This is a genomic window from Rania fehmarnensis, assembly GCF_056494185.1.
In genome coordinates this window covers 2,440,001-2,901,373 of record NZ_CM151398.1, presented here as the reverse complement: position 1 = coordinate 2,901,373, position 461,373 = coordinate 2,440,001, and the positions used below count along the sequence as shown (strand labels likewise).

General features: G+C 55.1%; 340 protein-coding genes, 5 tRNA genes and 1 pseudogene (1 of these 346 running past the window's edge). 165 read left to right on the top strand and 181 right to left on the bottom strand.

Annotation, left to right across the window (positions count from 1 at the left end; genetic code table 11):
• The 4 genes from SH573x_RS09785 to SH573x_RS09770 form a co-directional block, all read right to left on the bottom strand.
• Positions 1-697, bottom strand: partial view of an SMP-30/gluconolactonase/LRE family protein gene (locus SH573x_RS09785; protein ID WP_479354574.1) — the 5' portion only. It extends 215 nt beyond the left edge of the window; 697 of the gene's 912 nt are visible here — the first part of the coding sequence; it begins with the start codon at positions 695-697; its stop codon lies beyond the left edge, outside the window.
• A gap of 86 nt (positions 698-783) precedes the next feature.
• The gene (locus SH573x_RS09780) at positions 784-2,193 is read right to left on the bottom strand and encodes a DUF1501 domain-containing protein (RefSeq protein ID WP_479354573.1); all 1,410 of its coding nucleotides are present in this window, start codon (positions 2,191-2,193) and stop codon (positions 784-786) included.
• 2 nt (positions 2,194-2,195) lie between these two features.
• Complete coding sequence (locus tag SH573x_RS09775; protein WP_479354571.1) at positions 2,196-4,892, bottom strand: PSD1 and planctomycete cytochrome C domain-containing protein; 2,697 nt, start codon at positions 4,890-4,892, stop codon at positions 2,196-2,198.
• A 387-nt stretch (positions 4,893-5,279) separates the two neighbouring features.
• Entirely contained in the window at positions 5,280-5,813 is a 534-nt protein-coding gene (locus tag SH573x_RS09770) for a carbohydrate binding domain-containing protein (protein WP_479354569.1), read from the bottom strand.
• Between the two features lie 199 nt (positions 5,814-6,012).
• Here SH573x_RS09770 and SH573x_RS09765 point away from each other — a divergent pair, with 199 nt between their 5' ends.
• The 11 genes from SH573x_RS09765 (at position 6,013) to SH573x_RS09715 (ending at position 28,169) form a co-directional block, all read left to right on the top strand.
• The gene (locus SH573x_RS09765; RefSeq protein WP_479354568.1) at positions 6,013-7,080 is read left to right on the top strand and encodes an Ldh family oxidoreductase; all 1,068 of its coding nucleotides are present in this window, start codon (positions 6,013-6,015) and stop codon (positions 7,078-7,080) included.
• A 233-nt stretch (positions 7,081-7,313) separates the two neighbouring features.
• Positions 7,314-8,663, top strand: a complete 1,350-nt coding sequence (locus SH573x_RS09760; protein ID WP_479354566.1) for a sedoheptulokinase — start codon at positions 7,314-7,316, stop codon at positions 8,661-8,663.
• A gap of 145 nt (positions 8,664-8,808) precedes the next feature.
• A complete protein-coding gene (locus SH573x_RS09755; RefSeq protein ID WP_479354564.1) occupies positions 8,809-12,111 on the top strand; it encodes an error-prone DNA polymerase in 3,303 nt (1,100 codons plus the stop codon).
• Between the two features lie 243 nt (positions 12,112-12,354).
• Positions 12,355-14,178: a DEAD/DEAH box helicase gene (locus SH573x_RS09750; protein ID WP_479354562.1), complete on the top strand. Its 1,824-nt coding sequence runs from the start codon at positions 12,355-12,357 to the stop codon at positions 14,176-14,178.
• A gap of 938 nt (positions 14,179-15,116) precedes the next feature.
• Positions 15,117-17,522, top strand: coding sequence for a C2 family cysteine protease (locus SH573x_RS09745; protein WP_479354560.1), 2,406 nt, complete (start codon positions 15,117-15,119; stop codon positions 17,520-17,522).
• A gap of 633 nt (positions 17,523-18,155) precedes the next feature.
• Positions 18,156-19,616 carry a hypothetical protein gene (locus SH573x_RS09740; protein WP_479354558.1) on the top strand — a complete coding sequence of 487 codons (1,461 nt, stop codon included), beginning with the start codon at positions 18,156-18,158 and terminating at the stop codon, positions 19,614-19,616.
• Between the two features lie 9 nt (positions 19,617-19,625).
• The gene (locus SH573x_RS09735) at positions 19,626-22,097 is read left to right on the top strand and encodes a prolyl oligopeptidase family serine peptidase (protein ID WP_479354557.1); all 2,472 of its coding nucleotides are present in this window, start codon (positions 19,626-19,628) and stop codon (positions 22,095-22,097) included.
• A 16-nt stretch (positions 22,098-22,113) separates the two neighbouring features.
• Complete coding sequence (locus SH573x_RS09730; protein WP_479354555.1) at positions 22,114-22,692, top strand: nucleoside deaminase; 579 nt, start codon at positions 22,114-22,116, stop codon at positions 22,690-22,692.
• A 230-nt stretch (positions 22,693-22,922) separates the two neighbouring features.
• Positions 22,923-23,639, top strand: a complete 717-nt coding sequence (locus tag SH573x_RS09725) for a TetR/AcrR family transcriptional regulator (protein WP_479354553.1) — start codon at positions 22,923-22,925, stop codon at positions 23,637-23,639.
• A gap of 169 nt (positions 23,640-23,808) precedes the next feature.
• Positions 23,809-24,933, top strand: coding sequence for an efflux RND transporter periplasmic adaptor subunit (locus SH573x_RS09720; protein WP_479354551.1), 1,125 nt, complete (start codon positions 23,809-23,811; stop codon positions 24,931-24,933).
• Complete coding sequence (locus SH573x_RS09715) at positions 24,930-28,169, top strand: efflux RND transporter permease subunit (protein ID WP_479354549.1); 3,240 nt, start codon at positions 24,930-24,932, stop codon at positions 28,167-28,169. The genes SH573x_RS09720 and SH573x_RS09715 overlap by 4 nt, the downstream gene beginning before the upstream one ends.
• A 196-nt stretch (positions 28,170-28,365) precedes the next feature.
• Here the strand turns inward: SH573x_RS09715 and SH573x_RS09710 are convergent, their stop codons facing one another.
• Positions 28,366-29,007, bottom strand: coding sequence for a response regulator (locus tag SH573x_RS09710; RefSeq protein ID WP_479354548.1), 642 nt, complete (start codon positions 29,005-29,007; stop codon positions 28,366-28,368).
• A 587-nt stretch (positions 29,008-29,594) separates the two neighbouring features.
• On the opposite strand from SH573x_RS09710, the gene SH573x_RS09705 reads away from it, so the two are divergent.
• Entirely contained in the window at positions 29,595-30,998 is a 1,404-nt protein-coding gene (locus tag SH573x_RS09705) for a sigma-54-dependent transcriptional regulator (RefSeq protein ID WP_479354546.1), read from the top strand.
• Positions 30,999-31,266: 268 nt separating this feature from the next.
• Here SH573x_RS09705 and SH573x_RS09700 read toward each other — a convergent pair whose 3' ends face one another.
• Both SH573x_RS09700 and SH573x_RS09695 read right to left on the bottom strand, forming a co-directional pair.
• The gene (locus SH573x_RS09700; protein ID WP_479354544.1) at positions 31,267-31,740 is read right to left on the bottom strand and encodes a hypothetical protein; all 474 of its coding nucleotides are present in this window, start codon (positions 31,738-31,740) and stop codon (positions 31,267-31,269) included.
• Positions 31,741-31,880: 140 nt separating this feature from the next.
• Positions 31,881-32,390 carry a DUF1801 domain-containing protein gene (locus tag SH573x_RS09695; protein WP_479354542.1) on the bottom strand — a complete coding sequence of 170 codons (510 nt, stop codon included), beginning with the start codon at positions 32,388-32,390 and terminating at the stop codon, positions 31,881-31,883.
• A 588-nt stretch (positions 32,391-32,978) separates the two neighbouring features.
• On the opposite strand from SH573x_RS09695, the gene SH573x_RS09690 reads away from it, so the two are divergent.
• Positions 32,979-33,440, top strand: a complete 462-nt coding sequence (locus SH573x_RS09690; protein WP_479354540.1) for a RidA family protein — start codon at positions 32,979-32,981, stop codon at positions 33,438-33,440.
• Positions 33,441-33,448: 8 nt separating this feature from the next.
• On the opposite strand, the gene SH573x_RS09685 is transcribed toward SH573x_RS09690, so the two are convergent.
• From SH573x_RS09685 to SH573x_RS09675, 3 genes are all read right to left on the bottom strand, one after another.
• Complete coding sequence (locus tag SH573x_RS09685; RefSeq protein WP_479354538.1) at positions 33,449-34,012, bottom strand: elongation factor P; 564 nt, start codon at positions 34,010-34,012, stop codon at positions 33,449-33,451.
• 92 nt (positions 34,013-34,104) lie between these two features.
• A complete protein-coding gene (trmB, locus tag SH573x_RS09680) occupies positions 34,105-34,860 on the bottom strand; it encodes a tRNA (guanine(46)-N(7))-methyltransferase TrmB (protein ID WP_479354536.1) in 756 nt (251 codons plus the stop codon).
• 6 nt (positions 34,861-34,866) lie between these two features.
• A complete protein-coding gene (locus SH573x_RS09675) occupies positions 34,867-35,517 on the bottom strand; it encodes a gamma carbonic anhydrase family protein (RefSeq protein WP_479354534.1) in 651 nt (216 codons plus the stop codon).
• 118 nt (positions 35,518-35,635) lie between these two features.
• On the opposite strand from SH573x_RS09675, the gene SH573x_RS09670 reads away from it, so the two are divergent.
• From SH573x_RS09670 to SH573x_RS09660, 3 genes are all read left to right on the top strand, one after another.
• A complete protein-coding gene (locus SH573x_RS09670) occupies positions 35,636-36,280 on the top strand; it encodes an NAD(P)H-dependent oxidoreductase (protein WP_479354533.1) in 645 nt (214 codons plus the stop codon).
• A gap of 41 nt (positions 36,281-36,321) precedes the next feature.
• Positions 36,322-37,050 carry a class I SAM-dependent DNA methyltransferase gene (locus tag SH573x_RS09665; protein WP_479354531.1) on the top strand — a complete coding sequence of 243 codons (729 nt, stop codon included), beginning with the start codon at positions 36,322-36,324 and terminating at the stop codon, positions 37,048-37,050.
• A 1,953-nt stretch (positions 37,051-39,003) separates the two neighbouring features.
• Entirely contained in the window at positions 39,004-40,569 is a 1,566-nt protein-coding gene (locus SH573x_RS09660; RefSeq protein ID WP_479354530.1) for an IS110 family transposase, read from the top strand.
• A 335-nt stretch (positions 40,570-40,904) separates the two neighbouring features.
• On the opposite strand, the gene SH573x_RS09655 is transcribed toward SH573x_RS09660, so the two are convergent.
• From SH573x_RS09655 to SH573x_RS09615, 9 genes are all read right to left on the bottom strand, one after another.
• A complete protein-coding gene (locus SH573x_RS09655) occupies positions 40,905-41,075 on the bottom strand; it encodes a hypothetical protein (RefSeq protein ID WP_479354528.1) in 171 nt (56 codons plus the stop codon).
• Between the two features lie 102 nt (positions 41,076-41,177).
• On the bottom strand, positions 41,178-42,707 hold the full coding sequence (locus tag SH573x_RS09650) for a permease (RefSeq protein WP_479354526.1): 1,530 nt from the start codon (positions 42,705-42,707) through the stop codon (positions 41,178-41,180).
• A 7-nt stretch (positions 42,708-42,714) separates the two neighbouring features.
• On the bottom strand, positions 42,715-43,242 hold the full coding sequence (locus tag SH573x_RS09645; RefSeq protein ID WP_479354524.1) for a hypothetical protein: 528 nt from the start codon (positions 43,240-43,242) through the stop codon (positions 42,715-42,717).
• Positions 43,243-43,253: 11 nt separating this feature from the next.
• A complete protein-coding gene (locus SH573x_RS09640; protein ID WP_479354523.1) occupies positions 43,254-44,201 on the bottom strand; it encodes an AAA family ATPase in 948 nt (315 codons plus the stop codon).
• An 18-nt stretch (positions 44,202-44,219) separates the two neighbouring features.
• Entirely contained in the window at positions 44,220-46,682 is a 2,463-nt protein-coding gene (locus SH573x_RS09635) for a transglutaminase-like domain-containing protein (protein WP_479354521.1), read from the bottom strand.
• Positions 46,663-47,952 carry a DUF58 domain-containing protein gene (locus tag SH573x_RS09630; protein ID WP_479354520.1) on the bottom strand — a complete coding sequence of 430 codons (1,290 nt, stop codon included), beginning with the start codon at positions 47,950-47,952 and terminating at the stop codon, positions 46,663-46,665. Before SH573x_RS09630 ends, SH573x_RS09635 begins: the two co-directional genes overlap by 20 nt.
• A gap of 946 nt (positions 47,953-48,898) precedes the next feature.
• Positions 48,899-49,381, bottom strand: coding sequence for a hypothetical protein (locus SH573x_RS09625; protein ID WP_479354518.1), 483 nt, complete (start codon positions 49,379-49,381; stop codon positions 48,899-48,901).
• 55 nt (positions 49,382-49,436) lie between these two features.
• Positions 49,437-50,459 (bottom strand): DUF1559 family PulG-like putative transporter, encoded by a 1,023-nt coding sequence (locus SH573x_RS09620; protein WP_479354516.1) that lies wholly within the window; start codon positions 50,457-50,459, stop codon positions 49,437-49,439.
• Positions 50,460-50,613: 154 nt separating this feature from the next.
• Positions 50,614-53,853, bottom strand: a complete 3,240-nt coding sequence (locus SH573x_RS09615; protein ID WP_479354514.1) for a protein kinase domain-containing protein — start codon at positions 53,851-53,853, stop codon at positions 50,614-50,616.
• Positions 53,854-54,043: 190 nt separating this feature from the next.
• On the opposite strand from SH573x_RS09615, the gene SH573x_RS09610 reads away from it, so the two are divergent.
• Positions 54,044-54,679, top strand: coding sequence for a 3-keto-disaccharide hydrolase (locus tag SH573x_RS09610; protein ID WP_479354513.1), 636 nt, complete (start codon positions 54,044-54,046; stop codon positions 54,677-54,679).
• Between the two features lie 363 nt (positions 54,680-55,042).
• Here the strand turns inward: SH573x_RS09610 and SH573x_RS09605 are convergent, their stop codons facing one another.
• The 4 genes from SH573x_RS09605 to SH573x_RS09590 form a co-directional block, all read right to left on the bottom strand.
• Positions 55,043-56,608, bottom strand: coding sequence for an IS110 family transposase (locus tag SH573x_RS09605; protein ID WP_479351570.1), 1,566 nt, complete (start codon positions 56,606-56,608; stop codon positions 55,043-55,045).
• 335 nt (positions 56,609-56,943) lie between these two features.
• Positions 56,944-57,552 carry a thymidine kinase gene (locus tag SH573x_RS09600; protein WP_479354511.1) on the bottom strand — a complete coding sequence of 203 codons (609 nt, stop codon included), beginning with the start codon at positions 57,550-57,552 and terminating at the stop codon, positions 56,944-56,946.
• Positions 57,553-57,591: 39 nt separating this feature from the next.
• The gene (locus SH573x_RS09595) at positions 57,592-58,833 is read right to left on the bottom strand and encodes an RNA polymerase sigma factor (protein ID WP_479354509.1); all 1,242 of its coding nucleotides are present in this window, start codon (positions 58,831-58,833) and stop codon (positions 57,592-57,594) included.
• Positions 58,834-58,860: 27 nt separating this feature from the next.
• A complete protein-coding gene (locus SH573x_RS09590; protein WP_479354508.1) occupies positions 58,861-59,202 on the bottom strand; it encodes a YciI family protein in 342 nt (113 codons plus the stop codon).
• A 147-nt stretch (positions 59,203-59,349) separates the two neighbouring features.
• Between SH573x_RS09590 and SH573x_RS09585 the strand changes: the two genes are divergently transcribed.
• Together SH573x_RS09585 and SH573x_RS09580 are read left to right on the top strand one after the other, a co-directional pair.
• Complete coding sequence (locus SH573x_RS09585; RefSeq protein WP_479354506.1) at positions 59,350-59,868, top strand: cupin domain-containing protein; 519 nt, start codon at positions 59,350-59,352, stop codon at positions 59,866-59,868.
• Between the two features lie 110 nt (positions 59,869-59,978).
• Positions 59,979-60,659 carry a hypothetical protein gene (locus tag SH573x_RS09580; RefSeq protein WP_479354504.1) on the top strand — a complete coding sequence of 227 codons (681 nt, stop codon included), beginning with the start codon at positions 59,979-59,981 and terminating at the stop codon, positions 60,657-60,659.
• An 87-nt stretch (positions 60,660-60,746) separates the two neighbouring features.
• On the opposite strand, the gene SH573x_RS09575 is transcribed toward SH573x_RS09580, so the two are convergent.
• On the bottom strand, positions 60,747-61,601 hold the full coding sequence (locus tag SH573x_RS09575) for a hypothetical protein (protein WP_479354502.1): 855 nt from the start codon (positions 61,599-61,601) through the stop codon (positions 60,747-60,749).
• A 267-nt stretch (positions 61,602-61,868) separates the two neighbouring features.
• On the opposite strand from SH573x_RS09575, the gene SH573x_RS09570 reads away from it, so the two are divergent.
• Positions 61,869-62,456: an anthranilate synthase component II gene (locus SH573x_RS09570; RefSeq protein WP_479354500.1), complete on the top strand. Its 588-nt coding sequence runs from the start codon at positions 61,869-61,871 to the stop codon at positions 62,454-62,456.
• 76 nt (positions 62,457-62,532) lie between these two features.
• Positions 62,533-64,020 (top strand): shikimate dehydrogenase, encoded by a 1,488-nt coding sequence (aroE, locus tag SH573x_RS09565; protein WP_479354498.1) that lies wholly within the window; start codon positions 62,533-62,535, stop codon positions 64,018-64,020.
• Positions 64,021-64,094: 74 nt separating this feature from the next.
• Here the strand turns inward: aroE and SH573x_RS09560 are convergent, their stop codons facing one another.
• The 10 genes from SH573x_RS09560 to SH573x_RS09515 all read right to left on the bottom strand — a co-directional run bounded on the left by SH573x_RS09560 (position 64,095) and on the right by SH573x_RS09515 (position 81,545).
• Positions 64,095-64,646 carry a rhodanese-like domain-containing protein gene (locus SH573x_RS09560; protein WP_479354496.1) on the bottom strand — a complete coding sequence of 184 codons (552 nt, stop codon included), beginning with the start codon at positions 64,644-64,646 and terminating at the stop codon, positions 64,095-64,097.
• Positions 64,647-64,743: 97 nt separating this feature from the next.
• Entirely contained in the window at positions 64,744-65,787 is a 1,044-nt protein-coding gene (locus SH573x_RS09555) for a serine hydrolase domain-containing protein (protein WP_479354495.1), read from the bottom strand.
• A gap of 139 nt (positions 65,788-65,926) precedes the next feature.
• A complete protein-coding gene (locus SH573x_RS09550; protein ID WP_479354493.1) occupies positions 65,927-67,468 on the bottom strand; it encodes a sulfatase family protein in 1,542 nt (513 codons plus the stop codon).
• Between the two features lie 207 nt (positions 67,469-67,675).
• A complete protein-coding gene (locus SH573x_RS09545) occupies positions 67,676-71,296 on the bottom strand; it encodes a hypothetical protein (protein WP_479354492.1) in 3,621 nt (1,206 codons plus the stop codon).
• A gap of 111 nt (positions 71,297-71,407) precedes the next feature.
• Positions 71,408-75,151, bottom strand: a complete 3,744-nt coding sequence (locus tag SH573x_RS09540; protein WP_479354490.1) for a hypothetical protein — start codon at positions 75,149-75,151, stop codon at positions 71,408-71,410.
• A gap of 291 nt (positions 75,152-75,442) precedes the next feature.
• Entirely contained in the window at positions 75,443-75,853 is a 411-nt protein-coding gene (locus SH573x_RS09535; RefSeq protein WP_479354489.1) for a hypothetical protein, read from the bottom strand.
• A gap of 182 nt (positions 75,854-76,035) precedes the next feature.
• On the bottom strand, positions 76,036-78,162 hold the full coding sequence (locus SH573x_RS09530; protein WP_479354487.1) for a carbon starvation CstA family protein: 2,127 nt from the start codon (positions 78,160-78,162) through the stop codon (positions 76,036-76,038).
• A gap of 8 nt (positions 78,163-78,170) precedes the next feature.
• On the bottom strand, positions 78,171-79,760 hold the full coding sequence (locus SH573x_RS09525; protein WP_479354485.1) for a serine/threonine-protein kinase: 1,590 nt from the start codon (positions 79,758-79,760) through the stop codon (positions 78,171-78,173).
• A gap of 230 nt (positions 79,761-79,990) precedes the next feature.
• On the bottom strand, positions 79,991-80,899 hold the full coding sequence (gene rsmA / locus SH573x_RS09520; protein WP_479354483.1) for a 16S rRNA (adenine(1518)-N(6)/adenine(1519)-N(6))-dimethyltransferase RsmA: 909 nt from the start codon (positions 80,897-80,899) through the stop codon (positions 79,991-79,993).
• A 1-nt stretch (position 80,900) separates the two neighbouring features.
• The gene (locus tag SH573x_RS09515) at positions 80,901-81,545 is read right to left on the bottom strand and encodes a riboflavin synthase (RefSeq protein ID WP_479354481.1); all 645 of its coding nucleotides are present in this window, start codon (positions 81,543-81,545) and stop codon (positions 80,901-80,903) included.
• Positions 81,546-81,729: 184 nt separating this feature from the next.
• Here SH573x_RS09515 and eno point away from each other — a divergent pair, with 184 nt between their 5' ends.
• Positions 81,730-83,007 (top strand): phosphopyruvate hydratase, encoded by a 1,278-nt coding sequence (eno, locus tag SH573x_RS09510; protein WP_479354479.1) that lies wholly within the window; start codon positions 81,730-81,732, stop codon positions 83,005-83,007.
• A 58-nt stretch (positions 83,008-83,065) separates the two neighbouring features.
• Here eno and SH573x_RS09505 read toward each other — a convergent pair whose 3' ends face one another.
• Positions 83,066-84,367 (bottom strand): M20 metallopeptidase family protein, encoded by a 1,302-nt coding sequence (locus tag SH573x_RS09505; protein WP_479354477.1) that lies wholly within the window; start codon positions 84,365-84,367, stop codon positions 83,066-83,068.
• Between the two features lie 335 nt (positions 84,368-84,702).
• Here SH573x_RS09505 and SH573x_RS09500 point away from each other — a divergent pair, with 335 nt between their 5' ends.
• The 5 genes from SH573x_RS09500 (at position 84,703) to SH573x_RS09480 (ending at position 91,346) form a co-directional block, all read left to right on the top strand.
• Positions 84,703-85,503, top strand: a complete 801-nt coding sequence (locus SH573x_RS09500) for a DUF1570 domain-containing protein (protein ID WP_479354475.1) — start codon at positions 84,703-84,705, stop codon at positions 85,501-85,503.
• Between the two features lie 299 nt (positions 85,504-85,802).
• The gene (mutS, locus tag SH573x_RS09495; protein ID WP_479356685.1) at positions 85,803-88,415 is read left to right on the top strand and encodes a DNA mismatch repair protein MutS; all 2,613 of its coding nucleotides are present in this window, start codon (positions 85,803-85,805) and stop codon (positions 88,413-88,415) included.
• A gap of 94 nt (positions 88,416-88,509) precedes the next feature.
• Positions 88,510-88,582, top strand: a tRNA-Glu gene (locus SH573x_RS09490).
• Positions 88,583-88,765: 183 nt separating this feature from the next.
• The gene (locus SH573x_RS09485; protein WP_479354474.1) at positions 88,766-89,842 is read left to right on the top strand and encodes a DUF3592 domain-containing protein; all 1,077 of its coding nucleotides are present in this window, start codon (positions 88,766-88,768) and stop codon (positions 89,840-89,842) included.
• A gap of 307 nt (positions 89,843-90,149) precedes the next feature.
• Entirely contained in the window at positions 90,150-91,346 is a 1,197-nt protein-coding gene (locus SH573x_RS09480) for a PDDEXK nuclease domain-containing protein (RefSeq protein WP_479354472.1), read from the top strand.
• On the opposite strand, the gene SH573x_RS09475 is transcribed toward SH573x_RS09480, so the two are convergent.
• Together SH573x_RS09475 and SH573x_RS09470 are read right to left on the bottom strand one after the other, a co-directional pair.
• Positions 91,341-92,027, bottom strand: coding sequence for a hypothetical protein (locus tag SH573x_RS09475; protein ID WP_479354470.1), 687 nt, complete (start codon positions 92,025-92,027; stop codon positions 91,341-91,343). The two genes, SH573x_RS09480 and SH573x_RS09475, sit on opposite strands and share 6 nt — an antisense overlap.
• A 343-nt stretch (positions 92,028-92,370) precedes the next feature.
• Positions 92,371-93,756 (bottom strand): hypothetical protein, encoded by a 1,386-nt coding sequence (locus SH573x_RS09470; protein WP_479354469.1) that lies wholly within the window; start codon positions 93,754-93,756, stop codon positions 92,371-92,373.
• A 338-nt stretch (positions 93,757-94,094) separates the two neighbouring features.
• On the opposite strand from SH573x_RS09470, the gene SH573x_RS09465 reads away from it, so the two are divergent.
• Positions 94,095-95,609 (top strand): sigma 54-interacting transcriptional regulator, encoded by a 1,515-nt coding sequence (locus tag SH573x_RS09465; RefSeq protein WP_479354467.1) that lies wholly within the window; start codon positions 94,095-94,097, stop codon positions 95,607-95,609.
• 123 nt (positions 95,610-95,732) lie between these two features.
• On the opposite strand, the gene SH573x_RS09460 is transcribed toward SH573x_RS09465, so the two are convergent.
• From SH573x_RS09460 to sucC, 5 genes are all read right to left on the bottom strand, one after another.
• On the bottom strand, positions 95,733-96,170 hold the full coding sequence (locus SH573x_RS09460) for a hypothetical protein (RefSeq protein WP_479354465.1): 438 nt from the start codon (positions 96,168-96,170) through the stop codon (positions 95,733-95,735).
• A 19-nt stretch (positions 96,171-96,189) separates the two neighbouring features.
• Entirely contained in the window at positions 96,190-97,266 is a 1,077-nt protein-coding gene (locus SH573x_RS09455; RefSeq protein WP_479354463.1) for a DUF1559 family PulG-like putative transporter, read from the bottom strand.
• Between the two features lie 263 nt (positions 97,267-97,529).
• Entirely contained in the window at positions 97,530-100,445 is a 2,916-nt protein-coding gene (locus SH573x_RS09450) for a hybrid sensor histidine kinase/response regulator (protein WP_479354461.1), read from the bottom strand.
• A 99-nt stretch (positions 100,446-100,544) separates the two neighbouring features.
• Complete coding sequence (sucD, locus tag SH573x_RS09445) at positions 100,545-101,423, bottom strand: succinate--CoA ligase subunit alpha (RefSeq protein ID WP_479354459.1); 879 nt, start codon at positions 101,421-101,423, stop codon at positions 100,545-100,547.
• A 113-nt stretch (positions 101,424-101,536) separates the two neighbouring features.
• Complete coding sequence (gene sucC, locus SH573x_RS09440; RefSeq protein ID WP_479354457.1) at positions 101,537-102,721, bottom strand: ADP-forming succinate--CoA ligase subunit beta; 1,185 nt, start codon at positions 102,719-102,721, stop codon at positions 101,537-101,539.
• 383 nt (positions 102,722-103,104) lie between these two features.
• Between sucC and SH573x_RS09435 the strand changes: the two genes are divergently transcribed.
• The 3 genes from SH573x_RS09435 to SH573x_RS09425 all read left to right on the top strand — a co-directional run bounded on the left by SH573x_RS09435 (position 103,105) and on the right by SH573x_RS09425 (position 107,774).
• The gene (locus SH573x_RS09435; RefSeq protein ID WP_479354455.1) at positions 103,105-104,301 is read left to right on the top strand and encodes a TolB-like translocation protein; all 1,197 of its coding nucleotides are present in this window, start codon (positions 103,105-103,107) and stop codon (positions 104,299-104,301) included.
• Positions 104,302-104,587: 286 nt separating this feature from the next.
• Positions 104,588-106,069, top strand: coding sequence for an IMP dehydrogenase (gene guaB / locus SH573x_RS09430; RefSeq protein ID WP_479354453.1), 1,482 nt, complete (start codon positions 104,588-104,590; stop codon positions 106,067-106,069).
• A complete protein-coding gene (locus SH573x_RS09425; protein WP_479354451.1) occupies positions 105,999-107,774 on the top strand; it encodes a hypothetical protein in 1,776 nt (591 codons plus the stop codon). The genes guaB and SH573x_RS09425 overlap by 71 nt, the downstream gene beginning before the upstream one ends.
• 154 nt (positions 107,775-107,928) lie before the next feature.
• On the opposite strand, the gene SH573x_RS09420 is transcribed toward SH573x_RS09425, so the two are convergent.
• Both SH573x_RS09420 and SH573x_RS09415 read right to left on the bottom strand, forming a co-directional pair.
• Entirely contained in the window at positions 107,929-110,979 is a 3,051-nt protein-coding gene (locus tag SH573x_RS09420) for a hybrid sensor histidine kinase/response regulator (RefSeq protein WP_479354449.1), read from the bottom strand.
• A gap of 119 nt (positions 110,980-111,098) precedes the next feature.
• Positions 111,099-111,731 carry a hypothetical protein gene (locus SH573x_RS09415; RefSeq protein WP_479354447.1) on the bottom strand — a complete coding sequence of 211 codons (633 nt, stop codon included), beginning with the start codon at positions 111,729-111,731 and terminating at the stop codon, positions 111,099-111,101.
• A 288-nt stretch (positions 111,732-112,019) separates the two neighbouring features.
• Between SH573x_RS09415 and SH573x_RS09410 the strand changes: the two genes are divergently transcribed.
• Complete coding sequence (locus SH573x_RS09410; protein ID WP_479354445.1) at positions 112,020-113,807, top strand: ABC transporter permease; 1,788 nt, start codon at positions 112,020-112,022, stop codon at positions 113,805-113,807.
• 24 nt (positions 113,808-113,831) lie between these two features.
• On the opposite strand, the gene SH573x_RS09405 is transcribed toward SH573x_RS09410, so the two are convergent.
• Both SH573x_RS09405 and SH573x_RS09400 read right to left on the bottom strand, forming a co-directional pair.
• A complete protein-coding gene (locus tag SH573x_RS09405; protein WP_479356684.1) occupies positions 113,832-115,646 on the bottom strand; it encodes a dockerin type I domain-containing protein in 1,815 nt (604 codons plus the stop codon).
• Between the two features lie 307 nt (positions 115,647-115,953).
• Positions 115,954-117,654: a hypothetical protein gene (locus SH573x_RS09400; RefSeq protein ID WP_479354444.1), complete on the bottom strand. Its 1,701-nt coding sequence runs from the start codon at positions 117,652-117,654 to the stop codon at positions 115,954-115,956.
• A 921-nt stretch (positions 117,655-118,575) separates the two neighbouring features.
• Between SH573x_RS09400 and SH573x_RS09395 the strand changes: the two genes are divergently transcribed.
• The 8 genes from SH573x_RS09395 to SH573x_RS09360 all read left to right on the top strand — a co-directional run bounded on the left by SH573x_RS09395 (position 118,576) and on the right by SH573x_RS09360 (position 127,048).
• Positions 118,576-120,225 (top strand): response regulator, encoded by a 1,650-nt coding sequence (locus SH573x_RS09395; RefSeq protein ID WP_479356683.1) that lies wholly within the window; start codon positions 118,576-118,578, stop codon positions 120,223-120,225.
• 54 nt (positions 120,226-120,279) lie between these two features.
• On the top strand, positions 120,280-121,518 hold the full coding sequence (locus SH573x_RS09390) for a metallophosphoesterase (RefSeq protein ID WP_479354442.1): 1,239 nt from the start codon (positions 120,280-120,282) through the stop codon (positions 121,516-121,518).
• Between the two features lie 82 nt (positions 121,519-121,600).
• Positions 121,601-121,671 (top strand) — tRNA-Gln (locus SH573x_RS09385).
• 282 nt (positions 121,672-121,953) lie between these two features.
• Entirely contained in the window at positions 121,954-123,012 is a 1,059-nt protein-coding gene (locus SH573x_RS09380) for a hypothetical protein (RefSeq protein WP_479354440.1), read from the top strand.
• A 135-nt stretch (positions 123,013-123,147) separates the two neighbouring features.
• The gene (locus SH573x_RS09375) at positions 123,148-124,248 is read left to right on the top strand and encodes a hypothetical protein (protein WP_479354439.1); all 1,101 of its coding nucleotides are present in this window, start codon (positions 123,148-123,150) and stop codon (positions 124,246-124,248) included.
• Between the two features lie 24 nt (positions 124,249-124,272).
• Entirely contained in the window at positions 124,273-124,716 is a 444-nt protein-coding gene (locus SH573x_RS09370) for a hypothetical protein (RefSeq protein ID WP_479354437.1), read from the top strand.
• 347 nt (positions 124,717-125,063) lie between these two features.
• Positions 125,064-125,954 (top strand): dienelactone hydrolase family protein, encoded by an 891-nt coding sequence (locus tag SH573x_RS09365; RefSeq protein ID WP_479354435.1) that lies wholly within the window; start codon positions 125,064-125,066, stop codon positions 125,952-125,954.
• Positions 125,955-126,667: 713 nt separating this feature from the next.
• A complete protein-coding gene (locus tag SH573x_RS09360) occupies positions 126,668-127,048 on the top strand; it encodes a transposase (RefSeq protein ID WP_479354433.1) in 381 nt (126 codons plus the stop codon).
• A gap of 721 nt (positions 127,049-127,769) precedes the next feature.
• On the opposite strand, the gene rph is transcribed toward SH573x_RS09360, so the two are convergent.
• The 6 genes from rph to SH573x_RS09330 form a co-directional block, all read right to left on the bottom strand.
• Positions 127,770-128,480, bottom strand: a complete 711-nt coding sequence (rph, locus tag SH573x_RS09355; RefSeq protein ID WP_479354432.1) for a ribonuclease PH — start codon at positions 128,478-128,480, stop codon at positions 127,770-127,772.
• A gap of 20 nt (positions 128,481-128,500) precedes the next feature.
• Positions 128,501-129,775, bottom strand: coding sequence for a 6-phosphofructokinase (locus tag SH573x_RS09350; RefSeq protein ID WP_479354430.1), 1,275 nt, complete (start codon positions 129,773-129,775; stop codon positions 128,501-128,503).
• Positions 129,776-129,864: 89 nt separating this feature from the next.
• Complete coding sequence (gene accC, locus SH573x_RS09345) at positions 129,865-131,217, bottom strand: acetyl-CoA carboxylase biotin carboxylase subunit (protein WP_479354428.1); 1,353 nt, start codon at positions 131,215-131,217, stop codon at positions 129,865-129,867.
• 11 nt (positions 131,218-131,228) lie between these two features.
• Positions 131,229-131,720, bottom strand: coding sequence for an acetyl-CoA carboxylase biotin carboxyl carrier protein (accB, locus tag SH573x_RS09340; RefSeq protein WP_479354426.1), 492 nt, complete (start codon positions 131,718-131,720; stop codon positions 131,229-131,231).
• Between the two features lie 107 nt (positions 131,721-131,827).
• On the bottom strand, positions 131,828-132,961 hold the full coding sequence (locus tag SH573x_RS09335; protein ID WP_479354424.1) for a M24 family metallopeptidase: 1,134 nt from the start codon (positions 132,959-132,961) through the stop codon (positions 131,828-131,830).
• A 16-nt stretch (positions 132,962-132,977) separates the two neighbouring features.
• Positions 132,978-134,333 carry a sulfatase-like hydrolase/transferase gene (locus SH573x_RS09330; protein ID WP_479354423.1) on the bottom strand — a complete coding sequence of 452 codons (1,356 nt, stop codon included), beginning with the start codon at positions 134,331-134,333 and terminating at the stop codon, positions 132,978-132,980.
• Between the two features lie 14 nt (positions 134,334-134,347).
• Here SH573x_RS09330 and SH573x_RS09325 point away from each other — a divergent pair, with 14 nt between their 5' ends.
• Positions 134,348-135,121: an enoyl-CoA hydratase/isomerase family protein gene (locus tag SH573x_RS09325; RefSeq protein ID WP_479354421.1), complete on the top strand. Its 774-nt coding sequence runs from the start codon at positions 134,348-134,350 to the stop codon at positions 135,119-135,121.
• A gap of 119 nt (positions 135,122-135,240) precedes the next feature.
• On the opposite strand, the gene SH573x_RS09320 is transcribed toward SH573x_RS09325, so the two are convergent.
• Positions 135,241-136,086, bottom strand: a complete 846-nt coding sequence (locus SH573x_RS09320; RefSeq protein WP_479354419.1) for a sulfurtransferase — start codon at positions 136,084-136,086, stop codon at positions 135,241-135,243.
• Complete coding sequence (locus tag SH573x_RS09315) at positions 136,083-138,272, bottom strand: serine/threonine-protein kinase (protein ID WP_479354417.1); 2,190 nt, start codon at positions 138,270-138,272, stop codon at positions 136,083-136,085. Before SH573x_RS09315 ends, SH573x_RS09320 begins: the two co-directional genes overlap by 4 nt.
• Positions 138,273-138,373: 101 nt before the next feature.
• Between SH573x_RS09315 and SH573x_RS09310 the strand changes: the two genes are divergently transcribed.
• Both SH573x_RS09310 and SH573x_RS09305 read left to right on the top strand, forming a co-directional pair.
• Positions 138,374-140,269 (top strand): DUF1592 domain-containing protein, encoded by a 1,896-nt coding sequence (locus SH573x_RS09310; RefSeq protein WP_479354415.1) that lies wholly within the window; start codon positions 138,374-138,376, stop codon positions 140,267-140,269.
• Positions 140,270-140,392: 123 nt separating this feature from the next.
• Positions 140,393-141,724: a DUF1552 domain-containing protein gene (locus SH573x_RS09305; RefSeq protein ID WP_479354413.1), complete on the top strand. Its 1,332-nt coding sequence runs from the start codon at positions 140,393-140,395 to the stop codon at positions 141,722-141,724.
• 382 nt (positions 141,725-142,106) lie between these two features.
• Here the strand turns inward: SH573x_RS09305 and SH573x_RS09300 are convergent, their stop codons facing one another.
• Positions 142,107-143,696, bottom strand: coding sequence for a hypothetical protein (locus tag SH573x_RS09300; RefSeq protein WP_479354412.1), 1,590 nt, complete (start codon positions 143,694-143,696; stop codon positions 142,107-142,109).
• 437 nt (positions 143,697-144,133) lie between these two features.
• On the opposite strand from SH573x_RS09300, the gene SH573x_RS09295 reads away from it, so the two are divergent.
• Positions 144,134-145,441: a hypothetical protein gene (locus tag SH573x_RS09295; protein WP_479354410.1), complete on the top strand. Its 1,308-nt coding sequence runs from the start codon at positions 144,134-144,136 to the stop codon at positions 145,439-145,441.
• A gap of 127 nt (positions 145,442-145,568) precedes the next feature.
• Here the strand turns inward: SH573x_RS09295 and SH573x_RS09290 are convergent, their stop codons facing one another.
• Entirely contained in the window at positions 145,569-147,071 is a 1,503-nt protein-coding gene (locus SH573x_RS09290; protein ID WP_479354408.1) for a rhamnulokinase, read from the bottom strand.
• Positions 147,072-147,321: 250 nt separating this feature from the next.
• Here SH573x_RS09290 and SH573x_RS09285 point away from each other — a divergent pair, with 250 nt between their 5' ends.
• Positions 147,322-148,293, top strand: coding sequence for a 3'-5' exoribonuclease YhaM family protein (locus SH573x_RS09285; protein WP_479354407.1), 972 nt, complete (start codon positions 147,322-147,324; stop codon positions 148,291-148,293).
• A gap of 39 nt (positions 148,294-148,332) precedes the next feature.
• On the opposite strand, the gene SH573x_RS09280 is transcribed toward SH573x_RS09285, so the two are convergent.
• Both SH573x_RS09280 and SH573x_RS09275 read right to left on the bottom strand, forming a co-directional pair.
• Positions 148,333-149,055, bottom strand: a complete 723-nt coding sequence (locus SH573x_RS09280) for a copper homeostasis protein CutC (RefSeq protein WP_479354405.1) — start codon at positions 149,053-149,055, stop codon at positions 148,333-148,335.
• Positions 149,055-150,125, bottom strand: a complete 1,071-nt coding sequence (locus tag SH573x_RS09275; protein WP_479354403.1) for an NAD-dependent epimerase/dehydratase family protein — start codon at positions 150,123-150,125, stop codon at positions 149,055-149,057. Before SH573x_RS09275 ends, SH573x_RS09280 begins: the two co-directional genes overlap by 1 nt.
• 255 nt (positions 150,126-150,380) lie before the next feature.
• Between SH573x_RS09275 and SH573x_RS09270 the strand changes: the two genes are divergently transcribed.
• Positions 150,381-150,809 carry a DUF2203 domain-containing protein gene (locus SH573x_RS09270; protein WP_479354401.1) on the top strand — a complete coding sequence of 143 codons (429 nt, stop codon included), beginning with the start codon at positions 150,381-150,383 and terminating at the stop codon, positions 150,807-150,809.
• An 8-nt stretch (positions 150,810-150,817) separates the two neighbouring features.
• Here SH573x_RS09270 and yidD read toward each other — a convergent pair whose 3' ends face one another.
• Genes yidD through SH573x_RS09255 form a run of 3 tightly spaced genes read right to left on the bottom strand, consistent with a single transcriptional unit; the run spans position 150,818 to position 152,398 of the window.
• Complete coding sequence (gene yidD / locus SH573x_RS09265) at positions 150,818-151,045, bottom strand: membrane protein insertion efficiency factor YidD (protein ID WP_479354400.1); 228 nt, start codon at positions 151,043-151,045, stop codon at positions 150,818-150,820.
• Positions 151,042-151,413: a ribonuclease P protein component gene (rnpA, locus tag SH573x_RS09260; protein WP_479354398.1), complete on the bottom strand. Its 372-nt coding sequence runs from the start codon at positions 151,411-151,413 to the stop codon at positions 151,042-151,044. The genes yidD and rnpA overlap by 4 nt, the downstream gene beginning before the upstream one ends.
• Positions 151,414-151,426: 13 nt before the next feature.
• Positions 151,427-152,398, bottom strand: a complete 972-nt coding sequence (locus SH573x_RS09255; protein ID WP_479354396.1) for a DnaJ C-terminal domain-containing protein — start codon at positions 152,396-152,398, stop codon at positions 151,427-151,429.
• A gap of 319 nt (positions 152,399-152,717) precedes the next feature.
• Between SH573x_RS09255 and SH573x_RS09250 the strand changes: the two genes are divergently transcribed.
• Positions 152,718-153,134: a Dabb family protein gene (locus SH573x_RS09250; protein ID WP_479354395.1), complete on the top strand. Its 417-nt coding sequence runs from the start codon at positions 152,718-152,720 to the stop codon at positions 153,132-153,134.
• Here SH573x_RS09250 and SH573x_RS09245 read toward each other — a convergent pair.
• The 4 genes from SH573x_RS09245 to guaA form a co-directional block, all read right to left on the bottom strand.
• Entirely contained in the window at positions 153,116-154,342 is a 1,227-nt protein-coding gene (locus tag SH573x_RS09245; RefSeq protein WP_479354393.1) for a glycosyltransferase family 4 protein, read from the bottom strand. The genes SH573x_RS09250 and SH573x_RS09245 overlap by 19 nt on opposite strands.
• Before the next feature lie 127 nt (positions 154,343-154,469).
• On the bottom strand, positions 154,470-155,447 hold the full coding sequence (trpS, locus tag SH573x_RS09240) for a tryptophan--tRNA ligase (protein WP_479354391.1): 978 nt from the start codon (positions 155,445-155,447) through the stop codon (positions 154,470-154,472).
• Between the two features lie 15 nt (positions 155,448-155,462).
• On the bottom strand, positions 155,463-156,452 hold the full coding sequence (locus SH573x_RS09235; protein ID WP_479354390.1) for a dihydroorotate dehydrogenase: 990 nt from the start codon (positions 156,450-156,452) through the stop codon (positions 155,463-155,465).
• 7 nt (positions 156,453-156,459) lie between these two features.
• On the bottom strand, positions 156,460-158,025 hold the full coding sequence (gene guaA, locus SH573x_RS09230) for a glutamine-hydrolyzing GMP synthase (RefSeq protein WP_479354388.1): 1,566 nt from the start codon (positions 158,023-158,025) through the stop codon (positions 156,460-156,462).
• A gap of 147 nt (positions 158,026-158,172) precedes the next feature.
• Here guaA and SH573x_RS09225 point away from each other — a divergent pair, with 147 nt between their 5' ends.
• Both SH573x_RS09225 and SH573x_RS09220 read left to right on the top strand, forming a co-directional pair.
• Positions 158,173-159,126: an SPFH domain-containing protein gene (locus SH573x_RS09225; RefSeq protein ID WP_479354386.1), complete on the top strand. Its 954-nt coding sequence runs from the start codon at positions 158,173-158,175 to the stop codon at positions 159,124-159,126.
• A 10-nt stretch (positions 159,127-159,136) separates the two neighbouring features.
• The gene (locus tag SH573x_RS09220; protein WP_479354385.1) at positions 159,137-159,400 is read left to right on the top strand and encodes a type II toxin-antitoxin system antitoxin; all 264 of its coding nucleotides are present in this window, start codon (positions 159,137-159,139) and stop codon (positions 159,398-159,400) included.
• 27 nt (positions 159,401-159,427) lie between these two features.
• Here the strand turns inward: SH573x_RS09220 and SH573x_RS09215 are convergent, their stop codons facing one another.
• Complete coding sequence (locus SH573x_RS09215) at positions 159,428-159,613, bottom strand: hypothetical protein (protein WP_479354383.1); 186 nt, start codon at positions 159,611-159,613, stop codon at positions 159,428-159,430.
• Positions 159,614-159,657: 44 nt separating this feature from the next.
• Here SH573x_RS09215 and SH573x_RS09210 point away from each other — a divergent pair, with 44 nt between their 5' ends.
• Together SH573x_RS09210 and SH573x_RS09205 are read left to right on the top strand one after the other, a co-directional pair.
• Complete coding sequence (locus SH573x_RS09210; RefSeq protein WP_479354381.1) at positions 159,658-159,981, top strand: tetratricopeptide repeat protein; 324 nt, start codon at positions 159,658-159,660, stop codon at positions 159,979-159,981.
• A gap of 37 nt (positions 159,982-160,018) precedes the next feature.
• Complete coding sequence (locus SH573x_RS09205; protein ID WP_479354379.1) at positions 160,019-163,105, top strand: anaerobic glycerol-3-phosphate dehydrogenase subunit C; 3,087 nt, start codon at positions 160,019-160,021, stop codon at positions 163,103-163,105.
• A gap of 123 nt (positions 163,106-163,228) precedes the next feature.
• On the opposite strand, the gene SH573x_RS09200 is transcribed toward SH573x_RS09205, so the two are convergent.
• Together SH573x_RS09200 and SH573x_RS09195 are read right to left on the bottom strand one after the other, a co-directional pair.
• Positions 163,229-164,662, bottom strand: a complete 1,434-nt coding sequence (locus SH573x_RS09200) for a DUF1598 domain-containing protein (RefSeq protein ID WP_479354377.1) — start codon at positions 164,660-164,662, stop codon at positions 163,229-163,231.
• A 317-nt stretch (positions 164,663-164,979) separates the two neighbouring features.
• Positions 164,980-165,876: a PPK2 family polyphosphate kinase gene (locus SH573x_RS09195; protein ID WP_479354375.1), complete on the bottom strand. Its 897-nt coding sequence runs from the start codon at positions 165,874-165,876 to the stop codon at positions 164,980-164,982.
• Between the two features lie 325 nt (positions 165,877-166,201).
• Between SH573x_RS09195 and SH573x_RS09190 the strand changes: the two genes are divergently transcribed.
• Both SH573x_RS09190 and SH573x_RS09185 read left to right on the top strand, forming a co-directional pair.
• Positions 166,202-168,382 (top strand): dockerin type I domain-containing protein, encoded by a 2,181-nt coding sequence (locus SH573x_RS09190; RefSeq protein ID WP_479354373.1) that lies wholly within the window; start codon positions 166,202-166,204, stop codon positions 168,380-168,382.
• 15 nt (positions 168,383-168,397) lie between these two features.
• Positions 168,398-168,844: an MgtC/SapB family protein gene (locus SH573x_RS09185; RefSeq protein WP_479354372.1), complete on the top strand. Its 447-nt coding sequence runs from the start codon at positions 168,398-168,400 to the stop codon at positions 168,842-168,844.
• Between the two features lie 33 nt (positions 168,845-168,877).
• Here the strand turns inward: SH573x_RS09185 and SH573x_RS09180 are convergent, their stop codons facing one another.
• Together SH573x_RS09180 and SH573x_RS09175 are read right to left on the bottom strand one after the other, a co-directional pair.
• Positions 168,878-169,183: a hypothetical protein gene (locus SH573x_RS09180; protein ID WP_479354370.1), complete on the bottom strand. Its 306-nt coding sequence runs from the start codon at positions 169,181-169,183 to the stop codon at positions 168,878-168,880.
• Between the two features lie 215 nt (positions 169,184-169,398).
• Positions 169,399-169,935, bottom strand: coding sequence for a DUF456 domain-containing protein (locus tag SH573x_RS09175; protein WP_479354368.1), 537 nt, complete (start codon positions 169,933-169,935; stop codon positions 169,399-169,401).
• A gap of 206 nt (positions 169,936-170,141) precedes the next feature.
• Between SH573x_RS09175 and SH573x_RS09170 the strand changes: the two genes are divergently transcribed.
• Positions 170,142-170,756 (top strand): HNH endonuclease, encoded by a 615-nt coding sequence (locus SH573x_RS09170; RefSeq protein WP_479354366.1) that lies wholly within the window; start codon positions 170,142-170,144, stop codon positions 170,754-170,756.
• Between the two features lie 95 nt (positions 170,757-170,851).
• On the opposite strand, the gene SH573x_RS09165 is transcribed toward SH573x_RS09170, so the two are convergent.
• Together SH573x_RS09165 and SH573x_RS09160 are read right to left on the bottom strand one after the other, a co-directional pair.
• On the bottom strand, positions 170,852-171,079 hold the full coding sequence (locus tag SH573x_RS09165; protein ID WP_479354364.1) for a hypothetical protein: 228 nt from the start codon (positions 171,077-171,079) through the stop codon (positions 170,852-170,854).
• A gap of 72 nt (positions 171,080-171,151) precedes the next feature.
• Complete coding sequence (locus SH573x_RS09160) at positions 171,152-172,576, bottom strand: class II fumarate hydratase (protein WP_479354363.1); 1,425 nt, start codon at positions 172,574-172,576, stop codon at positions 171,152-171,154.
• Between the two features lie 136 nt (positions 172,577-172,712).
• Here SH573x_RS09160 and SH573x_RS09155 point away from each other — a divergent pair, with 136 nt between their 5' ends.
• Positions 172,713-173,036, top strand: a complete 324-nt coding sequence (locus SH573x_RS09155; RefSeq protein WP_479354361.1) for a hypothetical protein — start codon at positions 172,713-172,715, stop codon at positions 173,034-173,036.
• A gap of 35 nt (positions 173,037-173,071) precedes the next feature.
• On the opposite strand, the gene SH573x_RS09150 is transcribed toward SH573x_RS09155, so the two are convergent.
• The 5 genes from SH573x_RS09150 to SH573x_RS09130 form a co-directional block, all read right to left on the bottom strand.
• Complete coding sequence (locus SH573x_RS09150; RefSeq protein WP_479354359.1) at positions 173,072-174,055, bottom strand: TraB/GumN family protein; 984 nt, start codon at positions 174,053-174,055, stop codon at positions 173,072-173,074.
• Positions 174,056-174,201: 146 nt separating this feature from the next.
• On the bottom strand, positions 174,202-175,614 hold the full coding sequence (locus SH573x_RS09145) for a DUF1501 domain-containing protein (RefSeq protein WP_479354357.1): 1,413 nt from the start codon (positions 175,612-175,614) through the stop codon (positions 174,202-174,204).
• An 83-nt stretch (positions 175,615-175,697) separates the two neighbouring features.
• Positions 175,698-177,305, bottom strand: a complete 1,608-nt coding sequence (locus tag SH573x_RS09140) for a glycerol-3-phosphate dehydrogenase/oxidase (protein ID WP_479354355.1) — start codon at positions 177,303-177,305, stop codon at positions 175,698-175,700.
• Positions 177,306-178,802, bottom strand: a complete 1,497-nt coding sequence (gene glpK, locus SH573x_RS09135; RefSeq protein ID WP_479354353.1) for a glycerol kinase GlpK — start codon at positions 178,800-178,802, stop codon at positions 177,306-177,308.
• A 491-nt stretch (positions 178,803-179,293) separates the two neighbouring features.
• On the bottom strand, positions 179,294-182,452 hold the full coding sequence (locus SH573x_RS09130) for a [protein-PII] uridylyltransferase family protein (protein WP_479354352.1): 3,159 nt from the start codon (positions 182,450-182,452) through the stop codon (positions 179,294-179,296).
• Between the two features lie 466 nt (positions 182,453-182,918).
• Here SH573x_RS09130 and SH573x_RS09125 point away from each other — a divergent pair, with 466 nt between their 5' ends.
• Positions 182,919-184,559, top strand: a complete 1,641-nt coding sequence (locus SH573x_RS09125; RefSeq protein WP_479354350.1) for a sigma-70 family RNA polymerase sigma factor — start codon at positions 182,919-182,921, stop codon at positions 184,557-184,559.
• A gap of 162 nt (positions 184,560-184,721) precedes the next feature.
• Here SH573x_RS09125 and radC read toward each other — a convergent pair whose 3' ends face one another.
• From radC to SH573x_RS09100, 5 genes are all read right to left on the bottom strand, one after another.
• The gene (radC, locus tag SH573x_RS09120; RefSeq protein WP_479354348.1) at positions 184,722-185,687 is read right to left on the bottom strand and encodes a RadC family protein; all 966 of its coding nucleotides are present in this window, start codon (positions 185,685-185,687) and stop codon (positions 184,722-184,724) included.
• Between the two features lie 203 nt (positions 185,688-185,890).
• Positions 185,891-186,412, bottom strand: coding sequence for a hypothetical protein (locus tag SH573x_RS09115; RefSeq protein ID WP_479354347.1), 522 nt, complete (start codon positions 186,410-186,412; stop codon positions 185,891-185,893).
• A gap of 326 nt (positions 186,413-186,738) precedes the next feature.
• Entirely contained in the window at positions 186,739-188,985 is a 2,247-nt protein-coding gene (locus SH573x_RS09110) for a hypothetical protein (RefSeq protein WP_479354345.1), read from the bottom strand.
• 300 nt (positions 188,986-189,285) lie between these two features.
• Positions 189,286-191,088 (bottom strand): glycerophosphodiester phosphodiesterase, encoded by a 1,803-nt coding sequence (locus tag SH573x_RS09105; protein WP_479354344.1) that lies wholly within the window; start codon positions 191,086-191,088, stop codon positions 189,286-189,288.
• 85 nt (positions 191,089-191,173) lie between these two features.
• Positions 191,174-191,983 (bottom strand): fumarylacetoacetate hydrolase family protein, encoded by an 810-nt coding sequence (locus SH573x_RS09100; RefSeq protein WP_479354342.1) that lies wholly within the window; start codon positions 191,981-191,983, stop codon positions 191,174-191,176.
• 568 nt (positions 191,984-192,551) lie between these two features.
• Here SH573x_RS09100 and SH573x_RS09095 point away from each other — a divergent pair.
• The 3 genes from SH573x_RS09095 to SH573x_RS09085 all read left to right on the top strand — a co-directional run bounded on the left by SH573x_RS09095 (position 192,552) and on the right by SH573x_RS09085 (position 198,773).
• Positions 192,552-193,988 carry a hypothetical protein gene (locus SH573x_RS09095; RefSeq protein WP_479354340.1) on the top strand — a complete coding sequence of 479 codons (1,437 nt, stop codon included), beginning with the start codon at positions 192,552-192,554 and terminating at the stop codon, positions 193,986-193,988.
• 119 nt (positions 193,989-194,107) lie between these two features.
• The gene (locus SH573x_RS09090; protein ID WP_479354338.1) at positions 194,108-195,835 is read left to right on the top strand and encodes an alpha/beta hydrolase-fold protein; all 1,728 of its coding nucleotides are present in this window, start codon (positions 194,108-194,110) and stop codon (positions 195,833-195,835) included.
• 652 nt (positions 195,836-196,487) lie between these two features.
• Entirely contained in the window at positions 196,488-198,773 is a 2,286-nt protein-coding gene (locus SH573x_RS09085) for an FG-GAP-like repeat-containing protein (RefSeq protein WP_479354337.1), read from the top strand.
• Positions 198,774-199,580: 807 nt separating this feature from the next.
• Here the strand turns inward: SH573x_RS09085 and SH573x_RS09080 are convergent.
• Together SH573x_RS09080 and SH573x_RS09075 are read right to left on the bottom strand one after the other, a co-directional pair.
• Positions 199,581-201,851 (bottom strand): AAA family ATPase, encoded by a 2,271-nt coding sequence (locus tag SH573x_RS09080; protein ID WP_479354335.1) that lies wholly within the window; start codon positions 201,849-201,851, stop codon positions 199,581-199,583.
• A 58-nt stretch (positions 201,852-201,909) separates the two neighbouring features.
• Positions 201,910-202,923 carry a site-2 protease family protein gene (locus SH573x_RS09075; protein WP_479354334.1) on the bottom strand — a complete coding sequence of 338 codons (1,014 nt, stop codon included), beginning with the start codon at positions 202,921-202,923 and terminating at the stop codon, positions 201,910-201,912.
• 135 nt (positions 202,924-203,058) lie between these two features.
• On the opposite strand from SH573x_RS09075, the gene SH573x_RS09070 reads away from it, so the two are divergent.
• The 3 genes from SH573x_RS09070 to SH573x_RS09060 are packed head-to-tail and all read left to right on the top strand — an operon-like array spanning position 203,059 to position 205,618.
• Positions 203,059-204,912: an ArnT family glycosyltransferase gene (locus SH573x_RS09070; protein ID WP_479354333.1), complete on the top strand. Its 1,854-nt coding sequence runs from the start codon at positions 203,059-203,061 to the stop codon at positions 204,910-204,912.
• A 10-nt stretch (positions 204,913-204,922) separates the two neighbouring features.
• A complete protein-coding gene (locus SH573x_RS09065; RefSeq protein ID WP_479354331.1) occupies positions 204,923-205,222 on the top strand; it encodes a hypothetical protein in 300 nt (99 codons plus the stop codon).
• On the top strand, positions 205,223-205,618 hold the full coding sequence (locus SH573x_RS09060) for a hypothetical protein (protein WP_479356681.1): 396 nt from the start codon (positions 205,223-205,225) through the stop codon (positions 205,616-205,618).
• Here SH573x_RS09060 and SH573x_RS09055 read toward each other — a convergent pair.
• Positions 205,542-207,905 (bottom strand): ATP-dependent helicase, encoded by a 2,364-nt coding sequence (locus SH573x_RS09055; RefSeq protein ID WP_479354329.1) that lies wholly within the window; start codon positions 207,903-207,905, stop codon positions 205,542-205,544. The genes SH573x_RS09060 and SH573x_RS09055 overlap by 77 nt on opposite strands.
• Before the next feature lie 197 nt (positions 207,906-208,102).
• On the opposite strand from SH573x_RS09055, the gene SH573x_RS09050 reads away from it, so the two are divergent.
• Complete coding sequence (locus tag SH573x_RS09050) at positions 208,103-208,378, top strand: DNA-directed RNA polymerase subunit alpha C-terminal domain-containing protein (RefSeq protein WP_479354327.1); 276 nt, start codon at positions 208,103-208,105, stop codon at positions 208,376-208,378.
• 162 nt (positions 208,379-208,540) lie between these two features.
• Here the strand turns inward: SH573x_RS09050 and SH573x_RS09045 are convergent, their stop codons facing one another.
• From SH573x_RS09045 to topA, 6 genes are all read right to left on the bottom strand, one after another.
• A complete protein-coding gene (locus SH573x_RS09045; protein WP_479354325.1) occupies positions 208,541-208,696 on the bottom strand; it encodes a hypothetical protein in 156 nt (51 codons plus the stop codon).
• Positions 208,697-208,773: 77 nt separating this feature from the next.
• Entirely contained in the window at positions 208,774-210,270 is a 1,497-nt protein-coding gene (locus SH573x_RS09040) for a protein kinase domain-containing protein (protein ID WP_479354324.1), read from the bottom strand.
• A 101-nt stretch (positions 210,271-210,371) separates the two neighbouring features.
• The gene (locus SH573x_RS09035) at positions 210,372-217,301 is read right to left on the bottom strand and encodes a hypothetical protein (protein WP_479354322.1); all 6,930 of its coding nucleotides are present in this window, start codon (positions 217,299-217,301) and stop codon (positions 210,372-210,374) included.
• Positions 217,302-217,306: 5 nt separating this feature from the next.
• Positions 217,307-221,014 carry a hypothetical protein gene (locus SH573x_RS09030; protein ID WP_479354321.1) on the bottom strand — a complete coding sequence of 1,236 codons (3,708 nt, stop codon included), beginning with the start codon at positions 221,012-221,014 and terminating at the stop codon, positions 217,307-217,309.
• Between the two features lie 519 nt (positions 221,015-221,533).
• Complete coding sequence (locus SH573x_RS09025; protein WP_479354319.1) at positions 221,534-225,733, bottom strand: glycoside hydrolase family protein; 4,200 nt, start codon at positions 225,731-225,733, stop codon at positions 221,534-221,536.
• 153 nt (positions 225,734-225,886) lie between these two features.
• A complete protein-coding gene (gene topA / locus SH573x_RS09020; RefSeq protein WP_479354318.1) occupies positions 225,887-228,577 on the bottom strand; it encodes a type I DNA topoisomerase in 2,691 nt (896 codons plus the stop codon).
• 226 nt (positions 228,578-228,803) lie between these two features.
• On the opposite strand from topA, the gene SH573x_RS09015 reads away from it, so the two are divergent.
• Positions 228,804-231,287 carry a SurA N-terminal domain-containing protein gene (locus tag SH573x_RS09015; protein ID WP_479354316.1) on the top strand — a complete coding sequence of 828 codons (2,484 nt, stop codon included), beginning with the start codon at positions 228,804-228,806 and terminating at the stop codon, positions 231,285-231,287.
• A gap of 179 nt (positions 231,288-231,466) precedes the next feature.
• Here the strand turns inward: SH573x_RS09015 and SH573x_RS09010 are convergent, their stop codons facing one another.
• Positions 231,467-232,687 (bottom strand): 6-phosphofructokinase, encoded by a 1,221-nt coding sequence (locus tag SH573x_RS09010; RefSeq protein WP_479354314.1) that lies wholly within the window; start codon positions 232,685-232,687, stop codon positions 231,467-231,469.
• 263 nt (positions 232,688-232,950) lie between these two features.
• Between SH573x_RS09010 and SH573x_RS09005 the strand changes: the two genes are divergently transcribed.
• Positions 232,951-233,799 carry a ParA family protein gene (locus tag SH573x_RS09005; RefSeq protein ID WP_479354313.1) on the top strand — a complete coding sequence of 283 codons (849 nt, stop codon included), beginning with the start codon at positions 232,951-232,953 and terminating at the stop codon, positions 233,797-233,799.
• A 65-nt stretch (positions 233,800-233,864) separates the two neighbouring features.
• On the top strand, positions 233,865-234,143 hold the full coding sequence (locus SH573x_RS09000; protein ID WP_479354311.1) for a hypothetical protein: 279 nt from the start codon (positions 233,865-233,867) through the stop codon (positions 234,141-234,143).
• Between the two features lie 259 nt (positions 234,144-234,402).
• Here SH573x_RS09000 and SH573x_RS08995 read toward each other — a convergent pair whose 3' ends face one another.
• The 3 genes from SH573x_RS08995 to SH573x_RS08985 all read right to left on the bottom strand — a co-directional run bounded on the left by SH573x_RS08995 (position 234,403) and on the right by SH573x_RS08985 (position 236,456).
• Positions 234,403-234,801, bottom strand: coding sequence for a hypothetical protein (locus tag SH573x_RS08995; RefSeq protein ID WP_479354310.1), 399 nt, complete (start codon positions 234,799-234,801; stop codon positions 234,403-234,405).
• Positions 234,802-234,803: 2 nt separating this feature from the next.
• Positions 234,804-235,799 (bottom strand): DUF1559 family PulG-like putative transporter, encoded by a 996-nt coding sequence (locus SH573x_RS08990; RefSeq protein ID WP_479354308.1) that lies wholly within the window; start codon positions 235,797-235,799, stop codon positions 234,804-234,806.
• A 186-nt stretch (positions 235,800-235,985) separates the two neighbouring features.
• Complete coding sequence (locus tag SH573x_RS08985) at positions 235,986-236,456, bottom strand: hypothetical protein (RefSeq protein ID WP_479354307.1); 471 nt, start codon at positions 236,454-236,456, stop codon at positions 235,986-235,988.
• Positions 236,457-236,705: 249 nt separating this feature from the next.
• Between SH573x_RS08985 and SH573x_RS08980 the strand changes: the two genes are divergently transcribed.
• The 6 genes from SH573x_RS08980 (at position 236,706) to SH573x_RS08955 (ending at position 246,123) form a co-directional block, all read left to right on the top strand.
• Complete coding sequence (locus SH573x_RS08980; RefSeq protein WP_479354305.1) at positions 236,706-239,828, top strand: M28 family peptidase; 3,123 nt, start codon at positions 236,706-236,708, stop codon at positions 239,826-239,828.
• 31 nt (positions 239,829-239,859) lie between these two features.
• Positions 239,860-240,975, top strand: coding sequence for a T6SS phospholipase effector Tle1-like catalytic domain-containing protein (locus SH573x_RS08975; protein WP_479354303.1), 1,116 nt, complete (start codon positions 239,860-239,862; stop codon positions 240,973-240,975).
• A 475-nt stretch (positions 240,976-241,450) separates the two neighbouring features.
• Positions 241,451-242,449 (top strand): IS110 family RNA-guided transposase, encoded by a 999-nt coding sequence (locus tag SH573x_RS08970; RefSeq protein ID WP_479354302.1) that lies wholly within the window; start codon positions 241,451-241,453, stop codon positions 242,447-242,449.
• Positions 242,450-242,806: 357 nt separating this feature from the next.
• Positions 242,807-243,406 (top strand): sigma-70 family RNA polymerase sigma factor, encoded by a 600-nt coding sequence (locus SH573x_RS08965; RefSeq protein ID WP_479354300.1) that lies wholly within the window; start codon positions 242,807-242,809, stop codon positions 243,404-243,406.
• On the top strand, positions 243,399-245,024 hold the full coding sequence (locus SH573x_RS08960; RefSeq protein WP_479354298.1) for a serine/threonine-protein kinase: 1,626 nt from the start codon (positions 243,399-243,401) through the stop codon (positions 245,022-245,024). The genes SH573x_RS08965 and SH573x_RS08960 overlap by 8 nt, the downstream gene beginning before the upstream one ends.
• A 49-nt stretch (positions 245,025-245,073) precedes the next feature.
• Positions 245,074-246,123, top strand: coding sequence for a hypothetical protein (locus tag SH573x_RS08955; RefSeq protein WP_479354297.1), 1,050 nt, complete (start codon positions 245,074-245,076; stop codon positions 246,121-246,123).
• Between the two features lie 28 nt (positions 246,124-246,151).
• On the opposite strand, the gene SH573x_RS08950 is transcribed toward SH573x_RS08955, so the two are convergent.
• Positions 246,152-246,748, bottom strand: a complete 597-nt coding sequence (locus SH573x_RS08950; RefSeq protein ID WP_479354295.1) for a hypothetical protein — start codon at positions 246,746-246,748, stop codon at positions 246,152-246,154.
• Positions 246,749-246,889: 141 nt separating this feature from the next.
• On the opposite strand from SH573x_RS08950, the gene SH573x_RS08945 reads away from it, so the two are divergent.
• The gene (locus SH573x_RS08945) at positions 246,890-247,465 is read left to right on the top strand and encodes a hypothetical protein (protein ID WP_479354293.1); all 576 of its coding nucleotides are present in this window, start codon (positions 246,890-246,892) and stop codon (positions 247,463-247,465) included.
• 325 nt (positions 247,466-247,790) lie between these two features.
• On the opposite strand, the gene SH573x_RS08940 is transcribed toward SH573x_RS08945, so the two are convergent.
• The 14 genes from SH573x_RS08940 to SH573x_RS08875 all read right to left on the bottom strand — a co-directional run bounded on the left by SH573x_RS08940 (position 247,791) and on the right by SH573x_RS08875 (position 257,770).
• On the bottom strand, positions 247,791-250,490 hold the full coding sequence (locus SH573x_RS08940; protein ID WP_479354291.1) for a DUF1559 family PulG-like putative transporter: 2,700 nt from the start codon (positions 250,488-250,490) through the stop codon (positions 247,791-247,793).
• Complete coding sequence (locus SH573x_RS08935; RefSeq protein WP_479354290.1) at positions 250,487-250,870, bottom strand: BlaI/MecI/CopY family transcriptional regulator; 384 nt, start codon at positions 250,868-250,870, stop codon at positions 250,487-250,489. The genes SH573x_RS08940 and SH573x_RS08935 overlap by 4 nt, the downstream gene beginning before the upstream one ends.
• Before the next feature lie 208 nt (positions 250,871-251,078).
• Positions 251,079-252,011, bottom strand: coding sequence for a PLP-dependent cysteine synthase family protein (locus tag SH573x_RS08930; protein ID WP_479354288.1), 933 nt, complete (start codon positions 252,009-252,011; stop codon positions 251,079-251,081).
• A gap of 21 nt (positions 252,012-252,032) precedes the next feature.
• Entirely contained in the window at positions 252,033-252,392 is a 360-nt protein-coding gene (locus SH573x_RS08925) for a VOC family protein (RefSeq protein WP_479354286.1), read from the bottom strand.
• A 1-nt stretch (position 252,393) separates the two neighbouring features.
• Complete coding sequence (locus tag SH573x_RS08920; protein WP_479354285.1) at positions 252,394-252,759, bottom strand: iron chaperone; 366 nt, start codon at positions 252,757-252,759, stop codon at positions 252,394-252,396.
• A gap of 78 nt (positions 252,760-252,837) precedes the next feature.
• Positions 252,838-253,224, bottom strand: coding sequence for a hypothetical protein (locus SH573x_RS08915; protein ID WP_479354283.1), 387 nt, complete (start codon positions 253,222-253,224; stop codon positions 252,838-252,840).
• Between the two features lie 32 nt (positions 253,225-253,256).
• The gene (locus SH573x_RS08910) at positions 253,257-253,535 is read right to left on the bottom strand and encodes a hypothetical protein (RefSeq protein WP_479354281.1); all 279 of its coding nucleotides are present in this window, start codon (positions 253,533-253,535) and stop codon (positions 253,257-253,259) included.
• Between the two features lie 125 nt (positions 253,536-253,660).
• Positions 253,661-254,137, bottom strand: a complete 477-nt coding sequence (locus SH573x_RS08905; protein WP_479354279.1) for a hypothetical protein — start codon at positions 254,135-254,137, stop codon at positions 253,661-253,663.
• Between the two features lie 493 nt (positions 254,138-254,630).
• Positions 254,631-254,712: transfer RNA gene (locus SH573x_RS08900), tRNA-Leu, on the bottom strand.
• A 201-nt stretch (positions 254,713-254,913) separates the two neighbouring features.
• Positions 254,914-255,432, bottom strand: coding sequence for a 50S ribosomal protein L9 (rplI, locus tag SH573x_RS08895; RefSeq protein WP_479354277.1), 519 nt, complete (start codon positions 255,430-255,432; stop codon positions 254,914-254,916).
• A gap of 58 nt (positions 255,433-255,490) precedes the next feature.
• The gene (locus SH573x_RS08890; RefSeq protein WP_479354275.1) at positions 255,491-255,973 is read right to left on the bottom strand and encodes a single-stranded DNA-binding protein; all 483 of its coding nucleotides are present in this window, start codon (positions 255,971-255,973) and stop codon (positions 255,491-255,493) included.
• 32 nt (positions 255,974-256,005) lie between these two features.
• On the bottom strand, positions 256,006-256,434 hold the full coding sequence (rpsF, locus tag SH573x_RS08885; protein ID WP_479354274.1) for a 30S ribosomal protein S6: 429 nt from the start codon (positions 256,432-256,434) through the stop codon (positions 256,006-256,008).
• A 118-nt stretch (positions 256,435-256,552) separates the two neighbouring features.
• Entirely contained in the window at positions 256,553-257,134 is a 582-nt protein-coding gene (pth, locus tag SH573x_RS08880; protein WP_479354272.1) for an aminoacyl-tRNA hydrolase, read from the bottom strand.
• Positions 257,135-257,149: 15 nt separating this feature from the next.
• Positions 257,150-257,770, bottom strand: coding sequence for a 50S ribosomal protein L25 (locus SH573x_RS08875; protein ID WP_479354270.1), 621 nt, complete (start codon positions 257,768-257,770; stop codon positions 257,150-257,152).
• Positions 257,771-258,077: 307 nt separating this feature from the next.
• On the opposite strand from SH573x_RS08875, the gene SH573x_RS08870 reads away from it, so the two are divergent.
• Entirely contained in the window at positions 258,078-258,404 is a 327-nt protein-coding gene (locus SH573x_RS08870; RefSeq protein WP_479354269.1) for a co-chaperone GroES, read from the top strand.
• 63 nt (positions 258,405-258,467) lie between these two features.
• Here SH573x_RS08870 and SH573x_RS08865 read toward each other — a convergent pair whose 3' ends face one another.
• From SH573x_RS08865 to SH573x_RS08855, 3 genes are all read right to left on the bottom strand, one after another.
• Entirely contained in the window at positions 258,468-259,325 is an 858-nt protein-coding gene (locus SH573x_RS08865) for a hypothetical protein (protein ID WP_479354267.1), read from the bottom strand.
• Positions 259,318-259,977 (bottom strand): RNA polymerase sigma factor, encoded by a 660-nt coding sequence (locus SH573x_RS08860; protein WP_479354265.1) that lies wholly within the window; start codon positions 259,975-259,977, stop codon positions 259,318-259,320. The genes SH573x_RS08865 and SH573x_RS08860 overlap by 8 nt, the downstream gene beginning before the upstream one ends.
• A gap of 253 nt (positions 259,978-260,230) precedes the next feature.
• Positions 260,231-260,632: a GNAT family N-acetyltransferase gene (locus tag SH573x_RS08855; RefSeq protein ID WP_479354263.1), complete on the bottom strand. Its 402-nt coding sequence runs from the start codon at positions 260,630-260,632 to the stop codon at positions 260,231-260,233.
• Positions 260,633-260,771: 139 nt separating this feature from the next.
• Here SH573x_RS08855 and SH573x_RS08850 point away from each other — a divergent pair, with 139 nt between their 5' ends.
• The 4 genes from SH573x_RS08850 (at position 260,772) to SH573x_RS08835 (ending at position 269,671) form a co-directional block, all read left to right on the top strand.
• Complete coding sequence (locus tag SH573x_RS08850; protein WP_479354261.1) at positions 260,772-263,798, top strand: DUF1549 domain-containing protein; 3,027 nt, start codon at positions 260,772-260,774, stop codon at positions 263,796-263,798.
• Positions 263,799-264,011: 213 nt separating this feature from the next.
• Entirely contained in the window at positions 264,012-265,391 is a 1,380-nt protein-coding gene (locus tag SH573x_RS08845; RefSeq protein WP_479356679.1) for a DUF1501 domain-containing protein, read from the top strand.
• Positions 265,392-265,572: 181 nt separating this feature from the next.
• Positions 265,573-266,271 (top strand): zinc ribbon domain-containing protein, encoded by a 699-nt coding sequence (locus tag SH573x_RS08840; protein WP_479354259.1) that lies wholly within the window; start codon positions 265,573-265,575, stop codon positions 266,269-266,271.
• Positions 266,272-266,281: 10 nt separating this feature from the next.
• Positions 266,282-269,671: a protein kinase domain-containing protein gene (locus SH573x_RS08835; RefSeq protein WP_479354258.1), complete on the top strand. Its 3,390-nt coding sequence runs from the start codon at positions 266,282-266,284 to the stop codon at positions 269,669-269,671.
• Between the two features lie 125 nt (positions 269,672-269,796).
• Here SH573x_RS08835 and SH573x_RS08830 read toward each other — a convergent pair whose 3' ends face one another.
• Both SH573x_RS08830 and SH573x_RS08825 read right to left on the bottom strand, forming a co-directional pair.
• A complete protein-coding gene (locus SH573x_RS08830; protein ID WP_479354256.1) occupies positions 269,797-270,354 on the bottom strand; it encodes a DinB family protein in 558 nt (185 codons plus the stop codon).
• Positions 270,355-270,372: 18 nt separating this feature from the next.
• Positions 270,373-271,278: a cyanophycinase gene (locus SH573x_RS08825; RefSeq protein ID WP_479354254.1), complete on the bottom strand. Its 906-nt coding sequence runs from the start codon at positions 271,276-271,278 to the stop codon at positions 270,373-270,375.
• A gap of 261 nt (positions 271,279-271,539) precedes the next feature.
• Between SH573x_RS08825 and SH573x_RS08820 the strand changes: the two genes are divergently transcribed.
• The 4 genes from SH573x_RS08820 (at position 271,540) to SH573x_RS08805 (ending at position 275,751) form a co-directional block, all read left to right on the top strand.
• Complete coding sequence (locus SH573x_RS08820) at positions 271,540-272,469, top strand: UbiA-like polyprenyltransferase (protein WP_479354253.1); 930 nt, start codon at positions 271,540-271,542, stop codon at positions 272,467-272,469.
• 257 nt (positions 272,470-272,726) lie between these two features.
• The gene (locus tag SH573x_RS08815) at positions 272,727-273,089 is read left to right on the top strand and encodes a hypothetical protein (protein WP_479354251.1); all 363 of its coding nucleotides are present in this window, start codon (positions 272,727-272,729) and stop codon (positions 273,087-273,089) included.
• Positions 273,090-273,367: 278 nt separating this feature from the next.
• Complete coding sequence (locus tag SH573x_RS08810; RefSeq protein ID WP_479354249.1) at positions 273,368-274,738, top strand: helix-turn-helix domain-containing protein; 1,371 nt, start codon at positions 273,368-273,370, stop codon at positions 274,736-274,738.
• A 275-nt stretch (positions 274,739-275,013) separates the two neighbouring features.
• Positions 275,014-275,751, top strand: coding sequence for an RraA family protein (locus SH573x_RS08805; RefSeq protein WP_479354248.1), 738 nt, complete (start codon positions 275,014-275,016; stop codon positions 275,749-275,751).
• Positions 275,752-275,850: 99 nt separating this feature from the next.
• Here the strand turns inward: SH573x_RS08805 and SH573x_RS08800 are convergent, their stop codons facing one another.
• The 3 genes from SH573x_RS08800 to SH573x_RS08790 form a co-directional block, all read right to left on the bottom strand.
• Positions 275,851-276,396: a hypothetical protein gene (locus SH573x_RS08800; RefSeq protein WP_479354246.1), complete on the bottom strand. Its 546-nt coding sequence runs from the start codon at positions 276,394-276,396 to the stop codon at positions 275,851-275,853.
• 78 nt (positions 276,397-276,474) lie between these two features.
• Positions 276,475-276,867 carry an acyl-CoA thioesterase gene (locus tag SH573x_RS08795; RefSeq protein WP_479354244.1) on the bottom strand — a complete coding sequence of 131 codons (393 nt, stop codon included), beginning with the start codon at positions 276,865-276,867 and terminating at the stop codon, positions 276,475-276,477.
• A gap of 56 nt (positions 276,868-276,923) precedes the next feature.
• The gene (locus tag SH573x_RS08790; protein ID WP_479354242.1) at positions 276,924-277,421 is read right to left on the bottom strand and encodes an ACT domain-containing protein; all 498 of its coding nucleotides are present in this window, start codon (positions 277,419-277,421) and stop codon (positions 276,924-276,926) included.
• A 360-nt stretch (positions 277,422-277,781) separates the two neighbouring features.
• Here SH573x_RS08790 and SH573x_RS08785 point away from each other — a divergent pair, with 360 nt between their 5' ends.
• Both SH573x_RS08785 and SH573x_RS08780 read left to right on the top strand, forming a co-directional pair.
• Positions 277,782-278,234 (top strand): YaiI/YqxD family protein, encoded by a 453-nt coding sequence (locus SH573x_RS08785; RefSeq protein ID WP_479354241.1) that lies wholly within the window; start codon positions 277,782-277,784, stop codon positions 278,232-278,234.
• Between the two features lie 112 nt (positions 278,235-278,346).
• Positions 278,347-280,167 carry a Y-family DNA polymerase gene (locus SH573x_RS08780; RefSeq protein ID WP_479354239.1) on the top strand — a complete coding sequence of 607 codons (1,821 nt, stop codon included), beginning with the start codon at positions 278,347-278,349 and terminating at the stop codon, positions 280,165-280,167.
• 317 nt (positions 280,168-280,484) lie between these two features.
• On the opposite strand, the gene SH573x_RS08775 is transcribed toward SH573x_RS08780, so the two are convergent.
• The gene (locus SH573x_RS08775; protein WP_479354237.1) at positions 280,485-280,721 is read right to left on the bottom strand and encodes a hypothetical protein; all 237 of its coding nucleotides are present in this window, start codon (positions 280,719-280,721) and stop codon (positions 280,485-280,487) included.
• Positions 280,722-280,905: 184 nt separating this feature from the next.
• Between SH573x_RS08775 and SH573x_RS08770 the strand changes: the two genes are divergently transcribed.
• The 3 genes from SH573x_RS08770 to polX all read left to right on the top strand — a co-directional run bounded on the left by SH573x_RS08770 (position 280,906) and on the right by polX (position 285,983).
• Positions 280,906-283,047, top strand: a complete 2,142-nt coding sequence (locus SH573x_RS08770; protein ID WP_479354236.1) for a M3 family metallopeptidase — start codon at positions 280,906-280,908, stop codon at positions 283,045-283,047.
• Between the two features lie 382 nt (positions 283,048-283,429).
• Positions 283,430-284,212: a class I SAM-dependent methyltransferase gene (locus SH573x_RS08765; protein WP_479354235.1), complete on the top strand. Its 783-nt coding sequence runs from the start codon at positions 283,430-283,432 to the stop codon at positions 284,210-284,212.
• Between the two features lie 37 nt (positions 284,213-284,249).
• Entirely contained in the window at positions 284,250-285,983 is a 1,734-nt protein-coding gene (gene polX / locus SH573x_RS08760) for a DNA polymerase/3'-5' exonuclease PolX (protein ID WP_479354233.1), read from the top strand.
• Between the two features lie 26 nt (positions 285,984-286,009).
• Here polX and SH573x_RS08755 read toward each other — a convergent pair whose 3' ends face one another.
• Entirely contained in the window at positions 286,010-286,147 is a 138-nt protein-coding gene (locus SH573x_RS08755; protein WP_479354231.1) for a hypothetical protein, read from the bottom strand.
• 263 nt (positions 286,148-286,410) lie between these two features.
• Here SH573x_RS08755 and SH573x_RS08750 point away from each other — a divergent pair.
• The 3 genes from SH573x_RS08750 to SH573x_RS08740 all read left to right on the top strand — a co-directional run bounded on the left by SH573x_RS08750 (position 286,411) and on the right by SH573x_RS08740 (position 288,475).
• A tRNA-Asp gene (locus SH573x_RS08750) sits at positions 286,411-286,484 on the top strand.
• Between the two features lie 444 nt (positions 286,485-286,928).
• A complete protein-coding gene (locus tag SH573x_RS08745) occupies positions 286,929-287,366 on the top strand; it encodes a thioredoxin domain-containing protein (RefSeq protein WP_479354229.1) in 438 nt (145 codons plus the stop codon).
• Positions 287,367-287,557: 191 nt separating this feature from the next.
• Positions 287,558-288,475: a DUF6265 family protein gene (locus tag SH573x_RS08740; protein WP_479354228.1), complete on the top strand. Its 918-nt coding sequence runs from the start codon at positions 287,558-287,560 to the stop codon at positions 288,473-288,475.
• Here SH573x_RS08740 and SH573x_RS08735 read toward each other — a convergent pair.
• The gene (locus SH573x_RS08735; RefSeq protein WP_479354226.1) at positions 288,472-290,091 is read right to left on the bottom strand and encodes a hypothetical protein; all 1,620 of its coding nucleotides are present in this window, start codon (positions 290,089-290,091) and stop codon (positions 288,472-288,474) included. The genes SH573x_RS08740 and SH573x_RS08735 overlap by 4 nt on opposite strands.
• A 266-nt stretch (positions 290,092-290,357) precedes the next feature.
• Between SH573x_RS08735 and rplU the strand changes: the two genes are divergently transcribed.
• The 3 genes from rplU (at position 290,358) to SH573x_RS08720 (ending at position 292,664) form a co-directional block, all read left to right on the top strand.
• The gene (gene rplU / locus SH573x_RS08730; RefSeq protein ID WP_479354224.1) at positions 290,358-290,672 is read left to right on the top strand and encodes a 50S ribosomal protein L21; all 315 of its coding nucleotides are present in this window, start codon (positions 290,358-290,360) and stop codon (positions 290,670-290,672) included.
• A gap of 216 nt (positions 290,673-290,888) precedes the next feature.
• Complete coding sequence (locus tag SH573x_RS08725) at positions 290,889-291,395, top strand: SelL-related redox protein (protein WP_479354222.1); 507 nt, start codon at positions 290,889-290,891, stop codon at positions 291,393-291,395.
• Positions 291,396-291,404: 9 nt separating this feature from the next.
• Positions 291,405-292,664: a CCA tRNA nucleotidyltransferase gene (locus tag SH573x_RS08720; protein WP_479354221.1), complete on the top strand. Its 1,260-nt coding sequence runs from the start codon at positions 291,405-291,407 to the stop codon at positions 292,662-292,664.
• 29 nt (positions 292,665-292,693) lie between these two features.
• Here the strand turns inward: SH573x_RS08720 and SH573x_RS08715 are convergent, their stop codons facing one another.
• From SH573x_RS08715 to SH573x_RS08705, 3 genes are all read right to left on the bottom strand, one after another.
• Positions 292,694-293,284 (bottom strand): hypothetical protein, encoded by a 591-nt coding sequence (locus SH573x_RS08715; protein ID WP_479354219.1) that lies wholly within the window; start codon positions 293,282-293,284, stop codon positions 292,694-292,696.
• A gap of 199 nt (positions 293,285-293,483) precedes the next feature.
• Positions 293,484-294,857 carry an MFS transporter gene (locus tag SH573x_RS08710; protein WP_479354217.1) on the bottom strand — a complete coding sequence of 458 codons (1,374 nt, stop codon included), beginning with the start codon at positions 294,855-294,857 and terminating at the stop codon, positions 293,484-293,486.
• A gap of 70 nt (positions 294,858-294,927) precedes the next feature.
• A complete protein-coding gene (locus tag SH573x_RS08705) occupies positions 294,928-298,170 on the bottom strand; it encodes a YCF48-related protein (protein ID WP_479354215.1) in 3,243 nt (1,080 codons plus the stop codon).
• 260 nt (positions 298,171-298,430) lie between these two features.
• Here SH573x_RS08705 and SH573x_RS08700 point away from each other — a divergent pair, with 260 nt between their 5' ends.
• From SH573x_RS08700 to SH573x_RS08680, 5 genes are all read left to right on the top strand, one after another.
• Complete coding sequence (locus SH573x_RS08700; protein ID WP_479354214.1) at positions 298,431-300,854, top strand: efflux RND transporter permease subunit; 2,424 nt, start codon at positions 298,431-298,433, stop codon at positions 300,852-300,854.
• Between the two features lie 133 nt (positions 300,855-300,987).
• Positions 300,988-302,415, top strand: coding sequence for a glycerate kinase type-2 family protein (locus tag SH573x_RS08695; RefSeq protein WP_479354212.1), 1,428 nt, complete (start codon positions 300,988-300,990; stop codon positions 302,413-302,415).
• A gap of 273 nt (positions 302,416-302,688) precedes the next feature.
• A complete protein-coding gene (locus tag SH573x_RS08690; RefSeq protein ID WP_479354210.1) occupies positions 302,689-303,819 on the top strand; it encodes a pyridoxal phosphate-dependent aminotransferase in 1,131 nt (376 codons plus the stop codon).
• A 9-nt stretch (positions 303,820-303,828) separates the two neighbouring features.
• Complete coding sequence (locus SH573x_RS08685; RefSeq protein ID WP_479354208.1) at positions 303,829-304,893, top strand: ATP-grasp domain-containing protein; 1,065 nt, start codon at positions 303,829-303,831, stop codon at positions 304,891-304,893.
• Positions 304,894-305,181: 288 nt separating this feature from the next.
• Entirely contained in the window at positions 305,182-306,234 is a 1,053-nt protein-coding gene (locus tag SH573x_RS08680; RefSeq protein ID WP_479354207.1) for a transaldolase family protein, read from the top strand.
• Between the two features lie 126 nt (positions 306,235-306,360).
• On the opposite strand, the gene SH573x_RS08675 is transcribed toward SH573x_RS08680, so the two are convergent.
• Both SH573x_RS08675 and SH573x_RS08670 read right to left on the bottom strand, forming a co-directional pair.
• Complete coding sequence (locus tag SH573x_RS08675; protein ID WP_479354205.1) at positions 306,361-307,635, bottom strand: NupC/NupG family nucleoside CNT transporter; 1,275 nt, start codon at positions 307,633-307,635, stop codon at positions 306,361-306,363.
• Positions 307,636-307,832: 197 nt separating this feature from the next.
• Positions 307,833-308,855, bottom strand: coding sequence for a type II secretion system F family protein (locus tag SH573x_RS08670; RefSeq protein WP_479356677.1), 1,023 nt, complete (start codon positions 308,853-308,855; stop codon positions 307,833-307,835).
• A 332-nt stretch (positions 308,856-309,187) separates the two neighbouring features.
• Here SH573x_RS08670 and map point away from each other — a divergent pair, with 332 nt between their 5' ends.
• Both map and SH573x_RS08660 read left to right on the top strand, forming a co-directional pair.
• A complete protein-coding gene (gene map, locus SH573x_RS08665) occupies positions 309,188-309,991 on the top strand; it encodes a type I methionyl aminopeptidase (protein ID WP_479354204.1) in 804 nt (267 codons plus the stop codon).
• Entirely contained in the window at positions 309,963-310,904 is a 942-nt protein-coding gene (locus SH573x_RS08660; protein WP_479354203.1) for a DMT family transporter, read from the top strand. Before map ends, SH573x_RS08660 begins: the two co-directional genes overlap by 29 nt.
• Positions 310,905-311,141: 237 nt before the next feature.
• On the opposite strand, the gene SH573x_RS08655 is transcribed toward SH573x_RS08660, so the two are convergent.
• From SH573x_RS08655 to SH573x_RS08645, 3 genes are read right to left on the bottom strand one after another with little or no spacing between them, the layout of a single operon-like run.
• Entirely contained in the window at positions 311,142-312,110 is a 969-nt protein-coding gene (locus SH573x_RS08655; RefSeq protein ID WP_479354201.1) for a hypothetical protein, read from the bottom strand.
• A 19-nt stretch (positions 312,111-312,129) separates the two neighbouring features.
• Positions 312,130-314,241, bottom strand: coding sequence for a zinc ribbon domain-containing protein (locus SH573x_RS08650; RefSeq protein WP_479354199.1), 2,112 nt, complete (start codon positions 314,239-314,241; stop codon positions 312,130-312,132).
• On the bottom strand, positions 314,238-315,620 hold the full coding sequence (locus SH573x_RS08645; RefSeq protein WP_479354197.1) for a MotA/TolQ/ExbB proton channel family protein: 1,383 nt from the start codon (positions 315,618-315,620) through the stop codon (positions 314,238-314,240). The genes SH573x_RS08650 and SH573x_RS08645 overlap by 4 nt, the downstream gene beginning before the upstream one ends.
• Before the next feature lie 855 nt (positions 315,621-316,475).
• On the opposite strand from SH573x_RS08645, the gene SH573x_RS08640 reads away from it, so the two are divergent.
• From SH573x_RS08640 to SH573x_RS08630, 3 genes are all read left to right on the top strand, one after another.
• A complete protein-coding gene (locus SH573x_RS08640; protein WP_479354195.1) occupies positions 316,476-318,026 on the top strand; it encodes a Mur ligase family protein in 1,551 nt (516 codons plus the stop codon).
• Between the two features lie 528 nt (positions 318,027-318,554).
• A complete protein-coding gene (fliD, locus tag SH573x_RS08635) occupies positions 318,555-321,269 on the top strand; it encodes a flagellar filament capping protein FliD (RefSeq protein WP_479354194.1) in 2,715 nt (904 codons plus the stop codon).
• Between the two features lie 362 nt (positions 321,270-321,631).
• On the top strand, positions 321,632-322,690 hold the full coding sequence (locus SH573x_RS08630; RefSeq protein ID WP_479356676.1) for a dipeptidase: 1,059 nt from the start codon (positions 321,632-321,634) through the stop codon (positions 322,688-322,690).
• 126 nt (positions 322,691-322,816) lie between these two features.
• On the opposite strand, the gene SH573x_RS08625 is transcribed toward SH573x_RS08630, so the two are convergent.
• Entirely contained in the window at positions 322,817-323,908 is a 1,092-nt protein-coding gene (locus tag SH573x_RS08625) for an ADP-ribosylation factor-directed GTPase activating protein isoform b (protein WP_479354192.1), read from the bottom strand.
• Between the two features lie 283 nt (positions 323,909-324,191).
• On the opposite strand from SH573x_RS08625, the gene SH573x_RS08620 reads away from it, so the two are divergent.
• The 9 genes and pseudogenes from SH573x_RS08620 (at position 324,192) to SH573x_RS08580 (ending at position 330,659) form a co-directional block, all read left to right on the top strand.
• A complete protein-coding gene (locus SH573x_RS08620; protein ID WP_479354190.1) occupies positions 324,192-324,896 on the top strand; it encodes a zinc metallopeptidase in 705 nt (234 codons plus the stop codon).
• A 103-nt stretch (positions 324,897-324,999) separates the two neighbouring features.
• The gene (gene aroF / locus SH573x_RS08615; RefSeq protein ID WP_479354188.1) at positions 325,000-326,028 is read left to right on the top strand and encodes a 3-deoxy-7-phosphoheptulonate synthase; all 1,029 of its coding nucleotides are present in this window, start codon (positions 325,000-325,002) and stop codon (positions 326,026-326,028) included.
• 6 nt (positions 326,029-326,034) lie between these two features.
• On the top strand, positions 326,035-326,790 hold the full coding sequence (gene tpiA / locus SH573x_RS08610) for a triose-phosphate isomerase (protein WP_479354187.1): 756 nt from the start codon (positions 326,035-326,037) through the stop codon (positions 326,788-326,790).
• A gap of 20 nt (positions 326,791-326,810) precedes the next feature.
• Entirely contained in the window at positions 326,811-327,470 is a 660-nt protein-coding gene (secG, locus tag SH573x_RS08605; RefSeq protein WP_479354185.1) for a preprotein translocase subunit SecG, read from the top strand.
• Positions 327,471-327,532: 62 nt separating this feature from the next.
• Complete coding sequence (locus tag SH573x_RS08600; RefSeq protein WP_479354184.1) at positions 327,533-328,420, top strand: YicC/YloC family endoribonuclease; 888 nt, start codon at positions 327,533-327,535, stop codon at positions 328,418-328,420.
• Positions 328,421-328,426: 6 nt separating this feature from the next.
• Positions 328,427-329,020, top strand: coding sequence for a guanylate kinase (gene gmk, locus SH573x_RS08595; RefSeq protein ID WP_479354182.1), 594 nt, complete (start codon positions 328,427-328,429; stop codon positions 329,018-329,020).
• Positions 329,013-329,273 (top strand): DNA-directed RNA polymerase subunit omega, encoded by a 261-nt coding sequence (locus SH573x_RS08590; protein ID WP_479354180.1) that lies wholly within the window; start codon positions 329,013-329,015, stop codon positions 329,271-329,273. Before gmk ends, SH573x_RS08590 begins: the two co-directional genes overlap by 8 nt.
• A 196-nt stretch (positions 329,274-329,469) precedes the next feature.
• Positions 329,470-330,015: pseudogene (locus SH573x_RS08585) on the top strand (flavoprotein); the annotation flags it as partial.
• A gap of 5 nt (positions 330,016-330,020) precedes the next feature.
• A complete protein-coding gene (locus SH573x_RS08580) occupies positions 330,021-330,659 on the top strand; it encodes a phosphopantothenoylcysteine decarboxylase domain-containing protein (protein WP_479354176.1) in 639 nt (212 codons plus the stop codon).
• Positions 330,660-331,956: 1,297 nt separating this feature from the next.
• Here SH573x_RS08580 and SH573x_RS08575 read toward each other — a convergent pair.
• The 5 genes from SH573x_RS08575 to SH573x_RS08555 form a co-directional block, all read right to left on the bottom strand.
• Complete coding sequence (locus tag SH573x_RS08575) at positions 331,957-332,325, bottom strand: cold-shock protein (protein WP_479354174.1); 369 nt, start codon at positions 332,323-332,325, stop codon at positions 331,957-331,959.
• Between the two features lie 15 nt (positions 332,326-332,340).
• Positions 332,341-334,437, bottom strand: coding sequence for an elongation factor G (fusA, locus tag SH573x_RS08570; protein ID WP_479354172.1), 2,097 nt, complete (start codon positions 334,435-334,437; stop codon positions 332,341-332,343).
• Positions 334,438-334,539: 102 nt separating this feature from the next.
• On the bottom strand, positions 334,540-335,010 hold the full coding sequence (rpsG, locus tag SH573x_RS08565) for a 30S ribosomal protein S7 (protein WP_479354171.1): 471 nt from the start codon (positions 335,008-335,010) through the stop codon (positions 334,540-334,542).
• Between the two features lie 110 nt (positions 335,011-335,120).
• Positions 335,121-335,489 carry a 30S ribosomal protein S12 gene (rpsL, locus tag SH573x_RS08560; protein ID WP_479354169.1) on the bottom strand — a complete coding sequence of 123 codons (369 nt, stop codon included), beginning with the start codon at positions 335,487-335,489 and terminating at the stop codon, positions 335,121-335,123.
• Positions 335,490-335,573: 84 nt separating this feature from the next.
• A tRNA-Leu gene (locus SH573x_RS08555) sits at positions 335,574-335,657 on the bottom strand.
• A 579-nt stretch (positions 335,658-336,236) separates the two neighbouring features.
• Between SH573x_RS08555 and SH573x_RS08550 the strand changes: the two genes are divergently transcribed.
• The 4 genes from SH573x_RS08550 (at position 336,237) to SH573x_RS08535 (ending at position 345,061) form a co-directional block, all read left to right on the top strand.
• Positions 336,237-337,541: a DUF1501 domain-containing protein gene (locus SH573x_RS08550; protein ID WP_479354167.1), complete on the top strand. Its 1,305-nt coding sequence runs from the start codon at positions 336,237-336,239 to the stop codon at positions 337,539-337,541.
• A 262-nt stretch (positions 337,542-337,803) separates the two neighbouring features.
• On the top strand, positions 337,804-340,254 hold the full coding sequence (locus tag SH573x_RS08545; protein ID WP_479354166.1) for a PPC domain-containing protein: 2,451 nt from the start codon (positions 337,804-337,806) through the stop codon (positions 340,252-340,254).
• Positions 340,255-340,351: 97 nt separating this feature from the next.
• Positions 340,352-342,742: a DUF1549 and DUF1553 domain-containing protein gene (locus tag SH573x_RS08540; protein ID WP_479356674.1), complete on the top strand. Its 2,391-nt coding sequence runs from the start codon at positions 340,352-340,354 to the stop codon at positions 342,740-342,742.
• Between the two features lie 99 nt (positions 342,743-342,841).
• Complete coding sequence (locus SH573x_RS08535) at positions 342,842-345,061, top strand: c-type cytochrome domain-containing protein (protein WP_479354164.1); 2,220 nt, start codon at positions 342,842-342,844, stop codon at positions 345,059-345,061.
• A 907-nt stretch (positions 345,062-345,968) separates the two neighbouring features.
• On the opposite strand, the gene SH573x_RS08530 is transcribed toward SH573x_RS08535, so the two are convergent.
• Together SH573x_RS08530 and SH573x_RS08525 are read right to left on the bottom strand one after the other, a co-directional pair.
• Complete coding sequence (locus SH573x_RS08530) at positions 345,969-348,713, bottom strand: C45 family autoproteolytic acyltransferase/hydrolase (RefSeq protein ID WP_479354163.1); 2,745 nt, start codon at positions 348,711-348,713, stop codon at positions 345,969-345,971.
• A 92-nt stretch (positions 348,714-348,805) separates the two neighbouring features.
• The gene (locus SH573x_RS08525) at positions 348,806-349,210 is read right to left on the bottom strand and encodes a CoA-binding protein (protein ID WP_479354161.1); all 405 of its coding nucleotides are present in this window, start codon (positions 349,208-349,210) and stop codon (positions 348,806-348,808) included.
• 188 nt (positions 349,211-349,398) lie between these two features.
• Here SH573x_RS08525 and SH573x_RS08520 point away from each other — a divergent pair, with 188 nt between their 5' ends.
• Positions 349,399-349,905 carry a hypothetical protein gene (locus SH573x_RS08520; RefSeq protein WP_479354159.1) on the top strand — a complete coding sequence of 169 codons (507 nt, stop codon included), beginning with the start codon at positions 349,399-349,401 and terminating at the stop codon, positions 349,903-349,905.
• Positions 349,906-350,103: 198 nt separating this feature from the next.
• Here SH573x_RS08520 and SH573x_RS08515 read toward each other — a convergent pair whose 3' ends face one another.
• Positions 350,104-351,939, bottom strand: a complete 1,836-nt coding sequence (locus SH573x_RS08515; protein ID WP_479354157.1) for a SufS family cysteine desulfurase — start codon at positions 351,937-351,939, stop codon at positions 350,104-350,106.
• Positions 351,940-352,121: 182 nt separating this feature from the next.
• Here SH573x_RS08515 and SH573x_RS08510 point away from each other — a divergent pair, with 182 nt between their 5' ends.
• From SH573x_RS08510 to SH573x_RS08500, 3 genes are all read left to right on the top strand, one after another.
• Complete coding sequence (locus SH573x_RS08510) at positions 352,122-352,391, top strand: WXG100 family type VII secretion target (protein ID WP_479354155.1); 270 nt, start codon at positions 352,122-352,124, stop codon at positions 352,389-352,391.
• Between the two features lie 128 nt (positions 352,392-352,519).
• On the top strand, positions 352,520-353,002 hold the full coding sequence (locus SH573x_RS08505) for a DinB family protein (RefSeq protein ID WP_479354154.1): 483 nt from the start codon (positions 352,520-352,522) through the stop codon (positions 353,000-353,002).
• Position 353,003: 1 nt separating this feature from the next.
• Complete coding sequence (locus tag SH573x_RS08500; RefSeq protein ID WP_479354152.1) at positions 353,004-354,128, top strand: aminotransferase class V-fold PLP-dependent enzyme; 1,125 nt, start codon at positions 353,004-353,006, stop codon at positions 354,126-354,128.
• A 282-nt stretch (positions 354,129-354,410) separates the two neighbouring features.
• On the opposite strand, the gene SH573x_RS08495 is transcribed toward SH573x_RS08500, so the two are convergent.
• Both SH573x_RS08495 and rimI read right to left on the bottom strand, forming a co-directional pair.
• A complete protein-coding gene (locus SH573x_RS08495) occupies positions 354,411-355,331 on the bottom strand; it encodes an amidohydrolase family protein (RefSeq protein WP_479354151.1) in 921 nt (306 codons plus the stop codon).
• A 204-nt stretch (positions 355,332-355,535) separates the two neighbouring features.
• Positions 355,536-356,051: a ribosomal protein S18-alanine N-acetyltransferase gene (gene rimI, locus SH573x_RS08490; protein WP_479354149.1), complete on the bottom strand. Its 516-nt coding sequence runs from the start codon at positions 356,049-356,051 to the stop codon at positions 355,536-355,538.
• A 1,358-nt stretch (positions 356,052-357,409) separates the two neighbouring features.
• Between rimI and SH573x_RS08485 the strand changes: the two genes are divergently transcribed.
• The 4 genes from SH573x_RS08485 to SH573x_RS08470 all read left to right on the top strand — a co-directional run bounded on the left by SH573x_RS08485 (position 357,410) and on the right by SH573x_RS08470 (position 360,750).
• Positions 357,410-357,670 carry a hypothetical protein gene (locus tag SH573x_RS08485; protein ID WP_479354127.1) on the top strand — a complete coding sequence of 87 codons (261 nt, stop codon included), beginning with the start codon at positions 357,410-357,412 and terminating at the stop codon, positions 357,668-357,670.
• Between the two features lie 1,226 nt (positions 357,671-358,896).
• Positions 358,897-359,715 carry a hypothetical protein gene (locus SH573x_RS08480; protein WP_479354129.1) on the top strand — a complete coding sequence of 273 codons (819 nt, stop codon included), beginning with the start codon at positions 358,897-358,899 and terminating at the stop codon, positions 359,713-359,715.
• 95 nt (positions 359,716-359,810) lie between these two features.
• Positions 359,811-360,257 (top strand): hypothetical protein, encoded by a 447-nt coding sequence (locus SH573x_RS08475; RefSeq protein ID WP_479354147.1) that lies wholly within the window; start codon positions 359,811-359,813, stop codon positions 360,255-360,257.
• 211 nt (positions 360,258-360,468) lie between these two features.
• Positions 360,469-360,750, top strand: coding sequence for a hypothetical protein (locus SH573x_RS08470; RefSeq protein ID WP_479354145.1), 282 nt, complete (start codon positions 360,469-360,471; stop codon positions 360,748-360,750).
• Positions 360,751-361,586: 836 nt separating this feature from the next.
• Here SH573x_RS08470 and SH573x_RS08465 read toward each other — a convergent pair.
• Positions 361,587-361,808, bottom strand: coding sequence for a hypothetical protein (locus SH573x_RS08465; protein ID WP_479354144.1), 222 nt, complete (start codon positions 361,806-361,808; stop codon positions 361,587-361,589).
• 568 nt (positions 361,809-362,376) lie between these two features.
• Between SH573x_RS08465 and SH573x_RS08460 the strand changes: the two genes are divergently transcribed.
• The 5 genes from SH573x_RS08460 to SH573x_RS08440 all read left to right on the top strand — a co-directional run bounded on the left by SH573x_RS08460 (position 362,377) and on the right by SH573x_RS08440 (position 366,148).
• Positions 362,377-363,240 carry a tetratricopeptide repeat protein gene (locus tag SH573x_RS08460; RefSeq protein ID WP_479354142.1) on the top strand — a complete coding sequence of 288 codons (864 nt, stop codon included), beginning with the start codon at positions 362,377-362,379 and terminating at the stop codon, positions 363,238-363,240.
• Positions 363,241-363,363: 123 nt separating this feature from the next.
• Complete coding sequence (locus tag SH573x_RS08455) at positions 363,364-363,705, top strand: hypothetical protein (RefSeq protein WP_479354140.1); 342 nt, start codon at positions 363,364-363,366, stop codon at positions 363,703-363,705.
• A 166-nt stretch (positions 363,706-363,871) separates the two neighbouring features.
• Positions 363,872-364,237, top strand: a complete 366-nt coding sequence (locus SH573x_RS08450) for a hypothetical protein (protein ID WP_479354138.1) — start codon at positions 363,872-363,874, stop codon at positions 364,235-364,237.
• A gap of 559 nt (positions 364,238-364,796) precedes the next feature.
• Positions 364,797-364,997, top strand: a complete 201-nt coding sequence (locus tag SH573x_RS08445) for a hypothetical protein (RefSeq protein ID WP_479354137.1) — start codon at positions 364,797-364,799, stop codon at positions 364,995-364,997.
• Between the two features lie 704 nt (positions 364,998-365,701).
• Positions 365,702-366,148, top strand: a complete 447-nt coding sequence (locus SH573x_RS08440) for a hypothetical protein (protein ID WP_479354136.1) — start codon at positions 365,702-365,704, stop codon at positions 366,146-366,148.
• A 306-nt stretch (positions 366,149-366,454) separates the two neighbouring features.
• On the opposite strand, the gene SH573x_RS08435 is transcribed toward SH573x_RS08440, so the two are convergent.
• Positions 366,455-366,622: a hypothetical protein gene (locus SH573x_RS08435; RefSeq protein ID WP_479354134.1), complete on the bottom strand. Its 168-nt coding sequence runs from the start codon at positions 366,620-366,622 to the stop codon at positions 366,455-366,457.
• Between the two features lie 276 nt (positions 366,623-366,898).
• Here SH573x_RS08435 and SH573x_RS08430 point away from each other — a divergent pair, with 276 nt between their 5' ends.
• The 6 genes from SH573x_RS08430 (at position 366,899) to SH573x_RS08405 (ending at position 374,194) form a co-directional block, all read left to right on the top strand.
• Positions 366,899-367,504: a hypothetical protein gene (locus SH573x_RS08430; protein ID WP_479354132.1), complete on the top strand. Its 606-nt coding sequence runs from the start codon at positions 366,899-366,901 to the stop codon at positions 367,502-367,504.
• Positions 367,505-367,602: 98 nt separating this feature from the next.
• The gene (locus SH573x_RS08425) at positions 367,603-368,061 is read left to right on the top strand and encodes a hypothetical protein (protein ID WP_479354131.1); all 459 of its coding nucleotides are present in this window, start codon (positions 367,603-367,605) and stop codon (positions 368,059-368,061) included.
• 4,191 nt (positions 368,062-372,252) lie between these two features.
• Positions 372,253-373,071 (top strand): hypothetical protein, encoded by an 819-nt coding sequence (locus SH573x_RS08420; RefSeq protein WP_479354129.1) that lies wholly within the window; start codon positions 372,253-372,255, stop codon positions 373,069-373,071.
• Between the two features lie 206 nt (positions 373,072-373,277).
• A complete protein-coding gene (locus tag SH573x_RS08415) occupies positions 373,278-373,538 on the top strand; it encodes a hypothetical protein (RefSeq protein ID WP_479354127.1) in 261 nt (86 codons plus the stop codon).
• A gap of 148 nt (positions 373,539-373,686) precedes the next feature.
• Entirely contained in the window at positions 373,687-373,893 is a 207-nt protein-coding gene (locus tag SH573x_RS08410; RefSeq protein WP_479354126.1) for a hypothetical protein, read from the top strand.
• Positions 373,865-374,194 carry a type II toxin-antitoxin system PemK/MazF family toxin gene (locus SH573x_RS08405; protein ID WP_479354124.1) on the top strand — a complete coding sequence of 110 codons (330 nt, stop codon included), beginning with the start codon at positions 373,865-373,867 and terminating at the stop codon, positions 374,192-374,194. Before SH573x_RS08410 ends, SH573x_RS08405 begins: the two co-directional genes overlap by 29 nt.
• Before the next feature lie 112 nt (positions 374,195-374,306).
• Here SH573x_RS08405 and SH573x_RS08400 read toward each other — a convergent pair whose 3' ends face one another.
• Entirely contained in the window at positions 374,307-374,441 is a 135-nt protein-coding gene (locus SH573x_RS08400) for a hypothetical protein (RefSeq protein WP_479354122.1), read from the bottom strand.
• A 298-nt stretch (positions 374,442-374,739) separates the two neighbouring features.
• Between SH573x_RS08400 and SH573x_RS08395 the strand changes: the two genes are divergently transcribed.
• The 5 genes from SH573x_RS08395 (at position 374,740) to SH573x_RS08375 (ending at position 378,197) form a co-directional block, all read left to right on the top strand.
• Positions 374,740-375,561 carry a hypothetical protein gene (locus tag SH573x_RS08395; RefSeq protein WP_479354121.1) on the top strand — a complete coding sequence of 274 codons (822 nt, stop codon included), beginning with the start codon at positions 374,740-374,742 and terminating at the stop codon, positions 375,559-375,561.
• A 95-nt stretch (positions 375,562-375,656) separates the two neighbouring features.
• Positions 375,657-376,133: a hypothetical protein gene (locus tag SH573x_RS08390; RefSeq protein ID WP_479354120.1), complete on the top strand. Its 477-nt coding sequence runs from the start codon at positions 375,657-375,659 to the stop codon at positions 376,131-376,133.
• Between the two features lie 111 nt (positions 376,134-376,244).
• Positions 376,245-376,619, top strand: a complete 375-nt coding sequence (locus SH573x_RS08385; RefSeq protein ID WP_479354119.1) for a hypothetical protein — start codon at positions 376,245-376,247, stop codon at positions 376,617-376,619.
• A gap of 116 nt (positions 376,620-376,735) precedes the next feature.
• Positions 376,736-377,218 (top strand): GspE/PulE/PilB domain-containing protein, encoded by a 483-nt coding sequence (locus tag SH573x_RS08380; protein WP_479354117.1) that lies wholly within the window; start codon positions 376,736-376,738, stop codon positions 377,216-377,218.
• Positions 377,219-377,948: 730 nt separating this feature from the next.
• On the top strand, positions 377,949-378,197 hold the full coding sequence (locus tag SH573x_RS08375; protein WP_479354115.1) for a hypothetical protein: 249 nt from the start codon (positions 377,949-377,951) through the stop codon (positions 378,195-378,197).
• A gap of 490 nt (positions 378,198-378,687) precedes the next feature.
• On the opposite strand, the gene SH573x_RS08370 is transcribed toward SH573x_RS08375, so the two are convergent.
• Together SH573x_RS08370 and SH573x_RS08365 are read right to left on the bottom strand one after the other, a co-directional pair.
• Positions 378,688-379,866, bottom strand: coding sequence for an IS91 family transposase (locus tag SH573x_RS08370; protein WP_479354114.1), 1,179 nt, complete (start codon positions 379,864-379,866; stop codon positions 378,688-378,690).
• Positions 379,867-379,897: 31 nt separating this feature from the next.
• Entirely contained in the window at positions 379,898-380,791 is an 894-nt protein-coding gene (locus SH573x_RS08365; protein WP_479354112.1) for a tyrosine-type recombinase/integrase, read from the bottom strand.
• Positions 380,792-381,058: 267 nt separating this feature from the next.
• Between SH573x_RS08365 and SH573x_RS08360 the strand changes: the two genes are divergently transcribed.
• Complete coding sequence (locus tag SH573x_RS08360) at positions 381,059-381,628, top strand: transglutaminase-like domain-containing protein (RefSeq protein ID WP_479354111.1); 570 nt, start codon at positions 381,059-381,061, stop codon at positions 381,626-381,628.
• 491 nt (positions 381,629-382,119) lie between these two features.
• Here SH573x_RS08360 and SH573x_RS08355 read toward each other — a convergent pair whose 3' ends face one another.
• The 3 genes from SH573x_RS08355 to SH573x_RS08345 all read right to left on the bottom strand — a co-directional run bounded on the left by SH573x_RS08355 (position 382,120) and on the right by SH573x_RS08345 (position 384,251).
• A complete protein-coding gene (locus SH573x_RS08355; protein WP_479354109.1) occupies positions 382,120-382,311 on the bottom strand; it encodes a hypothetical protein in 192 nt (63 codons plus the stop codon).
• 585 nt (positions 382,312-382,896) lie between these two features.
• Entirely contained in the window at positions 382,897-383,523 is a 627-nt protein-coding gene (locus tag SH573x_RS08350) for a hypothetical protein (protein WP_479354108.1), read from the bottom strand.
• Positions 383,524-383,786: 263 nt separating this feature from the next.
• A complete protein-coding gene (locus SH573x_RS08345) occupies positions 383,787-384,251 on the bottom strand; it encodes a hypothetical protein (RefSeq protein WP_479354106.1) in 465 nt (154 codons plus the stop codon).
• 280 nt (positions 384,252-384,531) lie between these two features.
• On the opposite strand from SH573x_RS08345, the gene SH573x_RS08340 reads away from it, so the two are divergent.
• Positions 384,532-385,074: a hypothetical protein gene (locus SH573x_RS08340; protein ID WP_479354105.1), complete on the top strand. Its 543-nt coding sequence runs from the start codon at positions 384,532-384,534 to the stop codon at positions 385,072-385,074.
• Positions 385,075-385,178: 104 nt separating this feature from the next.
• Complete coding sequence (locus SH573x_RS08335) at positions 385,179-386,882, top strand: DEAD/DEAH box helicase (protein WP_479356672.1); 1,704 nt, start codon at positions 385,179-385,181, stop codon at positions 386,880-386,882.
• A gap of 78 nt (positions 386,883-386,960) precedes the next feature.
• Here the strand turns inward: SH573x_RS08335 and SH573x_RS08330 are convergent, their stop codons facing one another.
• The 5 genes from SH573x_RS08330 to SH573x_RS08310 all read right to left on the bottom strand — a co-directional run bounded on the left by SH573x_RS08330 (position 386,961) and on the right by SH573x_RS08310 (position 393,696).
• On the bottom strand, positions 386,961-388,613 hold the full coding sequence (locus tag SH573x_RS08330) for a permease (RefSeq protein WP_479354103.1): 1,653 nt from the start codon (positions 388,611-388,613) through the stop codon (positions 386,961-386,963).
• A 10-nt stretch (positions 388,614-388,623) separates the two neighbouring features.
• Positions 388,624-389,556, bottom strand: coding sequence for a ThuA domain-containing protein (locus SH573x_RS08325; RefSeq protein WP_479354101.1), 933 nt, complete (start codon positions 389,554-389,556; stop codon positions 388,624-388,626).
• Positions 389,557-389,734: 178 nt separating this feature from the next.
• Positions 389,735-390,781 (bottom strand): Gfo/Idh/MocA family protein, encoded by a 1,047-nt coding sequence (locus SH573x_RS08320; RefSeq protein ID WP_479354099.1) that lies wholly within the window; start codon positions 390,779-390,781, stop codon positions 389,735-389,737.
• 37 nt (positions 390,782-390,818) lie between these two features.
• Positions 390,819-391,547 (bottom strand): response regulator transcription factor, encoded by a 729-nt coding sequence (locus SH573x_RS08315; RefSeq protein WP_479354097.1) that lies wholly within the window; start codon positions 391,545-391,547, stop codon positions 390,819-390,821.
• 1 nt (position 391,548) lies between these two features.
• Complete coding sequence (locus SH573x_RS08310; protein ID WP_479354096.1) at positions 391,549-393,696, bottom strand: GAF domain-containing sensor histidine kinase; 2,148 nt, start codon at positions 393,694-393,696, stop codon at positions 391,549-391,551.
• A gap of 340 nt (positions 393,697-394,036) precedes the next feature.
• On the opposite strand from SH573x_RS08310, the gene SH573x_RS08305 reads away from it, so the two are divergent.
• The gene (locus SH573x_RS08305; protein WP_479354094.1) at positions 394,037-394,975 is read left to right on the top strand and encodes a dihydrodipicolinate synthase family protein; all 939 of its coding nucleotides are present in this window, start codon (positions 394,037-394,039) and stop codon (positions 394,973-394,975) included.
• Here SH573x_RS08305 and SH573x_RS08300 read toward each other — a convergent pair.
• On the bottom strand, positions 394,966-396,966 hold the full coding sequence (locus tag SH573x_RS08300; protein ID WP_479354092.1) for a SulP family inorganic anion transporter: 2,001 nt from the start codon (positions 396,964-396,966) through the stop codon (positions 394,966-394,968). The two genes, SH573x_RS08305 and SH573x_RS08300, sit on opposite strands and share 10 nt — an antisense overlap.
• 204 nt (positions 396,967-397,170) lie before the next feature.
• Positions 397,171-397,491 carry a hypothetical protein gene (locus tag SH573x_RS08295; protein WP_479354090.1) on the bottom strand — a complete coding sequence of 107 codons (321 nt, stop codon included), beginning with the start codon at positions 397,489-397,491 and terminating at the stop codon, positions 397,171-397,173.
• Positions 397,492-397,880: 389 nt separating this feature from the next.
• On the opposite strand from SH573x_RS08295, the gene SH573x_RS08290 reads away from it, so the two are divergent.
• The 3 genes from SH573x_RS08290 (at position 397,881) to SH573x_RS08280 (ending at position 401,577) form a co-directional block, all read left to right on the top strand.
• Positions 397,881-398,990, top strand: a complete 1,110-nt coding sequence (locus SH573x_RS08290) for an NHL repeat-containing protein (RefSeq protein ID WP_479354089.1) — start codon at positions 397,881-397,883, stop codon at positions 398,988-398,990.
• A gap of 57 nt (positions 398,991-399,047) precedes the next feature.
• Complete coding sequence (locus tag SH573x_RS08285) at positions 399,048-400,115, top strand: isoaspartyl peptidase/L-asparaginase family protein (RefSeq protein WP_479354087.1); 1,068 nt, start codon at positions 399,048-399,050, stop codon at positions 400,113-400,115.
• 121 nt (positions 400,116-400,236) lie between these two features.
• On the top strand, positions 400,237-401,577 hold the full coding sequence (locus tag SH573x_RS08280) for a class II 3-deoxy-7-phosphoheptulonate synthase (RefSeq protein WP_479354085.1): 1,341 nt from the start codon (positions 400,237-400,239) through the stop codon (positions 401,575-401,577).
• A gap of 29 nt (positions 401,578-401,606) precedes the next feature.
• On the opposite strand, the gene SH573x_RS08275 is transcribed toward SH573x_RS08280, so the two are convergent.
• The 5 genes from SH573x_RS08275 to SH573x_RS08255 all read right to left on the bottom strand — a co-directional run bounded on the left by SH573x_RS08275 (position 401,607) and on the right by SH573x_RS08255 (position 410,226).
• Positions 401,607-401,789, bottom strand: coding sequence for a hypothetical protein (locus SH573x_RS08275; protein ID WP_479354084.1), 183 nt, complete (start codon positions 401,787-401,789; stop codon positions 401,607-401,609).
• Between the two features lie 156 nt (positions 401,790-401,945).
• Positions 401,946-403,589, bottom strand: coding sequence for a 30S ribosomal protein S1 (locus SH573x_RS08270; protein ID WP_479354082.1), 1,644 nt, complete (start codon positions 403,587-403,589; stop codon positions 401,946-401,948).
• A gap of 316 nt (positions 403,590-403,905) precedes the next feature.
• The gene (locus SH573x_RS08265; RefSeq protein WP_479354080.1) at positions 403,906-406,536 is read right to left on the bottom strand and encodes a PAS domain-containing sensor histidine kinase; all 2,631 of its coding nucleotides are present in this window, start codon (positions 406,534-406,536) and stop codon (positions 403,906-403,908) included.
• A gap of 197 nt (positions 406,537-406,733) precedes the next feature.
• Positions 406,734-407,213 (bottom strand): hypothetical protein, encoded by a 480-nt coding sequence (locus SH573x_RS08260; RefSeq protein ID WP_479354078.1) that lies wholly within the window; start codon positions 407,211-407,213, stop codon positions 406,734-406,736.
• Positions 407,200-410,226: a dockerin type I domain-containing protein gene (locus tag SH573x_RS08255; RefSeq protein WP_479354076.1), complete on the bottom strand. Its 3,027-nt coding sequence runs from the start codon at positions 410,224-410,226 to the stop codon at positions 407,200-407,202. The genes SH573x_RS08260 and SH573x_RS08255 overlap by 14 nt, the downstream gene beginning before the upstream one ends.
• A gap of 221 nt (positions 410,227-410,447) precedes the next feature.
• On the opposite strand from SH573x_RS08255, the gene SH573x_RS08250 reads away from it, so the two are divergent.
• Positions 410,448-410,981: an NUDIX hydrolase gene (locus SH573x_RS08250; RefSeq protein ID WP_479354074.1), complete on the top strand. Its 534-nt coding sequence runs from the start codon at positions 410,448-410,450 to the stop codon at positions 410,979-410,981.
• A 72-nt stretch (positions 410,982-411,053) separates the two neighbouring features.
• Positions 411,054-412,316, top strand: coding sequence for a glycosyltransferase family 87 protein (locus SH573x_RS08245; RefSeq protein ID WP_479354072.1), 1,263 nt, complete (start codon positions 411,054-411,056; stop codon positions 412,314-412,316).
• A gap of 160 nt (positions 412,317-412,476) precedes the next feature.
• Here SH573x_RS08245 and SH573x_RS08240 read toward each other — a convergent pair whose 3' ends face one another.
• From SH573x_RS08240 to cobA, 3 genes are all read right to left on the bottom strand, one after another.
• The gene (locus SH573x_RS08240) at positions 412,477-414,990 is read right to left on the bottom strand and encodes a YfbK domain-containing protein (RefSeq protein ID WP_479354070.1); all 2,514 of its coding nucleotides are present in this window, start codon (positions 414,988-414,990) and stop codon (positions 412,477-412,479) included.
• Between the two features lie 154 nt (positions 414,991-415,144).
• Positions 415,145-415,681, bottom strand: a complete 537-nt coding sequence (locus SH573x_RS08235; RefSeq protein WP_479354069.1) for an RNA polymerase sigma factor — start codon at positions 415,679-415,681, stop codon at positions 415,145-415,147.
• Positions 415,682-415,739: 58 nt separating this feature from the next.
• A complete protein-coding gene (gene cobA, locus SH573x_RS08230; RefSeq protein ID WP_479354067.1) occupies positions 415,740-417,320 on the bottom strand; it encodes a uroporphyrinogen-III C-methyltransferase in 1,581 nt (526 codons plus the stop codon).
• A 72-nt stretch (positions 417,321-417,392) separates the two neighbouring features.
• Here cobA and rpsT point away from each other — a divergent pair, with 72 nt between their 5' ends.
• Both rpsT and SH573x_RS08220 read left to right on the top strand, forming a co-directional pair.
• A complete protein-coding gene (gene rpsT, locus SH573x_RS08225; protein WP_479354065.1) occupies positions 417,393-417,665 on the top strand; it encodes a 30S ribosomal protein S20 in 273 nt (90 codons plus the stop codon).
• A gap of 293 nt (positions 417,666-417,958) precedes the next feature.
• Positions 417,959-418,537: a hypothetical protein gene (locus tag SH573x_RS08220; RefSeq protein ID WP_479354063.1), complete on the top strand. Its 579-nt coding sequence runs from the start codon at positions 417,959-417,961 to the stop codon at positions 418,535-418,537.
• Between the two features lie 59 nt (positions 418,538-418,596).
• Here SH573x_RS08220 and SH573x_RS08215 read toward each other — a convergent pair whose 3' ends face one another.
• Both SH573x_RS08215 and SH573x_RS08210 read right to left on the bottom strand, forming a co-directional pair.
• On the bottom strand, positions 418,597-420,663 hold the full coding sequence (locus SH573x_RS08215; RefSeq protein WP_479354061.1) for a DUF4129 domain-containing protein: 2,067 nt from the start codon (positions 420,661-420,663) through the stop codon (positions 418,597-418,599).
• A 179-nt stretch (positions 420,664-420,842) separates the two neighbouring features.
• Positions 420,843-421,745 (bottom strand): M48 family metallopeptidase, encoded by a 903-nt coding sequence (locus tag SH573x_RS08210; protein ID WP_479354059.1) that lies wholly within the window; start codon positions 421,743-421,745, stop codon positions 420,843-420,845.
• A gap of 535 nt (positions 421,746-422,280) precedes the next feature.
• Here SH573x_RS08210 and SH573x_RS08205 point away from each other — a divergent pair.
• Positions 422,281-423,075, top strand: coding sequence for a hypothetical protein (locus tag SH573x_RS08205; protein WP_479354057.1), 795 nt, complete (start codon positions 422,281-422,283; stop codon positions 423,073-423,075).
• Positions 423,076-423,165: 90 nt separating this feature from the next.
• Entirely contained in the window at positions 423,166-426,207 is a 3,042-nt protein-coding gene (locus tag SH573x_RS08200) for a VWA domain-containing protein (RefSeq protein WP_479354055.1), read from the top strand.
• Between the two features lie 68 nt (positions 426,208-426,275).
• Here SH573x_RS08200 and SH573x_RS08195 read toward each other — a convergent pair whose 3' ends face one another.
• Positions 426,276-426,983 carry an LON peptidase substrate-binding domain-containing protein gene (locus SH573x_RS08195; RefSeq protein WP_479354054.1) on the bottom strand — a complete coding sequence of 236 codons (708 nt, stop codon included), beginning with the start codon at positions 426,981-426,983 and terminating at the stop codon, positions 426,276-426,278.
• A 119-nt stretch (positions 426,984-427,102) separates the two neighbouring features.
• On the bottom strand, positions 427,103-428,212 hold the full coding sequence (locus SH573x_RS08190; protein ID WP_479354052.1) for an acyl-CoA dehydrogenase family protein: 1,110 nt from the start codon (positions 428,210-428,212) through the stop codon (positions 427,103-427,105).
• 213 nt (positions 428,213-428,425) lie between these two features.
• Between SH573x_RS08190 and glgP the strand changes: the two genes are divergently transcribed.
• The 3 genes from glgP to SH573x_RS08175 all read left to right on the top strand — a co-directional run bounded on the left by glgP (position 428,426) and on the right by SH573x_RS08175 (position 433,412).
• Positions 428,426-430,630 (top strand): alpha-glucan family phosphorylase, encoded by a 2,205-nt coding sequence (gene glgP, locus SH573x_RS08185; RefSeq protein ID WP_479354050.1) that lies wholly within the window; start codon positions 428,426-428,428, stop codon positions 430,628-430,630.
• 97 nt (positions 430,631-430,727) lie between these two features.
• Complete coding sequence (locus SH573x_RS08180) at positions 430,728-431,075, top strand: P-II family nitrogen regulator (protein ID WP_479354049.1); 348 nt, start codon at positions 430,728-430,730, stop codon at positions 431,073-431,075.
• An 822-nt stretch (positions 431,076-431,897) separates the two neighbouring features.
• Positions 431,898-433,412: a transposase gene (locus tag SH573x_RS08175; RefSeq protein WP_479354047.1), complete on the top strand. Its 1,515-nt coding sequence runs from the start codon at positions 431,898-431,900 to the stop codon at positions 433,410-433,412.
• 379 nt (positions 433,413-433,791) lie between these two features.
• Here SH573x_RS08175 and SH573x_RS08170 read toward each other — a convergent pair whose 3' ends face one another.
• The gene (locus tag SH573x_RS08170; RefSeq protein WP_479354046.1) at positions 433,792-434,952 is read right to left on the bottom strand and encodes an ATP-binding cassette domain-containing protein; all 1,161 of its coding nucleotides are present in this window, start codon (positions 434,950-434,952) and stop codon (positions 433,792-433,794) included.
• Between the two features lie 240 nt (positions 434,953-435,192).
• Here SH573x_RS08170 and SH573x_RS08165 point away from each other — a divergent pair, with 240 nt between their 5' ends.
• The 3 genes from SH573x_RS08165 (at position 435,193) to SH573x_RS08155 (ending at position 438,829) form a co-directional block, all read left to right on the top strand.
• Positions 435,193-436,380, top strand: coding sequence for a hypothetical protein (locus SH573x_RS08165; RefSeq protein ID WP_479354044.1), 1,188 nt, complete (start codon positions 435,193-435,195; stop codon positions 436,378-436,380).
• Between the two features lie 6 nt (positions 436,381-436,386).
• Complete coding sequence (locus tag SH573x_RS08160; protein WP_479354042.1) at positions 436,387-437,598, top strand: FtsX-like permease family protein; 1,212 nt, start codon at positions 436,387-436,389, stop codon at positions 437,596-437,598.
• A 64-nt stretch (positions 437,599-437,662) separates the two neighbouring features.
• Entirely contained in the window at positions 437,663-438,829 is a 1,167-nt protein-coding gene (locus SH573x_RS08155; RefSeq protein WP_479354040.1) for an FtsX-like permease family protein, read from the top strand.
• Between the two features lie 224 nt (positions 438,830-439,053).
• Here the strand turns inward: SH573x_RS08155 and SH573x_RS08150 are convergent, their stop codons facing one another.
• Both SH573x_RS08150 and SH573x_RS08145 read right to left on the bottom strand, forming a co-directional pair.
• On the bottom strand, positions 439,054-439,701 hold the full coding sequence (locus tag SH573x_RS08150; protein WP_479354038.1) for a phosphoribosylanthranilate isomerase: 648 nt from the start codon (positions 439,699-439,701) through the stop codon (positions 439,054-439,056).
• A 48-nt stretch (positions 439,702-439,749) separates the two neighbouring features.
• Positions 439,750-441,027, bottom strand: coding sequence for a peptidylprolyl isomerase (locus SH573x_RS08145; protein ID WP_479354036.1), 1,278 nt, complete (start codon positions 441,025-441,027; stop codon positions 439,750-439,752).
• 150 nt (positions 441,028-441,177) lie between these two features.
• On the opposite strand from SH573x_RS08145, the gene SH573x_RS08140 reads away from it, so the two are divergent.
• Positions 441,178-441,822, top strand: a complete 645-nt coding sequence (locus SH573x_RS08140; RefSeq protein WP_479354034.1) for an RsmD family RNA methyltransferase — start codon at positions 441,178-441,180, stop codon at positions 441,820-441,822.
• A gap of 52 nt (positions 441,823-441,874) precedes the next feature.
• Here SH573x_RS08140 and SH573x_RS08135 read toward each other — a convergent pair whose 3' ends face one another.
• From SH573x_RS08135 to SH573x_RS08090, 10 genes are all read right to left on the bottom strand, one after another.
• Positions 441,875-443,002: a M20 family metallopeptidase gene (locus tag SH573x_RS08135; protein WP_479354033.1), complete on the bottom strand. Its 1,128-nt coding sequence runs from the start codon at positions 443,000-443,002 to the stop codon at positions 441,875-441,877.
• Positions 443,003-443,241: 239 nt separating this feature from the next.
• Positions 443,242-443,865 (bottom strand): imidazole glycerol phosphate synthase subunit HisH, encoded by a 624-nt coding sequence (gene hisH / locus SH573x_RS08130; protein WP_479354031.1) that lies wholly within the window; start codon positions 443,863-443,865, stop codon positions 443,242-443,244.
• Positions 443,862-444,764, bottom strand: coding sequence for a thiazole synthase (locus SH573x_RS08125; RefSeq protein ID WP_479356670.1), 903 nt, complete (start codon positions 444,762-444,764; stop codon positions 443,862-443,864). Before SH573x_RS08125 ends, hisH begins: the two co-directional genes overlap by 4 nt.
• Positions 444,765-444,776: 12 nt before the next feature.
• Positions 444,777-444,980, bottom strand: coding sequence for a sulfur carrier protein ThiS (gene thiS, locus SH573x_RS08120; RefSeq protein ID WP_479354030.1), 204 nt, complete (start codon positions 444,978-444,980; stop codon positions 444,777-444,779).
• Positions 444,981-445,015: 35 nt separating this feature from the next.
• Positions 445,016-446,011 carry a sugar phosphate isomerase/epimerase family protein gene (locus SH573x_RS08115; RefSeq protein WP_479354028.1) on the bottom strand — a complete coding sequence of 332 codons (996 nt, stop codon included), beginning with the start codon at positions 446,009-446,011 and terminating at the stop codon, positions 445,016-445,018.
• Between the two features lie 58 nt (positions 446,012-446,069).
• Positions 446,070-446,537: a four helix bundle protein gene (locus SH573x_RS08110; protein WP_479356668.1), complete on the bottom strand. Its 468-nt coding sequence runs from the start codon at positions 446,535-446,537 to the stop codon at positions 446,070-446,072.
• A gap of 105 nt (positions 446,538-446,642) precedes the next feature.
• Positions 446,643-449,477, bottom strand: coding sequence for a DNA gyrase subunit A (gene gyrA / locus SH573x_RS08105; protein WP_479354026.1), 2,835 nt, complete (start codon positions 449,475-449,477; stop codon positions 446,643-446,645).
• Between the two features lie 419 nt (positions 449,478-449,896).
• Positions 449,897-450,382 carry a DUF1569 domain-containing protein gene (locus SH573x_RS08100; protein ID WP_479354024.1) on the bottom strand — a complete coding sequence of 162 codons (486 nt, stop codon included), beginning with the start codon at positions 450,380-450,382 and terminating at the stop codon, positions 449,897-449,899.
• 33 nt (positions 450,383-450,415) lie between these two features.
• Positions 450,416-450,772, bottom strand: a complete 357-nt coding sequence (locus tag SH573x_RS08095; protein ID WP_479354022.1) for a RidA family protein — start codon at positions 450,770-450,772, stop codon at positions 450,416-450,418.
• Between the two features lie 384 nt (positions 450,773-451,156).
• A complete protein-coding gene (locus tag SH573x_RS08090) occupies positions 451,157-451,741 on the bottom strand; it encodes an RNA polymerase sigma factor (RefSeq protein ID WP_479354021.1) in 585 nt (194 codons plus the stop codon).
• Between the two features lie 285 nt (positions 451,742-452,026).
• On the opposite strand from SH573x_RS08090, the gene SH573x_RS08085 reads away from it, so the two are divergent.
• The 4 genes from SH573x_RS08085 to SH573x_RS08070 all read left to right on the top strand — a co-directional run bounded on the left by SH573x_RS08085 (position 452,027) and on the right by SH573x_RS08070 (position 459,370).
• Positions 452,027-457,048, top strand: coding sequence for a protein kinase domain-containing protein (locus SH573x_RS08085; protein WP_479354019.1), 5,022 nt, complete (start codon positions 452,027-452,029; stop codon positions 457,046-457,048).
• A 540-nt stretch (positions 457,049-457,588) separates the two neighbouring features.
• Positions 457,589-458,131, top strand: coding sequence for a Uma2 family endonuclease (locus SH573x_RS08080; RefSeq protein WP_479354018.1), 543 nt, complete (start codon positions 457,589-457,591; stop codon positions 458,129-458,131).
• Positions 458,132-458,144: 13 nt separating this feature from the next.
• Positions 458,145-458,834 (top strand): hypothetical protein, encoded by a 690-nt coding sequence (locus tag SH573x_RS08075; protein WP_479354017.1) that lies wholly within the window; start codon positions 458,145-458,147, stop codon positions 458,832-458,834.
• Positions 458,831-459,370 (top strand): hypothetical protein, encoded by a 540-nt coding sequence (locus SH573x_RS08070; RefSeq protein ID WP_479354015.1) that lies wholly within the window; start codon positions 458,831-458,833, stop codon positions 459,368-459,370. Before SH573x_RS08075 ends, SH573x_RS08070 begins: the two co-directional genes overlap by 4 nt.
• Positions 459,371-459,398: 28 nt before the next feature.
• On the opposite strand, the gene SH573x_RS08065 is transcribed toward SH573x_RS08070, so the two are convergent.
• Positions 459,399-460,085 (bottom strand): DUF2306 domain-containing protein, encoded by a 687-nt coding sequence (locus SH573x_RS08065; protein ID WP_479354013.1) that lies wholly within the window; start codon positions 460,083-460,085, stop codon positions 459,399-459,401.
• Between the two features lie 204 nt (positions 460,086-460,289).
• Between SH573x_RS08065 and SH573x_RS08060 the strand changes: the two genes are divergently transcribed.
• Positions 460,290-461,039, top strand: coding sequence for a DUF1559 domain-containing protein (locus SH573x_RS08060; RefSeq protein ID WP_479354011.1), 750 nt, complete (start codon positions 460,290-460,292; stop codon positions 461,037-461,039).
• The last annotated feature ends 334 nt before the right edge of the window (positions 461,040-461,373 follow it).

Genomic DNA, 461,373 nt, shown 5'->3' with positions numbered 1-461,373 from the left:
GGGGACCTTGAGCAACCACACGATAACGACCATCTTCGTACGTTACGATATTGCCGGTGAAGAAGTCCGCCACAAACAACCGTTCCTTTTCCTTGTTTCCACCAACTGCCAAACCGTTTGGAAACCTCAGCTTATCATCACCCGGCGGTACCGCCTGGCTGATCTTGCCATCGAGCGAGACTTTGTAAACGCAACCTTTCTTGGGTAATTCAGTGGCGTGACTGAGCTCATGCAATTTGCGCTCGGCATCAGCCACAAACATCGGTTGCGGTGAACTCATCTCGGCCACATACACATGCTGGCCATCTTTACTGGCCGCAACATCATTCAAGAACTCGATGGGGGTTGGAAAATCTTTGGCTTCCGCCAGCTTGGTGACCGTGCCCGTTTTGTCAACTTTCCACAGTGTGGTTTCATCAGCTGTGATCAAGTAACCACCGACAAACACCATACCCTTGGGCGAATTGAAACCTTTGGCAAAGACGCTTACTTTATCATCATCGTCCAGCACCACGATGGTTCCATCGCCGGGGACTTCATCATTGATCATCGTGACATAGAACTTGCCATCAAAACCACGACAGATACTCTCCGGATTCTTGCCAAGTTGGACCGTCTTGTACTTGGTAGCTTCCTGGGCCATGCCGGTGGTCGTGAGCAGAAGGAAAAGCGAGGTTAGTGAGGTGAACCGAATCATGGTTGAAGAACCTGTAGGGTGGGAGGATTGAATAGGTTGGCTGGCTGGTTGGTGCGTGATGGCCTTTCGCGGAGCGAAAGGAGACGTTAGGCCACAATTTCTTTGACTAGTTCGCCGTGCACGTCGGTCAGGCGAAAATCTCGGCCGGCGTGATGATAGGTCAGTCGCGTGTGATCAAAGCCCATCAGATGCAGCATGGTCGCATGCAGATCGTGGACGTGCACCCGATTCTCAACCGCGCGGTAACCAAACTCGTCGGTGTTTCCATAAGCCATACCGCCCTTGATGCCACCACCGGCCAACCATACGCTAAAGCCGTGATGGTTGTGATCGCGGCCGGTGGGGTTGCCGCCACCGATCGGGATCTCCACTGCCGGTGTACGACCAAACTCGCCACCGCAGATAATGAGCGTCTCATCCAGCAATCCACGTTGATGCAAGTCTGTGAGCAGTGCAGCGATAGGACCATCGGCTTCGCGGCCGAGTCTGCGATGTTCGCCGTCGATATTGCCGTGCGAGTCCCAGGGCTGCACGTCGCCGTGATAACACTGCACCACACGGACGCCGCGTTCAATCAAGCGCCGCGCGATCAACATCTGTCGACCATGAACTGTCTCACTCCCATACAACTGATGGATGTGCGCCGGTTCGGTGGTGATGTCTAGCGCATCGGTAGCTTCCATCTGCATGCGAAAAGCTAACTCAAACGATTGGATGCGAGCTTCTAAGTTGGCGTCTTCGGTTCGCTCGCTGCGATGCTTTTCATTCATTGCGGACAGCAAATCGAGTTGCCTCCGCTGCTGCTGGCTGGTCAGGCTGGGATTCTGAATATTGGCGATCAGTTCCTTGGCCACTTGTTTGCGAGTGTCCAAGTAGGTGCCCTGATAAATGCCCGGCAAAAAAGAACTGCGCCAATTTGATGAATCGGCCACAGGCAAACCTGGACAGAGCGTTACGAAGCCCGGCAAATTTTGATTCTCGCAACCCAAGCCATATGTCAACCACGAACCGTAGCTGGGACGTGACAAACGTTCATCGCCCGTGTTCATCAGCCGCATACTCTGCTCGTGATTGGGCGTATTGGCAGCCATCGAACGAATAACACAGATGCGATCGGCATGCCGACTGAAGGTTTGCTGGAAAATCTCGCTGCACCACAAACCACTTTGACCATACTGGGCAAACTTAAAAGGTGAGGCGAGTGCGGTGCCGGTTTCACGTTCGGTAGTGAGATTGCCCAGCGGCAGTTTCTTACCATGCCACCGCGTCAGCTCGGGCTTAGGATCCCACGTGTCTACCTGCGACGGACCGCCGTTGAGATAGACATGAATAATGTGTTTGGCACGCGGCGCAAAATGCGGTGGTCGCACCGCCAATGGGTTGGCCGCATCAGCTCGGGCCGAGCGAACGTCCAGGAGTGCAGGCAGAGCCAGCGCCCCCAAACCCGTCCCCATACGGCCCAGCAATTGTCGTCTCGATAAATTTTGATTGAACATGCTCAGTCCACAAACATGAGTTCGTTGCTCATCAGCACCACTTGCGCCAGGTTGGTCAAGGTTGACTCGACCAGAAACTTGGCGGCCAGTTGTCTATCGTTGGTATCGGGGGCGCGACCAAGGACAATTTGGTAAATGCCGCCCACTAAGTCGTTTTCAAACTCGCGCGTGGCTCGATCGGCCACTGCATGCGCACGTGCCATCACGAACTGCGAATTCATTGCAAACAGAGCTTGCTGAGGCACGGTCGTCGTGTTGCGCCGCGCGGTAGAAGTATCGGCATTGGCAAAGTCGAATGTCTGGACTTCGGCGGGGATATTTTGTCTTTCCACAAACGCATACACGGTGCGCCGACGATTGCTGACATCGGTAACGACTTTTGGCCGATCACCCATCGTCATATCAAGCTCTTGGGCCACAAACAACATTGTGTCGCGCATCTGTTCCCAGTCGAGTCGACGACGATTGGCGCGCCACAAGTATTGGTTGTCCGGGTCACGTTGTGATTGCTTCGTCACCCAATCATCGGGTGGTAGCAGGGACGAGCGTTGATAGGTTTGTGAATTGAGGATCAGTTCGTGGACCGCCTTGGTTCGCCACTGATGATCCATCAGATACTGTGCCAGGTAGTCGAGCAGTTCCAGTTGCACGGGTCGACGCGTTTGCAAACCAAAGTCGCTGGGACTATCGACCAGCGGCTGACCAAAGTGATGCATCCAGATGCGATTGACCCACACGCGCGAGACCAGTGGGTTGCTGGGTGACACGATCGCATTAGCCAGGTTCAAGCGCCCACTGCCGTCAGCAAAGGGTCGTCGATCAGGACCAGCCAGCAATTGCAGAAACTGCCGCGGAACCGGTGCGCCGCGAGCGGCTGGATCTCCGCGCAGAAAGATAACTGGGTCGTATAACACGTGGTTGTCAACAAGCACCATCGCCCGCGCTGGCGCGTCGGCCTGTCGCACTGCGATGGCATCCAACTGGCTGACCAGTTCACGAAACTTGTCGCCGGGTTGTCTGGATAGGTAATTGGCCACATCATCGATCGGGAACCAAATCGGCCCATCGCGTGCCACCAGTAAGCGGGCCAACGGATCGCGATCCAGTTCAACGCTCGTCGGCCCAGCCTGCCAGGCTGCCACCATAACCTGCCCGTACGCTTTACCCAACTCGGCCATCGAAGTCGGCTGGGCTGCGACCAATGCGTCGACGATTCGCGCATCCACGCCGCGCGAGCGCCATTGATCCGCCTGCAAGATCGGCTCACGCGAAAAATCGTACCACGGGCCAAAGATGGGGTCTTCAGGAAAGGCATGTTTGCCAACATATTGCCGCCAACGTCGAGTGACCTGAGGACGAAGCTGATCGGGAATTAACGACAGAAAGAAGATGGATGTCTCGGCCACGTCTGGTTCGGTACTGGCAATATGCGCCAAGTAATCAGGCGTCCGCTCGCGCGCAATCTTCAACTGCTCGTCATAATGTTGCTGCTGCGAGTCGGTGACTTCTTTCAACTTAGCAGCGAACTCTTTCTCAAACGCCTCACCAGCCGCATCCACGGGCTCGATGCGAGGTCGATTCAGCGGCTCACTACAGCTGGCTAACACTCCATACAGCGAGTAATAGTCAGCGGTCGGTACTGGATCAAACTTGTGATCGTGACAGCGTGCACAGGCTATTGTCAGACCCAAGAGTCCGCGGCCGATGACATCGATGCGATCATCCACTACGTCCGGAAAATTGCCATCGAACATACGCCCCAGTGTCAGCCAACCCATCGCGGTCAGTTCCGGCGCATCGGGAGGCAAGTCCATTTGGTCGGCAGCTAACTGATGGCGAATAAATTCGTCGTAAGGCAGATCTTGATTGAACGACCGAATCACATAATCGCGATAGGTGTATGCAAAAGGTCGCACGCGGGCATCACCGTACATCAGGACACCATCTTTAGCATCCGAGTACCGGGCCACATCCAACCAATGCCGGCCCCAGCGCTCGCCATATCGTGGCGAAGCCAACAACTGGCGAACGAGTTTTGGATACTCGTCGCGCGGCGTTGCCAATTGCTCGGCCGTCGGCGGCAGTCCATGCAAGTCATACGTCAAGCGTCGCACAAGTGTCGGCATATCAGCCGGGCCGACTGGTTGCATTTTCTCAGCCTGCAATTGACGATTGACGAGAGCGTCGATCGGATGCGACTGTTGTTCGTCGCCGGTTAGCGTGGGCTGTGCGAGAGGTCGAAAAGCCCAATGCTCTCGGGCACGCTGTTCGATGTCGGTCGGTGCCACCTGGCCTTCGCGTGGATCGACTGCTCCTTGACGTATCCACGTGTGGAAGTCATCGATGACCCCAGCAGGCAGTGGATCACCTGCATCAGGCGGAGGCATGCGCAGTTTGGCATCGCGATTGGAAATAGCGACCATCAGCAAACTCGCAGCCGGATCATGGGGTACGATCGCCGGTCCGCGCTCGCCGCCTCGCTGCCAGCCTTGGCGTGTATCCAATCGCAGTTTGCCACTAGCTTCATCCGGTCCATGGCATTGATAACAATGCTCCACCAGGATCGGCCGGATCTTCGCTTCAAAGAACTGATTTGAATCCGCGTTCGGTTCCGCTGCCCGGGCAACCCCTTGCAAGCCAAACCATAGCGGGCCAAACCAATAAGCGCAGGAAACCAGCAGTAGAGCGAAGTGTTTCATGATTGGCAGGCGAGAATAGTAGGCGGGGGAGCAACTGTGGGCTCAAACTACATTGTACCCGCTACTACGCCGCCTTCCAGCCTGTGGCATAGGCTTCCAGCCTGTGTCCTGTGGCATAGGCTTCCAGCCTGTGGCATAGGCTTCCAGCCTGTGGCGCAATTGTGAAATCCCGCGCCCCGATCAGTAGCGCTGGCGGTATTAACAGTCCGCCGATTAAACCTCGGGCCGCCCAATGCAGTTTTGCTTGGGCGACCCATAGCCCAACCCATCCCACTACATCCATGCAAGCCCATAAGGTAACGCAGCCAAAAATGAAACTGGGTCATGAAAAAGTGCCCCAGGGCGTATGTGTGGCACAGGCATCTAGTCGGTGGTACGTAAGTGGGTCTACTTGACTTCGACTAGCTTGACGTTTTTCAAGTAGACGGTGCCTTTGTCCAAGCCCAACGCAAAGGTGATGCGATTCTTTTTGTTCTTGGCTACGCCGGTGGCTCGGAAAGTAAATTCTTCTTTGCGAGGCTCTTTGCCCAAGTACAGCTCTTCATGCAAGCCGATCTCGTGCCAATCTTCTTCGTCGATCATCGCGTTGACACTGGCAGTGCGTCGCACATCGGCTTTGACCTCAAATGTCAACTTGTATTCGGTGCCTTCTTTCAAATCCAAATCAGCTTGAATGGCTTGCACATGCCAATCGGTGCCGGTGATCTCGGTAACCTTAAAGGCCACCCATTCATCTTCGATCGACAGCTTTCCTTTGCCACTTTCCGCTTGTTCCCAGCGCCACGAGTCTTCCTTGTTGGTCGGTTTGAGCAAGTTGGGGGCTTCGTCTTTTTTGGGTTCGTCTTTCTCCTTTTTGGCGTCCTGCGCCAAGACGAGGCCCGACATCGAAAACACCAGTAGGGCAGCAGCCATGTAACGCATGAAAAGTCTCCAGTTGCAGAAAAGAGTTGTTGCGAACAGGATGACCATTCTACATCAAAGGGAATCGATTGTTGACTCCTGGGGGTACCGCCGGTCGCCGACTTGCTGTCCAATCCGATCTCACGTCGCGAGCAAAATCTGCTATCTTTACGCTCCCAATGGGACCTTTAATCTCTATAGAGCATTCGGAATTCTGTTCATGACTCGTTTACCGCGGATTATGCCCGGTCAACTAAAGACGTTTGTGGTAGCCGCCTTGGAATCGACCGGCATGTCGCCTGAGGACGCCACTCTTTCCGCCGATACGCTGGTGACCACTGATGCGATGGGGGTGTTCACTCATGGTACGAAACTGCTGGCTCAATATTTGAATAAGTTGCAGGCTGGCGGGTATGTTCCCACAGCGCGCCCGACGATCGATCGTCAAGGTCCGGCGTGGGCCGTAGTGGATGGCCAGTCTGCGCTGGGTATGGTCGGGTGTCACTTTGCTCTTGAACTGGCCCTGAGCAAAGCCAAGAACTGCGGCGTAGGATTTGTTGGACTAAAAAACACGGCGCACATCGGAGCCATCGGTTACTACGCCGCTGAAGCTGCTCGGCGCGGATTCATTGCCATGATTACCGGCAATGATATTCCCTCGGTCGCAGCCCCCGGTTCGCGCGCCGCTATCCTCGGCAGTAACCCAATCGCTTATGCAATCCCGGTGGCCGGTGGCGATCCAATCATGTTGGATATGGCCACCGCGGCTGTCGCCGGTGGTAAAGTCTATGCCGCTTATCAACGTGGCGAACAAATACCATCAACCTGGTTAATAGGTCCCGATGGATTACCGACCAGCGATGGTTCGTTGTATCCAGACAAAGCCTGGCTAGCGCCGATGGCGGGCCACAAAGGTTATGGCATCGGATTGTGGTGCGAAATCATGTCTGCAGTTCTGCCCGGAGGCAACATGACTTGGGAAGTGGGTAGCTGGATTTGGGATCCAGCCAACAAACCTTCGCAACACACTGCCAGCTTCACACTCATCGACGTCTATGCCCTCACCGAAGCAGGCGTATTCGATTCCAAGTTGCGAAAGCTGATCAATGAAATCCACGCTGCTCCTACCGCAGCAGGCATCGCACAAGTGATGTTGCCCGGACAGCGCGAATGGCAAACATTGCGCCTCAGCCACCAACACGGAATCGACCTCCCAGCCGATGTCCATGAGAAACTGTCCAAAGCCAGTGAGTTGACGGGTATTCAGTTACCCTGGGCTGGGCCGTAGAGCGGCGTGAACTTAAGCCTCCACTGACCTTGCGTCAGTGGAAGCACGACTTGCTGGCTAGATTGAACCTTGTCGATGACGACTCCTAGCCAATCAGTCGAGCTGCCAACGAGATGAGCTCGGTGGAGGCCGATCGCTGCGCAATTGGTTTGGGGCCTTGGTCGGAAGAAACTTTGCTTGGCCGGTGCTGAGCGGCTGGGGACAGCCGCTCTACAATTTCAGGAGTCGTTTGTGTGATTACGCCTAATACTTATTCTCATATTGCCCTAGATATCGGGAGCAGCTCGATCAAGGCTGCCTTGATCGATGTGCAAGCGCAAGAGATCGTAGCGGCGAGGTCGGTTCCATTTCCTGCGCCGATAACCAAGCTACCTGAAGGGCACGTCGAGATCGATCCGCGTGAAATCATCGATGCCACGCAGAGTTTAATCGGCGAATTGCTCGAGCGCGCCACTAGCACCTGCCACTTGTGGATCAGCGGGCAAATGGGCGGTACGATTTTAGTCGACGATGTCGGCCGCGCACGCTCAAATTATCTGTCGTGGCGTGATCAACGCGCTACCGTCGCTTCTACTGGCACCAAGAACTATCTCGCGCGCATCGCAGCCGCTTGGAACGATGCGATGCTCGCCAGCCTGGGCCGAGAGTTGCAAGCCGGTTCGACCTCGACCTTACTCTACTGGCTAAGCGAGAACGGCCAATTGTCCGACGGAGTCTTGCCGCTGTCGGTAGCGGACTTCGTGATCAGCCACTTAGCGCGACAACCTGGACGCATGCACACGACGCACGCCATTGGCATGTTGGACTTGCGCTCGCTTGATTGGCATTATCGCGCCCTGGAGCGTATTGGCATTGGAGATCTATGGCTACCTGAATTGTCGAATGATTTGCACGAAGTGGCCCGTTGGAACGACGGCGACCATACGCTCATCGCTCACGGAGCGTTCGGCGATCAACAGTGCGCCCTCTTTGGTGCCCAGTTGGCTATCGATGAACTATCGATCAACGTCTCGACTGGATCGCAAGTCAGTATGCGGACCGCTGCGTTTCAAACCGGTGACTATCAGACACGCGCCTATTTTGAGAACAGTTGGTTGAACACAGTTACGCACTTGCCTGCAGGTCGTTCACTAAACGTGATCGTAGATTTACTCTTGGAGTTGGCCAAAGCTGAAGGCCTCAACTTGACCAACGCTTGGACAACCATTGCCGACTGCCTGCACCGCGCCACACCCAGCCAACTAACAGCGCAACTTAGCTTCTTTGCAGGGCCGATGGGCCAGACCGGCTCGATCTCTGATATTACCACCGACAACCTGAACGTCGGTCAATTGTTCTTGGCCGCCTGTGAAAACATGGCTGCCAATTACGCCAACGCGGCCCAGCGCTTGTCACCTAAATCGACGTGGGAGACCGTCGTTCTCTCGGGCAGCTTGCCGCAAACCTTGCCTCGATTGGCAACCTTGATTGCCGAACAGTTAAATAACTTGCGACCCGGACAAGCGCCCGTATCTATCCGACAATTCAGCGGCGAAGAGACACTGGTTGGTTTGATGAAGTTGGCAAGGGCCTCTTCGTGTTGAACTTAACGCGCCACTGGTTGAAGAAGCACCTGATACAATAACGCCTTGTGGGCACATGACCTTGAGTCCATTCCCTGTGGCGATTGCTTGGTGAAGCCTCTAACTCTTTTTAGATCCGCGGCTCTTGTCTGCGGCTCATCGGTCGATGCGATACGTTGAATTGCACTGCAAATCGAATTTCTCCTTTCTCGAAGGTGCATCGCATGCTGACGAATTGGTTGAGGCCGCTGCTGGGCTGGGGTATGAGGGGTTAGCACTCACCGACCGTAATTCGCTAGGCGGTGTCGTACGCGCCTTTACAGCCACCAAAGATTTTCCGCTGCATTTGATCATCGGAGCCGAGTTGCATCTGATCGATGGCCCGCCGATTGTAGCGTGGGCCGCTGATCGCCCGGGCTATGCACAGCTCTGCCGCTTAATTACGACCGGGCGAAGACGGCGCGAGAAGGGAGCCTGCGAGCTCACATGGTCCGATTTGGCAGCCGACAGCCATCTACTGCTGGCAGGTTTGTTATTGCGTCAACCAGCCGCCGACCAAGTCAACGTAACTCGCGCGGTGCAGATCGCAGCCAATGCAAACGACACGCTTCGATCTCAGGCCAAAAATCATCCGCAGGTGTCGCTTAGCTTCCCGACGCTAAATTTCGATTCACACGATGACGACGGTTGGCTGGCCTGGTTGGGTTGCTTTCGCGAACTGTTCGCTGATCGCGGTTATCTGCTGTGTGAATTGCATCGCGGAGTTGATGACGCGGCCAAGTTGTTGAGACTTCAAAGTCTGTCGGAGCGTTCGCGTGTGCCGCTGGTCGCGGCGGGAGATGTGCATTATCACCAGGCAGCCCGCTCGCTGTTGCATGATTGCGTGGTGGCCATTCGACATGGTCGCACGATCGAACAGATTCGTCATGAGCGTCTGGAGAATTCGACCTATCACCTGCGCGATCTTGGAGAACTTGCGCGAGTGTATCGTGCGGCACCTGACGCAATCGCGCGCACGCTGGAGATTGCCAGTCGTTGTGAATTCAAGCTGGATCAACTGCGGTACGAATACCCTATCGAATTAGCCCCCGATGGCACGCGGCCGATCGATCACTTGAAACGCCTGACATGGGAAGGAGCCAAGCAACGCTACCATAACAATGTACCACCCAAGGTGATCGATCTTTTGCGGCACGAAATGCAGTTGATCGAAGACCTGCGTTATGAAGCTTACTTCTTAACTGTTTGGGACCTCGTGCGTTACGCGCGCCAGCGCGGCATCTTATGCCAGGGCAGAGGTTCGGCGGCCAATAGCATCGTGTGCTATTGCCTGGGCGTTACCAGCGTTGATCCTAACGAACTTGATCTGCTGTTTGAACGCTTTGTCAGTCGCGAACGCAACGAAGCCCCTGATATCGATATCGACTTTGAACATGAACGCCGCGAGGAAGTTCTTCAATATATATACGACAAGTACGGACGGAATCGCGCCGGCATGACCGGCGCGGTCATCACCTACCGTTCACGCTCAGCTATTCGCGATGTCGGCAAAGCCCTCGGTCTATCGCTCGATCAAATCGATGGCCTGGCCAAGAGCGTTGATTCGCGTAGCAGCCAAGGATCGCTTGAGCAGCGGGCCGATGATGTAGGACTGGACCTTCAGTCACCGCTGGGTAAACGCTTTAAATATCTAGTCGAATCCATACTCGGGTTTCCGCGCCACTTGTCACAACATGTGGGCGGCATGGTCATTACCCAAGGACCACTATGCGAGTTATGCCCAATCGAAAATGCGGCCATGGACAATCGCACGGTGATCGAATGGGACAAAGACGACTTGGATGAACTGGGAATATTGAAAGTCGATTGTTTGTCGCTGGGCATGCTCACGGCCATTCATCGCAGTTTCGATTTTATCGAACAACATTACCAACGACCTTTGACGCTGGCCACGGTACCGCGTGAAGACACACAAGTCTACGACATGATCTGCCGAGCCGACACGATCGGAGTCTTTCAAATTGAAAGCCGCGCGCAGATGAGCATGTTGCCGCGTTTGCGGCCGCGCACCTATTACGACCTGGTCATCGAAGTCGCGATCGTGCGGCCCGGTCCAATTCAAGGTCAAATGGTGCATCCCTACTTGAAAGCCCGACGCACTGGCCAACAGCCCGACTATCCCAACGATGCCATTCGCGATGTGTTATCTAAAACGATGGGCGTGCCCATCTTTCAAGAGCAAGCCATGCGTCTGGCTGTGGTGGCCGCCGGCTTTACTCCAGGCGAAGCCGATCAATTGCGCCGGGCGATGGCTGCCTGGCGTCGAGCGGGTGTGATCGATCGCTTCCGTCAAAAGTTGATCGATGGCATGCGCGAAAATGGACTGACAGAAGAATTTGCTGAACGAGTCTTTACACAAATCCGCGGCTTTGGCGAATACGGCTTTCCGGAATCACATGCGGCCAGTTTTGCACTCCTGGTCTACACATCTTGCTGGCTAAAGCACTACTACCCAGAGGTCTTCTGCGCAGCTCTGCTCAACAGCCAACCCATGGGCTTCTACGCCCCAGCTCAGCTGGTTCAAGACGCGCGTCAGCACGGCGTCAATGTCTTACCCGCGGATGTCAATCACAGCAGTTGGTTAACGACTTTGGAAAAGGATCCGCAGCCTGGCGGCACTTCGTCGCTGGTGCCCCACATAGAGGAGCACGTAGCAGGCGCTCTGAGCTCGCCGATGCAACGGCATGCTATCCGTCTGGGGCTCCACATGATTCGCGGTTTGCAAGAGTCCATTGGCCAGGCCATTGTGGCCGAACGAATTTCAGGAGGACCGTATAGTGACGTAGCCGACTTCACTCGGCGGACGCGCTTGGGTCAAGCAACTGTTACCAGCCTGGCCGACGCCGCGGCCCTGGCTTCGCTCTCAGGCGATCGTCGCGCAGCGTATTGGCAAGCCTTAGCGCAAGATCAACAGGGCAGGGCCATGCCGCTGCTGGAATCTGCGGGAGTGGATATCGATGACAAATTGCCCAGCTCACTTGTACCCATGCAACCGATCGAGGAAGTTTACGCCGATTATCAAACCATCGGCTTATCGTTACGGGCACATCCAGTGTCATTCGTGCGAGAGCAGTTAGACCGCATGCGAGTGACGACCGCAGAAAAGCTGAAAGCCCTGCCAGACCAAAAGTTCGTGCGTGTGGCTGGTTTAGTGCTATTGCGACAAAGGCCAGGCACAGCCAAAGGCATCACCTTTGTAACGTTAGAAGACGAAACCGGTTCGATGAACCTCGTCCTGCGACCCGATGTCTGGGACAGAAACTACAACGTAGCCCGCACATCCAACGCTTGGCTAGTAACTGGCGTGCTTGAAAACCGCGAAGGCATCATCCACGTCCTGGTCGGCTCGTTGGTCGATTTGACCAAAGAAGTGCAGGGTTTAAGCGTAAAGTCGAGAGATTTTCACTAACGTACTCCCGTAGCTGAAGTCGCCAGACTTTGGCCCACCCCCGTAGCTGAAGTCGCCAGACTTTGGCCCACCCCCGTAGCTGAAGTCGCCAGACTTTGGCTGGAATTACGACAAATCTATCCAATCTCTGGCGAGATCGGCTACACCCGCAGGTTCAGATAATTTTGCCACTAGTTCTTTTCGGGAAATGGGTTAAAAATAGAGTGTGCACGGTTTGACCAGTTTTCAGATGCAGAGGTTCCTTTGACAGCTACGCTCTCGGCGCCACCCGAAGGGGACGCCATTTCTACGCCGGTTTCGTCTCCGAACGACAACTCCGTAACTTTCAAGGACCTGGGACTCAACGATCGCATCGTCAAATCGCTTGAGGATTCGGGATACGTTGCGCCCACACCGATTCAAGCTGAGTCGATTCCGCATCTGTTGGCTGGTCGCGATATCATCGGCCAGGCACAAACTGGTACAGGCAAAACGGCTGCGTTTGCTTTGCCATTACTACAGAACATGGACCTGACTAAATCGCAAACGCAGGTGTTGGTGCTGACACCAACCCGCGAACTGGCGATTCAAGTGGCCGAAGCTTTCGAGCGTTATGCCTGTGGTTCGAAGATTCGCGTTGCCGCGATCTACGGCGGCCAGGACTACATGGTCCAATTCCGACAACTCGATCGCGGCGCGCACGTAGTCGTCGGCACGCCTGGTCGCGTGATGGATCATATGCGTCGCGGTTCGTTGAACTTGGAGCAGTTGAAGACGCTGGTCCTGGACGAAGCCGACGAGATGCTGCGCATGGGCTTTGCCGAAGACGTCGAATGGGTACTGCAATCGGTACCCGAAAAGCGACAGATCGCCCTCTTCTCGGCTACCTTGCCCGAACAAATTCGCCAATTGGCTCAGCGCTACTTGCGTGAGCCCGCCGAAGTTACCATCCGTCAAAAAACGGCTACTGCCGATACGATTCGCCAGCGATACATCATCGCCGCTCCCGGTCAAAAAGAAGCCGCCCTGTCGCGACTGCTGGAGGCCGAGCCGATCGACGGCGTGATCGTCTTTGTGAAGACCAAGAGCAGCACGGAACCGCTGGCTGAATATCTGAATCATCACGGTCACCGCGCTGTGGCCCTGCACGGCGATATCGCTCAGAAGCAACGTGAACGCATTATTGATCAACTGAAGAACAGCAAGATCAATATTGTGGTGGCGACTGATGTGGCGGCCCGTGGTCTGGATGTGCAGCGCATCAGCCATGTGATCAACTACGATTTACCGTTCGATCACGAAGCATATGTGCACCGCATCGGCCGCACCGGTCGAGCTGGCCGTAGTGGCGAAGCGATTCTGTTTGTCGGTCCACGTGATCGCGGCAAGTTGCGAAGACTGGAAGTGGCCACGCGTCAGACGATCGAGAAGATGCCGTTGCCGACCAATCGCGCTATCAACAAACAGCGCGTGGCTCGTTTTCATGAACGCATCACCGTAGCGCTCGGACACCCGGATCTAGAAACGTTCTTGTCGATTCTCAGTCAGTACAAGGCTGAGAACGATGTGCCGCTGGAACAGATCGCAGCAGCTTTGGCTACCATGGCGCAGGGCAAAAAATCGTTCTTGTTGAAGGACGAGTTCAAGCAACTCGACTTTGACGCTGGCCGCAGCGAATCGCGTTATGGCGATCGCGATCGTGGCCCCAGTCGCGGACCAAGCCGCGGTCCAGGTCGTGAACGCGATTTCGATCGCGGACCACGTCGAGGTGACCGCGACGCCGGACCACGCGATCGTCAGCCTCGCGCTGGCAGTCGTACCAGTCGTGGAAACTCGCAAGGCTTCAGCCGCGACCAACGCCTCGAAACATATCGCGTGGAAGTCGGACACGCGCATCAAGTCAAACCGGGCAACATCGTCGGTGCCATCGCCAACGAAGCCGGGATCGATAGCGCCTTTATTGGTCGCATCGAAATCTTCGAGCGTTACTCAACCGTCGACCTACCAGCCAACCTACCCGAAGACCTGGTACGTTCGCTTTCGCAAGCCAAAATCGGCGGGCGGCAGTTGAAGATCTCTCGTCAATAACGCAGTCTCATGTGTAGAGCGGCTGTCCCCAGCCGCTCCGCACCCTCTAACCCATGCACCCACCGACCCATGGTGCCTGTAACGCCTTGGCTAATGCCACCTCCCTCGGCGAACAGGTCGTCCGATTTCGAATTAGTTCGCCGGGCAAATGCTAGCAAAAAATGACCTTGGTGAACTGGTAAGGCATCGAACTTATTTCTCGTTGTCTTGAGCGCGTTCCACATCACTGCTGAGCGAGGGGACACACCACGGGTCTTTTTGCTAGCGTCACCCACGCGCGCGGGGACAGACCCGGTGTTGGTCAGGTGTCTGTTGGTCAGGTGTCTGTCCCCCAGGCCGATCCGCGTCGCTAACTCAAGTCTCTCACACCCGACGTCTGTCCCCGATCTTGAACGCGTAGTCTTGAGCGCGTTCCACGTCATTGCTGAGCGCGGGGACACACCACGGGTCTTTTTGCTAGCGTCACCCACGCGCGCGGGGACAGACCCGGTGTTGGTCAGGTGTCTGTCCCCCAGGCCGATCCGCGTCGCTAACTCAAGTCTCTCACACCCGACGTCTGTCCCCGATCTTGAACGCGTAAGCGCGGGGACACACCACCGGTTTTTTTGCTAGCGTCACCCACGCGCGGGGACAGACCCGGTGTTGGTCAGGTGTCTGTCCCCCAGCCGATCCCGCGCCGCCAACTCAAGTCACTCGCGCCCGAAGTCTGTCCAGTCTGTCCCCCGATCTTGAACAGGTTGCTATTTTTGTTGGCCTCAAACATAAATATGCGCTCGCCCAATTTGCTTCCCAGAGGTTGGCGCACTAAGGTTGCAATGCGTCGAACATCGCCCGCCGAGGAAGTTACGACGCCAGTGGCCTGATTCTGCCCCAGACGGCCCACTGCGAGAGCTTTCGCATCACAAGAGCTACATCAATTCTGAGGGGACCCCCGGGCCATGGCTGCTTCCAACCGTCATTTGGGTGGCAACAAGAAGAACTATCGCCCCACGCCACTCAACCTCGAACAGCTCGAAGCCCGCGTTCTCATGACGGTCAACACACTCGAGCAAGCTCTGGAATCGCTGGAGCTAGTGGGTGCCGCCAAACCTGCCGCCGTCAAAAACGTCGCGCCATCGATTTCCAAAGCTATTGCCGTCTCCGGTGGCACAACCATCAATGGCACCACTGCCAACGTGTCGGTGTTGGGCAAAGACGATAAAGCCGAAAGTTTATTGACTTATACCTGGTCCGTATCCAGTTCGCCTTCAGGAGGTAAAGTCAACTACTCGGTTAGTGGCAACAACGCTGCCAAGAATACCAAAGCCACGTTTACCAAGCCCGGTAACTACGAATTGCGCGTTACGATCACCGACAAGAATGGCGCAACGATCAAAGCCACACAAAAGGTGACCGTCAAAGAAGTCAAGCCTGCACTCACGTTGGTCATCGGCAGTTCGTCGGTCAGCCCGAACAGCACGCTCTCCACCACTGGTGCGAGCACGACGGTCAGCAGCTCTCTCGCGGCTAGTTGGACACAAGTCTCATCCTCAACAGGCGGCAAGGCTACGATTGTCATCTCAGGCAAGAATGCCACCATCAAGTTTGACAAAGCCGGACTGTACACTTTCAAAGCCATCAGCGGTTCCAACACACTCAGTTTCAATATCGATGTCAGGCAAACGCTCAGCAGTATCACGCTTGCTCCCGGTACCAAATCGCTTAGCAGCGGAGCCACTCAACAGTTCACGGCGGTCGGCAAAGATCAGTTCAATGTAGCGATGAACATCAAGCCGACTTGGACAAGCACCTCAGGTAAAATCAATGCCAACGGTCTACTGATCGCACCCAACAACGCTAGCACGCTAACAGTCAAAGCGACTGTGGGTACAGTCAGCGGTACGGCTACGGTCATCGTTTCATCTCCCACACCACCTGCGCCTCCTTCGCCGATCAAAGATGCGAATCTCTCAACACTGGTAAAATCGTTGTTTGCTGACGGCTCGATCAATCGTACGGACATGATGCAGATCTTGCGCAGCACGGCTAGCGATGGCCTGGTCAACGCAACTGAACTAAGCGACCTGCGATACATCGTCAGCAACGCAGTTACCTATGCGATCCCGAGTTACGTTCAGATCCTGGCAGGCAACGTAGTCAACAGCAATGTAGCCAACGCCACGTATCAAGGCGTCGCGGCTGGTAACCTGACCGCAGGCAGCTCAGGAACACTAGTAACCAAACTGGTTGACAAGTGGTTCATGGGAACCGATTTGCCAACCATCACTGGCAGTGGCATTAGCTACAAAGCCGCCAGCGGTCCCTTGTTTGTCGGCGGTTCGGCAGCGTTCAATGATCAACAGCAAGGGCAACTGGGCGATTGCTACTTTATCGCGTCCGTGGCCGCTATCGCTGGTCGCAATCCGACCGCCATCGCCAACATGTTTTTGGATAACGGCGACGGCACCTTTACCGTGCGATTCTTCAGCGGCTCGTACAGCATGTTTTATAAGGCTGATGGTTCGATCAGCGATGGCTTTAGCGGTGAAGTAGGCACGGCGGACTACATCACCGTCAATCGCCAGTTGCCAGCTTATGCAAACAATACCTTTGCTTACTCCAACTACGGCAAGTCGATCACCAGCGGCACGGTACCGCTGTGGATTGCCTTAGCCGAAAAAGCCTACGCACAGTGGAATCAGACTGGCAAGTCAGGCCGCAATGGCATCAATACGTATTCGAGTATCGAAGGCGGCTGGATGGGTACCGTCAACGCACAGGTGCTGGGCGTTAACGCCAGCTCGTACATACTGGCCAACACCAATTCACAAAGTTTGATTGATGCTTTGAATGCGGGCAAAGCCGTAACCATTGGCACCAAGTCAGGTGCAGGTAACGGACTGGTCGGCTCGCACGCTTACACGATTAAAAGCTACGATGCTGCCACTCAGACATTCGCGTTGCATAATCCTTGGGGCATGATGCATCCGGCCGGTTTAACCTGGGCGCAGTTGCAGGCCAACTGCACGTGGTTTACGGTGGCCAATGCGACCAGTACACCCATCGCCACCAAACGTACCGTCTCTGCTACCCCGGCACTACGTAGCGAAGTGCTAGCCGAATATTTTGCACCAGTCACTATCGGGACTGACAACTCTTATGACAGCCACGAAGAAGAACCAGCGGCTGCGTTGCGCGCATCCGCGCCTTCAACCAATACACCAGAATTCGGCCAGCGCGCTCTAGCGACCGACTACCTACTGGCCGGTGAGCCCGAAGCGGCCCCCACGATCCATCTCACTCCTGAAGCTGTTGATCAGTTGTTTGATCAACTCGATTCGCTCTTGGACGAAGCACTCGTTTAACCCGTAGCCGCCAGGCGAGGTGAACCCTCTAACCAATCTTTGCGTTGACCTAACTACTGGCTTAAGTGTGGTTACTTGCCCTGCTACGCGTATGCCTTCGTTCCCCTTGCCTTCGGCTACGGGTTAAACGAGGTCGCCGCCAGGCGAGGTGAACCCTCTAACCAATCTTTGCGTTGACCTAACTACTGGCTCAAGTGTAGTTACCTGTCCTGTCACACCTATGCCTTCGTTTGCCTCGCCTTCGGCTACGGGTTAAACGATGTAGCCATCAGGCGAGGTGAACCAGCTAACCAATCTACGCGTTTACCTGACTACTGGCTCAAGTGTAGTTACCTGTCCTGTCACACCTATGCCTTCGTTTGCCTCGCCTTCGGCTACGGGTTAAACGATGTAGCCATCAGGCGAGGTGAACCAGCTAACCAATCTACGCGTTTACCTGACTACTGGCTCAAGTGTAGTTACCTGTCCTGTCACACCTATGCCTTCGTTTGCCTCGCCTTCGGCTACGGGTTAAACGATGTAGCCAGGCGACGGCTTTCTATCTGGCAAGTCACATCAAACTAGACTACTATCTAGCTCGAATCAAAACCGCTTTTTCGTTCCCCCTTTCAATTACTAGAATCAAAGTCTCCCATGAAAGACTCTGTAGCCGATGCGAAGTCTGTGTGGCAACATTTAGGCTTGATACTCGCGGGGGCACTCGCGGGCGGATTGGGTTGGGGTATTCGCGGCCAGTATGGTCATGAGACCGGTGCCATGATGGCTGGACTGTTGGTCTCATCGGTCATCGCGGTCGGTTACCTCAGCGGTATGCCTGCGCTATTTGTTGCGCGAGCTATGGCGCTAGCCACGATCGGCATGGGCATTGGTGGATCGGAGACCTATGGACAAACCCTTGGGCTAACACAAGATCCACGTTTGATTGGAAACTGGGATGCACTTCGTTGGGGATTAATCGGCACATCGATCAAAGGTGCCGCCTGGATCGGCTTTAGTGGTTTGTTACTGGGAGCCGCGCTAGGAGGTCGACTACTGACACCTGTCCGCATGGTGATGCTGGTAGTGGCCATGTTAGGTCTGCATCAACTGGGCGTCTTTCTATTCAATCAACCTTATGAACCAGCCAAGAAGCTCTTGCCCGAAATTTACTTCTCTGCCAATTGGCATTGGTTTCCAGGCGAAGAGGTTTCCAAGCTGAAGCCGCGACGCGAAGTCTGGGGTGGGTTGCTACTGGCACTAGTGATGGCCGCCTTTTGGTTGCGAGTGCGAGTTGGCGATCGTCTCGCGCTGCGCATCGCCGCTTTGGGCATCGTGGGTGGAGCCCTTGGCTTTCCGGCTGGCCAGGCGTTTCAAGCGTACCATGCTTGGAATCGCGAGCTCTTTCACACAGGCATCTGGGAATGGCTCGATCCCAAGATGAATTGGTGGAATGTGATGGAAACCACCTTCGGTTTCGTCATGGGTGGCGTGCTAACGCTCGGCATTGCGCTCAATCGCCACCTGATTCAGCCGCCTGATAAGAGTGATGCCAATGATCACACCAACCATCAACAAACGTTCGGTTCGCTACCCAATGATTGGCTGGAAGTGGTGCTCTTGATCGCGCACTGCGCTCTGCTGGTCTCAGCCGAATTTGGCAGAGGCGGTTGGTACGGTGATGGCTTGATTCTGGCCGCGATTCCACTGGTCGCAGTTACCTTGGGGCGATACTGGCCGTATTGGTTGATTCTGCCGGTCACTGTATTGCCAATTGCCGGTAAGACTTATCGCAACATCATTGTCGAAAATGAAACGCTGACACCAGTCGTCGGAGTTATCGTGTTCCTGGTTGTTCCCATCATGACCATGTGGTTACTCTCGACAGTTTTTGCCAGGCACGCACGTCAATCGCGTCCGGCGATCCACTTCGCGCCTTGGGTTCTGCTAGTCTGTACCTGGATGTACTTCGGTTTAAACTTTGCCTTTTTCGAGTATCCATTTCCATGGCGAGAGTGGACCACGCGCACACCCAACGCCATTTACTACTTCTTGGCTTCTGTCTATTTAACGGTATTGTCGCTGATCGCCTTGTCAGCTCGTCGAAAGTTTGCGTAGAGTTAATTCATGCATTTAGATCGAAGATTCCTAGGGCTGCTGCTGGGCATTGCAGCCACCGTGACCATCGTGGATGTCGCCAGTGCTCAGTCGCGTCGGGGTCGTGGTCGCTCTGACCTGGTTGTTGGCGATCGTGTGCAACCCAATTGGTCGGCCAGTAGCGATCGATTCTGGTATCGCAAGGAACTGGCCGAAGGCAAACATCAGTTCATCATCGTCGATGCAACCAATGGCGAGCGACAAGCCGCCTTTGACCACGCAGCTGTGGCACTCGCCCTGGGTGCAGATGCCTCAGCCGATCAGTTGCCTATCGAAAGCCTTCAGTGGGCGAAAGATCCAAACCTGTTGGTGCTGGTCGGTTCCGATGCGCGCTGGTCTTGGAATGCCAGTCAAGCCACACTGGGTCCGGCGGACAACGTCGAAGTGGAACCCACCCTCGAGAACGCGAGCGACGCGCGGCCGGCTCGCACTGGTGCAGATACGGAATTGGTCTTCGATAATCGGATGTCGCGCAGCGCCGAGATTTTCTGGGTTAGCGAAGACGGCCGCCGATCGTACGGTAAAGTTGCATCTAAGTCGAAACATCGTCAGCATACCTTCGGCGGGCATCGCTGGGCGGTCGTGGCCGAAGATGGCGAAGAACTCGGAGTCATTGCGGCCAACGATACACCCACCACCATCGTGCTCGACGGAAAAAAGCTGCGCGATAGTGCACCGCGCCGCCGTCGTGGTCGCACGGGTGGCAATACAAATAACGCTGGCAAGTCGCCCGATGGAAAATGGCAAGCCCTGATCGAAAACCACAATGTCATCCTGCAAGCGGTCGATGGAGAACAGCGAGTGGCTCTCAGTAGCGATGGCCACGAGACTCAAGTGTATGGTCAGCTGGCTTGGTCTCCCGATTCCAAAACACTGGTCGCCTTTCGAACGGAACCCGGCCAGAAGATAGAAGTCCACCTGGTACGGTCTTCGCCCAACGGTGGCGGTCGAGCGGAACTGGAGTCGCGGCCTTATGCTTTGCCAGGCGACCAATTTGCCCGCCACGAACTGAATATCTTCCACATCGATGATCAGCGTCAGATCAAACCTCAAGTAGATCGCTTTGAACATGAATGGGAAACGCCCAAATGCCGCTGGAGCAACGATGGATTGCACCTGCGATACGAACAAACCGATCGCGGTCATCAACGCTTTCGCGTAATCGATGTGAGTGTGACCGACGGTTGTGTTTCGAAGTTAGTGGACGAATCGAGTTCAACTTTTATCTGGACTGCTCACAACGAAAGCGGCCTGCCGCCGGTTACCTGGTTGGAGAAGAGTGACGAGCTGGTTTACGTCAGTGAAAAAAGCGGGTGGCGACACCTGTACTTAATCGATACGACGACAGGTGCTGAAAAGAACGCGATCACCAGTGGGCAGTGGGTCGTGCGTGGACTGGAACGAGTTGACGAAGACCAGCGTCAAATTTGGTTTCGAGCCAGCGGCTGTTATGCAGATCAGGATCCTTACCTGATTCATTATGGTCGCGTGAACTTCGATGGCTCTGGACTGGTGTGGCTGACGGCCAGCCATGGCAATCACACCATTTCCTATTCGCCGGATAACCGTTATTTGATCGACACTTATTCGCGCGTCGATCTGCCACCAGTTACCGAGCTGCGCAAAGTGGAAGATGGTTCGCTCGTTTGCGAACTTGAGCAAGGGGACGCAACGGCGCTAATCGACAGCGGCTGGTCAGCTCCAGAGGTTTTCTCAGCCAAAGGTCGCGATGGCCAGACCGATATTTGGGGCATCATCTGTCGGCCAAAGAACTTCGATCCGGCCAAGCGTTACCCGGTTATCGAAGATATCTACGCCGGACCACACGGCGCGTTCGTCCCCAAGTCCTTTAGTCCTGCGCAGCGTCATGAGGCTCTGACCTCGCTCGGTTTTATCGTCGTGCAAATCGACGGTATGGGCACCGCGTATCGCTCAAAAACTTTTCATGATGTCTGCTGGCACAATCTGAAAGATGCGGGCTTTGAAGATCGCATTGCTTGGATGAAAGCGGCCGCGGCCCGTCATCCTGAAATGGACATCACGCGCGTCGGCATCTTCGGTACATCCGCGGGTGGTCAGAACGCAGCCGCAGCTGTGCTCTTTCATCCCGAGTTCTACAAAGTAGCGGTCGCTGCCTGCGGTTGTCACGACAATCGTATGGACAAAGCCTCCTGGAACGAGCAGTGGATGGGCTATCCAGTGGGTCCTCATTACAGCCAGTGCAGTAACATCGATAACGCCCATCGCTTGCAGGGCAAACTGTTCTTGATTGTGGGCGAGATGGATACCAACGTGCCGCCGGAATCGACCATGCGCTTCGTCGATGCGCTCATTCGCGCCGATAAAGATTTTGATTTGCTGGTCGTGCCCAACCTGGGCCACAGCAACGGTGGCCCCTACGGCGTTCGCAAAACACACGAGTTCTTCTTGAAACACTTGTAAGCGGCAGGATGAGCGGATGGTTGCTTACTTTGACGACCAGTTGATACTCGATGAGCGTGTGCTGCAAGTGATCGCTCATTTGCCCACTAGCAGCCTGGGACCGTTGGTAGCTCCCACGTTTTGGAATCGCTTGAGCGATGCTGACTTGATGCGCATCGCTGTCTGGCTGGCGCAGAAAAGCTACGCTGAAGGTGGCTGTCCAATCGGCGGCGTGATCATCGATAACCTGTCGCGACGAATCGTCGGCAAAGGTCATAATCGCCTGGTCCAGGACAACGACCCCTACAATCATGGTGAAACTGCGGCCATGCGAGACGCGGGTTCTATCGATTTTGGTTTGACTACGATGTTTACTACGCTAACTCCGTGCAACGTGTGCACCGCGCTGATTCTCGAACGCGGATTCCGGCGCGTAGTCATTGGCAACAGTCCCAATGCTGAGAACAACGAAGCTCAACTGCGTTCACGCGGACTGGAGGTCGTTCTATTGCCCGATGCGATGGGCATTGACCTCTACGCACGCTTTCAGACTGAGCAGCCTCAGCTCGATCTGATCGACTGGCAAGGCGTCGCAGCCCTAAACCGCGGGCGTTAGCCCCGGGTTTACCTAAGCATTTCGTTTAACCCGTAGCCGCCAGGCGAGGCGCACCCTCTAATCCAAGCCTGCGTTTATTTGAGCATTCTGCCCGCTCAGTACAGCGACTCACCCTGCACATGCACTCCTGCGCTGGCCTCGCCTGGCGGCTACGGGTTAAACGATCAAGGCAAGGCCGACTTGACTTGACAAATTGTGACGCGGCGTCAATAATTGACGATATGGTTACAATGACGCGCAAACAACGAGAAATGAGAGAGCGGGAGGCCCAGATTCTCAGGCTGGCCCGGCCGATTTTGCTCCGCGATGGCTACCAGGGCCTGAGCATGGACCGTTTGGCCAATGAGATGGAGTACGCCAAGGGCACGCTCTACAACCACTTTCCCAACAAAGAAGACATCGTAGTGGCCTTGGCAGTCGAATCGATCGAACTGCGGATGCGCATTATGGAATCTTCGGCTTTGACCAGCGGTACTCCGCGGAGTCGATTGGTGCGCATCGGTGCAGCCAGCGAGATTTACGCCAGTGCCACCGAACACTTTGCGATCGAAGCTTGGATTCGCAATAGCACCATCTGGGATAAAGCCACCTCGACTCGCCAAGAGTTGATTCGGCAATGCGAAGGAAAGTGCATGGGAATCGTGGCTGGATTAGCCCGGGATGCCGTCTCCTCAGGCGATTTGCAGCTTCCCAGCGGCATGTCTGCCGAAGAGATCATTTTTGGTTTCTGGTCGATCACTTATGGCAGTCAGCTGCTGGCCGCTTCCAGCCCTTCGCTGCCTGCTTTGGGGATCAATCAACCCTTTGATTCGATTCGCCTGCACTGCTTTACACTGATGAACGGCTTCAATTGGCAACCCATGATGGATTACGAAGCCCACAACCGGCTGATGGCCGACGAACTAGAACGACTAAAAAAGAACTTTGGTAGTGAACTGTTTGGCTGATTTACAGTCTGACTGTTAACCCCGAGCCTCGACGTTAGCTGACCGACTGGGTCTCGATAAACGTTCCAACAAAATATCCGTTGATGGTTCAACGGATTTTTTTCAGCCTCAAAAGTGACGCAGCGTCAACATTTGACGACGTATTCAAGTGATACAGAGGGAGCCGATCGTGAGAAAATTGGGCTGGTTGCCGCTAACGGGATTGGTGGCGCTCATTCTGGCAGCCCTCGGTGGGGGTGCCGCTGCAGTCTGGCAAGCAGCCAAAGATTCAGGCCCGTCGACCGAGACCACTAAGTCACCTACCAAACAGGTGCCGGTGCGCATCTTCCAAGTGCATCAATCAGCTACACCACCGGCAACCGAACTGACCGGCAGCGTACGTCCACGTTATCAAACCGACGTCGCCTTTCGCGTCAGCGGTAAAGTGCTCAGCCGACACGTCGAAGTTGGTGAGCGAGTCACCAAGGGGCAACTGCTCTTTGCGCTCGATGCAGAAGACTACGTGCTGCAACAACGCAATGCCCAAGCCAATCTGTTAGTGGCCAAGGCAACGTTGCTGCAAGCCACGGCCGAAGAGAAACGTTTGCTCGAACTCAGGCGCAGCAATGCGGTCAGCGCCTCTGAATACGATAGCGGCTTGTCCGATCGCGACATCGCTCAAGGCAGACTCGATGGTGCGCAAAGACAATTGGAGCTAGCCAATAATCAACTCGACTATTGTCAATTGAAAGCTGATGGCGATGGTATCGTCACCAGCATCAGCGCTGAAGCTGGCCAAGTGGTGAACCTCGGTACCACCGTATGCAGTATCGCACAATTGAGCGAACTAGAAGCCGTCATCGACATTCCTGAAAATCGCTGGCCACGTGAGGCTGAGCTGGTCACGCACGCCACCTTTTGGTCGTTGCCGGGGGTTAGCTGCGAGGCTCGTTTGCGTGAAATATCGCCGACAGCCGATCCGTCTACGAGAACTTATCGCGCTCGATTCTCGTTGATCGATCCTCCGCAAGCGATCAAGTTAGGTATGACCGTGACGGTTGCTCTCACGACCGCCAACCAAGCCGAAGGTTTTGAAATTCCAGCGACAGCCATCGCCAGCCAAGGTGAACAGGCGATCGTGTGGCGGGTGGAGACCGACGGAGCTTTAACGGCCGTTCCGGTGACGATCGCTCAGTACAGCCAATCAGGCGTGCGCGTTATAGTTGGACTCAAGGGCGGCGAGCAAATTGTATCGGCGGGCGTTCAAAAATTGGACCCGGCCATCAAGGTCCGCCCTTGGGAGATTCAGCAATGAGCGACTTCAGAGGAATCAATCTCTCGCGCTGGGCTGTTGAACATCCGGCCTTTATCCTGTTCTTGATTATGGCTTCGGGCCTGGCGGGCGTGAAAGCCTATTTGAGCATGGGACGCGCCGAAGACCCTTCGTTTACGATCAAGACGGCCGTGGTTTCTGCTAGTTGGCCCGGTGCATCGGCCGATCAAATGCAACGGCAAGTTGCCGAACGTGTCGAAGACAAACTCCGCCAGACTCCCTCGCTCGATTTCCTGCGCACCTACTGCTTGCCCGAACGCATGCTGGTGCTAGTGCAACTGAAGGACAACACCAATCGCAAACAAGTCGCCGATATCTGGTATCAAGTGCGCAAGAAACTCAGCGACATTCGCAGCACGTTACCCACCGGCGTTTTGGGCCCCGAAGTCAACGACGAATACGGTGATGTTTATTCATCGCTCTTTGCACTGACAGGCGCAGACTTTACTCCCGCGGAAATGAAACGTGTGGCTGAACGCATTCGCAAGCGCTTGCTGCGCGTGGCGGATGTCGAAAAAGTCGATTTCGTCGGCGATTTACCACAAAAAGTCTTCGTAGAGTTTTCGCACACCAAGCTGGCAAGTCTCGGCATCAGCCCGCAGCAGATCTTCGAAAGCGTGGCCCGCCAAAATTCAATTAATCCAGCCGGCAAGATCGAAACCGATAGCGACCGCATTTACGTGCGCGTCGAAGGCGAATTCGATGTTGCCCAGTCGATTGCTGATGTGCCCATCCAGGCAGGTGGACGAACCCTCAAGCTCGGGGACATTGCCGACATCAAACGCGGCTATCGAGATCCGCCCGAATATACAGTCCGCTACAACGGCCAACCGGCTTTGGGCTTAGGCGTGGTGATGCGCAAAGGTGGTAATGTCTTGGCGATGGGTCAGGCACTCAACGCGGAGATGGCCAGCATTCAAGATGAAATTCCTCTGGGCATCAACATAGGCACCATCTCGTATCAACCTGCCGTGGTCGAAGAATCGGTTGGCGAGTTCACGCGCTCGTTTATCGAAGCCTTGATCATCGTCTTGGTGGTCAGCTTTCTCAGCTTGGGTGTCCGCACAGGTATCGTCGTGGCCTTGAGCGTGCCGTCGGTTCTGGCGCTGACGTTGGTAGTGATGAATGCGATTGGTATGGACTTGGATCGTATCAGCTTGGGCGCTTTGATATTGGCTTTGGGGTTGCTGGTCGATGATGCGATCATCGCTGTCGAGATGATGGCTGTGAAACTGGAGCAAGGTTGGAGTCGCACCGATGCGGCGACCTTTGCCTGGACATCGACAGCTTTTCCTATGCTCTCGGGCACTCTCATCACAGCAGCAGGTTTCTTGCCCGTTGGCTTTGCCGATTCGGCCGCAGGTGAATATGCCGGGGGTATCTTTTGGGTCGTCGGCATCTCGTTGATTTGTTCCTGGTTTGTGGCGGTCATGTTTACGCCGTATCTGGGCGTAAAGCTACTGCCTGAACTCAAGAGCCAACATGATCAACATGGACATGAAGCTTACAACACGCGTTTTTACAAGTTCTTGCGAGCCATTATTACCTTGTGCGTGCGCCATCCGTATAAAGTCGTGGGCACGACGGTGGTCGCGTTTATGGCTGCGATCTTTGGTTTTACGCGTTTGCAACAACAGTTCTTTCCGCAGTCTTCGCGACCAGAATTAATGGTCGACGTCAAGCTGCCCGACGGATCATCTTTTGTGGCCACATCAGACATGGTCGCCCGCATTGAAAAGCTGGTCACCTCGGATATGCAGGTCGATCATGAGCGGGCTGAAAACGCGCATCACGGTTGGCAACTACCTCAATGGTTAACTCATTCGCACGGTACCGATGACCAACCCGATGTGCTGTACTACACGTCGTATACCGGCGCCGGCGCAGCCCGCTTCTTTCTAGCCCTCAATCCGGACTTGCCCAATCCCAGCTTTGCCAAGCTGATCATTCAAACTTCCGGCGTAGCAGCCCGCGAGAGGATGCGACAGAAACTCCTGGATGCCTTTGCCGCGGACCCACAGTTTGCTGGCCCACGCTTGCGAGTGCTACGGCTGGACTTCGGACCGCCCGTTGGCTTTCCAGTGCAGTTCCGCGTCATGGGACCGGACAGAACCAAGGTGCGTCAAATCGCCGATCAAGTGCGCGACGTCATGCGTCAAGAACCCGCGGCTGTCGATGTTAACCTCGAATGGAACGAACCATCGAAGGCGGTACGTCTGTCGGTCAATCAAGATCGTGCCCGCGCCATGGGCTTGAACACGCAAGAGATCTCTCAAGCCTTGCAGACTCTACTCTCCGGTGTACCGATCGCACAATTTCGCGAAGGAACCGAGACCGTCGAAGTAGTAGCCCGCGCCGTGCCCGAAGAACGCTTGAGCTTGGATCGTTTACCCGACCTTTCGCTATTCACCAGTAGTGGCCGAGCCGTACCCCTGAGCCAGGTTGCCCAACTGAGCCCGGAACTAGAAGAGCCCATCTTGTGGCGACGCAATCAAGAATCGATGCTGACAGTACAAGCCGATGTCATCGATGGTGTTCAAGCCCCCGACATCAGTGCCAAGATCTTTGCGAAACTAAGCGACCTCAACCAATCACTGCCAGCCGGTTATCGCGTCGAGCGCGGTGGCGCGATCGAAGAGAGTGAAAAAGCCAACGTGGCCCTGTTCCAAATGTTCCCCGTTATGATTCTCGTGATGCTGACGCTGTTGATGTTACAGGTGCAAAATTTCAAGAAGGCGGCTTTGGTCTTTGGTATCGCGCCGCTTGGATTGATCGGAGCGGTCACCGCGCTGCATATCTTTAGTGCACCATTTGGCTTTGTGGCCATGCTAGGAGTAATTGCTCTAGCCGGTATGGATATGCGAAACTCAGTGATTCTGATCGACCAAATCGAGCAAGATATGGCCAGCGGTCTGAACGAGTGGGAAGCGGTCATCGAATCGGCTGTGCGACGCGCACGACCGGTGGTATTAACAGCCGCCACCGCCATCATGGCCATGATCCCCTTAACGCGTAGCGTGTTCTGGGGGCCGATGGCTGTGGCCATCATGGGTGGACTTTCGATGGCCACCTTCTTGACGCTGCTGAACTTGCCGGCCTTGTACGTTATCCTCTTCCGAGTCAAACGCCCCACCGCCAAGCCACCTGCAGTATCCGTCGGCAACTCCAAAGCCGAGAACGAAACCGTCAAAGATCTCGAGCTATGCGAGGTAGTGTGACTTGAGTCTCCTTTCGCTCCGCGAAAGGCAATCTAATTCGGCCTGCGATCTGCGAGAGGTGTCGCTGCCTTTTGCGGAGCAAAAGGAGACAAAACGAAAAAACCATTCGTGACGAGGGCAGGCCACGAATGGTTTTGTAGGAAGTCGGCACCAACTTTGGGGAAAGCTGAGCCTGCCAGTTCTCTGCGGCTGTCAATTATTGATTGATCAAGCCTGTCTTGACGGCCCAAACTGCGGCTGCTGTGCGGTCAGCCGTATCCAGTTTGCGCAAGATGTTCTGCACGTGTTCTTTGACCGTTTCAACGCTGATGTCCAAAGAGTTACCGATCTCTTTATTGCTCAGCCCCAAAGCGATGTGCCGCAACACTTGCAGTTCGCGATTGGTCAAAGGCACATCCTTTGAATCGCTGCGATCCTTGCGCTTGGACATGGTCGCTTGAACGCGTTTGAGAATGCTCTGCTCGGGTGGTCGCTCACGACCAGCGGCGCGACGAATCGCGTCGAGCATCTGCATACGACTGGAATCCTTGAGGATGTAGTCGTTGGCACCCAGAGCAATCGCTCTGGCTACGTAGGTTGGATTGTCATAAGTCGAGATCATGACCACTGGTAGATCCGGGATATCTGCCCGAATCTGCTCCAGCGCTGTTAGCCCATCCTCGTCACCCATGCGCACATCCAGCAAGACGCAGTCTGGCTTGTGTTGCTTGGCCAACGAGACGGTCTCAGTCACATTGGCCGCCAGGCCAACAATCTCGACGTCGCTGTTCCCCAACAGCGAACCGATACCGCTGCGTACGACCTCGTGGTCGTCCGCTACCAAAAGACGAATCGACATTTCTGCCCTCACAAAAAAACCGGTGATCCCCCAACGGTGTTAGTTGCAAAACACGCCACGCGAGCTTCGCAACTGACATCACTATACGTTGATTCCTACGCCAGGAGGGGTACTTGTCCTGCATACCCCCCGAAATACTTCGAAAACCCCTAGCAGAATTACTAAACACCCCATCAACGGACCAACCACCCTATTGGCCACGCAGCGGCAGCTATCGCCACAACCTGTGTAGTTTCAAGACGTTATATCGTAACAGCGAGTTTGTCCACCGGTTGAATCCGCAAAAATGCTAGCAATTCGAAAAAAGTCCGTTGGGCGACAAATAACCGCCCAATGGACGACTTAGCTGGCCGTTAGGTGGGTATACAGTCACTCTACGTTCTTCGTAGGCACAGCCGCCAGGCTGTGAACTCTGTTGCAAATCTGCATCGTGAAAAGTTGCCTATCCGCTACGCATAACCTAGGTATGAGTGTGGCAAGAGGCGTAGGCTGCACAGCCTGCATCTCCTCCTTATATAAGACGCAGAGCAGGCACTCGTCGGAAGACGGTGCCCTATCAACTTTCCTAATAATTGGCCAAACAGGCGATGACCAAGTCACGATTGCAACGACTGTTGATAGTAGATGATGATCGCTGGCTCCTGGATTCGATGATCGAATGGCTGGGCGCTCAAGGGTTCTCGGTCACTGGTGCCACCACGATCAGCCAAGCCAAAGGGCTGTTGCGGACCAGCCAATATGATGTCGCCCTGATGGATGTAAACCTGGACGGCGAGGATGGGTTTGACCTGCTAGCCTGGTCACGCAAGAGTTGTCCCGAGCTACCTGTGGTGATGATCAGCGGCTATGCCGGACCCGATGCGGGCGTCGATGCCATCGCTGCCGGCGCCATCGACTTGCTCAGCAAGCCGGTAGTCGATCAAGAGCTGTTGTTCGCTCTCAAACGAGCCATCAACCAATCACAGATCGCTGACGAAAACAAACGGCTCAAAGCCGAATTGGATCGGCGGACAGGCCTCGAGAATGTACTGAGCCATGATCCGCGCATGCTGCGCATCTTCGACGTGATTGACAGTGTGGCCGATACCCGCGCCAGCGTTTTGATCACCGGCGAAAACGGAACGGGCAAGTCGATGATCGCCCGCGCCATCCATCGTCGGAGTCGACGCCGTACCAATCCTTTCGTCGAGGTCGCTTGCGGAGCGCTGCCCGATAACTTGCTGGAAAGCGAATTGTTCGGTCACGTGGCCGGCTCATTCACGGGTGCCAACCATGCCAAGGTCGGCAAGTTCAAACATGCCGACACCGGTACCATCTTCTTGGACGAAATCGGTACCGCCACCACGGCTTTGCAAATCAAGTTGCTACGCGTGCTGCAAGAGTTGCAGTTCGAACCGCTCGGTGGCCTGGAGACGATCTCGGTCGACACCCGTGTGATCCTGGCAACCAATGAAAATCTAGAATTGGCGGTAGCTGAACGACGCTTCCGTCAAGACTTGTACTACCGCATTAATGTTATCCATCTCGAACTGCCAGCTTTGCGCGAGCGCGCTAGCGATATCCCGTTGCTGATCGAGCACTTCTTACAGAAGTCGATTCAAGAGACAGGCAAAGAGATCGATGGCTTTACACCCGAAGCGATGCAGGCCTTATGCACTTACGGCTGGCCGGGCAACATTCGTGAACTAGAGAACGTAGTGCAGCGAGCTGTACTTCTCTCCAAACGCTCCGAATTAGATTTGAGCTTGCTGCCACCTGTTATCTTGGGTACCACAGCTGGCCTCAGCGGCGTCTCTTCGCAATCCTTGATACTCCGCGGCCAAACGCTGCGCGATGCGCTCGAGGGCCCCGAACGCCAAATCATACTCGAAGTCCTCAAGCTCAATAACTTCAGTCGCAACCTGACCGCCGAACAACTGGGCATCAATCGTACGACTCTCTACAAGAAAATGAAGAAGCTCGGTTTAGACGCCGTCCAGTGTCAAGATTAAGCGGCGCATCGTAGCGGAAGCCGTCAGGGCTTTCGAATTCTTGCTAACCTCCCTGATGCTGCAGCACGTGATCAGAGGGTTCCTTCTTTAAAACGCTGAGACGCAGAGGATCGCAGAGAAGACAAGTCGCACTCAGCGTTTATCCGCGGACTCTGCGTTTAGAAAAAGGGATCTAGAGCCAACCACAGAGTCACAGAGACACAGAGAAACCAGCTGCTCAACTCAATTGGCGCCTATCGTTTTTGTACCCTGCTTAGAGGCGGCAATTTCAATTGATTGAAGAGAATACCATTGTGTGCAATTGGCAATGACCCAGGGGTGTCCAAAGCCAGCATGTGGTTCCCTCGTATCCTCCATGGTTTCCAATCGCACTCACCGCAATTTCATTAACCGTCACGATCAGAGGACAAGGGGATTGAATATTTCTAAATGACGATACTCCCATGTTCGCCATTGCCCCGGCCAGCGGATATTCAGCGTTCACAAAACCTTGGTCAATGTAAGTCTGAAAGATAGTCGCCGAGCCTGCGGTTGAAGATCCAATCCAGCAAGCAATGTACAGCCAACAGACTGCGATAACGCGTTTTTCAAATCCAGATTTGAGCTGTCGGTACACCAGGCTCGTGACTCCCGCATTCATTACCAGTGCAAGCCAGGCATATTCGTTATTGCTAGTCCAAAACGCAAACAGTAACGCCGTTATGAATGTCGTCAACATCATTGTTGACACGCCAAATTTCATTGTATTATCCTCCGATGCCCAAAGCTCAACGAACAGCTCTGGTATAGATCTACGCATCGCCCCCATCGAGCATACATCAATCGACAATACCGTGTTCAGGACTGCATGGTTGCTGCTACTATCGATTCGTAAAGTGCAGCCTACTTTCTTTTACCTCCGACGCCGGGCAGAACGGCAACTTGTTTCATCCAGGCGGCAATTTGGCGGTGGTCGAGGTCGTCCACTGATACGAGTTCGACGCCCCGCGTAGACTTGCCCATCGCCGCCGGAGTCACAGGTGGCACCGGAGTGAGCGCCGTACCGTTGATGAACATCAGCTTGACGTGGCCGGCGAAGCCGCCACAACAGAAGCACCAACCGTCACCCACGCCATAATACGCCATACCCCACTTCACCGATCGTTGCAGTCCGTCAAGCGTCTCGGCGGCCAGCGCATCGATGAATTCCGCGATGCCTCGCTGTGGCTGCGGCAGGCTAGCGATGTAGGCGAAGACCGGCTGGTCGCCTTCCGCAGCCTTCGCCGAACTCGCCTTGCCAGTCACCATTGACTCCGGTAGCGTCGTCGTCGGCGACTTGCCTTTTGCCGCCACGCTTTTGGACGGCTTTCTAATTGCAGGCTTGGAATCCTTGTTCGACTTCTTGACTGGCATGGTGTAGTCTCCCGTACCTCAGACGTGTATCGGCCGTCGCGCGATTCAGAGTGGAGCATACCATGAAAATTCCATCATGTGTCTTCGTAGTTCACGTTTAAAACGCAGAGACGCAGAGGATCGCAGAGAAGACAATTCGTACCCAGCGTTTTCTCCGCGGACTCTGCGGACTCTGCGTTTGAGAAATTGGGATCATGACCAAATTTCATCAGGAACATTCAGGCACCCATTTAGTTTATGCATGAAGTATCTCCGAGGTATCGTTAAGAGGCCTCATGCCAAGGCGCAAAGATGGAAGTGCAAACCTTTGCGCCTTCGCGCCTTTGCGTGAGCCTTTCGCAATGATACCGCACGCAACCAGACAGCTTTCTTGTTAAAACACGGAGACGCAGAGGATCGCAGAGTAGACAGGTCGTACTCTGCGTTTTCTCCGCGGACTCTGCGGACTCTGCGTTTGAAAAAAGGGGGATCGACAAGGCGGCGTAGGGTTTCGGCTCGCTGGATTTCAGTGTATACAATTCCGCGGCCAAGGGCTCAATAAACAGTCCGCCATCAATGCCTCGATCCAGTATCCGGAGAACATACACTATGTCCGCTGAATCTCGTTTGTCGCAGTTAGGTATCGAGTTGCCACCGGCGCCCAAGCCTGTGGGGCTCTACAAGCCCGTGGTCATCGTTGGCAACCTGGCGTATGTTTCGGGTCACGGACCACTGAAAAGCGATGGGTCGCTGATCAAAGGTCGGCTGGGCGCCGATATGACGCTGGAAGAAGGTCAAGCGGCGGCCAGGCAAACGGGCCTGGCCATCTTGGCGACTTTGCGCAGCAATCTCGGCTCGCTCGATCGCGTCATTCGTGTTGTCAAGTTACTGGGACTGGTCCGGTGTACGGATGAATTCGAGCAGCAGCCGGCAGTCATCAATGGCTGCAGCCAACTCTTTAGCGATATTTGGGGCGCGGAGATGGGCATTGGAACTCGCAGCGCCCTGGGCACCAACTCCTTGCCCACCGGTATTGCTACCGAGATCGAAGGCGTGTTCGAGATTCAGTAGTCTCGCTACTAAGCTCGCGACAAAAATTCACCGGTGCGCGTATCGACCTTGATACGCTCACCTTCTTTGATGAACTCGGGCACTTGCACCACCAAGCCCGTTTCGAGCGTGGCCGGTTTGGTTCGGGCGGTTGCCGAATTGCCGCGAGACGTCGGATCGCATTGGGTAATGGTCATTTCCACTGAGGTCGGCAGCTGCAAGCCCACACATTCGCCTTCGTAAATCAACGCAAACATGCCTTCGAGCTGTTCGGTCAAGTACTGCAGCTGCTCGCCGGCGTCTTCCAGGCTGAGCGAAAACTGGTTGAAGTCTTCTTGATCGAGCAAGTGGACCGCTTCGGCGTCTTTGTACATCATCTTGACAACACGCTTGTGAAAATCAGCTTCGGGTAGGTTGTCGGTCCCTTTGAATGTAAAGTCAACCTTTTGTTTGGTAATCAAATCACGGCCACGAAACTTGTACAGCGTCGCAGCGCCGCGAGCACTGGGTGATTGGACCGCGATGCCTTCGATGATCACGGGTGCATCATTGTTGACGATGACCATGCCGGTCTTGATTTCTTTGGCTAACATACTCTCTGGATACCTCGTTGGGTTAGTTCTGGATGTGTGAGATGAACGAAGACTAGACTTTAGACTCGAGTCGTAAACTTTCGGACGAACAATTACCGTCGACGCCAATGCTTGGGGTTGCGATTGTGCTCGGCATTAAAATCGGGTTGAGGCAACTGGCCGCTGGCTGCCTCGAACTGTGCGCGGGTCAAGTTATCGTGGCGGGTGCCCCAGCCGCGATAGATCTTCAGGCCTTTATGGAGTGCGATAATCTCGCGACGCGAGCGCCCTTGCGGATCCTCTGGCCATGGTCCCGCTTGCACATGCCACTGAGTAATGACGGGCAAAACGGCTTGCAGATATTTCCAGTAGGCCGCATTGTCGGTCTGCACAACTAACAACCCACCGGGAGCAAGCGCTTGATGAACCGACCACAGGAACTCGTGTTGAAATAAGCGTAGATGTTGCTCGCGTCGACTGGGAAAGGGCTGTGGATGATAGACGTGAATTTCATTTAAACTGCCTGGCGGACAGTAGTCACGCAAGAATCGCTGACCATCACACACCACTAAACGGCAGTTAGTCAGCCCGCGCATATTGGCCCGGCGCGTGGCATAGCGGATGACGACCGGCAGCGGATCGATCCCAATATGATCAACCTGTGGGCGGCGCACCGCCGATGCGAGCATGAAGCGACCGTTGCCACAACCGATATCCAGTACGCGCGGCGCTTCGCGTCCGAAGAGCTCAGTCCAGTCGAGTTGACCACCTTCCGGCAAACGCTTCAGCGCGGTCTTGGCCCACTGCTCAGGCGGCAGGATGGTACCAGCGAAGGGGACGCCAAATTCATTTTCAACTTCTTCGGTCACGACGAGCTACGCCTGTTGAGCATTTTTGTTTTTGTAGGCCGCAGCCGCGTCAACGTAGTGTTGACTACCACGTCGAATGCGTTCGATATCGGCGGCGTTCAGTTGACGCACAACTTTGCCAGGTACACCCAACACCAGCGAGTTAGGTGGAATGACCGCGCCTTCTGTAACCAGTGCGGAGGCACCGATTAGCGAGCCCGTACCAATGCGGGCTCCGTTGAGCACAGTGGCCCGAATACCAATCAGGCAGTTATCTTCGACGACGGCTCCGTGCACGATCGCGGCGTGACCAATCGTGACATTATTACCTACGATGCAAGGCAAGCCAGGGTCGGCGTGCAAGCAGGCCAGGTCCTGCACATTGGTGCGATCGCCCACCACCACCGCTTCGCAGTCTCCGCGAATCACCGCCCCAAACCACACGCTCGCCTGCTGGCCCAATTTGACATTGCCAACCACCGTGGCGGTCGGCGCAATCCAAGCCGATTCGGCCCGCAAATCGGGGCGATCGCGAACGTCCAGGCAATCGTGAGCATGGTCCTCCGGATGCGCCGTTTCAGTGGGCGAGTCAGTGGGCGAGTCAGTGGGCGAGTCAGTGGGCGAGTCAGTGGGCGAGTCAGTGGGCGAGTCGGTGGGCTGGGGTCTGGGGTCGGTCATGGGTATAATTTGGGCGGAGTGGTACCGGATAAACGCGCTGGCTTTCGCAGAGCGAGAGCAGACGAACACGAACTGGTGCCATGGTAAGCCAATGTCTCAACTATAGAAAGCCTGGCAAGTGCCTGACTTAACTCCGTCCGAAGTTCTAGAGCGGCTGTCCTGGCGTTACGCCGTCAAACAATTCGATGCCGGCCGAACAATTCCGCCGGATCATTGGCAAGCGATCGAAAACGTGATGGTCTTGGCGCCGAGCAGTTTCGGCCTGCAGCCATGGAAATTTGTTGTTATCAGCGATCCAGAGCTGAAAAAGCAGTTGCCGCCGATTTCATGGAATCAAACGCAACCGTTGGATTGTTCACACATGGTCATCTTGGCGGCGCGGCGCTCGCTGGATGAAGGTTACGTCGATCGCTTTATCGATTCAGTGGCCGATACGCGCGGCGCGCCGCGAGAAGCACTCAACGGGTACCACAGCGTCATCATGAATTCGGTCAAGCAGAGCCAGGCCTTTCACTTGGATTGGAATGCGCGGCAAGTCTATATTGCACTGGGCCAACTGATGGCCGCAGCTGCCATGATGGGCGTCGATTCTTGCCCCATGGAGGGCCTGGATATGGCTGCCTACGATCGGCTGCTGGATTTGAACGACTCTGACTACACTGCCGTCGTCGGTTGTGCACTGGGCTATCGCAGCCCAGCTGACAAATACGCGACAGCTCCTAAAGTCCGCTTTCCCGCTACCGATATCGTTGTCCACAAATAGGCAGTCGCAACCAGCTCCAGGCGGGCTGAAAGGAGTCGGCCATGTCGGACAGTTCATCCGGCCCACAGGTAAGCAGCTCAGCTGCGAAAGCTGAGTTTGATACCTATTCAGGCAACTACGAACAGGCCTTGGCCCAGGGCATCTCTGTTTCCGGCGAGGATTCGAGTTACTTTGCCGTCGGGCGATTGCAGTGGTTGGCCAAACGTTTGCAACAACTGCAGTCCTCCCCGCGGTCGGTGCTGGACTTTGGTTGTGGTGTCGGGAACTCACTGCCGCTGCTGCGCGACGAATTGAACATCCCTCGCGTGGCCGGTATCGATATTTCGGCCGAATCGATCGCAGTAGCCCAGCGTCGTTTTGCAACAGACCAGTTTCAGCTGGGTACATTGGATCAGTTGTCCACACGCGCCGATTTTGACCTCGCCTTCTGCAACGGAGTCTTCCACCATATTCCGTTGGACCAGCGCGAGGCCAGTGCTGCACTGGTGGCACAGCATGTGAGACCCGGTGGACTGTTCGCGCTGTTTGAGAATAACCCGCTCAATCCAGGTACGCGTTATGTGATGAGTCGCATACCTTTTGATCGCGACGCCATTACCCTGATGCCTTGGGAAACGCGACGCCTGATGCGTCAAGCAGGCTTTGAGATTCTGCGCACCGATTACCTGTTTTACTTCCCTCGCATGTTAGCCGCCCTGCGCCCGCTCGAGCCGCACCTGTGCCAGGTGCCACTGGGCGCCCAGTACATGGTGCTGGGAAGAAAGATTTGAGGCTGTGGAGTGCGGTGCCTTTGGAGTGCGGAGCCCGTGGCACCGCTTTGATGTAAGCGTTGACTATCCCGCAGCCTATACGACATGACAACGTTCGGCATCGATTCAAATCGACAACAAAAAACAAGGCAAAACGCAACTTCTGAAATCACGTTGCACCAACCGTTGCACCTCGATGCGATGACGGCCAAAGTCGTTTTTAATCGCCCTGCACGCTTTCGCTTCATTTGTTCGTCCTGATTTTAGACATGCACACACCATGGGCAGGATCCAACAGGAACAACGTTTTCGGAGCTCAATACCGTTCAGGATTCGACAGTCAGTCTGTCGATACTTTTCATCCTCGCTACTTTCTGCCGGTAGATATTTATTGGGCTTCAACGCGCTTGTTACCAGACACGCTGCAACACTCGATACTGAGCCTCTGGCTAAGAGCTACTCAGACGGGAGTCGCACCCGTTTGTCTTCAAACCATTTCCAGTACGCACGTGCATTGGATTGTTACATGGCGTAACACACTGCCACGCCGCTAGATCGAATGTCGTGAAAGGCCGAACAGGTCCTCGACCAGTTTTCCAACGATTTTTTTTGATGCACCCGGCAATACCGCTTGGAGTATAGCTGGTAGGCAATTGAAGCCGCAACCAAGTTTTTGTGGCCTCCCCGAAAGCTAAAAGCTGTACTTACAGTGTAAAGAGATTACGCGTTCAGCATCCTCGTATGGGCATTCGAATTTAATGCTTGAGTTAGGTCTGACACGAAAGAACTCGATGGTGACATTGCTGGCGCTGGGTTCGACAGAAATTCGACTCGCATGAAATACTTTTGAGTAGTCAGAGCAGGGACTGATTATCAAAGTGGTCATCGAAGTGAATGCCCACAACCCGGATAGGTCTTGCGACGCATGGAGAGATGAGGCTAGCCTCAACATTGAGTCTAGGTACGAGCTAGACCAGTTTTTGTACAGAGCAATTGCGCGCTGCCATGAGTCATTCCAGGTTTCAGGTGGCTCTGTGTGCCCCACCATTTCTCCAAAACTCCGTGCTTCTGTTTGGACAGCGGGAACGGTACCAATCACCGCGGACGCCGCGATTGATTTGTTTAGTAAGCTGGAGACCACCGGCGGCTCCGGTGTATTGCCTGGTTCCCGATGTTTTCGGCTTTATGCAGACATGTACGCTTGTTGCCGATGGCCGAAACGATGCCCCGACTTTCAAGGATAAAAGACAGCCTCACGCAAAGGCGCTAAGGCGCAAAGAAGTTAACGCAAGCATCTTTGCGCCTTCGCGCCTTTGCGTGAGAGATGCGATCTAGTCCGCCCATCACCAGGTCTGTTCTCAACTACAGGTGTTGATGAGCATAGTTGTATTGTTCAGTTGGACAGCACCGTCGGCATGTCGGCGTGCCAATCGCAGCTTGTCGGGTCTGACAGCGGGAACTAGTAATTCTCAGGCGCTCGCGCCGGTAAACACTCTAAATTGTACCCAGTCTAGCGGGTTAATGGTTCTGCCGCCTCCAATCTACTTCCAAACAAATCCTCTGAATCAATCGCAAGCTGATAGCATCCCGACCAGCCTCAACCGGAGGCAAGAAAAGCGAAGCTTCGTGGATTTCCGGACTTAACAAATTCAGATTCTCCAGATCTTGCACCAGCTTGGCCGCGCGGTTCGAGATTGAGGTCCTCAACGAGGTCAACGTTCATGTCTAGTGGTGCGCCTGTGGAGTGCGGTGCCCGAGGCACCGCTTTGATGTAAGCGTTGACTATCCCGCAGTCTGCACGATATGGTACCGTTCAAGACTAATGGTTCGTGCAGGCTGCGGTAGAGTTGGGTTATTACATCAAAGCTGTGGCTGCGCCACAGCACTGGTATGTTGGTCAGAAATCCCAATAACATACGGGAACTGCTATCTGGACAATTGAGTAGAGGTTTTCCCTACTTAAGGAGTAGTCAGATGTCGGTTAAGAATTCTGTAGCCTCGAAGCGTCGTTCCAAGAATCGTCAATCTCTTCACAAGCCCAGCGGGGTCATCGCCCCACGCGTCAAGGCTGTCGGCGCAGAGCACTTTGCGATCGTCTGTATTGATCCGGCCAAGCTGCGGTCGGAGTTGATGATGGCCGACTATATGGGCAACATCCTGATCGATTCCACGACGGTAGAGCATCAACCCAATTCGATCGGAAATGCAATTCAACTGGTCAAGGATCAAGCGGAAAAGCATCGTATCAAGGATCTGATCGTAACAGTCGAGCGGACCGGGAACTACCATCTCATTCTGAAGCATGCCTTTGATCGTGCGGGTTTTGAAGTACGGATAATTCATCCGCTGGCAACCAAGCAATACAGAGTACCAGCCGATCCAGAGAACAAGACGGATCAGACCGATCTCGCAGCACATCATCGAGCAGCCATAGCTGGTTTCGGTTTATGCGAACTTAAGCTCCCCGATGTCTACGAGCAGTTGAGACTGCGTGTCCGTCATCGACGCGACTTGGTGGAAAAGTCGACAGCCATAGCTTGCCAGATTCGCGAGCACTTACACTTAAGCATGCCTGGTTACGCAGGTGTCTTTAGTGACTTCTTTAGTCATCCGCCAGCGATAGAAATTGCAAGGAAAGCCGATTCGGCCCAAGCGGTTTTAGCACTCGGTCTCAAAGGCCTGGGCGAGCACTTGGCCAAACAGAAAATTCGTTTTCAGCAATCAACGATCGATAAGGTCATTGGCTGGGCACAGCAAGCAGTCAAGCTGGAAGTTGAATCACCAACTCTGCATCATTCTATGTGGACAGAACTACATGACTTGTATCAGATGCTTGAAAAGCAGATTGCGCGTTTGGAAGTGGAAATTGCAGGGAATCTTGTGAAAACTCCTTACGTGCGACTGTTGGCAATTCCTGCAATCAACGTCGTTTCGGCCGCTGATTTTGCAGGAGAGATGGGCCCCATCTCTCATTACGCTAATGCCAATGCAATTACGGGCCGTAGCGGAATCTTTCCCTCACGTTACCAGAGTGACCAAACCGACAACTCTGGTTCAATCGTCAAAAACGCCAATCGTCGTCTGCGAGCGTCCCTAATGCGCATCGCTGATAATCTTGCCAAGCTCAATGGCCACTTCAGAGTGGTTGCTGCAAGCGATGCGATACAGAATATCGACAAGTGCGCAACTCGAGTCAAAATCGCTAAGCGTTTCAGCAGAATTGCATTCGCTTGCGTGGCTGGCGACGCTCCGCTAAAGCACGAGTGTTGCCGTGATCCCAATTCGATTCTTGTTAAACTCCGGATATTCCATGACGATCATGCAACTCCTCTCGATCAAACCTTGATCGACATGGAAAACGCTGTAGCGCAACTTCCACTAAAGACGCGTGGGTGTGAAGCGGAACTCGTTGCTCAATCGCTCGAGCAGGGAAGTACCCGACGCGGTCCTAAGCGAATAGGAGAATTACTGACAACGATTCTCGCACGACTAAAAGCTGAGAGTACACTTACAAACGAGGAACAGACGGCTTCAAGCTGATTCTCATTCAGGTGAGTCAAATCCACACCGCCTTCGAGCACTATGGCACTCGCTGCCTTCTTGGAGCTTGGCGCTCTGTCGGATCACCACCGCCTGATAAGGCAGTTTGAGGCCGTCCCTCTTATGATTACCAGTATGGCGATACCTGATCAAAGAACGACCGAGAACGATTTGGCTCACCAATTTTGAGAAGCAAACCGTCTCTACTCAAAAATTTTTTTCCTGCCAGCGGCGGGACCGCTAGAATTACGTACTCGCCTAAAATCCCCTCTGCGCAATCGCTCCTACATAGCAGCTCCAAGGTGGCCTTGCCACAGCACTCCAAAGACGAAATCTTAGTCGCGCTTTTGTTCGGCGCCTGGGACCTTGCCAGTTTCTTTTCCTCCGCGGGCAATTTGTTTACCGGTTTCGATGCGTTCTCCGCGTTCGACTGCCGGATCACTTTCCGTTTTCTCTACAGTCTTGGGCGACGGAGTCTTGGGGTTGGGTCGTTTATCATCCGGCATGGTTGGCTCTTCTTTAAAAATGGGGTCAGGTCTGGGTCAGGTCTCATTTTCCGGCTAGAAAATAGACCTGACCCCATTTTTGAGCACGTTCCATGCCAGCAGTTAGGTGCGGAAGGCTAGGGACAAGCGGCTGCTGGTCTCGGTCAGCTGTTGGATCAGCCGGGAGATCTCTTCTTTCTCGAGCTCGTCGTGCTCCAGTTCGTGCTCGAGCAGCTCGAGTTTTTTACGCAACAAATACGCTTGCATCTGTTGATAAGGCCGCAGATGCAGCTTGCGAATCGCGGTGCCGACTTCCAAGCGACGGGACCAATTCTCCCACACCTCCAGCCAGCGCAGGGCTTCCTCAACATTGCCACTTGAGGCCGCCGTGAGCGTTTCGGTTCGGGCCAAGCGCATCTCTTCGAGCGTTTCACCGGGCGAAGGATAATACGCGTAACAGGCTACAACGCTGAGCGCAATCAAACCAACCATGCACACGCTGCCCACAACTGCCGGAGATACATGCCGGTCCCAACCCGTAGGCTTACTGGCAAGCTCGACAGTGCTGGACGAGGTGGCCGGCGAAGTTGTCAAACTTGGCGCGGCCAAGACGGCCCCTCCCAGCGTCATCAAGACAGCGACGATCAACGATATTCGTTCAGGCAAACCCACGGCATCGTTCAGAAATTCACCGACCGCCGACATGGTCACTCTCTGCGCGAAAGGATTGCTGTAAACGTCGAAGGCATGCGTATGACCAGCCGGTTCAACTCCCGGTGGAATCAGCGGCTTGTCGATGGCATAAGCACAACCGACAACCACCACAAACAAGGCAGCAAACCAAGTCGCCGATGCCCGCCAGCCATAATTCTGTTTCAGCCACCATAGCGTCCCGACATTCATGCCAGTGCCCAGCAGCAATAGACCAAACGCGGCGCCCGGTGAATTGCCATGCGCAAACATCATGCCCAGTTGGCTAATCGTTTGCATGGGAGTGGCATAGATCGGCACGGCGATGATCGCCATCCGTAGCGGCGACCACGGGTCATCTTGCTCGGCCGATGTTTGCAGTCCACCATGCGGCAGAATACCTCCCAGCAGGCCAACTCCCATCACCGCAATCAACGTCAACAGCCCGGTCGGACCAAGCAGTTCGTGACATGCATATCGAAAACATGCACTCAATCGCTCCAGACCAATACATTCCGGTGCATCCGGTAACTCCGTTGAGTCTCCGCGCAGTTCAATGCGATCCCAAATCAACCCAATGATGGTCACAACCAACAGTGAACCCAGGGCAAAGCCCACAATCACATAGGGCCTCGAAAGTGTCAGGCCATAGAGCAGCGATAGCGGATTGAACAGCGGAGCCGAAAGTGCAAAGGCCGTAATCGCGCCCGGCCGCATGCGGATACGCAGCATTTCGCGAATAATGGGAAACGCGCCGATGGAACAAACTGGCAGCAACATGCCCAGCAACCACGACTGGGGCAGCGAGCGCAATGAGTCTCCACCAAACAAACGTTTGGTGTTGGCTGGGCCAAAGTAGTAACGCATCAAGGCCGCGATGAATAGCCCGATCAAGAGTGTCGGAGCGGCCGCTGCCAGGCTGCGAAGCGTGTTGACCAAGAATCCGAAGAACGCAATATCCATGATGAACTCATTGCTCCGTAGGTGGATCTGCCAAGACGTCGTCAGCTCGTTCAATGGGTTTTGGCAAACTGGCATGCAGTTGGCGCAGTTGTTGGCTCAACTGACGGACAGCCGTCGTGTAGGCCGCGCGGTCGGTCGACTTCTGATTGCCCATAGCTGACAGTTTTTCACAGCTGATATGTAGCTCATTCCATGATTGTTCCGGCAAAGGGCCATCCGCCGCCACCTCGGGTATCCACGATATGATCTCCGCTAGTTCTTGCGCGGCGGCGGCATCATCGATAGTTGCGATGCGCTGTTCTAACTTGTCAGCTGCATCGAGCATATTGGCCGGCCAATGAGCTGGAGTGGTGTGCTCCAATTCATGCGTCGACTGCCGACCTTCGATGCATCCGACCAGCGCAGCGATCGTGACGATGGCCAGGCAGTGCAGTCTGGTCCAGCGGTGCACATGTGCTGCCAGCTGGCCTTGTCGGCTGCGGTACCGCATGTATCGCCAATGACTCATTGCCTGGACCTTGAGGCTACGATTCATAGTGGTTGCCATTATCGATAGGTAGGTATTTCAACCGATGACAAAATGGATTCAATGGTTTGCGCAGCACTCTTGCTGCGGCACACCAAGCGGACACTCAGCACCGGGCCAGCGACCGCTTGGATATCTTCGGGCAAGACATAATCGCGCCCGCTCAGCAGAGCCCAACTCTGCGCGACGCTCTGCCACAGCAGCATGCCACGTGGACTCACACCGAGTGCGATCATCGGGTCATGCCGCGTCTTTTCACACAGTGCCACCAGGTACTCTTGCACCCGCACGTCGACATGAACCGCAGCGGCTTCGATTTGCAGCTCCATCAACTGTTCGAGGCTCATAATGGGCTCATGGGCTGTAGCTTCGCGATGCGTATGTCGGGCGGCTGCCAGAATTGCCAACTGCGCGGCGGGATCCGGATAGCCGATCTCTAGTCGCATGGCAAAGCGATCCAATTGAGCTTCGGGTAGTGGGTAAGCGCCATGACTGTCGATAGGATTCTGGGTAGCGATAACGAAGAAGGTACTAGAGAGTGTCCGCGAGAGACCATCGAGCGTGACTTGCCGCTCGGCCATCGCTTCAAAGAGAGCGCTCTGCGTGCGCGGCGTGGTGCGATTGAGTTCGTCCGCTAAGAGAATATCTGAAAAGATTGGACCAGGCCGAAATTCAAACTCACGCGTTTTCTGATTGAACAAGTTGAATCCGCTAATGTCGGTCGGCAACAAGTCGGGCGTACATTGAATGCGGGCGAACTTGGCGCCGAATGATTGCGCGACCGCCTTGGCGAGCGTGGTCTTGCCCGTGCCCGGTAAATCGTCCAATAGCAAATGGCCTTGAGCCAACAGACATGCCAGCACCAATTCGATCTTGTCACGTTTACCGATGAGCACTTCGTTCAGGCGCTCTCGCAACTGCTGGAGTTGTTGACGACTGGACGTTAGCACAGGAGTTTCGAGCGTCATATTCTTCTTCTACAAAACCTAGAGTCCAGATCGTTGTAAACGTTGGCAGGTCGTTTGATACCACAGAACCGCGCAAGCCTGACGGCCGGCAGTGGTCAGCCCTGGCGCATTGCCAAACCACATGCGATCCGCTTCGCTGAGCATTTGTTGTAAAGCAGAGGTGAGGCGATCGGGGCTGGATGTCAGCAGCCGACCGTACCACAAACGTGGTGACACGTGCGCTGGACGCGGTTTGCCAATCAAACGCGAACGCGCGTCCAGCAGCCGCAACACCCAGCGACACCGTTGCCGATCGCTCAGCACCAGCATGCACCAACCGCATAACATGCAACCGGCATCAAATGCCCGTGCCCGTTGCCACCAGAGCAGCCAACCACTGGCCAAGAACGTGGCGAAACCAAAAGCAATTGACCAGGCGTGATACTTGATCCAATAGCGCCACGTAATGCGATAGGATGGCTGTGGATACCCTGGTGTCGGTTCTAGCGGCAGCCAGCAACCGGGATATATACAAACCTCCAACCACGCATGCATGTCGCTAGGATAAACAGCGATCTCATGGCTGAAGCCCAATCGATGTTCCCGGCGAGCGACAAAGCCCGTGACCAGTCGCGTATCCATACCCAGTTGTTTCAACATGCTCGACGCGGTAGTCGCGAACATTAAATCGCTACCCGCTTTACCAGTTAGAAACTGCTCCACGGGATCATCGCAGTTCGAGAAATCTTGCCCGCGATCAAGTTGAAAATCCTGACGCAGATGCTCGACGACCGCTGTGATCTGTTGCCAGCGCGAAAGCCGAACGGGATGGCGACCCAGCCAATCCTCCAGCAGTTCGCGTGCGCGCGCTTGACCCGGCGAAGTTGTCTCTGTGTTGCTGGGTGCAGAGAGGCCTTGAGCCACTGAGCCGCGGCCCAAGGCTTCGATTTGCTCGATATCGAGCCCGCGATTTACGAATTTCACGATCGTGAATTCGGGTACTCGCTCGCGACCGGGCATGCTCAGATTGTCATCGATGTCCAACGCAAACATGGTTGGATCATCGATCTTGTCGATGTGCCAACTGGCCATTCCCGCTGGCGATGGGATGCCACTAGAACGCAAGCGTGCGTATTTGATGGCTTCTGCTTCCGCACCGACAAACGGTTGGCTGTGGCCACGGCGCATCTGTTCCACGGCGTTGGGTGAACTGAACCACACGCGACCCCTGATCGACTGTGACACAGGTTGGCAAATTGAATGGTCACTGTGTAGTGCAGGGGACTGAGCAGAGTTGCCGTCGCGCTTGTCCGTACGTGTTAACCACTCTCGACCATCAAACTGCGTATAGCGCTGTAAAGGTAAATGCATATCGTGCCGACCGATCCAGAAGAGCAGGGCATCGGAGAGCTTGGGCTTCAGCGGTTTGTGGTTGATTGTGCTTCGGCGTTGTGTCGTCAGCTTGGATGACGCTTCGTCGCTCTGCGACATCTTTTCAGGTTGACTGAGTTCGGTTTGCTCTGGTGCCAGCGCGATAGTGCGTTCAACTTTGTTCTTGCGAACCGGTTCACCGAAAGTATCGCTGTACAGGTCGAACAAGCTGGGCTGCTCCGAATCGAGAAACACGTCGGAGTCGACCGCACCAAACGACGCGGCATGTTCACGCGCTGCGATCACCGCATCGCCATCACCCACACCACCATTGGCATGCGCGTCATGACCAGTCGTGCCACCGCTGGTGGGTGCAACTTCGTAGCTGAGTTTGCGCGAGTCAGGAAAGCGACCGGCCACGCTCCAGGCCGACACAAAGAACACTAAGCACCCGCCCAATACGACCAGCGGTCGCGACAGTCGGTTCTCTGTTACTGTATTGGCCTGGCAACTGGCCAGGCGTTGCCAATGGCTGGAGGCCAACCACCATAAGCATACGGCACCCCAGATGTATGCAAAGATCAATGCGACCGATTGATCCGAAGAGCAGGTGGCCAGTAACGTCAGAAAGCCACTGCAGATAACGGTCGTGCTCAACGCTCGCCGATGGTTTAGCAACAAAGCTGCCCCTAAGGTGGTCCAGCCAAAGCTGCTGAGCATGATCAATTCCAGACCGGTCCCCAGCCCCGCGATCCGCAGTACCATTTCCACTAGCCAAGGCATCGCGGCAGTCGCGACCAAGGCGATCACCACATATGCTTCTAACGTATAGCGAGAGGCATGCGGGCTCCTCTGCTCGGGATGTGTCAACACTTGGCCACTTTTCCAATGAGCGGACCGGCTGAATTGGAACAGGCTCCGACCGCTCCAACCAGGTTGATATCCATTGTGAAACAACCACACAGCCAACAACAATCCAGCTTGGATCGTGGCTTCGATCGCCATACCCAATGGCTGCTCGCAGGCCAGGCGCAATCGCACCAACGCGAACATGCCGACCAAGGCCAGGCAGATCGGTCCCGAACGGGCTGCAGTCCGCGGCACAGCCACGTTACGCGGCATGGCTACCATGTTCGGTCCTTTGTAGCCAGTTGGTCAATTGCGCCGCGATATCCTCTCTGAGATCGATGATCGTCACCACCTCAAGTGTGGCAGCTCGGAAATCCTCGGATGTCTGCAATAAGGTCAGCTGAACCTTGTCATCGTCAGCACAATTCTGGTCTGCACTGGTTACCACCGGTGCAATCATGATGCGACACGAAGCCGAAGGCGCAAGTGGAAGAGTGTGGCCTGGAGGTGGCAAGCAACCATCCAAGGGCACGTCGGTCAAGCGATCCAGTGCGGACTCCAGCGCATTGCGTGAGGACAGTGGCGAACAAGATTCCGCCCATAGTTGCTCGTGCATGATGTTCAGTTCGTAGGGAATCGATTGCTGTTGCAGCAACGCACACAGACTGGCGGCGATACGCACGCGGCACGCCAGGTTCTCGCGATTGAATATCGAAACTGAAGTGCAGGTCGGGTCGAGCGTGATATTCCAAACGGCCTGCTGGGCAGCGCCACGCTGGCAGACGACTAGTGAATCGGTTTTAGCCGTATGCGCCCAGTGGATGCTGCGAATCGAATCACCATGTCGATAACCTCGCAGCCCGATAAAGTCACCGTGCCCACCAGCGCGCGAACCTACGCCACAATGATGTTGAATGGGACCGCCGTGATCTGGCAGACCGCACAGGCGCTCGCGCCGAGGACGCACGACGATCGGATCCACCTTGTCGATCACTTGGCGCGATGTCCATATCGCCAGCGGAAAAGCACAGCTAATCTTGGGGCGAGTGCGTGGATAACGGCCACGATACTCGGGTGCAATGGGCACGCGAAACGTAGCCTGGCTGAGCCAAGGAATTGTAGCTAGGGCTACATCTCCCGCAGGCTGACTGGCATCACCATCAATCGGTTCTGGATCCACCAAGAATCCTTCGACGATCAATCCACAAACTGGCCACGGACATCGATTGCGCACCGTTATGGTCAAGTACTGCGCATCACCTTCTTCCAAGTCGCTGGCCGGGCACGACATATCGCAGTGCGTACCGTGGACGGACAACCAGGGATACGAAATACCCACCAACAAAAGTGCGATCAAACCGGCCGCCAGGCTCCAAGCCAACGGCGATAAGAACGCGCCCACCAGGCCGCTGGCGATCGCGCCGATCAGAAACCAACCCAGCGGCTGCCGAAGCCACTGAATGTACGGCTCCATACCGGGGCAGTAGTCACGCGCCAGCAACTCGCTCAGACGATGCGATTTGCTGCGCAGCGGTGGTACAATAGCAGACATGGTTCTCGTTCCAAACGAACGGTATTGTTTGATTAAAGTCGCCCCAGGCACGGCGCTAAAGGCCAGCACGGTTGGTCGGACCTGATTAGGCTTCACACGCACGTGCCGGGGCGATATTGATTACTGCGATATGGACCAGCCACTCACTGGGTGCAGGCTGCTAAAAACAGCCCCGCCCAACTTAGGATCAGTTACGAACGTGCACCAAGCCCCCTCCCGAATCTCGCTTGGGCTCGATTCGACCTCCCCAAGGCGAAGCCCCGGAGAGGCGATTGGGTGTTACGATGCAAACCAACGTTCACGTGGAAGCAGCTGGGGTTGCAGGCTAGCAAACTTGCGGGAACCTGCGCTGAAGAGTTGACCTACGCTGCACCTGGCCAATGGCCTAGGCGCAATTGCTTTTCGCAGGTGGACCACGCGCATGCCAGGCAGAAGGCACGGCACTTGAGATCGAGATAGTTTGCCAATCGCACACGCAGACTTGCTGACAAGCGATTGCAAACTCGTATACAACAGGCTTAACTTGAGCCGTGGCGTAAAAAGCACAGATGGCACAAGGACCATGCTGATCCATGGCACTAACTGATGGGCCAGTTGCGGGGGCTTTCGTCGTTTGACCTTGAACAGCCGAATCGCCTTGGTGCAAGCAATTGCAGCGTGAATGGCTTACGGCGGAACTGGCAGAAGTTGCGGTCGAGGCGTGATCAGATTCACGATGGCAAGCACGATCAGCACAACTGTGGTCTGCACAGTCATGGCGATGCCAATACGGGCCGATGGCCGCGGGGATTCCGTAGAATCCCAAAAGCAATATGGCAACGAGCTTGCGAAAAAACACTAGAAACTCCGCACGAGAGATGCGGTCCGACCACTTCTGAATCTATTTGAGTGCGGCTGGACAGTCAAGTCTACGCCAGCCGAATTAACTGCGTTCACGTTAAGTTGATCACTTGGCCGGTATTTTGTGATCTTTCTCAGAACCACCACTGGCCAACTTGCCCACCCCTTCGACGGTCAGCGTAATAACGTTGTCCGCTTTGGGCTCAACGGTACAGCTCAGCTTGGCAGTATGGTACGCCGCGTACCGCGGATGGACCACGCCGTAAGTACCATGATTGCGAGCCAGATCTTCGCCGAGAATTAATTGCACGACGACGCAATCATGCGTGCCTGCCACCGCGCCATCGCCAGTCTGATAGGTGGTGAGCGTGAATCCACCGTCGGCATCGATCGTGCCCCGAGCCTGGACTTTGTGCTCGCGTGATTTCAGTTCGACGCTCCCGGTTTTGACCGGTGAACCGTTGACAAAGACGACTCGACCTTTGGTGGGATAGGCCGGCGGCCGACTCGGACCACATCCCGCGACCGTTATCCAGCCAGCCACGATAACGCTAGCGACTACGAGCCAATTGTTTGCACGTCGGTTCAAATGCTTACGCCGTGAAAAGTCCACGAAGTCTGAATGTGAAAACAGTCAGAGCAGTTTAGTCTTCTAAAGCCACAGGCTGGGCATCGCTGCGATGACACAACCGGCCAAGGGTGTCAGTGTCCATGCTTGCCGATACACTGCGGACGCTGCCGTCAGCTACGGCAAAGTTGCAGATGCCTGTGTGCCAGCTACCAAAGCCGATGAGCGCATTGCCTTCGGCGCGGGGATCGATACTGATCGGCACCGTGGGGCCACCGATCCGCGCCGAACCAAAGAGGTAGTCACCATTGAAGATGAATGCATCTTCAGGTGATTTGCCCAGTTTGCCTTGTGGAATGTGCATTTCACCAGCCAGCATCGTATTGCTGAGCCCGTCGACCACATCCTTCATGCCGATGCGATCGATCCAGGCCGTGGGCTGGCTGCCATTGCAGCGGGCGCGGCTAGAAATAATAACTCCGGTACCGTTGCCACCGTAATAGAAATCGGTTGGCAATCCAGACGAGCCAGGCGACAAGTCACCATGATTCCCACCGTAATCACCCAACGCGCCAGAAATGGTAAGCGAGCCCGCGGAAGTCACGGGAATGCGACAGCCACAAGGCAAAACAATCCAAGTAGTTGTGGTCGAAGATACGACGCCTTCTCCAACAGCCTGCGATAGCGAACGTCGCGATGGACAAACATAGCTGGGTAGCGATTGACTACGAACATCATCGGGATGGTCCGCATAAGGCTTGGAGTAGTCCCAGCTTTGTTCCAGCGCGGTCTGTTCCAAGTAGGGCATGATCCGCACAAGCCAGGTCGTCTCACTACCGCCACACGCTTGTTCGGCAGGTGCGCCGGGGCGCGATTGATAACGAGCCGGCGGAAACGCTTTGTGCACATCGTGAAAAGTATGCGTAGCCAGCGCAATTTGGTGTAGGTTGTTTTGGCACTGCATACGCCGAGCGGCTTCACGAGCCGATTGCACGGCAGGCATGAGCAAACCGACCAGCAACCCGATGATCGCAATGACCACCAGTAATTCGACAAGCGTAAAGGCACGACGGCCGACTATGGAGTGTTGGCGGATCATATAAATGGCCTCCTTGAAGGAGTTCGGACGTCACAGAAAAAACCGCACAATTACCGCACTGCAGCATAGTCTAGGTACCCGGCGCGGATGTTGCAACGAAAAGCGGCAGCCCGCCAAGGCGGATTTTCGCTTTTCGCTGTAAAAAGAACGGAATCTACCGAGGAACTGCGGCACTATAACTCAGGCGATCGTGCGGGGCGACCTGCGGCCAAACTAATGCAGAAATTAGATAGAGTACCGGTATCAAGGCAAAAGCGTTCTTCAGTTGAGCACTCCAACCCAGCCATTCCACTCCGCGCGACTCGACATAGACAGCCAAGAAAGCCACGCTCGCCATGGGCGCGAACAACAAGAGACTCCGCCATAGCATCCGCAAGCGACTCATACGGCAACCGTCACGGCGCACCGCTGTAACGCCAGTAAACATCTGCAACAGCCCACCATTGGTGAGTGTGGTCCATACCCATAAGACTCCAAAAATACTCGCAATGCTCGTTACAACCCAAGTCGTATTCTCGTTGGTTACTTGGTTGTTCTGCCAAGCCGAGAAGACAGGATAGAACTCGGCAACTACCTGCTTCTCCGATATGACCTGCTCCCGAAAGCCCTCGTCATTGTCGAGTTCTACTTTGACTGGACGATCGACCGTGTCCGAGCTTATTACGACGCTTGGCGGAGTGTTGAGAGAATGGCTAGGTGTCTCTGCTGGAGGCGTGCGAACTTTGGCCGGTCTGATCTTATAGGTTGGGGGAGTCGATTTGATCTTGGCTCGATCCATCTTGGCTTGCGATAAGATCGCCTGTTCAAACAAATTCAAGTGCTCATAGGCCACTTGGCATTGTTTATGTGCTTCACCAGCTGCATTGCGCAGTTGCTCGATTGTTATTGGCTGCGATAAATGTTGTCTCTGCTCTGGGCTAGCAGCAGCCAGTGCGCTGGGATATTGGTCCGGAGATTGGACCACACTGGACAGTGTCGCCAGGCCTCGCGCTTCTTTGCGCAATTGATTTACAAACTGCACAGAGTTCATCGATAGTATGAGCCACACCGCAGCCATCACTGGCAGCGTTACAATCCCCGCCGTCAAGGCATGGGCCAGGCGCAAAGCAGGTGTTACTTGCTCTGTTGTCTGATCGATGCGAGTCAACTCTTGCTTCAGTTGTTCTGGACGATATCTACCTTGAACAAAGCGTTCCAAGAACAAGAGCCCGCGATACGGGGGCAAATCGGACACACGGATAGTCTGACTGATCGCGTGCCGGGAAGCAGGCTGATCTGGGGTTCGAGCCGCACGTTTTTTGCGCAAGCGATGGCCGGCCGGTAGCGCGGCCCAAGCAACGTCGCCCAGTAGGTTTTGAAGGCCAGAGAGACGTGGAGGACCAGTAATGTCTAATTCTGGTTCGCAAAAAGTAGCTCGCCCAGAAGCGTCCAACCAAATGCGGTAACCATTCCAATCCTCTTCGCGTATGGACTGACTATCGGTGCACGTATGTTCATCGATCAACTGATGAAAGAGCTGTCGAGCTAGTGGCCAGGGCAAAACAGTACCGCCATGAATACAGGTTGCCAGTGGAACACCCTCGGGTGCCAGATAGGCATCCCAACTTTGCAATCCCTCGATGCCCGACTCGATCACGCGCATGCGTGCCCGCCGCGTGCATTTCTTGCGCTGCTCGGAAAGCGGCGGCGAGTCTGGAGGAAGCAAGTTGATCCAGACTTGTCGATCCAGACCTTCATCGTGAGCGACCAACCATTGCGATTGATCGCGAGTTTTAAGTTGTCCTGAGATATGAAATCGCCCAATCATCGCCGGCGTGGCAGTAGGCTGCTGCGGGATCAGCCACTGCGGCAGCGTCAGTTCTACTTGGGCCGCCGAACGCTGTGGCACTGACAATTTAGTGTAGGTACTGGTTAACCACTCATGACCGAATTGTCGTTTGCCGCTCCACCACCAGAAACATAGCATGATCAGCCAACCACACAGTTCGCTGCCCCAGGCGACAATAGGCGCGACCTGGAGACTTCCGCGCACAAGTGTATCGAAAAGCAGTTCAATGCCGTTGTTATTGAGAATGAACAATCCTGAGCGTACAGCCGTTTGCCGCATAGTCGGTTTACCGCCAGTCTCGGCATCGACCACCCGCATGCGCATCAACCGCTTACCCAATGAACATCCGAGCAACCACTCTTGCAACCAGTAATAAAAGAAGATGACCAATGAGGTCCCAGCAGCGGCCGATAGCGGCAACCAACTATTGACCGACTGGAAATCGAAAAGCGCAAACTGCAGTACCGAGATTGTAATGGCAGCCACAATCATGGTCGCGACGGTAGCATCGATGAAGCCGGCTAAGATGCGCCGCGGCAATGAAGCAATGTCGCTCTCGGCGGCCACGATCGGCTCAAGGGCCGCCCGCATCTGCTGGAATGACTCGAAGCGTTTATTGCGGTCACGCGCCAGGCCACGCATGACGATGCCTTCAAGCACCGACGGAACCTTGGTTTGCACCTTCGCAAACGCTGGTGGGTCCGACGAAGCAATCTTGGCAATCACTTGGGCGGCATTAGGAGATTCAAACGGAGCTCGTCCGGCCAACAGGTAATACATCGTGGCTGACAACGAGTAGATGTCGCTGCGTTCATCTAGCGTCTCGCCTAACAGTTGCTCCGGTGAAGCAAACAGCGGTGTTCCCAAAAACGCACCGGTGCGAGTCAATTCAGAATCATCCACCAGTGATCGGGCCAGGCCGAAGTCCCCGATCTTCACCGTGCCATGCTCGTCCAAGTAACAATTGGCTGGTTTGATGTCACGATGTATCATGCCTTGTCGATGAGCTTCGATCAGTCCATCGACGCACTGCAGGACGAGTTGCACAGCTTGTTTAAACGGCAATGGACCGCGCTCGACCACCAGGTCTTTCAGCGTCTTGCCGGTCATCAACTCCATCGCGATAAACGGCGTGCCACGATCTTCATCGACGCGATGCACAAACACACAATGTGGATGATTGATCTGGCTGGCGATGTAGCCTTCATGCTTGAACCGCTGTAAGGCTTCGCTCGAGCAACTCCAGCGGGCCGAGAGCAGTTTGATGGCCACTGCTCGCCCTTGGCCATCCAAGGCTTTGTACACGCGCCCCATACCACCTTCACCCAATAACTGCTCCAAGCGATAGCCGCCGATGGTTGAAGTTTGAAGCTGTTTGGATGATGCCGTGCCCATGCCCGAGCTAGCAGATGCCGATGGCTGGCTGTCGGTTTGGCTGAAATCGGTGGTGACATCCGACTTCAGGCCTGATTCGACCAAGGGCGAGGTTGAAGGTGCGCCTTCAAAAGCCGCTGTATGATTGGGATCGTCTGGGACGGTGTTTTTTTTCAGCGGCGAATCGGCCATGATGATGGTTCTGTGGTTGGCTAGCCTGTGTTGACAGTATACAGAACTTCCGCCTGTAAGTGAGCCTTGAAATCGCTTACTGTTTCGCGGGAGGTGTTGGCCGGTTCCTCGTGTGCCAGCTGTGCTTGGTATAAACTACGAAATAACTCGCCCCTTGGATCACTGGCAACCCCGAAATCCCGAGACCACTATGATTCGATCGTTAATGCTGGCAAGTTTGGTCACTGTCGTTGCATTTTTTCCGTCGCCCGCCCCGGCAGATGATTTTGTGTCGGTTTTTGATGGCAAAACAACTGACGGCTGGAAAGCCAATGAGAAGCCCGAGTGCTTTACCGTCGTCGATGGAGCTTTGAAGTTGCAGGGCGGTATGGCTCATCTGTTCTGCGTTAAAGAGGGCTTTGCAGATTTAAAGAATTTTGAATTCAAGGCGCAAGTGAAGACCCTCAAAGGCGCCAACTCGGGCGTCTTCTTTCACACTGAGAACCGAGGACCCGGTGGCTTGAAGAAAGGTTACGAAGCGCAAATCAATACTTCGTTCGATAAAGATCCACGAAAGACTGGCAGCCTGGTAGACGTGAAAGACCTGTCCCAGTCCCCCGTTCCCGACGACCAGTGGTTCGATTTCCACTTGATCGTTCAAGGCAAACAGATCAAGGTCAATATCAACGACCAGACGGTTGTCAATTACACCGAAGAAGCCAAACCAGTCCGCAAGAAAGGTCGCGAAGAACGCATACTCTCCCACGGCGCGCTGGCCCTGCAAGCCCACGATCCCAACAGCGTCACCTTCTTTAGAAACCTGCAAATTAAGAAGTTGCCAGACTAACGCCTCAACTAAGCCGCAGGCGTTAGCCTCGGTTTCTTTGGAGTGCTGTGGCGCCAGCCACTTTGGAGCTGCTATGTAGGAGCGATTGCGCAGAGGGGATTTTAGGCGAGTACGTAATTCTAGCGGTCCCGCCGCTGGCAGGAAAAAAATTTTTGAGTAGAGACGGTTTGCTTCTCAAAATTGGTGAGCCAAATCGTTCTCGGTCGTTCTTTGATCAGGTATCGCCATACTGGTAATCATAAGAGGGACGGCCTCAAACTGCCTTATCAGGCGGTGGTGATCCGACAGAGCGCCAAGCTCCAAGAAGGCAGCGAGTGCCATAGTGCTCGAAGGCGGTGTGGATTTGACTCACCTGAATGAGAATCAGCTTGAAGCCGTCTGTTCCTCGTTTGTAAGTGTACTCTCAGCTTTTAGTCGTGCGAGAATCGTTGTCAGTAATTCTCCTATTCGCTTAGGACCGCGTCGGGTACTTCCCTGCTCGAGCGATTGAGCAACGAGTTCCGCTTCACACCCACGCGTCTTTAGTGGAAGTTGCGCTACAGCGTTTTCCATGTCGATCAAGGTTTGATCGAGAGGAGTTGCATGATCGTCATGGAATATCCGGAGTTTAACAAGAATCGAATTGGGATCACGGCAACACTCGTGCTTTAGCGGAGCGTCGCCAGCCACGCAAGCGAATGCAATTCTGCTGAAACGCTTAGCGATTTTGACTCGAGTTGCGCGCTTGTCGATATTCTGTATCGCATCGCTTGCAGCAACCACTCTGAAGTGGCCATTGAGCTTGGCAAGATTATCAGCGATGCGCATTAGGGACGCTCGCAGACGACGATTGGCGTTTTTGACGATTGAACCAGAGTTGTCGGTTTGGTCACTCTGGTAACGTGAGGGAAAGATTCCGCTACGGCCCGTAATTGCATTGGCATTAGCGTAATGAGAGATGGGGCCCATCTCTCCTGCAAAATCAGCGGCCGAAACGACGTTGATTGCAGGAATTGCCAACAGTCGCACGTAAGGAGTTTTCACAAGATTCCCTGCAATTTCCACTTCCAAACGCGCAATCTGCTTTTCAAGCATCTGATACAAGTCATGTAGTTCTGTCCACATAGAATGATGCAGAGTTGGTGATTCAACTTCCAGCTTGACTGCTTGCTGTGCCCAGCCAATGACCTTATCGATCGTTGATTGCTGAAAACGAATTTTCTGTTTGGCCAAGTGCTCGCCCAGGCCTTTGAGACCGAGTGCTAAAACCGCTTGGGCCGAATCGGCTTTCCTTGCAATTTCTATCGCTGGCGGATGACTAAAGAAGTCACTAAAGACACCTGCGTAACCAGGCATGCTTAAGTGTAAGTGCTCGCGAATCTGGCAAGCTATGGCTGTCGACTTTTCCACCAAGTCGCGTCGATGACGGACACGCAGTCTCAACTGCTCGTAGACATCGGGGAGCTTAAGTTCGCATAAACCGAAACCAGCTATGGCTGCTCGATGATGTGCTGCGAGATCGGTCTGATCCGTCTTGTTCTCTGGATCGGCTGGTACTCTGTATTGCTTGGTTGCCAGCGGATGAATTATCCGTACTTCAAAACCCGCACGATCAAAGGCATGCTTCAGAATGAGATGGTAGTTCCCGGTCCGCTCGACTGTTACGATCAGATCCTTGATACGATGCTTTTCCGCTTGATCCTTGACCAGTTGAATTGCATTTCCGATCGAATTGGGTTGATGCTCTACCGTCGTGGAATCGATCAGGATGTTGCCCATATAGTCGGCCATCATCAACTCCGACCGCAGCTTGGCCGGATCAATACAGACGATCGCAAAGTGCTCTGCGCCGACAGCCTTGACGCGTGGGGCGATGACCCCGCTGGGCTTGTGAAGAGATTGACGATTCTTGGAACGACGCTTCGAGGCTACAGAATTCTTAACCGACATCTGACTACTCCTTAAGTAGGGAAAACCTCTACTCAATTGTCCAGATAGCAGTTCCCGTATGTTATTGGGATTTCTGACCAACATACCAGTGCTGTGGCGCTAGCCACAGCTTTGATGTAATAACCCAACTGTACCGCAGCCTGCACGAACCTTTACTCATCAACGTTACCAGGTGCGTGCAGGCTGCGGATCAGTCAACACTTACATCAAAGCGGTGCCTCGGGCACCGCACTCCAAGGCGAACCAATTGCCATGAACGTACCCTAGTGCATGCAGGCTGCGGAACAGTTCACGCTTACATCAAAGCTATGGCTGCGCCGCAGCACTCCCAAGGCTTAGTCTTCGAATGGCAGATCTTGGGTGGTGCGTTCGGCCAGTCCGGATTTGAAGTGGGCGCGGCATACTGATACGTAACGTTCGTTGCCGCCGATTTGCACTTGCGAGCCCATCTTCACAGGACGACCTTGCTCGTCGATACGCAACTGAAAAGTTGCTTTTCGACCGCAATGGCAAATCGTCTTGAGCTCCACCAGCGAATCTGCCCAAGCCAAAAGTTCCATCGAACCTTCAAACAAGTTACCTAGAAAATCGGTGCGGATACCATAGGCCAATACAGGCACATCCAGCTTGTCGCATACATCACTCAATTGACGGACTTGCCGACGCGTTAGGAATTGAGCTTCATCTAACAACAGACAATGAAACGGCTCAGTAGCATGCTCGCGTTCCGCCAGGTGGAAGAGGTCATCGGCTTGAGTGAACGAGTGCGCATCGGCTTGCAGACCAATGCGTGAAGCGATGCGACCTTGACCAAATCGACTGTCCAGTTCTGGCGTCAGCACCAGCGTGCGCATTCCGCGCTCTTGATAGTTGTAATTGGACTGCAACAACATGGTCGACTTGCCGGCATTCATCGCTGAGTAATAAAAGTACAACTTGGCCATCGCGTAACAACTATGACTTAGAAGAAATGATTGGGAGGCTCAGTCTAACATACTTGCAATCTTGCGCTCGATCAGGTCGCGATTAGCCGTGCATCCGGCCAGGGCCAAGGCGTCGCGCCAATGCGACAGGGCGGCTTGACGCTCACCCGATTTATCCAATAGCTCAGCCATGGCACAGTCCCACCATGGTCGAAGTTGTTTCCGATCCGCTAACGACAGCGCTAGTAGACTCGTCAAGGCAGGCTGTACGCCTTCAGCATAAGCCTGTGCCAAGATATGATTCAGGCGCACCATGGGGCTGGGCGCGAGTTGCTGCAAGAGCGTGTACAAGTGGAGCACGCGGTCCCAAGCGGTCGTTTCCAGACTGCTCGCCCGGCAATGTTCCCAAGCGATGGCGACTTCGATGTGATACCGGCTGAGCGTTTCACCCCGCGCGGCCCGCAACATCCACTGCATGGCTTCGCGAATCTGGTGCCAGTTCCACTGCGTGCGATCTTGATCGGCCAGCAAAACAATACACTCATCGGCGTCCAACCGCGTGCTCAAACGCGCAGCATGCATCAGCAGCAGCGCGAGCAAGGCATCGATGGCCGGCTGATCGCGACTAGTCACATGGGCCCCCAACATCCGCGTCAAACGAATCGCTTCATCACAGAGATCGCGTTTGATTGGACTAACACCACTGGTCGCCGAGAAACCTTCATTGAACATCAGGTACAGCACCTGCATCACTGCGTCGCGACGCTCCAGCATCTGCTCGGCGGATAGATCAGCCAGTTCCTCGCCGGCTTCACGCAATTTTGATTTAGCGCGAGACAGTCGCTTCTCGATGTTGTCGGTAGTGACCAACAGACCACGAGCGATCTCGCTGACACTGAAACCGCCAGTGATTTTGAGCGCCAGCGCGATTTGAGATTCCGCTGGAATCGATGGGTGGCAGCACAAGAAGAGCAGACGCAGCGGTTCGTCTTCAATTTCCGATTCCAGCTGTTGGTCAACTGCGTCCCACGATTGCGAGAGTGCGGGGGCAATGCGCTGAAAAGTTGCTTCGCGACGCAGAGCGTCCGTCGCCAGGTTGCGAGCAGTTCGGTACAGCCACGCTGCCGGATCATGTGGAATGCCCTGTCGCGACCAACTCTGCAGCGCGCGCCAGAGCGCCATCTGCACCACGTCTTCTACCAATTCAAGACGAGCAGCACCCAGCGCGCCGGTCAGGAGACCAACCAATCGGCCATACTCATGCCGAAAGAAATGCTCGACCAGCGCGCGAGGTTCGTTCACGTTACGATTGACTAGAGGAGCGATTGATTAGACGGTAAATCCAGCCAACTCGCGAATCTCAATGGCGCCACCGATCAAAGCGATGGGACACTCGCGGGCTATAGCCACAGCTCCTTCATAGCTGTGGGCTTGAATTACCGAGTAACCGCCAATCATCTCTTTGGCTTCGACATACGGACCGTCGCTCACCACGCCGCCTGTTTGCAAGACGCGTCCGGTGGGCAGCAAGCCATCGCCGCCATCGACAATGCTGGGGCCAAATTTTTGAAACCACGCACCCCACATTTGCAGAAAACCTTGCATCTCTTCGGGCGAGGGTTGCGGACGTGGTTCAGCCGAGTCGCGATAAATCAATAGATACTTGACCATGGTCACTCACTTTCATTGAACAGAGCTATTGTCGGGCTCGACGCTACTAGGATAATTGCGAGCCATCAATTCAGCGACGAACAACCAACCCAAATCCGGACACTGGGCCGAGAATATTTTTAAATCCTCCGAAGGTGAAACTCATTAATGTCCACCTCAAAGTACTGGATCGACCACTTGCAACTAGAACCCCATCCCGAAGGTGGTTACTTTCGCGAACTATATCGCGCTGCGGAGTCGATCCCGCTCAATGCGTTGCCTCCACGATTTAGAGGCGAGCGCAGTTTTGCCACCAGCATTGTGTATCTACTCGAACATGGAGACCGCTCGGCGTTTCATCGCATTCATTCCGATGAGACTTGGCACTTTTATGCGGGTGATCCACTGGAATTGTTTCAACTGGATGAAGCTAACCCCCACGAAATACAACGCGTCATTATCGGCCGCGACCTACATGTGGGGCAGCATATCCAATGGACGGTACCTGCCAGCGTCTGGTTCGGCTCGCGTGTGTGTCCGGGAGGCGCGTTCAGTTTGCTGGGCTGTTCGGTCAGTCCGGGCTTTGATTTTGCAGACTTCGAATTGGCGGATTGCGACAAACTGACCACCCAATTCCCACATTATGGTGGGTTAATTGGGGAACTTACCCTTAAACGGGGTAAATAATCTGGCAAATTGCTCTAGGCAAAATAAGTAGTTCTTGAAAAGATGTCCAGTCTTACGTAATCTTAAAACCCGCAAAGCGAAGTCCCCTCAGCTTTCTAGGTTTGAGCCCCATGAAGTATGTATTGTTTGCCTTGATGGTTATGGCCGGTTCGGCCGCTTCGTGCTTGAACACCGCGCCCGCTCGGGCCGGATTCGACTTGACCGTAGACGAAAACACTCTGCGTCAAATCAATGGAATATGGGAGATCGACGTCAAGATCGCTACGACAGGCTCCCCGACCACGGTTTACAGTCTGCTGCTGAACATGCGTTTACTCCCCGGCACTGGCCAGCCGATCAGTACGCTCAATGGCATTTCGTTTGTGGGTCTCACTAACCCAACTACCGATCCATTGTTTGCCGATGCAGAGGTGAACTTTAATGCTACGGACAGCCCACACTTTATGCCGGGTTCGCTGATCAGCCCAATAGAAGTTGGCGCGCCTGCCAGTGAGCTGAACGCCTTCACTGTGCGGTTCGTGAGTTACCGACCAGAGCCAACCAATGTGCGGGTTGGCTTTCTGCCTGTCGGTAACTTCTATCAGATTGCCAGAAGCGAAGGGCCTGCGCTCCACACGTTTAATACGCTGCTCCAATCACCCGACATTTCCGTCACCGGTGTACCAGAGCCAAGTTCATGGCTGATGGGCGGCAGCATACTGGCGGCCACCTGGTGGCGACGTCGCCGAGCGCGCCGCTCTCCCGCAACCCCGAGCGGAAGCCGTCAAGGCTTTCGAAAGGTGATTACGTAGCGGAAGCCGTCAAGGCTTTCGAAAGTCGGTTGGCGATCCATCACGAAACTCTTGACCAGTTCCGCTTCTGGAACACGGGATAAGCGATTAGTGCTTCTTGGCCGCGGGTTTCTTAGCGGCGCCGTGGCCTGAGCCATGAGCGGCGGGTTTAGCACCATGAGAACTCTTGGCTGCTCCGTGAGCTGCAGCCGGTTTGGCGTGACCCGAAGCTTTAGCATGCGCGGCCGGCTTGGCGGCGTGACCACTGGAACTGGCACCATGACCAGCCTTTGCGCCATGACTTTCGTCGTCGCCGTGTCCTTCGTCACCGTGTCCTTCGTCACCGTGTCCTTCGTCACCGTGACCCTCTTCGCCATGCCCCTCTTCGCCATGCCCATCATCGTGTTCACCTTCGCCATGTTCAGCATTTTGCTCGGACAGCGCAGGTCGAATTGGGCGGACTGAGGTCAACGTTGAACTGCGAGCGGCTTGCGATTCTTCACCGGGCATGATCAGTTCTTGCGATGGCCGCCAGTGGAATTCGCGAATATCCAGATCGACTCGATCGTTGATCACCACTTTCTCCACGATTTCTTCGTGTAGAACTTCATCGATCGCCAGTTTGATTTCTTCTTTGACTGCGACCAAGGCTGGATCCAGCAGCAATTGTTCATCCAGTCGGCGGAGAGCTTCTTCGACGGCTTCGTGTACGACCCAGCGATTGTGTTCGATGGTGGCTCGCGCTGCCAGGCGACTCTCCGGTGGCACTTGCAAGTGAATGCGCAGTTGTGTCAACCATTGGCGATCGGCGGATTGTTTATAGAACAAGCCCACCGGTATTTCGCTGGCCGCCACAGTTTTCAGGCGCGTAGCCTCACTGCGGACGTAGCCAATGACTACGGCATGCGTGGCCACCAGCAAGATGACCAAGCCGACAATCCAGTATTTGCGTACGAATGACATGGAATTGTAGTGCCGAGAGAAATGAGTGAACCTCTGCGAACTATGCGCAGACTTTACGAATGTTGAACGCTAGGTCACCATTAGCCTACATGTCCGCCCGAATACCGAGGAAGCAGCCGCTAGCGGAACATTCGGGCCGTTTCAGCCGTTACAACGGTTACTAAGCGCGGGTTACTGGTTACAATTGTGGCTCATGATGCTACCCGTCACCCTCTGTGCGGGGGGCAGCGGTTGGCAACGAGCGAATTGGGGCGATTCTGGTATAGCATGATTTTGGTTATCGATAACTACGACTCGTTTACCTACAACCTCGTGCAACGCATAGGGGAAATCGACCCCAGCGTTGACGTGCAAGTGGTTCGCAATGACAAACTCTCGATCGCCGATATTCGCGAACTCAAACCCGACCGCATCTTGATCTCGCCCGGCCCATGCACGCCCAATGAAGCGGGTATCAGTGTGCCGATCATCGAACAACTGGCGGGCGAAGTTCCTATTCTGGGAGTTTGTTTGGGGCATCAATCGATCGGCCAGGCCTTTGGTGGTCAGATTGTGCGGGCTCCACAGTTGATGCATGGCAAGACCGATCAGATTTCGCATGACAATCGTGGTATGTTTGCCGGTTTACCTAATCCATTTATTGCGACGCGTTACCATTCGTTAGTGATTGCCCCAGAATCGATGCCGATTGATCTGGAAGTCAGCGCTTGGGTCGACGGGGCTGATGGGACCAGGCAGATCATGGGAGTCAGGCACAAGCACTTTCCGATCGAAGGCTGGCAATTTCATCCTGAGAGCTTTTTAACACAACCTGGACCAGAACTCTTACGCCGCTTTCTATACTGGGAAGTCTGACGTTACGTTCTGCTTCCAACATTAACTCAGCTTCCTACTATCTCACCCTTCTTCTCGCATAACCACTCATCCAACTATGCTTTGCGTTACCATTGGCCGAACCAAACACAGTAACACCATTGCCGATTATCAGCGGGTGGCCGAGCAGGGCGCGCAGCTAGCCGAGATGCGTTTGGACTACATCGGCCGGTCGGTCGATCTGCGTCGCTTGCTGCTGAAACGTCCTTGCCCATTAGTGATCACTTGTCGCCGCCGCGAAGACGGGGGACGCTGGGAACGGACCGAAGAAGAACGACAAATGCTGCTGCGCAGCGCCATCGCCACGGGCGTAGATTTTGTCGATTTAGAAGAAGATATCGCTGAACGCATTCCGCGCTACGGCAAGACCAAACGTATTGTCAGCTTGCATAATTTCGAAGAGACGCCTGCCGATCTGGATGCAGTTCATGCGCGCTTGGCCAAGTTGGATGCAGATGTTGTCAAGATTGCGACGATGGCCAATTCGTTTGCCGATGTCATTCGGATGCTGCGACTGATGGCCAATGCTCAAGTGCCCACGATCGGCATTTGCATGGGTGAGATCGGCATGCCAACCCGCATTTTGTCACTGCGTTATGGCGCGCCTTTTACATATGTTACCAGCGATACCGAACGCAAGATTGCTCCAGGGATGATCGCCTGGCACGCGATGCGCGATCTCTATCGCCCTAATTCAATTACGGCTGCCACTAAGTTATTTGGTGTCGTAGCAGATCCGGTTGCCCATTCGCTCAGCCCACTGTTGCACAATACCGCCTTCGCCGAAGACAAACTCGATTGTCGCTATTTGCCCTTTCGCATTCCGCCGGAGGACCTGGCGCTGTTTATGGCTTGGTGTGTGGAAAGCAAGATTGGCGGTTTGAGTGTTACGATTCCGCATAAGGAGTCCATGCTGAACTACATTCAGCAAGCCGAACAAGCGGTCAATGGTATCGGCGCTTTGAACACGGTCGTCTTTCGCGAAGGCGAAGCCCTGGGATACAACACCGACTATCGGGCTGCCATGGACTCCATCATGGAATGCGTGGGTGCTGAAACGATCGACTCGGATATCTTGAAAGGCCGCGGAGTATTGGTGCTGGGCGCCGGCGGTGTGTCACGCGCGATCGCCTATGGACTGCGTCAACGCGGGGCTCTAGTGGCCATTTCCAGTCGCACTCAAGATCGCGCAGAGAAACTGGCGCGTGATATCGGTGGTCGAGCTTTGCCTTGGAAGAATCGCTACGACATTCGCCCCGGTATCCTAATTAACGGTACGCCGATAGGCATGCATCCCGAAGTTGATGACACGCCCTACGCGAAAGAGAAACTGCAAGAGAACATGTTGGTGTTCGACACAGTTTATAACCCCGAACAAACCTTGCTGATCAAAGACGCGCGCCAAGCCGGTTGCCAGGTCATTACTGGCGTCGATATGTTTGTCCGCCAGGCGGCCTATCAGTACAAACTGTTCACCGGCGCCAGCGCCAAACCCGAGACGCTGCGCAAGACACTCAAAGCGGCTACATCACCGGTTAACTTCTAAGTCTCCTTTCGCTCCGCGAAAGGGAGCGACTCGAGATACACTGCCTTTCGCGGAGCGAAAGGAGACATTGGGCCTCATCTGTTCCAAGGCATGCGGGCCAGCAACATACCCATGCCGCACCAATCGGTCACGCCAGCAAACAACAGGCCGCCTCCGACAAAGGCGGATAGGCCGATGAAATATGGATGGAGAAAGCTGAGCGCAAGACCCAGCAACACGAGCGAGCCAGCGGCGATGCGCACTTGCCGCTCGAGGGCAATGGCTTTCTTGCCATGCACCAGCGGTAAACCGGTCCCACTACAGGCATGCGTGCCACCGGCAACATTGACCACATTCGTAAAGCCAGCCGCGTGAAAACGTTCACATGCTTGCTGACCACGCCCACCCATTTTGCAGATCACATACAGCGGTTCACCAGGTGGATGACCGACCATTTCGACTTTCGGATCCAAACGATCCAAGGGTACATTGCGGGCAAACTCTACATGCACTTCGCGATATTCGGCTGGCGTGCGCACGTCGATCAGCTTTGGTCGCTTACCGGTATGCACTAACGCCTTCAGTTGCTCAGGTGAAATCACTGCGTCAGATTGCTCGGAATGCGTTCGTTCTGCCACCATGGCCATCGCTAAAAGTACCTTCTGCAAATTTCGAATGCGGGAAGTCGACAGGGGTTCGTACGTCTATCGTAACCGCTTTGGTTGGATCTGGATAACCTGCGACTCAGTGTTTACTGAAACAGTTACTGACCAAGTCGCGTGGGTGCGGTTTGACCGCCTCGGCAGGTAGAGAGGTTAACACGACCAAGGCGGTGTCGCGAGCGGCATCTAGCCAAGCCAGGGTGCCGGTCGAACCACTGTGTCCGAAAGCGGTCGGTGAGACGCCGGCTCCAATCGTGATCGGTCCCAAGGCGAATCCTAGCCCGCGCGGAATGCGTATCTCTTTATTATGATCCATCGTCATCAGCTGCGTCGTCTCGGGCGCGAGAAATCGTGGGGCAGGTGTGTGAAAAGCCTCCAAAAAGCGCATCACGTCGCCCGCTGAGGCATGTACGCCGCCCCAGGGCGCGCCCAGCCCTCGCCAGTAAACGCTGTTCCAATCCCACTCCTTGGCCGTCGGGTCGCCGCCACCGGCCTCTGGGGCCGCATGCTCGATCTGCATGGGCACACGCTGTTGTTCGGATAGTGCACCAACTCCCAGCGCAGTGTTGGTCAGCCCTAAGGGTTCGGTAACATTGATTCGTACCAGATCCAAGATGCTCGTGCCGCTCAGCCTGCGCGCGATCTCGGTGGCCAGCAAGATTGCCATGCTGGAGTATTCGTATTTGGTACCCGGTACAAAGTGCAAGGGCGTCTTCATGGCTGCTTGAGCAAACGCCTCTAAACTGGCGTGCGCACGCCGCAGTTGCATGTTCTCGGGCAATTGATCCGGCAAGCCCGAGACGTGCGTCATTAGGTGCCGTATCGTTACTCGTTCACGCCCTTGGCCAGTAAATTCCGGCAGATACTTCGTCGCCAGGTCATCCAGCGCGAACGCCTGCTGCTGGTACAGTCGCATTACAGCCGCAATCGCGATCGGTTTGGATATGGAGCCCAATAAAAACGAACTGTCTGGCTCGGCAGCGCCGAAGGCTTTCTCAATTCTTTCTGATCCGATGCGCGCACACAGCGCGGCCGCTCGCACCTGGCCCGTCTCGACTGCGCTCTCGAGAATCGTTGTCGCTTTGTCAAACGCTCCTTGAGGATCGGCAGCTTGTGCGTTGGCCATGAGTACTCCGGCGGCGAGGGAGGTGAAAATAAATTGTCGTCGATCGGATCTCACTTCGATGGCGATCTCTGCGCTTTGTTGTGGACTTGGAGGTAAAGTTGCACGTTGACGCTTCGGGCTCGACGAGGCTGCAGTGCCTTTATCGAGTTGGCACTGCACCGTAGGCACTTGCCGGCGCCGGTTCAGTATCCTTCAGTTCGACTCTCAGACGTTCAAGTTCCACTTTCAGTTCGCCAGCTGTATCGGCATAAGCGGGATCGTTGTAGAAACTCTTGGTCTCATGGGGATCCTGCTGCAGATCGAGCAACTCCCAATCATCGACATCGGTATTGTAGTAATGTATCAGCTTGTAACGGTCGGTAACTACACCGTAGTGTGGCCGTACATGGTGCGGTTGCGGATACTCGTAGTAGTGATAATAGAAGCTCTTGCGCCAATCGGCTGGCGGTTGGCCCTGCAGGATCGGCACAAGACTGCGGCCTTGCATTTCGGACGGTACATCTACGCCGGCCACATCCAAAAACGTTTCGGCGAAATCAACTAGCGATACTAGTTCGGTCGAACTGCTGCCGGGTTTGACCTGGCCAGGCCACCGCACTAGCAGTGGCGTGCGCAGTGATTCCTCGAAGATCCAACGCTTGTCGAACCAACCGTGCTCGCCCAGGTAGAATCCTTGATCCGACGCCAGGACCACAATCGTGTTATCGGCTAGCCCTTCGGCCTGCAAGTAGTCCAGCATTTTGCCCACACTTTCATCGACCGCTTTCACGCATCCCAAGTAATCGTGCATGTAACGGTTGTAGCGCCAGCGAACTAACTCTTGACCGCTCAAGTTAGCCTGGCGGAACTGGGCATTGCGCGGCTCGTAATAAGCATCCCACTCTTTGATCTCTGCAGGGGATAATCCCGGTGGATGTTTCAGCTTGGCATCCAACTCGGTAAACGTTCTATCTAGTCCCATATCGTGATCACTAACCGCTTTACTGCGACCAGCAAAGTCATCGAACAGAGTTGCGGGTTCGGCAAAGGGGCGATCTCTATTCCAGCCCAGATGCCGCAGGGCAGGGGACCACTCGCGATGCGGAGCCTTGTGCTGCGCCATTAGCAAAAACGGTTTAGTCTTATCACGATTCTTGAGCCACTCGATCGACAGGTCGGTAATCACATCGGTCGTATAACCAGTTTGTTTGCCGCGCTGGCCGTTATGGATCATCGGCGGATTGTAGTAGATGCCTTGTCCCGGCAAGATATGCCATTCATCAAAGCCCACCGGATCAGTCACCAAGTGCCACTTGCCAATCATGGCCGTCGAATATCCCGCCGACTGCAGCAATTTGGGAAAGGTCGTCTGCGAACTATCAAACTTGCAGTTGGAATTATTGTAGAAGCCATTGAGATGAGAGTACTTGCCCGTCAGAATCGTGGCTCGACTAGGCCCGCAGATCGAATTGCCCACCAGGCAGCGGTCAAACCGCATACCTTCGCGCGCAATGCGATCCATGTTCGGTGTCTCCAACAGCTTGCGCGAATCGCCGTACGCACTAATGGCTTGATAAGCCAAGTCGTCCGAGAAGATGAACAAGATGTTGGGAGTGGTCTTCTCCACCGCCTGCAGTGCGCAGGGTTTCCCACTCAACAAACAGACGACTAGTAACACTGCCACGATCAATCGAGTAGTCATGTTTTCCTCCCAAGTGGCCTGGACAGCCCCCGGCCCGTGTGTGTTGTGGAAGAGGCTCCCAGCATGGCTATGTTTTAATCCAAAATCGTCTGCCGCTGTACAGGCTGTGGTAGCTAATTCTGAAAACGCTTCAGGAGTACACAGGCTGGAAGCCTATGCCACACTTACACGCTTCAGGAGTACACAGGCTGGAAGCCTATGCCACACTTACACGACATCATTCAGTTGCTCGTCCGGCAGCGCGTCGCGTAATCCGCCTGAGGTATGGCCTTGCTCATTGGGATCAACGAAGAACCAGTCTTGCCCCAATTCGCCATAGAAGGTGTCAACAAAGTTGTCGCCGACGATCTCCCTGCTTTGCGTAGTTACTCTCATCCGATATGTGCGGCCGACACCCGTGAGATTCAGCAAGCTGACGCGCTCGGCATAGCTGCGGGACGAGCCCCAGATCTCCATGATGGCTGAACGGTTGGCGGGATTGAAGGGACTGGCCATTCCATAAAAATAACCGCCGACCAGTATGTCATCGTCGTCTCCACCCATCAGCAGATCCGCACCGTAATTGCCGATCAACACATCGCGTCCACTCTCTCCAAACAGGCGATCTGCAGCAAAATCGCCCACCAAGATGTCATTTCCAGCTCCACCGCGCAGCGTGCCTGACGCATGAATCACATCGTCACCATCTTCGCCCAAAATCACGGCGATGCCACCGGAAGAAATCGTATCGTTGCCCGCACCTGCCCGCACATAGACATTGTCGAAATTCGACAGACTGATATGGTTGTTGCTGGCGCCGCCAGTGATGTTGGCCGATTCGATCGACCTCAGGGCATATTCTTGTGGATTGACTGTACCGACGATCAAGTACTCATCGAAGAACGGAAAACGCGACTCGACGCGCATGTCTTGATCGGCGATCAAATTCAGCGAATCGATACCACCACCACCATGGATCGACAGCAGTCGATTGCTGCCCTGATACAGCAACCTGAACGTGTCCGCCTGGTTGCCACCATACAGCTTTTCTACATCCGTAAAGTTGATGGGGACTCGGCCGACGGGACGCGCAGAACCCGAGTTGGAGGTCGAGAGCACCCAAGAGACGGCAGTGTTGTACACACTCAAGTCGATGATATCTGTGCCTAGGTCACCGCGAACTACCATGCCGAACGTAGGTGCATCGAAGGTATCGCTAAAGATCATGCGATCATCTCCGGCGCCGCCACTGACGATCAGTGTCTTACGTGTGCTGTTCAGCAACGAGAGTGGTATGCGTATCTGTTTGGTTCCGTTACCGGTAACTTGTGGCAAGCCAACAACCGTAAACGCAAATCGACGATCCATCGATAGATCGGTAACGATGATCTCCGTATCCGTACGCGCAAAACGCCAGTGATCATCATGCGCCCAGCGATCGGCAATAACAATCTGGCCGCTGGCACTGAGACTGACAGTGGTCGTAGTCGTCGGTGGAGTGCCTAAAACGAATTGAACCAGGAAGAAATCGCCATCCAAGCGATCGATACCGTAGTCGGTTCGCGTACCTGTGACCAGCAAGCGATCGTCGCTCAGTTGATGAACCTGCCTGAACTGAACGCGACGTGTGCCATAGGCCATCCATTGTCCGTTACCCATAAAACTCTCATCGGGCGTTCCGTCCGGACGGAGCACACGAATCACGCATTGATCGCCAACGTCCCCAACCAGCACCAGCCTGCCATCGGCCAGGGCCGTCAACGACTTGGCGATAAACCCACTGCCCTGAGGATCAAAGTCTGTCGTTTGAGCAAACGTTTGTTCCGGCAATTGAAAGGTGTCGTCGCGCGTACCGTCTGGAAAATAGCGTTCCAGGCCAGATTGATACCCCATTACATAAAATCGTCCGTCGGGTAAGGGCTCGACCACGTCGACCTGGGTCACAGGACTTGTGGGATAGGTGCGTTTGGCATTGGGACCAAAAGTAGCGTCCAGCGAACCGTTGGTATTGAAACGGGTCATGATCATGGTGCGCCGGCCCCAATCCAGGTACCCCACGGCCAGGATACGTCCGTCGGGTTGCAAGATCAGACGAGTCATGGCTGCACCTGCGGTAGCCATGGTCGAGATTCCATCCGCGCTGAAACTAGTATCTAGTGTACCGTCAGGGTTGAAACGAATGAGACTGGTTTGCCCCTCACTGTAGCCTGAAAAACCACTAACCACGATCTTGCCATCGGGCTGTACTACCATATCGCCAAACAAATCGTTCGAAGTGCTCAGCGACGTGACGACTACGCCATCATCCGAGAATGTTGTATCGAGAGAACCGTCTGAGTTAAAACGTGCGACCAACAGTTTGTCGAGCACGGTGTAACCTGTATAGATGTTGGCAATTCCAGCGGCTACAATCTTGCCATCAGGCTGTATGAAGACTTTCGACAACGATGAATAGTTCGTCTCGGGAACCGCGAGCACCTGGTGTCCATCATCGGAGAAGGTTGGGTCCAACAGGCCATCGGGAGTGTAGCGGGCCAGTGCCATCATGCGCTGGCTTTCGCCGACGACAATAATGCGGCCATCTGGGCCGACGGCAGATCCTCCGACTAGATCATCGCTCGAGCCGGTGGCCTCAGCCACGACTCCATTGTTGCCAAAGCTGGTGTCTTCCAGTCCGGTACTGGTCAAACGGCGCACACCAAACTGATAACTAAAGTAACCAGCTGTGACCACCTTGCCGTCGCTCTGCAATGCCAACGCACTCTGCCTGCTCGATGAAAGCCAAGCGCTGGTAAAGCTAGGATCGACATCGCCGTTGCTTGTCAAACGCAACACGCGTTTTCCAGTCTGGGCTACGATGCGTCCATCGGGCTGGACGGCCACGTTGACCCACTCACCTTCATGGACAGCTGCCGTTACTTTGCCATCTTGACTGAAGCTGGTATCGAGCGCCCCATCGCCAGTCAATCGCGCCACTGCCAACGTGGTATAATTCGAGAAGGCTGCCAGTACGATCCGTCCATCGCTGTGAACTGCCATACCAGTACCAAACTCTTGGACCGCGGGATTGGTGCCAAACTCAACGCGATTGATACCTCGATCTCCAAAGTGGGCATCGACACTGCCATTAACATTGAAACGGGCTACAAACATGTCTTCGTAGTCGGCGCCGTAGATCTGGTCGACGCTGGTAACCCCGGCAACGAGTATTTGACCGTTGGCTAGCAGGTGCAGTTTGGTCGCCATATCGACGTCGCCCCACTGCGCGATGACTCGTCCATTGTCACCGAAGTCAGTATCGAGAAGTCCATCTCTAGTCAAGCGTGCCATGCCCATCTGATCGCCGCTGGCGCCTGCGATCACGATCCGCCCGGCCCAATCGACCTGAACGTCGTAGGCTCTCTCGCGGACTTCACCCAAATCAAGAACGACTAGACCGTTTTGTCCGAAAGTGTTGTCGATCTGACCATCGGCCAGGTATCGCGCCACATAGAAATCGGTACCGGAGTACCGCGCGCCTCCGGCTACTACGAACTTGCCATCGGGCTGTACGGCGACAGCTTCGATCGAAAATGGATTACCTATGCGCTGGCCACCAGCGAAGGCTGGATCTCGCGTGCCATCGCTCAAATAGAGATCAATCGCTTGTTCGCCAGCGACTAAGATTCTGCCATCCGGCAGAATCTCTACATCCCTGGCGGTTTGACCTCCAGAGTCCGAATCGATAAAGCCATCGACGACCTGGCCGTCGACACCAAAACTGGGATCAAGCGAACTGACTGCACAGGCCAGGCGGGGCTCGTATTGCTCGAGGCGGAGTGAACGATAGCGACCGAGGCGATTTCGCATGGTGGAACCCGCATTTATTAGTGCTTTGAAGGATTTCAAAGGCCAAACTCAGGCGAATTCAGCTACGAAGAGGCCAAACTCTGGCGAGTTCAGCTACGAAGGAAAATTACTTTATATATCAAGTATCTGTTCGCTGACGATGCGATCACGCACGCCACCGCTTTCCAGCCCGACTTCGGTCTGGACATCGGCTACGAACCAGTCACTGCCGGTATTGCCGAAGTAAGTATCGACACTGAAGTCGTAGAACAAAGATGAGTTCGGAATCAAGCGGACGTTGTTGTCGGGGCCAACTCCGGTTACCGTTAGACGTTCGATCTTAGTTGCATAGTCATCGGATGAGCGCCACGTTGCCAAGATCGCATCACGCGCGGCCACCGTGGTGGCGTCAGTACTGAATACCAGCAGCGGACTGTAATCGCCCAGCAGCAGATCATCGCCAGCTCCGCCGTAGAGCCCATCGACACCGTAGCCACCCACCAACACATCTTGACCATCTTCGCCATAAAGCTGATCGTTTCCGGAATCGGCCTGCAGCAGGTCGTCGCCCAGACCGCCTCGCAGAACGTTATCACCACCGCCCCCGTACAACGCATCGTTTCCAGCGCCACCAAACAAATCCGACCGATACTGATTCGATCCAAGCAGTTCGTCGTCGCCATCACCGCCGTAGATCACAGCCGAGCCCAAAAAATTGCGGGCATCGATGCGATTGTTTCCGGCGCCACCACGCAAGGTCACCTGGTTAATGTTCAATAACGCATACGACTGCTGTTGGCTGCCGTCATCCACGTCCATGCGCTGGCCATAACCGATGAGTACTTGCGAAGTGAACGAGAAGTCGGCATCGGCCCGCAGATCAAGTGAGTTGAGCATGCCGATGCCCCCATTGATCTTTAATACATCGCTACTGCCTTGGAACAGCAATCGAAAACTGTCGGTACCAAAACCACCGTCCAGATTCTCCACTCCCGTGAAGTTGATTGGAACTTTGCCCACTGGCCGGGCCGAACCTGAGGTGGCCGCGGACAAGACCCAGGAGATGGGGGTAATGTAGTTAGCCATGGAGATCTTATCATCGCCCGTTCCAGCCCGGAACAACATACCCGTGGTTGGCCCATCGAAATCATCGTAGTCCGACACCAACAGATCATCGCCGGCCATACTATTGATCACTAGTGGTTTACCAGTAGCTGTGATCGTACTGATCGGAATGGAAATCTCTCGCGTTCCATGCCCAGTGATCGTCGGCAGATTGACAACTTGAAAGCTACTGTGTGTATCGTACGAATTCTCGCGAACTACAATCGAATCACCTACTCGCCTCAATTCGAATCGATCATCGCGTCCCCAGAGATCGGCTATTTCGATATTGCCCTGCGAGTTTACAAAGACACGCGTTGAATTCTCTGGCACCGAAGGATTCTGCAATCGCAGCACGACGAAGTCGCTCTCCGGACCGTTAGTCGATGGACCGCGTGCAGACCCGGTGACAATTATTTGACCATCACTTTGTTGAACCACGTTCGTGGCTCGCCACTGCTCACCAGGTAAACCGATCTGCAGAGTGCCATCACCAGAAAAACTGGAATCGATCGTGCCGTCTGCATGACTGCGTCGCACCACCATCGTCTGGTAGGTGTAGCCCACAATTAGCAGTTTGCCATCAGGTTGCTGAAAGATAGCCTCCGCCCAAGAATCCATGGGAATTCGGGAAAAGGCGCTTAGGCCATTTGGCTGGGTTTCGACATAGACCTGCGGAGTCAGTGCGCCCGACACAATGCCAAAGTTGTTGTATTGTCCAACCGCGATGTTGCTAATCTCGACGCCCTGATGATATCGAGAAGTATCACCGACAACGATGAAAGTACCATCGTCCAGCAGCACAATATCATCGACGGTACGAATGTACATGTTCGAGTCTGTCAAGCGACCATTGACACCAAAGGTTGGGTCCAAGGCACCGTTAGCCTTGAATCTCGCGACCATTAACATGGAACCGTAATTGGTGATCGCAAGTGAGTTGGGACGCATGATACCACCGGCCAAGATGCGACCGTCGGGCTGCAAAACCAGCGAATGAATCGTGGTGCCGAAAGATTGCATCGAAACCATGCCGTCACTACTGAAGCTGGCGTCCAGCGTGCCATCAGGAGTGTAACGAACCAGCGTAGCATAGTCATCGTAAGCACCACCGACGACAATTTTGCCATCAGGTTGAAGCAGGACCGCGTTGGCCTCGGACCAACCACCCAAGTCCGTTAGTTGCCAACCGTCGTCCGAAAAACTCGTGTCCAGCGAGCCATCCACATTCAAACGCACCACAACCATGCGGGAGGTACTCAAGCTATTGTTGATTTCTCGCCCCCGGCCAACGAGCACTAGCTTGCCGTCGTTCTGCTGCACCACTGCAGTGGCCGATGCATCCACGAATTGCCCGCCAAAATCGATCAACTGCAGGCCATCACTGGAGAAGCTGGTATCTAATTGTCCATCGCTTAAATAGCGAGCCGCGGCAAAGCCTAACTGACTTGCTCCGACCACCACGATGCGACCATCCGACTGAACCAGCGAATCGGTGGCTGTATCATGGCTGCTGCCCATGGGCGCGATGGCGACTCCATCGGCTGAAAAACTACTGTCTATACCGCCATCGGCCAAGAGCCTTAGAATGCCAAAGGTGTTTAAGAAGGTTCCACCCACCACAATCGCGCCGTCAGCTTGTTGAGCGGCCGAGTTAACTAGTCCGTTGGTCCTCATGATCCCATCGCCGTCAAACGTAACGTCCAGCGCACCGCTGGATGTCAAACGCATCACACTTTGATAGTTGGTTACCACCAACCGCTGATCGCTCAAGACAAAAACCGTGCCGGTTAGAACTTCGTTGTTAACGGAAAACGTTACGCGTCCCTCAACTCCAAAGGTTGAATCCAGCGTTCCATCGCTATTGAAGCGGGCCACGCCTGTGAACTGGCGAAAGTTGCCATAGACTGAGCCGGTGATAACGATTCGACCATCCGCTTGCACGGCTACTCCCCGACCAACATCGCGAGAATAGGCGCTCGACGTGAAGTTCGCATGCGCGATTCCATCACCGTCGAAGGTCGCATCGACCGAACCGTTTGTATTAATGCGCAACACAAACATGTCGTAGTTAATGTTGTTGAACGCCAGGTTAACCCAACTACTGCCAACCACCAGGATGCGCCCATTGGCTTGTCGAGCCAGACCATAGGCTGTGTCACTGCGCGTAAACTGTCGCGACTGTTTACCATCGGTATCAAACGACGTATCGAGTTGACCGGTTGTCAACAAGCGAGCGATAGCCACACTACCTTCCGCGCCGCCCGCGACCACCACGCGGCCGCTTGGTTCCACCAGCAGAGAAGTCGCCCATTCATTGACACCGCCAAAGTCAATGGAAGCGATGCCGTCCCCATCCCATGAAGTATCCAACTGGCCGTTAGCCAGGTATCGCGCTACCAGCATATCGGTGCTGTTGTATTGCGCTGTACCACCCGCGATCAGCAACTTACCATCGGTCTGGACCGCGACAGCCCGCACATAAAACGGTGTGGCTACGCGCCCATCGATACCAAACGAAGTATCGATCGAGCCATCGGTATTAAAGCGAGCCATGCCGCCTTCACCTGCGGCCACGATGCGGCCATCACTCTGGATGGCCGTACCTTGCGCCGCCGTACCGTAGGTGGCGGATTCACTAAACTCGGTGCGCACGATGCCCGTGCCACCAAAAGTTGGATCTAGTTGGCCAGCCGAAAATACCGCCCGCTCTTCCAGTCGTTCGATCCTGGACAGCCGAGTCAGCAACGCACGACTCAGTGAACGACGCATTGAACGACGCATTGAACGACGAATAGCCAGCAGCATGGTGGGGTTCCGACTTGAGGGAAAGCTGAGTTGTGGGTCCTCTATCATAACCGAAACCGCTGTGGCATAGGCTTCCAGCCTGTGTTTGTGGCATAGGCATCCTACTCATACTCCTACTCCTACTCGTGCTCGTGCTCGTGCTCGTACTCGGGTCGATTTCGAGTAGGAGTACGAGTAGGAGTACGACTGCGTAAGGCCGACTTGATTGGCTAGTCCACAGGCTGGAAGCCTATGCCACATACACCGGCTGGAAGCCTATGCCACAGTTGGGTCGTTAATTTGTTCGTCCACTCGACGGTCGCGGAGGCCACCGGACGCGCGATTCTGCTCGGTGGCTGTGCCGATAAAGAACCAGTCCTGTCCTAACTCGCCATAAAACGTATCGATATCACTATCGTGACTGACGCCGTTACTGTCGTTGCGTACGACTAGTCGATACACGCGCGAACGGCCGACGCCAATCGTGCTCAGGAACTGAACGCGCTCGGTATAGCTGACATCCGCGCTCCAGAGGTCGCGAAGATCGGAACGCAATGAAGCGCTGTGTGGAAAATTCAGTAGCTGACAATTGGCGCCGATCAGCAGTCGATCACGACCACTGTCGCCGAATAAGCGATCGACTCCATACATGCCGACCAGGATATCATCACCGGCGCCCCCGTACACAACATGCTTTGAAACTTCGGTTTCATTAGCCCTGTCAACTGCAGCCCGAATATCAACCGCTTCGTTTTAAGCACTGGCTATGCTGCGCATTGCCAGTGCCACCCCAACCCCCAAAACACAATGCAGTTGCTCCACTAACAAGCTGTACGATCTCCGCGCGGGAGAGGTGACATCCTGCCACGTTAATTGGTCGGTTCAGAGTTGACATGTGTAGCCGGAGGAAGGTGACGGCCGGAGAGCCATTGCGTCACTGCGTAAACCAAGATGACGATAAAGCTAACCACCAAGAAGATGGTGGCTGCGATGTTCAGTCCACCTTGGATCATCATGTACCAGCTATTGTCCTTGATTCCCTTGGACAGAATCATCCAGAACTTGCCCGTCACCAGACTGTTTGCCGCAGTCATCGTGGTGGCTGTCACAAATGCCAATGGTATAAGAGTCACCCAAATGTAACGCGCGCGATCAATGTGAATGAGATAAGTTGTCACCACGATCAGGGCAATCGCCGCTAACAATTGATTGGCAATACCAAACATGGGCCAGATCGTATCGATCGAACCCGTCCAGATCAGTCCGCCCCAGCCCAGCGTCACCAGGCCAGTCGACAGGATCACACCCGGCGTCCAGTCGACGCGCTCAAACGGTTTATAAAACTTGCTCAAGATTTCCTGCAGCAAGAATCTCGCGATCCGCGTGCCGGTATCGATGGTCGTCAAGATGAAGAGGGCCTCGAACATAATGGCGAAGTGATACCAATACTTGATCAGCGCTTCGATGGAAACGCCCGGCGCGATGCGGGCAGTGGCTTGGGTCATGATTTGCGCCATGCCCACCGCCAGAGTCACAGCTCCGCCTGTTCGACCGCGCAAACTTTCGCCGCCAACTTGCTCTTCGATAACGCTCAAGTGATCCACATCGGCGCCTAATTGCACCAGGCGATCGGCATACTGCGCGATGTTCTCGATCTTGATATTGATGGCCCAGTAGTCGGCTTGGGGCAGGGCAGCGGCAGCCAGCAGCGCCACTACGCCGACTAGTCCTTCCAACAACATACTGCCATAGCCGATCATTCGAACATCGGTTTCCTTGTCGACCATTTTAGGAGTCGTGCCCGATGATACGAGCGCATGAAACCCGGAGATCGCACCACACATGATGCAAATAAACACAAACGGAAAGATGGCTCCGTCAAAGTATGGCCCACCGCCACTGGCGAACACAGGATTGATCGGCGGGGCGCTCATCACGGGGTTGGCGATCATGATGCCGCCCACTAACAAGACAATCGTGCCGATCTTCAAGAAGCTCGACAGATAGTCGCGTGGGCAGAGCAACAACCACACGGGCAACACCGAAGCCACAAAACCGTAGACACATATCGCAATGATCGTGCCCGAACGCGAAAGCGAGAAATAGGGTTCGAGCCACGAGCCTGGAATCCAGTTGCCGACGACCGTCGCGGCCAACACCGCGGCCGCTCCAATCAAGGAAGCTTCGCCGATGCGCCCCGGTCGCAGCTTGTACATGTACCAGCCCACAAACAGTGCGATCGGTATGGTGCAGAAAATTGTGAAGCTGCCCCAACTACTACCAGGAACGTTTTCGTAAGTCCCCGCTGGCACTTCGAACTGGGTGAGATTGTTCTCAACCTTGGCATCTTTGGGGAAATACAGTTCGTAACCTTCGCTGCGTGTAGCCGAGACACCATTGGGATAAACAGTGGTCGAAGCCGAGGGCACATTCAAATAAGGACCACGTTCGCCTTCCACGACCTGCATGACTTCAGTGGTAGAAATCTTGGTACCTTTGGCCAGGTTGATCTGTTCGCCGCCGAGGGCTTTGACAACTACCATGCCTAGCCCCGACAGGGCGATGATCACGATGAACAGAATGGCTATGGCGGCCAGGTTGCCAGGCACACCACCCAGCAGTCTGCGGGCGAGTTCCGCCAGCGACTTGCCATCGTTGCGCACCGAAGCGGCCAAGACCATCATGTCTTGCACGGCACCTGCCAAACATACACCGATCACCAACCACAACAGACCAGGCATGTAACCAAATTGAATCGCTAGCACCGGGCCAATCAGTGGACCGGCGCCGGAGATGGCTGCAAAGTGATGGCCGAACAGCACACCGCGATTGGTCGCATGATAGTTTTGGCCATCGTGATGCACGTGAGCCGGCGTGGGATTCGCATCGCTGAGGCCCATCACTCTGAAGGCGAGAAAGCGACTGTAGTAGCGATACGAAATAGCCATGGCCGCCAATACGGCGACGATTAGGGGAAGCGCGTGGAGGGATTGCATGCGGGGGGTTAGCCTCGACCGGTGGGACTGCTGAACTGCTCCCTGAATCGTTCGGGAACACTGCTGAGAAAGATCATATCGTCTTCGCTACCCGGGCGCGGGCGAAGTCCTTCAGCTTTACTAAGTGCTTCGTCAACTTTCGATTCATCACCGCGTTCTCTGGCGACGACCGCCAGTTCGAGCCAGGCCAGCGACTTCACCAGATCATCCATATCTTCGTTGTCGATGATCTTCTTGCGCAGAATCTCTTCGGCTTCAGACTTCTCCTTGTCGCTCTGTTGACGCAGCTGTCGAGCAAGTTGCAACCAGGCTTTGCCGGCATACAACCGATTGGTCTTGTTGACTTGAGGCGGAAAGAAATAGGGAATGGCTTCCCACAAGTAGCGATTACGTGGCTTGGCATTGAATAAGGCGTTCAAGTATTGAGCTTCAACGTTCTCTTGTCGGGGAACGCCAAAGTGCATGTTCTGGCTATTGCCAAACATGGTCGGTCTGGGTCGCATTTGAGCCACCAGACTGCCGGCAGCCAAAGCCATCGCCAGGACGATCAACATGGATGCCACCCGCACCCACTTGCGGTTCCGGCGATTGCGCAAACGATTCAGTTGATCTTGCAAGTGAATCGTCGCTGGTAACGGGGCCGCACTATTGAGCGGCGTAGCTGCACCGGGCAGCGGAATGGTTTGTTCGGGCCAATGTTCCGCCAGTCCATCGCCACGATCAGCTTTGAGCGCAGTGATTACGTCGTCAGGACTACCAAAGCGATCTTGCGGTTTCTTGGCCAACAGTCGATCGATCAGTTTCACCAGAGCCTTGGGCGCATCGTCGCGGAGTTCGCTCAACTTGGGCGGTTGAGCTTGAACATGCTGCATCGCCAAGGCTAATGGCGTTTCACCAGAGAATGGCGGTTTGCCCGCCAGCATATGAAACAGCGTGACGCCCAGCGAATACAAATCGCTACGCACATCAACTTCGCCATCCTGCAACTGCTCGGGACTCATGTACATGGGCGTACCCAGCGTCGTACCTGCTCGCGTCAGCTTCGGATCGTCGTATAACAATCGAGCCAAGCCAAAGTCGGTGACTTTCACATCGCCTTCGCTAGTCAGCAGAATATTTTCTGGCTTGATGTCGCGATGCACGATACCGGCGGAAGACGATTTCTTCAGTGCAGCCAGCGTCTGCAATAAAATGCTGAGCGCTTCGCGAATGCTGAGTTTGCCCTTCTGCTCCAAGTACTGCCTGAGGTTTGTACCGGCGATGTACTCTTGGGCAATGTAGCGCAGCGATTCGCACTCTGGGTTGCTGGAATCGGTCTGCTCTTGTTGGCCCACATCGTAGACTTGCACGATATTGGGATGCACCAGCGAAGCGGCCGCGCGGGCCTCTTGCAAAAAGCGTTGCAGGTTGGCTTCATCGGCCGCCAGCGAAGGCCGCAGCACTTTGACCGCCGCCGGGCGATGCAACTCGTCATGCATGCCGAAGTAAACATCGGCCATCCCACCACTGCCGATCTTGTGCATGATCGTGTACGGACCCAAACGAAAACCTTCCGGTAGTTCGTTCAACCGTGTATCGCTAGGATGGGAAGCACTCATATTTTTAGACTCTAGCGTAAAATCGTTTAACCCGCCGCCGCAGGCCAGGCAGTTGGACTCTAGCGTAAATCGTTTAACCCGTGGCCGCAGGCCAGGCAGCTGGACTCTAGCGTAAATCGTTTAACCCGTGGCCGCAGGCCAGGCAGCACCCAGTGTAGCGACGTTAATTCACGGCTCGTGCTCTGGCACTCAGCCTCAGGTATCAAGTACCAACTACACAGGCTGGAAGCCTATGCCACAGTATCTTGCCAGTAGGGCTGAGCGGTTTTGGCCAGGTCGATCATTTCTTCTACCGACAACTGTTCGGCTCGTATATCGGGACGAATCTCCAGCTTGGCTAGTATGGCGTCCACAGATTCTTTATCCAAATTTCCCTTCATGCCACCTACCAGCGCGCTGCGCAGAAACTTGCGTCGGTGCAAAAAAGTTTTGCGCACAAAATTATGGAAAAACTCTACATCGCCGATGCGATCGCGAAAGACCTTTTGGGTGCGAATGTCAACGATGGCCGAATCGACTTTGGGTCGCGGCCAAAAGACGCTGGGTGGCATAATGCGCACGATTTCGGCTTTGGCCTGCGCTTGAATCCAGATGCTCAGCGCACCGTAATCTTTGGTACGCGGCTGAGCCACGATCCGCTCAGCCATTTCTTTTTGAATCGTCACGACGATCCGCGTGGGCCAAGGTTCAACGCTCAGCAGATTCGAGATGATCGGTGTGGCCACGTTATAAGGCAAGTTAGCTACTAACTTCAGTTTACCGCCGGGCACCGCCGCGAGTTTCTCTCGCAGAGTTTCCAACACCACTGGATCAAACTGGCTCTTGCTCTTGAGGGCATCACGTTCCAGCAGCGTTACATTGCTAAAAGGCGCCAACTCTTGTTGTGCCAGCGGAACGATATGCGAATCAATCTCAACGGTCACCACGTGGGCAGCGGTAGCAGCCAGCAGTTTTGTTAATGAGCCCATACCGGTGCCCACTTCCAACACGACATCTTTGGGAGTCAGCTGCGCACTACGAGCAATCAACTCGACCAGGTTCAGATCGATCAGAAAGTTTTGACCAAAGCGCGTTTTGGGCTCGATGCCGACGCTCTCTAATCGCTGCGCCAAGTAGGTAAGTGTTTGTCGCTGCGACATATTAAGAGCGAGCCCCCGAGAGAAGTTGGTTGGCGCGTTGCGTCATTTCACTGGTGGAGTCGAAGGTTAGCTGCCGCTGAACATACTTGGCCAACATGTCGGTCTCCAGATTCACGGGATCGCCGACCTGCAACTTGCCCAGCGTGGTCACCTGCAGCGTGTGCGGAATAAGCGCCACTGAAAACTGGCTGTCGGTAACGTCCACCAGCGTCAGGCTCACACCATCGACGCAGATCGAACCTTTGGAAACCATCTGCCGCATCAAGTTTGGCGGAGCGCTGAAATAGATCGTCGACCACTCCGCATCGTCGCGACGCCGCGCGACTTGGCCCAGCCCGTCGATATGCCCGGACACTAAGTGCCCGCCGATGCGATCGCTCAACTTCATGGCGCGTTCCAAGTTGACCAGGCTGCCAGTCTTGAGATTGCCCAGTGAGGTGCGGGAGAGCGTTTCCTCGCCAGCTTGGAAAACCAGTTGTTGAGAATCGAGCTCGATGATCGTCAAACAGCAGCCACCAACGGCGATGCTATCGCCCAGTTGGCAATCGTCGAACATCGCGGGACGGGCCAGAATCAGCCTCTTCCCAGCTTCTTCGGGCAAGATATTGAGCACTGTGCTTTGAGTTTCGACCAGACCGGTAAACATGTAGGATGAAATTCGTGGAGAGCTGAGCGGAAGGCCACTAGTCGCTTTTGAGCACTTGGCACAAAATAACGGCCCGATACAACCATTCTACAGCCCGCGGCGCAAGCCAGGGATCCGTATTTTCAACCCCAATCAACTTTTGAGCCCAGTCATTCCGCCAGCGGGCATCCAGGGAAACACGCACATGAGCATCATTCAATCGGTAATTGGCCGCCAAATCCTTGATAGCCGCGGAAATCCAACGGTGGAAGTGGAAATCGAGTTGATGGACGGTTCGGTTGGTCGCGCAGCTGTACCCAGCGGCGCGAGCACCGGGGCTCACGAAGCTTGGGAACTGCGCGATGGCGATAAGAACTATTTCATGGGTAAAGGCGTGACCAAAGCGGTCGAAAACGTCAACAACGAAATCTGCGACGCCCTGATCGGCTTGGATGCAGTCGATCAACGCATGATCGATCGCGTGATGTGCGATCTGGATGGCACCCCGAACAAGAAACGTATGGGCGCTAACGCCATTCTCGGCGCATCATTGGCCACCGCTCGCGCAGCCGCGCAGTTTACCCAACTGCCCCTGTATCGTTACCTGGGCGGCGCGGGAGCGCACATTCTGCCTGCCCCGATGATGAACATCGTTAATGGTGGCCAGCATGCGGATAACTCGGTCGACGTTCAAGAGTTCATGGTCATGCCGCTGGGCTTTGATCACTTCAGCGACGCTCTCCGTGCGGGCACCGAGATCTTCCATCATCTCAAGAAAGTGCTCAGCACCCGCAAGCTGAACACGGCCGTAGGCGACGAAGGCGGCTTCGCACCCGATCTGGGCAGCAATCAAGAAGCCCTCGACTTGATCATGGAAGCGATCGACAAGGCTGGCTACAAGGCTGGCGAACAAATTTGGATCGCGCTGGATGTGGCTGCCACCGAGTTCTACGACTCGGCCAGCAAGAACTACACGATCGATGGCAAGAAACTATCCGGAGCCGAAATGGTCGACTTCTTGGCCGCCTGGGTCGCCAAGTATCCGATCTGTTCGATCGAAGACGGTTGCTCGGAAGACGACTGGGATAGCTGGAAACTGTTGACTCAGAAGGTCGGCAACAAAGTTCAATTGGTCGGTGACGACCTGTTCGTGACCAACGTCGAGCGTCTGCAACGCGGCATCGATCAAGGCATCGCCAACAGTATTCTGATCAAGGTGAACCAAATCGGTACCCTGACCGAAACGATCGAAGCGATTCAACTGGCCATGCGCAATGGCTATACCTCGATCTCCAGCCATCGCAGCGGAGAAACCGAAGATTCCACCATCGCCGACTTGGCAGTGGGTCTCTCAACCGGCCAAATCAAAACCGGTTCGGCCTCGCGCTCCGATCGCATGGCCAAGTACAACCAACTGCTGCGCATCGAAGAACAACTCGGCGACGATGCAGTCTACGCCGGCAAAATGTTCAAGGTCCGATAAGCCGCAGGCATTAGCCTCGGTTCCCACTCTATCGGTCGTGAACGTTCAATAACCGCGGCTAACGCCGTCGGCTTAGTAGCTCTAGCGCGGTGGCGACGTGGGTTTTGATACCGGTCGCCAGCGCTTCTTCGGCATCGGGATAGAACGATGGCGAATGCAATGATGGCGGCACTTGGCCCAGCTCTTTGTAGCGATCCAATCGCTGCTTCGATACGGCGCCTAAGCGCACCATGACGATCGGTACGCCTGCCAGGCCGAACTGACTGAAATCTTCGCCGCCCATGACTGGTTCCATATCCAGCACATTCTCTTCGCCAAGCGTTTGACTAAAGACCTTGGTCAAGCGTTCGGTCAGTTGTTTGTCGTTCTCTAGAGCCGGTGTGCCTTCGGATACCGTCATGATTGGTTCGGGGGCGTTGTAGGCCGAAGCGATGGCCAAGGCGCGGCGTTTGATGGACTTTAAAATCTTTTCGCGCACCTCGGCGGTATAACTGCGGACGGTAATCTGCAAGTGACAGTTATCGCCAATGATGTTGTGTTTGGTGCCACCATGAATGGCCCCGACGGTCACGACGGCCGGTTCGATCGGTTTCATTTCGCGCGAGACAATGGTTTGCAACGACAGCACTAGCTCGGCTGCTTGAACAATGGGATCGACGGTTGTATCCGGTGCTGCGCCGTGGCCGCCACGACCGCGAACTTCGATATCGACCGAATCGACATTGGCCAAGGAGTAGCCGGCGCGCAGGGCGATCTTGCCGGTGGGAGTACTGCTTTCCACATGCAAGGCGACCGCATAGTCGGGCTTGCCGAAGCGTTCGAACAGTTTGTCGTTGAGCATCGCTTTGGCACCACTGCCGCGTTCCTCGGCGGGCTGGCCAATCAGCATCAGAGTGCCGTGCCATTGATCTTTGTGTGCGGCCAGGTATCGCCCCGCACCGATGACGCACGACATGTGCATATCATGGCCACAGGCATGCATTACTCCTGAGCTAGTGCCGGCATCGGTCAGGACCGTTTGCTTGGATGCGAAGGGCAATTCGGTCTGCTCGGTTACAGGTAGAGCATCCAAGTCGGTGCGCAGCATCAACATCGGACCGTCACCATTTTTGAGGATGGCTACCACGCCATATCCGCCAACTTTTTCAGTGACGGCAAAGCCCGCATCGCGGAACTGCTGGGCCACAAAGGTAGCGGTCTGTTCTTCTTGAAAGGAAACCTCTGGATGCGTGTGCAACCAACGATAGTCTTCCAGGAGCTTGGTAAGGTTCCCGTCGAGCCATTTACTGAGGGCGGCCTCGGCCACAGGCTCGGCCGCCACTAGAGAATTAGAAACCGACCACATGGCCAAGAGCAACATTATGCAAGCAATCCAGCGCATCGGAGCAGCACCTTTGGTGATTTAGGTAATTTGCACTTCCCACTAAACCGTGGGCGTTAGCCTCGGTTGCCCCTTAGCCATAGGCGTTAGCGGCGTTAGCCTCGGTTGCTTCATCCAACGGGCGTGACCGCCCAATAACCGCGGCTCATGCCGTCGGCTTAGTCAACCAACTGGGAACATCATTATTGTAGCCAGCGGGATCACCCGCTACACTTCGCCCGCCCGAGAGTTGATTTTCAACGCACTGACGGCCGAGAATCCCAACCCGACGCGTAAGCCAGGGGCGCACGCGGCTCCGCTCCCGGAATTTCAGAATGCCACCACATCGCCACTGGCCGATAACACGACGAAGCTGCTTCGCCTGGGCGGGGGCCGCGTTTTTGGTCTCGACACACTGCCAAGCGACCGAATCGTCGCTGAAATGGCCCTACGAAGTCCAGGCCGGCATCTTTCGCATACATGCCGACTTTGAAATTTCCCGTCAGAGCCCATTCATAGACCAGCTCCAACATTTGGTTGTCGATGTGGGCGAGATGCTTAGCATGCCTGCACCGACCGAGACCATGCACATGGTGTTGTTCGACCGAGGCGAAGAGTATCGTCGCTACATGGATCATTACTTTCCCAAGCTGCCACCACGTCGCGCACTGTTCATTCAACAACGTGGCACTGGCATGCTCTTTGCGCATCGCCATGCCGACATGGATACGGATTTGCGACACGAATCGGTCCATGCCATGCTCAATCAGCGCGATCGCGTTCTGCCTTTGTGGCTAGATGAGGGACTGGCCGAGTATTTCGAAGTCCCCGCGCATGATCGCTGGAGCGGTCATCCTCACCTGCGCTTGTTGAAGTCTTCATCGACCGAGCAGGTGCCGGATCTGGAACAACTGGAACGCCTGCGCGATGTGGCTGAAATGAAAAGCGAACACTACCGCGACGCCTGGGCCTGGGTGCACTTTCTGCTTCACCGGCGCCAATCAACGCGTAGTCTGCTCGTCAATCAATTGGCCGCTTGTCGCACCGCCAGTGTCATTGCACCACTGTCGCGCGACTTGGCTCATCAGTTGCCTGACTATCGCAGCGAGTTCATTTCGCATTTCAATGCGATCTGAGCACTGGTTACCAGGCTCTGCCTGGTAACCCACTGCACCGCAGGCTCCGCCTGCGCATCTACTGCGGGGAGCCTACTCCTACTCCTACTCCTACTCCTACTCCTACTCCTACTCCTACTCCTACTCCTACTCCTACTCCTACTCCTACACGACTACCGATTTCGAACTTTGTCCCCGACGGTTACAATTCGAGGTTGAAGCAAAGCCCGATGGCTGCTGGCCGCGATGGTTGCGGCGTAAATCAGGGTGCGTTTTTGCATTGATTGCTGTTCGTTATGACACAGGCCGCTGCTGCTCCCATTTCGCCCATGATGCGTCAATACATGGAGGCCAAAGCCGCTTGCGGTGATGCGTTGCTCTTGTTTCGCATGGGCGATTTCTACGAACTGTTCCACGAAGATGCCAAGATCGTGGCCCGCGTATTGGGTCTGACTCTGACCAGTCGCGACAAAGGCGAAAACCCGATCCCCATGGCCGGCTTTCCGTACCATCAACTGGAAGGTTACCTGGCCAAACTGATTCGCAGTGGCTATCGCGTGGCCGTGTGCGAACAAGTCGAAGACCCGCGCGAAGCCAAAGGCATCGTCAAACGCGAAGTTACGCGGATTGTTACCGCTGGCACGTTAACCGATGATGCCTTGCTGGACCCACGCGTCACTAACCTGCTGGTATGCGTGTACACGCCTCGGCCCGGACGGGGCACTGAGAATCAAGACAAAAAGGTTGGCATCGCTTGGGCCGAACTGTCGACCGGCAAGTTTCAAGCCGGCGTATTCTCTGCCTCCAGCGTCCGCGATGAACTGGCGCGATTGGAGCCCTCGGAAGTTTTGGTGCGCGATGATGATGGCTCGATCTCGACCGATGCCCTCGATACGTGGGCGCTGACCCTGCGGCCCGTGTGGCAATTTGGATTGGAAGAAGCTGAACGACAACTCTGTCATCACTTCGGCGTGCATAATTTGGCAGGCATGGGTTGGGAGAATGCTGACGACCATCCGGCTCTCTGCGCCGCCGGCGCGATCCTGGCTTACTTGACCGAAACACAACGCACATCTATCCAACATGTGCAGCAGCTGCTGCCGTATCGCGTGGGCACTTGCTTGGAGATCGATGCTGCTACGCGCCGCAGCCTCGAGCTGACCCACACCATGCGCACTGGTCAACGCGATGGATCGCTCCTGGGTGTGCTCGATCAAACGGTTACCCCGATGGGCGCGCGGATGTTATCCAGTTGGCTGGCTGCGCCGCTGGTCGATGTGCCTATCATCGAGATGCGTCAGAGCGCAGTCGAAGAACTGATGCGCGACGAGCGGCTACGCACTGCACTACGTGATGCGCTCAGCGAGATCTACGACCTGGAACGCTTGCTGTCGCGCATCTGTACACAGCGGGCAAGTCCCCGCGACTTAAAACAAGTACAACAAACGCTCGCGCAGATTCCACACATCAAGAATACTTTATCGAGTCGCCGTAGCGAGTTGCTGGTACAGCTCGAGCGCGCCTTGCCACTCTGCGAGCAATTGCAACGACGTTTGCAGGCAGCCTTGGCCGATGATTGTCCTGCCTTGGCTCGCGATGGCGGCTTCATTCGCACGGGTTACGATGTGCGCTTGGATGAACTACGCGAGTTGGCCAGCGGCGGCAAACAATGGTTGGCGCGTTATCAAGGCGAACAAATCCAACGCACCGGTATCACCAGTCTCAAAATTGGTTTCACCTCCGTGTTTGGCTATTACCTGGAAGTGACCAACGTCCACAAAGACAAGATTCCGCTCGACTACGTGCGCAAGCAAACCTTGAAAAATGCCGAACGTTACATTACTGACGAACTGAAGCAATACGAATCCAAAATCCTGTCCGCCGAAGAAGAATCCAAGTCGCTCGAGCTGACGCTGTTCGGTGAATTGCGCGAAGTAGTTGTCGAACACTTATCAGACCTGCAACAGGCTGCGTGGCTGTTGGCCGAGCTGGACGTCTTGTGTGGACTGGCAGCGCTAGCCCGCAAGCAAGGCTATGTTCGTCCCCGGATGACTGAACGCTCCGAACTAGATATTCAAGGTGGTCGGCATCCGATTCTGGATGTCTGTTTGCCCACCGGAACCTTTGTGGCCAACGATGCCTGCGTCAGTTCCGAAGCCGGCTTGATCATGCTGATCACCGGTCCCAACATGGCTGGCAAGAGCACTTACATTCGGCAAGTAGCGCTGCTGACAATTATGGCTCAAATCGGTAGCTTTGTGCCCGCCCAAAGCGCCACGATCGGCATCGCTGATCGCGTCTTTGCACGCGTCGGCGCTAGCGATGAACTGGCGCGCGGCCAAAGTACCTTTATGGTGGAGATGGTCGAGACGGCCAGGATCTTGAACACCGCCACTGCCCACAGCGTCATCATCCTGGATGAAATCGGTCGCGGCACTAGCACCTACGATGGACTGAGCCTGGCGTGGGCCATTGTGGAACACTTGCACGATCACATCGGGGCGCGGACATTTTTTGCCACGCACTACCATGAGCTAACGCAGTTGGAAAAGTCTCTGCCGCGAGTCCGCAATTTAAATGTGGCGGTCAAGGAATGGGACGATAACATCGTCTTTCTGCATCGCATTGTTCCCGGTGGGGCTGACAAGAGCTATGGAATCCACGTCGCTCGGCTGGCCGGCGTGCCCCAAGCGATCAATGAACGCGCCAAGGACATTTTGGCTCAGCTGGAAACCGACCACATCAACAAATACGGCGACTCGAAGATCACCCCACCCCGCCGGGCCGCCAAGACCCCCATCCAGTTAACCTTGTTTGACTTTGGCGAACATCCGGTGGTCGACAAACTGCGAGATTTGGAGCTCGCGAACCTCGACCCGGCTGCAGCTCTCGAAATCCTCAAGCAACTGAAGACTGAGACCGAAAAGAAGTAAAGCCGACTTCGCGGAAGTCGGGCTACGAAATCCTCAGGGCGGCTTGACCATTCCCAAGTCCCCTGATAGAAATTGACGCACGCAATCAATGACCGGCCCCTTCGTCTAGCGGCCTAGGACATCGCCCTTTCACGGCGGCAACATGGGTTCGATTCCCATAGGGGTCATTCGATTGATAATTGAGTCCCCGGCGAGCCAATGAGCTTTGTCGGGGATTTTTTTTGCTTTGCAGGCATTCGACCGGCGGTAATGTGGAATGAAGTTCCAGCCGCCCAGTTGTGGAACACTCGTTGAGTTTAAGCTTAGCTCATTTGGTGTGCCAGCTATCCGTAATGTCAGCAGTAAACCCCATGAGCGTATTTCGTGATAGAGCCAGCGCCGTATTGAAGCTGGACGAATACCAATTTCCCCATCGCTGTCTGGTGACCGGGGAAGAAGTTCCCGGCCCGACGCCGATTAAGGTTGCCGCTTGGGACTGGTCTGCCCTTTCCGGCGCGCCGAACAAGGATGCGAAGGCGACATCCGTGTCCTTCGGGCCACTAGCATTTCGAATCTTTACTCTGCAACTTCCGATCTCGCCGCTGCATCAAAAGAAGATGCATTACCACGGCATGATCCTCGCAACTGTTGGCTGGGTGCTGGCCAGTGTGGCCTGGATTATGTGGATGGGAGCGGGGCTCATCTTTCCATGGAATAGCTGGGTGTTCATTGGATGCATTATTCTTGGCTTGATGCTATTGGTCTGGGGTGTGCGCACCCAACTTCGCGTGCAAGCGCCACTGCGAATCGTTGGCTATCGGCCCGACTTCGTATGGTTGGCTGGTGTTCAAGCTGATCTATTGAGCACATTGCCGGAGTGGCATGAATCGGTCCAGCACAAAAGCGTTTCGAACGCGGACTTCCTTCGCAGCTTGCTAGTCAGTGTCGCAAGCTTCATTGTCGGTGTGGTGCTGGCGTACTTCTTTCTACCACTCAGTCTGGAATCGCTATCGAGTTTGAACTGGCGGGACACGGCCGGGTCAATCATTAGTTCTACCGTTGTCAGCCAGACGGTCAGAGAAGGCGGTGGTGGTCGCGTCGGAATGCCGGGGATTAAACGCACGTACTTTGAAATCAAATGCCAATATGAATACACAATTGATGGACGAAAGTACTTCGGAGAGCGTCAGAGGTTTGGCAGTAACGAGCGGTATTTGGGAAAGCAATCGGCTGAGGCCACGATGAAACATCAATTCGCCGTAGGCGCCCCGCTGGTTGTCTATTACGACTCCAGACATCCCGAGCGATCGAGTTTAACACGCGCTACGCTAATCCAATCCGCCAAGACCGCGGGCCCAATGCTACTGGCCTTTAGCATTGCCATCGTCGCCGGAGTGATGACGTACAAAACTTGGCGTAGGCGTACTGGAAGCGCTAACGCCCTGTGATCTGCGCAGATTCGCGTTGAGGCAGAGTTACTGACAGAATGTATCCTCAAGCGTGGACGACTTTTCTCACCTATCGCAGAGCTGCCCACAAGTTGCTGAACATCCATCGCTGTCTTACGATCTGCTGCGAATGGCTCTATGCTTGTTCATGGATATGCATGCCGGAAAAGGGTATGCTAACTAGTCCACTGAGCTATTCCATGTACGTCAGAACTAAGCCCGCCACTGCAAGCCAGGCTGGAGACGACATCGACCAGTCTGGCCGAACGGAAGCCGACGAAAACTTTCCGAAGATGGGAGTTCTTCAATGACAGCATCTATCGATTTCGAGCAACTGGTTTGTTTGTTCCAGGAAGCGCATGAAGAGACTCAGCGGCAAGCTCTGCGTACCGTTGATCTTTCACTTGTTGTGCGGAACTGGCTGTTCGGCTGTTATCTCGTCGAATTCGAGCAAAATGGGGCCGATCGCGCGCAATACGGTTCGGGACTTGTGAATGCGCTGGCGGCGAGGCTGAAACCTCTAGGAATCCAAGGTGCTTCAGCAACCCGTCTGCGGCTTTATCGCACCTTCTATCGGGAATTTCAGCTTTTGGACGATGCATCGAAGCCGATCACCCTTGAATCGCCAATTCAACCGACAGTGTCGGTTGAATTGGCCGACACAATTTCCCAGCCAATGCAACCGACGGTGTCGGCTAAATCTAAAAGCGAACAAAACTCAAAAGTGTCGCTGGCTCACATCCTGCCCTCATTGAGTGCGAGGTTTACCCTGGGCTGGTCTCACTATGTCGAGCTGTTGACCATTGCCGATCGGGATGAACGGGGTTTTTACGAGGTCGAAACGGCTGCCAATCAGTGGAGCGTCCGCGAGCTACAGCGACAAATCAGTAGCAGTCTCTATCAGCGGCTGGCCCTCAGCCGAGACAAAGATGAGATTCGCCGCCTGGCCAATGAGGGGCAGGTCGTCGAAAAGGCTGCTGACCTGATCAAGAACCCGCTGATTCTGGAGTTCTTAGGTTTGGACCAGAGGCCCGAATACTCCGAAGACGAATTGGAATCCGCTATTATCGACCATCTCCAGTCCTTCTTGCTGGAACTGGGGAAGGGCTTTCTCTTCGAAGCTCGACAGAAGCGTTTTACGTTTGACAACGAACACTACTTCGTGGACTTGGTGTTCTACAATCGCCTGCTCCGCTGTTATGTCCTGATCGATCTCAAACGCGACAAGCTCACGCATCAAGACCTCGGCCAGATGCAAATGTATGTCAACTACTTCGACCGTCATGTCAAGCTACCCGACGAACTACCGACGATTGGCATCGTGTTATGCAGTCGCAAGAATGATGCCATCGTCGAGCTTACGCTGCCAGAAGAAGCCAACATTTTCGCTACGCGGTATCAGCTATATCTGCCATCTAAGGCGGAGTTAAAGGCGGAGCTTGAGGCGATTATTGGTAGTTTGAATGATGTTCGGCACATGCATTACAAAAAACAACACTTATGAGTCGAACGCAGGCTGCATGGCACTGAGCTTGGCGACTTCTTTGGGCGTGAGTTTGCGCAGCAAGCGATTGGCAACCAGCCAATCAAAGCGACGCCTCGAGCGATCGATATGCACGGCCAATATAGCGTCTAGCTGGATAGGTCCAACCGAGCGTGGAGCGATGCGCTGCTGGTGGTTGGCTAGGATTTTGCGCAGCGGGATTTGGATCGATTCATATTGTGCATCGACGAAGGGTAGTTGGAACATGTCGCTCAACACCAGATGTTGCGGGTCGGTGAGAGCAGTCAGCACTTCGGGGTCCTCGACTGGGTAGGTGTTCAATTCAAGGACCACATAGGTTTCCCATCCACTAGCACCCACCATCTTGGCCCATTCCAACAGCGCGAGAACCGTCCCGCTTTCATGGTACAGCAGGCAGTTGTACTGCTGACGAGCCCCAATCAGTTGTGGTTGGCGATATTGCAAGACTCGAAAGTTGAGGTCATGCAATTGTTCCATGAGGGGAGCCCACTTCGATGCCGGCTCGGCCGGCAACGATCGCTCTGAGATCAGCTTGGTATGTAAAGTATCGGCCATGCCATAAGTGGCGGGAAAATGCCAACCGAAGGTTCCCCGCCAGCTCCAACAGCCGGCCAAGACTTTGGCGAACAGACCTGGCATCTGCCGACTAAGAACGCGCACCAAAGTTTTGTAAGGGACCCCCGTAATTTCGTGACAGTAGTAGTCGACCACTGGATCACCTCGGATTATCGATAGTCGTCAGTGTGTGGCATAGGCTAAACATCGCCCAAAAGTCCGCGATTGTTCCTACTCGTACTCGTACTCGTACTCGAATTGATGTGTCGGTGCAGCCAGCGAGTACGAGTACGAGTACGAGTACGAGTACGAGTACGAGTACGAGTAGGAGTACGAGTAGGAGTAGGAGTAGGAGTAGGAGTAGGAGTAATTCTTCGTAAGGCGCTGTCAATACGGAAGATACTGGCGCAAAAGCTGGCTGGTACACAGGCTGGAAGCCTATGCCACTCTAGGGGAGACCGAGTTCGTCTTTCGGTGGAAACAACGGTTCGATCCGGCTAAGCGCGGGGAACCCGGCGGTAGCGAGTAATTTATCCAGTGCCTGGCGCCGAGCACTGGGGTCCAGTGGCCCGGCCGTGGGCGGAGCCGTGCTGTCTTCGCCCGAGACGCCAGCCATCTTGTTTTTGAACGAACGTTTGATTTTGCTTTCAATGACTTTAAAGGCAATGATCGCTAGCAGGACGACGACCGCGACGGTGATCAAGACGGCTGTCCAGTTACCAGATACAGCACCGAAGATGAGCAATGGGCTACAAACGACAACTAGCAAACAGCCAGTACCTTTGATAGCGTTCTGCTTGAGCGAACCACCTATGGCTTTGACGAAAGTGGACATGTTGAAGCGTTCGGTGGAGAGAATAGCCGGCAATAACTTAGCCAAAGCTTTTTCAACGCTCAGCGGTTGGCCGGAGGGGCCGGTGGCAGCGCAGTGTTGACCGTAGCCGCGGGGTGCCCATTGAACATCCCAGCCAGCCCAACCACTTTCGAGCACGGGTAAGGCCAGTTGAGTCGTGGGTCCGCCCCAGAGTCCAATTGTGCGTTCCGCTTCTTCGATCCACATACCTTCGATCACCACTTCTTCGCGCGGAACTTCGCATGGCGCTAAAGCTGTTAGTCGAGTGAGTGATTCAGGGTTACCCTGCAGTAAGTCCTGGGAGAGACGGTGTAACTGTCGATGACGAATAGCACCGCTGGCATCGGTAATTGTCACCCAGGCTCGTGGCTGGGCTTCGTCGTACTCATGCGGCTCGTGCGAGGCTGTGGCATCATCATCTGCATCATCTGCATCATCTGCATCATCTGCATCATCATCTGTCGCGGTATCTGCTTGGAGGGGACCGGTAAGTTTGGGAACATCGTGATGGCCATCTTCATCGTCCTGGTATTCGTCTTCGTCGATCTCGTCACCGGCAGCTTGCAGCACTGTGGCTGGACGAGCTTCCAAATGATCTTGTTCGTAGTTCTCATCTTCCAGCTCGGATGGTTCTCGGGTGATACCAAGTGCCTCATTGAGTTGTCTGCAGTGGGACGCCCATTCGACGACATAGCCCGGCCACGCAGCTGTCAGTAGTCGATTGTAAGTAGCGGCGATCTTGGGAATTGCCAGATGCTCGTTATCGTGCATCCAAATGAGCTTGCGTTTATCGAAGTCGATGACTGCCGCCGAACCGCCATCGCTATACCACTCGTCCATCTCGCTGAGCCCGGTAACCCAAGTCTCAAGCGCTTCAGGTCCCCAAACTAGTTCGCGTATGAAATAGACACTGGCCCAACGATCGCCGAAGTATCGGGGCTGGCCATCGCGAATGATGGCAAAGGATGCTGGCTCGCTCATTGTTAATTCCAAGATGAATAGCAGGCGTGGCAAGACTCAGATGCCCATAAGCTAGCAGATTTTAATCTAAAAGGTGTCAAGCGGCTGCGATGTGGCCTAGGCTTTCAGCCTGTGATGTGGCATAGGCTTTCAGCCTGTGATGTGGCATAGGCTTCCAGCCTGTGATGTGGCATAGGCTTCCAGCCTGTGGAAGCGTATGCCACACCACACTGCCCGGATGACCTGCGGGCAACACAGGCTAGAAGCCTATGCCACAAGTCTACAGCTGGTACATTATTTAGCTGACCAGCGGAGAATTGCACCCAGCTAGAGATTTTATTCACTGTACGTGGGCCAAGATGAATTTGACCAAGACGGTATTGACGATAGATGACGATCGAGCCACTCGGTTGCTGGTTTCCCGCGGTCTGGCCGATATGGGCTTGCGCGTAGTCGAGGCAGGAGACGGTGCCCAGGGTCTGCAGGCCCTGGAGCAGGACCAACCGGATGTAGTGCTGGTGGATGTTATGATGCCCCAGATGAATGGCCTGGAACTGTTTCGCAAGATTCGGGCCAGCGACCGCAAGGTGCCGATCATTTTTGTCACCAGCGATGCATCAAGTGAAACGACAATTGCGGCGATGAAGCTGGGGGCCTTCGACTACATCGTCAAACCGATATCCGTTGATAATCTCAAGCGTTTGGTGGCAAGTGCCTGCCATGCACGCCAATTGATGGATGCGCCGGTGGCCCTGACCGTCGGCAACCAGTTCGACGATCGCGAACAGTTCATCGGCACCAGTCCGCAGATGTTGGATGTCTTCAAGGCGATTGGGCGGGTGGCGGGACAGAATGTACCGGTCTTGATTCGTGGCGAGAGCGGCTGCGGGAAAGAGCTTGTCGCCAAGGCGATATATCAGCATAGCGATCGCAGTGACCAGCCCTATTCGGCCATCAACTGTGCAGCCTTGCCGGAACAGCTTCTGGAGAGCACGCTCTTCGGTCACGAGAAAGGGGCTTTCACTGGTGCCGATCAAAAACGCATTGGCCTGTTCGAAGCCTGTGACGGAGGCACGATCTTTCTGGATGAAGTTGGCGACATGTCGCCCTTGATCCAGGGCAAAGTTCTACGACTACTGCAAGATCAGAGCTTTCAGCGGCTGGGCAGCAACAACACCTTGCGCACCAACGTGCGCATCGTGGCTGCGACCAATCAGCCCCTGGAAAAGATGATCGCCGAGGGTGACTTTCGTGAAGATTTGTACTACCGCTTGAATGGAGTGACGATCAATCTGCCGCCCCTGCGCGAGCGGCGCACCGACTTGCCAAAATTGATCGAGTACTTCCTGGTGCGCGCCAAACGCGACATGCGGAAAGACAATATTGATGGCGTCTCTAGCGAAGCCTTGCAGTCGATGTGCGATTACGATTGGCCCGGCAATGTGCGCGAGTTGCAATCGATCATTCGCCAGGCCGTACTCAACACAACCGGTACCGTCATCACCAGCGCAAGCTTGCCTCCAGTGGTAACTGAAAATAGCGAGACGGGGCTAAGCCGTGAGCCCGCCGAGACGACGCCTGTCGTTCCCTTGGAACAGTTGGCCGTAGATGTTAGCCACCCGACGGCCTCGCGGCAGCTTGCACCGTCGGAGGCCGATGCGCTGGAACAATTAATCGAATCGCGACTCTCCAGTACCAACGACCTGTATCAAGAAGTGCTGGAATACGTCGAACGCAAACTGTTCGTGCGTGTCCTTCAACACACCCAAGGCAATCAATCGCTGGCAGCGGAGATCCTCGGCATCACCCGAGGTAAAGTCCGCGATCGAATCGCGCAGTACAAATTGCGCGATAACGCGTTGACCGAGCCGTAAACAACTTCGTGATCCAGTGGTTCGTAGAGGCTGCGGTAAAGTTGGGTTATCACATCAAAGCTGCGGCTAGCGCCGCAGCACTCCAAAGAACCGAGGCTAACGCCTACGGCTTAGTTGTGAGAACTAGCGTTTAGGATCGACGTCGAAATCGAAACTGTTGGCTTTGCCTGCCTCGACATCCACTGACAGTGGACTAGTGGGAGGATCGTAGTACTTGGAGTGAATGCGGCTTTTCTGTCCTTTCGACATATCCACCCATTCACCTCCTTCGTTTATGTAATCATCCCGTGAGGGCCAAGTATCACGTAGGGCAACCTTATGTTTGCCGGGAACCGCGCCGGGTCGAGTTCGGTCGTCGATCTCCAGGGTAAACTTGCCTTCAGCATTGGTCTTGCCAATCGACCTGGGACCATTGGACGGCCAGAATTCGACTTGCACCAACTCGAGCGGCTTGCCATCAACACTTACAGTTCCCGAAACTTCGACAAGCTTTAATTGCTCACCGCAGCCACACAGGCACAGGACGCCGATCACCAGCCAGCTTCTCAATTCGATTGCCATACCGTCTTCTCCTTGGAACTTACTCTGGCATGTTGACAATTTCGGAGCCGGCACGCGATCCTAGTCCGTTAAACGAAAGTGGGTCGATTGTCTCGGACAAGAAACGTACAGAGGCATCTGTTAAAGCGAACTGGGCGCCACCTGTGTGCAAGCTACCAAAGGCATTGATGCGATCGTCATAGCGCAGCGGGTCGGTAAACTCCGCACACGAACGGATGCGAAAGTTGATGGGCACACCTGTACCCAGAAACGCATTGCCTTCAGCCCCAAACCAGACCCAACCCCAATTGCCGATCATCGTCGTCGTGGTGCCAGTCTCTGGACCACAGCGGTCAAAAATTGGATCCGAGAACGAGCGTTCTCCCATCAGGATTGTGTTACTAGTACCATCTAAGCAATCGCGGAAACCAAACTGGATATTGCGAGAGAACATGCCGTTGGCGCGGCCTTGAGCAGCAGTGCCTCGGCCTCCCGGTGGTCGTGGATAATCACTGCCCGGGCCAAACGGGTTCCACAGGCTTGGACGCGACGCATTGAAACCAGGATAGCCACGCTGCCCTGCGCAGGCGTAATAGTCGGCTCGCGCATACACTCCATTACCCGTGGGGCTGTGACTTTGGTTGTATAGACTGCCTGGGTTGGAGGGACATCGCAACACGTTCGAAAGCAACTGACCTATGGCTGCTGTGCCGTTAGTCGGGAAAGTCGTCGTACCATCGCCTCCGAAAAGCGGATTGGAAATTGTGTTGTTATTGTAGATCAGTTGGTCCCAAGCATTATAGAAAGCGGATTGTTCTATGTAGGGAGTTAATTGCAACATCAGAGCATAACGCCGCGATTGACCAGGCAGGCCCCATTCGGGATGCCCCCACCCATTTCCATCGGCCCGCAACATACCATAGGGCAGCTTGCGAAAGGTATCATGAAAATTGTGGTTAGCCAGGGCAAGTTGCTTGAGATTGTTACTGCACTGCATCCGGCGGGCGGCTTCGCGAGCCGCTTGCACTGCAGGCAACAACAGGCCTACTAGAATCCCAATAATTGCAATGACCACTAACAGTTCGACCAATGTAAAACCTGCCTGTCGACGTCGCATAAAGTATCCCCGATTGCGAATGAGAAGAAGCCTACCAAGCAGAGGAATGAACGTTGCCTAAGAATAGATGCATGCGTTCACTTTTGACAATATGCAGAATCATTGATTATTCAATGAAAAATGTTTAATTGAATTAAACTATTGGTAAGCAGTGTCGACACGTCCAATTCGGGATTAGGGCACTCGTGTCAGGGCGAGTTAAGCCCGAGACGACGATGTCGCCTCCCTGGCCGCCTCCAGCGATTGATCGCACATCGAACTGGTCAGTGGTTCAAGAGTTCCAAGCTCTGTGACTTCACAGAGTTGTCCAGGAAGCTTGTCAGATCATTGATGGAGTAGGGCTTTTGCAACACGCACGGCGGATCGCAGGCAGGATCTGTCGACCAAGCGTGTCGGTCGATTAAGTAGCCCGTGCAGATGGCAACTGCCAATCGCGGATAGCGTTGGCGGATTTGGGTGAAGACTTCCTTGCCAGACATATCAGGCATGGTCAGATCGAGCAGCACGGCATCATATTGCTTCGTCTGCAACATCGACAAACCCTCGGGACCGCCTGCAGCCAGATCGACCTCGTGGCCCAAAACATTCAAAAGAGCCTTGCCCGAATGTCGAATCAACTCCTCGTCATCGATCAGTAGAATTCGCATGCGTTTGACTGAGCAGGTGGCTGCCAGCACCGACTCGTTCTTCGCGGAATTAGCCAGCTCGGAGAGCGGCAATTCAATACGAAAACAGGTTCCGCGCTGGGGTGTCGAGCGGCACTGAATCTTGCCCCCCAACTTTTCAATCACTCCATGAGCCATTGACAGGCCCAAGCCTGTGCCCTCGCCTGGCTTCTTGGTTGTAAAGAAGGGCTCGAAGATATGCTGTTGGATTTCTAGAGATATTCCACAACCGTTATCTTGAACTTCTATGGCCGCCCACTGTCCTGAATCGGAATCAAGATTGACTTCGAGCACTCGCAATAAGATCTTGCCTCCTATCCCTTGCACTGCGTCACGTGCATTGATGCACATGTTGATCAATACTTGTTCGAGCCTATTGATATCCACTCTCACATTCAGCGGTCGATTGGCCACTTCGATATTCAGCTCGATACTTGGATCAAACGATCTGCGCACAAATTGTCCCACGTGGGTGACCAATTCATTCAGATCGATGACTTGGTATTCGAAACGACTGCGACGCGAAAAGTCGAGCAGTTGCTGAGTCAATTCAGCAGCGCGACTGACCGCAATCTCAGCTGCGTGGAAGCACTCGACTTGCATGTCTTCTTGTTGACCATGCTTCAACAAACTGAGGTTCGAGCTCAGGATAGTTAGTAGATTATTGAAGTCATGGGCAATGCCTCCGGAGAGTCGTCCGATGGCGTCCATTTTCTGCGACTGAACCAGTTCGCCCTCCAAGCGTTGCTTTTCGGTAACGTCATCGAATGTCCACAGATGCCCGTGATAGGTTCCATCGCTGTCGAAGATCGGCGCCACAAACAGGTGCACTGACTGAGCTGGGTGGCCCAGCTGCAACGTTTCCGTCATCGGCCCTTCCGAGGTGTAGTCTTGAGCCGTCGCAAGTCGATCCAAGAGCGAGCCATCGGATAAACGTTGGCGAAGTCTATCCAAGGCTACCGTTACGTTCTGGCCCAGTTCCGGCGACTTACCAAACATGCTGGCAAACTGCCGATTACAACCAGTAACCGTTCGCGATGAATCGGTAATCAGTACCGCTTCGTTAATGGCATCGAATGACATACGCAAATGGGAAGAAATCTTGTTCAAGTTCTTAGTGCGCAAATTGACTTGCTTGCGCAACATCCAGTTCCAGCCAAATACCAGTCCAACCGCCAGCCCGCACAGCGATACAGCCCATGTTAGATGGGTTAGCGAGAGCACAAATGGCGATGATAAGAACACCAGATCGTCGGCCGATGCGACGTAAATGGTCATACTGTTGGCACCCAGAGGATTGCCCGGAACTGTCACCAGCGGTGTACCAGTCAATCGAACGCGATCGCCACGTCGGATAGTGGAAGGGGAGGGCGAGTCCGATTCGTTAACGACCGCCATAAATTTTCGACTTCCAGCCTGCATCTGATAAGTGATCAACCCATCGACCACATTGTCCCCCACGACAGACGCCTCAACCGTAACACGCTCTGGTAACGACGTTGAGCTTTGCATGTCGTCCAGCCGTAGTTGCTCGGCTGGTGGAAGCACACCTTCTCGGATCGTCCGAATGTGACTAGCGATGAAACTCTCAGAAGGATCGTTCTCTGCCACGTAACCGCTGACCCTTACCAAGGTCCCCACGGGCAACATCTTGGCAAACTTGGTTTCGATCCTTCTTACCTCGGTCCCCACTCCCAGCAGCGCTTCGCTCTTGTTATTACAAAAAAGCACTTGACCATCGAGTTGGACGCTTGGACGACGATCAATAGCCAGAGTCACAGACGGCTCGCTGGCAAGCTGAACCTGCGAATTGGACATGATGCGCAGAGAATAATTCCCATCGAAATTCTTCAGCTTGTGGGGATTAATCGTGCCGGTAACGAGCACACTTCGTGGCTGGCCCACAACTGCATATTGTTCCTCGGATAAATGGCTCTCCGAATGGATCTCAACCGGTGTGCTACCCAGCATCGCATAAACGGTACTCTGATGCCCGTGATCAATAACTTCCACTAATTCACACTGGGCTTCCACGAAGGTATCGCCGGGATAGGGCAAGCCTCCTTGCAAAGACTTGAGCGGGATGGCTTCTAACAATGGAGATTCCGTGGATAGTTCTACCGAGATTAGATTGAGATCCGGCTGCCCCCAATAAACCAAGCCATGCAGCCTGAGCTTGCGACCCACTGGTTGCGTGGCCAGGATGGCAGATACCGCATCCGAGCAGTGAACCATGGCCGGAGTGCCGCTGCTTTGAATGAAGAACACCGTCCAGTACTTGGCGGCAAACGTTAGCTGAGTCTCGATGTCGACTTCGAAGGCCAGATAACCGCGCTGACGCTGCAACTGTCGCAGATCATCAAGCGAGTGAACTAGATCCGCTTGAGCATCGCTCCACAGACATTTGTCGTGGTGCTGCATCGATGGCCAATCGTTCAGTGCCCACAATCTGCCTGGCAGCGAAGTCAGTGCCATCACGGCCAGTAGCAGCCAAGGTAACTGCATCATCCCCATCGAGTAACCCCTTATTCATCCGCGAATAGGGGGTATCATATCAGATCAGTATTTCAACGTTGAAATCGCAGAATTGAAAACCGGAAAACTGTCAGAAAATTATTTCTTGCGTTTAATGGCTTCAATAACAGCTGCGCCCATCTCAGCCGGCGAAGGTGCTACGACAATTCCAGCCGCTTCCAACGCAGCCGTCTTTTCTGCAGCCGTGCCTTTGCCACCTGTAATGATCGCGCCAGCATGTCCCATGCGTTTGCCTGGAGGTGCGGTGCGCCCTGCAATAAATGCCGCCACGGGTTTGGTAACGTGAGCTTTGACGTATGCCGCCGCTTCTTCCTCAGCATTTCCGCCGATCTCGCCGATCATCAAAATGGCTTCGGTTTGATCGTCCTCTTGGAAGCGTTTGAGCAGATCGATAAACGAGGTGCCGACAATTGGATCGCCGCCCAGTCCAACACACGTCGATTGTCCTAAGCCGGCTTGAGTCGTTTGCCAAACGGCTTCGTAAGTGAGTGTACCGCTGCGGCTCATGATGCCGACCTTGCCTGGTTTGTGAATGTAACCTGGCATGATGCCGATCTTGCATTCACCCGGGGTGATCAAGCCTGGGCAGTTCGGGCCGATCAAAACCGACTTGCTCGCGCGAGCGCGTTTGTAGACTTCGACCATATCCAGCACCGGAATGCCCTCGGTGATGGCAGCGATGACTTCGATGCCAGCATCGAGTGCTTCTTTGATGGCGTCAGCCGCAAACGGCGGTGGCACGAAGATCATGGTGGCATTGGCGCCGGTTTCCTTGACGGCTTCTTCGACCGTATCAAAGACAGGCACACCGTCGATCTTCTCACCCAGCTTACCGGGCGTCACTCCACCGACCATATTGGTGCCGTATTCTTTACAGCCGCGCGTGTGGAACTCGCCCGCCTTGCCCGTGATGCCTTGGCAAATGACTCGTGTGTTGCGATTAACCAGAATGCTCATAGTTGATGGTGTTTCAAGATCTTGAGTTGGTACGTGGCCTAGGCTTCTAGCCTGTGTTCCCGCGAGCCATGTTTCCACTTTCGGCCCCGGGTCAATCGACTGTAACTTTGCGGTTATTTGACAGCGGCCACAACTTTTTTGGCTGCGTCGGTCAAGTCGTCAGCGGTGATTAGAGCCAAGCCGCTTTGGGCCAGCATCTTTTTACCCTCTTCGACTTCGGTGCCTTCCAAACGAACGACTACAGGAATGCTGATCCCAACTTCCTTGGAGGCTTCGATCAAGGCTGTAGCAATCGTGGTGCAGCGCGCGATGCCGCCGAAGATATTGACCAGCACTGCCTTGACGTTGTGATCAGACAAGATGATACGAAAGGCTTCGACTACTTGATCTTTGGTTGCTCCGCCACCGACATCCAGGAAGTTGGCCGGCGCGCCGCCATGGTACTTGATGATGTCCATCGTCGACATCGCCAGTCCAGCACCGTTGACCAGGCAGCCAATCTTGCCTTCGAGCTTGACGTAGGACAAGCCTGCGTTGCCTGCGCGCACTTCCGCTGGTTCTTCTTCGTTCAAGTCACGCAAACTCTTGAGGTCTTCGTGACGGAACATGGCGTTGTCATCGAAAGTGACTTTGCCATCGAGCGCGATCATTTTGTTGTCTTTGGTGATGACCAGTGGGTTGATCTCAACCAGCGAACAATCGTAAGTTGTGTTGAACTTGCACAGTGCCCGCATGAAAGTATCAGCTGCTCGAGCCGCGGGGCCCGTGATGTTCAGTTTCTTGCACAACTTGCGAACCTGGTAACCATCCAATCCCAGCTGTGGATGGAAATGTTCGCGGAAGATCTTTTCCGGTGTTTCCGCAGCCACCTTTTCGATCTCCACCCCACCTTCGCTGCTGACCATCAGCACCGGCATGGCCGCACCTCGGTCGAGCACAATACCCAGGTATAGTTCGCGAGCGATGTCGCAACCTTGTTCCACTAAGACCTGGTTGACCTGATTGCCTTCGGGACCGGTTTGGATGGTAACCAGACGATTGCCGAGCAAATTCTTGGTAACCGTCGCAGCCTCTTCTGCGGATTTGACCAACTGCACGCCACGTTGGGCGGTGTTGCCGATGATCGTCCCCTTGCCGCGACCGCCGGCATGAATTTGGGCTTTGACAACCGCTATCGGGCTGCCCAACTTTGTGAAGGCTGCCGCAGCCTCTTCCGGCGTGCGCGCCACGTGGCTTTCCAGCACCGGCACGCCTGCCTTACGAAATAGTTCTTTCGCCTGATACTCGTGAATCTTCATCAGATGTAGCCGTTCGCTCGCGGGAAGTACTTATCCGCTGGTGCACAGAACAAAAAGAGCCCCATAGAGACGGGATTATAAGGCGGTGTGCCCAAAGTGGAAGTAGGCCGGAGTGCCGCCTGCGCAACTCTGGGTACACACCCAGCGAAAACGCCAGCCACGTCCACAAGTTCAAGTCCGCTTTGGCGTGACGCGATGCTGACTTCCGCCTTCAAGGCTTGTTACAATAATCGCCGCGCTTCCGCTCCGTTAGGTTGTTTCGCCGTCGGGCCGGTTGCGTCTCGAAAGCCTTGACGGCTTCCGCTACACATGCTGCGTTTGGCCCGCCAATCATATAACCGAGGCTAACGTTTATGTCCTGTCTTTTATCGCCCAACTGATCTATGACTACCGAGACCACCGAAGAACCATCATTGCCCGACGTGGCCTTCATCGCTAAAGGTGAGCTCTTTGTGCTCAGCCACGGTGGAGATGCCAAGCCAATTACCAGCACGTTTATGCAAGAGGCCGAAAAGCGCGAAGCCAAGCAACAAGCGATCGATGGCTGGAAGGAAAGCAGTTCCATGTGGAGCGGCGGATTGATGAATCCGCAACTGGCCCAGATGCAAAACGCCGGCGCACAACAAAAGAAGATGGTGTTCAGCAATGTAGCGGCTGCCGGAGGGCGCTTGGCCTACACTCTGCAAATGCCGGGTGGCGGCGGGCTGTTTCGCTACGATTGCCAGCTCAACAGGGAGTCTCGCCTACTCCATCGCAATAGCTTCTTTCCAACTTCGCTGAGCGTTCGGGCTAGCGATGGGTTGCTGGTATTCAGCGTCATGCAGCCTGATGGCTCGTCGTCTATTGTATTGGGCGAACGCGATGGACTGCATCATCGCCGACTAACGGCCGGCGACTCACGCGATGAATGCCCGTGCTGGTGGCACGATGGCACCAGCGATTGGCTCTATTTTCACTCCAGCGGTTTGGGACGAACCCACAACGGAGTCGTGGCCGCTCTGGGGCCAACTGCTATCTGCCGAGTTCGACAAACTGAAGGGGATGTTGAAATCATCGCCGAAGATGAGAAGTTCGATTTTCTGCAACCGCGGGTTACCAGTGATGGCTCGATCTTCTGCATACGCAGACCCTACCAGCCCAATCGACGTCCCGACAGCGACTTTATGACGATCGTCAAAGACATCATCTATTTTCCGTATCGCCTGGCCCGCACGGCTTTTTACTTGACCAATTTCATCTCCGTGATGTTCGCCGGCAAACCCTTGGCATCCAACCTCACGCCGCCTAGCCAGGCCGAACAGCTCGAACGTCTGGTCATCTGGGGACGTGTGGTTAATACTCAAAAATCAATACGTCAAACTGGCGGCAAGCAAAGCTTGGCTCCCACCGATTGGCAATTGGTCCGCATCGCTCGCGGCGGCGACCCGCCAGAAGTCTTGGCCAGCAGTGTTTTATGCTTTGACGCAGCCGCCGATGGCACGATCTACTACAGCGACGGCGGCGCTCTTTATTCGTGGTCCAGCAGCTCTACCACCCAGTTGGCCAAGCAGTCAGGCATTATCCAGGTCGCCGCGCTCTAAGCCGTAGGCGTTAGCCTCGGTTTCCGAACGTTCACGGTAAATGGGTGCGACAACCGGGTTAGCCTCGGTTGCGTTACGTTTGACTGGAATTGCCAATTCACCGCGTCGCTCTGAGCACCGGCATGATGTGCCTGATCTGTCGCTCCCAGAGCCACCCTGTGGCGGTCCGCACCTCCTGCGCTCAAAGCTGCTGGCGGGGGCTTCCCGCGAGCCGAATCTTGCTCGATAATGCGGGGTTTCATTGACTGGGAAAACCATACGCAGCCTCAGCGGCAGCAGGGAAACAATGGACGAGAAATTTTCAGCTCAGGGCATCACCTTCGATGACGTCTTGTTGGAACCGCGTTACAGCGAAATCATGCCCGCCGACGTCGATGTCTCAACGCAGCTAACTCGCAATATTCGTCTGAAGGTCCCGCTGTTATCCAGCCCCATGGATACGGTTACCGAAAGCGAGATGGCCATCGCGCTGGCTAAAGTGGGTGGTCTGGGCGTTATTCATAAAAACATGTCCATCGAAGCCCAGGTCGAAGAGGTCACTAAGGTCAAGCGCAGCGCCAATGGCATCATTGTCGATCCTGTGACCCTGCAACCGAGCGATCCTGCTAGCAAAGCTCAGGACGTCATGGACCAGCAAAACGTCTCGGGCATTCCAATTGTGGATGCTAGCAAGAAGCTCGTGGGCATTATTACTCGGCGAGATTTGAAATTTTTGGAGAGCGGGACCAAGCCGATTGCGGAGGTAATGACTGGTGAGAATCTGGTAACGGCGACGGGGACCGTAACGCTTGAGCAAGCTGAGAAGATTTTAACGGCTAAAAAGGTGGAGAAACTTTTACTGGTTGACGATCAATACAAACTGACAGGCCTCATCACCATCCGCGACATCGACATGATGAAGCGGTACCCCAATGCTTGCAAAGATGCTCTCGGGCGATTGCGAGTCGGGGCGGCGGTAGGTGTGTTCGATACCGATCGGGCCAGTGAGCTGATTGAGCGTGGCGTCGACTTGTTAGTCGTCGATAGCGCTCACGGACACTCGGCCAACGTGATCGCCACGGTTAGAGAGATCAAGCGACGCTGGCAAATCGATGTGGTTGCCGGCAACGTCGCCACCTTTGAAGGTGCGCGTGACTTGATTGATGCCGGGGCCGATGCGGTCAAGATTGGTATCGGTCCTGGATCGATTTGCACCACGCGAGTTATTTCCGGTGTAGGTGTTCCACAGATTACGGCCATCATCAACGCCAGCAAGGCAGCCTTGCCTGCCGGCGTGCCGTTGATTGCCGACGGTGGAATTCGCTACAGCGGCGACATCACCAAAGCCATAGCCGCCGGGGCCAGCGCGGTAATGATTGGTGGACTGTTCGCCGGCCTGGCCGAAAGCCCGGGACGCACGATCCTGTATCAAGGTCGGACGTTCAAGGTGTATCGCGGAATGGGTTCGCTGGGTGCGATGGTGAAGGGGTCAAGCGAAAGGTATCGGCAAACCGGGCAAGCTAACTTGCTCAAGCTGGTGCCTGAAGGCGTTGAGGGTCGCGTACCTTTCAAAGGTGCGTTATCTGATTTTGTTTACCAGTTGGTCGGCGGGTTGCGTGCAGGCATGGGTTACTGCGGCACTCGAACGATCGATGAACTAAGGCAAGAGGCCCGGTTCATTAAGATCTCGGCCGCAAGTGTCAGAGAGAATCACCCCCATGACATTGCTATTACGCAAGAAGCACCAAACTACAGTCAAGAGCATGCTCTCTCGGGTGAAAACACCTGAGCGTCGCAGTAAGGCTGCGCGTCGCAGTTGGCTCCTGAGCGTATTGTTGCTCAGTTCACTCTCGTCTTCGAATCTGCTGGCTCAATCGCCCTCGCAACCCAATTGGCAACCTCAGCGGTTGCCAGCAGCCGGCTCCATGCAGCCCTTGCCACCGGCTGGCTCGACCTTGCAACAGCCACAGGCTACCAATCAAGCGCCCGGCAGCGCCGCCCAAAACGATAGCGGCGTCGTACTGCGATGGCGCAGTAGCACGCGTTTGACTAATGCACCGGTCAATGATCGACCAACTTCTAGCGGCGCAGTAGTTGTCGCATCGCAGCCCAGCAGCGCAGCGGCCGCCGCTTTGGAAGCTACGACAGCCAACTTTCGCCATGTGCCCAATAACCAGGTAGCCGACAGTCAATATGTGCAACCGGCCAGCGGCAGTCGATCCATTGCTTCATCGAGCCCAAGTTCTGTAGATTCACCCAGTGGCAATCCACTGCGCGGCTCTGCACCAGTTGCTGCACCTGCGGGCCGAGCGGCAACCTTTACGCCTCGCGGTCAGACCACCATGGCTCAAGTGAGATCGACCCATAGGACTGACTCGGCCGTGCGTCCAGCAGCCTATCAACAAGGCTTGTTACAACCGCCAGCCAATGGCAACAGTATTCTTGATCAGAGCGAAGCTGCGACCGGTCAAGTGCCGCCGCTAAATCCAAGTCTGCCACCAACGTTGCCTCCGACGCTATCGCCAGGTGGTGATGAGTTGTCGCAACCGGAGCTACCGCCTGCACCTGACGCTCAGCGCACGACGCCTGATGCCAGTCAGTTTGGACAGCCGGGCGATGCACCTGCACCTCAACTGCCCGAAACATCGAAGGCTCAACCATTGCCACTACCTGGGGCTGACGATTTGAAGATGGATGATGCTGCACCACCGGATGATGCCAGCAGCGATCCCTTCGAGCGGCGACGGGCGCGCGACCTGGACTCACCCAGCGATCGCTCCTCCGACTTGAAAGATCCCCAGCGACCCGATTCGCTAGCCAATTGCGAATCGTTCCGCGAACGACTCCGCAATTCGAGCTTGCAGAAGATCAGCTTGAACTCCGCGCCTCGCTATGGCCAAGGCCTGAACGATAACCCAGAAGATGCCGAGAAGCGTCGCTTGGATTTCGCCGCCTCAGCCAAAGTTCGCGATTGGTGTGATCGTCATGGACAGACGATTGTTCAAGGTCGCATGATTGAATTGATCAACGAGCAAGTTGTGTTGGATGTCAACGGAACGCGTCGCGAGATTCCGCTGCGCGATCTATGCGACATCGATATGGCCTACGTGGGCAAGGCTTGGAACTTGCCAATCACCTGTGGCTCGGGTACCGATGTCGCTGCTGGACGCTCGTTTGTGCCCAGCGCTATGCAATGGCAAGCGTCGGGACTTTGTCACAAGCCGCTCTACTTTGAGGAAGTTCAGCTGGAACGTTACGGCCACGAAATTGGTCCCGTCCTGCAACCCTTGGTCAGCACCGCACACTTCTTTGGTAACGTAGCTGTGTTGCCATACAAGATGGGCATCCATCCACCGGGCGAATGCCAATATGCACTGGGCTACTATCGTCCTGGCAACTGCGCTCCGTACATGTTACCACCGATTCCGATCAGTCTCCGCGGCGCCGCCGTACAGGCCGGTGCCGTAGTCGGTGCAGCAGCCCTAGTACCTTAAGAGATAATTTCAATACCCAACGCTGCGTTTACCTGCACGTCTGTGTGCTTAAGAAAAACAACGCGGCCTCGCCGAGTGAACTACTTCGATTGCCTAGCCTTCGGCTACGGGTTAAACGAGGTCAAACGCATGAGCGCCACCCTCTAACCAATCGCTAACGCCCTCGGTTTAGAGGTAGCAATTCTCTGAGCTTCCGGCCCAAGCCGTGCGGGTGGAAGGGTTTTTGGATGAAGGCATCGGCTTGGCTGCTGATGCCGTGTTGAATGACGGCGTCGTCGGTATGGCCGCTCATGAACAGTACGGGTATATCGCTGCGAATAGCGCGTACTAATTCGGCTAGCTGGCGGCCGCTCATGCCGGGCATCACCACATCGGTCAGTAGCAGATCGAAGCTCTGCGGCGATTTGCGAAACAACTCGAGGGCTTGTTCGCCGTGACTGGCATCGATCACGCGATAACCTTGCTGAACTAAAGTGGCCAAGGTGACGGCCCGCACAGCTTTATCATCCTCTACCAACAGAATCGTCTCATCACCTGACGGAGTGATCTGTTCGCGCCGATCGGCGGCCAGAGCATTGACGGCGATCGCCGCCGGAAAACACAGATGAAACGTTGTACCTTTGCCGACGTGGCTTTCCACTTGGATGAAGCCGCCTGCTCCCGTAACGACGCCGTGTACCACCGAAAGTCCCAGTCCGGTTCCGCGGCCAACTTCTTTGGTCGTGAAGAATGGATCGAAAATCTTGCCCATGACCTCTTCGCTGATGCCGCAACCACTATCGCTCAACGACAATTCCACGTAGTCTTTCAGTGAAGTCGAAGAGTTTTCGATACTAACGCGATCGCGGGTTGCAATGATGATCGCGCCACCTTGGGGCATGGCATCACGAGCATTGATGGCCAGGTTCATCAGCACCTGTTCTATATGTACGCGATCGGCTTTGATGGGACGCACCAGCGGATCCATATCTAACGTCAGTTTAATGTCTTCGCCGATGGTTGGTCGCAGCAGTGCCTCGGTACTACGGACCAGTTCATTCAGGTCGAGTACCTTAGGGGCGACGATTGCTTTGCGACTGAAGGTCAACAATTGGCGAGTCAGGCCGCTGGCCCGCTTGCCGGCATCGTTGATCGCATTGACAGCCGTCCGACAGGGATCGTTGGGTGGCGTTGTCAACAGTAGCAGTTCAGCGTAGCCCATCATCACGGTGAGGATATTGTTGAAATCGTGAGCCACGCCTCCGGCCAATCGACCGATGGCTTCCATCTTTTGCGATTGGCGCAGCTGATCCTCGAGCAGTTTGCGTTGACTAATGTCGCGCATGACACCTTGCATACTAATGACGCGGCCGTCTTCGACACTTGTATGCACCGCATCTTCCACCCAGACTACTTTTCCATCGGCAGCCAGCATGCGGTACTCCAATCGCTGATCGACTCCGACGTTTCCTAAATGTTGACGGATTCCAATTGCATCATCGGCATCATCAGGATGAAGATGTTTCGTCCAGAAATCGGGTTCCAGCCAGGCCTTGCGTGCGTATCCGAGCATGCGTTCGCAATAATCGCTGACATAGGTAAAACGCATCGACTTTGGATCCGCTTCCCAGACGACCATGTTGGCGCTATCGACTAACAACCGCAGTCGTTGTTCGCTTTCCTCTAGCGCTTGTTCGGCTAGTTTGCGATCATGGATATCGATGCCAGCTCCTAGCCATTTTTCCACTTTACCAGTGGTATCGCGCAGGGGCACCGAACGGGCCAATACCCAGCGATATTGACCATCAAAGCGCCGGGCTCGTACTTCACCTTCGACTTCCTTGCATTCCGATACCGCCTCTTTCAATAGACACTCAGCTCGCTCGATATCATCTGGATGAATGACCTGTGACCATTGTGAACGAGCCATCTCCAGGGTGATGCCCACATAGTCCAAGGCTGAAGGGCTAACGTACTCGAGGCTCAGATCAGCCAACATTACCCAAATCAATTGAGGCAGCGATTCGGTGAGGATACGATACTTTTGATTGCTCTCGGCCAATTCGCGTGAAGTTTGCAGTTGCTCGGTAACATCCAGGACGACGCCATCCCAACGCGTAGTGTTTTCGCCTATAGCGGTAGGCACGCAACGGGCGTGCAACCAGCGTGTGGAACCGTCGGTGCCCGGTAAAAGAAAACGCTGATCCAGCGCCTGATGGAGCAGGGCACTGGTGCGCAAAGCCCGACGCAGTTTGACCAGTTGTCGTTTCGGCAGACGCGCGATGATCGGCTTCAGATCCTGTGTCTGGCTGTCGGAACTGCGAAGCATGGGCCAGAAGCCCGCGCTGGTATGTTCCAATATCAGCTCCATAGTCGAAGTCGTTACGAAAGAGACTAACGCCCCATTAGGCAAGGTGTCGCCAATGCGCTGCAGTCTTTGTTCGTTGGCAATCCGCGCCGCGTCGGCTTGTTTACGTTCGGTAATGTCCAGTGCCAAGGCGACAGCGCGCTCTTGACCGTTCTCGGTGAAGGCCCGGAGGCGTACTTCGACCGGAAACACGCGGCCCGAACGATCAGTGTGATTAGCTTCGAATGTCATCTGCTCATTCTGATGCAGCAGCTTGACCACTTGCTGCAGTTTCTCTTCGGTCATCTCATGGTTGTAGAGCAATGGAGTCTGACCAATCATCTCTTCGCGCGAGTAACCCAGCAAACTGCAAGCTCGCGTGTTGACATCGATGATCACGCCTTGCTCATTGTGGAGAACCAGGCTGTCGGAGGCATTCTCGACCAAGGCGCGATAGCGATCCTGGCTGGCCTGCAACTCTTCGAGCGCCTTGGCTTGGTCGGTGATATCCATACATGCGCCAATCAAGCGCATGGGCAGTCCTTGCTTGTCGACGATCACGCGTCCACGCGAAGAGACTACACATCGGCGGTGATCGGGGCGAATGATTGTTTCCACCGACTCAAACTGTCCGCACGATTCAACAGCTGCGTAGATTCGCTGCATCACTTGCGTCCGCTGCTCCGGCAAAACGAAGCTGACATACGCTTCGAAAGACGGTGTGAACGCCTGCGCGTCGACACCGAAGATCTCGAAGAGTTGATCTGACCAGGTTACCTGGCCACTTTGAATATTCCATTCAAAGCTGCCCACGCGCGCCAGCGCTTGAGTTTCCTTGAGCAATTGCTTCATTCGAAGTAACGCTTCGTAGTCCTGCATAGATTCGTCCACACCGATGAAGTTCGACTCGATGATGAATCAGCCAACAGACGCACCGGTTCAGACGCAGCCGCCTAACCAGAGCAGTTTTCGCAGAGATGAGATTATTTGTCGACTGGCTAGCTAGCCGTTGTAACAAATGGTTCCGTCGCCATAGAATCGACCGGCAGCGGAGGCGCTAGTGGCTCGGTAACTTTCGCAGGTGCCGGGGCTGAAAGCAGAGTATCGTCGGCCGCGATCGATACATACCCGTCGTTGGCCGATGCAGGGACCGGCGCAGCTGCCGGATTTAAATTTACACCCGCCTCGGCCAATGATTTGCGCACAAACGAAAGAGCAGCCAGTTGCTCCTCCTGCGACAAAATCTTTTGCTGAAGTGCATTAATCGGATCGGCCAGTTGCTGCCAATAGTCGTCGTCACGGAAGTTCAAAGCCGGAGAACGAGTATTCTCGTTGAGGGTGGCCAAGTGGTTGCGAAGACGATAAATGGGACCCGCAAAGCGATTGCTCAGACGCACGATGTCAAAGATGACCAGAGGCAAGAGCAATACGAGAGTTGGCAAGCAAGGGCCCATGCACTCGACCAAAGCCGCCAGGTGATCCGACAGCGCCCATTCTGGATATTGCCACCAGTTGGTGCATAGGGTGGAAAGCGCAAAATAGAGAACGATTCCCGACCAGTAAATCAAGACACGCCCAACCAATACTCCCTGAACATGACGATCGATCCAGACCTGTTGACGCATGACCATGGGAGGGGCCTACTATAGTTGCTTGGGTGGAGCAGTGAACAAAGTGCTGATGAGGACCGTATATTGCTAGAGCATCCACGGTAAACCCACCAACCCGATAGCTGTACACTAGCTTTTCCCGTAGACTTTGTCGGCTGTGAGGCCGGGCAATGACTATACGGTCGATGTTTTTTGGGAATTCTGCTAGTACAATCGCTAAACGCGGCCTATGATCGCCACCCCAGACGCTGGCGGCAGCGGCTCCGCTGTTACCTCTACCTCTGATCACCACCACTAATCAAACCACCTATGATTGGCCCGATTTTAGGCCGCGAGTACCTGATCGCACCGCGCCGCGGCAAGTTCTACTTGCAGCGAGTGGTGTTTGTGGCCGCGCTGTTCAGTTTGGTGGGCACGGTTTGGCTGTTGCTGGCAGGCATGCAGCAAGTGCGCAACGTCGGCGACCTGGCCCGCTTTGGTGCCCTGGCATTTCAGCTGGTGGTTCCGCTCGAATTGCTGGTTGTTATGTTCCTGTCAGCCGTCAGTACTGCGGCGGCGGTTGCCCAAGAGAAAGATCGACGCACCTTGGTCCTGCTGCTCCTGACCAGGCTCCGCAGCAGCGAGATTGTGCTGGGCAAATTACTAGCTAGCCTGCTGGCTGTGGCCAACATGGTGCTTTCGTCGCTGCCCTTGCTATTGGTATTCCCGCTATTGGGCGGCGTCAGCACGACACAAGCTCTGCTGGCCATGCTGGTTATCTTGATCACCGCCGCCTGGTGCGGATCGTTGGGCGCGCTGGTCGGTTTTTGGCGCGAGAAGACGTTTCAGGCGCTGGCCATCACGTTGTTAGCCATCGTTGCCTGGTGCGTCCTGGGTGAAGCTGTCGCGGCCGGTCAGATTCCACTTGTGGCCGCCGAGTGGGCCAAGCTGATCAGTCCACTCCGAGCCATTTGGAGCGTTTGTCAACCCATGCCCGATCCGGCCTTCGCCTGGATACCGGGCGGCGCAGCCGTTGGATACTCGCTGCTGGGTCTGCTGGCGACCACTTTACTTTGCGCAACGTCCATCGCCCGGCTGCGAGTTTGGAATCCTTCGCAACAGGTACGACAGCAGACACCCGAGATCGAAGATTCGGTCGATCTAGCCCAGGCGGGCGGCTCACTGGCGGCCGCAGCCTCCTGGAAAGTTCGCGCTCCGCGCCACGTGTGGACCAACCCGATTCTCTGGCGCGAAATGTGTACCTGGGCCTACGGCCGCAAACTGATGGTCATTCGCCTGGTCTATATCGTCCTGTTTGCCGCGGCCATGTTCGGATTGTATTGGAGCGTCGAATCCGGCGCAGCTTTGCAACGCAGTCGGCTGAACGAAGAACTGATTCCCACTGCCACCAAGATCCTCGCCCCGTTCTTGGTAATCAGTTTGATCATGATCAACGCCTTGGCGGTTAACTCGATAACCAACGAGCGTGATGGCCAAGCCCTGGATCTGCTGCTGGTGACGCAAATCACGCCGACGCAGTTCTTGATTGGTAAGTTGGCCGGCGTGCTGTACGTGACCAAAGAGATGGTCATCTTGCCACTGGCTCTATGCACCTATTTGTGGTGGCAGGGCGGTTTAACGACCGAAAATTTATGTTACGTGCTAATTGGGCTGCTGACGATGATTGTGTTTGTAACCATGCTGGGCATTCATTGCGGCATGATCCACGCACAGTCGCGCGGCGCGATTGCCACCAGCCTTGGGACAGTCTTCTTTCTGTTCTTGGGCGTCGTCATGTGCATGCTCGTTATGCTCAGCTTCCGCGGCTCCTTTGCCAGCCAATTACCTCCGTTCTTGGTGATCATCTTGGGTGGAGGATTAGGACTCTTCTCAGCCCTGGGGATTCGCAACCCGAGCCCAGCCATCGCCTTGGCCTCATTCGGCTTGCCCTTCCTGACCTTCTTTGCCATCACCAGTTTCATCTTGCGCAATCAAGAATTGTCCGTCTTCTCGGTGATCGTCGTGGCCTACGGATTTGCCACCGCCGCCATGATCATTCCCGCGCTGAGCGAATTTGATTTCGCTATGGGACGCACGCGTGCTGCCGAAGACGAATAGGCCCGCGCCCAGCGATGTCCTACATCATGTGCTGCGTAAATTGAGCAAGTTGGCCAAGACTAACTGGCCGACCTGTTGTCCACTGGAAAGGCCGGCCGTGTTGTCAAAGCTGAAGTGAATCCCGCCGTAGATCCGACTCATACCCGCTTCGTTGGCTGCCGCATCAAAGCTATCGAACGAACGCACCATCAAGGCAGAAACATCGTCCGAGGGTGGCCAGAGACCGGTGCTGCCTCGATCGGCTTGAGTCGAAAATGATAATGTGCCGAGTAGTCCAGTTAGCACCGCTGCGGCTGCTCCGCTGAACGTGCTATGGCCAGAAGTATAAGACGGGAACGAAGGACTAATCAGCAGCGGAGTCCAATTGCCATTGGCCGCAGTACCTGCGTTGCCATCGGTATCCGCCAAGCGGATCGCATCGATCGGTCGCCAAACATCGTAGGCATACTTGGCATCCCACGAGGCAATGCCCGCATCGGCCATGGCATAGTTCAACAGGGCCATCATCCGCGCGTTTTGTACCAAGGACTGATTCTGCTCCAAGCCCACGTCGATGGCGATTTGATTCCAATGCCCCGGTGGCGTGCTAGTGCCACCACCGTCGGCCCAGAATTTGGCAATTAAGGTTTGATCTTCCGTTCGGACCGAACTGCCATCTTCACCCAATTGCTTGACTTGATTAACCGCAGCCGCATACTCTGCGCTATCCAGCGCTGGAGGCGCCGATGGTCGGAACTGGTCTCCACTGCTCATGGCAAAGGGAGTTACATCGGGCCACTGAGGCAGTGTTGCTGCTGAGAAGTCGGGCGCCGTTGGGCGCCACTGTCCAGGTTGTGTACCGGGCGTATAGTTCGACGTGGCCGCCGAGCCATCGTTAGCTCGATTGGCCAACATAGCCGTAGCTGCTGATTCACCAATAGTGATTCCTAGTGACTTGGCCGAACCATCGGCAACCGTGGCCATGATCTCGGCCAAAGTCTCATCCCAGAGAATTAGTTGATCTTCCGAGTCATAGATCTGCGAAGCCACGCGATGCGCGGCCGTGGCCGCGGCAGCAACCGGTGACGCACCAACCTGCGCGGCTCCGTTTAACAGGTAACCTTCGTACTGCTGATCGATGGCGTTGATGGCTTCGAACATGGCCCCATGCACCATCGCCAGATACTTGGCCACCATCGGTGGTGGCGGTTTAATGAGCAAACCAGGAATATCCGCGGAAGGTGAGGTCGTATGCCGGACCGTTTCCAACATCACCGCGCTAAAACTGGTCACCGCATCGCCAAGTCGCACAATGCGCTCCGTGGCCAGCGAGCGACCACGCGGATCTGACACCGTAAATCGCAAATGCGTAATCGGCTGAGCCAATTGCAATGGTACGTTGAAGGCCCCGGTGGCGGTGGCAGTACCAGCAAACAACGTGGTGGCCTGTTCGCCCTCAAGCTGCTCGACCTTGATGTTCACATTGGGTGTCGAGGTTCCAGCATAAGCCACATCGGCCGCCAACACGACTTGATCGCGATTGCGGTCGCTCGCTTGAGTCAGTCCAACCTCCAGCGACGGCTCTACCGGGAACAAGTTGATCGCATTGATCACTTGCAGAGCATCCAAACCCGACATCTGACCGTCGCCGTTGGTGTCGCACAGCGCACCGGAGTAGTCAGAGGGTTTCGTCGCCGGCAGAACACGAATGCCGTTCTGATTGACATCGTTGATCACCAACAGCGCATCGAGCGGGACAACCGACCCGGAGCCATCAACGTCCATCGGTAGGATAGGATTCTGCCAATCGCTAGCAAACAGCTGTCGATCTTCCAAGCGTTCGATCGGTCGAATTGGCATCTTCAATGGAAACCTTTATGCGTATTCGTACACGCTCACTTCGTAGCGGAAGCCGTCAAGGCTTTCGAAAGCTTACGTTGATCTCCGCCGGTTGCATTACGCTCGAAATGCTTGACGCATTCCGCTACCTACGCATGCTCGAGATGCTTGACGCATTACGCTACTAGTTTAATCGGCACATTATACGGTCGTATTTGGGACAAAAATGTCACGCCAAAACGAAAAAAGCCGACTTCCCAGAAACTGGAAAGCCGGCTTCGATTTTTGATCAGCTCACCGCCGAAAAGCGATGAAGACTTGATATCAATTAGCCGCCGCAGCTGCTGCAACCACTGGCTGGAGCGCTGCATCCGCAGCCGGCGCTAACCGAAGCACCGCAGCTTCCACCGACGCTCACGCTGCCACCGCAACCGGTGGTGCATGGAACGCTGATGGTTTGTGGAACCATGATGCACTTCTGAACTTGAACTTCCTTCTGAACTTGGACTGGTACACATACGGTGTAGTCTTGGACCTTGTCTTCTTGGACAGTGTCATAGACGGTCACGGTGTAGGTGCGAGTCTTTTGTTCAGGAACGCAGACCGTTACGGTACGCTGACGGGTTTCCGTGTTGTAGGTGGTCTGAGGAACTTGACGAGTGCGTGCTTCGTCGACATAGTTGCAGAACTGAACCGTACGAGTACGGGTCTGAGCTTGCATGCTGCACTGTTGTTGTTGACGAGTGCGGGTTTCTTGACGGTACTTGGTCACGTTAACTGTACGGGTACGGGTTTCCATGCGGCACTTGGTAACCGTAATTGGACGGGTACGAGTTTCCATGCGGCACTTGGTGACGGTACGTGTACGAGTTTCAGGACGCGACTTGCAAACTGCAACTTGACGCATACGAGTTTCAGTGCGGCACTTGGTGACGGTCACTGGACGAGTACGGGTTTCGCTACGGCACAGAGACACGGTGTAGGTGTACTCTTGGGTGCTCATTTGGTTCTGATAGGTCGTAACCGGGATTTGCTCGGTGACGATGTTGGGAACCCAAACGCGACGGCAAACGGTCGTGGTCGCAGGAGCGCAGCCACCGCATGCAGGTGCTTCACCGCAACCGCCACATCCACCACCACAGCTGCCACAACCGCTGCTGCTTCCGCAACCGCCGCCACAGCCACTGCTGCTGCCACAACCGCTGCTGCTTCCACCGCAGCTGGTCGTCACAGGCATTTCGACTTGTTCAGTCTGATAGCTGCCCATGTCTTTGGTGCAGGTCTTGTAGGTCGTTACAGGAACGCGTGTGCAAACTTGACGAGTGCCAGTGCGTTGTTCGGTGTAAGGAACTTGTACCGTGTAAGTTTGTTCCATGGTTTCGGTGTAGGGCACATTGACCGTGTATGGCTGTTCAACCGTTTCGGTGTATGGGACGTTGACCGTGTAAGGAACTTCTTCGGTGTATGGAACCTGAGCGGTGTAGCTCTGTTCCACCGTTTCTTGATAAGGAACTTGAACCGTGTAAGGCTGTTCCACAGGCTCGGTGTAAGGAACCGTGACAGTGTAAGGAACGTCGACAGTTGTGTAGACAGGGACGTTAACTGTGTATGATTCTTCGCGGGATTCCATCTTGGGGACGCGAACCGTATAGGTCTGCTCGACCATGGTGGTCATAGGCACTTGGACCGTGTAATCTTCGGTCTTCTGCTGCTGAACCATCTCGGTGTAGTTTTGAGTCTTTTCTTCCGTGCGCGGGACTTGTCGGCTAACCTTGTAGGTGCGCTGACGGGTTTCTTGCTGATACTGAGTCACTGTAACCATTTGGGTTTCAGTTACATACTGAGGGACCATGATGGTCTTTTCGGTGTACTGGGTGCAGCCACCACAGCTGCTCTCACCACCACCGCAGGAGCTACAGCCACTGCTAACTTCAGAGCCGCCACAGCTACTACACTGGGCGTTGATGGTACCGGCCGAGCACAGAGTGGCGGCGAGGCCCATCGCAAACAGGAACGGGCGAAACTTCATGAGGAACTCCTCTCGAGGAACGAATGGCCACGCGGCCAGCCCAAAGCACAACGTCGCCATGACTACTTGTCCTGACGACACCTAAAAGTACGGTAATGCTAGAATCTATGTTGCGGTTCTAGGGTGTCAATACACAGATACTGAGCAAGTTGGCAAAAAGAGGCAAACTTTAACGCCCAGGCAAAATTTTCCGGCCCGGTAGACTCGAGAGTTGCTTCGGTCGCACGCACTTGCTCGGGGTGTTCTGCGTTTGATCCAAGTTGGGTAGAGTGTAGCCTCGCATTGCGCGAATGGGAGTAGGGCGATCCTAAAATTCTGCTAATTTCCGCCGACTACCTAACCGTTAAAGTCTATCGGGCTGTTTTGCCGCATTGTGGCCTTGCGAAATGGTGGCTTGGGGAGTCGTAGCCGATCTCGCCAGAGATTGGATGACTCCAACGTGATGCATCCAAAGTCTGGCGACTTCGGCTACGGAGTTGTGGCCGATCTCGCCAGAGATTGGATGATTACAAAGTGACGCATCCAAAGTCTGGCGACTTCGGCTACGGAGTTGTGGCCGATCTCGCGAGAGATTGGATGATTACAAAGTGATGCATCCAAAGTCTGGCGACTTCGGCTGCGGAGTTGTGGCCGATCTCGCCAGAGATTGGATGATTACAAAGTGACGCATCCAAAGTCTGGCGACTTCGGCTACGGGGGCCTAGCGGCTACGGGCTATACGAGCAAAGGCCGCTCCTTGACATTGCTGTAATTGCAACAGGCTCCTATACTTAAGGCAGAGAAGTTCTGAAAGATTCATTGATCGGCCCGAGGATTGCCCCGGTGCTTCGATCGTTGCAAGCAGGGAGCGGTCACTTGTCGCCTAAGAATAAGGTGCTCTGGGTCGGACCAGCATCGGAACAGGCGTTTCCGGCAGGCCAGCTGGCTGAGCACTTCGATATAGAGCAAGTTGAATCGCCGCTAGAAGCTGTCACCCAGCTAGCACAAGGTGACTATAGCGGCGTTTTCCTACATGGCAGCACGCTGGCTGCTGAAACCAACGTGGTGCGGATGCTGCAAAGCGAACGCATCCTGGACGGTATGCCCGACGGTGTGGCCTTGGTCACCTCCGAAATGAACATCACCTGGGCCAATCGCTGTATGCGATCGTGGTGTACTCAAGTGGAAGTCGTGGGCCAAAACTTCTACGCCTCACTGGGTAACCCTGAAATCATGGGGCCGGATTTCTGTCCGTTTCACACGGCCCTGGCCACCGGTAATCCTAGCAGCAGTACGCTGCAAACGTCAGACTTCAAGTACTACCAAGTCCACGTCGCGCCACTCCCGGGTGCCGCATCGGATCAAGCTGCACTGGTGGCCACCGTCAGCGACATTACCGCTGAGATCGTTCAGCAGCAAAAGCTGGCGGCCATTCACCAAGCCGGACAGAAACTGACGGATCTCAAGCCCGATGAAATTTTTGCGATGGATACCAACGCGCGTATCGATCTGCTCAAAGACAATATACGGCATTACACACGCGACTTACTAAATGTCGAAGTGATCGAAATCCGTTTGCTAGAACAAACGACCTCCAACCTTTTGCCGCTGCTGAGCGTTGGTATCGATCAGCAAGCGGCCGACCGCAAACTCTTTGCTCGCCCTCAGGGCAATGGCGTTACCGGTTATGTGGCTGCCACGGGGCACAGCTACCTGTGCGAAGATGCCAGCCAAGATCCTTTGTACCTGGAAGCATTTAAAGGGGCTCGCAGTTCGCTGACGGTGCCCATCCTGCTGCACGAACAGGTCATTGGCACGATCAACGTCGAGAGCCCGCGCACCTGTGCGTTCAACGCCAGCGATATGCAGTTCCTGGAGATCTTCGCCCGCGACGTCGCGGTAGCCCTTAATACACTTGAACTCCTGGTTGCCCAGAAGAACAACACGGCCCAACAAAGTTGTGAAGCGATTCACAGCGCCGTAGCGCTGCCGGTCGACCATATCCTGTTGGATGCTGTCAACGTGATCGAGCGCTACATCGGCCACGATCCCGAAGTTGTACAGCGTCTGCAGCGGATCGTGCAGAATGCTCGCGATATTAAGCGCGTCATCCAGCAGATCGGCCAACGCATGGCTCCCGTGGAAGCGGTGCCCGCCGGCGTAACTCAGCAACAGCATGCCAAGCTGCGCGGCAAGCGCATCTTGGTGGTCGACGCCGATGCCGCCGTCCGCAATGATGCTCACAACCTGCTCGAACGTTATGGCTGTGTCATCGAAACGGCCAGTTCGGGTGATGAAGCCGTACTGCTCTTCCGCAACAGTGGCCTCGATACCTTCTATGATGTAGTCATCTCAGATATCAAGTTACCGGACTATAGCGGTTATCAATTGATGCTGCGACTGCAGGCCATGCAGGAGCAAGTGCCTATGATCCTCATGACCGGTTATGGTTATGACCCCGGTCATTCGATTGTGAAAGCTCGTCAAGCTGGGCTGCATCCCAAGGCGCTTCTTTACAAACCCTTCCGCATCACCCAACTGATCAATGTCGTCGAGACAATCCTCGACTGCTATCAACCCCAAGTAGCTTAGAGCCATCGACCGATCGCCCTGTGCTGCTTACCGCCCCGTGATGCCATCGCACCCATGATCAAGTTCGCCGTGCTTGCCGTGCTCGTGTTGCTTGGTCATGTGGGATGGTGGGTCTTCTGTTACAACCGCATCAACTCGACAGCCCTGCCGCGTCGCTTCATCAAGCGTTGCGAGATCGCGATCATCTTACTGATCATCACGATACCAATCGTGATGGCTGCCACGCATACCAGCATGCTCTTATCCATGATGCGTGGAGAAGCCACCGGTGTGTACGCTCCGGTGCTGACCTTGTGGAGCATCTGGTCGATCGGCTGTGTGATTGTGCTGGGACCCATCTGGCTTGAGTCGCGATTGTGGTTGATACCTCCAAGTAACTTGAGTCACCAGCATTTCGAAAGTGTTGAAGTGGGTGCCGAGACCGGCAAGCCGATGACAGGCAAGTGGATCTCGCATGCGGCCAGGCGACTGCCCCTGAACGAAATCACTCGCTTGTCGGTAACTCGCAAAACGCTGGAGCTGGAACGCGAGTTTCCTACTGCCTGGCGTCAGTTGACCATTGGCCATATGTCCGACTTGCACTTCACCGGTCAGCTCACACCCGCCTATTACCATTACATGATCGATCGCATGGTCGCGCTCAAGCCCGATCTATTGGTGATCACTGGCGACATTATCGACAAGGATCATTGTCTGGATTGGATCGCCCCGATCTTGGGTCGCCTGACGGCGCCACTTGGTCGCTACTTCGTGTTCGGCAATCACGAGTGCCGCATTAAGAGTATCGCGGCAGCCTCCGAGCGCATGCAGCAGATTGGCTGGGTCGACTTGGGACAAGCCGATGCCGTGATCAATCCAGCGTCACTGGACATCGAGGCGGAGTTGATCGCAGGCCGACCTTGCATCACGCTGGTAGGCAATGAACTGCCTTGGTATCAGCGACATGCTGGCGACTATTGGCAATCGGGTCCGCTCAGCGACAGTGCCGCTCAGCATACTTTGAAGCTTGGCCTGGCTCACAGCCCCGATCAACATTCTTGGGCGCGGTCGCTGGGATTAGATTTATTATTGGCTGGTCACACGCACGGCGGCCAGGTGCGCATCCCAGGTATTGGTCCGCTCATCTCGCCCAGTCGCTATGGCAGCCGGTTTGCGTCGGGTGTGTTTCGCTTGCCGCCGACGCTGATGCACGTCTCGCGCGGCCTGGCCGGGACCCAGCCCTTGCGCTGGCGCTGCCCGCCGGAGATCAGCCTGTTGACAGTTCGTCCCCGAACATCACAACGCGACGCATAAGACGCGAGCCACCGAACCTTGGCCTTGCACTGACCGTCTTGACTATCGACCGGGCAAATCGTAACTTCGTGGGTGGACACCCTGGGGTGTGGTGTAATGGTAGCACAGCAGATTCTGGATCTGCTTGTTGGGGTTCGAGTCCCTGCACCCCAGCTAATCTAAGCACGTGGACACATCCAATTCGGGATTAGGGCACTCTTCGTGTCAGGGCAAACTAAGCCCCGAACCAACTAAAGATGCTAATAAAGAGAATCTGGGAGGCTCTGCGGACTACTCCAGCCAAATCCTACGATCTTGACAACAATACCGACTAGCAGCCCCACCAACGGTGGTTTGTGCCAACCACTTTCCTCGATTCCTGTTTGTGCCCTAATCCCGAATTGGATGTGTCCACGTGCTTACTAGAGTCGTAACTTCTATGCCCGAGACTCGCTCATGCCCGCACCTGCTTTCGCTCGATCCCTTGTGGCTATTCTGTCGTTTGGTTGTGCGTGCCTGGTTGACCCATGCCCGGCCTGGTCCCAGAGCTTTACGCCACTTTCGCTAAACGGGACCTATAGTCAAGGACTGACGTCATGGACTGGCGTAAGGGCTGTGACCACTGCCGCTTTTCCGCAAGCTTATCATGGTTATGATGTGCGCGGAGAGGTGATCTATGGTGGCAGCATGCTGCGTTTGCCCGGCACTGCTTACGCTTATCAGATTGTGCCGCTCAGTGGCGACTCGCAGTATCATTTGCTCAACTGCGCTGCATATAAGCAACGCCTCTCGGGCGCTGGCCCATTGGGCTGGGCGGGTATGGGCATTATTTATTATGACGCCCAGTGGGGCGTGATTGATGAATATGAACAGCAGTTCTTCACGGCTTATCCCTCCGATCGAGAGTCGCCGTTTCGTCCTTGCTCGCTGGGGATACGAGTGCCTGTCGATGCAGCCTATGCGATTATGTGGGTTGCCAACGATGGCCCCAACACTCAAGCATTCGTTGACGATTTTAAGCTGTACGATTATCAAAAATCGCCGCTGAGTACAAACCTGTTGGCATTTGATGGTTCGACGATCCCCATCACTTTTGACGACGATCAGGGCGAGTTAGTCTCGATGAGTGGCTTGCAGTTCTGGTCGCTCGATGGTTTTGTGGACACCGCCTCTGGATACATCGGCAACGTTGGCCAGGCGAGTTGGATCGCGCAGGAAGTAGTCCTCGCGGCCAACGATACTTGCAACGTTTCGCTATACAACGTCAACGAAAACAACTCGAGCGTCTTGCCCAACTTCGGCGTTGATTATTTTGACGCCAATTGGAACCGCATCTCCGGTGTGTACCGCACGGCCAGCCCCAGCGGCGAAATTGATTTCTCCAGCACCGCTCCGCCTCGTACTGCTCACACGATTGTCTGGGTCTGGGTCAGGCCGTTAGCGGCTGGCGAAGCACCTGTTGGCCCCGTTATCGTGCAAGCCACCCTCACGGGCTCCAACCTCCCGCGAACCTAAGAAAAGCATACGGCATTTAACTGCTGAATTGCGAAGGGTTTTCTCCTACTCCTACTCCTACTCGCCGAGTTTTCGAGTAGGAGTAGGAGTAGGTGCAATCATGCACGACGCTTTCTAAGTTCAAGGGGTGATACGATGCACAGGTCGCTTGCGGTTCTACTGGCATGTTGGTGTGCCCTTTCCTGTGAACCTGAGTCACTGAGCGGGCAGGATCACCTGGGCAATGCCGTCGGCTGGGGCGCCACTGAAGAAATCTACTCCAGCCAGCCGTGGCGCGATCGGCTTGAGGTCTCACCTGAACAGTATCTGAATTTAAAACAAGTTATCGAGAACCCAGAGTTTGAAAGAAAACGACGCGCCTTAGCGCGGGACACATCTTTTGATGGGTTCGTCGCGGTGCCCAACAATCCCGCGATGGACAAGTTCGTCATCGAATCTGTGAAGGACATCTTGTTGCCCGAACAGCTTTCGTTAAGACGGCGTCTGTACCTTCGTGAGCAGTTTCCTTCGCCTTTGTCTGTGCTGAGCGGAGAGCCTCTGCAATGCTTGTTTGAAGACCAATCGAAACGGGTGCTTGAACTATTGCCTGAGGCACTGAAGGCAGTTGATACCAGTAACCGCGCCGACATTCAAAAGCACTTGCAAGACCTATTCGAAAGATTTCCGCATCTGAAAGTTAAATGGATCAAAGCTTTCGGTCCCATCTCAGCAGACTCCATGGAAGGATTTAAGGTCGAGTCGCTGGGTATTCTGGACTGTACAGCTGGACGGTTCGTTTTAATCATAGCAAAGGTGTGCTCCGGGACGCGGTCCATCCCGTTTGCCGACAAAATCTCAGACAAGCAACAGCAAGACATCGAGGCTCTTCATCGGAATATTCTCAAACACTCCTCCGACCCCAACTTTCCGCTGGACAAGGTAGCGATTGACGGTGTTCGCCAAATACTCAATGAGAAACAATTTGCCAGCATCATACTTGCGCTTCATTTGGGAGAGCTTCATCAGAGCTTTCCCTTAGATGGCCGCCGTGTTATTCAGTATTTGGAAGTCCGTCCTGAGGACATGGATGCTTACCTGGAGGCGTGCTCGAAATACAAAGCCGCTTATCTCCAGGCCAAGCTCAAAAGAGATGTAGAGGCGTTCAGTAAGTTGGTGGGCAAGTTGAATGATCGAGAAAAAGCCAGCCAAATCAAGGCTCTGTTCGATGGCGTATGGGAAGCTGAATTACAGCGTTAATTGTCGATTCAAGGGACCGATACCGTGAAGCCAACACGTTTGAACTTGCTGGCGACTCTCATCGCTTTGGTAGCAATCGGGATTCTGGCTCGCTTTTATGTAGATACCGATGGGGTCGAGTTAGACAGCGAGCCACCGACTTCCAGTGTTATAGCTCAACCAACTGCACAGATCTCTAGCTACTTCATCTTTGACAATGGCGATCCGCATGATGGTATGCGCGGTAGTCAGTTTTATGGTGGTCAACATAAGCTGGGTATCAGAAAAATTGTGCTCACGAATTTGCCCGATCGCACGTCCGATTTTCTTGCCATCGCTAATCAGTGGGAAGAACGCCAAAGGTATCTTGAATCCCAGGGTAAGTCCTTAGATCTGCAGACCGATTGCTGGCAAGTTCGAATCATTGACCATGGACAAGTCAATGGCCAGCAGCGTGCATCGGTGGTGGCGATGTTGGGCCGCCCCTAAGCGCAGGCGTCGGTTGCCCTTCCTCGTTTAACCCGTGGCCGCCAGGCTAGGTGAACCCGCTAACCAGTCTCTGCCTAATTCATAGAAGTAGCGATGGTTAGAGGGTGCACCTCGCCTGGCGGCTACGGGTTAAACGATGTTGCAGGCGAGGTGAACCCACTAACCAATCTCTGCCTAATTCATAGAAGTAGCGATGGTTAGAGGGTGCACCTCGCCTGGCGGCTACGGGTTAAACGATGGTGGCTGGCCGATGCGGTCATGGATGGCATTTGAACGACGCCGACGATTTTCGAGTGTACAATGCTCAGCGGCCGTAGTCATTCCTCCAACTCTTCGGGAGTCAATCCATGACACGTGAAAAAGCCTCTGACTTCGATCAACGTTTGCTCGATCTATACGATGATTATGCGCACGGTCGAGTTGATCGACGCGACTTCTTGCAGCGCGCGGCGATGTTCGCAGCCGCTGGCGTTTCGGCGGAAGCCATCCTGGCACGCTTGACTCCGAACTACGCCTACGCTCAACAGGTTCCAGCTGATGATCCACGCATCAAAGTCGAACGGGCCACCTATGAATCGCCCAAAGGTGGCGGCAAGATCACCGGACTGCTGGCGCGTCCCGCCAAGGCCGACGGCAAGCTACCAACCGTGCTGGTCATTCACGAAAATCGCGGGCTGAATCCCTACATCGAAGATGTGGCGCGACGCTTGGGCGCTGCCGGCTTTTTGGCGTTGGCGCCGGATGCGTTGTCGCCTTTGGGTGGTTACCCAGGCAGTGACGACGAAGGCCGTACAATGCAGGCCAAACGCAAACCCGATGAAATGCTGGAAGACTTCATCGCTGGCGCGCAATACCTGGCCAAACACGCCGATGGCAATGGAAAAGTTGGCGCAGTTGGTTTCTGCTATGGAGGCGGTGTGACCAACCAACTAGCCGTGCGCATACCCGATGTCATCAGCGCAGCCGTGCCGTTCTATGGTCGTCAACCGGCCAAAGATGATGTAGCCAAGATCAAAGCGCCGCTGCTGATCCACTACGCGGAACTGGACACGCGCATCAACGACGGCTGGCCTGATTACGAAGCCGCTCTGAAAGCTGCTGGTGCCAAGTACACCGTGCACATGTACCCCAAAGTCAACCACGGCTTCCACAACGACACCACCCCACGCTACGACGAAGCCGCCGCCAAACTCGCCTGGGATCGAACACTCGATTTCTTCAAGGCTAACCTGAGCTAACGTGAGGTGGACCCGCTAACCACTCTCTGCCTTGTCGTTTAACCCGTGGCCGCTAGGCTAGGTGAACCTGCTAACCAATCTCTGCCTAATCCATAGTAGCAATGTTGGTTAGAGGGTGCGCCTCGCCTGACGGCTACGGGTTAAACGAGGTGAACCTGCTAACCAATCTCTGCCCAATAGAAGCAATGTTGGTTAGAGGGTGCGCCTCGCCTGACGGCTACGGGTTAAACGAGGTGAACCCGCTAACCAAATGCATGCATATCCATAGAAGCAATGTTGGTTAGAGGGTACGCCCCGCCTGGCGGTTACGGGTTAAACGAAATTTTCAGCAGACGTACTTGCCGATGAATCTTTAATTGCAATGATGATTAGGGGCATAATCCATAGAAGCAATGATGGGTTAGACGGTGCGCCTCGCCTGCGCGGCTACGGGTTAAACGATAATATCGCTTGAACGTCGAGAGGGGGCTGGGATGGTACACGGTTACCATATGGTCTTGAGCGCGTATGGGTTTTGGTTACCCAACGACCTCCGCGGCTCTATGTCTCGCAAGGTGTATTCGAATCAACTGGCTAAGTTAGGTGAAGCTCATAGAACTGTCGAGCGAACGGACGTTGAACCTGATCAGTATCAGGCTTGGCGGCGGACAGCTGTTGAAAATCTACAATATCCCTCGGTCCGTTTTTCGGGGTCGCAAGCATTTGAAATAGCGATGGCCATTGGCACGTTCGCACACAACTCTCGCCTCGCCATTTGGGCTTTCTCCATCCTGGAAGAACATTTGCATATGGTCTTAGGACGGTTTCGCTACAAGATGGAGTTGGTCGCCAATCAACTCAAGGGTGAGGCTTCGCGCAGTTTAATTGAGAAAGAGATTCATCCGCTAAGTGACTTTCCGAATGAAGATGGTTCGCTGCCTGGCATGTGGAGCGAGGGACAGTGGATCGTCTATCTCGACTCCGAAGAAGCGATTGAAAACGCTATTCGATACGTTGAAGACAACCCATTGCGCGAAGGAAAAAAACGCCAACGTTGGTCCTTCGTGCAACCCTTTGAAGGCATCCCCAAAGGCGGCTGGCTAACCTACCACTAGTCCTCGTTTAACCCGTGGCCGTTGGGCTAGGTGAACCTGCTAACCAATCTTTGCCTTGTCGTTTAACCCGTGGCCGTTAGGCTAGGTGAACCCGCTAACCAATCTTTGCCCAATAGAAGCAATGTTGGTTAGAGGGTGCGCCTCGCCTGGCGGCTACGGGTTAAACAAGGCGAACCTGCTAATCAATCCCCAGCCCAATCCATAGAAGCAATGTTGGTTAGAGGGTGCGCCTCGCCTGGCGGCTACGGGTTAAACGAGGTGAACCTGCTAACCAATCTCTGCCCAATCCATAGAAGCAATGTTGGTTAGAGGGTGCGCCTCGCCTGGCGGCTACGGGTTAAACGAGGTGAACCTGCTAACCAATCTCTGCCCAATCCATAGAAGCAATGTTGGTTAGAGGGTGCGCCTCGCCTGGCGGCTACGGGTTAAACGAGGTGAACCTGCAAACAATCTCTGCCTAATCCATAGAAGCAATGTTGGTTAGAGGGTGCGCCTCGCCTGGCGGCTACGGGTTAAACAAGGTGAACCTGCTAATCAATCCCCAGCACAATCCATAGAAGCAATGTTGGTTAGAGGGTGCTCCTCGCCTGGCGGCTACGGGTTAAACGAGGTGAACCTGCTAACCAATCTCTGCCTAATCCATAGAAGCAATGTTGGTTAGAGGGTGCTCCTCGCCTGGCGGCTACGGGTTAAACGATGCAGATGCTACATCCGATGGCTACTAAGCGAGTGGCCAGTGTTTGCCGAGGGCGGCTTTTTGATGAGCGACCAGTTCTTTGATGCCGGACTTGGCTAACTTGATCATGGCGGCCAGTTGGTCATCGTCGAAGGTGGATTCTTCACCAGTGCCCTGCAATTCCACAAAGCGGCCGCTGCCGGTCATGACTATGTTCATGTCGACTTCAGCATCCACATCTTGCTCGTAATTCAAATCGAGCACCGGTTTGCCTTTGACAATCCCTACGCTCACGGCGGCGATACTATCAGTAATGGGATGCGGACCAAGTTTGCCTGAGCCGAATTCAGCCTGCAGCGCATCGACCAGCGCAATAAAACCGCCAGTGATGCTGGCCGTGCGTGTGCCGCCATCAGCTTGCAGCACGTCACAGTCGACCGTGACCATGCGTTCGCCGAGTTTATCCAAATCGACAATGGCGCGCAGGCTGCGGCCGATCAAGCGTTGAATCTCGGTCGTGCGACCATCGACCTTGCCCGCTCGCTCGCGAGCCTTGCGTTGGTTGGTGCTATGCGGCAGCATGTTGTACTCGGCCGTCACCCAGCCGCGACCTTTGCCGACCATCCAGGGTGGTACCTTGCCCTCGACACTCGCCGTACACAAGACGATCGTTTCACCGCACTGATACAGCACGCTACCGGGACTGCTCTTGGTGAATTTGCGGCGAATTTTTACAGGTCGGACAGCTTGTGCCACACTGGATGCTTTCTAAGTGATTAATCTTCGACGCAAGTTTCCACGAAACGAGCCAATTTATGGAAGTCGCTGCCAGGTTCGATGAAGCGAACTTTCGTGACCAACGTCTTGGGATCGATCAGTTCATCAAAGTTCACGAAGTGAATGTTTAACTGACCGCCTACTGAAACCATGTAGCCGTTGAGCTGCTTTTCGACCAGTGCTCGAAAGGCGCCGACACCGATCTGCGATCCGAGCATAACATCGAAAGCGTGCGGTATGGCACAGCGAGACTCGTAACCCAGTTGCAGCCCAGTTACTTTACGAGACTTGCCGGTCTTGGCCTTGTACGCGTCGGAGACCAACTTCGATAACATCTTGCCCAAGTTGACCGAGGCTACCGAGATGTGACCGTGGTCATCGCGAGGAATACCCTCCAGATACTTGTAGGGTAAATACTCGGCCATGCCTTCGGCGACCACAATCACACCATAGGGTCGCTTTTGTTTTTCGCGCGTGATCATCATCCTTACCATGCGCTCGACCATCTTGTCGACCAGCATGATAGGACGAGTGCGTTTCGATCCGTCGGGCTCGGTTACCGTTTCTTCGCTGCGATATTCGCCGGCGACGTCTTCAACACTCAGCACCATGCAGGCTTCGCCCGCGATGGCTGCACCATACGCCAGCCAACCCGCGCTGCGGCCCATGGCTTCGCACAGAAAATAGGCTTGGCTGGCCGCAGCATCATAGTTCAAGTTGCGCATTTCACTGGCCAACGTTTCGACGGCTGTGAAATAACCGAAGGTAAAGTCGATGCCCATGTAATCGTTATCGATCGTCTTGGGCAAATGCACTACCGGCATCCGCTTCTCGCCAGGGGCCAGGCTGTCTTGATATAGCTTCATCTTGTTGGCGGTCTTGAGCGTATCATCACCGCCGATAGAAATCAGTGCGTCGACCTCGAGTGAGCGCAGAGCTGCGTAGACGCGCTTCAGAGGCGCAACGCGCTCCGGATCTTTTAAGTGCTCGGGAGCCGAAACGCTCTTGCCGGGATTAGTACGCGCTGTACCGATCATAATGCCTTGCGAAGTGCGGGCATGGTGCAATTGGTCGAGCGTAATGCGCAAGTAATCATCGCCCTCCTTGAGCTCGCGGCTGGGATCAAAATCGATTAGCTTTGAATAACCGTGCTTGATGCCCAGCACTTCGATACCCGCGTTCAGAAACGCATAGGCTGCAGTCGAGATAACTGCATTGGCGCCCGGTGCCGGTCCACCGGCAAACAACATCGCCACACGTTTGATTTGCGACATAGTGGTTAACTAAAGACCAGTTCTAGGTTAGAGAGGTGCACGTATCTTGAGCGCTCATCGCCTGAGCGCATCGCCAGGGTCCGCAGACTTTACTTGGCAGATGCCAGTAGTTCGCGTTCGACCCATTTCGTATCCACTTCGCCAGCGGCGAAAGTAGGATGACGCAGAACTTGTTGTTGGAAACTGGCCGTCGTACTGATGCCGACGATTTGCAGTTCGTCCAAAGCCCGCAGCATACAAGCGATCGCTTCTTCGCGCGTGGGTTTGTGGACGATCAGTTTTCCGATCATCGAATCGTAATAGGGTGGCACGGTGTAGCCCGACATGGCATGCGAATCAAATCGCACACCCAAACCGCCCGGAGCAAACATACTTTGAATCTTGCCTGGGCAAGGTTGAAAGTTCTTGCTGGGATCTTCAGCGTTAATGCGGCATTCGATCGAAGCGCCACGCAACTGCACATCGGATTGCTTGAACGGTAGTGGCTCGCCGGCGGCCACGCGAATTTGCGTTTGAATCAAGTCGATACCGGTTACCATTTCCGTGACTGGATGTTCGACTTGAATGCGAGCGTTGACTTCTATGAAGTAAAAGTTGTCTTGCTGGTCGACGATGAATTCAACGGTACCCGCGTTGTAGTAATTGGCAGCTTTGATCAGACGCACCGCAGCTTCGCAAATGCCTTTGCGCGTGGCGGCAGGCAAGCGTGGCGAGGGACTTTCTTCGATCAACTTCTGATGGCGGCGTTGCACCGAGCAATCGCGCTCGAACAAATGGCAGACGTTGCCATGTTTGTCGGCGATGATTTGCACTTCGACGTGTCGAGGTCGATCGATAAAACGCTCGAGGTAGACGCCCGCGTTACCAAAGGCGGCTTGGGCTTCGGCTTGGGCTTGTTGCAACGCGGTGCGCAGCGATTGCTCATTGGGAGCGACGCGCATGCCTTTGCCACCGCCGCCGGCAGTGGCTTTGATCAAGACCGGGTAACCGATCTCGCGCGCGGCCATGACCGCTTCTTCTTCATCGGCCACCAGGCCATCGCTGCCAGGCACCACTGGTACCTTGGCCTGCTTGGCCATCTCGCGAGCGCTTTGCTTGTCACCCAAGCGTTCCATGGCCTCGGGTGAAGGACCAATGAAGTCAATTTCGTTGCTGCGAACGACTTCATTGAAGTGGGAATTCTCGGCTAAGAAGCCGTATCCCGGGTGGATGGCATCAGCGCCGCTGATTTCTGCAGCGCTGATGATATTGTTGATATTCAAGTAGCTTTCAGCAGACTTGGCTCGGCCAATGCAGACGGCCTGATCGGCCAGACGAACATGGGCAGAGTCGCGATCGGCTTCGCTGTAGACAGCGACCGATGCGATTCCGAGTTCTTTGCAAGCTCTAACCACGCGCAGAGCAATCTCTCCGCGGTTGGCGATTAATATGCGGCTATACATAGTTCCAAAAGTTAACCGCGGGTATCCACCTTGAACAGGGGACGACCGAAGTCCACTGGCTGCTCATTTTCAACCAGTACCGCCACGATGGTACCCCTTACTTCTGCTGGGATTTCGTTGAAGACCTTCATCGCTTCGATGATGCAGATGGTGGTATCGGCTGCCACGGCCGAGCCCACCTTTACAAAAGCTTCGCTCTTAGGATTGGGCCGATTGTAAAAAGTCCCTACCATTGGCGACTTGATGATCGCAATATGCGGTCCATCGGCGTCCGCGGCAGCCGCACTGGCAGGGGCGGCAGGAGCGACTGCGGCCGGCACGGCCATGGGGGCGGCAACTGCCGGGGCCATCAGGGGAGCCACTCCGCCTCGCACCAACCGAATCTGCTGCTCCGACTGTTTCAGATCGACTTCGCTGAGGTCATATTCCTTCATCAAGTCGATGAGCCGTCGAATCCTATCCACGTTGAAGACATCTTCATTTCCAGCCGAAGAATCTGCCATTTATGTGCCTTTGGATCAAGTTTGCGGAGTTTGGCCGAAGCAGCGCATTTGCGCTCCCTCGCCTGCGGCTACGGGTTAAACAAATTCATGAGCCCTGCGGCTGCCATTTAGACGAGCAATTCTACACGGTTTTCGTCGAGTGTGCGGGGGAGGTGGCTGAGTACTTCGTGGCCTTCGCGAGTAATCAGAATATCGTCCTCAATGCGCACACCGCCGAAACCCGGAAAGTAAATTCCAGGCTCGACCGTCACGATCATGCCTGGCTCTAACGGCCGGTCTTGATTTTTACCCAGTCGGGGAGCTTCGTGGATGTCCAACCCGATGCCATGCCCCAACCCATGGTTGAAGCGTTTGCCCATCCCTTGACGGTCGATGACCTCACGAGCAATTCCGTCGATCTGACTGACCAAAACACCGGGCCGCATCGCCGCTATCGCCGCCTGCTGGGCGGCCAGGACAGTCTCGTAAATCTTCTGAAATTTCGGCGGGATTTTAGCCGTGACCACTACACGCGTCAAGTCGCTGCGATAGCCCCGAACGGTCGCTCCCCAGTCGATCAACACAAAGGGCGCCGAATCAATCGTCCGCGTACCTGGTACCGCATGCGGCAGCGCACTGCGCGGCCCCACGGCGACGATCGGCTTGAAACTGGTTCCGCTGGCCCCCAGCAAGCGGCTTAGCCGATCGATCTCGCTGGCAATCTCCCATTCGGTCTGCCCGCCTCGCAGCGTCGCGCGCACACTAGTAAAGACACGCTGGGCCACGTCGATCGCGATGCGCGTCAGCGCGATCTCGTCTTTGTCCTTGATCACGCGCAGCGCTTCGACCAGGCCACGTGCTCCACCAATCGCCACCGCCGATAGAGCTTCCTTTAGTTTTTCATACGTCGCCAAAGTAATACTATCGGCCTCAACTAACAGTTGCGACCATTGGCCAGCACTCAGTTGACCAATGGTTGCATCTAGAATGGTCACCTGCGGAGCGCGAATGAAGGTCGTCAACCCTGGGCACTCTTCGGCAATCTGCTCTTCGTACCGCGGATCGCTGATCAGCAGATCGCCATCAGCATGCACCACCAGGTAACTGTCTTCGCCGGTAAAACCCGTCAAGTAACTCACGTTGACATAGTTGGTCACCAGTAGTGCACTAGCCCCTCGCTCCTTAACCGACTTCCGCAGTCGATCGCGGCGTTTCTGATAGTCCATAAAACCTAGGATGCTTTCGATTAAAAATGGGAACAAATTTGTCGACTTGAGATCACGGGTTCAGCAAGCTCTGCAATTCCGCCACACGTTGACGGCCCTGGGGAGTACCGGCCAGGTCTTTATCTTCGTTCGGATCACTTCTTAAATCATACAGTTGCGGCGACTCGCCCGGCATGCGAGCGGTGGGCACGATCAGTTTGTCATTCCCTGAGATTACCCACCGATATTGCAGGCTGGCCTGGGCGTCATGCATATCGACTATATCGTGTTCGAAGATTTCGCCGAAGACCGCAGCGCGACCATGCATTTGGTCTGTGTTCAGACAATCGATGCCTGGCAGCTCTGTCACTGCAGGTTGGCCCAACAGTGCCAAAGTTGTCGGCACCAAATCGATGCTGGATACCAGGTGATCGTCATCGCGAGCAGGGGCGAGCCTGGTGGGCCAGTGGAACATAACCGGCGTGCGCACTCCGCCTTCGTTGGGACTGCGCTTGCTGCGCGGTGCAAAGGCGCTTTGGTCCGGTAAATTGATCCAGCCGTTGTCTGTGACATACACGATCAGCGTGTTCTCTGGCCGACCATGTTCGGCGATAATCTGTCGCAATTGACCAATCGTTTCATCAAACAGCTCGCACATTGCCCAGTACTTGGCGATCGGCTCGGTGGGAGCGAGCGATTTATACTTATCCAACAAGCGGGCTGGTGGATCGTGCGGGGTGTGCGGCAACATGGGTGCGTACCACAGAAAGTATGGCTTATCTGCCTGGCGAGCTTGCTTCACGTACTGGACGATAGGTTGCATACCGCGACGACCGATCTCCAAACCCACATCGCCATGTCGGCCGCCGCGCGAGTGATCTCCGTGAGTCATGCCGTGATCGAAACCACCGCGACTGGGATGACCTTCCCACCATTTACCCGTCTGGAAGCTGACGTACCCTAGTTTCGACAAGCGGTCGGGCAGCGTTTCGAGGGTATCGATGTGCGCCTTGAGAAACGCTTCGAGCTGCTGTTGATACGCCGGTTCCGTATATTTGCGTGGCCGCCGGCCGGCCTGGCCACCTGCCGGCGGTGGATCGTTACCGACGATGCCATGTTGATGCGGGTAGAGCCCCGTAATAATTGTGGCCAGCGATGGTCGGCACAAACTGTCAGGCACATAGCCGCGCGTGAACAGCCGACTCTCGCGGGCCAACTGGTCAATATTGGGAGTCTGGATATGCTGGTGCCCCATGAAAGAATAGTCATGGTAAGCTTGATCATCGGATAGAATGTAAACGATGTCCGGCAAGTCCGGCTGGGCAGCCCCGGCATTTGCACTGTTGGTCGCGATAGCTGCGGCTCCAGCCAGCCCCGCCAAACCGACGAATAGCAATAGTTTATACATCAAGTAACTTACTTTATACATCAAGTACTTCTCTCATGCTAACGGTAAAAGTACACGCACCTTGTGGCACTATCATTCTGGATCGAGCCAATAAATGCAATGCTCTGGACCGCCAAATGGTCGCGGACTTGACTCAAGCGTTTGATGACTTGCGGCAAGAACGGCGAGTACGCGTCATTATTTTGACCGGGGCGGGCCCGCACTTCTGTGCCGGCGTCGACTTGGCGCAGTGGTGCGAAGATACCGAGTCCCATCAGGCGCTGCAGCAATATCACGAAGACGCCGAAGGCATGCGCGAATTGATCGAGTGCATGCTGCGGTTGCCCAAGCCGATTATTGCGGCTGTCGACGGAGCCGCGATTGGCATGGGATTCGGCTTGGTCATGGCCAGCGATTTGGTCGTCGCCAGTTCGCGAGCCGTCTTTTCATTGCCCGCGCCCAAACGCGGACTGGTCTCGGGTCTGGTGGCCCCACTGATCGTCTTCAGGCACGGTGCATCGTTGGCCGCGCGAATGCTGTTCAGCGGCGAAGAAGTCGATGCCGACGAAGCCTATCGCTTGGGTATCGTTCATCGCCTGGTCCCCAGCGATCAGATTTGGGTCCGAGCCAGCAGTTGGGGCGAAAAGATTTCCGAGTCCGCCGCCGAGTCACTGCAACTGAGCAAGAAACTGCTGAACGAAATGATCGGCGAACCACTGGCTACTAATCTTATCAGCGGCGCGGCGGCCACTGCCACCAGCCTAACAACCGAAGCCGCCAGCGAAGGCCTGCATGCCTTTGCCGAAAAACGCCCACCCAAGTTTCCGTAATTCGTAGCCACCGCTGCCAAGCGGTGGATAGTCAAACGTAATGCGTCCACCGTCTGGCGACGGTGGCTACGATGTAATGCGTCCACCGTCTGGCGACGGTGGCTACGATGCGAAGGTGGCTACGATGCGTTGGTGGCTACGGGGCGATTGGGGTCGCGGATCCACTCGCTCCAGGAGCCTGCGTATAACTTGGGCAGCGGCAAACCGGCTACTGCGGTGGCGAGCACATTGTGACACGCCGTCACTCCAGATCCACACATGTGGACCAAGTCACCTGCACGAGTATGTATCGTCCGGAGCTCCTCAACCGATTTAAACGTACCGTCGCTTGCTAGATTCTGTGCAAACGGCACGTTGATGGCCCCGGGCACGTGACCGGCGACTGGGTCGATTGGTTCCACATCACCGCGATAGCGCTCTGGGGCTCGCGCATCGCACAAGACGATAGAGCCCAGTTCCAAACCGCGCTGCACCTCATCCGCACTTAGAATCATCTCGTCATTGGGAGCGGCCACAAAGGAGCCCGCTGCGGGCAACACAGGAGCGTCCTGCGATGCACTATTTCTGCTGCGCTCCCAGGCCGGCCAACCACCATCGAGCACCGCTACGTTGGCATGACCGAGCCACTTTAGCAACCACCAGCAGCGACTGGCAAACATGCCGCCCGCGTCATCATAGACGATGACTTGAGTTCCAGCCGAAACCCCATGCCTGCGCATCGTCTGGGTAAACGCCTCGATATCCGGCAATGGATGTCGACCACTGGCCGCCGTAATCGGGCTCGATAGATCGCGATCCAGATGCAAATACCATGCACCGGGTATGTGCCCTTGATCATAAGCGCGCTGACCATAGCCCGTATCATCCAACTTGAAGCGCGCATCAAACACTACCGTAGCCGGTGGCACTGAATGCGCAAGCAGATTTGCCAACTCTTGGACGGTAATAATATTCGTAAAGCTCATGTGTTAAAAACTCGCTTGATCAAATCAATAGTTTGCTGCAATCGTTGATGCGCCACAAAGGCAAACGGCAAGGCCACTGCGGTCAGTACGACAACTATCAACAAGAAGATGTTGGACAAGTCCTGCATATCTTCGTTGGCGCGTCTAAGTGTCAGCAGCGCCAAGGCGCACAGGGGTATGGCTGCGGCCGTTAATAGATAGTTTGTCGTCCTGCGTTTCAAGCTCGCGGCGCGTGCGGCATAGCCTGCGTCGGTCATGGTCGAAGCAATCAGCGCCGGGTAATAGGCTTCGGTGGCGACGATCGATACGCCAAAAAAAGGATAAATCCAAGCGAAACCACCACAAATTGCCAGGCTCAAAAAGAACTCGGCCGCATCATACCAGGTAAAGCTGCGATCCCAGGACATGAGTATCGCCGGAAAGGCTACTCCGGCGATCATCCATAACAGACCACCAACCATGGCGGCGCGATGCCCCAAGTTCCAAGCGCCATCAATTTCCATCGGCGGCACAGCCTGACCGCGTTCCGCCCGCTGCATCGCTCGTCCAACTTGACCGGCCAGCCATATCAACAAAAGCACGCCCACGGGGAAGAAGATGAAATTCACGGCAATGGAAAGTTTTACAAAGCTACTCTCCAGGTGTGGATAACGACTATGAATGTTGCTGTAGTTGTATTGATAGTTCAGCAGACCAGCCAAACCATTGGGCAAAAAGATAATGAGCGCCGTCACCAACAGCACGGGCCAGCGTCGCAATTGCCCCAACCAACTCTCCGGTGCAGGTTCAAACAGCGCGGCAGCTTGATCGATCAGGGCCAAACGCAACTTGCCGGCTAACTGAATAGCCGTCGGCCTGGACTGGGGCGCATGATGAAGTGCAGAGCGAAGCGTACGTTCCAAGACCCGTTCAGCGGAACCTGCAAAGGTGCGACGCGTGATCGGCGTGCCGCGGCGCATTGCCTTCTGCTGATCGATTGCCGACAGCCAATTGCTGATCATCTCGGTAGCGGGCACTGGGCGCGCTCCTTGCCACAATTCCCACAGGACCATAGCCACGGAGTAAACATCCGAAGCATAGTCCAACTGGTCCGCTGCACGGGAGTTGACTGGATCGGCGATCTCCAATTGCTCGGGTGACATGTAAGCCAGCGAACCGCCAAAGTGAACGGCCGCTCCCGCACAACCATCCAAGCCGGAGAAACTGACGTTGAAGTCCGCCAACTTGGGAATGCCATCGGCGGCCAGTAGCACGTTGGCTGGTTTAACGTCGCGATGCAGGATGCCCGCGCGATGTGCAGCAGCCAGACCTTCGGCCAGATGTACACCGAGCCAGGCGACCAATTGCGGCCAGTTCATCGCGGCTAGTTGCTCGCGAGCATCACTGCGTTCGGGAGGTTGCTGGCCAGCAGAATAAAGCGATTGATCGATTGCATCTAACAAAGCGCGACCTGTGAGCGCCGTTGACGACCCAAAAGCGGTTGCGCGAATGACTTCAGCCAACGTACCGCCCGGCACAAATTGCATGTACAAGAGAATCACAGGCGGATCGCTCAGCCGGCGCTGATCGTACACGCGAACGATACTCGGGTGATCCAGTTGACTGAGGGCAATCGGTTCGTCGCTGCCGCGCAGCGATACTTTTAGCGCCACCAGGCGATGCATCGAGTTTTGACGCGCTAAATATACGCTAGCGAATGCCCCGCGGCCCAAGGTTCGCAGGATGGTGAAATCATCGACCTGCTGTCCTTCATCAAAGCTAGGAGCAGTGGTCAGCAGGCTGGGTGCAGTCGTCAACGTGCGATGCGTCAGCACATCATCCAGAACTGCAGACAAGTGCGGATAAGCTTGCTGATAATGATCGACGCGAATCTCTTCACCCGCCCGGCGCAGGATTTGAATCTCCTGCAACACGACATCCAAGGGCAAGTGTCCAGCTGGAAACTGAGGTTTCAGAGCTGGCGCGTAAAAATTTAAACGACGCGATAACCCATGCTCGGCGGCCCGCGCCATATCCAACTTGATTAGCTCCGCCAACATCAGACAGCGTGCTTCATCCGAACATTCGGGAATCAGCTGCAATAGCTGACCTGCATGCTGGACCGGCGAGATCTCTAGCCCGCGAGCCAGCACAGCATCCAGGTGCTGAAACGTCAGTGCGATCGTCTGATCGAGGCTTTGTTCCATTGGTCCTGCACGCTACTGGCGTTGGGTTGACGCGGTGGTCGACTATAATCGTAGTGACATAATAACGCTCTTGAACTTGATTCGATAGGACGATTGCACCAGTGAACTGGCATCTAACTAGATTGACTGCTTGCATATCGCTACTGTTTATTGGCTCGCACTGCGTCTTTGCCCAAGAAGATGTGGCCCGCGATCATGGGCGGGCCATCGCTTTGATTCAGCAGCACTGCTTGGATTGCCATAGTTCGCACGAGCCCGAGGGCGAATTGGACTTGAGCGGTTTTGTCGATCCCCAGCAGTCTATCTCGCATATGACAACCCAGCGCACGATCTGGGACAAGATCCGGCAACGTGTGCAGCAGGGTGACATGCCGCCCAAGAATAGCTCGCCGTTGCCCATCGATGATCGTCAGTGGTTCCCCAAATGGGTCGCAGAGACATTTCGGCGTGAAGCCCGCAGTCAAGGCTTGCAATGTGGACCATCGCCTCTGCGACGACTCAATCGCAATCAATTTGGTAATACCGTGCGTGACCTGCTGGGCATTCACTTTGATGCTGGTCACGAACTACCTGCCGATGGAGCAGGGGGTGAAGGCTTTGACAACTCGGCCGAAACTCTATTCCTATCGCCCATGCATGGCGAAAAGTATCTGGCGGCTGCCAAAGAAGCACTCGAGTATGCGGCCCGCGATGAGTCGGCTCGCAAACGCATCTTTGTCAAACGTCCCGAAGGCGATATCACTGCAGAACAAGCGGCGCGAGAAATCATCGGGCGTTTTGCTTCGCGGGCCTACCGTCGTCCGGTCGAACCACAGCAATTAGACAAACTGGTCGCTGTCTTCAACGCGAGCCAAAGTGATGGGGCTACCTTCGATGTGGCTGTGTTGACAACGTTGCAAGCTGTGCTGATATCGCCCAACTTCCTCTTCATGCTTGAACCAGCAAACATTGGCGAGGAACCCAAGCCGGTCGATGGCTATACGCTCGCCAGTCGTATGTCTTACTTTTTGTGGGATACGATGCCCGACCGTGAATTGCGCAAGGCAGCCGAAGAAGGCCGACTGGGAAGTGACGCTGAGATTGAACAACAAGTCGAACGTATGCTCAAGAGCGAAAAGCTGCACGAGATGACCGAGAGCTTTGTGGGTCAATGGTTGGGCACACGTCAACTAGGTCGGACCGTCAAGCCAGACCCGGTGCTGTATCCGAAGATGATCGACGAAGTGGCCGATGCCTATCGCGAAGAACCCGTGCGGCACTTGGAGTATCTGCTTCAAGAGAACCGCAGCTTGTTAGAATTGATTGACTGCGACTACGCATTTATGAACGAAGATCTGATTCGGTTGTATCGCGTCAAGCGTGATACGATCAAAGAGGATGTCAATCAGAATCTCAAACGCTTGCCACTGCCGGCCGATAGCGTTCGGGGCGGGCTGGTTACGATGGCGGGCGTGTTGACGGTCAGTTCCTACCCGAACCGAACTAGTCCCGTACTGCGTGGCAAATGGCTGTTGGAAACGTTGCTGGGCGATCCACCTCCAGCGCCACCGCCCGGCGTACCGCCACTGAGCGATAAAGACGAAGACAAATCCGGCAAGACCCTGCGGCAACGCTTGGAGATCCATCGCCAAGACGCCACCTGTGCCGCGTGTCACGACCGCCTGGATCCGCTGGGCTTTGCGCTGGAGAACTTTGATCCGATTGGCAAATGGCGTGATAAAGACAACGGCGAAGCCATTGATGCCCAGGGCGCATTGCCCAGCGGTGAATCGATCGCGGGTGCCGAAGGACTCAAGAAGTTGTTGCTAGAACGCAAAGATCAATTCGTTCGTCAACTGACTACCAAAATGTTAGGCTATGCGCTGGGCCGCGGACTGGTCGATAGCGACTACTGCGTTATCGACGATATCTGCGACGACCTGGCCAGCCACGATTACCAAGCCAACCGCTTGATCCTAGGCATCGTGAAGAGCGTGCCGTTTAGGTATAAGCAGTAAATTGTGGCATAGGCTTCCAGCCTGTGGATTAGGCTTCCAGCCTGTGGCATAGGCTTCCAGCCTGTGGCATCGTAGCCAGAATTTTGATTCGACAGCGTCTCTGCCAACTATAAGGTCATCATCATGAAATCCATATCGCGTCGGACCGTATTGCGTGGAGTGGGCGCTTCGCTGGCACTGCCTTGGCTGGAGTGCATGTTGCCGGCGGGCCGAGCGGCCGAGGTATCGGCAGCACCTCAGCGGTTGGCAGTCCTGTTTATGCCCAACGGGGTCAAGCAAGACTGTTGGACGCCTGGCGGTACGGGCACTAACTTCGAACTTTCGCAGACGTTGACACCACTGTGCGATTTTCACGACGACATTACGGTGCTAACCAACTTGTGGAACAAGCACAGCGCGCCGGGGGATGGGCATTACGTTAAGACGGCTGGGATTCTGACCGGCACCACGATCAACAAGACCGTCGGAGTCAATTTGAATTGCAATGGCATTTCGATGGACCAAGTCGCGGCGCGACATTTCGGCCAGCATACGCCATTGCCTTCGCTGGAACTGGGGATCGAACCGGTAGCCGTCGGGGTCGATGGCGTAGTTGGTTACACTCGCGTCTACGGTGCACACATCTCATGGCGTGGTCCGACCAGTCCGCTGGCCAAGGAGATTCATCCGCGATTGGTGTATCAACGCCTGTTGCGAGCCAGCGATCGCAATGCGACCACTGCAACCAGCGATCGACGGTTGCTCGACCTGGTGCTGGATGATGCCCGGCGTCTGCAACAGTCGCTTGGATCGGCTGATCAGCAGCGCTTGAGCGAATACCTGGAGTCGATTCATTCGGTCGAACAACGCCTCGATAGTTTAGAGCGAACCGATCGCCAGCCCTGGCAACCGCGCAGTTCGCTCGATGCACTGCCCGAACCGGAAGATCGCATTCCTGAAAAACATGCACAACACGTGCGCTTGATGCTGGACTTGATGGTCTTGGCGTTTCAAGCGGACATCACGCGCGTGTCGACGTTTATGTTTGGTAACTCGGTCAGCAACATCAACTTTGCGTTTCTGCCGGGAGTCAGCGAAGCTCACCATTCAGTCTCACATCATCAGAACGAAGCAGACAAACTGCGGCAGTATGAGTTGATCGCTCGCTGGCACGTTGAACAGATGGCGTATATGCTGGGCAAGATGCAGAGCATACAAGAGGGCGAGCGAACCTTGCTAGACAATTCGATGGTGATGTTCGGCTCCGACCTGCGCGATGGCAATAGCCACAATCCTCACAATCTGCCAATCATTCTGGCAGGTAAGGCCGGTGGCCGAATTCGAACCGGCCAGCACGTGGTCTATCAAGAAGACACACCACTGTGCAATCTCTATCTATCGATGCTCAAGGCCATGGATATCCCGGTCGATCAGTTCTCAGATTCCACTGGCGTGCTGAGTGAAGTGCTGGTTTGAGGATTTTTCTAAGCACGTGGACACATCCAATTCGGGATTAGGGCACAAACAGGAATCGAGGAGAGTGGTTGGCATAAACCATGTCCGAGTGAATAACAGTTAGTTAGCTTAACGATTCCAATCAAAGCCTCGGAGTCACGCTTTGGATGGAGTTCGCAGATGCTACCGTTGGTGGGTCCGCTAGTCGGTATTGTTGTCACGAGCGTAGGGCTTTGGCTGGAGAAAATGGTCCCCGATTACAGGTTGGGTTTGATTTGAGGATCGCTGGCGGCCTGGCGGTAGTCCCGCACCAACGCAAATCTGTCCGCAGAGCTGCCCAGATTTTCTTTCTTAGAATCTTTAGTTCGTTCGGGGCTTAGTTTGCCCTGACACGAAGAGTGCCCTAATCCCGAATTGGATGTGTCCACGTGCTTAAGACAACATAAGCTTCGTCTTCATAGACGAAGCGCCATGGCGAACCGGGTTGCCGGAATGTTTCCAACAGTGGTCTGACTTTGGCAGTCTGATTGACCAGAATTGCATCATGGGGATACTGATCGAGCAACTCCTGCCAATTGGCTTCCGCTTCGAAGAATGACCAGTGTTGTTCGAAGACTGACGGTGCGTAAGCCACTTCATAGCGACCATCCAAGCTGACTTTGACTTGCGGATAGAGCTCCCACGAGACAAAGGCACCAGCATGAAATGGCGTCAATAGGTTCCCGCTGAACTGATGTTCGCGCAAGTATCGCGTAGCCCCCAGCGGATAACATACGCTCTGGTGTTTCGTGTCACCACTGACGGTGGTGATCCAGAACTGATGCACAATCGCCCAGCACAAACTGCACGCGATCAGGCATTGGGCGGAACGTGTCACCAAGCGCGGCTGGGCTTTCATCGATCGCACCATGGTCCGCCCCAGCGACGAATGCGTCAGCCAGGCTGGTCCGTAGGCAATCCAAACTACCGCATAGATGGATCCATGCCGCAAGTGTTTGATGGCCAGGTAAGCGCAGATCGTTAGACCTAGCAGCCCCAACAGGTTATGAGTGCGCAAGCGATTCCATGCACTGCCACGAAGCGAGTTAGGATGAAATACTTGCTGACGCAGACTAACGACCACCAGTGCCAGCGAGAGTCCAAACATAGCCAACGTGATGACTGGGTCATGCGTGTACCACAGCGGCCACCACTCGGCGATCAGCGGTCTCGGCATGCTGATGGCTTTGATCAGGTACGGCAAGTATTCCTGGCCATAGGGATTGAAAGTAAGAGCCACCAGCGCCAGCGGTCCAGTCAAGCTCAGATGCCAGGTGGCTCGCCAGGCAGCCATGGCCGATCGCTGTTGGTACCATGTATGTAGAAAACGTTCCCCCGCGTGAATACCTAGCAGTCCACAACCCACCAGGAAGCCCGCATGAATGTTCAACCACACGACCAGCATGCCCCACCAGGCGATGATCCACAGTCGATGTCCGCGTCGATCCCATTCGTGCATCCACAGCTGGATGCTCAAGAAGACTAAGGTAAACAGTGTGGCGCGAATCGTTGCGAATCCGACCCACAACATAGGAAAGGCGACGACGGCGAAGATGGCAAACACATAGGGATGCACCCCGCGCAGGCGCGCGACGCGATAGAGCACAGACCACAACGTGGCCATCAGACACAGTTTCAGAATGGTCAGGCCATACAGTCCCAAGCCAGTTGTGGTCGTCACAAAGTAGAGTACCGCGCCGGTAGCCCATTCATGATGCACGGCAGGTGACACGGTGGGTGTATACGCAAAGACATCACTGCGTGGAAAGATGCCATCGACCACCCATTGCCGCACCAACGCCATTTCATGAAACGCATCGTGCGTGACCTCTGTCAATCGCGCCACATACGCCAGGAAACAACTCGCCAGGCACAATAGCAGCCAGAACGACAAGCCAGCTACTGGTGTGATCGATGTGCTCGGGGATAGTGGCAGCTGAGTCATACGGGGCATGGGCGGATATTGGGTTTGAAGTTTTGTAGCGGAATGCGTCAAGCATTTCGGGTCGAAAGCCTTGAGGGCTTCCGCTACCAGGGCGTGCGTAGCGGAATGCGTCAAGCATTTCGGGCCGAAAGCCTTGACGGCTTCCGCTACGACTAAAGCAACGGTACGTCAGGCTTGGCCATACGCTTTGCTAGCAATACTTTTCTTGAATGGGAGGCACTAATGCTAGTAACGAAAATAACGATTAATCTGATGTTAGTTGGCAAGTTTTGCTCTAGTGATGAAGGGTCGAGCTTTCTAGACTCGCCATTGCCGTCTGAGTGGGAGAGCCTCCGCAGCTTGGCTCACTCAAGCCACTGAACAGTGATTAGCGGCACTACCCAGAATCATCTTAGGCTGGCTTTCGACTGGATTTGAAGTCAGCCGCACACTAGGAGCTTTCGAGCATGGATGCTCGCACACTTGGCCCAGGGATGGGATCGCTCATCGTCTGCTCATTTGTTTACCTGAGCAGTTTAACTGTCGCTCACGCGCAATATCCTCAGGCCGTCTATGCACCCAGCGTGGGCCAACCGGTCATGATGGCACCGCCTGGCATGATGCCTGGTGGCGTGATGCAAGGTGGCATGCTGATGCCGGGCGCCCGAGCGGGCGGTGGACCGCGCGCCATGCGGGCCGGGGCGGTCAACATGTCCAGCGCCGATCCAGCTTCGCGCGTGCCTACACTACCCTTTCAAGATGCCGCTGTAGTAAGCGCTGAAGGTCGCCCAGTCGCTGCCGCTGCACAGGACAGTGGCAATGGCCAAAGCGAGAACTTTGTCGTGCTGTGTCATGACCCCAAACTGACGGCAGCCGTTTCACAGGCAGCCGAAAAGTATCGACGCGAGTTGGCCATTCACTGGTTTGGCGAAGAGCTACCCCCTTGGTCGCGCCGCTGTCCCATTCAAGTGACCGCTGGTCCCAAGTTGGGCGCGGGCGGCGAGACGCGTTTTGCTCTCTACAACGGCAACGTGGGCGATTGGCAGATGTCGGTGCAAGGCACACCCGAACGCATTCTCGACAGTGTGCTGCCGCATGAGATTACGCACACGCTATTGGCCAGTCACTTTGCACCGCTGAACGCACATGTCCCACGCTGGGCAGATGAAGGAGCGTGCACCACAGTTGAACATGATGCCGAACAGAGCAAGCACAAACACATGTTGGTCAACTTCATGCAGTCGGGTCGCGCATTGCCGTTCAATCGCATGTTCACTTTGAAGGATTACCCATCCGATATCCTGCCACTCTATGCTCAAGGGCACTCAGTGGTTGAGTTCTTAATCGAGCAAGGCGGACCGCGCAAGTTTGTGGCCTTCTTGGAACAAGGTATGCGCACGCGCAGCTGGGAAGCCGCGGTTCGCGATCAGTACGGATACGAGACGCTGGGTAAGCTGCAAACGCAATGGAATCGCTGGATCGCTGCTGGTCGCGGCGAAGTTGACAAGTTTGCCGGTCGACCATTGCCCAAGGGTGACACCTTGGCTGCTAACGATCCACCAAGCTTATCGGCAGCTGGTCGAGAGCTCACCGAAGGAGCGCGCGTAGAATTGGCTGGCTTCAAGAACATCTCAGCCCCGGCCGAACAGCCTGCGGAAGTGAATCTCATTTCTAGCGAAGTCGATATGACGGCTGCCAAGGCCAAGACCAGCAGCAGTGACGATGGCTTCTATCGCAAACGACTGGAAAGCAATCTCCGAACGATTCAACGATAAGTTGGCAAAGTTCGCAAAGTTCGTAGAGCATCGCAGGGCATCGCAGAGAAAGCTTGGTCTTCTCTGCGATTCTCTGCGTCTCAGCGTCTCAGCGTCTCAGCGTTTCAAGAATCGAACCCTCAAACAGTTACAGCACCAGTTGCTTGAGGCGTTGAAAACCTTCTTCCCAGCGGCCGGCACGGCGCGGAGTGTATTCGCGGACGCCTGCGGTGGCGCGGACCAGCCCACGGGCTTGTTCGATGGATCCGATTTCGCCTGAACCGATGGCTTGCATCATCACGTTGCCAAGCGCGGTCGCTTCGACCGGACCGGCGATGACCAGGCGCTGACAGGCATCGGCGGCCAGTTGGCAGAGCATACGATTTTGCACGCCGCCGCCCACCATGTGAATGGTCTTAAACGGTTGCCCAACCAATTGCTCGAGGTAGTCGAGCACCAATCGGTAGCGCAGAGCCAAACTCTCCAGCGCACAGCGAATCACTTCGCCTTCGGATTGCGGCACACTCTGACCGGTGCGTTTGCAGTACTCGCGAATTGCATCGGGCATATTGGCAGGCGCGGCCAAGGAGGGATCATCGGTATCGATCAGCGATTCCATGGGCGAGGCTGCTTCGGCCAGTTGGATCAAGTGATCCCAGCTCCAATCGTGTCCTTCACGGCGCCACTGAGCGCGGCACTGCTGGACGATCCACAGGCCTGAGATGTTCTTCAGCAAGCGGATGCTGCCGTTGACTCCACCTTCGTTAGTGAAGTTGAACATCTGGCACATGGGATTTACGCGTGGCCGCGGTAACTCGGCTCCGAACAGTGACCAGGTTCCGCAACTGATGTAACACCAATCAGGATGCTCGCTGGCAAACGAAGACGCTGGTACTGCCAATACGGCGGACCCCGTATCGTGCGTGGCAGGCACAACGACTTGGACATCCGATCTCAAACCAGTTCGCGCAACGACGTCAGTGGTGATATTTCCCAGTGCCGTTCCGGGTTGAACAGGTTGGGAAAACAAGTGATGAGGAATTTCGAGGGCGTTGAGAACTTTCCGACTCCAATTGCCTGACTCGACATTCAATAGTTGGGTTGTCGAGGCGTTGGTGTATTCATTGGTCTGTTGACCGCTGAGTTGCCAATGAAAGTAGTCGGGCACCATCATGAATCGCTCGGCGATATCTAGCAGCGGCGAGGGCTGCATGCGCATAGCGAAAAGCTGATAGATGGTATTAATCTCCATGAACTGCAAACCCGTTTCGGCAAATATGTCGGCTCGGGAAATGCGATCGAAGGCGGCATCCATCATGCCATGAGTGCGGGCGTCGCGATAGTGAAAGCATGGCCCGATAATATCTTGATTGCAATCTTGCAACACATAGTCCACTCCCCAAGTGTCAACACCAACACTCTTGATGGCAGAGCCATATTTGGCCGCACCTTTGGCTAGGCCTTCACAGACTTGTTCCCAGAGTCCGAGAAGATCCCAGACCAGGCGGGCACCTTGTCGAAGTCCACCGTTGGTGAAACGATGTAGTTCATCTAGCTCGACACCGCGACTACTTACTTTACCGGCCAGTACGCGACCGCCTGACGCACCAAGGTCAACCGCCAGGTAAACAGGCTCGTTGTTGCTACTCATCCGAATGGAAACTCCTGGGGGTGGCAAAAGGGTGATAATGCCCCTGAGCCAGTTGAGGTTGGATTTACTGGGGGTGGATTCTACGCGATTTTTTTTAGGCGGATAAGGTTCTCTACCAATTGTTGACGACTTGTTACTCACGCAACGCGCGCGCATGGCTATGCGCCGACTTGTTGCCGGGTAAGATTGCTGCACCCCTCAGCGGCGAACCGTCAGCTATGATGCTCTTTCACAGATCGGTTAGTCTTCCATGGAACGCCAGTTCGTTAATCAACTACAGCCGCGGGACTCAATTGACGAGATTTTTCGCGTTGCAGACAAGCAGCTTCGCGCCAATCGACAAGGTAATGACTACATCCTGCTCCAGTTGACCGATCGAACCGGTCAGATCAGTGGTTTGCGCTGGAACGCAAGCCAATCGATGTACGAAACGTTTCAACGCGGCGATTACTTGCGAATCATCGGTACGGCCCAGCTGCACAATGGGAACATGCAGATCATTGTGCAAGATTTCGAGACCATTCCTCTTGAAGCAGTTAATGCCGAAGATTTTGCGGCCAACGACCCGGCGGTCATCGAAAGCAATTGGGCCGAACTGTGCACAACCTTGCGATCGCTAAAGAACCCCCATTTGCTGCGGATCGTCGAACAGTACTTGAGCGATGAAGTACTGGTTGACAAGCTGCGTCGCGCTCCGGCTGGCATTAAGACGCACCATGCTTATGAAGGTGGCTTGCTGCAACACCTGGTCGATCTAATGCGTCTGGCCTCAGGCATTGCTCCGACCTATCCGCAAATTAGTATCGACATGTTGCTGATGGGGGTCTTCCTACATGACTTGGGTAAGGTGGAAGAACTTTGTTTTGACGGCGAACTGACCTATTCGGATCCTGGTCAGTTGATCGGTCACTTGGTTCAAGGAGTCGTTGATCTGGAACGACGTGTCGACAAACTTCGCACCGATCCGGCCGGGCCGATTCCGGACGAAGTGCTATGGCGTCTTTCCCATATGATCGTCAGCCATCACGGTTACTTGGAACACGGCAGTCCCAAAGTTCCGATGACGTTAGAGGCCATCGTGCTACATTACTTGGATGATATGGATGCCAAGATTAATGCCGCCACTGAAGTGATTCGCGCCGATCGCAACTCCGATAGCCCTTGGACCAGTTTTCAAGCGGTCTTGGGAAGAAAGTTGTACAAACCGAGTTGCGCGGAATGACCTTTGTGACAAACGGATCTCAGATTCAAATCTGAGCATTCAAGATTGCTGGTCGAGCCATCCACGAACGCGGGCAATTCCTTCGACGTCGATGGCTCGATGCGTTCCAAACATTTCGTCGCCCTGCGGCGAGGGCAACGCGATTCGAAATGAGCCGTGCAATTGGCGACATGCCGTGCGCTCGATGATCGCCAGCGCATTGTCGGCGCTAATGCCTCCGCCGGGCATGATCGTAATGCGCTGGCCGAATTGCTCGATGCAGCTCTGCAGAAGTTCAACGTTCTCGAAGGCATTCCCGCTGCTACCACCACTGGTCAGCACCCTCGCAAACCGCAGGGCGATCAATTGCTCGAGTGCCGCTGGCACGTCGCTGACAAAGTCAAAGGCGCGATGCATGACCAACTCGATGTGTTCGGGCACTACTTCGCGCACAGCCCGCAACAGCGAGATGTCCAACTGCCCCTCTGCGTCTAAGCCTCCAACCACGATGCCTTGAATGGGCAACGTCACGAGCTCTTCGACCGTGGCTAGGGTTTGCTGGTAGTCGAGCGCATCATAGATAAAGTTGCCCGTGCGCGGACGCACCAAGATCATTAGCGGACAAACCACTCGTCGCCGCACAGCATCGATCAGACTCTTAGCCGGTGTGACACCACCCACATCCAGCGCCGCGCACAGTTCCAGCCGCTGTGCCCCAGCCCTTTCAGCCGCCATCGCCCCTTGCACGTTATCTACGCAAACCTCAAGCATCGTCGTTCTCATCAGTCTACTTTCGCTTCGCGACCGTTTGTCTCCTTTCGCTCCGCGAAAGGCGATTCCTTTTGCGGAGCAAAAGGAGACGATCGCAGCCATGATCGACAGGCGTCCAACTTTGCATCCATATCCTGCACGGGTGCGTAGCCCAACAATCGCTTGGCTTTGTCTATCGAAAAATAGTGATCCAGCGCTAGCTGCGCGGCTACAAAGCGGGTCATACGCGGCTCCGAGCGAATGTGGGCTAGCCGATAAAGGCCTTCCAGCAGCGCACCGAGTCGATATGCCAGTGCGTAACTGATAGCGCCGCCAGATACCGGTGTGCCGGCCGTTTCCAAGATCCGCATAATCCAATCCCAACAAGCAATAGGAACTCCGTCGGTGATAAAGAATGCCTGGCCATTGACCGACCGATCGCGGGCGAGCAATTTTTCGAGCGCCAGACGGTGCGCGGTGGCGGCGTTATCCACATGGACGATGTCGATTAAGTTTCGCCCACTGCCGACGCGCCTCAGTTGACGGCTCTGGGCGCGCTGCACCACGCGCGGCATTAGATGGGGATCACCGTGGCCCCAGATCAAGTGAGGGCGCAGAGCGGCAGTCCAGAGTTGACCGCTCTGGCCGCTCTTAAGCACCGCCATCTCTGCCATCGCTTTGGTTTGCGGATATGCGCACAGCCACTGCGTGGGATAAGGCGCTGTTTCATCGATGCCCGATTGGTTTTGGGCTGCGAAAGTGACGCTGGGGCTGCTGGTAAATACAAAGGTGCTGCACCCCGCTTTTTGGGCAGCTTGCAGCAGCAATTCTGTGGCTAAAGTATTGGTGTTGTAATATTCTGCGTAGTTCCCCCACACTCCCGCCTTGGCTGCCGTATGAATGACAGCATCCGCACCGGTGATGGCCGCCTCTACTGCAGTGGGATCGGTGACCGATCCTTCGAAAGCCGTAACTCCCAAGGCGGTCAGTTCTGGGTAGCGCCCGCGAGCTAAACCGCGAACTCTATAGCCATTGCTCAACAGTTGTCGGGCGATCGCCGCACCCAAAAAACCGCCATAGCCGGTGATCAATACAGTGGGCATCGATATTGAAGCTCAAATGCCTGGTAACGGACGAAAAAAAACTGACGAAAAACTAGGGTAAAAAAGAAACCCCAGGCATCGAAAGTGCGTCTAAAGAATAGCAGATTTGACGATGAATTTTGAACAAAAGCTAGTGAAGGCCGACAGAGCCGCGTTATTTTTCTACCTTTCCGCGGTTGCTGAATTATCCTACATAAGCACAATAGCGAACGTACCGACCAGATGCTGCGTACCATCTAAGGGAGCAGGTGCGAGATGAAAGACAACCAGCGAACGACGACCATCAAACGCTACACCGTGGCAGAGGCTAACGCCATGCTGCCGCTGTTACGTTCGATCGTGTCGGATATTTGCGAAGTCTTTCGAAGTGTAACCGGTCGACGCGTGGATTTGCACCGTCTGTTGCGCAACCGCGATCGTGGCTCGGGACAGCAGTACGACGATGAAGTCGCCGAGACTCGGGCTGATCTGCAAGAAGAATACGACAAGATCTGGAAGTATCGCGAAGAACTGGAAGCTCTGGGTGTCATTCTAAGACAACCTGAACAAGGGGCGATCGAATTTCCAGCATGGTTAGATGGTCATGAGGCCTATCTTTCCTGGCGGTTGGGCGAAGACCAGGTCTTGTACTGGCGCGACGAGGTCGATCCCTGGACTGACCGCAAACCGCTCTCGAGCAACTGAGGTTTGCTTCAAGGTGGATCGTATCCGCCAGGATTCCAAGGATGGCAGCGCCCGATGCGCCACAGTCCTTTGCCAATCCCTTTCAGCAGGCCATGTTTCTCAATCGCCGCAATCATGTAGTGACTGCAGGTTGGCTGGAATCGACAACGTGGTCCGATTAGCGGCGAGATCCCGCGTTGATAGAATCGCACACACGCAATAGCCAGGTAACGGCCCCAGCGTGCCGGCCCGCTCATCGCTTCACCTGAAGTTGCTTGTCCAAACGCTGCGCCAAGGCACCAAGTGAGCGCTCGATAGCATGGTATTGGGCCGAGGCCCCGCGCCTAGGACGCACGACAATATCCAATCTGGCCAATGCCGGGCACCGACCAACCTGGCGACGATAGGCTTCGCGTATGAGTCGTTTCCAGCGATTTCGAACCGGCGCACTGCCCACGCGTTTAGAAATACTGATTCCGATCCGGCCTAGTTGGGACGTCGTACATGCATGCATGACCAGTACGGCATCTGCCAAGACTTTACCGTTTTGGAAAAGTTGATCGAACTCCAGCGACGAGTGAATGCGCGCCGACTTGGGAAACCGCTCGCCGGCGGGCTGAATCATAGGCAGAGTCGACTTACCAGTTGAGTCCATCACGTAAAGAACCAGAGTATTGTTTTTCAATCGTTTCCACGGCCTGCTTGGCTTCAGGGCTGAGCGATTCAGGCAGACGGATTTGCAGTTCGACATACAAGTCGCCGGCACCCTCGGCCGTGCGCACACCTTGGCCTTTGACTCGCAAACGGCGTCCGCTGCTACTGCATGGCGGAATCTTTAGAGCCACCACACCACCTGGAGTTGGCACATCCACGGTAGCTCCCAGCGCAGCTTCACTCAAGCTGACAGGCAACCGCAATTCAAGGTTCTGTCCTTGGCGTTTGAAATGTGGATGCGGGGCGACGTTGATCGTCACGATCAAATCGCCATTTTGACCACCGGGGCCAGGTTGCCCTTTGCCGCGCAAACGAATCTTCTTGCCACTATCGACGCCCGCTGGAACTTTCACTTGCAGAGTTTCGGAGCCCGCTCCGTGAACCAAAATTTCGCCACCCATCACGGCGGTATTGAACGAGATCGTGGCTTCCGCGGCTAGGTCTTCACCTCGGGCCGGTGCAGACTTGCGCGAGCGAGTGCGACCGCCACCACCGGTGAACTGTTGAAAGATATCGCCCAAGTCGCCATCGAACTGAAACCCACCGCCACCGCCAGGACCACCGCCAGGACCACCGCGAGTACGGCCGCCGCCGCCAAAGATCTGCTCGATGTCAAACGGAAAAGGCCCACCACCGGGTCCCGCGCCTCCGCCTCCAGCCCCCATCTGCTCATAGGCCGAACCAAATTGGTCGTACATCTTGCGTTTGTCAGGATCATTGAGCGTATCGTACGCCTTCTGAACTTCCTGAAACTTCTTTTTGGCAGCCGCATCATCGGGATTCATGTCCGGATGATATTTGCGCGCAAGTTTGCGATACGCCTTCTGGATTTCCTCGGGCGAGGCTGTGCGGCTGACACCAAGTGCTTTGTAGTAGTCTTCGGCCATCGTTTTCATAACTGGGCAACGAGATACGCTGTCAAAGATGCAGTATAGCCAAGAAGCCGGAGGAAGGTCAGGCCAAGTTGGCAGTCTCAACACGGCTGATGCGAAATTGCAAACGGCAGGCCTAAACGAATTCTGTAGCGGAAGCCGTCAAGGCTTTCGACACGCAGCCACATTCTGTAACGGAAGCCGTCAAGGCTTTCGACCGCTTTCGATCCACTGCTTCCCCGGCGCGCGGGTGCACGAAATGCTTGACGCATTCCGCGACGGGACTAGCGGCTTGTATAATTGGGGCTATCCATACTATCCCACTCCGACAAGGAATCAAAAAATGTTTGTTCGCGCTAATCGTTGGCTGGTTGGTACGCTGCTGGTTTTGGCCGCAGGGGCTTGTATGGTTTTAGTTGAGAGGAATCTATCGGTGGCACAAGAGTCCAAGTCTGCTCCGCTACGGCACGTGGTCCTGTTCAAGTTCAAGGACTCGGCCAGTAAAGAGCAAGTCGAAAAGTTAGTTGAAGAGTTTCGCCAACTACCCAAGAAGATTCCTGGGATCATCGAATTTGAATTCGGCACCAACAATTCACCAGAGGGGCTCAACGATGGCTTGACCCACTGCTTCCTGGTTACGTTCAAGAGCGAGAAAGATCGCGAAGTCTACTTGCCTCATCCGGCTCACAAAGCCTTTGTAGATCAACTGATGCCACACTTGGATAAAGCACTCGTCGTCGATTACTTTGTAGGCAAATAGACCGAGAGCAGTCGTGAGAACATTTGGCAGGCAGCGGCCGCGACGGCTTGGCTGGTAATGTGAGCTACTGTATCGCGGGCGTTCTCGCGCAAGGTTAACATCTCACGGGCTGAGACTTTCCACACGCGCGACAAGCAATCAGCCAGCTCCGTGGGATGATCCGGCCTATAGAGCCAACCGTTGCGACCTTCATCAATCAGCGTTGTCGAGGCTTGCGCATATCGACTGCCGATGACAGGCATGCCGGCGCGCATGGCTTCGTTGACCACCAGGCCCCATTCGTCGGCCAGGGTTGGAAACAGCAAAACGCCGTAGTCGTTCAGCCGTGGTGCCAACTCCAAGGGATCGATGCTGCCCAGCACGTGAACTTTTAAGTTAGCCGCGGGTCGGAAGCTGCGCAGTTCCGATTCAAGCGGACCGTTGCCCACGAAGGTCAGGTCCCAGTCTTGATCCGGGTGCTCAGTCGCATAACGCGATACGGATTCCAGTGCCTGCAGGACACCTTTGCGCTGGTTCAGTTGGCCCACGACCAGCAAGCGCCGATTGGGTTCGCACTCGCGCTCGCGCAGCGGCGGTTCGGTGCGATCGTCGGCTGCATATGGAAAGTGAAATAGTTTGGAATCGGGCACACCGAGCGTCTTCAGATAGGCTTTGCAGCTGGGGCCGTTATAGGTGATGGCATCCGCCACGCGTATCAATGTCTTGCGCAAGAACCAGCGTCCACCACCGCGTCCCTGTTCGGTGTGCTCACTGACACAGACGCAGTAAGCCAAGCGCGAACGTGGATGCAGTTTGCGATACAGGGCGCTGGCTAGCGAGCGAAAACCAAGTTCATATGAAAATATCAAATCGGGCTTGATCGTGCGCAAACGTGCATATGTATCGTACGGCATATGCACGTACAATTCGTCTTCGAAACCTGCCCGATGTTTCCAGCGTCGTCGCAGCATCAAACTGCGCTGTACCGCTACGTCCAAGTTGCCCCAATCAATGGCGTAATTTCGATTGGGCTCTAGTGGAATGGAGAGTAGAACTTTAGTTTGCGGAATGTGGCGGGCGACATGTTGCAGAACGCGCCCCATGTAGGGCGGCAGATAGTGCGTCAGCACGGCTAAACGACGCGACTCTAGCAATCCTGGCTCTATGTCAGCCAGGACTGGTGTGGCGAGCGTCGTATTGTCGATGGCGTTATTCCGCAAGATGGTCATTGCAATCGGAACTGGCGAATGATTCAGTGATCGCGGAGTGGGCAAGCAACCCGATCCAACTTCGGGCCGCAACGGATCCTCGCTCTCCAATCTGTTCCAAACTTGCGAGATTGCAACTGCTCCAGGGCTACCCTTGGCCAATCGACTCCAGTCCGCACGCTGCTTTGACCCGATTGAGCACGGTTGTAGCGGTTGCACGAGCCTTGGCGGCGCCCTCGCGTAAGATCTGCGACACCCTGTCTGGATCTTGCTCGAGCTCCGCGCGGCGTTGCCGGGCCTCAGCGAAATAGCGGTCCGCTGCGTCAGCCAGGGCTTTCTTGACTTCACCATAACCAAAGCCACCTCGCCGATACAGCGCGTCCATCGTGGCTAGTTCATCGGCGGTGGCCACCAATTTATAGAGCTGAAAAATCGTATCCTTGTCAGGATCGGCCGGAGCCTCCATCGGGCGACTGTCAGTCACGATCCGCATGATCTTTTTGCGCACAGCTTTGGGATCTTCAAAGATGCCGAGTGTGTTGTTGTAGCTCTTGGACATCTTCTCGCCGTCCAACCCCGGTACCTTGGCCGTGTCAGCCATCAAGCGAGGTTCGGGCAGAACAAACGCTTTGCCAAACTGGTGATTAAAGCTGCCCGCCAAATCGCGGCAGACTTCGATGTGCTGCACCTGATCCTGACCCACCGGCACCCAGTTGGCATCGTAGGCAAGGATATCAGCAGCCATCAACACAGGGTAAGTGAACAACCCCGCATCGGCCGTGATGCCGCGAGCTTGTTTGTCCTTGAAAGCATGGCAACGCTCCAGCAATCCCATCGGTGTGCCAGTCATCAATATCCAACACAGCTCACTAACCTCGGGTACATCCGACTGCACAAACAGGGTAGCTTTGTTGGGATCCAGACCCAGTGACAGCAGATCGATGGCCGCATCGCGTGTCAGCGCGTGCAATTGCGCGCGATCGCGCACAGTCGTCAGCGCATGCAAGTTGGCAATGAAGTAATAACTTTCATGTCCATGCTGCAGATCGATGTATTGCCGGATCGCGCCAAAGTAGTTGCCCCAATGAAAACGACCGGTGGGTTGAATGCCAGAGAGAACGCGCATAGTTATTCGAAATGTTTACTTGGTGACAAGAGGTTCAATGGTTGAAGTGGTCGGTCCACCGGCGCGACTGGTTAACATCGAACCTGTGACTTGCGCGACCGAAGTGCATTTCAGTTCAGCCACGGCCGCTGGCAGTTGTTCCACCAAACGTTGGCTGACACCTGGATCGTAATAGTTGGCAGTTCCGATCTGCACGGCACTGGCACCGGCGACCAAAAACTCCATGCAGTCATCGATCGTGGCAATACCACCGATGCCCACGATTGGGATGTCGACGGAGCTAGCAACCTGGTAGACGCAGCGCAGAGCAACTGGTTTGATCGCCGGCCCACTGAGGCCACCCACTACGTTGCCGAGAATGGGTTTGCGCCCTCGCCAATCGACAGCCATACCCAACAAAGTATTGATGCATGAAACCGCATCCGCACCAGCGTCGGCCGCGGCTTTGGCTATGTCGACGATACGAGTCACATTGGGAGTCAGCTTGGCCAGGATGGGCAGCGAACATGCGCTGCGAACACCATTGACTACCGCATAACACGCTTGTGGATCGGTACCGAAATCAACGCCACCGGTAACGTTGGGACACGAGATGTTCAATTCCAGTGCAGCCACCCCCGGACCGGCCGCTTCGATCCGTTTGGCTAGTTCAATGAACTCTTCAAACGATTTGCCAGCTACACTTACGATCACCGCTGTGTCGAGCGTGCGCAAATAGGGCAAGTGGTTGACGACAAACGCGTCTACTCCATCGTTATCCAGCCCAATAGAATTCAGCAGACCAGCGGCGGTTTCAACTGTTCGCCAGGGAGTATTGCCCGGTCTGGGAGCGAGCGTAATCGTCTTGGGCAAGACGCCGCCCAGACTGGCAATGTCGACCAGTCCCTGCATCTCGCGAGCGTAACCAAACGTGCCGCTGGCCGTCAGAATAGGGTTGCGCAAGGTCAGCCGCCCCAGACGCACGCTCAAGTCGATGGTTGTTGGACTCTGACCAGTTCCGCTCACGAACAAGTTACTCCCATTCAATCGTGGCTGGCGGTTTGCTCGAAATATCGTAAACCACGCGATTAACGCCGCGAACCTCGTTAATGATACGACTGCTAATGCGCGCTAGAAGTTCGTACGGCAACCGACTCCAATCAGCCGTCATGAAGTCTTCGGAGTTGACCGCGCGAATGGCCACAGCATTTTCGTAGGTACGACAGTCACCCATGACTCCCACGCTTTGCACCGGCAAGAGCACGGCAAATACCTGAGAGGTTTGTCGATATAAACCAGCCGCTTGAATCTCGCTGACCACGATGGCATCCGCATCGCGCAGGACCCTTAACTTCTCTTCTGTGACCTCACCCAAACAGCGCACAGCCAGGCCTGGGCCTGGGAATGGATGCCGCCATACCAACTGTTCGGGTAAACCTAATTCCAGTCCCAACTGACGTACTTCATCCTTGAACAGATCGCGGAGTGGTTCGACCAGTTCAAAGCCCAGTTGTTCTGGCAAGCCACCAACGTTGTGATGCAGCTTGATGGTGGCAGCCGGTCCGTCAGGCGCCGCGCCGCTTTCGATCACATCGGGATAGAGCGTACCTTGGGCCAGGTACTTGGCACCTTGAATGGCTGTGGCTTCTTCTTTGAAACACTCGATGAACATGTAACCGATGCGTTTGCGTTTCTCTTGCGGTTCGGTGATGCCCTTCAGATCATCGATGAAACGATCGCGGGCATCGACGACATGCAGGTCAGCTTTAAAGTGATTGGTGAATTCCGCTAACACAGCCGCTTGTTCGTCTTTTCGCAGCAGACCGTTGTCTACCAGAATGCAACTGAGTTGCGAACCAATGGCCTTATACAAAAGAGCTGCCGTCACGGCGCTATCGACACCACCGGAGAGACCGCAGATGACGCGTTCTTTGCCGATGCGCGCTCGCAGGCGTTCGATTTCTTGGGCGGCAAAATCGGTCAAGTGCCACAGACCTTCACAGCCGCAGATGCCATAGAGAAAATTATGCAGGATGGTTCCACCCAGCGGCGTGTGCGTTACTTCTGGATGGAATTGAAGGCCATACAGTTTCAGCTCGGTGTGCCTGACTGCGGCCACCGGGCAAGTGCTGGTCGATGCTAAGGATTCAAAGTGAGTCGCGATCTGCGAGACCTGATCTCCGTGGCTCATCCACACATCGGTCTCGTTAGGCAAACCTGCCAACAAGGGATCCTGACGATTCCCAACGCGCAGCACAGCGCGTCCGAATTCGCGGGTGCGGCAATTGACGACTTCACCACCCAAGGCCTGGCAGGCCAACTGCATGCCATAACAAATCCCCAGGACAGGTATCCCCAGATGAAAGATGCCGGGGTCACACTGCGGAGCGCCTTTGGCATAAACGCTGGCCGGACCGCCTGAGAGGATGATGCCCATCGGTTTTTTGGCAGCCACAGCGGCGGCGGGCAAATCGTTGCGCACGATTTCACAGTACACGTTTTGCTCGCGGACGCGACGTGCGATCAGCTGGGCATACTGCGATCCAAAGTCAAAAACCAAAACCTTCTCAGCCGAGGGGTTTTTCGCGTCAGAGGTCATCAGCTGTTCCTAAATCGTATCGCCTGAGCCCGAGTTGGCAGTATTCTGCTGTGGTTCAGCGGCCCAAGCGCCCAGGCCCCCAGTTTTTGCGGCCTATGAAAGCATCGCAGTATATCGACCAGGCACCATTTGTACGACGGGACAGGTATGACCCACGAGAAAACGATTCGCCCCCGCTCCGGTTACCAGCCGCTTTTCCGCGCCTTATTCACCCTCTTGATTGTGGCCCCGGCGATCGTCATCGCCACCGCCAATGCTGGACTTTCGCCGCCCGTGGCGGCCCCCCTGGTCGTGTTGGCGGCCATTTTAGCTCTGTCGGCCTTCATTTACCTGTTTGGCCTGGTTGCGGTCGCCCCCAATGATGCGCGCGTGTTCTTGCTCTTCGGCGAGTACATAGGTACCACCAAAGACAGTGGATTCTACTGGGTCAATCCCTTCTATTCCAAACGAGTCATATCGCTCAAGGTCCGCAACTTCGAAACTGGCTCCAAGAATGTACCAGCCACCCACGATGCGGCCGGTAAAGTGCTCGACCGCGCTTCGCGTACAGTTGGTCGCCCATCCAAGGTCAACGATCGCGATGGCAACCCAATCGATATCTCGGCCGTGGTTGTTTGGAAAGTTGTCAACACGGCCGAAGCCATGTTCGAAGTGGACGACTACGAAGACTTCGTCGCAGTCCAAAGCGAAGCGGCTCTGCGCAGCCTGGCGTCGCGCTATCCCTACGATAGCGAAGACCACGAGACGAGCTTGCGCGGAAGTACTGACGTGATTTGCGACCAACTCCGCCAGGACATCCAGGACAGACTTCACAAAGCTGGGGTCGAAGTCATCGAAGCTCGCATTAGCCACTTGGCCTATTCGGCTGAAATTGCCGCGGCCATGCTACAGCGACAACAGGCTCATGCGATCGTGGCCGCGCGCACCAAAATCGTCGAGGGTGCGGTCGGAATGGTCGAAATGGCGCTGCAAAGGCTCTCGGAAGGAAAAATGGTCGAGCTTGACCCAGGCCAACGCACCGAAATGGTCTCAAACTTGCTGGTGGTGCTTTGCAGCGACCGGCACGTTCAGCCGGTGATTAACACGAGTACCCATAACTAGGCGGAATGGTTTGGCCAAACACGATACGTTCCTACTGCGAATAGACCCTGTAATCCTCAAAGCTGTGAAGCAATGGGCAGCCGACGAACTGCGCAGCGCCAACGGCCAGATTGAGTTTCTTTTACGCGAAGCATTAAGTCGATCTCAGCGCCTGCCTCAGTCTCGCGTCGGCGAAGGCAATGGCAACGAGCATGGTGAGGGCGTTAACGGCTCTAGCTATGCCGAAAGCGATGCAATGAGCTCGGAAAATAGTGCATCTGGTGAAGAGAGCTAACACCACAGTGTGTTGATCCAGTAGTTCTTAGTCCACTTGTTCAGCAAGAATCGCTCGATCAGCGGCCAGTTGCTGGTCGCTGATGCGTCGATTCGTTTTGCCAGCGTTCAACCCCTCAGCTGGCGATTCTTCGTAGCTCTGGTGGGTTCGCTCGCCTTCGCCTCTTGCCTGTCCCAACGCCAACCCGGACAATAGCGACGAGGGCCGGATCACGAGTATCTGTCCAGTTCGGCTAAGGCTCATTTCTCGGGCGTCTAATGAATTCACGTCGATCGCAAATTGAATCCATGTTGGAGGGCGAACCAAACGATCGTTTTTTGCGATATTGTTTGGCCGTTGAGATGCATGCCGACGGCGAGACCGAGGCGGCGGTTGGGAAATTTGACGAGTTGTGCCGCGAATCTCCGCCCCATGTCGCCGCATTTTTCCGACAAGCTCAGCTGTTGGTTGAACTGGAACGTATCGACCAGGCCCGTAGCGTCTTGCGAGAGGGTATTGAGACCGCTCGTCAGCAAGGTGATTTGCATGCGGCAGGCGAGATGAGTGAACTGCTGTCGGATTTGGGACAGCTGGGCGAATAACCATGACCCACCCACGAGCCTAAGGCAAGGACTGCCCATGGCAGCAGAACAAACTCGAATTCAAGCGGACCTGCGAGGGTTGGTGGCCGGTGACGTCGCCTGCGATCCGTTAGCAGTTCGCATGTATGCCAGCGATGCCAGCATTTATGAAATCGAACCGCTGGGGGTTGTTCGCCCGCGCTCGACCGAAGATGTCGTGCGGACCGTCAAGTACGCTGCAGAACACAACCTATCGCTGTTTCCACGTGGCGGTGGCAGCGGGCTGGCCGGGCAGTCGCTTGGACGGGGACTGATCCTGGATTTTTCACGGTACATGCGCCGTACGCAGTCACCTCAATCGAATCTAGTTCGCGTACAGTGTGGTATTGTCCAAGCCGATTTGAATCGCACGCTCAATGCGCACGGATTATTGTTTGGACCCGATCCCGCCACACGCAGCGTATCATCGATCGGCAGCATGCTGTCGATCGACGCAGCCGGGAGTCACTTTCCGCGATATGGTTCCGCCGGTGATTGCGTGGAATCGCTGCAAGTGGTCTTGGCTAGTGGCGAAGTAGTCGAGATGAGCCAACATGCGTGGGCCGCCGATCGCGAGCCGGCGACGCTGGTGGAAAGCCTGGCCAGTCGGGTAGGTCAGCTACTGCAGCGTCACTCTGCACTGCTACTGCGTCCGCCTTGGAATGAGGTGGCACGGGGTTGCGGTTATCGAGTTGAAAAGACGCTGGATGGCGACCAGGTCGATTTGGCGCGCCTCATGTGTGGGGCGGAAGGTACGCTGGGCATCATTACCGAAGCCACCTTGCGTTTGGAACGCATCCCCGAAGTGCGTGGCGTCATCTTGCTGTTCTTTGATCGCCTGGACACTGCTGCCAAAGCGGCGTTGGATGTTGCCAGTGACGAGATAGCAGCCTGCGACTTGATGGACCGACGGCTGCTGGAGATCGTACGCGATGCCGAAGGCGAATACGCAGCCCTGCTGCCGCGCGGCGCTGAAGCCATGTTGCTCATCGAAATGCAGGGCAGCGATCCGGTTGCCGTGCGCCAGCGACTAAACGGTTTGGTCCAACGCGTTCAGCGCAAGGGCCGCACTGCCATATCGTATCGTTTGACTGTCGATCGCGAAGAACGCGATTGGTTGTGGCGTTTGGCGAGGCGCGTCATTCCACGCCTGTATCGACTGAAAGGCTCGACTCGCGCGCTGCCCTTCGTCGAGGACATCGCCATTCCACCCAAACGTTTACCTGAGTTCCTGGTGGAAGTTCAGAACATACTCAAGAGTCATCGCGTCACGGCGACGGTCTTTGCCCACGCCGCGCACGGTCATTTGGACCTGCGCCCCTTTATCGATCTATCCAGTCGCGAAGACACCGATCGCATGGAGCGTTTGAGCGACGCCATCTATACCAAAGTGCTCGAGTTCGGAGGCTGTATATCCGGTGAACATGCTTTGGGACTTAGTCGCGCCGCCTTTGCGGAAAAGCAACTCGGACCGCGGCTGGAGTTATGTCGGGAACTGAAATCGATCTTTGATCCGACGGGTATCTTGAATCCCGGCAAGTTTTTGAGCGCCACTCCTCAGCGCGTTAACGATTTTCTGCGCAGTGTGCCCGATCACACGAAAGTCATGTACGTCGACGAGCGCTTGAATGACTCTAACAGCTCCGATACGACCACCAGTAAGGTTGACGAAGACAGCAACAGATCCTCGCTGAACGATGAAGCCGCTCGCCTCTCAGACTCTTCCAGTGGCTCAGGCACCAATAGCACTTTAGCGATGAAGCAAGTTGTATTGCCGCTGCTGTTGGATTGGACCGGCAGTGAATCGATTTCGCAAGTTGCTCGCAGCTGTAACGGTTGCGGTCGCTGTCGCACCAGCGCTTCGGCCGAACGCATGTGCCCTGTATTTCGCATCCACAAAGGAGAAGAGGCTTCGCCCCGCGCCAAAGCCAATTTGATGCGCAGCTTGCTCACGGGCCACTTGGAACCGCAACTCTTTGAAAGCGATGAGCTCAAAGCGGTTGCCAACCTGTGCTTTAACTGCCATCAGTGCCGTGCAGAGTGTCCAGCCGGTGTCGACATTCCCAAGATGGTTATAGAGATGAAAGCCCAGCACGTCGCCAGTCACGGCTTGTCGCTGAGCGATCGGCTGATGAATCGGCTGGATTGGCTAGCCAGCCTCGGCAGTCGTTTTCCCAACGTAAGCAACTGGGCGATCGACAACCCCCGCATGCGTTGGCTGCTGGAAAAGTTAACGGGCATCGCACAAGCTCGCAAACTGCCCCGCGTTTCGCGCCGCAACTTTTTACATTGGGCCGCACGACGCAAGATTCATCGTCCGACCAAGACCGGCGGTCGTAAGGTGATGTTCTTTGTCGACCAGTATGTCAACTGGCACAATCCTGTTCTAGGCCGTGCGCTGGTCGAAGTCCTGCAGCATCAACAGGTCGAAGTCTACTGTCCCACTGCGCAGAATCCAAGTTATATGGCCATGATTACTTCAGGCGACGTCAGTCGCGCTCGCAAGTTAATCAAGTCGAATATCGAACTGCTGGCCGATGCGGTGCGGCAAGGCTATCACATCGTCACCACTGAACCGTCGGCTGCGATGTGTTTGACCCAAGAGTATCGACAGTTGCTGGACAACGAAGATACGCGGTTGATCGCTGAGAATACTTCGGAGTGCTGCTCGTATTTGTGGCAAATGCACCTGCAGAACGAACTCGAATTAGACTTCCGTCCGATGAATATGAGCATCTTGTATCACGAACCCTGCCACTCGCGCATTCTCGATTCGCGACGGCCTGCGCTCGAGTTGATTCGCTTGATACCTGGCATTCAAGTATTCGACGCGGCAGCCGGCTGTAGTGGGATGGCCGGCACCTGGGGATTGAAGCAAGAAAACTTTCGCTCCAGCTTGCGCATCGGTCGCGGATTGATGTCAGCAGTCAAAGAAACACCAGCCCAGTTGGGCATTACCGAATGCACGGCCTGCAAACTTCAAATGGAACAAGCCACCACCAAACCCGCAGTCCACCCTGTGGCTCTATTGGCTTACGCTTACGGCACCATGCCTCAGCTAGGTGCCTGGTTCTCATCACGCCATGAAGGCTTGGTAGTCGGGTAGGCTAAACCGACGGCATTAGCCGCGGTTTGAGAACGTTCAGGATCAACTAATCCGACGGCGTTAGCCGCGGTTCGTGAATGTGTAGGATCAATGGATGCAGCAACCGGGGCTAACGACCACGGCTTAGTCCCACCACCATTGGCTTTCGGGGATGTTCTTCAGCGTGACTTGTTCGCGTTGCGTGGCTGCGGTGCCATCGTCCTTGCGAATGTTGTTTTCGTTCAAAGCCTTGCGGGCTTCGATCGCTACGCCTCCACCGATAGGAGTGACCAACTGATTGCCTTTGATGAAGGCGTTGACTGCGGTTTCAACCTGCTTGGGTGCGGGCAGTGTTTCGATCGCAAAGCGTGATTCATCGCCCAGGACACCGAGGTCCCAATTGGCTTGATCATAGAAGTGACGATCTTGCATGTAGGCCGCGACGATCGACATATCGATCAAGTTGCGGAGCTGTGCGTAGATTGGGTTGCGGGCAGCGATGGCTTCATATTTCTTGGTGAATTCCGAGCAATAAACTTTGCTGGCTGCGTTGCTCTTAGCCGAAGCCACGCGTGAACCATCGGCACGAACCAGTTCGTCTTCGCCGATCAGTTTCACTCCTTGACCGACCAGTTTCATTGCCAGTCCATCTTCGCTAACAGCCAACGCTTCGTAGTTGGGAACAAAGTACCAACGCACCATTGCGCTGTTGCTGCCACCAAAACCCATCTTCTGCACGTAGGTGATCATAGGAACGACTGGCGCTTCCAAGCCGATACCGATCAACTTCATACGATAGTCGGCTTCAGTCATCACGTGAGCAAAGTGAGTATTGGGAGAGACACCGCGAATGGAAACGGTTTGCAAACCCAAGCTGTTTCGCAGGGCATTGGCAATCATCGGCGCTTGTTCGGGGCCTTGGAACTGACCAGCCAACTGACGCAGCGCATCTTGATAACGCTTCAGACCTTCTTGAGTCGGATCGATCGATACGCTGATGACGTTCGAACTATCGCCCGTTGGTGGGAAGGCACGCAGAGCAACGGCCAAGTCATCCAATAGCAGAGTCGGCTTGCCCGTTTCGATACCGATCACACGGCCGGTTGAGTCTTCGGTAAAGCCTTCAGCTGGACCGGCAATAACAATCTCGTTGCTCTCCGGATAGAAGAGCACGTATTCAATCTTGGTCAGACCGGCTAGGGCCATCATCTCTTTGGCTGGCTGCTTGCCGTCGGCCAATTGAGCTGCCAAGGCTTTTTCAAGCCGCATCAGCGAGACTTTTCGCATCTTGCTGGGCTGAGCCAAATCAGTCGGCAAAGCGCGGCGGGCCGCCATGGCTCGTTGCAGGGTGACTCGCGGATCGTTGTAACGCAGCTGCAAGACTCCGCTAGCATCGATCTCCACACCGGCTGGCACAACCGGGCCGTTATTATTGTTGTTGTTATTGTTGTTGTCGCCGTTGTTATTGTTGTTATTGTCCTGAGCCGAAGCGTGCGATGCGCAGACTACCATCATCGCCATAGCGACGGCTGAGTAGGACAACAACTTCCCAATGCGCTGGATGCAAAAGCTCCGCATCGTAAATTCCTGCTTCGAATGAGGTGAGCCGACAAGTGAGGCGCTGACAACCAAGAGCAAGCGCCTTCCACTCACAGTAATCCAGCCTCAGGCTACCTGCAACTAATTGAAGCCAAAAGATAGCCTCAGAAGAGCAACCACCCCCCAAATCGGTAGTGCGCACCCGATTCTCGTAGCGGAATGCGTCAAGCATTTCGTGGTTCTCGTAGCGGAATGCGTCAAGCATTTCGGCCGACGCACTTCGATAACGAAAGCCTTGACGGCTTCCGCTACGGGAACTCCGAAAGCCTTGACGGCTTCCGCTACGAGCCGAGCCGTTACGATTCCGCGAGCTCGCGACCTAGTCGAGCGTAAAGTTCTCGCTGCTCAGGGGTCACCTCAGGATACTGCAGGTTTAAGACTTCCAGGCGGGCAGCAATAATGTCGGCAATCGCAGCCCGAGCGTACCACTTGTTATCGCCAGGAATCACGTACCAGGGCGCCCATTCCGTGCTGGTTTCGCTTAACACGGCTTGGAATGCCTCTTGATACTCGGGCCACAGTTTGCGTTCATCCAGATCCTTGGGATTGAACTTCCAATTCTTCTCCGGTTGGCTAATGCGCTCTAGCAATCGCCCCTTTTGTTCTTCAGGCGACACGTGCAAGAAGAACTTGAGCACTTGCGTACCATTGGAGACCAAGGATCGCTCGAAGGCGTTGATTTCTCTGTAGCGCTGTTTCCACAGTTTTTCCAGCGATTTTGGCTTGTCCGGTTTGAGCCCCGGCAAGCGCTGCGGCTCGAGGAATTGCGGATGCACGCGTACGACCAGGACCTCTTCGTAATAGGAACGATTAAACAGGCTGATCATTCCACGCTCGGGCAAACAACCCATGGCGCGCCATAAAAAATGGTGCTTCAGCTCTTGTTCGTTCGGCGCTTTGAACGCATATGCCCGACAGCCCAAAGGGTTGACGCCGCTCATCACGTGGCCAATGGCCCCGTCTTTGCCCGAGGCATCGATGCCTTGGAATATCACCAGCAGAGCATATTGGTTGCTGGCATACAGCCTCTCTTGAGCCTCTTGCAACGCCTGCACATCCGCCGCCAGTGCATCGGCGGCCAGGTCCTTGGCCAGCGATTCTTTACCCGCTTTCGTGGACCATTTGGACAGTTTCACCGAGCTTTCAGGCTTCACCTCGAAATCGCGCAGGTCAAAGCGGTGTTTCTTGCCCATTGTTCAGCTCCCAGGTGTTCGCTTTAAAGTTAATTCATGGTGCCGATCGCAAAGGCTGAGGCTCGGCGCCGTCCAAGTGTACGGCATTGTAGGTGCCTTTACCACCAAACCCACACCCGCCACCTCTCCAGGGCTTCGGAGATCGTCCAGCATTGAGTTGTGCAATTGCCTGGCGTTGAGGGTTCTGGGTGGCACTGGTGATGCGAAGCACTGCCAGTGCCACCCACAGGCCTTTGAACCAAACGGTTGCCAGAACGACGGACAACAATCAAAATGTACACAACTCTGATCGGGACAATCCCTTATTTTTGCAAAGTCATCGGCCATGAATGCCCGCTCACGTCGCCGCCGCAATCGCAACTTGCAAGTCGAATCCCTGGAGACACGACGCCTGTTCGTCGTCGAAATCACCGTCGCTGGTCCCGTGGTTTCTGCTTTCTCAACCTTTGGCCAGGTCACCGGGCTGAAGATGGAAGTTTCTCAGCAACCAGCCAATGTGCGGACGATTGATGGCGCGGGAGTGCGTCAGGCGATTCGCGAGATTGACGGAGTGCTGTATTCGGTCAGTGGCAATACGATCTTTGAAACCAGCGTCTCAACCGGTGCCACCCAGACGTTTACCTTGACTCCGCTGGCCGGCAGCAACAAGGTCGAAGTCCATGACATTGCTCAAATCCAAGGCGTGGTGACGATTGTAGGCGCATCGTTGGATGACAAAGGATTGCCCGATACCAGTCCCCGACCGACAATTTGGAATACCGATGGCGTACCCACCGTCATCGGTCCCGCTGGTGTTAACGGCAAAGCAACCTTCGCCAATTCAGCCTCTAGTATCATCGGAGGCTTTTATAGAAAGTCGTCCGGCGAATACACTCCGTGGCTTCACTCAGACTTAGGTGATTTTGATTTGCCGGGTTCTGAAAACGCTGCGGCTGAGCAAATGGTGACAGGTGCTTCGGCCTCAGGATATTACCTGGCGGGCTATGAATCCAATACGCCCATGTTCTGGGTCGCCGATGCAGACCCTACAGCAGGGCTCTACACGCTCTTCCTTTCGCCCGAGTTGCCACTGCTGTACCCAGAGGGAGCCGTGTTGGGCAGCGCGGGTAAGAAATTCCAAATCGTAGAAGATGCCGAAAACTACATTTCCATCTTGGGCCAGTTCGATCAACCGGTTTTCAATCAGGGGCAACTGGTCGGTTATCAGAACCATGCCGCTATCTGGACACAGAGTGGCGATTTGGAACACGACTTTGGTGCCAATACTGAAATGTTGGGAGTGGAAGTCTTCGGGACAAGACTGGTCGTACTGCATCGCAATTCGATCAGCCTGATTGAACGCGATGGCTTGATCAGTGTGACCACTATTCCCTTCAACAATCTCCTGCCTGAATTGCCTCCCGCAGGTACGACGACACGCATCCTCGATCGAGCCGCGCTGATCATTGGCGATCCTGGGCAAGGTTTGCTGGGGATCAATTATTCTGAAACCACTGCTGGACAGACTCAAAACAAAGTCTTGATCGTGCAACTGAAGGTTCCCAACAAACTCGATATCGACAAGGAAGATGACGGGACCTTCGACGCCGATTTCACAGGCAGCGAGATGGTGCAGCCTAATTTTGAACCCCTGGGTTATGGATCGAAAACCCTGCGAGCCCGAGTCTCCTACACCGATGGCTCAACCGCAGACGCCGTCACCACCTATGAGTCTTTGCGATTTGACGCCAGCCAGCTTGAAGGTAGCAATGTCTTGAGGATTGGTGGTACCGGCGGAGCTGACACAGCCAACCTCACGCAGTTGGAGGCGGGCAGCTATCGAGTATCCATCGCTGGACAATCTCGCGATTTTTCAAATGTCGATTCGGTAATCGTCAACTTGAGTGAGGGCGACGATACTCTAGTCCTGACCGGCGGTATCGCCATCGATCTGACCGCGCTTAATGCCGTCGAAACGATTGACATGACCGACAGCGGGGTTCAGTCGCTGCAACAGATCGACGAAAACGCCGTGGGTTTCCAAGTCGGGGTCGATACACCGCTGCTCATTAAAGCCAATACAGATGATTTGGTGGAAATTGTCGGCGACTGGGTCGTAGAGTTACCGCTGCTGACCGACAATCGCGCGACTGCCAAACTAACATCGCAAGACTATACGCTGCTCATCCAGAACGGGCTGTATACCAATCCCATCGACAACCTGGACGTGACCTTCGACAAATTTATCACGGCTCGCGATGCCTTGTTGATCATCAACCACATCAATCAGTCCGGTGGTGGTCTCAACCCAGCCATTGATGGCTATTTAGATGTCAACGGTAACGGCTCGATTACGGCACTGGATGTGCTATTGGTGATCAACCACATCAACACCAGCGGAGCAGGGGAGGGTGAATCAACCATCGATGATCTTACGGCGGTTAGTCGCGCCGGCATCGAACCTGACCAACTTCAGGCAACAGATCTGGAGCAGGTAGCCCGAACTGGCAAGCGCCGCTATGTCTAGAAATATCTTAAAAGCATGCCCCTGGATGAGCTAACCTTTCGTTTACTGGCTGCGGTCGCCGCTGGAGCGGCCATTGGCATGGAACGGGAATTGCGAGACAAGGCCGCCGGATTGCGAACGCACATTCTGGTTGCGCTCGGAGCGGGCATGTATCTGATCATGGCCGCGCATGTTTCCGAGCAAACCCAACAACCAGGAATCCAGCCCCTCGATCCGCTGCGCGTGTTAAGCGGACTGATTGGCGGAATCGGTTTTCTCGCAGCCGGAGTAATCATCGAGCAGCGCGGCAACGTGCGAGGTTTGACCACCGCAGCCAGCCTGTGGATGTCCGCTGCCCTGGGCGCCGCCGCAGGCCTGGGACTATTCGTCTTGGTCGGACTGGCTGTAGCTGTAACGCTACTAGTGCTCTGGCCTGTGCAGTACTTCGAGCACCGCGTCATCAAGGACAAGAAGCCCAGCTGACCGGTGTTCAAGCTGATTCTGGTTAGACCTGCTTCAGTTAGAACTGAAGCCAAACGGGACTAACTTTTCTCGCGCCAGTGGATTCTTGACGAACTGGCGATAACACTCCGGACAAAGATCGAAGCGTTTGCGTTCGAAGATGGGTCCAACATCGCCGTCGAGCGTTTCATCTTCCACTTGATCCAACAACGCGTCCATCTCCAAGAGTGCATCTTCATCGTGATCGTGCTGGCAATCTTCACAGTCAATGGTTGCTTCGATTTCCATTTTAACGACATAGCGCACAGCATCGCGTCCTTCAATTGGACGTTTGCAACGATCGCAACTGTAATGGATCATGGCCGCTGAATCTCTCCGAAGGAAGAAAACATCTGGAGGCCACAAACGCGGTTTAGCTGACAAGTGGTCGAGAACAAGTGCGAAAAGTGAATCAATGAAAGTGAAATCAGTAGCTCGTCCATGTCAGCCCAAGTGCGTTGGGCCAGGTAATCTGCGTCGATCGCCTGAGCTTCATCCTAAACTGATTACCGCCTGGGCTGCAAGACTTGATCTGCTTATAACCAGATCGCTGCCAGAAAAATGATCAACATTATCGTGCCGCACATCAACTTGCTGAGCGTGCCGAGGATGCGACCAATAAACGCAGCACTACCGACTTGCAAAGATTGCTCCCAATGCTTTCCATCGGTCCGCTCACCGTAGACGGCTCCCACCAGTGCGCCCAGTGCACTACCGACTACAGACGCTATCACATTGCCGATGATCGGAATGCCCGATCCCAAAAACAGTCCTATCACCGCTCCGGCAATCGACCCAGCCAGTGCATACCATGTGCTGCGAGCGCTGCCACCGAGCTTCTGTACGCCCAAAGCCCCGGCCAGAAACTCGATCAGCTCTCCTAAGCCCGCGAAGATCAACAAAGCAATCAACGCCTCCAGGCTAACGGCCACCACCGACTCAGGATTGGCCACCGCCCAGGACACCGTGGCCAGGCACACAATCATCCAATTGCCTGGCAATCCCAAGACCCCCACCGCCCAGGCGACCACCCCCAGCACCGAAACCAATATTGCCAATGAAATCTCCCACATCCGCTGATCCTCTCTCCTGAGTAATTCGCCGCCGCCAGTGAATTATTTGCCCGACCACTTCACCCGAATGACCGCAGCCCTGGGCCACCAGCTAGTTTCTAACCAGTCTGGTCGGTAGAATGCAGTGTCGAAATTGACGCACATCAATTGCTTTTCGGGTCCGTACGGTTCATCGAAGTTTCACCCTTGTGAAGTCGGAGGTGGTTATGTCGGAAGGCTCTGCGCTGGAATGCAGCGTCCTGGTTCTCAATCGATTCTACATGGCTGTACGCGTGGTCAACGTCCGGAGAGCGATGACATTGCTATATCGCGGTTGTGCCGAAGTGATCACGATCGAAGAAGACCAGTACTACAACTACGACTTCGATGCCTGGTGTGAAATCAGTCAGTTTCATGCAATGGAAAAGCAGCCCGGCGAGGACTACCTGAAAGCTCCTCAGTTCGATTTGCAAGTGCCCCGAATCGTACGTCTAACGCGCTACGATCGCTTGCCCAAAAGCTCCGTGCGCTTCAATCGCCGGAACCTCTTCGCCCGCGATAATCATGCCTGTCAGTATTGCGGCACCCAACGACCGATGAGCCAATTGAGCCTCGATCACGTCATCCCACGCTCGCTAGGCGGTAAGACAACCTGGGAGAACATCGTCTGCTGCTGCTTGCCATGCAATTCGCGCAAAGGCGGTCGCACTCCAGTGCAAGCTGGTATGAAACTGCTGAGCAAACCGATCAAGCCCAACAGCAACCCGGCGATGGTTATTCCACTGACCGATCCCCGTTACGCCAGTTGGAAATGCTTTCTTCCCAACGCGTCGCCTGTGTGAGCGATCTGATTGTCTCCTTTCGCTCCGCGAAAGGCTTGATTGTCTGCTTTCGCTCCGTGATAAACCCGAAACCTTTCGCGGAGCGAAAGGAGACACTAGCGTTTGCGATAGTTTGCCCCAACGGGCCGTACGGGCCGAACAGGCATCGGCGGCAAATGCGGCAATTTAAGTGGTTCAATATGCAATCGCAAAGGGCCATAACAGTTATTGAAGTCATCAATAAACTCTTGTGGCTCCTCTTCGGGCAAACAGATGGTGCCGACGACACGATTGTCTTGCCGGATCACTCCTGTCATCGGTTCGCGCTGATAACTACTTGACATAGGCGGGGCTTTCCTGAGCCTGACTGTGAACTATTTGACACAGGCTTACCGATGCCGATGCCAAATCGTCCACTACGGTTGCGGTTCCGTCATTCGAAATGGATCTAGTGCCTCCCGCAACGTATCCTGCGGCAAGATCCCATCATCTTCACACAATTGTCGAATAGTTTTGCCGGTGGCGAAAGCTTCTTTGGCTAATTTTGCGGCTTTTTCGTAACCGATCAGCGGATTGAGACTGGTGACCATCGACAAGCTCTGCTCGACCGATGCTTCACAGCCTTGTGGATTAGCTTCCAGCCCATCCATGCAGAACTCGATAAAGGCGTTGACGCCATTGGCCATCAAATGAATGCTCTCGAGCACCGTGTGGCCCATAACTGGCATCATGATATTCAGCTGGAAATTGCCGCCGGTGGCACCGCTGATCGTAACTGTCTGGTCATTGCCAATGACGCGCGCGGCCACTTGCATCAAACTTTCGCACATCACCGGGTTTACCTTGCCCGGCATGATCGAACTGCCCGGTTGTCGATCGGGCAATATCACTTCAAAAAATCCACAGCGCGGTCCAGACCCCAGCCAGCGAATATTGTTAGCCACATTCAGTAGCGTAGTGGCAATCGTCTTCAGGCTGCTATGGCAATCGACCAGGCCATCCCGCTGGGCATTGGCTTCGAAGTGATTGGCCGCTTCGACAAACGCAATGCCAGTCCGCTCGGCCACCGCCTGGGCCACGCGGGCACCAAACTCTGGATGCGTATTGATGCCACTACCGACGGCTGTACCACCGACCGGCAATTCCAGAACGGCATTCAAGGCGATCTTGACTCGCTCGACCGACAGTTGCAGTTGCCGAGCAAAGCCGCCGAACTCTTGTCCCAAACGCAAGGGCGTCGCATCCATCAAGTGCGTGCGTCCGATTTTGATAATGCGATCCCAGGCGGCTGCTTTCTCTGCTAGCGACGCGTGAAACTTTTCCAGAGCCGGCAACAGCGATTGCTTAATCTCGCAGGCTACGGCCACATGGATGGCTGTGGGAAACGTGTCGTTAGTGCTCTGGCCCATGTTGACATGATCGTTGGGATGGATCGGCTTCTCTTTGGCCAATCGGTCACCGCCCATCATCTCGATGGCTCGGTTGCTGATCACTTCGTTGACGTTCATATTGCTCGAGGTGCCCGATCCGGTCTGGAAGACATCGACCGGGAATTGATCGGCCAGTCCGCCATCAGCCACCTCCAGCGCCGCCGCTAACATCGCCTCGACTTGCTCGCTGGTCAGCGGATTCTTGCCGCTGCCGACAAGTTTGTTGAGATCGCGATTGGCGACACCGCACGCGTATTTGACTAGCCCCATAGCTCGAACCAGCGCCGGGGGCAGACGCCAACCCGAAACCGGAAAATTTTCGACCGCTCGCTGGGTCTGGGCACTGTAGTAGGCCAGGGCAGGGACACTTACCTCGCCCATCGAATCGTGTTCAATTCTAAATTCAGACATTTTTCCAAGAGATGCTAAGTTGCCAATGAATTAACCTAAAGCAGAAACAGCATCCTACCGTACTTGCCCGCTGCAGACGACGGGTGGAAGATGAGCATAATAAGTACGTCGACACGTCCTAACCAGATTACACACGATGCCCAAACCTGGTCGCTATCAACATTACCAATCGGCGTACGAGCAGGCTGCCCCCGAGCCTAGCGGCCTGGCGACGACGGCCAGCGGCTGCGGTTATCTGCTGTATGTGCTGGCCGTGACCACCGTTATGTTGATCATCAATGCGATCGTGTGCCTGTCGATCCATTCGGCCGTGATGAGCTTTGGGCCGAGCTACATGCGCGACAAGACAGGCTTCGGCCCACACCTCGCGCAGCTTTTCTTCTTTGTGGTCCCAGTCGTCCTGACCATCATTCAGTGGAACTTGCTCGATCGACTCAACCGCATGTTTCGCGGCCGCTGAGTGGTGAGGGCTGAGCGTTGCGTGGTGAACTCCCCTTACTCCAAGCCCTCAAAGAGTTGCTGTAGCAATTGCATCGGCTCGTCCAGCGGTGACTGGCCGCCTTTGGTCAGGTCCCAGGCTACCAGCCACCGAGTCGAAACAGAATGCATGCCAAAGTCTTTGACCAAGCGCTCGTGAAAATCATTCAAATGAGCCGCACCGTAGAAGATCGCGATGCGTTTCTGGCCGCCGGCCAATTGTTGCTGCAATACCTTTACGGCCGCCTGGTTGCGGTCGGTCACCAACATCTGGTTCAGCGTACTACCCAACGCTTGATCTAACGAACCGCTGGTTGCCAACTGTTTGGCCAAAACTTGTTTCAGCTTGAGTGGGTCGGTCAGCAACTGGCCGATATCTAGATTCTCATCCAAGAGGGGCTGCGCCGTGCCTTGACTGGCCGCCAAATTTTGTTGCCTGAGCACATCGGCAATTGTACTGAGAGCCACGGTAAAGGGTGTATCGCCGCGCTCCGCCATCTTTTGCGACATCTGCGCCGGCGTCATGTCGGCTCGCACAAAGTGCTTCTTGGTGTAATCCACTTGAGCCAACTGCGACTCCAAGGCTAACATCGACCGCGCCGACTCCTGCAGCATGGCCACCGGATGCTGAGTTCCTTCTGGTCGACCACCTTTGGGAATAACGGTGCCTTCAGGTGCAACCAGTTCGTACAGGACGACATCGTACTTATCGAACAGTTCGTTGAGCGCGTCGTAATACTGTTGCTCGCCGATATGAACTGCGCCGATCAGATCGATTTCGGCTCCCGCGACGCTTTCGGATTCGTAGTGCACGACCGCCACTTCTAACGCGGTGGGTCGTCCTGACTTCTCGACATAACGCAGAAACTTGGGCGCTTCGCTTGTTTGAACTTTCGTTTTCGCCGCGGCTTCCTGAACGGATTCCTGAGCTCGCAGCCAGGTTGTATTCAGACTGGAAACACACGCCAGGATCAGGCACGACCAATAATTCCACCGGGACATACGCTGGTCCTTAAATCGCTAGTCGCTCAACAGAATGGGCACACACCCAAGTGTGTTCGCCGGCGCATCGCAGATCTTGAGATCTTGCCTACCAAAATCTGAAATTTCGAAACCCAAGCTCGAATTCCAAAATTGGCAGGTTGCGATCACCCCACCACATCCTTTACCACGCGGCCGTGCACATCGGTCAAGCGAAACTTGCGACCTGCGTACTCGTAAGTCAATTGCTCGTGATCGATACCCATCAAATACAGCAACGTAGCGTGCAAATCATGCATGTGCACTTTGTTCTCCACGGCCGTGTGACCGAATTCATCCGTTTGGCCGATGCTCTTACCTGCAGCGACACCGCCACCGGCCAGCCACACAGTAAAGCCGCTGGGGTTATGGTCGCGCCCGGTACCGTTCTTTTCCGAATACGGTGTTCGCCCAAACTCGCCTCCCCACCAGACCAAGGTGTCTTCCAGCAATCCGCGCTGCTTCAGATCACCCAATAGCGCACCAATGGGTTGATCAACCGCGCGAGCATGATCAGCATGTTTGGGCAAGTTGGAGTGTTGATCCCAAGCCGGGTTGGCTGAGTTATCGCCGTAGTTGACTTGGACAAATCGCACGCCCGATTCCGACAGTCGCCGAGCTAACAAACATTTTTCACCAAAGCCGCGCGTGATCGGGTTATCCAGTCCATAAGCGGCCAGCGTCTGAGCGCTCTCGCGCTGCACATCAAATACTCCCGGCGCGGCCGTCTGCATGCGCCAACCTAGTTCGTAGGACTGCAAGGCGGCCTGGAGCTCACTGGGACTATGCTCGCCGCGGCGGGCAAGCTGCTCGCGATTGAGCGCCTGGATGAAATCCAGTTGTCGTCGCTGTGCGGTGCGCGATCCATTCCAGGGGCCACCACTGGTGACCAGGTTCTCGATCTGCAAATTACTCGACTCAGTACTGGCCGAGCCGATGGCCGTGCCTTGATGAGTAGCAGGCAAAAACGCCGCTCCATAGTTGCGCGGCCCCCCATTACCGATCGACGGCGCAATCGAGACGAAAGCCGGCAAGTCTTCGTTCTCGCTGCCCATGCCATACGAGACCCACGATCCGAACGAGGGCCGCACAAAGTTGGTGGAACCGCAATGCAAAAACAAAGTCGATGGACCATGCGCCACCCCTTCGGTGTGCATCGAGTGCACCAGGCACATATCGTCGACATGCTGAGCCGAATGTGGAAATAGGTCCGAGACCCAGCGCCCCGTTTGACCGTACTGTTTAAAAGCCCAAGGAGATTTCATGACGCGGTGCGTTTGCCCCTTTAGACCGGTCTTGGCTAACACGCGATCATCATCAAACGGCAACATCTGACCATCATGCCTGGCCAACGCCGGTTTGTAGTCGAACGAATCAACGTGACTGACGCCACCCTGCATGAACAGGAAGATGATACGTTTGGCCTTGGGCGCAAAGTGCAGCTGGGTACCGGCCATGGCAGCTTGAGTTAGCAAGGCACCACTGGCCAAGCCACCAAACCCGCAAGCCGTCTGCATTAGCCATCGCCGCCTGTCCAGCATCGCTTGAATCCTTCACCTCGAGATCAAATTTCTTCAACTAGCTATTCTAGTGGAAAACCGGCTGCGGTTACAAATCTCAGACTTCAAATCACTTGAAAAGTCGCAGCTGTTTTTTGAAAGCTGACCAATTGTTGGGCTTGCCACTGGTGATCGCGCCCCAGTTCGCCGGCCATCAGCTCAGCCACTTGCGGCGCAATCGCCAAGGCGGCGACTGCATGCATGAATAGGGCTCGCGTACGGCGAGCCAAGACGTCTTCAACGCTACAAGCCATCTCGTGGCGCACCGCCCACAAAACTTTGGCCGGCGTCACCGGCACGCGCGCATCACAGCGCTCGTTGCCCAAGGGTATGGATCGGCCCAGCAGTTCAACACTAGCCGCCTCGCTACCGTAGATAGCCATATCCGCAGGCATGGTCATATCGCGCTGGCCATCAGCCTCCGTGAGAGATTCGGAGCCAGCCCCGGTAATTAACACGCTCCGTGTAACACACGGCTGCCTGGCCAGGCCAGCCCAGTTAGCGGCTTGATCGACACAGTCCTCGGCCATGCGGCGATAGGTGGTCCACTTGCCACCGGTAATCGTCACCAGTCCATTATCGCTGATCTGAAGCGTGTGGTCGCGCGAGAGTTGCGAAGTGCGTTTACCGGGCTCGCCCAACACCAGCGGTCGAATGCCAGTAAACACGCTTTGAATATCACTGCGGCGGGGTGCCTTAGGCAAATAGGCCGATACAGTCTCTAGCAAGAAATCAATCTCTGCCGCTTGCGGCTGGGGTTCTAGCGCTACAGAGTCAATAGCCGTATCCGTTGTCCCTAACACGACCACGTCATGCCAAGGAATCAAAAACACGACGCGACCATCCGCAGTCTTGGGGACCATCATGGCGCTGGTGCCCGGTAGAAAATGTTTGGGCAACACTACATGGACGCCCTGACTAGCCGCCACCAAGGGCCGAACTTGCGGTTGATTCATTCGACGCACGGCATCGCAGAATGGCCCAGTGGCGTTAATGACCACACGCGCGAAAGCCGTATGCTCGCGTGCGTGTTCAGTGTCCTGCCAGCGGACACCGCTAATGCGACCAGATGCATCCTTCGCTAGATCGACCACCGGCGCATAGTTCAGCAAACACGCTCCATGTCGCACGGCCGTTTGCGCCAGGTTAATCAACAAGCGCGCATCATCGAACTGACCATCGTGATACAAGATGCCCGCGGCGCACTGGGCGCCGTCGAGTGTAGGTATGTGTCCCAACACCGCCGCGCGGCCCAAGCGTTTCGATTTGCCCAAGTTACTTTGGCCAGCCAGCCAATCATACAGTTTCAACCCGGTACCATAGAAGAAGGCTTGCCACCAAGTAGCGCACGGAATAATGAATGGCAATTCATGCACGACATGCGGTGCGTTCTTGAGCAAGATGGACCGCTCCTGGAGCGCCTCGCGCACCAGGCTGATATTGCCTTGCTTCAGATAACGCACGCCACCGTGTACCAGCTTGGTGGATCGACTGGATGTCCCTTTCCCAAAATCGCTTTGCTCCAACAGCAGCACCGAGTAACCGCGCGTAGCTGCATCGAGCGCAATGCCCACCCCGGTCGCGCCACCACCAATCACGATCATGTCCCATATCGTATCGCCTTGGGCATCGACGGCGCGGGTGAGTTGATCGTCTCTGCGAAATTGATTCACTCAGCTCTGCTCCCAGTGCTTGGATCGCTCGACCGCTTCGCGCCATCGCTGACGACGCACGGCAACTTCGTCGCTGGACATCTGTGGCTGAAACGTCTTTTCAGCTTGCCAGACTTTTTCGATCTCAGCTGTGTCCTGCCAAAAACCTACAGCCAAACCAGCCAGATACGCGGCCCCCAAGGCTGTCGTTTCGATGATCTTGGGACGCACTACCGGCGCCTGGAGCAGATCGGCCTGGAACTGCATCAACAAATCATTGGCAGCCGCACCGCCATCGACGCGTAGCTGCGCAATTGGAATACCACAATCATCGCGCATGGCGTCCAAGACATCCGCCACTTGCAGGGCAATACCCTCCAGCGCCGCGCGGGCTATATGCGCCGCCGTGCTGCCGCGAGTTAAGCCTATAATCAATCCGCGTGCATGTGGATCCCAATGCGGCGCGCCTAGCCCCGCAAAGGCTGGCACCAAGACCACGCCGCCCGTATCCGGGACGCTCAACGCCAGCGGTTCGATATCCTTCGATGACTTGATCACCCCTAAACCATCGCGCAGCCACTGCACGGCTGCGCCGGCAATGAAGATACTGCCTTCAAATGCAAAATTGCATTGCCCCTGGGCACCTAGCTTCCACGCCGTAGTCGTCAGCAAACGATGACGCGATTGTTTGGGCTCCTGGCCAATTTGCATCAGCATGAAACAACCCGTGCCATACGTGTTCTTGACCATCCCATGCGATACACAATTCTGTCCAAACAAAGCCGCTTGTTGATCACCGGCTATACCGGCCAGGGGAATGGCATGACCCAGCAGTTCTGTGCTCGTTTGACCATAAACGTCGCTGCTAGCGCGTATTTCGGGTAGCAGGCTGCGCGGAACATCCAACAGCTCCAATAATTCATCGTCCCAATCAGCAGTGGCCAAGTTGAAGAGCATGGTGCGCGAAGCATTACTGACATCCGTGATGTGCAACTGGCCTTTGGTTAACTGCCATATCAACCAACTGTCGATCGTCCCGAAAGCCAACTGGCCAACTTCCGCGCGTTGACGCGCGCCAGGAATGTTATCTAGCAGCCAGCGTACCTTACTGCCCGAAAAGTACGCATCGATAACCAAGCCTGTTTTGGCTTGAATGAAGTCTGTATGACCTGCGGTAATCAATTGTTGACACAGCGGTGCCGTTCGTCGATCTTGCCATACAATGGCCGGTGCAATCGGCTGTCCAGTAGCCCGATCCCAGAGAACAGTTGTTTCGCGCTGGTTGGTAATACCGATGGCAGCAATCTCACTAGCCGAGAGGCCTGATTTGGCCAGAGCTTGTTGAGCTGTAGCCAACTGCGTTTGCCAGATTTCCAGTGGATCATGTTCAACCCAGCCAGGCTGAGGATAACGCTGAGTGAATTCTTGCTGAGCCACAGCCAAGATGTTGGCCTCGCGATCAAACACCAGTGCCCGCGAGCTGGTCGTCCCTTGATCCAGAGCCAATACCGCCTTCATGATCATCCTTTTGCTTGGGGAGTAAGGGGCTCCGCTTTCTTCGCCCCACCGAGCGCGAGCCGACGGCCCCACCTAGCTTGTCTCGGTGGACCGATGACTGATTGGCTAGGTCATTAACCCTAGCTTACCAGTCGTGCTCCCAACGAACGCGAGTCGACGGCCCCACCGAGCTTGTCTCGGTGGACCGATGACTGATTGGCTAGGTCATTAACCCTAGCTTACCAGTCGTGCTCCCAACGAACGCGAGTCGACGGCCCCACCGAGCTTGTCTCGGTGGACCGATGACTGATTGGCTAGGCCGCTAACTCTAGCTTACCAGTCGTGCTTCCACCGAGCGCGAGCCGACGGCCCCACCGAGCTTGTCTCGGTGGACCGATGACTGACTGGCTAGCTCGCCAAGCCCTAGCCCACCAGTCGTGCTTCCACCGACGCGAGGTCGGTGGAGAGCAGTTGGCGAATAGTGGGTCGCCCAGAACTCAATTATTTACTCCTTACTCCTTACCAAATACTTGCTCGAAGATGTGCCTGTTCTGCTCGCGAACTGCGGTGCACATGCTGACCAGTGGATGCGCGTCGAGGCTGGATTCCTCGTGCGCAGGCCAGTCGCTGCGATCGGTGGTTTGCAACAAGAACTGCAATTGATCGAGTTGATCAATTGCGCTTGGTAGTTCATGGCGTGCGGCCAGATTCATCAAACGCAATCCGGATTCGACACGTCGCAACCAGCGGTAGTTGGCAGCTAGCTGCTGACTGCGGGCCGGCTGCAAGAACCCAAACCGCTCCAGCTTGACCAGTGCATCGATCGTGCCGGGTACCAGTACACCAGGTTCCTCTTGAGCGTGTTTCAACTGCAGCATCTGCACCAAGAATTCGATATCCAGCGTCCCACCTTTGCCGCGCTTGATATTGGAAGGGGCTGCCCCTTGTTCCAAGCGTAGGCGATGGCGACAGATATCGCTGGCCAATTCATCACGCCAGGGCAAGGCCACCAACATCTTACGCACGCTTTCAACCACGCGCGGCAGGATGGTGGGACTGGCCCAGACAGGCCGAGCTTTACACAGCGCTTGACGTTCCCACAGCTGCGCTGGACCACTGGAGAAATAGTTTTCCAGATCATCCAGTGTCGCCGCGGCACCGACGCCACCTCCTAGTGGTCGCAATCGTGCGTCGAGTTCATACAGATGCCCGGAAGCGCCAACGCGAGTGATCGATTTGACGATGCGCTGACCGAGTTGATTGAAGAATATGCGGTTGGCGATCGAATCGTGACGACGATGCGGCAACAGTCCGCGCGTCATACCATCGCCTTCGTACAAAAACAACACATCCAAGTCACTGTGATAGTTGGGTTCGCGACCGCCCAGCTTGCCCACCGCCAGCACGATAAACTCGGCCGCCTCGCCTGCCCGCGCGCCGTCGGCCACAATCGGCACACCCAGCTTTTGTACCAGGCGATGATATTCGTGCTCGATCGTTTGCTTGAGACAACCTTCGGCTACATCGGACAATGCTCGGTGCGTATCGACAATATTGTCCTTGCCCAACACATCGCGCACGCCAATGTGCAAGTGCAATGAGTTTTTAAAGCTGTGCAGCACCGGCCCTGGATCATCGACTCCCCGGCATAGCTCGCTGAGCATGCTTTCGATTTGCGATGTACCTGGCAGTCGATCGAGCATTAGCGAATCGATCAATTCATCGATCATGCCTGGATTGGAGGTCAGGATGCCAATCAAGTACGGAGAGCTAGCGCATAAGCGGACACACAAGTCCAGGGCCGCTTGATTGGTCTGGAACAACTCCCACAGAACGGCTTTGCCACCCAGGCAATCGCTGACGCGCCGCAGCGTGGCCAAGGCTGCATCGGGCGATGGAGTATGCGAGAGCGCTGGCAACAATCGCGGCGCAATGGCCGAAAGAAAATGCCGACAACGACGACTGGACAGGAAACTGATCTGCTCTTGCCCCAAAGAAATCAAGTCGCGGTAAGCCGACTGCACATCATGGAACTTGTATGGTCCGAGCTGCCGGGCGATTTCCGCTGGCGCCGGTTGTTGCTGCAAGATCAAGTCGGTTTCGGGTGCCACTTCACCCGAGTCGGCGGTCATACTTTCGCTCAGCAAGTGATTCAAAATACGCGAGTTCAATTTGGTGCGATCGTCCAGCTGCTGACGCAAGCTCTGCGGGTCGGGTTGACCCGTCGCGGTAACAAAGCCAGTAGCGATCAAGAACTGGCGGCGATCGGGATCGGTCGCTGGCAACTGGTCAACACTGTTGCCCATCACGATTTGCAAGCGATGCTCGACGCGCCGCAAGAAACGATAGTTATCGTCCAGCACACTTCGCTCTTGAACCGTCAAACAACCGGCTCGTTCTAGCGCACCCATCGCTTCGAGCGTGTTTCCCAAGCGCACCTCGGGCAGTTCGCCGCCATTGAGCAATTGCAGGTACTGAATCAGAAACTCGATATCTTGCACACCACCTGGACGCAGGTGAACGTGCCCCAGATCGACGTCTGAACCGATGACGCGCTTGCGCAATTGACGTTTGATCGCAGCTATCTCCGTCAAATCGCTGCGGCTGAGATAGCGACGATAGATCCATGGTTCCAATTGCGCTAAGAAGAGATTGGACAGTGAACTATCGCCAGCCACATGTCGAGCTTTAATAAACGCCAAGCGTTGCCAGGTCTGGCCTTGGTTTTCATAGTAGCGCACCGCGGCATCGATGGGCCAAGCGCGCTGCTCGAGTGCCCCTTCGGGATGCAATTGATTATCGACTACATACAGCGATTGATGCGACCAACCGTCGGTGATTAGCTGCACGACGCGTTTGGCGACGCGGTCGAAGTAATCCGGAGCCGGAGTACCGCGACCGCCTTGGAGTGCAGAGACGGCGTCGTGGATAAACATCAAGTCGAGTTGCGGTGCGTAACTAAGTTCGCTGCCACCCAGGGCTCGATACCCCAGCACAGCCATGCGCGCCGGTCCACCATGACTAGCCAGTGGTACGCCAAAACGTGATACCGCCTCGCGCCGCGCAGCGGCCAACGCCGTTTCGATAACAGCTTCTGCCAGGATCGATAATTGTTGCGAAACGGTTTCGATCGGCAGGGCGCCGATGAAGTCGCCAAACGCAATGCGCATCGTTTCGCGCCCGCAAAACGTATGCAGGTTGCGAGCCACCAATTGCAACTCAACCTGGTTCGCATTTTCTGTGTTTAGTTCATCGACCAAAATGCCGCGCGAGACAGGCATGCCTTCGGTCATGCGCAGCAGGTCAAAACTCTCGGGATCGCTTATCAATAGTTCAGACCAGCTTTGGCTGGTCGCCAGAATGCGCATCAAGGTCGGCATGGCAGCCGGGTCGCGTTCGATGAGAGCTAGCAAGGCCTGTGGGCTGCGACTGGCTCGAATGTATCGAGTGAGATTGCTCAGTCCGCGATCGGGATTGGGACTCTCGGGTAAGAGAGATACCAGTTGCCGCAACCAGTTGTGCACCAGTTCGCCTGAAATTCCCAAGGAAAATATGCTAGCCAAATTGTCGCTGGCCACGTCTGCGTTTTGGCAACCAAGTGTCTGGCAGAAACGTTGACGGGCTGCGTGGGAATCGGGTTCCGCCAGCAAATCATCCAAAGCGTCGGTCATGGCGAGCTAAACCTTCGTCTTTTCTGCGTAAATCCAGCTGTCTAAACGACTTAGATTGCCCGCCAGGGCGGCCTTCGTGTCGATTTTACCTCGAAAAACCTGAGAAAGCCGCGAATTCCAGCCCCAAACGGCTTGGACTTCAGCGTCTCATCTCTTGGCAAGAGGCGTGGAGCATCCAAGCATAACCATTGGCTGCCCAGGTTTCGACGGGGCTTGGAAATGTTGTTTTTTTGAAACACGAAAACATAGAAAATACAAAATTGCTGTATATTGGAAACGCGACGGCCCCGCCCAACGGACGACAAAATTCTCCACAACCCCTTGCCGCGCAACGACTTACACTGAAGCCACCCCATCGTTTTTTCTCTTTGGTATTGACATTGCTTTTCTTCCAGTCATTCCCCGACGGACGCAGTTGTCACTGCAACGACCGTCAAGCTGCTCAAGTGCCACAGAGAGGTTTGCTATGAAGAAAAGCTACCGCGGTCGCATGAATGTGGAAGACGGTTTTGACGCTGAAGTCGATGTCATGGCTGACGGCTTTCACGACGCAGCTGAAGAGCACTTTGTCGAAGCCAAGGGGCTGACCAGCGAACTGGACGACGAGATCGTGGCTAACATCAGCGACGAACTGGATGCCGAACTGATCGAAGAAGGTGACCTGGAAGACTTGGAAGAAGAAGTCACCGGTACCAACGATCCAGTGCGTATGTACCTGATGCAGATGGGACAGATTCCACTGCTGACTCGTCAAGAAGAAATCTCTTCGGCTCGCCAAATCGAACGCACTCGCAGCAATTATCGCCACTGGATGCTGGCCACCGACTTCATGTTGCAAGGCGCCACCAAGTTGCTCGAGCAGGTCCGCGACGGCAAGTTGCGATTGGATCGTACGATCGAAGTCAGCGTGACCAACGCGAGCGAAAAGAAGAGCTTGATGCGCCGCATCGGCCCTAACGTCGCGACGCTGCGTAGCCTGTTGCTCCGCAATCATCACGACTACTACACGGCCATCAATCGCCGCCTGGACAAGCAAACTCGTCGCGAAGCTTGGATTCGCCTGGTTCGTCGCCGCAACCGCGCTGTGCGCCTGGTCGAAGAGATGAATCTGCGAACCAATCGCCTCGAACCGCTTTTCACCAAGCTACAAGACATCTCGGCTCGCATGCGAACGCTGCGGACGCAAGTCAAGGTCGCACGCGCTTCGGGTTATGCCGAAGGTCAATCGCTCGCTCAATTGCTCGACGAACTGCGTTACCTGATGCGAATCACCTACGAAAGTCCAGCCACTCTGGATCGCCGCGTTACTCGCGCTGCCATGCATCGTCATGAATACGATGCAGCCAAGCGTGACTTGAGCGCTGGCAACCTGCGTCTGGTCGTCTCGATTGCCAAGAAGTATCGCAATCGCGGGTTGAGCTTCCTGGACTTGATCCAAGAAGGCAACACCGGCCTGATGCGAGCTGTTGACAAGTTCGAATACGAACGCGGTTTCAAGTTCTCGACTTATGCCACCTGGTGGATTCGTCAAGCGATCACTCGGGCTATCGCCGATCAGAGCCGCACGATCCGCGTTCCAGTTCACATGATCGATACGATGAGCAAAGTTCGCCTGGTAACTCGTCAACTGGTTCAAGAGCTAGGTCGCGAACCCACGGTCGAAGAAACCGCTCAACGTGCTGGCCTGTCGATCGACGATGCTCGCGTCATCATCAAGATGGCTCGTCAACCTCTGTCGCTAGATCAACCAGTAGGTGATCATGACGACAGCTACTTCGGCGAATTCTTGGAAGATCATCGTGACGACGATCCGTTGTACGAAGCTAACCAAGAATCGCTCAAGCATCACATTAACGAAGCCATGCAAACGCTGAACTATCGCGAACGCGAAATTCTGCGACTGCGATACGGCCTGGCCGATGGTTATGCTTACACGCTAGAAGAAGTCGGACGGATCTTCTCGGTAACTCGCGAACGCGTGCGTCAGATCGAAAGCAAGGCTGTTCGCAAGCTGCAACAACCTTACCGCAACAAGGCTCTGATGAGCTTCGTGGACGGCGTTGAACCGCTGCCAGAAAACTCCAACCCTGAGCCTGCTGGCAACTAAAGCGGTAACTCTTCCGTAGAGCGGCTGTACCCAGCCGCTCAGCACCGGCTAGCTCTGCAACTTCAAACCACGGGTGTACTCTCGGTCACTCGCTCGGAAGAGTCTCTGGTTAGAGGGTTCTGAGCAGCTGAGGACAGCTGCTCTACGATTGATAAGGTTCCCTCACCGACTGCGCAGCTGTCCGATGCTTACGGCCTTGGTGCCGCCGACGACGATGTGGTCGATGACGTTGATGCCGATAATCTTGCCGGCAGTTTCTAGAGTTTGCGTGACTTCAAAATCTTCGCGACTGGGCGTGGGATCCCCGGACGGATGATTGTGTACGAGCAACACAGCTGAAGCGGCATCGCGAATCGCCGCGCGAAAGACCTCGCGCGGATGGACCAGGCTGGCGTCGAGCGTACCTACGGTGATCTGGTGAGTTCGAATCGGGAACAGTTTCGTATCGAGCGTGACGATATGAAACTCTTCTTGTCGTCGATCAGCTGCCAAACGTGCGAAGGTACGACAACAAAACTCGATCGCTGCGCTACTGGAGTTGATCTTCATCGGCGGTCCGCGGTCGGCCCGCATCGCTTCAGCCACGCGTCGTCCCAATTCGATACCTGCCATGATTTGACAATACGCCGTCTCACTAACAACGCGACTGACTTCTTTCATCTCCGCCGGTGAATACGATCTCAGTACATCCAGGTGATCGCCCGCGCGATTGGCAATGCGCTCACCAGCTTCCAGAGCCGATTCGCCTTTCTGCCCGGTGCGAATGAGAATCGCCAATAGCTCGGCGGTGCGCAGGTTCTCTGCTCCGCAGCGGAGCAAGCGCTCGCGTGGTCGTTCGGCCAGCGGTGTTTGCGTTATCTGCGTACCGCAGATCTGCCGATCGATCCAGCCATCAATCGACGCCTGTTCAGGTGGTCGTTTCCAGCGATAGTGACTGGACTGACCCGTGAAGATCTCTTGCAAGAAACCTTCGCTCACAAGTTGACTAAGCACGCGAGAAACGAACACCGGTTTCGTTTCGAAGGCTTCGCGGGCCAAATCATCAACCGTGATTTCTTCCCAACCCATTGCAATTCCCAACACTCGTTCATAACGAGCGCGGCGTTCCTGGACCGTTGCCTGAGCCATGACAAGCGACCTTGCATTCCTACTGCTGATGGTTGTGAGTCACCCACCCACAACCGCCACATCATAGCGATATCAACTGGGCAATAAACAGGGGGCAGGTCTCTTTTTTTCAGGGCCCTTAAGCACGTGGACACGTCCAATTTGGGAGTAGGGCACTCTTCGTGTCAGGGCGAATTCAGCCATGAACGAACTACAAAATCACCTCAAAACTTCTCGGGTAGTGTGGGAGGCAATGGCTCCAGCGATGCAACGGGAGGCCTGAAAAAGACCTGGGAATTGACCGACTCTGTAGGGGTCTTGGAGCGTATCATCAGGATTGTCGCGCAGACAACCGCGGCAATACTGCTGGCAGCAGCGGCCAGCCACACGATGATCAGCACCGAGGTAGGAACTCCGTCAACTCCCGATGACCGGCTGGCTGCCGTGAATGAGGCACCACAGCCGAAGCTCACGATCCAAAAGGAAATGTAGAACGCGTTGTGCATGAATTTAGCATGATGATTCGCGGAACTCGGCTCCTGCCAGAGAATCCCCGACTCGAAAGCCTTGATGCGTTCCAAATGCAACAGTTCCCGATTCTTGCGAACCTGGAGAACACCGAGATAGGTAAACCAAAGGCCGGCCACCAATAGAGCTGTGAGCAAGCCTACAGCTACCGCGATCGCAACCCAGTAGAAGGTTAGAAGCGTATCGGTGGGTAGCGGTTTTTGCGCCAACAGAAACATCGTTGCACTTTCGAGTCTAACAAGCGAATCTCACTTCGAGCAGAATTCGATCATTTCCGGCGACTATCTTAGTTTGGCCCTAAGGCCTCCGCAATCGTCGGATAGAGGACAAGCCGCCTCATAGCGCAGTGGCTGCGAACTTAATACCTATATGGTCGTGCGGTCCTTTTAAAACGCAGAGAAGGGGAGACGTAGACCAAAAGCGCAATCACAACGGCAAACGACTGCAACACGCATCAGCCAGAAGAGCATAGGAGGCGGAGCCTCCGAGGCAGTGCGTGCCCAGGCAGAGCCTGGTCACGAGGGCAGGGGGTACGCGCAGCCGATTATTGTTCTTCAATAAAGCCGTGGTAACGTCCCATGTAGTACGGCAGCAGAAACACTGTTCCGCTGGCCAACTCGCGGCCGTTGCCGGGATGGTCGATGCGCCAAGCGTCGGTGTTCCAATGATTAAAGTGCCGATTCTCGATCGGCAGTACTTTGCCATCCACACAGTACCCACGCACCACGGTTTCGCTGGTCCGTGGGCGACCACCGCGTACACGCGGCAAAGCGATCAAGTCCAATCGATGGCTGTTCTTCTGAGGCCAGTCCAATCGATCGAGTGGAAAGCCGGTCAAAGTAGCCATTGAATCTTCTAACCAGCCATCCCATGGATCCAGAGGTATGCTCGAAAACATGGTGCGATATTCATTGCCCAAGCCATGATGAGCGTAAGCAAAGTGAAAGAAAGGATTTCGCGCGGTGCTCAGCAAACTCCAATAGGCGAACATCGAAAAACGCATCGTGGTACGCAGCTGTTCGTCTTTGGCATATTTCAGTAACGAGTAAAAGTTCATTATCGCCATCTCGTCATCCGACTGGTTGCCGCTACCGGCACCGAATTGAACTTTAGCCACCATGGCGTTAGCTTCGTAACTATGCTTTTTACGTAAGTACTCCAGAGCCTCGGTATACTTCTGGTCACCCGTGACATGTTCAGCAACGACGAGATAAGCCAGGATGCTTAGACTGTTTAGCCCACGACCTTCCCACCACTGCGGTTGTTGATTCAAATTCTCAGGATTAAAAACTCCCCAACGTGTTGTCTGGCCATCGATGTCCACTAGTTGATAATTGTGACTGATTAAGTGATCCGTCAGATCGCGCACCACTTGTCGCACACGCTCTTTTTCACTTTCGGTGTCCGCGACCAGATCGTAATACAACGGCAAGAAGAAATAGTGCCCATCCAGTTCGTCCGAACTGGTGTCAGACTTCCAGTACCACTTGCCATCGGCACTGGTTGGCCAGCGAGGTTCATAAATCTTCCAGCCGCGGTCGCGCAATTTCATCTCGCGGTCGCGTTCCACTCGACCGTCATTGGGATTGGGGCCGTCGGTGGGTAGAATCGTCCGCGCGATATAGCCCCGCGGTGGCGAGTGACTGCCTCCTTGCGTGACCGTTTGTAAAAAGCGGATCGCTTCAAACGCCTGTTTGGCTGCGGCTCGATGTTTTTCGGAGCCAGTGACCGCGGCGGCAAAACATTGCGAGGCCCCATACATGGCCGTCCACAAGCCATCGTTATCGCTATCGTGATAAATGATCTGCGAGTAGTCGCCAGGCGCTCTCAAACTGACTTCGCTCGTGTAACCGTAAGGCGTGCGTTTGATATATGCATCGATTTGCTGCTCATAGTGCGCTGCCTTCTCCGCCAGTGTCATGCTGCGACTCTTCAGAGCCGATACCCCGCCATCGGTCGCCAACCATGGCGTTCCGTCCTTGGCCACGGCCAGGCTGCGCAATTCATTGCCTGGCATAAAGCGAGGTCCTTCGCGATAGAAGAACTGGCCATGGCTGTAGCCAACCAGGCCAATGCGTGTACCGAACCAGACTCGCCCGTCTTCGCCCGCGGCCGCACACGTAAAGTCGTTGTAGGGCAACCCATCGCGCCCCTCATAAAACTTCCAGCCTTCAGCGGTACGGCAAGCTAGTCCTGCCAGCTGTGCAATCCACAACTGCGACGATGCATCGTACACCACTGCTCGTACGTCTTTAGTGGACCATTGGCGACCCAGACTGTCATCCACGACCAACTGGCTCCATTTGCCATCGGCGTATTCGAACGCACCATCGCTGGCGGCGGCGGCAATACGTCCATCTTTGGCCGCGCTAATGCCCACGACTTTGTGCCCGGCCAGTCCCAGCGATGATGGCTGACCACCCTCGATGACTTGCACTCCATTATCACTTGCTAATAGTGTACGATTGCCGACGATGAGTACTTGATTGGCAGTCGGAAACTCGACAGTCGTTTCAACGTGCCAGTCACTCTCTTGCGTCTGCAAGGGTAAAGTCAAGTGAGATCCACCAGCTTGAACGTGCAGTCGGTCACTTGCGTCGATGTACAGCAGTTTCGCGTCGACTAATGGCTGTCCAGCACCAGCGGTAAAACTTACCGGAACTTCTTGTGGATATTTGCCAATGGTTACGGAACGAACGGGTGACTGAGCACTGGCTGTTATGCAGCAGTTCATTGCCAATAAGCAGCCACAAATCCAGTTCATTAAGCGTGGTCGATAGTTCTGGCGCATGACTCGATCTTCAAAGGTGCGTTGTCGTTCATGATGGAAAGTGAACGTTTACTATAGCGACCATTACACCGTAAAAACATTGCCGTCCAACGTGGGCCAAAGACCTTGTCCTTAATGGCATCAAACAAGCACTAGTTACACCGGAGTGCGCTACAGTTCTTCGCTAGGCAGAAAGATTTTCTTTTTGAACTATCGTGCACCACCGATCTCCACACCCTTTGGAGCGCCAGTTTGCATGCCGTATGATCTGATGACTCTACAAAAGGCGAGATCCAAGCGCATCGCCTTGGCTTGGAATGCCTAATACGAAAGCCGTTCGCGGAGTCGTACCAGGAACAGTTCAACATCGCTCAACTGAGCGTATTGTTGTTCTACCGCGATGGCTGCTGCCGGATCGTTGGTGACGATTTGATCGGCACCTTTGACCATCAATTGGAACATGGTTTCGGGACTATCAATTGTCCAAACTGCGACTTTCATCTTGCGAGATATGGCTTTCCGCCGCAACTGGTCAGTAAACACGGACTGACTCACGCTGAGCAATTGCACGTCGAGCCTGGTGATGTCACCCAGGCTGGTCGAAACCAAGAAGCCTCTCCGAATGCTGGGCTCAATTTGCCGAACCTGTTCCAGAGCTCGATACTTTAGCGAGATGAGCTCGCATTGATCGAGCATCTCTTTGGCACGTAGTAGTTCGAGTACCTTGATGGCCAAGTGTTCATTCCATCCATAGTATTTCAGCTCGATACTCAAACGAATCTTGTCGCGAGCTGTTTCCAGGAATTCTTCGAGCGTGGCCAGTCTTTCCTGTGGCAGGGCCAACGGGTGCTTCGAACCAATGTTCACTGCTAGCAACTCCGCATCGGTCGCCTTGGAAACTTCCAGTGGTACGGCTGCCAAGCGCATCAGGTCTCGATCATGGACCACGAATATAGTTCCGTCACGACTCAGTTGTACATCAATTTCGGCCGCGTCCGCACCTTCTTCGATGGCTAAACGCAAGGCACTCAGCGAGTTCTCCGGAGCGCGAAGTGCCCCAGCGCGATGAGCCACGATCTGCACATCGTGCTGATCGGATAACGATAAGGCTTGCTGAAACGAGGAGAACCCCAAGACCAGGATTGTCACTAACACTGCCACCGCAAAGCCCACTATCCGTTTGAGCGTCAACGTCGCTTGGCCATCGATCCCCTGAGCGACTTCAACGCGAGCACCAATCCCAAGATACGCTTGCCACTTCCCTGCCACATGCCAGCACTGATCAATCGACGTCAAGGCAGAGGCAATCACCGAATGAATGATCAACAAACCTGTCGTCACTGTCACGCTGGTCGTCTGGTAATGATCCATGGCATCGAAGCTGACATAAGTCAGGCAACCAATGCTCAGCACACCTACAACTGAACACACGGATCGCACCGTAAGCCAAACTAGCATCGAACGCCAAATGACTGGGCGAGCCTCTCGGGCTCGAGCACTCTGTCGGAGTGCTTCGTTAGCTTTTAGGTTTCCAACAAGCAACCAGGGTAATGACAAAAACCAACGCCACACGAGCGTCAGCTGAATACAACTAGCGATGACAACAAGCAGTCCCGCAATACTGATTGCCAGCCAGAACTTTGGGGGCCAATTCGTCAGGTAGTAGTTGATATCCGCATCGGTTAGCAAGAGCCAATAGGTTGCCCAGGCAATTAAAAGAAACGGCGCCAGGACGGCCAGCATAATCGCGATTTGAATGGTCGCTAACCGTGCAATCTGCGGCAGCTTCGCCGCCGCGCGCAGAATGGCCCCCATTACGCGTCCCGCCGGATCAGCCAGCACATAGAGAATGCAGGCCTGTTCAAAATAGACCGTGCCCAGGTACGCCGCAGGTATCAAAACAATGCTGGCCCAGCCAATCGGACTAATTGCAAAACCGATTAAAGCTGTGTTGCCAATTGCCGGATTGCCTTCCAAGCTCAGGAGCCAACCCAGCAGAGCGCCGATGGCAGACGAAAAGAGAATCACAGAGCCGATCTTGAGGAAGAACTGCAAAACGCACAGAGACCGCCAACGCCCCAGCACACAACCGCTCATGCGTCGAAAACAACCGCGAAAACTCACTGTTAGCCCTGAAGGCTCTCGGAGGGCAGTCGGGAGGCCATCCATCGTAGGCTCATAACAAAGTTGAAGGGTCGTGTCGACGTGCTTAGGCGATGGATTCTTCGATGACAGGGTTCGTAAGTGTACCGATGTTTTCGATCTCGATATTCACTGTGTCGCCACCTTGCAGGAAGACCGGTGGCTGGCGGGCTCCACCCACGCCGTGAGGTGTGCCGGTCAAGATTACGGTACCCGGCAGCAAGATCGTGCTGCCACTCAAGAATTCGATGAGCGTGGGCACATCGAAAATCATGTCGTTGGTGTTCCAGTCCTGCATGACCTGGCCGTTGAGCACCGTGCGAATGGTCAACGCGTTGGGGTTGGCGATTTCATCGGCGGTCACCAGGCATGGGCCCAATGGGCAAAACGTGGCAAAGGTCTTGCCGCGACACCACTGCGAACCACCCCATTTCATTTGCCAATCACGAGCGCTAACGTCGTTGGCGCAGGTGTAGCCCAGCACGTAGTCAAGCGCATCGGCTCGACTGACGTTGTAACAGCGCTTCTTGATCACCACAGCCAACTCGCATTCATAGTCAACGGAGTCGCTCCGCAACTTGCGAGGTAAGATGATCGGTTGGCCCGGGTCCTGCAATGTCCCGCAGTTTTTCATAAACACGACTGGCTGCTCTGGAATCGCTTGCTTGCCCTCCTGGGCATGTTTGCGATAGTTCAACCCGATGCAGATGATGTCCACAGGCTTGATGGGCGCAAGTCGACGCTTTTCTGAGATCACTTGACCGGAGTCGGAAAACGCACCGAAAACATCTCCGCTCAAACGGGTAATGGTTCCGTTGGCATGGAGAACGCCGGTGACTTCTTGGTCATGCTGATCCAGAACGCGTACGATTTTCATACTCGAATAGCCTTCAAGAGGTGGGGTGAAACGCTGGGGAGCGAGTAGTATAGCCAATAGCGCGGCTAGTCGTAGAGCGGCTGTCCCCAGCTTGGCACCCGGCAAGTCGCTGTCCTGTAACGAGAGTCAATTGCTCGGAAGAAACTCTGGTTAGAGGGTGCTGACCGTAGAGCGGCTGTCCCCAGCCGCTTGGCACCCGGCAAGTCGCTGTCCTGTAACGAGAGTCAATTGCTCGGAAGAAACTTTGGTTAGAGGGTGCTGAGCAGCTGAGGACAGCTGCTCTACGGTCGGAAGAAACTTTGGTTAGAGGGTGCTGACCGTAGAGCGGCTGTCCCCAGCCGCTTGGCACCCGGCAAGTCGCTGTCCTGTAATGAGAGTCAATTGCTCGGAAGAAACTTTGATTAGAGGGTGCTGAGCAGCTGTGGACAGCTGCTCTACGGGGACATTATCCGCAAAAGCCCCCTATAATGGGTAGTGGATAGCTTGTCACTTGCTCGCGCGGTTCCTATCCTATCCAGGATGTTGAGTGCGGCCACTGATCCAACGAACCTTTTTGGCCATAGGCCCGATGAGTCAACTACTGTTGTTTTATGTTCGACCAGAACCAGGGACTTGGGTCTACCTGTCAGTCTTTTTGTTGGTAGGCGTCTATTTCGTTTTCCAACGTGTCTGGAGTGTTCGCAATCTCGATATCGTCCTGCTCATTCTGCTGACACCAGGCATTCTGTTAGTGTACGAAGGACGCAAGCTACGGCATAAGACTCCTGGCCAGGCCATACCGGCCAGTACGTTAACCATCGATACTCAGCGGTCGGTTCCTCAGCGCTTCGTGGCCACTCAAGCACCCGAACAGGCTGAGCCTGCGCCGCCGGTCGTGCCACCTGCACAAGCACCCAGTACCGCAGCGCCCATGCCCAATGGCGCCTGGACAGCTGATCAACTCGAGTTGGCTGGCTTTGTGGCTTTGCTGATTGCTTGTGGCTTTTTGATGATCCGTATGTTGATCGATCCGGCCTTAGTTCGGCGTCCCTTGCTCGAGCCAAACCTATCGATCGGTGGCTTGAGCTTTATAGGTATCTCGCTGTTCTTGTTCTTGATGAGCAACGTCGTGACGAGTGATCCCGAGTTGTCTGATCAACTTGGTCCGGGTTATGCGCTGCTGAACGAATTACCAGATTTGCCCACGACACCTGAACATGAGGGACAGGTCTGGAATGCAGGTGACAGCGGCGCCGATAAGCAATGGGTCTATAACTTGGCCCGCGCACTGGTGATCTTTGCCAATCTGGCGATTGTTATCGGAATCGTGGGTATTGGTTACTGGCACTTTGATAACGTCAAGACTGGCATTGGTTGTGCCACCATGTACTTGCTGTTTCCTTACACAGCTCAGATGGCCGGCAATGTCGACCATGCTTTGCCGGCTGCATTGTTGACTTTGGCGATACTAACGTATCGTCAACCGCTGTTAGCTGGGTGTTTTCTGGGACTGGCGTCAGGGCTGGTTTATTATCCGCTGTTTTTATTGCCGCTATGGATCAGTTTCTATTTCAATCGCGGCCTGTGGCGATTGCTAATAGGTGTGGTGACGATGTTGACCGTACTGGCCTGTTTGCTTTTGTTTTTGGGCTGGGAGAATTCGCTTCAAGACATTCGCGGCATGTTTGGTCTGTATCGACCAGCGATGAAGAATTTGTCGGGCATTTGGGGGCTCGGCTGCGATCCTATGTTCCGATTGCCAGTCTTGGTAGCGTTTATCATATTGAGTTTCTCGTTCATCTTCTGGCCGCCCCGCAAGACGTTGGGGACATTGATGTGCGGAACAGCTGCCATCATGCTGGCCGCTCAATTTTGGCATGGCTACGGCGGTGGTTTGTACATGGCCTGGTTCTTGCCCTCCGTATTGCTGACGGTCTTCCGCCCCAATTTGGATGACCGCATCGCCACGCGCGTTGTCAGTTCCCGCTGGTCGCGTGCAGATCGCCTGAGCGTCTCTGCCAATTAAAAAGAGCTAAGGGCGTCAAGTCTCTTTATGGTTGGGGGTAGAATATGGCAGCGATGTACAACGAAGCATGTACAACGAGAGAAAAGAGACCTGACCCCTTTTATTACCAGAACTATCGTATGGCTCGCTGCTTATTGTCGTTGTTATTGATTAGCTGGTGGGCTGCGCCGGTTTCAGCTCAGACAGATTATCCGCTGAGTGAAGATTCGAAACGTCAAGCCGATGTGCCTGAAGGTACGCTCCAAGGACCTTTTCCGCTCACCAGCTCTATCTTTCCGGGTACCCAGCGCCACTACTGGGTGTACGTACCAGCGCAGTATGAGGCGGAAAAGCCGGCGTGTAGCTTGATCGTGCAAGATGGTTTGCGCCGCGCGCAAGAGTGGCACTTGCCCGAAGTCATCGATAATCTCATTCACAAAAAAGAGATCCCAGTTGTAATTGGCATCTTTGTCGAACCGGGTGTCGTTCCGGCGCTTGCCCCCGAAGCTCGTCCAAGATTTAATCGCAGTTTCGAGTACGACGCATTAGGCGATCGCTATGCTCGATTCCTGCTGGAAGAACTACTGCCTGAGGTAAGCAAGAGTTACACGCTAAGCACCTCGGGCAATGATCGAGCACTAGCCGGCGCCAGCTCCGGCGGCATCTGCGCCTTCAACGCCGCTTGGGAGCGGCCCGATGAATTCAGGCGCGTCATCAGTACCATTGGGACCTTTGTCGGACTGCGCGGCGGCAATCAATTCTCGATGCTTGTTCGCAAGACCGAACCGAAACCGCTGCGCATTTTTTTACAAGACGGCAAGGCGGATCTGAATATTTATGGCGGCGATTGGTGGCTGGCCAATCAAGACATGCTCTCGGCGCTTAAGTACGCGGGTTACGATGTCCAGCACCAATGGGGCGAAGGGGGCCACGATGGCAAACACGGCGCCGCCGTCATGCCCGATGCCATGCGCTGGATTTGGAAGGGCTATCCCGAGCCGGTTAAGGTGGCTCCCAACCCCGTTGAGCCGCGACGACTGGACGTCTTGCCTACAACTAGCGCGTGGGAGCTTGTCAGCTCGGGTCACGAACAAGTCGAAGCGCCCGCCTGCAACACAGCCGGCGAAGTCTTCTTCTGCGATTCGCGCGCAGGCAGAATTTATCGTAGTGGACTCGATGGCAAGACGCGCGTCTTTGCCGAACAAACCGGCCGCGTCAGCGGTATGGCCTTTGGTCCCGATGGCAAACTGTACGCCTGCCAAAGCAGTCGTCGACGTATCGTGCGCTACAACGACGCTGGCACCGAAGAAGTTATCTTCAATGAATCCAGTTGCCAGGATATCGTCACGTTACCGAAAGGATTTTACTATTCAGATCCCATCACGCCGGGTGTGTGGTACAGCGATTACTTTGGCGCACGGGCCAAGGTCGACGAACTGACCACTGGTGCCATGGGCTTGGTACCAACGGCCGATCACGCTTTTCTCCATCTGTCCTCATCCACAAGTTCAGTCACGTTTCAATTCCGCATCAAGCAAGATGGCATGCTGGAATATCGACAGCCCTTTGGCTATTTACATGCGCCGCCGGGTGAGGGTGACGCGGGTGCAAGTGGCATGGCTGTCGATACCGAGGGGCGACTGTTTGTCGCAACCAAACTTGGAGTGCAAGTACTCGATCAACTGGGACGAGCCAACTTGATTCTCAGTAAACCCACCACTGCAGCGATAACGGGTTTAGCCTTCGGTGGCACCGACTACGAAAGTTTGTTTGTGACATGTGGCGAAAAGGTCTTCAAACGCAAGATGAAAGTGAAAGGTGCGCAAAGCTATGGCGCCCCCGTAATTCCCCCCATGCCCAATCTGTAATTTGATTGTCGAGCGCTAACGGCCAGCATGATTTCAAAAAATCTCAGTTGCTCACTTGCCATCGTATCGACATAACGCAATCGCGCCAGCAAGTTCAAAGCCGATTGCCGATGACTGTACAGGCACCTGATCGCGAGCTTCGTTTAATGCTGGCACACGGGTTGCTAAGTTTCATGAGGCAGCATAACTTACTCATGTTATCGCAGCCTCACGACAAGCCGACCACAACTTAATTGTTCGGTCGACTTGAATGATGAGCTTCAAATATGGGATGGCCTCGTGGCTTGGCGAGAAACTCGGGCGTAACTCGTTAGGTTGGCGGGGCCACCCACTTTTTTCTGTGATCTCTGCTGCTCAGAAGAGCCTCTGATCCCTCGGTGCCGAAGTCCGACTATGTGTTGGCAATGCTCACCGCACTACAATTTTTATCACCGCTAAGCGGCGATCAATTTGCAAGAGCGTGTTGGAAGAGCTGCACACTGCGCGATCTACAAGCAATATGGTCGTTGATCGAGCACGACTTGATCAAGAAACGATCAGCGTGTTCTGAATTAGAAATAATTCGAGAAGAGTTTGGGAATATGAATGGGCAAGCGTAAACTGTTCCATTTGAACAGGTTCTTGCTCAAACTCATTCCAATGGCGCTCGACGATGGCTAGATGGCCGGTTTTATGGTTGTTAGTGGTGGTCTGTTTCGGCTTGATGCCCTGGTCAACAGGCGGAGCAGATGAGCGGTTGAGATTTCGCGCACGAGTGATCAACCCCACTTCAGAGTTCACTGCGGCAGCGGCTATCGATGTTAACGTGGACGGTGCGCTTGACATCGTTTGCGGTGGTTGGTGGTATGCCGCCCCCACCTGGCAGCGGCACAAACTCCGCGAGGTGGAGAAGATCGGAACTCGATATGACGACTATTCAAATCTACCATTGGACGTCGACGGCGACGGTGATTTGGATTTAGTGAGCGTGAACTACCGCAGCAAGTCGTTGTACTGGGTGCGCAATCCCGGACCAGAATCTACCGATGCCTGGGAAAAAATCGTCATCGATACCCCAGGCCCCAGCGAGACCGGCCGTCTGATTGACTTGGATAACAATGGTTCATTAGATATTCTTCCCAATGGCACCACCTACGCTGCCTGGTATAGTGGCGGCGCGAATGCAGGTTTTACGAAGTACGACCTGCCTGAACAGCTCGCAGGTCACGGCATTGGCGCAGGCGATATCAATGGCGATGGACGCATTGATTTGGTCAATCCACTTGGCTGGGCGGAAGGACCTGTCGATCCCAAAGTTGATCGCTGGCTGTGGCACGCGGACTTTCGGCTCGCGCGCGATGGCAGCGTTCCGATACTGGTGGTCGATGTTGATGGCGATGGCGACTCGGACTTGGTCTGGGGACGAGGACATAACGTGGGGCTGTACTGGACTGAACAAATTCAAAGGCCCTCGTCGGAGCCCGCGTTGGAGCCAGCTACCCGCCCGCACAGCCCCGCAGTGGTCAGTGTGCTTAACTCCTTCAAGGGCACGCTTGGTTGGCAAACACATGCAATCGATACCAGTTTCTCATGCATTCACGCGCCGTTGTGGGCGGACTTGGATGGTGACGGTGTCGAAGAGTTAATCGCCGGCAAGCGTTATCAAGGTCACGAAGGCAAAGACCCGGGCGAGAACGAGCCACTGCGAGTTGTTAGTTACCAATATGATCGCCAGGGGCGAACCTGGCATAGTCGTATAGTGTCGCATCACCCGCTGGCGGGCTTGGACTTGGATCCAAAGTGTGTCGACATCGATGGGGATGGAGACCTGGATCTAATTGCACCCTCGCGCGCAGGCTTGGTGCTGCTGGAAAATCTGCGACAAGGCCCGGATGCTGATGCGGAGACGGTTGCACGTGACGAACTGACGAGCCAGCAATCAGCCTTGCCGCCCAACATTCTGCATGACGACTTCAGTCACATGCAAGTCTTAGTCAACGGCCAATCAACAACTCAACCAATAACAACCGCGCTGCAGCTGGGCCAACGCCGTGAACAGATTCAACGGCAGATGGAAACTGTCATGGGAAGCTTGCCAGGCAGCCAGCGCCGCGTAGCACTAAACGTTGAAGTGGCCTCGATAGAAGCGTTAGCCGAATACACGCGCATCAAGTTGTGGTATTCACCGGAGAGCGCTGATCGCGTGCCTGCCTGGTTGTTGATACCCAATGACCTGCAAGACACGGCCCCGGCGATGTTGTGCTTGCATCCCACTCATGTTCAGTTGGGTAAAGATCAATTACTCGGCCTAGGTGGCCAGCCCAGCCGTTTCTATGCGCATGAACTAGCCGAGCAAGGATTCATATGCCTGGTGCCCGACTACCCCAGCTTTGGCGAATACAAATACGATTTCAAACTGCAGGGCCAAAATTACCAAAGCGGAACGATGAAGGCGATCTGGAATAACATTCGCGCAATCGATTTGTTGGAATCGCTACCTATTGTTCGACCGGATGCGATTGGTTGCATCGGACACTCTCTGGGTGGACACAATGCGCTGTTCACCGCAGCCTTTGATGTGCGAGTGCGAGCCGTGATCAGCAGCTGTGGCTTCAATGCTTTCGCAGACTACTACGGTGGCGATTTGAAAGGCTGGAGCAGCGAGCGTTACATGCCGCTGGTGGCCAGCCGCTATAACAACGATCCACAACAAATGCCATTCGATTTCCCAGAAGTGCTGGCCGCAGTTTGTCCGCGCCCCTTGCTAGTCAGTGCTCCGCTGCAGGATGCCAACTTTGCCGTGACCGGAGTTCGCAAATGCCAGACCGCGGTGACTCCCATCTACAAACTGCTCGGCAAGAGTGACAATTTGACCTTCCTCTATCCCGATGCCGAACATGACTTCCCCACAGAGATCCGTCAGCAAGCCTATCAATGGCTGAAGAGTCATCTCAAATAAATGAACACGCTCAATCGTTTAACCCGTAGCCGATAGGCCAGGCAAGCGCAGAAGTGGCTTCTCACTGCCAACTGATTGAGTTAAGCAAGCGGATGCTCAGGTAAACGCAGCGATTGGTTAGAGGGTGCGCCTCGCCTGGCGGCTAAATCGTTTAACCCGTGGCCGATAGGCCAGGCAAGCGCAGAAGTGGTTTCTCACTGCCAACTGAGTGAGTTAAGCAAGCGGATGCTCAGGTAAACGCAGAGATTGGTTAGAGGGTGCACCTCGCCTGGCGGCTAAATCGTTTAACCCGTGGCCGATAGGCCAGGCAAGCGCAGAAGTGGCTTCTCACTGCCAACTGAGTGAGTTAAGCAAGCGGATGCTCAGGTAAACGCAGAGATTGGTTAGAGGGTGCACCTCGCCTGGCGGCTAAATCGTTTAACCCGTGGCCGATAGGCCAGGCAAGCGCAGAAGTGGTTTCTCACTGCCAACTGAGTGAGTTAAGCAAGCGGATGCTCAGGTAAACGCAGCGATTGGTTAGAGGGTGCGCCTCGCCTGGCGGCTAAATCGTTTAACCCGTGGCCGATAGGCCAGGCAAGCGCAGAAGTGGTTTCTCACTGCCAACTGAGTGAGTTAAGCAAGCGGATGCTCAGGTAAACGCAGCGATTGGTTAGAGGGTGCACCTCGCCTGGCGGCTAAATCGTTTAACCCGTGGCCGATAGGCCAGGCAAGCGCAGAAGTGGTTTCTCACTGCCAACTGATTGAGCTAAGCAAACGGATGCTCAGGTAAACGCAGAGATTGGTTAGAGGGTGCGCCTCGCCTGGCGGCTACGGGTTAAACGATTCGCGCACTACCAGTTTGCCGTCCCAATCCAGTTCCAACTGGCCAGCCACTTTCGATTTGCGTTCCACCAGCCAACGCGATAGCGGCGAGACCACCAGGGTTTCAATCGCGCGCTGCAGAGGACGCGCGCCTAGGCGCGCGTCAAATCCATCTTTGGCTAAATGCTCCAGCAGGCGATCAGTCCAGCGAATATCGCGTCCGTATCGCTCGAGTCCCTCGCGCTGACGCAGATCGTTCAGTTCTTTCTCGGTAATGAGACGAATCGCCGCGTGATCCAAGGGTGCAAAGGGTACGACGGCGTCGAGACGATTGAAAAACTCTGGTCGAAACGCGCGACGCACTTCGCCGGCGTAGTCAATCGCTGGCGAGTCGCCGAACCCCACGGCTGTACTCTGCCGCGAACCGAGATTGCTGGTCATGATCACGACTGTAGTGCGAAACGAAGTCACGCGTCCCAAGCGATCGGTCAATCTACCTTCATCGAGCAAGCTGAGTAAGATATCAAACACTTCCGAAGAAGCTTTCTCGATTTCGTCCAGCAACAGCACGCTCAGCGGCCGAGTTCGGATCTGTTGAATCCAGTTGGAGGGCTGGCCTTGAGCGTCGGAGAGAAATCGATGACCAGCGGCCATGCCCGAAAACTCGCTCATATCCAAGCGTACTAAACGCAACTTGTCACTGCTCGCTCCAAACAAGAATTGCGCCAGCGACTTGGCTAGTTGGGTCTTGCCAACACCCGTCGGCCCACAGAAGAGCATACACGCAAACGGGCGACCTGGATCCTGTACAGCGGACTTGATGCGCGTGACAATGCCAGCCGCCATACGACATGCATTGGGTTGACCAATGACTTCGCGCGACAGATGTTCAATCACCGATGTCTTGGACAAGGTTTGTCCATCATCGAGCAACGTAATTGGCAGGCCCGTGCGTTTGGAAAATTTGCTGAGCGTTTGCTCGTTAGACCAATTACCAGGGGCGTCGGCACTGCGTCGGCGACTGGTCAGTTCATCCACAAACGACATGGCCGGCCCTGGTGAGGCACTGTGCCGCTGAAACTGTCGGCATAGACGACTAATCAGCCGCGGCACATCGTTGTCAAACGTAACTTTGGTTGCTTGCAAACGACTCTTGAGCGTACTGCGAACCAACTCCACTTCGTGCTCGACAGTCATGGGTTCGAGCGTGATCTGAGGTAATGTATCGACCAGTCCGGGTAGTAAGCGACGACAGGCGTCCAGTTCCGTAGGCGTGGCTTCGGCGACCATGCGCAAGCGACCACCCCTGATATACGGCATAAGGAACGCAGCCAATGAATCGCGCGGTTCGCGACCTCCGATCGCTACTAATTCCAATAAATTCTCCACAGCCAGGATGCCGTCGATGTTGGCCAGGTCGGCGACCACATGCTCTAACCGTTCTTGCCATTGTCCTAGATAACGCATCCCAGCAATCAATCGACCGCCACTGGTGGACCAGACGATCGGCACCTGGCTGCTGGCCCGCCCTCGACTGCGTTCCTCTTTGGCTTTGCGTCGACGTTCCTCTTCGATTTGTCTGGCGACCACCCCGATGAGGGTCGTTTTGCCAGCTCCACTTTCGCCGACTACCAACGCGCTGCCTCGTCGCAGCGCATTCTCCAGCGCGCTCCGCGGGTCATCGCGACCGCCACCTAACTGCGCGCTGAATTGACGACTGGCCAAAGGTTCGGCCACTAATGCCAAGCGTGAATCGCCGATCGATGCTGTGCGGCCAACGCTGGCATCCTTCAACTTAACGCGCAACCAACGCAGTTCCGAACTCTTGGGCGGCCAGAGTCTTCGCAACTGTCCGGGCGTGAGCAGGGCGGTAATCGATCGCACCGCTTCGGTTAACGTCGTGCGAAACAGTTCAGCCGTGGGACAGTAGAGCATTTCGCCAAAGTCCGGTAGCAGGCAATACACTTCGCCACGTTGATCTTGCAATCGCAGATAACGGACGGGCAGATCGATCTGAGGTCCGGCCGGAAAGCGGCGATCATCGTGAACAACTACCGGCCGCACTGGGAAACTGCGCGTCTGCAGTTCGGCTTCGGACCAAACACTGTTAGCCGCCCAATGGTTCGACTTCACTTCGCGCCTGACGCGCGTCTTCAGGGCACGCAGCGCTTGCTCGGCACTCGCGCCCAGCGATTCATACGCCGGTCCAGCCAGCAACTGAGCCACGCAGACTCCGCCACTTGTGAAACTGAGCATGACTGGCATACGAATAAACATGATCCACCCACATGCTGCGTCCACCGTCTGGCGACGGGTGGCTACCGGTGTTGTACGATCAGGCAGGTACCAATGGATTGGCGGGAATGCACAAGATTGGAATCAGTAGCGAGGTCCAACCGATTATCTGGCGAGGCCATCCGAGTGTTCGCGAATCATCACGACTGGGCGGATGACGCGGCCCCATCAACAAGGCGAGGAAATACATCGGCGTAAACACATGCATTTGCTGATAGATGACGGCAAAGGCGACCAGGTACGCCGCCGCGGCCGCCATCACAAACAAACCAAACCACCGCGATCGAGGGCCAATCAATCCAAAGGCCACGTGACCACCATCCAATTGACCAACCGGCATCATATTCAACCCGGTCACCAATAGCCCCGACCAGGCCGCCATCAAGAGCGGACTGGCTTGGGTATTGAGCATCGAAACATAGTCGGCCGCGCGATCGGGGACCAGCCACTCGGCCAGCCATTGCACAATCAACGGCTGTCCCAGCGACATCATTTTATACGGCGCGTAGTCGGGCGCCTGTGGATGCCACATCGCATAGATCAACACTGGGATCGCAATTAACAAGCCGGCGATGGGACCGGCCAAGCCAATGTCGAAGATCTGCCGGCGATCCGCTTGCCCTCCATGCATGGCAATCACTGCCCCACATGTTCCCAACGAAGAGATCGGAAAGGGAATGAAGAGCGGTGGTGTACTGGGAACTCGGTAATACAGGGTAAATAGGTAATGCCCAAATTCATGCGCTGCCAAGATTCCCATTAGGGCCAGCGAAAACTGCAGACCATCGGACCAGTTCGCGAGCAAGGCCACGCGTACGGGCAGCAAGCTCTGAACTTCGGCCGCGTGCAAGAGCGCATAGGTGGGAGCCCAGTTGGTAGCTCCTGCCCAGAAGGTCGACAAAAAAGTAAAAATGGCCAACCACAGCGCGATCCGGGTAATGCGACGTGGAGCAGGGCGGGCAATTTCAGCATCATAGCTGGGGTTTTGCGGCGGTGCATCATCCACAGAGAGGAACTTCTCGCCAGCCTGGCGTGATCCATGCAGTTGGCTCATGCCCGGAATTCCTCTTGCTTGAATTGGCCTGATTCCACTACTTTCCCCATCAACTGAGAAGTTACGCAACTGGTTTTGGCTATCGATTGCATTCATTCCCCAATAGTCTGGGCCAAGTTGAACGTTGTGACAAGCATGACAGATCGTCCTACCGTGTGGCGAGTCGCCATTTTATTGGCTCTTTCCTCACTAATCTTGTTTTCCTTTTTAGGTAGTGCCCGATTGTGGGACCGCGACGAGCCGCGCAATGCGCGTGCATCGCAGGAGATGCTCTCGCGCGGCGACTGGATCGTACCAACTTTCAACGACCAACTCCGAGCCCACAAGCCGATCCTGTTGTATTGGATGCAGATGTCGGCTTACCAATTGTTCGGTCAAAGTGAGTTTACGGCCAGACTTCCATCGGCTGTTTCGGCACTTATCTCAGTAATCGCGATTGCCTGGCTGGCCAGTCGCTTGGCCGGTGAGAAGACCATTATAGGTTGGCAAGGCTTTTGGACAGGCGCTGTATTGGCCACTTGTACTCTATTTGTGATGGCCGGTCGAGCCGCGACGCCTGATGCCTGCCTGATTGCCGCGGCCACCGTGGGCATCTCGGCTATCGCAGGTGGCATGGTCGTCGAACCGCTACGTCGTTCGTTGCTGGCCAAGTCGATCATGAAACCGCGACTTGGTTGGGGCTGGACCATTTTGGGTTATGCCGCTTTGGGTGTAGCGATCCTGGCCAAGGGTCCCGTCGGATTGTTACTGCCGATGTTAATCGTCCACACGTGGTGGCTGCTGGTGGAACGACCGACGCTCGATTCCAAGCGTTTGCCCGCCTCGCGCGTTGTGCGCATCGTCACCCGCGTCTGGAACGTGGCCTCCCCTCAGCAAATTTGGCGTGCCTTGTTGGCTCTGCGCACAATTCCCGGTGTATGTCTGTCGGTAGCTATCGCCGCCCCGTGGTACATAGCGGTGGGCATCGCGACCGACGGTGAGTTCTTGGCTGAATTCTTCTGGCGTCACAACGTCAGCCGCGCTCTATCGAGCATGGAAGGTCATGATGGTGGCGTCTTGTTTTACCCGGTTGCACTGCTGGTTGGTACCTTTCCTTGGTCGCTATGGTTGATCCCGATCATATGGTGGGGAATCAGAGCCAAGCGCCGCGGAGCAGCTACGCGCACGTCGATGACGCTAGCCGGTGTGTGGGTCGGGGTGACGTTGGCCCTGTTCACTTTTGCCAGTACCAAGCTGCCCAGCTACATCACTTCGTGTTATCCCGGCGTAGCGCTAGTCATCGGTGGATTCTTGAAAGACTTTGCCGCTGAAGTTCGCATGCCGTCGCGAGGCTGGCGTGCGTTAGCCGGTGGCGTAGCTATCGCGGTCGCATTTTGTTTGGCTAGCGGATTGATGTGGTTCAGCTACGTCGAAGCTCTACCGCTGGTCGGTTGGGTTGGTTGCAGTTCGGTGCTTTTAGCCTTGGCGGGCTGTGCGGGTTGGATGGCGGATTGGCAAAACAAACCGCAATGGGTACCAGCCATTTGGTTATCCGCCGCCTGCGGCTTGCACATCGCCCTGTTTGGTGTGGGCACGCGGGCCGTCGACGCCTATCGTAGCGAAGTCGATATGCTGCTGGTACTGGACCAGCGCGCCGGCTCGGCCGCTCGTTGGTATGGCCTGGGGGGCATGGAGCCGAGTTGGGTTTATTATCTGGAAAAACCGGTAGGTTCTATTCCCGAAGAACTTTCGCAACCTGGCAACTTGCCCGAACAATGGTTAGCAGAGATGCACCAGCAAGGCATCCAAACCGGTGACCATTTGATTGTCGAAGGTGGCACCGCTGAGCGTGTGGCCCTGGCCATCAGTCGCTGGAGTTCGACCAGTTCGCCTCTGATCGAAGTTGGCCGCACCGAACGGTTCTTGCGCCCTGGAGATATCGTCGTCTATCAATTCGTGCATCCCACCGGTACGCTGGCCGCGCATCCCGATACGCCCAATCGACGATAACCGACGGATTATGCATACCATCGATTTGCTAGAAGAAGCCCTGTGGATCGCCAATCAAAGCGGTTGGCAAGTGCGTCATGAATGGCTGGGGGGTTGCGCCGGCGGCGCTTGTCGATTGGGCAATCGACACTTGCTGTTTGTCGATCGCTCGTTAACCGCCACCGAACAACTCGATCAAGTCATCAGCGGACTGCGTGGACAACTAGCCCGCCTGCAAGAAGGCGATGCATTCACCGAACGCTTCGTTCAGTGCTTGAAGGAATTTGTAATCTCAAGCGAACTCAAAAAGTGTTTGAAGTTTGAAGTTTGAATCTCCAATCTCCAATCTCCAATCTCCAATCTCCAATCTCCAATCTCCAATCTCCAATCTCCAATCTCCAATCTCCAATCTCCAATCTCCAATCTCCAATCTCCAATCTCCAATCTCCAATCTCCAATCTCCAATCTCCAATCTCCAATCTCCAATCTCCAATCTCCAATCTCCAATCTCCAATCTCCAATCTCCAATCTCCAATCTCCAATCTCCAATCTCCAATCTCCAATCTCCAATCTCCAATCTCCAATCTCCAATCGTCAATCGTCAATCGTCAATCGTCAATCGTCAATCGTCAATCGTCAATCGTCAATCGTCAATCGTCAATCGTCAATTGCGCATGGGACAGTCGAAAATCTCGTTGCACACCGCTGGAAAAGAAATCGACGGTGACGCTGCGTTTGGGGCCGCGCCCACTGGCAGCGATGATGCGTCCGCTGCCATACTGCGGATGCGAGACAATGCGTCCTACGGTAAACGCCGCCTCGGTGACCAGTGTGGCTCGTCGCGCATCGTGCTGACTAGCCAGATCGGCGCCGGTCATCAAGCGGCCTTTGAATTGACCAATCATTCGCGCGGGCAGTTCGTCGGGCGGTAGTTGGCACATGTCATCATCGAAAGTGATTTCCTCATGCGCATCATGGGTTTCGATCTGGCTGAATTCCTCTTCGTGCCAGCGTCCGGCCAACTGAGAATAATCATCGCCATCGCCTGGATCGTGATCCATCGAATACGGATCAGGCTCGCTGTGATCCAGCCAGTTCATATCCGCGCGGGGCAACTCCATCAAGAACGAACTGGGAATGCCCGGTGATTCGGTATCGCGGAACGATCGACGTCGAGCGTAGCTCAGTTGCAGGAGATCGCGTGCGCGTGTGATACCGACAAATAACAAGCGACGTTCTTCTTCGATCGCCAGCGGATCATCTTTGCTGCGTTGATGAGGCAGAATGTTTTCTTCCACCGCGATAATAAAGACCACTGGGAATTCGAGTCCTTTGGCGGCGTGTAGGGTCATGAGTGTCACGGCTTCGCCGCCTTTGAGACGATCCGTATCGCTTTGCAGCGCAGCGAATTCCAAGAAGGCTTCCAGCGGCGAACGATCGAGTACTTGCCGATCCAGTTCCGCTGCTTCGGCCATCAGTTCATCCAGGTTAGCCAACACATCGTTCTCGGACTCGCTGCCCGGCGTCTGACGTCCGCGCACCAGGTACTCGCGATAGTTGGTCATTTCGATCGTAGCGTTGATCAGGTCGAGCAAGTTGCCATGCACCAGATCCACCAGGCGATCTTGGATCTTCAAAAAGTCGGCCAAACCATTTTCGATCTTCTTGCCAAAGAGATGCGTTTGCACGGCCTCGCGACAGGCGTCCAGCAAACTCACCTGCCGGCGTATGGCCAACTCCTTCAGCTTAGCCAACGTCTGCTTACCCACCCCACGCGGTGGCGTATTGATGGCTCGTTCCAGGGCCACATCGTCGCTGGGATTATGCAGTACCAACAGATAACTGATCAGGTCCTTGATCTCTTTGCGCAAGTAAAAACGGAAACCACCGATCAATTGGTAAGGCAATTGATGGCGAGCTAGAACTTGTTCCACCAGTCGCGACTGGGCATTGGTGCGATAGAGAACGGCAAAATCGCGCAGCGATCGTTCGCCGGAGTTGACCGCTTCCACCATCTGTCGCACGATATCTTCGGCTTCGCGTCGCGCGGTCGTGTAGACGCAGATGCGCACCGCTGCGCCGCTTTCGCGCGACGGCACCAAACGTTTGGCTTTGCGAAACTCGTTGTTCTGGATCAAACAATCAGCCACCGACAGAATTTCAGGGGTACTGCGGTAGTTGTCCTCCAGCCGAATAACTTTGGTTTGTGGATAGTCGCGTTCCAGGTAGGAGACATTCTTGAGATTCGCTCCACGCCAGCCATAGATCGACTGGTCCGGATCGCCGGTAACTGCCAGGTTGGGATAGTCGATCGCCAGTTGCCGCACGATGACGTACTGGGCGAGATTTGTATCTTGATACTCGTCGACCATGATGTACTTGTACCGCTCGTCCAATTCCGCGCGAATCGACGGACTGTTGCGCAGCAGGGTAGCGGTATGCATCAGCAGATCATCGAAATCCACAGCACCATTTTTCAGCAACTGCTTTTGGTAGAAAGGATAGACTTGAGCAATGTTGTGCTCGTCGCTGGAGAGACCTTCGGCCATCAGCGTCTCGGGGGTGACCAAGCGGTTTTTGTAGTAGCTTATGCGATTTGCCAGACTGCCCAGCGAGACATGCGTGAGTGAGAAACGCGACTCCTCCACCGCGGCGCGCAGCGCGGCGGTGGCATCATCGGTATCGTAGATATTGAAGTTATTGGGCAAGCCCAAAAGGTTGGCGTAGCGCCTGAGGACGCGCACGCAGAAGCCGTGAAAGGTGCCCATCCACAGCGGCGCATCGCCCACCAACTTCTGCAACCGCCCGCGCATTTCTTCGGCCGCTTTGTTGGTAAAGGTCAAGGCGAGAATCGAAGATGGTTCGACACCCTGCTCGATCATGTACGCTATGCGATGCGTCACCACGCGCGTCTTGCCACTACCTGGTCCAGCCAACATCAGCAGCGGACCATCGATCGTTTGCACGGCAGCCCGCTGGGATGCATTCAGTCCATTTAGCAACTGCGATTCCAAGATTCCCATCCTACAAACGCTAGCAATTCAACCAAAAAATTTGCGGTAGTTGTTTTCGAGTTACTGTGTGAGAGCGTTGGTAACCATTTCCAACTTTGTTATACTCTGCACGGTGGTTCTGAGGAACGAGCCACCGATAGGAATCGCTCCCGCGAGAACGAAAAAGAGTTTCGATCTATTTTCCAGGAGGAAGACACATGGCACGGACACGGATTCCACTCAGCCAGGCGGACGAAAATGCACGCAAGATGCGTGAACGATTGGACCTGAGCACAGCAGAAATCGGCTTAGCCGTTCGCACTACTAACTGTCTTGAAGAGCGCGGCATATTTACGGTCAAACAACTGCTCAACAGCACGCGCGAAGAATTGCTGAGCATCACCAACTTTGGTGAAAAGACACTCGAAGAAGTCTACCAGGCTCTCGAGCGCATCGGTTTCGCTAGACCCAGCCGCCGCAGTTCACCCAAGTAAGCCTAAGCCGTAGGCATTGGCCTCGGTTTTTGTGGAGTGCTGTAGCGTTAGCCACAGCTCTTTGGCGGTCTTGGGGTGGCACTGGCTATGCGCAGCATTGCCAGTGCATGGAACGAAGCGGGACGGTTGACCAGCCGGTGCAGTCAGCCAACGAAAGCGAAGTTATGGACACACCTTCACTTGGGCGCCGTCTGTGACCGGTACGATCAATCGCGAATGAACCACCGCAGGGTGCTCTCTCACTTCGATTTCATTGGCTGGTGCAATCGCAAGCCGAATATCAACCACTTCGCTGGGAGCACTGGCAATGCTGCGCATAGCCAGTGCCACCCAAACCCCTTGGCTAACGACTGCGGTTTAGGAACCGGGGCTACTAACTAACGCCCTCGGCTTAGTTAGGCGTTTTCAACTTGAGCATTATCGCTCGAGAGCAAGCGCAGCAGCATGGCGCGCAGGTCGCGTACCTTCAGAGGCATGCCAATCATGACGCGACGAGCGCCGGTTTTGGCATGGCGGATGATGAACTGCTGCTTGCGGTCGACCAGCAAAATGGCCGGCATGTCGGCCGTGTGGGCGTCTTCGCCGAGTTTGTTGAACGCATCCAGGGCGGCGCCGCCCAGTTCCGGTGCGCTGAAGATCACGCATTCCGCAGGCCGCTCTTCATCCGATTGGAAACGGGCCAAGGCCCGCTCGGGATCGCTGTAGACCAATACCTTGTAGCCACGTTTTTTGAGCTTCTCGCGAATCAGATTCTGAAACTCGAGCTTACTCTCGATCAGCATCACTGAATGTCCAGCCCCTTCATTGCTGATCTCGTCGTCGACCGCATCGGCCGGAGCCAGCGACTTGGGCAAGGTCTGCGTATCACCTGCTTCCAATCGCTCGATAATGCTACGCAGCTCTTGGTGCATTTGAGCGGCTGTTTGATACCGTTTGGTCGGATCGAATTCCATCGCCTTGTGACAAAAGGCAACTACGTTGTGCGGTAGTTCGGGCGCGATTTGAATCAGCGGCCGAATATCTTTCAGACGCGACACATTCAAGCGCGCCATGCGGTCGCGAGTTTCCGTCAAGGGCGATTCACCGCTGAGGCAGTGATAGAGCATACAACCCAAGAAGAACAAGTCGCTGCGCGAATCATCTTTGCGTACGCCAGTACCACGTTCCAGCGCCGCATAGTCGATCGCTCGCGCATTGGGACAATCAGCCACAGCCTGATCGTTGCTGGTGTCGGCCAGCGCGGCCAAACCGAAGTCCACCAACTTGGCGCGGCCTTGAGCGGTTACCAAGACGTTGCTCAGTTTCATATCGCGGTGCGTAATACCGAAGGTGGAGGCATACGCCAAACCATTGGCTACATCGGCAATCAATCGCAAACTGGTCACCGGTTCGATCTTGCCGCGAATCTTAACTAGCTCGCGAAGTGTTTGACCTTCGACAAACTCCATCACCATGTACGGATTGCGCGGATCAGGGTCGACTTCGTAAATGGCCACGATATTGGGATGCCGCAACTGCATTCCCACTTTCGCTTCGCGCATGAACTGTTCAACTTGCAGCGGCTCGCCGCGATGGCGACGACGCAAAACCTTGACCGCAGCCACGCGACCATTTTCACGATGGACAGCGCGATAGACACGAGCAAACGTACCGGCACCAATCAAATACAGAACTTTGTAATGACCATAAAAGTACCCGGACATCTCACCTTTAAGAATCCGGTCCACCTGCAGATTGGTCAACAACTGCTTACGCTGCAAGACGCGCAGCAGATCATCACACGAACCATCAATCGTGCCGACTTCGGACCAGGCTTGCGAGACCTGGAGGGGTTCCAGCAAGCCCAATTGGACCAGCAACTGCGATAATTGTTCAGGAGTGAATTTCGACATGCCAGGAACGGATTAGCCTGAAATGAGGACGAGTGGTCCGACCTATTGATAGTATGTCAGACGACCTGGAAACGCAAATTTGATATCGTCGGTTACTGCATTCAGCGAAAGACTTTTGGCAAAAGCCAGTAATTTCCTTGCTGCCCCAACTGCCTATATCGTTTTAACAGCACGATTACGGCCCCCACTCCCATAACCACCCCAGGCCAAATTGTCGGCAGCAACAGGAGCATGGCCCCAGCCAAAAACACCCACAGTGGCCATACCAATTCAGTTAAATAGTCAACCAACCGCCCAGAACGCGCCATCAGCATGCGAGTGACCATTAGGCAAATCACGGACCACGCCAAGGCGGCTGTCCAGGGAACAAACCTTGCGACGGCATTCCCATTGTAGTTGGCCTGGAGCGTAAGTTTATGCACAGTTGCCGAAGAACCCAGGCTAACCCAACTGTAATCGTCGTGCCGCAGCCGAGGGGCACTGGCCATAGCACCAATCATCCCACCACTACCCGCACTGGTCAGCCCGTCGGATAGTTCGCCGTTCTCACCTGGCGTTGGTTCACGCTGCGCGATCGACTCGCGTTGGTTGAATCGCTTCCAGAACTCAGCCACCGACAACTGCACCTCATTGCCGGTCTGACCGCTAGCAGGCTCGTTAGGGTCATCTACAAACTGGCTCTTGGCCGAAATCGTCGTGGTTGGGTTCAACCCGGTCGTATCCGGCTGCCAATCCAACAACCAACTTGCCAGTTCATCCAGACCTCGATCCGCGGCCGTCGGAGCCGACTCCATCAGCATCGTGGCCCAAGCCTGGCCCAAGGCACTGTCGACCGCTTCGGTTGAAACCGGCGTAGCTTGATCCAATCGCCAGTGGTTCGATGGGCCACCTGTCCCCGATCTTGCATGGGGCTTGCGCTGGCCGATGAGAATTGGGCCAGCAACCGTTGCCTCGGGCGTGGGCATCGATAACTCGCGTAAAGTAACGCTGCCGTCGACAAAACCCTTATTCCACACAACTAGCAGTTTCAGACGCAGTGGCAGATAGCTGGGCTGCAGCAGCAATTGAACTCGATCATCGCTGGCCTTGGTCCAAGTCAAGGGCTGATCGTTGGCTTCAATGCCAATCAACTCGAGATCACGCGGCCAGGTAATGTTCAAGTAAGCGCGATTGCGAGGATCGATCCACCAATCAATCTCCCCTTTGCAACTGGCGGCTAACGAGTCCGACTGACCATTGGCCAGCTTCATCGGGGAGCTTGTCGGAGGATCGAGGACGATTTTGGTGAAGAGAATCTTACCGATCTGTTGATGATCATCTTTTGTCTGCCAAGTGGCTTGAGACTGGCTGCCGCCGGTTTCATGCAATGTGTAAGAAGTCTTGTCCGTAGGCGATGACGTGGGCGCATCGACGTTGACAACCTTCATATCGATCTTTTCCAGCCCAGGTTGTTCCATCCAATTGGCGGGCAAACCACGTCCGACGTGTGTCCACCGCACCGGTTCACCGGCGACTACAGTGGGCAAGGCGACCACCGGTCGCTGTGTGGAGAGACCAACCAAACGAATGTCAGGTAAGGTGATCGCTTGCGATGCACCGGTTGTGGGCAAGCGAAACGCGAACGAGACGTGGGCAGGTCCCTGCCCGTCTTGAGCGGGCAAGGCACAGAGGACCGTTCGATTACTGTCGGCTGATGGCCAGAGCATCAGCGGTACATTGGCCTCCAACGGTTCGAACAGGCTCGTCTCCAATGAACGTGGAATATCAAAAAAGACTGGGTTCACTTGATCGGGCGGCATGTTGATGACTGCATCCATTTGCGCTCGCCACCCCTGATCGGTGCGATTCAAACGCATAACAGCTTTGGTCGCAGGCGCTTGTTGGTTGCGTGTTATTCTCAACTCAAACGGCAATTCAGCCGATTGACGGTAATTGGCTCCCAACTCCAACTGTCCCATCGATGTGTGCAGTTCCTGCAACAGCTGGCTGGGACGAATATCGAACTTCGCCAATTTCAGTTCACTGTTATCCACTGCCATCGCAGTAGTAGTAACTTCAGCGCCACGAAACAACTGCACGATGCTCGAACTAACCGTGTAATCTTTCAACAGCGGTCGCCCCACGCGTAAAGGCCTGTCCAAAGGCGTGGGAGCACTGAATTGCAAAGTCAAGGCATGCATGCCTCCCAGACTGCTGTCAACAAACACGACCAGTTGACTAGAAGTGGCACTACTAGATGAAGTAACTGATGCCTCATTACCACCGCTTGCCTCATGCACAGAGTACCTGGCAGGCAACGAATCGACATACACGCCATCGACGTGTAGGTAACTCGGAATTTCGAAGCGTACGGCCGATATGCCTACCATCGGTGTCTGCCACTTGGCAACGTATTTTAGTTTGGTCTCAGGCAGGCGCAGATTAACCTCGGTGATTTCATCAACCAATGGTTGCGACACCGAACTAGTGCGCTGCAGGGCAGCTTGCACCGTGCTGCTGGGTGCTTTCCAAATCGTAGGTTGTTCCGCCAAGCGGGATTTGTCCCAGATGGGCAATGCCTGGCTGGATAGGAGCGTCTGCCATCCATCTGTGCCCGCGACCTTCCATTGTGGAGAGTCCGTATAGGACAAAGCTAACGTGCGCGTGGCTGATGCGCCGGATTGCTGCAGAGCCAAGAATGGTACTGGCAGAGTCTGCCCCGAAGCACCTTCGCGCGGTAACATCAACACGCGAATGAGTACGTCCGGGCTGCCGTCGTCTTTGCGCTCGAGCGTATACACCGAGCGACCTTGTGTGGCTGCTTGTTCGGTGGTCAAGAGCCGCGCATCGTTCCAGTCAAATCCAATGGGTGTCCAGTTTCCATCGCCCACTAACACCAACTGCTTAGGCAGTGACGACCCGCCGCGCAGTCGCAATTGGCACTGGGCCATGATTTTCTCGCCCCGCGAATGTATCCAAGTATCGCTTTGAACCTGCGGAGTGACGCGCGTGGCGCTCAGCGGCCAGTTCATCATCAACCGATTGACCGGCCCCAACTTGGCAGTGATGACGCGTGGCGACTCCAACTGCACGCCACCAATGGCCTCGATATTGACGTCGCGCAAATCGTCGCCCAGTACGTCCAAACGGGCCATGGGTATCGAGGGAATTGCGACCGACAGGTAACCGCGTCCCTCGCGCTGCTGAGTGTTGCGTGGTCGCAAGAACATGCGCAGCGTATGTCGCTCGCTATCCTGGGCACGCCACAAGATGTAGTCATTTTCTTGTCGAATGCGGTCGCCGACGGTCATGATCTGCGAATCCAAAAATGCCCGTTGCAGCATGGCCTCGCTCTTCAAAAACGGCAAGCGCAATTCTGAATCAGAGCGGATGGCCTGCACGGTCATTTCAACGGTCAGATCACCAACTTCGTTAGCTAAATTGACAGGATTGTTACTGACTGTGAGCGAATAGAACGCTGCAGCGATGTTAACCGGACTCGACGCGCTATCGATCGATTTGGGACTATTTAGGAGACTATCCAAACGCGGTGAGATGTACACATACTCGCCAGCAATGTTCTTGTCCGCATCCAGCGGAATGACAATACCGAATACTTCACGCGCAGGAGGTCGAGGGGGCTGTGCCTGGGCAATTGATCCGACGATCGTTAGGCTCAGCGCGACTAACCACGAGTTCATTCGCGCTAGCCCGCCGGTCGAGATCTGCACGCTGTCGCTGCGTCGGGCAGGTTGTCGCGATTTTGTGATCAACCAGCGCGCCAACGCCACCAGGCTGGAGGCAATCAACGACAGAATCACAAGTTGGATGGGCCAAACCAATTGGTCAGGCACCAAACATAACCCCGCTCCCAACAGCGTATACCACAAACTCCACAGCAGTAATCGATCGCGGCAAATCAGTAGCATCCCCATGGTCAGAAACAGAAACACGCTGAGTATTAGACTGGCCGCCAGGGTTCGATCGATCGACCATACTCGACTGACCGCCGGTGCCTCGTGCAGATCGAGTGGCCACCAACTGCCACTGGCTGTCGGCCAATCGCTCTGCAGTGGATCATCGACCAACGTGTCTACCGTTTCATCATCGACGACTTCCGACCTGAGACTCCCCTTCGGCTCAGCAGCTTCCAGACTCATCAACTGCCACCAACGGCGCATGGCAAAGCGGCTGAACCATGACGGTTCACTGGCAACATACCAATTTTGTCCCGCCCAGATGTTCGGAGGAAACCACACGATGTGTCGACTGTTCATGGCCGGCAGTTTCAACTCCGGCTGTGGATACTCGACGGCCGAAAGCCAGGTGTTCACATTGCGGCTAGTCGCCTGCAACTCGACTTGCACCTGCTGACCGGCGGGTACGCTAGCCATCACGTTGACTACGCCATCACTATCGGCTCGCGTAAGTTGCAGAGGATCGATGCGCAAGCCATTGATATAGAGCGCGAGCAGATCCCAACTGATCGGTAACTGGAAGTTCAACACCTGGACGTGCGGCGTGGCCAGCATCCAGGTTGATCGATGAACGATGCGACCAGCGCTGTGTTGCCAATGCTCGTGCACTCCACTGCGTATCCAGCCCTTGGGCTGATCAGGTGGGGCCAATTTCAACGATACCTGATTGATCGCGCTGGCGTCATACCGGGCTGCGATTACATCGCTGTACTCTGGCTGGATAGCTTCAGAGATTTGGCCATCGCGACAACACATGCCCGCCGGTAAGACCTCCAGCGTAGCCATGTTTTCGGGCAAGCTAATGCCAAAGGGCAGAACCAAAACCGCGTCTTGCGCGATGGCTTGCGGTACCAGGGGCAACGGCAAGCCTATTGACGTGGGCGTCTCCGTCATACGAAAACCAACATCCGTCAAACGCAGTTCGGCTTGGAGTTGAAAGGGCTCGGCGAGTTCTTTGGATAGTTCCACCGTAAAGGTCGTATCGCCACTAGAGGAACTGACTGCGGTGCTGGATGCTGTCAATCCAGGCGGTAATGTGCCAGCCAGCGGCGTAACCAAAGACCAGGTCGGTGCAGGCAAATTGGGCGGCAGGGGCATAACAATGCGCAGTTGTTTAATACTGCCCGAGATCGGTTGGCAAACAATTCGATAGGTAGCGCTAACTTCATTAGGCAACTGCTGAACTGTTGTATGTAGCTTGGTCTCCATCGTCGCTTTGGTGCGGGCCAATTGGATAGGCGGCAGACTGGCACGACCACCACGAAAGATCCAAGCCTCACCCAACCTTGGCAACAATTCGCGCTGCCAGGCCACCAGGTCGTCTTCACGGGTTCGTAAACGCAGCAACTCTGGGTCGACGTCCAATCGAAACTGACCAGACGATTCAATGACACATGTATCGATCTGATTTGAGCCCGGTAATGACAGAATTCGCGTCGGCGGCAACTCCAGCGTCTCGACATCAGTAGGCTGATGATAATGGGCCTCAAGAATCACGCGCGCATCCAAATCATTGCGCCGCTCATCCCACCGAATGTTTAGTTCCGATGTGCCATCGGCCGTATCGACTACGCTGGCCGAAACACCCAGCGGAGCTTTTTCCAGTTCGACAGAATCTACGAACCAGCCTCTGGCTAGCCGCATGGTGACCTGGTTACCTTGCACCAATTGACTACGGAGATTGGCGTGTACCGAAGCCACTACCAAGTCGTTTTGCAGGTTGATGCGAGTTAACGCATCAACGGTCCAAGGATCCGATTGCCAGCGCAAGCGTGTGCGCATCACAGGCGACTTGCCAGTCCATTGCCATTGCCAGTTCAGCGAACCGGCCTGGTCGCTGTTGGACAAGATATGGGTCTGGCACTGCGCGTCGTCAATTTCGATGTAGTCTCTGCTGCTCAAAGTGCAGCGACCATCCAAAACGTACGCGTCGGCCACATCGATTCTTGGCAGCGGACCGTCAAAGGGAAATGGTATTTGACCAATTGTCTCCACCGACACGACGATATTGGTATCGCCCGGCAGCGCAATGGGCACCTCGACGATCTGAGTTGTATCTTCAGTCTCAGATGGCTGAGTGGCGCGTACGGTCGTCCAGGCCCTTGTTTCGACGTTGTTGATGAAGATCGAGCGAACATGCAGCGGTTCCTCTATCTGCAATCGCAACTTGCCGTCCACTGGCGGGCGCGTCAACTGAAATCTTGAATTAACTTGCAAGCCACTGGCGGTAACCAGAGTGTCACACTGGGAACTGGCCAATGCCAGGCGGTATTGAACTTGGCTGGCTCGTGCGACCGATTCAAAATTGAGCGTGCAGCTCTCTCGACCAGATAGCCAGACTGCGAACCAGCGCTCATCAGGTTGCAATGTGGGTAGACTGTTGGCTGGCCATGATTCAGGGAGCAGTGATTTCACATCGGCAACCGGTGCGCAAGGTAGAGGTGACGTAACGGTAAACTGCGACGGCACCGCAATCAACATGGTCGCCATAACGGCTTTGGGTAGTGACAGATCTAACGATTGCTGGCCGATGTCGCGACGTTTGGTCTTGGCTTTGAAACCAAACCAATAGTTCTGTAAACCTTCAGCACCGGACAACTGCAAACGTTGCTCGTCGACATAACGCAAATCGCGCGACAGCGGTACAAAACTGTCGACTAAACCTTGTGGCTCCTCCAGCGCCACAGAGATTCGATCAATGGGCAGAACGCTGCTGGGGCCTGGCATGGCAACTTGCCAGAGCGAGGCCTTGGAGGATAACTGCTGATCGCTAAAACGGGCAACATAGACAGCCCGCTGAATTCCCGTGGCCTGAGTATTGGACTGCAAACGCCGCCGAGCATCGTCAGCTAACATGCGTTCAAGATCAGTCAGCAGTACCGGCACATAGTTGTCGGTGACTACAGCTTCGACATCATTTTCATCAACAAACACGCGCATCGCCGACCAACTCGGTGCGTCGCTCGCCTGCGCCCACAGCGATTGGCGGCACATCAAACTCAGTATCAACGTCAAGAGCCCGCAGGCCAAGTGGCGCGAGCGAGCATCGTGGAAATGGCGACCGGCAGTGGCCATTGAACTTAGCCTCCACCGTTGGAAGCGATGGGCGACTGCGTACGCGTGGTGGCGACAATTTCGCTTGAACCATGCGACGCCGGACGTATCAGCGACGGCGATTCCGAATTGTCGTGGATACCACTCACAGGTCGCGTGCTGAAGATGCTCCGTCGTCGAACGCGACTTTCGATGGCAGCTTGTGTGGCCGCGTAGAGTAGCACAATGACCAGCGAGACCAGCGACGTCTGGCCGACCAGTATCGCCAGGTCTGGCCAAACAGCGGCCAACGATAATACACAAGCAATCAGCAGCAACAACGCCGCTGGATGTCGCAACGTGCGAAACAACGAGACCAAGATCGAACCGCCTATCGCCACCAAACCAATCGGTAACCACAAAAGTAGGCGTGAGGCAACATAAACTTGGAAAGGATTGACCGTACCGAAGCTGCTAGCGACATACTTGTTTGCGCCTGGAGCCAGTGGTTGCTGGATGGTGGCGGCCAGCCATTGTTCAAAGTCGGACTGATCCATGGGGCTCTCGCGTTGCCACCACAGGCGATCCCACGTCCAGCGCCACTCGGCGGTTACACTGGCTGGCAAAGCCAACAAATGTTGATTGCTGGCCGTCACCAGTTGCCAATAGAACTGGTCAAAGCGTGGACAGCCATCGATGCTGACCACATCTACTTCGATCTTGTTGAACCATCCAACCGTATTGGCCGAACGTGTCCAAACTTCCAAGGTATGTTCCTGGCCAACAGTAAAATCGTTCAGGCTGATTTGCAATCTGCCATCGCTGGGATCAAAGCTCTGTCGAATTCCATCAATAGCCACTTCGGCCGCTAAGTCATAGTTGGGTAAACGAATGGTCAAGCTATCTTGATCGGTCAAAAACCGTGCGCAAAAGCGATCAGCCCGCGTGGTACCGCTCAGGGCGGTTTGTAGCCACGCGCCTGTTACCCGCACTGGCAAAAGAGTGCGACTAGTTTGACGAGCAATGCGCAATTCCAACTCTTCACTGCTCATCGGCAAATCGAAAGGCGAGGTTGGCAAAGGGGACCAACGATCATCGGCTGCATAGCTAGTCGAATCGCCAACCCGCGGATTCGAAATGCTGGTTCCATTTGACACCTGACTGATCCAAGCGCTCAGGCCACTCTGAACACTTGCAGTCACTTGTATGGGATTGCGAACGACCACGTCATCCACTTCTAAAGCTACCAACGGCAACTGCGCGATCTCCTCAGCAGACTTCGAAGCTTGAGGATTACTGAAGGTCGACAATCGATGTTGTGAACGAATCTCCACGTTCACCTTGCCAATGAGTATCGTCGAGCCTACGGCGCGCAGTCTTCCGTCACTGAACAGCGGAACATTGGCTGTGTCGGAGATCGTACCGGCAGCGGTGGCTACCGCATCCGGCGCCTGCGAAGAAACCGGTGGGGAAGTGGGCGATGAAATTGTCGGCACAGCCGTAGATGCAGCATTGGAGTCTACAGCCTCGACGATCCAAGGGACACTTTCGACCAACACCGACACATCGCGGGCTCCATGTGGATCCAGCACCAATGCGGATAACGGTTCGTTGGCGATTTGCAATTGAAAGCGTTGAATGACTTGAATCAACTCGGGTTGTACATTGATTTCAACCCGTTGCTCGGCCGCTACGCGACGTGGCAAGATATCCAGCTTGCCACTCCAGACGGGCAGATCCTTGGCACCGGATTGAAAGCGAAAAGATAATGTTCGCTGGGTGGCGGCCACGGATTGCATGGTTTCTGAAGGCACTGCCAAGGCGTCGGTCAACAACGATTGACTGGTTTGTTGATCCCACGTCAGGAGCACATTGTCGGACGCAGCCACCAATAATGAACCCGATACATGTTGCAGCGGCACGCGCGATTGGTCTGGGGCAAAGAGCATGATCGCCGGCACCGGCAAACGCAGCGGAATAGACTTGCCGCTACCGCTTTCGAGACTCATGTGAGCCACAATGCGCCACAACTGCTGGACGCGCCGCCCTGGGGCAACACTTTCGGAGTCCAGCTGCGAATTAATTTTAATCAAACGTGGGTTAGCAGCGTCGATAATCTGTTGGCCCAACAACTCACCATCCACGTCCGTCATATCAGAGATTGCTTCGGCGGAATCAAGTTGCCATGGCCCCATGTCGATCGCTAACTCGGGTTGCTGAGTCTGATCAAACGCACATTTCAACCAACCGGTCAATTGCACGCCGTCGCGATCTACTCGAGCCAGATAGGTTGGTTTAACGTCGGCGAAATTTACTTCGCGGCGAAAGCTCACATTCAACGCTTGACTTTGCCGCGCGAAACGAAAGACGTACTGCACGCGCTCTTGCATGCCGATGCGACTCTGCTGCACCAGATCCACTCCTTGCGCACTCTTCCATTGCAGGCCAAGCGATTCCGGCACGACCAGCGTGGTGGTACCATCATGACGATCGACGCCTTGAACTTGCAACGCTGGAACTGTGACGCTGGGCTCGATACCCGATGTTGGTGTCCAACGCCAGCGGAACTGAAGGCTCTCCAGTGATGACAATCCCAAGCGACTCGTACTCTGGATGGTCAGCACGGGACGCGTGCGTGTGGGTTGCGGTTTGGCAGGTTGGTCGCTGCCAGCAGGCGCAACAGCTGGATCGGCCGGATTAGCCTGGCTATCGACAGCTTCCACCGCCGGCTGATTGACTGGATCCAGCGGCACATTTTCACTAGTGATCTTGTACTGCTCGGTCTGCGCAAACTCGACAGGAATCCACTCTGCCCCTTCGGGCAGTTCGACGATTAACTTGTCGATGGGCGTTTCGCCATGAGCCCGCAAACTCAACTCGCTATCCGCTTCCCAGGTGCTGATCGGGTCGTCAATACTCCAGCGAGTTTTGCTAGTGACTTCAGCAGCGCCGGCCGCGGGTTGACTCTCCAGATACGTGCGCCACGAGACGTTCAGATCACCGCCTTGGCATTTGACGGATACTTTGCGGAGACCGTCCTGCACTTGTTCGCTGACCAACTCACCACCTTGGCCACGAACGCTGACGTCCTGGTAATTGGCTGGCAAGAGCACTTCGACCGTGGCCAGCGCCACCGGCAGCGTTAACTGCAATGACTGGCGATCACCTTCGCTCTGCACCACAGTTTGGCCGATCAAGCGCGCCGAGTGCGTCGAATTTGGCTCAGCTTGCAACCACCATGTGTATCCCGGTTGATCGTTGCGGCCAACTTGAATTTGTGATTTGCCTGGACCTTCAAACTGAGCCGCTTCGGTCAACAGGCAACTTTGCAGACGCAGTGGAATGCCGGTAACCTTGTGAGCCGTCTCGCTCAACGTCAACTTTATCTGACAGTTCAGGTTGGCCAGTTTGTCATCGATGCGGGCTTCGACCAAGAACTGCTCAAACTTATAAGTCGGTTGATCGCCACCTTCCATGCGGCGGCCCTGCGCTATACTCCACTCCAACAAGTCACTCAGGCGTACATTGGGAACCAACCTGGGAACGCTGTTCTTGTCGGGCAGATAGATTCGGGATGAGAGGTCGAGCGTGCCCTCCTTGAGCGCATCGGGAAATGCCTCCTGAGGCTTGGGCTCGGGCGGTCGCTCATCCTCTTGGGCTTGCAAGCCCAGTGGACAGATTGCCAGAACCAGCGCGCAACTGGCGAGTAGTCCGGTCAGCGCGGAGCGCAGCCGGTCAGCTATTCTGGCGAGCATTTCCATCCAATGTGGACTCAGGATAAAGACAAGAGAGAGTCGAGCAGACACTTCCATGAGTGCTGCCTGGCGACCCGGAGGTTCTTATCCAGTTTACGCAACCGTCATAGCTAATTGAACCGTGCCCAGCCCAGGTTCGCTCCAAAGGCCCCAGAATTCGGTCGTTACAACCGGAATTTCCACAGCTGTGTCCAGGAATGAACGCACAATCCGAGTATCGGGAGCATCCACTCAAATTGGGTGGAATGACTTGGAATCAGGTGCTTAGAAGGTTCCCATTGGAAACGCACGTACCGCGGAGCCCGCAGAGAGGGCTCCGCGGTCCCTGCGTTTTAGGATGAGGAACCCTCTGACCATACGAGATCGTCCAGCTAGTGAACCGTAAAATTGCAAAGGTTTTTTTCGTACTCGTACTCGTACTCGTACTCGAAAGATCTTAGAGCACGAGCACGAGCACGAGCACGAGTAGGAGTAGGAGTAGGAGTAGGAGTAGGAGGTGTCCGCCGGTGTCCGCCTCCGTTAGCGTTGCCAGCGATTACGGAGGTTCTCTTGCCACTGGTTGAAACGTGGTGCGTTGGGATTGCGCCACGCGGGACCAGAGGGCGCGGCGCGGGGTGGCAAACGAGCTTCGCTGGCCACAGGCTGGTCATTGATCACCGGGGCTGACGGAAGATACGTGGACAAAAAGTTGGCCCAAAAGCTCGTCAGCAATTGATCGGCCAGGCGGTAATCACCTTGACGCATTTGTTGTCCAGCGACAAACATCTGACCCGATAGATGAACTTGTTCGTCAGGATGCAAGAACATGCCGTAGACGCGCACATCATCGACACAAATCGTACCCTGTCCAATCAGATCGATGGCCACATTCAATTCCGCCAGGTCTTCGCTGGGCACATCAGGCACCAACAGTACCAAGGGACGACGGCCCCAATCATCGGTCAGTTGCGAATCATCACGAACCGCCTGGCGCGATGAAGTTGGTTTGCCCGATACGAATTCGTGCCAACGTTGAAAGCGTTTGCCATCTCGATATCGACCCACCAGCGATAGACGCACGACAGGTTGCGTAGGTCCAGGAGAACCACGCACCCAAACTTCCAGCGCCAAGCGGCCTGTCGTTGGAATCGCGATGCGGTCACTCTGAATCCAAGCGGTCGCATTGTTCTCAGATCGATTCTCTAGCCTGACGCACGCGCGACCCGTGTGTGGCAATTCATTCTCGAGAGTAATCGTCGTGCTGGGATGGCTGGAGATGGTCCATCCCACAGGCTTGCCATCCTCACCCCATGCCTCGAAGTCGCCACCGCGTAGTCCGAGAGTTTGTTGTTCGTTTAGTTGGCCTGCGCGATCGATCAATAACTGCAGACCGGCCATGCGTTGCTGCATGGATGCGGGTAACTCTGCGGGCGCCGAAGAAGTCACGCTCAAAACCTGAGCGTTGGCATCTTCGATAATCAATCCCATCAAACTGTAGGGACGCATGGCTAGTTGAACGCTGGCCGGCTCACCCGCTTTTAAGCGAATGCTTTGAGCATTGGCTGCGGCATCGCCAGTCAATTGCTGCACCATGCAATGACTCTGAGCCCGCAGTTGCACAAAGACATTCTCGGACCAGGATGCATTGTTAATCAATTGGACATAAGTCTTGCCCTGATGCGTTATCGAGCGCACGCGCAGCGATGCACTGGTGCCTTGCAAGGAAATATCCTTCATGGTCTCAGTTGGAAATTGCTGCAGGACTGTAACCAGTGGCCGCATGGCAGCCTCTTGGCCCATGGGGATCAACCAACCACCTGCAGTCAAGTGCTGCACATCTTGTTGATATAAGCGATTGACTATCTGCCGACGAGCGGCATCGCCGGCTGACTGGGCATGCGGGAACAGCCAAGTTCGCGACTGCGCCAAACCCAACGGATTGACTTTGTCATAGTCGGGCACACGGAAGCTGGTGGGCAATTGTTGCAGGATGAGTCCGGAATGCGTGGCCTGGGTGAGCGCATCGAGTTGCAAGTCACCTTCGATCTGATAACTCCAAGCCCGAGCCGGGGGTGAGCGCAAAGGCGAATCGGTCTGCGGCCTGAGGATGACGATACTTTCGTCGTGTGCCAACTTCTGGCAATCGATGCCACAGGCCAGCAGCATATCGCTGGGACCCACCGCGCCACTGGCGGCTGCCGAAAACTTATCGGTTTCCGGCGGCGTGGCCACCAACTTGGCTGGATTGATCACTAGTCGCGCCTGCGGACACTGCCGCCGCATGGCCTTGCGCAGACGCATATAAAATTCGCTCAGTTGCTCAGCCCGGTAATTCAAATAATTCAATCGCAAGGTTGTGGTCAACATTCGCAGGCGTTGTTCTGCCGAGGTCGGCAGTGCCGAGCCCAACGCCTGCTGAAAGCGCTGGATGGTGTCTTCGTCATAACCCCACAGATCACCTGCAAAATTGAAATGGCTGCGTGGACTCAAGTTGATCTGGACTCCTGCAAAACATGCATGATGACCATAGCGCTGAACCAATTCGAGCACAACTTTTTCCAGCGTCGTTTGTACGCGCGCGTCCAGCGGATTGTATAGGATCGGGCTTCTATCACCCGTCAACTTGGTTTCGGCAGTGGGACCAGGACGCATCGCAATCTTGCCATCAACGCTGATCTGGTAGTACGGCAGTTGCTGACGCAAATCGCTCAACTGTCGTTCGATTGTCGGCTTGGTCGTTGAATCGGTCGATTCGCCAGTGGTTGAGGCTGGCTCGTCGATGGGATCTGTGGCTGAATCAATTGTTAAATCAGTCGCTGGGTCCTTTTCACGCAGGCGGGCTGTTATGCGCTCCAGTTCTGGCAGCGCTCCTTCACCATCGATGGCCAAGATCAGCTTGAGGCCGTGTTGATCAAATTGTCGGCAGAGCAGTTCAACACTGTCTTTGAGTTCGGGAATCGAACCATCGACCAGAAACAAACCGCTATCAAACTTTGGCGAAGGAGTCAGCAATTTGCTGGGATAGATAGCACCGCCTTGGCAGGCTACCGTGATGGTCGCCGTGTTGAAGCCACTGAATTGCGTGTACTGCGCCAAGCGCTGACTGGCTTGCCAGGTAGCTCGCCAACCATCCAGTTCACGAACTCCACCCGCGTCTACCCGGCGTTCTGCGTTAAAGTTCTCAGCCAACAACGGCTTGTCCACGTACAGTGAACACAAACGATTCTGTTCCGAATCCCCAGTGACGACCTTGGCACCGTTAACCACGTCGGCCGTAGATTCAAGCTCTGCATGGCTATCGGATACTTGCAATACAATCTCCGCGATCGCTGCCGGCTGGGTGGCATCTGAGTTGTAGACCAGCACATAACTCTGATTGCTCTTGGGCCAAAAAACCAATTCGTGAGTTACAAACGGATCGCGCACGCCCGTCGTTGGCTCGACCACCATAGCGCTATCCAACCGCAGGGCAGGGCCAGCGGACGCCTGGCTGGGCTCTTGAATGCTAATGACCAATTGCTGAGCCGCATCGCTGGGGGCTTTAACTCGCAAGCGATGCGCTTTGCCGGGTGCGTGCACGGCCATCGGAAAGGCATGCCAGGCACCTTTGGCCAAAACCAAACATTCAGTACCTGCTACCACGCGTCGTTGATGATCTGCGCTACCGATGGAACGCGACATCGAACCGACTTGCCCCACCAATGGAGTAAAGCTCTTGACCGATGGGACTTTGAATTTGCCCAAGCTATCCCACCACGACATGCCCGCTGGGTAGAGTTGGCCAATTTCGCGCCAAGCGTCATGCGGCAGTTGCAGATTCGCGGCAGCCACGTTGACTGCCTGTGACGGGTCGCGCGCCTCCGGTGCGACCACAAACTCCAACCGACGCTCGGGCAATGATGGGCTACTGACAAATGAGCTGATCAAGCGTTTGCGAATCAAGCTGACATCGAAAGCGTAGACGCCATGGGCCGCAGGTGGTTGGAATTCACGGAAGAGAATCTTGTTGAAGCTGCCGGCTTCGTCGACAACCACATCTTGATGGAATTGTTGCAACGTCTTGCCGCTGGCATCTTCTACCAGCTTGACTGTCACGCGATGCTCGCCGGCATTAAGACCAGTCCGATACCCTTCCACCATGACAGCACATGCGTCACCTGCAGAGATTATCGTTTCGCCTTCGTTCAACCGCACGCGCACGCGATCTTGCAGGGGACGTTCAATCGATAGACGCGAACCCTGAGAATCGATGGCCAACGTCTCACGGTCGTGCATGACCTGCTTCAGTTTGACCTTGACTGATTCGGCGGTCGACTTGCCGGGCTGACGAAAGCTGAATTCAATTTCGCTATCGACCGAACCTTTGACCAGTAAATCGACACCACCGAAGTTCGATTGTGTACAAGGCAGAAGAATTATCTCGTTTCGACTGGCCTGCTGGAGAGAACCGACTGCGTCATCCTGTACGCTCAAGTTGCGCACAATATCGAACGTACCGGCGGAGATCTTAATCGAACCAGCAAAATTGCGAGCCGGTCCACCGCCCCATACTGCTCGCAACTCGAGGCTAAGATTTTGCGTGACTGCCGAGGTGTCTAACACTGCCTGACCAGATGCGGGCGAAACCAGCGCGGTCTGTGCAGAGGCCAAACCCGTCAGCGCGCACAGGCCGAGAAAGACCCAGCCAAGCAGGGCAAATCTCCAAGTTTTAATCGGACATCCTTGTCCAACAGCGTTCATCGTTAGCGCTTAACCAGTTCCACTCGGTCCCGAAACCCGTTGGCGGGATACCAAAATCCCACAACTGCACTCTGTACCAAAAACTATGGTCCCGGGGCCAGATGTGAAATTTCGAATTTGGAAACAACCCAAACTATGAAATTGGATGCGAAATTACGACGATTTCTTTTTGCTGGCTTTCTTGGCCGGCGCTTTCTTGGTCGCAGTTTTCTTGGTGGCGGCCTTTTTGGTTGCAGCTTTCTTGGCCGGTGCCTTCTTGGCCGTTTTCTTCTTTTTGCCGCCGCCCATCGCCGCTCGCGCCGCTAGCAAGTCAAGGGCTTGGGTAAAGGTCAGCTCGGCAGCATCCATGTCCTTAGGTACGCTGGCATTGGTTTCGCCATCGGTCACGTAAGGACCATAGCGGCCGTCCAGCACTTGGATTGGATTACTGGTCACCGGTGACGCTTCGAGCGTCTTAATCGGTTCTTTCTTGGCAGCAGCTGCCCGGCCGCGACCGACCGTCTTGGGTTGAGCCAGTAAGTGCAAGGCTTCCTCGAAGGTCACATCAATTGGCGAGACCCCAGCGAGACTGCGCGTCTCGGAGCCGCACTGCACGTAGGGACCAAAGCGACCGTCGCGGGCGACCACCGGCTCATTCATTTCCGGATGCACACCCAAGGTCCGTGGCAGTGTGAGCAGCTTAAGCGCGACCTCCAAGTTGACTTCGTCTGGCGAAATCGTTTTCAGGATCGAAGCATTGCGCTTTTCGGTATCGTCGTTATCGCCAAGTTGAATGTAGGGTCCGAAACGACCGTTCTTGACGTAGATAGGTTTGCCAGTCTCAGGATCATTTCCCAGAGGCTCTTCACCTTTGGCCGCGCCTTCGAGCAACTCCAGCGCTTTAGCCAGCGTGATTTCATCAGGAGCCAATTGATCGGGCAAGCTGGCCTTGCGCTCACCCTGTTCGACAAAGGGACCATACCGTCCCACTCGCACCACTACGTCTTCAACTTGGGTGCCTTCTGGGTCCAGCAGTTTAAAACGACTGGTTTCGCGCGGATCGATTTCTTTGACCTTGTTATCGATCAAGGGTTTGAGCCCCTTGTTCGGCTCGAAGTAGAACTGTTTCAAGTACTCAATAAAGCCATGTTCGTTGCGGCTGATGGCATCCAAGTAATCTTCCATCTGCGCCGTAAAGTCATAGTCGACGAACGAACCCAAGTGTTCTTCGAGCAGTCGAATCACGGCAAAGGCGGTCCAACTGGGCACCAGCGCATTGCCTTTCTTGAAGACATACGAGCGATGTTGAATCGTGTCGATAATCGACGCATACGTACTCGGTCGACCGATGCCGCGTTCTTCCAGCGTGCGCGTCAGCGAAGCTTCGGTAAAGCGGGCAGGTGGTTGAGTCGTATGCGATTTGGCATCGAGCTGCTTTAGGTCAAGCTTGTCACCCTTTTCCATGGCTGGCAACAAAACTTCTTGCTGTGCCAATTCACCATCGGGATCATCGCTGCCTTCGACATAAGCCCGCAAGAAACCTTCGAACTTGATGGTCGTACCTGAAGCCTGGAAGACAGCGCCGTTGGATTCGATGCTGACAGTAACGCGTTCTTTGTTGGCGTCGGCCATTTGACAAGCGATCGTTCGCTTCCAGATCATATCGAAGAGGCGAAACTGGTCGTGATCCAATTCACCGCGCAACGTCTCCGGCAACTGAAACGGATGGCCGGCTGGTCGAATGGCTTCGTGAGCTTCCTGCGCATTTTTGACTTTGGTGCTGTACACGCGTTCGGTCGGATGCAAAAACGCAGCCCCGTATTGTTGCTGCACTAGATCGCGAGCCGCGCGAACGGCTTCGGCAGCCAACGAAGTCGAGTCGGTACGCATATACGTGATGTAACCGTTTTCGTACAAGCTCTGCGCAACTTGCATCGTACGTCGCGCGGTGAAGCCCATCTTGCGGTTGGCTTCCTGTTGTAGCGTACTGGTGGTGAACGGGGCTTTGGGACGTTCGGTAAACGGTTTGACATCGACGCTAATGACGCGATAGTCGCCCGAGCGCAAAGCGGTGACCAGTTTCTCCGCGGAGTCCTGGTCCAGCAGCAACAGGTTGGGATCTTTGATCTTGCCGGTGGCAGGGTCGAAATCTTTGCCCGAAGGAATGCGTCGACCTTGGTAACTGACCATGTCGGCGTTGAATTGTTGACCAATACCAGTGGCAAAGCGACCGATCAAATCAAAATATGTGGCGCTATGGAAAGCGATCCGCTCCCGCTCGCGCTCGACGATCAATCGCACAGCCACGCTTTGCACGCGGCCGGCCGATAATTTTGGACCAACTTTTTTCCACAGCAGTTGCGAAACGTCGAAACCGAACAAGCGATCCAGGATGCGGCGAGTTTCTTGAGCCCGCACCAGCCCTTCATCGATATCGCGTGGCTGGGCCAGGGCATTTTGAATGGCTTCTTTGGTAATTTCGTGAAATACCAAGCGATGCACAGGCACTTTGGGTTTTAGAACTTCGAACAGGTGCCACGAAATGGCCTCCCCCTCGCGATCTTCGTCCGTCGCCAGGTAGAGGTGGTCGACGTTTTTCAGGAGATCTTTGAGCTTACTGACCTGTTTCTTCTTGTCCGGCGGCACAATATAAACGGGCGTAAAGTCTTCGTTAACGTTGACTCCCAGGTAGGCCCAGGGCTCGGATTTGAACTTTTCGGGGAGTTCTTTGGCTCCTTGCGGCAAGTCGCGAATGTGCCCAATACTGGCTTCAACAGTAAAGTCCTTGCCCAAAAACTTGGCAATGGTCCTGGCTTTGGCAGGTGATTCCACGATCACCAACGATTTTCCGGGTCGAGAACTCATAGGCGTTCAGATTTTCAAATGTGGCTCGACGGTCTGCGTCGAGATAGTTCGGACTTTTTAGGAGCCTAACACGCTAGCGACAAGCAGGGGCTCCGGTCAACCGGATGTCCGAAGCAAAAAATAGGTCTCCGCAGTTTCACCGCTAGCTGGTATCCTTGTGTTTTGGTTTGCCAGGCCTAAAATCGCCGCGTTACGAATTTTGCCGAGCACATAAGGAATTTGCCGGATGTCCAGCCCGTTCGAAACTTTTCGCAAGCACCGCACATATTGGATGGCCGGTCTGGTCCTGCTAGCCATTTTGGCATTTATCGTCGCACCGGGCATCGAGAGCTTCATGGATGTCATGCGCTCCAATAGTATGCCGGGAAATGAAGTCGTGGTGCGCTGGTCAGATGGGAAAATCACGGCAGCTTCGTTGGAAAGCATGCGCACGCAGCACGCGAGGACCGTGCGTTTTTTGCAAGCCCTGGCCCGCGAAGTCATCAAAGCCGGCGGAATGCCCAAAGTGCCCGGCTTCCGTTATGACCCCAATCAAAAACGCGTCGAAGACTTGGGCCTGCCCATGCTCGAGACCAGTCGCGCGGTCTGCCAAACGGTCATTATCAACCAACGCGCCAAACAGCTGGGCATCGACTTTGACGACAAAGTTATCGACGAATTCATACGGATGTATTGCGATAACAAGATTTCTGCCCAGCAATTCACCAAAATTCTGACCGATACCAACGGTCGCGACCTGACTCAACGGGGTCTGTACCGCCAACTTGCCTTGGAACTTTCCGCCGTGGTCATGGAACGCATCGCCCTGGCCGGCGTGAACTACGAAGGCAATCCGCTGGTAACACCAGGCAGCCTCTGGCAAAACTATTTAAAGCTCAACCAAGCCGCACGCGTCGAAGCTTTCCCTATCCTGACCAGCGAATACGTGGCTGATGTCAAGGAAACGCCGACCGATTCCGAGTTGCGATCGCTGTACGAACTAGGCGCTAACACCTTCCCCAGCTCGGAAAACCCCGAGCCAGGCTTCCGACGTCACTATCAAGCCGATATCCATTACGTTTATGGTGGCTACAACAAACTGATTGAAGACGAAAAAGCCAAGCTGACCCCCGAGGCTTTGAAGGCCGAGTATGACCGCCTGGTCGGCTTGGGTGGACTGCAAGTTCCAGTTGAAACCGCCAAGCCTGAGGGTACGGCGAATAAGCCCGACGAAGGTCAACCACCTGCTCCTACACCCAACGAATCTCCCGCAGCACCGCCTGCGGAGACCAAGCCGCCTGCGGAGACCAAGCCGGCTGAAGAGAAGCCGGCTGAAGAGAAGCCTGCGGATAATCCAACTCCTGACGCACCCGCGGCAGATGCCAAGCCCGAAGAGAACAAAGTCGATGAGCCTCCTAAGCAGTCACGCTTAGGTGACACTGACAGCCAAGTGCGATTGGTCTCGTTTGCTCAAGATCCGGCTGCACCAGCTGATCCGGCTGCACCAGCCGCTCAAGAGCCAGCCGCAGAACCCACGCCAGCGGCCACGGAGCCTGCACCAACGCCGGCGACTGAACCCGCGCCGGCTGCCGCTACTCCTGCACAAGAGCCAGCCACCACTGCGACGCCAACCGAGCAACCTGCCGCTCCGGCCGAAGCTACACAGACTACTACTCCCACCGCCGAAGGTTCCGTACCGCCCACCACGCCGGTAACCCCATCGGCCACCACGCCGACGACTCCGCCCGCACCAGCTTCGCCGCCAATGCGCACACGAACTTTCGAAGAAGCCAAAGATGACATCGCTCGTTCGCTGGCCTTGGGGATCGTTCGCGATCAATTGGAAGCCAAATTGGACAAGATCAAAGCCGAAGTGGATCGCTACAAACAAGATAAAGAATTAGAGTTGATTCGCGAGCAGAGCAATCAGAAGAGCGATAAACCTGTACGCGAAATCGATGCCAAGAAGATGGCCGAAGCTGAAGGGCTATTGTTTGCGACAACCGGCATGAGCAGTGGCACACGCCTGCGCGAAACACCGCTGGGTCGTAGCATTATCGAAAGCACGCCTTTAGTGAATGTCATCATGTCGCCCATGGTTGAACTGTTCCAACCTTTGCGTTCCACGTTCATCGACATGTCGAATGTCACGCAGCCCGACTTCCAAGAGTTTGTATCCTGGAAGACATCCGAGATCGCGCCTTATACACCACCGCTAAGCGAAGTTCGCGTTGAAGTGGAAAATGCCTGGAAGTCGATCAAGGCACGTGAAGTAGCCCGCGACGCAGCTGAGAAGCTCGCAGAAAAACTGCGCAAAGCCGGCGATGACCCCTGGAAGAGTACGCTCAGCACCGAGCAACAAGCTTTGCTGATCAATCCAGTACCATTCACGTGGATGACGCCGCCACGACAAATGTTCGAAGCCCCGGAGATCACCTTCGTTAACGGCCTGGACGCAGTCGGCGACGTCTTCATGCAGCAGGTCTTCAAATCGAGCGCGGGTCAATTTGTGGTCGCTCCCAACCAAGGCATGAACACCTTCTATGTAGTTCGTGTCCTGGAAACGACACCCGGTGTCGAAGAGTTGCGTCAGAACTTCGAAGTCAGCCGCGGTCGCGCTCGACAGGTGGCTTTCTCCGAACGTCGCGATATCTTCTCCGATTGGTACAAGAACATCGAACGCACTCTAAACGTTCAATGGCTAGCCAGCGATCAAGATCTAATGAATTAGTTGCCTTTCGTTCCGCGGAAGGCCAGTGAGTACCGTAGCGGAAGCCGTCAAGGCTTTCGATTGTGGATCTACCGAAAGTCCGCACAGAGAACACAGGCTGGAAGCCTATGCCACAGCGCACACAGGCTGGAAGCCTATGCCACAGCGAACACAGGCTGGAAGCGTATGCCACAGGGCAATCACACCGGCAGTTTGAAATCGGCCATGGCGGGCACGACGGGTACAAAAGGTACCACGCCTGCTTGGGTAACCATGAAATTCTGCTCGGGCAGACAATCGCCAAAGCTGATCCCCAGGCCGCGAGCCGTTTGCACGGCGGCGCCTTCTGGATCGACTTTGTTTAGTTGACCAATCGCATCGGCAATCGCTACGTCACTGACTGCGGGTGGTTGATAACAAACCATGCGTCCATGTTGGCCACTGGCCACCAAGCGCATCGCATGTACTCCATACTGCGTTGCCAAGAAACGATCGAACGGAGTCGGGCCTCCACCACGCTGCAAATGCCCCAGCAGTAAACTGCGAGTCTCGCTGCGCAGGCGGTGCCCCAGTTCATGAGCAATGCGATCGCCCACGCCACCCAAACGTATCTGTCGATCTTCGATGCGGCGTGGTTCACCGGTGCGTCGATCAAAGGCGTCGGGCTCGCGCGTCACCACATCGCCTTCAGGCAATTCGGCTCCTTCAGCCACAATCACCAGCGTAAAGTTGCGGCCGGCCTGGCGCCTGGCTGTCACTTTCGCACATATGTTTTCGTAAGTCCATTTGATCTCGGGAATCAGAATACAATCGGCTCCACCAGCGATGCCCGCATGCAGCGCGATCCAGCCTGCATGCCGACCCATTACTTCCAAGACCATCGTCCGTTCGTGACTGGCTGCGGTTGTATGTAACCTGTCGAGCGCATCGGTCGCGCAGGACACGGCTGAATCAAAACCAAAGGTAAAGGCAGTGCAGGATAGATCGTTGTCGATCGTCTTGGGTACGCCAACTACCTGAATTCCATATTCATGAAATTGCTGTGCAACGGCCAGCGAACCATCTCCACCGATGCACACCAAGGCGTGCACGTTCAAATCATTCAGAGTCTGACGCACGGCGCGAATTAATTTGGGATCGAGGTCGATGCGCGTATTTTCACCTGATATGGCAGCGAAGCGACCTTTATTGGTCGAACCCAGAATGGTCCCGCCTTGGATTAAGATGCCAGCTGTGGATTGGTCATCCAGGTGCACATAGCTGACCGGGTCGACCAGCCCTTCATAGCCGCGCTGAAAACCTATGACTTCATAACCGAATTGACGAGCCGCTTTGTACGTCCCGCGAATGACGGCGTTTAAGCCGGGACAGTCGCCACCACTGGTAAGAATACCGATACGCGGAACTGGTTTGGTTGACATGTAAGTGCCCGTCGATGGGATGAATTTGAAGGAAACATCAACAGGGGCCTGTAATGCTAGCACGTAACCATAGGTCGTTTTGAGCGGTTGTGCCCGGGTCATGATCGAAAAACGCTATGGCGGGTTGGGGTGGTCTTTCGCTATAGTCCGAACGATCCGCCCAACCCAATCCCGCTTTTCGCTGCACCCCGAGCCACCTGTGGACGGATCGGCAAAAAAATCGGTTGCGGCATCCGACCTGGAACTGAATGGAGTCAACGACCATGCGCAAGATAGCGGTCATTAATCAAAAAGGCGGCGTGGGCAAAACCACGACCGCAGTCAACCTCTCGGCGGCATTGGCCGAAAGCGGCAAACGCGTGTGCGTGATGGATCTGGATCCACAAGCCCACGCATCGCTGCACTTGGGCATCTCGGTCGTTGATCACCAAGTCAATATCTATGATGTATTGTGCGGCGATGCGATGATCGCTGACGCTCGTCGTTGGATTTCACCCAGCCTGGCAGTAGTACCCGCCCATCTGGACCTGGCGGCTGCTGAACTCGAATTGGCCGGTGAAGTAGGACGCGAAGTCATCTTGCGTGACAAACTGGAACTGGACGAAGAGCAGTTCGATTACTTGATCCTCGATTGTCCACCCTCGCTAGGCGTGCTGACGCTCAACGCGCTGACCAGCGTCGATGAAGTCTTCTTGCCTTTGCAACCACACTTCCTGGCCTTGCACGGCTTGAGCAAGCTCTTGCGCACCATTGAGATCGTCGCCAAACGCCTCAATCCTGGCCTGCGACTCTCGGGTGTTGTTTTGTGCATGTATGAATCGAGCACACGCCTGGCCGCTGAAGTCACACGCGATGTCGAAGATTTCTTGCACGCTCAATCAGCCGGTTCCACCGTGTGGGCCGGGGCACGCTTTTTCGAAGCTCGCATTCGCCGCAACATTCGCCTGGCCGAAGCACCCAGCTTTGGTCAATCGATTATCGAATATGCGCCGACCTCCAATGGTGCCGAAGATTATCGACAGCTGGCCCGCGAATTCTTGACCTTGCACGATGGCATCACCTTCCAGCGACACACATTGCCCATCGACAAGCGCACACCAGTAGCCAGCTAATCAGCTGGCGAACCACCACAACATCAATCGCAGCACAATACATTCAAGTGAAAATGGAGACCAGAATGAGCAACATCAATTTTTTCGGTTGGATACGTGACGGAGTTCGTCAATCGGTGCTCTTAGGTGTCAGCGACGCCATTGATCAGATCGGCACACCTGCTAACACCGAAGAACTGCACCCCGATGTCATCGCTTTCTTGCAGAACGGCGCACCGGTTACCGCTGCCGCCGGCGCTGCACCCAAGCTGTCGGGCAACAGCGGCCCACGCAGCGGCGGCCAAAACAATCGCAAACGTCTCGGCCGCTCGCTAAAAGACATCGAAGGCGCACCTAAGCCGTAAGCGCTTTATGGCACCACTCGCCGAATTGCAGACATTGGCCCGCGCGTGCCGTGCTTGATTCCTACTCCTACTCCTACTCCTACTCGAAAATTCTCCGAGTAGGAGTAGGAGTAGGAGTAGGAGTAGGAGTAGGAGTAGGAGTAGGAGTAGGAGTAGGAGTAGGAGTAGGAGTAGGAGTAGGAGTAGGAGAAAACCCTTGGCAACTCAACCGTTCAAAGCTGTACGATCTCTCTAAGCAACCGAGGCTAACGCCTACGGCTTACTCAGCCAGCGTTACAGTTTGCGCAGGCGAAGTAGTAACCCAGTAGAACACTTCGCGTGCCTTCGATTCACCGACCAGTTTCATACGCACTGGAATGCGCAGGCTGGATTGATGATTCTCGCCGTCGGAAGTGATTTCATATTCGGCTAACTTGGAACCTTTGGCCCAGCGCACATCGCCCACGAAGATCGCGGGCGATTGGGCTTTCAGGTCTTCTGGCGTTTTGCCTTGTTTCCAGGCTGCCAGCGTTTCATCCAGCAACTCTCGCGCGGCTTGTGGATCGGATGTCGGATTGCCCGATCCACAGCCTACGACGACCATCACTAGCAAAATGCTGCTTATCCAGTGCGACCAGTGTCCCAAGTTCAAGCCCAGGGGGCATGAATCTTTGGTCACTACTAAAACTCCGTTGCCACTTCGCCGCCAGCCCGCGTGCCCAGAGCGCGCCAGATGGTCAAGTCCAGGCTACTGGAAACGAAATGCACTGAGCCATCGCAGGCCGCCACCATCACGCCACCGGTGTGACGACTGCCGGCCGTCGTAGCAATGCGTCCCGGTGGATACATGCACGAACGGCTATTCGGTTCGAGCACATGGTAGTACAGCGTGGACGAATGATAGGCCTGCAACCAAGGCGCTCCGACGTTCGAATAACCTTGCTTGCTCAGGTCCGTCACGTCGACAGCCAGGCAATCGCGGCGAGCTTCATCGGCATTGGCCGGATAGGTACCGGGCTGAAGTGTATCGGAGATAGCCGTTGCGATGGCGTTGCTGCCATCACCAAAGAGCTTCTCGGAAAATGCAATCGTGTTGGATAGCCCGTCGTAAATGTCCGCCGGTTTGCACTTGCTGTCGCGATAGAACACACCATTGCACTCAGGCATGCCAAAGTTCGGATCGCTCGAGAGTGTCGGTGGCGAGCTCGCCAGGATATTGGTGCCCGAGTTACCGTAATAACTGTTGGGCCCGCCGAGTGTTACGGGCAACTTGCTGAAATCGTCTGATGGACACAAAAAGATAGGAATCTTCTGCATGCGTGCATTCAGGTTGTTCGCATGATTGTACGGATAGTTGAAATCCACCATCTGATACAGCGAAGATTGCTCCATCAGCGGCAGCAGTCGTGCATGCACCGACAGTCCCACTGCGAAAGAAGGGCCAACCAAGTTGCCTGAAGGAAAACGTTTAAAGCTTGATTCGTAGTTATGCATCGCCAACGCGAATTGCTTGAGATTATTACTACACTGCATGCGTCGCGCAGCCTCACGCGCCGCTTGCACCGCTGGCAAGAGCAGTCCCACCAGGATGCCGATAATGGCAATCACCACCAACAACTCAACCAACGTAAAACCAGTACGCTTGTTGGCGCGCACGCTATTTGAAAACAATGACATGATAAAATCCTGAAACGGATGTATTGATAGATGGATGTAACTCGACCAGCGCAGTCGCTGCGGACCAAGACGCTATGTCAAAAAGCGGATTGCCAACGTGTTGCGTCAGCCTGCTTTTTTAAACTTGAGCATGCAACCAGAATGGAAAATGCGCGCAGCATCTTCCGGTTAAGAGTCCACCCTCAACTACGGCGGATATTCATGCTCGTGAGGATAGCCAGTGAACGGAGAGAGATCACTGGCGGAGAGCCACATCAGAATCGTTTCAGAATTCGATCTTGATTGAATTAGCGTCATCGCACTCGCGCCAGTCAAGCGCTGCGAATGATGGATCGGAGCCACTGCCAATTCCGGTACCGGTTCGTTCGCATGGCAATTCGGTCCTTGGCAGGCAGGTGTCGCTTGCCAAGCCACATACTTGATATCACCACCCTCGTAGACTAGCTGTCCCAGAAAGCGAAAGTTTCGCACATGACCACGCGGGTCCTGCGCAGCGGTGGCTTTGGCGAACTGCTTTCCGTTGCCATAGTGACAACCAGCTGCTGCACGACCGCTACACAGCAGACTGACCAGAGTTAGCGCCAAGCCAAACGTCAGCCCGCGCAGGTAAAACCTGCTACCTGGGCTAGACGGTTTGATGCAACGCCAATCAATCACAGTGCAACGCTCGAATTCAACAGATGAGATAGTAGACAAGTCTTCGGCCTAGACTGACTCCTAAGTATAGGCATAGTGTCGCAGGGAATGCAAGTATTTTTGTACGGGAGGGCGAAGGTCCTCCCGTTCCAGCATGCAAGCGCTCAGAGCGACTGCTGAGCGGCTGGGGACAGCCGCTCTACAAAGCTGGCGGTATCAGCGATACACTTATGGGACACACCCGCCATACTTCCGACAGAGAATTTCCATATGACTCCTACCTCCATGTGTCGTTATCTATTCGCTGCCACCCTGGCGCTGCTGGCGCTGGCTGCCAACCGCGCTGGCCAAGCCCAAGAAGCTGATATCGTCGACAGCGACCCGCCCGCCGCCGCGACTGCACAGGGCAAACTACTTTCGGGTATCCGCCAACTAACCTTCGAAGGCAAACGAGCCGGCGAAAGTTACTTCAGCGCCGACGGTCGTTACATGGTCTTCCAGAGCGAGCGTGAAGCTGACAATCCCTTCTTTCAGATCTACCTGATGGACCGCGAGACGGGAGATACTCACCGAGTCTCGCCTGGCGTCGGCAAGACCACCTGCGCTTGGATTAATCCTGACAACCAGCATGTCCTTTTCGCGTCAACTCAGTACGACCCCGAAGCTCAGGCTAAACAACAAGCAGAAATCGATTTTCGCAAGTCGGGACAAACCAAACGCTACGCGTGGGACTACGACGAAACCTACGAGTTGGTCGCGTTTAATATCGAGAGTAAAGAGTACACGCGCCTAACCAACGAGCGGGGCTACGACGCCGAGGCTTCTTATTCGCCCGATGGTCAGTGGATCTGTTTTGCATCCAATCGCAGTGCCTACGCTGACAAACTTTCGCCCGAACAACAAAAGCAGTTCGAAACCGATCCCTCATGGGCGATGGAACTGTACATCATGAAGGCAGACGGTACCGAAGTTCGCCGACTGACCGATAAACCGGGCTATGACGGAGGACCGTTCTTTTCACCCGATGGCAAATCGATTTGCTGGCGACGCTTCAGTGAGAACGGCGCCTTGGCCGAGATCATGCTGATGAATGTCGATGGCTCCGATCAGCGCGCGATAACTCACATGGAAGCGATGAGTTGGGCGCCGTTCTTTCACCCCAGCGGTGATTACTTGATCTTCGCCACCAACAAACATGGCTTTGCCAACTTCGAACTCTACATGGTCGATCGCGCGGGTCAGCAAGAACCGGTGCGCGTCAGCTATCGCAAGGGCTTTGATGGACTGCCAGTCTTTCCACCTGGTGGCAATACCTTGGTCTGGACCAGCAATAACGCCGGCTCGCAATCGCAGCTGTTCGAAGCCAAATGGAATGACGCGGCCGCCCGTGAACTGTTGAAACTACCCGCCGCTGGCTCCAAGAAGCCAGCATCTGATACAGATTCTGCTGTGGCCAACATTGATACTAGTGCTGACGGCCAGGCTGCCATCGAAGCCTTCAAGGCCAGCGTCGCCACGATCGCCCCTGCTGACGTCGGTCGGCATGTCGATTACTTGTGCCGACCTGAACTGGGTGGACGATTGACAGGTACCGAAGGCGAACGCAAAGCAACCGCATATGTGGCTGCGTATTTGGAAAGTCTCGGCATGCTTCCGGCAGGAGAGAAGGGCACCTTCTTCCAGGAATTTGAGTTTGTATCCAACGTCAAGCTCGGACCTAAGAACTCTCTCACCGTCAGTGATACAACTTACAAAGTCGACAAACAATGGCGACCACTGTTCTTTGCTGAAGATGGCCATGTGGATCCTACCGACGTGGTCTTCGCAGGCTACGGTATCGTGGCCCCCAAGTCGGATACGCAAGAAGCATACGATAGCTACGGTGACTTAGACGTCAAAGACAAATGGGTACTCGTCTTTCGTTTCTTGCCGCAAGAAATTACTCCTGAACGTCGCCAGCATTTGTCGGCTTACAGCGTACCGCGTTACAAAGCCATGACCGCCCGCGAGCGCGGGGCTAAAGGTCTAATCATCGTTAGTGGTCCGACTAGCTCGGTGCGTCAACAATTGGTGCCTCTGTCGATGGATGGAACGTTGGGCACAACCAGCCTGGCGGTGATCAGCGTCTCGGATGAACTCGCTGGCCAGTGGCTTACCAAAGTCGGCAAGGATCTCGGCAAACTGCAAAAGGAATTCGATAGCGGTGCAGCCATTCCAGGATTTGCGATCGAAGGCGTCAAACTGGCTTGCGATATCGACATCGAACCGGTCACCAGTCGTGGTCGCAATGTACTGGCTCTGTTGCCAGCCACCGAACCTACGGCACTGCCACCTACCGATGCGCATCATCAACCTCATGACTTAGTGGTAGTGGGAGCCCATATCGATCACTTGGGTACAGGAGCCGGTGGTAGTTCACTGGCCAAAGAAGAGGAAGTCGGCGGCATCCACCGCGGAGCTGACGATAACGCTTCGGGCGTGGCCGGCATGTTAGAAGTCGCTCAATACCTGGCCAGTGAAACCAAGTCCGGCAAGATCAAGACGCAGCGAGATACGCTGTTCGCAGCCTGGAGCGGTGAAGAGCTTGGCCTGCGCGGCTCGCAAGCCTTCTGCGACCACTTCGACGATCTATTCCCGCAGCGCGCCGGTTGGCTGATGTTCACTGCTAAACCCAAAGAGAAAGACCCATCTAAGTCGGCCGATCCCCATGCCGCCGCCCAAGCCGAAGACCAACTCTATCCAGCCATCATGGCTTGCATCAACATGGACATGATCGGTCGCATGCGCGAGCAACTAGTGCTGCAGGGTATTGGCTCTTCGCCCTATTGGAATGGCGCCATCGAACGTCGCAACGCGGTGACCGGTTTGACGCTGTCGCTGCAGAATGATTGCAACTTGCCGACCGATGCCAGTTCCTTCTTCCGTCGCGGTGTGCCGATCCTGTCGGCCTTTACTGGTTCTCACAACGAATATCACACACCTCGCGACACTCCGGAACTACTGAACTACGAAGGTGCTGCGGACACTGCCAAACTGATGGCGCTGATTACCCGCGATGTTTTAACCGCCACCGAACCAATTCCGTTTAACGACGAACAACCAGTTCAGAAGACGGCTGTGGCCAGCTTGCGTGCATCGCTGGGCACGATTCCCAATTACACCAAAGAAGTCAAAGGGGCTCCGCTAGACGGAGTCTCCAAAGGCGGCCCGGCTGACACAGCGGGATTAAAGGGTGGCGATGTGATCGTCGAACTGGCTGGTCGAAAGATTGAAAACGTTTACGACTATACGTATGCCATCGAAGCCTTGAAGATCAATGAAGAGGTCAAGGTAGTTATCGAGAGAGATGGAAAGAAGCTCGATCTGAAGATCACTCCGCGCAGCCGACAATAAACGCTACGCGCTTGCACGAAAGGATTCGAGTTTGCCTAAGAACATCGTGATTTGTGTGGATGGCACATGCAGCGATGTGGTCTGCGATTCGACCAATATTCTGCGGTTGTTTCGGTCGCTGCTTCGCAGCCAGCATCAAACGGTTTATTACGACTCTGGGGTCGGGACAGTCTCGGACCCCAGTAAACTAACCTGGCTAAGCAAGACGATCTATCGCAAACTCGACGGCGCGATTGGGCATAGCGTACGCGATAACGTTTGCCGCGCTTATCAATTCTTGGTGAAGACCTGGGAGCCCGGCGATCGAATCTATCTGTTCGGCTTTAGCCGCGGCGCGTATGCGGTCCGAGCCTTGGCAGGCATGATTCATTTTTTGGGACTGGTCCAGCCGGAGTTGACCGGTTTGGATCGATTGGCCTGGACCGTGTATGCCGACGACCATCACAACTTGCCGATCAGTAAACGATTCGAAGCCGGCAATCGCTTCAAGCGTTCTTTTTCGCGCCCCGAGTCCATCAGAATTCACTTCGTGGGCGCGTTCGATACGGTAAGCGCGATCGGTTGGTTATGGCAACTGCGCACCGTGCCTTTCACGGCTAACAATCCTTCGATTGATCACGTTCGTCACGCGGTGGCCATTCATGAACGCAGGACATCGTTTCAACCGAACCTCTTTCGCCCTTCCAATGCCAGCCAGCATCTGACCTTCCGCGAACTGTGGTTCAATGGTGCGCATGGCGATGTAGGTGGCGGTTACCCGGAAGCCGAAAGTGGCTTGGCGAAAATAACGTTGCAGTGGATGTTCGAAGAGGCGGCCGGCTTGGGCTGTCTGTTTGATCATGCAATCGTTAACGACTTTCTGGGTGCCGATGGCCGAAGAACCGCGCCTGATATCATGGGCACAATTCATAACTCGACGGTAGGTTACTGGCGCCTGATGGAGTTCTTGCCTCGTCGCCAATGGGACACACGATCCAAACCCGAAGGCCTGCGCTGGTTTGCGCCCAACGTGTTTCGACCACGCGTGGTACCTGAAAGTGCGCAATACCATGAGTCTGTTGTAGCGCGAAACGTCACCTCCCCAAGGCTTCGCCTTGGGGAGGTCGCATCGAGCCGTAGCGAGATTCGGGAGGGGTCTGGGCGGTAGAGGTGGTTAGTACCGCAGAAGTCTTGCCTGGCGCAGTGCCCCCTCCCGCAGACTTCGGCTGAACGCCTCGTCTGCGACCTCCCCCGCTACGCGGGAGAGGTGACTGTCACCTCTCCAAGGCTTCGCCTTGGGGAGGTCGAATCGAGGCTTTGCGAGATTCGGGAGGGGTCTGGGCAGTGAAGGTGGTTAGTACCGCAGATGTTTTGCCTAGCGCAGTGCCTCCTCCCGCAGACGAAGGCTCAAGCGCCTCGTCTGCGACCTAGTATATAGCGGCCAACTAAGATGTTCATGTTCGACGTCGTTGCAACGGTGTCGGACTCAGCTACCCAGACAGTTTATCGACCCCGAACGAATGTACACATTTGTAGCTCGTGGGGGAGCGAAGTCGGGCAGCTGATTGTTTTCTATCCGAACGGTCGCTGAGTGCTCTTCGCCAAGTGCGAGGAAGCCTGAATTTACTAGGTAGGAGTTTACAATGACAACATATGATCGCGTGATCGGCATTGATGTAGCTTCCAAGAAGCTAGACATTTCCGATTCCCAGGGCAAGCTGCCTTCAACGATTAGCAACACGGTCTCGTCCATTGGCAAGTTGATCGAGCGCATCCAAGAGCCTGAAAAGACACTTGTGGTTTGCGAGAGCAGCGGTGGTTATGAGAATATCATGGTTGACCTGCTACACGAGGCGAAGGTCAACGTGTCAGTGGTCAACCCGCGCAAGACTCACTACTACGCCAAGGCACACGGGTATCTAGAAAAGACGGATACCATTGATGCCAAAGTAATTCGGCATTTTGGTGAGCAGGTCAAAGTCCATTTGACCAAGCCGCTTACCGAGCGAGAGAAGAAGCTTCGGTTGCTTACGCGTCGTCGAGTACAGGTCATGACGATGATCAACCAAGAGAAGAATCGCTTGCGTTTTGAGGATGAGACGGTCAAGCAATTCGTTGAAGAGAGCTTGAAAATGCTGAAAAACCAGCTAAAAGCTCTGAACGAGCAGCTCAAGGAGCAAGCCAAGGAGATGAGCAAAGAGACACCTAACGTAAGGATCATCTCCAGCGCGCCAGGCGTGGGTCTCATCACGACAGTCACTCTGTGTGCTGAACTTCCTGAACTTGGAAAAATCTCTCGTACGGAAATTGGCAAGCTTGTTGGTGTAGCTCCGATGGCCAACCAAACCGGTCAGAGCGATGGCAAGAGACGCATTCGCGGAGGTCGATCAACGGTGCGTCGTACACTATACATGGCGGCCTTAGTGGCAACCAAAAAGAATCCAGTGGTCGAGAAATTCTATTCGAGGTTATTAAGCCGAGGAAAACCGAAGAAGCTGGCGTTGATCGCGAGCATGCGAAAGCTGCTCCTGATCCTTCACGAGATGGTACGTACGCAAACGATGTGGGACCCCGAGAAGAAGGCACGTGACCAAGCTGTCGCCAGCCTGGCCACGGGCGCTACGTGCTCGGCGGGTCATTGACTCACCGGCGACTAAGTTATCCCTTACAAAGTTGCGTCCCCGCAGAGCTTTGCTATGTTTCACTTAGCACAGTTCATAGTGTAGGAAATCAAACATTGAGTTACCGGCGCCATGCCTTGAAAAATCCCGGGGGTTTGGGGGCTGGCCCCCAAGATGCCCAAGCGAAGGGAAGAAATTTAAGATTCTTCCTTGACTACCAACTAGACGGTCGCTCCCCCGCTTCGCGGGAGAGGTGACTGTCACAAATTCCCAAAAATCTACCGCCTAACGTGCAAGATGGGCTGCTTTGGCTTGTGTGTACTACCACGAGACTAAAATTGACTCTGTTTCAATCCTTGGGCCAACGGGGCCAGCGACATGATGGTCGGATCACCACACACACGCGAAAGCCTGATCTTGCGGCTGCCGACAGCGACGGATGCTGCGGCTTGGCAAGAGTTTGCGTCAATTTACGAACCGCTGGTCTACCGCTTTGCCCGCCGCCGTGGCTTGCAAGACGCTGACGCGCGGGAACTGGTTCAAAACGTTTTTGTCGCCGTGGCCCGAGCGGTAGTCGATTGGCGACCGGATCCGGCTCGCGGCAAGTTCCGTACGTGGCTGTTCCGAATCGCTCGCAACCAGTTAATCAACCTGGTCGCCAAACGTCGCCCAGATGGTGGCTCGGGCAAAACCTCTGCGATGATGAACCTGCAGCAAGTTGCTGACTGGGAATCGCGAACTCAAGAGATTGAACTGGACTACCGTCGCGAACTGTTCCGCGCCGCAGCTATTGAAGTACGAGATCAAGTCCAAGACGGAACGTGGCAAGCCTTCTGGCGCACTTGCGTGGAGAATGCTTCGATCGAACAAGCGGCGGTCGAACTGAACATGTCGCCAGCCAACATTTATATCGCCCGCAGCCGCGTGCTGCGTCGCTTGCGTGAATTGATCGAGCAGTGGGAGAGCGAAGATGCCTAAGGTACCCAAGTTCATCCAAACGCTGCTGGAATCCAACGATACCGATAGCGCTGAATTCAAGGCCGCCGTTGCTCAACTGGAGCGTCAGCCCCAATGGCAACCGGCGCTCGAGAAACTGGCTCTGGGTGACTCCAAGTGGTGGCCCGAAGCCCAATCGGCCTTGGCCGATAGTGATTTGCCCAACCACGATCCACTGGATGATCGACGGGAGAGGATGTTCGAAGACTACGCTGGCACGCTGGATATGGCCGGTTCCAAGTCGCTCGGGCATAACAACTCGGTGACCATCGAGATCGAATCATCGCTGGCCAGCGATACACCGATCGATTGTGAACGCGTCTCGCTCGATTTCCTCGAGCCACCCAGTCACCCTGAGTTATTGGGACGCATTGGACGCTACGAGATCGAACGCGTGTTGGGTACCGGCGGCATGGGCGTGGTCTTGCGGGCCTTCGATACCGATTTGCATCGCGTAGTGGCCATCAAGGTATTGGCTTCACACTTGGCGCACAATTCATCGGCTCGCCGTCGCTTTGCTCGCGAAGCTCAAGCGGCTGCAGCTGTTGTGCATCCCAACGTGATTCCGATTTTTAATGTCGAATCGGATGCCAAGACGCCGTTTATCGTCATGCACTATGTGGCTGGTCAATCATTGCAACGTCGAGTCGACGTCAACGGCCCGTTGCCGATTGTCGACGCCTTGCGTATTGCTCAGCAAACCGCTGCTGGACTGACCGCCGCGCACGCTCAAGGTCTGGTGCATCGCGATGTCAAGCCCGCGAATATTTTGCTGGAAGAACAAATCGATCGCGTGATGCTGAGCGATTTCGGATTGGCACGCGCAGTCGATGATGCGTCGCTGACTAAGACCGGTATCGTGGCTGGAACTCCGCACTACATGTCACCGGAACAGGCTCTGGGTGAAGACATCGATCATCGCAGTGATCTGTTTAGCTTGGGCAGCGTGCTGTACTTCATGCTGTGCGGACATCCTCCGTTTCGCGCGTCGAGCGCTATGGCTGTGTTGCATCGCATATGTCAGTTCGCCCATCGACCACTTAATGAAGTTAATCGCGATGTGCCTATCGAAGTATCGGCACTTGTCGATCGCTTGCTGTCTAAGAAGCCCGATCAGCGTGTGGCCAGTGCCGCTGATGCCGAACGCGAATTGGCTCAACTGCTAACCAATCTTCAGCAACGAGGTGTGTCGATCCAATCGGCTCAGCCGGTTACCGCCGAAGTGATCGACTCGCAGGCTCCAACCGAGTATCCGGCCTGGCTACGTTATTCAGCCTTGCTGGTTGGCTGTGTGGTGCTGATCGTGTTGGGTCGCTGGCTGCCAGAACTGCTAAGTACTTCTGCAACCACGGGCGACGCGCCAGTGGTGACTGAATCGACTCAGCCACCTAAGTCCCTCGAAGCGCTCGTTAACGAATATAAAGAGTGGCTGGCAGACGATGCCAGACTTAGCGACCAAGCGGCCAGCATTCGTTTGCACCTAGAACGTATGCAAACCGAGCTTAGCGACGCGACCATGGTTGAAGACGATTTCGAAGCTCAAGCCCAGCTGCTTTCGGAAACGATGCGACGGTTGGAGAGCGAATTACAAATCGAGTAAAGACTTCAGACTTCAGACTTCAGACTTCAAACTTCAAAAAGGAATTTTCATGAACTGGCAACTATTTTCTAAACTTCGGTTTTATGCTTCGGTGGGCATTGCGTTGGTGGGTCTAAGCGCAGCATCGACATTGATTTCGCCTTCAACTTCGGTGGCCCAGGTTCCAACGAATGCTGGAATCAAGGATTCGATGAAGGAAGAGATTAAACGGCAGTTGACCGAACTGGAAGTCAAAGAAGTCAAGCTCAAGGCGGATGTCGGCGATGATCATCCTTCCCTGGTGGGCTTGCGGGCACAGATTGCGGCCTTGAAGGCCTTGCAAGCTCGCGACGAGGCAACCAAGGCTCGAGGTGCTGCCGCCCGCACCGCTGAATCGGCCCTTCGCCGCGCCACTCGCGCACGGGCTGCCGTTGACGGCCAACTGGCTGAGGTCAACGATGATGTGATCACGGAAAACGTTCTCGGAACCACCAACCGAGTTATAGTGCAGCAAATGCCCGATGGATCTTTGGCTAGGGAAGTCATTACCACCACCGATGGTGAGGAACTTCATAGCATGATCGCAGTACCGGCGCAAGGTCAACGCATATCAACCGTCACCGTCGCTGGCAATCAAGATTTGCGAGAGCTGCAAAAGGTGATTGAAAAATTGAAATCAAAGGACGCGAGCGATGAAGATAAAAAAGCGGCTCGCGAGAAGATCGAAAAGAAGCTCGGCGAGCAATTCGATGAAGACCTGAAGCAGCGTGAAAAGCAAATTGAAGAACTGGAAAAGCAACTGGCCACGCTGAAAGAACAAATTGGCAAACGTCGCGATGCCAAGAACCGGTTAATCGAACTGCGCATGGAACTGCTGATGAATGAAAGCGAAGGGCTGGGATTTCCCAACGCCTGGCAAACATCTGCTCGTCACGGTTTGACCAGTACGATTGGCCCGTACAGCTTGCCTGCCTCGACCATCCGCGTGCCTGGCTTGTCTATTCTACCCCCAGCTGCAACTGCACCCGTGCCGCCACTCCCACCTGCGCCCGGAGTCGCTCCGGCGGCCCCAGCGCAACCTGTACTGCCACCAGCACCGATCGACGAGGTCAAATCGTAAGACGGAACTCTTGAAAACTCTCGATTGTTCACTTCGAATCAGACGAGACTGGCGAGTCATTCTCTAGTCTCGTTTTGTTTTCACGTTCGCGCATGCTCCACTGGACTACCACTCCTCCAATAAATCCTAAAACCAGCGCGCACGAAAACACAACTAGCTTTTGCAACCCACCATAAAGATCACCACCCATCGGATAAAACGATGGGAGTTGGTAGACGGGCGAGTAAGTTGTCGATGCTGAGAGTCGCACAGTTCCAGTCGCCAAGGGCGGTATCACCGACACGCCGCTGGGTAGAGCGGCCGGTGGCAAAGTCGGCACATTTCCTGGTGTCCACGGGGCGATATTCACCGGAACGACCAGTTGCCGAAACAACAGCGCTGATAGTTGGTTGTAAACTTCCAGCTGTGGCGCGAAGAAGATCGTCCCGATAGCCACCACCGCAAATCCTTTCCAGAAATTTCGGTGGTCGCTCGCGGTGAAGGCAAAGGCAGCTCCCAGTAGAATCAGGAGGCTATATAACAGCGTCACCAGCGTCATGGCCAGCGCGGACCGCAAATAGACTGCAGCCATAAACAGCGCCACCAGCCCCGACACTCCAAACAAACCGCGAATCGAATAGGCCATTGTACACTTCCTCCCATGTATCCTAATGTGGCATAGGCTTCTAGCCTGTGTGGCATAGGCTTCCAGCCTGTGTTCCTAATGTGGCATAGGCTTCCAGCCTGTGATTCCACTGTGGCATAGGCTTCCAGCCTGTGTATCAGCATGTCAAACTACCGCTTTAGCGTAACACATCTCTTGCTCATTACCACTCAGAGCGCAGTGGTCTTAGGCGCATGGGCTATGTACGCCAGCTTTGGTGCCGCCGTAGCCGTATCGATATGTGGGCTCAGTTGGTTGGGGCTTGTCCGCGCCAATCGGCAGCCGCAGGTGAACTGGATCGCCTGGCCAGCGCTAGCGCTGGCATTTATCTGCTTGAGTAGCTGGCTGTTCTTGGGCGTTGGCCCCTACTTGTCGAAATACTCTTGGCCCTCGAGCGTGCGCACGTTGGTTGAGCGCTTCGACGGTCAACATGTATACGTATATGGTCTGGGTGATGGAGCATTCATCTGCCAAATGCACATTGAAGGATCTTCCGACCAGTTACTCAACTCGCTCGTACCGCATGCATCCGCAAGCATCGGTCAGGTGCACGAAGAGTTTTGGAGAGAGTTACCAATGGCCTGGGTGCTCAGTCGGCCAGAGAACTTCCGGTACTATCAATGTACAGAGTGCGAGACGCTTGCATTGGATGCTCGTGCACACAAACTCTACCTGCGAGCTCAACCCAATTCCTACTAAACCGTGGGCGTTAGCCGGCGTTAGCCCCGGTTTTTGGACTGCTGGCGCACTAAGCCGTAGGCGTTAGCCCCGGTTCCCTCGTCAACCGCCCGTATACGTTCAGTAACCGCGGTTAATACTCGCACACGACCACTGGTTCGTACAGGCTGCGGCACGGTTTGGTTATCACATCAAAGCTGTGGCTAATGCCACAGCACTCCAAATAACCGCGGCTAACGCCGTCGGCTTAGCTAACGCCACAGCACTCCAAAAGCGAACGACGAGCACTCAGAGGCGACCCGCTGCCCCTGGGCTCGTCGTTCTTATCGCGTGGCCGCGCGATAGTCTACTTGATTTGTTCGCCGCCCCGCGCGGTTATCATCGAGCGCAACAGCGAGGCATCGATCGAATGGGCGATGAACACTACCGAGCCATCACCCAACAAAACGTTAAATCCATTTTCCGCGTAGCCACCAAACTTCGGCAGCGGTTGATCAGCCGCATAGCTGAAGTCTTCAGGTTTGGTCCACGGGATCGATGTCTTGGCCTCCACCGCCATGATCGTATTGGAGGTGCCGTCGGTGATCGAGCGCAGCTCTACTCCTGTATCAGGTGGGAACATCGAATCTTTACCCATCAATACTACATAAGACGTATTGGTGGATCCCTCAGGGTCTTCAGGATGACGATAGACAGCGGGCATTTTCTTCAGCAACTCTTGGTTGCTGGGGCTATCCCAGGGTTCGTCAAACTTATACTGCTCATACAGGTTCGACTGTTCGATGAAGGGAAGAATTGCGACACGCCAACTGTAGGGAAACTTCTTTGGCTGATCCTTGGCGTTGTGACGATATGCAGCTGCGCCAGGGAACTGGCTATAAGTATCGTGGAAATTGTGCATGGCCAGTCCGATCTGCTTGAGATTATTCGAAGAATGTGATCGCCTGGCAGCCCTTCGCGAGGCGCTTGCAGCTTCGGCAAAGGGAGCCAGAGCCACCTCTTTCATCGGCAAGCGTGCATTCAAGCTGGCCAGCTTGCCATCCACTTTGCTCTCCATCACTTCTAGGAGCTTGTTACCTAACTGAATCAACTGGGCTACAGCCGCTGACGCTTGGATAGTAGCGCCACCTTCAGTCACGGATGAAGCCTTGGCGGTTGAAGCCGGTTGCGTTCGCAGTTGCTCTTTGAGGAAGTTCTTGAGTAAAACGATACTGGCGTTGTTAGTCTCATGAACTGACTTAGCTCCCTTTTCATCCAGGCACAACGTCAGCACGGATAGTTCCATGTTATCTCGTAGACTAGCGCCTACACCGAACAAAGCGGCTTCATCGATAACGGTACCGGCCACGGAACGCACAACTTGACCCACCTCATTGGGATTCTTGCGCATTGCTTCTATCCAATTGCGCACGACCTTGCCTTCGATCATTGCAAAGGCGCTCTGCACCTTCAGTTGACTCCAGACGTCCGTCGCTATAAATGCAGGTTGGACCTGGCGACCATTGGCGATGCGTTCCATTTGCCGGCGTGAATTGACGGCCAGCGATGATTCACTGGGCTGCCATAAAACTCCCAGCCCCGGCAGTTCGACTCCACTGCGATCACCAATAGTGATCTTGGTGCCGCCAAATTTCTGGATATCCAACGTTGGTGGGCTCTTCAGCTGTACAAATACAGAACTGGGTGTAGCCCAAGCCTGAGAATTAAAACTGATCACAACTTGCTCGATATCGGCGAGGCCTACACCCAGCATTTCTTTGGCCTGTGTCTCGAAGCCCATTCCCAGCATCTGGTAGATTGCCTTGCCCTGTTCACTGGCCAGCAACTCATGGGGCCGCACGCCCAGGATGACACCTGAATCTTCGTCCAGATACTGCAGGGAATACTCTGCACTGGGCGCTGCTTTTGGTTTGGCATCTTGAGCAATGGCCGCGGGGCCCGATGAGCGAATCGACAGCAGCCCCATGGCCACGATGCCGATAACGACCATCGCGCATAGCCGGCCGAGGGTAGTGCGTTTGACGGCACTGTTTTTAGAAGCCCGTAACATCTCCAGTCTCCTGAAAAAGGTTTGGCGGGTCGGAAGGAAAGCACGGGCCGGCCAGCCCACATAGTTGTTTTGTTGATCGAGCGCTAAAGTTGCCAGCACTCGCAAGTACTCTCGCTCACCACCAGTCAGCTTGACGGCCACTGCGTCAGCTGCCAGCTCTTGCTCCAGCTTCAAGCGTTGCGATAGCCAGTGAACGATCGGATTGTAAAAGTGCAAGACGACCCCCAGCTGTGCCATCAGCCCAGCCGCAAAGTCGCGATGCTGAATGTGAGCCAGCTCGTGAGCCATGACGGCCCTGAGTTCCACCGCTTGCCAACTGCGCCAATGGGCGGGCAGCAAGATGATCGGTGAGAACACGCCGATGGTAGCAGCGGTCGACAGCTGATCGGATTGCCGAGCTTCGACCTTGGTTCGAATGCCCAGCTCCGCTTGCAAGATATCCAGAGTTTCCGAGACTTCACGCGCGCTAATCGGTTGGCTGCTGCGTCGCAGGTCAATCGTCCCCAGCACTCCCATGATCAAACGAATCAAGCCCACCACCAGCCCCAATACGAATATGCCAATTACCAGCTTAGGCAGCCAGCTGCGCGTCCAATGCGTCTGGGTATCGTCAGGCGCTTGTCGCAGTTCGTCCAGAAATATTGCGGCCAGCGTCGACAGCGCAGTTCCTGCAGGTTTCGACTGCGCAACAGGTCCCGCAGCACCAGAGTCGATATCTGCACCCGCTGGCGATGGTAACGGGGTGGCTTGAGCAACTTCATCGACGCGAGTTGTCGACGACTTGGCGCGCGCCCAGGCCGACACATCGACCGTGGGCCACCACTGCGGCAGCGCCACAAAGCTGCCCAGAGTAATAACCACAATGGCCAGCAGCGCGCATAGCGGAGCAAAGGCACCACCAATGCGCCACGGACGAGCACTAACAATCATGGCCACAATCGCTAAGAGTGTAGCTTGCAGCCCGCACCACAAGAGGCTCATTCCAAACGCAGTCATGGTTTCTCCTCCCGCAGCAGTTTCTCAAGAGCTTGTCGTTCTTTACGAGTAAGTTTGGAGCCATCAAACATGCGCATCAGCAATTGTTCGCGCGAGCCACCAAAGACGCGGTCGACCAGGTCACGAATAATGCTTTTGGAAACATCCTCAAACGGCCTGGCCGGCTCGAACTGAAACGGCCGCTGATCGTTGAGCTGAATTAGAAATTCTTTCTCCAGCAGAATCTTTACCAGCGTAGCCACGGTGGTGTACGCCAAATCGCGCCCCGACTGCGCCAGCGCATCGCGCACTTCAGCTACCGTCGAAGCTCCCCGTTGCCAGAAAGCATGCATGACTTCCAGCTCACGCTCCGTCAACTCCTTCGCCGCCGGCCTCCCCATCACTCCACCTCATCGATGAACTTTGGTTTTTTAGATTTGGTTTTATAGTAGAGATAGTCGCGGCGGTTGTCAAGTATTTTTTGGAGGCACCACCGAGCTTGTCTCGGTGGACCGATGACTGACCGGCTAGAACATGGCCATTACTAGCCAACCAGTCATCGCTGCCACCGACACGAGGTCGGTGGTGAGCCGGTGGGAAGAAGTGATACTACGTAAACAGCCGAGTACTAAAGTAGCGTTCGGCCCGATCGCACAGCAGTGTAACGATGCGTGAGTCGGCTGGCAGCTGACGTGCAAGTTCAAGCGCCGCAGCTACGTTGGCTCCAGAGGACGAACCCACGAGCAGCCCGAAGTCGCGATTGAGGCGCAGCGTCATCTGCATGGCCGACTCGCTAGAGACCTTGACGACGCGATCGATCGGCACTTCGCGTAGCAGCGGAGGCACAAAACCACCGGCGATGCCTTCAATCCAGTGGCAACATGCTTCTTCACCCGACAGCAGCGCCGATTCGGCCGGTTCCATGGCGGCGATGACGGTTTGCGGATTGGCTTTACGCAGCGCCCGCGTACAACCGGCCAGCGTACCGCCGGTTCCATAGCCCGAAACAAAGGCATCGACTCGCCCTTGCATCTGCTCCAGAATTTCGACTCCGGTTTCATGTTCGTGATCATGTGCGTTGAGCGGGTTCTCGAATTGGCGAGGCAGAAAATACCGGCTGTCGCGGGCAGCCATCTCGCGCGTCATCTCGATGCCCGTCTGATAACCAGCTTGTGAGAACAGGATCAACTCGGCGCCGAAGTGCTGAATGATCTTGCGGCGTTCACCACTGGCTCGCTCGGACATGACGATCGCCACGCGATAACCGCGAGCCGCACCCACCATGGCAAAGGCGATCCCAGTATTGCCGCTGGTGCACTCCAGCAAAATGGAATCTTCACTGAGCAACCCGTGTCGCTCGGCGTCCATGACAATCGTTCGAGCCAGGCGATCTTTGATACTGCCGCTGGGATTGAGAAACTCGCACTTGGCAAACAACGTGCGATTCTCCTCTGGAAAATTCAGTTCAATCAACGGCGTACGGCCAATCAACCGCAGCAGTCCATCGCCACGTCGAGCCTGCGTATTAGGTGGTGCGTTCATCCCGTCAATTGTAACGCAGAACTAGCTCACCGCTGTTTCAGCCTGCCAAAGGGCAGACTCGATGCCTCCATGAAAGAAGATTGCGCACAGACCATGACCGGGGATCGCCATCGGAGGTACCGCGATCAAGGCCCCTGCGCCCGCTGCCAGATCGACGGCCCGTTGAATATCGTCCACAAGAAAATAAGGACGCATGACTGGCCGTTCGCCTGCATGCAACGGTGTGCGAATGCCAAGCGTGGTACCGCTTTCCAAACGCGCCGTCCGTGCTCCGCTCAGTTGCGAGTCAGCTTCGCTGAACGTTACCCCATGCGTTTTAGAATAAAGGGAGCACAGCGAATCGACTTCGGTGGTGACTATTTCGAGATAGTGAACTTGCACGTTATTCTGCCTGTTGATTCTCGGTGACACGAAACTTGACGATCTTCTTGATCAGCGAGTACGGAATAGGCGCATCAAGTGGAAACTGAACGGATCCTTTCGCATGTTTGTAGTCAGCCAGTTCAGCTTTGAACTTTTCGATTCCAGATGGAGCCGGATAGAAGCCAATATGTTTCTTGAAGGCCGCGAAATGAACGAGATTACCGTTCAAAACAAAGGTTGGGATTTGATACTTCATGGCCTCGGTAGCATTCGGGGCGGCGGCCTGAATGGTCGACCGAATCTTCTCGAGAATCAATTGCACCTCTTCGGGAAAACCAGCGATGTAGGCGTCGATCGTTTGAGGAGGTTTCGTACCTGACTTCATATCGAATGGATCCTCGTAGCCGATCTCGCCAGAGATTGGACGCGTTATGGTACTTCATCCAAAGTCTGGCGACTTCGGCTACGGGAGACGTTCCGGCAATAACGTAAGTAACTTGTCAGCTAACTGGGCCACCTCAGCGTCAGGGGAGGAAGACAGCGCACGAATGTCCGTAGAGTACTCGGCGCGCACCCACTGCTGAGCGGCGGCGTTGTTGGTGACCAGGGTAGTAAAGTCGCGAAGAATCTGGCTTTGGGTCGCCGTGTCACCGCTGTTCAGTCCGTCGTGATACGACTGGACGGCAGCCTTGCCCAGCGTATTGGCCAGGGCATCGCCATCGATCGCGATGCGGTTTGGAAGATCTCGAACCCAGACAACCAACTTGAACGCAGACCAACCGGCGATGGCGAAACAAATCAGGCCCAGTGGAATGAGAACCATGAACCAGCGCTTGGTTCGAATTTTCATGCAATCGCTTTCGTAAGCTGCAGGGGCCAGCTTTAGGGAATCCACTCTTGCCGCATAAAGTAGGGCCCGCCGCAGGCATGATCCTCGTGAGTGTGGACCATGGTCCACGCAAAATCTATGGGACTCACAAAAAACTCGATGCCCTGAAACCGTCCTAGCGGTGGCATGATACCACGACACTCAAACGCACATTGACCATGTTTGGTGACACTCACCGCAGTACCAGCCAAATTAAAGTTAAAGGGAACAATCCAGTAGTGAGCACACTCAACCTGAGCATACTCGGCCTCGGCCTTTACGCCTACGCGCATCCGAGGTCGGCCAGCAAAGGCGTTCCCATAAATTGCGCGCCACCGGTCCTCAATCTCCAGACACTCGGGCCAGGACAATGGCAGACATCCACACCTAAGCAGGTCAAGAATTCAAATAGCATCGATTAACGTCGTTCAATCTTACAATTTGGCAAATGCGTGCCCAGCGTCGTGATCCCAGCATCAGTGACTTTGGTGCTCGTGAGCTCGAGAGTCTTGAGCTGACTGCATTTGGCCAGGAGCATGACGGTCTGATCATTGACACCGAAATCGCCAGAAAACGCGATCAACTTGACGTTGGGCATACTGGCTATGGAACTGATACCGACAGGCCCAATATCGGTCATTTCCAGAGACACATTGTCAACGTCGCCGCGGTGGGCAAAACATGAGAGCAGTCCATCCGTGTCCTTCATCGAATAGATGGCGAGGCCACCTTCACCTTTGGCCAGGCGTTGAGCGGAATCGGCAAGCCAGTTGAGCCGATATCGAAGCGTGAGGTTCTCTAACTCAAGCTGAGCTTGGTGACGCGAGTAAACCGTGAAGGTCACCAGCAGCAGCACGACCAATACAGCATACCCAATGACATGAAGGCGTTTCATCGTTGCCTCGTCGTGTTCATCATGCGAGTGGTTGAGGGACTACTCCAGCTTAGACGCTCGCAGTGGTCCCCAACAACCAGCTGCGGGCGTTTTTTGGCTAGCCTCTAGTTAGAAAACGCGGAGACGCGGAGGATCGCACGTAGGCGAGTCTCTCTGAGACTCGCAACCCTCACCGTTACCGGCTACGCGTTGTGGCCAATCGAGGCTAGTCTGGGAGACGCTGCTACGTGGAATGGGGATGGGAAGTGCAGGGGCTCTGCAGAATGCCTCGTCTGCAATCTACCTGAATAGGGCCTGGCAGAGGTGACATAAAGCCCTTCAAACAAATGGCTGGAATGCTGCACAATCGCAAGAGAATTGGGAGTAGAGGGTAGACCGAGTAGACATCGAGAAAGATGCTTTTGGTGATGAAACTGGCCCTAGAGAATTTCTAGGGCTATGAAATCTCTACTCTCCACTTTCTCTCGTCTACTCTCTATTGGCCGAAGGCCAATGGGGATGACAGGAATTGAACCTGCACACCTTGCGGTACTAGATCCTAAGTCTAGCGCGTCTGCCAGTTCCGCCACATCCCCTTGCGATCAGCTGGCCAGTCGACCGGCGATCGGATCTCAAAATGGACACACGTAGATGACTGTCTGCGTTTGTTGGTGCTAACCGCAAGGCAGGCTTGGGTTAGCGGGTTCACCTCGCCTGCGGCTACGGGTTAAACGAAAAACTCGACTGCGGCTACGGGTTAAACGAGAAACTCGCGTGCGGCTACGGGTAAACGAAACCTAGGTTGCAGTGGGCACGACCCAGACCTTTAGGTCGGTTTCGATTTCTTGGTGCAGGTGCACCTTTACCGTGTAGAGGCCGAGTTCCTTTAGTGGACCGGTCAGGCGAATTTGATCGCTGGTGACCGTGATGTCGGTGGCCTTGAGGGCGGCGACGATTTCTACTGCGCCGACGCTGCCGTAGAGGTGACCTTCATCGTTGGCGTTGGCTTCGATCGTGATCGACTGCTGGGCAATCTTGTCAGCCAAGGTTTGCAGACCGCTCAGTCGTGTACGTTCGATCTCGTGCAGACGAGCCTTATGCTTTTCGACCATCCGCTTGTGATGGTCGGTCGCAATGATCGCCAGACCTTGAGGCAGCAGGTAATTGTTGGCATGGCCGGCTTTCACCTCGACGACTTGCCCTTGTTTGCCGACGTGGTCGACGTTTTGAGTCAGCAGCAATTGGATGCCGCCGTTCTCTCCTTTAGGCAATCGCTTGAACTTCTTGGCCAGGCGTGGTTGTCGAGAAGCTACCATGTCAAAACCCTATACTGCTAATAACTGATCTTTTGATTTGGTCTGTTGAAAGGGACGACTAAAACGGAATTTCGTCTTGCGAAAATCCCGCTTCGCGTTCGTTATCGATCACATGCGAGCGAGGTGGCTCGCTGTAACTGTCATGCTGCTGATGGACGCTGGTGGCGGCAGCGGCACCGGCTGGTGCGCCGGCGGCTCGAGGAGCGCCTTCGCCACGCGTGCCGAGCATTTGCATGCGGTCACATACCACCCGCAGCTTGTAATGTTTCTGTCCGTCTTTTTCCCAGGTATCGAGTTTCAATCGTCCCTCGACAAACACCGGTGAGCCTTTGCTCAAATATTCCGCGGCGACTTCCGCCGTGCGTCCCCAGAATGTCAAATCGACAAAGGTGGTCTCATCGATCCACTCGCCATTGCTACCTTTACGGCGATCATTGACGGCCAGGCCGACTTCGGTCACGGGTGTTCCCTGAGGCGTGTAGCGCAACTGCACGTCACGCGTCAGGTTGCCCATCAAAATGACTCGATTGTAACTTGCCATGGTTTGTACTCCTGCAGGACAAAGAACGCTTACTATGCGTCGTCATCCTCGAAATCGGCTACGTCTTCGACGTCCAGGTCGTCGACCACGCCCACAGCCACAGGCTCCACATCACGTGGAGGCGGTGTGACTTTACCCAGTGCGTGGGCGACCAAGGTTTCAACCAATCGCGGATCGACGCGGGTCACCATAAAACGCATGATGTTTTCGTTCAACTGGCAATCGCGATTGAAATCCTTCAACTGCAATGAGTCCATCTTGAAGTAGGTGATCCAGTAGGTGCCCTTGGTGTGCCCGTTGATGGGATACGCCAAGCGGCGTTCGTCCCACAAGCGGCTGGCCAAGATCTCGCCACCAAACTTCTCCACAGAAGCTTGTACCGTAGCAGCCACTCCACCCGGATCGCGGTTGTAGCGGTTGCTATCAAACAAAAAGAAGCAGTCGTAATATTGCGTCGCCAAGTTCCCAGTCTCCCGAAAATCTCAATCCCGTTATAAGGAGTTCGTCAAGGCGCCGGATGTTCCGAAGCCAATGTTTTTGTTGATGAAAATTTTTTTCGCACGTGCTTTCAGCGCCGCTTTAGTTGACCTTGTTCATGCAAGTATCAATGCTTTCACGACACCAAAGGTCAACCGCATCAGCGGCCTTTTCCTTGGCGATGGCGATCTCGTCCAGCTCTTCCTTGCGGAAGCGGCTGAGAACATAGTCCGCTACATCCCACTGCGGCGGCGGAGGTTCAATTCCCACCCGCAACCTGGCAACATCCTGGCTGCCAACAGCCCGCAAGATATCGCCCAGTCCTTTTTGACCACCCGAGGACCCTCGAGCACGCATTCGCAGCTTGCCCAGCGGCAAACTCAGGTCATCACAAATTACCAGCAAGTCTTGTTCGGGGGCAAGTTTGTAAAACTTGACCGCCGCCGAGACGGCTCGACCACTCTCATTCATGAATGTGAGGGGCCAAAACAAAATGACCGGCTGGCCAGCCACTTTGATCGTCGTCAATTGCCCATCAAATTTGGCTCGCGGTGGTTCAGCCCCATGCCGCTTGACCAAAATCTCCAGGACATCAAATCCAATATTGTGTCGCGTAAGAGCATAACGGCTCCCGGGATTCCCCAGTCCAACCACAAGTCGCGTCTTGGTGGCTTGGTCCGTCACGCTATTACGGTCTTACTATTTCTTGTCGTCGTCAGCCGACTTTTCCTTGCGGATCAGCTCGGGCTCATTCGAAGTAGCCGCAGCGTCATCGCCAGCAGCGGCCGGCTGAGCAATCTGCACTACCACCACGCTGGCCGGCGTAATCATCGAAGCCCCTTCGGGCAGCTTAACATCGTTGGCATGGACGCTCTGTCCCAGGTGCAAACCGGCGACCGAGACAATCAAATGTTCGGGAATCGAGCCGGCTGGGCAACGAATCGTCAGCTCGTGGGTATTGAACTTCAGCACGCCGCCTTCGCTCAGTCCAGGTGCTTCGCCGTGCAGTTCGACCTGCAATGTAATTTCAACCGCTTCGTCCTTCGACACGCGGGCCAAGTCAACGTGCAGGATCTCAACACCATAAGCATCCCACTGAACTTCACGCAGCAGGGCGGTGTCTTGAATCGCGCCGGTCAAGGCCAGCATCTTGGAACCGTGGCGAATCACGGTGTTAACGGCATCTTTGGAAATCGCTAAATTCACGTTCGCTTCGCCGTGACCATATAGGACGGCCGGTACCAGACCGGTGGCGCGCAGCTTGCGAACTCGTGAGGTGCCTACCGCTTCGCGGGTCTTTACTTCAATTGTCTCAATCATCTCTCGGGTCCATCACTTCGTGGCCAATATCCCCAGGTTTTCCCAATCATCGGACTACCCACTAAGTCGGGCTACCAACGATCGGGCCACTCTTACCGGGGCTAGCCGCCTGTCTGGAGGGCATTTAGGAAACGGGCAAGTATCGCAAAAGCCGCCTGACTTTCAAGAGCAAACCGCTGCGAAACCTGACCCAGATTCAACAAAATCGGCTTGCCGACCCTTCCGGTCTCCATTACGTTGAGATCCTCGCGGGTCTGTCCCCGCTGCCTTCCTTACCATTTGCCTCAGAAAACTGCGCGCAGCCGATATGCCAAAGAAAAGCACCCCTCTCCAGTACATCGAACCCATTGGAGCACGAGTGCTAGTATTAAAAGACGAGCCGAAACGGGAAACCAAAGGTGGGATCGCCTTACCCGATGCCGCCGAAATCCCCACCATCACCGGCCGCATCGTCACCATCAGCCGGCAAGTCGCTCACGACGAAGATGTCCCTCTGCGACAATACGACAAGATCCTCTTCCACCCCAAAAATGCGATCCCTGTCGATTTCGAACCCGATAACCAACTGTTCGTCGTCCCGGTCGAAGACGTGGTCGCTGTCTTTCGCAAAGAAAAACCAGAGACCGAAGAATAGTCTGCTTTTGCTCCGCAAAAGGTACTTTAGCAGGTGATTGCCTTTCGCGGAGCGAAAGGAGACTTAGGTTACCGCCGGGCGATGGATGTAGCTGAAGAGCTGCTGCTCGGTTCCCACAGCGGCCAAGACGAAGACTTCGTTGTTCAGCGTGATCGCCGCCAGGCTCCAGCCTCCACTGGGTGAACTGAGCGCCGAAAAGCGACCGGAGAGTCCACGCACGGCTTTCAGATTGGTCAGCTTCAAGAGGACAATTCCTCGGCCATCGCTGGCATCAAGCCGGTAAAGGGTACCGCTGAGTTTCGATCCCAAGCTCGAGAGGGGCAACGCGCCAACGGGAGTGACTCGCACCAATTGCTGCTGAATAGCCGTCGGCAATTTCAGTTCAGCCACATCGAGACTAGCCGGATTCTGCTTCTCCCACTGCTCCAAAATGGCCTGTGCATGAGCTTGAAGCCAACTGCGCTCCAGCGGCTGTCGCCATTGATTGGCCAAGAAAGCAAAAGCCGCTAGCACGCCAGCCAGTGCCAAGACAATAACCGCGCGACGCACCATCTCCCAGCCGCTGCGGCCGGGGTTGGTCGCGGCTTCATAGCTGCGCGGAGTAACGCTGTTGGCCGTCGATGGCCATGCGCCGTTGGGTAAGGCTTCAACGTCAAGCTGATCAGCGTCTCGGAGAGACGCTGCTACGTGATCAATACACTCAGCGTCTCGGAGAGACGCTGCTACGTGGTCAATGCATTCAGCGTCTCGGAGAGACGCTGCTACGTGTGCTTGCAGACGTTCTGCCAAGCCCTCGGGAATCGCTACTGCATGGAGCGCGGTTTGGATGCGGGTGTCGTCATCGCTGAAACCCTGGCCCCGGCCTCCCAAGCAGTGGTTCGGCTGAGACTGGCTGCGATGATGCTTGTGGATATCAGACATGCGCCTGGCCCTCCTGTGCCTTGGTAGAAGTCTGGGCGTGGGCAGCTGGAGCATCCAATACTCGACGCAAGGCTTCACGACTTCTATTTAAACGACTCATGACAGTGCCGATGGGTATTTGTAGCTGATTGGCGATTTCGCTGTAACTGAGTTCTTCAAAGTAATACATGACGACGATCAATCGAGCTTGAGCTCCCAACTGGCATAGAGCGTTTTGCACCTGATCATGGTCGTCGACTTGTTGAATAGTGCTCGGGTTGTGAGCTGGCTGCCCCAAGGCGTTTTCAATATCAGCATTGGTAGCATCCAGTGATTGCACCTGGCCGTCTTTACAACGCGTGACGCTGCGCAGAAAAGTTCTGCGTGCAATTGCCAACAGCCACCCCAACTGTGCTTCGCTCGAACGCAACTGACTCAAGTACCTGAGAGCCTGCAAAAAGGTCTCTTGCGTGATGTCCTCGGCACCTGTGCGCGAGCCCGTTAGCCGAAAGGCATAACGGTACACTGCCTGGTAATTGGCCGAAACCAACTCCGTAGGTTCGACGATGCAGCCACCCAGAGCCGGACCAGAGCCAGCAAGCAGCGGTAGCGTTGTTGAATCCAGCACGGTCGATTCCAGCTCTTTGGATTGAGGAGGTCCAGTTTCGGGCACGACATACGCTTCTAGAGATAGAGCCCACCAACGGGCAATTTATTCCACAGCTAACCAAAGTTTTTCTGCGGCCGCCGCCTCCATCATAACCCAGCACTTCCACCAGCGCCGCCCCCGAGTAGCGGAACTCGTCAAGAGTTTCGGGGTGCGCAATCCCTGGTAGCGGAACTCGTCAAGAGTTTCGGAATGGAACTTGAACGACGCGATTCGAAAGCCTTGACGGCTTCCGCTACGAGGGCGGCTACGTGGGCGGCTACGGTTTGATCATCCAGCAGGAATCGTGCGGTTGCATTCCGATATGCGGGTAATAGGTCCGCGCAGCCGGGGCGGCCAACAGGATGAGCATGCTCTGCAGGCCAGCCGCCTCATGCGTGCGGCGAATCAATTCGCGACCAATGCCTTGTTTTTGAAAGGCGACATCGACCGCCAGGTCCGATAGATACGTGCAATAGGCAAAGTCGGTAATCGCCCGCGAGACACCGATCAGCACTCCGTCGACACGCGCCGTCAAGATCACTTGTGCGTTGCGCAGCATCGATTCAATGCGGTCGGGTTCGTCGACCGGCCGCCGCTGGGCCAAGGTCGAACGCGTCAAGCAGTCGATAAATTCAGCGGCCGACAAGTCTGGCTCGAGCCCGTATTGCGGCTCTTTCATAGGTTTGGCTTTCTGTTTCTGTTATAATAAAGGTATGCTCCTTCAGTCAGTCGCGACGCCTGTCCCACCGCGTCCCTCGCCTGCGACTACAACTTGAATCCAGCCACTCAAATTGAACCCAGCATGGCGATTCCCACCGATGACCAGTAACCTTCCATCCCGGCTGTTAACAGTGTTGCTACTGGTTGTGGCTCGGTTTACCGCCTCAACACCACTGGCCCATGCGGGCGACGATAACGAACTAAACCAATTGTTTCGGGAGCAGATCGCACCGATTCTAGAGCGAAACTGCGTGGCGTGTCACAACAGCGACAAGCGGGAAGGCGGTTTGGTTCTCGATTCGGCTGCGGGATTGGCCGCCGGCGGCGATAGCGGGCCAGCCATCGATGCTGCAGATATTAATCAAAGTGCCTTGCTATTGGCGGTCCTGCCCAGCGGCGACGAACCTCCGGCGATGCCCAAAGGTCGTCCCGCATTATCCACCGCTCAAGTCGCGACCCTCCGCGAGTGGTTAGCCCAAAAGGCTCCTTGGCCCGACAATCTGGCGCTCGTTGCCAACGAAACACCCGACGAAAAGTGGTGGTCGCTCGAGCCACTGCAGGACTCAACCTCGCCCTCCCCCAACTCGTCATCCCACTCTGCCAACTGGACTCGCGAGAATTACATCGATGCCTATATTCAAGCGCCACTGGAGGCCAAAGGGTTGCAACCTGCGCCCCCGGCCGAGCGACGTGAACTACTTCGTCGCGCGACGTTTGATCTGACGGGACTGCCACCCACTGCCGACGAATTGCAAACGTTCATCGACGACCAGCGACCCGATGCCTACGAGCGCGTGGTTGATCGACTATTGGCTTCGCCTGCGCACGGTGAACGTTGGGCTCGGCATTGGCTGGACGTTGTTCACTATGGTGAGACGCACGGTTATGACAAAGACAAATTGCGGCTGAATGCCTGGCCCTACCGCGACTACGTGATTCGCGCTCTCAATAGCGACAAACCCTACGATCGATTCGTGCGCGAACAGATCGCCGGTGATGTGTTGTGGCCCAATAGTTATGAAGCCATCGAAGCCGTGGGGTTCTTGTCGGCCGGTCCCTGGGATTTCATCGGACACTTCGAAGTGCCCGAATCGAAACTCGATGGTCGCATCGCGCGGCATCTGGATCGCGACGATATGGTTCAGAATACTTTCTTGACCTTTCAAAGCCTGACCATCGGATGTGCCCAGTGCCATAACCACAAGTTCGACCCGATTACGCAAAAGGAATATTACGGACTGCAAGCAGTCTTCGCGGCCTTGGATCGAACTGAACGCAAGTATTATCGCGACGATGAAGTCATGGGTCGTTATCGCGCCTTGGAATTAGAACAACGCCAACTGACCAGCGAACGAAACGCGCTCCGCGACCAGATCAGCCAACTGGGTTCGCCGCGCTTGGCCGAGATCGACCAGCAACTCAGCCAGGCTAAAGCCACAGGCCCCAAACTACCGGCGGAGCATGGCTATCATTCGGCCATTGAAAACCAGGCCGATAGCGTTAAGTGGGTGCAGATCGATCTGGGCGAGCCGCTGGAGATCGCTGCGGTCCAGTGGATTGCTTGCCATGATGACTTTGCCGGCATCGGTGCAGGCTTCGGCGCTCCCAAACGTTGGACGATTCAAGCGGGCAATGATCCCAAATTTGAATCGGACGTCGAGTTGCTGTGGGACCAATCGCACGCCCCTGCCGCCAACCCCGGCATTCAAGTTCAAGCTCGCGACGTAGCGCCTCGACTGGCGCGTTACGTACGTTTCACGGCCTTGGAATTGGCCGAGCGAAAAGACGATTACATCTTGGCCCTCGCCGAACTGCGCGTGCTGAACAAGGCTGGTGTCAATCTAGCGCTCAAGAAGGCAGTCACCGCGCTCGACTCGATCGAAGCCCCCGAGCGCTGGTCGCGCAGCAACCTGGTCGATGACAAGTACCCACAAGCGAAGATGGCGGCGAGCGCAGAAGCCGAATTGGTCCGCGAGCGCGAGGAACTGCTTACACGTCTCGTGCCAGCAGAGACCTTAGCGCGGCAGCGCGAGGTCGAGCGCCTGCTCGGAGAACTAGACGCGCAGATCAAGTCACTGCCAGCCCCTGAGCAAGTTTACGTGGCCACGATTCATTATGGATCGGGAGCCTTCTCGGGCACTGGCCCCAACGGAGGCCGGCCGCGCAAAGTGCAAGTGCTACCGCGCGGCGATGTGGCCCGCAATGGCCCAGAGGCGCAACCGTTGACCTTGAATTGCTTCAGCGATCTACCGCATGAACTTGGCAGCCTCGACTCGTCCGATGCCCAGCGTCGCCAGGCACTGGCCGCCTGGTTAACCAGCGGGCACAATCCACTAACCTGGCGCTCGATCGCTAATCGACTTTGGAGCTATCACTTCCAGCGAGGCATTGTCGATACGCCTAACGACTTCGGACGGATGGGCGGATTGCCATCGCACCCCGAACTGCTTGACCGTCTGGCTCTGCAACTGCGCGATCAACAATCGCTCAAACAACTGCACCGACAAATAGTGCTCAGTGCTACCTATCGACAATCCTCGCAAAGCGACGCGCGGACCAGCGAAGTCGATCCTAATAACCAATGGCTAGCGCACAGCCCACGCAAGCGACTAGAAGCCGAAGCGATTCGCGATGCCATGTTGCAGGTCGCTGGTCTCTTGCGCCGCGAAATGGGCGGACCAAGTTATCAAGATTTTGTCATCGAACATCCCGAGCATTCGCCGCATTATGAATATCGGCTGCACGATCCGCGCACTCCCAGCACCATGCGGCGCAGCGTCTATCGATTCATCGCCAGGTCGCAGACGCAACCCTTGATGACATCGCTCGACTGCGCCGATCCTTCGATGCAAGTCGACGTCCGCAACCAATCGAATTCGGCCACGCAAGCCCTAACGTTACTGAACAACGCTTTTACGCTGATGGCTGCAGAAGAATGGGCCGATCGTATCAGTGGCCAGTCATCCGACGTCCCAGAAGCTGTTCGTCAGATGTTCTCTACCGCCACTGGCCGACCACCTGACACCACCGAACAGCAAATGCTATGCGAAGTCGCTCAACAACATGGCCTGACGACCGTGGCCCGCGTGATTTTTAACTTGAATGAATTTGTATACGTTGACTAGTTATTAGAAGTAGCCAACGCCGCCAGGCGGTGGATTTTTAGAAGTAGCCACCGCTGCCAAGCGGTGGATGTCGCGGTCGGCCAATTCCACCGTCTGGCGACGGTGGCTACCGAAGTGTGAAAAGCCCTAACCCGAATTGGACGTGTCGAAGTGCTTAGACGCGACTTTTTAATCAACTCTGCGGGCGGATTTGGTAGCCTGGCTTTGGCGGCCATGTTGGCCGATGAGTCTCGCGCGACTGAGAATCAACGGCCGACTCATCATCGACCACGCGCCAAGCGGGTGATTCAACTCTTTATGGCTGGAGCGGCTAGTCACATTGATCTGTTCGATTACAAACCCGAACTGGCCAAAGCTCATGGCCGGCCGAGCGACTTTGGTGAACCGATCGAAGCGTTTCAGAACGGCCTGGGTCCGTGGCTCGGACCGATCTGGCCGTTTCAACCATATGGCCAATCGGGCAAGCCGCTCAGTAGTATCGTGTCGCGTTTGGGTACCGTTGTCGATGAACTGGCATTTGTTCACAACCTGGTTGGTAAGTCAGGTGTGCACAGCCAAGCCACTCTGTTGCAAACCACGGGCTTCGATCGACCTGGATTTCCATCGGCTGGTGCCTGGGTCAGTTATGCACTGGGCAGCATGAATGACAACTTGCCGACCTTTGTGGTCTTGCCCGATCATCGAGGGCTGGCCAGCAACGGGACCAAGAACTGGGATAGCGCCTTCTTGCCACCGCAAGCGGCTGGCACGGTGATCTATCCTGATCGCGAGAAACCGATCGCCGACTTGTTCCCTGCATCGCAACGCGCCAAGATCGATCCGGCTCACGAACAGGATTTGCGAACTCTCTTGAAACGCATGAATCAGCGGCATGCCTTAGCGCGACCCGAAGATGCGCGTTTAGAGGCGCGCATCGAAAGTTACGAACTGGCAGCCAAGATGCAACTGGCGGCCCCGGAGGCTCTCGATTTCAGCGACGAACCGGCGCACATCTTGAAACTCTATGGACTGGACAATGTGCCCAGTGAGTTTCCTAGCGAGATCAACCAGCGTGAAGAGGCGATTCTGTTTGGCCGCAAGTGCCTGGCGGCTCGACGCTTGATCGAACGCGGTGTGCGTTTCGTGCAAGTCTGGTCAGGCAATGACAATGGTTTCCCACGCCGCAATTGGGATTCCCACGAGGATGTCGAGCGCGATCATGGCCCCTTGGCCTTTGGTATGGCCTCAGGGGCTGCGGCCTTGATCGAAGATTTGCGGCAGCGCGGCTTGTTGGAAGATACGATCGTGTTGTGGACCACTGAGTTTGGTCGATTGCCCAGCAGCCAAGGCGGTCGCGGTCGCGATCACAATCCTTTTGTGTTCACCAACTGGCTGTGCGGCGGCGGCATTCGCGGCGGGATCACTTGCGGTGAATCGGATCAGTGGGGCTACAAACCCGCCGATCGCAACCAGGTAACCAGCGTTTATGACATTCACGCGACGATCCTGCATCTTTTGGGTTATGATCACACGCGCCTGACCGTTCGCAACGGCGGCATCGATCGCCGCTTGACTGATGTTCATGGTCACGTAATTGAAGGTTTGTTGGCGTAAGAGGACCAACTATCCAGTTTGCCGAGCATTGGTTAGGATAAGATAGTCGCCTTTGGCGTTCGGTAGCGGAACGCGTCAAGCGTTTCGAGTGCCTTGACGCAGGGAATTTCGAAAGCCTTGACGGCTTCCGCTACTGCCGGAGCGTGATAGGAAAGAAGACAATTAACCCTTGGGATCCTTGATGAGCATTAGCGCTAGTGTGCTTGAGACCTTACATCGCATCCACCGGCAGAAAAGCGATCTGACCGGCCAGTTGGAGCGCGGACCCAAGCAGATACAGGCGGCCAAGTACAAAATTGACCTGTGCAAAAAGGCGCTCGAGGAGATTCGCGAAAAACAAAAACACTTGCGCATGGATGCTGACCGCCGCCAGTTGCAGTTGCGTGAGCGCGAGCAACGCATTCGCAACTTGGAAGGCAAGATGAACGCTGCTAAAGAGAATCGCGAATACCAAACGCTCAAAGAACAAATTGCCGCGGATCTGCAAGCCAATAACGTGCTCTCCGACGAGATCCTCGAACTGCTTGAACAAGTCGATGTGGTCACCGCTCAAATCGAACCGGCTCAAAAGCAAATCAGTGCCGCCGAAGCGGAGGCGATTGAAACTGAAAAACGCATCATGGAACGCTTGAAGTCGGTCCAAGTCGATTTGGACCGAGTCTTGAATGAGCTGGCGCAAGTGGAAAGTCAGCTCTCCGGTGAATTCAAACGCGACTACGAACGCTTGATCTCGCTCAAGGGCGAAGATGGCATAGCCGAGACCGAAGGCAATTGCTGCGGCGGCTGTTACCAGATGTTAACACCGCAAATGTTGGATCGCCTGGCTAATCATCACACAGTTGTCTGCCCAACCTGCGGACGCTTCCTGTATCAAACTTGATTCACAGTGTATGGCATTATCGAGCGTAGAACTGTGGCAACGCATTACGGCCAGCCAGCTCGCATCGCCGATGATCTGTCGTGCCTGGGCAGCGGATGCCGCTGCGCAACTCTCGGCCAGCGAAGCTCTCGACGGCGCCAAGCTCGCCCAGCAACTGGTCGCTCAAGGCAAGCTGACGCAGTTTCAAGCCGATAGCCTGGTCGCGGGCAGCGATCAGCCTTTGGTCCAGCACGGACTTCGCTTGCTCGAACCAGTTAACTACACGCTCTATCCAGCGCCTGATGTACGTTCTGTGTTCAACGGTTGGTGGTTGGCCGCCAAGACTCCCACGGCCACGCCCGCCTGGTATCGCTGGCTGACAGCGGATGATCTGAAACGTCCGCCCATCGCCAATGCCCAGCCATCTTTGCCGCGCGTGTTGCAACATGCACAAGTTCGACATGAGAACCTGCAAGGTGTCGAACCGCCCGAAATGGCCAGCGGCGCTTTGCAATTGTGCTTGCAACCCGTGCAAGGCAAGCTGCTGACAACGTGGTGCGATGGTCAACCCAAGCCGACCGACATGGTCATGCAAATGGTTTTGGATGTGGCCGCAAGTTTGTCGGCTTTGCATGCCGCCGGTTTGACCCATGGTCGAGTCACACCCGACCGTATTTGCGCCAGTCTCAATGGCAAGTATCAACTGCTGCGCGATCCTCTATGCGGGCTGTCCCTGCAACTGGATGGCACAGACGCTTCGCGAGGCACGCCTCACGGCTTGTTAGCGCAGCGGTTGCCCGGAAAGTTGATCGCCGCTCACTTCATAGCCCCCGAGTTTTTGGCGCCCGCGCAAGTTGCGACAGCTCAAACCGATCTGTACGGCTTGGGATGTGTGGCCTGGACCATGCTCGTCGGCAAACCGCCGTTCCATGCCGATCAGGCTGAGAAGATTCTGGCAGCCCATGCGGAACGACCATTTAATCACCAAGCTCTGGCGACTGTGCCTGAACCGCTGGCCCGCTGCTTATGGCATTGCCTGGCCAAGAATCCCGCCGCGCGTTTCGCTTCCGGCCAGCAACTCGTAGAGAGTTTGCGCGAGGCCCAGCGCATCGTAGCCGGTGGGCCACTGCCGACACCCAAGCCCGTCAAACGGGCCCCGACGACCACGGTGATCGATGCCGAAATCGCCCAGCCCGCGCCCGAAGCAATCGAGCCCGAATCAATCAAGCCCGAAGTCGCTCAACCACGCACGCCTCCCGCAGTGCCCAAGCTACCAGCCACGACGGCCGTTCCACAGCCGTCGCCGAAGGAACCGAAGAGTAAGGTGCCTGAAACACCCGCTTCAACTGAACCAAGCACTCAGCCAGTTGCGCGGCCTGTAGATTCATCGGCCGCTGGACATACGGCACCTGTCATCCCAGCCATACCATTGATCCCCGCCGCGCCAGCTAGCCCAGCGGCAAGTGTGCCAGCGGTCCAGCCATCGACGACCGCACCCGCCTCCCCAACAACATCTCCAACATCTCCAACATCTCCAACATCTCCAACATCTCCAACATCTGCAACGCAGCCATCCGCAGCCCCATCTGCCCCTGCACCGCTGAGTGCGCAAGTCACTTCGGAACCGCAAGCGCAACCAGTGGCCAAGCCGGCGGTGCGCTTGGCGGCACCAGGCAAACCGCCTGCGCGTCGGGCTGTGCAGCGCGGCGTGCGCAAGCCCGCGGCCAAACGCAAGACTAGCCACGCCTGGCTCACGCCGCTGATCGGCGGTGGCGCTCTGGTCGCGCTGGTGCTAATGTTGTTAGTGATGCGCGGCGGTTGGGGCGGAGCTGGTTCCTCCGGCGCAGGCGGCAAAAAGAACTCATACGAGATCGCGAATTCCGGCAGCAGTGGAGCGACGGGTGGTTTCGTAGCCAATCCAGCCCCAGCCACGCCGGTCGATCCGCGGACCGAGAAGTTTGAACTTGTTGACAGTGATCCAACTGCGTTATGGGCACCACCACGCGCGCCTGAGCCAATGGCTTTAGACCTGTTGCCACCCGGCGCGCAAGCGTTCGTGGCCTTGCGGCCCGCGACCTTGCTCAGTTCACCAGGCCATAAAGAACTCCTCAGTCTCTTGGATACTGATACTGGCGACTTCTGGAAATGGTTGAACCTGCTCAGCGGTGTGCCGCTCGAATCGCTCGACCGGGTCGTGGTGGCCGCCTATCCTGGTCAAAGTGGTGTGCCACAGTATGCCTTGCGCGTCGAACTTGCTCAGCCTGTGCCGCTTTCGAAATTGAAAGGCCCCTGGAACCTGACGGCTGAACTGAAGGTCGGTCAGCAGATGTTGTTGATCGCTGACACGCAAGCCTATTACATCGCTCAACAACCGCTGGTCGATTCGCAGTCGATCTCTGCCTTTGCCGTAGGGCCCACGGAATTGATGCGCGACAGTGCCTCGATGCAAGGGGCACGCGGTCCGTTGGCCAGTGCCGTCGAACAATTGTGGCAGAGCGCCGATCGCGATGCCGAGTTCACGTTGTTGCTCAGCCCGTCTTTTCTGTTTACCGAGGGCCGCAGTTGGCTTGAACAAGCTCCACCGCGGCTGAAGAGCCTGGTGGATACCTGGCTGCCACGAGATACACGCGGATTGATGCTCACCAGTTCACTGGACGAGAGTTGGTTTTATGAACTGCGCATGGTGGGGGCCAGCGATCGCGAAGCCTTAGTCGCTGTACAAAAGTTAAACGATCTGAAAGACAAACTGCCCCAACAAGTCGAAAACTGGTTGGTCAACGAACTACCGCACCCGCATTGGCGTGCCATGGCCAATCGTTACCCCAGCATGCTGCGTGCACTTACTGCGCAAACGCGCGTGGGCACCGAAAATGGACAAGCCATCGCCAATGCTTACCTGCCACCCAGCGCGGCACCAAATTTGATTTACGCCAGTTGGATGGCTGTGCAACCCACATCGACCGCCACCGCCAACACAGCAGTGGCCAACAATTCACCAGCCTCCACCGGCAATGCCCTTTCACCAACACAGATTCTCGAACGTAAAATCTCGCTCAGCAGCGATCCGGTAGGAGTTGAAATTATCTTGGCCCTGATCGCTGAACAAGCCAACGACCAGTTGCCCGCAGGCACCCAACCGCTGACGTTCGAACTCAATGGTACTGCGTTTCAACTTGCCGGCTTCACGCGCAACTTTCAGGTGCGCGATTTCAAAGTCGAAAATCAAACAGTGCGCGAGGCTTTGACCTTGCTCGTGACCAAAGCCAATCCAGCCCAAAACGCAGCTCTGAAGTCGGCCGATCAAAAGATGATCTGGGTGCTACTGGATGGCGATAATCCTGAGAAAGCCATGGTATCGTTGACTAGTCGCGAAGCGGCTCAAGCGGCTCAGCAACCACTACCTGCCGAGTTTGCACCGTAAGCACATTCGTAGCCGAAGTCGCCAGACTTTGGAGGCGTTAACGTACATCGCTTCATCCAAACTCTGGCGAGTTCGGCTACGGATGATCCAAACTCTGGCGAGTTCGGCTACGGTTCGGCTACGGATCAGCGGACAGGTTCCAGGCCCAGTCCACGGCGCAGGACACCAATTTGGCCAGCATGAATGGCTTCGTGCATAGGACAAAAAACCAGCGCCCCTAGCTTGGTCGGATAAGCCGCATACGGCATATCAATCGGTTCGATCAAGGTGGCATGACTGAGCGTCACGGCGACTTTACACGACTCTTCATGGATCGCATGAAAGTGCTGCAGTAGCACAGCAGGCGTGGGGTTCTTGGGGTCATCGGGATCGATCGATGGTTGCGAACCACGGCCGAAGTTCTTCCGTAACCAACCTGGCAACAGATCCATATCGCTTTCGACGCGGCCACGTTGACGAAAGAGCATCAATCCATATTGGGCCACGGCCATATGTCCGACTTGCCAGGCAACATGCGAAGGCAACCCGGGTACCAACTTGTACCACAGGTCATGCGAAATAGTATCGATCAATTGCAGCGAATAGGCGCGCATCCAGCGCATCTGGGCAACAGCTTGATCGCGGCCAGCGACGACCGCTTGTTCGGTCATTTGCGAGATGTCGAGAGTTGGAAAGTCTTGCAAGCTGGAAACTCCTGAGAACTATTCTTCGATCCAATCTTCGACCAGCGAAGTATCGGCCAGCATCAATTCGGGCTTGCCGGCTTCGGACAGCTGAAACTGGTCACCGGGATTATAGAAATCCACTTCGACTCGATACTGCGAGCCGATCTTTTCTGGCAAACAAACGACGATGTAAGAATCACCGACCACGCGCACCTGGCGCTGGCTGAGCGAAACAATCAGAGCCGCGCGTTCATCGATACCGATGCCAACTAGTTGTGGGTTGGTCTCCACAACTTGTCGTAAACGCGAGAAGCGATTGCGCTTGATGAAGTGTTGATCGATAATCACGCCCGGGAGAAATCCGAACCCAGTTCCGACCGAGGGTTTCTTGCGTCCGCCGGTGATCATCACCTCGGACATCACCGCAGCGCCTGCGGAGGTACCGCCCACGATACCGTTGCGCTGCAGGACATCTCGAATCTTCTTTTCGACCAGCGTGTCTTTGTAACAAGATGTCAACCAGGTTTGCTGGCCACCGCCCAACCAGACTCCAGTTGCGTCGTCTAGGGCAACTGAGAATTTGGGATCATTGGCTTGTTCGGACGAGCTGGCGTTGAGTACATGGACCGAGGCCGGATGGCAGGCCATCCATTCATCGAAATACTGCTTTTCAAAACTCTCGTCGACGTAGACACCTGGTATGACAACCAGCTTGGCCTTCTCACCACCAGCCAGTTCAACGAATTGACGCTGGACGCGCTCGGGCAGTTCACCGCCACCCGCGATCATCAGAGTGCCACCAGAAGTATGCAGGTGAGTTGCCGAGTGCAGTAACAGCTTGGTGGTATGACGCTGGATTTCCAAACGAAAGTAGGTACCCAGTCCCAGCACTGCTAGTACTAGTAGACTCCAGCCCCAGATTCGCGCTTGCCAGAATCGCATCCTAACCACCGGCCACAGAAGAGATGATGAGATGGATCACACATGACTGGCTTTTAGCAACACGTGTGGGTAACGAAAAGTCCGAATGCATCGAATTTGGCTGTCAGCTAAAATGCGTCCGCCAATGATAGGGCATTCCGTCGCAATTATACGACGCAGTGAGCAGCACAGTTGCCACTCGCCCCTTGTTTTTATCGTCGTCATTTGCCAAAACCTCCAAGAAGTGTTACCCCAGCCGGGCGATTTGCGGATAGTCCCAACATGATGAGTGGCGTTGTGCTGTTTTCCAAAGTGCGTGATTACCTGGAGCTGATTCGGTTCAGCCATACGGTCTTTGCATTGCCTTTTGCACTGCTGGGAGTCGTGTTGGCGATCATCGTCCCTCGCGATGTGCCGCTCTCGGGCAGTCAGTTGATGTGGCGCGCGTTGGCGGTGGTGCTGTGCATGGTCACAGCCCGCTCGGCTGCCATGGCCTTTAATCGCCTGGTCGATGCCGCCATCGATGCCAAAAATCCGCGCACGGCCGTTCGGCACATACCTAGCGGAAGACTATCCAAGTCTGGCGTTGCTTTGTTTTTTGTAGTAATGGTGCTGGGCTTTTGGTCCAGTTGTACGTTATTCTTGCCCAACTGGTTACCGCTGGCCGGAGCGTTGCCGGTGCTCGTGTGGATTTGTGGATACAGCTTCGCCAAACGTTTCACCAGTGCGGCTCATCTGTGGTTGGGGATCGCGCTCGCGCTATCGCCGATCTGCGCATGGCTAGCCATGCGCGGCGAACAAGTGCTGCTCGACCCCAGTGACCTGGGACCGGCCATTGGCCTGGCGATGGCCATCGCCGCCTGGGTGATGGGCTTTGACATTATCTATGCCAGTCAAGATGCGCAATTCGATCGCGACAGCGGCTTGCACAGCGTGCCTGCTCGGTTCGGCGTCGCTGGCGGACTGCGAATTGCTGCGCTGGCGCATGGTTTTATGATCGTGGTCTTGATGGCTTGGCCTGTGGTGTTTCCGCAGCTGCGTTTAGGTGTGATCTACTATGCCACGCTGCTCGTCGTGGCCGCTCTGGTCGCATACCAACATCGCCTGGTTAGCGAGGATGATCTTCAGCGCGTCAACGTAGCCTTCTTCAACGTCAACGCCGTCATTAGCTTCGGCCTCTGTGCCGCCACCGCCCTGGACGCACTGCTATAGAGCGCCACGGAAGCGAGTGGACTTTAGCAGTTCTGCAGAGCCCTTTTAAAACGCAGAGTTCGCGGAGCCCGCGGAGAAAACGCTGTAGATAAAGCTACCAAGCCCTCTCGTTTTGGTCTTCTCTGCGATTCTCTGCGTCTCTGCGTTTTAGTAATGCAATAACATCAAAGCCATCCCAAAGGTGTTTGCTCTTCGCGCGGCGGGCCGGGATTACTACAAGGGCGTTATCAAACTCTTGTATTTGGGATGACTGGAACATGCGGACCATTGCGATCACTTCGGTAATGTCGTTAGCCCTGGTCATGGCTTCGTGGCTCAGCGGTTTTACTCAACAGCCCGCGCAGCAGGTTCCTCAGCCGCTAGGCTCCACGCCCGTGGGTCCCCCCCAAGCTGGACAAGGAGGTGGCGATGTTCAGGTGCTGTCGACCGTTTTTGCTAACGGTGTTCAGCAGGTGGTGTACGTCGATTCTCGGCTGCAAACCATCGCGGTCTACCATGTTCAGGCTGGCTCGGCCAAGTTAGAACTGAAGAGTGTCCGCAAAATCAGCCTGGATTTGGCTATCGAGCAATTTAACGCCACTGAGCCCTTACCGAGCGATATGCGGTTGCTGCGGCAGTAGAGCCGGCACAGGTCTGACCAAAAAACTCTCAGATTCTGCCGCGGATATTTCGCAAATGGAAGAATTTGGGTTAGTATGAAATCGTGCCCCGCCGGGTCGCGGAGCCAATGCACTACTTGTCAACCAATCGACCCACCGCGGCTGGCCACTGTGATAACAGCAGGTCCGGTCGCAACCAAACGCATCCTGTTTGAGCCCACAATGATTGTGAGGCGTCCTCGGGCGATGGATCTGCCAAATGTGCCGGCCAGCCGGTGACCCGAAGGAGTTTTCGCAGAATGTCCAGCAACTTCGTTTCCTTAGAAGAAGCTGCCAAGCGGCTTGGTGTCAGCGCGGATGAACTGGTCGAAATGCGTTCGCGCGGCGACATCTTTGGCTACCGCGACGGCGGCAGCTGGAAATTCAAACCTGAGGAAATCGAACGCGTTCGCAGCGAAATCATGGGCGATGCCCTGGATGAAGATCCAGCGGGCTCGTCGATCCTGGTCAGCGAACAAGACGTGGGTGCAGCCGGCAGTAAAGCGGGCAGCACAATCGGCAGCGATGTGCAACTGGCAACCGATGACAACGATGTCACCTTGGTTCCCGATCCAGGCAGTGGCAGCGACGTAAAATTGGTCGGCCGATCGACTCCCAAACCGCCTTCCGATGTCGATCTGGAAGGTGATGATCTCTTGATGGCCGAGGGAAGCAACATTCTGGGCGGTGGCAGCGATATCAAACCGGGCAGCTCCAATCGGCTGGTCGGGTCCGATCTGAAACTCTCAGCCGACGATGATGACGATGACGAGCTGACGTTGCAGTCTGACGAAGACGACTTGGTTGTGCCCGGATCCGGCGTAGGTTCAGGTCTGGGTAGCGGCATTTCCGCCGGCGGCAGCAGCAGCGGCAGTGACGTCGAGATCGGTAGTGATATTTCGCTGTCGTTGGGTGAAGGCTCCGACGTGCTGGCAGGACTCAGCCCTGTTTCGAAACCGGCTCGCGGCTCAGGCTCGTCCGGCCGAGACTTGTCGATGAGCGACGAAGACGATTTAGTGCTCGGCGCCGGCAGTGATTTAGCCTTGGGCAACGATAGCGGAATCAACTTAATGAGCCCTTCGGACAGCGGTATCTCGCTGGAAGACGAACCACTGGACCTGGCTGGCAGCGGTATATCGGGTCTCGACTTGGCGGCTGAAGGTTCAGATGCAGGTGGCTCATCGGTCGTATCGTCAGGCGTATCCGGTGTCGGTTCTGGCATCAATCAAGCCGAAGAATTTCAACTAACTCCCTCAGGTTCGATCGAAAACGAAGATGACAGCGGATCGCAAGTCATCGAATTAGAAGACTCATCTGAGTTCGGTGATGCAGCCGTGGCGCTGCCAGCCGATGACGGTGGCTTTGGCGACGCAGCCGGTTTTGGAGACGCGGGTGGTTTCGGTGACGCGATGGGTGCCACAGCCGCCGGCGCTGCTCCTGCCTTAGTCGGCACACCTGAAGTCCCATTCCAAACGGGCATGGTACTATTGCTGCTGGGTATTCTCATGATCATGGGCATGTCTGGCATCCTGGTCTCCGACCTGGTTCGCAACATGTGGCAATACGCCGAAGGCTCCAGCGACCTCAGCAGCGGCTTCACCAAAGCCGTCGCCGGCATCCTCGGCAAATAGTTGTGGCATAGGCTTCCAGCCTGTGTCGTCATGTGGCATAGGCTTCCAGCCTGTGTTTTGGAGTGCGGTGCCCGAGGCACCGCTTTGATGTACGCGAAGACTGTCCCACAGCCTGCACGCACAAGTGGTCGTAGATGTGCCACAGGCTTCAGGCTTCCAGCCTGTGTCCTCTAAAAATCCTATCCCCTCTCTGCGCTCTCTGCGTTTAACGATACCTTAGCGACTTGTCGATGCGGCAAGATCAACTACGGCAACTCGTTATGAAGGGATCACCTGTGGCTCGATTGACTGATTCGCAACTGCTGCAGCTAAAGCGTTGGAACACGCCTACGATTTACAATGGCTGGGAACAAGTCACCCACGGCGACATAGCCCGCGATGCGTTCAACATCGAGGAGACGCGTGATTTCATGCCGCAGATGGGACCGATGGTTGGCTACGCGGTAACGGTGGTCATCGAACCATCGCAGAAAGCGCATCGCGCGGCCAGACCCAATGCGTGGCACGACTATCGTGACTATGTCGCTGCCCAGCCCGGCCCGAAAATCGTGGTGGTGCAAGACCTGGATAAACCACAAGTGATTGGTTCCTTCTGGGGTGAAGTTAATGCCAACGTGCATGCGGCCATGGGCTGCGTCGGCACGATCGTCGATGGTGCCATTCGCGATGTCGATGAAATGACGTCCGCCGGATTCAAGGCGCTGGCGCGGCGGTTGTGCGTGGGGCACGCTTATTCGATGCCAGTCAGCTGGGGCCAGCCCGTGGAAGTCTTCGGCACGCAGATCAAGCCTGGCCAACTGATCCACGCCGACAAACATGGCTTTCTGGCTGTTCCGCCCGACGATGAAGCCTGGCTCTTGGAAGCTTCTCGCGCGATGGATCAAGCCGAATGCGACACCCTGATCAGTGCCGCCCGCGCCTCGTCCGGTCGACCCATCGCTGATACGATCGCCGCCATCCGCCAGGCATCACTGGAATTCGTGAAAATCAAATCGCAAGTCAAACGCCCCTAACTACTAAACCGAGGGCGTTAGCCGGCGTTAGCCGGCGTTAGCCCCGGTTCCTACCTCGATCACCGTGAACGTTCAATAACCGAGGCTAACGCCTACGGCTTAGTTGACTGCGCGGAATCCGGCTGTGACTTCGAAGTGTTCGTAATCGCTCACGCGCCACTGTTGGCCATCGCGCAGCAGAAACACGCGAACGAAACGCCGAATGCCATTCACTTCGTTGCCATTGCCCGATATCGAGACGGCTACAAAGATTTCGGCGACCGCTGATGGTGGTTGACTGCGCGGGTCGACTTCGATGCTCTTGATTTGTGTGATGCGTGCTTCGGTAAATTTGTAGCTGGGCAATTCCGTCTTGGCCCGCTCGATACCCCGGCTGGCGCTAGGGTGAACGTGCTTGAGCACGCCGGGCAAATCATTGCGACGCACCGCTGCAGCCACTTCGTGCATCACGGCATCGATCTGCTCGCGATCGGTCTGCACGCGCAGACTTAATAGCACCAGCAGGATCGTCAGCAGCAGACACGCAGCGGATACGTAGAGAGCCACGCGTTTGCCCAGCTTAACCCACACCAACACGGCACAGAGTGTTACGATACCGCCGAGCACTCCAACAGCGACCGGACTTTCAAACAGCAACTGAGACATATTCGGGCTCCTGCGCGTTAACGAGATGAGAAGAGTGACAAGAGCGATTGGAACGCGGTGCCCCGACAACTCTCAATCTTACGCAACTCGTAAATAGTCAGGCAAGCGCTTGACCTTGCCGGTCCGATCTACGCAGGCAATGCGACTGACGGCTTCTACGATCGGCGAACTGTCGTCACTGCGTACAAGTTTGTACCCGTGGCGGATCGTAGCCCCTTTGGCTTCCAAGACACGGGTGGTCAGTGTCAGCAAATCATCGAACTGCGCCGCCCCTAGATAACGCACATTCATTTCCGAGACCACCAACATCAAACCGGTAGCCTCCAAATTGCGATAGCTGTGCCCTAAGTGCCGCATCAATTCCACGCGGCCACGCTCGAAGTAATTCAGATACTGTGCGTGATGCACGCGGCCTTGGCCATCGACTTCGTAATAGCTAACGCGAAACTCTATGGAATGCTCGATCGCCATGGAAAACCCAAAAATGCAGTTGACTGACAGCAGAATCGGACGGGGATTAACAGAATCTATTCCATGGGTTCATCGGACAAATCACCTTCGGTAATCATGGTGAAACCACGGCGAGCCAGCATGTCCAGCGCGCCATCGATGTCGTCAACCATAATGGCCACAGCCGGCGCACCGTGTGGCCGAACCATTAGTGGATAAGCTTGAATGATATTGATTTCAGCTTGCAGTAAAGCCACGCAGATTTGCAATAGCGGCTGACTGTTATCGGGCAATTCCAAACCGATCAGATCGCTTTCGATCATGGCCAACCCAGCCCGCTCGAGAATCTCGCGGCCGCGTTCGGGATTGCTGACGACGAATCGCACAAAGGCGCACTCGGCCGAGTCGTTGATCGATAGAGCGACGATGCGAATGCCCGTGCCCTCGAATCGCCGCACCATTTCCAAGAGCTGCCCCACACGATTTTCCAGGAAGACAGTAAACTGTCGGATCGTGGGGTAGTTCCGTCCCCGAGCAGTTTTGTATTCTGTGGCGGATCCCTCACCTGCACTCATTACGGCCAGCTTCTGCAAAAGGATATTGGAACAGCGTAAAGGCCGGTTATCCTAAGGCAAATCGCCTCCCGCGTCGAGTGCGGAGTCCTGTGGCATAGGCTTCCAGCCTGTGTGACCTGTGGCATAGGCTTCCAGCCTGTGTGACCTGTGGCATAGGCTTCCAGCCTGTGTGAACTGTGGCGTAGGCTTCCAGCCTGTGTGACCTGTGGCATAGGCTTCCAGCCTGTGTGACCTGTGGCATAGGCTTCAGCCTGTGTGAACTGTGGCATAGGCTTCCAGCCTGTGTGCTCAGGCCTATGCTACGCTTAACACAGGCTGGAAGCCTATGCCACATCTACAGTATCAGTCGACGAGTAAACCATGGCCAAGATCTGGATCGATGCCGATGCCTGCCCGTTTCCGGTGAAGGAGATCATCTTTCGCGCAGCTCGCCGATTAAAGGTCGAGACAATCCTGGTCGCCAATCAAAGCATGGCTCTGCCACTAAACGCTCCGATGGTCCGTTTGGTGACGGTGCGCGAGGGAGCCAATATGGCGGACCGCTATATCGCTGAGCAGGCGGAAGTTGGCGATATCGTCATCACCGCTGATATCCCGCTGGCCGGCCTGTTGGTCGAGCGGACGATCGTGGTAATCGACCCACGCGGCGAAGTGTATACACCAGATAACATCGCCAGCCGCCTGGCCATGCGCAACTTCTTGGACGACCTGCGCGGCGCCGGCCAAACGCTCTCGGGAAACAAGCCGTACAATGATCGCGACAAACAAGCCTTCGCCAGCGCCCTGGACCGCGAACTAACCCGCGTCCTGTAAGCGTAGCGGAACGCGTCAAGCGTTTCGTACCGTAGCGGAACGCGTCAAGCGTTTCGGTCCCCTCAATCCTCAAACCCCGAAAGCCTTGACGGCTTCCGCTACGTGAACTTCCATGCAAGTTCTTTACATCTGGTTACCCAACTGGCCCATCCAACGTTTGTTGGCTGTCGAACCGGCGCTGGTCGAGCGGGCGGTCGTGTTGGAAACGCGCGATCCGCGGCGAGGCCTGCTGGTGGCCGCCGCCAATTTGGCCGCCAGAAACCACGGAGCCCGCGTCGGCATGCGCATCAGTGAACTCTCCGCGATCAAAACTCCGGATGATTTCAACTGGGAAGTGCGAGCTTACCAGCCGCATCAAGATCTCGATGCACTCTGCGACCTGGCCGAGCAGGCCCAGCAGTTCAGTCCCATCGTGGGCCTCGAACCGGTCGAAGCCGCCCCCTGGCACGGACGATCCTCCAATGAACCTCAAGGACTGGTGTTGGAAGCAACTGGCATTGCTTCGCTCTTCGGCGGCGATCAAGAGTATCTGACGGCCGTCTGTCAGTGGCTCGATAACAAAAACTACTGCGGTTACATGTGCCTGGCCCAGCACGTGGGCAGCGCCTGGGCTCTGGCCAATTTCGAATTGCCGCGGCGTGTGCGTCAAGCCAAATCCGATGTCAAGCCACCCAATTCCCAACAGCCGTCTGAGAGTGAATGCAAACCCACCGTTCCTGCCAGCTCTGCACTGGCCATCAATCGCTGGGACGAAGCGGATTTGCTGTCGCAGCTGCCGCTAGCTGCGCTGCGAATCGACTCAGCCACGGTGCAGAAGCTGCATCGCCTGGGCATCAAATCGCTCAACCAACTCTGGCAATTGCCGCGCGACGGACTAGCCAGCCGGCTCGGTAGCCAATTGATGACACGCTCCGATCAAGCCCTGGGGCTGGTTGCCGAATCGGTCGCAGCCGTACATGCCCATCCCGATTGGGCCTGCGAGTTGAGCTTGGAACATGCCACGCTCGCCCACGAAACGTTGGTCCAAGTCCTCGAGCAACTCAGCCAACAGTTGGCTGCGCAGCTGAGCAAGGCAGGGCAGGGGGCGCTGCGCTGCGTGTGCCGATTCGACTTGGTCCGCCGTCCCGCGATCGTCATGCAACTTGGACTATTCTCGCCCAGCGATGATGCCGCGCATTTACATTGCTTGCTCGCTGGACAACTCGAGCAAATCATTGCCTCGCTGCAACAAGCCAGCCAGCCTTCAACTTCGCAGCCTTCAACTTCGCAGCGCAGGCGTCAGCCGCATTCGGGTCAATCAAGTTCGGGGCAGCCGTCCAAAGCGTCGCCCCAGCCGGCTGCGACCGATGAGGAAGGGTCGGTATGGCGGGTCCATTTGCAAGCCACCCTGGCGGCGCCGATGGTTTGGCAACAGACCCAGCTCTTCGATCAAGCTCAGTGGCGTCAGAAGCAGCACTTGGCGCGGTTGATCGATACTCTCAGCGGGCGACTGGGTCGCGATCGAGTGCTGGAAGCCAAACTGCAACGAGATGCAGAACCCGACCAGGCTATCACCTACAAACCGCTAACTGGTCGGCGGCGCGACGGCACTGCCCAAGAGACATCGCGCAAGATCAATAGCCGCCTGGCCACCAGCGGCGCAGAACCACGTCCGACCGATCCCCTGCGCCGTCCAACTCGACTGCTAACACCGCCCGAACTTCTAGCCAGCGTGCAAATCGACAGCGATGGACGTTTGACCGAGTTTGTTCATGACAACCAGCGTTACCGCGCTGCCCAGCACTGGGGCCCCGAGCGATTGGAAAGCGGGTGGTGGCGCGGCCCCAGCATGCGCCGTGACTACTACCGCATCCAAACCCACACCGGCAGTTGGCTGTGGATCTTCCATGAGCTGCACACGAGCAGCTGGTTCCTCCACGGCATCTTCGAATAACACGTAGAGCGGCTGTACGGGAGGGCTCGTAGAGCGGCTGTCCCCAGCCGCTTAGCACCCGGCATGTCGTTCGCCTGTAACGCCAAATCATCCGTAGAGCGGCTCTCCAGGGCCGCTCAGTCATAACGCTAGTCATTCGGTCGGAAGAGACATTGGTTAGAGGGTTCTAAGCAGCTGAGGACAGCTGCTCTACGTTGTAGAGCGGCTCTCCAGGGCCGCTCAACATCCGGCAAGCGCTGACCTGTAACGCCAGGTCAAACGGTCGGAAGATACACTGCTTCGAGGGTGCTGTGTACAGCTGCTCTACATTCGAGCCGTTACTTCTTCTTGGTCGCTTTGGGAGCGGCCTTGGCTGGCTTGGCTTTCTTGACGGCAGCCTTCGGAGCCGCTTTAGCTTTCTTGGCAGCTGCTTTGGCTACTGGCTTGGCAGGACTCTTTTTGGTTTGGCTACCACTGTCCTTGGCCGCGGCTGGTTTGCTCTTCTTGGCTTTGCCGAATGCTTGTTCCCAACCGGTTGCATACTTTTCTGTTGTACCGACGCGTGTGATTGTCATTGTTCCCTCGTGACCAACTAACCTTAGAATGAACTGGCGATGCTTGTAATATCGCCAACAACACCACAACGTCAAGAGTTACTTCGTTACACTAAGCGTAGCTCGACACATTTGCGTTGAGAAAATGGTCCCGGCGCTGCTGGCGTCGGTCAATGCACCGCTTTTTGCCAAGAGCCCGTAAACTATGCTCAAATTCACACAAGTCCTGGCGGGTTTTGCCGCGCTGGGTTGCCTGGTTTCAGCAGATCAGGCTGCTTTCGGTCAAGCATCTGGAGATCGCATGAAAACAAAAATGGAATTGTTGAAACCATGGTCCGGTCCCTACGAGGGCGTGCCTCCGTGGAACCTGGTTCAAGCTCAGGATTTTCCTGCCGCCTTCGACGATGCTATCAACGAATCCAAGGCCGAGATCGAAAAGATCGCCGGCAATCCACAACCGGCGACCTTCGAAAATACCCTAGTCGCCATGGAGACAGCGGGTCGCACTTTGGAACGCCTGGCCACGCTCTTTGATGTGCACGCATCCAATTTGAATGTCGGCCCCATGCCCGATGTCGAACGCGCCGTAGCCCCCAAACTGGCCGAGTTCGATGACTGGGTCACTCAACACGATAAACTTTTCAAACGTATCGAAGCCGTCTTCAAAGGCGAGCAGTTCAAACAACTCGGACCAGTCGAGCAACGTTTAGTCGATCATGTCTACAAGGACTTTGTGCGCAAAGGAGCCTCGCTGAGCGAGACGGACAAGAAACGACTCTCGCAATACAACCTGCGACTGGCCACCTTGTTTACCGACTTCTCCCAGAATGTTTTGGAAGACGAAAAGAACTATGTGACCTGGATCGAGAAGAAAGAAGATCTAGGCGGCTTGCCCGACAGCATTATCGCCGCCATGGCCAGCGCCGCCAAAGAACGCGGCAAAGAAGGTCAATGGGCCGTCACCAACACCCGTTCGTCGATGGAACCATTCTTGACCTATTCCAGCAATCGCCCGCTGCGCGAAAAAGTCTGGAAAACCTATTACAGCCGCGGCGACAATGGTGACTCCCATGACAATAACGGCATCATCTCCGAAATCCTGACGCTGCGGGCTGCCCGCGCCAAACTGCTGGGCTACCAAACGCATGCCCATTGGCGATTGGAACCGCAAATGGCCAAGACTCCCGAAGCAGCCATGGATCTCATGTTGAAAGTCTGGGGCAAAGCAGTCGCGCGCGTCAAAGAAGAAGTCGCCGACATGCAAGCCCTGGCCGACAAAACCGATCCGGGTGTCAAGATCGAGCCCTGGGACTATCGCTATTATGCCGAGAAGGTTCGCAAAGCCAAATACGACCTGGATATGAACGAAGTCAAGCCTTATCTCCAGCTGGAAAAACTGCGCGAAGGCATGATGTGGGCTTCGACGCAATTGTATGGTTTTCAGTACAAGCAAATCACCGACGTGCCCGTCTTTCATCCCGATGTGAGAGTATGGGAAGTCAATGACCAGGCTGGCAATCTGATCGGCTTGTGGTACTTCGATCCTTACGCCCGCGAGGGCAAACGCAGCGGCGCTTGGATGAACGCGTATCGTAACCAAGAAAACATCGACAAACCGATCGCCACCATCGTCTCCAATAACTCGAACTTCATCAAAGGTGCTCCCGGCGATGCAATTTTGATTTCGTGGGATGACGCCGTCACCTTGTTCCACGAGTTTGGTCATGCGTTGCACGGCTTGAATTCGAAAGTCAAGTATCCTTCGCAGTCGGGTACTTCGGTAGCTCGCGACTACGTCGAGTTCCCATCGCAACTGAACGAACACTGGCTGACCACCGATGAAGTGCTGAACAAGTTTGCGGTGCACTACAAAACAAGCGAGCCCTTGCCTAAGGAGCTCTTGGATAAGATCAAAAAAGCCGGCACGTTCAATATGGGCTTTTCAACGGTTGAGTTCTTGGCCAGCGCCCTGATGGACATGAAACTGCACCTGGCCGGTGACGCCAAGATCGATCCGGATGCTTTCGAGCGAAAGACGTTGGAAGAACTCGGCATGCCCAAAGAGATCGTGATGCGTCACCGCACGCCGCACTTCTCGCACGTCTTTGCCGACGATGGCTACTCAGCCGGTTATTACAGCTACCTGTGGTCCGACGCCCTAACGGCCGACGCTGCTGAGCTGTTCGACGAAAAAGGCTACTACGATCCCGCCACGGCTAAGAGCCTGCATGATTACATCATGTCGGTCGGTGACACGATCGACCCAGCCGAAGGGTTTCGCAAGTTCCGCGGCCGCGACGTCGACACCGCCGCCCTCCTAAGAAAACGCGGCTTCCCAGTGAAGTAGCTGTATCGATGCACCACCTGCGCCATCGTTTAACCCGTAGCCGCCAGGCTAGGCGCACCCTCTAACCAATGTATCCTTCCGACCGCTTGAACCAAAGTTACAGGTTTACGACTTGCCGGGTGCTGAGCGGCTGGGGACAGCCGCTCTACAACGTAGAGCAGCTGTCCTCAGCTGCTCAGAACTCTCTAACCAATGTTTCTTCCGACCGAATGACTAGCGTTATGACTGAGCGGCCCTGGAGAGCCGCTCTACGTGGGACCAAAGTTACAGGTTTACGACTTGCCGGGTGCTGAGCGGCTGAGGACAGCCGCTCTACTTTTGAACCGATCCGCAGCGTAAGGGGTTGACGGTCGAAAGATAAACCGGGACGATTGCGGGCATCATGGAAACAACCACAGCTAGCATCTACGACTTCCCTGTTTATTACGATCTCGTCTTCGGTAGCGATTGCGCCTCCGAGATGGCTTTTCTGCATGATGTGTTTGATCGCTATGTTGACGGCAAAGTCAAACGGCTCTTCGAACCGGCTTGCGGGACCGGGCGACTCATCTATCGCCTGGCTCGCGAAGGCTATGAAGTCAGTGGCAACGATTTGAACGACAAAGCCATTGAGTTCTGCAACAAGCGTTTGGAGCGATATGAGCTGAAGGGCCGCGCCTTTGTGGCTGACATGTCGGACTTTACGGTCAAGAAGCCCTACGATGCGGCTTTCAATACGATTAACAGTTTCCGGCATTTACCCAGCGAAGAGGCTGCCCTTGGCCACTTAAAATCTATGGCCGGCGCAGTTCGACCCGGAGGCATCTATGCGCTGGGCTTGCACCTAACGCCCACCAAAGGCGAAGCCAGCGATGAAGAGAGCTGGTCCGCGCGGCGCGGCAACCTGGCGATCAATACTTACATGTGGCCAGTCGACAAAAATCCACGCAAACGCATGGAGCAGTTCGGTATCAAGTTCGATGTCTACAAACCGACCGGTCACCTGCAGATTCGCGATGTGCTAAAGTTGCGATCGTATACCGCCAAGCAATTCCGAGAACTCTTGGCCGCCGCGGCCTCCGAATGGGATGCGGTTGAATACTATGATTTTCATTACGACATTCGGCGGCCGATCGTGATCGATGCCGAAACCGAAGATATCGTCGTCATTCTCAAGCGCAAGTAACTGCCTTTTGTTCTGATCCAAGCGAGGCACCCACGCGATGGACAATAACCTCATCGCCGACGCCTTCGAAGAGATGGCCGAACTGCTCGAATTGCAAGGTGAGAATCCTTTTCGAGTGCGTGCCTATCGCAGTGGTGCCAAATCAATTCGCGAATTGGATGAACCGATCGCCGCTATTCTGGCTGACCCTACGCGCGACTTGAAAGACGTTCCGGGCATCGGCCAAACTCTGGCGGATAAGTCGAAGGTCTTGGTCGAGATCGGCAAATTACCACAGCTCGAAAAACTACGATCCGAGACGCCACCGGTTCTCCACCGACTTACGCGCATTCCAGGAATGGGAGTCAAGAAGGCGCTTGTGCTCCATCGCGAACTGAACATTCAGTCGCTCGACGATTTGCGCCAAGCATGCGAAGAGCATCGGGTCCGCGACCTGAAAGGTTTTGGGGCCAAGACCGAAGCTCTGATCCTGGCGGGACTGTCGATTGCCGAAGCCGCTTCTCAGCGTCTGCGCATCGATCAAGTCGAACGCCTCGAGCATCGTGTGCGTGCCCACTTCAAAGACTTGGCTGCCGTCAAACGCATGGAGTTTGCCGGCAGCTATCGACGTGGCAAAGAGACGATTGGCGACTTGGATATCTTGGTCATTAGCGATGACCCCGAGAGTGTGATGAATCGCTTTGCCACGTTGGGCGGACTGGTCAGCATCACGGCGCGTGGAGATACGAAAATGTCCATTCGCGTCGACGACCAGTTTCAAATCGACTTACGCGTCGTGCCCGAGGCCAGCTTTGGTGCAGCCCTGCAGTACTTTACGGGATCCAAGGAACACAACGTCGCGGTCCGCTCGCTGGCTCGCAAAGCGGGCATGACCTTAAATGAATACGGCGTCGCGCGCTTAGAATCACCCGAGCAGTACATTGCAGGTGCATCCGAAGAAGAAGTGTACGCAGCCCTTGGTCTGGCTTGGATCGCACCCGAACTGCGCGAAGGTCGTAAGGAACTGTCGTGGGCTGCGCTCCCGGGCGGCAAGTTTCCCGATCTGCTCGATCTGCAGCATATCGTTTGCGATCTACATATGCATACGGTTGCTTCCGATGGCCAATACACGATCGAAGCCATGGCCGCCGCGGCGCGGGCGCTCGGCCTGCAGTACATCGCCATTACCGATCATTCCCAGCGCGTCAGTATGGCCCGGGGTATGACGGCCGAGCGGCTCTTGATGCAATGGGAAGAGATCGATCGCATAAACGCTTCGGCCCCCGATGGCTTTCGCATTTTGAAAGGCATCGAGTGTGATATTCTCGAGTCGGGTCCAATGGATTTGCCGGATGAAGTGTTAGCTCAAGGCGACTGGATTATCGGCAGTATTCACTATGGGCAGAAACAACCGCGCGAGCAGATCACTGAGCGTGTTCTAGGGGCGTTGGCCAATCCGCATGTGGACATGATTGCGCATCCCACGGGACGACTGCTCGGTAATCGCCCTGAATACGAAATCGATATGGTAGCGGTGATCGAAAGCGCGGCTCGGCATGGCAAGGCGCTTGAGTTGAATGCCAGCCCCATGCGTTTGGATTTGTCTGAAATGAATCTGATTGCCGCCGCCGGGGCTGGTGTGCCAATTGCGATCAACACCGATGCCCACTCAACCGATGGCTTGCACGCTATGCGTTTTGGAGTGCAACAAGCGCGTCGAGCCGGCTTGGTGCGCCAGCAGGTACTGAACACCTGGCCGCTGGAAAAGTTGCTCAGGTGGCTCAAGCGTTAGAGCCGTCGGCGATCGTTGATCGCGCGTTAGCGAAACTTGATCGCGATGAATCCGAGCACGACCATCACTACCGAGACGATGCCCCACTGGGTCACGTCCATGGTGTTGAAGAGCCAATTGGCGTTGGTGACGGTCTTTTCGAAAAAGTGCTGTATGAAGTGCATAATATTCTCCGGGCAAATGGGCAAGTAAACTTAGGTTGCATTTCTGGCCGCGGCGGAGCCCGGAGGGCTTCCTGGAGAGGCAGTGGGACTCAGCCGAGCGGTTTGTAACGCCTGCGCCCACCTGGTCCGCGGCGAGCCCGGGGAGAGCTCCCCAAAACCCCGCCCAGTGCCCTTGCGGGCTGTCGAGCCGAACGTATAATCCCATCGTGTTTAGTGAGTGCCTCTGATAGCACCGCAGGCCACTAGCTTGCGCCGCAGAATTAGGGGCCGTAGCTCAATTGGTTAGAGCACCGGACTGTCGATCCGGAGGTTGCGGGTTCGAGCCCCGTCGGCCTCGCTAATGAAAACCCTGGCTGAACTTCAGTTCGTCCAGGGTTTTTTCGTAGCTGCGTTTTTGGGCTGGGCAATTGGTTGCCAACGAATTATGACCTTAAGAGCACCGCACCCCCTCTTCTGGCAAGGCTTAATCTCAGCACAATCTTCCACCATGGTGCAGAAGCCAACGTTTTGATGAAAATGTATGCGTTAGCTCAACAACCATGGACTAGCCAGATCGGATTTCTCTGTGCCTCTGTGTCTCTGTGGTTAGCTCTTCGAATTCGGGGGTTCAGCGTCTAAGAGAGACGGCGTTGCGTGACTCATGCCAAGGCGTTCATGGTCGGAGGATTGGTTGGCAAGTTAGTTGGTGATTCGATAGACTGAAGTCGGTGATTTAACCGCGGCGGCTCGATTACCGGCTAACTTTCTATCTTGCCAAGCAGCGCATGAGAGGTTAATTGAAATGTTTCGATTTCGGCTTTCTACGCTGATGTTCTTCGTGGTGATTGCGGCCCTGGCGACACCCCCGATTTATCGCTACTTCAAAGAGAGACCTGTTGATCTTGCGCCTTACTCAAATGTTGCCTTGACCAATCAACTGTCGAGCAACGGGCCAGTGCTCGTGCTATTCCATGCGCAGTGGGACATCCAAAGTCAGCTTCAAATCACCCAAAGCGACGCCATGTGGCGTTTCATTCGCGACAACTCCGTACTCGTCATGAGTGCTGATTGCACTACCGTAGGTGCACCGGGCGAAAAGCTTATGCGCCAAGTCGGTATTTCGAAAGTGCCTGCGTTCGCTGTTTACACGCCAAACGCTCCTACGCAGCCAGTAGTGGTATCGGAACTTGTTACAGAAACGGCGTTACGTGCCGCGCTCGCGAAATTTTCTCCCACGTAGCCGAGTCTCTCCGAGACTCGGTTCATGCACTTCATTATCCGCTAATCTAAACCAATCAGCGTCTCGGAGAGACGCTGCTACGTGCCACGTAGCCGAGTCTCTCCGAGACTCGGTTAAGTCACGTCATTATCCGCTAATCTAAACCAATCAGCGTCTCGGAGAGACGCTGCTACGTGAAAGCAAACACTACCATGCATTGGCGAATTTGGTTAGCCACATCACTCGCACTGCTAGCGACTCACGGCCTGGGCATCGGCGAGGCGGGGGCGCAGACGGACCAGTTACGGGCGTTGGACGGCGAGTGGATCTTTGTCGAAGACCGCACTGAGGGCCGCACCCTCGAGCAGTTGAGCCCGCCGATGTCCTCGAAGTTCGAGATGCGCGTCGAAGACGGTGCGGTCGTCTTGAACGGCCATGGCTCTGGACACCGTGACGTGCGCGTTGCCCTGGACGGCACAATCACCGAAATCGAAGAACCCAAAACGACCTCACGCTACCGCGGCTCGTGGCAGGACGGCATGTTTGAGTACGAGGTCAAATTCGAACGCGGGTTGGGCAACGCGGCGAGCGGCATCGGGCTGATCCGCAGGAAGTTCCGCGTCACTAACGACGGCTTGCTGGTGACCGTGGTGGTCGATCCACCGACTGGGCGGGAATCCATTGGTTTGTATCGTCATGCTGAGGACATTGCCATGCCCTCACCTGCCAAGGCTGTGGTCGGCGATTTGACCTGGCTGGCAGGAGCGTGGGTTGGATCGAGGAGTTCGCGGTCGTCGATCGAGGAGCGTTGGAGTCCGCCGTTAGGTGGCGCGATGCTCGGCGTCTCCCGTACGGTCAACCCAAGTGGCAAGATGGTCGCCTTCGAGTACCTGCGCATCGTCGAGCGCGACGGCGGGCTGGTTTATGTCGCACAGCCTGGTGGCAAAACGCCCACCGAGTTCGTGCTCTCTGAACTAGGCCCACAGCGGGCGGTGTTTGAGAATCCGCGCCATGACTACCCGAAACGCATCGTGTACGAACTGTCGGCCGAGGGCTCCCTCAGCGCCACTATTGGCCAAACCAAGGGCGGTACCCCGCGGCGTTTTGAGTTCAAACGCGAGGGCGACTAGTAGACTTCGATGCTCTTAATAGCGGCTTTGCCTTGACGCTGAGCCGCTTCCAAGCAGCGGTAGGTAGCTTCGATTAATTGTTCGGGCTCAAAACCAGCTGAGGGTGACGACACCGAGCCAATGCCGCTGTAGTAACGGGCGGGTACGGCAGCGCGGTTGAGCGAGTTGTTGGAATCACTTGTGGTAGCGCCGCCGAGCACATCGATCAAGCCTTGACGCAACATGGCTGTCGTCATGTTGCGTTCCAGGTCCATCAAGCTCAAGATCAATTCACCTTCGTTACTGAGGAAGGCGTATAGATCATGCACTTCGGGATGATCGCTCAGCCAATTCACTAGCTTCTGCTGCCATGAGGCCAGTCCGAGAGCCTGCAGCGTGGGCAAATTGTCTTCATCGCCATCGGGCATGACGCACACAGCGATCAGTGCCATGTCCCGAGCTTCGCTACGGCAGAGTCCCAACTGGCGGCGCACCACGGCGACAAACGCCGGATCATTGTGCGATCGCACTTCAGCCATGATCACCTTGGGCACGATGAAATCGTCAGCTCGACTGCGGGGCACAACCGAGTCATGCGACTTGTCAGAACGATTGCCTACAGCCCGACCGGTGGAATGCCGCGACGCTTGAACCAGCGAATCAACGGCGTCGGCAATTTCAATCTCCAACTTCAAACGATGAATCTCATCAGCGTCCATGGAGGTGTCCATTGAGGCTGGTGGGGCCTCAGCCGATGTTGATTGTGGCTCGGCAGCTACAGCTTCACCGCTCGTTGCCGCCGGAGGCACATCTGGTTTCGATATCTGCTGGGGCGGTGGCGGAGAGAACGCTGTATCGGACAGGGCGCGAGCGATGTCGCGCCAATGCTCGCTCGCTTCGCTCCATGGCACCGGTACGTTGATCCAATCGCGCGGTACCACGAATTCAGCGCGATCGGAAATTAGTTCACCAGCCAAGCGCCACAATACGCTGGGAACACCCCAAGCCGGTCGCCAATCAACCTTGGCCTCTGGCTGGGCCAACTCACGCAGCTGAGCCGACGATGAGCCATCCCATTTTTGAGCCACGCTGAGCATGTATTGCGTTAGCAACTCCAGGTCGACCTGGAGGTTCTTCTTCAGACACTCGTAGGGTGACTCTTCGGTGTGCAGCGAGGTAGAGAGTATCTCAATCAGTTCATCATCGAACTCGTCCAGCAGCAGAGTCAACGTGACGCAGTCGGCTAACTGGCGGCGCATGACCGAACACACTTCGGCGACCGTTCCTCGAGCCAGCCCGCGATACAGCGGCAACAAACTGGCTGCCATCAAGCGCTCTACGCAGGGTTTGGTTCCGGTCCGCGCATGGTAGCTGCACTGAGCCATGGTTGCGGCGACCACGTTCAGACATAGCGCCAGCGACTTTTGTTCATGGGCATTGCTGTTGGCACCCAGCGGCTGGGCAAAAGCATTAAGTGAGGCCAGCAAACGTGGCGAACAGTTCTGCGACAAATCGACGTCGACCGATTGACAACCGGCCAGCCACTGCCAGTTGGCCAGCGAGCGCAGGCCGCCACGCAGCCAGCGCTTGGCCAGCGCTTGCTCTTTGGTCAGCGATACACTCGTCGCAACTTCCACGGTAACGGCCCCCAGCTATAACCGGCTGTTCCTACGCCGGCATGGATCGATCGAAGTGCAGGAATTCTCGCCTGCCTTCTGCCAGACTGTAGCTCACAATTAAACTTCTGCCCCGAATTCGCCAATAAACACACAACTTTCGGGTGGTGTGGGCCGAAAAGTCCCGGTCTGCGAGCCAATCTGGCCTCGACGAGTGGCTGGGTGGCGGTTACATTTTTTTCTTTATTCAACCTCCCAGAAGATTTGCCGTAGAAGGCTGTTTGGAAATGTACGCAATTTTCGTAGATGGTGGTCGCCAATACCGCGTCGAGCCTGGTCAGACTCTCGACATCGATTTCCGTGAAGGCACAGAAACCGGTGATAATCTGAGTTTCGAAAATGTGCTGGCCATCGGCGGCGACGAAGGTCTGCGATTGGGCACCCCTTCGCTCTCTGGTGCCAACGTCACGGCCAAAGTGCTGGGTGTTGAGAAGGGCGAGAAGATTTACATTCAGAAGTTCCGCCGCCGCAAGAACTCCAAGCGCCGCACCGGACATCGCCAGCTCTACACCCGCGTAGAAATCGCCGCCATCAACGGTTAGTGTCTCCTTTCGCTCCGCGAAAGTCAGTCTCCTCTTCGCTCCGCGAAAAACCGACCGACAATCACCACCCATGCAACTGCCTATGCCAGGTGCACCTCTGCGTGCTCGGCATAGGCACTGTCGTTAAGTAGAAGTTGTTGGCTTCGGTTAACAGGGCGACAGCCAAACTAGTCCGGCTGGCTCTTTGGGTTATGAAATTGGATTGGGAAGTCGACCATGCACCTTCTCGACTCGACGCGTACCGAATCGGGCCAGACTCTCTCTGAGCTCAGCCAACAGCAACCGGTATTGATCGTCTTCTTGCGGCACTCTGGTTGTCCGTACTGCCGACAAACCTTGACGACGCTGTCGAAGTTGAGCGAAACGTTCAAGCAGCAGCGGATCAAGTTGGTGATTGTGCACCACGATACTCCTGCCAATGGTGCAGCTTGGATATCCAAATATCACCTGCCTGACTGCGAACAAATTAGCGATCCCGATGGTCAACTCTATGCGCAATTCGAATTGGGCAAGACCACGTGGTGGAACTTGTTTGGCCCGCATACGTGGTGGCCCGGTTTCAAAGCCACGATCCTGCAATTGAACGGCGTTTCTATGCCGGTCGGTGACGTCAAGCAACTGACTGGAGCGTTTGTTATTCACCGTGGCAAGATCATTAAAGCTTTTCGTCAGAAGATCTCTAGTGACTCGCCCGATTTTCGTTCGATGGTCTGTGAAATCTAGAGCCCATTCATGGCCGACCTGACCTTGCCAGCCGAGCGTCGTCGATTCGCGATCGACGTCGTGCAGAAGCTGCGTGAAGCGGGTTATGAAGCCTTGTGGGCGGGCGGTTGTGTGCGTGATTTGCTGCTGGAGCGTACGCCGATCGATTACGACGTGGCCACCTCGGCGCATCCAGATCAAGTGCGCACACTCTTTGGACGACGACGCACGTTAGCCGTGGGAGCTGCCTTTGGTGTGATCATTGTGGTGGGGCCCAGCGAAGGGGCAGGGCAGGTCGAGGTCGCCACTTTTCGCAACGACGCGCAGTACAGCGATGGTCGTCGGCCAGACTCGGTCACATTCAGTACAGCCCAGGAAGATGCTCAGCGTCGTGACTTTACAATCAACGGTATGTTCTATGATCCACTGAACGATCGACTGATCGACTATGTGGGCGGTGCAGAGGATCTCAAACGCGCATTGATTCGAGCTATAGGCAACGCCGATGCGCGCATCGGTGAAGACAAGTTGCGGATGATGCGGGCCGTCAGGTTCGCAGCCCGATTCAACTTTGCGATTGAAGCGGCCACCGAAGCGGCTGTGGCCCGACATGCGCACGACCTGCGCGTCGTTAGCGGCGAACGCTTGACCGCTGAGTTAGAGAAAACGCTGATGACGACTGGCCGCGAGCTGGCGGTGCGTACCTGGGCTACTACCGGTCTCATGAATGTTCTCTTGCCACCCTTGGCCGAGAAGTGGTCACAAGTGGGCGAAATAGCCTGTGGACTGGTTCGCACCGTCGAGCCCCAGCCCTGGACTGCGGTATTGGCTGCCGCACTTTGGCCGATGTTGGCTCTGGAGCCCAGTATATGTCAGTCGCTATTGCAAGATTTCAAGACGCGATTAAAGTTCTCCAACGAAGATCTATCGCATCTAAAATGTGCGATCGACGCCCAGCCTATATTGGCAACCGCCGATGCTCAGCCTTGGTCGATATTGCAGCCCTGTCTCATCCAGCCGCATATCGCAGGTGCTGTCCAACTGCTCCGCGCTCGCGTGGCTGTCGACGAGATGGACGCCTCCGTGCTGCGACGAGTTCAAGCCTGCCTGGCACTACCACCGAGCGAACTTAATCCGCCCCCTCTAATCGACGGGGCCGCCTTACAAGGTTTGGGCCTTCAACCCGGCCCGCGGTTCAAAGAGTTCTTGAGCGCCGTGCGCTCAGCGCAGCTGGATGGCGTGCTCACCAGCCAGGCAGCCGCGCTGCAGTGGGTCGAGTCTCAGCTCTAAGCACGCGAACGTGTCCACGTGCGTAAGCGTCAGTTGCCTTGTTGAGCCTTGAGATAGTTCACGATCGGCGCGCGATTGACGAAGATGAGCAGCAGTATCGGATAGATGAATGGGCAAAACGCGCACACAGCCCCGATCGAACCGCCCACGACCAAGCCAACTTTCTCCGGTCCCTCCGCCGCTTCAGCCGCCCGTGCAAAGACCGGCATGAACAGAAAGAAGACATTGACGATCAGCACCACCACCGTCAAGCAAATCGTGGCCACTGCATAAACGATCGCCATAAAACGACCATAAGGCTTGCCTTGGATGAGACCAATTCCGGAGATCAGCAAAACGGCTGATGTGCCCAGTTGCAACACCTGGGCAACCATATTGATCTTTTGATACGTGGGATTGTCCAGTAACTCCTGCATTGGATTATTCGGATCCTTGGGCATGTCCAACATCTGCACCACCAGCGCACCGATGATCACCATCAGCCCCAACGCACCCCATACCAAGTTCAAGATGCCGAAGACTACCATCGAAGTTGGTTTATCAACCACTGGAATAGCTTGCTCCAGCGGTGCGTTTGCCTGATAGGGATTGTTTGCCCAAGAATTGTCATCGTTACTCATGAATGCTGTTTCCGCTGTTGATTACCTGGCCAAGTTTCGCCCTGCTATTGTAGCAAGTAGCTATTGTCTCCTTTTGCTCCGCAAAAGGAAATTGCTATTCACGGAGCGACAGTCGCAGCCGATCTCGCCAGAGATTGGATGAATCAAATTCTCCGCCTCCAAAGTCTGGCGACTTCAGCTACGCGGAGCGAAAGGAGACCTATTCCACTTTCTTATCGGCGGTCACGCCGAAGGACGCGATGGCGGCGACCAGCTGCAGAGCTGCGCAGGCAATAAAGGCCAATTGCCAGCCGCCGGCTTTGTTCTCACCAAACTGTTCGACGATCAAGCCCATGATGATGGGCGACAGGGCCGCGCCGAAGTTACCCCACATGTTGGCCCAGCCCATTACAGCGCCCACGTTGCGACCTCCGACATCTTGACCGTAAGCCCATACGGCTCCGATGCCTAGGTCGGTCGCGAAACCAACCAAGGCCAAGAACAAGGTGGCTTCCAGTGGACTGCGGACCATTAAGCAACCCACAAAGGCTATGCCCACAATCACGCGCGAAGCGACCAGCAGAATAGCGCGACCATAACGCAAACCATAACGCCGCGTAGCCCAATCGGTCAGCGAGCCACCAACCAGCAAGCCCACGATGCCCGCCGCCAATGGTACGCTCTGCAACCAACCTTGTGATTGCTGCGAGACATTGTGCACCTGCTTGAGATAACTGGGCATCAGCGTAACCAAAAACGCCCACCCAAAATTGCTGGCGAATTGAACGAACGACATCAGCCATAGACTTCGACTGGCCAACATGCCGGCCATGGGCAGTCGATGATTTTGACTGGTCGTCGTTGATTGATCTTCGTCGACATTGGCCGTCGCACTTCCACTGCGTATGATGTCGAGTTCTGCTGGGCTAACTAGCGGATGCTTACTGGGTTGATCGCGATACAGCCAGGCAAAGATGGCTGCGATGACAATACCAATTCCGCCGTAGAGCATCATGACAGGGCGCCAACTGGTGACATCGGGTTTCAGTTCCGTCACCTCCCAGCGCTGGTCGCCATAGGTCCACAGCAACATTAGCTCAATGGTCAGCAGCGGCGCAAGCGCGCCACCCAAGCGACCACCCACTGAGACGATGCCACTGGCCAGGCCTCGATGCGATATTGGTACCCAATTGCGCACGATGCCTGCGCATACCGGATAAGCGCCCGCTTCGAACAACCCACAAGCCAGTCGCAATATCAATAGCGAAGTTACACCGGCCGCAAATCCCAGCAGGGCTGTGCTCAGCGACCACAGTGCCACATAGATCGACAGCATCCACCGCGCGCCATAACGATCTCCCAACCAACCTGCAGGCAATTGGGCCAGGGCATACGTCCAAAAGAATGCCCCCAAGATCCACTTGAGTTTATCATCGCTCAATTTCAGATCGGCCACGACCGATTGACTGGCCGTGCTCAAACAGATGCGGTCCAAGTAGAGCAGGACCGCGACCAACATGGCCAACAGCACCATCCAATAGCGAATGCCTCTGTCTGGGATCGATGCATCTGGCAGTGGTTGTCTGTATGGCATCGATGCATCTCGCAGCTGTTGTCGCAGAGTCTAGAATCCCGATGCCAGGCAGTCTTGGTTGCGCTATGCCTTACTGCTCGAACACCAGCAGGCCATTGCCTTGCTGCCGCGGATTATAGCTGCGGAGTTGCGACCAACTGAGGACCTCGCCACTGGGCAAGTAACGAAATGCAGAAAAAGCCCAAACTCTTCCAGGCTGGACCGATAGGCAAGTCAGATCTTTCAAGCGAATGGCGTACTCCGCAGTCCAGGCCTGACTGGTACGGTCGACCGCAACGTACCAAAGTGGATTCCACAAGGGCGACTGGCAGCAACGATCGTAAGTATGACCATGCTGATTGACGGCAACTTCGCTGGCGCTAACATAATCGCGATCGGTATCAAAACTGATCAGCACATGATCGCTGCCTCGCAAGTCCATGTCGTAACGTCGAGCCGCCGAGGTGTCCAGCGGCGGCGCCGACGATGGTGTGGCCGGTTGATTGCAGGTGCACATAACATACAGGAATTCCGCATCATACGCGAATTGAACTTGCGCCAAATTCCGCGTGGCATGCGTGTCGTCAAACGGACTGGTCAATTCGATCGACGTGGCCGTCTGCCAACATGCATCGTCGGCTTTACCGTCCAGCGCGGGAGGTTGGCTGGTGAGTTTGGCGTGGGCTGTCCATGCCGGCGATGTGATGCGTCCACTGGCCAAAGCCATTTCTTGTTGGGCGACTTGCTGCCAGCCTGCCAGTTGCGAGCGATTGGCCAGTAGTTGTAGCGTGCTAGCGTCAGGAACTGGTTCCCGCGCTAACTCTGACAGCCCGCGACGCCGGGAAAATTGAGCCATGACCACATCGGGTCGAGCGGTCAGAGCGCGATCCACTTCACTCAAGCGATTGAATTCAGCCACCGCGCCACGCAAGTGCGAGATCTGGCCTGCATACAAATCCTCCAGCGGCCGCTCGGCGGATACCAGTTGAATCACCTCGTCATCGTGATCGCCATCAGCTGAGCGCACGCTGGTGCGACTATCAAACGGATCGGACTCCAGTGGGCTGGGCAGTTTGATTTTGGCTTGCGCGAGTGCGGGTTGATCGATGACTGTTGAAGATGACTGCATCTTTTCCCAAGCCAGGCGTTCATCGCTAGCCGCCGTCGTCAGGAGGGCCAGGGACCCATACCGAGCAGTATCGCTCAGCGATGTATGCTGGGCCAATCGATCGACGACCACATACCAGCGCTGCCATAAACCGGCTTGCCAACAGGCGTCGGCCAATTGCTTGAGTGCCTGGCCGATTTCGGCACGAGGCGTTCTCTCAGCGACAGAGTCAACTTTCCTCAGCCAACTTTCCAGAGGTTCTTCGCGGTTGAGAGGATTGGTCGCCAGATCGCGCCACGCGCTCTGTCGATGAACACGTCCCATCAGCAATTGCAAGTTACCAACGTTGGATACATCGATAGGTCTCTTGGCATCGGGATGCCGGTCGGTCGAAGCTAACAGACTTTGACGCGCTGATTGGTTACCACCGCTGAGTTGCAGACAGCGAAGCGAAGTGTTTTTTAGTAGGTTGCCTTGCCATCCATCGACCGGCGCCAACACATCGATGATCGAGAGCCCCGAGTCGCGCAGCAGTTGGTCGTGGGCAATGGTAAAGTCGGATCGTTCCACTGGCGAGACGCTGAACAGCTTAGAAACTTTCCAGGGTTGCAACCGCAACTCGGCACTCAACCAGGCGGTGGCCGGAGATTCTTGAGCTGCCATATTCAGAGCCTGCATGTTAAGATCCTGCAGGGCTGAGCTGGAGTGGTTCGCGCTGAGGCTACCGTCATCTAGCAATAGCGCGCTGGGTCGCCCCATCCGCAATTGCATGGCCAAAAAGTTTTGGAGGTTTGGTCCAGACAATTCGCCACCTGTTGACATTGTTTGGCTGCGATAGACGTTCATCAAATTTTGCGTGGACGTTTCAAGCACAGGCCAGTGTGGAGCCAGATCGGACTGTGCCAGTCCCATCTGCGTACCGATCGTTTGCACACTGCTGGAGGCATCCGGCGCGAAGCCGACCACGTCTTCACTATTGCGTCGATGGACCACCAACAAACTGCTGGCCTGTCCAGCTTGCCAGGCGGCATCGGCCAGCGCAGGCCAGGGGATGTCCGAATCGGAAAGACAGATCGCTTGAAAACCAAGACGTTTGGCTGAGATGCGTTGCGAAAACCAACTCTCGCCGCCATCGCGCGTGGCCAAAATGGAACCACCGGCCGTCACCAGCCAACCTCGATGTCGATCGATAAACTCAATCGCCCGCACGGGCCAGTTCTGACCAGTCGCAATGGTGCGCCAAGTAGAGCCGCCATCGGCGCTATGCAACAATATGGAACCAGGTGAACCGCCCAGCCACACTTGCTGGTCATTGATACCCATGCATATAAAGTTGCAACTAGAACGCGCTGTCGGCGATAAGGGCACGTGCTGATCGTTCCACTGTTGTCCATCGCGGCTAGTTGCCAGCGTACCCGCGTTTCCCGCCGCCAACCACTGCTGCCCCACCAAAGCCATGACATTGATCGGCGCAGTTGGTGCAGCCAGCTGGATCAATGCACGATTCGGGTTGGGTGGAATCTGACTGAGACGGCCTGCGCGATCCACAGCCAGGCGCAATCCATGTTTCTCAACTGCCACTGTTTGCACGTGCCCCACATTGGATGGCGTGGGCAGCCAACTGAGACCTCGATCAGAACTTTCGAAGATACCGGTCAAGTGTGCGCTTGAGTAGTCGCCCCAAGCACGCATTGCTCCGCCTGGTTCGTACGTCAATCCGATTAGTCTCGGCAGGGGGGCTCGACTGATCGAGCTAATGACGCGCCAGGTCGCACCAGCGTCACTGGTTATGAGAATGATGCCCACGCTGGTTTGTGACATCGGTTGCACAGAGCCACCTACGGCCACGCCATGGCGTTCATCGACAAACGTCACGTCGTATAAATTCAACGACGTACCGGAATTCTGGGGATGCCAACTTCGCCCACCGTCGACCGTAGCCAGGATCAGGCCGCGATCACCGACAGCCCACATGCGATCTGGATTGACGATTGCCAAACCGTTCAGGGCGGCGTCGTCATTGCCTGCAGCCACGCGCGGATCGTATTGCCAGGCTGGCAAATTTTCGCGGACAGCCTGCTTGCTACGTTCAATGGCGCCACTTACCCAAGATAAATCTTGAGCGACGAGCGATGGTGCCTCGACCAGCCCCCAGCACACCACCCAGCTCAACACCAGGATTTTGCAGAGCCCACCGGAGGCGACGTGGCGCTGAATTGCCGACATCCTGTCCTGCCTTCGTAATTTACTTCGCTTTAACTGCGCATGAACATAGTGTTGTACGATGTACTGTGGCTTCCAATCGCGGACGTGGCCAATTCTTTTAGAGCCCGTACCGCCAGCGATCCATCCATAGCAAAAACTCAACCTTATCCGCCATGCCAATTTGCGAAATCGGTGACCGCCTATTTGAGATTTGAGTTTTTCGGTCTCAAATCTAAGATAGGCCGCCGCCGCTCATATTCGCCGACGAAAGTTCTCACTCAATGCTTAACCTGCTGGATCGATGGTCACGTCGGGTCGTAATCGGCATGCTGCTGTTGCTGCCGCTTATCGCCCTGAGCGTGATTCGTCTACCGGTCGGTTCTGCGGGCGTACATGAATGGCTGCCCGACGGTCGACCGGAACGCGAACGTTATGAACGTTTTTTGGAGCAGTTTGGCAGCGATCAATTCTTGCTGATCTCGTGGGAAGGCTGCAAAGCCAACGATCCGCGCTTGGTGCGAATGATGACCCAGCTGCAGCAGGATCCCAAGCTGGAACAACCACTTTTTGTTTCGATTCAGTCCACTGTTCAAATCGTTCGAGCTCTGACCGACGAGCCTTTGGAATTGCCGCTACGCGAAGCGGTAAGCCGCCTACAAGGTATTCTGGTGGGCCCAAAAGGACTGTGTGCAATTGTAGCTAAGGCTACACCGTATGCGTTGAAACATCAGGCCGATGCCATGGAGCATGTGCGCGCATCGGCCGATCGTGTCGAGGGGTTGGACCGCAGCCAGTTGCGCATGGCTGGCACGGTCTACGAATCGCACGCGGTCGATGTGGCCGCCGAACAGAGTCTCAAGCAGTTGGCCTTACCCAGCATGCTCATCGGGATCTTTCTGGCCTGCGTATGTTTGCGCAGCGGCTGGGCAGCGCTGGCCGTGTTGATCATGGGCGGCATTGGTACCCTGTTGGCCATTTCACTGGTGGCTGCCACCGGTGGCCACTTCAGTGCCGTACTGATCATTCTACCGACGTTAGTCTTCATGCTAACGCTCTCGAGCGCCGTGCATCTGATGCATTACTACGTCGAAGCATCCTTACTGCATTCAGATCACTTGGGCAGTCGTGCACTGCTGATGGGATTCAAGCCGAGTTTGTTATCGAGTTTGACGACATCGCTCGGCATGGCTTCGCTATGTGCGAGTCAATTGGCCCCGGTGCGCGAGTTCGGCATGTACTCGTCAACGTCGTTGTGTGCGGCCACTGCTTTTCTGCTACTAGCCTTCCCAGCCTTATCCGATTGGTTCTATGCTCGCAAAGCCATTGCTAAAGCCAACAAGTTGCGTGCTGCTACATCACAGACCGTCGCTCCCGAAGTTACTAGCGCTGATCCGTCAAGTGCAGACCATCATGAATCCGTCGAGGACTTGGTGCATGAAGCGGAGCAGATCATTGCCGAAGACACACATGCTCCGATCATTTCACCTGCCGCGATACGGTACACCGCTTGGATGAATCGACATGCCAGCGCGGTCGCGACGGGAGGGCTGCTGTTGATCGTCATCAGCCTGATTGGGCTGAGCTACTTAAAGCCGTCGACTAAGTTCGATGACATGTTCACGCGCGATAGCCCTACCATCACCGATATGCGTTGGTTGGAAAAGAATCTCGGCCCGATCGCTAGTGTGGAAGTGTTAGTACGATTTCCAGCCGGCTCCAACCTGGATGCTTGGGAGCGGGTGGTGTGGGTCGATCGAATTTGCGAGAGCATTCGTCAGAATCCACAGCTGGGCGTGGCGATGTCGGCGACGACATTCTTGCCCGAGATGCCGCGTGGCGGCAGCTTGCGCGATGTAGCTCGTCGTAGCCTGCTGCGCAAGCGGATCGGAGAAATTCGACCACTATTGGAAGAACAAGGTTGGGTTCATCGCGAACCAGCCATGCTGCCCGCGGGACTGGCGGTTTCCAACGATGGTGCGCTTGATGCACAACATAGCGCAGGCGCCGAAGTTTGGCGCGTGACTGCGAAAGTCTCGGCCACCAGTCCCGAAGACTATGGTCTGCTGACTAAACGCGTCACCGATCAAGTTACCGAGATCGCGTTGACGGCCGACAATTCGCCGCCCTTTACGATTGACATAACCGGTCTCTATCCGGTGATGCATTCAACGCAGTTGTCGCTGATAGATGATCTGCAGATTAGCTTCACGGCAGCCTTTGTGCTTATTACACCCGTGATGATGCTCATCGCTCGCGGATTCTGGGCAGGTTTGTTGATCATGATTCCTAATGTACTTCCGGAGACATTGGTTTTCGGAATGATGGCCTGGCTGGGCTTTCGCTTGGATATCGCAGGCCTGCTAACCGCGAGCGTGGCCATGGGAATCGCCGTTAACGACACGTTGCACTTTGTGAACTGGTATGCGCGGCGTTTGGCTGCGGGAGATACTCGCACGCAAGCGATTGCCGATACGCTTTCGTCGTGCGGTGCGGCCATGTTTCATACGATGCTGATCAGTTGTTGTTCTATGATCCCCTTTCTGTTTGCTGAATTTTTGCCCACGCGGCAATTCGCATTCTTGATGATCGCCATGCTGGGCAGCGCCATTCTGGGCGACCTGGTATTGTTGCCGGGCATGTTACTTAGTCCGCTGGGCAAATGTTTGTTACCACGCGCAGCCAAGCAACAGGCTGAGCCATCATGAGCTGCGACAAAGAATACTAAGCACGCGAAGTTTTCTCCGCGATCTCCGCCTCTGTGCGTTGTAATCAATCTCCACAAGCAGCCAGTCGAGTTATGATTAGCTCGCAGAGAAATCCATAGATGAAAGTCCGACATTGAATACCAGCAAACTTCCACTCCAACTGGCAAAGCAAGCAGCGTGTGGGCCGAAAGCCTTGAGCGATGCGCTGCAGATTTGGTGGGCTGGCGTGGAAGCGACTTTGCCCGATTCGATCTTTGCCCGGGAAACATCGACCGATGGTCGCACTTTGCAATTGGCTGATTATGAAGTTGAGCTGCGCGGCATTCGGCGCGTGGTGGTGGTGGGCGCTGGCAAAGCTTCGGCGGCGATGGCCGCTGCCTTCTATAAACACTGCCTGCAGCGGTTGGAACGGGAAGTGGCAGTAATCGGTTGGGTCAATGCCCCTGAGGGAAGTTTCCAACCCGGCAGTGCAGGGCCGATTCACTTGCATGCAGCTCGACCGGCCGGTATGAACGAGCCAACCAAAGCAGCGGTAGATGGTACCGATCAAATCATGCGTTTGATGGCCAGTTGTGGAGCCCACGACTTGTGCGTGGTGCTGCTCTCGGGCGGTGGTTCCGCCATTTTGACCTCACCGATTGAGGGCATCACGCTAACCGATAAACAACAAGTGGCTCGGCACGTGGCGGCGGCAGGTGCGAATATTGCCCAGCTCAATACCGTGCGCCGGGCGCTTAGTCGCGTGAAGGGTGGCGGACTGTCGCGTGCCTGTCGCGCACATCAATTAGTGACGCTGATCATCTCCGATGTGCTGGGCGATCCGCTGGAGACCATCGCTTCAGGTCCCACGTTGCTGTCAGCCGCGGCCGCACCCAATCAAGCCTTGAGCGTCTTGGCTGATTTGGATTTGTTAGAAAGCGAGCCGCTGGCCAATGTCGTGCGCGTGTTGCGACAACGCATGCAAGTGACTCCGAGTTCCCACATCGTCAAAGACATTGCACCAGTGGAACACATTATCTTGGCCAATAACGCCACGGCCGTCGACGCGGCTGGCGTGAAAGCCGTCGAGCTGGGTTATCGCTATATCATGCAAGCAGCACGCGAGTTGGAAGGCGATGTCAGCCGAATGGCGATCAAAGTTGCCGATACCATCGAGCAACTGGGCCACCAGCGGCAAATCGATTGTTGGATCAGCGGAGGCGAGCCAACTGTTCGGCTGCCGCAACCCGAGCGCTGTGGTCGTGGAGGTCGCAATCAGCAGTTGATGTTGCTGACGATGCTCGAGCTGATGCAACGTGGCTGGCCGGATGATCGACTGCGATTCCCTCATCCGATCATTGCGCTCTCGGCCGGTACCGATGGCGAAGACGGCCCGACCTCAGCCGCCGGCGCCTGGTTCGATGCCAACCTGGCCACCCGCGTGCAGCAGTTTGGACTCGACGCACAAGACCACGCCCGCCGCGCCGACGCCTGGCCGCTATTTCATGAAGTTGGTGGTTTGATTGAATCATCCCCCACCGGAACCAATGTCTGCGATCTGCGAATCGTTTTGAAAGGTTGAGCCCGTACGTAGTAGAGCGGCTGTCCCCAGCCGCTCAGCACCCGGCAAGTTGTATACCTGTACCACTGGTCAAACGGTCGGAAGAATCATTGATTAGAGGGTGCTGAGCAGCTGAGGACAGCTGCTCTACACTCGTCGCTCACCTGTAACACTGGTCAAACGGTCGGAAGAAACATTGATTAGAGGGTGCTGAGCAGCTGAGGACAGCTGCTCTACAATCTATGCTAAACTAGGCCGCTTTCCTATCCTTAACCCGCAGAACGAATCATCGGAATGAATGCATCTGGAGTAGAGAGTTGGATCGCAGCTCGCAGCCGCGCGTTTGACAGCAGTGGTATTCGCAAAGTCTTCGACTTGGCAGCCAAACTGAAGGACCCGATCAACCTGTCGATCGGCCAGCCGGACTTTGATGTCCCGGCCACCGTCCAAGAAGCTTGTGTGAATGCCATTCATAATCGCAAGAATGCCTATTCGCCTTCGCAAGGTATCGGTCCCTTGCGTGAGCGTATGCAGCAGGACATTCAAGCTCGATACGGACATTCCGATCGCGATGTGTTCATTTCCTCTGGTACCAGTGGTGGGCTGGTGTTGACCATGTTCTCGCTGGTCGATCCGGGTGATGAAGTCATTATCTTCGATCCGTTCTTTGTGATGTACCCGCCTCTGGTGAAACTGGTGGGCGGCGTGCCCGTGATGATCGATACGTATCCAGATTTCAGGATCGATATTGATAAAGTGAAAGCGGCGATCACGCCCCGCACCAAACTGATTCTGTTTAATTCACCAGCCAATCCCACTGGCATTACGCCCAGTGTGGAAGAAGTCAAAGCGCTGGCTGAGTTGGCCGCCGAACGCAATATTGCACTGGTCTCCGACGAAATCTATAGCCAGTTCGTGTACGAAGGACAACTGGTTTCACCAGCCGACTACAATCCCAATACGATCGTCATCGACGGTTTTTCCAAGAGCCATGCCATGACGGGTTGGCGCGTGGGTTGGGTCCATGGTCCCAAGGCGTTAATTGAAACGATGATCAAGTTTCAACAATACAGCTTTGTCTGTGCTCCACAACCGGCACAGTGGGCGGGACTGGCCGCGCTGGATGTTGACATGGCCGGTTATCGAAGTGATTACACTCACAAACGCGACATGATGTTCGATGGTTTGAAAGATCGTTTCGAAATCGTCAAACCGGGCGGGGCGTTTTACTTATTCCCCAAAGCACCATGGGGCACAGGTTCGGAGTTTGTCACGGCGGCCATCAATCGCGGTATCTTGATCATCCCTGGCAACATCTTCAGCCAGCGTGATTCGCACTTTCGTATCTCTTACGCAGCTTCCGACCAGATGTTGCAGCGCGGTATCGAAGCCCTAAACAAACTGGCTGAATCTCCCGGCGGTTAACCAAAGCCCATGCGCATCGGTGTTTACGAATGGGCCAGTTGTGGCGGAGCAAGTCCAGGCAACGACTTGCCCGAATCAATCCGCCGCGAAGGCTGGGCCATGTGCCAGGCACTCATCAACAGCCTGACGCACTGTGGCATAGGCTTCCAGCCTGTGTGTGGCATAGGCTTCCAGCCTGTCTGTGGCATAGGCTTCCAGCCTGTGTGTGGCATAGGCTTCCAGCCTGTGTCTAGCACAGCCTCCCAGCCTCCCACCACTATCCCACCGGACCAACCACAAAACAAACACAGCTTGGAAGCCTATACCACTTGCGACATGATCATCGTTATCGCGCCGGAGTCCGATGGCATTCTGCTGGATAGCTTGGACTGGTGCAGTCGACGCGGTATGCCGACCTGCAACTGCGATCAAGAGTTTGTGGTGGCCACCAGTGACAAATGGCAAACGGCTCGACGACTGCAAACCCATAGCCTGCCTCATCCGCTAACTTGGCTACTGAGCGAGATCGATGTTCCAGAACTGGAACGCTTGACAGTAACCGACTGGGTGCTGAAACCTCGCGATGGCTGCGGCTGTGAGGGCATCGAGCGTGTGGCGACCAGCGAGCTGACACAAGCGTTGGCCCAACGACAATCGCAGGCGGAGCGTTGGATGCTGCAACCCTGGCTGAGTGGTATAGCCTGCAGTCGCTCAGCCATCGTCGATGCCCATGGTCAATGTCATTGGTTACCCGTGGTCAGACAAAACCTACAACAACTCGATGGCCAGCTGAAGTATCGGGGTGGCTCGATCGAACCTGATTTTCCGTGCAGCGTCGAGAGTGCAGAGCTGTTGACTGCGGCTCTGCAAGCCATGCCGGGTAAGCCGCGCGGCTGGGTGGGAGTTGACTTTCTATGGAATGAAAGCAGCTTGCACTCACCCTTGACGATCATTGAAATCAATCCTCGCGTGACTACTAGCTTTGTGGGCTTGGCCGATTGTTTTCCACCGCTAGCGGGCCAGATTGTGCAGGCCTGTCGTGGCGAGCCAGTGACACTGCCGCAGCACTGGAGCGGCCACCGCTTTGTCGCGTGACAGCGTAGCGGAAGCCGTCAAGGCTTTCGAGTTCTCCTGACAGCGTAGCGGAAGCCGTCAAGGCGTTCGAGTTCCATGGTGAAGTTGAAAGTGCAGATCGAAATGCTTGACGCATTCCGCCACAGAGAATTTTCGAAATGCTTGACGCATTCCGCTACGATTGGAGGCGTCCCACAGCCCGTCAACGATGGTCTATAATAGTCACCTTGAATCTGTTGTGGATTGTGGGACCGATGGCGGGCCGCGCGGTCACGGTAATCAAATCTGCTTAATTGAAAGTTTTGGGTAATGAGTACTTCGATCCAGTCGTTAATCGATTGCGGCACCAAGCTGTATCTGGATTCGGTTGATCCCGATCTAGTCAAACAGAATATCGCTTGGGGAGCGGTGGGAGCCACCAGCAACCCAGTTATCATCAGTGCCTTGCTAGCGGGCGGTCGATATGACGACGAATTGCGCAAGTTGGCTGAGGGCGATATGGATGATGAAGCCATCGCGTGGCAATTGACCGACCAGGTTGTTAGCGCGGCTCAGCAAGAGTTCTTTTCGACTTGGCAACGCAGCCAAGGCAACTCGGGATGGGTCAGTTTCGAGCTCGATCCATTAATCGAAGATCCCGAACGCGACATGCCGCATGCTCAACGCGTGCGTCGCTATGTGGAACTGGGCCAACAGTGGTCGGCCGGTCATGCCAATCGCATGATCAAAGTTCCGGCTACTCCGGCTGGAATCGAAGCCGTGGAACACCTGGCCGCGGCCGGTGTCACGCTGAACGTTACCTTGATCTTTACCATGGATCAGTACGTGGCGGCCCGCGATAGTGTGTGGCGCGGTGCTTCGCGATTGAGTTCGCTGGCCAAGTTCAAGAGCGTGTACAGCATCTTCGTTTCGCGCGTCGATCAGTTCACCAAGAGCAAAGTATCGCAGCTCTCCGCAGATGCTCAAGGTTTGGTGGGTATCGTCAATGCCAAACGCATGTGGCAAGCCAATCAGGCGTTCTGGAAGAACCATCAGACGCCGCTGGAGCAAGAGATTATCTTTGCCAGCACCGGTACCAAGGACCCTAGCGATCCACCTTGGAAATATGTGGATGCGCTAGCTGGTAGCGATATTCAAACCAATCCCCCCGAGACCAACGATGCTGTGTCCAAGAGCGGGCGCACGTTCACGCGTAAAGTCGATCAGATGCCCTCGGCGGCCGTTCTGGAAGAGATCGATCGACTAGTCGACTCACAAGTTCTGCATGCGGCCCTGATGAGCGAAGGCATTGAAAAATTCGCCACTCCGCAAAAGAAGTTGCTAGCCACCATCGCCCAGCGCAGAAACGTTGTCCGCGCTTAGTTGGTAGCCACCGCTAGTAGGTAGCCACCGCTAGTTGGTAGCCACCGCTGCCAAGCGGTGGATTTCGCCGCTAGCCGAGTCCACGGTCCACCGTCGGGCGACGGTGGCTACCCAGTAGCAAACAATTTACAGTAGCATGCCTGCGATACAGGCAGTCATCAATGTGGCAACTGTGCCGCCCAGCATGGCTCGCAGACCTAGCTGGGCGATTTCATTGCGGCGCGCCGGTACCAAGCCCCCGATGCCGCCAACTTGAATACCAATGGCACCCAAGTTGGCAAAGCCGCAGAGCGCGTAAGTCATGATGGTTTTGGTGCGCTGACTGATCACCGCCGGTTCTGCTTTTAGCATTTCGCCGAGTTCTTGATAGGCCACCAGTTCGTTGGCCAGCATCTTGGTGCCCAGCAATTGCCCGGCATAGCCACATTCGCTCCATGGCACGCCGATCAACCAGGCGACGGGTGAGAATACTGTGCTGAAGATGCGCGACAACGTGAGTGTAGGCAAGCCTTCGCTACTGCGAAAGCCGATGAACCAACCGGCTTGTCCCAAAAGAAAATTTGCCATCGCAATCAATGCCAGAAACGCAATCAACATGGCACCAATATTGAGCGCCAGCTTCAAACCATCGCTGGCTCCATCCACGGCTGCGCCTATCAAGTTAACGCTCGGACGTTCATCACCCAGTTTCAGCGAAGCATTGACTTCCGCATTTGGTGCTTCGGGCAACATGATCTTGGCAATCAGCAGAGAAGCAGGAGCCGAGATCACGCTGGCGGTAACCAAGTGCCCAACGTCGACGCCAAAGCCGCTGTACACTCCTAGAACGCTGGCGCTCACATTGGCGAAGCCACCGACCATCATCGCGTTGAGTTCCGAACGGCTCATGGCTGGAATGAATGGCTTGATCACCAGCGGAGCTTCGGTATGACCCAAAAAGATATTCGCGGCCGCCGCCAAAGTTTCCGGACCGCTGGTCCGCAGCGACCGTTGCATGATCCAAGCCACACCGCGCACGACCCACTGCATGACCCCCAAGTGGTACAGCACGGCCATTAGGCTGGAGTAGAAGATCACCGTCGGCAGAACACCGAAGGCGAATGTGCCTAGTAAGAACTTAGATTTTCCATCGACGGCATCAGCATTCCACAGTCCAAACACAAACGAACTGCCCTCTTCCACGAACAGTTGCATCTGGTTAACCGCCGCATTGGCTTGCGAAAAGAACTGTGCACCCCACTGCGTGCGCAACACCAGCGCGGCCAAGACGAACTGCAGCACTAGACCACCGACCACAATGCGCAGCGGGAATCGCCTGCGATCCGAGCTGACGAGCCAACAAATTGCAATCAGTACCGCCAACCCCAACAGACTGCTAAGCCGCGCAAAAATATCGGACATGATCCCTCGGCCAAGAAAAACGATCACAAGTCAATGCGGCTACGATTCTAACAACTCAGCCCGCTATGTGTTGTAGAGCAGCTGTCCTCAGCTGCTCAGAACCCTCTAACCAAAGTTCCTTCCGACCGATGGACCAGTGTGACAGGCAAACGACTTGCCGGGTGCTGAGCGGCTGGGGACAGCCGCTCTACACTGACTTACTTCGGCAAGAAACCATTTAGCATGTTTACGTACTGCATGCCCAAGCGTAGGACCATGTAACCGATCATGGCCATGACGGTCAGCCAGATGGCCAGGCTGGCGATGGTGGCTATCGTATTCAAAGCGGCTTTGGCGCGTTCGCGATACTGCAGAGCCAAGTGATCGAGCGATTCCGTTTCGGTGCCGCTCAGTTCGCCCAAATGAATGGCTTCGACGAACTCTTGCGGAAAGACTTTGGCGATGTCGATCGCCTGGCCAAACGAATCGCCGCGTTCGATTGCCTCAAGAGCTGAATCCATCGCGCGGATGTAATACTGGTTGCCAGTGGCCATGAAAGCTTGTTTAGTACTACGTTTGGCTTCGACACCCGCGTTCAGCAACATGGAAAGCGTCATGCTGAAACGCGACACGCTCAGAGTCGTCAAAGCGGTTCCCAAGGTGGGAATGCGTTGGACGATCGGTGTCAGGTATCGATGAGCGTTAAACCAATTCTTCCAGATTCCGAAGATCAGTGTCCCCACGACAAAAAACACCGACCCGACGATGCCACAGTAAACGAAGAAGCCGCGCACGCCGGTCAGCCCGGTACCGCTGGCATCGTAGACCTCGGCGGCTTGTGGTGTCATGATGCCTTGGATCAGAATCGTCATACCGATAATGCCCACAGCCATGACGAGCTGAATGCATGGCCAGGCGATGCGCTGGAAGAAATAGTTGCGAGTCTTCAGCAAGTCATCGTAGTAGTCCGCCATGTAAGTGAAAGTCGATTCAACTCGACCTCCCAGTTCGCTGGCGTGAACCATTTGAATCAGCAGCGGCGGAAAATATTTCTGGGCACCGAACATCGCTTTCGCCAACGTCGAGCCGTCGCGGACTTGGTCGGCCACCGCCCGCATGACCGCCCGGTGCTGTTGATCGCCGGTGCGGGCTTCGGTTTCCAGAACGCGCATGATATCGACGCCCGCGCGCAGTCCCACCCCCATGCGTCGACAGAAATTAGCCAGCGGCCGGAGTTTCATAAGCACGTGGACACATCCAATTCGGGATTAGGGCACTCTTCGTGTCAGGGCAAACTCAGCCCCGAACGAACTAAAGATTCCAAGAAAGAAAACATGGAAAGCTCTGCGGCGTGCTCGTCTAATTGTAGTCGAAGCTTGCGCGACGGTAGCAGCCATAAACGTTGGCTGCCTGGAAAGAAAAACCGGCGAAGCCGACCAAATTACGTACTCTACGCACTCCGCGTCGTCTTCCTGCAATCTCTTCGTTTTCAGCTGTTCCCTAGCCGATGGCCGCGAGTCTATAATATCCTGGCCGATCTACTGACAATCACTGACACACCTCTTCAAATACTATGCTTCAAAATCAGCAGCCTCGTAAACTTCAACTGACCGAAGCCGGCCGCAACAGTATGCGAGCCGCCGGACGATTCAACGCCCAATTGCTGGACTACGTTCGCGATTTCATCAAACCCGGCATTACGACGCTCGAAATCGACAAACTCGTCCACGAATTCACCATTAAACATGGTCATACCCCGGCTACGCTCGGGTACATGGGATATTCGAAAAGTTGTTGTACCAGCATCAACGACGTTATCTGCCACGGCATTCCCGATGGAACGATTTTAAAGTCGGGCGACATCATTAATGTCGACGTCACGTCGATCGTCGCCGGTTGGCACGGCGATCAATCGGAAACTTTTTTGGTTGGCGAAGTTTCCAGCGAAGCCAAAGCGGTAACCCAGTGCGCCTTGGACTGTTTGTTCCTGGCAATTGGTGCGCTTTATCCAGGCTGCCCGGTTAGCGTAATCGGAGATGCGATTGTCGCCGAAGCCCACAAGCGTGGCTTTTCGGTGGTGCGCGAATATGTCGGCCACGGCTTGGGACGCGACTTTCATCAACCACCCAACATTCCCCACGTGCCCGATCGCAAGTCGCGACAAGAACGTTTGATGCCTGGCATGTGTTTTACAGTCGAGCCGATGATCAATGCGGGCAGCCGCTTCACGCGCTTGGATAAAGCAGATGGATGGACCGTTCGCACGCGCGACATGAAATTGTCGGCACAATTTGAACACACTATTCTCATGACTGAGACCGGACCAGAAATTTTGACACTGACCAAGAATGGTCCTCGAGCTGGCCACAAATTTTAAACGCGTCGGTGGTCAAACTCGCCAGGTCAGCATCAACTTGAGTACATCACAAGAGCAACGCTCGTGGGTCGGTCCGCTGCAGATTGCGCTGGCCGGTGTGTTGTGGAGCACTAGCGGCTTCTTTGCAAAAGCGCCGTGGTTTGAATATTGGCCCGTTGAATCGCGAGGATTGTTGCTGGCGTTCTATCGCAGCCTGTTTGCCATCCTGATTCTGCTGCCGCTCATCCGGAAACCGACCTGGCGATGGCAGATGGCGCCAATGATCGTTTGCTTTGCGGTGATGATCTGGTCATTTATGTCGGCCATGGTTCATGGACCGGCTGCCAATGCAATCTGGCTGCAGTATCTCGCGCCGGCTTGGGTCATTATTTTGAGCATCGTATTCTTGCGCGAAATGCCTACACGCGCGGACATGGTCATGTTCACTCTGTGCGCGTTAGGCGTGGGCCTGATCTGCGTCATGGAATTCCGTTTCGGTTCGGTATATGCCACCGTTCTGGGCATTCTCTCAGGAGTTACTTACGCAGGTGTGATTCTGTGCTTGAGAACTATGCGCGGCGTTGATTCTGTGTGGCTAATCACGCTCAATCACACCGGCAGCGTGCTCCTATTATCACCTTGGGTGTTGACGACGGAACATCATGTCACGGTCAATAGCATGCTGGCCTTGGCGCTGTTTGGTGTCTTTCAAATGTCGTTGGCTTACATTCTGATGGCCCGCGGTCTACGTCATACCGGGGCCGCGGAAGCTTCGTTGCTAACCTTGATCGAACCGGTGTTGTTACCGCTGTGGGTCTTTGTGGCCTGGCACAATCATGTCAGCTACGAAGCACCACCGGTCTGGACCTGGATTGGCGGCGGTTTAATTCTCGCGGGCCTGGTCAGTCGCTATCTGCCCAGCGTCTTGAAGTGACCGTCACCTCCACCGCGCAGCGGGGGAGGTCGCAGACGAGGCGTTCAGCCTTCGTCTGCGGGAGGGGGCCATGCGCTAGGCAAGACTCCAGCGGTAACAGCTGTAGCCGAAGTCGCCAGACTTTGGACGCGTCACCAATCGATTCCCAATCTCTGGCGAGATCGGCTACGTGCCCAGACGCCTCCCGAATCTCGCTACGCCTCGATTCGACCTCCCCAAGGCGAAGCCTTGGAGAGGCTATTGGGCAGAGCTGCGGCTGCCACGTGGCGAGGCGCCGATGCGAATATCGTCGGGCAGCGGACGAGCGGCGGCGAGAAAGCCTTCGCGATAGAGAGAGTTTTTTAGTTCGCGAAACTTCGCAAACGAATCGGGATAGACCCAGACGGTGACCACAGTTTCCGCTGGTACGCGGCTGCTCATCTCACCGCGCAACATGCCGTTACTGCTGAGTGCCTGCTCAAGTGTTTCACCTGTGTTCTCAGGCGTGACATCGATTTCGAAGCGTTCCAATTCGAAGCCACCAGGAATAGCCACCATGCGATAGTGCATCATGAAGCCATTGATGGGACCAAGTTTATCGTCGAGCGCTTTCTTGTTAGGTGCGCGGCGGGCGGCCAGTGGTGCATGTTCCTTGAGCGTTGAGACCAGTCGATCCCAGGGGATCACCGTCACGCGACCATCTTTTAGTCGAATATGCATCTCTTTGGTGAAGACCGTTTTGGCCATTGGCGTGGGCAAGTGTTCCAGAATTATCTTGCTGCGTTTGTTTTCCGGTTTCTCGTTGAGCTTGTCGCCGAGTTCCTTGAGTTGGCTTTCAAGTTGCGACAGCTGGCTACTCTTCTCTATATGCTCACGTTTCTTCTCATCGACTTCTGATATACGCTCATCGATGGAAGCTTGCGCGAGTGCCTTTTGTTCGAGCAATCGATCGCGTTCGAGTCGACGGTATTCAGTTTCGGTCGCGTACGCCTGTAACTGCTTTAGATTATCCATGGCGGATTCACGCAGACGTTCCGCTTCGGCGGCTGGTTCCAGCGCCGCGTCTACAATGTCTTGCTGCTGGATCTCGCGACTCATCACTTCGGCAGCCACACGCGTCTTGCCACCAATCAGCACCACGAGAATGATCAAGATGCCTACCAGGTTGGCAATGGTATCCAAGAAGGAATCTTCGCCAATGTTGCCTTGTTCTTCGCGTCTGGCCACTTGAGCAACCTTTTATGAGTTAACGGGATTGCCCGCCGGTGGTCCCCGGCTGTACGAGTTGAATATCCAGCCCGCTGCCGTCCAGAAGTCGCGTGAGCTGTTTGTAGCGGAGGTCAGCGCGCGGCGCGACTTCCACTTGCAGCACCGGTTTCCAATATCCGCCGGCCAGGGCGTAGCCCCATCGATCCATGCGCTCGGCCACAATTTTGGCCAGCTGTTCCGCACTGGTTTGCAGCGAGACATCCAACATGATGGTCACGGATTTATCCTTGCTGCCGGCATCGGGCAGGATCACCCAGCGGTCTTCATACACAGAGATGCGAATGTTGCGCACGACTGCGGTTTCGCGCGGTGGTCCAGCGGTCCAAGCCCAATTGCGGCCTTTGCGTTTGGCGACCGCTTCGGCATCTTTCTTGGCATCTCTGCTCTGCATCGACATGCTGGCGGTGGGAGAGTCCTGCTGAGAGCTCATTTGCTGTGGGCTGCCGCTAGAGGATCCGAAACCTTCCGAGTTGGCACCGGCCTGTTGAGTGCCGCCAGTACCGCCGTCGGCCGACTGCGCCGCCATGTCGCCTTGCACATCAGTTGTACCGTTTTGTTTAGAGCGAGCGGCGTTGAGCGCATCGCGGAAACTACCTTGCGATTTGCCTGAGCCAGTTGGATTGCGCGACGACATTTGTCCGCCGCTTTCGCCCATCGGCTGACCATCGCTAGTCTGTCCATCGCCATTGCCACGCGTGTATTGATTGCCACCCAACGCAGCTTGTGCAAACGATGGAGTGCCGTTGGCAGTTTCCGTTTGACCATTGGCCGACAATGCTTGCCCTCCGGGTGGATAAGCACCGGTGCTTGAGGCATCATTGGGATTGCTCGGCGCAGTTTGGCCACCGGTGGCAAAGCCTCGCAGCCCTGAACCGCTTTGACCGTTCATACCGTTACTGTTACCTGGCATTGAACCGGACGGAGAGTAACTGGAGCCATCGGGTGAAAATGCGAAACCGCCGCGACCACCGGTCAGCGATGAACCTGTGGCTGAGTTCATCATTGAATCGCGGTTGCCTTCGGAATAGGTAGGGCTGTGGTTGGCCAGTTCGCTGCCGCCGGTACCTGAACCATATCCACCGGGTCCAAGTCCCCCACCTGCACCGGTCAGTTCACCCTCGCCACCGCCCCAACTGCCTTCGCCGTCGTTAAAGGTAATGTTGTCTTCGTTCAGATCTTCGATCGCTTTTCGATAACGACCAGGCATGGCCATTACCAAGGCGGCCTGTCGACTGCGTGCGGTAACCAACGTGCGTTCAAGTTCTTTGACTAGTGACTGTTCGCTTTCTGGAAACGTTAGTTCCAGCGTGTCTTCGATCAGTTCATAACCAAACTGATCATCCCAACCGGCCATGGCCATGCGTGCCAGTGCATAGGTGCGAATACCAGAGGATCGCACGACCAGCAGCGGATAGGCCGATGAATTGAGTGCGCCAGCCGGTGAGTAGTAGTTGCGCACCGTGCGCAGAGCTGCATCCAGTGGATTGCCTGGACCGTAGGGTGGTTTCAAATCGCTTAAAGGGATGAACACGCCTTCGGGTTGGATCAGGATGCCATCGGCTCGACATTCCAAGTAAATCGGTCGGCGATGCGTGCCGCTGGTGCCCTCGTAGGGGATGATCGCAAAGACTGGCTTTTCATTGCTGGGTTTAGCCAGTTTGTCTTTCAGCTTCTCCGCGGCTGCGGCCAATTGCTTTTGCATATCGGTCAGGGCAGCTTCGACTTTCTCGACTGAATCATCAGCCGATGATTGTTGGTCGATGAGTTCGGAAGTTTTTTCGAGTTGTTCGAGTTCTTTGGCTAGCTCGACCGTCTGACGCTCGAGCGCTTCGAGGCTCATGCGTTTCTTTTCGATTTCGAGTTGGATTTTTTCGCGATCTTCGCGGAACGATTCGCGAACTGTCTCGACTTTCGATTTCAATTCTTCAACGCGCTGAGCGCGAGTATCGATGGCTTCTTTGACCGAAGCTTGAGACTGACCGACGATCAGCACCAGTATTAAAACGAGGGCGCCCACCGTACAGAGCAGTACGGCCAGGAAGGGAAACAAACTGGGCGCATGGTCACCGCGACCGCGTTTGCCGCTCATGCCGCTTTCCTCGAGCCCTCTTGGTCATCTTCATCTGGCTTGCGAATGACGCGCGGCTTTACGGGCGCTCCGCGAATGATGCCCGCGCGTTCCAAGCTGGTCGCCAGCACCGCCACAGCTTCGCTTACACCGATGCTAGTTTGTTTTAGCTGCTCGATCATGGCAAAATTGCCGAAGCTCTCACGCACTACATCTTCCAGCTTGGATAGTTCGCAAGTGCTAGTGACCAGGCGTTCGATCGCTTCGGTCTGGCGCACCAATTCTTTCTGCTGTCCGTGCATGACTCGAGCCTGGTCGCTGAGAGTGATCTGCCACTGTTGCCAGCGCGCGTCGACCTGGCGACCAGCTTCTTGTTGAATGCGTTCGATCTCTTGGGCATGCTGAGTTAATGACTTGTCGAGCGACTCGCACAGAGCCAGACGCAGTTGATCACTGCTGATCGTGGACCAGCTAGACCACTGCTTTTGCGTTTCGGTGATGGAGCGAGACCAAAGGGTCGCTTGTTGTTCGACAAGTTGGTGGACTGCGCTGACCAGGTCGTCGGCCATTTGGCGTACTGGGACTAGCAGATCTTGTTCGACTTGACGCGCATCGCTGCCCAGGAATTCAATCAGGTTATCGCGGACCACTTCGTCCATCGAACTCAGCAGTCCGGTTTCGACGCGACTGACCGTGAACTGGATAAAGATGGCAGTGATGGTTAGCACCAGTGCAATGGCTGTAGTGTCAAAGGCTACGAACAGACCCGAGGTCATTTGTTTGAGGGCGGCTTGTGATTGGCTGGCCAGCAGTTCCGTATCGAGTTGTCCGAGCGTATCCGAGATCCCGATAACGGTGCCCAAGAAGCCCAGCATGGGCATAGCCCACGAGATGATGCGCACGATCGAGTAACTTTCGTGCTGCGCATCGCCTTCGGCTTCGGCCAGTTCACGAATATCGGTTTCCAGAAGCGAATATTTGCCGCGTTTGATTTGTCGCTCGATGATTTCAGCTACGCGGCGACCGATCCAACTATCGCGTTGAGATTGAGGCAGCGAGAGCCAGTGAGCTTCCAGCCATAACGAGCGTTGGCTGCGATTAACTTCTTCACCTTCTACTACATACTTGTCGAGCAACTGGCCAACCGACTGCGTGACACGTCGTTGCGAGTAGGCGTTGCGCAGTTTGATGGCCATGCCGACGAAGGCGATGAAAAACAGCCACACGGAGGCTTCGGCGACGGGATGGCACAAGCAGTAGCGTTTCAGCAGCGCGTTGTCCAACGGCCCGTAGAGCAGCAGGCCGTAAAAGACTAGCGTCAGGGCCGAGCCCATGATGAATGCCGGAACCAGTGGCAGTTCGAAACTGCTTCGCGGTCGCGTTGAAAATAAGCTTCCCATGCCAGGCCACCATCCATGGTTTCGTAAGTGCACACAGTCGTCCGCGCGAATTGTGCTATTCTCCGCCTCCTGAGTAAAGGTGAATTTATCGAGATCCCCTCTGGAGTAGAGCGGCTGTCCCCAGCCGCTCGGCACCCGGCAAGTCGGCAACCTGTACCCCTGGTCCTCACCCCAGCTCTGTCCCCCGCGCTAGGATGGGGGACAGACTTCATGCAACCAATGCTGGCTAAACAACCACACGTCTGTCCCCGCGCAATCGTTCGGGGACAGACCAGATACTGTTTGACCAGCTCGGTCGGAGGAAGCTTTGATGTAGAGCGGCTGTCCCCAGCCGCTCAGAACCCGGCAAGTCGGCAACCTGTACCGCTGGTCATTCACCCCAGCTCCGTCCCCGTGCTCGGATCGGGGACAGACACCACGCAACCAATGCTTGCTAAACAACCACACGTCTGTCCCCCGCCGAGCGTTTGGGGACAGACCAGATGCTGTTTGACGAGCTCGGTCGGAAGAAGCTGTGATTAGAGGGTGCTGAGCAGCTGAGGACAGCTGCTCTACGATAGCTCGGGGACAGACCAACGACTGTTAACAAACGTAATGGTGGCATTGGTTGTCACATCAATGCTGTCTCAAATGGCACAGCGCTCTCAAGGGCAATGCTAGCAATCGACTTTGCGTGTGGAAACAGACGCTTGTGTGCGGAGCGTTTGCGCGACCGGTACAGATTCTTGTCTTGACAGTTTTCTTGATTCGGGACACGCTGGTAACACTTCACTGGGGACATGGTGGTCCGTACAGTGAATGCGGGGCAGCGATGGATGCTGCTGAACATATTCTGCAAGTGGCAAGGAGGCCGCAATGAGCGCGTCGCGTCCGTGTTTTGGCGGTGCAGTCAGTCTGCGCAATCTGCTCGATCGGGCAGTCTTTGTGGGTGCCGAAGATATCGTAGCTCAGCGCTGCGTGGGTCGAGCTGAACTGTGCCGGCCAGGCGACCTGTTTGTGCCTCAAGAATTCGCAGGCCGCGACGAACATGAGGCGATCGTCGAAGCAGTGGCCCGCGGGGCAGCCGCCGTCGTCGCCGAACGACTCTTGCCGGTCAATATTCCGCAGTGCCTGGTCGAAAATAATCGCCAGGCCTTTGGCCAAATTTGCCAAGCCCTGGTCGGCTCTCCCTCGCAGCGCATGTTGACCATCGGCGTCATTGGCACTCATGGCAAGACATCGACTTCGCTATTTGTTTCCGCCATGCTCAAAGGCGTCGGCGGCGGGATCGGTTACTATACATCGCTCGGTTCGAGCGATTCAGTTACTTGCGATCGCACTACTACTCAACAACCCTCGGCCCGCAAGTTGGCGGACTGGATGAGCCGAGCCGATCAAGCGGGCTCTCCAGCTTTGGTGATCGAAATTGGTCAAGCCATGTTGCAACATCATGCAACGGCAGGCGTCGAGTTCGATCTGCTGATTCTGACCGGTCTGCGCAGTGGCCAGCATCGCGGCCACGCCTCGCAGCGCCGCTATTCACAATGGCTCGACGAGATGATGAATCAACTCAAGCCGCATGGCATGGTGCTTTATAACGCCGACGATGCCAATGTCGCCCAGTGGGCAGCCAACACCGATTGCACCGCGATTGGTTATGGACTAGATGCCAGCGAACACATTCGCGGTAAGCGTCTGTCGCGAGCCGGCGGTCAGCAACAGATTTTGATTCGCGCCGCCCATACTCTAATGCCGCTAACGCTGAACATGCCCGGCGACCACATGGCGCGCGCTGCCCTGGCCGCAGTTGCAGCCGGTTGGATGTTCGATTTCCCGCTGGGCGAATTGATTCCAGCCGTCGAGAAACTGCCCTCGATTCCTGGCCGCATGCAGCGCATCACAACTTCCGTGGATGTGCCCGTCTTTATCGACGCCGGCGATACACCGGATCGAATTGCCGTCGCCCTGCATGCGTTGAAGCTACATCAGTTTGGCCCCTGTACAGCGGTGGTCGATTTGAACGAGCGCTTGCATCCTCAGTGGCGCACGCGACTGGGCGAAGTGCTGCAAAAAGCGGGCACGCGCGTCGTGCTGACCGGTAGCGCGCTGACCTGCGAACAAACTCGCAATGCAGCCATGGACGTTCTCGGCGGTCTAAACAAGCCCGGAATGCACGAAATCATCCCGAATCGCGCGCAAGCGATTCGTTGGGCGATTCATAATACAGATAGAGGCTGCATTCTACTGGCTGGCTGCGGCAGCGGAGTTTGGCCGACCAGCACGCCACAATTATCGGCAACCGACGAATCTGTCGCAAAACTAGCGCTAGCTGAAAAACAGTCCAATCTGACCAGCGTAGTACAGTCGGCCACAGCACCTCTGCTAAGTATCTTTCCGCCTCCAAGCAGCGGTGGTGTGGTGAATTGAAAATTTTTTCAAGTTTTGCTTCATTCACCATTGACGTCTAAACGGACCTTTCAGTATTCCCTTAATCATCCAGCAAGCACTGCGACTTTGGCTCTGGCTGACCTGAGATACGGTTACCCAACCGAATCCTGCCGAGCCCGGTTGCAGTCCCGTTCATGGAGGAACACAGTCCCCGCACTGGCTTGCAATACACGGATGTTTATGACCAATGGAAGCTCTGTCGTTAGTTGTGGTTTTGCGGGAAATCACAACTGGCCTCCCTCCTGGGTCGGAGCACAATGTCGATCGGTTTGCGGTTTCTGGGTCAATCGCAGCCGGTTGGCGCTTCGCGGCAGAGCTTAGTCTGCGCACCGGGGCGACCATGTGTCGTCCCCGGTGCCAGGAATCAATCAGGCCACGTCCGGCAGTGCCGGCCGTGGCCTGAATTTTTTCTGCTTTTTTGTTGGAGTTCCTCTACCTCTCCAACCGATGGCCTAACGATAAGCCATCTTCTCTATGGCAAACTCCGCTCTTTAATGGTTTAAATCGATGGCCGGTATCCAAACGTCAACGGGGCTGATATCTGGTGTCGCCATCACCGACACTGTCGATCAGCTAATGTCGATCGCCGCTGCACCGCGCGATCGTCTGAACTCACTCAATTCTGCACTGCAAAAAAGACAAGTGGCCATCGGCCAGTTGACCGCTTTGGTTATTGGTGTGCAGCTATCGACCGACCAACTCGGTCGCTCGACACTGTTCAATCAAACCAAAGTGCAAAGCTCGGCCAGTTCACTCTCGGCCACTGCCTCAGCCTCAGCCAAGCCAGGTAGCTACCAGTTCGTACCAATCCAACAGGCTCAGCAACAACAATACACCAGCTCCGCACTCGCTTCGTCCGATCAACTGGTCGGCGCCGGCGAGGTCGAAGTGCATGTCGGCGGATTCCTGGATAGTTCGGTCACCCTCGACACACTCAATGGCGGCCAAGGCGTCGCGCGTGGACAGATTCGCATCACCGATCGCAGTGGTGCCAGTGCCACCGTCGATCTGCGCTTCGTTCACACAGCCAACGATGTCATCGACGCCATCAATTCCGCCACCGATATTCGCGTCTCAGCCAAACTGGATGGCGATCGATTCACCTTGGTCGATACCTCGGGCGGAAGCGGTTCGATATCGGTTACTGAAATTGGAAATGGTGTCACCGCCCGCGATCTGGGTCTAGCCGGCGTCACTTCCGCCACCAACACCTTATCGGGCACCGATGTCGTATCGATCTCTCGCACCACATCGCTCCGCAGCTTGCTGGATGGGCGTGGTGTCCAGTTCGCGTCTTCGTCGAGCGCATCGCTGGACTTCACACTGCAAGATGGCAGTACGTTTGAATACAAGTCGAACCTCAGCAGCAACAGCGCCAGCGTCGGTCAATTGATCGACGCTATCAACACCGCCGGCAGTGGTAAAGTGCGAGTCAGCATCAATTCTGCTGGCAATGGTTTGCAAATCGAAGACCTAACGACCGGCTCGGGAACTTTCGCAGTCACATCACCCAAAGGCACACTGGCGCGCGATTTAGGTTGGAACGTAGCCAGCACCGGCGGTACACTAACCGGCGCCCAACTGCAGAGCGGACTAGGTGACGTGCTCCTATCGAGCCTCAATGGCGGTAGTGGATTGGGACAACTCGGCAGTCTCGATTTAACCGATCGCAGTGGCGCGACAGCCACCGTCGATCTATCATCAGCCACAACGATCGGTGATGTCGTTGATCTGATCAATGATTCAGGCATTGGTATCAATGCGCGACTGAATGATACGCGCACCGGGATCTCCTTGGTCGATACCAGTGGCGGGACCACCACCAGTATTGCGGCGACCAGCAGCGATACGACGGCCAGCAAGCTGGGGCTGAGCACAACAACCGATCCAGCCAAACTAGTCGGCAAGAGTCTCGAACGCCAATGGATCAACGATAACACTCTGCTCAGCGATTGGGATCAAGGTAGAGGTCTGACTCTATCATCGATACGCTTCACCAATTCCGCAGGCCTGCAGTCGGCGATCAGCTTTACGCAAAGCAACTTGCCTAAGACCGTGGGAGAACTGTTGCAGACGATCAACACCTTCGCCACCGGCATCGAAGCGCGCATCAACGAAACGGGCGATGGACTGCTGTTGATCGATAAAGCAGGTGGCGCAGGTCAGCTGTCGGTTGCCGATGTGGGCGCAGGCAAGACGGCGGCGCAGCTCAAGATCGCCGGCACTAGCGCCGCAGCCACCGTCGATGGCAACAGCGTTCAAGCCATCAATGGCAAGTTGGACTTCAAAGTCAAAACCACCGACGTCGATACCATTAGCACGCTAGTCACCAAGCTGAACGAAGCGGATGATACGATCAACGCCAGCGTTTTGAACTTGGGTGTGGGCGGAGTGCGACTAGCGGTCTCCAGCGCCGCCAGTGGCTTGCGAGGCCGCGTCGCCTTGGATACCTCCACCCTCTCGTTGAGCTTTTCGGAAACGCTGAAAGCCCAAGATGCCCTGCTGTCAGTGGGCGGCTCGTCGCAAGGCGGTGGCCTATTGGTCAATTCCTCCAGCAACACCTTCCAAGACATAGCGCCCGGCGTCACCATTACCGTTAACGAAGCCTCGCGATCGGTGGTAACGGTCGATGTCACGACCAACAATGATGCCGTTTCGAAACAACTAACCACGGTGGTCGACCAGTTCAACAAGCTGAAAGACAAGCTGAGCGAACTGACCTCGTTCGATGCCACCAGTTTTGCATCAGGAGTTTTGTTTGGTTCGACCGAAGCCCTGCGGATTGATATTTCCTTCGGGCAATTGTTCTCCGGCATCCATCGAGGAGCGGGCTCATTTCGCTCGATTGCCGAACTGGGCGTCTCGTTTAATGAATCCGGTAAGCTCGAACTGGACAAAGACAAACTGGCCGCCGCGATCAGTCGAGATCCCGATGGTGTTCAAGAGTTCCTGACCAACACCGAAAAAGGTTTTGCCGCTAAAGCCAAAGAGGTATCCGATTCACTCGCAGGCACCAAGGGTGGCTCTCTCTTGCAACGCAATCAGACTCTGCAAACACAGATTGAAATCAACTCCAAACGCATCGATTCCTGGACCATTCGGCTCGATTCTCAACGCACGCGGATGCTGACGCAGTTCTACAACATGGAAACTGCCATCGCTAAGATCCAAGATAACCTAAAGATCATTAACAGCATCCAGAATATTACGCCTAGCACGTAAGCAACCGCATGTAGCCGATCTCGCCAGAGATTGGAAATCGATCGGTGACGCCTCCAAAGTCTGGCGACTTCGGCTACAAGATTCGATCTCCGTCACCTCCCCCAAGCTCGCTTGGGGGAGGTCGCAGACGCGGCGCTTGAGCCGTCGTCTGCGGGAGGGGGGCACAGCGCTAAGCAAGACACTTTCGATACTATCCAACAGCACTGCCAAGCCCCCTCCCGAATCTCGCAGTGCCTCGATTCGACCTCCCCAAGGCAAAGCCTTGGAGAGGTGACCGTGCCGCCGCATTGCCTTTGGTTGCGAGACGGGAGACAATATGCAGCGGTTTCTTAGAACTACACAAGTGGATAGTGGTTGTGCCGATGTTGATTTTTGATGCTCACCTGGATTTGGCTCTCAATGGTGTCGATTGGAATCGTGATTTACGCAATGCCCTCGACGATATTCGCGCGCAAGAGATCTCATTGGGGATGACCGGTCCCGGGCGCGGCAAAGGGACGCTCAGCTTGCCGGAGTTGAAGCAGGCGGAGATCGGTATTTGCTTAACGACGCTGTTGGCCCGACAGGAGAAAGAGATCAACCATGTAATGGGCTGGATCTCGCCGCATGCCTGCTACGCAATGGCTCATGCGCACCTGGCATACTACCGCGCGTTAGAGCGAGATGGTTTGATGCGGATGCTCAAAACGGCGCAAGACCTGCGCGACCATGTCGACAATCTCAAGAATCGACCACAAGAGACGCCGCTAGGATTTGTGCTGACGATGGAAGGTGCCGATCCGGTTCTAACTCCCGATACGATCCATGAATTCTATGAACATGGCTTGCGGGCCATCGGTTTGACTCACTATGGCGCTAATCGTTACGGTGGTGGTACCAAGTGCGAAGTAGGTTTGAGCATCGATGCAATTCCGCTGCTCAAGAATATCGAAGCGCTCGGCATGACCCTGGATGTAACTCACTTGTCGGATGTCGCCTTCTGGCAAGCTCTGGATAATTTTGGCGGCCGCGTCCATGCCAGCCATCAGAACTCGCGACGCATTTCGGACTGGCAAAGACAATTCAGCGATGCACAGTATAAAGCCGTCATCGAGCGCGGCGGCGTGATCGGTATGGCTTGCGATGTCATTATGATGCAGCATGGTTACGTGCGCGGCGTCACACCACCAGCGGAGAGCCTGCTGCGATTGGTCGATAACGTCGATATCGTTTGCCAACTGGCCGGTAACGTCAATCATGTGGGCATCGGCAGTGATTTGGACGGCGGTTACGGCAATGAACAAACACCCGTCGATCTCAATCGTATTAGCGACCTGCAAGTATTGCCCGATATGCTTGCCAAACGCGGCTACACGGCCAGCGACATCGAAGCCATCATGCACGGCAACTGGCTGCGGTTTTTTGGTGAGGTGTTGCCGTAGAAGGAGAAACCTTCCAGCCACTGGTAAGTGACGCTATGTTTACGACTGCTGACCCCGCTCCTCTGCCGTTGGTGATGTAGACAGAGTGCCACAACAAAGACACAGGCTGGAAGCCTATGCCACAGGTTAGAAGTTTGGGCCGCGGCGCTGGCGGTAGCCTTTTAAGCCGTTGAGGGCGTGGTAGCAGGCGCCGCAGTCCAGGTCGGCAGTGCGCGTGGCTTCGAAGATTTCACACAAGCGTGCCGCGGCGGCCTGTACCCAAGGCTCTTGCAACTTGGAGTCATCGGCAGCCACGGCTAGAAACTCGAGCAAGTGGCCGGTGCTCGATAGAGTGGCTCCCAGATCGCGCGACGTGCCGGGACGCTCGAGATAGTGACTGGATAAACTGCCATCGCCCGAGCGCATGGCTTCGATATCTTTCATGGCGCCGGCAACAATGCTCTGCGCTTCCGACCAGGCAAACGAGTCGGCCAGTTTCAAACGCTGCTTGGCTTGCAAGGCTCGGGCCAGGCCTACCAAACGATGCGCACCGCCACAGGCACTGGAGTTCAAGTCGTAACGCAACTCTTGCTCGACCATGCGTTCCCAACTCCAATGCGAACCATCGCCTGCGATCCATTGGTGATCGTCAGGGAAATAATGTGTCAGCGCAATGAGAGTCCAACTGAATTCATTCAGCGGATTACTGGCTACATCCAAACGTGCTTGAGCGGCCCAGTCCAGTAACGTATAGGTCTGGCCATCCAGCACGAGGGTATCGGTTGGCGGCAACTGGGCCATCGCGCACACGGCGATCCACTGATCAACGTGCCCTTGACCGATGTAGCTGCCTGGTTCGAGAACCGCTTTCACGCCCCGCCGACCATTCTCCAGCAACTGCCCTGGCATGATCTGCCAACCACGGACGACGCCTTCGCTGAACAGATAGTCAAGAGCCGGAACGGTACCACGATCTGCAGTATCCAACGGCAACTGGTGACCATAACAAATCACGCCATGCATGATCTGCCAGGCCGCATTGTCGGCGCTCGATAGGCGACGACCTTTTAATTGATCTTCCAAGATCCGGTCGATGCGGCCACCCAGACCTTCCACTTGGACCGGCGGCAATTCCGCGAGACTGGCCGATGGTGCGAGATCGTAGTCAGCTGGCCCCGGAGCGACATAATCGCAACCGACCAGCATTAGCAACACTAGGAGTATTTGATATCGGGACACTTGATTGTTTCTGAACGTCTCCTTTCGCTCCGCGAAAGGTGAGTTGTTATTGCGGAACGAGAGACTGGGATATGGTTGTGGTTGGAGGAAAAACGGCGCGGGCCTTTCGCGGAGCGAAAGGAGACACACTGCCTTTCGCGGAGCGAACGGAGACGCTGCTACGCATCGTATTTGGACTGGGGCCGAAAAGCCAGCGGCACGAGGTTTGGTCTGGGGTTTGCATGTCGAGACGCTATCACTGCAATTTTGGCAAGCAAGAATTTCGCGAAAGGGTTAGCGATCTATGATCTTCGACGTCTGGATGTGGTTGTTTTTGGCACCTGCGATTTTGCTGGCGCTGATCGCGCAGGGCATGGTCAGCTCGGCCTACTCCCGCATGAGCCAGGTCGCAGCTCGCATGAGTGGCTTTTCCGCGGCTCGCCTGATCCTGGACAGGTCCGGCCTGCGCAATGTGCCGATCGAAGTGACTCCTGGTCACATGTCCGATCACTATGATCCGGGTGCGCGGGTGCTGCGACTAAGCCCGGAAGTTTATGAAGGTCACACGATGGCGGCTGTGGGCATTGCCGCTCACGAAGCTGGCCATGCGCTGCAACACGCGCACAATTACGCCCTCATGGGGCTGCGTTCGATGGCTGTGCCGATGGCGCAAATTGGTTCGGGTATCGGAGCCATGTTGGCATCGCTGGGTGTGTTCCTGGTCATCAGTTCAGCCGCTCCGCTAGGAAAGCTGGTGCTGCTAGCCGGTATTGTGCTCTACGCGGGCGTGGTCGCTTTCCAGCTGGTTAACCTGCCGGTCGAGTTTGATGCCTCTGCCAGGGCCAAGCGGCTGTTGGTTTCCGAGGGCATCATTATGCAGCAAGAACTGCCCTACGTTTCGAAAGTACTTAATGCGGCGGCCCTGACCTATGTCGCAGCCACCTTGCAGTCGGTACTCCAATTGGCTTATTTCGTGTTCCGCCTGGCGGGGAGCAGCCGGGAAGAGTAAGCCCCACTTACGCCTCGACGAAACAGCCCTAAGTCGATAGAATTCTGGACTTTGAACCAAATTCTATCAATTGGCATGCTGGGCATGCGGCGTCGAGGCTTCTGTGATTCTGATCCTGCGAAATGGAGCGACCGAAGAAGAGTTGGAGCATGTTATCCAGCGCGTCGAAGCGCTTGGACTGACACCTCACATCAGCCGCGGGACCTATCGCACCATTATTGGCTTGATCGGCGACGAAGACAAAACTCGCGAAGAGCCGCTACGGGCGATCCCGGGCGTCGCCGACGTCATACCCATCTTACCACCCTACAAACTAGCCAGCCGCGATGCTCATCCACTTGATAGCATCGTCGATGTTTCCGGAGTGAAAATCGGCGGTGGCTTTCTGGGTATGATTGCGGGGCCGTGCTCAGTCGAAGAACCCGACCGCATGGAACGGATTGCCCTGGCCATAAAAAAATCCGGTGCTAACATCCTGCGCGGAGGAGCTTATAAGCCGCGGACCAGCCCTTATGCCTTTCAAGGCTTAGGGGAAGAGGGCCTAAAAATACTGCGCGACACCGGCCGCTTGGCCAAGCTGCCCATCGTGACCGAAGTGACTGATCCGCGCAACGTCGAGCTCGTGGCTGAATACTCCGACATGATTCAAGTCGGCGCCCGCAACATGCAGAACTTTGTACTGCTGACCGAAGTCGGCAAGACCAAGCGGCCTATCCTCCTGAAACGCGGTATGGCAGCTTCAGTAAATGATCTGCTGATGAGCGCCGAATACGTGCTCTCGCAAGGCAATTCGCAAGTGGTGCTATGCGAACGTGGTATTCGCGGATTTGATACCGCCACGCGCAACCTGTTTGATGTGGCAGCGGTGCCGCTAGCCAAGAAACTAAGTCACTTGCCGATCATCGTCGATCCGAGCCACGCCACGGGCCGACCAGATTTGATCCCCGCCTGCGCGCTGGCCGGTTTGGCTGCCGGGGCCGATGGCGTGCATATCGAAGTTCACGATTGTCCAGAAGTCGCCAAGAGCGATGGGCCACAAGCCTTGTTACCCAAACAGTATGACGAGCTGATGCAGCAAATGCGCAAAATCGCCGCTGCCATCGGCAAACAACTTTCACCGGTCCCGGAGTAAACCACGTTGAGAATCCCTTTCATAGCTGGCAACTGGAAGATGAACCTGCTGCGCGATAGCAGCGTGGCCTTGGTCAAAGGTCTCATCGAACAACTGCCGTCGTCGGATAAGGTCGAAGTTGCCGTCTGCCCGCCCAGCGTATACTTGAGCGATGTCGCAGCAGCCCTGAAGGGTTCGCGCATCGGCCTGGGTGCTCAGAACATGTACCACGAAAAAGAGGGGGCATTTACGGGCGAATTGAGCGGGGCCATGTTGAAGGATATCGGCTGCAGCCATGTGATCCTCGGTCACAGTGAGCGCCGTCAGTTCTTCGGTGAAACCGATCAAAGCATCAACAAGAAGACGTTTGCGGCGCTGGCCATAGGCTTGACCCCGATCGTGTGCGTTGGTGAAACGCTCAGTGAGCGTGAAGCCAGTAAAACCGAGCAGGTCGTCGACACGCAGTGCCGTGGTTCGCTCGCCGGGCTCTCGGCCGAGCAAGCGGGCCAATTGGTTATTGCGTATGAACCCGTATGGGCAATTGGCACTGGCAAAACCGCCACGCCGGCACAAGCTGAAGAGGTGCATGCCTACATTCGCAAGTTGCTCAGCGAACTGTTTGGCACAGATATATCCAACAAAATTCGTATTCAATATGGCGGCAGTGTCAAAGCGGACAACGCAGCCGAGTTGCTCGGTCAACCAAACATTGACGGAGCCTTGGTGGGTGGAGCATCGCTGAAAGCCGATGGCTTTGCGCAAATCGTCAAGGCAGCTGGCTAAAAAAACGCACAGAAGGAACCATGCACATGTTGTTGCTCGGACTGTTAAGTCACTATTTCTTTGGTATCTCGATCTTTATCACCTCTGTCTTTCTGGTGTTGCTCGTACTGGTGCAACGCGGACGCGGTGGCGGTTTAGTCGGTGCGCTGGGTGGCCCCGGCGGACAGAGTGCTCTGGGTACCAAAGCCGGTGACGTGTTTACGCGCATCACGATCGTCGTCGCCGCCATCTGGATTTTCTTGTGCGCCACTGCCGTGCGCACACTCAATCCCAGCACCACCGGTGGTCCGGCCAGCTTGCAAGGCGTTACGACGACGGCCAGCGAAGTTGGTTCGGAAAACTCGGGCAAGAGTGGAGCAGGGGCAGGCGCGGGAGCGGGAGCTTCGTCGAGCATGTCGCCAGCCGCCCCAGCCAGCGGCGACGCCGGCAAGACGCCTTCGGCTGTAATTCCACCGGCTGCAACTACTCCGGCTGCAACTACTCCTGTGCCATCGACGCCTGCGCCCGTTACTCCGGCACCGGTTGAGACTAAACCCGAAGAACCAGCGCCTGCTGAGCCAGCACCTACTGAACCGGCGCCGTCGACACCACCTGCCGAGTCAGCCACAACTGAGCCCGCTCCGGCAGCGCCGCCAACGACTCCCGAGTCGACACCGCCAGCGGCAGAACCACCCAAGTAAATGGCTGGGTGCGTCCCTGGTGCTGCACTTTATGATGTTGTTGAATTGAGGAGTTTCGCTACGTGCTGATTAGTATGACCGGCCAGGGACAATGTCGACATGTGTTCGGCAATTTGGAAATCCAGGTCGAGATACGCGCGGTCAATAATCGTTTCTTCAAGCTGCAACTGCGCACCAGCGATGTGCTGAGCCGGCTGGAGCCTGAAATCGAAGCCTTGACGCGACAGTACGTGCGGCGCGGCTCACTAACGATGACGGTGTACATCAATCGCGAAGCCAGGGAGAGCGATTATCGCTTGCAAGAGGTAGCCATCGCCAGTTATCACGCTCAAACGCAAGCGATATCTGCCAAGTTGGGCATTGATTCGCATGTGACCTTAGGCCAATTGTTGGCCCTACCTGGCGTGGTAGTCGAGCACGACACAGAAGCCAAAGAACCCAGCGATCAGTTGACGGCCGAGACATTAACGGCGGTCACCGAAGCCCTGAAGTGCCTCAATCGCATGCGACAGGCTGAAGGCGCGAACATGTCCGCCGAGTTGTTGTCACAGATTGAACGCATCAATCATTTGAAGATAGCCATCGAAGAGAAAGCTCCGCTGGTAATTGATGATTATCGCGAGCGTTTGAGATTACGAGTTCAGCAGGGATTGTCGATCGTGGGCGTCGAACTCAACCCGAGCGACATCCTGCGCGAGACCCAGATCTTTGCCGACAAAGCTGACGTCCGCGAAGAGATTGTGCGTCTGCGCAGCCATACGCGTCAATTTGCCAGTTTGATCGAAGAACCTGAAAGTCAGGGTCGCAAGCTAGACTTTTTGATTCAAGAGATGTTTCGCGAAGCCAATACGATCGGCTCCAAAGCCGGTGACTCAGAGATAGCACAGCGCGTCGTTGATATAAAGGCGATTATCGAGCAGATGCGGGAACTGGTCCAAAACGTGGAGTGAGCAATTGTGGCCGAACCTGGACGTCTGGTGATACTCTCGGGTCCTTCGGGAGTTGGAAAATCGACAGTCGTGCGTGAATTATTAGCGCGCTGCCCGTTACCGATAATGTTGAGTGTTTCCGCGACGACTCGGCAACCCCGGCCCGGTGAAGTCGACGGATTAGATTATTATTTTATTAGTCATGAGGAATTTGCTCGTCGCCGCGCGGCGGGTGAATTCCTGGAATGCAAAGAAGTTTTTGGACGCGGGGATTGGTACGGAACCATGCGTCATGTAGTCGAAGATGGCTTGCACGCCGGCAAATGGATGCTGCTGGAGATCGATGTGCAAGGGGCGCTGAGCGTCATGGAACAATGCACGGGCACGATCAGCCTGTTTGTGCATCCAGGCTCCGCCGAGGAACTCGAACGCCGCTTGCGAACTCGCGGCACTGAAACTGAACAATCGATCCGGCGACGACTGCAAGTCGCTGCGGAAGAAATGAAACACGCACACCTGTACGACTTCCTCGTGATCAACGAAGAAGTCGAACGCACCGTTAACGAAATCTGTGAACTGCTAAAGCAGAGTACATCTCGGGAGACTAACCACAATGCTTGAAGACCTCAAAGAAGAAGCCATCGTCAACAAAGTCGGCGGTCGCTTCAAACTATCGACGCTCATTCAAAAGCGGCTCGTGCAGCTCAATCGCGGCAGCCGCCCATTGATCGACAACCCGCCTGAAACCAAGATGGAGATCGTCCTGCAAGAAATCCTGCAAGACAAGATCTACTTGACCCAATCCGGCAACGCCGCCCCCGTAGGCGAACCCGAAGGCGGCGAACTACTCGACATGGATTCCTTCGATCTCTAACTGTGGTATAGGCCTCCAGCCTGTGTGTGGCACAGGCTTCCAGCCTGTGTGTGTGGCATAGGCTTCCAGCCTGTGCGTGTGGCATAGGCTTCCAGCCTGTGTAAAAACCACCAGTAGCTGAACCGCTCCCAACTACAACCGGTCGCGTTCAGCTACCGAACTTTCGGTCGCGACTTTTGACAGCCGCTCAACATATGAAATTCATCATATGAAAATCATCGTGGGCATAACCGGTGGCGTGGCTGCTTATAAAGTGGCCAGCCTGGTTAGTCGCTTAATTCAAAGCGGCTATGCCATCGATTGCGTTATGACTACTGGTGCTGAACAATTTGTCGGCCCTGCGACTTTCGCGGCTCTGACAGGGCGACCACCGGTCAGCGATACTTACGATTCGCGTTATCCGCTGGGCGCGCATATCGAACTGGCCGAAGGCGCGGACTTGATGGTTATCGCACCGGCGACCGCGCGCATTCTTGCCAGTTGTGCGCTGGGGCTGGCCGATGATCTACTTTCGACGCTCTACTTGGCTCGCACTTGTCCAGTGATCATGGCTCCGGCGATGAACAATGCCATGTGGGAACAGCCGGCGGTGCAGCGGAATGTCAAACAGTTGCAGGCCGACGGAGTTACGTTATTGGGGCCAGGGGTGGGTTGGTTAAGTTGTCGCAAGCAGGGCCCGGGCCGCATGGTCGAACCCGAAACGATTGTCGAAGCCATCATCAACCGTTTGCCACTGAGCTGAAGCACGTGGCTAAGATCCTCATCACTTCCGGACCCACGCGTCAGTACCTGGACCCCGTGCGTTACTTGACCAACGCCAGCAGTGGGCGCATGGGCGCTGCTCTGGCTCAAGCGGCACTGGAGCTCGGTAACCAGGTACACATCATTAGCGGACCAGTATCCGTCGACTATCCGGCAGGCGCGGTAGTAACTTGGGTCGATACAACTGGCGAGATGCTCGAAGCTGTATTGCGTGTGTTTCCTGAGATGGATGGTTTGATCGGCGCGGCCGCTCCTTGCGATTACATGCCGGTGCATGTCAGCCCGCAGAAGATTGCCAAATCCGGTGAACCCCTGAAGCTCGAATTGGTTGAAACTCCAGACATCGTCGCCACGGCGGCCAAGAGCAAGCGATCGCACCAGTGGGTAGTCGGTTTCGCGTTGGAAACCGAAGACCGTCGTTTTCGCGCGATTGTTAAGATGCAGCGCAAGTTGTGCGACATGATTGTCAGCAATGACGCCAGCGCCATCAACTCCAGCGATAACAGCGTCGAAATCATCGGCCACGACGGCACGATCCTGCGCACCGCCACCGGAAGCAAACTGGAAGTGGCTCGCGCTATCTTAGATTGCATCCCCGCTCCGCTCAATCGCGCGCTGACGTAGAGCGGCTGTCCCCAGCCGCGCCGTCGTAGAGCGGCTGTCCCCAGCCGCTCAGCACCCGGCAAGTCGTATACCTGTAACACTGGTCTACTGCATGTAGCCGATCTCGCCAGAGATTGGAAATAGATCGGTGACGCGTCCAAAGTCTGGCGACTTCGGCTACCTGCCCGTCGCGCGAAATCGTGACGCTAGCAAAAAGACCAGTGGTATGACCCCGCGCTCACGCGCTCAAGATCGGGGACAGACGTAAGGCGTGAGTGGCGTGATCTCGGCGAGTTTTCCATTTGCCGCCTTGAAGTCACTTTTGCGCATTTTTGATAACCTGCAATGGTGTGTTGGTTTGTTGGTTTGGACTCGATGACCAGGTCACTGAGGACTTGCGAATACCCGGTTGCGTTCTTCGAGTCGGTCAAAAGCTAGGTGCGAACCTTTTTGTTTGAACCACTAGTTGTTACCTCGGAACCCGCTCAAGATCGTGGACAGACGTTGGGCGTGATGACTTGAGTTAGCGGGTGCGATGCGGCTGGGGACGGACACTTGACGAGCACCGGGTCCGAGCACCGGGTCTGTCCCCCGCGCGCGTATGGGAGACGCTAGCAAACAGACCAGTGGTCTGTCCCCGCACTCCATCGCTGATCGGGGGACAGACGTCGCGCTCAGGAAGCGGGGGATAGACGTCGGGAGTGAGTGACTTGAGTTTGCGGTTGCGAAGCGGCTGGGGACAGAGACTTGACGAGCACCGGGTCTGTCCCCGCACGTATGGTTAACGCTAGCAAAAAGACCAGTGGTGTGTCCCCGCGCTCACGCGCTCAAGATCGGGGGATAGACGTCGGGAGTGAGAGACGTGAGTTAGCGCGAAGCGGCTCAGGGACAGACACTTGACGAGCACCGGGTCTGTCCCCGCGCGTGTGGGTAACGCTAGCAAACAGACCAGTGGTCTGTCCCCGCGCACGAATCGCGCTCGAGAGCGGGGGACATACGTCGGACGTGAGTGACTTGAGTTAGCGAAGCGGCTGGGGGACAGACACTTGACGAGCGCCGGGTCTGTCCCGCGCGTATGGGTGACGAGCACCGGGTCTGTCCCCGATCCGCAGAAACCAGGTTTGATGATGCATGCTCAGCGGGTGCTGAGCGGCTGGGGACAGCCGCTCTACGGTCCGGCGAAGCATGGCAAGTCGTCTAATTTCAGCCCAATAGGTCACGTCACAGGTTGCAGGCTTGGGTTAGAGGGTGCGCCTCGCCTGGCGGCTACGGGTTAGACGAAAAAGACCTCCCCTCTTCGGATGCGGGCTAGACGAGGCTATTCTTGACCCTCAGGGGCTTCGCCTTCAGATGCTTCGCCTTCGCCTTCTTTGGGCTTGCGCCAGCTGGGTCGCTTTTGGCGTGCTTTGGGATGATGCTGCGAATGCAACTGGGGGGCGTCGCTGACTTTTAATCGCATGGTCAGCGGGCGGGGCGACATGCGCACCAGCAACGCTTTCAGTTCTTGGCGTTCGAGGCGGGCGAACTCGTCGATCTCGTATTCGACTTCGTCGCCTTCTTGCAAGTCGCGACGACCTTGCGAGTCGACGATACTGAAGTGGAAGAACACGTCTTCGCGCAGGTCGGCACTGCGGATGAATCCAAATTTCTTGGCCGCTACAACTTTGACTACTTCACCAATACGCATCGCAAATCTCTATCTTCAGCCGAAGCTGAAACTTTCAACGTCAGCCTGAGGAGCCGGTTGGAAGCCATGAGGTTCCATCGAACAACCGGCGCGCCCTTGACTGAGACTGCGGATGGCGGATGAATAACCAAACAGTTCTTTCAGCGGAGCAAAAGCGGTCACGCCCGTCAGTGCTCCACGGGCTTCAGTCGCCTCAATTATAGCGCGGCGCTGCTGCAAGTCGCCAACAATTTCGCCGACATAGTCATCCGGCGTCGTGATATCCAGCTTCATGACCGGCTCGAGTAAGGTCGGGCCGCCTTGATCCAGTCCCTGATCAAACGCATCGTTGGCTGCGATGCGAAACGCCACTTCATCCGAGCCCACGTCGCGCATCTCTCCGCCTATCAAGCTAATGCGCATGCCGGTCAGCGGAAAACTGCCGATGATGCCACCACCTTGTGCGCGACTGCGGAGTTCTTCCAGAGCAGCGGTTTTAAGATTATCCGGCAAGACACCTTCACCGAAGTAACGATCCAACACGATGATATTGGCGGCTGGATCCTCCAGCGGCTCGAAGAGCACTTTTATGCGGGCAAACATCTGCGTGGCGCCAATCTGGCGATTGCACTGCCCGGTCACTTCGGCTTGGCTGGAAATCGTCTCGCGATAGTTCACGCGCGGCTTGTAGAATTTCACGTTCAAATTGAAATCACGCGTCAAGCGATGCTTGATCACATCCAAGTGCAACTCGCCCATACCGCTGATCAGCGTCTGAGCCGACTCTTCGTTTTCGTTAGCATTGAACGTCGGATCTTGACGCTTGAGCATCTCCAAGACTTCGGACAGTTTCTTGCGCTCGGCAGTGTTCTCGGGCTCGATCGCCATCGAGATCACGGTCTGAGCAAATTGAATGCTCGGCAGTTGAATCACATCGCGAGTATCGCACAGCGTATCGCCGGTGATAGACGCTCGAGGTCCGATGGCACAGGCGATGTCGCCTGCTTGCAAACTTTCGACTTGCCCCTGGCGTTCTTTTTTGGTGGCATGAATTTGCCACAGTTGAGCGACGTTTTCTTTCTTGTCGCGATTGGGATTGTAGACGCGCGAGTTGGAATCCAGCTTGCCCGAGTACACGCGAATCCAATACAGGTCACCCGTTTTGGCGGGCAGGATCTTGAAGACCAGGCCGCAAAAGGGCTCATCGACCGACGGCGAACGCTTGAGAACTTTATCGGGTTTCTTGGGATCGATGCCTTCGACCGGTGGCCGATCTAAAGGGCAGGGCAGGTAATATCCTACTGCATCCAGAATTGGTTGCACGCCAATGTTATGCAGAGCTGATCCACAAACCACTGGCTGTATTTCGCGTTTCAGACATCCCGCGCGCAGCACGCTGCGGATCAGTTCGCTGGGGATCGGTTTCTCTTCCAGCGCCAATTCCATCAGTTCGTTGCTCTGGCCGTAAAGACCTTCGAGCATCTCGTTGCGCCAAGTGAGTGCTTCGTCGAGCATCTCAGCGGGGATCGGCTCGCGAAGTACCTGCTTGCCTGCATCTTCGGCTGTGAACCGCAACATTTCCATGTCGATCAGATCGATCACGCCGCGAAAGGGATCGGCCGTATGCGTCGGCCCTTGGCCAACCGGGATCTGAATAGCCACTGGATTGGCATTCAGTCGCGGCCCGATATCGGCCAGCACGCGATAAAAATCAGCGCCTTCGCGATCGAGTTTGTTAATAAACACAATGCGCGGTACGTCGTACTTGTCCGCTTGACGCCACACGGTTTCGCTTTGTGCTTCGACGCCTTCACGACCACTAAAGACAACCACAGCTCCATCGAGCACGCGCAGGCAGCGTTCGACTTCGGCGGTAAAGTCAACGTGACCAGGAGTGTCCAGCAGGTTGACAATATTGTCTTTCCACTTGAAAGTCACGCAGGCGGCGTAGATCGTGATCCCACGTTCTTGTTCTTCGGGATCGTCATCGGTTTCAGTCGTACCGGAATCGACTTCGCCGGCGCGATGTTTGGCTCCGCTCATATAGAGCATCTTTTCGGTGACCGTCGTCTTGCCGGCATCGATGTGGGCGATGACGCCGATATTGCGAATCTTGTCTAGCGCGCGGGACATGATTTCAGTGGAGCGAAATAGGAGAGAATTAAACTTGCGCAGAAAAAGAGCCACGCAACCAGATGAATGGTCCGTGGCTCGCTGTGTGTTGTTTGGAAAAAACTACCAAGCGAAGTGCGAGAACGCCTTGTTGGCATCGGCCATACGGTGGGTTTGTTCGCGCTTGTTCATGGCGGTGCCTTCCTTGCGGTAAGCGGCCAAAACTTCTTCGGCCAGTTTCAAGTGGGTGGCACGACCCTTCTTGTCGCGGACAGCCTGCAGGACCCAGCGAATGGCCAGCGACTGTTGACGCGAACGGTTGACTTGCATGGGCACCTGGTAAGACGCACCACCGACGCGCTTGGATCGCACTTCGATGTACGGCTTGACGTTTTCCAAGGCTTGCTCGAAGACTTCGATCGCAGGCCGATCCTTGATCTTGGAGGAAATCTCTTCCAAGGCATCGTAGAAGACCTTTTGGGCGGTGGTCTTCTTGCCGTCGTACATCAGGCAGTTGATGAACTTGCTAGCCAGCATCGAATTGAATCTGGGATCCGGCTTGAGTGACGTGCGACTGGCAGTAATTTTGCCCATGAATGAATACCTGCTTGAGCGATTAGTTTCCGAGTGTTTTGTTTTTGTTCTGGGTTTTGTTTTTCAAATCGTCGATTCAAGGACCGAATCGACGCTTTGATAAAAGCGGATTACGACTTCTTGGCACCGTAGCGGCTGCGAGATTGCTTGCGGCCGTTGACACCCAGTGCATCGCGGCAACCGCGTACAACTTGGTAACGCACACCCGGAAGATCGCGAACACGACCGCCGCGAATCAGGACGATCGAGTGTTCCTGCAGGTTGTGACCTTCACCAGGAATGTACACGGTAACTTCCTTGGTGTTGGACAGACGCACGCGAGTGATCTTGCGCAGAGCCGAGTTCGGCTTCTTGGGCGTCATCGTTCGCACTTGCAAGCACACGCCTTGCTTTTGAGGGCACTTGTCCAATACCACCGATTTGGTGGGCTTGCGCTGGATGACGCGGTTCTTGCGTACGAGCTGATTTACGGTTGGCATAAACTCAACATTCTGCTGGGTTGAATCTTCATCTGAACCCGGGTGGGTTCAGCTACGTTTACATTCGGTATATCGACCATCAGGTACCAGAGGTGGGAATCGAACCCACATGATCTTGCGATCACTGGATTTTGAATCCAGCGCGTCTGCCTATTCCGCCACTCTGGCAACACTTACGAGGGGGCACGGCCCGTGAAAGACCATGCGTCCAGGTAGGACCCAAAAATTTACTCGATAGCTTGGTAATTCTACAAGGCCCACTTGGTCAGCGGTGATGATTATTTCCCAGATTTGGAAACTGTTAATCTTTGCCGCCGGCAATTCGAGGGATTTACTGGGCCAAACCGGCCAGTTAAGATGAGCCTGCGATACATCGCCCTCCCACCAACCCACCCCACCTGGAAATTGCTAGCTATTCGATTTTGTGCGGATCCCTGCTTGAGGGAAGTATTTTTGCACGGCTCGAATAAGCTAGAGGACAGGCCGCCCACTGGTTTCGCTAAGAATCCTGCCTGCCTATTTGTCCAACCTGACTACCGCAGTTCAAGCGGAACGCGCTTCGCAGCCTACAGCTGCGCCCAGGCGTGTGTGCTTTGGCTCGGTATCAAACTTCCGTTTCTGGAACGGGTCCCCCCGCGTTCAGAGACCAACGTTTAACCACGAAACGACCAGCTGCAGCCAATGCGTCAGCTATGGATCCCCGTGTTGATTCGCCACCTTATGAACATGCGACGGAGTGATTGAGCTATGAAGTGTTTCGGTAACTTTCTCTCGCGGCGTAACTTTTTGACCGTAGGCGCTGTGGGAGGATTGGGGCTGTCGCTGGGAGACTTCTTCCACCTGAAAAGCCTGATGGCCGATCAAAAGAATTACGAATTCATCCCGGCTAAGGCCGAAAGCGTGATTCATATCTTCCTGCCCGGCGGCATGGCGCACCAGGAAACCTTCGACCCGAAACCCTACAGCCCGCTGGAATATCGCGGTGAAATGGGCGTCACCAAGACCAACACGGGCGAAATCGTCAGCGAAGTTCTGCCGCGATTGGCCAGCGTCGCCGACAAGTTCACACTCATTCGCTCGATGACGCACGGCGAAGCGGCCCACGAACGTGGTACGCACAACATGTTCACCGGCTACAAGCCCAGCCCGGCTCTGATCTATCCGAGCTTCGGCAGCGTGATCAGCCACGAATACGGGCCCCGCAATAACTTGCCACCCTACGTGTGCATTCCTAATACGCCCAACGAGTTCGCCGGTAGCGGATATTTGAGCAGTTCCTATGGACCATTCAGCTTGGGAGCCGATCCGGCCAACAACGGTTTCAAGGTTCAGGACCTCGATCTGCCCGGCGGCGTGGATAACGAACGCTTCACCCGTCGGCGCGATGCGCTGGCAGCGGTCAATCAGTACTTCGCCGGCCGCCATAACGCCGACAAAGTTGGCGCGATGGATACTTTTTATGAACGCGCCTACAGCCTGATCAGCTCTGAAAAAGCCCGCGCAGCTTTCAACATCGATGCAGAAGACGCCGCGATGCGCGATCGATATGGTCGCAATCAAGCTGGCCAACGCTTGCTTTTGGCCCGTCGCCTGGTCGAAGCGGGAGCCCGCTTTGTAACGCTGACCTACGGTGGTTGGGACATGCACAATCAGATCACCGCCAACTTCAAAGGCGCGATGCCTCCGCTGGATCAAGCACTGGCGGTGCTGCTGCAAGACCTCGACGAACGCGGCATGCTGGACAAGACCATGGTCATGGTCAGCAGCGAATTTGGTCGCACGCCCAAGATCAACAACGAAGCCGGCCGCGATCACTGGCCCAAGGTCTTCAGTGTGATGCTGGCCGGCGGCGGCATCAAACGCGGCATGATCTACGGTTCGTCCGATCCAACTGCATCGGAACCGGAAATCGACGCGGTAACACCAGCCGACCTGGCCACCACCATGTATCACTTGTTGGGCATCGTGGCTGACAAGGAACTGATGGCTCCCGGTGATCGCCCGATCGAAATCGTCGACGGCGGCCGCGTGATCAAAGAGATCCTAGCCTAAGTAAACCAACGCGTGCAGTCACTAAACGGCTGCACGCAATGCCAATCGTAAACGAGAAAATTTGCCGCGTCCCTGAGCCCCCACCTTAAGAATTACAACTGACGCGGCTCTTTTCTCCTTTACTGATGTCCTGTGGCATAGGCTTCCAGCCTGTGTCCTGTGGCATAGGCTTCCAGCCTGTGACTTGTAGCATAGGCTTCCAGCCTGTGACTTTAAAAAAGTATTACTTGATATATAAAGTAATTTCCCCTCGAGGTACTCTGTGACAATTCGCTTATCCCTCAAAGCTGCCTGGCGGAGCGCTACAGCACTCGGCTGTGCACTTGTCGGGCTCGGTTCACTCTCCGCCGCAGAACCTGTTATCTCGCGGCTATCACCACCCGGCTTTCAGCGTGGTACGGAAGCGGATCTTGAAATCACAGGAGCACGCCTGGCTGATGCCAAGAAGTTGCTCTTCTTCACCGGCGGTATCGAAGTGACTGCCTTGACGGCTGAGAATGACAACAAGGTCAAAGCCCATCTGAAGATCCCCGAATCCTGCCCGCCGGGTTTGCATGCGGTGCGATTGGCGACGGCCACTGGTATGAGCAATCTGCGCATGTTCGGTGTCTCGCCCATGCCGCAGTTAACCGAAGCAGAACCCAATAGCGACTTCAAAACGCCGCAAGCCATTGCCCTGGGCCACACGATCAACGGCGTGGTTCAAAATGAAGACGTCGATTACTACGTTGTCGAATTGGCCGAGAATCAAGCGTTGACCGTTGAACTGGAAGGCTTGCGGTTGGGGACGGAGTTCTTCGATCCCTTTGTCGCCATTCTGGATGCCAATCGATTCGAAGTAGCCCGCAGCGATGATGCACCGCTGCTGCAACAGGATTGTGTTTGTTCAGTGATTGCCCCCAAGGCTGGCAAATACATCATCGAAGTTCGCGAGAGCAGCTTCGGCGGCAACGATAACTGCCAATACCGCTTGCATGTTGGCGACTACCCGCGACCGGTGGCCACTGTGCCTTCCGGTGGCAACCCAGGTGAAACGATCAATGCCACCATCGTCGATTCCACTGGCAAAACCTGGACGGAAGCCATCACACTTCCGACCGAGCCCGGTAATTTCCCGTACCTGGCCACCAAAGATGGCAAGGTGGCCCCGTCACCTAATATGCTCCGCGTTGGCACAATGGCCAATGCCATTGAGACCGAACCCGATAACGATCCAGCCAAGCTGCCCGCTTACGATCTGCCACTGGCTTGCAATGGCGTGCTGCAGAGCCAAGGCGATGTGGACTGGTTCAAGTTCCGTGGCAAGAAAGACCAGCAGATCGAAGCAGTCGTCTGGGGCCGTCGCGTCCTGCGTTCACCTGTGGACAGCTTTTTAGAAATTCACAAAGTGGGCGGCGGTCGCTTGACCGCAGCCGACGATACGGGCAGTCCTGATGCGATTCAAGGCTTCAAGATTCCCGAGGACGGCGAGTATCTGGTGGCTATTCGCGATCATCTGAACGAAGGTAGCCCAATCCATGCCTATCGCATCGAGATCACGCCGCCCACACCATCGATGTCGGTCGAGATTGCTGAACTACAACGCTATGTATCGCAAACGATCGAAATCCCTCGCGGCGGTCGCATGGCTGTTATGCTCAATGCGCAACGTCGAAACTTTGGTTCCGATCTGACGTTGTCGCTGGAAGGTGCGCCAGCCGGAGTGACCCTGGTTAATCCAGCCATACCGGCCGCGTTGGGTCAAATACCGATGATGTTGCGCGCGGCGGCCGACGCGCCAGTGGATGCAGCCTTGGTCGACATCAAAGCTCAAACCGTTGGCAATGATCTAAACCTGGTTGGTCACCTCGATCAACGCACGATGCTGGTGCTTGGTCAAAACAACATTGATATGTGGGGGCACAACGCGGATCGGGCGGCGGTGGTCGTCGGCGAAGAAGCACCCTTCGATATCGAAGTTGTACAACCCAAAGTTCCGCTAGTGCGTGATGGCGCTGCGACGCTGGTACTGAAGTGCACCCGCAAAGCCGACTATGCTGAAGCCATTGGTTTGCGAGTACTGTACTTGCCAGCTGGCGTGTCGGCTTCCGGTAGCGTTGCGTTTGCTCCTGGTCAAAACCAAGTTGAGATCCCGATCACGGCCAACGGCAACTCGCAATTGGGTACCTTCCCGATAACCGTGCTGGCTCGAGCCAAACTGAAGACGGGCGGTGAAATCTGGTTGGCTTCCGAGTTCATCAATCTCGAAGTCGCCGATTCATTCTTTGAATTTAAGTTTAACAAAGCTGTAGCGGAGATCGGTAAACCGACCACTGTCGGAATCGGTTTGACCGTCAAGCGACCACCCGAAGGCGACGCCCTGATTGAACTGGTAGGTTTGCCAGCCGGTGTTACAGCGCCAGAGGGACCAATCAAAGTAGCTGCCGATACCACCGCGCTGAATTTCCCCGTCATGGTCACAGCCGAGGCCAAAGCAGGTCAGTTCAAGACGTTGGTCTGCCGAGCAGTCATTACGCGTCCCGATGGCTCGATCGTGCAAAATCAAGGTACCGGCGAGATGCAGCTAGATGCACCGCCACCCGCCCCGGCGGCCGCAGTGGCACCACCGCCGACGCCTACACCTGCACCTCCGCCGGCTGCCAGGCCTTTGACTCGGCTGGAACAGCTACGTCAAGCCAAACAAGCGGCGGCTGGTGGCGGTACACAGCCTTAACGTTTTCAAGAACCAGTTTTCAAACATTCAATCAACGAATTTCTAATACATGGAATGTGCGATGAAGACCTTCATCCATACACTGCTCTGTGCCTCGATGACCTTGGTCAGTCTGACCTGGGTTCAAGCCGACACGGCGTTCGAGTCGCTGCATGTCTATCCGCCTGAAATCAAACTCAGCACCGCTGCCGCGTATCAAAACGTAGTGGCCGTGGCGGTGCGGCAAGACGGCGTGACGGTCGATGTCACGGCTGAAGTGGAATGGAAACTGGCTGACCCCAGCCTGGCCAAGTTCGAGAACTTTCAACTGAAGCCCGTGGCCGACGGACAGACCAAGTTGCTCGCCAGTTGGAAAGGTTTCTCGGCAGAAACGCCGCTGGTGGTTACCGAAGCCACCAAACCGCGGCCCATCAGTTTTGCGCTCGACATTATGCCTGTGCTGACGCGCACTGGTTGCAATACTGGCTCATGCCACGGGGCAGCTCGCGGCAAAGATGGTTTTCGTTTGTCGCTGTTCGGTTTTGATCCGCAAGGCGACTACCAACGCATCACACGCGAGATCGGCGTGCGACGCATCAACCTGGCTATTCCTGATCAGAGTCTGCTGCTGTTGAAAGGTGTGGGTGGCGTGCCGCACACCGGTGGCAAGCGCATCGAGCCTGACAGCATGTATTACCACACCGTATTGAACTGGTTACAAGCGGGCGCGGTCAACGATCCATCTACACCTCCAACCTGTACGAAAGTCGAAGTGTTTCCTCCGCAAGCTGTATTGGAAGGCGAAGGAGCCAAGCAACGTTTGGTCGCCGTGGCTCATTACAGCGATGGCACAATGCGCGATGTTTCCAACCTGGCAGCCTTCACAACCAACAACGAACGCAGCGCAGCGGTGACCAACGACGGTTCAGTCACCGCCGGCGTCCGCGGCGAAGCCTTTGTCATGGCCCGCTTCGATACGCATACAGTCGGCACACAAGTATTGACGTTGCCGGTCGGACTGCAATACACCGCCCCTGAGATCACTGGCAACTACATCGATCAGCGGGTCGGTGAAAAGCTGGACAAGTTGCGGATGTTGCCGAGCGGAATCTGTACCGATGAAGAATTTCTGCGCCGCGCGACCATCGACATCATCGGACAAATGCCAACCGCAGAAGCGTATCACGCGTTCATGCAAGACACGGCCGCCGACAAACGTGCCAAGCTGGTTGATAGCTTGCTCGAGCGAAAAGAGTTCAGTGAAATTTGGGCCATGAAGTGGGCTCAATTGCTGATGATCAAAAGCGATGCGCAAGTCAGCTACAAAGCCGCCTTCCAATATTCATCGTGGCTGACCAACCAGTTCGCTGCCAACGTGCCCATCGATCAGATCGTGCGTGAACTGGTGGCCAGCAGTGGTGGCGTATTCGAAACGCCGGCTACGAACTTCTATCAAGTGGAACGCGATACGCTCAAGACCGCTGAAAATGTGGCTCAAGTCTTCATGGGCATCCGCACCCAGTGCGCACAATGTCACAATCATCCCTTCGATCGCTGGACGATGGATGACTATTACAGTTTCGCCTCCTTCTTCGCCCAGATTGGTCGCAAGCAAGGCGAGGACTATCGCGAGATCATCGTCTTCAATAACGGCGGCGGCGAAGTTAATCATCCCGTGCTCGGCCGGCCTCTGCCTCCCAAATTCCTGGGTGGTGATGTTCCAAAGATCGAAGGCCAAGATCGTCGACAAGTGCTGGCTCAATGGATCACCAGTCCCGAAAATCCATTCTTTGCCACCAGCATCGCCAATCGCGTGTGGGCTCATTTCATGGGCGTCGGCATCATCGATCCCGTGGATGATATTCGCGTCAGCAATCCGGCCTCCAATCCAGAACTCTTCCGAGAACTAGGCGAGAAACTAACCGAATACAAGTTTGATGTTAAACAACTGGTGCGCGATATCTGTAACTCGCAAACCTATCAGCGCACCACGCAAACTAACGAGACCAATGCCCAAGACACTCGCAATTACGCTTTCTCGCGCATCCGTCGTATTCCTGCCGAAATGTTGCTGGATTGTATTTCACAAGTAACCAATACCAAGGACAAGTTCCGCGGCTTACCGGTAGGTGCGCGGGCGGTGCAAATCGCCGATGGCACGACGAGTACCTATTTCTTGACAGCATTCGGACGCTCCCCACGCACAACCGTGTGCGAAGGCGAGGCCAGCACCGATCCTTCGCTATCGCAAGCTCTGCACTTACTCAACGGCGATGCCACCCAAGGCAAGATCGCTCAAGGCCAACTGGTCAAGAATTGGTTGGATGAAAAGTTGGAAGTGCCACAAGTCATCGAACGCATCTTTGTCCGCTCGTTGGCCCGCAAGCCGACCGAAGGCGAAGTTGCCGCCCTGGTTCAACTGGTCGGCCAATCCCCAAATCCACAGGCTGGATTAGAGGATGCCTTCTGGGTTGTGCTGAACAGCCGTGAATTCATGTTCAATCACTAGCCGTCTCGGATACTTGATATATCAATATTTGACGCATCAATATTTGACACATCAATCAATACAATAAACGCGGTCCTTCAATGCGCAGGATCAAACCTCATGCATAACAAACTAATTGCACGACTGCTTAGGCCCACGCTAGCTTCTCTGTGTCTGGCAACCATCACAGGTGCCGGCCTGGCCGACGACAAGGTCACTTTTGATGAACACATCAAACCGATCTTTCGCGAACACTGCCTGACTTGCCATAACCAGAATCAGAAAAAGAGCGACTTGGCGCTCGATACTTATGGTGCCACCTTGGCCGGTGGCAGTGGTGGTGAAATTGTGGTCGCGGCCGATCTGGATAGTTCGCGGTTGTGGGACCTGGTCGACCACAAAGCCGAACCGAAGATGCCGCCCGATCAAGACAAGATGGCTGACGCCAAGCTGAAGCTGATCAAGGCTTGGATCGAGCAGGGCATGCCTGAAAATTCAGGTTCAGTGATCAAGAAGAAGAACAACGCGGCCGCCGCCATGTTGACCAGTTCATCGATTGGCAAGCCCGAGGGCCCGCCACCGATGCCCGAGAGTTTGCTCAAGCAACCCGCTATCTTCACGCCACGCTCGGCAGCCATTTCAGCTTTGGCGGCTAGCCCTTGGGCACCGCTGGTCGCCGTGGCCGGCCAGCAGCAAGTCAGTCTCTATCACACTGACAGTGGTCAACTGCTGGGCATCATTCCTTTCCCCGAAGGCGAAGCTCAATCGCTGGTCTTTACGCGCGACGGTCGACAGCTGCTGATCGGTGGCGGTCGTCACGGCCATAGTGGATGCGCGGTGTTGGTGGATATCGCTACCGGTACACGGATCGCCAAAGTCGGTGAAGAATTGGATGTGGTCTTGGCCGCTGACATTACGCCCGACAAACGGCAAATCGCCGTCGGCGGTCCGCAGAAACTGGTGCGCATCTACGACACCTCCACCGGCGAATTAGTCAAAGAGATCAAGAAACATACCGATTGGATCTTTGCGCTGCGTTTTAGTCCAGACGGCATTCTGTTGGCATCAGCCGATCGCAGCAACGGCTTGATTGTGTGGGAAGCGGAAACGGGACGTCTGTATGCTGATCTGGTCGGTCACAAATCCGAGATCCGGGCGATCGATTTTCGGCCTGATTCGAATATCTTGGCCAGTGCCAGTATGGATGGCACAGTCAAACTATGGGAGATGATGGAGAGCAAACTACAAAAGTCGTTTGATGCCCATGGTGGTGGAGCGACCAGCGTCGTCTACACGCAAGACGGCAACCTGGTAACCAGTGGTCGCGATGCCAAAGTTAAGTTCTGGGGTGGTGACGGTGCGTTGAAGGCCGAGTTTGCAGGATTGACCGAAGCGGCTCTAGAGGTCGCGGCTACAGGCAACAGTGCGCAAGTGATCGGGGGCGATTGGAATGGTCGCGTCCAACTTTGGCAGACTGCAGACGCTGCGAAAACAATTACACTGGCCGCCAATCCACCCACCTTGGCGCAGGTGCTCGAGCAAGCCCAAGCTAGTGCTACTCAAACGCAAGCGACCTTGGCACAAGTTACGCAACTAGCAACTGAGGCCACTGGTAAACTCACCGAAGGCCAAAGCCAATTAGCCGCTAGTGACAAAGCCCTTAAAGAAGCCACCGACAGTTTGACTGCGGCGCAGGCCAATCAACAGAAGTTGACAGCCGATCTGACGAGTGTTGATGCGCTGATCGCTGATCTAGAAGCCAAGTTGGCCGCGGCCAAGCAGAGCAAGCAGGATACGACCGTCGCGCTTAATGCAGCCAACGAAGTTGTGACTCAAACAACCGCGGCCACCGAAGCAGCTAAGGCGGCCCAAGCGGCTGCCAAGGCCAAACACGATGAACTGGCCGCTGCCGCTGCTGCCGCTAATGCCAAGCAACAGGAGCTGTCCGCCCAAGCTGCCGCGGCCGCTGAGGCTTTAACGCGAGCCCAAGCCGACATGGCTGCCTTTGACAAGACCGCAGCTGAACTCAAGGCCGAAGCAGACCGCGTCACTGCCGCCAATGCAGAAGCAGAGCAGAAGTTGAAAGCCGCCGCCGAAGCTGAGGCCACCAAACAACAAGCGTTGCAAGCCGTGACCGACGAAGTCCAGAAGCTGCAAGCTGAACTGGCAGCCATTCAAGCTAAAGTCGAAGCCGCCGCTAAAGTTCAAGCCACAGCGCAAAGTGAACTCACCGCCACTCAAACCGCCGCAGCCGAACTAAAAGCTGCTTTCGAACAGGCTCAACAAGACGCTGCTGCTGCAACTGAGAAGTTGAAGCTGTTCACTGAGTCATACAAGTAACATCCGTAGCCGAAGTCGCCAGACTTTGGACGCGTCACCGATCGACTTCCAATCTCTGGCGAGATCGGCTACATGCACGGCCCCGGCTAACTCAAGTCTCTCACACCCAACGTCTGTCCCCGATCTTGAGCGAGGGGACACACCACTGGTTTTTTTGCTATCGTCGCCCATTCGCGCGCGCGGTGACAGACCCGGTGCTCGTCGTAGCCGAAGTCGCCAGACTTTGGACGCGTCACCGATCGACTTCCAATCTCTGGCGAGATCGGCTACATGCACAGCCCCCCGCTAACTCAAGTCTCTCACACCCAACGTCTGTCCCCCAATCTTGAGCGCGGGGACACACCACTGGTTTTTTTGCTAGCGTCGCCCATTCGCGCGCGGGGGACAGACCCCGGTGCTCGTCGTAGCCGAAGTCGCCAGACTTTGGACGCGTCACCGATCGACTTCCAATCTCTGGCGAGATCGGCTACATGCACAGCCCCCCGCTAACTCAAATCTCTCACAACCAACGTCTGTCCCCGATCTTGAGCGCGGGGACACACCTCTGGTCTTTTTGCTAGCGTCACCCATTCGCGCGCGGGGGACAGACCCGGTGCTCGTCGTAGCCGAAGTCGCCAGACTTTGGACGCGTCACCGATCGACTTCCAATCTCTGGCGAGATCGGCTACATGCACAGCCCCCCGCTAACTCAAGTCTCTCACAACCAACGTCTGTCCCCGATCTTGAGCGCGGGGACACACCTCTGGTCTTTTTGCTAGCGTCACCCATTCGCGCGCGCGGTGACAGACCCGGTGCTCGTCGTAGCCGAAGTCGCCAGACTTTGGACGCGTCACCGATCGACTTCCAATCTCTGGCGAGATCGGCTACAGGCCAACCTCCCCAAGCCTTCGCCTTGGGGAGGTGACGGTCACTCTTCGATCATGATGTCGCGCATTTGGCTCAAGATGGCTGGGAGAAAGATGACGCCGGAATAGTGATTGGCGAGCATCTTGACGTGATGAGAACCTTCAAGTCCGACGGCCTCGGCCAGGCGATCCGAATTCTTGATGGGCACGACGTCATCGTACAGGCCAGAGAACATCCACGTGCGCCGTGGATTCATGCGATGCGCTAAACGTAAAGGTTCAATGGCATTGAGTAACTGTTTGACGGTATCGTTATCGACACCTCGCTCGGCTAGTTCCTCGCGCATGTTGGCTGCATCTTTTTTGCCTTGCATGAGCACATCGTACAAGTCGCCGCCGGCCAGGAAAATGATCACGCGATGATAGGCCTGGTCCAGCCCGGCAGTGGTGGCGGTGACAAAGCCGCCTAGGCTTGTGCCTTGCAACGAGATACGTGATGTATCAACTAATGGAATAGCAGCCACCGCGTCTTTAGCGCGGCGCACGTCGGCGATCGCTTGACGCATGGCTGCAAAGACGCGATCACCGGTCGGTTTTTCATTGCCTTGACGACGTACACCATAGTATGGCAATTGGATCATGAAGGCATGCATGCCGCGCTGACGCAGTCCTTGCGCAATCAAACGACCAACCGTCATGCCTTTGCCCGATTCATGCACGATCACGGCAGCCGGTGCGCGCATGGCTTGACCATTACCGTCTTTGGCTTGATACCACTCCAGAGCCACCGTGTCGTTGTACTCGTCGCCGCTTGGTCGAGCCGAAGGAAAGCGCACGAGCCAATCGCCTTTTTCAGGCTGAGCGGCCTGCAGTTGTACTTCGAAGTTGCCGGGCTGCCATACTAGACCTGCCAGGCACTGGACCGAATCAGCTCGCAACTCTTCAGCTGGGCTGAGCGTATCGATCGCTGGAAAGCGACTATCCAGCCCCAGCGATTTATCATCCGGCGCAGCCTGAGAATTACCCAGAAGCGCATGGAGATCCAGTTTGACATAGGGGCGTTCGGCCGCTGGATGTTTATGATCAGCATTAGCAATGTACAACACGCCATCTTCGGGCACGAATAACACGTTGTGCAAGTTGGACTGCATGGCCACCGGGCGGCACATCAACCACTGCCCTGACGTGGCATCGATTTGACCGTACTTTTCTTTGACGCGCGCCCGCAAGGATTCTAAACGTGAGCCAGCGCTGAGCACGACGGCATCGGGAATGCCTTCCCCCAACCGCGGATCACTCTGGCCCGGCTGGATGAACTCAATCTTCTCAGGTGTTGCCGCCACACCCACCGCGGATCGATCTTCGCCATCGGCAAAGACATAGTAGTACTCGCAAGTCCGCGGACTGTTGGCAAACAACTCCTTCACTTCGTTAAGCGAGTCACACTCTTCCAGACCGCGACGCATCAACGTGGCCATCGGTACGCCATCCCACTGACCTTCGCCTTTGCCACCCATCTCGCCGAGCGAAATTTTCTCGGCGTTCATGCCCGAGACACTGCCGATGAAGCCGGCATAACCTACGTTGGCAAAAGGTATAAATCCTTTGGGTTTTACCACAAAAGTTGTGGCGGCATCCTGCAGGCCAATGACGGTCATGTAGTCCAAAACGCGACCATGATACAACTTGCCATCCTTGGTCGCGTTACCGAACAGGGCAAAACCCGAGCAGTGAAACAACTCCGGAAACACATTCAAGGCTTCAATCAGTTTTTCATCTTGCTTCAGACTGCGCGCCAGCGCGCGCGTTTCTTGTTTATGGCGTTCGGGAATGTGCGGCGACAAGCGCGCGTAAGCGGCCTCTAAGTCTTCGCGAAACCAACGACCCGTGGCGATCGTTTGTGCTGTTCCAAACGCATAGAGTACGGAGTCGATACAACGCTGGGCTTCGACACCCAGCAGTTGACCATGGGCCAGCCCCATCTCTTCCGGCGTACCATCCAGCAGAACCACGCGTTGGCCATCGATCCAGCGCAGCTCACCATGCTCGACTTTCTTGTTCTTGGTCAGCGGTGAAGTCAGCAGTCGTGAAGGCGACAGAAACTCGCACGCTCGACGCACGCCGCGAGCCAGTTGACGCTCGATCTCGGCTCGGGGTAAACGTCTAACGTTTAACTCTGGCCAATTGTCCAGGGCCTGCATGTCGCCGGCCTCTGTCAGTTTCAGCGAGACTTCGGTACCCTCGATCGTTGCCAACAATGTGCCGGCTGCGTTATCGAACGCCACGCGTGTCTGGTCGTCATGAATCCAAGTATGAGCTTGTACGGCGTCGCTGAGCTTGGTTAAACCCAGGGCTGCATCGGCTAGCTCTTCGTGACTGGATTTGAGCAACAGGTTGGTATAGAAGTAAAGGCTCGATCCCGAGCTGATCAAACGCTGCAGTGCATCTTTGGGTGCCACGTGATCTTGGCTGTCGGCCAAATCGCCTTGACCTAAGAAAACCACCTGGTGCTTGGGTATCGCCAAGGCCACGCCATCCGCTCTTCGGCGGATTGCAACTGCGTAGTCGCTATGCGTAACTGTCAAATCGAAGGCCACATCATCGAAGCGTTCGATGCGAAAGTCGATGGTTTGAGGTTTGCCATCGATGATCGGCGCTGCATGCCCTTGGATCGCATAGTTTGAATCGCGGCCAGCAATACAGTCGAGCCATGGTTTGAGGTCGCCACCCAATCGAGCGCCCGGTGAATCGGCGGTGGCCAAACCAGCCAACGGGAAGACCAACAGCAAGGTCAGCAAAGTGCGCATAAGAGATTTACGATTTAAGATGTGAGATTTAAGATGTAAGACTTAAGACGTTTGAGCGTTGATAGCGCGTCCAAGTGCTTAGTTTACTTGAACTACCGCTCCGCATGCGAGATCAGTGCGACCAGGACGCAAGGTCCGCCAGCAATGACTTCAATGCCATGTTCGCGGGCCGCGTCGATCGCCGCCGGGCTTTCGGCCCCCGGCTGCATCCAAATAGACTTGACGCCCGCTTCGATCGCTTGAGTGACTACTTTCTCGGTCACTGGAGGCGGTGTAACGATCGAGAGGCTGTCGATCGCCTCTGGGACATCGGCGAGCGAACGATATGTGGGAATTCCTTCCACTTCGGTCTCCACCGGATGCAGGCCGACGACATCTTTTCCGTGGCCCACTAAAGCTCGCAAAACTTTATTGCCATACTTGGTGCGATCGGTCGACGCGCCTGCCACCGCAAAGTGTTTGCCAGCTAAGAATCGTTTGATTTCTGCGTCATACATAGTGCAAGTCCCTTGGTCGTTATAGGTTTACGGATGCTTGAGGAACTTCTTCAGCTCGTGAAAATCGTGGGCCGAAATGAGTGGATTTTGCCCCGCTCCGGATGCTACACTACCGACCTGGGCAATATCAGCCCAGCTTTTCTGATTGTGTTTTCTAAGTGACATTCGGTCACAGGTGGAGTCGATTCATGTGGAAGAAGCTCACAATTGTTGGTTGTGTGTTGGTAACGCTGTTTGTCGTGCACACGGCTCTGCGAATTGAACAAGCCAATGAAAAGACTGGCACTTTCCTGCCGCGGCCCCCTGGATACGAGCGAGAATCCTGGAGTGTTCCCGAGTGGAGCATGGTGATGGAATATGTGGATCACCAAATTGCCGAGCGACGCGCCAACACGTTCGTGGCCAGCAGCCCCGACCAGCAGATGCCATCTCTGCAACAACTCCGCGGCGAACCCTACAGCGAATCAGAGACCAGGTTGATCGAGAAGAATAAGGAAATGTTCGCCGCTCATACCGAACTGCATTGGTGGGTTACCAAATTCGGCAGCGTGCAGTGGGCGCTCGCTCCGCTGGCCTTCATTTGGTCAATCGGCAACTTCCTAGCCGTCCGAAAGAACCTCGTGCGCGTGCTCTCGTCAACCTGCGCCCTGCTAGCCTTTGGTGCGATCTTCTTGATGATCTTTCGCGGATATTAATTAGTGACACAGGCTTACAGCTGTGGCATAGGCTTCCAGCCTGTGTATGTGGCATAGGCTTCTAGCCTGTATATGTGGCATAGGCTTCCAGCCTGTGTATTAAGCCACTGTAACTCGAGCTTCGTTTTCTTAGAGAAGACACAGGCTGGAAGCCTATGCCACAACCAGGTCACAGGCTAGAAGCCTATGCCACATAAGCTACGCAAGCTTCAATATCTCTTTAGCTTGCTGAATGCCGGTTGCCAAGGCATCGACATCTTCCAGCGTGTTGTAGACGCCGAACGATGCGCGAATGGTGGCTGGGACGCCTAGCCAATCATGCAGTGGCATGGTGCAGTGGTGACCGTGCCGCACACATACGCCGCTGAGGTCCAACAAACTGGCAACATCCTGGGCGGCGGCGCCGTCGAGCGTAAAAGGAATGGTGCCACCGCGCTCGGCAGTCACCGGGCCGTACATGCGCAGGCCACCGATGTTCGATAACTTCTGCTGTGCGTAGGCGAGCAAGCGCTGTTCGTGCGCATGCATGACTTCCAATCCCAGCGACTGGGCGAAATCGATGGCCGCACCTAAAGCGATGGCCTGAGCAATCGGCAGCGTGCCAGCTTCAAACTTGGCCGGCACCGGCGCGGTGCTAAAGCCATCGGTGGTGACTGTGGAGATCATATGACCACCACACAGAAACGGATCCATCGCTTCCAACAAAGCACGTCGACCGTAACAGACTCCAACTCCGCTGGGACCATACAACTTATGACCAGAGAAGGCCAGGAAATCAACATGTTGTTTGAGCACATCGGTCGGCAGATGCGGAACGCTCTGCGCACCGTCGACGACCAGCAGTGCTCCCACATCGCGAGCCCAACTAGAAATCTGTTCGAGCGGCATAACGGTGCCCAAGACGTTGGATAGTCCAGTCACTGAAATCACGCGTGTGCGGGGAGTGATCATCTGCTTGAAAGCATCGAGATCGACTTGACCGTCGCTGGTCAACGGGGCAAAGCGCACCACGGCGCCGGTCTGCTGGGCAACCCACTGCCAAGGTACGATGTTGGCGTGATGTTCCATGATGGTCATCAGCACTTCATCGCCGGCGCGCAAGAACTTGCGGCCCCAAGCGTTGGCCACCAGGTTCATGCCCATCGTTGTGCCTGAGGTGAAGAAGATTTCTTCGGTGCTGGACGCGCCAATAAAGGCGGCCACCTTTTCGCGCACCGCTTCTAGCTGTCGACTCACCTGGTCGCCGAAACGGTAGACTCCACGGTAAGCGTTCGCGTAATATTCTTCGTAGACTTCGCGTTCTTTATCGATGACTGCATGTGGCTTCTGGCTACTAGAGGCCGAATCGAGATAGACGACGCGCTGGCCCGACTTGTTGACTTGTTGCAGAATCGGAAATTGCAGCGCTACGGCTGCGGCTTCAAAACCATCGGGAGCCGGCGGAATGGGCGACTGAGTGACCGATGCTTGAGTTGCAGATGCCGAACCTGCGGAGGTGGGTGCGTGGTTCACTGATCGTTCTCCATCCTTGGTCAACTCAGCTGGAGTCGATTCTAGGCTGGTTGGTGCATCTGCATCAGCGGCCCCCGCCGTCTCGACGGGCAAGTTTGAGGCGATCGCTTGCGCCAGGTCGCGTACGCGACCTACCATGGACTGCAAGCCATTGCGGCGTTGGATCGCCAGGTGGGATTCGAGCCCCAACTTCTTGAAAGGTGTACGCACATCAGTTTCCAGAATCTCTTCGGGCGATTTACCGTTAAACAGCAAGCCGACGATAACAATCAGGCCATCGACCAGTCTGCCATCACTTTTGGCGCGAAACCACAAGTGCTGGCGATCGGTGCGCGGATCGAGCACCAACCACACGCGAGACAGGCAGCCCATCACTCGATTGGCTTCGACTTTTTCGGCGGCTGAAAGATCGGGTAATTGCTCGCCCAGTTCGATTAGGTAACGACACTGCTCACCCCAATCGCCCAGGAATTCAAACTCTTCGATCAGCCCCTCTAATGTCAGCTCTTGAGACTCGGTCAACGGGCTCCCCTTCTGATTCGCATCTGGAAAATTACGCTTGGAAAACAGGCTCCAGCATTTGTGCCTGCGTTCATACCCGGTCAGCGATTCCCCCTGTTAACTTGGCGTCGAGCACAAGCTGGGCAGCCCGCAGCCAGGGGCGTACAATACATTGCATTATAACCGTCACAAGGAACCCTCACATGGCTCAAGCAATCGTCGACCCCGAACAACTGCGGCAATTCGCAGCTCTCTTGCGTCGGTATAACCAACAATTGCGGGATTCGACTACGACACTTACACAAGCCATGGGCCGTTTGAGCGAATCTTGGCGCGACCAGGAACATAATAAATTCGCCGAAGAGTTTGATGAACAACTCCGCCAGGTTCAACGCCTGGCCGAACGCTCCGAACTCCATATCCCCTACCTGCTCAAGAAGGCCGAGCTGATCGAGCAATACTTGCAGCGTTAGGGCGGGCACCGCGCGGAGATACAACGCCACGGTATCGAACTGGCCACACTGGCTGGAAGCTTGTGCCACGGACTGCTATAGTTGTCGGCTCAAACCACCGAAGCACACTTGTTGTAGGGAGCCGAGCTATGCGTCCGAACGATGCTGTCAAGATTGGACTGGATACCGCGCAAATGGTCGTGATGGCCTATGTCGATGATTTGAGCGATGAAGAGCTCATGAAGCGGCCGCATCCCCAGTGCAATCATCTGAATTGGCAATTGGGGCACTTGATCGCTTCGGAATATGAAATGGCCAAGATGGCCAAGCCTGATTCAATGCCGGAGTTGCCTGCCGGCTTTGCAGAGAAGTACACAAAAGAAAATGCCGCGCATGATGATCCAACGCGGTTTTGCACCAAAGCTGAGCTGATGCAAACTTATCAAGCCGTCCGCAGCGGCTTGCTTAAGATTGTTGACCAGGTCGAGGATGCGGATTGGCAGAAGGAAACGGGTGTCAGTTACGCGCCGACGGTTGCAGCCCTTCTGAATATGGTTGGTGCTCACTGGCTAATGCATTGTGGCCAATGGGTAATTCTGCGCCGACAACTTAACAAACCAGTGGTGATTTGAGATGCTCGATGCGGCTACGCGCGCGGCGGATTTCCCGACCCTCAGCGGTATGCATTACTTGAACACGGCCGCGGAGAGTATCCCTCCGCTGTGCGTGGGCGAAGCGTTGCAGCAATATTGGCGCGACAAGCAACAAGGCATGCATGGTCGACAAGCCCACTTTGCCGCAGTCGAAGCCTGTCGCGAAGTGGCTGCCCGCATGGTCGGACTGGCCAGCAACGAAGTTTCATTCTGCTCGTGCAGCTCGGAAGCTTACAATCTGCTGGCGACCGCTCTGCAACTGGACGAAGGCGATGAAGTTGTCATCAACGATCTCGACTTTCCAGCCGGGGCTACTCCCTGGTTAACTAGCACGGCAGGCATCACCGTTCAGTTATGGGAATCGCGCGATGGCCAGTTGATCATCGATGATCTGGTACAGGTGCTCAGTCAACGCACGCAGCTAGTGCAACTATCGCTGGTCAGTTTCTACAATGGACATCGAGTCGATTTCGCGCGCGTGGCCCAAGCCGTCAGGCGCCACGCCCCGCGAGCCATCTTGGCCTTGGATGTGACTCAGGCGCTGGGCCGAGTCAAGGTCGATGCTCGACTGGCCGATATCGTCATCTCCAGCACTCACAAATGGACACTCGGTGTGCATGGTGGCTGTATCATTGGAATTCCTGCCGCCAGTGCATCGCGGTTGACCACCAACGCCGGTGGCTGGTATCACATCGAGAATGCGTTTAGCGCTGATCGATTTGAACGCGCTCTGCTGAAAAGTGGTGCCGCCAGTTTTTCAGTAGGCATGCCAAATTTCGCAGCCATCTACGCCCTCAACGCCGCGCTGCGTTATCTCGAAAAAATCGGCATCGATGCTATCGGCCGTCATGTCGATCCTCTGGTCCAAGCGCTCGATAGCCAGTTGCGACAACTTGGCTTCACACCGATGTGTGCGTACGAGCCGAGCCTGCCCACCGGTATCGTCGCCTTTCAACACGAGCGTAGCGAAGCGATCAACCAAGCGCTACTGGCAGAGCAAGTGCACGTCATGCACCACGCCGGTCGCCTGCGCATGGCCCTCCACGGTTATAACACGCGCGAAGACATCGAAAAACTCGTAAGCGTCTTAGCGAACTTCACCTAAGCCGTAGGCGTTAGCCTCGGTTTTTGGAGTGCTGCGGCGCAGCCTTTGGAGTGCTGCGGCGCAGCCGTAGCTTTGATGTTGGTTAGAGGGTTGATGTTGGTTAGAGGGTGCGTCTAGCCTGGCCGATTGACTCGTTTAACCCGTAGCCGCCAGGCGAGGCAAACGAAGAAGTGGTTCCTCACCGCCAAGCGACCGCATTGAGCAACTGTAGTGCGGGACAGATCACGCTGACATCAAAGCGGAAGCTGACGCTTCCGCACTCCAAAGGCTAACGCTCTCGGCTTAGTTGAAAAACACCTTCTCGGCGGTATCTTTCAGAATAGCTTGTCGATCAGCCTCGCTGAGTTCAGGCATCGTCTTGATAAGATCGATCGACGCAGCGTAAGTGTGCGGGGATTGAACTTGGTAGGGACAGTCCGATGCCCACATCAAACGATTAACGCCGTACTCTTTTACCAGCCGCCTGATCATGGGTACTAAGTCACGGTGCGGTGCGGTCTTGGCCCCCAGTGCGTAGAAGGCAGAAGTTTTAACATAGACATTCGGATAGCGAGCCAGCTTGCACAGGTTGTCGAGGTCGGCTGTTTCAATTTTGCCACCGACTCCAATGCGGGCGAAGTGATCGATCACCACGCGCGTCTTGGGAAACTTGGCGATCATCGCGTCGACAGCCGGTAGCGCATCGGGGTTGGCCAGCAGGCACATCGCCTGATCGGTATCCACGGCGGTGGACCACATGGTTTTCATATCGCTGGAACTAGCCCAGCTTTCGGCTTTGGCCTTGTCGGTGTACAGGCGAAAACCCCGCACGCCTTTGGCAGCCAGCTGTTTCATCTTAGCTGGTGCATCGCTCTGCGCCGGATCGATGATGGCAACGCCACCGAAGACCTGCGGGTATTGTTGCATCACGTCCAACATGTAACTGTTGTCGTATTGATAGAAGCTCATCTGAATCAACACGATGCGCGTCACACCAGCCGGTCGCGAGTGCGCGAACAGTTCTTCGGGCGTGAAGCTGGGCGGAGCCATGTCTTTGACAGTAAAGTCCGCGCTAATCGGATACTTTTTCAGATCCGGCGTCCACACGTGAACGTGTGCATCGATATACCCATCCGCTGGCGCAGCAGCAAAACTAGTTGGTTGCAGCGCAGCAGCCAGCGACAAAGCGCTGGAGGTAGCCAAAAAATCGCGTCGTGAAATCAAGATAGAGCCTCCCAGTTGGATTTGAGGTGAGGCTCCTATTGTAGCTAACCGGGAATACGCAATGGCGTCCCCGGTTCCAACTAAACCGAGGGCCTTAGCCCCGGTTCTACTAAGCCGAGGGCGTTAGCCCCGGTTCCCTAGTCCACCGGCCGTGAACGTGTTAATAACCGAGGCTAACGCCTGCGGCTTAGTGCGAGGTAATCATTAACCGGCCATGCGATCAGAACTGCTGGTTTCCATTTCGTCGACCGCAGCGCGATGGCGATATTGCATCAGGTAAGCATCTTCGGGCGAGTCTTCGTAGAAGCTGCGCAGAACCGAAATCGCTCGAAAACCCCGTTGGCGGAAAAAGATCTGCGCATCGAGATTGGTCTCGCGAACTTCCAGCATGATGCGATTACGCCGATCAGGCGTCAGCTTGCTGGCCAACTTGTCGATCATAGCTGTACCCACACCGGAGCGTCGAATTGCAGCGGAAACTGCAAAGTTCAGCAGGTGCAAGCGATTCTTATGAAGCTCGTAGATCATAAAGCCCACAACTTGCGAATCGCGTTCGGCTACCATGCCGATGCAATTGCGCTGTCGCAAGCAGCGAATAAACTCTTCCTCGCTCCAGGGAAACTCAAAGCTCTGTTGTTCAATATCCAAGACAGCCGACATATCGCGACGAATCATCCAGCGAATGTTGGTGTACTGAGTGGTGCTTCCTGCACTCGGCATTTGCATTGCTCCCTGCATCTCTGTGGGGTTCGTGTGAGCGGCCAGAGTATCAAATCAGCCTCGGAGAGCCAAGACGAAAACTCATGTCAGCCAGTTGCGACTGGATGGAAGTCGTAGCTATACAAGAATGGCATCGGCAGGGCAATTTAACAGTATCGCTCACTGATGCTATCTCTTAGCCAACCAGCAGTGTAGCGGGGCATCAACTACTCCACCAGCTTAACTTTATTGCACGGTCAATGCGGAGAGCACACCTGTGCTGGCAGTTGCCATGGTTATCACGTTGAATGTCGAAGCGATCCCCAAAGCCTGGTCCAACAACAGCCGCTGAGCTGGTTTGCTCCGGGCTCACGGTCGTCTGATTCTTCGTGCCGTAGCGCCCGCATCTGGCTGATCCCGTTGAACTCACCGCAGGCAGGCCATCACCCCACGACCTTCCCAAGCCCCTCAGCCCGCCTATTTTATTGTCACAAACTGGGATAAGTACTTATCCCTCATACGTTGAAACTGGGATAAGTACTTATCCCGGTTTCGCGCAGACTGGGATAAGTGCCGCTCAACCGGGGATAATTAAGTTGACAAACCAGGGATAAGACCCCAAAATCCGGTTATCCAAACCCCAACTGGGATAAGAACAAGTTCCCGATGTCAGATGCTCGCAATACTTTATGCATCAACTAATGCTTGCTCTTGTTCGTACCGGCACTTGCGCCGCCGGCCTGCCGGTGCCTTACGGCGACCGGCAGAGGTTGTGTCGGCCCTTCAGGCCTGGACACTGAGTTTGCTTGACTCCAACGCTCCGAGCATTGAAACTTAGCTGCGCTGCATGGTGGTCTGGGATCGAAGCGGGTAAACGCTCATCAGCCAGAGCCCAGGCCTGAAGGGCCGGTAGAATCTTTGCCGGTCGCCGTCAGGCACCGGCACGTGCGATCGGCAAAGGTGGTTGGCAAGTTCAAGACATCCTGCGGAACGGACAATCGATAAACCGTGGTGGTAACTCTCTGTGTTCTCTGTGTCTCTGTGGTTTAATAGGTTTTGGCTGATGCAGACACGCCTATGAAACTGGCAAAGCAGCCAAGCGAAGTTGCGGCTTCAATTGTCGACCGGCTATACTGCAAGCTCGATTGCCTGGGTGCCCAAACATCGGGAACTAGGCAATGCACCGGAGCCGCCGCTCATCTCCAACATACTAACAAAATCAATCCCGGCGGCCGCGGTGATTGCAAACGTTCGCCTTTACCCAAGAGCGGTTCGTCTAAATGCATTCGCTCCTAACCGATAGTTGGACCTACACTCCAGAAACTCACGACGACGTCTCCCGCCGGTATTCTGGATTTGGCTGTAAGTTGTACGATAAAATGGCCAACCTACTTCCGGACTGCTATGCTGCACTTCGATACTATCGAGCAGACTGCCATCAGACCGAGGATTCGTATGCCGTCTGCTTGATTCCCCATCCGTTTGCCATCCAGCTTGATCCTGACTGCCAGGTCATTTGCCTTTGGGACGAGAAGATTCACAATGAAATCGGCACTTGGTCGGCAGAGCCTTATCAGGAGTCGTTTGAGTTCATAGAACGCCATTTCACTTTGCAGCCGGTGATTCGGCCGCTACCATGAAAAAAAGGCGAACAATGCAATGCACACCGAGTTGGCGGCGGTGCCGGATTTCACATGGACAGTCAATCGCGCCAACCGGGTGATTGCAAACGTTCTGTCGCCGAATCCATGAGCTCCTACGACAAATTGCGACCTTGGACAGATATCGAATCCTGCGAATGCGACGCTGTCCCGTCGTTGCTACTTGTCGACTTGTTGACCGACAATCCAATACACTGTGGTTCTTGCCGCCGCGAGGTTGATCCCGAAAGAATTACGCTTACCGCGGACGAAACGGACGCCATTGCTCATTGGTTTTCCGCGTCCAGTGCCTTATATCGGCTATGGCTTCATTCAGGCGAATATGAGGACTACGCAAAACAACGGTTGTTAGACCCAAACGGACAGATCAACATATCCGGTCGGCAGATTGCTCGTGAGCTATCCACAAAGATTCCAACGCAAATGTGGTACTTTCACGACACCGACGACGGCGAACCAACGACATGCCCAGTCTGTTGCGAAACGTTGGACACTGATGTCAAATGGGGATCAGGTCAATGCACCAGTTGCTTCATCCATATCTAACGTCAAAAGACAACGCGACAGAACAACCGCATGCAACGGAGCCGGCGGTCGGGTCGGTTTTGCAATCAACGCATCTCACGCCGGCCCGCTGATGCGAAGCGTTCCCGCTGTCAAATACTTGATCCGTAAACTAATGTGCGCTGGGCTCTCCACCGACCTTGTGTCGGTGGGAGCACGACTTTCTGGCTAGCACTCTAGCCGAAGAAGTCACCGGTCCACCGAGCAAGCTCGGTGGGGCCGCAGGGACACCGGACGTGCTTCCATGCTGAAGACAAATGCGTCTTGGATCATCAGAAGCTGCATTGGGGTGATTTACTTCGGAGATTACTGCGAATCGGACAGCACGGAATCGGTGGGTGCTAGAAAAGACACGCAGCGAGAACGACAATCGGCAACGGCGGTTGCTCTTCTCTGTGTCTCCGTGCCTCTGTGGTTCAATCTGTCTTTTGTATTCCTGCGCACTGATGAAACTGGCGATCGGCAAAACGTAGTTGCGGCTTCGATTGAATACCGGCTATACTTCAAGCCGTGTTGCCGGGTGCCGAAAAACATCGGGAACAAAGCGATGCAACCGAGTTCTCGATCGACCCCAGCTTACTATTTGATCAACCGCTCGAACCGGCTGATCGCAAGCGTTATTTGGCCATGAGGCGACTGCCATGAAGCGGCAAACCGAAAGCGAAGCTGAAAACATCCGATTCCGCTTCAGTTTCAACCAACTTTTGTTGGCGATCACCGTATTGGCCGTTCCCATCTCATTGATTTCGAAGTATTGGGTAAGCGTCAACAACACCGTTGACGAAAGAACCATTCCCTTTGCGAATGCTGGGCTTTGGAGGCAGTCTTATCTCGTCGTCGGGCTGCTGCTGCTTGGGATATTAGCAATCGGCTTCATCACCATACTCCTGAAACGGAGACTGTATTTGCCAGCGGTAATGTGTGCATTGACGTTGGTAGTCTGTGTGTGGCCTTTATCTCGCCAAATCGAGTCCACAATTTTGTCACCAGTGCAAGGAAATGAGATTGCAGAGATTCACAACGATGCGGCTGCAATCGTCGCCACTGCAATCGACCGATTCTATGCTCGCACCCAACGATGGCCTCGCACGTGGGCCGACTTGGACGATGATCTTTCCGGCGTCATCAGCGAGATCAACAACCGCAAGCCACAATCGACAGATCCATTTGGCTCCGGCGATCCGTTCGCTAGCGACGCAACCTCAGCGGAAGAATCGCAATCAATTTTCTCGCGATCACCCGATCTCGCGTCGGTGACACGGGAAGACCTTCACGCGTTGGTCGATGTCGATTTCGACGCTCAGCCTCTGATTCTTGCGAAACAGAATTGGATGGAGTTTTCTGGAATCGTCCCTCACAAGCCGACCTACAATACATACCGAGTTGAGTTTGGCAAACTCATCAAACGGCTTAACGAGGGGACTGGTTCACCGGAAATGGCAAACAAGCCAACCAAATAACAAAGCGATGCAACCGAGTTCTCGATCGTGCCCAGCTTACTAACCAATCAACCGCTCGAACCGGCTGATCGCAAACGTTCGTCAACCAGAACCGCATGACAGCAATATACGCAATCGCCATGCTCTCGATCGCAGCCATCGCTGCTTGTATTGCTGCGCTGAGGATTGGCTACATGCCGTTTGTGATTACGACATCGTTCGTTGGGGCAGTCTTCGGTGCTCTCGTGGTTTCAATGAGCCTGCGGCTTTGGCTCCAAGGCCCTTGGTACGCTTACACAGTGCTTGGAATCCTCGGTGGTCTGCTCGGGCTCGGTATAGGGCGATATGTTCCGTCTTACCTCGTTGATCCTCCGACGAATTTCATGAGCAACTTCGAGTACAACCGGCTCTACGCTTGGCACCTGTTTTTTTATCGATTGCTACTGGCATTCGCGGTTTTCGGTGGCGGTGCGATTGGATTTGCTGCTAGCTTGTTACCTAACGCGGTTGACGAACCAAGCGATGCACGCAAGTCGCCGGTCAGCCGCTATTTTGAATCATAGTTTTTTGGCGGCGACTGCGTGATCGCCAGCGTTCCCGCTGTCAGAACCGACATGCGGCGATTGACATACTGGTCATGCTGCCATGCTGAAGGTCAACGCGTGTTGGTTGATCGATTGTTGATTTGAAATGGCTCGCTTCGAAGATCACTGCGATCGACGGAGCTGGCTGGCGAGTTCTGGACTTAACCGCAGATTTCGCAGATTCACGCAGATGACATTCAACCAAAATCTGCGACCATCTGCGCCATCTGCGGTTCACTTGGTTTGTCGAAAGACTGGCAAGCCTGTATGCTGGTTCAGTCAGGCCCATACAACTAGCGATGGGCAAAACCTTGTTTGCCGCATCAATTGCACTCCGACTATACTCCAAGCCGAATTGCCGGGTGCCGAAAAACAGCGGGAACAAAGCGATGCAACCGAGTTCTCGATCGTCCCCAGCTTACTATTTGATCAACCGCTCGAACCGGCTGATCGCAAACGTTCGTCCTTTTGAGATCAGTGCCTTCAATGAGCTTGATGCGGAAGAAGCGGTTTTGGATCGCACTGTCAATAGTTTGTGTTGTTACCTCGTGGTTTGCGACTCTGCCATTCCAAAGGGACTATCGACGAACTACTTTTTTAAGATCACAAGTCACAGCCATACCGTTAGGAACTGAAGCTGAAGAGATTACTGCAATTCTCGGACAACCGGATGTCTTTGGGCCACACCCTGACTCATCCGAAATTTGGGTATACTGCTCAAAATTCGATTGGGACGGAGTTCGCTCGAGATGGAATAATCAGCCGTTTCTTGAATATTGGCAGACGCGCCTAAACGGTGAGATTGACGAACAGCATGACGCGGTCATCGAATTGAGACTCCGTGACGGCGTACTCGAAAGTATCGAAAACTCGGTGCCGGAGAATCTAATTGGTTACTACCCGACGCTCGCTTTGTAGTTAAAACTTGCCAGAATGACATCGGACGAACCAAGCGTTGGACCGAAGCCGCGGTGGTTTGCGTTTTGCCAGCTGAGAATCGTGCGCCGCGGCATCGGTCAACGCGGTCGTTCCCGATGTCAAATACTTGATGCGTAAACTAATGTGCGCTGGGCTCTCCACCGACCTTGTGTCGGTGGGAGCACGACTTTTTGGCTAGCACTCTAGCCGAAGAAGTCATCGGTCCACCGAGCAAGCTCGGTGGGGCCGTAGAGGCGCTGGCCGCGAATGGAATGCCTGACAAACCGCGAATGTCTTACTGCCATACTGAATCGTTGATGGACGATGAATCTTTTCTTTGAGGCGACTGGCTTCGAGATCCAGTGCGATCTGTCAAATGGAATAACGGATTCAGCCAGACCGATGAAACTGGCGTGATGCAAAACTTAGTTGCCGCTTCAATGGCATACTGGCTATACTCCAAGCTGAGGTGCCGGGTTCAGATAAAACATCGGGAACCAAGCGTTGGACCGCAGCCGCGTTGGCTGCCGCTTTCTCAATGGTTAAACAATCGACGCGGCGACGGTCAACGCGAGCGTTCCCGATGTCAGATGCTCGCAATACTTTATGCATCAACTAATGCTTGCTCTTGTTCGTACCGGCAGTTGCGCTGTCGGCCTGCCGGTGCCTTACGGCGACCGGCAGAGGTTCTATCGGCCCTTCAGGCCTGGACACTGAGTTGGCTTGACTCCAACGCTCCGAGCATTGAAAGTTAGCTGCGCAGACTGTTGGTCTGGAACCGAAGGAGTAAACGCTCATCAGCGAACGTCCAGGCCTGAAGGGCCGGTAGAATCTCTGCCGGTCGCCGTCAGGCACCGGCACGCGCGATCGGCGAAGGTTGTTGGCAAGTTCAAGACATGCTGCCGAACGGACAATCGATAAACCGTGGTGGTATTCCTCTGTGTTCTCTGTGCCTCTGTGGTTCAATCAGCCTTGGCCGATGCAGATGTTGCGGCTCCAATTGTCGACCGGCTATACTGCAAGCTGGATTGCCTGGGTGCCAAAACATCGGGAACCAGGCAATGCACCGGAGCCGCCGGTCATCTCCAACTTACTAACGAAATCATCCCGGCGGCCGCGGTGATTGCGAACCGTTATCCCGCAAGAACAAACCATGAGTGACAAGAATGACATCGACGCTTTGCTACAGGCACTGCCGTCGAGCTCTGTCGCTGAACAATTGGTCGCATGGGCCAACGCAACGCGCAATCAGATCGCTCGTGGCGACATGATGCTCGGTATCCTAACAATCGATGAGGTGGCCAAGGTTCCGACGGCTTACGCAACTGCCGCTCAATATGGAAATAAGAACGCTTGGGTAACTCTCGCTTGGTGGCACGCTTATCCCGACTTCGGCGAACCGGATCTCGAATCTGCCGAACATGCGATTGGCTCTGCGATTGATGCAAACGTCGAAAACACGAAACTTGAACTGGCCAAAATTCGTTGGTTCTTCAAACGCGACACTGCAAGCGAGCCCGAAAAGCAACAGGCATTTCAATTCGTTTCGGATATCGTCACGTCCGATCCCGACAACGCTGATGCGATTTATATTCTCGCATTGCTCACAACTCACGGCTTTGGTGTTGCTGCCTCGCCAGAATCAGGATTTGAGTTACAGCAACGCCCGGCTGATCTCGGCAACACTGACGCAATGTTTGAAATATATGCACACTACGCAAACGGTCTCGGTGTTCCGGTCGACGAAGAACTGGCATACAATGCGTGTAGACGCGCCGCGGATGCTGGGCATTCACGGGCTATGTATAATCTTGGTGCCTGCAGCGCTACCGGACGCGGAACGCCCAAAAACATGACCGAAGCAATCAAATGGTATGAAAAGGCCGCAGATGCTGGCAATCCATCTGCAATGGCTGGCCTTGCCATGATTTTTGCAACTGGTGATGGCGTTGAACCGGATCGCGAGTATGCCCAAGAAATGTTCGATCAGGCAGACTATTGTGGCCTTGATGTCAGTCACCTTCGAGAACAAGTGGGGCTCTGACACAGAAGGCGGGATAACCATCCAATGCACCCGAGCGGCGAAGTCGGGCGTTTTCAAATGGACAATCTATCGTCGCCGCCGGGTGATTGGTAACGTTCATCGAGTTAAACTGAGTCCACTGGAATGGAAGACTCCAATCCCTACGTAGCGCCTTTAAAGTCTGCTCGAATACATCCATCTCGCGGGAAGAAATTTGGACATGCGCTGATGGTTGCTGGATTGATGCTCCTTGGAATTGCGGCGTACATATTCATCTTTTCTGAGAGGTTCACTTTTTATACGCCCTATTCGTCGACGACAAACTGGATCCTCTCACTGCCAAATGGCATGGACTACTCGATCGGTGCACTTGCTGGTTTTTCTGCGACCCTTGCCTGCTTTTTGGTTGGATCAATCCTCGTCTTGATCTCTACCGTCATGAAACTCCGCGCAACGCCGAATCAAAAAGACGTCGATGCACCCTGACTGAATCGCGCATCGCTGATGTTCACATCGATCAACCTCCAGAATACAATCGATGAACCATCGGATGCACCTCAGCCGCGAACGGTGCTTTGTCAATGTGGTCATCCAATCCCTCGCGGCGGGGTGATCCGGGCCGTTCTGTCGCTAACTTGCAACCGACATTGCCATGCCACACGATGTTGCTTCCTATGATGATGAACAGCAGCTTACGGCGTATGTCTGGCACAACTATTGCCATCTGCTCACACCGCTCGAAGCATTAACCGACAAGACGCTGCTCGCGGAATCAAAAGCAGAGCATACAAGCGAACAGATGGCTACATTGCTTCGACAACGTTGGAACGCGAAGAACAACCCAAATGTGTTTGCTGCGCTTGCGGATGGATCGGATGCATTCCGACGGCGCGTTCGGGAACGAATTGTGAAGGAATTAGCATTACAAATTGTCATCAATCGATGTCCACAATGTTCGCGATTGGTGGCGACTCCCAAAGCACGGCAGTGCTTGTGGTGTGGACATGACTGGCATTGACTCGTGTCGCCGACATTGTCGTACAATGGGAAGGACATAAACGGCGCGACAGAACAAAGCCGTGAACCGGAGCACGCGATCCGGCGTTTAGAAATGGAAGCCGTACTGGCGCGTGCCCGGTTACGGCAGGTCGTTACGCCAAAGAACTTGAAGACGCGAAATGACGCCGAGTGAGTTGCGAATCCAGTTCCTCGAATTTTGCGGTCCTGAGACTTTTCGCAAGTTTGCTCGCTCACTGTTCAAACTATCCGATGAACCGTTGAGATTCGATCGTCTTCGCTACTGGCAGGAATTGCTGTGGGACAAGTTTCTTCAACGATGTCCAGATGCGTTCCAAGATGTGAATGAAATTGGCTCGTGTCTCCATTGGTGTGATCTACACGACTCACCTCTTATCGCAGGACCGGGACACCAACCCATTGATCTACGACGATCTGAAGCCTTCGACCTTGCACGCAAAACCCTTTTCCCCCACGGACATGGCTGGGTGGGGCATCATTGCCCTAAATGCCGAACCGCATGCATCGATTGGATCGAAGTACACCCGACCGAATGTCGCATGCTTCAGTATCGAATTCATGACGCCAATTGGGTTACAATACACAAAGGCGAATCTGAGTTTCAGAAGATGTGTCGTGATGCATACATACCGTGGGATGAGATTCGCCTAGGTGATGAAATTTGGGCGGTCGATTATGGACGAGAATCAACCGGGATTGCACTGGTGCGGAACGGCCAGATTGTTCCGATTATCGACTAAGGCTGAAGCCGGGAATGGCGTAACCAAGAAATGCACGCAAGCCGCCGAAAGCGTGCCAGTTCAATGGTCAATCATGCGCGGCGGCTGCGTGATTTCAGACGTTCCCAGTCGCACTTCGCAGAGTCCTTCACGTGCAAGATAACGCGTAGAGCGCCAGGTAAGACTCATGACAGAAAAGAATCCATACGCTGCAGACGACGCGTCTTCATCATTACCGGGCAAGCACAATCGGTTGAATAATTTCCTTGTGTTGAATGCAAGCTTGTTCAGCGTGCCGATGATGTTGGTACCAGCCCTTTGGGTATTGCTTGAGTTGAACGGCGTTCATCTCAGTGGCAGCTCCGGATCGGTGGGACTTGTTACCGTCCTAATCTCAGTTTGCTACGTTGCAATTCCGAATCTGGTCATGGTCATAATGCGAAGAAGTGAAATCCGCCTTAGTACCAAACAACCCAAAATCAGATAGCGCTCAATCAGTCCGCTCTCAATTGATCATCGAACCGTCCTCGCAGAGTACGACTTTGTAACAGATTCAGTCGTGAACCTGCTATACTCGAGACGTTGCCTGGCACTGGGAACAAAGCGTTGGACCACAGCCGCGTTGGCTGCCGCTTTATTAATGGTCAATCAATCGACGCGGCGATGGTCAACGCCAGCGTTCTGTTGTAAAACGGACGAGATCAAACTTAGGCTCTGATCGAGACATGTTACAAATCGCTCGTTTACGACTGATCCAAGGATTCGCGTTAATCGCTGCACTTTTTTCGCTCGGTCTATACTTAGTACGTCCTGATGTGGAACGGTACTTAGAACAGAATTTGCCAGGCCATCACATGCCTGATGCGTTTCGTGGGCTTAACGGCATACTGGCTATCTTCATGTTGTTTGTTACCGCAACACTTCTGCTTGCAATGAGGATCGAAACAAAACGCCAGTACGTGCTGTTGATTCCTCTGTTGTTCGGACCTACTGCTTGTTTTGTAGGTTGGTTTTTGACGGAGAATTTCAACGATCCCAACTGGTTCCTTTTGCTTGCACCGGCCACAATTGGTATGCTAGTGTCTTGTGCGGTTACGTTCGTACTGCTAGTCGCGACCAGGAAAACAACAGAACAATCCATTGGACACGAAGCCCTCGATCGGCCGTTTTGACTTGCGTTGAGTCAACTCCTCGGGCTCGGTCAATGGGGTCGTTCTGGTCCTCAGGTTACGTAAATGACTCGCTCTGGTGAAACCCGAATTGCCTCAATCGAAGCATGGTTTCGCGCGAATGAAGACGGCGAATTCTGCGAGTATCCCGCCGATCACAAGTCGACCCTGACCGGAGAGCACTCGAACGCGCGGACCATCATCTATACAACGAAAGGCCATTGCATCCCGCGAATACGCGGTCTAATCCTAGAGTCACCGGTCGCTATCATTGGACGCTACGGACTTCCATTCAGCAAAGATCTAGCACTACTCTACCCAAATGCGACATCCATCAATCGAATATTCATAGGCGATGCCGATCCCCCGGATCTTTTGATCTATTCGTGGCTGCGAGAGCATGTGCCAATACTTTGGTATGGCGTAAACGACGATTTTTTGAAACGGAAAAACCATCCAACTCTTGGTGGTATTCATATTCCTTTGTCCGACAGTGAGCGCGAGACGGTACAAAAGCTATCTCAACTGTGTCCCGACTTTCGAGAACTCTTGGGCCATTACTGTTCGACATTGCTCGAGGACGGATTCAAAATTGAGCTTGAGGGTGCCATAATGGAGCGCAGCTCTTGGTCTTAACATGCAACGGACCAGAACCAAGAAATGCACGCAAGTCGCCGAACGCGTGCTGTGGCAATGGTGAATCATGCGCGGCGACTGCGTGATTTCGGTCGTTCTGTCGCTGAATAATCCAAAATGGCAGATCCGCTCGAAACGATCCAACGCTTCGTCGATGGCACGCTACCACCGGCCGATTTTCGCGACGCGCTGTACGCTGACGAGTCATTTGAGACGCTGCTGTCGAAAGACCCGGATTTTCCTTCAACGCACTACGTAAGACAGGATGGCGGCACATATTACTTCCTGATCGCTCAAAACTACGATGATCCTGGGGGTGTGCTGAATGCGCATGGTGCCCTATGCGACTACATGGATCGCAACGGAATCGCGTACTCAAAATCGAACAAATACTCGGACTTCTATAACCTCATACTTGAGGCGGCACCGAATTGGCTCGCCCCTGATCACAAATTTGTTGCCGATCGCATAATGCCGGATGCCGACGGCCGAGCAGGCGGCGAGCTTCGTGAATGGTTGTCTCAAAGGCTACTGGAACGCTTCAGATGTGCTGACAGACCGCCACAATGGATTCAATCGCCGGCATGGCCGGTAAATGAAAACGGACCGCTTGTGTTTCTTGGCCAAATGGACATTAATAATTACTTCCACGATATTGCAACTGCCTATGTATTCCACGACCCCGTGAGCGGGGAATGCGAGACGATCATCCAAGTCTACTAACGACGCGACAGAACAAGGCGGTGAACGGGAGCCGCCGATGACGCGGGTCTTGAAATCATCTTTTTGGGCGGCGGCCCCGTTACCGCCGCCGTTCTGCCATGAAGATGATGACACCACGCAAACCAATCGAGGTCGCGAGACTCATCGCCTCAGGCAGATGGAAGTCAACGCACATCGTCTCGTTTCGATCGCAGTTCGGCGACAACGCATTGCTAGATGTATTGCTTTGCCCCTTCGAACTGGATTGCTCCACCGAAACATTGACACATTACGATTGTCAACAATCAGCGGGTACCTTTCTTCTCGAAATGATGCCGCAATGTGAACGCCCTCTTGAACAGACTATTCGTCGATCTTTGCCTCTTTGGAATCTGAGCGTCGAACAATGGCCTTTCTACCTTTGTCGAAAATTCGGAATTGATGCCGTCGCTCGTGCTATCGATCACATTGCAGAGACCGAGCGCCTAGACGATACAGACCAACGCGCAATCCAGACCCTTCGATACTGGCTGCAAGCCAAACGTGATATGATACTTGGAACGGTACTGCCCGAATAAAGGCAGAACAAAAAAATGCACGCGAATTGCGGTTCACGCGTTTCCTGATGGTAAGTCACTTGGCCGCAACCGCGTGATTTTAGACGTTCCCGATGTCAGATGCTCGCAATACTTTATGCATCAATTAATGCTTGCTCTTGTTCGTCTGCCTGCCGGTGCCTTACGGCGACCGGCAGAGGTTCTGTCGGCCTTTCAGGCCTGGACACTGAGTTGGCTTGACTCCAACGCTCCGAGCATTGAAACTTAGCTGCGCAGACTGTCGGTCTGGAACCGAAGGAGTAAACGCTCATCAGCGAACGTCCAGGCCTGGAGGGCCGGTAGAATCTCTGCCGGTCGCCGTCAGGCACCGGCACGTGCGATCGGCAAAGGTGGTTGGCTAGTTCGAGACATCCTGCCGAACGGACAATCGATAGACCGTGGTGGTATTCCTCTGTGTCCTCTGTGTTCTCTGTGCCTCTGTGGTTCAATAGGTTTTGGCTGATGCAGACAAGCCTATGAAACTGGCAAAGCGGCCAAGCGAAGTTGCGGCTTCAATTGTCGCCCGGCTATGCTGACGAGGGATGGCAGTGGAATCACCTATCACTGCTTCGAGATGGCTTGTTTCGAAGATTACTACGATCAGCCAAAATGGCTGGCAGGTTCATGATAGGCGCCGCCAAGCTCGTTGACCGAATCATTGATTTCTACCACGAAGTGCACGAAGAGCACGAAGGACTGAATCGGAAACTTCGTGCTCTTCGTGATCTTCGTGGTTCAAAATCTTAATCGTTGAAACTGGCGATCGGCAAAACCAGTTGTGGCTTCGACTGCAGACCGGCTATACTCCGAGCCGCGTTGCCGGGTTCAAAAAACATCGGGAACTAAGAATTGCACCACAGCCCGCGACCGTGCTTTGCTTGATGGTTGATCAAACGCGCGGGCGTGGTGAATTCCAACGTTCGTCCTTTTGAGATCAGTGCCTTCAATGAGCTTGATGCGGAAGAAGCGGTTTTGGATCGCACTGTCAATAGTTTGTGTTGTTACCTCGTGGTTTGCGACTCTGCCATTCCAAAGGGACTATCGACGAACTACTTTTTTAAGATCACAAGTCACAGCCATACCGTTAGGAACTGAAGCTGAAGAGATTACTGCAATTCTCGGACAACCGGATGTCTTTGGGCCACACCCTGACTCATCCGAAATTTGGGTATACTGCTCAAAATTCGATTGGGACGGAGTTCGCTCGAGATGGAATAATCAGCCGTTTCTTGAATATTGGCAGACGCGCCTAAACGGTGAGATTGACGAACAGCATGACGCGGTCATCGAATTGAGACTCCGTGACGGCGTACTCGAAAGTATCGAAAACTCGGTGCCGGAGAATCTAATTGGTTACTACCCGACGCTCGCTTTGTAGTTAAAACTTGCCAGAATGACATCGGACGAACCAAGCGTTGGACCGAAGCCGCGGTGGTTTGCGTTTTGCCAGCTGAGAATCGTGCGCCGCGGCATCGGTCAACGCGGTCGTTACCCGACCAATCAAAGAGGACGTAGACTTCAATCAACAGTTCGATTTTCTTTATCGCTCACTTCGCCAACGCCTGACGTATTTCACTACTGTTGAGAGCTGTGGGCATTGGAACACGTTAGTACTTGATGACCTGCGTGCCGACGTTGAATTTAACCGAAACGCTAGCGAGCTTCATGAATCGATCGTAGACCGGGTCTTTGTGCCGCACAGACCTACAACTGATGGGCTTGGAATCCTGAACGTGAAGATCGACTTCGAAAAATCCATTTGCATCGACTTTCAACTATGGTTTTTCGTCGAGCGCGGAGGACGGCTTGGTCACTCAGCTTCCCCATCACGATTTTCCGTCACGCGATCCGCTGATGACCAGCGAGTATATCACGCTTCAATTGGTTGCGGGCTACGTGACAGTGCTGGGCGATTTTGGTACCCTCGCGAGGATTCCGAATATGGTAGATTCGACGCAGCACCCGATCGCGATGACGGATGGGCATACTTTTTCGCCAAGACTTTTGGTGATGGTACACTATCGAACTGGATGAAAACACGAGAAATCGGGTAACAAAGGGTTGCAGACGAAGCCCTCGATAAGCCATTTTGACTTGCGTTGAGTCAATCGCTCGGGCTCGCTGAACCCTGGCGTTCCCGATGTCAGAACCGACATGCCGCGATTGACATACCTGGCATACCGCGAACGTCATGCTGCCATGCTGAACATGAATGCTTGTTGGACGGCTACTCTTTTCTTTGAGGTGATGCGCTTCGAAGATTACTGCGATCGGCAGAGCGGATTCGCAGGGCCATGAATGACATGCCGCAGACCTGGCGATCGGCAAACGTCGTTAGCAGTTCCGTCATGCCTCATAAAACTGGCGATCGGCAAAACTTAGTTGCGGCTCCGACTGCAGACCGGCTATACTCCAGTCCGTGTTGCCGGGTTCAAAAAACATCGGGAACAATGCGGTGAACCGAAGCCGCCGATCACGCGTTTACTTACATCAAAATCAAACCCGGCGGCTGCGGTTACCGCCGTCGTTCCCGCTGTCAAATACTTGATCCGTAAACTAATGTGCGCTTGGCTCTCCACCGACCTTGTGTCGGTGGGAGCACGACTTTCTGGCTAGCACTCTAGCCGAAGAAGTCACCGGTCCACCGAGCAAGCTCGGTGGGGCCGCAGGGACACCGGACGTGCTTCCATGCTGAAGACAAATGCGTCTTGGATCATCAGAAGCTGCATTGGGGTGATTTACTTCGGAGATTACTGCGAATCGGACAGCACGGAATCGGTGGGTGCTAGAAAAGACACGCAGCGAGAACAACAATCGGCAACGGCGGTTGCTCTTCTCTGTGTCTCCCTGCCTCTGTGTTTCAATCTGTCTTTCGTATTCCTGCACACTGATTAAACTGGCGATCGGCGGAACGTAGTTGCGGCTTCGATTGCATATCGGCTATACTTCAAGCCGTGTTGCTGGTGCCGAAAAACATCGGGAACAAAGCGATGCAACCGAGTTCTCGATCGTCTCCAGCTTACTATTCGCTCAACCGCTCGAACCGGCTGATCGCCAGCGTTACCCGACTGAGACCCGTAAGAGCATCGACACCAACTAAATGACTGCCCCAGCTCAAATCGCGGTATCCGTCTGTATCGTGTGGGGGATTGTTTATCTGCTACTTTGTTGGTTCATTAAGAATCGAGGACTTTTCGTTGCACTTACACTGACCGGGCTCGTAGTAACTTGGTTTGTTTGCGTGGGGACGCTGAACCTGTATTTCGATTTAACCATTGCGTGGGCTACGACGGAATCGGAGGTTGACGCTGTGGTTGGTGGCGACGGTGCCAAGCTCGTATTCACAGCCCTGTTCTTCGGACCTGCTGCTAGCGTGTTGCTTGCGTTCGTGGGAACTATGGTACACTTCCTCCAACGTGTTGGCGTTCGGTTCCACGCCCCATCAGAAACCGATATGCTCTTGCAGAGACCGACACACTCGAAACAATCAGACAATCCTTACTGCCCGCCGCATACTCCGACTCGTGGCGGGTAACCATCGGTTGCAACGGAGCGGCGGTGGTCACCAATTTGGCAATGGCAATGTCCTGCGCCGCCGCCCGCTGAACCGTGGCGTTCCCGCTGTCAAATACTTGATCCGTAAACTAATGTGCGCTTGGCTCTCCACCGACCTTGTGTCGGTGGGAGCACGACTTTCTGGCTAGCACTCTAGCCGAAGAAGTCACCGGTCCACCGAGCAAGCTCGGTGGGGCCGCAGGGACACCGGACGTGCTTCCATGCTGAAGACAAATGCGTCTTGGATCATCAGAAGCTGCATTGGGGTGATTTACTTCGGAGATTACTGCGAATCGGACAGCACGGAATCGGTGGGTGCTAGAAAAGACACGCAGCGAGAACAACAATCGGCAACGGCGGTTGCTCTTCTCTGTGTCTCCGTGCCTCTGTGGTTCAATCTGTCTTTTGTATTCCTGCGCACTGATGAAACTGGCGATCGGCAAAACGTAGTTGCGGCTTCGATTGAATACCGGCTATACTTCAAGTCGTGTTGCCGGGTGCCGAAAAACATCGGGAACAAAGCGATGCAACCGAGTTCTCGATCGACCCCAGCTTACTATTTGATCAACCGCTCGAACCGGCTGATCGCAAGCGTTATTTGGCCATGAGGCGACTGCCATGAAGCGGCAAACCGAAAGCGAAGCTGAAAACATCCGATTCCGCTTCAGTTTCAACCAACTTTTGTTGGCGATCACCGTATTGGCCGTTCCCATCTCATTGATTTCGAAGTATTGGGTAAGCGTCAACAACACCGTTGACGAAAGAACCATTCCCTTTGCGAATGCTGGGCTTTGGAGGCAGTCTTATCTCGTCGTCGGGCTGCTGCTGCTTGGGATATTAGCAATCGGCTTCATCACCATACTCCTGAAACGGAGACTGTATTTGCCAGCGGTAATGTGTGCATTGACGTTGGTAGTCTGTGTGTGGCCTTTATCTCGCCAAATCGAGTCCACAATTTTGTCACCAGTGCAAGGAAATGAGATTGCAGAGATTCACAACGATGCGGCTGCAATCGTCGCCACTGCAATCGACCGATTCTATGCTCGCACCCAACGATGGCCTCGCACGTGGGCCGACTTGGACGATGATCTTTCCGGCGTCATCAGCGAGATCAACAACCGCAAGCCACAATCGACAGATCCATTTGGCTCCGGCGATCCGTTCGCTAGCGACGCAACCTCAGCGGAAGAATCGCAATCAATTTTCTCGCGATCACCCGATCTCGCGTCGGTGACACGGGAAGACCTTCACGCGTTGGTCGATGTCGATTTCGACGCTCAGCCTCTGATTCTTGCGAAACAGAATTGGATGGAGTTTTCTGGAATCGTCCCTCACAAGCCGACCTACAATACATACCGAGTTGAGTTTGGCAAACTCATCAAACGGCTTAACGAGGGGACTGGTTCACCGGAAATGGCAAACAAGCCAACCAAATAACAAAGCGATGCAACCGAGTTCTCGATCGTGCCCAGCTTACTAACCAATCAACCGCTCGAACCGGCTGATCGCAAACGTTCGCCTTTACCCAAGAGCGGTTCGTCTAAATGCATTCGCTCCTAACCGATAGTTGGACCTACACTCCAGAAACTCACGACGACGTCTCCCGCCGGTATTCTGGATTTGGCTGTAAGTTGTACGATAAAATGGCCAACCTACTTCCGGACTGCTATGCTGCACTTCGATACTATCGAGCAGACTGCCATCAGACCGAGGATTCGTATGCCGTCTGCTTGATTCCCCATCCGTTTGCCATCCAGCTTGATCCTGACTGCCAGGTCATTTGCCTTTGGGACGAGAAGATTCACAATGAAATCGGCACTTGGTCGGCAGAGCCTTATCAGGAGTCGTTTGAGTTCATAGAACGCCATTTCACTTTGCAGCCGGTGATTCGGCCGCTACCATGAAAAAAAGGCGAACAATGCAATGCACACCGAGTTGGCGGCGGTGCCGGATTTCACATGGACAGTCAATCGCGCCAACCGGGTGATTGCAAACGTTCTGCCTTGCTGGCGACTGCGGTGGCTTTGGTTATAATGCCGGCTGAGGTGAACTATGACAGAGAACGCGAACAAGATTCTTGAATCCTTCGACCAACTCGATCCTGTCGAGCAGCATTCGGTCGTCGTGTCACTTCTTCGGCGCGCAGGTGAGTTGCCTTCGGTAGCTCTGACTGATAACGAACTATGCGGAATTGCGGACGATCTGTTCTCATCATTGGATGATGAAGAAAATGGCGACACCAACTCCGAAACGCGCTGAAGTCTGGCTTGTCGATCTGGGTATGGCCGCGAAGATTCGGCCATGCTTGGTTTTGAGCATCCCAGCCGATGATGAGGACGATCGGGTACTAACGACACTGATCCCGCATACAACCAGCACACGAGAGTCAAGATTCGAGATTGTGATCGCTGCCCGGTTCTTAAAGCCCGGCGCATTTGACGTTCAGAACGTGATTACGATACCAACGATCAAATTGATTCGCATGCTCGGTCAATTAACACCTGACGACATGCTGGAGATCGAAACGGGACTTAGGGTCTGGCTTGGATTGACTGGCTAGAAGGCAGAACCATCGGATGCACCTCAGCCGCGATGGGTGCTTTGTCAACATGGTCGCCCAATCCCTCGCGGCGAGGTGATCCGGGTCGTTCCCGCTGTCAAACGCTACAGACTTAACGCACGATCAGAGAGACTGCATCAGGTCCAATCCATGACAGACGAAAATGCATACGCTCCGGTTGTCGCAGACTCAAAGGTCGCGCCGCGTAAACACCGTTGGTTGTATCGATTTCTAATTCTAAACGCATGGTTGTTCGGGCTACCGATTGGGTTGGCAATCGCGGCTTTGGTAATGCTTGCAGTGAACGGCGTTCAAATCAGTGGTACGTCGGGTTTCCTTGGACTGGACACAATGCTATTCGCGGTGTCTTGCATTGCGATTCCGAATCTGATCATGGCTGTGGTGTGCCTAAATGAAAAACTTCGTGGTGTCGTTACTCAGCAAGAATAAATCTCTCGCCCAACTCAGACACAGCAAGAATCTGGCGATCAGCAGAAATCAGTTGCGGCTTCGATTGCATACGGGCTATACTCCAAGCCGTATTGTTGGGTGCTAAAGAACATCGGGAACAAAGCGTTGGACCACAGTCGCGTTGGCCGCCGCTTTTTCATTGGTCAATCGATCGACGCGACGATGGTCAACGCTACCGTTATCCGAAAAATGACTTTGCCATGAGCTTCCCAATAGCGACATTTGACACTGATGTCGACAAGAGATGGGATTCGATTTTTCGGTTCGCAGAATCAATGTATGACATTCCTCGCCCTTCCTTGGCCCATGGGCACGCTGATCTCGCTGGGGTTCCTGCGATGCCGAAGTCATTTCACAAATGGCTTGCGTTGTCGCGAAATCTGTCGACCGACGCAGGCTTTCATTTCTTTGACTTTGAACCGAAATATGACGAGACGTTTGCGCATATTGCGGTCGCCAATTTTAATCAGTACGGGCTTTGGGGAATCAATTTAGGCGAAATTGGATCAGCTGATCCGCCTGTAGATGCTTTCCAGTTTGTCAGATCCCAAAACAAATTTGTACCTCGCAAGATGTCGCGGGTGAATTCACTGACTCAATGGGTGCTTGAATTGCTTATCGATTACGGAAGTATCAACCACATTGGTGCGACTTTGAACTCACCGGCAAAATTCGTCAAAGAGCTTCAGAAGCATTCCGTTGTAACCGGGAGGATTGGGAACATATTCTTGACGGGAAGCACCGACTGGTATGCTACGGTCAGTGCTGGGGCTGGGCCCTTCGGGAGTGGAAAATGCGTCATCCTGCGCTACAAGGATACAACAGACCAAGCGAGTATCCCCCAGTTTCTGAAGGATACCGTGGGTCTTCGGTCGCAGAATTCCAGCATCAGATAACAATGGCATGAACGCGGAGCCGCCGACAGCGCGTTTTCAAATGGTGCATCAACCACGGCGGCCCGGTTATGCCAAGCGTTCGTCACTGAAACAAGATGTTCAACGTAGAGTCATTCATCGCTGACTACACACCTGCCGATCGTGATCGACTTGCGTTTGCATCCAATGGCAAAGTTGGATCCGAACTTCGTGACGAAAATCGAAATTTCCGAACTGAAATCGCGAAATCACTCATTCAATCGCCCGATACCGCTAGCGACGATTTGATCCGCGATCTCTACGATGCGGAAACATCGTATTCAAAGGCTGCGTTCGGCGTGTATCACCAATTCGTGTCTTGCCTTGCCGCACAACTTCTGGAACGCGGCGGAGAAAAAAACATCTCTCACTACTTGGCATGCGTTTTTCGCGGACAGGATGCTTACTTGTCATCGCAATGCGTTACATTAACACCAGATGCACGACTTCGAGCGATTGCGACTGTTGACGGTATAATAGATCGCGCGGGAACTGATGCCCCTCCTTACTACGCAAGGATTCGCGAAAACTTGGCTCGTACGCCAGAATCGTGACGAACCATCGGATGCACCAAAGTCGGCGAACGGTGCGTTTTCAGAATGGAGAGATCATCGCGCCGACTTGGTGATCCGTAGCGTTCGTCCTTCACAGCCGAGACCAACACTATGGCGCAATTGACCAAGAGTGGATTTGAAAGCCAAGCAGTAGTTTGGTCAGGCTGTGCACTTTCCGGCATCGCGCTTCCATGGATGAATCAAACAGCATATCTGTTTGCATTGGGCATTACACTCACTTTTTTTGGACTGGTCCAATCGTATTGGGGCAGTCTCACCGAGTTCCCGGAAAGTCCACGAACCTACTGGTACGTTATGGGTGTACTGTTGACAATGCTGATAGGCATTACAGTCCCAACGACCATTCGCGACTATTTGCCCGGACCGCTCGCGATCTTACTGCTGATGTTGATTGCCTTCGCGATTCAACTGGCGATTATCGCAATTGCCAAGAAGTGTTGGGCGAAACGGGCTTCACTGAACTAGGTCAAACCGAAAACAAAATGGACGAACCAAGTGTTGCACGCGAGTTGCCGAAATCGCGTTTACGTAATGGAAGCTCATGCGCGGCAACCGCGTGAACACTAACGTTACCCGAAGAAATGCTGACACTCGAACAATTGCACAAATTGACTCTTGATCGCGCCGCGATCGAGCGCGTACCCGAATCCGTTGCGCGCGAGTATTGTGCACTTCCTGTGGGCTTCGAAAATGGAAAACTGTCTCTGGTCCTACCAAGTGACCTCGATGAACGCACCTATGACTTTCTCATCCACGTCCTTAAGTTTGAGTTCGATTACCTAACTGCGGACCCTCTCGTACTTAGGAGTTTCGTCAATCTCTTTTACTCGGCCGTTTATTCAGATGTGAGAAACTGTTTACCGGCATTCCGATTCACCTGCCCCAAGATGTGGATCGACTTGGATGCTACATCTGATCCGTTGATACGTTACTGTGTGACTTGCCAACAGAGTGTATACTATTGTGACACAATCGAAGAGCTTAACGAGCATCGAGCAAACGGACATTGCGTGGCTTATGTCGAACGACCGACGTCCGCTGCGACACTTGGCTTACCAATGTGATGACAGATCTCGGGTAACAATCACGTGCACCGAAGTCGCGGACGGTGCTTTATGCCAGTGGTACGTCTACCGCCGCGACTCGGTGACGTGTGACGTTCGAATCGAAAGCATCTTCGACCAACGTGAATGAACTGCTGGCCTATTTCCGTCAGGCGATCGAACATCCAGAGACTGTCCCGCCGTGGAACGAGTGGTGGATTAGCAATTCGGACAAAGTCGAATCCGCATTCTCTCGCGAAGATTTTCTTCGGTTGAAATACCGTAAACTGCGAGGCGCGCGGACCATACTCGAAAATTCAGGGTGGACCCCGGCAAATTCACGTAGCCTCCGGTCGATTAATACGGGTTATTGTGATGTTTGTGGCGAACGTCTTTTTCGTATGCTGCCAGGAACCACAAACAGTGACATCGTTCAATTCGGCATAAGGGCGGGGCTTGATGGATTCGGACTACATCATGGGCTATACTGCCCCAACCATTGCACTTGGCTTCTCGTTGAGCTGCGTCGGAACGACTCGGATGGCAACGCCCTAACTGAAGGGATCGATTCGAACAATCCGATGGACCGAAGCGGTGGATCGGCCGCTTCATGATGGAAAATTTACTTGCCACCGCTCGGTCATCGGTGGCGTTATCCGACTGAAATTCAAGAAATCACATCGATACACGAATACTTCTAACGCAGCTCACTTCGACGCCCCTTCAGCTCCAACCTCAGCAAAGGTGAAACATGGCTATCAATGTTGTCGAAAACGTTAATGGAATCGCTCGCGTCAACTGGGTGGGCGTAACTGTCACTATCAGCCTGGGATGCACCTGCGCTATCATTCCAGCGATCGGGATGTGGCTTCTATTCGACGATACAAAACTCGCCGGAACCGCATTCGCCAATGGGTTCGCGATTGGTTGTGGCACTCTACCTGTGCTCGTTCTGCAACGGTTGCGACTTCCGATTGAAAAACTACCGATACGTCAATGATGCAATTCAAGAACTTGCAAATTGCAGTCATCATCTGGCGTGAACGCCAACAGCCCAGGACGGAGGATAACAAATAAAGGCTTAGATGTTGCGTCGCTAAGGGAATGCTAGTAAGGCGGGGCATAGGCTGAATAAGGTAGAGACGCTGGCAGCGCGATTTTCAGCCAACATTTAAGCCCCTGTTCGAGAAGCCCCGCGGCAGTTTGAGTTGACCGTAACCGAAGCGATTGCTTCTGGCGTGGAGTTCTTAGGGGATTGCTTTCCCGGTCAGCTACTGTGGACAAGAAGTTATGGCGTTATTGCACAGCTGACCGTTCTCAAGCGTACAGTAATCGACGCGGTTGTGGTTTCTTATAGTTAGTCGTGGTGGCAATTTTCGTCAAGTTTTCGCTTCCAATCCAAGTGTGTGCGCGCTCCTTCCACGCAGAACGATCCTGTGCGTCGTTCGAAAACCCATACAAGTTGATCGAGCAGTGTCAAAGGATCGAGGTTAGCTACTGTTGGCAATCACGCGGCGATCGGGTACGGGTCCGACATGGCACACATAAACTAGTTGACCACCGCACTGGTCACAGCGTGGCACATGTTTGGTTGAACCAACGGAGCCACCGACGGTGAGCACATAGACCATGTTCAGCGTCACAGTGACCAGCATCGCCAGCCATGTCATCGAAACTTTAGAACGCTTGTGCATGAAGCCAAAGTGCCTGACCTTCTGAAAGCCGGTGGGAAGCACATGCTGCAGAAAACGCCGGATGAACTCCTCGGCCGTAACGGTCTGTGGCCGATAGCGTCTTTGCCCACTCGGCTTGACCAAGAACGTTACCAAGCCGCTACCATCTTTCAGCACTTGCGCTTGGCTGATGCGATGGTTGCCGATGGCCACGCGAAACACGTAAGGTGCTAAGTACCTCAGCGAATCGCGGCCGTCGCCCACCGCCTGGCAGTTCACGTTCCAAGCCTTGGTCCAGACCAACGGTTCAATCTTCTCCAGCAAGTCGCAAGACTTCATGAGTTCCTTGAACTTGGCACGATAGATCTTCGAAAGCGCCAAGACTGGCACGAGGAAGTCACCGCGACTTGAAAGCCACTGGTCGCCTGAGGGACCGATGGCGCCGCCAGGTACGATGAAGTGCACATGAGGATGATAGTTAAGATCACGTCCCCAGGTGTGCAGCACACCGGTGGCTCCCATACGTCCAGAACCAAGATACTTCGGGTCTTGAGCTAACTGGATCAGCGATTGATAGGCCGCTTCGAAAATGGCCCGGTAGCACTGCCGAGGGTTCGAGCGCATGAAGGCTCGGAACTCTTCCGGCACCGTAAAAGTCATCATGAAGTAATTGCAAGGCAGCAAGCGTGCTTGCTGCTGTTCCAGCCAAGCCTTGGCTTTGAAGCCTTGGCAAGTTGGACAGTGACGATTGCCACAGGACTTAGGCACTTGATACAGCTTCGAGCACTGCGAGCATCGAAAGACAACGCTACCTGCTGCCGCCGAGCGGCAGCGAGATATTGCCTTCAATGTCTTGATCTGATCCCGCGACATTCGGTCTTGGTACTTCTTCAAGTACGCTGGTCCGAAGTGATGCAGGATGTCATTGACCGTCCAGCGCTCTGACTGTTCGCTGCTGGACGCAGCAGCGAACTGATGGATCGTTGGTGTACACATGATGAGTGTGTTTACTGTGCGCCCACATGACTCATGGCATTCGCTTCATGATCGCGTTGATCTTGGCGATAGCCGCTTCTTCGCCCACAGTGGTGACATGCAGATAAACCATGGTAGAAGTCAGATGTTTATGACCCATGTACTTCTGAATCAGCTTGAGGCTCACACCGGCTTCGAGCAGATGAGTGGCATAGCAGTGACGCAGCGTATGAGTGGAAATGCCACGATTGTCCCAATTAAGTTGCTTGAGTACGGCCTTGATAACATCCTGTACGCTGCTCTCACTCATTGGACACTCGGCCGTGGAAGCAAGCTTATGGTTGCGTCCTTCGGCCGGAAAGACCCAGTGTGGATTCCGATGAGTAGCCCAGTACTTCCTGAGTTCATCCAGAGTTGATTGAGGCAGCGGAACCAACCGATCCTTGGCACCCTTGCCACGATGCACGTGCACCAACATACGTTTGGAATCGATATCGGACACTTGCAGATGGAGACCTTCGTTCAGTCGCAATCCCAAGGCATAGACGACTGAGAAGTAACATCGCATCGACGGCTTCTCGATCAGTTTCAGTAACGTATGAACTTCACCGACCGAAATGACAACTGGGAGCTTCTGTTCCACCTGCACGCGAGCCAGCTTGAGGGAGCTCCAATCGCGTGGACAAGTGATACGAAAGAAGATCTTGAGTGCCTGCAGCGTGACATTAACCGTGCTGCTGGCCCAGCTCTTCTTCTCTACCACATAAAGCAGATAGTTTCGTAGTTGATCTTCGGTGGCTTGATCGGCTGAGTGGCCGAGGTACTCAGAAAACTTTCGCAGGGCACGGCAGTAAGACTGTTGAGTCCGCGCACTCTTGCCATTAAGCTTGAGATCTTGAGCAAAGCGTTGAACTACGGGGCAACTTGGCTTGGAATCAATCGACATCGTCTGTCTCCTTGAAGCTGGGCCAGCCACAGCGGCTACCGAAAGGCAACTCTGATAGCTGTGCCTGGCTCAAGGAGGCTAGAATGATTCGCAACTCGACTAATTTCATCCAACTGCATCGAGAGTTGACCAACGGTCAACTCAAACTGCCGCGATAGCGGCTTACTTGAACAAAGCCATGAACCCAAGTCGCCGATAGCGTAATTACTTACATCAACATCAAACTCGGCGACTGGGTTATGGCAAACGTTATGCATTAGAAAATTTATGCACGAGTACCTCCAAAGTTCAGACCTAATAGACTGGAGCGATCCGCAGATTCAGGCCGTTGCAAAATCGCTGGCGAATCCGCAAGACCCGCTTGAAACTGCATCTCGATGTTTTTATTGGGTGCGAGATGAGATTCAGCACAGTTTTGACATAAACGCTCAATGCGTTTCTTGTACGGCTTCCGAAACTCTGAAGAGTCGCACAGGTATATGTTACGCAAAGTCACATTTGTTAGCGGCGATGCTTCGTGCCAATGGAATCCCGGCTGGCTTCGGATATCAACGAATTTCACTTGACGATGCGGGGATTCGATTCTGCTTACATGGATTCAATTTTGTGCACTTGAATACCTCTGGCTGGTACGCCATTGATCCACGCGGTAATCGAGACGGAATAAGGACAGGCTTTGACCCACCCAATGTCACATTGGCGTTCGATACACGGTTGCCTGGGGAAGAAACGTTGACCACAATATTCGCAGATCCCCTTCCAAGTGTCGTAGCGTGCTTGCGCTCAAACAAATCCGTACACTCCTTGCGAGACGCATTACCAGACAAAGATGCATAACCTGCCGTTATGCCGCAGAGTGCAACTCATTGGTGAGATCCAGATGTTCGATCCTTCCACAGTTGACATTTGCACGTCACCGCGATTCGTGCAGGAACCGACAACTGCCCGTCAGGTGACGAAACTCGTAGTTGCCTGTGCAATTCTGACTGTCGCGATTCTGGCGTTAACCCTAGCTAGCCATCGTGGCAGCATCTTCCCTCCGTTAACGATCTACTACGTTTTCACCGGGTTCTATTTGCGATCCAATGCTGTTGCGTTTGGTCTTCCTTCGCTTCTGCTTATCGGGAACAGTCTCCCGATGCTCTATTCCAAACGATTTGGCGTGCCGGCACATGTTCTCCTTCAATTGCTGCTGGCAATCTGCGGGTCCATACTCTATTTCGCATAGTATTGGTCTATCGGCCTTGATCAGTGGTCACATTCCTACACACTCGGAGTGGCCAATGTGAATGTAGTCATTTTGGCAACTATCTTTTGCATCGCGTGGTTCATTCATAAACGCCGGTCGTCTTCATTTGTGGCAACTCTTTGGGTTGCGTCTCTTTTGATCGTGTGGCTTTGCGCATTTGCGTTCCCAGTGTTAGGTCATTTGCCTTAGCGGCTTCCTTGAACAATCCGATGGACCGAAGCGGGCGATCGGCCGCTTCTTGATGGAAATTTACTTTCGCCCACTCGGTCATCGGGTGCGTTCCCGATTTCAGATGCTCGTAATACTTTATGCATAAACTAATGCTTGCTCTTGTTCGTACCGGCACTTGCGCCGCCGGCCTGCCGGTGCCTTACGGCGACCGGCAGAGGTTGTGTCGGCCCTTCAGGCCTGGACACTGAGTTGGCTTGACTCCAACGCTCCGAGCATTGAAACTTAGCCGCGCTGCATGGTGGTCTGGGATCGAAGCGGGTAAACGCTCATCAGCCAGAGCCCAGGCCTGAAGGGCCGGTAGAATCTCTGCCGGTCGCCGTCAGGCACCGGCATGCGCGATCGGCAAAGTTGGTTCAAGATCAACATGCTGCGGAACGGACAATCGATAAACCGTCGTTGTAACTCTCCGTGTTCTCTGTGCCTCTGTGGTTCAATCAGTCTTGGCTGATGCAGACACGCCTATGAAACTGGCAAGCGGCCAAGCGAAGTTGCGGCTCCAATTGTCGACCGGCTATACTGCAAGCTCGATTGCCTGGGTACCGAAACATCGGGAACCAGGCAATCCACCGGAGCCGCGGGCGCGGTGATTGCGACCGTTACCGAAGTCTTTGGTCGTTTCAACCAACTAGGGCTTCTCGATGTTGGTCAGGCGACCGGCGATGCTTTCGGCCAAACGTCGCTCGAGTTCCAGGTCGCGACCTGCGCCGGCTGGGTACCACTCGGTAGTGATGGGCAAGTCGCTGAGCACATTGGCGTTGCGAATTACTGAACCATCGTGACGCTGCACGGAAGATCCAGCCGTTGGATACTGGGAATGATCGACGTCTTCCTTCTCTTTAACGACTTTGACATCGATCAAGTATCCATCGGGACCAGGCACGATTTTGACATAGGCAGTCCGGCGAATGGTTTGAAACGTACTTTGAATCCGTTCAAATCCACGCGTGGAATCTCGCCGCCAAGGTTCAAAGATGGTTCCACCGACTTCGGGAAACGTTTCCAGGCGGCCTTCTATCCAGGCGGCACTATCGCGGCGAACCGCTGATTCTGATTTGATGCGAAAATAATCATCGACCGCATCGACAATCTCTCGCCGCACAATTTCCGGATCAACCGGTCCAACTTGAAACGGGTTGACCAGCGGGACTTCGATTTGCGGCTGACGCTGTGCGGATGGCAGGAAATGATGACAGCCAATCATCGCTGCTACGCATGCGCATAGAACGCTCTGCTCAAGCCAACGACGATTCACTCGCGGATTCCCTTCCGTCCAGATATTGCGGACAAACACCAGCGGATTGCGTCAACAATCGATGTGACGCAAACAGCCGAGGACTATCGCAAATAACCAGAGGCGGCGGCAAGAGCAAATATCGGAGCGCACAGAAGTCGAAATGGTCTTGGACACTAGCAATGGGCGGCATTGCCAGTGCCAAGCAGGATGGAAGCCCTTCTTAATCGAAATGCTTGACGCATTCCGCTACGGGTAGCTGTCGAAATGCTTGACGCATTCCGCTACTGCTGTGCTGGCACGCCGCTACCTAGTTGAGCTAGCACTTGCAGCACACCATTCAGGTGAGCCAGCCGCGGTCCGAAGCGATCGACGAACTCACCCAGCATGAAATCGCCGTCCAACAGCGTGTCTTCGTTATCGCTGATTTCGTCGGTGAGACTTTCCAGAAACTGTGTTTGCACGCGTGAAAGCGATTCGGCTGCCTTCCGGCAAGCCTTGGCCAGGCGAGGATTGGCGTCTTTCCACTGTTGCAACTCGGCGGCTCGTTGCTTTTGCGTGGCTACCGTGTTTTGGACCAACTGCTCCAGCAATTGATTCTGCTTGTCTTGCATACTGACCATCTGCCTGAGCAATGCCAGCGTGGCTACAGCATTGTCGCTGTGGGCCGGCTGACCCTGGCTCGAAGCCGGTTCAGGCGAGACGTCGATGCGAAACACCGGTGCGAAATGTGATGGATCCTGAGCCACTGATGAACTCCCTAGCGTATGGAAGGACGACTGATCCCGTCATTATAGACAAGCCGCCACAGCCGCGTCGAGCAACTTGTAATTGGCAAACTGGAGAAATTCCGTAGACCGCGTGAAAACTGATTCCCCGAGAGCGACTGTTAAAGTCGTTGCAACCCAACGTCCGACTTAACCCGGTGCACGTGGATCTCGACAGAGCCTGAGACGGCTGAGTCGGAGAAATAGGTTGCTGGCGCACTGCGTCGGCCGTTTGCTAGCGTTTATAGATATCAAGGCAGGCATGTCCAATTCGAATCCTGATAGTCCGCGATCTGTTGGTTTTTGTACCGTTCGTTATCATGCCGAACACGGGTACTTCGGCGGCTACCTGATTCTCAACACGCACGCTCGACCACTTGAATTCCATTGCACCTTGCCAGTGAAACCCAGTCGAGCCCAAGAAATTCTCTACGGCGCTACCCTGGCCGACTTTGTCTGTGGTGAACAAATCGCCAAAGCACTGGTCACCAAAGCCAAGCTGACCCCACATGTGGTCTTGACCGATTGCGCCGCCGTGCTCGCGCTGAGCCGGGTGACCGATGTCATTGTCGCCTGCATTTCCGGCAACACCCCCAACGCCAATGTTCCAGTCAGTGACCATTCGCGTTTGAAGTCGATCAAGCTGGCGGATACTGCATTGATGATCCTCAGCGATGACCTGCACACCGAACCGAAGCTGCGCGAACTTTGGCAAGAACTGAAATTGTCCATCAATATCAGCGAACCGTTTCAGCGCATTGCAGAAGCCCTCGTCGAAGCCCATCCGATCATGAAGGCCGCTTAACGCGAGAGCCTAATCAAGTGGATATACATTTCGTAGATTCTCCAGCACCGGCCCCGCGCTTGGCTGACTTGGATGTGGGCACCTATGCCACCGGTTGGCAAGGCATGCTCAGCCGCGTCGCTCTGCCCGAAGTCCTATCGCAAACGCCTTCCAAGCTCGATATTACCGTCGTCCCTATCAAGCTGACCGCCAATCTGCCTAAGACCATAGGCTTCTCGTTTCCTGAGTCGCCTAACTTCTTATTGCCTGAGCCCAAGCCGGCGGCTGCCAAAAGCGCTGACAACCCAGCGGCTTCGATCACTGATATACCCAGCGGTCCACCTGAACCACCGCGCGTGGGCATCAAACCCGAACGCAGCACGCGCATCGCCCCACCCAAGGATCTCATCAAACTGGAAGATCGGTTGTACTTCGTATTGCAACCACCTTTGGAGATGATGGCCGCCACAGCTCAATTGACATTTCCCTTTCAGCCGTTTCCCTATCAGCTCGAAGGCATCGCGTTTCTCTTCCCACGCGAGACCGCCATCCTGGCCGATGAGATGGGGCTGGGCAAAACGATGCAAGCCATCACCACGGTTCGCATGCTGCTCCTGTCCGGACAACTGCGCACGGTGCTCTTGATTTGCCCTAAGCCGCTGGTAACCAATTGGGTACGCGAGTTTCGTCAGTGGGCGCCCGAGATTCCGGTCGTCGTCATCGAAGGCGATCAGGCCAAACGTCAGTGGATGTGGCAAAAAGGGGCCGCACCGGTCCGCATTGCCAATTATGAATTGATGATGCGCGATCGCGCGGCCGTCGATAACCCCGATCAGCATTTTGATTTAGTGATTCTCGACGAAGCCCAGCGCATCAAAAATCGCAATGGCACCACTGCCGAGATCGTGCGCTCCATCCCGCGCTCACGTTCATGGGCACTCACCGGAACCCCCATCGAAAACTCCGTCGAAGACCTGGTCAATATCTTTGAATTCCTTTCGCCTGGCTACCTGCGCAGCGATATGCATCTGAAGAGTATCTCCAAGGCCACCCGCGATCACATCTTGCGACGCACCAAGGACAAAGTGCTGACCGAAATGCCGCCCAAGATGTTCCGCGATGAACAATTGGAATTGACAGCCTCGCAACAGGACAGCTATCGCACGGCTGAAGAAGAAGGTGTTGTCCAACTGACGCGCATGGGCGACACCGTGACAATTCAACATGTGTTCGAATTGGTGTTAAGACTGAAACAGATTTGCAACTTCGACCCGGCCACTGGTGCCAGTTGCAAAATGGAACGCCTGGAAGCGGACATGGAAGAGATCGCCGCCTCAGGCCAGAAGGCGATCATCTTCAGCCAATGGGTCGAAACGCTAACCACTCTGCGCAACGCCCTGGAACGATTTGGACCGCTCGAATATCACGGGCGCATTCCGAGTTCCAAACGCGATGGTGTCATTCAACAGTTCAAGACCGATAGCTCCAAGCACTTAATTCTGATGAGCTATGGTGCAGGCAGCGTCGGACTTAACTTGCAGTTCTGCCATTACGTATTTCTGTTCGACCGCTGGTGGAACCCGGCGGTTGAAGATCAAGCCATCAATCGTGCGCACCGCATCGGCGTTTCGGCCCCTGTAACAGTCACGCGCATGATGGCTGCCAACACGATCGAGCAACGCATCCACGATGTGCTGGAAGAGAAACGCGAGCTGTTCAATCAACTGTTCGCCGAAGCCGGCACTCCGCGCACCGTTGGGCTCAGCCAGCAAGAGATCTTCGGACTCTTCAAACTAAAGGCTCCGCCACCTCATAAGAAAGTGGCGTAGCAGAGGTACTCGTGATCGTGCTCGAAATGCGTACGAGTACGAGTAGGAGTAGGAGTAGGAGTAGGAGTGCAACTGTGCTTAGTAGTTTTCCAGGTCCGCATGACCATCTGGAGCGGTTTGCCCGGTGGCCTTCAAGTAATAAGCCCACAGCAGCAGCAACACGGCGACGATCACGTAGCCGCCAACCCAACTAAACATTTGAGGTTGCAGTTCGGCTGGCAAGACCAGTTCCGGTGATACCCCGGGTATCGCAAATGGCAAGCGAATCGGTGCATTAGGTAGCGGCGAATGCATCAGACCAAACAACGTGCAGGTAGCTGCGATCAAATAGTAAATAGCCGATTGCACCAGCTTGCGATCAATGGCCATCGCCAAGGCCGACGCCCAAAAGATGCTGGTCAAGATAAAGCCGTGACTGAGAATCGTAGCGGCTTGAACTTTGTGAGCCAGTTCTTGATTGTTGGCAAACGCGGCCAGCTTGCCTTGTTCTAGAATCGAAAACCAAATCTGATCGATGAAGTTTACCGACAGCGAAGCCAAGGCTGGTACACACGCGACGGCCACAGCCGTGTAATGTCGCCGAGGAGTAGCCATGAAACTCTGGGCGGTGATTTCCAGCCCGACGAAAACCAGAATCGGAAACACGGCCACCGCGGGAATGAACTGGTAAAAGTAGCCGAACAATCCCACCACGCCCATGATGCCCATAAAGAGTGCGGTGACCAGTGTATAAGCAGCGCGACCACCCATGGCTTTATAAGCTGGATGGCCGATGTAGGGAGTTGTCTGAATGACTGCGCCACAAAAACTGGCGACCAAGGTGGCTAGCGCTTCTACGCCGATGACCGTCTTCGTATCGTAATGATCACCAGCTGCGATCGCGCTCTCGGTGCAGTCGATTCCACCCACTACCGTAGCCAACGCAAAGGGAATGATCAGGGGCAAGTAATTGAAGGTGTCCTGCATGCGCGCGAACCAGCCGAAACTGAGCGCCTCGGTCCATTCGGTCGGAAACAAACCAAACTTTGGATCGAACGCCGAAGGAGGCAGTTCGACGTTCTTGGTCAGGACCATCAATCCATACATCGACCCGGCCACGATGAACGCACCGACTGTGCCTGGTAGTTTGAAGGGCAAGGGGACTCGACCCACCAGCGAGGTGAGAATAATCGCCAGCGATACCAGACCAACCAAGGGTACCTGCAAAATCTCCAGCAGCGGAAAGAAACTGATCAGCACCAGCGCGATGGCAGCCAGGGATCCCAGCAGCCCGGCGCGAGGCACCACGCGCCGCACCCAACCACTGCCCACCGCGCAGATCATCTTGAAGATCCCGCTGATGAACATGCTGCAGATGCCGATCTCCCAGGCATAGTGGGCGGCAGAGTCTACATCCAGTCCTTGTTGTTTGGCAGTGACAAAGGCAGGGCCCAGCACGAACAGCGCCATGCCGAAGGTGCTGGGTGTATCCAAACCTAGCGGCATGGCGGTCACTTCCGTGTTGCCAGTGCGTTTGGCCAGCCGCAACGCTAAAAAGAAGAACAGCAAATCACCGACCAGCACACCCAAGGCTGTGCCGGTGATCATGTGTCGCAAAGCAAAGCGTTCCGGAAAGTCAAAGGCGCCATGTAGCAAGCTAACCATCAAGATCAGCACGGCTACATTGTCGAGCACCAAACCAAAGAAAGCGTTGATATCACCTGACTGCGCCCAACGATAACGCGATTGCATGCGGAACTTTCTAATTCGCTTTGGGATCGAGATTCTGATCAATTTGTCCAGGCTCGAGTACCGACTCGACACCGGTGGCGGGAACTTCCGCGCCAGCTAGCCACACGCAGGCATTGAGGACAACTTTGCGAAACTGATCGTTGCTCCAGTTGTCATGAAAATGCCCGCCGGTAAAACCAAAGCCACGTCCGCCATCTGGGCGCTCGACCGCCCACATCATCGCTTCGGCTCGTCCCTTGTTGGCTTGAATATGTTGATATGGTCCCGGTGGATAAACATAAGGACCATTGCGTACCGAGTCACTGGGTGCCGCTACTAGAATCGGAGTGAACTTCAAATCTTCCAGCGTACCAGCGGTGTTACCAGCGACATCGTCGATGAACCGCATGTTGAAGTACCACTCGTCCTTGACCGTAAAGGGTTGGACACCATTGGTAATCGGATGTTTGGCGAAATCACTGAACATAGGTTCCCAAATGGGATTGCACGAGAACATGTGTTCATAGTGGCCACCAATCCAGCTCTTGAATTGTTTGCCGGCCTGGTCAGGCACAACTTCGACACCGTAATGCATAAAGCCCAAGCCGACACCCTTCTTAGCCCACGCATCGACCATCTCGAGTCGTCGCTGGCCCTCTTGAACTACTTCGTGTCCCTTGCCACCGTCCATGTAAAAGATAACCGCGTCAGCCTTGTCGAAGATTGCTTCATCCTTGGGCCAACCGTTATGAACCACGTGCACGCTCAGGGCATTGGACTGCTTAAGGCACGCAGCCATCAGTTTCGCCCCCGCGTTGAACTCATGCATGCGCTTGGGGTGCGAAGGTTTACCAGCCACGATTACGAGCTTCTTCTGGCCATTCTCTTCAGCCCAAGAGTTGGTGACCGCAGCCGACAAGGCCAGCGTGAACACGAGTGCTGTGCGTATCAGTGTGTTGATCATGAATATATCCTCGCCTGGAAAAGTACTGCGGCCCCTCGTAGCGGAATGCGTCAAGCATCTCGAACTGCCTCGTAGCGGAATGCGTCAAGCATTTCGAACTTCGAAAGCCTTGACGGCTTCCGCTACGGTGCCCGAACTCCGAAAGCCTTGACGGCTTCCGCTAGGGTGACAGTTTACGTCAACCGCTGGCCAAAACCAGTCGTTGTACGTCCAGGTCGTGCTGATAGGAGAAATCGCTGGTCTTTTGGCCCGATATGACGCGGGCCATATCGACTGCGTCTGCAATATAGCGAGTGAACTTAGGAAAGGTCTGAGTTTGTCGGCCGGCTTTAAACTGGCCACGAGCCGTATCCAGCGAAATGGTGGCCGTGGGATTATCCAAAGGTTGGATGTGAAAGGTACCTTGGGTTCCGCAAACGGTCAGGTGTCGTCGAGCGGTGCCATCGATTTCGTAAGCGCTGACTTTAACCGTCGCCAGCAGGCGATCTTTTTCCAGGACTGTCAACATGTTGTCGCACAGTCCGTCGCTGCCCAAGTGCTGGTTGAAGACGGTGGCCCGGCTGCCTGGACCAATAACACCCACGACCAGGTCGAGCACATGGCAGCCCAGTTCGAACATGACTCCACCGGGAAACTCGGCTAGTTCGCGCCGCTCGGCCGCGGCCAGCGGTTTACCGAGCATAGCGTGGACTTCATAGATCTCACCGAGCCAACCTTGTTTCAAAAACTCGCGCAGGAGCAAGACGGCTGGGTTATAGCGATACATGTATCCCATCTGCACCATCAAGTGCTTTTGCTCAGCTGTTTCCAACAAGCGTTTGTAGCTATCGAAGTCATGTCCGGCCGGTTTGTCCAGATGCACGTGACAACCGCGATCGATGACGCGCTGCGCCGTGGCCAATAGGTCGCGAACATGAGTTTCAACCAGCACTGCATCCAGATCGGGCAAGTCCAGCAGTTGTGCCTCGCTCATCCAAGGCACGCCTTTAAAGGCTGGCAACTCAGCCGCCTGGCGCCTGGCATCTTGGTCGGATTCCACCAAGCCCACAACTTCATACTCGGGCAATTGACGATAGACACTCAGTTTGGTGGCATGCGCATGCTGAACACCGATTTGACCAACGCGCAACGGGCGGTTAACAGCCTGAGCCCAGAGTGGGAGTGGGACGCAGAGCGCAGCCCAAGCGCCAAGCGTATGACCTATAACAGCGCGCCGATGAAGCATTTCAATTTTCAGTTTTAGACTTTCAAACTTCTAACTTCTAACTTCTAACCACGGCCATGCTCATCGGTGGAAACTGATCATCGTCATCATCCTTGGTTGGATGTTGAGGTGCTTTCCCTAAGTCGGAATCGAAGGCGGCGTCGGGGTCGAGCAGTCCATCATTGCTGGCCAGGGCCAATAGCTTGGTATAGCCAGCCGGCGAAGATATATTCAGCTTGGTCATCGCTGATTGGCGACGGCGATCGACGGTGCGAGCGCTGAGAGCCAAGCGGTGGGAAATCGCTTTGTTGGGCAAGCCTTCGGCTGCCAGGGTCATGACTTCGCGTTCATCTTCGTCCAACAGAGCCAGGAGTCTGCGGGCTTCATCGCGCAAGCGTTTGCGCTCAGCCCTTTTCTGGCTCAAGTCTAGCGAGTGCTTGACTTCCTTCAGAAGTACTTCCGCTGGATATGGTTTTTCAAGCAGTGTCACGGCGCCGTTTTTCATCAACCGAACGGCAGCGCCCACGTCGGCGCGACCAGTAACGATAATGACCGAGAGAACTGAGTCCATGGCCATCAACCGCTCTTGCAGTTCGAAGCCATCGATTTCAGGCATACCCAGATCCGTGATCAAACAGCCGACCTGATCTTTCGACAGTTGATCCAAGAATTTCTTGGCGCTGGAGAAACAGTAAACTTCGTGTTTATCACATTGCAGTAGACATCTTACGGAATCCAAGACTTGCGGTTCATCATCCACGACGAAAACTGGGCGAGGGGCTTTCATGCTACCTGTCCGTCAGCGGTAAGTGAATAGTTACGACTGCTCCTCCATGGGAGCAGTTGGTGACTTGAATAGAACCTCCATGATCGTTCAATATGTTTCGACAAATACTCAAGCCAATGCCGGATCCGTGGCTCTTGGTGGTCAAAAATGGCGCAAATAGTTCGGCCAATACCGCGTCACCGAACCCAGGGCCGGAATCGCAGATGCGGCATTCTACATTCTTTTCGCGTGTAACGGTATCTATTCGAACCAACCGGCTGGCAGCGGGTTGTTCGGCCATCGCATCGGCTGCATTGGTCAGCAAATTCATGATGACCTGCTGCATTTGAACGGCATCGGCCAGGATCCAGGCAGGGGCGCTCGAAGAGTGCAATTCCACACGAACTTCGCGCCGTCTAAGTTCGGTTCCCATCAGTATCAAGGCGTCGCGGACGATTAAATTTAAATCGTGGTAGTCTTGCCGTACAGAATCTTTGCGCACAAACGAACGCAACCGGCGCACGATTTCCCCGGCTTGGAGTGCCGACTCGCCCAACCGCTCGAAACAATTCGCCAACAAAGCTCGATTTTCGTCGCTCAAATCGTCCAAACAGCGTGAACATGCGTTGGCATAATTGCTGATGGCGTTTAGCGGTTGGTTGATCTCGTGGGATATGGCCGCGGCCATCAATCCCAGACTGCTCACCCTGGATGCGTGCGACAATTCGGCGCTCTGTCGCGCCAAGCGTTCTTCGGTCAGGACACTCTCGGTAACATCTTTCAAGGTGCCCGCAACGCGACATAAATGGCCTTGGTCATCATGAATCGGGAACCAGCGATTGTGAACCCAACGCTGCTGGCCATCGCGACGCCGAATTCGAAATCTACCTTCGCCTGCCTTACCGGCGACAGCTGTCCCTTGATGCAAGGCAAACTGCTCGCGATCCTCGGCCACTACATAGTCGATCCACATATCTGGATTGAGGAAATTTTCTGGCGGTTCGCCAAACAGCTTGATAGTGGCGGGACTGACATAACCCGCCTGGTGGGATTGAATATCCAAGATCCAGAAGACATCTTCGCTGGCCGCCGCAAACTGCTGAAATTTGGCTTCGCTCGCATGCAAAGCTTGAGAATTCAACTCGCGTTCAATGGCAATGGCGGCCAGGTGTGCAGCTTTAGCGACCACTTCCAAGTCCTTGACGCCCGGACTAGAGACCTGACGGTGATAGAGCGCAAAGGTGCCCAGGGTCTGCGTCAGGCCGCCCGCTGCATCACTGCAATGAATCGACCGTGAAATGATAGGCACCGACCAGCATGCGCGCAAGTCTTGCGAGATCACCCACTGGCTATAGTCTTGCCATAAATCGTCATGCTCGATGTCCGAGACAATTACAGTCTGGCCGCGAAACGCAGCTGTCCCGCACGACCCAACACCTTCACCAATTGGAATGTCAACCATGCGGCTGCAGTACTCAGTCGGCAAATTGGGGCCAGCGATCAGGTTCAAACAACTTCCTTGGCGCAACATCACCGAACCGAGTGTATCAGTCAATCGACGTTCGACCATCAACACGATTTGCGTCAGAATCTTGTTCAACGGTTGGCCAAGCGCGATGCTCTCGAGAATCTCATTCTGGCTGACCAACATTTCTTCGATACGTTTGCGCACCGCCAACTCGTCGACCACTTTCTGCAGCGCATTCTGCAAACAAGTTCTCAACTCGACGTTTTTGGCTTCGATCTGCACTTGCGCGGTCTCGTCAGAAACTAGACCAACCCATTCTTCGATGTCGCCGCGCTCGTCTTTGACGGGAAATCCGCGGACATGCAAGTGTCGCCACTGGCCGAATTGATTGTCGCCGCGAACATTGATTGAGAAACGTCGACCACTGTGCTTGGCGCCTTCGATAACTTGCACCAAGGCAGCCAGATCATCCGGATGCACCAGGTCCAACCGCAACGCGACTGGTAAAGCATCTGGTGGTAGAACGCGATTTCCATCGTCGCAAATGATTTCGACGAGCGTACCTTGGACATCCGAGGCCCAGGCCTCAAGAGCTTCCGACAGAATCAGCGTGCGGAAACGACGATTCTCGCGCCGCGCGTCATCCAACTCTTTCTGCAAATGCTCCAATGTCTTGGTTGGCAGTTGTGGCTGTGCAGACATTTGGTGGCCTCCGCCCAAAATGCATCGCCCACATTCTGACGGATTGTCACATGCAATTCACCCCGTTTTTGATCTGCCTCAGCAATTAATCAGCGCGTGATGCAAGTTTAACTCAATTTTCGTAGAGTTAAATCGACTTACCCTCCGCCGTAGCGGAAGGCGCTCGCATTGAGCACTTCGATGCTTGGATGACATTGGCGAAAAAAACATTGTGATGACTGGGCGGCCTGCGCGGCTTTCGCGGAGCGAAAGGAGACACTCCCCTCGCCAACGTTCTGGGCAGCGAGTAGGCTAATCGCGGTTTACGCGGTGGTTTATTGCCATCGAGTGTTTTTTTCGAATGGAACAGCGCGACGTTTGGCGACTTATGAGCGAATTAAAGTTACAAGGTATCGTACCGCCCATGGTGACTCCGCTAATGGATCGGGACCAACTGGACCTGGGCGGCCTGGAGCGGTTGATCGAACATATGCTCGGCGGTGGTGTGCACGGTTTGTTCGCCTTGGGAACCACGGGGGAAGCTCCCAGTCTGAGCTACCGTCTGCGGCGCGAATTTGTGACGCGTGTGTGTCAGTTGGTGGCCGGTCGTGTACCGGTGCTGGTGGGTATTACTGATACGTCGTTTGTTGAATCGGTGGAACTTGCCAAACATGCAGCGACGGCCGGTGCCAGCGCCTTGGTCTTGGCCACACCCTATTACTTTCCAGCCGGTCAAACGGAACTGTTGGCTTACGTCGAACACTTGCTGCCCGAACTACCATTGCCACTGGTTTTATACAACATGCCCAGCCTGACCAAAGTTTGGTTTGAACTGGGAACACTCAAGCAACTGACTGGCCATCGACAAATCATTGGCATCAAGGACAGCAGCGGTGACCTGAGTTACTTTGCCAGTTTGATGAGCCTCCGCGAGCAGCGCCCGGATTGGTCGATCATGATTGGCCCCGAAGCCATGTTGCCGCAAGCCATGGGGCTAGGTGGCAATGGCGGCGTGACCGGTGGAGCCAATGCCTTTCCCAAGATGTTTGTCGAATTGTACGAAGCATCCCTGGCCGGCGATCCAGTGCGACTGGCAGCGATTCAATCTCAAGTTGAAAAGCTGCAAGGCATCTATAACATTGGCAAATATGCTTCGCGCTTTATCAAAGCCACTAAGTGCGCACTGTCGCTGCTGGGAATCTGCGACGACTTCATGGCCGAGCCCTTCCATCGCTTCAAAGCCCCGGAACGCGCTCGCGTCAAAGAGATTGTCGACAGTCTTTCCAGCGCTCAAACGTGAGCCACTTCGCTCTCCTGTTCAATCGGCTGGTTCAGTGGCAAGAACTGCTCGGCTAACACGACTTCGACGGTTTCAACTACCGCAGTGACGCGGTAGTTGGGCATCATCTCTTTGCGCAAGAAGCTCAGGATCTTGTCGCACACATCAAAGGGCACCACAACTTCGATCCGGATGTTGCTGTCGGTAGCGATGGAATGCTCGCTCAGCGTGCGTCGCCCCGCGCCGCGACATGCGATGACGGTGAAACCTGTAGCCCCCAACTGCACGAACTCGCGTTCAAATCTTTCTTCCAAGTTTTCATCGGCAATCACAGTCACGCGACGCATGCGAGCCAAGCCGCGTTTGCGGGCGGCTTGACCGTGGTGCGCCAGCGGCTGATGGCTTTCCAAACCCACAATGTCCAGTTTAAGCCCTTCGCTCTCCAGCTCAATCTGCATCTCCTGTAACTTCTCCATCACCGTGTGGTCGACTAGTTTGGTGTCCGAGACATCCAACACGATGTTTTGTCGCTGGACCAAAGCGATCTGTTCCAACTGCCGCCGAAACGGAATCCAGTTACTGAAGACTGCCGACTCTTGAGCTCGAATCAAGGTCGTATCGTCCGCTAGCTGTTCGGTAACCAAGAAGGTCTTGAAGAACGAATGCAAGGGCACGCCGTTGATCGAGTGAATGAAGAACTTCAGCGCAATACCAGCTCCAATTCCAATCAGCAGGTCGGTCGCCAACGTCATTACCAAGGTGACGATGAAGATCAACAGTTGCTCTTTACCGCTGTGATAAACATGAACAAACTCGTTGGGATGCGCCAACCGCGAACCGGTATAAACCAACATTGCTGCCAGTGCAGCTAGCGGTATCAAGTGCAGTGTGGTGGGGAACAGGGCCACGCAGATCAAGAGCAAGATGCCGTGCCACCAGTCGGCAAAACGCGTGCGCGCGCCATTATCGATGTTGGCTTTGCTGCGCACGATCTCCGAAATCATCGGCAGACCACCAACCATGGCGGCGCACAGATTGGCCACACCTACGCCCACGATATCACGGTCCATGTTGGTCTTGCGCCGCCAGGGATCGAGCGAATCGATGGCTTTGGCGCTCAGAATCGACTCCAAGGTTCCGATCATAAAGAACATAAAGACCCATTTCCAAGCCTTCATCTCGACCAGCACACTAAAGTCTGGAAAGGTAATGTACTGGAACATACCACCAATTTGCTTGGGCATATCGACAAGAAACTGTTCGCCGAGTTGATACTTGTGCCCCTGCATGACGTAGCTGTGATCGTGCAGCAGGTCCATCAACAATCCCAATACAACTGCCACAACCAAGACGATCAACTGCGGTGGCACCGCTGCCATCGGCTTGATGTGTTTGCGCACGCTAGGCCAGGCAAACAAGATGATCAAGCTGACAACTCCAATTAGCGCAATGGCCGGATTGGCTTCCATGACAAATTGCGGAATCGACATCAGCAGGTGAAGTGGTTCACCTTTGGCGGTCACGCCCAGGGCAACTGGGATTTGCTTGGCAATGATGATGACGCCAATGGCTGCCAACATGCCGTGAATTGCTGAGCGCGGAAAGAACTCGCCCAGGATGCCTGCCTTGAAAGAACCGAAGACAATCTGAAGAACCGCCGCGGCTACCCCTACAGCCAGCGCCGCGCGGTAAGCGGGTATATCAAATTCGCCAATACCATTGACGAATCCATCGCCTCCAAAGTCTTCGATGCAGCCCACGGCAATCACGATCAAACCCGCAGCGGGGCCCTTGATCGTTAGTTCACTATTGCTGATGAAGGTTGTCACGATGGACCCGATGATCGCGGTGAAGATACCCGCCATCACCGGATAACCGCTGGCCAGTGCAATACCCAAGCACAACGGCAGAGCGATCAGGAACACAAAGAAACCTGACGTCAGGTCCTTCCAAAAATACTTTTTAAAACCCGCAGCGTTGCCGCGTGGCGTTTCACTTGGGACTATAGCCATAGATAACTCATACTCGATTCTGAGGCTGAATTGATTTTGGTGCGCAGGACGAAACTTTACGCGCCACCACAGTTGAACCAACCGGGTAACGCATACCGCCTTGAAATCAGTTGAGAAGGGCTAGGGCGAAAGGGGTCTCGCCACAGCAGTTTGCTCAAGACAATGCACCGATCGGCGGTCAATGTCCTGGGCTAAGCGAACGACTTAAGCGTTCAACAAAGGCGGCCCACGTACGAAATGAGTAGCTTGTTCAGCACTCCACAGATCCAGCGCATGACTGAGCGGGACATCTCCTGGAAACGCCACACAGCACGTCCAGAGATGACCGTTGGCTGGAATGTAGGCAACATCCAGCACGTCGACTCGATCATCCTCCAGCTCCAACGCTCGCGACTCTACGCAGATTCCCGACGCTTCGGGTGCAGCCAGATAGTTGACAAGCGAACCACCCACCATCAACCCGATTAGAATCCAGGCGATGATCGATACTCTTGGCGGCCACTCAGTCAAACATGAATTGCGCATGGACTATGACGCTACCCTCGCAGTCGCTGCATGTCAAGTTAGCAAGCCCGATTTCGCCCGGTCGAAAACTTGCGAAGCTGTAGAGCAGCTGTCCTCAGCTGCTCAGAACCCTCTAACCAGTGACAAGCGTGACAGGTGAGCGACTTGCCGGGTGCTGAGCGGCTGGGGACAGCCGCTCTACAACCAATGTTTCTTCAAACCAACGGACCAGCGTGACAAGCGTGACAAGCGTGACAGCTTAGCGACTTGCCGGGTGCGGAGCGGCTGGGGACAGCCGCTCTACTATCAGCGGCTGGGGACAGCCGCTGTACAGGATAGCTATACTATTGGCTCGCCACATGTTCGCTTGCAAATTCAACCGCTGCCAACACTTCGAAATCGGCCAACTCATGTTGCTAACATTCCTGACCTCCTTTCGACCAATCGCCGTGGTTGTAATCAGCTTTCTCATTGGCTTTCACGGTGCAACTGCCTTCTCTCAAACGGTGGTGACGGTCGTGGGCAATGGCGTCAAAGGTTATGCGGGTGACGGTGGACCGGCTGATCAGGCACAGGTCAATAATCCTTACGCAGTCGCTCGTGGTCCCGATGGCCTCATCTACATCTGTGATGTCGACAATCACCGCATTCGCCGGATCGAACCAGATGGCACGATCTCGACATATGCCGGAAACGGCGAGAAAGGCTACGCTGGCGATGGCGGACCGGCTACCAAAGCGGCCTTAACCGAACCCTATGAATTCGCATGGGACAGTGCGAAGAACTTGTATTTCGTCGAACGTCTGAACCACATCGTTCGCAAAGTAGACGCGCAGTCTCTGGTGATCTCGACTGTAGCCGGCACGGGCAAAGCCGGTTTTGGCGGTGATGGTGGACTGGCCACAAACGCTCAGCTCAATCAACCTCACAGCTTGTGTTTTGATGCCACAGGCCGACTACTGGTCTGCGATATTCTCAATCACCGCCTTCGCCGCGTCGATCTGGCGACTGGCATCATTACCACTTGGAGCGGAACGGGCGAGAAAAAGACGGCAGCCGATGGTTCGTCGATCACCGGTTCGCCGCTAAACGGTCCGCGTGCGATGGCGCTGGCGCCCGACGGTACGCTCTGGTTGGCTTTGCGCGAGGGCAACGCAGTATTGAAACTCGATCCGTCGGCAGACTCACTGAAACGACTGGCGGGGACTGGCAAATCAGGCTTTAGCGGCAACGGCGGACCGGCTCTTGAGGCAACTCTCTCAGGACCAAAATGTGTGGGCTTGGATGGTCGGGGCAATGTTTATCTAGCAGATACTGAATCTCATACGATTCGCATGATCGATATGGCGCGTGGCACGTTAGAATTAGTTGTCGGCGACGGTCAGAAGGGTGATGGCCCGGACGGGCCGCCGCTCAGCTGCCGACTCAACCGCCCCCATGGCGTCTTCGTCGATGCCGACGGTACCATTTGGATCGGCGACAGTGAAAATCATCGCATCCGAGTCGTTAAACCGAAATAAGGAACTGTCAGCGAAGCAGCGTTACGGTTCCTAAATCCTCGATAGCTGAAAACAATCATGACAAGTCTAGTGCGTTCACTCTTACTTTTTGTTGCATATTTTTCGATGGTGCCCGTTTCGCTGATGCAAGCTCAACAGAATTCTCAATCGTCCAACAAATACGCCCTCATCCTGCACGGCGGGGCGGGTGGTGAACCCGAAAAATGGTCCGAGGAGTACAAGGCCCAGCGCCGCGCCAGTTTGGGTCAGGCCCTGGACGTGGGCATCCAACTGCTCGCCTCCGGCAACTCGGCACTGGATGCAGTCGAAGCTGTCGTGCGAGCGCTGGAAGACGATCCGATGTTCAACGCGGGTAAAGGTTGCGTACTGAATGAACAAGGTGAACACGAACTGGACGCCTCCATCATGGATGGACGCAACCTGGCATGTGGGGCGGTGGCCGGTGTCAAAAAGGCCAAGAACCCGATCGGCGTAGCTCGGCATGTCATGACCGACACGCGGCATGTGCTTCTCACCGCCGGCGGAGCCGATAAATTCGCCGAGAGTATCAAACTCGAATTGGTCAGCCCCGACTATTTCATCACCGAAGAACAACGCGCCGACTGGAAGAAATGGCAAGCACGCCAGGCCCAAATTGACAAGGGCGTCAACATTCCGCATTCGAAGTACCTGGGGACTGTCGGCTGCGTCGCCATCGACAAAGACGGCAACATAGCCGCGGGCACAAGCACCGGCGGCTTGATGGGCAAGCGCTGGGGCAGAGTAGGGGACAGCCCAGTCATCGGTGCAGGCACTTATGCGTGGAATCAAACGTGTGGTGTTTCTTGCACGGGCACTGGTGAAGAGTTTATTCGACATAACGTGGCCGCAGACATGTCGGCGCGTTTGCGTTATGCCAATCAAACTCTGGAAACCGCAGCCACGACGATCATGAAGGAAGTTTTACCCGATGACTGCGGCGGACTGATCGCCATCGACAAAAACTACAAAGTTGTAGCTCAATTCAATACCCCAGCCCTCGCTCGAGCTTGGGCCACCTCTAAAGGCGTGCGCGAAGTTCGCCTGGCGCGTGAAGAACCCACTAACGCGCAAGGCCTGGCTGATCCAGGATTTGTTGGCGATTAAACTCCGATTCAAACACACCACCCACAACCAATACTCAGCAGCGCAGCCCATACTGCTTTTGCCAATCCTACATTGGTCTCTCTGCGACGACCGCGTTCCATAACCCCACAAGAAACAACCCATGACCAAAGCTTGGCGCGTGGATTCCTGGAAGGAACACCACGCCAATCAACAACCAACCTACGCAGACTCCACCGCACTGGGCGAAGTAGTTGCCGCTCTGAAACTATTGCCCCCACTGGTGACCAGCTGGGAAGTCGATCACTTGCGAACATTGATCGGGGATGCACAAAGCGGCCGAGCGTGGTTGCTGCAAGGTGGTGACTGCGCGGAGAGCTTCGAAGATTGTCAGGCGGAACCGATCGCCAGCAAACTCAAAGTCCTGCTGCAGATGAGCCTGGTACTCGTCTTCAGCTCGCGTCAACGCATTATCCGTGTGGGGCGTATCGCCGGCCAATACGCCAAACCACGCAGCAGCGATATCGAGCAACGCGGCGATGTCGTATTGCCAACCTATCGGGGTGACCTGATCAATCGTCGCGGATTTTCCGAAGCCCATCGCCGAGCCGACCCACAATTGCTGTTGCGCGGTTACGAACGTTCTGCCCTAACGTTGAACTTTATTCGTGCCCTAAGTCAAGGTGGTTTTGCCGACTTGCATCATCCCGAGAACTGGAAACTCCTGTTCGCAGCCGGCTCCGAAGAATCGACTCGCTACCGTCAGCTAGTGAACGCCTTGGGTGAAGCGGTGCGTTTCATCGAAGCGATCTCCGATGGACCGCTGGAAGAACTGCGGCGCGTTGATTTCTTTACTTCGCACGAAGCCTTGCATTTGCAATATGAACAAGCTTTAACGCGCGAGAGCGTGCGCGGTTGCGGCTGGTACAACTTGGGCACCCATATGCCCTGGCTAGGTGATCGCACCCGAGCTTTGGATGGCGCTCACATCGAATACTTACGCGGTATCAAGAACCCAATCGGAGTAAAGGTTGGACCGAGCATGTCCGCCGATGAACTATGTGAGGTGGCCCGCATCCTCAACCCGACCAACGAACCAGGTCGTCTAAGCTTCATTCATCGCTTGGGTGCTGCCCATATCGCCACGCGTTTGCCACCACTAATCGAAGCGGTGCGCGATTCTGGTGCTCAAGTGTTATGGATCTGTGATCCCATGCACGGCAACACGCGATCCACCAGCGGCGGACATAAGACTCGATGTTTCGAGGATGTCCTGGGCGAACTGCGCGAAGCGATCGCCATTCACCATGACTATGGCTCGCATCTGGGCGGCGTCCATTTGGAGTTAACCGGGGAAGCCGTTACCGAATGCATCGGCGGTGCCGGTGGATTAACCGAAGATGATCTGCATACCGCCTATCAAACTCATTGCGACCCCCGGCTGAACTACGAACAAGCTATGGAGATCGCATTTTCTATCGCCGACCTCATTCGCAAGAAGTAGACGTTAAGCACGTGGACACGTCCCCGCGCTTATTCTGGCGAGCCACGCATAAACCAGATCATCATCAAGAGAAACAGCAGCGCCAGCACAAGTATGATGGGGTAAGAGCCTAACACCAGTGCAAATGGCGCTGTTGGTTGATCGGCATCCAGCGGTTCATCCTCACCGCGCGCTGCTTTTGTTAGTTTATCGCTTGCAGGTTGATCCGACATGGCATTACCTCGACATCATCAGTACTCGTTGAGTTACACATGATGGAGCTAATGCAATCCCTATACCAAACTCTCCCGTAGCCGAAGTCGCCAGACTTTGGATATGATCCCTTTTAAACGCTCCAATCTCTGGCGAGATGGGCGACATGGCAACGTTTACCACTTGAGGCCGAAGCGTTCGCCGCCGGTATTCTTGCCGGTGCCGCCTTTCAGCGGACCACGGTGTTTGGGCAGGGCGAGCTCGCGTGGTGGTTCTTCGACCTCTGGCTCGGCGGCTTTAGCATCCACCGCCGGCGGTTGCTGAGCAGCTTTCAGTGACAAGCTCATACGTTGGCGTTCTGGTTCAACCGATAGCACCTTGACGTCGACTTCTTGACCTTCTTTGACATGGTTGGTTACCTTGTGCACGCGATGGTGAGCCAACTCGGAGAGATGCACCAGGCCTTCGACACCGGTGGCCAGTTTGACGAACGCACCGAAGTCGGCAATGCGTGAAACCACGCCGTGCACAATTGCGCCCACTGGAAAGCGTGTATCCACTCCCGTCCAAGGATGATCTTGCAGCGATCGATACGACAAACTGATCTTGCCTGATTGTTTATCAACTTTGTCGACGCGGACTTGAATCTTCTGTCCGTCTTGCAGGATCTCGCTGGGGTGTTTTACTTTTTCCCAGGACAGTTGGCTGATGTGCAGCAGACCGTCAAGTCCACCGATGTCGATGAAGGCGCCGAAGTCCATGATCTTGCGCACGGTACCTTCGACGGCAGCGCCGACTTCCAAAGCGGCCAAACGTTGTTCGCGCTTCTCAGCCTTTTCGCGTTCCAGGACCGCACGGCGCGACAGAACCAGGTTACCGCGGCCCGGATTGGCCTGGGTTACCACGCACAGTACTTTTTGATCAATGAACTCGTTGAAGTTCTCAATGCGATACTCGGCTACCTGGCTGGCGGGAATAAAGCCGCGCACTTGACCGACCATGCATTCCAGACCGCCGGTATTAGCAGCCGTAATTTTGGCTTCGACAATTTCACCTTCTTTGAGATCATCCCAGTCAGCCACGCTGATGGCACCGCCGGGAACCGACAGATCGTACAGACCTTCTTCGTTCAGATAGCCGCGAATGACAACTTCCAATTGTGTCCCGGGTTCCGGCAAGTTTCCTTCTGTAAATTGCAGGACAGAGATCACACCTTCGTTGGCTCCACCCAGGGATACGAAGACGTACTCACCGTGAACTTTCAGCACACGACCTTGAACTCGTTGCCCCTCTTCCAGTTCGCGGCCAACTTGCAATAGTGCATCGCCGATCAACATGCGATCCAAGTCGGTCCCGGCCAAGGCGGAATCGAGTTCATTCTGTAGTTCGGCCGGTAGAGCGGCCCGTTTGGAGGGCACTTCGAACTTGGGCACCGGCTCGGCCGCTTGATAGGCTGGCTGGTCGCGTTTGCCGAAGGGCTTGCGACCTTTGCGATCGCGCGAAGGTTTCTTGTCAGCTTCACCTGGAGACGCGTCCCCGGCCGCGTCAGCCAAACCTTCACCTGTGGTGGCAGCCGTGGCTTCTTTGGCGGCTTCGATCTCTTGAGCTTGACGAGTTTGCCGCGGAGGCGGAGCTGGCCGAGCCGGTTGCTGTGCCTGACTGGCCCGCAATTGTCGAATGCGATCAATGCTCAGCGGGCCTCCCGAAGCTGCCTCACGCGCCTGTTCATCGGATGCAGAGGAAGTGGAGGAACCCTGTGGATCTACTGGATTTTCAGGAGTTTCCGCAGCTGGGGTGTCGGCGTCTTGACCGCTACTCATCAGATTGCCCTAAACATGTCATCAAAAATGGGGGGATTCGTTGCCCGAACAATGTACTCGATTTTACCATGGGCCGGGAAATTTAGTTAGCCTGAATCAGTGGACCAAATGCTCTCCACCGACCTAATATCGTATTGCGTGGAATCATGCGTTAGCAGTTCACCTTGGTTGAAACGCAGAGTCCGCGGAGTACGCAGAGAAAAAGACGCTCCAATTCAGAATTGACCGTGTCGACGTGCTTAGCACTTGTTCTGGAAAGTCTTGCAGGTGGCGGCTAAGTGGTGGCTACTAGGTGGTGGCTACTAGGTGGTGGCTACTAGGTGGTGGCCGCCATGGTTTGGGCTAGCGGCAGTTGGATGATAAAAGTGGTGCCTTTGCCCGGTTCGCTCTCAACGCGCATGCCACCACGATGTCGATTGACGACGATGTCGTGAGCAATCGCCAGCCCTTGCCCCGTACCTTGCCCCACGGGTTTGGTGGTAAAGAATGGATCAAAGATGCGATCAATGACGTTGGCCGGTATGCCGCTACCGTTATCTTTGACGGTGACGCGCACGTGTTCCGTTAAGAGCTGAGTACCGATGATGATTTGACCATGCAACTCTCCCACGCCCTCGGATGGTTCTTCGATGGCATCCGCAGCGTTGACGATCATGTTCACGATTACTTGACTTAACTCGGCCGCGCGGCATGGGATGCTGGGCAAGTTCGGATCCAACTCCAGTTGCACATCCGCGACAAACTTCCAGCGATTGCGAGTCACAATTGTGGCCCCGTTGATGATCTCGTTGACGTTGGCACTATGAAAGCCGTCGTTGCCTGGATGCGATAACTGACGCATAGCATGCACGATCGTCACCACTCGCTGGCAACCATCTCGACAATCGCGCACCGCGCCTGCAGATTCTTGCCTGAAGCGTGCGTAACCCGTTTGGCGCAAGGTGGCGGGCAGCCAATGTGGATCTACGGGCTTGCGGACACCCTCATCACTGGCGGCAGCCACCAATTGTTCCAGTTTATCAATCACTTGCTCAGCCGATTGCAGACCTTCCACCAGGTACTCCAAGTTGTCGGAGACAAACTGCATGGGAGTATTGATCTCGTGGGCCACACCTGCCGCCAACTGACCTATAGATTCCAAGCGTTGAGCTTGTGCGCGTTGTGATTGCATCTGCTTACGATCGGTTTCATCGAAGTGGACGCCGGAGACGCGATGCGGCTGGCCCGCTTCATCGCGGGCCGTCACGCGCCCGACCGAAAGAATCCAACGCCACGAGCCATCGCGATGTCGCATGCGAAACTCGAGGCGGAACTCGGTGTCAGCGTCGGCTAGCTCTCCATCCAAGTAACGCTTAAGCTCGCTCACCACCCCTGAAAGATCTTGCGGATGCAACAATTGCAGCCAGGTTTCACCTTTGTGCGCAAATTCGTCCGCCTGATAGCCCAGCATTGTAAACCATTGCTCGCTGAACCAGGCTTCATCGGTTTGAGGATTCCAATCCCATACGCCCAAGCGTGCGTTGCGAGTTGCTTGGACCAAACGATCTTGCGCCAGATGTAGTCCCTCGCGAGTCTTAACCGCATCTGTAATATCGAGCGCTTCGGCCACCAACGAGCTGACAGTCCCGTCGGCACTGAAAACCGGCTTGATGGAGAAGTCGAAATGCCCCGCTGTGTGTCGATGATGAGTTTCCGCGTCGTCGTAGATAGCCAATTCGAAGCGCACAAAATCCCCAGCGGCGGCGCGTGCGATGGCTTCTTGCATAACACTCTCTTGCCCCAGCGAAGCGGCCAACCACTCCGAACTGCCAAACTGCCTTCCGATCACCTTCATTAACCGCGCGCCGGCAAACTTCAGCGCAGCCTGGTTCGCATTGTGTATTTTGCCCTCGGGTGAAAGGACCCACAGCAGGTGCGCGGTTTGATCAAAGATCGCCAGGAATTGCTGGTCGCTTTCGCGCAAGCGCCGCTCCATCTCCTTGGTCGCCGTTATATCGACATGTACACCTAACGCGCGCAATGGTTTGCCACTGGCGTCTCGCTCGACCACCTGTCCAGTGTCGAGTACCCACATCCATGATCCATCTTTGCACAGCAAGCGATGTTCGCTGCGATAGATCGGTGTGATGCCTCTCAAGTGATCATCCAACAGCGACATGATTTTGCGAGCGGCTGCAGGATCGACAATTTTCTCCCAAGAACTGACGTTGGGCAGTATTTCGTGGAGTTCGTAACCGAGCATCTTGGCCCAGATATCGTTGAAGACAACTTCACCGGTTTCAATGTTCCAGTCCCACGTACCGAGGCCCGCGCCGCTGATCGTCAGATCCAAGCGATCCATCTGCTTACGACTGTGGGTGACGTCCGCAAAGCTGGCTACCACCATCATCGGTTGGCGTTTAGCATCGAATATGGCCTGCGTGTTAATGGTCAGCCAGCGTTTCTCGCCAGTAGCAGTACGAATACCCATGATCGCATTGCGAATGGACTGGCCAGTGCGCAGAGTGAGCATGGCAGGATGCTCGTTGCCGGGCCACGGAGTTCCGTCTTCATACACGGCTTGCCAATCGGGATCGACCGATGATTTGCCCAAGAGTTGCGTTTGAGCGAGCCCAAGGATATGGCTGGCCTGACTGTTGCACTGCACGATTCGACCGGTCGCATCGTGAATCACCACGCCTTCGGCCAACGACTCGAACACGGTTTCCAGTTGCTGCCGCTCTTTATCTAGTTGCCGCACGCTACGGCGTAGGAACATCAACAGCATCGACAGGCTAGCACCGAACATCAGAAACAAGACTGTCGGAACGTACCCAATCAGTGTGTCATAGTTATCCAAGAATGCCTCAGAGAGGGCTGCTCGTAGCGCAATAGCCGCCACGCCCACCGACAATAGTATTGTCAGAAAGCGAATCTGGCGCAGTACTTGGCTAGAAAGGCGAGCCATACGAGAGTAAGTCCCGGGACCGATAGACTCTTCGCAGGCCTCACAAGCCGTTTATATGATTCGGATAAACAGCTGACGAATTGTGCTTGCGGGGAATTGCAATCGGCGGTGCAATCGAGGGGTCCCAGTTGAATTATCGGTCAGACAGAGGTCGCTGCTTGACAAGCTGCACGGGGGGTCGCAGAATCAGCTCGCGGTTATGACGCTTGGCTGCGCTCATGCGCAGCGATTCGCCGGATGTAGTCAGCAAAATCCTCATCTTCGCCGTGCAATAGATCTGGCAGTGCTGCGCGAAAATCATCTCGACGGCACCATTCGCGCATGAAATCCTCCCACGAATGCCAGCGCCGACGCTGGGCGCTGGACATATGAGGACTGAACGCGGTCAGATACGCGCGTTCGAACAGCGAGATCAAAATTTCGAATAGCACCCGCGCCCGCTCCTGCTGCTCTTCATTCAAGTCAGGCTTAGCCGCATGCGTGCGCAGCTTCAAATCTGAATGTTCGAGCACCAACTTCAAGAAATCTGTGTATGCATCTGCCAAGAGCTGATAGACCTCTTCGTCTTCATTGTCACGCTCCTTGCGTTGCTCCAGTACAAACGTGTAGATTGCCAGTGGCAAACCAAACACAGTTACAACATTGGCCAACAACTGCCAGAAATCAAGCATGTCCATGGCGTACGAAATTCAGAGAGAGTTGCTCGACGAGCGACTCTAGTTCCGCATCGATTGCTTCGCGCTCCAGTCGCAAGCTCTCTTCGTGAGAGCTGATTTGAGGCGCGGCCCACGGCAAGCACACCAGCTCCTCGTCCGCTTCGCCTTCGCCATCTAAGGGTGACGAAACTACATCGTCCGATTCGGGCAACTTCGTGTCGCCACCAGGTGATTGGGCTTCGCCACTAACGGTCGAGCCCTTATTGATAAAGTTGACGATGATCAACACGTCCATGGGCGTCAACATGCCGTCGCCGTTGACATCGTAGTAGTAGTTCTCGACCGGCGCATCACCTTCGCCCGAGATTGGGGTGAGAATATGAGCACCCTTGCGGTTGAGCCGGTTGACTAGGATCAAAACGTCGCGTGGATAGACATAGCCATCGTTGTCCACATCCATTGGATTGCGTGGATTCTGAAAAGGCTTGTGATTGACGACATCAATATTCACCGTCTCTGACACCACTGCACCGGCCGCATCAGCCACGGTCACCAGCACAGTCAACATCGTGGCCGTTTCAACTGCGACGACTTCGCCTTCCTTCAGACGCAGCACGTTTCCATCGATGGTGAATCGCGGATCAGAGACTTGATACGTGAATTCGTCACCTCGATCCTGATCGCTTACCGAAATGGTGCCGACGACCGCACCGGCTTCGTTTGCGTTCACCTTGGAAGCCGACAGGGTAAAGCCAGTGGGAGCGTCGTTGCGGTCCACCACGTTGAGCGTAATGGTCGACGAAACCGACTGTGTCCGGCCTTCAGCCGTGGGATCGGTCACCGTCACGACGATCGGAACTTGGGATTCACCTTCGTGGTCCAGCACCGCACCGGCGCGCAAACGCAATTGCCCGTCGATCACTTCAAAGCGTGAATCGGAAACGGAGTAGACATACTCACCGTTTTGATCTGGATCGGTTACGCCCAACTGCCCAACCGCGATCGCTGACGCGTTTTCATCGATGCTACTTACATCGATATCGACACCAGTGGGTGCATCGTTGCTGTTGGCAATCGGCAAACTAATGTGCTGCGTAATGACAAAGGCGGGATTATCCAAATCGGTCGCGGTCAATTCCAGTTCGATCACCGGTTCGGTCTCGAAATCCAACTCGGCATCTGCAGCTAACGTCAATTGACCATCGACCACCACAAATCGTGGATCGCTGGTCGTGATGATGTAACGCGCATCGCTATCGACATCAAAAACCGTAGCCAGGCCCGCTAGTTGTCCGGCAGTGGCCGCTTCAGCGATCTCCACCGGATCAATCGTCATCGCCGTTGGCGCGTCATTGACCGGCGCAATGTTCAAAGAAATTACCAAGGTCGTCATGGTGATGCCGTCGTAGACCCGCACCGTCGCATCCTCGGCGCCATTAACGTTGGACTCGGTTCGATAGGTCAAACGACCTTCCGGTGAAACACTCATGTTGCCAATTTGTGCGCCGGCGCCATACGTAAAGAAGAGTGGCCCCGCGCCCAAGGCTCGCACCACCGCACTGGCCGTCAGATCATATTCCAGGGGGACGTCTTCGTCGGTTGATTCGCTCAAGTTGACTCGCGTAGGCATGGGGTCGACCTTCGAAGTCAACCGAACGCCGATTCGCGTGTGCGCCGGAGTATCACCCTCGGTTACCTGCACCGGTTGCGGAGCAGGATTGGCCAGCGCTGCGGCGAACACGCCAGCAGTGGTGGTGGCTAAAACACGTTCACCGAAGCGATCAACGCTAAGGCTGTTCAACGGTTGATCGAGACCTGGCAATTCAACATGCCCCATCGGGGTCCAAGTTTGAACGTCCCACACAATCAGTTCATCAACACGTGCAGTTGAGCCTGTCACTACGCGACCATCACGTGAAGAACTTGCCACCGGTCCGGAAGCATCGGCCAGAATTGCAGCCATTTGCAGGCCACCTGTAGTCGCGTAGACCTCCACGCCTCCACTGGCCCCCGAGGCAAACAGGAATTTTCCATCTGCCGAGTATGACAAATCGCTTATCGCATGATCCAGTTGCAGTGACTCTGCGGTCGCCACATTGCCAACCAGTTGCACGCTAATGATTCGTGATGCTGGACTGTCATCTCCTTCGCCCGCCAGTCCTGATCCGCTAGCAAGAATCGCCAAACGATTATCAACAGCTGAGTTGACCAAGCGACCTTCGGGCACAACGATTGGAACACCCAAACTGGCTTGATTGGGCGAGACAGTCAGCTGCGCAATCGAACTTGTACTGCCGGAATGCAACTGGGCATAAATCGACGAACCAACTCGTACCAAGCTTGTTACGCGCTGCGCAGCGGATACACCCTGCAGTGTAAAGCTCTTGGCAACACCGCTATTGAAATCCAATTGAACCAGAGCCGGATGAATGCCACCGCGATTAACCAGTACCCAACCTGAATCGCTACCGGTGCCGCTGGCCATACTGCTGGTGGTCGCACCAGCACCGTCGTCCATAGGACGACCGCCGATGTAGCTCACTACTTCACCGCCCAGGTCGAACGTGGCCCGATCTTGATCCAAGGTGCCCACGGGCGTTAGCAAGCCATCGGTCGACAGGGCCCAAGCATGCCCAAGACTGGATGAACCAATGATCGCGCGCGAATTGATCGCTGAGACCGACGAGGCTCGCGCATCGGGGACTACCGAAGTTGTCAGTACTTGAGCGGCGTGGTTAGCAGCCAATCCAATTAGATAATCACCCACAGGCAGATCGGCAAAGTTGGCCACACCATTGATGTCAGATACAGCCAGTGGTTCGCCTTGATCAAAACCCAAGTTGCGATTCAGGTCGACGTACACCAAACGATTGGCCGCCGGTGTATCCATGGCACCCGATAACGACCTGGAACCGTCCTGGTCGTTGAAGACCAATACGTTCAAGCCGGCCATCAGGCGTCGGCATTCCAGGTGCTCCAACGACAAGCGAATGTGGGCGCGTCGCTTAGTGCGTTCAAAGCCAGGACGATTCATCTCGATCGGCTCCTGCGGTCTGTGCCGCGGGTAAACATTGAGGGGATGTCATGCACGATGTGCGGTCTGGGCAAAATTGCAACATTCCTTCGACCCACCGCAAATCGCAATTTTGACTATCCCCATTACTGTACCAAACCGGGGCTCCCTTAGGGAAGTGTTTGGCTGTTAAGATTTGTCCAGATTCACACTTGCGCAAATTTTCTTTCGGGGTCCTCACCATGCCTCAGGATGACTTTTCAGTCACCGCTGAAACACTCCTAACCGCGTCACGTTTTCGCGTTGATCGCGTCACCCAGACCTTCACTGATGGTTCCACGTTCCAACGAGAAATCATCGAGCACCCGGGGGCTGTGGTGATTGTCCCCATCCTCAGCGACGGTCGAGTTTGCTTGATTCGCAACTATCGGGTCGCCGTTCGCCAGTGGCTGCTCGAGTTTCCTGCCGGCACTCTCGAACCCGGCGAACCGCCGATTCGCACTGCCGAGCGAGAATTAATCGAAGAGACTGGGTACCGGGCTAGCAATATACAATCGCTGTGCCAGTTCTTCATGTCGCCCGGTATTTTGAACGAACGCATGCACGCGTTTCTGGCCACGGGACTGGTCGAAGGCGAGGCAGCCCGCGAAGCCGGCGAGCAAATATCCAATCATTTAGTTAGTCCCAGCGAAGTTGACGAGCTGTTGCGCAGTGGACAAATACAAGACGCCAAGAGTGTGGCAGCCTGGTTGTTTTATTTAAAATTCTCGAAATGATAAGAGCGGCCAGTACTGAAAGATCGCCAAATTGAGATTTGACTTCTCATTTTGAGCGACCTACGGTTTTCCATGTCCCGCGCCCTCTTCAATATCCGAAGCCCCCAGTTTCTGGTGCCGGCAGGCATGCTGGGCCTGTGGATATTGGTTTTAGCAGCTGGATCTGGTCGCCTGGACGCGTTGGGCAACCCGCTGGGCGGTGACTTCGCCATGTTCTATCAGGCCGGACAAACGGCCAGCACCGGCGATTGGGACCAACTGTACAACGAAGCCGCCCAACAAAAACGCCTGGTGGCCAATTTCCCAGGTTTGCCCGCCGATACATATTTACCCTACCGCTACCCTCCGCTGACCGCAATTCTGTTGGCACCGTTGGGACAGATGCCGTACCCGTTGGCCTGGACATTGTTTATTGGGCTAGGTCTGGCGGTCTGGGCGATCGCCTGGCGCTGCTTGCTGAATCAACACTCCGCGCTGAATCAACTGCCCGCGTCTGTCCCCTTGGGTTCGCTGATATTCTCGCCGATCCTGGCCCAGTCGCTGATGGACGGCCAGGCTTCGCTGTTCTGGTTTGCGATCGCCGTGGGGACATACGTCAACATCCAGCGGCAACGTTTTGCAATAGCTGGCGCGATTCTGGCCCTGGCCGCGCTCAAGCCCAATGTCATGGCCTTGCTGGCCGTGGTGTGGATCGTGCGTTATCCACGTCTGCTGATTGGACTAGTTCCCAGCGGGGTTGCAATGTTGGCCTTGACCATCATGATTGCCGGTTGGGATTGCCTGGCAGCCTACGTGCATTTAGCCCGCGAGCTGGCCACGGGCGCGTGGCCAGTCGAGACGCCGTACTGGAAAGTGCAGAGCCTGCTGGCGTGGAGCCAATTGCTACTGGGCGAAAGTGCGAGGCAAGTCAACTTGATAGTGGGATTGGTTCTAGCCGTAATGGTCGGAGTGCTGGGAATGCGGACTGCCTGCAGCCATCACCAGGCAAACGCAGAAGTTCACAGTCGACGCGAGACTCTGCTGCTGTGTGCGGGACTGATGATCAACGCGCTGTTCAATCCCTACACGCCGGTCTACGATCTGACGCTACTGAGCCTGGGCATGTTTGCTGTCGTATTGCATGCGGCTCGCTTTGGACAGTTACAATCTCTAGCCAGTCGCCGCGACATCCAAGTTGCCTGGCTGTGCCTCTGGATTGGACCAATTATCTCGCAGAGCCTGGCCAGCGCACTGCAGTGCCCTCAGCAAGTCATGCCACTGTGGCTGCTGTTGTCGGCTTTCCCAAGCGTCGCATGGGGAAGGGCGAAGGTCCTCCTGAGCCGAACACCGCTCTAAAGAACGGACATAGTCCCGGGGGAAAGTGGTGATGGCAGTATCACCGTTAATCTGTGCTGCGAACTGGTTCGTCCCCGGGACCTTGTCCGTTGTTCTCAGCGGTGTTGGGCTCAGGAGGACCTTCGCCCCCTTCGCCCTCCCGGACCAACGGTCGGTGACGTTATCGCGGTGCCAATTGCGATGCGCGGCGGATCATCTCTAGGGTCTCGGCTCGGGCTGGTTCAAGTGAGCCGGCTGCTTGGCGGGCGCGTTCGAACAGCTGCGACCAACTCGATTGACCGCGATGGGGACTGTTGCGTAGCAGCATACCAAACTCGGCCATCGCTGCGGCCCAGCGAAAATCACTGTCGGCTTCCGCATAGGGCACTACTTTATCTTGCAGCGGAAAGACCAGCAGTTGACTCTCGGTTCCTTCGGGCTGCTTGTAACGCAACTTCACCGCCAACAATTCCTGGCTCACTTCGCCCTGGACATCGGACTTGGCGGGTAATTCTTCCGGTTGAGCTTGCACCGTTTGATACCGCAACTGATCCACTGGCGATTGAGGCTTGGGTGAACCGACCAAGGCGACTTCATATAGAGCGGTCACACGATGGCCAGCCCCAATCTCGCCAGCATCTTTCTTGTCATTGTCAAAGTCGGCGTGCGCCATGATGCGATTCTCGTAGCCTAGCAAACGATACTCGCGAATCTTGTGGGGATTGAACTCAACTTGAATCTTCACGTCTTTGGCGACCGTGATCAGATTGCCTGCAAGTTGCTTGACCATCTGACGCTGGGCTTCGCGACGCGTATCGACAAAGCCATAGACGCCGTTACCTTTGTCGGCGATCTGTTCCATCATCGCATCATTGGTATTGCCCATACCATAACCCAGCACCGTCAAGAAGATGTTGCTGGCCGATTGTTCTTTAACCAGGTTGACTAGCTCTTCCGTACCAGTCAGGCCCACATTGAAATCGCCGTCGGAGCACAGGATCACGCGATTAACTCCGCCGGGAATAAAGTGCTCGCGAGCAATCGAGTAAGCTAGCTGAATACCCTGACCACCATTGGTTGACCCGCCTGCATTCAGCCGCTCGATGGCTAACAAGATTTCATCTTGACGGTTACCCGGTGTGCTCGAGAGCACGCAACCGGCGGCACCTGCGTAAACGACCATGGCCACACGATCATTCTCTTGCAATTGATAAGTCAGCAAGCGAATCGACTCTTTGACCAGCGGCAACTTGTTAGGCTCGTTCATGGAACCCGAGACATCCAACAAGAACACCAGGTTGGCTTTGGGACGCTCGCGAACGTCAATTTGTTTGGCTTGCAGGGCGATGCGCACCAATTTGTGTTCAGGCGTCCAAGGACAATCGCTGACCGCAAGCGCTGCGGCAAATGGTTTGTCATCTTGTGGACCAGCATATTGGTAATCGAACGAGTTGATAAACTCTTCGATACGAACTGCGGCGGGTGGTGGAGCCTGGTTGTACTCCATCAAGTACTGGCGCGTCTTGCTGAAAGAAGCCGTATCGACATCGATCGAAAAGGTGCTCAGCGGATCTTGGCTGACTGGCTTGAAAGGATTATCGGTGATGGGCGCGAAGCGATCGCCACCCATTTCGACGCCCATGCCCATCCCAAATGGTTCCGGATGAATTCGACCTTTACCTTTCGCAAGTTCGATCTCTGCCTCCATGCCAACGTCGCCCATTCCGGGAGCGTTCATAGCGATACGGCCCCTACCCATCATGCCACCGCCTCCTCCCATCATGCCGCTGTTGCTAGCTCCTCCCAGCATGCCACTACCATCGGTTCCGGCACCCATCATGCCACCCATCATGCCACTGCCCATGCCTCCCGGCATGCCGCCCATTCCGCCCATGGCTGGGCTAACGTTATTGCCAGCGACAAGCGGCATACCCATGCTGTCCGGAGCATCCGCGAGGTTGTCCATGCTGTCCATGGCATCTGAGGCGAGTACCGAGCTCATGTCACTAGTTTCGCCAGCACTGCTCGCATAAGAATCGGCAGGTGCAGGAGCACTCGATGCCAAGCCGGCAGCACTACCCAAGAAATCGCTGCCAGAACTGGGCTCTGGGTTTTTGGCCAAAGTGGTTGCCAACGATCTGTCCACAGCTCCATCGAATGGATGATCGACTTGCAAATCTACTGCGCTGGCCTGATTTGTCTTTTGGGACGGGGACTTAGAAGCCACGGTGGGCTGATGGGCATCCGAGTTCAGCGCCATCGGTTTGCCACCATACTGTCGCTGCACCAGCAGCACAGCAATCAAAATCAATCCAGCCAGCGAGGCCCAGTTCTCCCAGCGACGCACGATCCTGTGCGACCAACTTCGCTGGCCTTGCACATTGGCAGCGTTCGCCGCTGCCACTGGGTTGGCAGCTTTCGCTAGTTGTGGTTCGCGCAATTGCGGTTCGCACAATTGTGTAGTAGCCGCCTGCAACCGAACCAATTCAGCTCGATCGCTTTCGGTAATCCGTTCTCCGGCCAAGGCCGTTTGAACCTGGCCAATGGTCTGCGATAACTCGGACAATTGCCGAGCCACTTGCGGATCGTTGGCTGCGGCGGTTTTTATACGAGTTGCATCTTCGCTCTCAAGTTCCCCAAGAAGATAGGCGGTCAATTGCCACTCTTCCCACTCAGGCTGCGTTCGACCAGTCATTATGCTCTCTCCCAATCAGGAGCTGAAGAATTAGTTTATATGTAAAGCATTTTGTGGCATAGGCTTCTAGCCTGTGTGCCTATGTGGCATAGGCTTCTTGCCTGTGGCCTTTTAAGATCCTGCTAAGACACAGGCTGGAAGCCTATGCCACAATTCAAGCCAGGCGTTGCCTTAAGGTGACGATGGCCTGGTGCAAGTGATAACCGACGTTGGTGACTGTCAGCTCCATCACTTCGGCGATCTGTTTGTAAGACAGACCAGACTGCAGGCGCAAGCGCAAGATCTCTTGCTGCTGCCCGCTCAACTTGGCTAGTTCGACATGCAGTCGGGCCAGCGATTCTTTTTGGTCGAGCTCTTCACTGGGAGTTACGCCCAGTTGATCAGCCAGTGTCGTGACATCGGCATCCGACTCGCCCGATGGATAAGCCACAGACATTCTTCCCTCCCGGCGACCAATGTCGATCGCGCGATTGCGGCAGGTTCGATAGAGCCACCCAGTGGCATAGGGCTCGATCTCCGGCCAGGGTTGTTGACATAGTTTGACGAAGGCTTCTTGAACGATGTCGCTAGCCAATTGGGCATCACCACCGGTGCGCCGGCGCACGTAGCACCACAGCGGCTGATGCAACCGCGAAAATGTTTCCGCCAACCACGCACTGGGTGGCACATTTCGATCGGCTGCCGACCTCATCCTGCCGTCCTCCCAAGAAGGTCAACGATTGGAGGAAGATTTTATTAGTCAGAATCTTTTAAAATTTAAAACTTGAGATTTCCACAGCCAACGACTCTTCGGTCGCCTCTTTCGCCTCGGCTACCGCTGGCCAGGCCAACTCTGCCAGTTCGCGACTAATGGCTGGACTGAGGCTGACCGGGCCGATGGCTTGCCGCTGCTCCTCGGTCAACAGCCTGGCTAACGTCTTGGCAATTAACGGACTGGTGACGGTCACTAGCTGAACTTCTCCACGCTCGATGGCTTGCAGTAAATAAGGTGACAAGTGATCGATTGGCACCGAGCGGTAGGCGGTGATACGCTCAACGTCCGCGCCTGCGGCCCGCAAACCGGTCTCCAGCGTATCGCTGGCCTGGTCGGCTTGAGGCAATAACCAGCGCTGACCGGCCGCCAATTGTTGCGACTGGATGGCCGCCACCAGGTGCTCAGCGCTAAATTGCCCAGCCGGCACAATATCCGCGCGCAGTCCACGCGTGGTCAGATATTGGGCCGTCTTGTCCCCGACGCACGCAATGGTGGAACGCGCAAAAACACGGCAGTCCATGCCTAGCTGCGTCAATCGATCCAAGACGGCATCGACCGCATTGCGACTGGTAAACGCGACTCCGCTGTAATTGCCATCGCGCAAGTTACGAAGGGCTGCATCCAAGTCAGTCAAATCAGTGGGCGGCTCGATCGAAGTCACTGGTTCATCAAACACGTCGGCTCCCAATTCCTTGAAATACTGAGCCAACCGCATGTTTTGATCCGCTGGTCGCGTTAACCAAATGCCCACACCTCTCAGTGGCAGCGCGTCGAACCAATTGAAGTCATCACCCAGCGAGGCCACGGCGCCGATGATCACGATGACCGGTGGCCGAAGTTTGCTGGCTGGCGTCAATTGATCGGCTACATCTTTCAGTGAACACCGGATCACGCGCTGATCGCGCCAAGTACAGCGGCGCACAATGGCCGAGGGCGTATCGGGCGATTTGCCTTCGGCGATTAAATGTTGGCACCACTGGCCGGCTGTGGTCACGCCCATGTAAAAGACCAACGTTCCAGGAAAGCGGGCCAAGGCGGCCCAGTCCAATGGCTGCGCGCCATCGTTTTGCTGCTGGCCAGTTATAAAAGCCACCGCCGAAGCATGATCGCGGTGGGTAATCGGAATGCCTACGTAACTGGCTGCCGCCAGTGCGGCGGTGATGCCCGGTACAACTTCGAAGGGAATACACAGTCGCGAGATGGCTTCCAATTCCTCAGCCGTGCGGGCAAACACAGCCGGATCGCCGCCTTTGAGCCGCACGACTTGATGGCCTTGGCCAGCCAGTTCGATCAAGTGGTGATTGATTTCGTCTTGGGTCCACAGCGGTCCACTGCCATGTTTGCCAACGCAGACCAGCTTGGCACGGGTCGCCAAACGGAGCAGGGCAGGGTTGGCCAGGCCGTCGTACAGCACTACATCGGCCTCGGCCAGGCACTGAGCCCCACGAACGGTAATCAATCCCGGGTCGCCCGGACCGGCTCCTACCAGGAAAACTTTACCTATTTTGGTGTTTGATGGGTCGCTTGCAGCCCGGTTGGCAAAAGGTGACTGGACAGAAAGCGGCCGGTGCGGCATGATAAGGGGCTTCCAAAATCGATCGCGTTCGCAGAGATTCCTGAGAGTACTTAAGTCTACGAGATTGTTCCGATGCCTAATACCACGAGTTCTAAAAAGCGACTCCGTCAAAGCCTGATTCGTCGTGACCGTAACCGCGCTGCCAAGAGCCAATTGCGGGGTGCGCTACGCAAGACTCGTGAAGCCGTAGCGGCGGGCAACCTGGAGGACGCTCAAAATCTGGTGAACTCCACCCGGCGCATGTTGGACAAAGTTGCTGCCAAAGGCATCATCCATCCCAACAAAGCTTCGCGTCTCAAGAGCCGCCTGTCGCACTTGATCGTCACCGCCAAGAAGCCTGCCTAGAGCCATCCTCGTAGCGGAATGCGTCAAGCATTTCGCTGAATCTTGGTAGCGGAATGCGTCAAGCATTTCGTGAATTGCGACAATTGGCGTCCAAAGCCTTAACGGCTTTTGTTGGTAGCCACGGCTGCCAAGCGGTAGATTCCGCCACGAGCAATGTCCACCGTCTGGCGACGGTGGCTACTTCTGCTGGCTTCGAAAGCCGTGACGGCTTCCGCTACGGTTTGCGCTTGAACGTCACTCTGGATGTTATGCTAAGCTGATATCTGATCAGAATGGCTAGCGAGTGGGTGGCTATGAACGACAAGCAATTCCAAGAAGATCCGTTCGACCCGCCGGAGTTGGATCTTGCTCAACGCGTACGCCTGCCGCCAGTCTCGAAACCAGCGGCGCATGCCAGCGATTGGAATCCATTGCTGGCCGTGAAGGCTCTGTTTGATGAACAGGCCCGCGACGAGCTGCTGGGTACCGGGCCGGTGGAAAAGATTTATGCGGTGCCGAGAAGATTCGATCTGGCAACCCTCTTTGTGGTCTCGACTGCATTTGCCTTTTTCTGTGCACTCCTAGCCTATATCAACTTTAGTTGGCTAGCCAAGCTGAGTTGTTGTCTGGGCATCAGCATCATCGGCACATCGCAAGCGGTGCTCTATGGCGGTCGAGCTCCACGATTGTCATCGGTGCTCAGCGGAGCGCTGGTTATGATTAGCCTGGCGATCCTATTCGCCAGCCGCGATCGCGATTTTGGTGGTGAAGTTTTCTTCTTCGCGCTTATCTTCGGACCATTCTTCGGCTATCTGATTGGAGCTGTCGTCGGTGGCGTATTTTTAGTTGCCGAACACATCCGCCAGAACTGGCCCACCTCCGTTCGCATTTAGTGTCTCCTTTCGCTCCGCGAAAGGGAGAACACACTGGCCTTTCGCGGAGCGAAAGGAGACTAAATTCCCCGCCGAGATGACTCTTGAGCCTGGCGCTCCAACGTGCGCCACAACTCTTCGAGTGGTCGCAGATCGCTGCTCGTCGGCTTCCAGCTAGCGAACATCAGTCGATCGAGCATCGAAGCGGCTTGCAGAGGCAAGTTTTCTAAACGGGGCACGCGCGCTACCAACATGCGCGCAAACTCGTCGGCAGTTTGTTCGGGTTTGCGGGCCACGCCATGTTCGGCCGCCCAGGCCTCAAGGGCCACAAAGCTATGCTCAACAACGCGCGGAGCCGACCAGCCCTTTAGATTCTGACGAAACGGATTAGCCAGGCTGAGAAAGGGTACCAGCGCTGGACCCGCGGGCTGAGCCGGTTCAGCCTCAGTCTGATCGGACACAGTCCGCGCCGTGCGTCCTAATAGCATATTGATCAAGTTCATCAGATCGCGCCACAATCGCACGATCTCCGCCGGATGCGTGAGCGCATAAATAATTACAATCGCGGCCAGCACAATAACCAGCAGCCACTTGAACCAATCGCCCACCCCGCTCAACATCTGCGAGAGACTACTAGCAAAATTCTTTGAGGCTGAAGACAAGCTATCTCCGGAACGCATCGGTTTCTCCGACTGGGCCTCACCGGCCGGAGGTGATGGATCTTGAGGTTTTTGACCTGCCTGCTGATCGTTGGCCTGTGGCTGATCGTTGACTTGCGGCTGATCGTTGGGCTGCTTGCTCTTCTGCTGGTTGTTGTTTGAAGGTTTGTCCTCTGGTGGGCGCTTGTCGCCACTTTGTGGCTCACCTCCTTTTTCGTTCTGACTTTTTTCGTTCTGACTTTTTTCGTTCTGGCCTTTCTGGTTCTGGCCGTTTTCATTGTCGGAAGATTGTTCGGCAGCTTGCGGCTGACCGTCTGCATCTTGATTGTCTGGCTGCTGGGACTGTTTGTCTCCGGAAGATTGATCACTGGACGACTTGTCAGCAGTGGGTTGCTGTTTGTCTGATGGCTGTGACGATTGTTGTTGGGAGGCTGGCTTAGAAGACGACTGTTTGGAAGCGGCTGACTGTTTGGAATTGGACTGGGGATCGGATTGCGAACTGGGCTGTGCGGCTTTATTTTTCGATGGCGGTGAATTGTCGTTGGCTTGGGGATCCTGGGATTCTGAATCTGAAACTTGAGCGGCTGAGGTTGAATCTTCCTGCTCACCTTCTTCGCCCCAGCCGAACTTCGAGGTCTGTAGTCCGTCGGGTGATTTGAACTGGATCGGAATGCCAGCCACGCGAACCGACTTGCCCGGCAGAGGTAACAACAAGGCTACGATCAGAACGGCAACGATGATGGCCCCGCCAGTGGCAAGCCAGCGCGCCGTCATATCGCCGGCCATGCTCGTACCGCGCTGGCGCAAGTAACGTCGCAGCCCCAGTAGCGAAGTGGTCATCAGTAGCGCCAGAGCGCAGCCCAAGTAACTGACTAACAATCCAAAGGCCAGCCAGCGCTGACGCTCGTCGGGAATAATCAACTGCCCGAGCGCGAACAGCGGAAAAGCGATCAAGGCAAAGTACAGAATCCAGACGCCCGGATTATGCCGAGCTTTCTTCAAATCGAGCTTGGCAGTCGATTTGCGAGCCTCGGTCACCTTAGCCGTGGTCGCTGCTTCGCCCAGCGTTTGCAGGAGCCCGCCTTGCAAGCTCTCGCGATCTTCTTCCAGAAGTGTGCAGTCGTAGGTGATGCGGTCGGCCAAATACCAACTGAGCACCAATAGACCGATGTTCACGATCCAACTCAGCCCGGCCAAATCGCCAGATATCGTCACAAAACGAAACATGGCCAGCACTGCCACCAGCGCCAGCGGCGCCGCAAACATGGCTGCATGGGCGCGACCATTTTCAATGGCGATACGCGCAATGAGTACCGTGGCGACTGTATACAACCCCAAGATGTACATCAGTCGCGAATCGTAATCGCCACGATAAAACGCAATCACCAAAAAGAACACCAGCGATCCGATCATGCCAATGATCAGCGCCGGCGCCAGAGCCGCAGTGAGCGCATCAAAAGCAGTCGATCGTGGTTTCGATTCTGTCATGAGTCCACGTGGTCTTCAGTTTGTGGCATAGGCTTCCAGCCTGTGTCTTCCTGTGGCATAGGCTTCCAGCCTGTGTCTTCCTGTGGCATAGGCTTCCAGCCTGTGTCTTCTCCTCTTCCGCTCGGCAAACTCAGTATTGCAACTGCCAAACACACAGCAGACTCTGCCACCAGCCAAGTTTAATCCAAACGTTGTTGACTGCTGGGAATGCGCTCGGTCAAGTTCTTGCGACCGATAATCATATCGGCAGGGACGTTCTTGGCCTGGTCGAACAGTTTGAGCACTTCTTGTGCGCGTTGGCCGGCGTTGGGGTGCGAACGCACGAAGCTGGGTAGCATGTTTGTCCAAGCCGCTTGTTGATTCTGTCGGGCATTCCACCGCGACAGCAAGCGTGCTAGCTGTCGCGGATCGTAGCCGGCCTTGAGCATCCAGGCCACCGCATCACCATCCGCTTGAGCTTCGTATTCAGGGCGAAACGGTTTAAACATCGTCGTCATCCACTGCATAGCCGCGCGGGGATCATTCCATTGAGGCTGTGACTTCGATTGTTTCAGCGGGAGCAACTGGTGACCGCGGTCCAAGTGGGATAACTCATGACCGATCACGCCCACCAATTCTGCTTCCGATTCCAAATCATCCAGCAGACCTTGAGTGAATATCAAGTGACCGCCGGGAATTGAATAGGCGTCGATCTCTTGCGTCTGAACCAAGGCCACGTCGATCTGTCGATACCGAGTGGCATTGGTCATATATGGTTGGATGGTCTTGACCAGGCTCTTCAAATACTCGACGTCGTCACCAGTCCGCGAGATCGCCAGGTTGCGGGAACTCAGCGACGCTTCGTAGTTCTTCAGAACTTGATTGCCAAACTGGATTTCGTCTCGCTGACTGACTTTGATTTTTTCCAGCCGTGCCATCTGCTCGGGTGTTAGTTCACTGAACATGCCCGGCACGAACTGGTCCATTTGCTTGGAGAAGGTCTCCGACATACGCTGCATCTGCTGAGCAAATTCAGGTGGAACCTGAGCGGCACAGGTGCCGGACATGGATGCAAGTAGGACACAAACTATGACCAGTCGCATGTTTATTATTCCCTGTGAGCCGAAGACGCAGGCCACGGACGATAAGACAAGTTGAATTTTCTATTCTATCAGCAAGTAGAGCTGCTGTCCTCAGCCGCTCAGCACCCGGCAAGTCGCTATCCTGTAACGCCGGTCGCTCGGTCGGACGATACTTGGGTTAGAGGGTTCCAAGCAGCTGAGGACAGCCGCTCAACACCCGGCAAGTCGCTTACCTGTAACGTTGGTCGCTCGGTCGGACGATACTTGGGTTAGAGGGTTCCGAGCAGCTGAGGACAGCTGCTCTACACGCAGCAAGTCGCTCACCTGTAACGCCGGTCGCTCGGTCGGACGATACTTGGGTTAGAGGGTTCCGAGCAGCTGAGGACAGCTGCTCTACCACTGTTGGTCTGGGCGCGGGAACGGGAAATTTGTACCTTTGCCTTCACGCCTGGAGTGGGCTGGTTTGCTAGCAATCTTGGAGACGGTTCCGATGGTGCATTACGGGTATTGGACAAAAAGCCTTCAAGTTAGCCTTTGTTTATTGAGTATGCTGACGATGAGTTCAACACAGGTTCTCGCCCAAGCCGCTCCCACGCAGTCGGCCGCGTCGCTGCGGGCTGCAGCTACAGCTTTTCGCGTCGACACCGACATCTACTTGGATATCAAGAATCCCAAACCGGATCGACAAACGCTGACACTGTTCAAAGAGGGTGTCTACTACGATTTCCCCATGGACGACGACAAGCAATCGATCACCATGCTTGATCCCCTGGGTGGTCGCATTGTGATGCTTAGCCCCGTGCGTCAAGTCAAAACTAGTTTCTCGACCGAGAATCTGGCCGCACACATTACCAAGATCGCCAGCGAAGTTGAAAACAACAGTAGCAACAAAGATCTGGCTAAAATTGTGTCCGCTTCCAAGCTGGTCGCCTTTGATTCCGAGCGAAATGTCATTCGAGTCGGTGACGATTCGCTGGCCTACCAGGCCACGATGCAGAACGCCAGCGACGCGTCCATGGCGCAGCAGTTCGCGGACTTCGCCGATCTCTCGGCCAAGCTGAACGCGATCATGCCGCGGCCGTTTCCCCCCTTCGCTCGACTAGAGCTCAATCGCCAGATCGCCAGTCGCGGTGCACTGCCCGATACGATTGAACGCACCACCAAACACAATGGCCACACGTTTGTGGTAAAAACCAAACTGCTGGTGATCGCCAGTCTCTCCAGTGACGACGAAGCCAAGATTCGCCTGGTGGGCAGCCTGCTGCAAACTTGCAAGGATGTTCCCCAAGCCGATTTCTTCAACCCACAAATTGCACAAGTTCCCACCACCCCGGGCAGCCGCCTGAAATAGCCGCTCACTTGCAAATGGTGGCATTCTCGGTCAGGATAACGGCTAGTTTAGTGGTGCGGCCAAAAATCCTGACGCTGGCAACGAGACGTAATGGGAAATATCTCATTTTCATTTGAGTATCCGTGGATGCTCCTGTTGTTGTTGGTGCTGCCAATTATTTGGCTCAGTAGCTACGGTTCGCTGAGCGGACTGGGCATGGGCCGGCGCGTCGCAGCCTTGACGTTTCGATCCATCTTGCTGGCTATGCTCATCTTTGCCCTCGCTGGCGTTCAGTGGGTATGGAAGAGCGACAAGCTGACGGTCATCTACTTGCTCGATCAGAGCGACAGTATCGCTCGCGCCAAGCGCGATTTGATGCTCAACTACGCCATCGAATCAGTGCGCCAGTTCCGCAACGACAGTCGCGACGACCGTTCGGGTTTGATCGTCTTTGGTCGCGAAGCAGCCATTGAGTTCCCACCCTTTCACGATGACTTGCCCGATGTCAAAGGTGTGGAAAGCTATCTTGGTCGCACCGATGCCACCAATCTCGAAGCGGCCTTGAAGTTGGCTCAAGCGTCCTTCCCAGAGGACTCTGCCAAACGCGTGGTAGTTATCACCGACGGAGTTGAAACGCTCGGCTCAGCTTCGGTCACGGCCAAACGCATGGCCGAAAATGGAATTGGTATCGACGTAATCCCCATCGACCTGGCCGCCAGATCGGAAATCATGGTCGAGAAGGTTGACTTGCCCACCGATATCCGCCAAGGACAACCGTTCGAAACGAAAGTCGTGGTCCAGCGCTATCAAGAAGGCGATCAAAACAATCCAGTCGAAGGCACGCTGCGCGTGATGCGCAACGTCGGACCGCGCGAAGAGCTGCTGCACGAGAGCACGCAAGTGCTCGACAAAGACGTCAACGTCTTTCCTATCAACGATGTGATCGACCAACCGGCCGGCTATACCTATCGCGCCGAGTTCGTGCCCAAAGATCCCATGAACGACGCGCTTCAGCAAAACAATCGCGCCGATGCCTTCACCTTTGTGCGCGGTAAAGGTCGCGTATTGCTGATTGAAGACTGGAATGCGCCAGGTGAGTACTCGCTGCTAATCGAAGCGCTGCGTCGAGGTGACATTGAGGTTGACGTTCAAACCAGCGATCAGCTCTTTTCATCGATGGCGGAGTTACAGGCGTACGATTGTGTGATCTTGGCCGGGGTGCCGCGCAGTAGTGGTGAGACTGCTGATAGCATATCCAGCTTTTCGGACGAACAGATCGAGATGATGGTTCGCAATTGCGAGACCTTCGGCAGCGGCATCTTAATGTTAGGTGGACCCAATGCCTTCGGTGCTGGTGGCTGGGCCAATACCGAACTTGAAAAAGCCATGCCGGTTGATTTTCAAATTAAAAATACCAAAGTCGATGCTGTAGGCGCGCTGGCGATGATCTTGCACGCTTCGGAAATCGCACAAGGCAACTATTGGCAGAAGCGGATTGCACGCGCCGCCATGGAGCGGCTGGGACCGATGGATTTTGTGGGCGTGATGCAGTACGGCAACCTGGGCGATCAATGGCTGTGGGGCGATACCAACGGCATGATTCGCGTCGGGCCTAATCGTCAAGCGATCATCGGACGATTGAATCGTATGACTCCCGGCGACATGCCTGACTTCGAGCCCGCAATGCGTCGCGTGCTCAATTCACTGGTAGCCACGCCGGCCTCGGTCAAGCATACGATCATCATCAGCGATGGCGATCCGACCGATCCTTCGACGAGTGTTCTGAACGGCTTTAAAAATTCTCAAATCAAAATTAGCACCGTGGCCGTTGGTTCCCACGGACCGGCCACCAGTGCGCGCCTGAAGAACATCGCCTTGGCAACAGGTGGTAACTACTACGAAGCCGTCAATGCCGCCGCACTACCACGTATCTTCATTCGCGAAGCGATGCGGGTGTCGCGACCATTGGTCTTTGAACCCGATGGCGGTGTGCAACCACAAATCACTTATCCCCATGAAATTGTCCAAGGTCTATCGCGTGACCTGCCACCGCTGAAAGGCTTCGTGCTCACCACCACCAAGTCCAGTTCGCTTGTACAAGTACCTATTCAAGCCAACAAGCCTTCGGAACCAGAAAATCAATCGATCCTGGCAACCTGGCAGTATGGCGCCGGCAAGACGGCCGTCTTCACGAGCGACGTCGGCAAACGCTGGGCAGGCACCTGGGCGCAATGGTCCGGCTATGACCAGTTCTTTACGCAACTAGTCCGCGTCATCATGCGACCGGCCAAGAACGATGCCAAGTTTTCAGTCGCGGCCAGCTACACCGAAGGCAAGATCGAAGTCGTCGTCAACGCGCTTAATCAGCAAGATGAGTTTCTGAACTTTCTCGACATGGGCGCCGTGGTTGTCGGCCCTGACCTCAAACCACAACCACTGGTGATGCGTCAAGCCGCACCGGGTCGCTATGTCGGTTCGATCGAAACCGACAACGCCGGCAGTTACTTACTGAACGTGATTCCCGGCCCCAACATGGCGCCGCTAACGACAGGTGTCTCGGTGCCGTTCTCAGATGAATACCGCATTCGCCAAACTAATATGAATGTGCTCACACAGATCGCGGGGACTGAACCTAAAGGTGGCGCAGCGGGCCAGATCACGGCTCCGCTGGATCCACAATCGCTCAAGGAGGTCCTGGGGCTGAACACCTATCGTCCAGGCTTGCCCCAAGCGCGTAGTCTGCAAGACATCTGGCCTTGGTGCGTACTTTTAGGGGCCATCTGTCTGTTCGCCGATATCTTTGTACGCCGCGTGGCCCTCGACTACACCTATCCTATCAAGTGGTTAGTGGCTCGCACCAAACCCAAGGTCAAAGCCGAAGATGTGGCACGCCAGCAGAGTCTTGAACGTCTGCGCGGACGCAAGTCGGCCGTTAACGAGGAACTCGACCAACAGCGCGCGTCCACTCGTTTTGAAAGCGAAGGGCCAGTGGATGCCGATACGCTGACCGCCGCTCAAGCGAGCCGGCCTAAGCCGACGACTCCTACCCAAAGCGCGCAGAGCCTGAGCGAAGAGAAGAAGGAAGAAGGCTACACTTCGAGACTCTTGGCAGCTAAAAAGGAAGCGCAAAAGAAGACTGGGCAGAAAGAGTAACTTCCAACGACTTGTTGAAGTTGATGTTTGAGAACCTGACCCAGGCGATTTAGTTGCTTGAGAACTATTTAGTTGCTTGAGAACTTGGGTGGGAAATCTGTATCCGCGGCGTTCGATTCGCGACTTTTGAGCATCTCTTTCAAACAACGCGATAAGATGCGACAGCGTATGTCGACGTTGGCTTCGCCGAGCAATTGCTGCTTGATGGGCAGTGGCAGCCCCAGGGTGAACGTAATCACGTCGGTGAGAATACCCAGCGGCAACTGCGCTCCGATCAACTGCTGAAAACTCTCCTGGACGCCCAGCCCATCGGGCACCAACTGGGAAAACATGTCCAGCAGACCATCTTGGGCCTGGTTGCGATCGGCCACGCAATTCGATGGATAATGATCGGCCAATAGTTCCACTTCGGCTTGTCGATAGCTGCGCTCGCCACACTCGATCTCACGCACGATCCGGGCTCTTCTTAAGCCTGCCAGCAGAATATTGTGGCGATGATCTTGAGTCGGAGTGTGAGTAATCACTTTGCCGATGCACACGACTGAGGCGATCGGCGGCTTCTTCTGATATTGGACTTCCCAGCCCGGTTCCAGCAGTGCCATGCCGATCAGGCGATCTGTCGACATCGAGTCGGACAGCATCTCGCAGTATCGAGGTTCGAAAATATGCAGAGGCTGGACAACATGGGGGAAGAGCACCAGGTTGGGTAGTGGGAACAGTCTGACGCGACCACAAAAATCGTCAGGCCAGCTTACCGCACTTTGAAGATCGCTCATTAGAGGCCTGCCAATCACCGGAACGGGAAACCGTCAATATAAACTAACTACCTTTACATTAGGGGACGCTTCAAGTCCTGGCCCCCCATTGGCAGTAATGCAGATGGAAACGGTCTCGATCAAACCTGTGCGAATTCGCAGAGGTTTGCAGCTAAAACCGGCTGTGGACAACTCCAAACTAAAAAAAATAATGCTTCGCGACACCAACGTCCGGTCGGGTGTCCAGTTACAAATCCAGCTCCTTTGGCCGCCACCAAAGCGGCTTGCGTAGCACGCAACACCAACGAGTTAGCTTTCTCGCGCGTGGCATGGGCATCCATCCCAGGTGTGGCATAGGCTTCCAGCCTGTCTGTGGCATAGGATTCCAGCCTGTGACCCTCTTTCCCTGGCTCCTTGCCCTGCGGTCCATGCGCCAATCGCATAAGCGATTCGCGCAGCTCTTCCGCATCGCGCGCCAGCTTATCGGCCACTGCGCGCAAGTCAGGTCGCTTGTCAGCTTCGCTCTGCAAGAATCTTACGGCCGAGAGTGTCAATCCGATGGCGAGCGTTGATGTTTGCAGTCCACCTGTTCCGCCTCCAGCCCCACTGTGCATCACATTTTGAATTGGTCCGGCTAATATTTCGGTGGGCTCGACACTTACTTGACGGAAGTACACGGCATCGGTGGCGCTGGCCGAGAGAGCCACCAGTGGGACGCCCTGGCCGACTTCCACACCGGCGCGATCGGTAGGCACGGCGCATAGAATCTGGCGGCCATCAGCGGCTGTGCCACCTACGACCAACAGGTCCGCCAGCGCGGCCGCTGTTACCCAGGGGCTGAAGCCGTCCAGGATCCATGTGCCGTTGGACTGTTCCAGTGCCTGCAGCACGGGTTTGGCGACATGCTGGCGACTGGTGGTTAAATGACTAATACCCACGGTAGCTGTTACGTCACCGCGCGCCATGGCTGGCAGCCAGCGCTGGCGCAATTCTTGGTTGTGGCTGAGCGCGATGCGTTTGCAGGCCGCATTCCATTGGGTCAGTACAAATGCAGTTGTGAGGCATGCTTGGCTGAGTTCCAGGTAGCCTTCGATCTGCTGCGCGTCGGACCACTGCCAACCGCCGAATTCTTGGGGTACAAACCAGCGGAACACGCCAGCTTCGGCGCACCATTTCAAGCGCTGCTGCATATCCGGGTGTTCGGAATCATCTGCGGCCAGGCGAGCACAAAGTTGTTCGAGTGCCTGCATTAAACAGAATCCTGGTAGTTTAGGAGCTTTACAAAGGCTGTCAGGCTGCCCAGTTGGGCAATCCCATGGCTGTTTGTCGGCCGTAAGTGAGTGAAAGAGGCGTAAGAGCGACAATCGAGTCGAATGCAGTCTTTCAATGTCCGGTCTGAATGAAGTATAACAATCAACATTACACCCGATCTTTGTTTGTCACTAGTTTGTTCAGGATGTCCCATGAGTCAGGTGGATGTTGCAATCCTCGCCGAATCTGCCAGTCAACCGGTCCCTAGCGAGATGGGAGCCGAAGCCCTTTACGATAAGTGCATGACCTTGGCCCACAACCTGTGGTGGAGCTGGCATCCAGAGGTCAACAATCTATTTCGCGATATTGATCCCATACGTTGGCGGCAAGTCGATCACAATCCCATTGCGCTCTTACGAGAGTTCACTCCTGAACGTCTGGCAGTTCGCGCTAGCGAGATGGTGCTGCACAGTCGCGTCAATTACGCTTACCGCAGATTGCAAGAATACTTATCTGCCAACAACACATGGGCATCGACCAATGCTGGTGTGCTTGGTGCTCGACCGGTAGCGTACTTCTCGGCCGAGTTTGGCATTCATGAGTCGCTGCCTATCTATTCTGGCGGTCTGGGAGTGCTTTCGGGCGATCATATCAAGAGTGCCAGTGGGTTGGGCGTTCCTTTGGTCGGTATCGGTCTGTACTATTCGCACGGTTACTTCAAACAGCATCTGGACCACGATGGTTATCAGCGCGAAGAGTATATCGAAACCAAAGTTCAGAACTTGCCGATCGAACCGGCCGTGGGTCCTGATGGCGAACCGATCACGGTAAGCATCGACACGCGTGACGGTCGCTTGTTGGCGCGTGTGCAATTGATGCGAGTGGGTCGAGTGCGTTTGTATTTGCTGGACTGCAATGTCGAAGGCAATCGCCCGGAAGACCGCGAACTGACAAGTCGCTTGTACGGCGGTGATGAGCGTACGCGCATTCGTCAAGAATTGGTGCTGGGGGTTGGGGGAGTCAAAGCGCTGCGCGCCCTGGACATTACGCCGGGCGTTTTTCATTTGAACGAAGGCCACAGCGCCTTTGGACCACTGGAAGCCATTCGTCAGCGGATGAAAGAGGATGGCATGTCGTTTGAGAATGCCAGTCGCGAAGTTGCTCAGATGACGTGTTTCACCACGCACACGCCGGTGCCTGCGGGTCACGATCGCTTTGACGGTCCTCTGGTGGAAGAGCATCTTGGACCACTGCGTGATCAACTGGGCATCTCCTACGATCAACTGATGGGCTTGGGCCGCGTCAACACGTCGGACAACAACGAGCCTTTCTGCATGACTGTGTTGGGGCTGAAGCTTTCGCGTAAAGCCAACGCGGTCAGTTCGCTGCATGGTCATATTTCGCGTCGCATGTGGTCGCCGCTGTGGCCCGATCGTGCTGAAGAGCAAGTGCCAGTGGGGCACATCACCAACGGCGTGCACGTCCCGAGTTGGTTGGCTTGGCAGATGTCGCAGTTGTACGATCGCCACTTCCCGGCTGGTTGGATGCAGAAAATTGGTGAACCCGATGTTTGGCAATACATTCACAGCGTCGATCCGGGTGAATTATGGGAGACGCACAACGCGCTAAAGAACTTGCTGCTGGCTTTCGTACGCCGCCGCGTCAGTCGTCAATGCCGCCGTCGCGGCGAGAGCGATGACGTCATCGAAGCGGCTCGCAATCTGCTGGATCCCAATGTACTGACCATAGGTTTTGGTCGTCGCTTTGCAACTTACAAGCGAGCCAATCTACTGTTCAGTGATGTCGACCGCATCTCAGCTATTCTCAACGACAAGGACCGCCCCGTCCAAATCATTTACGCTGGTAAGGCTCATCCCAAGGACGAACCTGGCAAGCGATTCATTCAGCAGATATCCAATCTGCGACACGAGCCGGCTTTCAAAGGTCGCGTAGCTTTCATCGAGGACTACGACATCAACGTTTGTCGCCACTTTGTCCAAGGCGTCGACGTGTGGCTGAACAATCCCCGTCGTCCGCTTGAAGCATCGGGCACTAGCGGTCAGAAGGCCGTGCTAAACGGTGGCTTGAACTGTTCGATTCTGGACGGTTGGTGGGCAGAGGCGTTTGACGGCTCCAATGGCTTCTCGATCGGTAACGGTAGTGTGCATGTCGACGACCGCATCACCGATCGCCGCGACGCGGACGGGCTATATGAGACGCTTGAACAGCGAGTCATACCGACTTATTACGATCGCGATCGTGACGGGCTGCCGCGCAAGTGGATCAAGATGATGATGAACAGCATCAGCACCAGTGCTTGGCGATTTAGTTCACACCGCATGGTGATGGATTACACCAAGCACGCTTACCTAGAAGCCGCCGGTGGCCTGAGCGTCAAGATGGACTATCACTACTAAGCTGTGGCATAGGCTTCCAGCCTGTGTCCTGTGTGGCATAGGCTTCCAGCCTGTGTGTATTGTGGCATAGGCTTCCAGCCTGTGATCTGAAACACTGATGAAGCTCATATTGGCGATCATACAACCGACTAAGCTGGCTGCGGTGCGTGAAGCATTGCAGCAAGTTGGCGTGCAGCGGATGACGGTCTGCGATGCGCAAGGCTTTGGTCGCCAGCGAGGTCAAACAGCCACCTATCGCGGCATTGAATACAAGACTCATCTGTTGCGCAAAGTCTCGCTGGAGATTGTGGTCAACGATGACTTTCTGGAGCGTACTGTCGAAACGATTTCGCGCATCGCCAAGACTGGCAGTGAAGGCAACATCGGGGACGGCAAGATTTTCATTCTGCCTGCCGAAGAGGCCATCACCATCGACAACGGCTCCCGAGGCCCCGGAGCCGTCTAGGCACAGATTGGATCTGAGCACGCTCACACCGAGGCCCTCACGCCCTTGATAGCAAATCTGTGCGCAGCTGCGCACTTCATCCCGTGGTCTGTCCCCACACTAGGCTAGGGACAGAGCACGCGCACGTGGGCCGCGTTGCAATGCCAGCAAATCAGCCCAGGGGTCAGCAAATCAGCCCGGGGTCTGTCCCCAATCGTAGAGCGGCTGTCCAGCCGCTCAGAACCCCGCTAACACAAGCCTGCCTCAAACCAGACGTCCGTCCGGATATATACCTTGCTCACAAGTTTGCTAGCTAACAAACTAGGGCTGATTGAAGACGTCGCGGGCTCCACCTATGCTCTGTCCCCGTTCGCGCCCGGGGACAGAGCACGTGCACGTGCGCGCCCGGGGACAGAGCACGTGCACGTGGTTCGCATGCAATGCCAGCAAATCACCCCGGGGTCTGTCCCCAGGCATGAGACTGGGGAGACTGGGACAGACACCGGATCATGGTGTCCCCTGTGAGCGCGGCGGTGCTCTGTCCCCACTCTTGCTCGGCATGCACGCCGCCGCTGGGGACATACACCATGCTCTTTCCTTTGCTAGCTCACAAATTAGCGCAGATTGAAGACGCGATTCTTGAGCCTCGAAAAATATTGCAGAATATTTTCGGGCGACCCAGTCTTGAAAAACCCTGGTGCTTACAGGGTATGCACTCAGCCAGCGGGGCGGCGCGCCCTTGACGCATCACTATCTATATAGGGTGACGTTTCGTTGTTACCGGCCACCGGGCTACCGATGGCTACTGCTGTTTGCTAGCACAAGAAAAAGGAGTGCAAGATCATGGCTCGAAAACCTCGGAGAAGTTTGTTCAGTCCAGACGAAGTCGCCACCGTGCATATCTCCAATCGCTGTGTCCGCGGCCAGTACCTGATGGGACTGGACGAGACCACCGGCGAAGATCATTCCGAACGACGCGAGTGGTTTCAAACCTACATGCAGTTCTGTGCCGGGCACTTCGCCTTCGACGTGCTGGATCAAGCTATTATGGAAAATCACTTTCATGTTCTGGGCAGAGCCCGGCCCGATGTGGTCCTGTGCTGGAGCGATGCCGAGGTAGCTCGCCGCTGGCTGACCCTCTGCCCGCCCAGCTCTGGCAAACGCAAAGGCAAGAATAAAGACAGAGCTCCCCTGCCCACCGGACCTACCAAAGCTCAGATTCGAGCCCTGACCGGGCAGCCGGAGTTTATCGCCGAGCTGCGCAAACGTCTCAGCGACATCTCGTGGTTTATACGCAAGATCTGCCAACACGTGGCTCAGCGGGCCAACGCCCAAGCCAAAGCAGCCAATAAGCCCACTGGCAGCTTCTGGAACGGTCGCTTCCACGGCGTACGCCTGCTGGATGAAGAAGCCGTGTTGGCTTGCTCGATTTACATCAATCTCAATCCCATCCGCGCCGTCATGGCCTACACCTTCGAAGACAGCCAGTACACCTCGATCCAGCGGAGACTGCAAGATCTGTTGATGGTCATGCCTGCTGACGAGAACAAGGCCATACCTGAAGCCATCTCCGATCCTGGTACGGAGCCAGTATCCGGCTCAAGCGCAGCGCAGCCGCTGGCCAGCGACAGCCTGCTGGACGATCAACTGGGCAGCGATCAAGTGGTTAGCGATACCAAGGTGCAGCCGCTGGAGGTGGCTGCCAGCAATCGCAGGGAGGCCTCGCCGCCGCAGGACATCTTGGCGTCTAGCCTCTCCACCAATGCGGCCGCGCCCGACCGGCGGCGTTCGCTGGCTGAGACACTGGCCGATCAGATCCTTCGGTTTGGATCGGCGATGGCCTACGAGCCTGAGGAGGGTGAAGAGGAGTCGCCGGAGATGGCCGAGCTGCGCAAGTTGCCGCCTGTGCCCTGGCGGCCGGGCGGCTACCTGGCGCCGCTGGAGATCAACGAAGCACTGGATCCGATCGGACCACGGCTCAGTCGCAGTTGTCAGCGCTGTAGTGATCGCGGCTATTTGACGATGACCATTGGCAAGTACATCGAGTTGCTCGAATGGTGTGCGCGGCAGATTCGCCCTGGCAAACGCGGCGTGATGCCCAGCGACACTCCGCCGATCCTCGAGCGTTTGGGGATTCCCCCGGAGGTGTGGATGAAGCTGGTCACCAGCTTCAATGAGCTCTTCAGCACAGTGGCTGGCATGCCCGACAGCGTCGATGCGCATAGCACGTCGCGCAATGAGCGTTTCTACATGCCCAAAGCCACGCGTGAGATGTTGACCATCCAACCGCTCTCCCAGCAACCGACCGAACCAACTGTGCCGGAGCAAGCGGCAGACATGTCTAGTTCGTCGGCCTAGGGCCGACGGGCACACGACAAGCTCTGCTAGCTTAGCCGGACAGCTTCAAACCAGGCAATTTTTGCCCTTCTAAAAACTCACCTACCGGGTGAGTCTCGCTACCGGTCTATCCCGGTCTCTGCCCAGCGGCCACACAACACCCGCCAACGCCCTCAAAAATCGCCTCCCACACCCGCGCGCCACTCCCAAACAGCGTTTCCCCCGCGCTCCACCTGCGCGCATCCGAACTAAACCGCTCTCACCACCGCGCGCCCACCACCGCTTGAGCCTCAAAATGCCTGCGAATATGAACGGGGACAGACCCCGGGTATACACGGGGAAAGACCCGGGTATTAAGGGAAGCGTGTGCTCTGTCCCCAGGCAGACGCGGGCTAGGGGTCTACTGTCTATCGAACAGACTGGTTCGAATCTCGTCGACCAGCGACGCTTGTTGGCCAACGACAGAATTAAAATTCTCTTGACTGAGCGAGTAGAGTGTTGTGTTGGTCAGCGTGACAACGCTGGCGTTGCGAGGTTGACCGGTCAGCAGAGCGGTCTCGCCAAAGAAAGCGCCTTCGGATAGCTGAGCGACCTCTTCTTGGTTTGGCCCCCGACGAACGCTGACCGTACCTTTGCGAATCAAATAAAACTTGTCACCTGGGTCGCCTTCATGCAAAACATGCATGCCTTCGGCAATTTGCTCGGCTCTAAACTGATCGGCCATGTCCGCCAACGACCGAGGAGTCAAGTGTTCAAAGATCTCGCAGCGAGCCAACATCTGCGAAACAATCGCGGCTTCCTGAACTAGCACGTCGCTGCGAATGCGACCATCGACCAAGTTGACGATGCGATCCGCCACATCCAAGATGCGATTGTCGTGCGTGACAATAACAATCGAGACCTGATGTTCTCGCGCCATCGTTTTGAATAGCTCGACGACAGCTCGACCACTCTGCTCGTCCAAGGCCGCCGTCGGTTCGTCAGCCAATACCAACTTGGGCCGATGCACCAACCCCCGCGCAATCGCCACGCGCTGCTTTTGACCACCTGATAACTGACGCGGCTTGTGCCCTGTGCGTTGCCCTAGACCCACCGCCGTCAACATCTCTTTGGCTTGTTCGCTTTGCCGTCCACGCGATGCATGCGGCTCAACCAATTCAAGTGCCATCCGCACATTCTGCAATGCAGTCAGAGAATCAAACAAATTGTGAGCTTGAAAGATAAAACCAATCTCGCGCCGCAAACGCATCAGCTCTTTGCCCGAAGCACCATGCAGCCCTTTGCCCAGTACCGTCAGATCGCCCTCTTGCACCCGACGCAAAGTTCCAATAAGCGTCAACAAAGTTGTTTTGCCCGAACCGCTTGGCCCGGTCATGATGATTATTTCGCCAGGATAGATTTCCAAACAATTATCGTGCAACACCTGCTTGCGCAGCTCACCTGTTCCGTAATAGTGATTCAGGTTACGCGCAACTATTGCCGGCTGCACACCGTCGGCCAGCCGCGAACGCCACTCCGGATCGAACCGCACGGCGGTTTGTTGAGTCTGTGCTTCATTCATCCAGTACGGCTTGTCCTCATCATCGGAGCTCAATCCCAAAAGCCCGACAGTTCCTTTCGTCGTAATGCAAGCACTACATTAATCATTTGCCGATAACCTGCAATGCAGAGATTCGTCCGCCACCTTGCCAATCAGCCTCCCTAGGGGAAAGTGCCCGCAATCCTTCCCTGGCTTGCCGACTCCTATCATAATAGCTACACGTTCCCAACTCCTCAAACTAACCCGAATCTGATGCCCCTGATGCGATCACGCCAACTTCGACTGAGCAACTACACCTTGGTAGCACTCTACACATCCGGCCTGATCACCAGTGCTGTCGTCGGCTGCAAACCCACTGCTCCCTCCAGCCCCAACACCACCCCGGCCAGCAACAAACAAGCAGTTCGCCCCACCCGCATCATCGCCCAAGGCCAAATCCAACCCTCCCGCGGATTAATTCGCCTCTCGGGTACCCCAGGCGATGCCGTTGACAAGATCAATGTAGCCGTTGGCGATCAAGTCAAAAGCGGTCAGCTTATCATCACCCTACGCTCCGCCCTCGCCAGACAAGCACAGCTCGAAACATTGATACAACAATTGGCCGATGCCAAGTTGCAACATGCCGCCAATGTCGAGCGTGCGCAAATCGATGTCAGTGCCAGCCAACTACAACTGAAACAAGCCAGTGAGCAACTGCAGTCCATCACCCGCAGTCGACCATCGCTAGATCTCTTGAAACAACAGTGGCAAGATGGTCAAGCGGCCCTTGCGCGCATTCAAACCATCGCCAATGATCCACTGACCAAGGCAATGGTTAGCCGACTTGATATCGAGAAACAACGGGCCACCGTCACCGCCGCCCAACTGCAGTATCAAACACAAAACGATTCGCTCGAACAAGCCGATCTGGCGGCCAAAGGCGCAGTGCAGCTGGCAGAAGAAAAACTACGCGCCGCGCAAAAATCGCTCGAACTGGCGCAGAAGGTAAACCCGAGCGCAGTGCTGGAAGCTCAAATCGCCACCGCTAAACAACAACTCTCACTTTCGCAAATCACAAGCCCCATCGATGGTACCGTCGTCTCCTTGGACGCACGCATCGGCGAGAACGTAGCTCAGTTCCCTCTGGCCCAAGTAGCCGATCTGAGCCATATGATCTGCCAAGTCGAAGTCTATCAAACCGATGCGCCACTGGTGAAACTTGGCCAAACAGCCATCTTGCGCAGCGATGCCTTCGAGAAACCATTAGTCGGCAAGGTTTCGCGTATCGATCGCCTGATCGGCCATCCGCAACTCCGCGCAACCGACCCCCTTGCCAAGACTGACTATCGCACCCTGCCGGTGCAAGTTGAGATTGACGCAGCCGATGTGGCCGTGGCCGCGCGATGGTTGCAGTTGCAAGTAGAAGTGTCCATTCCGCTGGACACCGCCAACGCCGGCGCGGGTTCTTGATGCCCTATGCGCACACCGCTGGCCTTGCATAATCTGTGGCACCAACTGGCGCGCACCATCGTATCAACAGCCGGTGTCGGCTTCGCACTGCTGCTCGTCTTCATGCAACTCGGCTTTCAAGGGGCCGTGTCGCATACGGCCGTTAACGTCTACGAGCACCTGCAGTTCGACCTGCTCATTCGCAGCACCGACTATGCTCACCTGTATGAGCCCGGACGCGTTCCTATCACGAGCTTAAGCGTCGCCTCAGGTCTAGCTGGAGTGCGCGAAGTCGTGCCGATGTGGATCGGACTACAAAACTGGCGCAGTTTGCCGCCACTGGGTAATTCTAAGCGCATGGCCAATTTCAAACCTCAGTTCCTGCCGCTGGCCGTTATGGGTGTGCGTCCAAGCGACGTGGTGTTCGATCGACCCGAGATAACTCAATTACAGTACCTGCTGGCTTCCGATCACAATGTACTGGTCGACGATTCAACGCGCCCCGATTATGGTCCATTAAACGGTCGCAAGTTCACTGCGGATGATGCCGAGCGCGAAGCGGAAATGGGTGGCGAACGATTCAAGATCGTCGGCGTGTTCAAACTAGGCACCGGCCTGGCGGCCAACGCAGCTGTGCTGACCAGCGATCGCGGCTTTGATCGCGCAGTACCGTGGGAAGCCGATTCGTATACATCATTTGGTCTAGTACGACTGAGCGAAAACACTTCCGCTACCGAAGTGCTCGCTCAACTGCGCACTCGTCTGGGCAAGCTCGGCCCCGGCGATCGCATTCCCACGGTCGATGTCATGTCACGCGACGAAGTCATTCGCTGGGAACGACAACGTTGGCTCTGGCAAACACCCATTGGATTGATCTTCCAATTAGGCGTCGCTCTTTCGCTACTGGTCGGCGCAGCGATCGTATATATGGTCCTGGCAACCGATGTAACGGACCGCTTGCCTGAATACGCCACACTGTTAGCCATCGGATATTCGCACGTTTATCTATGCACCGTGGTCCTCACGCAAGCCATCGCCTTAGGTCTAAGCGGCTTTGTGGTCTCGTGGGGAGTATCCGAAGTTCTCTATCGCGTTACCGAAGGCGCCTCAGGCATTCCCATCGCCATGAACCCAGCCCGCATCATCGGCGTCGGATTGCTCGGCATCGCCGTATGCCTGGCCAGCGGTACACTCGCCCTCCGTAAATTGTGGAAAGCCGAACCAGCCAACCTGTTCTGATTTTAGATTTTCGATTTCCGATTGTTGATTTCAAACTTCACACTTCAAACTTCACACTTCTCAAATGCGTACCGCGCTTGCCTGGAAAAACCTGACCAGCAGCCGCAGCAAACTACTGCTGTCGGCTACCGGTGTGGGGTTTGCCGTGCTGCTGATGTTTATGCAGATTGGTTTTCGCAACGCACTATTCGATAGCAATGTCGAGCTGATCAATCTGTTTGAAGCTGACATCATCATGGTCAGCCCCGCGCGCTACAACTTATCCAGCGAACGCCGATTCAAACTGCACTGGTTGCAGCGAGCCGAAGCGACCAAGGGTATTCAAGCTGTTTCCGCGCTGCGCACCGAACGCAATATGGCCAGCGTCAAAGTCGAAGGCCACAAAGGTCGCACGATTCGTGTTCTGGCCATCGATCCCGATCCGGAATTCTTCACCGATGACCAGTTAGCCGAGAAGCTGAGGGAGGCTGACGAGCAGCAGTCGGCCCTGGTCGATCGTCGTAGTAAAGCGGCCTATGGATTTGCTGTCAGCGATGCGCAACGCTTGCAAGCTCAACATGTTGAACTCAATGGCACCCGCATTCGCTTGATGGATTCCTTTACACTGGGCACCGATTTTGCCAACGATGGCACGCTGCTTATGTCAAACCGCTTGTATCCGAGCCTCTTTCCGTTTCGATCTCCCACGCGCGACCCCATGGACTTGGTGGATATAGGACTGATTAAACTTGCCACCGATGCGGATGCTGCAGCGATCATCAACGAACTAGCCCAACTAAATCCACAAGAGATCTCCATTTACCGGAGGTCAGACTTTGTGGCGCGCGAAGTTCGTTTCTGGTCACGCAATACACCGATTGGTGTCATCTTCGGTATCGGCACGATCATGGGTCTCATTGTCGGCGCCATCATCTGTTACCAAATTCAGTTCACCGACATCAGTGAGAACATGCCGGAACTGGCGACCCTCAAAGCGATGGGATATGGTAACGGCTACTTCTGGAGCTTGATCCTGTGCCAGTCATTTTACCTGGCCTGTATCGGTTTTATTCCAGGCTTGGCCATTTCATGGGCGCTGTACGATTTGTTGGCCTCCGCCAGCGGCCTGGTCATGCGCTTGACTTGGGACCGCGTTGCCTTGGTGTGGATACTGACGCTGGCCATGTGCCTGATCAGCGGCGTACTGGCGTTAAGAAGATTGTTCCGCGCCGACCCAGCCAATTTGTTTTGATGGAACTAAGCCGAAGGCGTTAGCGGCGGTTCCTTTGGAGTGCTGTGGCGCCTGCCACAGCTTTGATGTAATAACCCAACGTTCAAGGCAACGGCTGCGCTGGCCTCAGGTGCGTTGCGTTTGAGTAGCCCCGATACTTAAACGTTCACGACCGTAGGTTGCAAAATAACCGAGGCTAACGCCTACGGCTTAGTCGGTGAGGCAACCGAGGCTAGCGCCTACGGCTAAGAGGCGTTGGCTGCTTGCGCAAATTGTATGACTTTGTGCTCGTCTTTCACGCCGGGTGAAAGCTCAACGCCGGAGGCCGTGTCAACGCCTGCGCAGTGAGTCACGCGAATAGCCTCGGAAACATTCTCTGGTGTCAGACCACCTGCCAGCAACAGTGGCACATCGCGGAGCAGAGCAGGGCGGGGCCAGAGCAGGTCCCAACGCGCGACCTTACCCGTACCACCACCCACACCCGGTGCATAAGCATCGACCAGAAAGGCAAACTTGGCTGGTCGATGATTTAACCAGGCTTGAGCCAACTCAGCTTCCTCCGTTCTGCCTGACCAACTGAGCGATTTGATAATCGGCAGCTGCTGGAGCTCGCCGGCTAATACATCAGGCAACTCGTGACCGTGCAACTGCACCGCATCCGGTACGACCGCATGCACCATTGAAATCAATTCATCACGCTTGCAATCCATGGTCACGATTACGCTGGTCAGACCTACAGCACGCGCTCGCTCGCACATCTGCCGCGCAGTCGCTAACGACACGCAGCGCGGGCTGCTTGGTACCAGGTTGATGCCGACTGCATCGACGCCAGCGTCGACTAACATGTCAATGTCAGCTAGTTGAGTTACTCCACAAACCTTGATACGAAACAAAGTCTTCTCCGCGCTTCGGACTGATTATCGAGCCATCTATCGAGTCATCTATCGGGCCGAAATCGTTTCAGGTTTGTAAGGATGATTACGCTTGAAGAGCACTTTGGTGGAGATGATTTCATCGGGCAGTTCCTGCGTCTTGTGCTCGCTCTTGTCCTCAGGATTCACGCGAGCCAGATCGCCGACGATGTTCATGCCCTTAATGACACGTGCAAAAGCCACATAGCCACCGTTCAAATTAGCGCGCGGCACATAACAGATAAAAAATTGTGAGCCGCCAGAATCGGGCACGTTGGACAGCGCCATACCCAGCGTACCGCGAAAGAACTTGCGATCCGTCTGGCCGTTTAGTTCCGTGCGAATCGAATACCCCGGGCCGCCTGTGCCATCGCGCAGCGGATCACCACCTTGAGCCATAAAGTGCGTGAGCACGCGATGGAAGGGCAGTTTGTCATAGAAGCCTTCTTCACAAAGCTTGATAAAATTAGCGACCGTGTTGGGTGCTTGATTCTCAAATAGCTCGATCTCGATATCGCCTTTGGTAGTCTCCAACAACACGCGTGGCAACGGTTCGCCCGCTGCATCCGTTTCGCGAGCCTTCAGCTCCTCTTGCCAGAGTTTTTCATAAGCCTCCGTTTGTGACAAATCCATAACCAAGTCATACGTTTCGCTGATCTTCTTGGCGACCTCTTGCCGCTCTTCGTTAGAGATTTTCTTTTCTTGCGCCAACTCCTGCATCGAATCCGCCAGGTTCTTGGCAGCTATGTCCAACTGTGGTCGAGCCAAGGCGAATTGACTGGTCGCGGCCGCAGTTAATCCATAGCAGAGGTTGAAGGCCTTTCCGTCTTGGCCGTGCTGATGCAGCAACTGCACAATCTCCAGCATGCCATCAAAGCGATCGGCGTCCGCATTGCGTCCCACCAATTGCAACAAGAACTCACCGGCTTGCGAATCCAGTTTCGGATCGGCTTTAAAATCCGCCAGCGCAGCATCGACCATTTTCTGATGGATTTCATGGCCAGCGACCAGCATGCGACGCCACTCTTGCTGCAGCCCGCTGGTCGTACCAGTACCCTCCGACAAGTGATATTTGACGGCCAGCAAGCGCATGCTCTTGAGATGATCGCGCATGACCGTCGAAACCGATTCGAGCTTGGTGGCTTGTTTAAGTTCCTGCGTGCTCTCCCCCTTGCCGCTGGCCGCTTCAGCCTGCTCTTGGCCAACTGCCGGCATGGCGCCGGTGGCCCCGATGACCAACAGCATGATCGGGACGCTACTCATACCTACAAGTACTAACGCGGATTTCAGAATCGATCGACCGAGCATGCCAGGATTGCCTAGGAAGAAATGGGTGGGACAAGTATCAAGCTGCCAAGCGGGCGGTACACAGCCAGCGATGTCAATTGTATAATGAGCATACGTTTCTCGGTAATCAAAAGGTCGCGCTCGACCAGGCAAAACGAAGGCTTCTGCCCCATGAATTCCCACCCGCGTCGCTCGGGCCCGCGTCCCAAGCGCGAGGCTCGCCAGGAAAGCTCGTCGCCGCGCTGGTTACGGATTGTGGGTGGCCACATGGGTGGTCAGCGAATTCACTATAACGGCGATCCATCAATTCGCCCTATGAAGGACCGCACTCGCGAAAACGTCTTCAATCTGCTGGGCGGACACTTGGATGATTACCTGGCGATCGACTTGTTTGCCGGCACCGGAGTTTTGGGGATCGAAGCCCACAGCCGCGGCGCTTCGCGAGCAATTCTGCTGGAAATGCTCCGGCCAGCCGTGGCCACCATCGTTGAAAATCTTCAGCGCCTCAAGATTGCCGACAAAGTCGAAGTTCACAACGTCGACACACTGCGTTGGCTGAAGTACATCGAAACCACCGCCACCAGCTGGCCACAAGCACCTTGGGTTGTCTTCTGCTGCCCTCCCTATCGACTATGGGAAACCGAGCTCGAGCGACTGCGCGATGGGCTGGTTGCCATGCTCAAACTTGCTCCGCACGGCAGCCTGTTTGTCGTCGAATCCGAAGAGCCCTTCGAAATCCAAACTCAGTTGCCGGAATTCGAGTGGGACGTGCGCACCTACAAACCGGCAGTCATCGGGGTTGCCGAGAAGGTTTGAAGCGAGAAGTTTGAAGTGCGAAGTTTTGAACCTTCCAACTCAAACCCGTAATTTAAAACTTGCTCATCAGCCGCTCGAAAAACTCAGCCGCTAATTGCACTTGTTGGATGTCGACATACTCTACTGCGGCATGTGCTTGGTCGATATCGCCGGGACCAAAGATAATGCTGGGCACGCCGGCCCGTGCAAGTTTGCTGGCGTCGCTGCCAAAGGGCACGCCTGCATGCGCGCTCTCCAGGCCCATCTCACCTAACACAGCGGAGGCCGCCACGCAGATGCCCGCCTCGGGTGCCGTGTCCAAGCCAATGTCGGTTAACATGGGCGGCTCCATTACTACGTCCAACCCTGGATGCTGCTGTCGCAAACGCTCGAGCAGTTGCTCGTAATGCGCCAATACAACTTCAACACTCTCCTCTGGCAGCAAACGGCGATCGATTTCAATGGCACATTGATCAGGCACAAAGTTGACTTGCACGCCGCCGCTGATCTTGCCTACGTTGATCGAGCCAGCACCCAACAGAGGATGCACGCGCTGGGCCAAGCGTTGATTGTCTTGCTCCAATTCCAAAACCACACGCGCCATATGCGAGATGGCATTGACGCCTAAATGCGTCTTGGAACTATGCGCCGAGACTCCGCGCGAGATCATGCGCCACCGTAGAACCCCTTTGCTGGCGATCACCGCTCGCAAGCCAGTGGGTTCAGCAATCACTGCACCAGCGGCCAGCAGCCCTTCGCATAATTTGAGCGCGCCGCGAAACGAAAACTCTTCATCCACCACGGCTGCCATCCAAACTTCACAGACCGGCTGCTGGCCGCGCTGCTTCATCTGGGCCACGGCATACATCATGGCTGCCAAACCTGCCTTAGTATCACACGCTCCGCGACCATACAATCGATCGTCCTGGATCGTTGGCTCAAACGGATCGATCGTCATACCTTGGATGGATACCGTATCCATGTGGGCTTCTAGTATCAATCGCCGCGCTGGGTCTCTGCCCGGCAGCCGCGCAATGACATTGTCGCGACCTGGAAAGACAGTCTGCCGCCAACACTCCACTGCCTGCGACTGCCAATACTTTTCCACGAAGTCAGCCAACTCCGCTTCACCCGGACCACCTTCGTAAAAAGAGTTAACGCTATTGATGCGCACCAAATCGGATAGCAGTTCAATCAACATAGATATTCAAGTACCCATTCAGTATGTGGCATAGGCTTCTAGCCTGCAGAACGTAGGACGGGTCTCCAGGCCCGTCCGTGTGCATTTATAAACGTAGGACGGGTCTCCAGGCCCGTCCGTGTGCATTTATGATGTAGGACGGGTCTCCCGGCCCGTCTGTGTGCATTTATGATGCGGTCGGGCCTGGAGACCCGTCCTACTAAAAGGCAGCTCAACCGTAGGAACCGAGGCTAATGCCGTCAGCTTAGGCGCGAGAAGTTCTCTAGCAGTTGCAAGCCGTGCGTTTGACTCTTTTCGGGATGAAACTGCGTAGCGATTAAGTTACCGCGGGCGATGGCGGCACAGAACTGACCACCGTAATCGCATGAGAGCCAACAAAGGCCTGGATCTTCGGGCTGCACATAGTAGCTGTGGACGAAGTAGAAGTAGGGTTCGGCCGGCAAGCGATCAAAAGCAGCCAAGCCTGCCTGCTCCTGTCGTACGCGATTCCAGCCCATGTGCGGAACTTTGTATTCGCTGGGCAAGTCGAAACGCACGACGCGACCAGGAATGACGCCCAGTCCTTGATGGACACCGCCCTCTTCACCGGTGTCAAAGAGCAACTGCAAACCCAGACAAATTCCCAAGAACGGTCGGTCCGAACGAATGAAGTCGATGATTGGTTCGACCAGGTTGCGTGCCTTCAATTCGCGCATCGCATCGCCAAATGCGCCGACGCCCGGCAGTATCAAACGCTCCGCTTGAGCGATTTCATGTGGATCATTGGTTATCGTCGCTTGGGCACCCACATGTTCAAGGGCCTTCTGCACGCTGCGCAGGTTGCCCATCTGATAATCGACGATTGCTACGCTGGGACGATTCATGAGTTTGGCTTGGGTTGAACTTGATCTGGATAAGGACGCGTTGTGATGACACCTTCTTCGGGACTGCTGGCCTGAGCATACAGCCGTTTGGGAATGCGACCCGCCAAGTACGCCTGGCGTCCAGCCATGGCAGCGTTACGCATGGCATGCGACATCAGTATCGGATCGCGGGCATGCGCGATGGCCGAGTTCAGTAGCACTCCATCAGCCCCCAATTCAAACGCGACCGATACATCGCTGGCAGTGCCCACACCAGCATCGACAATCACCGGGTAATCAGGTTCACCCTCTTTCAGATATTCCAAGATGATTCGCAGATTATTCGGATTGAGAATGCCTTGACCACTGCCGATAGGGCTACCGGCCGGCATGACGCTAGCCGCGCCAGCCGCTTTCAATTGCCTGGCCACAATCGGGTCGTCACTGGTGTAACAGAGGACTTGAAAACCATCAGCGACTAGCTTCTCACACGCTTGCAACGTAGCGATCGGATCGGGCAGCAACGTTTTCGTATCGCCCAGCACTTCCAGCTTGACCCAATCGGCACCAGGATTCTCCAGAGCGCGCAAGATCTCGCGTCCTAGCCTGGCCACGCGCACTGCATCCGCGGCGTTGTAACAGCCCGCCGTATTGGGCAACAACAAGTACTTCTGCGGATCGATAAAGTCGAGGATGTTGCGACCACCGCGCTCATACATCTTTTCGCGACGCACGGCCACCGTCACGACATCGGCACCTGAGGCCACCAGCGAATCTCGCATCAGCTCCATCGTGTCGTACTTGCCAGTACCGACGATCAGTCGACTGGCCAGCGTATGCGAACCGATGCGCAGCGGTGGATCATCGCTGGCCTGAACAGAATTGGAGTCGCTTTGCAAGTCAAGATTCCCGGTCGCCAAATGCGTCACGCTTTAACCGCCTCCAACCAAGGTGACCACTTCGATCTGATCACCATCGCAGAGCAGCGTGCTGGCATGCTCTTGCTTGGGCACTATCTCCAAGTTGCGTTCCACTGCCACAAGTGCGGTTCGCACTCCCTGGCTTGCCAGACAATCAGCAATGGTAGAGCCAACCGCCATCTGCTGCGGCTGGCCATTAACTGAAATCGTAATCATTTGATCAGGCATTCAACGCACATCTCAGACATTTGCTACTCTTCGAAGGCCGCATCAAAGGCGCGAGCGCTGGGAGCGAAGTCGATTCGCTTGGTGAATTGGCATGCTTCGCGAGCGCCAAACTCGCGATCCATACCACTATCTTCCCACTCGATGCTCAAAGGTCCAGTGTACTTGATGTCATTCAAAGCTCGAATGATCTCTTCAAAGTTGATGCCACCACGACCTGGACTGCGGAAATCCCAACCGCGACGTGGGTCGCCAAAGTTGATATGGCTGCCCAAAATACCCGAGCAACCATCCAGCTTGGTGATCGCATCCTTGATGTGGACGTGATAAATGCGATCGGGAAACTTTCGCAAAAACTGCACAGGATCGACACCCTGCCAATGCAAGTGACTGGGGTCGAAATTGAATCCAAACTCTTCCCGACCATCGAGAGCATCGATCGCCATCTCCGCCGTATAGATATCGAAAGCGATCTCCGTTGGATGCACTTCGAGCGCAAACTTCACACCGCATTCACCGAACACGTCCAAGATTGGATTGAAGCGCTCGGCCAGCAATTTAAAGCCCGCATCGACCATCTTTTGCGAGACAGGTGGGAACGAGTACAGCAAGTGCCAGATGCTCGAACCCGTGAATCCATTGACAACGCCAACGCCAAACTTTTGCGCAGCCCGCGCCGTTTGCTTGAGCTCTTCAATGGCCCGCTTGTTAACACCCGCCGGATTGCCATCGCCCCACACATAGTCGGGCACGATCATCTTGTGACGTTCGTCGATATTGTCCAGCACCGCCTGGCCGACCAGGTGAGCACTGATCGCATAACACGATAGCCCATTGGCCTCCAGCAGTTCGCGCTTCCTGGCACAGTAACCATCATCCGACATGGCCTTGTCGACTTCGAAATGGTCGCCCCAACAGGCCAGTTCGATACCATCGTATCCGAATTGCTTGGTGAGCTTGGCCATTTGCTCGAGCTTCAAATCGGCCCATTGGCCAGTGAACAGTGTGACAGGACGAGGCATGGAGGGTCTCCGGTTGGAAAAGGGGGAATCAAATTCTTTGCGATAGGGGGAAATCTGTTCAGTTGAGATGGCAAGGTACAGGATGCATAGGCGAGTGATTCGGTCGAGTAGGAGTAGGAGTAGGAACGCTCGCGAACGTCGACTTTTCGAAAATGATGTAAGGCTCAGCCGTTTCCGAAACTACCGACCTTTGAATTAAGCGAGTGAGCATGGATACGATACTCTTGAGGGTCCGTTTTCCCTGCAAGTTTGGGTCTGCAGATATACCACCGCATGCATAGAGGACGTCGTGAATTGCAGCGCACTCCAACGCGGAACCTCGCGCTATCTCAAAGAATCGACTTTTGTCCTTTAAGCTCTGCTTGCCATTGCCTTCGGCAATGTTTAGGGGAATGGATTGCGAGGCTCGCAACCATTGATCGCGGGCCATACGATTTTGGTAGTGCAGTCTATTGGCCAATTCGAAGGAGAAAGTCACGTAGGTAATGGCTATTTGATAAACTTCGAGCCGCTCGTGATCAAACATTGACTCATTTGTTCCCATCATCCTCTTCCCAATCAATTCAGACGGACCGACACTCCTACTCCTACTCCTACTCCTACTCCTACTCCTACTCCTACTCCTACTCCGCTATTCTTCTTCGCCTCCACCAGCGTCGATGTCTTCAATCGCCTGGGGTGGCGGAGCTATCGGTGGCGGAGCTATCGGTGGCGGAGCTACTGGCGGCAGATCTGCGGCAGCGGCAGCGGCAGCGGCGACAACAGTCTCTTCTTCCTTGGGCACCTTCACGATGGCAGCCAACGTATCGCCGTCATCCATGCGCATGATCTTCACACCTTGCGTATTGCGCCCGATGATGTTGATCTCGTTGGCAGCCACGCGCTGGATCTTGCCGCGAGTGGTCATCATCAACAGCTCATCTTCGTCGCTAACAGGCAAGATTCCGACGACGCGGCCGTTGCGCTTGCTGGTCTTGATATCGATCAATCCCGACCCGCCCCGGCGCTGCGTGCGATAAGAGTTGCCGCTATTGGGTTCATCGGCTTCAGCTTCGGCCTCCGGTGGTTCAGGCGTTTCGGGCTCAGCCGCAGCTTCCACCGCGATCTTACCATCTTCACCTTCTTCTGTTTCGGGCAAGGGTGCCAGCACTTCACCTGCGCCGAACCAGGTGCGCTTGCCAAAGCCCAATTCGCAAACCGTCAGCAGCGTCGTATCCGCATCGGCGACAACCATGCCAACCAGTTCGTCATTCTTGCGCAAGCGAATACCCTTCACACCCGAGGTGTTGCGGCCCATCGAGCGCACATCGGTTTCAGCAAAGCGAATGGCTTTGCCTTCAGCGGTGGCCAACAGCAATTGATCGTTCGGCTTGGTAACGACCACATCGACCAGCGCGTCATCTTCTCTCAACTTAATCGCAATAATGCCGCCTTTCTTAGGTCGGCTGTATTGATCCAGCGGCGTCTTTTTGACGAGGCCTTTCTTAGTAGCCATGACCAAGAAATGACCGGGCAAATTGAAATCGCGCACCGAAACGCACTCGGCAATCTTCTCTTCGGGAGCCAGGTTCAGCAAGTTCACGACCGCGCGTCCGCGGCTCTCTCGCGAGAGTTGCGGAATATCGTAAACCTTCTGCCAATACACTTTGCCTTGGCTGGTAAAGAACAGCAAATACGCATGGGTACTGGCCACAAAGAGATGCTCGATTGGATCCTCTTCTTCGGTCTTGGCACCGGTGATGCCCTTGCCGCCGCGACGCTGTGCGCGGTAGGTGGTCGCCGGAATACGTTTGATGTAGCCGTTATGGCTAATCGAAACCACCATCGTCTCTTCGGTTATCAGATCTTCTAGATTGTAATTGCCGAGTTCTTCATTACTGATTTCGGTTCGTCGATCGTCACCAAAGCGGCGACTGATCTCTTCCAGCTCACCCTTGATAATGTCCAGAATGTTTTGCGGATTGGACAGGATCGTCAAGTAGCCGGCGATTTCATCCAGCAGTTCGGAGTGCTCCTGCGACAGCTTGTCTTGTTCGAGATTGACCAACTGCCCGAGGCGCATCGCCAGGATCGCATCGGTCTGCACGCTGGTCAGCGAATAAACATTGTTGGCACCACGATCGCGCTGGAAATCCTCAAAGCCACGATCACCGAGGGCTCGCTGCATCATCGAAGCGGGCACTTCGACACCCATCAAGCGTTCTTTGGCTTCGGCTTGCGTAGAACTGGTGCGAATAATGCGAATGACTTCATCGATATCAGCCAGCGCTAGCAGCAAACCTTCGACGGTATGCTTGCGGCGACGAGCTCGATCGAGCAAGAACTGCGTGCGGCGACGAATTACGGTGACGCGATGCCGAATGAACTCCTGCATCATTTCCTTGAGCGTCAGCTCGCGCGGCTTGCCATCGACCAGCGCTAAGAAAATGATCGAGAAAGTGTCCTGTAGCGGTGAGAATTGATACAGCTGATTGAGCACGATTTCGGGATCGGCGTTGTTCTTGATATCAACAACGATGCGTACCGGCTCTTTCAGATCGCTTTCATCGCGAATACCGGCGATGCCTTTGATCTTTTCTTCGCGAGCCAGGTTGGCGATCCGTTCGATCACGCGATCGCGAAACTGCTGAAACGGAATTTCGCTGACGATGATGCGCGATTTATTCTTGACCGTCTCAACCTTGGCCCGAGCTCGAATGACGATCGTGCTGCGTCCGGTCTTGTAACCTTGATGAATACCGTACCGACCGCAGATGATACCGCCGGTGGGAAAGTCGGGACCGGGCACGATCTCCAGCAACTCATCGATGGTCACTTCTGGATCATCGATGACGCGAATGATACCTGTGCATATCTCGCGCAGGTTATGCGGCGGGATACTGGTCGCCATACCGACGGCGATACCGGTTGCGCCATTGACCAGCAAGTTTGGAAATTTGGAAGGCAAGACGACTGGCTCTTTGCGAGTCTCGTCATAGGTCGGCACGAAATCGACCGTATCTAGCTTGAGGTCGTCCAACAGCATGGCCGCTGCGGGGCTCAAGCGAGCTTCGGTATAACGCATCGCAGCCGGAGGCAAACCCGCAATCGATCCGAAGTTACCTTGTTTGTCGATCAGCACATGTCGCATGTTCCATTCTTGGGCCATGCGCACGAGCGTGGGATAGATGACGGCTTCACCGTGAGGGTGATAGTTACCGCTGGTATCGCCCGAGATCTTGGCGCATTTGACGCGATGCGACCCTGGTCCGAGATTCAGGTCATTCATAGCGACCAGAATACGCCGCTGCGAAGGCTTCAGCCCGTCGCGCGCATCGGGCAGCGCGCGGCTGACGATCACGCTCATCGCGTACGTCAGATAGCTCTCCTTCAGCTCTTCTTCGATAGGCAGCTTGACCAGCCGAGTGTTGTCCTCGCCTTCCGGTGGCAAGTTCGTTCCGTCATTATCGGGAGGCAGATCAGCCAAAGCGATTTCTTTCCATTGCGAGAATAGAGTCGAGGCTTAAATTCGCTCGAAAAAACCCAGCGTTTTACGCCTTAAAATCAAGCTGCAAATGGTACCAGAAAACCGCCCAATTGCCAACCGGCCCAGCCCGCAATCTAAGCGTCGCAAGTCATTGATTGGCAACTAGTTAAGAACAGGGACGCAGAGCCGCCATAGAGCAGCTGTAGAGCAGCTGTCCCCAGCTGCTCAGAACCCTCTAACCAAAGCTCCTTCCGACCAAGTGTCTAGCGTTGAAGTGAGCGGCCCTGGAGAGCCGCTCTACAAAATCGTAGAGCAGCTGTCCCCAGCTGCTCAGAACCCTCCAACCAATGCTGCTTCCGATCCATGGACCAGCGCAAAGGGTGAGCGGCCCTGGAGAGCCGCTCTACGGGACAGCCGCTCTACGCTGGCTGCAGAAAACTTAGATGCAACTCAGCATGCCGTAGATTCAGGCGGATGCGATCTTCGTGGCTCATTGCCCCAAAGGCCGGACTATCATGCGGACATTGCTCGCCATTCTGCAATCGACCAAAGGCTCGCCGCAGTCGCTCAGCGGCTTCATCCAAGGGTTGATCGTCTTGACCAATGGTACCCGCCGGAATACCAGGAATCTTTACGCCTGGACGCATTCCTTTGCTGAGCATACTCGGAACCATCAATCGCAAAATAAATCGAAGGATCCAAGGCGGCGTCTTCATGGGATAGCCGTCGTATCCATATTCAATCCACGCAGCCAAATGCGCCATCACCTGGCCCGGCTTCCAGTTGCCAGTGACTTGCAAAGAGCCGGCATGCGCGGCGGCTACTATCTGGTCAACATCTTGCAACACTTCATCGATCGATTCGAATCGCAACTTGCGACGACTTACTTTCTTTGTATTCAACATCGAGTTTACTCCTCTGTGCTCTCTGCACTCCGATCAACTTTGAGCAGCGGTAACCACGATCTCGACCCGATACTTGGCATTGGCCAGTTTGGCTTCCACCGTGGCTCGCGGCGGCGCATGACCTGCCACGACCCACGCGTCCCAGACACTATTCATACCGTCGAAGTCTGCCAAGTCGGCTATAAAGATCTGACACATCAAAATGCGGCTCTTGTCCGATCCGTTGTCATTCAGCAGCGACTCAATCAACCCGAGCACTTCGCGCGTCTGCGCTACGATGTCACCATCGAGCGTCGTCTCAGGCACTTGACCAGCCAGATAGATCACACCATTAAAAATAGCCGCCTCGGAATATCGAGTGGCCATACCAATTCGAGTTAGCTGTGGCATAAGCGATGTTTGTGTTTGTAGAGCAGCTGTCCCCAGCTGCTCGGAACCCTTTAAGTAATTTTTTGACGACCGAGTGACTTGCTTGTTTGTTGAGCGGCCCTGGAGAGCCGCTCTACGGAGGTCTTATGTTACAGGTATACGACTTGCCGGGTGCGGAGCAGACTCCTTTAAAAACGCAGAGGCCGCGGAGAAAGCGCTGTCTTCTCTGCGATCCTCCGTCTCTCTGCGTTTAAAAAACAGCACCCTCTAACCAATGTTTCTTCCGACCAATGGACCAACGCAATGGTTGAGCGGCCCTGGAGAGCCACTCTACGAAGGTCTTATGTTACAGGTGTACGACTTGCCGGGTGCTGAGCGGCTGGGGACAGCCGCTCTACGGCGCGACTACAAATCCAGCAGCTGCTGACGCAGTTTGCGCATAACACGACTACGAGCTTGACGTATGGCTGCGGGCGTCAAGTTTAACTGCTGAGCGACGATGTCGGTAGGCAACCCGTCGACCACCGTGCGCCAAAAAGCTTGCCAGGTTTGCGGCGCGAACGTAGCTTCAATTTGAGCCAGTGCTCGCGACGTGAGCTTGGCTTGATCACCCGCTTCGCTCGGCTCCTCTTCGACCTGATCAATCCTATCGGGCACTGCGTTCAGATCCGCCAAGGCCGTACTGCCACCCACGGCGGGCAAGTTGCCGCGTTGGCGGCGAGCTGCGTCGCGCAGCTTGTTGCGCGTAATCGTCCATAACCATCCGCGAAACGCACCGCTGGTTCCGGGAGGATGATAGGTATCAAGCGCTCGCGAGACGGAACTGAATACTTCTTGAATGCAATCGGCGGTCGCTTCCGGTCCAATTCTTAGTCGCCCACACCATTTGATGACGAGCGGACTATACAAATCCACCAACTCGCGCCACGCCAACTCGTCGTGCTGTCGGGCCCGCTCCAATAAACTCAAATTGGTCGTAGATGAAGTCATTCAAGTATTGTAACAACAGGACACATCGTAGAGCGGCTGTCCTCGCGTAGAGCGGCTCTCCAGGGCCGCTCAGCCTTAACGTTGGACTATTGGTCGGAAGAAACTTTAGTTAGAGGGTTCCGAGCAGCTGACGACAGAGCGGCCCTGGAGAGCCGCTCTACAGTAAGCTTCTCTACGATCGACCCAAAGAATCACAGGCTGGAAGCCTATGCCACACCAGGCTGTCACGCGGTGTGCGTTTCTATTAGTAGATAGATTCCTTGGTCCTTGTTAGAGTAATAACCTATGCCACAATCGCCATGTCTGCCGCGTGAAACTCTGAAAGGCTATCTGAACGGATCGGCCGACGAGACGCATATTTCAGTCATCGAATTGCACCTGGCCGAATGTCTCGATTGCGAACAAACGATCGTCGAATTGGAGTCCAATCCGGATACGCTGTGGGTCGACGTGCGAGAACAACCACCTGCAGAAAGTCAAGAAAATTCGGTCTCGGCCGAATCGGCTAGCGTCATCCAACGCGCCGTGGATGCCGTCAAAGTCTCCTTTCGCTCCGCGAAAGGCAGCCAGCCACACCTTGATGCCGCCCTCGAAAAACCCGCCGAAATCCGCTTGCAACAAATCGGGGCTTACAAACTTCTTCGCCCGCTAGGTCGCGGAGGTATGGGCCTGGTCATGTTGGCCCGGCATACCAGTCTGCATCGCGACGTGGCCATCAAGATCTTGCCCAGTGTCATCGGCGATCGACCAGAACTTGTGCAACGTTTCGAGCGCGAGATGATGGCCGCGGGCAAGCTGAATCATCCCGCGATCGTCAACGCCACCGACGCCGGGCAAGAGCAGGGGACGCACTACCTGGCCATGGAGTTCATCGATGGCCTCGACCTCAGTCGTATCGCCCGGCTGGTCGGCCCACTGCCGATTGCCGATGCCTGCGAGATCGTGCGTCAAGCTGCTTTGGGTCTTTCGTATGCGCACGCACAAGGCATCGTGCATCGCGACATAAAACCTTCGAACCTGATGCTGGATAAAACTGGCCGCGTAAAGATTCTCGACTTCGGCCTGGCCCAGTTGAACTTGTGGGATGAAGTTACCTGCGAACTAACCACCGTTGGTCAACTGATGGGCACGCTCGACTATATGGCACCAGAGCAAGCCGAACGCGTTGGGCCGGTCGATCATCGCGCCGATCTGTATGCCTTGGGTGCAACACTGTTTCGCCTTTTAACCGGTCGCGCGCCGCTGGCGGCTTCGCCCAATATGACGTTACTAGAGAAGGTCAAGCTATTGGGTTCCCAAGCTCCACCGTCGGTCGGCACCCTGCGCGAGGATTGCCCGCCCCAGTTAATTAACTTGGTCGGCCAAATGCTGCATCGCGATCCGAGCCAACGTCCTGCCAGCGCTGCGCACATCGCTGAGTCATTGGCGCCGCTTTGTAGCGGACACCAGCTGACGAGCTTACTCGAAACGGCCCTGCATAAACCCGAGGCGCCCAGCGATGAACTGACGAAGTTGAAGCTAGATGTGACTGGCGCAATAACTCAACGCGCGATAATCGCTGCCGCCAGCACCTCGCGTGTGCCGCCTCGCCGATACTGGTGGATCGCTGCAGCAATGCTGCCGTTGCTCATGTTGGCCAGCACGCTCATTGTATTGGAAATGCAAAAGGGTCAACTAATCATCGAATCTGAGGCCGACAATGTTCAGGTAAAGATTGCCAGCCAGGGCAAGCTGGCACAAGAAATGGTTGTGCATCCGGGCGCGCAGAGCACTCGCTTAAGTGCCGACAAGTATGAAATCACTATCGACGGTGCCAGCGATGAAGTAGCGATCAATCAAAGTCAAGTGGAGATCAAACGCGGTGGAACAGTGGTGGCGCGCATTACCAAGAAAGCTTCGGACGCCGCCAAAGATGACAGTCCCAACGTTAACAAAAATCCGAACGCGTCACCTACGCTTACTTATAAAGGCGAGCCGCTCGATCACTGGCTCGGTATCCTCGAGCGCGATCTCAACCTCGACACGCAAGAAGCTGCCACCGAGGGCGTATGCTCGCTAGGGACTGATGCCAATGAAGCGACGCGGCTAAAAATTCGCGATGTCTTGATTCGGGCCATGATGCGTCCATTGCCTGCCTATATCACCATGCAGCGAGAACAGCGGGCCAGCTGGTATACGTCAGAGCCGGTGGAAGTTCACTACCGGGGTATCAACAACCTGTCGCGCACTTTGTTCTATGTTTGTAAACCGCACGAAGCCTTCGAGGCTCTAACCACTCACTGCCTGGCTGGCTCTCCGGACCATCAGTTAGCCGGACTACTGGCCATATGCGATGGGCTTGATAAATTGGATGAGAGTTACTGCATGTGGCTAGTCGAAAAGGAACACTTTGCTGCACTTGATGAGAATATCTGGCTCGTTCTGGTCTATCTCGAAAACTGCATGGGCCGCCGACCCGAATGGGCTGAGAAGATCTTGCCTGAACTGCGGAATCGGGTGATCGAACATCCCAAGCTGGGAGCACCTGTTGCCCTGATCTTACAGGCTCGAGTTCATTCGAATAAGGAAATGACTCTCGAAGACAAACACAACAACATGGCCTCAAGGCGTTTCGTGGAGGATTCGATCGCCAACTATGCGCTCGAGGTCTTCAAGAACTCCGCCTCGACACCAGCCGAAATCGCTCTGGCCGCGTGTCGACTGGCTTCTACGGGTTCTGTCGTTGAGGCTCATCGCGACGAATTAATTCCGCTCATCAGTCAACGGCTATCGACTTTGGCCAAAGACAAGTCTCGGCTACTGGCCGATATCCCAATAGTGCCGGACTTAAAATACGACATATATGCTCCAAGTAGTCGCTTGCCCAGTCAGCATGCAGGTAGCAGCGCGACAAACGAATGGGGAATACAGATTTGCGACCACGACTACGATAAGCCCAAGCGTGAGAACGGGATAACCTACGCGACCAACCTAAGGTATTTCGGTTCAGAAGCAGTGGCCTTATTAGCGCTGACGAGTCGCCTTTCCGCGGTTCGAGAACTTGATGGACCATTAACGGCCGTCGCTGAGCAATTGTTGGCCAATGTACAAAGTCTGCCCGGCTTGGCCCTCGCCGAAATACCTACGCAAGGACCGAGCTCTCGCCAAACGCCCTCGGAGTATGCCGACTTCTGCTGGCCATTTGAAAAGTTCTTGGGCAGTTCGCCACTGGTGAACAAATTTCCGCCAGAGACCTGGCGAGCCTGGAAACTCTTCCAAGGCATGAAGCGGCTTTGTATCGATAAGAATCTGGAAAATACGCAGCTCCACTCCACCATTGTTCGAGCTGAGCAAGCGTACAAACAAGACTCTCAGAGTCAGCCGAGTCCGGAGATCCCCCCCAGTGCCAATGCAGCGGAACTGTCGTGGGCCAAGCGACAAATCACCAAGTACGACAAGAATCAAGACGGTGTATTAACGCAAGATGAATGGGGTCAGATGGTCATCCGCCCAACCGATGCCGACGGCGATGGAAAGATCACATTACAAGAGCTCATACAATCTATAGGCCGACAAAGCGGTCAGCCGGCGCCGATCTACCAAGGCAACACACTCGAGCAGTGGCTGCAAATCTTCGAGAACGATCTGAGTCTGAAGAGCCGCATGGAAGCGCTACACGCCGTGCGGCAACTGGTGAAGGGCCTTTCGGAAGAACAGCTACAGGCGACCACCGCGCGCATCTTGACCGCTACCGACGCATATATCCTGTCGCATCCATTGGACAAATCGTGGATGCAAACTGAATGGGAAGCGCTGCGCGTAGGCTGGCGCGAGTCTACGCGTATTACCGAACCACCGCTCAGCCTGGCACCCGATGTACTGTCGTATTTGCAATGGCGTTTGCCCGAGGATCAATTCGAAGCGTTCGTTCATGCACGGCTGACATCTAACGAAGCCCAACCGGCGACACACTGGATGTATGGCGTTTGTTGGGAGCAACAAGTCACTCGCGGCGACAATCGCTTCGATAAACTCTTTCCGTGGTTGAGTGAAACTGAGCGTTTCAAACAGCTTGACACCCAGGTGGCCAGCCTGGCAGTCGTCTACTTCGAACAACAAATCGGCATGAACCAACAACTGCCTGACGATGCGATTGGTAAGACCATCGATCTGATAAAGTCGCATCCTGCCTTGGGAATCGAAGCTGCCTTAAAGTTTTCGCCACGCATCAAGAACTTGGACATTGAACAGTCCGTCGCCCTGCGAAAGCGGGTCGACACAGTCATTATCGATCTCGCCAAACAAATGCTGATGTTACCCAGTGCGCTCCCAGGCGAGAGCCTGGGAACGAGGGAGAAAGACACATCGCCCGCCGCTGTCACGCTGGCCGCGTGTTGCCTTGCCAGCAGCAACTCACCCGTGCGAGAGAATCGAGCGGAACTAACACCGGTGATTGCCAAGCGACTGAGAGAATTGGCACAGGACTCCGGGCGACTGCTATCCAAGCTGCCGATTGGTGATGAGACGCCAAGCGGACCGCGGACGAGGCCTCTGTTGGTGCGCGTTCTGCCCGATGCATCTCGCCCAAACTACGTTCCGCGTCGACGGGTCATCATTAACAACGAAGTCCTGGCCCTGCTAAGCCTGGCCGAACGCTTGAAGATCTGCGGTGAGATACAAATGGAATTGGTGAGCCTGGTGGAACTGACCAGTGCCGCCGCGGTGGATGTTCAACTGAAAACAAGCGTGGTCATGCCAATTTGGGCGTGGACCGACCAAGATCTGCAGGGTTCCGAACAGGCAGGCAAAGCCGACTTGCCGCTATCTCATTGGACCGCAGCGGCTATTAATTACACGCTCAATCAAATCCAACAACGCAATCCATCGACGCTCAGCACAGGTCCGCTGGTGGAAGCCTTTGCGACACAACGGGCCAAGATCACCATGCAGAAATACGATAGCGACGATGACGGCAAGCTGAGCCCCGCTGAACGCCAGGCAGGCAACGTGCGACTCTCCGACGATAACACCAGTGTGTGGGACATCGAACAATTGAAACTGGTCTTCGTCGAGCTATCAAAAACGCACGGGTTCCAAACGCTGGCTCGCGCTGAAGCGAAGATCAAGGCATATGATCGAAACCAAGACGGTCTGCTTTCGATGGACGAATGGAAATCCATGAGTGGGTGGACCCGTGAAATCGATCAGGAAATGGACACCGACGGCGACGGACAGATCTCGGCCGCCGAATATGCCACCCAAAACGCATACGATGACGAATTGCGAGAACAAATGCTCCAACGCCGCCCGCAGAACCCATCGCAGTAGACTTGCGTCGTGACAGGCCGCTTGAGTACATCGTAAAATCGAAATGCACGTAGCAGCGTCTCTCCGAGACGCTGAAGTGTTTCCGCTACAATCATGCGGTGGAAGTGATTACGAGTCTCGGAGAGACTCGGCTACGTGTCCCACGTAGCAGTGTCTCTCCGAGACACTGATGTGTTTGCGCTAGAGGCATGCGGTGGAAGTGATTACGAGTCTCGGAGAGACTCGGCTACGTGTCCCACGTAGCAGTGTCCCTCCGAGACACTGATGGTTTCCGCTAGAGGCATGCGGTGGAAGAGTTTGCGAGTCTCAGAGAGACTCGGCTACGTGTCCCACGTAGCAGTGTCTCTCCGAGACACTGATGTGTTCCCGCTAGCGTCATGCGATGGAAGGGATTACGAGTCTCAGAGAGACTCGGCTACGTGTCCACGTAGCAGTGTCTCTCCGAGACACTGATCGATTCAAGGTAGCAGCTTGCAGTAGGAGTTAACCGAGTCTCGGAGAGACTCGGCTACGTGGGAGTTCAGGCTTTTCGAGGAAATCATGTCCGCAGTCCGTCATTACCATCCGCATTACACGCATGCCGACTATCTCCGCTGGCCGGGCCAGTGGGAGCTTTGGTTCGGCACGGCTATCGCGGTGACGCCGTCGCCATTTGCGCCTCACGAACGCATGGTCAGCGAACTGGCTTATCAACTGCAGGCGTGTATCAAGAAGCGAGCCTGCTCTTGCTCGCTCTACACCGGACTGGATTGGATTGTGCATGACGACACGGTTGTCCGACCTGACATCATGGTGGTCTGTGGTGAGCAGCCGAGCGATTATCTGCGGAAGCCTCCGAGCCTGATCATTGAGGTCCTAAGTCCATCTACCGCCGAGAAAGACCTGGGGCCCAAACGCGAACTGTATCAGCAACAACTCGCAGAACACTATGTAGTTGTCGACCCTGAACAACCGAGCCCGACCTGCTTCCGACTGAACGACCAGCTAGGTTACCAAATACAACCTGTGGCTACCTTGACGCAGTTTGTTTTACGTGACGGTTGCGAACTAGAGATCCGCTGGCCCTCCGCTCATATTCAATAATACAAATTCAATCATGTCATCCACATTCCAACGCTGGGTTCAGTGCGCACTGCTGGCAGCAATTGGATTGGTCGTTTTGGCAGTCATTCCACGCTTGCTCGAACTGGTGCAACTCCAAAAGGCGGTGGCGCTGACCGAACCCTTCGCCACCAATGGCGACGTTCAAACAACCAAAGTCGAATTGCTTAGTCAGTCTCCAGGCAAATATGTGTGGCGAGTTTACCTGCCGCCGACCAAGGCAGTTCTCTGCTACGAGGGTTTTCAAGACGAGAATCCACCTCGGAGTAATTCCAAAACTTTTGGCAAATCGAGCATCATCCGACCAAGCCGCTTGATGAGCTTCGAAGCCCAAACTTTATCCAATGGTAGATTCCGACAGGTGATTCGCTTGACGGGCGAACATGTGAGAACGAGTTCACCCGCGATTGCAGAGAGCCTCCTCTTTGGTAACCTTGACCGTTGCGAAGTAGAGCTCTTGGGTGCAGATCGCCAGATAGATCTACAGCCCAATGAACTTGTAAAGCTCATGACCATTCGGGCTAAGCCTGATTGGATCGAAGAGCTGCGACTTCGAGGAGAAAACAGGCACAATCTTGATCAACTAACGTTTCCGTTTGTACTGTACGTGGGCACGCCAGAAGCCGCCAAAAAGTACGAAGCATCCCTGACCTCGCCAATATCTAACGCGCCAAGTGCACCGTGAAACGATTCATTCAGCCTCAGCTTTCGTTACTGACTGCGATGCTGATCGCGACCTTGCTCGTTTGCCTATTTGCTTGGTGGAAAATTAACCAGGCGGTCGCGAGCCAACAGCAGCTGTTGCAATCCCTTCGCCGACAAACACGCTCGCTGGTCGTGGTTAGCCCCAATGAGTTGACGGCGGTGAAACGTCTGCCAACTGATCCACTGATCACTACCTGGGACGTCTACATTCCGGCCGGTGCTAACTACACACTATTCGAGTTCGGCTCGGCCATAACTGGTTTAAAACCAGGCCAGCATGTGATCGAACATCGCAACCGCGACGCATTCGAACTATACGTTGACGAGCAATTGGTCGATTCACGTTTACCGCCGGAACACAATTTTGGCGGACGAAGCTCATTCAATACGGACACTTTCAAAGACGCCAGCGGCGTGGAACACCTGACGGCCGTCCCCGCCGGTCGATTCCTGTCTCTGTGCAACGATGACTTCAAATATTGGGAACCCTGGCTATGGATTGCCGTCGGCGATTAATCTTTCCTCAAGTCCAATCGTCATCGGATTAATGAATTACTTCTCGAATTAATTTCGACGCTCGGTCCTGTGACGCAAACAAGTACAACTCGTAAGCTAGCAATGGCACAGTCATGCTCAGCCAGGCAAAGAGTGGATAGCTCCACAGGGCGTCCCACTGTAGCAGTGTGGCGGCGCCAGACAGGATGCGTAGGACGATGGCCGAGCACAGCAGCAGGTAACTACGCATCATCCATCGCTCGTGCTGATGAAACTGACGGTGCAGGGCGGCACGCCAGCCGCGCAGCGTGCAGTAGCCCATGGCCGAAGCTCCGATGAAGAAGGCCAGGCCGGCCACCCAGCCGGTCTGCGCGTAGAGGCTCATCCATAGACTGCTAGGCATTACCAGCAGCACGACCAGGCTCACTTGAGCCCGCCCTAACATGCGATGCCAGCTCGGCCGTGCTCTTCGCAACCGGCGACTGAGTAGCAATGTGCCAGCCAACATCGCCAGCGGGGTCGTAAAGATGTGAACCCAGAAGGCGATTTTGTATGGTCCAAAGAAATACGCTTGGCGACCAGATAGAAACTCGGAACTAAAGTCCAGCGGTAAATAACTGCGATAGCCAAGCGCAATTCCGACGGTAACGCGAGCGATCAACAACAATACGGCGTAGCGCAGGAGGGTCGATAACAACTTTACATGTAAAGTATTTGCTTGCACTGCGCGGCTCATAGGTCACTGGCTGGAGGTGAATTGTTTGACCCGCAGCCGAAATCGAGGAAGCCGAAGACGGTAATGCTCAGGTGAACGCAGACTTGTTTAGAGGGTGCGCCTCGCCTGGCGGCTACGGGTTAAACGAGTTGGTAGACTCGACCGGACCTTCGAATCTGTGTTATCGTAAGAGCATCTTATCTCGCTTGACGGAGCACCCATACCATGTCTGCCAATCCGTTTGAACCCGTGCTTACGCCCAATCAACCCATCGCACCCCGTAGACGGTTCGGGCTGCTGGAGTTGTTGATTGTCCTGGCGACTATCTTTGTTTTGGTCGGCCTGCTCCTGCCGTTCCGGCGTACCGCGCGCGGCGCTGCTCGACGCATGCAATGCTCGAACAATCTGAAACAACTAGCGCTGGCGATGCATAATTATCATGAGGCATACAAGTCTCTACCGCCAGCTTACACGGTCGATGCCGAGGGCAAACGTTTGCACAGCTGGCGAACCCTGCTGCTGCCCTACCTCGAGCAAGAACGCTTGTACGAACAGATCGATCTCAGCAAACCTTGGAACGATCCAGCCAACCTGGCCGTTGGTGGCCATGTTCCACCAGTATTTTCGTGTCCCTCCGACGAAGAACCCACGAAAACGCTTTACCAGGTGGTGGTCGATCCCGAGAGTTGTTTCCCAGGCTCTGCATCAACTGCCTTTGGCCAGATTACCGATGGAACTTCCAATACACTTCTGATTATCGAGGCGCCCGCGGGTAGCGGCGTGCCGTGGATGAGCCCTCACGACACCGATTGGTCCTCGGTGGCTGGAGTTACTGAGAAAAGCACTTTGGTGCACACTCAAGTTTTTCACGCAGCCCTGGCTGACGGTTCAGTCCGCGCTTTTTCCTCACAAGTCGCTGTGGAAGATCGTAGAGCGCTCATGACCATGGCTGCCGGTGACACCCTGGCCGAATGAGCACAGGTTTGGCTTCGCGATTTATTAAACCTTGTCGTTCACTTTGTGCGCGATAAGCGTCAGCAGTTCCCTCTCTGGATCGACCACCAGAACCAACCTTGTTCCCGAATCGATCCAAATCATTCTGCTCGATGCAGTTCCCCAACTTGACGACCATGAGAACCGCCGGCCGGGGACATAACGATGAGCGTTCGGATATCCATACTGGCGAAGAAAGAAACTCCTGGTTTTGAAACGCAGAGACGCAGAGGATCGCCGAGAATACACTTTCGATGATGATTTAAAGAGTGAATTCTCGGCGATCCTCTGCGTCTCTGCGTTTTTGTCGGTCCCT

Excerpts from the sequence above, each read along its gene's own strand:
- SH573x_RS09300 (WP_479354412.1), bottom strand. The coding sequence starts at position 143,696 with ATGCCCCGTATGACTCAGCTGCCACTATCCCCGAGCACATCGATCACA.
- rnpA (WP_479354398.1), bottom strand. The coding sequence starts at position 151,413 with ATGATTCAGCCCGCCGGCGAGCGGTTTCCCAAGTCGGCGCGCATTCAC.
- SH573x_RS08745 (WP_479354229.1), top strand. The coding sequence starts at position 286,929 with ATGTTTCGATTTCGGCTTTCTACGCTGATGTTCTTCGTGGTGATTGCG.
- SH573x_RS09085 (WP_479354337.1), top strand. The coding sequence starts at position 196,488 with ATGGCTAGATGGCCGGTTTTATGGTTGTTAGTGGTGGTCTGTTTCGGC.
- SH573x_RS08275 (WP_479354084.1), bottom strand. The coding sequence starts at position 401,789 with ATGTCGGATCAACCTGCAAGCGATAAACTAACAAAAGCAGCGCGCGGT.
- SH573x_RS09180 (WP_479354370.1), bottom strand. The coding sequence starts at position 169,183 with ATGATCCATTACAGTTGCGATCGTTGCAAACGTCCAATTGAAGGACGC.
- SH573x_RS08870 (WP_479354269.1), top strand. The coding sequence starts at position 258,078 with ATGCCAAAGAAAAGCACCCCTCTCCAGTACATCGAACCCATTGGAGCA.
- SH573x_RS08325 (WP_479354101.1), bottom strand. The coding sequence starts at position 389,556 with ATGATCAACACACTGATACGCACAGCACTCGTGTTCACGCTGGCCTTG.
- SH573x_RS09605 (WP_479351570.1), bottom strand. The coding sequence starts at position 56,608 with ATGTCGGTTAAGAATTCTGTAGCCTCGAAGCGTCGTTCCAAGAATCGT.
- SH573x_RS09645 (WP_479354524.1), bottom strand. The coding sequence starts at position 43,242 with ATGAATCGTAGCCTCAAGGTCCAGGCAATGAGTCATTGGCGATACATG.
- SH573x_RS08770 (WP_479354236.1), top strand. The coding sequence starts at position 280,906 with ATGCTCAAATTCACACAAGTCCTGGCGGGTTTTGCCGCGCTGGGTTGC.
- SH573x_RS09325 (WP_479354421.1), top strand. The coding sequence starts at position 134,348 with ATGCTAACGGTAAAAGTACACGCACCTTGTGGCACTATCATTCTGGAT.
- SH573x_RS08865 (WP_479354267.1), bottom strand. The coding sequence starts at position 259,325 with ATGTCTGATATCCACAAGCATCATCGCAGCCAGTCTCAGCCGAACCAC.
- SH573x_RS09630 (WP_479354520.1), bottom strand. The coding sequence starts at position 47,952 with ATGTCTGCTATTGTACCACCGCTGCGCAGCAAATCGCATCGTCTGAGC.
- SH573x_RS09555 (WP_479354495.1), bottom strand. The coding sequence starts at position 65,787 with ATGGCCAACGCACAAGCTGCCGATCCTCAAGGAGCGTTTGACAAAGCG.
- SH573x_RS08970 (WP_479354302.1), top strand. The coding sequence starts at position 241,451 with ATGACAACATATGATCGCGTGATCGGCATTGATGTAGCTTCCAAGAAG.
- SH573x_RS08540 (WP_479356674.1), top strand. The coding sequence starts at position 340,352 with ATGACCTTGGTCAGTCTGACCTGGGTTCAAGCCGACACGGCGTTCGAG.
- SH573x_RS08355 (WP_479354109.1), bottom strand. The coding sequence starts at position 382,311 with ATGACCGAGTGGGCGAAAGTAAATTTCCATCAAGAAGCGGCCGATCGC.
- SH573x_RS09330 (WP_479354423.1), bottom strand. The coding sequence starts at position 134,333 with ATGTATAAAGTAAGTTACTTGATGTATAAACTATTGCTATTCGTCGGT.
- SH573x_RS08485 (WP_479354127.1), top strand. The coding sequence starts at position 357,410 with ATGGCCAACCTACTTCCGGACTGCTATGCTGCACTTCGATACTATCGA.
- SH573x_RS08915 (WP_479354283.1), bottom strand. The coding sequence starts at position 253,224 with ATGAAAATTCGAACCAAGCGCTGGTTCATGGTTCTCATTCCACTGGGC.
- SH573x_RS08450 (WP_479354138.1), top strand. The coding sequence starts at position 363,872 with ATGCCACACGATGTTGCTTCCTATGATGATGAACAGCAGCTTACGGCG.
- SH573x_RS08940 (WP_479354291.1), bottom strand. The coding sequence starts at position 250,490 with ATGACTGCGTTTGGAATGAGCCTCTTGTGGTGCGGGCTGCAAGCTACA.
- SH573x_RS08415 (WP_479354127.1), top strand. The coding sequence starts at position 373,278 with ATGGCCAACCTACTTCCGGACTGCTATGCTGCACTTCGATACTATCGA.
- SH573x_RS08405 (WP_479354124.1), top strand. The coding sequence starts at position 373,865 with ATGGCGACACCAACTCCGAAACGCGCTGAAGTCTGGCTTGTCGATCTG.
- SH573x_RS09410 (WP_479354445.1), top strand. The coding sequence starts at position 112,020 with ATGATTGGCCCGATTTTAGGCCGCGAGTACCTGATCGCACCGCGCCGC.
- SH573x_RS09290 (WP_479354408.1), bottom strand. The coding sequence starts at position 147,071 with ATGAGTAGCAACAACGAGCCTGTTTACCTGGCGGTTGACCTTGGTGCG.
- SH573x_RS09585 (WP_479354506.1), top strand. The coding sequence starts at position 59,350 with ATGTCCACCTCAAAGTACTGGATCGACCACTTGCAACTAGAACCCCAT.
- SH573x_RS09045 (WP_479354325.1), bottom strand. The coding sequence starts at position 208,696 with ATGCGCAGCATTGCCAGTGCTCCCAGCGAAGTGGTTGATATTCGGCTT.
- SH573x_RS08955 (WP_479354297.1), top strand. The coding sequence starts at position 245,074 with ATGAACTGGCAACTATTTTCTAAACTTCGGTTTTATGCTTCGGTGGGC.
- SH573x_RS08385 (WP_479354119.1), top strand. The coding sequence starts at position 376,245 with ATGGCGCAATTGACCAAGAGTGGATTTGAAAGCCAAGCAGTAGTTTGG.
- SH573x_RS09175 (WP_479354368.1), bottom strand. The coding sequence starts at position 169,935 with ATGTGGGAGATTTCATTGGCAATATTGGTTTCGGTGCTGGGGGTGGTC.
- SH573x_RS09190 (WP_479354373.1), top strand. The coding sequence starts at position 166,202 with ATGAATGCCCGCTCACGTCGCCGCCGCAATCGCAACTTGCAAGTCGAA.
- SH573x_RS08195 (WP_479354054.1), bottom strand. The coding sequence starts at position 426,983 with ATGAGCGATCTTCAAAGTGCGGTAAGCTGGCCTGACGATTTTTGTGGT.
- SH573x_RS09075 (WP_479354334.1), bottom strand. The coding sequence starts at position 202,923 with ATGAGCCAACTGCATGGATCACGCCAGGCTGGCGAGAAGTTCCTCTCT.
- SH573x_RS09530 (WP_479354487.1), bottom strand. The coding sequence starts at position 78,162 with ATGCAATCCCTCCACGCGCTTCCCCTAATCGTCGCCGTATTGGCGGCC.
- SH573x_RS09610 (WP_479354513.1), top strand. The coding sequence starts at position 54,044 with ATGATTCGATCGTTAATGCTGGCAAGTTTGGTCACTGTCGTTGCATTT.
- cobA (WP_479354067.1), bottom strand. The coding sequence starts at position 417,320 with ATGCCGCACCGGCCGCTTTCTGTCCAGTCACCTTTTGCCAACCGGGCT.
- SH573x_RS08630 (WP_479356676.1), top strand. The coding sequence starts at position 321,632 with ATGTTGATTTTTGATGCTCACCTGGATTTGGCTCTCAATGGTGTCGAT.
- SH573x_RS08875 (WP_479354270.1), bottom strand. The coding sequence starts at position 257,770 with ATGATTGAGACAATTGAAGTAAAGACCCGCGAAGCGGTAGGCACCTCA.
- SH573x_RS09695 (WP_479354542.1), bottom strand. The coding sequence starts at position 32,390 with ATGCCAGTCAAGAAGTCGAACAAGGATTCCAAGCCTGCAATTAGAAAG.
- SH573x_RS08190 (WP_479354052.1), bottom strand. The coding sequence starts at position 428,212 with ATGCAGGCACTCGAACAACTTTGTGCTCGCCTGGCCGCAGATGATTCC.
- SH573x_RS08065 (WP_479354013.1), bottom strand. The coding sequence starts at position 460,085 with ATGAGCCGCGCAGTGCAAGCAAATACTTTACATGTAAAGTTGTTATCG.
- SH573x_RS09775 (WP_479354571.1), bottom strand. The coding sequence starts at position 4,892 with ATGAAACACTTCGCTCTACTGCTGGTTTCCTGCGCTTATTGGTTTGGC.
- SH573x_RS09255 (WP_479354396.1), bottom strand. The coding sequence starts at position 152,398 with ATGAAAACGATGGCCGAAGACTACTACAAAGCACTTGGTGTCAGCCGC.
- SH573x_RS08265 (WP_479354080.1), bottom strand. The coding sequence starts at position 406,536 with ATGGCTCGCCTTTCTAGCCAAGTACTGCGCCAGATTCGCTTTCTGACA.
- SH573x_RS09305 (WP_479354413.1), top strand. The coding sequence starts at position 140,393 with ATGAAATCCATATCGCGTCGGACCGTATTGCGTGGAGTGGGCGCTTCG.
- SH573x_RS08360 (WP_479354111.1), top strand. The coding sequence starts at position 381,059 with ATGCACGAGTACCTCCAAAGTTCAGACCTAATAGACTGGAGCGATCCG.
- SH573x_RS09450 (WP_479354461.1), bottom strand. The coding sequence starts at position 100,445 with ATGGGGATGATGCAGTTACCTTGGCTGCTACTGGCCGTGATGGCACTG.
- SH573x_RS08840 (WP_479354259.1), top strand. The coding sequence starts at position 265,573 with ATGAGCATTAGCGCTAGTGTGCTTGAGACCTTACATCGCATCCACCGG.
- SH573x_RS08920 (WP_479354285.1), bottom strand. The coding sequence starts at position 252,759 with ATGAAGTCAGGTACGAAACCTCCTCAAACGATCGACGCCTACATCGCT.
- SH573x_RS09400 (WP_479354444.1), bottom strand. The coding sequence starts at position 117,654 with ATGAAGTTTCGCCCGTTCCTGTTTGCGATGGGCCTCGCCGCCACTCTG.
- SH573x_RS08160 (WP_479354042.1), top strand. The coding sequence starts at position 436,387 with ATGCGCACACCGCTGGCCTTGCATAATCTGTGGCACCAACTGGCGCGC.
- SH573x_RS09155 (WP_479354361.1), top strand. The coding sequence starts at position 172,713 with ATGCCCAAACCTGGTCGCTATCAACATTACCAATCGGCGTACGAGCAG.
- SH573x_RS08965 (WP_479354300.1), top strand. The coding sequence starts at position 242,807 with ATGATGGTCGGATCACCACACACACGCGAAAGCCTGATCTTGCGGCTG.
- SH573x_RS09090 (WP_479354338.1), top strand. The coding sequence starts at position 194,108 with ATGGCTCGCTGCTTATTGTCGTTGTTATTGATTAGCTGGTGGGCTGCG.
- SH573x_RS08705 (WP_479354215.1), bottom strand. The coding sequence starts at position 298,170 with ATGTCGGCAATTCAGCGCCACGTCGCCTCCGGTGGGCTCTGCAAAATC.
- SH573x_RS09375 (WP_479354439.1), top strand. The coding sequence starts at position 123,148 with ATGCACAGGTCGCTTGCGGTTCTACTGGCATGTTGGTGTGCCCTTTCC.
- SH573x_RS08285 (WP_479354087.1), top strand. The coding sequence starts at position 399,048 with ATGACAAGTCTAGTGCGTTCACTCTTACTTTTTGTTGCATATTTTTCG.
- rplI (WP_479354277.1), bottom strand. The coding sequence starts at position 255,432 with ATGGTAGCTTCTCGACAACCACGCCTGGCCAAGAAGTTCAAGCGATTG.
- polX (WP_479354233.1), top strand. The coding sequence starts at position 284,250 with ATGGACAATAACCTCATCGCCGACGCCTTCGAAGAGATGGCCGAACTG.
- SH573x_RS09550 (WP_479354493.1), bottom strand. The coding sequence starts at position 67,468 with ATGACTACTCGATTGATCGTGGCAGTGTTACTAGTCGTCTGTTTGTTG.
- rimI (WP_479354149.1), bottom strand. The coding sequence starts at position 356,051 with ATGCCGAGTGCAGGAAGCACCACTCAGTACACCAACATTCGCTGGATG.
- SH573x_RS08170 (WP_479354046.1), bottom strand. The coding sequence starts at position 434,952 with ATGAATGAAGCACAGACTCAACAAACCGCCGTGCGGTTCGATCCGGAG.
- SH573x_RS08205 (WP_479354057.1), top strand. The coding sequence starts at position 422,281 with ATGAGTTCAACACAGGTTCTCGCCCAAGCCGCTCCCACGCAGTCGGCC.
- SH573x_RS09715 (WP_479354549.1), top strand. The coding sequence starts at position 24,930 with ATGAGCGACTTCAGAGGAATCAATCTCTCGCGCTGGGCTGTTGAACAT.
- SH573x_RS08180 (WP_479354049.1), top strand. The coding sequence starts at position 430,728 with ATGAAGCTCATATTGGCGATCATACAACCGACTAAGCTGGCTGCGGTG.
- SH573x_RS09025 (WP_479354319.1), bottom strand. The coding sequence starts at position 225,733 with ATGAACGCTGTTGGACAAGGATGTCCGATTAAAACTTGGAGATTTGCC.
- SH573x_RS08430 (WP_479354132.1), top strand. The coding sequence starts at position 366,899 with ATGGCAGATCCGCTCGAAACGATCCAACGCTTCGTCGATGGCACGCTA.
- SH573x_RS09690 (WP_479354540.1), top strand. The coding sequence starts at position 32,979 with ATGTCCGCTGAATCTCGTTTGTCGCAGTTAGGTATCGAGTTGCCACCG.
- SH573x_RS09315 (WP_479354417.1), bottom strand. The coding sequence starts at position 138,272 with ATGGAACAAAGCCTCGATCAGACGATCGCACTGACGTTTCAGCACCTG.
- SH573x_RS08825 (WP_479354254.1), bottom strand. The coding sequence starts at position 271,278 with ATGCGATTCTGGCAAGCGCGAATCTGGGGCTGGAGTCTACTAGTACTA.
- SH573x_RS09420 (WP_479354449.1), bottom strand. The coding sequence starts at position 110,979 with ATGCAGGACTACGAAGCGTTACTTCGAATGAAGCAATTGCTCAAGGAA.
- SH573x_RS08390 (WP_479354120.1), top strand. The coding sequence starts at position 375,657 with ATGTTCAACGTAGAGTCATTCATCGCTGACTACACACCTGCCGATCGT.
- SH573x_RS08990 (WP_479354308.1), bottom strand. The coding sequence starts at position 235,799 with ATGTCATTGTTTTCAAATAGCGTGCGCGCCAACAAGCGTACTGGTTTT.
- SH573x_RS08620 (WP_479354190.1), top strand. The coding sequence starts at position 324,192 with ATGATCTTCGACGTCTGGATGTGGTTGTTTTTGGCACCTGCGATTTTG.
- SH573x_RS08090 (WP_479354021.1), bottom strand. The coding sequence starts at position 451,741 with ATGACTTCATCTACGACCAATTTGAGTTTATTGGAGCGGGCCCGACAG.
- trpS (WP_479354391.1), bottom strand. The coding sequence starts at position 155,447 with ATGCGCGTTCTCTCTGGCATTCAACCCACCGGTCGTTTTCATTGGGGC.
- SH573x_RS09160 (WP_479354363.1), bottom strand. The coding sequence starts at position 172,576 with ATGTCTGAATTTAGAATTGAACACGATTCGATGGGCGAGGTAAGTGTC.
- SH573x_RS09635 (WP_479354521.1), bottom strand. The coding sequence starts at position 46,682 with ATGGTAGCCATGCCGCGTAACGTGGCTGTGCCGCGGACTGCAGCCCGT.
- SH573x_RS09770 (WP_479354569.1), bottom strand. The coding sequence starts at position 5,813 with ATGCGTTACATGGCTGCTGCCCTACTGGTGTTTTCGATGTCGGGCCTC.
- SH573x_RS08400 (WP_479354122.1), bottom strand. The coding sequence starts at position 374,441 with ATGCGTTTAGAATTAGAAATCGATACAACCAACGGTGTTTACGCGGCG.
- SH573x_RS08980 (WP_479354305.1), top strand. The coding sequence starts at position 236,706 with ATGACTCCTACCTCCATGTGTCGTTATCTATTCGCTGCCACCCTGGCG.
- SH573x_RS08155 (WP_479354040.1), top strand. The coding sequence starts at position 437,663 with ATGCGTACCGCGCTTGCCTGGAAAAACCTGACCAGCAGCCGCAGCAAA.
- glpK (WP_479354353.1), bottom strand. The coding sequence starts at position 178,802 with ATGAAGGCGGTATTGGCTCTGGATCAAGGGACGACCAGCTCGCGGGCA.
- SH573x_RS09480 (WP_479354472.1), top strand. The coding sequence starts at position 90,150 with ATGACAGCATCTATCGATTTCGAGCAACTGGTTTGTTTGTTCCAGGAA.
- fliD (WP_479354194.1), top strand. The coding sequence starts at position 318,555 with ATGGCCGGTATCCAAACGTCAACGGGGCTGATATCTGGTGTCGCCATC.
- aroE (WP_479354498.1), top strand. The coding sequence starts at position 62,533 with ATGCTTTGCGTTACCATTGGCCGAACCAAACACAGTAACACCATTGCC.
- SH573x_RS08650 (WP_479354199.1), bottom strand. The coding sequence starts at position 314,241 with ATGAGCGGCAAACGCGGTCGCGGTGACCATGCGCCCAGTTTGTTTCCC.
- SH573x_RS08420 (WP_479354129.1), top strand. The coding sequence starts at position 372,253 with ATGAAGCGGCAAACCGAAAGCGAAGCTGAAAACATCCGATTCCGCTTC.
- SH573x_RS08500 (WP_479354152.1), top strand. The coding sequence starts at position 353,004 with ATGCTCGATGCGGCTACGCGCGCGGCGGATTTCCCGACCCTCAGCGGT.
- yidD (WP_479354400.1), bottom strand. The coding sequence starts at position 151,045 with ATGAGCGGGCCGGCACGCTGGGGCCGTTACCTGGCTATTGCGTGTGTG.
- SH573x_RS09015 (WP_479354316.1), top strand. The coding sequence starts at position 228,804 with ATGTCCAGCCCGTTCGAAACTTTTCGCAAGCACCGCACATATTGGATG.
- SH573x_RS08690 (WP_479354210.1), top strand. The coding sequence starts at position 302,689 with ATGAATGCATCTGGAGTAGAGAGTTGGATCGCAGCTCGCAGCCGCGCG.
- SH573x_RS08305 (WP_479354094.1), top strand. The coding sequence starts at position 394,037 with ATGGAACAGCGCGACGTTTGGCGACTTATGAGCGAATTAAAGTTACAA.
- SH573x_RS08710 (WP_479354217.1), bottom strand. The coding sequence starts at position 294,857 with ATGCCATACAGACAACCACTGCCAGATGCATCGATCCCAGACAGAGGC.
- SH573x_RS08240 (WP_479354070.1), bottom strand. The coding sequence starts at position 414,990 with ATGACTGGTCGAACGCAGCCTGAGTGGGAAGAGTGGCAATTGACCGCC.
- SH573x_RS09570 (WP_479354500.1), top strand. The coding sequence starts at position 61,869 with ATGATTTTGGTTATCGATAACTACGACTCGTTTACCTACAACCTCGTG.
- SH573x_RS08410 (WP_479354126.1), top strand. The coding sequence starts at position 373,687 with ATGACAGAGAACGCGAACAAGATTCTTGAATCCTTCGACCAACTCGAT.
- sucC (WP_479354457.1), bottom strand. The coding sequence starts at position 102,721 with ATGAAGATTCACGAGTATCAGGCGAAAGAACTATTTCGTAAGGCAGGC.
- SH573x_RS09130 (WP_479354352.1), bottom strand. The coding sequence starts at position 182,452 with ATGACCGACGCTTTGGATGATTTGCTGGCGGAACCCGATTCCCACGCA.
- SH573x_RS08575 (WP_479354174.1), bottom strand. The coding sequence starts at position 332,325 with ATGCGTATTGGTGAAGTAGTCAAAGTTGTAGCGGCCAAGAAATTTGGA.
- SH573x_RS08815 (WP_479354251.1), top strand. The coding sequence starts at position 272,727 with ATGCGGACCATTGCGATCACTTCGGTAATGTCGTTAGCCCTGGTCATG.
- SH573x_RS09735 (WP_479354557.1), top strand. The coding sequence starts at position 19,626 with ATGCATTTAGATCGAAGATTCCTAGGGCTGCTGCTGGGCATTGCAGCC.
- SH573x_RS08670 (WP_479356677.1), bottom strand. The coding sequence starts at position 308,855 with ATGAAACTCCGGCCGCTGGCTAATTTCTGTCGACGCATGGGGGTGGGA.
- SH573x_RS09470 (WP_479354469.1), bottom strand. The coding sequence starts at position 93,756 with ATGAGCGAGCCAGCATCCTTTGCCATCATTCGCGATGGCCAGCCCCGA.
- SH573x_RS08660 (WP_479354203.1), top strand. The coding sequence starts at position 309,963 with ATGGTCCTCGAGCTGGCCACAAATTTTAAACGCGTCGGTGGTCAAACT.
- SH573x_RS09250 (WP_479354395.1), top strand. The coding sequence starts at position 152,718 with ATGTTTGTTCGCGCTAATCGTTGGCTGGTTGGTACGCTGCTGGTTTTG.
- SH573x_RS09755 (WP_479354564.1), top strand. The coding sequence starts at position 8,809 with ATGCGATACGTTGAATTGCACTGCAAATCGAATTTCTCCTTTCTCGAA.
- SH573x_RS09405 (WP_479356684.1), bottom strand. The coding sequence starts at position 115,646 with ATGCCAATTCGACCGATCGAACGCTTGGAAGATCGACAGCTGTTTGCT.
- SH573x_RS08270 (WP_479354082.1), bottom strand. The coding sequence starts at position 403,589 with ATGAGTAGCGGTCAAGACGCCGACACCCCAGCTGCGGAAACTCCTGAA.
- SH573x_RS08780 (WP_479354239.1), top strand. The coding sequence starts at position 278,347 with ATGCAAGTTCTTTACATCTGGTTACCCAACTGGCCCATCCAACGTTTG.
- SH573x_RS08725 (WP_479354222.1), top strand. The coding sequence starts at position 290,889 with ATGCACCTTCTCGACTCGACGCGTACCGAATCGGGCCAGACTCTCTCT.
- SH573x_RS09115 (WP_479354347.1), bottom strand. The coding sequence starts at position 186,412 with ATGTTTCTGTTGGCGCAAAAACCGCTACCCACCGATACGCTTCTAACC.
- SH573x_RS09525 (WP_479354485.1), bottom strand. The coding sequence starts at position 79,760 with ATGAGTGCTTCCCATCCTAGCGATACACGGTTGAACGAACTACCGGAA.
- SH573x_RS09780 (WP_479354573.1), bottom strand. The coding sequence starts at position 2,193 with ATGTTCAATCAAAATTTATCGAGACGACAATTGCTGGGCCGTATGGGG.
- SH573x_RS08280 (WP_479354085.1), top strand. The coding sequence starts at position 400,237 with ATGACCAAAGCTTGGCGCGTGGATTCCTGGAAGGAACACCACGCCAAT.
- SH573x_RS08935 (WP_479354290.1), bottom strand. The coding sequence starts at position 250,870 with ATGGGGAGGCCGGCGGCGAAGGAGTTGACGGAGCGTGAGCTGGAAGTC.
- glgP (WP_479354050.1), top strand. The coding sequence starts at position 428,426 with ATGAGTCAGGTGGATGTTGCAATCCTCGCCGAATCTGCCAGTCAACCG.
- SH573x_RS09270 (WP_479354401.1), top strand. The coding sequence starts at position 150,381 with ATGAAAGACAACCAGCGAACGACGACCATCAAACGCTACACCGTGGCA.
- SH573x_RS09165 (WP_479354364.1), bottom strand. The coding sequence starts at position 171,079 with ATGTCAAGTAGTTATCAGCGCGAACCGATGACAGGAGTGATCCGGCAA.
- SH573x_RS09615 (WP_479354514.1), bottom strand. The coding sequence starts at position 53,853 with ATGGCCGATTCGCCGCTGAAAAAAAACACCGTCCCAGACGATCCCAAT.
- guaA (WP_479354388.1), bottom strand. The coding sequence starts at position 158,025 with ATGACCTCTGACGCGAAAAACCCCTCGGCTGAGAAGGTTTTGGTTTTT.
- SH573x_RS09700 (WP_479354544.1), bottom strand. The coding sequence starts at position 31,740 with ATGAAATTTGGCGTGTCAACAATGATGTTGACGACATTCATAACGGCG.
- SH573x_RS08110 (WP_479356668.1), bottom strand. The coding sequence starts at position 446,537 with ATGTTTGATCACGAGCGGCTCGAAGTTTATCAAATAGCCATTACCTAC.
- SH573x_RS08910 (WP_479354281.1), bottom strand. The coding sequence starts at position 253,535 with ATGCGCGTAGGCGTAAAGGCCGAGGCCGAGTATGCTCAGGTTGAGTGT.
- SH573x_RS09295 (WP_479354410.1), top strand. The coding sequence starts at position 144,134 with ATGGATGCTCGCACACTTGGCCCAGGGATGGGATCGCTCATCGTCTGC.
- fusA (WP_479354172.1), bottom strand. The coding sequence starts at position 334,437 with ATGTCCCGCGCGCTAGACAAGATTCGCAATATCGGCGTCATCGCCCAC.
- SH573x_RS09575 (WP_479354502.1), bottom strand. The coding sequence starts at position 61,601 with ATGTCATTCGTACGCAAATACTGGATTGTCGGCTTGGTCATCTTGCTG.
- SH573x_RS09640 (WP_479354523.1), bottom strand. The coding sequence starts at position 44,201 with ATGACGCTCGAAACTCCTGTGCTAACGTCCAGTCGTCAACAACTCCAG.
- SH573x_RS08470 (WP_479354145.1), top strand. The coding sequence starts at position 360,469 with ATGACATTCAACCAAAATCTGCGACCATCTGCGCCATCTGCGGTTCAC.
- SH573x_RS09600 (WP_479354511.1), bottom strand. The coding sequence starts at position 57,552 with ATGGCCAAGTTGTACTTTTATTACTCAGCGATGAATGCCGGCAAGTCG.
- SH573x_RS08250 (WP_479354074.1), top strand. The coding sequence starts at position 410,448 with ATGCCTCAGGATGACTTTTCAGTCACCGCTGAAACACTCCTAACCGCG.
- SH573x_RS08755 (WP_479354231.1), bottom strand. The coding sequence starts at position 286,147 with ATGCACTTCATACAGCACTTTTTCGAAAAGACCGTCACCAACGCCAAT.
- SH573x_RS08675 (WP_479354205.1), bottom strand. The coding sequence starts at position 307,635 with ATGTCCGATATTTTTGCGCGGCTTAGCAGTCTGTTGGGGTTGGCGGTA.
- SH573x_RS08365 (WP_479354112.1), bottom strand. The coding sequence starts at position 380,791 with ATGTCGATTGATTCCAAGCCAAGTTGCCCCGTAGTTCAACGCTTTGCT.
- SH573x_RS08135 (WP_479354033.1), bottom strand. The coding sequence starts at position 443,002 with ATGTTGATTGAACTGCTATCCGATTTGGTGCGCATCAATAGCGTTAAC.
- SH573x_RS09280 (WP_479354405.1), bottom strand. The coding sequence starts at position 149,055 with ATGAGAACGACGATGCTTGAGGTTTGCGTAGATAACGTGCAAGGGGCG.
- SH573x_RS08255 (WP_479354076.1), bottom strand. The coding sequence starts at position 410,226 with ATGAATCGTCCTGGCTTTGAACGCACTAAGCGACGCGCCCACATTCGC.
- SH573x_RS09200 (WP_479354377.1), bottom strand. The coding sequence starts at position 164,662 with ATGCGGAGCTTTTGCATCCAGCGCATTGGGAAGTTGTTGTCCTACTCA.
- SH573x_RS09245 (WP_479354393.1), bottom strand. The coding sequence starts at position 154,342 with ATGACCATCTTGCGGAATAACGCCATCGACAATACGACGCTCGCCACA.
- SH573x_RS09040 (WP_479354324.1), bottom strand. The coding sequence starts at position 210,270 with ATGTCGAAATTCACTCCTGAACAATTATCGCAGTTGCTGGTCCAATTG.
- SH573x_RS09435 (WP_479354455.1), top strand. The coding sequence starts at position 103,105 with ATGACTACCGAGACCACCGAAGAACCATCATTGCCCGACGTGGCCTTC.
- SH573x_RS09500 (WP_479354475.1), top strand. The coding sequence starts at position 84,703 with ATGCCACCACATCGCCACTGGCCGATAACACGACGAAGCTGCTTCGCC.
- SH573x_RS08115 (WP_479354028.1), bottom strand. The coding sequence starts at position 446,011 with ATGCCTCGTCCTGTCACACTGTTCACTGGCCAATGGGCCGATTTGAAG.
- SH573x_RS08235 (WP_479354069.1), bottom strand. The coding sequence starts at position 415,681 with ATGAGGTCGGCAGCCGATCGAAATGTGCCACCCAGTGCGTGGTTGGCG.
- SH573x_RS08200 (WP_479354055.1), top strand. The coding sequence starts at position 423,166 with ATGGGAAATATCTCATTTTCATTTGAGTATCCGTGGATGCTCCTGTTG.
- radC (WP_479354348.1), bottom strand. The coding sequence starts at position 185,687 with ATGGCTCAGGCAACGGTCCAGGAACGCCGCGCTCGTTATGAACGAGTG.
- SH573x_RS09665 (WP_479354531.1), top strand. The coding sequence starts at position 36,322 with ATGTCGGACAGTTCATCCGGCCCACAGGTAAGCAGCTCAGCTGCGAAA.
- SH573x_RS08530 (WP_479354163.1), bottom strand. The coding sequence starts at position 348,713 with ATGCGCACTTTGCTGACCTTGCTGTTGGTCTTCCCGTTGGCTGGTTTG.
- SH573x_RS08260 (WP_479354078.1), bottom strand. The coding sequence starts at position 407,213 with ATGGACATGCTTGATTTCTGGCAGTTGTTGGCCAATGTTGTAACTGTG.
- SH573x_RS08640 (WP_479354195.1), top strand. The coding sequence starts at position 316,476 with ATGAGCGCGTCGCGTCCGTGTTTTGGCGGTGCAGTCAGTCTGCGCAAT.
- hisH (WP_479354031.1), bottom strand. The coding sequence starts at position 443,865 with ATGAATCGTCCCAGCGTAGCAATCGTCGATTATCAGATGGGCAACCTG.
- SH573x_RS08685 (WP_479354208.1), top strand. The coding sequence starts at position 303,829 with ATGCGCATCGGTGTTTACGAATGGGCCAGTTGTGGCGGAGCAAGTCCA.
- SH573x_RS09070 (WP_479354333.1), top strand. The coding sequence starts at position 203,059 with ATGACAGATCGTCCTACCGTGTGGCGAGTCGCCATTTTATTGGCTCTT.
- SH573x_RS09515 (WP_479354481.1), bottom strand. The coding sequence starts at position 81,545 with ATGTTTACCGGTCTGGTCGAAACTCAAAGCACAGTGCTCAATATCTTG.
- SH573x_RS09285 (WP_479354407.1), top strand. The coding sequence starts at position 147,322 with ATGGAACGCCAGTTCGTTAATCAACTACAGCCGCGGGACTCAATTGAC.
- SH573x_RS08435 (WP_479354134.1), bottom strand. The coding sequence starts at position 366,622 with ATGAATACCACCAAGAGTTGGATGGTTTTTCCGTTTCAAAAAATCGTC.
- SH573x_RS08425 (WP_479354131.1), top strand. The coding sequence starts at position 367,603 with ATGAAGATGATGACACCACGCAAACCAATCGAGGTCGCGAGACTCATC.
- SH573x_RS08700 (WP_479354214.1), top strand. The coding sequence starts at position 298,431 with ATGCTTAACCTGCTGGATCGATGGTCACGTCGGGTCGTAATCGGCATG.
- accC (WP_479354428.1), bottom strand. The coding sequence starts at position 131,217 with ATGTATAGCCGCATATTAATCGCCAACCGCGGAGAGATTGCTCTGCGC.
- SH573x_RS09765 (WP_479354568.1), top strand. The coding sequence starts at position 6,013 with ATGACTCGTTTACCGCGGATTATGCCCGGTCAACTAAAGACGTTTGTG.
- SH573x_RS09035 (WP_479354322.1), bottom strand. The coding sequence starts at position 217,301 with ATGGCCACTGCCGGTCGCCATTTCCACGATGCTCGCTCGCGCCACTTG.
- SH573x_RS08295 (WP_479354090.1), bottom strand. The coding sequence starts at position 397,491 with ATGCGCAATTCATGTTTGACTGAGTGGCCGCCAAGAGTATCGATCATC.
- SH573x_RS08510 (WP_479354155.1), top strand. The coding sequence starts at position 352,122 with ATGGCTCAAGCAATCGTCGACCCCGAACAACTGCGGCAATTCGCAGCT.
- SH573x_RS09225 (WP_479354386.1), top strand. The coding sequence starts at position 158,173 with ATGACCCACGAGAAAACGATTCGCCCCCGCTCCGGTTACCAGCCGCTT.
- SH573x_RS08375 (WP_479354115.1), top strand. The coding sequence starts at position 377,949 with ATGGCTATCAATGTTGTCGAAAACGTTAATGGAATCGCTCGCGTCAAC.
- SH573x_RS09110 (WP_479354345.1), bottom strand. The coding sequence starts at position 188,985 with ATGCGCCAGAACTATCGACCACGCTTAATGAACTGGATTTGTGGCTGC.
- SH573x_RS09145 (WP_479354357.1), bottom strand. The coding sequence starts at position 175,614 with ATGCTGGACAGGCGGCGATGGCTAATGCAGACGGCTTGCGGGTTTGGT.
- SH573x_RS09010 (WP_479354314.1), bottom strand. The coding sequence starts at position 232,687 with ATGTCAACCAAACCAGTTCCGCGTATCGGTATTCTTACCAGTGGTGGC.
- SH573x_RS08085 (WP_479354019.1), top strand. The coding sequence starts at position 452,027 with ATGCCACAATCGCCATGTCTGCCGCGTGAAACTCTGAAAGGCTATCTG.
- SH573x_RS08215 (WP_479354061.1), bottom strand. The coding sequence starts at position 420,663 with ATGACAGAATCGAAACCACGATCGACTGCTTTTGATGCGCTCACTGCG.
- SH573x_RS09425 (WP_479354451.1), top strand. The coding sequence starts at position 105,999 with ATGACATTGCTATTACGCAAGAAGCACCAAACTACAGTCAAGAGCATG.
- SH573x_RS08455 (WP_479354140.1), top strand. The coding sequence starts at position 363,364 with ATGGAAGACTCCAATCCCTACGTAGCGCCTTTAAAGTCTGCTCGAATA.
- SH573x_RS09365 (WP_479354435.1), top strand. The coding sequence starts at position 125,064 with ATGACACGTGAAAAAGCCTCTGACTTCGATCAACGTTTGCTCGATCTA.
- rpsL (WP_479354169.1), bottom strand. The coding sequence starts at position 335,489 with ATGCCAACCGTAAATCAGCTCGTACGCAAGAACCGCGTCATCCAGCGC.
- SH573x_RS09560 (WP_479354496.1), bottom strand. The coding sequence starts at position 64,646 with ATGGCCATGGTGGCAGAACGAACGCATTCCGAGCAATCTGACGCAGTG.
- SH573x_RS09415 (WP_479354447.1), bottom strand. The coding sequence starts at position 111,731 with ATGGTCATGCGTCAACAGGTCTGGATCGATCGTCATGTTCAGGGAGTA.
- rplU (WP_479354224.1), top strand. The coding sequence starts at position 290,358 with ATGTACGCAATTTTCGTAGATGGTGGTCGCCAATACCGCGTCGAGCCT.
- secG (WP_479354185.1), top strand. The coding sequence starts at position 326,811 with ATGCACATGTTGTTGCTCGGACTGTTAAGTCACTATTTCTTTGGTATC.
- SH573x_RS08100 (WP_479354024.1), bottom strand. The coding sequence starts at position 450,382 with ATGTTGAATACAAAGAAAGTAAGTCGTCGCAAGTTGCGATTCGAATCG.
- SH573x_RS08765 (WP_479354235.1), top strand. The coding sequence starts at position 283,430 with ATGGAAACAACCACAGCTAGCATCTACGACTTCCCTGTTTATTACGAT.
- SH573x_RS09740 (WP_479354558.1), top strand. The coding sequence starts at position 18,156 with ATGAAAGACTCTGTAGCCGATGCGAAGTCTGTGTGGCAACATTTAGGC.
- SH573x_RS09275 (WP_479354403.1), bottom strand. The coding sequence starts at position 150,125 with ATGCCCACTGTATTGATCACCGGCTATGGCGGTTTTTTGGGTGCGGCG.
- SH573x_RS08535 (WP_479354164.1), top strand. The coding sequence starts at position 342,842 with ATGCATAACAAACTAATTGCACGACTGCTTAGGCCCACGCTAGCTTCT.
- SH573x_RS09065 (WP_479354331.1), top strand. The coding sequence starts at position 204,923 with ATGCATACCATCGATTTGCTAGAAGAAGCCCTGTGGATCGCCAATCAA.
- SH573x_RS08075 (WP_479354017.1), top strand. The coding sequence starts at position 458,145 with ATGTCATCCACATTCCAACGCTGGGTTCAGTGCGCACTGCTGGCAGCA.
- SH573x_RS09360 (WP_479354433.1), top strand. The coding sequence starts at position 126,668 with ATGGCCATTGGCACGTTCGCACACAACTCTCGCCTCGCCATTTGGGCT.
- SH573x_RS08950 (WP_479354295.1), bottom strand. The coding sequence starts at position 246,748 with ATGGCCTATTCGATTCGCGGTTTGTTTGGAGTGTCGGGGCTGGTGGCG.
- SH573x_RS09455 (WP_479354463.1), bottom strand. The coding sequence starts at position 97,266 with ATGCGACGTCGACAGGCAGGTTTTACATTGGTCGAACTGTTAGTGGTC.
- SH573x_RS09350 (WP_479354430.1), bottom strand. The coding sequence starts at position 129,775 with ATGTCGCAAATCAAACGTGTGGCGATGTTGTTTGCCGGTGGACCGGCA.
- SH573x_RS08740 (WP_479354228.1), top strand. The coding sequence starts at position 287,558 with ATGCATTGGCGAATTTGGTTAGCCACATCACTCGCACTGCTAGCGACT.
- SH573x_RS09005 (WP_479354313.1), top strand. The coding sequence starts at position 232,951 with ATGCGCAAGATAGCGGTCATTAATCAAAAAGGCGGCGTGGGCAAAACC.
- SH573x_RS08790 (WP_479354242.1), bottom strand. The coding sequence starts at position 277,421 with ATGAGTGCAGGTGAGGGATCCGCCACAGAATACAAAACTGCTCGGGGA.
- SH573x_RS09210 (WP_479354381.1), top strand. The coding sequence starts at position 159,658 with ATGAATTCACGTCGATCGCAAATTGAATCCATGTTGGAGGGCGAACCA.
- SH573x_RS08930 (WP_479354288.1), bottom strand. The coding sequence starts at position 252,011 with ATGAACGCACCACCTAATACGCAGGCTCGACGTGGCGATGGACTGCTG.
- SH573x_RS08835 (WP_479354258.1), top strand. The coding sequence starts at position 266,282 with ATGGCATTATCGAGCGTAGAACTGTGGCAACGCATTACGGCCAGCCAG.
- SH573x_RS08220 (WP_479354063.1), top strand. The coding sequence starts at position 417,959 with ATGAACGACAAGCAATTCCAAGAAGATCCGTTCGACCCGCCGGAGTTG.
- SH573x_RS09745 (WP_479354560.1), top strand. The coding sequence starts at position 15,117 with ATGGCTGCTTCCAACCGTCATTTGGGTGGCAACAAGAAGAACTATCGC.
- rpsG (WP_479354171.1), bottom strand. The coding sequence starts at position 335,010 with ATGGGCAAAATTACTGCCAGTCGCACGTCACTCAAGCCGGATCCCAGA.
- SH573x_RS09100 (WP_479354342.1), bottom strand. The coding sequence starts at position 191,983 with ATGAAAATCGTACGCGTTCTGGATCAGCATGACCAAGAAGTCACCGGC.
- SH573x_RS08440 (WP_479354136.1), top strand. The coding sequence starts at position 365,702 with ATGTTACAAATCGCTCGTTTACGACTGATCCAAGGATTCGCGTTAATC.
- SH573x_RS08315 (WP_479354097.1), bottom strand. The coding sequence starts at position 391,547 with ATGAAAGCCCCTCGCCCAGTTTTCGTCGTGGATGATGAACCGCAAGTC.
- SH573x_RS08175 (WP_479354047.1), top strand. The coding sequence starts at position 431,898 with ATGGCTCGAAAACCTCGGAGAAGTTTGTTCAGTCCAGACGAAGTCGCC.
- SH573x_RS09540 (WP_479354490.1), bottom strand. The coding sequence starts at position 75,151 with ATGCGTCGTTCACTGAGTCGTGCGTTGCTGACTCGGCTGTCCAGGATC.
- SH573x_RS08590 (WP_479354180.1), top strand. The coding sequence starts at position 329,013 with ATGCTTGAAGACCTCAAAGAAGAAGCCATCGTCAACAAAGTCGGCGGT.
- SH573x_RS09460 (WP_479354465.1), bottom strand. The coding sequence starts at position 96,170 with ATGGCAATCGAATTGAGAAGCTGGCTGGTGATCGGCGTCCTGTGCCTG.
- SH573x_RS09080 (WP_479354335.1), bottom strand. The coding sequence starts at position 201,851 with ATGTTTATTCGTATGCCAGTCATGCTCAGTTTCACAAGTGGCGGAGTC.
- eno (WP_479354479.1), top strand. The coding sequence starts at position 81,730 with ATGAGCATCATTCAATCGGTAATTGGCCGCCAAATCCTTGATAGCCGC.
- SH573x_RS09485 (WP_479354474.1), top strand. The coding sequence starts at position 88,766 with ATGAGCGTATTTCGTGATAGAGCCAGCGCCGTATTGAAGCTGGACGAA.
- SH573x_RS08845 (WP_479356679.1), top strand. The coding sequence starts at position 264,012 with ATGTTGGCCGATGAGTCTCGCGCGACTGAGAATCAACGGCCGACTCAT.
- SH573x_RS08340 (WP_479354105.1), top strand. The coding sequence starts at position 384,532 with ATGTCCAATTCGAATCCTGATAGTCCGCGATCTGTTGGTTTTTGTACC.
- SH573x_RS08210 (WP_479354059.1), bottom strand. The coding sequence starts at position 421,745 with ATGCGACTGGTCATAGTTTGTGTCCTACTTGCATCCATGTCCGGCACC.
- SH573x_RS09320 (WP_479354419.1), bottom strand. The coding sequence starts at position 136,086 with ATGAGCTTTACGAATATTATTACCGTCCAAGAGTTGGCAAATCTGCTT.
- SH573x_RS09580 (WP_479354504.1), top strand. The coding sequence starts at position 59,979 with ATGAAGTATGTATTGTTTGCCTTGATGGTTATGGCCGGTTCGGCCGCT.
- SH573x_RS08785 (WP_479354241.1), top strand. The coding sequence starts at position 277,782 with ATGGCCAAGATCTGGATCGATGCCGATGCCTGCCCGTTTCCGGTGAAG.
- SH573x_RS08960 (WP_479354298.1), top strand. The coding sequence starts at position 243,399 with ATGCCTAAGGTACCCAAGTTCATCCAAACGCTGCTGGAATCCAACGAT.
- SH573x_RS08300 (WP_479354092.1), bottom strand. The coding sequence starts at position 396,966 with ATGGCTATAGTCCCAAGTGAAACGCCACGCGGCAACGCTGCGGGTTTT.
- SH573x_RS09185 (WP_479354372.1), top strand. The coding sequence starts at position 168,398 with ATGCCCCTGGATGAGCTAACCTTTCGTTTACTGGCTGCGGTCGCCGCT.
- SH573x_RS08320 (WP_479354099.1), bottom strand. The coding sequence starts at position 390,781 with ATGCTTCATCGGCGCGCTGTTATAGGTCATACGCTTGGCGCTTGGGCT.
- SH573x_RS09650 (WP_479354526.1), bottom strand. The coding sequence starts at position 42,707 with ATGGATATTGCGTTCTTCGGATTCTTGGTCAACACGCTTCGCAGCCTG.
- SH573x_RS08480 (WP_479354129.1), top strand. The coding sequence starts at position 358,897 with ATGAAGCGGCAAACCGAAAGCGAAGCTGAAAACATCCGATTCCGCTTC.
- SH573x_RS08145 (WP_479354036.1), bottom strand. The coding sequence starts at position 441,027 with ATGCTCGGTCGATCGATTCTGAAATCCGCGTTAGTACTTGTAGGTATG.
- SH573x_RS09390 (WP_479354442.1), top strand. The coding sequence starts at position 120,280 with ATGATCAAGTTCGCCGTGCTTGCCGTGCTCGTGTTGCTTGGTCATGTG.
- SH573x_RS08905 (WP_479354279.1), bottom strand. The coding sequence starts at position 254,137 with ATGAAACGCCTTCATGTCATTGGGTATGCTGTATTGGTCGTGCTGCTG.
- guaB (WP_479354453.1), top strand. The coding sequence starts at position 104,588 with ATGGACGAGAAATTTTCAGCTCAGGGCATCACCTTCGATGACGTCTTG.
- SH573x_RS09125 (WP_479354350.1), top strand. The coding sequence starts at position 182,919 with ATGAAGAAAAGCTACCGCGGTCGCATGAATGTGGAAGACGGTTTTGAC.
- SH573x_RS08795 (WP_479354244.1), bottom strand. The coding sequence starts at position 276,867 with ATGGCGATCGAGCATTCCATAGAGTTTCGCGTTAGCTATTACGAAGTC.
- SH573x_RS08720 (WP_479354221.1), top strand. The coding sequence starts at position 291,405 with ATGGCCGACCTGACCTTGCCAGCCGAGCGTCGTCGATTCGCGATCGAC.
- SH573x_RS08080 (WP_479354018.1), top strand. The coding sequence starts at position 457,589 with ATGTCCGCAGTCCGTCATTACCATCCGCATTACACGCATGCCGACTAT.
- SH573x_RS09675 (WP_479354534.1), bottom strand. The coding sequence starts at position 35,517 with ATGACCGACCCCAGACCCCAGCCCACCGACTCGCCCACTGACTCGCCC.
- SH573x_RS09655 (WP_479354528.1), bottom strand. The coding sequence starts at position 41,075 with ATGCCGGATGATAAACGACCCAACCCCAAGACTCCGTCGCCCAAGACT.
- SH573x_RS08505 (WP_479354154.1), top strand. The coding sequence starts at position 352,520 with ATGCGTCCGAACGATGCTGTCAAGATTGGACTGGATACCGCGCAAATG.
- accB (WP_479354426.1), bottom strand. The coding sequence starts at position 131,720 with ATGGCAGATTCTTCGGCTGGAAATGAAGATGTCTTCAACGTGGATAGG.
- sucD (WP_479354459.1), bottom strand. The coding sequence starts at position 101,423 with ATGAGCATTCTGGTTAATCGCAACACACGAGTCATTTGCCAAGGCATC.
- thiS (WP_479354030.1), bottom strand. The coding sequence starts at position 444,980 with ATGATTACGATTTCAGTTAATGGCCAGCCGCAGCAGATGGCGGTTGGC.
- SH573x_RS08850 (WP_479354261.1), top strand. The coding sequence starts at position 260,772 with ATGACCAGTAACCTTCCATCCCGGCTGTTAACAGTGTTGCTACTGGTT.
- SH573x_RS08800 (WP_479354246.1), bottom strand. The coding sequence starts at position 276,396 with ATGTCTCAGTTGCTGTTTGAAAGTCCGGTCGCTGTTGGAGTGCTCGGC.
- SH573x_RS09730 (WP_479354555.1), top strand. The coding sequence starts at position 22,114 with ATGGTTGCTTACTTTGACGACCAGTTGATACTCGATGAGCGTGTGCTG.
- SH573x_RS08095 (WP_479354022.1), bottom strand. The coding sequence starts at position 450,772 with ATGCCACAGCTAACTCGAATTGGTATGGCCACTCGATATTCCGAGGCG.
- SH573x_RS08310 (WP_479354096.1), bottom strand. The coding sequence starts at position 393,696 with ATGTCTGCACAGCCACAACTGCCAACCAAGACATTGGAGCATTTGCAG.
- map (WP_479354204.1), top strand. The coding sequence starts at position 309,188 with ATGCTTCAAAATCAGCAGCCTCGTAAACTTCAACTGACCGAAGCCGGC.
- SH573x_RS08380 (WP_479354117.1), top strand. The coding sequence starts at position 376,736 with ATGCTGACACTCGAACAATTGCACAAATTGACTCTTGATCGCGCCGCG.
- SH573x_RS09195 (WP_479354375.1), bottom strand. The coding sequence starts at position 165,876 with ATGGGCAAGAAACACCGCTTTGACCTGCGCGATTTCGAGGTGAAGCCT.
- SH573x_RS08890 (WP_479354275.1), bottom strand. The coding sequence starts at position 255,973 with ATGGCAAGTTACAATCGAGTCATTTTGATGGGCAACCTGACGCGTGAC.
- SH573x_RS09150 (WP_479354359.1), bottom strand. The coding sequence starts at position 174,055 with ATGTCCCGGTGGAATTATTGGTCGTGCCTGATCCTGGCGTGTGTTTCC.
- SH573x_RS08140 (WP_479354034.1), top strand. The coding sequence starts at position 441,178 with ATGAATTCCCACCCGCGTCGCTCGGGCCCGCGTCCCAAGCGCGAGGCT.
- SH573x_RS08645 (WP_479354197.1), bottom strand. The coding sequence starts at position 315,620 with ATGGGAAGCTTATTTTCAACGCGACCGCGAAGCAGTTTCGAACTGCCA.
- SH573x_RS08520 (WP_479354159.1), top strand. The coding sequence starts at position 349,399 with ATGTGGAAGAAGCTCACAATTGTTGGTTGTGTGTTGGTAACGCTGTTT.
- SH573x_RS09725 (WP_479354553.1), top strand. The coding sequence starts at position 22,923 with ATGACGCGCAAACAACGAGAAATGAGAGAGCGGGAGGCCCAGATTCTC.
- SH573x_RS08060 (WP_479354011.1), top strand. The coding sequence starts at position 460,290 with ATGTCTGCCAATCCGTTTGAACCCGTGCTTACGCCCAATCAACCCATC.
- SH573x_RS08330 (WP_479354103.1), bottom strand. The coding sequence starts at position 388,613 with ATGCAATCGCGTTATCGTTGGGCGCAGTCAGGTGATATCAACGCTTTC.
- SH573x_RS09030 (WP_479354321.1), bottom strand. The coding sequence starts at position 221,014 with ATGCTCGCCAGAATAGCTGACCGGCTGCGCTCCGCGCTGACCGGACTA.
- SH573x_RS09000 (WP_479354311.1), top strand. The coding sequence starts at position 233,865 with ATGAGCAACATCAATTTTTTCGGTTGGATACGTGACGGAGTTCGTCAA.
- SH573x_RS09465 (WP_479354467.1), top strand. The coding sequence starts at position 94,095 with ATGAATTTGACCAAGACGGTATTGACGATAGATGACGATCGAGCCACT.
- SH573x_RS08335 (WP_479356672.1), top strand. The coding sequence starts at position 385,179 with ATGCTCAGCCGCGTCGCTCTGCCCGAAGTCCTATCGCAAACGCCTTCC.
- SH573x_RS08445 (WP_479354137.1), top strand. The coding sequence starts at position 364,797 with ATGCTTCAGTATCGAATTCATGACGCCAATTGGGTTACAATACACAAA.
- topA (WP_479354318.1), bottom strand. The coding sequence starts at position 228,577 with ATGAGTTCTCGACCCGGAAAATCGTTGGTGATCGTGGAATCACCTGCC.
- SH573x_RS08245 (WP_479354072.1), top strand. The coding sequence starts at position 411,054 with ATGTCCCGCGCCCTCTTCAATATCCGAAGCCCCCAGTTTCTGGTGCCG.
- SH573x_RS09095 (WP_479354340.1), top strand. The coding sequence starts at position 192,552 with ATGAGTCAACTACTGTTGTTTTATGTTCGACCAGAACCAGGGACTTGG.
- SH573x_RS08775 (WP_479354237.1), bottom strand. The coding sequence starts at position 280,721 with ATGACAATCACACGCGTCGGTACAACAGAAAAGTATGCAACCGGTTGG.
- SH573x_RS08550 (WP_479354167.1), top strand. The coding sequence starts at position 336,237 with ATGAAGTGTTTCGGTAACTTTCTCTCGCGGCGTAACTTTTTGACCGTA.
- SH573x_RS08525 (WP_479354161.1), bottom strand. The coding sequence starts at position 349,210 with ATGTATGACGCAGAAATCAAACGATTCTTAGCTGGCAAACACTTTGCG.
- SH573x_RS09705 (WP_479354546.1), top strand. The coding sequence starts at position 29,595 with ATGACCAAGTCACGATTGCAACGACTGTTGATAGTAGATGATGATCGC.
- SH573x_RS08715 (WP_479354219.1), bottom strand. The coding sequence starts at position 293,284 with ATGAGTAACGATGACAATTCTTGGGCAAACAATCCCTATCAGGCAAAC.
- SH573x_RS08855 (WP_479354263.1), bottom strand. The coding sequence starts at position 260,632 with ATGAAAGAGCCGCAATACGGGCTCGAGCCAGACTTGTCGGCCGCTGAA.
- SH573x_RS09170 (WP_479354366.1), top strand. The coding sequence starts at position 170,142 with ATGTCGGAAGGCTCTGCGCTGGAATGCAGCGTCCTGGTTCTCAATCGA.
- SH573x_RS09710 (WP_479354548.1), bottom strand. The coding sequence starts at position 29,007 with ATGTCGATTCGTCTTTTGGTAGCGGACGACCACGAGGTCGTACGCAGC.
- SH573x_RS09050 (WP_479354327.1), top strand. The coding sequence starts at position 208,103 with ATGGCACGGACACGGATTCCACTCAGCCAGGCGGACGAAAATGCACGC.
- SH573x_RS08680 (WP_479354207.1), top strand. The coding sequence starts at position 305,182 with ATGAGTACTTCGATCCAGTCGTTAATCGATTGCGGCACCAAGCTGTAT.
- SH573x_RS08810 (WP_479354249.1), top strand. The coding sequence starts at position 273,368 with ATGTCCAGCAACTTCGTTTCCTTAGAAGAAGCTGCCAAGCGGCTTGGT.
- SH573x_RS09380 (WP_479354440.1), top strand. The coding sequence starts at position 121,954 with ATGCCCGCACCTGCTTTCGCTCGATCCCTTGTGGCTATTCTGTCGTTT.
- SH573x_RS08820 (WP_479354253.1), top strand. The coding sequence starts at position 271,540 with ATGATGAGTGGCGTTGTGCTGTTTTCCAAAGTGCGTGATTACCTGGAG.
- rsmA (WP_479354483.1), bottom strand. The coding sequence starts at position 80,899 with ATGTCGCAGCGACAAACACTTACCTACTTGGCGCAGCGATTAGAGAGC.
- SH573x_RS08465 (WP_479354144.1), bottom strand. The coding sequence starts at position 361,808 with ATGCATAAAGTATTGCGAGCATCTGACATCGGGAACGCTCGCGTTGAC.
- SH573x_RS08475 (WP_479354147.1), top strand. The coding sequence starts at position 359,811 with ATGACAGCAATATACGCAATCGCCATGCTCTCGATCGCAGCCATCGCT.
- SH573x_RS08165 (WP_479354044.1), top strand. The coding sequence starts at position 435,193 with ATGCGATCACGCCAACTTCGACTGAGCAACTACACCTTGGTAGCACTC.
- SH573x_RS09505 (WP_479354477.1), bottom strand. The coding sequence starts at position 84,367 with ATGTTGCTCTTGGCCATGTGGTCGGTTTCTAATTCTCTAGTGGCGGCC.
- SH573x_RS09545 (WP_479354492.1), bottom strand. The coding sequence starts at position 71,296 with ATGCGAAATCGCCTCGGTCGCTATCGTTCACTCCGCCTCGAGCAATAC.
- SH573x_RS08370 (WP_479354114.1), bottom strand. The coding sequence starts at position 379,866 with ATGTGTACACCAACGATCCATCAGTTCGCTGCTGCGTCCAGCAGCGAA.
- SH573x_RS09620 (WP_479354516.1), bottom strand. The coding sequence starts at position 50,459 with ATGATCCGCCAACACTCCATAGTCGGCCGTCGTGCCTTTACGCTTGTC.
- rpsT (WP_479354065.1), top strand. The coding sequence starts at position 417,393 with ATGCCTAATACCACGAGTTCTAAAAAGCGACTCCGTCAAAGCCTGATT.
- SH573x_RS09685 (WP_479354538.1), bottom strand. The coding sequence starts at position 34,012 with ATGTTAGCCAAAGAAATCAAGACCGGCATGGTCATCGTCAACAATGAT.
- SH573x_RS09590 (WP_479354508.1), bottom strand. The coding sequence starts at position 59,202 with ATGGTCAAGTATCTATTGATTTATCGCGACTCGGCTGAACCACGTCCG.
- SH573x_RS08945 (WP_479354293.1), top strand. The coding sequence starts at position 246,890 with ATGTCAAACTACCGCTTTAGCGTAACACATCTCTTGCTCATTACCACT.
- SH573x_RS08290 (WP_479354089.1), top strand. The coding sequence starts at position 397,881 with ATGTTGCTAACATTCCTGACCTCCTTTCGACCAATCGCCGTGGTTGTA.
- SH573x_RS09205 (WP_479354379.1), top strand. The coding sequence starts at position 160,019 with ATGGCAGCAGAACAAACTCGAATTCAAGCGGACCTGCGAGGGTTGGTG.
- SH573x_RS09660 (WP_479354530.1), top strand. The coding sequence starts at position 39,004 with ATGTCGGTTAAGAATTCTGTAGCCTCGAAGCGTCGTTCCAAGAATCGT.